Source organism: Eubacteriales bacterium mix99, assembly GCA_038396605.1.
Classification (GTDB): Bacteria; Bacillota; Clostridia; order Caldicoprobacterales; family DTU083; genus UBA4874.
The window spans coordinates 576,715-1,038,087 of record CP121690.1 but is presented as its reverse complement, the minus strand read 5'-3'; the positions used below and the strand labels follow the sequence as shown (position 1 = coordinate 1,038,087).

Sequence of the window (461,373 nt, the reverse complement as noted above, 5' to 3'; positions counted from 1 at the left end):
CGGATACCAGAAAGGGATCTTCCAGAATCCACCGGCGCACCGCAACCTCCCCCATCCAGCTGTGAGAAGGAAAGGGAATCTCGCTTAAGGGGAGCAGCCTGGGGTAAACCAGCAACTGGGCATCTACCTGAAAATCCCGGTACAGTTCCTGTACGCCGAACGCATCCCCGCAGGTCATGGCGGCAGAGGACAACCGGTAACAGCCTCTTTTTTTGCAAAGAATCCGATGGTGCCGGGTAATGGCGGTATAGGGCATCAGACTGAAGACACTTTTATGGAATTCCTCATATTTAATCGCCAGATCAGACTGCCGGTGAAACTTCAGGTTGGGATTCATTTTGGACTCCACCCGGAGCCAGGGAATGGGAAGAAGCTTTTTGTTCTGAATGCGTTCCACCATCTCGGCCTCTTCCCCTTCAAAAACAGCAGGTGCGCTGAAAGAACGAGTATAGGTCAGCCCCGTCAGCCCCCAATGCTTATAGATCCAGCCTTCCAGCAGGATGATTGCGGCAATCAGGAACAGGAACCAGGATAGGGACATTATGCATGCCTGCCTTCCTCTGTTAATTCTTCCTCGGATGGAACCGGAATTTCCCGGAGAATCCGGTCCAGAACCTGTTCATTGTAATTTTCCTTTATCCTGGAGGTATTGCGCAGGATAATGCGGTGAGCCAGCACCGGTTTCACCATGGCCTTTACGTCATCGGGGGAAACATACTCCCGGCCGTTCAATATCGCATGGACCTGGACACACTTCAGCAATGCCTGGCTGCCGCGGGGGCTGACCCCTAGGATCAGATCCGGATGCTCCCTCGTTCTTTCCACAATATCCATAATATATTTCAGAATATCCCCGCTTACATACAAGTCCGAATAACTCTGCTGTGCCTCCCGTATTTCCTCTTTGGAGGCCACTTTCCCAATCTCCTCCAAAGGCTGTCTGCCCCGGAATCTCTGCAGGACCTCCAGTCCTTCCTCCGTGGAGGGATAGCCCATTTTGATCTTCAGCAGGAAGCGGTCCAGCTGGGCTTCCGGCAGTGGAAAGGTCCCCTGTGTTTCCACCGGATTCTGAGTGGCTATCACCAGAAAGGGGCGGTCCAAAGCCTGTGTCTCCCCGTCTATGGTTACCTGACGTTCCTCCATGCACTCCAGCAGGCTGGACTGGGTCCTGGGTGTGGCGCGGTTGATCTCGTCCGCCAGCAGAATATTGGTGAACACCGGACCCGGCCGAAAAACAAATTCCCCTGCTTTCTGATTGAAATAGTTGAGGCCGCTGATGTCCGTTGGAAGCAGATCAGGAGTAAACTGAATCCGACGGAACGTAAGATCCAGGGAACGTGCCATTGCCTTAGCCATAAGGGTTTTCCCCATACCCGGGACATCCTCCAGCAAAATGTGGCCGGACGCAAAAAGCGCAATCAGGAGCTCGTCAATGACTTCCCCCTTGCCGACAATGACCTTCTGTATATTGGATTTTACCCTTTCGGAAAGCTGTTTGATTTTTAAATGATCCATCTTCGACTCCTTATCCCTGCACTGGCTGTCCCATTTCCGGCTTTGCCGGAAATGCTGATGCTTTCGTATTTTGTATCCGGATTCCCTGAGCTTATTTTCATTGTGCTTTTTCTTCATTGTCCCTTTTCGCCGACACATACATTAATAGTTAATCATTCGACATGCAATCCTTCATTCCTGCTACAGCACAACATTTCAATGGATTCGCTCCGGACACGGAAAAAAGGCTGCATGAGCCTGCAGCCTTACAAAACTTTACAAAAATCATTTTAATAAACGCATTCCATTCCATACTATCGGATGCTGAGATAAACCGATAAGTGTCTTTTTATTTCTTCCGCCTGATTCGCCTCATCGGTGTGAATCCGGATTTGATTGCCTTCCGTTTGAATTGCAAGGTTCCCAAATCCCCTGGACTTCAGATAATCCCCTACAGAGGACGGCCCGCCGTCTCCCTGGGCCACGCATTCCTTGTCTCCCACGAAATCCTGATTGACATAAACCTGATAGAATTCATTGCCTTCCTTTACACGGTTTCTGCCGTTATCCTGGCTGACAATGGGCCAGGGAGGCCAATATCCATTGAAATTGTTTGGATCCCACCACATGATTTTCCCTCCTTTTCCGCTGAATTTGTCACACAGTTAGTATTCATTGGAGGGATGGATTTCATGCTTCCGTCCATTCAATTTCAAAAATTTTCTGTTCCTTCCGTTAAACAGATAAAATTCGTTTGTCCAGGATTCCCCGGACCGACTTTCCGGAGTCCAGCTGGTTCAAAAGAACACTGGTTTCGGAAGTATGCTTCCGATGCAGGGATGCCATATATTCCATATTTTCCAGATAGGTGCAGAGCAGATTAGCAATCATGGAAAACAATATGGCCTCCCCGCCGGTGATCTCAGCCCGGTTCCATCCGCTCAGGGAAAGTACTCCATTGATGTGGGGACCCCGGATCAGGGGAACAGCCAGGGAATGCTCCTGAAGGATGTATTCCTTCTCTTCTTTCGGGGAATCCCCTTTCCTGTATTCCAGAATCAGCTGATAAATGTTTTCTTTTTCCCCGGCGGAGGGTTTGCCATATGTCTCCACTTCCCCGTTCCGGATCAGGAAGATACAGGATCGTTCCACCCAGAACAGCTCATTACACAAAGCAAGCAGCCGGTTCATCACCTCTCCGGTATCGGCATCGCACCGGAGCTTTCCGGCCATCTCATACAGTGCCATCAGTTTCCGGTTCATATCCCCCAGATCCGTGTTCTTTTTCTTCAGAGTCTTCAGCCGATCGGACCTGGTAGAATATTGTTTCCATAAAATATAAGGCAGCACATAAAACAATACGACACTGATGCCAATCACCATCAGGCCCATGGTTTCACCCATCCTTCCTGCATTTACCGCCAGTTTAAAAAATTCGGGCGGGATACGGGACACCGTCCCAATGCAAAGGACGCAGCCTGCCAGTCCGGATACCATGCCCCGGATTCCGTACAGGACATGCAGGGTGAAAATCGGCAGGAAAATACAGGGGCTAAGCGGGCTGGCGATTCCGCCTGTCAGGAACAACAGTGTCAGGGTGATCAAAAGATCCGCCCCGCAGAAGAGAAGCGTGGCCGGTCCGATATGGATAATCGGCCGGAACATACAAAAGACCAGGACCTGATAGATCCCAAAACACAGAAGCAGGCCCTTTCCATTCTGAAAAAACCCATCTGTCTTCAGAATCAATAAGGCCGAAAAGATCAAAACGCAGACACGAAACAGCAATAAAGGCAGGACGTTTCTTTCCGTATCCACATTGCCGTTCCTGCTTGCCTTTCTTCTGTTTCCATTATTTCCATGAAACTTTCCCATACGAATTCCTCCATTCGTTTCTTGCATCCGGTTTTTTCATCCGGATTCTGTCCCCTGTTTTCCATATTTTCGCCTTCCTCCTACGGCAAACCTTTATTTCCCATATTATTACCCATATATTCCTATCTACACCAATAAATATAATGCTCATAGTTTCGACAAAGAAATCCCGTTCCATAAAGCAACTATGCCGCAGAGACGAAAAAACAGTCAGAATTTGTTCCTCTTTTTTATTTGATTTATTGGTATCTTTTGTGTAAAATAAAATTTACGCGCATCGAAAGGAGGTGGATCAATGGATGCAAAAAAACATCCGGATTACCATCAGGAGCAAAACAGACTGGATCATACCATTCAGGATATCAATCAGACCATCCTGTCTCAGATGGGCAAAAAGGCAGAGGTGGATCAAACCATTCAAAAAACAATGATGCACTTTGATTCCGCAGACAGTGAAAACTATATCACAATGATGATCAACACCATGTTTCAGGACCGAATGGGACAACGGCTGAAGAATCTTGCCTCTTCCCGGAAAAAGCCCTATTTTGCCCGTATCGATTTCTGCGAAGACGGTACCGGCCATTTGGAAAAAGTCTATATCGGCAAGACTTCCCTGATCCGGGAAGAGGATCAGGAGGTCATTATTGTGGACTGGCGTGCTCCCGTCGCCAATTTGTATTATGAAGAGAGGCTGGGAAAAGCGGAATATCATTGCCCGGAAGGAACGATCCGCGGTGATCTCCGCCTGAAACGGCAATTCTCCGTTGAAAAGGGGGAACTGCTGGATATTCAGGATATCGATATCACCACAAACGATGCGTTTCTGCAGTCCTACCTCGGAGCCAATGCCGACAATCGCCTGAAAGATATTGTCTCCACCATTCAGGCAGAACAAAACCGGGTGATCCGTGCGGATATGTGGAATCCGCTTATCGTGCAGGGGGCTGCCGGCAGCGGGAAAACCACCATAGCCCTTCATCGGATTTCCTACCTTATTTATACCTATAAAAAGACCATCCGGCCGGAAAACTTTCTGATCCTTGCACCCAACAAGCTGTTTCTGAACTACATATCAGAAGTCCTGCCGGAGTTGGGAGCAGAAAATGTAAGGCAGACCACATTCCCGGACCTTGCCCTGAACTGTCTCCACTGCAGATGGAAGATGCAGGATCCCAACGAAAAGCTGGCCTTCCTGACCGATCCCCGCGTACCTGCCGCCGAATCCGAACAAATGATAAAATGTTCTCTTTTTAAGTCGTCCATGGACTGGAAAAGGATCCTGGAAGCTTATCTTCATCAGCTTGAGCAAACTTATCTCCCGGAGGAGGACTTCAGGCTGGAGTCCGATACGGTCATGACGCGGGAAGAGATCCAGAGCCTGTTCCAGGAGGAATATAACGATCTCCCCTTTCGGAAACGCATGGGAAGAATCCGGCATACCCTGCAGCACAAAGTAAAAAATGCGGAGAAGCAAATGACCGAACGGGTACAGAAAATCTGTGATCAAAAGGTTTACGCGCTGAAGCAGTCTCCCGTGAAAGAAAGCGACAGAAGACAGCGGATCATTCAGACCATTGAGAAAAAGGATGCGTACCTCGGCCAGATCCGCAGGGCATCCAAATCGGCCGTGAAGGGGTATCTCAGGCAGATCAGGAAAAGAACCCCCCTGGAATATTACAGGGATTTCTTTTTGAGCGGCGCCTTTGAACAGCTGTCCGGGCCTTATATTGATCCGGAACAGATACGATATATCAGGGAAAGAACACTGGACCATATCCATCAGGGAAAGCCGGAAATGGAAGACCTGGCACCCCTGCTCTATCTGAAGCTGGAAACAGACGGCCTGGACCGAAAAACGCCCATCAGGCACATTGTCGTGGATGAGGCACAGGATCTCAGCGTATTTCAGCTATATCTGCTGAAAAGGATGATGCATGGCGGGTCCATGACCATATTGGGGGATCTATGCCAGGGAATTCATTCCTATCGGGGCATAACAGACTGGAATACGGTGATGGAAGAGGTATTCCAGGGCAAATGCCGTTACCTGACCCTGAAGAAGAGCTACCGTACCACCGTGGAAATTATGAATGCCGCCAATGCAGCAGCTCGCAGACTGCCCTATGATTTGCCGCCTGCCGAACCGGTAATCCGTCACGGACAACCGCCTGAAATCCAACAGGTATGCGATCTTGCGGAGTTATCTGATAAAATGGCAAAAAATATAAGGGATTGTCGGGAAAACGGCCTGAAGACCATTGCAGTCCTTTGCAAAACGGAAGAGGAATGCAGAGAGCTTGGCAAGCGGATCCGAAATCGGATTCCGGATATTCGGTTGATAACAGGCAGGGAAGGGGAATATCCCGGAGGAGCAGTCCTGCTTCCCGTTTATCTGGCAAAAGGGCTGGAATTCGATGCCGTTCTCCTGTCCAACGCTTCGGAAAATTGTTATCCGGAAGACGAACTGCATACCAAAGTACTGTACGTTGCCATGACACGCCCTTTGCACAGATTGTATATTTACTTCATTGGAAAATTGTCACCACTCCTGAACGATTTGCCCTGAATCTACCCTTCCTTCCCTGTGGCATATAAATTTCCTGCTTTTGTAATTTGTATTTTCTTGTCCTTTTTTATAGAGTATGCTAAACTGATAACGTATAGGAATGTACTTTATCATAAGCTATTTTATCTGAAAGGCAGGAACCAATCATGAAAAGAAGCATATCACTGCTATGTGTTTTAATGATACTGGCCATACCAGTTGCAGCAGGAGCCATGCCGTCTTCCCTGTCCAGGGAATCCTCCTCCGTCGTACTACATAAAAATGAAAGCGTGCAGGTGGTTTCCTATAAAGCTTATCTGAAAGTAGATTCCGACGTTACAAAAATCAATGCCGCTCTGGTCCTTCAGAACACAAGCCCGGATAGGGAAGCAAAATTCACCATGGGCATGCCTTCTTCCATAGACCAGAACACCACAACAATATCCGATCTGGAAGTCACCATGGCCGGAGAGCATCCAAAAACCGTCCGGCGAAGGGACCGTACAAAATCAGAAGAAGCTTTTGCACGGGACATTCCGGACCATTGGTACACATGGAAGATCAGTCTGTCTCCAAACGAACACAGAGTGATCCGCCTGTCCTATTCCACAGAGAATCAAAAAGAGGGAAATGGCACCACAAGCATAGGAATCCCGCTGGAATATCTGAAATCCTGGAACGGCACGGCTCAGAATGTTGAGGTCGTCGTGAATATGGAGGATCCGGATGTGCAGGCTCCCTGTGCCTTTACTCCCGATCCACTCCCTCAGGAATATGACGGAAGGGGACGCTTGACCTGGCGATACCGGAATTCTGAAGTTCCGGAGTTGATCCGCTTCACTTTCCTCCCTGTGGAACAGGCAGCAGCAGAATACATACTGACACAGGGTTCCGGCGGTTCCGCCATTCAGTCCATTGGAAAGGCCTTTCTCAATCAGTCCTATGAAGAGACTATCCACAGCATTGATGAATATCTGAATGCGCAGGGTGACACGCCTTTAAAAAATGAGCTTCTTTTTATAAAGGCATTGTCCTGTCAGGGATTGTATCAGGAAGATCAAATGTCAGCAATCTACGATCAACTGAAAGAACAGCCTCTTTTCGGAGAACTGGAAAGCACCATGAAGGGACGGATGATATTTGATCAGTACCAGTATAAAAAGGATTCCTTGGCGGACAATGCGGAACTCTCCAAATATCTGAACCAATCCAAAAATCTTGTTGCGGACAATGCACTGTTCCAGAAATGGATAAAGGAGGAGCTTTCCACCCTGTCTGCCCCTGCCGGGAAACCAAGCCCCACCGCAAAGGCGACTCCGCCGAAGAAGGAACCGGCATCCGCTGACAGGAACGGGGAAACGCTGATAAAGTCCGTATCCGTGGGTGGAGTGGACATTCCTGTGGAATTGATCTTCCTGGCCGTTTTGCTGATCCTTCTCCTGTTGATTATCCATATTATAAGGAAGAAAAGACGAAGGAGAAAAGGCTATATCTTCCGATAAATTCAACAGATCAGGGCAGAAAACGTTTCTATTTTTTAAAGAACATCATTTTGTCCGGATGAACAAAGACAAAACGGAGAGAAATTGGTTCCGTCTCAGCAGATGCCAATGTCCATTCGGTGCTGGAAGATATCTTACGAGGAGGCTCTATGGATAGTATCATTACATTTATCAGTCATTACACAACAGAAATTGTCTTCGGCATAGCCATTTTATCCCTGATTTCCTTTTTGATTGCTCTGGCCAACTATTTCCGGACCAGCAAAATACTTCGAAAATATAAACGGCTCATGAGAGGCAGCAACAATAAGAATCTGGAAGCCATGCTGAATCAGCATATGGACAGGCTGGAGAACCGGTTTTCGAGCATCCGGGAGCTGGAGCTTTCCATTCCCTCCATGAACAGCAGAATGAGCCAATGCCTGCAGCGGGTTGGCATCGTTCGCTACAACGCCTTTGAACAGATGGGCGGGAATCAAAGCTTTTCCGTAGCACTGCTGGATGAAAAGGGAAATGGTATCGTATTGACAGGCCTTTACAGCAGAAACTCCTCGGCTATATTTGCCAAGCCAATCCAGAAAGGACTATCCACCTATGACCTTTCCAATGAAGAAAAAGAAGCGATCGACAGAGCCTTTCAATCATCTTCTACATAAATGCATAAAAGGAACACCTTCCCGTAACAATAATAAAATAAGCAACGGAGGTGTTTTTTTATGCAAACTATCGTTCTGGAGCGGGGAATGGAAGAATTGAAAACCATACTGGAACAACATGGATATCATACCATATATGAAGATGAGGAAAGCGACACTGCAACCTGCTATATCTATCGGGAGCAGAATCCTCTGAGTCAGAAAACCTTTCCTTCCTTCCGGAACATGGAAGAGCTTTCAGCTTCTTCTGCTTCCAATATTCTGATGATTCCCGCAGAGAATAAAACACCGGAGGAAATTATCACCATGATTGAAAACAGGGTGTACAGTCCGCTGTTTCCTCCCGGCTATTTCTGATCCTGCTTCTCAGTGGTCCCATGGTCCGATATCTTATCGGGTAAAAAAGAATGCCTGTCTCCCTTGTCATCTATATATTTCCAAATATTAAAATGTATCCCATTGCTTATGATATCCGCCATCCGCATGACCAGATTCAGCCGGGTATTTTGCAGAGTCAGATATTCCATAAAGCCGCTCATGTTGACAACCCCTGTGATATGCATATGCCCGATCTCCGGCAGCTCCTTACTGACTCCTGCTCCTGGACGCAGCGGACCCTTGCCTATTGTGATCTGACCAATGCGTTCCGGTTTCCCCAGACAGGCATCGATCCCTATCAAAAAAGGATGTTTATGATTCTGCTCAATGCTATGGATCTCTCCCTCCAGGTTTTTTGCATGAACAGGATGTTCCAGGGTTCCACATACGGACACCATGCTGTATTGAATCAGCTGAAGTTTATGTCCTACCAAAGGTCCCAGACAATCCCCGGTGGAACGATCCGTTCCGATACAGACGATTACAATATCTCCGAACTTCCTTGAATAGCAACTTCGGAAGATTCTTTCAAATCCTCTGCTGAATCGGGTTAATGCATGGGGATCTCTCACGCCGACTGATATTTCATCACGAACATTCTCCATACAAACCTCCCATTGACTTTAATGGACGGACTTTCGTTTATTCTGTCCTTTCTCATCCGGAATCATGTAGCCACCTGGTTTCTTTCTCCTTCCATCCTATCTTATGTTCAAAAATCGTCCACTTATACCGGTTTCATGGGATGCCTCCCTGTTTTCTTTGGGTGTGAAGCTTGTGTTATTTGTATGAAATGCAGGATTTTGTTGATTTATAACGAATAATATTTAAAGTGAGTTGAAAGGAGAAGTAGAATGCACCGAAGATGGAACGTCATCCTGATTTTTTTGATCGTGGCAGTCCTTGTCACATCTTATTTTTATATGCCCCATATTCGTCAAATGTTACATCCCGATTTGATCCCTGCTTCTTCCGGGAAGCCGATTGCCTTTTCCCAGGAAGAATCCCTGCATTTTTATAAGGACGGCATGATCCTCTGCGGTTCTCCTTCCCGCTTTTACAGTTGGGATGGAGCGGAACAGAAACCTCCCCTTGAACAGGAGGATATCTCTGCAGAAGGTGAGAAGATTTCCATTGTCGCCCATTCAAAACATTATATCGTTACGCCAGGGAATCGAATCTATAATACGCAGACCGTACCGTTTACAAAGGTCTATGAAAATAAGGACCTTTCCATTTGGGATATCAAAGAGTATCATGATTTTCTCCTGCTTCTGGTGAAAAATAAGGAATCCGTCGTAGAGCCTTTGATCTTGGCAGAAGGGGAGGATTCCCTGCTTCCCCTGGATGGCATGGGAGATGCAAAGTATCTCTCTGCCGACAGCCCGACAGGCGATGACGGCAGTAAGGATCTTTCCCTGCTGACCATGAGTATGGATACTCCGGTACCCGTTTCCCGGATCTTTCATTTTATAAACCGGAATGAACTGTTCGGCGTTCTTTCCCTGGAAGATCAGTTTATATATAATATATACCGTCTCGGGAACACGATCGTCCTGATGGGAAACAGGAATATATTATGTTACAACGTAAATGGGAAGCGGAAATGGTCCATAAAAAACAATTATGATGGGAAATTTGATGCAGTCCATGGAAAGGATGGCCTTTTGTTGTATTTTCCGAATAGTACAGATATTGAAAGGGAAAAGGGAAATTGCCTTATGGTAAATAACAGCGGAGAGTATTCCGTTAAGAATTTTCCAAAATATTTATCCAACTTACAACCTTATCAGAATGGCTATCTTGGATTGGAATATGAAAAGACACTGGTGTCTCTTAGCAGGAGAGGGGAAATCCGAAAAAAGCAAAATTTGAAAGAGCCGGTGAATGCCATTGAGATCAATCCTTACCGGTCAGAGCGTCTGTATGTTCGTACAAAAAGTAATACCTTGCAGATGTATATCCCTAAAAAACAGGAGGAAAACAAAAAATGAATATTTTGGACATTGCAATACTCTTTATTATGGCTGTCTGTATGCTGAACGGCGCATACAATGGGTTTATCCTGTCTGCGCTGCATGCAGCATCTTTCTTTTTGTCCTGGATGATTGCCGCGATTTTTTATCCCATGCTGTCCAAGTTCATTGTCAGCCGTTTTCCAAGGTTGCTGAGCACTACTGCATTCTATGTGGACGGCTCTTCCAGGATTGGAAATGTGGAAAACAAGATGGCAAAGATCGGCTCCTTTTCAAAGGACCAGCTTTCTCATGTCATGGAGAAAACCGCTTTGCCCAATCCCTTTTTCAGAATCCTGAAATCCAATATTTTTCAATCAGCAAATGGAACAAAATCACTTGGAGAATTCTTTGATACGACTATGGCAACCATTGTGATCCATATTGTCAGTTTTCTTTTGCTGTTCCTGATAACAAAACTGATTTTAAACATTGTGATCGATGCGTTTAAAACAATAAGGAATCTGCCTGTTCTCAAGCAGCTTGATGGAGTAGCCGGCATGGGCTTTGGCCTGATCCGCGGGATCTTTGTAATCTATATGTTCTTTGCCCTTGTTCCTATTCTAATGACCATTGCTCCTGCCGATGTGATCAATGAATTTCTGGATGGATCCCTGTTTGCAAAGTTTTTTTATAACACCAATATTTTTACAAACCTGATTCGTGGAAGCCTATAAATATTGGAATGTTTCACGTGAAACAATTGCTGTTCAAAGTATCCTGCAGGATAGTTCGATGTTTCACGTGAAACATTTTTTTGCTTTTATTGCTGATAGGATACTCTGTTGATAATCCGTTCCAGATCCTCATTACTGTAATATTCAATTTCTATAATTCCTTTCTTTGTGCCGGGCCGGATCTGTACTTTTGTGCCAAGAGATTCTTCCAATCCATTTTCAATCTCCATAATATAGCTTGGCTTCTCCCTGGCATTCTTTCTTGCTTTCTTCTTCTTATCTAAATTCTGAATGATTTTTTCAGTATCCCGTACATTTAAGCCTTTCTCTATAATCATCCCTGCAACTTGTTCGCGCAGCTTTTTGTCTTCAATGGAAAGCAATGCCCTTGCGTGGCCGGTCGTAATTCTTTTATCGGACAAATACCTCTGTATTCTTTCAGAAAGATGCAGCAGACGCAATGCGTTTGCAACGGCAGGCCGACTTCTTCCCAGGCGCTTCGCTGCTTCCTCCTGGGTAAGATCCATCCTGTCCACCAATTGTTGAATTCCCTGTGCTTCTTCGATTGGGTTGAGATCCTCTCTCTGTAAATTTTCAATCAGGCCAATTTCAATGACTTTTTCCTCCGTCAAATTCATTACCATCGCAGGTATGGTAATCGACCCAGCTTCCCTGGCTGCCCTCCAGCGTCTCTCGCCGGCTACGATCTGATATCGGAATCCACTCTTTTTCACAATAATGGGTTGCACCACTCCATGGCTTCGGATAGACTCCGCCAGTTCCTGAATCCCTTCTTCATCAAACTGCCTGCGTGGTTGATTGGGATTGGGATCAATATCATTAATCCGGATTTCCTGTATCTGCTTTTTTTCCTGTTCACTTAACGCTTCATCCGCATTCTCCGTTTCTTCCTTATAACTTTCAAATAGGGCATCCAGTCCTCTCCCCAGACCTTTTTTCATCGCCATAATTCTTCGCCCTCCTCTTCCTCTTCATTCGAGATCATTTCCTTTGCCAGATCCGTATAGGCTTCTGCTCCAATGCATTTTGGATCGTACAGGATCACAGGAACCCCATGGCTTGGTGCTTCTCCCAGCCGTACATTTCTCGGAATAATCGTCGTATAGACTTTATTCCTAAAGTGTTTCTTTACTTCATCCACTACCTGAATGGAAAGATTGGTTCTTGCATCAAACATGGTCAGTACGACTCCCTCAATTTCCAAATTCGGATTCAGATTCTTTTTTACCAGCTCATAGGTGCTCATTAACTGCGTCAGTCCTTCCAGGGCATAGTATTCGCATTGTATGGGTACCAGCAGTTTATCCGCAGCCGTGAGGGCATTTATGGTAATCAGGCCAAGAGAGGGAGGACAGTCAATCAGGATATATTCATAATCCTCCTTAATATCTGTCAATGCTTTTTTCAAAATCGTTTCCCGTGCCATCATTGGCACCAATTCAATCTCGGCTCCGGCCAGTTGGATCTTTGATACGATGATATCCAGGTTCTTGACAGAAGTATGTAGAATCGTATCCCTGGCATCCACTCCATTGACAATAATATCATAAATGGAATACTTCGCATGGTTTTTATCTATCCCCAATCCACTTGTTGTATTTCCCTGTGGATCAATATCAATGGTCAGCACTTTTTTCCCGAGAACGGCCAGACAGGCACTTAAATTTACATTCGTCGTCGTCTTGCCAACACCGCCTTTCTGGTTGGCAACCGCTATTACTTTAGACATGAATTTGCACCTCTTTTTTCGTTGTTATCTCTATTATAGTTGATTATGATATTTCTGAAAAGAGTGAAGGCATACTTTTTCAAACATTATAATATAAATAAGATATCAAATGAGAGACTCGGGGGTTTTCATGAAAACATTACTGACAACCTTTTGTTTGGTGTTCCTTGCTGAACTGGGGGATAAAACACAAATGGCAACCATGTTGATGGCTGCCAAAACCAAATCCATTTGGATGGTCTTTATTGGCTCTGCTCTTGCTCTCGCTGCATCTTCCCTGATTGGTGTATTTGCAGGGGGACTTCTTATAAAGTTTATACCGCAAAATATCATCCAAACAGCATCTGGGCTGGCTTTTCTCGTTATTGGTATCTTGCTGATCAGTGGAAAAGTATGACGACATCCGAAAGGGATACTGCTCAACTTTTTGGTATGCTTATAGTGATTTCAATGCGATCCTCTTTTTCAACCTGATGATATTTTACGGACAGCCCATACTTCTCCATTAAACGTATGGCATTGTGAATGGTATTGGTGAAGATTCTCAAATCCTTTTTTCCCGATAAGGAGTTCCTGTTTTTCCTGGACCGGATTATATTATTTCTTTGATGATCCCGTATTTTCTCAATATATTGATCAATGAGCCTTTCCGTATCCCTGACATTCAGTTTGGCCGCCACGACTTGCCGGACTGCTTTTATCTGAAGCTGATCGTCCGGAAGCTTCAGGAGAGCCCTGGCATGACGCTCTGTCAGATTTTCCTTGATCAGTATTTCCTTTACTTCTTCACTTAAGCGCAGGATGCGAAGTTTATTTGCGATTGTGGATTGATTCTTTCCCAACTTGGAAGCCAATTCTTCCTGCGTAAATCCATGATCCTGAATGAGGCTTTCGTAGCCTTTTGCTTCCTCCAGAAAATGGAGATTCTCTCTCTGCAGGTTCTCAATCATGGCCATAATTGCGGAGTCTTCTTCATAGGTATCGACAAGTATGGAAGGGATATGGGTCAATCCGGCCATTTTCCCCGCGCGAAGCCGCCGTTCCCCTGCAATCAGTTCATATCCATCCTGTCCGGTTTTTCTTACGGTGATGGGCTGAATCACTCCGTACTCCCTTATGGATTGCGCCAGTTCCTCCAGCCCCTGTGCTGTGAAACTTTTTCTTGGCTGATAGGGATTCGGCTTAATCATATGAATCGGTATCAACTCCACTTCCCTGGAAAACGAATGAACCTCTGCCGGCATAGAATTATCATTTAAAACATGAAACCGTTTCAACATAGCATTCCCTCCAGTTATTATGTATATTCTATGTAATCATTCATTTTCCTCCTTATTCTGTGATTTATTTTTATTTGATCAGTTTAGGTTCCATATCCGCCTGTTTCCTCTATATTTCTTGATATTTCGTTGTTATTCGTTTCATTTTGTCAAATCATTTGCAATTTTTGTGCTTTATCAATAAAAGGAAGGATTCCTGCTTTTACAATGGAGACTTTTTGGGCTTTCCGGCAGAGCGGGGATACTTTGACGGTGTTTTCGCTGTTTTCCCAATGACAACCAATATATGGGTCCTCCCTGAACCCACAATTTCCGTTTTTTCCGTTTTCTTTACCTGACCACCCAATATTTTGATTGCCTGCTCTGCACTCCGGATCTCCTCCGGAGCAGCAGGACCCTTATGGGCCACAAAACATCCTCCCACCCGGACAAAGGGAAGGCAATATTCGGCCAATACCCTCATGGGAGCTACAGCCCTGGACACAACAACATCATACTTCTCGCGGTGAAGCCGCGTTTTTCCCAGATCCTCTGCCCTGGCATGCAAAATACGGCATTCATCCAACCCCAACTGCTTCCGGGCTTCCGCCAAAAACAAGGTCTTCTTCAGAACCGCATCCACCATGGTCAAATGAATGTCCGGCCTCATAATCCGCATCGGGATTCCAGGAAAGCCCGCGCCGGATCCTACGTCCAGCACCTGAGCACCCTTCTTTGGAGTACATACCTTCAGTACGGAAATGGAATCCAGAAAATGCTCCGCAATGACTTCCTGCGGAGTATCTATGGCTGTCAGATTCATTTTCTGGTTCCATTCCAGCAGCAGGGAAAGATACGTTTCAAAACACCTCACCTGCGTATCCTTCAAATTCAATCCCATTTTCGCACATCCGTCCGCCAGCAAACTCCTGTCATCTTTCACTGTCTTTCCGCTCCCGTCTTGTTTTTTCCAGATAAATCATCAGCACCGAGACATCTGCAGGCGATACCCCTGAAATCCGGGACGCCTGTCCGATATTGACCGGCTGCTGCGCCTGCAGTTTCTGCCTGGCTTCCAAACGCAGCCCGGAGATCAGACGATAATCCATATGATCCGGAATTCCGTTCCGTTCCATCTTTCGAAACTGTTCCACCTGCCTTTCCTGCTTTTGAATATAGCCCTGATACTTTACCTGTATCTCAACCTGTTTCCCGACCTCTGCAGGGACTTTCCCGGCCTTCCGGTCCTCCAGACCGGCGATGTCCGAATAATGCAGCTCAGGACGTTTCAGAAGGTTATAGAGGGGTATGCCGCTTTGTATGGGAGACGATCCCTTTTCCTTCAGCCAGGCCTCATTTCTTTCAGATGGAGGCAGCACGGTATGTTTCAGCCTTTCTGTCGCCCGGAGGATGGATTCTTCTTTTTTCATGGTCCTTTGATATCTTTGCTCATCCGCCAATCCGATCCGATAGCCCTTTTCCGTCAGCCGCATATCCGCATTGTCCTGTCTCAGCAGCAAACGGTATTCCGCCCGGGATGTCATCATACGATAGGGCTCTTTTGTCCCCTTCGTCACCAGATCATCCACCAATACCCCGATATAGGCATCCGAGCGATCCAGAATCAATGGCCCGTCCCCCCTGATATACTGAACGGCATTGATGCCGGCCAGAATTCCCTGTGCCGCCGCTTCTTCGTAGCCGGAGCTTCCATTGATCTGGCCGGCAAAAAACATACCTCCGATCTCTCTGGATTCCAGTGACAGCTTCAGCTGGGTCGGGTCAATGCAGTCATATTCAATGGCATAGGCAGGCCGCATGATTTCCGCATGTTCCATGCCCGGCACGGTATGATAGACAGCTGTCTGCACATCCACCGGCAGGCTGGAGGACATACCCTGGATATACATTTCATTGGTGTGAAGCCCTTCCGGTTCAATAAAGATCTGATGACTTTTCTTATCCCTGAACCGGACGACTTTGTCTTCTATCGAAGGACAGTATCTTGGTCCAATCCCTTTGATTTTCCCGGAATACAGGGGAGAACGGTACAGATTCTCCCGTATGATCTCATGGGTATGCTCATTGGTACAGGTCAGCCAGCAGGGAGTCTGATCCCGCATTCTGCAGTCATCCTGAAACGAAAAAGGCTCCGCTGTCGGATCTCCTGGCTGCATTTTCATCCTGGTAAAATCCAGGGATCTTCGGTTGACCCTTGCCGGGGTCCCTGTCTTAAACCTCTGCAGGGCAAATCCCAGGTCCTTCAGGGATTCCGACAGCTGATTGGCGGGGAACAACCCATTTGGCCCGCTTTTCGCCGAAAATTCCCCGATGATGACCCGACTCTTCAAATAAACACCCGATGCAAGTACAACTGCCCGGCAAAGATAAACTTCTCCGGTAGTCAGCCGGACCCCGGATATCCTTCCGTTTTTCGTCCGTATGGATTCCACTTCCCCCTGACGCAGGGTCAGATTCTCCTGGCACTCCAGAGTCCATTTCATTTCTTCCTGATAGCGCTTTTTATCCGCCTGTGCCCGCAGAGAATGTACGGCAGGACCTTTCCCGGTATTCAGCATACGAACCTGAATGGCGGTTTTGTCAATGTTCCGGCCCATTTCTCCGCCCAGGGCATCAACTTCCCGTACCAGATGACCTTTGGAGGATCCTCCAATGGAAGGGTTGCAGGCCATCAAAGCCACAGCATCCAGATTCAGGGCAAGGACCAGGGTTCCCTGCCCCATTCTGGCGGATGCCAGGGCGGCTTCACATCCGGCATGCCCCGCTCCGATTACAATAATGTCATATTTCCCGGCAATAAAATCCATTTCCTTTTCCTACTTTCCAACGCAAAACTCCGAAAATATTTTATCAATTAAATTCTCTGTCACACTTTCTCCCGTAATCTCCCCCAGCGCCTCCAGAACACTCCGGATATCTATGGTCACCATATCCAGAGGAACCGAAGAGTCCAGAGCGGACAACGCTTCCCCCAGATCCCTGTCAGCCCGCAGCAGAACTTCCTTGTGCCGGCTGTTCAGGATCACAGCGGAGTTTTTCGGCCCAAGACGGCCGGATTCCACCAGACGGACAATATTATCCTCTGTTTCCGTCAGACCGGTGCCACCCGTCATGGAAGTCCTGATAATCCGGCTTTCGGAAATCTTTCGTATTTCGTCTTCCCTTATCACAGATGGAAGATCGGATTTATTCAGCAGAATCAGCACCTTTCGATCCTTCAGCCATTTCAAGATCTCAATGTCTTCCTTTTCCAACGGCCGGGAGGCATCCAGCAAAAGTAAAATCAGATCCGCTGTCTGCGTCCGTTCCTTTGTTTTCTCCACTCCGATTTTCTCAATGGCATCCGTGGTTTCCCGGATTCCCGCCGTATCCACGATTTGCACCAGAATCCCCCGGATATTGATATACTCTTCAATGACATCCCTTGTGGTCCCGGGAACATCGGTTACAATCGCACGGTTCTGACGAACCAGGGCGTTCAGCAGGGAAGACTTACCCACATTGGGTTTCCCGATGATCGCAACGCGGATCCCGTCCCGGATCAGCTTTCCCTGATCGGCAGAGGCAAGCAGCTGCCTGCATTGTGACCGGGCATGGTCCAGCTTCCCGCGGACTTCTTCTGTCAGAAGCTCCTCAATATCCTCCTCCGGATAATCCACAGTGACCTCAATACGAGCCAGCAAATCCAGCAGTTCCTGGCGCAGGGCATGGATTTTTCCAGACAGGGCTCCCTCCATTTGTTCCAGGGAAATTCTCGCCGCCTCATCCGATTTTGCAGAGATCAGCTCCATAACACCTTCTGCCTGGGCAAGGTCGATGCGCCCGTTCAGAAAAGCCCGCTTTGTAAATTCCCCGGGCTGCGCAAGCCGTGCTCCCGCAGACAGGACCAGCCCGATAATTCTCCTTACCGGTACCATTCCCCCGTGACAATGGATTTCCACCACGTCCTCCCGGGTGTACGTATGCGGTGCCTTCATATAGACCATCAGGACTTCATCCACAGGATGGTTCTTTTCATCCGCAATATAACCGTAGTAAAAATACCTTGGCCGGATCTCCCGCAGTTTGTTCTTCTTTTTTGTCACAAACAGAGTGCGAACAATCCCCAGGGATTCCGAACCGCTTAGCCGGATCACGGCGATTCCACCTTCTCCCGGCGGAGTCGCCAGGGCCACTATGGTTTCTTCCAATTGCATATCTTCCCGATCCTTCCTTTTCCAACATAATGGATTGCATGCCTTCCAAAAAAGGAAACCCAGTATTTCTACCGGGCTTTTCCCATTCCATCGATTCGTTTTGTATGACATTTACTTCAGGGTAATGACAACCTTACGATAAGGATCCTCACCCTCGCTATGGGTGCTGACATAAGGATCCTTCTGCAAGGTGGAATGAATCACTCTTCTTTCAAAAGGGTTCATCGGCTCCAGTACAATTTTCCGTTTTGTTTTCTGTACCTTATGGCTCAGACGCTTCGCCAGTTTTACCAGCGTCTCCTCGCGTTTTTTACGATAATTTTCCGTATCAATGGTGACCCGTTTGTATTGATCGGTATTGCGGTTTACAACCAGGCTGGTCAGATACTGTACGGCATCCAGGGTTTCTCCCCGATGTCCGATCAGCACTCCCATTTTTGGCCCGATGACATAAATGGAAATCCGATCCTCCGTTTCCTTAATGTCCAGTTCTGCTTCCAGGTTCATTTTTGCCAGCAGCTCCGTCAGGAATTCCCTGGCAATATCCTTTGGTGTTCGGATGACAGACGCCCGGATTCTGGCATCCTTGTTTCCAAATACACCAAATAAGCCCTTTACCGGCTCTTCCAGAACTTCGATATCCAGCTTGTCCCTCTGTACCGCCAGCTGGATTGCAGCTGCCAGAACGGCATCTTCCACTGTTTTGCCCGTTGTAATCACTGATTTCATTTCTTCCGGTCACCTTCCTTTCCTGCAGACGGAGTTCGTTTCTTCAGAATCAACTGCTGTACAATCTGAAACACATTCGTCGTTACCCAATAAATTGCAAAAGAAGCCGTATACATCATACAAAACCATACGGACATAATCGGCATGATGGCTGTAAATCCCTTCATCTGCTGGTTCGCATTATTACCGCTGTCCGGTGGCTGGGTGATCTTCATCTGATAATAGGATGTTACCCCCGCCAATATGGGCAGAATAAACAAGCCGTTGAATCCCTTCCCGAACATCCCAATGGCTTCCCCGGTCAGGGCCTTCAGAGGAGAATCCGGCTGCCAGATATTTTTGATCCACAAAAAGGCATCAATGGATCCCTTCGCAACTTCCCTGTTTGAGATGGAGTTCAATGCACCGACCATCGCAAAGAACAGGGGAAACTGAAGCAGCATCGGGAGACATCCGCCCATGGGATTGATCTCATGTTTCTGATACAGCTCCATGGTCTTTTTATTCTTTTTATCCGGATCATTTTTATATTTTTTGTTGATGGCATCCACTTCCGGCTGGATATCCTGAATCTGCTGATTGGATTTCCTGGATTTCAGATCCAAAGGCAGAAGAATCAGACGCATCAGGATGGAAAACAGGATAATGGCCAGGCCATACCCTCCAAACGGCTCCGGTATTTTGCCGGTTATGAAATTGATCCCTTCCAGAATACTGCTCAGAAAATTGACAAATGAACCCCATAAGCCTGGTTTGGCGGCTTTTTGAGCGGCATTCATCAATAGGATTGGAAAGTTCATATGCTTGTTACCCCCGTATTTTATTTTAATGGGTCATATCCGCCGGAGTGCAGGGGATTGCATTTCAGAATTCTTCGCAGGGAGAGAACTGTCCCCTTGAATGACCCATATTTTTCAATAGCCTGCATGGAATACTCGGAACAAGTTGGAATAAAACGGCAGCTGGGAGGAAATGCAGGGGAAATTATTTTACGGTACGCCCGTATCAGAAATAAAAGGATGTGCTTCATTCTTCCCGTCCCCCAAGCAATCTCCCCCGTTTGAGGAGATGATATACCGCAATATCCAGATCCTGATAGGATGCCTCTTTTGCTTTTCTGCGGACTACGAAAATAATGTCAAAGCCCTGCTTTATCTGATGGATCCGGGATCCTGCGATCACCCTCAGCTGACGCTTGATCCGATTCCGTTCCACCGCTTTCCCGAATTTTCGGTTAATGGAAAAACCGACTCTGGTTTCCGGCCGCCTGGTCTTGCGGAAAACCATTACAAGCAAGGGATGTCCCAGAGAACGCCCCTTTTTATATGTGTATTGAAAATCCCTGTTTTTTCTCAGCCGGTGTTTCTTATCCAACCATTTGCCTCCAGAAAGGGTTTGATGATAGAAAAGGCCACCGAATAGCGGCCTTACGCTGTGAGCTTTTTCCTGCCCTTCCGTCTTCTTCTCTTCAGTACAAGTCTGCCGTCCCTGGTGCTCATTCTTTTCCGGAATCCGTGCTCCTTGCTTCTCTGTCTTTTCTTTGGCTGATAAGTCCGTTTCATTCTGCACATCCCCTTTCTGCTCAATATTAGGATACTATTCCATTTTCCCCTTTCCCTCGCTTTTTATTGCATTCATAAAGCATTTATAGAAAGGAAAAACGGCATTTTGCTATGTTAGTATTATAAGTCATCCTGCTTGCATGTGTCAAGAAAATCAGGCACCTTAAATAATCCACAGATATTTTGAGAATTGTGCTTTACTGTTGATAACTTCTAAACTATAATAATAGTAGATTTCATTACAAGAGTTATACACATTTGTGGATAAGGCTGTGCATAACTTGTCGTATGTTGGATAATTCCCTGTCACGTGTTTCATTGGCAGCATGTTGACAATGTGAATGATTTATTTTAATCTTGTGAATAAGTCCTCCAGGAATCCTGGCCTTATTCACATTGTACTGAAAATACTGACTGAAAAATATTTCATGCTGTGCAGGCCAATTGTTGTACAGCACTTTTGTTCTTATTTTCCGCTTGAAATTACATAGGAGGTTCGCATGGACAATTATTTAATGGATCTTTGGCAGAAAACTCTTGAGCTGGTACGCAACGAGATTACAGACGTCAGTTTTGACACCTGGATCAAGGCAATCGAGCCGATATCGATCCAGGGAGACCAGCTCTATCTCTGTGTTCCCAACGGGTTTACCAAGAGTATTCTGGAAAGCAGATATACCAGCCTGATATCCGATGCAGTAAAGCAGGTCGTGTCCCGTACCTATTATGTGACCTTTGTTCTGACCAGTGAAGCGGACAAATACATGGACAAACCGGATCAGCCGGATTCGGAGGAAAATGAGACCAACAGTCTCCTGAATCCCAAATATACGTTCAGCACCTTCGTCATCGGGAACAGTAATCGTTTTGCCCATGCCGCTTCCCTGGCAGTTGCAGAAGCGCCGGCCAAAGCTTATAATCCGCTGTTTATCTACGGCGGAGTCGGACTGGGCAAGACCCATCTGATGCATGCCATTGGTCATTATATTCTTTCTCAGAACAAAAAGGCGAAAGTATTGTACGTTACTTCCGAAAAATTTACAAATGAATTAATTAATTCCATACAAACCAATAAAAATGTGGACTTCCGAAACCGTTACCGCAATGTGGACGTTCTGTTGATCGATGATATCCAGTTTATTGCCGGAAAAGAAAGTACGCAGGAGGAATTCTTCCATACATTCAATGCCCTGCACGAAGCCAACAAGCAGATTATTATTTCCAGCGACCGCCCCCCGAAGGAGATCCCCACCCTGGAAGACCGCCTGCGCTCCCGGTTCGAATGGGGCCTCATCACGGATATCCAGCCGCCGGATCTGGAAACCCGTATTGCCATATTGAAAAAAAAGGCAGAGCTGGAGAATCTCGAAGTGGACGACGATGTCCTGGAGTTTATCGCAAAACGGATCGAATCCAATATCCGTGAGCTGGAAGGTGCCCTGACCCGCATCATGGCCTACTCTTCCCTGACCAACAGTACTCTCGATGTATCCATCGCCGAAGAAGCTCTTAAGGATATTATTTCCAGCCGGCAGCCAAAGAAAATTACGCCGGAATTAATCCAGAAAGTGGTTTCGAATCATTATCAGCTGAAAATGGAGGATCTGAAGTCCAGGAAACGCAGCCGTCCCATCGTTTATCCAAGGCAGATTGCCATGTACCTCTGCAGGGAGATGACCGATCTTTCCCTTCCGAAAATCGGCGATCTGTTTGGCGGACGGGATCATACCACCGTCATCCATGCCTGTGACAAGGTTGCAACAGACATAAAGGAGGACCTGCAGATGAAACGTACGATCAATGAACTGATCAGACAGATCCGGGAAAACTGACAGGGCTGTGGATGAACTGCCCGGATCGGGTAAAGATATCCCCATTGATATCCACAGGCATTTTGGGGTGCTTCCTTTATTCGACAGCATCATTCACATTTCCACAGGCTCTACTACTATTACTACGAATTAACTATTATATTCAACTACAACAGGAGGTATTCCATGAAATTCACTTGTTCTCAAAAAAAATTTTTGGAGTCCATCCTCACCGTTCAAAGTGCCGTATCCACCCGCAGCAACATTCCCGCTCTGGAAGGCATATTAATCGAAACGGAAAACGATGTACTCAAACTGGCGGGTTCCAACCTGAATCTGAGTATCGAAAACCATATGGAGGCAACCATTCAAAAAAAAGGCAGCGTTGTGGTGCCAGCCAGACTGTTGACGGAAATCGTCCGGAAGCTTCCGGATGCGGAAATTGATTTTTCCGTGCTTGCCAACAACAATGTAAAAATCACCTGCCTGAACTCCATCGTTACCCTCCAGGGTTTTTCTGCGGATGAATATCCTGCCCTGCCCGATATTACTGAAAACCAGCCCATTGAGATCACCAAAACGCTTCTGATTGACATGATCCGGCAGACAACCTTTGCCGTGGCCGTGGATGAAGCCCGTCCCATATTGACCGGTGCTTTGCTGGAAGTCGACGGGAAGGATGTCACCATGGTCTGTCTGGACGGATACCGGCTGGCACTGCGCAGAGGGGTAATGGATACTCCGCATGACAGCGTTCGGGTGATTATTCCGGGAAAATCCCTGGGGGAAATTGCAAAGATCATGCCGGAAGATGACCGTAAGGTCAGTATTACCATATCGGAGCGTCATGTTCTGTTCGATCTTGGTTATACCAGGATCATATCCCGTGTTCTGGAAGGGGAGTATATCAATTACTCACAGATCATTCCGGAGGATTACAGGACCAGGGTAAAGGTGGATACCAAAATCCTGACCTCCAGTATGGAACGTGCCTCCCTAATTGCCAGGGAAGGGAAAAACAATCTGATCCGGCTGAACATCCAGGATCAGAAGATGATGATTACCTCCAATTCCGAGGCCGGCCAGGTTTACGAGGAGGTTCCCATTCTGCTGGAAGGGGAAGAGCTGGAAATTGCTTTTAACGCCCGCTATTTCATGGATATGCTCAAAGTAATTGATGATCCTGAAATAAGACTTGATTTTACAACAAATGTAAGTCCCTGTGTGATTCGGCCCATCAAGGACCATTATTACACTCACCTTTTACTTCCGGTAAGAATTTACAGCTAATGAAGTAAATCGAAATCAAATGAAAAAGTCAGAAGGAGGACGATATGGAACATATTTCAATTCATACGGAGTTTATCAAGCTGGACCAGCTGCTCAAACTGGCAAATGCCGTGGACTCCGGCGGAGCAGCAAAAACGATTATTGCGGAAGGCCTGGTGAAGGTAAATGGTGAGACAGAGCGAAGGAAGGGAAAGAAAATTCATTCCGGAGACACGGTGGAAGTGGAAGGAATCGGGAGCTTCCTTGTCGGGTAAAAGGGGAAGTGCGTCAAATTGCATCTCAGGGAACTGACTCTCCGGAATTTCCGCAATTTTGATCATACGGAGCTTTCCTTTCCTTCTGATTTGATTTTCTTGATTGGCGAAAATGCGCAGGGGAAAACCAATCTCATTGAATCTGTTTTTTTATCCTGCACCGGGCGTTCCCATCGAACTTCCAAAGACAGGGAGATGATCCAGTGGAAGAAGGAGGAAGCCCTTGTCCGGACAAAGGTGGATCGGAAGCTGGGAGACAGCAGCATTGATATTCTCCTGCGTGCCCATGAAAAGAAGAGGGTCCGGATCAACGGCGAGCCCATTCATCGATTGGGAGAGCTGATGGGGCATCTGAATTCCGTTATTTTTTCACCGGAGGACTTGAAGCTGGTAAAGGAAGGTCCTGTGGAACGCAGGCGGTTTATGGACATGGAACTGTCCCAGATCCGACCAAAGTATTTTTATTATCTTCAACAGTACAACCGTATTCTGAATCAACGTAACAATCTTCTGAAGGAAATCCAGAGCAATCCTTCTCTTGCAAAAACCCTGCCGGTATGGGATCAGCAGCTGGCGGAGGCCGGCAGTTTTATTATCCTGCAGCGGCATGCCTTCAATATTTCCCTGCAAAAGATCGCTCAGGAGATACACAATCGGATATCCCGCGGTTTGGAGCAGCTGTCCCTTGTTTATCGTTCCTCCATCCCTTATCAGAACGCTGCTTTGGAGGAAATCCGTCAAAATTTCCTGCGGGAACTGGAAATCCGTCAAAAGGAGGATATTGCAAAGGGACGAACCGGCAAGGGTTGTCACAGAGACGATATCCTGTTTCATATCAACGGCATGGATGTGCGGCTGTTTGGCTCCCAGGGGCAGAAACGGACTACGGTTCTGTCCCTCAAGCTTTCGGAGCTGGAGTTTATGTTCCGGGAAACAGGGGAGTATCCCCTTCTCCTTTTGGACGATGCCATGTCAGAACTGGACTCCACCCGGCAGAGAATGCTGTTGGAATATATCGGAAAAGTGCAGACATTTATTGCTGTCACCGACCAAAACCAGTTTCCTGAAATCCGGGGCAGGGACAGTCAGGTGTTTCAAATCCGCTCCGGATCAGCGGTTCCACAAGAGGGCGGCCCTTTTATTCAGACGTAAAATAGGGTATAATATAAGGGTGGAATCAGAAGGAAGGATGAATGATGATATTGCACCTGGGTGGAGATGCAGTCGCACCGGTAGAGGATGTGATTGTAATAATGAGCATGAAGTCTGCCATGCAGTCAGACAGTAACAGGGAATTCATCAAAACTGCCAAAGAAAAAGGTTTTGTAAAATATTTATCCGATGATCCTCCAAAATCTTTGATACTGGCTGAAATAAATAAAAAGACAGTACTGTTTCTTTCTCCGATTTCTTCCGAGACCCTGCTGAGGAGAAGCGAATATCCGGAAGATGTCGTATTGATGATGGACGAAGACAAGGAGGATTTCAAGTGACAACGCAGGAAAAAAATAACAGCCATTATGACGAGTCTGATATACAGGTTCTGGAAGGACTGGAGGCCGTCCGAAAACGTCCCGGAATGTACATTGGCAGCACCAATGCCAGGGGCCTTCATCATCTGGTATATGAGATTGTTGACAATAGTATCGATGAAGCATTGGCCGGCTTCTGTGACCGGATCCATGTGGTGATACACAGGGACTGTTCCGTTACGGTAGCCGACAACGGCAGGGGCATACCGGTGGGGATCAACCCCAAATATGGCATTTCCGCTGCAGAAATTGTTTTTACCATGCTGCATGCAGGCGGCAAATTCGGCCACGGAGGCTATAAGGTATCCGGAGGTCTTCACGGGGTAGGTGCCTCTGTGGTGAATGCCCTGTCCAAATGGATGGTGGTGCACATCCGGACGGAAGGGAAGGAGTATCTGCTCCGATTTGAATATGGAATTACAAAAACCTCCTTAAAGGAAATAGGGAACACGGAGGAAACCGGCACTACTATTCAATTTGAACCGGACGATCAGATATTCGAAACCCTGAATTTCAGTTACGATGTTCTGAAAAGCCGTCTGAGGGAGATGGCTTTTCTCAATAAAGGCATTACCATTCTTCTGGAAGACGAACGGAACGATTTGTCCGATACGTTCTTTTATGAGGGCGGGATTGTCTCCTTTGTGGAATATCTGAATAAAAACAGGGAAGTACTGAATAATCCGCCGATTTATATTACTGGGGAAAAGGAGGATGCTTCCCTGGAGATAGCCCTGCAGTACAACGACTCCTATATGGAAAATATCTTTTGCTTTGCAAACAACATCGAGACTCCGGAAGGGGGAACGCATCTTTCCGGGTTCCGGTCCGGACTGACCCGGGTCATCAACGATTATGCCAGAAAAGCCAATGTCCTGAAGGAAGGAGATTCCAATTTTTCGGGGGAGGATACCCGGGAAGGCCTGACAGCTGTCCTCAGTGTCAAGCTGATGGAGCCCCAGTTTGAGGGGCAGACCAAGACCAAGCTGGGCAACAGTGACATCCGTGGGTTTGTGGATAATATTCTTTCTGAAAAATTATCTGCTTTTTTGGAGGAGCATCCTGCGGAGGCAAAGATCATTGTGGAAAAGGCTCTCAGTGCCTCCCGGGCCCGTTCCGCTGCCAAAAAAGCCAGAGATCTGACCAGGCGGAAAAGTGTGCTGGAAAGCGCTTCCCTGCCGGGAAAGCTGGCGGACTGCTCGGAAAAGGATCCTTCACAGTGTGAGATCTTCATTGTGGAAGGAGAATCTGCCGGCGGTTCTGCCAAGCAGGGCAGAGAACGCAAGTTTCAGGCGATTCTGCCGCTTCGGGGCAAAATCCTCAATGTGGAAAAAACGCGGCTGGACCGGGTATTGGCCAATGCGGAGATCAAGGCAATGATCACGGCATTCGGTGCAGGGATCGGCAATGAATTCAATGGGGACAAGCTCCGTTATCATAAGATTATCTGCATGACGGATGCTGATGTGGACGGAAGTCATATCCGCACACTGCTTCTGACCTTTTTCTATCGCTATATGAAGCCGCTGGTGGAGGACGGCTATGTCTATATTGCCCAGCCGCCTTTATACAAGGTAACCAGGAATAAAAAGGAATATTATGTTTATACCGACAAGGAACTGGAAAAGCTTCTGAATGAAATCGGACGGGAAGGCATTGAACTGCAGCGATACAAAGGACTGGGAGAGATGAATCCGGAGCAGCTTTGGGAGACCACCATGAATCCGGATACCCGTACGGTGCTGAAGGTAAATCTGGAGGATGCTGTTGCTGCCAATGAGATTTTCAATATTCTGATGGGAGATAAGGTGGAACCGAGGCGGGATTTCATTGAATCCAACGCAAAGTTCGTAAAGAATCTGGATATCTGAGAGTTCTGGACGGCAGCACGGATTTTACGATAAAGGGGAATAACTGGTATGGAACCGTTGGAAAAAAGAATCATAGATGTAAATCTGGAAGAGGAAATGAAAAAGTCCTATATTGATTATGCCATGAGCGTCATTGTGGGACGGGCACTTCCTGATGTAAGGGACGGGCTGAAACCGGTGCACCGGCGCATTCTGTACTCCATGAATGAGTTGGGTCTGACGGCTGATAAGCCCTACAAAAAATCAGCAAGGATTGTCGGTGATGTGCTGGGCAAATATCATCCCCATGGGGACAGTGCGGTTTATGAAGCCATGGTACGGTTTGCACAGGATTTCTCCATTCGCTATCCATTGGTGGACGGCCATGGAAATTTTGGATCCGTGGATGGGGATTCCCCGGCTGCCATGCGCTATACGGAAGCAAGAATGGCAAAGATTACGGAGGAAATGCTGCGGGATATCCGGAAGGAAACCGTTGATTTCATGCCGAATTTCGATGAGTCCCTGAAGGAGCCGGTGGTGCTGCCTGCAAGATTTCCGAATTTGCTGGTCAATGGTTCCTCCGGTATTGCAGTGGGGATGGCCACCAACATTCCTCCTCACAATCTGGGAGAGGTGATTGACGGGACCATTGCCCTGATGGATCATCCGGATGCGGATCTGGATGATATTATTCAATATATCAAAGGTCCCGATTTTCCCACAGGCGGCCTGATTCTGGGCAAAGAAGGGATTCGCCAGGCCTATCGGACCGGCCGGGGACGCATTGTGGTCCGTGCAAAAACCGAAATCGAGGAAATGCCCAATAACCGGTCCCGTATACTGGTGCATGAGATTCCCTACCAGGTCAATAAGGCAAGGCTGATTGAAAAGATTGCCGACCTGGTCAAGGAAAAAAGGGTGACGGGGATATCCGACATCCGGGATGAGTCTGACCGCAATGGCATGTCCATTGTCATTGAGATCAAAAAGGAAGTCAATCCGAATATCATATTGAATTATCTCTTCAAGCATACCCAGCTGCAGGATACTTTTGGTGTGATCATGCTTGCCCTGATCGATGATCAGAAACAGCCCAAGGTGATGAATATCAAGGAGATCCTGTCGCGGTATATTGATCATCAGAAGGATGTTGTCACCCGGAGGACCTGGTATGATCTGGACAAAGCCGAGGCACGTGCCCATATTCTGGAAGGCCTGATCATTGCCCTGGATCATATTGATGCGGTCATTACCCTGATCCGAGGATCCCGGACCGGCCAGGCTGCAAAGGAAGGACTAATCGTGAATTTCAGCCTGTCGGAAAAGCAGGCACAGGCGATTCTGGATATGCGTCTTCAGAGACTGACCGGACTGGAGCGGGAAAAAATAAATGAGGAATATGCGGAGCTGGAAAAGACAGTAAAGCATCTGAAGGATGTATTGAGCGATGAACATCTGCTGATTGGCATTATCAAGAAGGAGATGCTGGAAATCAAGGACAAATACAATGATCCGAGAAGAACGGAGATCGTTGCGGCAGATGATGAAATAGACATGGAGGATCTGATTGACGAACATGATGTTGTGATCACGCTGACCCATTACGGTTATGTCAAGCGAACGCCGCTTCGTACCTATAAGAGCCAGCGAAGAGGCGGAAAGGGGATTACCGGCCTGCATACCAGGGAAGAAGACTTTGTGGAGGATCTGTTCATTACTTCGACCCATCAATCCCTTTTGTTCTTTACTTCCATGGGAAAGGTGTATGCCATGAAGGCCTACGAGATCCCTGAATCCGGACGTCAGGCCAAGGGAACTGCCATTATCAATCTGCTGCAGCTTGTACCCGGAGAACGGATTCAGGCCTTTATCCCATTGAAGGAAGAGGATTTTGCGGAGGATCGGTATCTGTTCATGGCGACACGGAACGGTCTGGTGAAAAAGACTCCCCTGCAGGACTTTAAAAATATCCGGAAAGGCGGGATCATTGCCATATCCCTCCGGGAAGGGGACGAGCTGATCCGTACTTTACTGACGGATGGAAATCAGGAGATCCTCATGGCTTCCCATGAAGGTTATTCGGTCCGCTATTCGGAAAAGGATGTCCGGTCCATGGGAAGAACTGCCATGGGTGTAAAAGGTATGGAATTGAGTGATGGGGATTATGTTATGGATACGGAGCGTGTAAGGGAAGATGCGGACGTACTGACGATCAGCGAAAACGGGTTTGGAAAGCGGACTCCTGCAGAAGAATATCGTATTCAAACCAGGGGCGGAAAAGGCATCCTTACCATGCATATCACCGAAAGAACCGGAAAACTTGCAGCGATGAAGGTCGTTTCCGGAGAAGAGGATCTGATCATGATCAATTCGGAAGGCGTCATCATCCGGATTGGAACAGATGAAATATCCCGATTGAGTCGGAATACCCAGGGAGTCACCCTGATGAGGGTGGAGGAAGGGGACTCCATTGTATCCGTTGCCAAAGCAAAGAAAAGTGAGGAGGACGATGAAGAGGAAGAACGTCCTGCCAATGAGGACAGCGGAGATCGGACAGGGGAGACGGATTCTTCCCAGGGGGCGCAGTCTGCACCACGGATGCCGTTCAGCGGGGAGAAGGACGATTCCCTGAAACGGCTTCTGGACCGGGCACAGGAACCGGACGACAGGCAGGAGAAAGACGGGGAAAAGGAAAATGACGAAAAGAACGATCCCAACGATCCGGAATGACGGGAAATAAAGAGCCGGATTCCCATGGCTGAATCGAAAGGATATAGCTGGCAGATCGTGCGGATACAGGTACGATAAGAATATACATGGAACAGGAGTTACAGGATATGTCTGAAGCTTCAAAATTCTCTGCGGACAGTAAAAAAGAGCTTTACGAAGAATTGAATACCTGTCTGTACGGTTTGCTGGATGGAGAATCGGATGAGATTGCAAATATGGCCAATGCAGCTGCCTTGCTGTATCAGTATCTGCCGGATATCAACTGGGCGGGGTTTTATCGGTATCAGTCCGGAGAGCTTGTCCTGGGCCCTTTTCAGGGACGGCCGGCTTGCATTCGTATTCCCATGGGGAAAGGGGTCTGTGGTACTGCGGCGGAAAAAGGGGAAATACAGATTGTGGAGGATGTCAGACAATTTTCCGGCCATATTTCCTGTGATTCCTCCTCCCGGTCGGAGATTGTGCTTCCCATTCATCAAAATAATCATTTGACAGGAGTCCTGGATATCGACAGTCCGGAGAAAAGCCGGTTTGACCGGATCGATGCAGAAGGATTGGAGGAGTTTGTCCGTCGTTTTGTCCAAAATACGAAAAGTTCGTAAATATTTGGGCTTCGTTTTAATTTTTTAAGCGGATCCCATTATTTTATATATGAGTAAAAAAATTGTAATATATGTGGAAAAAGTGCTGATTAGGCTGTGGATAATGTGGATAAACATGGGGATGAATAAAAAAAGGAAAAATATCTCGGAATGGGCTGTGGATAACTTGTACTTATCCACAGAAAATTGTGAATAATTGGCGAAGTCGGGACGTTTTCGAAGGCAATTTCTTATAGGAAGAAATTTTCGCTCCGGAAGGATTTTTGAAACAATTGTCGAATTTTATGCTTATCATGGGAACGGGCAGAGGACACGGCAGAAATAAGAGCAACGAAAATGGAGGCTTTCCCCTGAAATACGGATCATGCATCATCATCCTGCTGCGCAGAAGATTAATGAATCATTGCGTAAATTGACAGATATATATATAATATATAGTGGCCTTATCAGATCCATTTGGCCGGGGAAGGAAACTTCCCGGAGTGATGATGAAACGGGGGATAATTTTTGTGAAAACAATGGGGGACTTTCGGAAGTTTCTATCGGAGCATAAGTATTTTTACAGTCTGCTTTTGTTAGTTCCGATTTTGATATGGTTTAAATATTTGGAGAAGACCCTTGTTCCAAAATATATGATACATGTGAGCCTGGATGACCGGGTTCCGTTTGTCAAGGAATTCGTTATTCCGTATCTGATTTGGTTTCCATATATTGTATATGGAGTGATATTCACCGGGACACATTCCCGAAGGGATTTTTATAAACTGCTTATCTTTCTGGCAGGTGGGATGTCCATTGCCTATATCGTTTATATGATTTATCCCAATGCACAGAATATGAGGCCGGTCATTACCAAAAAGGATCCTTTCTCTCTTTTGGTGAGAATGGTATATGCCACGGATACGCCGACCAATGTATGTCCGAGCGTGCATGTGATTAACTCCATTGCGGTGAATGCGGCCCTGCAGCATTCGGAAGACTTTGCAAGGGAGAAGAGGAACGGGAGGCTTGCATCCCACATCTTAACCATACTGATATGCCTGTCCACTGTGTTTATCAAACAGCATTCTGTTATGGATGTCGGATGGGGGATTGTAACCGGAATGGTATTTTACATTCCGCTGTATGTATTGCCCGCAATCAGAAAACACAGCTGGGATCGCTATATCCAGATAAAGGAGTGAAAAGGGCATGGAAGCGGCACTTTCCGATAATATTTTTCTATTTATTTTATTGTCGATTGCAAACACGTTTCTTTCCCTTAAGTTTCCTAAATCTATATTAGATTACCAGAATTGGATTTATAAGGATAAAAAGTGGGAAGATGGAGGAGAAGTCTATCAGCGGGTATTGAAAGTAAGGAATTGGAAAAATCAATTGCCGGAGCTGAGCGATTTTTTAAAGCCTATTTTTTCCAGAAAGCATATTGCATCGTTCGATGAGAAGCATATACAAAAATATCTTCTGGAATCCTGCCGTGCGGAATTGACGCACTGGGGAATTATTCTGTCCTCTTTCCTTTTCGGAATCTGGAGTAGTTTTTTGGAGACCTTTTTTATGATTTTTCTGGCACTTGGCCTGAATCTGCCATATGTCATCATTCAACGTTACAACCGGCCGCGTATCATCCGATTTCTTGAGAACAGTGAGGGGAACAGAGTGAAGAAAAGCAGAAAAAAAGAGAAGAAGAACCGTACGAATACTGGTGGAGAAGGAGGCGGCATTGTATTTCTTTCCGCGGAGGATACCGGCCAGGGCCATAAAAGTATCACAAAGGCTTTGGTGGAGCAGGTTCATGAGCAATATCCGGGATTGAAGATCACTGTGATAGATGGGTTTTCCCTTGGAGGAAAATTCATGGATCTGATGGGTCGGCTCTACAATCCGATCATCGTCAATTTTCCTGCATTATGGGGCTTTCTTTATCAGATAGCCAATCGTTATCCCGGCATGATCAATACATTTGTAACAAAAAGCATAGGACAGGAACTGATTCGCCGGCTTGAGGAAATCAAACCGGATGTAATTGTTCCTGTTCATGCTGTTTTTATCAGCGCAGTTTTGAATGTTCTGGAGCGGGAAAATGTAAACATTCCGGTGCTTCCTCTGATTGCAGATCTGGACAACGTTTCCGGTATGTGGGCGGATAAAAGGTCAGCCTATACCATGTGTCCTTCTGTGGAGTCCAAATGCACCATGCTCTCCCTTGGACTTCCGGAAGAAAAATTACAGCTTGTTGATTTTCCGGTCCGCGAGGACTTTTGCGTACCTTTCCCCTCTGCTCCGAGGGATGCGGATCAGATATCCAAAAACGGAGCCTCTGTCCTGTTGGTGAACGGAAGCCAGGGATCCAAACGGATTATGAGCATTGTCCGAAATATTCTGGATCACAGTAGCTGTCGCATTTCTGTCCTTGCAGGAAGCAAGGCATCCCTGAGGGAAGAGCTGGAGAAGGAGTTTGGGGATACCACGGGTCATCGTGTTCGGATTCACGGATTCACGAAAGATATGAAAAAGTACATGATGGAAGCGGATATTCTCATTGTCCGGGGAAGTCCCAACGTGGTAATGGAAGCAGTTAATCTGTGCAAACCCATTATTGTTGTGGATGCATTGAGGGGACAGGAAGAAAAAAATCCGGAGTACGTCCGGCATCACAATTTGGGAGTGGTCTGTATGGATCCCCAAAAAGTTCCGGATGCGATATCGGATTTGCTTGCTCAGAATGGCAAAAAGCTTCGTGAGATCTATAACCGGCAGTTTGCATTCCGGAATGTACGGGCAGCCCGGGAGATTGTGGAGTTCATCGTCAGACATGGCTGTAAGACTGTGGAGCGTTCCGCCGGGACTTCCCAATCGGAGGCGTATAATCCCTGTGTTTTGAATATGGAGAAAAGTGAGATTCATTAAACTCTTTTTTTCTCCGCAACGCAATTTTCTATTTTTAAAAATTTTTTTGAAGTGATTCTCCCCGGTATTTCCGGGGCTTTTTTAATGGAATGCTTTCGGAACAGGCTTGACAAATCAAGAATGTCCCTGTAAAATATATTTTTCACAATTTAATTGTTCCAAATATATTGGAGGAGGTTTTACTATGTCAATCTATGATTTTGAGTACACGTCGATTGAGAATCAGCCGGTGAAGATGTCGGATTACAAAGGAAAAGTACTGCTTGTTGTCAATACAGCCAGCAAATGCGGAGTCCGGCTCTTTTCTACTTTTTTGCCAGGGAATCAATCTGCTGCATAATAATTTCTATGCTGTCGGTGGAATTGTTTTCCGTCATGGCACGGATGTATTTATCCCGATTCAGGTGCAGATCCACAATATGATCATAAAGGGTATCCTCCGTCATATTTTCCTGTTCCAGCATCCTGCTGAAGCCCTGTTTTTGAAAGGACTTTGCATTGGCAATCTGATCGCCGCGGCTGGAGCTCAAGGGAAGCGGGATCAGCAGCGCCGGTTTTTTCAGGGCAAGGAACTCATAAATGGAGTTGGCTCCGGACCGGGATACCACAAGATCGGTCATTGCCAGAATATCCGGTAGCTCTTCGCTCACATATTCGAACTGCCTGTAGTCCGGATGGTTATCCAGAACGGTGTCAAAATTGCCTTTGCCGCAGATATGTACTACCTGGAAACGGCGGGTCAGTCTGCTAAGCAGTGCCCGGATCGCCTTGTTGATGGCAACAGCGCCCTGACTGCCGCCCATGACCAGGATGGTGGGCTTTTGTCCGCTAAAGCCGCATAGTTTTCTGCCCCTTTCCGGGTTGCCCAAAAACAGTTCCTGCCGAATGGGAGTTCCGGTATGGATCGCTTTTCCTTCCCTGAAATATTGGACGGTCTCCGGAAAGGTGGTGCATACCGTCTTTGCAAACCGGGTGGCAATCTGATTGGCAAGGCCCGGTGTAATATCAGACTCATGGACAATGACCGGGATACGATTGATCCATCCTCCCAAAACAACCGGTACGGAAACAAATCCACCTTTGGAAAAGATAATCTGAGGCTTCAGCTTTCGAATTCGGTTCATGGATTGTCCGATGCCTGCCAAAACACGGAATGGATCGGTAAGATTTTTAATATCCGCATATCTTCTCAGTTTGCCGGACTGCACGCTGTGATAGGTTACATAGGGGATTTCCGTTATCAGCTTGTGTTCAATCCCGCTTTGTGTTCCGATATAGTGAATGTCCCATCCTCTTTTTTTCAGTTCCGGCAAAAGGGCAATATTGGGTGTCACATGGCCTGCAGTGCCGCCGCCGGTTAAAACAATTCTTTTCAAGAAAAACATCTCCCCAAAACTTATTGAAAAAAATCATCGGTTTTTGTTGGATTGCACGGATTGCCCGAAGTACCGATCAGACTTTCTCCGGTGCATGAAGACCAATCAGTCTTAGACCAGTGGCAAGAGTGGCTTTTGTTGCCTGTACCAATGCCAGCCGTGCTTTTCGGAGACCTTTTTCTTTCACCAGTATGGGATGTTCGTGGTAGAACCGGTTGAATTCCTTTGCCAGCTCCACCAGATAGCGGGTCAGTATGGAAGGCTCCAGATCATCCAATGCCTGTTTTACTTTATCCGGGAAGACGGACAGGACCCGGACCAGCTGGTATTCTTCTTTACTGGAAAGCAGGCTGCTGTCAAAATCCGCATCTGCAGAAGCGGATTTTGAAGTCATTTCTCCGGGACAACCCATTTCATGGCCTGCTTTGCTGCTTTTGCCTGCCGGATCGGTTTCCACTGAGGTTCTTATCGTTTTCCCGTCCTCTGCCCTGCGGAGTACACTGCAGGCTCTCGCATGGGTATATTGCACATAAGGACCGGTTTCCCCGTCAAAGTTCAGGACTTCATCCCAGGAGAAGGAGACGTCCTTGATCCGGTTGCTGAACAAATCGCTGAAGATCACGGCACCTACGCCCATCTGCTTCGCCACTTCCTCCTTGTTTTCCAGATCCGGATTTTTTTCTTCAATGGTTGCTCTGGTCTTTTGGATGGCTCTGGACAGGATATCGTCCAGCAGTACCACTTTTCCGGTACGGGTGGCCAATTTTTCCCCGCCGATGCTGACTGTGCCGAATGGTACATGATACAGGCCCTTATACCAGCTATAACCCATCTTTTCTATCACCTTGAACCATTGCTTGAAGTGCAGGCTCTGGGAAACGCCGGTGACATAAATGCACTTGTCAAAATGATAGGTATTTTTTCGATAGATGGCCGCGGTAATGTCCCGGGTGGCATACAAAGTGCTGCCGTCGGTTTTCAGGATCAGGCAGGGAGGCATGCCTTCCTTTTCCAGATCCACCACCATAGCTCCCTTGCTTTCCTTCAGAAGATTTTTTCCCTTCAGTTCCTCAATCACCGGCTCCATCTTGTCATTATAAAAGGACTCACCGGTATAGGCGTCAAATTCGACCCCCAACAGATCATAAACTTTTTTATATTCCTCCATGCTGATGTCAATGAACCAGCGCCAAAGGGAACGGGCTTCTTCATTTCCCTGCTCCAGGCGTGTAAACCATTCCCTCGCTTCCTCATTCAGGGAAGGATCCTTTTCCGCTTCCTTATGGAATTTAACATATAGGGCAACCAGCTCATCAATCAGATTTTCCTGGACGGCATGCTCTGATCCCCATTTTTTGTAGGCCACGATGAGTTTGCCGAACTGGGTTCCCCAATCTCCAAGGTGATTGATGCCGACACAACGGTAGCCCATGAAGGCAAAAATCTGATACAGGGAGTTTCCAATGGAAGTGGAGCGCAGATGACCTACATGAAACGGCTTTGCAATATTGGGGGAAGAGTAGTCAATGACAACAGTCTTTCCCCTGCCGATATCCGAGGAGCCGTAGGAATTTCCTTCCTGCAGTATTTCGCTCAGGATTTTTCGGATGTACACACTTTTGTTCAGAAAAATATTCAGGTAACCGGATACTGCCTCAATCCGGTCAATGTCTTCCGTGCTGCCCTTCTTTGAAACGATGGCAGAGAGATCCTCAGCAATCCGCACCGGGGATTTTTTCAGAATCCTGCTCAGCTTAAAACAGGGAAGGGCCAGATCCCCCATTTCCGGGTTAGGTGGCACCTCCAGCATATCGTGGATCTGCTGCGGCTCAATTTCCGGTATTCCGGGGGCCAGCAGTCTGGAAATTTCCGATTTTGCATCAAACATTCGTTAAACCTCTTTCAAAAACATTATTGTTTATCAGGAAACCAAAATAGGGAGTCCTGATATCTTTTTCATCTTATCCCTGCCTGTGATATCCCCTGTTAGACGTGGTCCTGTTGTTTGAAACAGGACTGCGTTTCAGAAATTATAATATCACAAGAAAGTTTCTGCTGCAATCCGTGATCCCCGGATCTGTGATTATCTTTGGGAGGAAAGGGTCACCGGGCCCAGCAAACCACTGGGCGGAATCTGCATGTAGCAGGAAAATGGATCCGGAATACGCTGCACCAAAGTGTTGGCCACGATGATTTCCAGGGTGTTGGATCCTTTCTTTACCTCTTTTCCGATGTTCCAGCAATAGGGCTTGCAGATCCGTATTCCGAGATCCTGGCCATTCAGGAAAACCTGAGCCGTCTGTCCGACTTCCCCCAGATCCAGCAGGAGGGGCTTTTTTTCCTTCAACGGAAATTTGACTTTGTAACGGATCAGACCAGAGAAAGACGGATCCCCGTCCGGGCCTGTGATGTTGAACAGATTCGATTCCGTCCGATAAGGGATAAATTCCTCATCCTTTCCCATCTCTTTCCGGGAAATATCCCATGGGAGGGGGAGGACACCCTGCGATACCCATTCCGGCTCTTCCTGGAACTGTACCGGAAAGGATTCGTCAAACGAATCGAATATCAGAATCTCCGACTGATACGGTCTGAGCCGGACTGAAACGGTTCCATCCGCTGTATATCCCCTGTAACAGGTTCCGCCCGGAAGGTCCAGCTTCAGATAATCGCCGCATACCGGCAGAAGAATTCTCGCTTCCGTATCCTGATGGACCGCTTCATTGAACAGCAGAAAACAGGAGCATTCCTTTTCCCCGTCCATCTTACGGAAAAAGCCGATCCGTAGAAAATGATTCCGTGCTCTGTAATCATGAGCCAGATCCAGCTGAAACAGGATTTCCGGGAAATCCTCCGTGGGTACGACTTTTCCGGGCAGTTCCCCTTTATGAGACGGAGCCTGATCCAGGAAGAAAACGGGCAGCCCGCAACGATGCAGGCGACAGGCGGCATTCCAGAACTTTTCCGGCAGAACTGCTGCCCAGGGAACGGCAAGGAACTGATAGACATGTCCATTGATGCACATGGTTCCGTTTTCTGCGAAAGCATTCTCCAGTGCATCCAGAGGTACAATGTCATAATCGACCTGCGCATCATAAAGCTGTTTGGCCGGGACCTGTGTCATCATGCAGTCTTCCCCATTCATCCATTCCGCCTCGGCATGGTACAGCACGGCGCCGGATACCTGCCGTTCCTTGTCGGACAGGAGATGGCTGACCTGATTTACATATTCCATCAACTTTTTGAATCCGGCAAACTGAGGATCGTTGCCCTTCCCATAAAAGTGGGGAGGACAGTCGGGATCCGGATATTTGTCTGAAAAGGCATGCGGGACAAAGTGATTGATCCCCCGTACCAGGAGGAAATCCATCAGCCATTTCATGAATGGTATTCCTTCCGCCCATCCAAAGGCGCCGAACACTTCACACATGGCCCGGCCCTTCATGCGGGGATTCAGACGTGCCTGGGAAGATGCCAGCTGGGCAAGGATATAATGAAAGAAATCCGGATCGGCCACACCGCCGGAGATCCGGGCAGAAGTCCGGTAATCTGCCATTCCGGGAATCACCTGATGCAGTACGATATCGATACCGCTCATATCCTGTCCGTCCAGGGAACGGAAGAAATGTCCGCCGCTGCAGCCAAGACGTGCATGAGCGTTCATGTCCTCTATAATATGCCCGATATACTGAACCCCATGGGAGCGGCACCAATCCCCGATCTGACCGGAAAAATTCCTGCGCCATAAATGGGTGACCGTATCCATGTACGCCAGCCGGATGGAAGGAGAACAGCCTTTTATGGGATACCACAGGCCCGGGAGTGCAGAAGCAGGATGGGGGATGGAATGCTTCTCCATCCGATGGATGATTTCATCGGACCAGGGCAGGGCAACTCCCGGCTGTCCCACGGTTCGGCAATAGGAGCCCTTATCCTGTCCCCAGGGCCCAATATGCTGACAGTCCAGGCTGGGCTCATCGGAAAAGAATCCGGCCAGGGTGTTTCCGAAATATTCGTGAAAATGTTCATAATGGGGCTCATATACCGCTTCCATCAGTACCTGAACCGATTCCCGGGACAGCATGTCGATATAGTATTCACGGCCCCGGGTACAGCCCTTTCTGGTGCGGAAAATGAAAAAGACCCTCCAGCAGCCTTCCGGAACATCAAAGCAAAGAAACCGGGACCCTGTTGGAATCGTAAACAGGATGGGCTCCCCGGTCAGTTCTTCTTCCTTGCCGGTACGGCGATAAGCACAGACGGACAACAGGGTTTCCTCTTCCCCACAGGGCGGAACCAGCAGGGAAGCTCCTTTCATGGGGCCCAGTACGTCAACATGATGTTCCCTCAGGAACCATCGGCGTCGTTCCGGATATTTTTTCCTTACCAGACCGTTGGCAAAGCCGGTGGGGAAATGTTTGTCGTCGAGGACCCAGACTTTCATGTCCCGCTTTTTGGCTTCCTCCAATATGATTTTCATGTCCGCCCACCATTTGGGACCGCAAAAATCCTCATACGGCCGGGATTCCACACAGAAAGCCCTGCAGCCGCTTTCCCATATTTTCTGAATCGCCTCCGGCAATGCCTCCGTGTGTCCTTCGTGCTGCCAGAAAAAAGGCAACAGATAATTATCGGTTTTTCCTTTTCGTATCTCTGTCAGACGTTGATCCATATTGGTCACCCCTTTGATTTTTCCTGATCTTCTCCCGTATTATACCATGTTTTCATTCCCGTGTTTGCATTGGCAGCGGGTTTGTCTGCTTTACAGGAATTCATATGATTTATATAATAGGATGGGAGGGAAAACAAAAGAAAGAATGGAAGCAGAACAGAACGGAGGTTAAAAATGGAGTATTCCATAAACACAACAAAAGCACAGGAGTTTGTCAATATCACGGATCTGGTGAGACAGGCTGTTCGGGAAAGCGGGGTGCAGTCGGGACAGGCCGTCGTTTTTGTTCCGCACACGACGGCCGGGGTGACGATCAATGAAAATGCGGACCCGGATGTGGTGAGGGATATTATATACGGACTGGAAAAGGCATTTCCGGAGCAAAACGGGTATCGGCATTTTGAAGGCAATTCCCATGCTCATATCAAGGCTTCCCTGATGGGGTCCTCCTGCCATGTCCTGATCGAAAACGGAGCCTTGAAGCTGGGTATCTGGCAGAGCATTTACTTCTGCGAATTTGACGGGCCGCGGAATCGAAAGGTGTTTGTAAATATCGTAAAATAGCAATCCATTATGGAAACATCATGCTGTCGGGCATGCTGTCCATAATGCAGTTTGTTGCGTGCATTTCAGCTGTCCATGATGTAATGCAGGGTGTTATCCAAAAGGACCGGAGCCTGCCGCAGAAAAACGGCAATGCTCCGGTCCTCTTTCAAACCCAACCCCCAAAGGTTCCTTCATAATTTATTTAGCATTCGCCAGATAATCCGTTAATTGCCTGTTTGCTTCCTCCACAATTTTATCGATCCCGTTATCCTTTAATTTCTGAATGAACTCCGGCAGCTTTTGCCTGGGATCGATGGTTCCGGCGTCCAGGGCCAATGCATATTCCGCTGCAACATTGGATAATGCGCCCACTTCCGCTTCCACCGGGGTGGAATCAAAACAGTAGCCGAGAATCGGAATGCTCCTGGCAGCACCATAATACTTCTGGAACTGATCCTGGAAATCTGCACCCTGTTCCTTTTGGGGAGGCAGCAGGGTGATGTTGCCCATACCGTTGGTCCACGGCACATAATCGTCCCGTTTATCCAGGAAATTCACCATGTTGTCTTTCATCTCATAATGGGTTCCCTCGACTCCGTAATTTAAAAGGGTCATCAGATACGGATCGGTATTCAGGAGGTTCAGGAACATCACAGCCCTTTCCGGATTTTTGGAAGAGCTGGATACGGCCATCATTGCGCCCTGCGAGGAGGTGGTATCCACATATGGCGGAGTGCAGGGCACCATGGCGACTTCGATTCCCCGTTCCTTGCCTGCCTGTGCTTCATAGCCCAGGGCATAGCTTTGGGTGCCGATCAGATATTCCCCGGTCAGTTGTTTGGCACTGCGCACATCATTGGCCTGGTTGGGATTGCCCATGGCGGGATCGATATAGCCGGCATCAAAGTATTCCCGTGTCTTCTCCACAAATTTTTTATATTCGTCTGTTTCAAACTTGCTCAGGATTTTATTTGCATAGGGCCCTTCGGCGGAAACATCATTGGGATCAATGTAATAGGAAAGCAGGTTGTTTGTTCCGGAGTCGCCGGTAACGATAATACTGTTGGTCACCATCCGTTCCAGAACGGCGCCTTCAATCAGCAGTGGATAGAAATTTTTCCCTTCGCCTTCCCTGACGGTTTTCAGGATGTCTCCGAATCCGTAATAATCCGTATTCCTGATATCGTCCGCAGTATAACCGTACTTTTTCATCAGGTCCATGTTGAGGTCCCAGCAATTTTGTGTGGCGAGGTCTTTGTACCCCGGAATGGCATATACCCCCATTCCGTCTTTTCCTGGAATCTTGGCGCCCTGAATCAGAACGTCCGGCAGTTGTTTCCAAAGATCCGAGGCATATTTTTCAATAAGATTGTTTTTCGGGTCGTCCAGACGCAGCCAGGCGCCCTTCCGTGCATAGGCATTGTATTCATCAGCACTCCAGGAACAGGTAAAGTAGATGTCCACGTCGTCTCCGCCCTGAATGGACAGAACGACATTCTCATCGAAGTCTCCCCAGGTACCCCAAATGGGTTTTAAAGTAACATTGATCTTTTCCTTCAGATATTCATTTGCCTTTTCCAGGACCTCCTTGTCATCGGTGACATTGCTGCCATGCAGATACCATGTCAATGTAACCGGCCGGGAGGTATCCTTGTCCCCGGATTTTGCCTGACCGGACTTTTCATCTTCCGATTTTTTGCCCTCTGCCTTTTCCGTGGAGTCGGGAGTGACATTTTTGTCTGCAACGTCTTTGTCTTTTGTGCCGCAGCCGGCAAAAGCAGTCATTAGGAGTGTCAGGATCAAAGTCACGGAGAGCAATTTTTTCACGGACAATTTCCTTTTCATGATGGATCTTCCCCCTTATTGATAATGATTTGATAACAGGTATATTGTATTGTAAGCAGCCGGCAGCTTCTGTCAGCTGTTCTTACCGATTGGTACAAGCCATTTTGCCCCGCAGTTTCGCTTCTGTCCTGGTTCAGCCTTTGATGGATCCAATGGTAAGGCCGCTGATAATATAGCGCTGAAAGAAAGGATAGGCAAAGGCAATGGGTATGACGATCAGGACCACCAGGGCCATCCGCAGACTTTCCTGAGGAAGGTCCCTCATAATTTTTGCCGCCTCCGGTCCGATTTTGGAACTGTTTTTTACTAAAAAATCCACCTGATTCTGCATTCTCATCAGCAGATACTGAAGGGGATAATATTTCGCGTCCCGTATATACAGCATGGAAAGAAACCACTCATTCCAATAGGCCAGGGAGGTCAGCAGGGAAATGGAAGCAATGCCGGGCTTGGAGATGGGAAGAACAATATGAAACAGGGTATGATATTCCCCACTGCCGTCAATGGCAGCGGAATCCAGCAAATCAAGCGGAATGGAAGTCTGAAAAAAGGTCCGCATGATAATCACGTTAAAGGGGTTGAGCAGCGTCGGCACGATCAATGCAGCATAGTTGTCACTCAGTCTCAGTAAATTCTTGCAGACCATGTAAGTGGGAGCCAGACCTCCTCCGAACAGCATGGTAAAGAAGCAGAATACAGTAAAGAACCTGCGATATTTATAATCCTTCCGGAAAAGTGCATAGGAATACAATACGCTGATCAGAACGCTGAGGAAGGTTCCGGCGATGGTAATGTAAAAGCTGTTGAAATAAGAACGCCACAGCTGATCCCCCAAATCAAAGACATATCGGTAGGCCTGGAGGGAAAGCTTCTTTGGGAGAAAGGAATATCCGATTTCCCGGATGCTCTCCTCTGATGTAAAGGATATGATTCCGACAAAAATAAAAGGTATCACACAAACCAGGCAGAATAAAATAAGGACAATATGAATTACGAACTCAGCAGGCCGGCTGACTGTATTCATCCGTGCTTTTCTTTTCTTTTCGGTATGAGAGAACGTCATCGTTTCCACTCTTGCCATTTTTCTTTTCCTCCCTTAGAATAAACTGCTTTCCTCATCCAGTTTCCGAACAATTGTGTTGGCGCCCATGAGGCAGATGAATCCCACTACGTTCTGCAGAAGGCTGGCCGCTGTACTCATACCCGGATTGGAAGTTGCCATCAGCGCCCTGTAGACGTAAGTATCAATGACCTGTGTTGTGGGGAAAAGCGGGCCGGAGTTCATTGGTACATTATAGAACAGGCCAAAATCCGCGTTGAATATTTTTCCTACGTTCATAATAAACAGGATGGTAATCATGGGCCGGATATTGGGAATTGTGATATGCCAGACCTGCTGCCATTTGTTGGCTCCCTCAATGCTTGCGGCTTCATATTGGGTCGAGTCAATGCCTGCAATGGCAGCCAGATACAAAACAGTGGAATATCCGACGTTTTTCCAGAGATTGGCTATTGTCAGAATGATAGGCCATGGCTTGGGTTCATTGTACCAGCTGGTGACTTCCATTCCCAGATTTCTCTGAAGATTGCTGATCAGTCCCCGGGTCGGATCCAGAAAAGCCTGCACAAAATAACTGGCTACCACCCAACTGAGGAAATAGGGAAAAAACATTAAAGTCTGATAGGTCTTGGCTGCAAACCGGTTCGTTAGTTCATTCAGTAAAACAGCAAAGGTCACCGCTATGACAATGCCCAGGACAATCCACAGCGCATTGTAACCGATGGTATTGCGGATCATGATCCAGGAGTCTGTCGTGGTAAACAGGAATTTAAAATTTTTCAATCCAACCCATTCACTGTGCTGGATGTTGTGAAACAGGGTTGGGTTCCTGGTATATATCTTATAGTCCTTGAATGCCAGAACGATACCAAACATCGGCAAATACCGCAAAAGGACAAGCCATATTGCACCGGGCAGCACCATGCTGGTCAGAGCCCATGTTTTCTTTCTTTTTGCGGAATGATAGCCCTTTGTCTTTGTACGGGCCAGAGAATCAGACATTGGATGAACCTCCTTGCTTTCCTACCTGAAATAAGTCCTTGCCTTATCTATAGAATACTTCAGAAAGCAGGAGAAAAACACGTGATGAAATTGGCATCTTTCGTATAAATTTGTTCACTTTGTACGGATCATACGATTTCGGTATTCACTGGGAGTATAGCTTGTGATTTGTTTGAAAACTCGCCCAAAATAGGTAACATCAGGATATCCGACGTGATTTGCTATTTCATAGATTCGGTCATTTGTTTCATCCAGCAGTTCCTTTGCCGCATCGATGCGTATCTGATTCAATATATTGACAAAGGTATTTCCGGTTTCCCGCTTCAGTACCCTGCAGAGATGCCAGGTGCTGATGTACAGCCCATCCGCCACCTGCTGAAGATCCAGATTCTCCATATAGTGATCCCGGATATACTGAACGGATCGTACCGCCAGATATGCGGAGCCGCTGTCTGGTTTTCCGGACGCATCCAGGGCAATATCGTCATACCGGAATCCATAAAACCGGCTGACCTGTTTGCGCAGATCCTGAAATTCCTTTTCTCTCTTTCGGCTTTTTTCTATCTCTGTGATGGCATCCTGCACCGCGGCGATGATGTCCTTTTTTCTCGTGGGTTTTGTCAGGAATCGAAATACTCCCAGGGAAATTCCCCTCTGGGCATATTCAAAATCCCGATATCCGGTGAGAATGATGATCCGGGAATCCTTTCGGACTTTCCGGATTGCGCTGATCATATCCAGTCCGTCCAATTTGGGCATGCGGATGTCCGTAAGAATAATATCCGGCTGAAACCGGCGGATCAGGTCCAGCCCGGTTTCCCCGTCCTCTGCCTGCCCAACTACCCTGCATCCCATGCCTTTCCAGTCGATTAATTTATTGAGTCCCTCCAGGACCACCTGTTCATCATCGATCAGCACAATTTGATACAATTTTCTTTCTCCTTTTTGCTTTTTCCTCTGCTACCATTTTTCCGTCGGCCGGAAGGTTGATGATTACTTTTGTACCCTCCGGTGAGCTTTTTATCTTCAGTCCATATGGATTCCCATAGATCAGCTGAATGCGGCGTTGAACATTGAGGATCCCCACTCCATCATCCATAATCTGCAGGATCAGAAAATCCTTTTCATATCCGGATGTCAGGCAGATCCTACCTTTGCCCTTTGGCTCAATCCCGTGGCGTATCGCATTTTCGATCAGGGGCTGAAGAATTAATTTTGGTATGGGATACTCCAGAGTATCCGGATCCATTTCCTTTTGAAAGGTAATCTTATTGCCAAAACGTTTTTGAATGAGCAACGTATAGTTTTCCACATAGTCCATTTCCTGCTTTAATGAAACAAACTTCTGACCGTTCCGGTCAATGCCTGCCTCCATCAGATTGGAGAGCGCCATGACCATGTCGCTGATTTCATCGACACCTTCCAGCTGAGCCTTCCAGTTTATGGTTTCCAGGGTGTTGTAAAGGAAATGTGGATTGATCTGGGTCTGCAGCGCTTTGATCTCTGCATTGGCAAAGGCAATTTCCTCCTTGTAGACCCGGTTGATCAGATCGTCTATTTCCGTGGACATTTTGTTGAAGGACGAAACCAGATATCCGATTTCATCGCTGCGGTTCCATGTCATGGTGACTCCGGTCTCACCGATTTCCATTTGATGCATTTTGTTTACCAGGATATTGATTGGCTTTATGATATCCTGAAAAATATTGCTTACGGCAAGAAAGATGATGGGCAGCGTGCTGAGGCAAAGGAGCAGAATGATATGGGATTGTTTTCGCACTTCATGAAACAGCTCGTCGGAGGAAATCTGCAGAAAAAGGTTCCAGTGCAGCGGCTCGATGGTTTCATATATGATGTAATCCTCCCCGGCTTCGTATACTCCCGGTCCCTTCCTGTCCCGGATCAGACGGGTCATGGAATCCGCATGTTTTACGGCGGAACCTGCCGGCCTGAAGATCTGATCACATTTGTTGGAATAGAGATAGATGCTCTCCGTGGGGCTGCTGATATAACGATTCAGCCTGAAGTGCTGCAGATTGAGCCGAAAGACCAAAAGACCGATTTCCTGCATGTTGTTTCGGTTGCAGACCATCCGATGAAAGTAAATATCATTTACAATCCCGTCCTTTGCATCCAGATAACATTTCATCTGTGGATCTTTTCTCGCAGCATCGTACATTTCGTCCATGGGTATCAGCCTGGAGGAATTCTTTTTGATGCGGCGGCTGGAGACATACAGGCCGGACTCCTTTCCGGTAAAGCGAAAGGCCACCATATCCAGTTCCGGCCGCGCCAATAAGAGGGACTGCAGGTATCCGTCCAGTTTTCTTTTGATCAGATAGCCGGAGATATCCGATTCACTTGTATGGGAGGTTTCATTATAAGCATCCTGAATGACATCATCATACAGGATGCTGTTGGAAAAATTCACCATGCTTTTGAAGACTTCCCCCACATGGGAGGAAATATAAGAGGAATTGGTGCAGGCATAGCTGAGAAATTTATCTTTCATGGTATCCTCATAGCTTCGGTATCCGGCATATCCTACCAGAAGAATGGGACAGAGGGAGACAATGCAAAAAACAACAATGGCTTTTGTCCGGATGGATGTTCTTCGATATAACGAAAGAAGGAAATTTCTCATGCCCCGCCTGCCTCCTCACTGCCTTACTATCCCTAATATCGTTTTTCTTCGGTTTCCTGCCCGGATCCGTCTCTCAGATTCTGAATCTTTCGGACCTGTTCCAGTACATCTTCCGGCGTCTTTTCTCCTGTAACAATATAAGGAACGCCGTATTTTACAATTTCGTTGAAAGCCTCCGGCACCAGCCGGGAATCAATGGGCATATTCCGGTGCTTTGCCCGGGAAAACATCACATATCCGTCCTTTGCCACAGGACTGAGACCCGAAACAGAGACCCCGGCAGCCGGTACCCCGCCATTGGCCGCTGCCATCTTCAGAACGACCTCGCTGCCCAGAAGAGTATTCACCAGTTTCACGGCCGCTTTTCTTTTCACAGGATCCTGCCAGGCTTTTGTGCTGACGGAATATCCGGAGGACAGGCCGGCTACCAAAGTATCCGGTTCCATTTTGCCGTTGGGAGCAGGCGGCATGGGCAGCACTGTCATTTTTTTCTGCAATTTCTCCGAACATCCTCCAATCAGCCAGGAACCTTCCAGGATCATCGCAGCCTTTTCCTTACGGAACAGGTCCTGAGCCATTTCAATATCCGTCGTGGCGGCATCTTTGGAAAATCCGCCCATATCATATACTTTCCGAAGGTTTTGAAAACCAAGAATCCAGTCGGAGTTGATTCCATCGGCAAAAACGTCCTGATGACCCTTTGCACCGGCAGCTGATAGGATGAAATGCTCAATCAGATAATGGGACTGGGCCAGAGGGCCGGCAATTGGCACAATTCCTGCCTGATGGAATTTCTGAATGGCATTTTCAAATTTGTTCCAATCTGTAGGCAGCTCCACCTGGTATTTCTGAAACAGTTCCTGATTGAGAAAAAGGCCTTCATAAAATCCCGTTACCGGAAGTGCATAAATTTTTCCGTCAAATTCTCTCATTGCTTCCCGGCTGAAGTCGGTGATATCCCGGGCAAGATCCGGATAGTCCTTCCACATTTCCTCATAAGGCATCAGTTTACCTGCCTGGATGATATATCTCGCGTCCGCCCCGGTGTAAAAAAACACAACATCCAGGTCATTGCTGGAGGAGAAGTCTGTTTTTATTTTTGTTCGGTATCCATCGCCTTCCGATGTCATGGACTCGTCCGTTATCTCAATGGAGGGATTCGCATCCTGAAAATTCAGGATCGCTTCTTCATATACTGCTGCAGCCGGATCCGTTCCGCCGAACATCGTTGCGATCCTCAGGGCCGTCCGCTTCACGCCGGAGCTGTTCCTTGGATAATCCAGTATTTTTTTTGTGTCTGCGGCGTTTCTGCCACTGCCTGGACCCGTGCATCCCGTCATCAGGAGGAAGGATAACAGGATCAGGCTCACTCCGGAGCAAATTGATTTGATAAAATCTTTCATTCCAATCACAGCACTCCTTTACAGCGGGATGTCCTCTTTTTACTCTATTATACACATATTTCATAAAATATGATATAATTTTATAGTAATAAGAGAGATAGACAGCAAATAAAAATGGAGATTATGATATGAAATGGAAAAGGATATTAAAGTCAACCTTTGTGAAATACATTTTTTCCTATATCATCATTTTGGGCACCGTCGTGATCGGTGTGTACTTCATTATGAACTATCAGCTGAAGCAGGAGTACATTAGGGAATATCAGCAGGAAACGCAGGATCAGATTGCCAATGCTGCGAAAAGAATCTCAGAAGGATTTCTTGAAATCGAAAAGACAAATCTGCTTTTGTCTTCGGATATGAATATTATCAATGCAAGATATTACAACAATGAGGCTTATTCCCGTTATCAGATTGTAAAGGAGCTGGGAAAATACTGTTCCCGGAATATCCTTTCCCAGGACATTGTTTATTTTGACAAAAAGAAAGGAATGGCCTATTCCACCACCCGTCAATGTGATGTTTCAGATGGTGCGATCAATCTGACCATGCATGGAAAAGACGATATATTTCTTCCGGAAAGCTTTTATGACTCCGATGATTTCTTTGGCAGGATCTATAAGGCAACCAATGGGGTCACCACTCTGCTGGTCTTTTCCCCAAATAATTTTTCCTCGGGTTTTCGTGTTCTTTATATATTGGATGAACAGGAGCTTTGTTCCATCATGGAGTCCTGCCTTGCAAGAGGCGTCTCCGGAGTGAAACTGACCGATGCATCTGGCAGTACGATTCTTTCTGCCGGTGCTGCTTTTCCTTCTGCTAAAGAGGGCCATTCCCGCCAATCAACCGAAGAAGTTTTCAGATGGAGGTTCCCTTATCCGGCTCTGAACTTTTCCGCTGTCCTGGATCCGAACTTTATGCAGTCCTTTGCGGATACGGTATTTATCAATGCCTACTTGATGGTTGGTTTGCTTATTCTTGTTGCAGTGGGGATCATCTTCTTTTCCATGAGAATCACCTATTTTCCGTTGCATGAACTGAAAAAGCGTTTTACCAGCAGCAGGGATCCTTTTTCCAATGACATTACCTTGCTTCACAGAACCTGTCAGGAATCTGAGGAAATGAACATGCTGCTGAAGAAAAGCCTGGACAATTATAAAACCGTTATTCATGGGAGCATTCTGAATTCCCGGTATCTTTCTCGGAATATTTCAAATGTCGTGCTTGAGAACATCGACAAACTGTTTACTTCCGGGAAAAAAATGATATTGTCCGTGGTTAAAGTCCTGTTTACCAACCTTTCTGCGGAAGATGCCATCGGGCAGATCCAGCTTCACTTCCGGGAAGACCTTACCGTGGTTATTCTGGAAGCAGATCAAAAGCATACCTCGGTTTTGTTGGCAGGAGGAGATGAAAAAAATACATATGACCGGATCTTGAAAAAGCGGTTGCGAAGTCTTTCCGGGCGGATCCCTTGCAGAATTGCTTTCAGTAATTGTTCCAACAGTCTGCTGGACATTGCCCGCCTGTACAGCAATGCAACTGCAGCAGAAAGTTATCTGGACAGGAATTGCAGAATAATCGGCTACGATGATGTTTCAAGAAATGCAGATAATTACAACCGATCCTATCAATTGTTTGACCAACTGGCAGCTGCTCTGGAGCAAATGAATCCGGAAAAAAGTATCTGTCTGATAAAAGAGCTGTTTGATTCCATTGACATTCAAAATGATTCTGAGATATTCATCCGGTGTGTCCTGATTGATACCACGACTCTTATCAGCACATCCATGAACCGCAATGCCGTAAAGTATGAGACATATTATACGGTGGTTACCCATTTGCTTGATCTGTGCAGGAAAAGCAATTATGTTCAGACAAGGGAAGAAATATTGGATCTATTCTATACTTTGCTGAATATCCTGTTTTCAGAAGCTTCCGGCACGAAAATTTCGATTGCTCAGATTGAAACTTTTGTACAGGAAAATTTCTGCCATTCTGATTTTTCCATTTTGATGATGGCCGGTCACTTTCATGTCAGTACGGCCTGTATGAGCTCGGTTTTTAAAAAAAGCCTTGGAATGAACTTTTCCAGCTATGTGTGGTTCCTGCGCTTTGAAAAAGCAAAGAGACTGCTTTCTGCAACGAATTATTCTATTGAGAAAATCAGCGGGCTTATCGGTTACGATCATGCATCCAGCTTTCGGAGGAAATTCAAAGAAGAAAGTGGGGTATCCCCTTCCTCCTATCGGGAAAACATGAGAAAACCGCTGTATCTGGAGCGATAGCGTGACCGTACAATATTTCATAATAATTAAAAATATTGTGTCTTGAATTTCATAGATTATTTTGGAACAATGGAAGCAGAGATTCAAGCATGTAAACAGTGCTGTTTTATTTTACTTGAATGGAAAAATGCACAAAACTATATGTCATGGGGAGGAATGAGTATTATGCTAAGAAAAGTTGTGGCCTTATTTTTGGCAGCGATGATGTCCCTGAGTTTTGCGGCCTGTGGAGCAAAGGACAATAAGACATCCAGATCCTCAAAAGGAGCCTCCGGTTCTGCTTCATCTGAGCCGGTCAAATTACCACTTTCCAGGCCGGTTAAAATGACAATGCTTGCCATTCCCAACAGTGATGTAAAACTGGATGATACGTTGGCCATGGAAGAGATGGAAAAGCAAACAAATGTTCAGTGGAAAATCCAATCTGTCTCCGGTGCGGACCTTATAGAAAAGAGAAATCTCCTCCTGAACAGTAACCAATATCCGGATACCTTCATGAAATCGTATCTGGATGAAGGTACTCTCAATAAACATGGTTCACAAGGTACATTTGTTAAATTGAATGACCTGATTCAAAAGGATGCTCCGAATCTTACGAAGGTTCTTGCGGAAAGACCTGACGTGAGGCAAGCTATTACTTTAGCAGATGGTTTCATTTATGCCTTTCCTGAAATTGATTCTCTTACCGTCGGAAGCAATCCATTATTTATCAATCAGAAATGGCTGGATGCACTGGGACTGAAAGCGCCAACCAATACGGATGAATTTTATGAAGTGTTATCAAAGTTTAAAACCGGAGATCCCAACGGAAATGGGAAAGCGGATGAGATTCCTCTTATATGTACTACCGGCACATCTATCAACGGCCTTTATCCATACCTGGGAATAACGAATTATGGACACCTGACTTTGGTGGATGGAAAACCCCAATATATCGAAACGACGGACCAATTCAAGGAATTCCTGAAATTCTGCAAAAAACTTTATCAGGAAGAGTTATTGGCAAAGGATGCCTTTACAATGGATTTGGATCAGCAAAAAGCAATCGGTGCATCCGGCGATACTCTGGGATGTTTCTTTGAAGCAGGAGCATTTCTTACAGTAGGCAGAGACAGGGACAAGGATTTCCCTGCGCTTATGCCATTTGAAAAAGATGTTTATCCTATCGGTACCGGAACGGTCGGTGGTACCTTTGCGATAACGGATAAGTGCAAATATCCGGATATCGCCGTGGCATGGGCAGATCAGTGGTATTCAGAAGAAGGGGGACGGCTTGCCTGGATGGGTGTTGAAGGAGAAACCTATAAGATAAACGAGGATGGTTCCTGGGATTGGATCCTGGGGAAATACGGCGACCTTGGAACGCTTCGGGCCAATGCCTCGATTCAGGGATCTGCCCAGCATCCGTCTGTTCAACCTGAGATTTGGATGAAAAACGTATCCGATAAAAATGAATTAAAAGTAAATAAGGAAAGATCAAAAATCGTTGAAGTGGGAGCCAAATCATTTCCGACTTTGCACTACTCTGATGCGGACAATAAAAAAGTTGCCAATATCACGGCAGATATTGACCCCTATGTCAGTCAGTATATCGCTGAGATAGTAACCGGCCGGCAGGAGTTGGATGAAAGCTGGGATACCTATATCGATACACTTCAGAAAATGGGGCTGGACGAGCTGATGACGATCTATATAAAAGTCTATGAAGATGCAGTCAGTCAATAATTTCATGTACAGGGATGGGCAGGCAGTTTCCGCATGCCTGCTTCTTTCTCTTATATGTCTTTTACAATTGAGAAAGGAAGAGAGTTTATGCAGGCACTGACAGATACCACTTATACAGAAAAAGCAGGAAAAAGGAAAAACTGTTTTTATCGGCTGGGAAAAGACATGAAAAAGAACCCGATTCTATATCTGATGATTCTGCCCGTAGTTGCGTATTATATCATTTTTCATTATGTCCCCATGTATGGCATACAGATAGCGTTCAAGGATTTTGTCCCCAAGCTTGGATTTTTGGGCAGTCCCTGGGTGGGGCTGGATCATTTTACGCGGTTTTTCAGCGGTTATAATTTCAAGAATCTTTTGCGGAATACATTGGAAATCAGTGTATATGGGCTGCTTGTTGGATTTCCGATTCCCATATTGTTTGCGCTTTTACTGAATTATCTTCCGGGAAAATGGTTTCAAAAAAGTGTGCAGATGGTATCCTATGCACCAAATTTCATTTCCACCGTTGTAATGTGCGGTATGATTACCATTTTTCTTGCACCGGATACGGGAATCATCAATCAGCTTGTGAAGGCACTTGGCGGCAAACCTGTGGCGTTTCTGTCGGTTCCGGAATTTTTCAAATCCATTTATGTGTGGACTGGCGTATGGCAGGGCATGGGGTTTTCATCCATTATTTATATATCTGCATTGTCCGGCGTGGATTATCAAATACACGAAGCTGCAATTATTGATGGGGCGACAAAACTTCAGAGGATTCTTAACATTGATATTCCTTCCATTGCTCCCACCATGATCATTCTTCTGATTTTATCCCTTGGTTCCATTATGGGCGTAGGGTTTGAAAAGATATATCTGCTGCAGAACCCTTTAAACATGTCAGCATCCGATGTGATTTCAACTTATGTTTACCGGGTCGGCCTGATTGACAGTGACTATAGTTATTCCACTGCGATAGGACTGTTTAATTCTGTTATCAATGCCTTTTTGCTTATCATTGTGAACTCTGTGGCAAAAAGGTTTACTTCAACAAGCCTATGGTGAGGAGGGAAGACATGGAAAAAAGTAGCGCTCTGAGAACTGGAAACATCAGTCAATCGTGGCATGATCAAGTATTTGACATTGTGAATATCATAATCATGATTGCTTTGTTTGCTCTGTTCGTATGGCCTTTGCTCTTTGTTTTTAGCGCATCCTTTAGCGATCCCAATGCAGTGTGGAACGGGAAGATGTGGGGGATCCCTGTTGGCTTCAATGTAGAATGCTATAAGACCATCCTGAAATATAAAAATATATGGATTGGATATGGAAACACGATACTGTATACTGTATTGGGGACTGTGATCAATTTGGCCATGACCGTATGTGCCGCTTATCCATTGTCCAGAAAGGATTTCGTTCCAAGGAATTTGATTACTGGTATATTTGTATTTACCATGCATTTTGGCGGCGGACTGATTCCGACCTACCTTGTTGTACAAAAGCTTGGCTTGCTGAATACTGTGTGGGCTATGGTGATTCCAGGTGCCGTTTCCATTTATAACGTGCTCGTTACCAGAACCTATTTCCAAAGCAGTATCCCGGAAGTCCTGCAGGAAGTAGCGGAGCTGGACGGAGCCAACAGTGCCCAGTATCTGATTTATATTGTGCTGCCGTTGTCCGCTCCGATTCTTGCCGTTATGGCACTCTATTATGGAGTGGGACACTGGAACAGCTATTTTGATGCCCTGATTTATCTGCAGGATATGAACAAATATCCGCTGCAGATGTTCCTGAGGGACATTCTGATTCAGAATAAAGTCGATCTGAATATGATGGGGCTGGATACAACGCAGGCAGAAGCAAAACAAAAATTGGCCCAGACCATTAAATATGGAGTCATGATTGTTGCGTCGGTGCCCGTTTTGTGTTTCTATCCATTTGTACAAAAGTATTTTGTAAAGGGGGTCATGATTGGAGCCATAAAAGGGTGAGTGCACTTCCATTCCGGTGTTCCAGATGCTTACGGATGCGGACGTGGATTTTCAAAAAAGTCTGTGGTTTCAGATAATTAAAGCAGGACTGGTCTTATCAGCTCTGTGGCAGGGGTGGCGCTGCCTTGACAGGCGGAGGGCGGCATACTATACTGTTTTTGTAATATGCAAGGGAGGTTTTTTTATGAATGAGGTACGGACGAGGTTTGCCCCGAGCCCCACTGGCTATCTTCATATCGGAGGCCTGAGAACGGCTCTGTATACTTATTTGATTGCCAGAAAGAATCATGGCAAATTCATTCTCCGCATCGAAGATACGGATCAGGATCGTTTTGTCGAGGGTGCTGTGGAGCTGATTTACCATACCTTGAAGCTGGTAGGTATAAAGCATGATGAGGGGCCGGATATCGGCGGCCCATATGGTCCATATGTTCAGTCGGAACGGAAGCCCATTTATCAGAAATATGCCAGACAACTGGTGGAGCTTGGCGGAGCGTATTATTGTTTTTGTACGGAGGAACGTCTGAACAGCCTTCGGGAGACCGCAGGGCATCACGGTACATTTCGGTATGACGGCCATTGCAGGAATCTGTCCCGGGAAGAGGTGGAGCGCAGACTGCAGGCAGGGGAGCCCTATGTCATCCGCCAGAAAGTTCCCAAAACCGGCACCACTACTTTTCAGGATGAGCTGTTTGGAACCATTACGGTGGAAAACAGCACCCTGGATGACGGGATCCTTTTGAAATCGAATGGAATGCCCACCTATAATCTTGCCAATGTAGTGGACGATCATCTGATGAAGATCAATCCGGTGGTCCGGGGCAGTGAATATCTGTCGTCCACTCCAAAATACAATTTGCTCTATGAAACCTTTGGCTGGGAAATTCCTAAATATATTCATCTTTCCCCTGTCATGAGGGAGCCCGGCAAAAAACTGAGCAAGAGGGACGGGGATGCCTCTTTTGAGGACTTTTACAAGCAGGGATTTCTGAAGGAGGCCATTCTGAATTATGTAGCGTTGTTGGGCTGGAGCCCCGATGACAACAGAGAGTTCTTTACCCTGAAGGAATTGGAGGAAGCTTTTGATACCAGAGGATTAAGCAAATCCCCGGCTATTTTTGATATCAACAAGTTGCGCTGGATGAACGGTGAATATGTCAGGAAACAGGATCCGGAGGAATTTCATGCAATGGCTTTGCCCTGCTATAAAAAGGCAGGATTGCCGGGGAACATGGATCTGAGACGGGTAAGTTCCCTGGTGCAGAGCCGTACGGAAGTATTGAATGAGATTCCGGCGATGGTTTCATTTCTTGCGGAGCTGCCGGAATATGATGTGACGCTGTTTATCCACAAGAGGAGCAAGACAACTGTGGAAAACTCCCGTGAAAATTTAGCGAAGGCCATTCAGGTGCTGGACAAGCTGCCGGATTGGACGGAAGAGAACATTCAACAGGCTTTGAATGAACTGATTGCCTCCCTGGAAGTAAAAAACAGTCTGGTGTTCTGGCCGGTACGGATTGCGGCATCCGGGCAGAAGGTGACGCCCGGCGGTGCCGTTGAGATTCTTGGACTGCTCGGAAAACAGGAATCCATGAGACGGCTGCAGATCGGCCTGGAGAAGCTGAAGGCTGCAGGGGGTCGTCCGGAATGAAGTTATATTCCTGGAATGTGAACGGAATACGGGCGGTACAAAAAAAGGGATTTGTGGATTGGGTCCTGCAGGAAACACCGGACGTACTGTGCCTGCAGGAAACCAAGGCACATTTTTATCAGCTGGATGAGGAACTGACCAATATCGAGGGATACTATTCCTATTGGAATGCACCTGCCAGAAAGGGATACAGCGGGGTTGCCACCTATACCAGGGAAAGGCCGGTATCCGTGCGGTACGGAATCGGGGTGGACCGGTACGATGGGGAAGGGCGGATGATTGTCACCGAATATCCTGCCTTTACCCTGCTGAATATCTATTTCCCAAACGGACAGAAGGATCAGGATCGTCTGGATTACAAGCTGGAATTTTATGATGCCGTTCTTGTCTATTGCAGAGAACTGGTGGACGACGGGAAAAAAGTGGCGGTTTGCGGGGACTTCAACACAGCACATCATCCCATTGATTTGAAAAATCCGAAATCCAATGAGAAGAACTCCGGATTTCTGCCCATTGAAAGAGAGTATCTTGATAAATGGATGGACAGTGGCTTCATTGACACCTTCCGGTATTTTTATCCGGATACCGTCAAATACAGCTGGTGGAGTTATAAATTCCAGGCCCGACCGAATAATGTGGGGTGGCGCATTGATTACTTTGTGGTTTCTTCCAATTTGATTGATTCCGTCCGGAATGCTGATATCCTGTGTGATGTCATGGGCTCGGACCATTGCCCTGTGGCTCTTTACCTGTGAGGAGAGGGATACCTTTTCATAAGAAAATTTGAATCATTTGAATCGTTTGAATCGTTTTCTGCAGAGATGCCGGATTTCGCTTTTACTCCATATATGCCGGAATGTCATAAATCCTGAACAGGCGGCATAAGATCGGCATAGAGATATGACGTGGAGAGAATCGAGGTCGGATAGGAATGTCAGAGGGAGACAGCACTTCCATGGAAGCACTGGTGAAAATGGTTGTGGAGTCCGCTGCGGAAAAGTACAGGGAAAAAGCAGCTGAAGAAAACGCTTCGGAAAAATCCGGGGAAGTGCCGGATGCGGATTCCACGGAGCTTTCTGCAGCATCTTCTGTTTCTCCTGCTGCAGAGCCTGCGGAACCATCTTCGGAGGGACAAGTTGATATGCCTGCGGAGGAAACTGTTGATACACCTGTGGAAAAGGAGAGACGCAAAATCCATCCACATGTTCTGTGGCTATTGTTTCTGATCGTAGTCAATGCAGTTATGATCTATTTTCTGGTCCAACTGCTATCCAGCCGAATTCATATTTTGACGTCCTTTTTGCAATATCTGAATTGATCTGCGGGCTCCCGGAAACGGACAGGAAATTTATTATTTATCGGTCTCTGAAGGCAGTCCATGGATATTGAGAAAACGGATGGATTCCGAAGGAAACGACGGAACCCATCCGCTTTTGCTCATACTTTATCTTTGTTTGCTTCTTCTGCCACATTGATTTTGGAGATGGAGTCCCGTATTGCGTTGTGCAATTCAACTTTCTCACTCGGTAACGTGGATATCATGTTCTGAAGAAAGGCCTTTGCCCGCTCTTCCCCGCGGGTTCCAATGGATTTGACAGCTTGCACCTGCACCCTTTCATCCGGATCCTTGAGCAAAGAGATCAGGTAGTTTAACGCATTTTCATCTGATGCGTTTCCTAATTCGGATGCAACAGCCAGTCTGGTTTCCGCATCACCTTTTTCCAACATCTTTCCGATTTTTCCCCAACGTTGTTTTTTTACCAGCTTTTCTGCCTTTTGTTGTTCTTTACTACCGGACATAGGATAACCTTCTTTCTTTTTAATGATTTCTCATGTATAATACCGGAGGAGATAGTCCCATATTGAGACTATATTCATGTGCTTACAGTACACATGTGTTAACTATATGCTAGCATGTATATAAATATTTGTCAATGAAAAGGAGAAACAAAACTGAAGAGTTGGTATAAGAAATGCAAAAAATCTGAGGGACAGCACATGTTTTTATAAAAATAGCATTATTAGAACTATATTTCTTTAAAAGTAAATATATGGGTGTTACTGGGTTAAATTAAGCCAGAGAACCAACTGTAATCCATCAGGACAGCGACATTTGACTAAAAATGGGTAACACGAATAGACATACACTAGGTATGCCAATTAATTCCAATTGGTAATCTTATGAAAAGCCGGTCTGTTCAGCAATTCCTCTTTATCCGGAATTTCTGCCTGACACCAAGTATATCCAGTACTTCATCTAAATCAAAGAATGCGTAGTACTTAACGTTGGCGATGATAAGGATTTTACCACCATCCCTTATGGATTCCCGCCTTCTCCATTCCCGCAGGCAGTCCCCGTCAGACTGCCTGGGAGCTTCCTTTTTACGCCACCCCAGAAAGGCATAGAAAAGCGTATGAGCAAAGATGCATAGAATGATATGCATATATGCCGCGTTTTCTGCGTACTTGCCCTTCCTTCTGGGTAACCGCTTCAGATATGCCGCCTGTTTCAGTTCCCGGAACCCGCCGTTTTCGATCAGCGACCTCAGCCGATATCTTTTTGGAATGCCTGCCGCATCCTCCTCGGCCGGCAGGCTGGTCAGCAGTACAATCTGATCTTCCACAGGCACGGCCTGTCCTTTCCACATTGTGACGACCACAGCATTCAGAGGAGTGCCGTTTGTTTTGCTATTGTTCTGTACTCCTTTCGGGTTATACTCAAGATACGACTGCAGACCGTCCACCCCGTAACCCTGGCATATGCCCTTTCCGTAAACCCACTGTGCCAATGGCTTGTTCTGATACTCCTTCCGCAGAGCTATCGCATCTTCACGGATAATCATGCCTGCCTTTGCCGGGATAATAAAGTCAATCTTCAGTCTGTGTTTCAATTCCCATAATTGAGCGCCGTCCAGAAAGCCCCGGTCCGCAATGACCGTTTCAATGCGGTTTTTCCCACAATTGTGTATGCCCTGCCTGATCATAGGCAAGAAATACTTGTGATCATCCTCATTTGCTGGTACAATCTTTACGGCAACAATGATTCGCGACTTTATCTCATACAGCACGAATACTTTGAAGCCGTATATGTATTTGTACTCGGGAGGGTCGCTGGGACGGCCTTCCTTTTTTCTTTTCGTCTTCCCACACCCCGGAAAATCCGGCCTTGTCTCAACGATTGTAGAGTCCAACGCAAATATTCCGCTCCGCAGCAGTCTCCTGAGTCTTCGTACAACGGTATTGTAAACCCCCATTGTGCTTTCGATACAGCATTTCTCAATATTGTCTAATACTGTAAACACATTCATGACACAGGGTATTTTTTTTATAGCCTTCTCCGTGCTGATTGGCGTCTCCTCTTTTACACAGGCCTTCCTTAACGGTCTCCACATCAAAGCCGATCAGACTCATGGCTCCTTTATCCCCAAGCAACGCCTCACTGCCCCGTGTTGTTGGGATACCCACAATAATTTTCAGTAAGTACAACAGCACATAAATATGAATTCCAAGCATCGTTCTGATATGGGTGCCGGTGATCTTCCTGAGATCCCACAGAATCCCCATATTCCCGAGAAATTTCATGAATGGGCCGATGAACGGCCAATTTGTTTGGATGGCCATGTCAACCTTCCTGTTTTTCAGGGCCTTCTTCGCTTCTCTTTTGTTTTCTACCACGTCTTTCCCCCGCTTTCTTTACGAATTCTGTTACGTCCACTTCATAAAAGGTTTGGATCTGAGCCGCCAATTCATCGATCTCCTGATCCAATGCTTTGATTTGCGCCCGGTTTTCTTTAAACGCCTTGTAATTCTCAGAAAATCTTCGGGCATCCTCGACTTTGTCCGCCACACAGGAAGTTGAGATCAGCTTCTTGCCCTTCAGGTTCTGGTAGATCCAGGGGAAAGGACCGTGCAGTTCACCGGATGCACATTTGCAGTTGGGATTGCCGCACTTGGTCATTCTTTCGTAAAATGACGCAGCCAGCAGCTGTCCCGGGGTCATAATCTTCTCAAGCAGCTCCCACCTTTTTTGATTCAGTTGATAGATTTTCTGGTGGATTTGTGAAATGCCTTCCATTCTTTTCCTCCTTTACGTTGTTATTATATATTATAACGTAATATTATATCATAAAAAGCAGCGGGATGCAATATTTTTCTAAAATATTTTCCCGCTATCGCTGTAATTGGCTATTTTTATGGCTTTTTTATCGTTGATTTCTTATACCAACTTTTCAGAGAAACAAAAAGAGAATAAATGGATATTTCGAAAAAATAAAATGATAAAAAAAGAAAAAAGTTGTTGACAAAGTGAGTACGATTTGCTAATATATAAAAGTCGTCGCTGCCGAGGGCAGCAAAATAAGCCGGATGGACAGAGGCGGCAGGAAGACTGGTCCTTGAAAACAGAACAGTACAAATCCGTGAGTCGGAAGCCTGAGTCAGAAGCGGGAGAGATCCAGTGGAGAGCAGGGAGAAGAGGAACGGAAAGGAATTGAAATCGAAGTCAATTCTTGAGGAACAACGCAAAGCGGAAGCAAGCGTTAAGGAAAGAGCCAAGCAAACGAAACCCATGAGGGTTTGAAGCTTTAATGGGAGAGTTTGATCCTGGCTCAGGACGAACGCTGGCGGCGTGCCTAACACATGCAAGTCGAGCGGGATATACCGGTTTAGTTTACTAAGCTGGTAAATTCAGCGGCGGACGGGTGAGTAACGCGTGAGCAATCTGCCTTGTACAGGGGGATAACAGCCGGAAACGGCTGCTAATACCGCATAAGGCCACAGTACCGCATGGTACAGGGGTCAAAGGAGAGATCCGGTATAAGATGAGCTCGCGTTCCATTAGCTGGTTGGTGAGGTAACGGCCCACCAAGGCAACGATGGGTAGCCGGCCTGAGAGGGTGAACGGCCACATTGGGACTGAGACACGGCCCAAACTCCTACGGGAGGCAGCAGTGGGGGATATTGCGCAATGGGGGGAACCCTGACGCAGCAACGCCGCGTGAGTGAAGGAGGCCTTCGGGTCGTAAAACTCTGTGACAGGGGAAGAAGAAAGTGACGGTACCCTGAGAGGAAGCCCCGGCTAACTACGTGCCAGCAGCCGCGGTAACACGTAGGGGGCAAGCGTTGTCCGGAATTACTGGGCGTAAAGGGTGCGTAGGCGGCCAGGCAAGTCCGATGTGAAAGACCACGGCTAAACTGTGGGGGTGCATAGGAAACTGTCCGGCTTGAGTGCAGGAGAGGAAAGTGGAATTCCTAGTGTAGCGGTGAAATGCGTAGAGATTAGGAAGAACACCAGTGGCGAAGGCGACTTTCTGGACTGTAACTGACGCTGAGGCACGAAAGCGTGGGGAGCGAACAGGATTAGATACCCTGGTAGTCCACGCCGTAAACGATGGATACTAGGTGTAGGGGGTATCGACCCCCCCTGTGCCGGAGTTAACGCAATAAGTATCCCGCCTGGGGAGTACGGCCGCAAGGTTGAAACTCAAAGGAATTGACGGGGGCCCGCACAAGCAGCGGAGCATGTGGTTTAATTCGAAGCAACGCGAAGAACCTTACCAGGGCTTGACATCCCTCCGACGGGCATAGAGATATGCCGTTTCAGCAATGGACGGGGGAGACAGGTGGTGCATGGTTGTCGTCAGCTCGTGTCGTGAGATGTTGGGTTAAGTCCCGCAACGAGCGCAACCCTTATCAACAGTTACCAGCAAGTAAAGTTGGGGACTCTGAAGAGACTGCCGGGGAGAACTCGGAGGAAGGTGGGGATGACGTCAAATCATCATGCCCCTTATGTCCTGGGCTACACACGTGCTACAATGGCCTGAAACAAAGGGAAGCGAAGGCGCAAGCCGGAGCGGAACCCAGAAAGCAGGTCTCAGTTCGGATTGTGGGCTGCAACCCGCCCACATGAAGTCGGAGTTGCTAGTAATCGCGAATCAGCATGTCGCGGTGAATGCGTTCCCGGGCCTTGTACACACCGCCCGTCACACCATGGGAGTCGGGGGCACCCGAAGCCGGTGACCGAACCGAAAGGGAGGAGCCGTCGAAGGTGAAACTGATGACTGGGGTGAAGTCGTAACAAGGTAGCCGTATCGGAAGGTGCGGCTGGATCACCTCCTTTCTAGGGAGAAATTCTTAGATCGAACTTAGCCGGAAGGTTAAGGAAATAATGGAACAACAGGTTCCAGAATCTGATGGAATATTGCTTGGATTTCAATTTTGTACTGTTTTGTTTTGAGGGATCAATCCTCAGTATGTACCTTGAAAACTGCACAATGCAAAGAACGAGAAAGAAAGAAGTAGGTGGTAGACCTGCGAAAGCAGGGAGCTACACTACGATTTCGCAAGGAAAGAACCAAGGTAAGATCAAGCTGGAAAGAGCATAGGGTGAATGCCTTGGCACCAGGAGCCGACGAAGGACGCAGCGATCTGCGAAAAGCCATGGGGAGCCGAAAGCAGGCAATGAGCCATGGATATCCGAATGGGGAAACCCATCTGGGGCAATGCCCAGATATCCATAACTGAATCAATAGGTTATGGAGGGGAGACCCGGGGAACTGAAACATCTAAGTACCCGGAGGAAGAGAAAGAAACATCGATTTTCCAAGTAGCGGCGAGCGAACGGGAAAGAGCCCAAACCGGGCCGAAGGAGACTTCGGGCCGGGGTAAAGGACCGGAATGAGATCGGACATCTCCAGCCGAACTGCACTGGAAAGGCAGGCCGGAGCAGGTGAGAGCCCTGTAGGCGAAGGGGATGGAAGATTGTCCGGGATCCGGAGTACCACGGGACACGAGAAACCCTGTGGGAAGGCGGGGGGACCACCCCCCAAGGCTAAATACTTCCTGGTGACCGATAGAGAAGGAGTACCGTGAGGGAAAGGTGAAAAGCACCCCGGGAGGGGAGTGAAAGAGAACCTGAAACCCTATGTTTACAAGCGGTGGGAGCACAAATATGGTGCGACCACGTACTTTTTGTAGAACGGACCGGCGAGTTGTGGCAGGATGCGAGGTTAAGGACCGGGAAGGTCCGGAGCCGGAGGGAAACCAAGTCTGAAGAGGGCGAATTAGTATTCTGCTGCAGACCCGAAACCAGGTGATCTATCCATGGCCAGGATGAAGCGGAAGTAAAATTTCGTGGAGGTCCGAATCCACCGTTGTTGAAAAAACGGGGAATGAGCTGTGGATAGGGGTGAAATGCCAATCGAACCTGGAGATAGCTGGTTCTCCTCGAAATAGCTTTAGGGCTAGCCTCGGGAAAGAGACATGGAGGTAGAGCACTGAATGGGCTAGGGGGCCGACAAGCCTATCGAACCCTATCAAACTCCGAATGCCATGGTCTTGATTTCCGGGAGTCAGACTGCGTGAGATAAGTTTCGTGGTCAAAAGGGAAACAGCCCAGATCAACAGCTAAGGTCCCAAAGTACAGGTTAAGTGGGAAAGGATGTGGGATTGCACAGACAACCAGGATGTTGGCTTAGAAGCAGCCATACATTGAAAGAGTGCGTAACAGCTCACTGGTCAAGTGGTCCTGCGCCGAAAATGTCCGGGGCTAAAACCTGTCACCGAAGCTTTGGATTGTCATGGATTAACATGACAGTGGTAGAGGAGCATTGTATACTGGCAGAAGCCATACCGGAAGGAGTGGTGGACGGTATACAAGAGAGAATGCCGGTATGAGTAGCGAGAGCGAAGTGAGAATCTTTGCCGTCAAAAGCCCAAGGATTCCTGAGGAAGGTTCGTCCCCTCAGGGTAAGTCGGGACCTAAGCCGAGGACGAAAGTCGTAGGCGATGGACAATCGGTTGAAATTCCGATACCACCGACATCCGCATGAGAGAAGCAGTGACACAGGAGGATAGACGGAGCAGGTTGTTGGTAGAGCCTGTTCAAGCAGTGAGTCCGGGAAGCGAGTGAAGTACCGTTTTCCAAAGATGAGCTGTGACGGGGACCGAAATTAGAGTAGGGAAGCCGTTGAATCCACACTGGCGAGAAAAGCTGCTATCGAGGATGGAGGTGCCCGTACCGTAAACCGACACAGGTGGGCGGGGAGAGAATCCCAAGACGAGCGGGAGAACCCTTGTTAAGGAACTCGGCAAAATGACCCCGTAACTTCGGGAGAAGGGGTGCCTGGGAAACCAGGCCGCAGAGAAAAGGCCCAAGCGACTGTTTAGCAAAAACACAGGTATCTGCGAACTCGAGAGAGGAAGTATAGGTGCTGACGCCTGCCCAGTGCTGGAAGGTTAAGGGGAAGTGTAAGAGCGAGAGCGCGAAGCACAGAACTGAAGCCCCAGTGAACGGCGGCCGTAACTATAACGGTCCTAAGGTAGCGAAATTCCTTGTCGGGCAAGTTCCGACCCGCACGAAAGGCGTAACGATTTGGGCGCTGTCTCAACAAGGGACCCGGCGAAATTGTAGTACCAGTGAAGATACTGGTTACCCGCGATAGGACGGAAAGACCCCGTAGAGCTTTACTGTAACCTGATATTGGATTTTGGCAGGGAATGTACAGGATAGGTGGGAGACTGGGAAGCATGTACGCCAGTATGTGTGGAGTCAATGTTGGGATACCACCCTTTCTGTGCCGGAATTCTAACCTTGGAGCCGTGAACCGGCGAAGGGACATTGTCAGGTGGGCAGTTTGACTGGGGCGGTCGCCTCCGAAAGAGTAACGGAGGCGCCCAAAGGTTCCCTCAGAATGGTTGGAAATCATTCGAAGAGTGTAAAGGCAGAAGGGAGCCTGACTGCGAGAGAGACATCTCGGGCAGGGACGAAAGTCGGGCTTAGTGATCCGGCGGTATCGAGTGGAAGAGCCGTCGCTCAACGGATAAAAGCTACCTCGGGGATAACAGGCTTATCTCCCCCAAGAGTTCACATCGACGGGGAGGTTTGGCACCTCGATGTCGGCTCGTCGCATCCTGGGGCTGAAGTAGGTCCCAAGGGTTGGGCTGTTCGCCCATTAAAGCGGCACGCGAGCTGGGTTCAGAACGTCGTGAGACAGTTCGGTCCCTATCCATCGCGGGCGCAGGAAATTTGAGAGGAGCTGTCCTTAGTACGAGAGGACCGGGATGGACGTACCAATGGTGTATCAGTTGTCGCGCCAGCGGCATGGCTGAGTAGCCAGGTACGGACGGGATAAACGCTGAAGGCATCTAAGCGTGAAGCCCCCCTCAAGATAAGATTTCCCATGCCGAAAGGCAGTAAGACCCCTTGCAGATGACAAGGTTGATAGGTCAGAGGTGGAAGTGCAGTAATGCATGCAGCTGACTGATACTAATCGGTCGAGGGCTTGATCATAAATAGAGCATTGTGCAGTTTTCAGGGTATATCCCTTATCCGGCGGTTACAGCGAAAGGGTCACACCTGTTCCCATCCCGAACACAGCAGTTAAGCCTTTCTGCGCCTATGGTACCTGGAGGGTGACCTCCCGGAAGAGCAGGCCGCTGCCGGATCCAAAAGAAGCACTCAACGTAGAATTTGCTGATACGTTGGGTGCTTTGCTTTTTGTTGTTTATCTGATAGACCGCAAGCTGAAAAGTCTCTCAAGAAAACGCACTCTTTTGGGTTTCAGGCTGCCTGCCGGGGAAATGTTCAGTTTTTGAAACAATTCCTTCAGGAAGGTATCCGCCTGCTGCAATTGCTTTGGCTGCAATTTGTTTTGTAGTAGATCCAGTTCCCATTCCAGTTCATAGTCAAAAGTACCGAGATAAGCATTGACGTCCAGAAGAACAGGGGAGAATCCGTCTTTTACCGGAAAATGGAACCTTGCGGTCCGAAGATGCCCATAGCAAATCAGATCCGTTGGCTGAAGGGAATGGTTCCTCAGCATTTCGGGGAAGAATTCCGTCTGGGCTTTGGCGGACAGTCCGTCTTTTATGGTATGCAAGGCTTCTTTTCTGCTGAATTGCCTGTTGTATTCATAACTGTTCTGCAGGACATCGGTTGTTTGGTTGACAATGGGTATTTTGCAGGTCAGTTCCGACTTTTCCCCGAGAAACCGAATTCGGATATTGATGGGGCTTCGGGTCAGAGGGGAGTCCGGAGAAGCGAAGTAATAGTTCACCTGCCGGATCAGCGATATATTATTGTTTGGCTGCAGATGATGATACAGGCAATGGAAGTCTTTTCGGCTCAGCAAATATTTGAGTTCTGTTTCGGTGTTGGACAACAGTTTCCGCCTCCCGGGTCTTTTGATATTTATGGATATCCTATTTTACCATACATTTGCCGGTGTGGATAATGGGATTGGCCCGTTATTCTTATGATAATGGAATTGACCTGTTATTCTTATGATAATAGGATTGACCTGTTATTCTTATGTTTTGTCAATTCTTACGTTTTGTCTGTAAGGGTGACGAAACGGTATCCCTTCGCCCGGAGGGTTTCAATGATGATGGGAAGGGATTCGATGGTGGCCCTCCGGTTGGTCGGGCCGCCGGAGCTGTGCATCAGTACAATGGCGCCCGGATGGATGTTTTCCACCACGCAGGTTACGATATCGTCCGGATTGTCAAAGTACCAGTCCATGGAATCAATGGACCAGGCGACGGTCTGAAATCCGGCCTGGATCAGCTCCGTCATCTGCTTTTTCGTCACAAGGCCAAACGGCGGGCGAAAAAATTTTGTTTTCGTTCCGTAGTGGGCCAGAACATCCTGAGTTCGCTGCACTTCTCCCATCAGGGTATCTGACCTGACATCCGTGGGCCGGATGTGACTCCAGCTGTGATTGGCCAGAACATGTCCCTCTGCCTGTGCCCGTTGTATTGTTTCCGGAAAGCCCTTCATCTGCTGGCCAATGAAGAAAAAGGTTCCCGGCACCTGATAATGATTCAGAATATCGAGGATTTTTGGCATGGAGCTGCCATCCGGGCCGTCGTCAAAGGTCAGGGCAACTTTTTTCCCTTTTGCGGGAAGGGAAATGAGAAAAGAATGGGGATAATCCTGTTGCAGTTGTTTTGCCTTTCTGCAGAATTCTGCAAGGTGCGTGTCCATTTTGGGATCCAGCGCAATGGGACTTTTCCTTACATGGATATTGGAATCCCTTGCGGGTTTCCGGTCGGTGGATACAATAGGTTCGTCCTGGTCCGCTGTGGTATCATCCAGCCTATCTCCTGTTTTGTTTGCTTTGTCTCCGGTTCCGTCTGCGCTGTCTCTTGTTCCGTTTGTTCTGTCTTTCCTGTCTCCGGTACCGTCTGCATCCGTTCCGGTACCTGCGTTTCTTTGATTGGGACTTTGATTGGGACGTTTTGCCGGGGTACCGGAAGACAGCAAAAGAAAAGTACAGAGGAGAAGCACGCACAAAGTGATGACAGAGAAAATGAAAATCCTTTTCTTCTTCATTGGGTTCCTTTCTGAATGGATCCGCGCATAATGATTCCGGACAATGGCTTTCTGCCAAAACAATTATTTTACAGTAATATCTGTTTCCGGATAAGCCATTTTGTCCAGTTGCTCTGCTTTTTCGGCGATTTCTTCCCTTGTTATAATCTTCTTTTCCAATAAGACTTCAATCATGCTGGTAACCGCCAGCATATTTCGGTACTCCACTTCTTTCATATCACCGATTTGTGCCACAATATCCAACTTGTTCACAATTTCCCCGCCTTTCATGGAAATGGACTTAATTACCTTATTATCTCTCTTTATCATTGCCCTGCTCCTTTGGGTTTATTCAGAATCATAAAAAAGCAAAAAAGGATGACGGTGATTTGATGATTTCAGTCGGAGAAGGCAGAAAAGTTCAGAATATGGTTGCATAAGAAAAAGTTTGGTGTATAATAATAACAAGGCGATGAAGGGAAGCAGTAGGACTTTTTATCTTGTTCAGAGAGCCGATGGCCGGTGAGAATCGGCAGGATATTTTTCCGAATCCATCCTGAAGCTGTGTGCTGAAACAATAGTAGGCATTACCGGTACGGACCGTTATTCCGGCTATGAGGCGGAGAGATTTACTTCTCTCAACCAGGGTGGCAACGCGGGTGAACTGACTCGTCCCTATGAAGGGGCGGGTTTTATTTTTTGGAGGTGCTTTTTATGTTGGATGCAAAGTTTATTCGGAAGGATCCGGAAGCTGTCCGTGCAGGACTGGCCAAAAGAAATACCAAGGTGAACCTGGACCTTTTTCTGTCCCTGGATGAAAAGAGGAGGGAAATCATCCGGAAAGCGGAACAGCTGAAGAATAAGCGAAACACTGTATCCCAGGAAATCGCAAGGAGAAAAAAAGAAAAAAAGGATACCGATGCGATTATTGCGGAAATGCAGCAGGTATCCCGGGATATCCGGAGTATGGACGAAGAGGCCCGGGAAACAGAGGAGCAGTTGAACAATATCCTGCTGACCCTGCCGAATCTTCCTCATGAATCGGTGCCGGTAGGGAAAGACGATTCTGATAATGAGGAAGTCCGTCGATGGGGAACCCCTACCCAATTTTCATTTGAACCAAAGGCGCATTGGGATCTCGGTGAGGATCTGGGAATCCTGGATTTTGGGACGGCAGCGAAAGTGACAGGAGCACGCTTTACATTCTACAAAGGGCTGGGAACCCGTCTGGAGCGCAGTTTATTTACCTTTATGATGGATCTTCATTCCATGAAGCACGGTTATACGGAGATTTTCCCTCCCTTTATGGTGAACCGACGCAGCATGATCGGTACCGGACAGCTGCCAAAGTTTGAAGAGGATGCCTTTAAAGTGGAAGGAACGGATTATTATCTGATTCCCACAGCAGAGGTTCCGGTCACCAATATGCATCGGGAGCAGATTCTGGACGGGGCACAGCTTCCCATCAGGTATTGCGCATACAGTGCCTGCTTCCGGTCCGAGGCCGGTGCTGCCGGAAGGGATACCCGCGGTTTGATCCGTCAGCATCAGTTCAATAAGGTGGAGCTGGTGAAATTTGTGAAGCCGGAAACTTCCTATGATGAGCTGGAGTCCCTGACCAACGATGCAGAAGATGTCCTGAAGGAGCTGGGCCTTCCTTACCGGGTGGTGAACCTTTGTTCAGGGGATCTGGGATTCTCGGCGGCCAAGACCTATGATCTGGAAGTCTGGCTTCCCAGCTATCAGCGCTATGTGGAGATCTCCTCCTGCAGCAATTTTGAGGATTTTCAGGCAAGGCGCGCGGATATCAAATTCCGGGATGGCGCCAAAGGCAAGCCGCAGTATGTTCATACCCTGAATGGATCCGGCGTGGCAGTGGGCCGCACAGTTGCCGCCATTCTGGAGAACTATCAGCAGGAAGACGGTTCGGTCATAATTCCGGAAAGGCTGCGTCCTTATATGGGTGGCATCGACAGGATTAGCAAATAAGTCTCTCTGGTAATTGGATGAATAGGTCCTGAATATTTGCCGGTCCGGGAGAGCCGGCTGCTTCGGGATTTTTATGGCCCTGATGGATGGGCCGGATGAAATTTTGTTGACATAGCATGACTGATTTGCTATACTAAATAAGTACCAGCTCAGCAGACTGGACTTATTTCAGTGGAGAGATGTCCGAGTGGTTTATGGAGCTGGTCTTGAAAACCAGTGACGCCGCAAGGTGCCGGGGGTTCGAATCCCTCTCTCTCCGCCATGAATGATAGAAATATACTTGCCGGGACAAAAGTGGATTATTGTCCGAAGCATAGGAATCATCCAATATGGAGAAGTACCCAAGTTGGCTGAAGGGGCGCCCCTGCTAAGGGTGTAGGTCGGGTTTTACCGGCGCGAGGGTTCGAATCCCTCCTTCTCCGCCATATCAGAAACCCTGTGAAATCAACGTTTTACGGGGTTTTTCATACTCACTTTCAATGTTTGGCCTTTATTTTGACCCTTTACAGGTTTTTTTCATACTCACTTTCAATGCTGATTCATGTTTGTTTGCTGATCCTTGTTTTGCTGATGACCTGTTTTGGTGATCCGTATTTTGCTGATTCATGTTTGTTTGCTGATCCCTGTTTTACTGATTTCCAGGTACTCTTTGCTTCGAATAGCGTTTCTGATATGGGGAAGGATGAATATCATAGAAAATATCGTAGGGAAATCTAAAAAAGCAGGCAAGAGGCAAAAGAAAGGAGAAAAGCAGATAGGATGAAAGCGATCACTTATAACGGGATGCAGGACGTACGGGTCGAAAAAGTGGAGGACCCCAAAATTCAAAAACCGGATGATGTTATCATAAAGGTTACTTCAACCGCAATATGCGGCTCGGATCTGCACATTTTTCGGGGAACGGTACCCAAGGTAGCCAGGGGAACCGTACTTGGCCATGAGGCAATGGGCATCGTGGAGGAGACGGGGAAGGACATTGCAGAGTTGAAAAAAGGAGATCGGGTGATCGTTCCCTTCCCCGTATCCTGTGGTCATTGCTGGTATTGTGAGCATGATTTGTGGAGCCTGTGTGACAATTCCAATCCCAACGGGGAAGTTGGCGGTTTGTTTGGCTACGGCGATCTGTACGGCGGTTATGATGGAGGGCAGGCGGAATATATGCGTGTGCCCTACGGCAACGTGGGGCCAAAAGTTGTTCCGGAAGAGCTGGCAGACGAACAGGTTTTGTTCCTGACGGATATTCTTCCCACCTCTTACTGGGGGACCCTGGTACAGGGCGGAGTAAAGCCCGATGATACGGTTGTGGTGCTGGGCTGCGGACCGGTGGGGCTGCTTTGCATGAAATGGGCAGCATTTGGCGGTGCCAGCCGGATCATTGCGGTGGACAATATCCCGTATCGCCTGAAGCATGCCGCCGGATACGACCGTGTTGAGACCATCAATTTTGACGATTACGATAACACCGGTGAATATATCAAGCAAATCACCCATGGAGGTGCCGACGTTGTGGTGGACTGTGTAGGGATGGATGGGAAGAGATCCGCTCTGGAGACGGCGGAGACCCTGTTGAAAATACAGGGCGGTTCAAAGTCGGCAATTGAAATGTCTTCGCAGGCGGTCCGCAAAGGCGGTACTGTATCCATTGTGGGGGTCTATGGAGCCAGATATAATATGTTTCCGTTCGGGGACTTTTTCTCACGGGGGATTACCCTGAAAATGGGACAGTGCCCTGCCCAGGCATATGTTGATCCCATCCTCAAACGGATCCAGAGCGGAGAATTTGATCCGACGGACATTATCACCCATAAAATATCCCTGGAGGATGGCCGCCACGCGTATGACATATTTAATAAAAGGGTGGACAACTGTATTAAGGTGATCTTAAAGCCATAAAGGTTCAGGCTCCAAATTTCTACAGCGGAGCATTCTTAAAATCATAAATTGCGCCGTCTGCTGTCTTCTGTATCCACGTCCAATCCTTTTTGGATGCATCATCATATACTCCGTATACCGTCATTCCAGCATCCTTGGCGCTCTGGACCGCCTGGGGGATATCCTCAAATACCATGCAGTCACCTGGAGCAACACCAAGTTTTTCAGCGGTGAGCAGATAAACGTCCGGTTTTGTTTTGCCGCAGCCTGCCTCATCTGTGGAGCAGATCACGTCGAACCATTCCAGAATGCCATGATTACGGAGCACTGGCTCATAGAGTCCGGCGGGAAGGCTGGTGGCAATGCCCAGCCGGACTCTGTGCTTCCTGAGCAGGGTAAGGTATTCCCGCGCACAGGACTTCAGAGGTACCGTATGCCCATAGGCATAAACTGCCATATCGTACCACTCCCTAATCAGCTGGCCCATGCTTTCCGGCAGGTTAAAGCGTTCAATGGTGTATTCAGCAGCCTCGGAAAAGCTACGTGAGGCAATGGCGTTAATATAATCGGGCGGCACATCCAGACCCCGCTTAGTAAGAAAATCCATGTCGATCTGTTCCCATACGCCCATGGAATCCAGCAGGGTACCATCCAGATCAAAAATACTTGCCTTCATTTTTTCCCTTTCCCTTCCAGAAACAGTGTCTTCAACCTCCGTGCTGCTCCTGCAACATCAGCCTGGGCGACGATGGCGGAAACCACGGCCAGTCCGTCAATGTCCATGCCCTGAAAGCATGATACCGTTTCCCTGTTGATGCCTCCGATGACAACGATGGGCAGGGACACCGCCTTCCGAATGCGGCGAAGCTCCTCCATGGAGGTGATTTTTGCATCGCTCTTGGTGCCGGTGGCAAACATGGCGCCGACGCCAAGATAGTCTGCGCCTGCTTTTTTGGCGGCCAGTGCTTCGCTGAGATTGCCGGCCGATACCCCTACAATCCGATCGGGGCCAATGATTCTTCGCACCACATCTGCAGGAAGGTCACTTTGTCCTACGTGCACTCCGTCGGCATCAACGGCCAGGGCAATGTCCACCCGATCGTTGATGATGAGCGGCACATTTCTCTCTGATGTGATCTTCCGTACCTTTTGCGCGATTTCATGGAAGTCCCGGGAAGACGCTTTCTTTTCCCGCAGCTGCACCAGGGTACATCCTCCCTGAATAGCCTGTTCCACCGATTGCTCAATGGTATCGGAGCTCATGAGACCCCGGTCGGTAACAAGATAAAGCGTGTAATCAATTTTGGGCTTCATACATTTTTGCCCTCCCTGACAGGGTCTCCGCATCCATATGACTTACCGCATCATGCAGTGCCATGTGGAAACTTCCGTTGCCGGATTGTCCGGCTTTTTCCCCGGCAATTTCGCCTGCGATGCCCATGGTCAGCAGTGCAGCAATGGTCGCTTCGAAGGGCGCATCCGGGACGGCTCCGCAAAAAGAGCCAATGAGAGAGGAACACATGCATCCAGTTCCTGTAAGATCGGCGAGCATGGGATGACCGTTTTTGATGCACATGACTGTCTTGCCGTCTGACACCACGTCCGTGGCTCCGGTGATTGCTGTTATGCAGTGGGAGCGGGCGGCCAGCGCTTTTGCGATTGTCCTGGCATCTGCAGAGCTTTGAAGATCATCTTCGGAAGCATCCACGCCCTTTGTCGCGGACTTTAATCCTGCAAGAAAGCGTATCTCCGAGATGTTTCCGCGGAGGACACGGATCCTGACTTCCTCCAGGATCCGGGCAGCGGTTTCATTGCGCAGCTTTGATGCTCCGGCTCCCACAGGATCCAAAACAACCGGCACACCTGCTTTGTTGGCTGCCCTGCCTGCTGCAAACAGGGACGGGATGGTCCGTTCGTTGAGCGTTCCCAGATTGAGAACGAGTGCGGAAGCGGCGGCGGCTATGTCTGCGGCTTCCTGCAGAGCATCGGCCATAATGGGCGATGCGCCGATGGCCAGTGTAACGTTGGCGCAGTCGTTTACGGTAACGTAGTTTGTGATATGGTGCACAAGCGGCTTCTTTTCCCGCACCTGGTCCACCAGGGCCGCGTATTTATTTTTCATACTCCGGCACTTCCTTCGTTTTTTTGTTTTGACTGAGAGTCCGTTTTATTTCTCTCCAGATGTTTGTAAAGGTCATAAAAATGATGAGTGGGCCCATGGCCTTTGCCGAGGTCCAGGGAATGAGCAATGGCGGTTGTAACGTATTTTTTGGCATGCTCCACAGCCTGCTGCACTGACATGCCGAGGGCAAGGTTGGCGGCAATTGCCGAGGAATAGGTACAGCCTGTTCCATGGGTGTTTTTGGTATGGATGCGGGGGCATGTGAAGCGATGGTATCCCGTGCCGTCAAACAGAATGTCGGTAGCGTCTCCCTTGCTGTGACCGCCCTTGACCAGCGCCGCCTGACAACCCATTTCATGGATGCAGCGCACAGCACGCTCCATGTCCTCCTGTGTATGGATATGGATTCCTGTAATTTTTTCGGCCTCCGGGATGTTGGGAGTCAGGACATCAGCCAGGGGGACAATTTCGGCAATCAGCGTGTCGATGGAATCCGGGTCCATCAGGGCACAGCCATTTTTGGCGTACATCACCGGGTCAATGACCACATTGGAGGGTTTCCACTTGTCCAATTTTCGTTTCACGGCCAGCATTCCTTCCCGACAGGACAACATGCCGATTTTCACCGCATCGGGCGGGATGTCTTCAAATACGGCTTCGATTTGTTTCTCAATGATGTCAGGGCGAACGTCCTGAAATTCGATTACCCGGACGGTGTTCTCTGCCACCACCGATGTGATGACCGACATGCCAAAAACCCCGTGCGCAGAAAATGTTTTTAAGTCGGCCTGAATGCCAGCGCCGCCGCTGCAGTCCGAACCGGCAATGCTCAATACTTTTTTCACGGATCAACCTCCTGTACATTTGTTGGATAGATTACAAGCAATGTCCCGGATTGTACCGAGATGCTGCCGGGAGCACCGGTGAACCGGTTACTGACGCCCAGTGGATAAGTGCTGCGCAGCGTGGCGTTATTCAGCGGATATTTCAGGCCCTGTTCGGAGACACCTGTGGAAGTGCCGGAACAGGAAAAGACGGAAACGATTCCCCCGACGCCAGCCGGAAACGCAATGCTTCCATTGTGTACTGCGGTAATCACCGTATCCCGGGCAAACAGGTACCCACGTCCTCCACGGCATGCAAGACCGGCCAGGCACTGGATATTGGCAATGGTGTGATCCAGGCGGCCTCCGGTTCCACCATAAATGCAGAAGCGGCGGAAACCGCAGTCCCAGCCTTCGCGCAGAGCTGCCAGCATGTCAGTGTCATCCTTTTCCTGCGGCAGTACAATGGTTTTGGGGCCGCCGGCAGGCGGAGCGGACAGGGAATCGAAATCCCCGATCACCAGGTCAGGCACAACTCCATGTTTCCCCAGATAGGCAAAGCCCCCGTCCGCTGCAATGATAAAATCAGCGGACTGGAAATCGGGCAGCTGATAATGCTCTCCTGCTCCAAACAGGAAGCAGGTATGTTTCTTGCTTTTCCCCATAAGGAATATCCCTCTTCCAATACAAAAAAGGTGCCTTCCGGAAGAAAGCACCCTTTCAAACTAAGATTCTGTTTGAAATGCTTCCTGCGCCGGTCTTAACCGACAGGTTCCAAGGGTCAGGTTCCACCTTCTCAACTCGCATGCGGACGGTGTCCGCTTTGAGTCCCCCTGCATCACGCACAGTATAACAAACCCTTTATTGAAAATCAAGACGGCAGTGCGATTTGTTTTTTCATCACCGGGAGGATCCTTCTGCAATGGTCTGCCATTTCCCAGTACGGTATTCTGAAAAGGAGATAATGAAATTCACCAGCCATCCAATGGGTACGGCAGTCCAGATCATGGCGATTCCAAACCGTGGTGCCATAGTGACGGCAAAGGTGACACGAATTGCCAGATTGACAAAATTGGCAATCGTAAACATCTTCATATCCCCGGCGCCCCGCAGGACACCGTCTGTGACCATCTTCAGGCCAATGATCGTGAAAAACCATCCCATGAATTTCAGATAATTCGATCCGGTCCGCAGAGCAACCTGTGTTCCGTCGCTTCCCAGAAAAGAACTTGTGATTCCGGTATAGGAGGACTCCAGCACAACGCAGATCACAACAGCAAATGCCGCAACCAGAAGATTTGCAGCCCGATACCCTTTTTGGACACGATCCAGTCGATTTGCGCCAATGTTCTGCGCTGCATAGGAAGAAATGGCATTTCCAATAGCCGTCATTGGAACCACGCAGATGCTTTCAATCCGCATTGCAGCGGAAAAGCCTGCCAGCATTTTCGGCCCAAAGCTGTTCACGACCGACTGCACCAGCATCATGCCGATGGAGACGGTGGATTGCTGTAAAATCGAGGGAAGCGCAATCCGGGACATGTCTTTCAGCTCTTCCCAGCTGAAGACTTTCGGCTTTGGCTTTTTCCCTTCTTTCGTCCGGTTCCCGGTGGATTCCCCCGCCTCTTCCGGAGCATCGTCCCCGGTGCTTTCGTCCGTGTACCTTGATAAAGTGCGGAGAAACAGGAAAAGGGAAACGACAGCGGAAATCCCCTGCGCGATCAGGGTAGCCCAGGCAACCCCTGCAACGCCCATATGAAGGGACGTTACCATATATACGTCCAGAAAGATATTCAGGACGGATGAGAAAATCAATAAATACAATGGAGTGCGGGAGCGTCCAATGGCGTTGAACATGGCAGAAAGTACATTATAAATAAACAAAAACGGAAGGCCGATAAAGTAGATGTTCAGATAGACCGTTGCCATATCCAGTATCGAGGCCGGGGTCCGTAAAAGCTGCATGATCTTTCTGCCGGTCAGCAAGCCGAACGCACCCAGTAAAACAGCTATACCCAAAAACGCCAGCAGGGCAGTATAGGCGGACCGTTTCATTTTCCGATAGTTTCTGGCGCCGAAATAGCGGCTGGCAAGAACGGAAGCTCCCACACCGCCTCCCATAGCAATGCAGATAAACACATTTGTCAGGGAATAACATGCCCCCACTGCAGCCAGGGCATTCTCGCTGACATAACGTCCGACTACCATGGAATCCACCATGGTATAGAACTGCTGAAAGATATTTCCGATAATCATTGGCAATGAAAAAACAAACAAAGCCTTCAGTGGCTTATCATGTATCAAATACTCCTTGTCCATTCTTCGTCTCCCTCTGGATCTTTACAAATCAATTTTCATTGGTTCCCGGGCACTTTTTATTGCTTCCTGTTGTTCTCTGCCCTTTCTCTTCTTTCAGGCTTTTTTCAAATTCCCGTAAAAAATCCGCCAGAAAGTTTATCTGATCCGGTTTGGCTTCCTTCAGAACTTTACCAATTATCGCATCGTAATGCTCATGTGCCTTTTTATGATGCTCCACTGCAATAATTCCTTTAAATCCCCTAATGCATAGTGTTGCTTTTCTGTTGTTCGTATGATATGCTTTCGTCATACGGAAATGCAGGAGGGATAGAATGGAACGGGCGAAATCACGCAGGAAAACGCCATGGGAAGGGACTGAAAACATGACTGCGACACAGAAATTTTTGCAGGGACGCTACATTGCCAGCTACGAAAGCCGCCATCAGAAGGTTGCCGATAGTTGCGAAGCCGAGATGATTAATTCCCACATCCCCGCTAAATGCCCATACTGCGGGGCGGAAGGCTTTAAGAAGAGCGGCCATACGCGCAGCGGGGTGCAACGCTATATGTGCATCTGCGGCAAAACCTTCCTGCCCACTACGGGCACGATTTTCGATGAACACCGGATCCCAATCAGCGAATGGACTGACTACTGCTTAAATTTATTCCACCACGTAAGCATCACCGCTGACTCCTGGAACAACAAAAACGCATTCAGAACGTCCAGATACTGGCTTCAGAAGCTCTTCTTGACGCTCGAAGGGGTGCAGGACGGGGTCGTCCTGTCGGGCGACATCTGGCTCGACGAAACCTTCTATTCCGTCCGGGCGGAAGACATGGTGCGGAAGGACAACGGCGACAAGCTGAGAGGGCTGTCTATGAACCAGCTCTGCATTGGCGTTGCCACAGACAAGAAAAACAGTGTGGTTCTGCTGGAGGGCACGGGCAAACCTTCGCAAAAGAGGACATTTGAGGCATTCGGGGAACATATCAGACAAGGGTCGCTCTTAATCCATGACGGCGACACCTCGCACAGCCGCCTGATTAAGAAGCTTTCGCTGAAAAGCGTAGTGCATCCTTCTAAATCCTTAAAAGGGATGCCTGACAATGTGAACCCTATGAATCCGGTCAACCGCGTTCACGCCATACTTAAAAACTTCCTGAATTCTCACAGCGGCTTCAAACGCGAGGACATACAAGGATATCTGAACTTGTTTGCGTTTGTCACAAACCCGCCAGCCGAATTGTTGGAAAAAGTAGAGCGTGTGATAAATTTGGGATTTCAAAATCCCAGATTGCTAAGGTATAGAGAATTCTATGCTACTAATACTGATGTTGAAACGTAATCAAGCAACACTATGCATTAGGGGATTTATTCCTTTTATGGTTAACCGCAGCACAACCATTTTCTCATTCTCCGGGCTGGCTTTCTTCACAATCATTTCTTTTCGTTCCAGCCTTTTGGCAGTTTGCGATGCCGCTCCGCGCGTCACCTCCAGAAGGCGTGCAAGGCCGGAGATGTGCAGGGCAGGATGGTCTGCGATACATTGGAGCATATGGATCTCCGAGTGATAAAGTTCTGTACCGGTACCGAATGTCGTTGCCCGGTTGTCTGTTTCATAAAACTCGCTGATTACGTCCAGCAGAAGCTCACTGATGCTCAAAACGTCACCCCCAGGTATTTGCCGGTCAGTGAATCAATCCATTCAATGAATCAGTATCATGAATAGTCAATTCAATGAATTGGTATCATGGATCGGTTCATTCAATGAATCGATATCATGAATGGTTCATTCAATGAATCGATCAATGATCCCATTGTATAGCTGCTATACATAATTGTCAATGCTGTGCTGCAGGTTATTTGGGAAGGACCTGTCCATTGGACCATCCGATAGGGACGGGAAGCATGACAGACAGCAGGCAGTATTTTATGGTCGGTTGTCCAATGCAATTGACGAAGCAATGTGTTTCGGATATTATGTGGTTAAACGTTGATTTGCTGAAAAGGGAGTGTGAGCGGATCGTGCAGCAGATTTTACTGGTGGAGGATGACAGTACTATTATTATGGGGCTTTCCTATGCTCTGCGGGAAGAAGGCTACGAAGTAACGACCTGCCGGGATACCGCTTCTGCGAAGAAGAAAATCAAATTACAGGATTTTGATCTGGCCATTCTGGATGTGTCCCTTCCGGATGGAAATGGTTATGACCTCTGCAGGGAGATCAAAAAGGTTTCGGATACCCCCATTATTTTTCTTACCGTATTCAATGAGGAGTCCAATGTTGTAAAGGGCCTGGATATGGGCGCCGATGATTATATTGCCAAACCTTTCCGCCTGCGGGAGCTTTTATCCCGGGTCCGCACTGTACTGCGCCGTGCAGGAGGGGACGAAAGGGACATCATTCGTATGAACGGGCTTACCATTGATACGGGTAAGGGCATCGTGATGAAAAATGGTACGGAAATCCCCCTGACTGCTTTGGAATATCGGCTGCTGCAGACGTTTGCCGCAAACCGGGGACAGCTTCTTACCCGCAGACAGCTGCTGGAAGAGATCTGGGATGCAGGCGGGGACTTTGTAAATGACAATACGCTTACGGTATACATCAAACGACTGCGGGAAAAGATTGAGGAGGATCCTCAGCATCCCGTGCTGCTTCAGACGGTTCGCGGGATGGGGTACCGGATGGGAGACTAGCAGAACGCAATTCATGCCACTGTGGAGGTGGTCGGAAAGAGGCGGAGAAAGATTTGATGAAATGGCTGCGAAACCGGGAAATCAGAAAATTGCTGTGCATTATGCTGCTCATTACGATGGCAGCCGTTGTTATCACCCATGCTTTTTTACCGATTGCAGCTGTGGCAGCCGGAGCCGGCTGTCTGCTGCTGGACATCCTTTTTTTGATATTTGTCCGGAGACAATACCGGCTGCTCTCCGCGCTGGGGGATTATCTGAGGCGGGTGAACGACGGGGAATATGCACTGGAGCTTCCGGATAACGAGGAAGGCGAACTGTCCATCCTGAAAAGCGAAATTTACAAGGTGACAGTGTCCCTGAATGAGAGAAGCGAACAACTGAAGAGGGACAAGCTGCAGTTGGCGGATGCCCTGTCCGATATCTCCCATCAGTTCAAGACGCCGCTGACTTCCATGTCCGTCATGACGGAGTTATTGGAGGACAGTAATCTGGATGAGAGCCGGCGAAACGAATTTACAGCACAGCTGCAGCTGCAGCTGAAACGCCTGACATGGCTAACCAATGCGCTGCTTACGATTTCCCGGCTGGATGCGGAATCGGTTTCCTTCCGGTCCACCCCTGTTCCGCTTTCCCGCCTGATTGAAAAAGCTTTTTATCCGATACGGATCTCCATGGAGCTAAAGGAGCAGACCGTTTCCGTTCAGGCAGGGAAAGGGACCCTGTCCTGTGATGAAAACTGGACGGCGGAAGCGCTGACCAACATTCTGAAGAACTGTACGGAGCATACACCGGTGGGTGGCGAAATCCATGTTTTCGCTTCTTCCAATGTTCTGTTTACGGAAATCAAGGTCCGGGACAGTGGTCCGGGAATCGACAAAGCGGATCTGCCTTATCTTTTCGACCGCTTTTATAAAGGAAAAAGCTCCGCCGACAACAGTGTGGGGATTGGGCTGGCCATGGCAAAATCCATTGTGCAGGCACAGGGCGGCACCCTGGGCGCCAAAAATGCCTTGGAGGGCGGAGCGGAATTCATTCTGCGTTTTCCGAAGAAGTAGGCTTCAAAAGTCAGAAATATTTTGGAGTATGATGGGATATTTTATAGCAGCGATACGACTGGAAGCAGGTTTCTAAAAATCAAAAACATTTTGGATAGTCACCGGATTGTCACATGCAGGTTTTAAAATAATGTCAGATCCCATGGGGAGAAAAAAATAAGCGCAGACTGCAGAAGATGATTTTGTATCGGAAAACTGCTTTGCGTGGGGAGGTAAATTATTTTGGAAATCCTTCGGGTGGAAAACCTGACAAAAACATATGGACGCGGGGAAGCAAAGGTCCGTGCCCTGGATAATGTGAGCTTTACGGTGAACAAAGGCGAATTTGTCGCCATTATTGGTCCGTCCGGATCCGGCAAATCCACACTACTTCATATTCTGGGCGGCGTGGATCGGCCTACTTCGGGGAAAGTATTTCTCGAAGGCACCGATATTTATCAGCTGGATGAAACCAAGCTGGCCATTTTCCGGAGACGGCAGGTGGGATTGATTTATCAGTTCTACAATCTCATTCCGGTATTGGATGTGGAGGAGAACATCACGCTGCCCCTGCTGCTGGATGGAAGAAAGCCGGATAAAAAGAGGCTTACTGAGATGCTGAGTACCCTGAATATCAGCGATCGTGTCCATCATCTGCCCAATCAGCTTTCCGGCGGTCAGCAGCAGCGCGTGTCCATTGGCCGGGCCCTGATCAACAATCCGGCTCTGATGCTGGCGGATGAGCCCACCGGAAATCTGGACAGTGCCAACAGCGCGGATATTGTGCATCTGCTGCGTATGTCCAATGAAAAGTATTATCAGACCCTGATTCTGATCACCCATGATACGAACATTGCGCTTCAGGCGGATCGTGTCATTTCCATTGAAGATGGACGTATTGCCAGTGACGAGGTGATCCGGAAATGAATGTAATGAGCCGTTTTACCCTTCGCAGCATGAAGTCCAACAGGAAATGGACTGTGGTGACCATTATCGGGATCATTCTATCCACTGCCATGATCGCTGCGGTATCCACCTTCTGCTCTTCTTTTTTGGATACCATGCGCAGGGAAACTATGGCGGATACCGGAAACTGGCATGCCAGAGTCTCCGATGTACGGGTGGAAGACATACCTGCTTTTGAGAAAGCCAGGTTCAAGCCGGAAATTTCCCTCGGACAGGATGTGGGATATGCACAGCTGAAGAATGGAAAAAATGAAGACAAACCTTATTTGTTTGTGGAAAAATTCAGCGATGACAGCTATAAAAATACGCCGGTGAAATTATTGGAAGGGCGTATGCCGCAAAACGACGGGGAGCTTGTGCTGCCGGAGCATCTGAAGACCAACGGCGGTGTGGAGTACCATGTGGGGGACACCGTTTCCTTCCAGATTGGAAAGCGTAAGAGTTCGGATGCTTCGAATGGGGGCGTCCTGGACCAGTCCGTTCCCTATCAGAGCCAATCGGATCAGGAAAAGGGAGAAAGCCCGTACGAAACTTTCGTTCCGGAACAGACCCGCACATATGTAGTGGCAGGGATCATGGAACGACCCGGGTTTGAGCCCATTTCTGCCCCGGGGTATACTTCCATTACCCGTCTGGACAAGGAGGCGCTGCGTCCGGAGGACAAAGTCACCGTTACCCTGACGGCAGGAAGGCTGAGTCGCAGCTTTTTCCATGATGTGGGAAAAATTGTGAAAAGCATTGGCCTGGATGATACTCATGTGAAATATAACAGGGAGCTTTTGCGTTACAGTGGCATCGTTGCAAATGACTCTGCGCAGAATGCGATATATGGGTTCGCTTCGATATTCCTGATCATTATTATGGTGGCTTCCGTATCGCTTATTTACAACGCATTTGCCATTTCCATCTCCGAGCGGGTCAGTCAGCTGGGAATGCTGGCCAGTGTAGGCGCCACAAAGCAGCAGAAGCGCCGCAGTGTCTATTTTGAAGGATTCCTCCTTGGCGTTGTCGGGATTCCCCTGGGGATTTTTGCCGGGATTGCCGGCATCGGCATTACCCTTTCCGCCATCCGGCCGCTGTTGAACAGCTTTTCCAACTTTTCCTCCGAAGCCGGACTTGCGCTGCATGTATCCCTTCCGTCCATTGTGGCAGCTGCCGTATTGGCCGCTTTGACCATCTTTGTTTCGGTGTGGGTTCCTGCCCGGCGGGCATCGAAGATTATGCCTATTGATGCGATCCGCCAGACCAAAGAGGTGCATTTGACCCGCAAATCGGTAAAGACATCCCGGCTGACCCACGCTCTGTTTGGTTTTGAAGGGGAAATCGCCTTGAAGAATTTGAAGCGCAGCCGGAAAAAATACCGTTCCACTGTGATATCGCTTACCATCAGTCTGGTGCTGTTTCTGACGGTTTCCTATTATGCAGAAGCTCTGGGAAGAAGCGGAGGCTATATGCAAACCGGCGTAAATTATGATCTGATGGTATCCTATAGTAGTGCAGGGCAGGGAATCCAACAGATCAATCAGGAAATTGCTGCTCTGAAGGACGTAAAGGAAACCACTCAGATGAAAGAAACCGTCGGTTCCTACCCAATAAAGGATGCAAAGCTTTCGAAGCTGGTGCATCGGGTTTATGATAAGGATGAAATCAAGGATTTCAGGATCAAGCTTGCCTGTCTGGATGATGAGAGCTTTGACCGGTATACTGCTGAATTGGGCGTGGACCCTGGGGAATATCGGGATCCGGAGCATCCGCGGATGATTCTGATCAATTATGGGCAGACCTATGTCAATGGAAAACGTACCGGAGGGGAGCTTCTGGATATGAAACCGGGGGATTTCCTGCACTTTTCCCCTGAGGATGAGGATTTGGAAGATGGGAGCGAAGGAAATCACAAAGTGGAGATGGAGATTGGGCTGCTGACCGACCAAAGACCCATGGGCATTCTTATTTCTCCTCTGCTGGAAGTGGAAGGAGTGGTCAGCAATACGGTCTTTGACAGCCTGCCGGATGAGTTCAAGGATCTGGATTCCGAAGGCCATATCAGCTATCAGCAGCTATTCCTGACCTGTGACAAGGAGAATGCCGACAAAGTGGATGCACAGATCCGGGAAAAGACCCAGGGATTCTCGAGCAGGGCCTATATTTATAACGTCGCTACTGAGGCACAGAGCGAACGGAATCTACTTATCGTACTTCGTGTTTTCATCTACGGGTTTATCACTCTGATCAGCCTTATCTGCATCGCCAATATTTTCAACACCGTCACCACCAACATTGCTCTGCGGCGGCACGAATTTGCCATGCTGCGCTCGGTTGGCATGACCCCACGGAGCTTCAACAGGATGATCCGGTTTGAAAGTATCTTTTACGGGCTGAAATCGCTGATGTTTGGGTTGCCAATCAGTATCGGAATTTCCTTTTTCCTGCACAGGATGGAGGAAGATGTGTATGAGGTTGGCTTTGCCCTGCCATGGAAGAGCTATTTGGCAGCGATCGTTCTGATCTTTGTCATTGTGGGAGTCACCATGTTGTATTCCACTTCAAAGGTCAAGAAAGAGAATATTATCGATGCCTTGAAAGAGGATAATTTATGATGGGCTGTTTCTCCCTCCCGGTGAGACAGGAAACAAGGGAAAGAAAACAAAACAGGTAAAAAAAGCCATGACATACTATTCACAGAGAGTAATAGACATCAGGACGAAAGGATATTGCTTGCAGCTAGTGATTTAGCTTCAGCTTCCTTGTTTTTTATACCGGGATTTTTTATTTTTTTATTTTGATTTTTTGGAGGAGCATTCCCTGCAGTAGCCATATACGACGATATGATGGCCTACTACATGGAAATCCTCCTCTTCAATTTTTGGAACGAAGTTTCCCATGGGACAGTTGTCCATGGGCAGAATTTTGCGGCAGCCCAGACAGATGGCGTAATGTTTGTGCCGGGATCGGTTCAGCTCATACAATGCCATTTCATTATCCATCATGGAAATTTTCAGGACGATGCCTTCTTTCTCAAAAAGGTCCAGAATCCGGTATATGGTGGACATCCAGACGGTGCCGCCGTCCTTTTCAATCTCGGTGCTGATGTCCATGGCGCTCAGGGGCTCTTCCGCATGCTCCAATACGGAGAGCACCTTCTGCCGGGGCCTGGTTCGTTTCAGGCCGGATGGCCATTTGATGTTTTGTTCTTTCATTTCTATCACAGCAGGGCTTGTCTCCCATCGTTCCCATTAAGGGGATGGGGATCCGCCCTTCTCCTTTCGTACGTTTTTCCTTCTTATTTCCGATTTGCAGCAGCCGGCACGGTGCGGCGGGCAAATCTTTTGATCAACAGCAGGGCCACCAGGCAAAGGACTCCGATCAGGACAATGGTGCCTCCGGGCTTGAGCCGCAGGTAATAGGACAGAAATAATCCGGCTATGGTAAAGGAAACGGCAAAAAGAATGGAGTACACCACCGTCTGCTTATAGCTTTTTCCCACCTGCATGCCGCAGGCCACCGGCACCACCATCAGGGAGGAAACGATCAGGGCCCCTACCGTCCGTGCGGCAATGGAAACGGTAACGGCAGTCAGGATTGTGAAGATAAAGTTGATCGATTTTACCGGAATGCCGGCCAGCCGAGCAGACTGTTCGTCCAGGGCGATGTAGAACAGCTCTTTGTACAGCAGCAGAAAGGTAAGCAGCACAGCGCAGCTGATGCAGACAACCAGGATCATTTCAAAATCACTGATGGCCACAATGCTTCCGAATAAAAAGCTGTTGAAATTGGCGGCGTTTTTGACAAAACCGGATAATACCCCTGCAAGGCCGATGCCTGCCGACATGATGATGGCAATGGACATCTCGGAAAACTTCGGGATTCGTTTACGGATGGCCTCAATACCCAATGCCGCAGCGATACATGTGACCACAGCACCCAAAATGGGGTTGATGCCCATGACCAGACCGGCAGCGACCCCGGCCAGCGAGGTATGGGACAGGGCGTCCCCCATCATGGAAAGACGCTTTAATACGACAATAATTCCGATGCAGGGGACTATGACGGCAAGCAGGATCCCTGCCAGAAAAGCCCGCCGCATGAAGTCATATTCCAGAATTGCCATGATCCGGCCTCCTTTGGTGCTTGTGTTTTTGGGAAAGCTCTTTTTCAATCTGGGCCTTCTTCAGCTCGATAAGGGTTCCTTCTTCCAGGCACAGGACCCTGGACACATGGTTTTCGGCCCGGGCGATATCGTGGGTCACCATGACAATGGTGAGCCCGGCTTCCTCGTTGCATTCCGACAGCAGTTCAAAAAAGGACTGGACGGAACGGGCATCGACTCCATTGGTTGGTTCATCCAGCAGCATGATTTCCGGATCGTTTACCAGAACCCGTGCCAACAGCACCCTCTGCTGCTGCCCGCCGGAAAGCTCCCCGATCTTTCTCCCGGCGTAATCCTTCATTCCCACCAGTTCCAGTGCGTGAAGCGTTTTTTCCCGATGCTCTTTCTTTGGGAAACGCATCAGGCCGATCCGGGAAAACAAATTGGCCTGCACAATCTCCTGGACAGTGGCGGGGAAGCCGGCTCCGGATCCCAGTCCATTCTGTGGAAGATAGCCGATCTTCGGCCAGTCCCGGAACTGACGGATGTCCTGGCCCAACAGACGGAGATCTCCCGAAGACGGTGCCAGCTCTCCTAGTATCAGCCGCAGCAGAGTGCTCTTTCCGGCTCCGTTGGAACCGATGATGGCGATAAAATCCCCCGGACGGACGGAGAAGCTGACTCCTTCAAAGATCGGTGTGCTTTCATATCCAAAGCTTAAGTTTTTTGCTTCGATGACGTTTCTGCCGGACATTTCTCCTCCCCTTCTTCCTTCCATCCCTTTTACCAGCCGGACTTTTTCTTCTTCCATCCCTTTTCCTGTAAATCTCCTTTTACTGCAAATCTTCTTATTCCTGCAAAACTCCTTATTTCTGCAAATCTTCTTATTCCTGCGACTCTCCTAACTCCTGCAAATCCTCCTTAGGGGGATTTTCTACTGCAGGGCTTTTTTCAGGGCCCTGGCATTCTGACGCATGACGGAAAAGTAATCATCGCCCGAAGCCAGCTGTTTCTCGCTAAGACCTTCGATGGGGTTCAGCACAGCGATCTTTGCGCCAACGGCGTCGGCTATGGTTTCGGATACCTTTGGACTGACCAGTTCCTCAAAAAAGATCACCTTTACGCCATATTTCCGTGCCAGTTCAATGATCTCGGCCATTCTTGCCGGGTCCGGCTCCGAATCGGGCACCAGACCTTCCACACCGATTTGATGGAGCCCGTAGGCTTCACAAAGATATCCGAAAGCCTGGTGGGCCACGACGATGTCCTTTTTTGGCAGGGCGGAAAAGGTATCCTTCAGCTCCCTGTCCAGCTGATCCGTTTCTCCGGCGTATTTGGCGTAATTGGCTTCATAATAGCTTTTATTTCCGGGATCTGCCTTCACAAACCCGTTTTTTATGTTTTCCATTTCTTTTTTGGCATACTGAGGATTCAGCCAGACATGAGGATCTGATGATGGATTGTTTCCCTTTTTCTTTTCTGAGCTTTGGCCCTTCAGGAGGGGAACATCCTTGGAAGCCTCCACCGGGATCAGATTCCTGTTTTGGAGGGAGGCCAGCACACCTTTTGCCCAGCCCTCCAGGCCGGCACCATTGTAGACAAACACATCGGCTTTTTCCAATGTCACGATATCGGAAGCGGCAGGCTCCCAGTCGTGGGGCTCCGTCCCGGCCGGCACCATGTTGGTGACAAGAACTTTACCACCGCCGATCTTTCGGGCAAAATCATACATGGGATAAAAGCTGGCACAGACTGACAGCTTCCCGTTCTGCAACTTATGTCCGCCCTTTCCCGGAGTGGAAGGATTCCGGGACGAACCACATCCGGTAAAAAGCAGAAGGATCAGGCATCCCGTTAGCAGGATTTTTCGGAATTGTTTCATCTGCGGCAGACCTCTTTTCTTCTTTCTCATTTAACATGACCATTGCCTGTTTCAATATTCGCAGATCATGACCATGGCTTGTATCAATATTCGCAGATCATGATCCAAATGCACATGGTTCGCATTCGCATTTATTATAATCCTGCGTTTTGGGAAAGTCAAGAAAGGAGGGAAATATCTGCCCCGACAAGGGTAATCTGCCGGACTCGGCTGTTCAGGAAGGAGACTCCAAGCCTGATGGACAGTGCCGGAGCCACATCAACTTCGGTTTCGGCAGGAAACCGATTCCCTGCGGACAAGACGGACGTCCAGGGTTACATTTTCAGAAGGGGCAGCCGGGTCCTGAATGTGACGGAACAGAAGATCTGTTGCTGCTTTGGCCTTTTTGGGGAAGCTCTGGCTTATGGTGGTCAGTCTGGGCGTCACGTAGCCTGCGATGGACAGATCGTCAAAGCCGATAATGGAGTAATCCCTGGGGGCGATCCGATTTCGGTCCCGGAGAAGATCCATCAGTGTGACCGCAAGCAAGTCTGCGGATGTGAATATGGCGATATGCTCTTCTTCAAATTCACATATGGTATCCACGATATCCAATATGGAATCCCTGGTATCCCTGGCCTCCAGGATATGAGAGCGGTCCAAAGAGTAACCCGCCTTTTCCAGGGTTTCGCGAAAGCCCCTGAACCTGCCCCGTACGACCCCGGAGGCAAGCGGCCATCCGACGAAGGCGAAGTCTTTATGACCGTTGTCAAGCAGGTATTGGGCAGCCAGTTCTCCGCCTTTGTAATCGTCCACCCCGACATTGGTAATCTGCCGGACCCGGCTATAACTGTCGGTAAATATCAGGGGGATATGGTTATCCTGCATGATCTTCTGGATTTCTCCGTCAAAGGTACCCACGAAAATAGCTCCTTCCACATTCCAAGCCCGGAGCCGCTGAGTGATATCACCATATTGATCCGTGAAATGAAGCATCAGATAATAGCCCTGCTTCTGGATCAGCGGCACGATTTCCCCGACCATGGTGGCATTGTATGGGTTGGCCAGCTCATTTTGGCGGCCCCGGACAATGAGGGAAACAATGTGGGACGATTTGGAGGACAACGAGCGGGCGGTGGAGTTGGGAACATAATGTTTTTCCTTTATGATAGCCTGTATCTTTTTTATGTTTTCCAGCGACACCTTGGAGAAATTGCCGTTTACCACCCGGGAGACGGTCATAACACTGACGCCTGCTTCCCGGGCAATATCTTTTAGAGTAACCATAAGCCCCTCCTTTCTGCTGCAGCTTTCAGCGATGATAGGGACAGTGATGAAAAAATATCTTTCAATAGAATGCTCCTTTGTGTTTTGGGATAACGATAAACCCAAGTAAATCATTATATTATGTCATATTTCTATTATAAAGACTTATTTGGATAAAAGGCAAGCTTTATTTTCAGTAATCCATGTTATGAAACATAAAATATTTTTGGGTATTTCTCTTGACATATCAAAAATGATTTGGTATATTACAATTGTACTGGTGTTAACGATAACAGTAGAGATCGTTAGCGGTTTTCCGGTTTCCTATGTATGCTGTCTGGCTTTTGATTTTTATTTGATCGATAGGGAAGCAGTAGGGGAAAAGAGGGGGCTGCGGGATGAATTCGGCAAATACACAACAACCTATAAGAGGGAAGATGCAGCATCTGTGGCGACGGACCCGCCGCAACCTGGGACTGTATCTTCTTTTACTGCCAGCGGTCATATTGCTTATATGCTTTGCATACAAGCCCATGTACGGGGTTATCATAGCCTTTAAGGATTTCAGGCCGGCTACGGGCATTACAGGAAGTCCCTGGGCGGATCCATGGCATAAGTATTTTACAAAGTTCTTCAAGTCCTTTCAGTTTGACACTACCATTCGCAATACGCTTGTCATCAATCTTTACAGTCTGGCTGCGGGTTTTCCACTGCCTATTTTACTGGCTCTTATCGTCAATCAGATGAAGGGCAACTGGTTCCGGAAAAGTTTTCAGACCATTACCTATCTGCCTCATTTTATCTCCACCGTTGTTATGGTTGGGATTATCATACTGTTTCTTTCCCCCGGCAGCGGTTTGATTGGAAATACCTATCGTCTGTTCGGGAAGGAGGCTCCAAATCTGATGGGCAGCGCCGGAGCCTTTTCCAGTGTATATGTATGGTCGGATATCTGGCAGAATTTCGGCTGGGACAGCATTATTTATATTGCGGCTTTGTCTTCCGTGGATCCGAGTCTGTATGAGGCGGCAACAGTAGACGGTGCCAGCAAGCGGCAGAAGATGTGGCACATCGATGTTCCCATGCTGATTCCCACGGCTGTTATTCTTCTCATAATGAGAGTTGGCGGCTTGATGGGCCTGGGCTTTGAAAAGGTTTATCTCATGCAGAATGACATGAATCTGAAGACCAGTGAAGTAATCTCCACCTATGTTTATAAAATGGGTATTCTCAGCGCCCAGTACAGTTACTCGGCTGCCATCAATATGTTCAATACGATTATTAACTTTATATTGTTGTTCGCCGTCAATCAGATTTCCAGGAGATTCAGTGAAAACAGTCTGTGGTAGGAAAGGGGAAAAGGCATGGTTATCCGGACTTCCGTAGAAAGGCCTGCCAGGATCCGCCGGAGTCAATCGGATCTTGTATTCAATCTTTTTATATATGGCTTTGCAATCCTTACTCTTGTTATTGTACTTTATCCTTTGTATTTTGTGGTCATTGCTTCTTTCAGCAGTCCCAATGCTGTTTCAGCGGGAAAGGTCTGGTTTTATCCGGTGGGATTTACCCTGGACGGATACAGAGAGCTGCTGAAGCATGCGGATATCTGGATCGGATATCGAAATACCATCGCCTACACCCTTATGGGGACCCTGATTGGGATCGCAGTCAATATTCCGGCTGCTTATGCCCTGTCCCGCAAGGATCTGGCAGGCCGGGGGTTCTTTACCTTTCTGTTCGTGTTTACCATGTTTTTCAGCGGAGGACTCATCCCCACCTACCTTACCGTGCAGGATTTTCATTTGTACGATACCTTCTGGGTAATGGTTCTGCCTTTTTCCGTATCCGTTTACAATATCATTGTAGCCCGTACTTTCTTCAGCACCAGCATTCCATCGGATTTATGGGATGCTGCCCAGATTGACGGATGCGGGAATATCCGATATTTCTTTCAAATCGTGATTCCCCTTTCCAAGGCAGTGATTGCAGTGATTGGTCTGTGGACGGCAGTATGGCACTGGAATTCCTATTTCAACGCCCTGATTTATCTGAAGGATCCGAATCTCTATCCCCTGCAGCTTATTCTGAGGGATATTCTGATTACCAATAATATGCAGAGCGCCATGGGGACGGGCGAGGCGGCACAGATTGCCCTTCGGAAAGCTGCGCTTATGCGTTATGCGGTTATCATTGTTTCCACGGTTCCCATTATGGTGTTCTATCCTTTTGTCCAAAAATATTTCAACCAGGGGGTTATGATCGGAGCCGTGAAAGGCTAGCGCTCCATTATATATTTCGGAAGCGGTTCTGTGGACTGCTTCTCATAAAAGGAACAAGGAGGTATTTCAAAAATGAAAGCCATTTTCAAAAGAGCTGCCGGCCTTTTGCTGACAGCAGTCCTGATTGTCTCATTGGTATCCGGATGCGGAAGCGGCGGCAATGACAGGAAAGCCGGGAAAGATACTGGAAAAACTGCAGAGGGAACTTCTGAAAAGGAAAGCTTCAGCAAGGAAGGACTGCCGATTACCAGGGAGCCTGTTACCTTGACGGTGCTGACGACCCGTTGGGGAAGTATGGGCGATTCCTTCACCCAAAATCAATGGCTCAGGGATCTGGAGAAGGAAACCAATGTCAAACCAAAATGGCAGGTTCAATCTTTAAACGACTGGGGAGAGCAGAAATCCATTCTTCTGGCCAGTCACGAATTGCCGGATGTGATTCTTGGCAGTGAAACATTCAATGATGCTGACATTATCAATAATACGGATCTGTTTCGGGACCTGACGGATCTGATTGACCAGTACATGCCCAATCTGAAGGCAGCAATGAAGGTCGTTCCTACTTTTGAGACCATTGTTACCTTTCCGGACGGAAAGATCTATTCCCTGCCAAAGAATCTTCCTTCCCGCCCCCAGACCCGTAATCAGCCGATTATCAACAAAAAGTGGCTGGACAACCTGAATCTGAAGGAACCTTCCACCATTGAAGAGCTTACCGACGTTCTCCGCGCCTTTAAAACAAAGGATGCCAATGGAAACGGAGATCCGGATGACGAGTTCCCCATATGCGGAGCAAAGGGCCTTCCCATGGATTTATTGAATCCGTTTGGAATTACCGATTTGAGCAACAGTCATATGATGGTTCAGGAAGATGGCAGCCTGGTGTATTATCCGACCGCGGATAACTACAAGGAAGGAATTAAGTGGCTTAATACTCTCTTTCAGGAAGGCATTATCGATCCGGAATCCTTCACGCAGGATGAGACCATGCAGAACGGCAAACGCCAGAATGAAGCGGCTTCCCTGGTAGGGCTTGATTATGCCTGGACCCCGGATGCATTTTTCGGGAAATGGTCTCCGGAATATATTGCATTGCCCCCGATAAAGGGCCCGGATGGAAAGCAATATGCAGAAGGGGATCCGAATGGTGTTTACAGCATCATGCGGAATGAGGCAGAAATCACGGCATCCTGCAAAACACCTGAGATTGCGGCACGCTGGCTGGATCAGTTCTATGACGGGGAAGCCAGCATCCAGAATTTCTGGGGCGCGGTCGGTACAGTAATCAACAGGAACGATGACGGAACCTATACCCTGAATGATCCGCCGGAGGGGACCAGCGCAGATGCCTGGTACTGGGATCAGAGCCTGCGGGATTTCGGCCCCAAGTATGTAAGCCCCGAATTTCAGGACAAGATCAAATTATCCCCGGAAAGCGGCGATGGTCTGAAAGTGGAACTTTCGAAACTGGGAGATCCTTTTATCACCACACCTTATCCTTCCGTCATGTTTACTGCTGAGGAAACGGAAGCTTTGGCCACCTATCGAACGGATATCGATAAGTTTGTGAGTACTACCCGGGCAGAGTGGATCACCAAAGGCGGCATTGACAAAGGCTGGGACGATTATGTCAGGCAGCTGGAGGATATGGGCCTGAAAGATATGATCAAAATTTACGAAGATGCGTATGATCGCTATCAGAAAATAAGTAAGTAAGCGAGGAAATGAAATCCATATAAGGCCTTTGGATACCTGAAGTTTTAGAAAGTCTCCTGGACGTTCACTCCAGGGGGCTTTTCATAATGGTATTGTCCGGCGGGCGCACGCCCTGGTCCAACTTTGCCATCACCTGTGAGGCGTTTATCTTCCTTTCAATGAGGCCGGTGTCGTACATCCAGTTAATGTTGGCCTGCCAGTTTTCTGCGGTTTGGCTCAGGAAGGGAGAGTAATCCGTTTCCATCGGTGGCAGCAGTGTTTGGCAGGATTTTTTCTCCACAGTGGGAGACAAAGGAAAATTCTCCTCGTTCTGATGGTCCAACAAAATTTGCAGGCAGGCTTCCGGGTCCTCCTGAAAATCCGCAAAACCTCTGGCAGAGGCCCGCAGGAAACCCGTCAGCACCTCTGGCTCGGTTTCAATCATTTTGTCGCCGGCCAGGAACACGGTCTCATAGTAATCTGGAATGCCGTATTCGTTGACCATAAAGTAGTTTACATGGAAGCCCTCTTCTTCCATCTGGGGGACCTCATGATTCACAAGGCAGCCAACAGTGGCGTCCACATTGCCGGTAGTCATGGAATTCATCAGATCGAAACCCACGTTCATCATCTTCACGCTGGAAAAATTCGCGCCGTCAGCCTTCATCATGGTCCGTACCAGAGCTTCGCTGAGGTTCGTGCCGGCATAACCTACAGCCCTGCCCGTGAGATCCCTGGGGCTGTGGATGTTCTTTTCTGCCAGAGACAGGATGATGTTCAGGGGCGACTGCACCACAGCGCCAATAGACTTTACACCGATACCCTGGTTGGCAACCGCCTGAATGATATCATGCTCATAATACATGCCGATCTCCGCCTTTCCCGCGGCCACAAGGGACAGAGCATCGTTTTCATTGGCAGGGAACTGAATCTTCACATCCAGTCCTTCCTCCTTGAAGTAACCCCGCTCAATGGCGGTGTAGAGAAAGGTATGCAGGGCGTTGGGGTACCAATCCAGTACCACGTTGATCTTCCGAAGGGTTTTCCTGTTCCCGGCGCCTTTTTGTTGGGCACAGCCGGTCAGCATGGTAAGTAACATTATCGCTGGCAGAAGCAGCGCGGTCCTCTTTTTCATGAGCAGTTTATCCTCCTTCTTATTGGCCGCGCCAGGTTATGATGCGCTTTTCAATGATACTGATCACCGCCACAAGAATCATGGCCACTACAGACAGCAGCAGAATGGGTGCAAAGACCCCGGCTCCGTCCAGCTGTGTCATCATCCGGCGACTGAAATAACCAAGGCCGCTCTGGGCGCCCAGCCACTCTCCTATGGCCGCTCCGATAACAGACAGAGGCACCGCCATTTTGATGGCGGAAAAAAAGTTGGGAAGGGCTGCCGGAAGCTTCAGCTTCCGAAAAATCTACCGTTTGTCGGCTTCGAAGGTAAAGAGCAGCTCCATCATCTCCGTCTTCACCGACCGGAATCCGTCAAACATTGTGATGGTGATGGGGAAAAAGGTCATCAGTACGGTTACCAGCACCTTGCTCCATAGGCTGTAGCCGGACCACAGCACAAACAATGGCGCAAGGGCTGTGGTTGGAATGGTCTGGGAAGCGATGATCAGCGGGTATAGCGCCTTTTCCGCAGCCGGGTGCCCATCCATTAAAACGGCAAGCCCAAGTCCGAGAACAACGGAAATCACAAGGCCAACGCCTACCACCGCCATGGTTGCGGGCAGATGCACGCAAAAGAGGGGAACCCGCAACTCCCACAGCCGCAGAACCACTTGCACGGGACCTGGTAGAATATAGGCCGCGTCCATACCCATGGCAACAATTTGCCAGAGCATAAGAAGTGCCAGCACCAGCATTGCGGCCGGGAGGTTGCCCTGATTGGATTGTCTCATGATACTTTCCTCCTGAGCATGGCAATCAGCTGTTCTTTTTGCACCAGCATCTCTGACTGCTGCAGGGTTTCCGGCGTCCGGGGGTACCCGGCGGGAATCCGAAAGGAGCGCAGCTGGGTGATGGGCGCTCCTTCCGCAGCCAGCACCCGGTTGGAGAGGAACAGCGCCTCCTCCACATCATGGGTGACAAAGAGAACCGTCTTACGCTCCCGCTCCCATTGCTCCAACAGCCACTCCCGCATGGTCAGGCGGGTCAGATAGTCCAGCGCCGAAAACGGTTCGTCCAACAGGAGAAGGTTGGAACCGGTGAGCAACGTCCGGGCAAAGGCTGCCCGCTGGCGCATACCGCCGGAGAGCTCTTTGGGAAATTTTCTTCCCTGGCCCTCCAGGCCGACAGCCGCCAGCGCCTGCTCTGCACGTTGGTTCATCTCGGATTCGGAAAAGGCGCCCTGAATTTCCAGCGGCAGCCGAACGTTCTTCACCACGGTGCGCCAGGGGAGCAGCATATCCTGCTGGGGCATATAGCCGCAGTAATGCTTTTGGCTGTCTATGGGCATTCCCTCCACCAGAATTCTGCCGCTTTTTGGATCCTGCAGCCGGTTCACCAGACGAAAAATAGTGCTCTTTCCGCAGCCGGAAGGGCCGATGATGGATACAAACTCTCCATCGTCCACATGGAAGGAAAGGTGGTCGATGATGGAGAAGTCCTCCTCCTTATATTGAAAGGTTACATTTTTAAAGGTCAGCATGGTTATTTCCTCATTTCCCAGGCCATATCCCAGAAAGTCTGTTCATACCGGGAACAGGTGATAAAGATTTCCTCCAGATGCCGAAGCTGCTTTTCGGAATCGTCTGCCGTCAGCCGCCCGGTCGCATCGATCAGCTTTCGGTTGGCCTGCGCATAACCGGGGTCTGCATAGCCGCGTATCCACTCGCCATAAAAGGGATGATCCGCGCAGGCAGGACGGTCCTCCACCATCTTCCCGGCAATGGCTTCGTAGCTCAGGGCACAGGATAGTATGGCCGCGGCAATTTCACCCGGGCCTCCTTCATAGGCTACCCGGAGCATATAGGAGGTGTAGGAAAGGTTGTCCAAAGCTATGGGAGCCTGTTCCGCCTCTTCGGGAGAGATGCCAAGCCGCCGCATATAGTCCTTATGGATGTCCATTTCTCCATTCAGGATCTGGGATATATAGCCGGCAAACAGGCGCATGGTTTGCCTGTCACGCGCTTTGGATACGCCTATGGCGAAGACCCTGGCATAATCAAACAGATACAGATAGTCCTGCACCATGTAATATTGAAACTTTTTCTGGTCCAGGGTGCCATCGGCGATTCCCCGGACAAAGGGATGGGCATGGCAGGCCGCCCATAGTTCTTTTGATGCGTCAAGCAGACGCTGCGTTATTCTCATGGTATACAAACTCTCCAGTTTACTATTTTTTTATGGCAAAAAAACAGGAGACACCGTTGCGGTGTCTCCGAAAGAATCAAAGGAATCAGATATGACTCCCTACGGCGGCATTATCCGCATCAGGTTCCAGGGTCGAAGTCTGATGACTTCCTCTCAGCCTGCAATACAAGCTCCCCACTTTCAGATGATTATATCGCTGTGGTTTAAGAAATGCAAGATTGGGGACGGATAACTCTCGGATAAGGGGAGTGGAGTACTTATCTGAGAATCCAACACCGGAAGAAATTATGGAGAAAGCAGCCAAAATGACTGGAACCAACCCCAAAACAGGAAAACAAATTATGGACTCTGGCTGGAAGGAAATTCATTGAATATGATTATGTGATTCCTCTGAGTCAATATTTTGGCGCTGTGGAGTGTACCGGACGATTCGATCATCCGGCTGATCTGAAGTGGTCCTTAAACAGCGATGAGTTTATAGCCACTATGCAGTGGATTGTGGATGCCTGCCAATACGTACCGGATGCAGCCACAACCGGTAAGGGCGCAGAAAAATTTGGGAAGAAGGATAATGACATAGCGATTGCAATGGATAACAATGGTGTGGCTATTATGAATGAATACTATAACACAAAGGACGAATCTTTATTGGAACGTTATCAGCCAACGATGCATGTAGGAACAGACGGAGGCAACTGGACCCCTGTAGATGGCATGGGTATTTGCTCCCATTTGTCTGGAAAGGATGCAAAGCAGGCATGGGAAATACTGAAATATATGTGTGGTCCGGAAACGAAGGAATGGGATTACAGGAACTATGGTCCTAAGGCGATTGGTCACTTGATCAGTAAAGATCTGTATGATCCAAAGGATAAGTTTCTTGCCAAAAATTCGGAGGTCATGGCAAAAGCAATCCATCCTGGCTATGAGATCAATCCTTTTTACGGCTCCAATATGCAGCCTGCCTTTGCCAGCATGATCAGCAGATCCATTGCCGGGGAGAAGGTGCACGTTTCGAAAGAATTGAATGATCTCCAGGATAAAGCCGTCCAGTGGTCCAGGTCCAAAAAATAAACTTGAACTATTTCGCCTTTTTCTGTATCATGTGTATTGATTTGAATCTATCCATTTTGGAGAAACAATTTGGAGGAAGGAAAGGAACAGATATCAAAAGTCCAGGACAGAATCGCAAACAGAAACAGGAGGATACGAAATGAAAAAATTGGCGATCATCGGTTGTGGAGGAATCGGCGGATATCATCTCAGTCATTTCCTCGGGTTTTCGGACATTGAATTGGCAGGCTTTTGTGATTTGATTCCCCAGCGGGCGGAAAGTTTTGTGAAACAGGCAAACAGCGGGAAGGCATTTACAGATTTCAGAGAGATGTATGATGCGGTTCAGCCCGACATGGTCTTTATCTGCGTTCCGCCTGCCTGCCATGGGGATATTGAGATGGAGACCATAAGACGGAGGATTCCCTTTTTTGTGGAAAAGCCGTTATCCCTGGATCTGGATCTGGCCAGGCAGATCCGTGATGAAGTGAAAAAGGCGGGCTTGATCACGGCATCAGGATTCCAGTGCCGTTACAGCAATCTGGTAAAGCCAAATGTCCGGTTTATAAAGGACAACGAGGTCACATTCATTGACTGCATTCGGATAGGCGGTGTGCCGGAGACTCCATGGTGGAAGGAGAAGTCCCTTTCCGGCGGGCAGATCGTAGAGCAGACCATTCATCAGTTTGATATCATCCGCTATGTGTTTGATGAGCCGGAAATGGTATTTACTCTTGGAACCAGGGGCTTTGTGAAGGGGATTGACGGATATGATACCGATGATCTTTCCACAACGGTGGTAAGGTTCCATAGTGGTGCTCTGGCAACCATCTCCACAGGATGCTATGCGAAAAGCGGGGAGGCGGCAGACAGCAAGGTCGTCTTCAGTGCGAAGGATGGCAGGGCTGAGCTTCGTATTTTGAATGATCTGAAGCTATTCGGCTGCAGGGACAGCAGCGGGGATTCAGCGAAGGAGGATAAAGGATCCAAAGAGCTGGTGGTCCAGGGAGACGGTACGATGACTTCTTCCGGGTCCGGCGGGATTGTTTTCAAACAGGAAGGCGATGCCGGCATTTTATGCGATCGTACCTTTATTGATGCGGCTATCACAGGGGATGGTTCCCGGATTCGTTCGCCCTATGAGGATGCCCTGCGTTCCCTGGAGTTTACCCTTGCCTGCAATCAGTCCATGGAAACTGGACTTCCGGTAAAGATTGAAAACAAATAGCTTTTGAAACAGGGGCATTGTTTGATAGGAATGTCCCTGTTTTTTTAAGGATTTAAATGTATAAATTATGATTATTATCAAAATATTAGCACGTTATTCTTCCTTTTTTCTGCCTGACCTTCCCTGGCTCATTTTCCTTCAGTGAAATGATTGACATACCTTTGCGTTCGTTATAATATGTAATGGATGCAATCGGTTGCAAAGGAGGAAGCTATGGCTATCACAATTAAGGATATTGCGGAATATGTTGGTGTTTCTCCATCGACAGTTTCCAGAGTGTTAAACGGAAACAATGTCATCTCGGAAGCGACGGGGGAGAGAATCAGGGAAGCCATGAGGGAATTGGATTATCATCCGAACAGCAGGGCAAGGAATTTTGCCAGGCGCAGTACGAATACAATCGCCCTGATTATCAATGCGGAGAATGAAGGGGCTTTTTTCAATACTTTTTTTAACAGAAGCGTCTACGCCATTGAAAAAGTAATGCAGAACCATAAATACGATGTTCTGATCACAAATGATTCGGACAATACCGGTTCAAACACCGGTTCCTCCGTGAGCGAACTGGTATATGAACAGAAGGTTGATGGCCTGATCCTTCCCTGTGCCAGCGTCCGAAAAGAATTACTGGAAATATTGGAGAAAGAGAATTTTCCATATGTGGTACTTGGCGAGCCCCTGATCCATTCAGAGAATCTGGTGTGGGTCGATGTGGAGAATGAGACCGGCAGCCGACAGGCAGTACGGCATTTGGCGGAACAGGGATATCAAAAAATAGTCCTGGTTGTGGAGAATGAGAATACGATATTTGCGAAAAAGAGAATCAAGGGGTATTGCCGGGGAGTTTCGGAAGAGGAGAAGGACAGACAGGATCCGGTTGTTCTTTTGAGCAGCGGCGATTCTGTGCTTTTTGAAAAAAAGGTTCTGGAAACGGTGGAGGAAGCGCATGCGGATGCGTTCCTGTGTTCAAATAACATGATTGCGTATCAGGTCATGAGCATATTGAAAAGAGAAAATATACCGATCCCCGAGCAGGTTGGAATTGTTACGTTTGATAACTATCCGTTTGCGGAATACATGGATCCGCCGCTGTCCGTTGTTGATGTCGATACTTATAAGCTGGGGAAAGTGGCATCGGATTTACTTCTGGAACGGATTTCCAATGTAGAACCGGACCGGCGGATTGTGTTCATTGATACGAATTTGATCTGCCGTGATTCATCCAAAAGAAGGAAGGGATAAGGCGTGAATCAGGAAGCAATCCGACATGCGGGAACTTATCCTGACATTTATCTGAAGGACCGAAGAACCTTAGTGGTCGGTCTGCGCACGGCGAGAAAGGATGTCACCGGCTGCTGTGTCGTTTACTTTCCAAGAACAGATAAGCAGAAGATAAAGGAAGCCCGAATGCAATGCATATTGCGTGATGCACGGTTCGATTATTATCAGCTTGAAATATCTTTCAGCAAGGTTGCCCGGTATCAGAAATACTATTTTGAAATCAACGATCATGGAAAGCTGTGGTATCTGACCGCATGGGGGATTGGGGAGCAGATACCGGAAGATGGTTATTTTGAGTTTCTATACGCCAATGGAACCGAAGTTGTAAAGGTGCCGGAGTGGAGCAGGGGACTGGTATACTATCAGATCTTTCCGGAGCGTTTTTATAACGGGGATACTGTCAATGATCCCAAAGGCTGCATGAAATGGGGCAGTCCTCCGACCCGGGATAATTATATGGGAGGAGATCTGGAAGGCATACTCCGGAAGATGGATTACCTGGCCGATCTGGGAGTTGAGTGTATTTATCTCACTGCCATTTTTGAAGCGGATTTCAACCACAAGTATGCGACAACGGATTATTATAAAATTGATTCCTCCTTTGGGACAGAGGATACATTGCGGCATCTTGTAAAAGAGGCGCATTCCAGGGGAATGAAAATTATTCTGGACGGTGTTTTCAACCATACCGGCATTCACTTCAAGCCCTTTCAGGATGTATTGAAAAATCAGGAGCATTCGGATTACCGGGACTGGTTTTATATTACAGAGTATCCGGTCCGGATTTCCCACCACTGCTATGAGTGTGTGGGGGCCTATGAATACATGCCAAAATTAAATACGGCAAATCCCAAAGTCCGGTCCTATCTCCTGCGCGTGATGGAATATTGGATCCGGGAATTTCAAATTGACGGATGGCGTTTGGATGTGGCGGATGAAGTGGATGAAAGTCTGTGGATGGAAGCACGGATCCGGCTCAAGGCAAAGTATCCTGACATCCTGCTGTTGGGTGAAACCTGGGGAGATGGACTTCGCCTGATGAATGGGACACAGATGGACTGCATTATGAATTATGTTTTCAGGGATGCCGTAAGGGATTTTCTTGCGCTTGAGCGGATTGACGGGTCCGGATTTGATGCCGGAATTCAAACGATGCTCTCGCATTACCCGGAGTCTGTGAATCAGGCAATGTTTCTGCCATTGGACAGTCATGATACGGAACGCTTTCTGTATGACTGCGGAGGTGATAAGAAAAAGCTGATTCTGGCGGTTTGTCTGCAGATGACCTTTCCGGGTGCTCCCTCTGTTTATTATGGGGATGAGGTGGGAATGACCGGCGCAAATGATCCGGATTGCAGACGATGCATGGTCTGGGAGGAAGAAAAGCAGGACAGTTCGCTGTTTTCCATCTATCGAAAATTGATCCTTTTGAGGAAACAGGAGAAATGTATCAAAACCGGCGGGTTTGCGGTCAATGTATGTGAAGGAAGAGTATATGGATATGTCCGGTATGATGATAAGGATGAACTGTGTATTATCCTGAATGCCGGGGAAGAAGGCAGGACCGTGAATGTTCCGGTGTTTAATAAAAGACAGTATATGGATTTGGCTGAAAAACAGGTTTACAGGGTTCAGGACGGGAATAAAAGTACCTGGCTGAATTCCGACATGTGGCATTATGAAGGCATGGTGAAAATCTTTCTGAAACCATACAGTGCAAAAATATTGAAGGGAGAGCCGGCAAAAGAAGACCCTGCCCGTTGAAGACGGGCAGAGTCTGCAGTCGGTTCCGGTGTGCTGAATCAATTGCACGCTGCTGGCTTGATGCCAAGGATCGGGTAGAGTCCCGCCAGGGAATCCACAGTATAATCCGGTTCGGATGTCAGGGCTGCATCATTGCTTTTGAAAAAGCATGATTTGATCCCTGCTGCTTTGGCGGACAGAACCTCAATATTGCGATCTCCTATGGAAAGAACACTGTCCTTGTCCAGATGATACTTATCGACAAAATACAGAAAAGGATCCGGGGCAGGCTTGGACTTCAGGCCTTTTTCCTTTGTTACCATCTCCGTAAAATATTTTGCCATATCGTGAAGCTTCAGATATTCCACAGCAGTTCTTCCCCGATGCGTAAACAGAAAGTTCATGCCGCCGCTGTTTTTGATGTCCCTGCAGACTTCCCTGGCATAGGGATAAGGCCGGGCAATCCGTTTGTCCAGTCCGGTTTCATATTCATGATAGCGATCCATAAAGTCATCTTTCAGGGGGTAATGTTCCTTATAATACCGATGCGCATGACCCACTGAATAATCCTTCATCAATTTCAGAATTTTCTCCGGATCTCCCTTTACTCCGTTCTCTTCCAATACCCTTTCAAAGGCTTTCAGGATTCCCGGGTAAGTATTGAATAAAGTGCCGTCAAAATCCCAAATGGCTGCTATAAATGTCATTCTTGTCTCCTCTCAGCTTTACTTTGCCTTTTAGCGTTCTTTCCCTGTTGTCCTTTTTTCCGATGCCCTTCCTGAAAGTCAAAGATTTTTTCTTTGATAGCACTTGGCATGCAGCAATTGTACGGATATATTAGAGATAACAAATAAAATATATCCCATTTATTGCTGCTATGAACCGGCATGAATAGGTACTTATTCTCTAATAGGTACTTATTCTCTTCATTGCAATGAAGGAGCGGGAAAGAAGATTTCCTCCTTCAGGGGCAATGGGGCGGAACATATGATCATACCCTATTGGAACCAGGCCCTGAAGTATACAGATGAGTGCATGAAAAAAGCAGGGCCTCTGTCTGGACGGAGCCCCGCTTTTAACCTATTTTACAGATTTCATCCATGCGAGATCATTCCAGTTCTTTGATGTTACGATTTCAACTGTACCTACATCTTTTATCACTTTATTAAGTTTCGTATTCATTTCTACTCTGAACTCCGTCAGGTTGGCAGTTTGAGCAACTATATCCTTTAACTCCATTTTTATGGAATCCTGACCTTTTTCCAATTTAGCCTGACCATGCTCCAGGTTTTCCTGTCTTTGCTCCAATTTAGCCTGACCATGCTCCAGGTTTTCCTGTCTTTGCTCCAATTTAGCCTGACCTTGCTTCAGACTTTCCTGACCATGCTCCAGATTTCCTATTCTTTCATTTAGCTTTTTAAATTCTTCCAGGACAGTTCTTTGAAATTCTTCGTCACTACTCACAAATACACCCCCCCGGTTTTTATGATCCAAAGTATAATCATTATATCATATTGTAAGCTTTGTTTCTATCAGATTAGCCGGGAGGATTCGGGAGGATCATTAATACGAATCCCTTTTTCTCAATGTTCACTGTTTGACCTGAAACCTTTGCCAGATTATCCAGGATCACTTCGCCGTTCAAATCTGCCGTTTCGGAATGCTCTCCGGTATTGAACACGCCCCGCAGGATGGTATCGCCGTAAATCCGTTCATAAATGATGATGCCGGATTCTTCGGAAGCCTCGGCCCAATGGACGGTGCCTTCCGATAGGATTTTTTGCTGGCTGCGGCGGACAGCAATCAGCTTTTTTACAAATTGAAACAGTCTGCGGTCCTGTTTGCCCTCTTCCCAGATCATACATTGACGGCAATCCGGATCCATTCCGCCGGTCAGTCCGACCTCATCTCCATAAAACAGGCAGGGGACACCAGGCTGGATATAGGTAAATGCCATGACCTGTTTCATCAGATCCTTATCCCCGTTTGCATCCGTTAACAGGCGCGGTGTATCATGGGAATCCAGAATATTGAACTGCACCTGATTGGTCTGATCCCGATAAAGCATCAGCTGATTGTTGATTCGCCCCACCATGGTATGGACACTGATTTTTCTTTTTACAAAGTATTTCAAAATCGCATCGGTATAGACATAATTCATAACGGCATGGAATTCATCGCCCTGCAGCCAGCTTTGGGAGGAATTCCATGCTTCTCCCAAAATATAAAAATTCTTCTTGGAATTGTTACAGACTTTTCGGAATTTTTTCCAGAAGGTATGATCAATTTCATTGGCTACATCCAGCCGCCAGGCATCAATATCGTACTTTTCGATCCAGAAGCGGGCAATGCTCAGTAAATACTCCTGCACTTCCGGGTTCGCCGTATTCAGCTTCGGCATATGCGGGGTAAATGCGAACGTGTCATAAGTCAGATGGGAGGCTATATCCACTCCCTCCTCTTCCTGATATGTTGCCGGAAATTCATTGACATGGAACCAATCTGCATAGCGGGAATCTGCCCCGTTTTTCAGGACGTCCTTCCATTGCGGCGAACGGTCTCCGATGTGATTGAAAACAGCATCCAGCATCACCTTGATTCCGCGTTTATGGCACTCTTCCACTAATTGTTTGAAGACCGTTTCATCCCCGAAGGCAGGATCGATTTTGAAATAATCTATCGTATCGTATTTGTGATTGGAATGCGCCTTAAATATGGGGCAGAAATAGATCCCGTTGATTCCCAGATCCAGCAGGTAATCGAGATGATCAATCACTCCCTGCAGATCCCCGCCGAAAAAGTCATCGTGGCCCGGTGATACGGATCCCCAGGGAAGAGTCCCCTTTGGGTCATTATCTGGATCCCCGTTGGCAAAGCGTTCCGGAAAGATTTGATACCAAACGGTTTTTCTGACCCAATCCGGTGCCTTGCAGCGGTCAATTTCATGAAAGTATGGCATGCGGAAATAGTTGTTTGTGTCCTGAAGGAGCGGCTCTTCCAAAGGGAGAAAACCACGGTCGCCAAAAAATATTTCTGTGTCATCGATTCCTTTCAGGAAAAAGCCGTAGGAAAGCCGCCTGGATTGCGAAGTAACCTTTGCAAGCCAATAATCACAGCAGTCCGTGGAAAGAATTTTTGTCATCCTGAGTGGGCTTTTGTACCAGTGCTTGAAATACAGGTCGTAAGGATCTCCATGCAACAGCCAAACCTGTTCCATGTCGCCTTTTGCAGTCCGTAAACGGATGTGCATGGTATCCTTGTCATACAGATAAGCATATTCGCTGTCCGGGCGGTGATAAATTGCTGCCTTGTTCATAACAGATCTCCTTTTATGTTACTTTATTTTCTATTATCACACAAAAGAAAAGTTGATGCAAGCGTTTTCATAGTCAAATATGCGATGTTATAAAAAGTTGGATGGATATTGTGGAAACATTCCATGGTTCTGCTTGACTTTTTTTGCAATCGGTTGCATAATACTTATGACACCAAATTTATTAATTTATTGGGGAGGTACAAACCGTGAAATCAAAATGGAAAAGGTATTTTGCAGCTGCTTTGGTTTTGAGTGTATTTGCATTCATGCTGTCAGGGTGCGTCAGTAAAAAGTCGAATCCGGAGGAAACCGACACTTCGAAAGAAAATGCCTCTGATGCAGAGCAGGCAGAGGAGCCAAAGGTGGAAGGCTCCATCAAGTTATGGGTGGATACCAACTATGTAAATGACTATAAGGAAGTCGTCTCAGGCTTTACAAAGGATTATCCGGACGTGAAGGTGACGGTTTCTGCCGGAAGCTCTCCTGATGCATTGAAGGATGTATCGAAAGATCCCGGTGCAGCAGCAGATGTCTTTATGGTCCCCCATGATCAAATCGGGCAGATGGCGGAAGCCGGTTTGCTTTATCCCATCGACAAGGATGCAGAAGGGATCAAGGCCGATAACGTGGAAGCCTCGGTTCAGGGAGTCACCTGGAATAACGAAATTTACGGTTATCCATATGGGATCGAATCCCAGGTTCTTTACTATAATAAAGCGAAACTGTCCGAAGACGATGTAAAGTCCTGGAATACATTAACGGAAAAAGGCAAGATTGGATCAAATTTTGCCGAAGCGGGCGCCAATTATATCTTTGCCCCCTTGTTTATGAGCAACGGCCTGAAATTATACGGCGACAGCGGTGAAGATCCAAATGGAACGGACTTCAACAATGAAAAGGGCATTCAGGTCCTGAAATGGATTGCAGCGCAAAAGGATAATCCCAATGTTCTCCAGGCCAATGAATCCGCATTATCTGATCTGGAATCCGGAAAAATTGATGCTTTCCTGTCCGGTCCCTGGTCCAAAAATGATGTCAAAAAGGCTTTGGGCGACAATATGGGGGTTGCGGTCTACCCAACCGTGGACTTTGGCGATGGAGAGGTGCCAATGAAAGCTTTTCTGGGTGTAAAAGTATTTGGCGTCAATCAGCAGACGAAGTCGCCGTTGGCAGCTATGGTGCTGGCCAATTATATTTCCAATGAAGATTCTCAGTTAACAATATTTGAGAAGCAGGGAATTGTTCCCTGCAATAACAAAGCGCAGGAAAGTGAGAAAGTTATTGCGGATGATGTAGCCAAAGCGATCACCGAAATGTCCCAAATCGATGTCGTTATGCCGAAGATACCGGAAATTGTTTCCTTCTGGCCGCCAATGGATGCTGTCATCAACGACACATATAAGGGAATTATCAAAGAAGCAGACTATCAGAGCAAGCTGGACAGTTTAGTGGCGGATACTGCCAGGAAAAGCGAAGAATAAAGCGGAAAAGGAAGAAGTTTGCTTTTACTGCAGGGACAGAAGGGAGCAGTCATCAACAAGGGGGGTTGCTGGAATTTCTGTCCCTCTTCTTTATCCGGTAAAGAAAGTGAGTGGGAACGTACATGTTGAAAAATAAGGAAAACCAGCCATCCATGTCCTTCCTTGATTTGTTTCAAAAAGGTGATATTGCAACAAAGCTTTCTTTTGTCATCATGGGAGCTGCAAACTTTGCAAACAGACAGATTCTCAAAGGATTGATTTTTCTCGTTTCGGAGGCCGGCTTTTTCTATTGGCTGTTTCGTAGCGGCCTGCATAGCCTGGGGATGCTGTCAACTTTGGGGATCAGGGCACAGGGGCTTGTTTATAACAAAAAGCTTGGAATCCGGGTACTTCAGAAAGGCGACAATTCGATGCTTCTGCTCCTGTTCGCCATTGTTGCCATTTTGGTTTGCATCTTATTTGTTTATTTGTATATTGTAAATTTAAGAAGTGCCCGTCATTTATATGAATTGAAAGCTGCAGGGAAACCCTTGCCCGGCATGAGGAAAGATGTAAGGAGTCTGCTGGACGAACGTTTCCATGTAACGCTGATGACAGTTCCACTGCTGGGTATTCTGTTTTTTACGATACTCCCTTTGCTGTACATGATTTCCATAGCCTTTACCAATTACGATCACAATCATCTGCCGCCCAAAAATCTGTTTGGCTGGGTGGGTTTCCGAAATTTCGGGAATATCCTGACCGGAAAGATGTCCGGGACATTTTTCCCTGTTTTGGGTTGGACGTTGATATGGGCTGTTTTGGCAACGGTTACCTGCTTCTTTTTTGGTATTTTATTGGCCTTGCTGATTAATACCAAAGGGGTGAGATTCAAGCCCATGTGGCGAACGATTTTTGTCGTCACCATGGCCGTACCGCAGTTTGTTTCTCTTTTGATTATGCGCAACCTGCTGAACAGCTCCGGGCCGTTGAATACTCTGATGATCAATTGGGGATGGATTGATAAGCCAATTCCGTTTTTAACCGATCCAATGTTGGCCAGGGTCACAGTCATTCTGGTCAATATGTGGATTGGAATTCCTGCTACCATGCTGGTTTCCACAGGGATTCTTCAAAACCTGCCACAGGATCAGATGGAAGCGGCAAGGATCGATGGTGCCAATGCCGTGCAGGTTTTCCGACACATTACTTTCCCGCAGATACTGTTTGTGATGATGCCTTCCCTGATCCAGCAGTTTGTGGGAAACATCAATAATTTCAATGTCATTTTCCTGCTGACAGGCGGCGGCCCCACAAATTCCAATTTCTACGGCGCCGGGTCCACAGATCTTCTGGTTACCTGGCTGTATAGCCTGACTGTCAATACCCTCGACTACAATCTGGCTTCGGTGATAGGCATTCTGATCTTTATCCTGTCCGCAGTCTTCAGTTTGATGGCTTATACCAGAACAAACTCGTTTAAGGAGGCGTAAGGAATGGCGAGAAATAAAAAAATGCACAACATTCAAAGAGAGTACAAAGTCGGACTGCCGATTGCTTATATTGTCCTGATCGTCCTGTCTGTCCTATGGCTGTTTCCGATCTTCTGGATTGTGCTGACCAGCTTCCGGGGAGAAGGCGGTGCGTTTGTTCCTTATATTATCCCGAAGACATTTGTCCTGGATAACTATAAAACGCTGTTGTTCAATACCTCGGGAAATTATCCGTTTGTCCGCTGGTTCTGGAATACCTTGTTTGTCGCTGCGATCAGTTGTGTTCTTTCTACATTCATTACCATAGGAATGGCTTATTCCCTTTCGCGTTTACGGTTTAAATTCCGGAAGCCTTTTTTGAAAACGGCACTGGTTTTAAACATGTTCCCCGGCTTTATGAGCATGATTGCCATTTATTATATTTTGAAAGCCCTGAACCTTACGGAAAGCCTTTTGGCTTTGATTCTTGTGTATGCCTCAGGTGCGGCATTGGGATTTTATATTGCCAAGGGGTTTTTTGATACGATACCGATGGAACTGGACGAATCCGCCATGATCGATGGGGCAAACAAATGGGATGTGTTCACAAAAATCACGCTTCCCCTGTCCAAACCGATTATTGTATACACTGCGTTGATGGCTTTTATGGGGCCCTGGATGGATTTTCTGTTTGCCAAGGTCATTCTCGGCGACAAAGTCGAAAAATATACCGTGGCAATCGGTCTTTACACAATGATGACCAAAAACACGGCGAACTCTCTGTTCGTTGCATTTACTGCCGGATGCGTCCTGATTGCAATCCCCATCACACTGGTGTTTATCTTTATGCAGCGTTTTTACGTGGAAGGGATCACTTCGGGATCCGTGAAAGGATAATTATGTAAGGTATAGTATTGCCGCAGGACTTGGGAGTGAGAAATATCATATAAAACGAAGGCGACAGGTTCTGTAGAAACGGGCCTGTCGCCTTCGTTGATAATTCGCCTCATTTTCGGAAAAGCTGCAGTATGATTATCCTTTTCATTATCCATTGTCGGCTACCCCATTCTTTTACAGTGCACACTGAGCCGCTGTATCCGTCCACTTGTCCAGTTCCGCTGGGGTAGCCAGTACATAATGGTGTCCTCCCAGATGATGCCGGGTGCCTTTTCGATAGTCCACTCCTTCTGCCTGATAATCATAGCTTTGGGCCACCCGTTCCTTTTCCACCCTTGGATCGGGCCGGGGGATGGCGCTGAGCAGGCTTCGGGTGTAGGGGTGAACCGGGTTTTCAAAAATTTCATCCTTTGTGCCGGTTTCCACCAGATGTCCCAGGTGAAGGACGCCGATCCGGTCTGAGATATATTTGACCATGGACAGGTCATGGGCGATAAACAGATAAGTGGTACCGGTCTGCGCCTGCAGATCCTTCATCAGATTCACCACCTGCGCCTGAATGGATACATCCAGTGCGCTGATGCACTCATCGGCGATGACCAGTTTCGGATTCATGATCAATGCCCGTGCAATGCCTACGCGCTGGCGCTGTCCGCCGCTGAACTGATGGGGATAGCGGTCGGCGTGCTCCGGATCGAGGCCTACCTTTTTCAGCATGGATGCCACTTTTTTCTTCCGATCTGTCCGGGTGTGGTATAAATGGTGGATATCCAGTCCCTGGGCAATGATCTCTCCCACCTTTTTGCGGGGGTTCAGGCAGGCCATGGGATCCTGAAAAATCATCTGCATTTCGGTGCGCAGACGCCTTTCGGTTGTCCGGTCCATTTTACCGGAGATGTCCATCCCGTCGAAATCAATGTGACCGGCGGTGGGGTTGTACAGCCGGATCAAACTGCGGCCGATGGTGCTTTTGCCGCTGCCGGATTCTCCTACCAGGCCGTAGGTCTCACCGGGGTAGATGACAAAATCCACCCCATCCACTGCGTGCACGGTATATCGTCCGTTCACCTGAAAATATTGTTTCAGTCCCTTTACTTTCAGTAATGGTTCATCTTGCCGCATGTTTGATTTCTCCTTTCTCCATTTGCCGGATACGCCGGCTCAGCCCTTCCGGCATTTCCTCATGAGGAGCCCGCGGATCCAGCAGCCAGGTGGCGGCGTAGTGGGTATCGGTAATCCGGAACATGGGAGGCTCTGCCCGTCGGTCGATTTTGAGCGCATAGGGATTGCGGGGAGCAAAGGCATCACCCGTGACGGAATGCAGCAGATTGGGCGGGGAGCCGGGGATGGTGTAAAGCCGGTCGTCCGTAGTGGTGAGATCCGGCATGGCACTGAGCAGGCCCCAGGTATAGGGATGGCGGGGGTCGTAGAAGATTTCCCCCACAGTACCTTTCTCCACAATCCTGCCGGCGTACATTACATTCACAAAGTCCGCCACTTTAGCCACCACGCCCAGGTCATGGGTGATATAGATCACACTGATGCCGCGTTGTTTTTGAATGCGCCGGATCATTTCCAGTATTTTGGCCTGGATGGTGACATCCAGAGCAGTGGTGGGTTCATCGCAGATCAGCAGATCAGGATTGCAGGAAAGGGCAATGGCGATGACAACCCTTTGCCGCATACCTCCGGAGAGCTGATGGGGATAGTTCTTCATGCGTTTCTCCGGCTCCGGAATGCCTACTTCGTCCAGCAGGCGGGTTGCCCTGTCCCAGGCTTCCTCCTTGGTAGCCAGATGGTGCCACAGCATGCCTTCCATAACCTGCTTTCCGATGGGCATCGTGGGATCCAGACTGGTCATGGGATCCTGAAAGATCATGGCAATGTGTTTGCCGTTGATGCTGCGGCGCAGTTCCCGTTTTTTCATTTTCAGGATATCCACGGTGTGGGGGGTGCCGTCATCCTGCAGGCAGGTATATCGTATGGTCCCTTGCTCCACCTTGCTGTTTTTATCGAGAATTCCCATGGCAGCTTTCATGGTAACGGATTTGCCGCTGCCGCTTTCTCCTACGATCGCCAGGGTTTCCCCGCGGTACAGATCAATATCCACACCGCGGATGGCATGTACCGGGCCTGCCGCTGTACGGAAGGTAATCGTAAGGTTGCGGATTTCCATCGCCTTTTTTCTGATTTTCTGATTCATTTCCTATCACCTCACACTTCCTTGAGTTTCGGGTCAAAGGCTTCCCGCAGTCCATCCGCCAGCATATTGAAGCAGAGCATCAGCAATGCAAGGACAATGATGGGCGGTACAATCTGATAGGGGTGCGTGGTAAAGCTGTTGAATGCATCGCTGATCAGGGAGCCCAGGCTGCATTGGGGGACCGGGATTCCCAGACCGACGAAACTTAAAAAGGCTTCGGTAAAGATGGCAGTGGGAATGCTGAACATCAGCTGGGTGATGATCTGTCCGATGATATTGGGCAGAACCTCCCGGAAGATGATGACAAAATTGCCTGCTCCCAGCGTACGGCTGGCCAGCACAAATTCCTGTTCCTTCAGTTTGAGCATCTCGGCACGGGCGATTCGGCTCATGCTGATCCACTCGGTGATCACCAGTGCCAGAACAATTGTGGTAAAGCCGGGCTTCAGCACCAACAGAAGCAGGGTCACAATCACCAGACGGGGAATGCCGTTGTTGATCTCGGCAAAACGTTGCATGACACTGTCCACCCAGCCTCCGAAGTAACCGCTGATCAGGCCGTAGCACATGCCCAAAGTCATATTGATGATGGCGCTTACCACTGCAATACCAAGGGACACCCGGGTGCCTTCCCATACCCGGGTCCAGATATCCCGGCCCAGGGTATCGCTGCCAAACCAGTAATATACGTCGTTTTTATTCTTGTCCTGATACCCGTTTATGGTTTTGGATCCGGTGGTGGTATGCATGGTTTCCCTGCCGTCGAAGATGCCCCAACGCTCCAGTCCGGGTATTCGCGGGGCAAAATTCTTCTGCGTCAGGATCTGTTCGGAATAACTGTACGGATTCATCACCGGGCCGATGATCGCAAGTACTACAAGAACAACAATAAACACCAATGCCACGACCGCTCCCTTGTTGGCAAAAAAGCGGTGCCGCACGTCCTTCCAGTAGCTGTTGCTGGAGAACCCGGAATCAATATGGGCTTCCGGTTCGCCGCCGATCCATTCGAAATCATCCGGTAAAAAGGTGAAATCTTTGGGCAGGGAAGCTCCTGCATTTTCATGATTCATACATGTTCACCGCCTTTTGTTTCTTTCCCCATACCCGGGCCCAGCGGGATGCAAAGCCGGGGCGGCCCGGAGGGGTGCTGTCCTCCCCGTCGCTGCTCCTTGCCAGACGGATGCGGGGATCAATGATTCCGTACAGGATATCCACTGTCAGCATGATGGCGATATACATGGCGCTGTAAATAAAACTGAGTGCGATGATGACGTTGTAGTCATTGGATTGAATCGCTGTTACCAGCAGACTGCCGATTCCCGGAATGGCAAAAATCTTTTCCACAACCAGACTGCCGGTCATTAGGTCCACGACCAGTGGAGCAAGAACCGTAATGATGGGAATCAGGGTATTGCGCAGCGCATGACGCAGAATCAGCGGAGCGCCGCTGATGCCCTTGCTTTCGGCTAAAAGCATGTAGTCGCTGTCCATCACTTCCAGCATTTCATTCCGGGTAAACCGGGCAATGGAAGCCAGGGTAAACAGGCTCAGGGCAATCCCGGGCATCAGACTGGACGGCAAAGCCATTTTTGCGTTGTACAGCATGGGCAGCCATTTGAGCCGGAATCCCAGGCTGTAGCTCAGCGCCAAGGCAAATACATAACTGGGCACCGATACGCCCAGCACAGATACGATGGTACACAGGGTGTCGAGAATGGTATTGTGGTTCAGGGCTGCTGCGATTCCCAGCAGCAGTCCCGCCAATGCTCCCATTCCCACTGCCATTCCTCCGATCTTGATGCTGATGGGCAGACGGGTTTGAATAAGCTGGCGAATGGGGGTATTTTTGCTGATGTTATAGCTTACTCCGAAATCTCCTCGTGCCAGATTGGCTACGTATCGGCCGAACTGCACATACAGCGGCTGATCCAGTCCGTACTTGGCGTTTAGCTGGGCGCGCTGGTCATCACTGAGCTTTTCATCGTTGAACGGCGAGCCCGGCATGAACTGCAGCATGGCAAACAGCACCAGGGTGATGGCCAGCAGGGTGAACACTGAGATCAGGATCCGCCTTAAGATATAGCGTTTCATGTGCTCCCTCTTTCCATTTTTTATTCTAAAAAAGCGCAGCGACCTTGAGCAATCAAAGCCGCTGCACCGTTTTCAGGGGTCAAAGCCTGTCTTTAATTCTTCTTTGCATTTTTGAACACACGGTTGAGTGCCACAGGGTGAAAATCAATCCCGGAGACCCCGGATTTGATCATATTGGCGTCTGCTTTGGTATAGACCGGTGCGATGACAGCTTCGTCCATTACAATCTTTTCGGCGTCGTACATGGCATTCCAGCGAGCTTCCGGATCATTGATATGAGCGCCGGTGGTGCAGTCGGCAATGATGGCGTCATAACCGGCATTGCTCCAAAATCCGTAGTTGTTCAGATTATCGGTGACCCACATGCTCAGATACGTCATCGGATCAGCGTAGTCCGGGCCCCAGCGGGTGAGGCAGACCTCATACCTGCCGTTCTGGACGTCTTCAACTCTTTGCTTCTTGGGCTCCACTTTCAAATCAATGGTGACGCCCGGCAAAGCGCTTTCAATCTGCTCCTTCAGTACGGCGGCAACGTTCTGTGTCTCCGTCTGATCCTCCAGAAGCAGCTCGAAATGAAAGGAGTCCTGACCCAGCTCCTGTTTGGCTTTTTCATAGAACTCCACAGCTTTGTCCGGGTCGTCGGCGCATACATCATGGAATTTGTCCTGATCGGCGCTGAAGTCGCTGCCGTCCGGGCCGGTGGCAAACTGCGGGGGAACAGCGGTATAGGTGGCTACGGATCCGTCCTTTACCACATCTTCCACGATGGATGCCCGATCTATGGCGTTGGTCAGGGCAAGCCGCATGTTGACATTATTGAGTGCAGGGATTTCATGGCTGTTCATGGTGAGATACCACATATATCCGGCGCCCTCCACATTCAGCTCGGGATCATCTTTTACCTGATCCACCTGGTCGCCGCTGAGCTTTACAATGTCCAGATCGCCGTTCTGATAGCTCATGAAGGCCTGCTGGCTGTCCTTGATCACCTGATAGCTGAGACCGCTTAAGCTGATCTTATCCGCATCATAGTAGTCCGGATTCTTTACCAGATCAAAGGACAAGGCGGCCGGTTCATAACTGTCCGGTTTAAATGCGCCGTTGCTGAGTATGGTCTCGGGAGACGTCCCGAAGGTGTCTTTTTTCAGGCCTTCATAGAAGGAACGGTTCACCGGATAGAACGTGGGGAAGTACATCAGGCTCAGGAAATAGGAGACCGGAACGTTCAGCTCCACCTTCAGGGTGTTTTCATCCACGGCGGTAATGCCCAGATCGGTAACAGGCTTCTTGCCGGCAATAATGTCAGCGGCGTTTTTAACCTGCCCGATGTCACTGAGCATATAGGAATATTCGGAAGTGGTGTCCGGATCCACGGCACGCTGCCAGCCGAATACAAAGTCATCGGCGGTAACCGGATCTCCATTGCTCCACTTGGCATCCTTTCGCAAATGAAAGGTATAGGTGAGGCCGTCCTCGCTGACTTCATGGGACTCGGCAATGGCGTTGACCGCTTTGCCGTCCGGATCCATCTGCATCAGACCGTCGGTAAAATCGGCAATGACTTCAAAGCTGGTGCCATCCGTGGCAACCTGCGGATCCAGGCTGGATACTTCCACTTCCACCATGATATTCAGGGGATCCCCGGAGCCAGCCGGTTTTTTGCCGGCATCACCGGAAGGTGCTTTGGTACGGTCCGGTGTGCCGGTATTGGAGGACGGGCTGCCGCAGGCGACCAGGCCCAGCACGAAGATGCAAACCAGGATACCGGTGCCAAATCGCTTGATCCGTTTCGTTTTCATTGTTGTTTCTCCTCTCATAATCATAATTCTTATTGAAAACTGCTTTTCACACAATATTTTGAATATTCTCTTTTTATATGTTTGATAACTATGCATAATAGAAAATATTCGCAGGTACACGCGGTTTCTTCGGCGGACAGGCTGAACCGCCGTCATTAGCCAACATTAATGGAAGAATGTCGTAACTTTATTGGAGTAAAGTATAATGCGGTTCCTGTCTTTTGTCAAGTATATATGCGCAATTTATTATATTAATTCAAGGAAATGAATTACAGTCTATAAATGAAGGACAGCGGACGGTTTTATGCATGTTTAAAAGGCTGGCTGTAAAACATGCCAAATGCAGGGCCGCAGGTCGGAATCACATCCTGCCTGCGGATTGCCCCGGGCGGCGGCTCATATATGGTTGCAGGGATCGAATCAGTACGGAGGCCAGCAGGATCTTCAGGCTGTCGCCCAACAGAAACGGCAAAACGCAGACAGAGAGGGCAGTCCGGAAGGATGCGCCCGTTATCAGGCGGTACCAGACAAGCCCGAATGCGTAGGTGATCAGGATTCCGGCACCCATGGCCGGTATGGAGTGTTTTATGGAGGATCCGGAATGCTGGATCAGCCGCCCTGTCACAAATGCACATGCAATATAGCCAATGAGAAAACCGCCTGTGGGACCAGCCAGGGCGCCGATGCCGCCGGAGAATCCGGAGAAAACCGGTACCCCCACTGCCCCCAGCAGGAGATATACGATCTGACTGAGGGCGCCGTATTTTGCTCCCAATAATCCGGCTGCCAGGAAGATCGCCACATGAGCCAGGTTGATGGGAACCGGTCCGATGGGAAGGGAGATCTGGGCCAGTACGGCGGTCAGGGTGGTAAACATGGCACAGGTGGTCAGCTGGGAAGTTGTTGTTTTCATTCGGGATGCCTCCGTTTTTCAATGTAAGATTTTTCAATCCAGGGATTGAAATCTTTTCTTATTTTATATCAGGAAAAGCGAATTGTAAACCAAAATATAAATATAAGTTGACAATTGAAATAAAAAATGCTGCCATGGCACCACCATAGAGGGTACCATGACAGTAAGATTACGATTCTTCATGAAATCAGTCCGTCTTCCTGTCGGAATCGGGGTGGCACATTTTGTAGCCGGGGCAGCCCTCACATTCACAGCTGCAGGAGGACTTATGATTCTTGCGATCTCTTACCAACTTGACCACCACTGCTGCAAAAATTCCGAACACAACGGCACCGATTACAATATTGGCTGCGTTTTGTTTCAGGAATTCAAGCATTTGTTATCACATTCCTTTCTGAATGGTATTCAGTGAAGTCTTCGTACTTATTCTTTCGCACCAGCAGATAAATAAACCCTGCCAATGCGGCGATGGCAAATACTGTTCCCACACCGAACACTCCATTCGTAAACCAATTTCCCAGTTGATAAACAACCAATGAAACGGCATAGGCATATCCGGTGAGATATCCAATCGCAGCCCATGTCCATTTTGTATTGTTCATTTCACGCCGGATGGCGCCGATTGCCGCAAAGCAGGGGGCGCACAGGAGGTTGAACAGCATAAAGCTGTAAGCAGTCAGCCGGGTATAATCCATGGCGAGTTTCGACCAGATTTCCGTACCTTCCTCTGCCACTTCGGCAAAGCCATAAAGAACGCCGAAGGTGGATACCACATTTTCCTTTGCAATCAGCCCGGTAAAGGTGGCAACCGTTGCCTTCCAGTTCCCGAATCCAAGGGGGGCAAAAATGGGTGCGATTACCGTGCCAATGGCGGCAAGCAGGCTGCTGTTGTTGTCTTCCACCATTTGAAAGGCGCCGTTTTCAAAGCCAAAGCCCTGCAGGAACCACAGAACGACGGAAGACGCAAGGATCACGGTGCCGGCACGCCGGATAAAGCTCCATCCCCGTTCCCAGGTGGAATGCAGGACGTTTCCTGCAGAGGGAATATGATAGGCGGGCAATTCCATGACGAAGGGCGCGGCTTCACCGGCAAAGGCCTTTGTCTTTTTCAGGATGATGCCGCTGAGGATGACAGAGGCGATCCCGATGAAGTAGGCGGAAGTGGCAACCAGTCCGCTGTTTCCGAACAGCGCTCCTGCAAACATGCCGACAATGGGCATCTTTGCGCCGCAGGGAATGAAGGTCGTTGTCATAATGGTCATATGCCGGTCCCGCTCGTTTTCAATGGTGCGGCTGGCCATGATCCCCGGCACACCGCAGCCTGAGGAAATCAGCATGGGAATGAAGGACTTTCCGCTGAGTCCGAATCTCCGGAAGATCCGGTCCATGATAAAGGCTATCCGGGCCATATATCCCACATCCTCCAGAATGGACAACAGCAGGAACAGGATCAGCATCTGGGGAACAAATCCCAGGACGGCACCGACACCGCCGATCATCCCGTCCACGATGAGTCCGGACAGCCATGGTGTTAGATGGATACTTTCAAACCAGGCGCTCAGGTTTCCGGAGATGATTTCCCCGAACAGGACATCGTTGGTCCAGTCCGTGACATATCCTCCGACCGTGGAAATGGAAATATAATATACACAGAACATGACCAGCGCAAAAATCGGGAGCGCCAGGAAACGGTTTGTCACAATCCGGTCGATCCGATCAGAGACGCTCATCTTCTGTCCGGTGTGTTTCTTCCTGACCGCTGCCTGGACAAGTTTTGCAATATAGGCATAACGCTGATTTGTAATGATGCTTTCTGCGTCATCATCCAATTCCCTTTCACAGGCGGTAATATGTTCTTCCAGATGGTTTTTCAATGCTTCATCCAGGTTCAGCTCTTCCAGAACCTTCTCATCCCGCTCAAACAGCTTGATGGCATACCAGCGCAGGTATTGGGGATTGACCAGGTCCTCGACGGATTCCTCTATATGGGCAATGGCGTGCTCCACACTGCCATTGTATACAGATGGGGCATCTTTGGATACCGGTTTTTTTGCCAGGGCTACGGCCTTTGCTGCAGCTTCTTCGGAGCCGGTGCCCTTGAGCGCTGAGGTTTCCACGACTTCGCAGCCCAGTGCATCCCCCAGTTTCCGGATGTCGATCACATCTCCGTTTTTACGGACGACATCGATCATGTTGATGGCTATGACAGTAGGAATACCCAGCTCGATGAGCTGTGTGGTCAGGTACAGATTTCGTTCTATATTGGTACCGTCCACAATGTCAATAATGGCGTCGGGTTTTTCATTTACCAGATAACGTCTGGACACCACTTCTTCCAGGGTGTAGGGCGAAAGGGAATAGATCCCCGGAAGATCCTGAATGATGACATCCGGATGGTCTTTCAGCCTTCCTTCCTTTTTTTCGACGGTGACACCCGGCCAGTTCCCGACATGCTGGGACGAGCCCGTCAGGTCGTTGAATAACGTCGTTTTGCCGCTGTTAGGATTTCCTGCAAGCGCAATTTTTATGCTCATTTTGGTTTCCTCCTGTCTTCAATGTTAGAAATATCTAACATTTTGACAATATCATATTCCTCCGTATCAGACCACCTCAATTTGTTCTGCATCCCCCTTGCGGATGGAAAGTTCATAGCCCCGGACGGTAACCTCGACGGGGTCTCCCAGAGGCGCCACTTTCCGTACAAAAATGCTTGCTCCCTTTGTGACTCCCATGTCCATAATCCGGCGTTTGACGGCACCTGTCCCGTATAATTTCCGTACCGTTGCCGTTTCGCCTACCTTTACATCTCTCAGTGTCTTCATTTCCCTTTCCTCCTTTCGATAAGCCAGTCGTTCTTTTCCATAATCCGGCCGGCGCTGCGCATCTATCCTATCTGAATGCGGTTCGCCATGGCTTTGCTCAGGGCGACCCGGCTTTCCTTGACTTGCAGGATCACATTCCCGCCGATCTCCGTCACTACCCGGACCTGCTCTCCGACTACAAAGCCCATCTCTGCCAGATGTTGCCGCACATCATCCTTCCCGGTGATCTTTTGAATGCAGTTTGTTTCACCGGGTTTGGCCAAAGTGAGAGGCATTCTGCTTTCCCCCCTTCTTTCCCCTTTCTTCTTCTTTTCTTATAGTTAGAACTAACTAAGTTGCCGCTACACCACTTCCCATATCAGCCGGCTAACCGGCGCTGTCATACTCCAATACCACGCATCCGGATTACACACCAGGCGTGATTGATCGGTAAGAAATCGTTTCCGGGGAAGGGAAATCGAGTGTCAACAGTTAGTTATATCTAACTACTGTGGTTATAGCTTAGCACCGGATTTCTCATCTGTCAATACTGGTTTGCAGATTCTGCTGGTTTCCCTTGTCTGGTTCTTTCCTTGCAGATGTGATATAATCCGTATGCCCGGACAAAGAAAAGCAAACATTATTGAAAGCTTGTTATTGTTTCATATAGGAACCCGCCTGGAGGCGGAAAGGAGATTGTTTATGGATATTGTACCTGTTACTACCCGGCATTTGGTAAAAAATGCGGATTTGAACCATCATGGAACGTTGTTCGCCGGACGTATGGCCGAGTGGTTTGTCGAGACCGGCCTGATGGCTGCGGCCGCCTTTATTCCGGTGGAGAATATTGTCTGTCTGAACATACACAATATGGTTTTTAAAAAGCCCGTTCAGCTCGGGGAGATTGTTAAGTTTACGGGAAAGATTGTTTTGGCGGGGAGAACCAGTCTGATCGCCAATATCTGCATGCGCGTGGGCGATACGGAGATTGTAAATGGATTTATCACCTATGTCAATGTTGGAAAGAATGGGCGTCCCATTCCACATAATGTTGTAATTGAAGCAACCAGGGAAGAAGACATTGCGCTGCAGGAGCAGGCAAAAAAGCTGCACCGTTAAAGCAACTGCAGTCTTGTGCTGTCGGCTGATGCATCCGGCAGCAAGCTAGTTAAATACAGTGGGAGGTTGAATTTATGGTAAAGGCCATTGTGGGAGGAAACTGGGGAGACGAAGGCAAGGGAAAAATAACGGATTTGCTGGCAGGAAAAGCGGATATTGTCGTTCGCTTTCAGGGAGGAGCCAATGCAGGGCATACGATTATCAACGAGTATGGAAAAACGGCACTTCACCTGCTGCCGTCCGGTGTATTTCATCCTGATGTTGTAAATCTGATCGGTCAGGGAGTCGCCCTGCATCTGCCCACCTTTTTCAAGGAGCTGGACGGTCTGACAGCAAAAGGCATTCCGACGCCCAATCTTCTTGTTTCCGATCGTGCTCAGATTGTTATGCCCTATCATATTTTATTTGACAAGCTGGAAGAGGAACGTCTGGGAGGCAGAAGCTTCGGCTCTACAAAATCCGGCATTGCACCGTTTTATTCCGACAAATATGCAAAAATCGGGATTCAGGCCGGTGAACTTTATGAAGATTCGCTTCTGAAGGACCGTCTGGATCATGTCTGTGAAATTAAAAATGCGATGATCCGGGCGCTTTACAAAGGTGCCGAACTTCTTGACCCACAGGCGATTTATGAGGAGATCACCTCTTATCGGGACAGGCTGAGGCCAATGCTGGTCAATGCTGCGGTATACCTGCATGAGGCAAAGGGCAAAAGCATTCTTCTGGAAGGACAGCTGGGTGCGCTGAAGGATCCGGACAACGGAATCTATCCTTTTGTGACTTCCTCTTCTCCATTGGCCGGATTTGGCACAGTGGGGGCCGGGGTTGCTCCCAATCAGATTTCCGATGTCATAACCGTGGTAAAGGCGTATTCCTCCTGTGTGGGAGCCGGTGCGTTTGTCAGCGAGATTTTTGGAGACGAGGCGGAAAATTTGCGCAAACGCGGTGGAAACGACGGGGAATACGGAGCCACCACAGGACGGCCGCGGAGAATGGGCTGGTTTGATACGGTGGCAACAAAATATGGATGCCTGCTGCAGGGGACAACCCAGGTTGCCTTGTCACTGCTGGATGTATTGGGCTATCTGGACATCATACCGATTTGTACCGGCTATGAAATCGACGATAGGGTAACCGATATTTTCCCCATTACCCCCCTTCTGAATCGGGCAAAACCCGTGTATGAGTATCTGGACGGCTGGAAATGCGATATCAGCGGGATTCATGACTTTGAGAAGCTTCCGAATAACGCGAAGAAATATGTGGAGTTTATTGAAAAGAAGATCGGATATCCCGTCCGGCTGATTTCCAACGGGCCGAAGAGAGACGACGTGATCGTAAGATAACGGAGGATGTCCGTGAACCGATAATAAAAGCACCTTGCGGGAGTTGTTCCCCACAGGGTGCTTTCTTTGTTACTTTCCTTGTTTTTTGTTTCGTTCCTGTCGGGTATCTGATTTCACCCGGCAGTTTTTGTTTCTGTTCTGCTTCTTTCTTCCCGGTTTCTTATGGATGGAATCAGCCAAACAGAGAGAAGGTTGCGAACAGGGTAGCTGTAATGGTTGCTACCAGGGAAACCACGGTAATCTGTGTATTGATGGACGGGCCGGCAGTATCCTTGAAAGGATCGCCTACCGTGTCTCCGATTACGCTGGCTTTATGGGCATCGCTGCCTTTGCCGCCGTAGTTTCCGGATTCAATGAACTTCTTGGAATTGTCCCAGAGCCCGCCTGCATTGCTCATGAGTAATGCCAGGAACAGGCCGGTAATGATGTTTCCGCCAAGGAAACCGCCCATTGCCTGGGGGCCTCCGACAAATCCTACCACCAGAGTACTGAGGATTGTGAAAACGCCGGCAGGGATCAGTTCCTTGATGGCACCGACTGCAGCAATATCAATGCATTTGTCGTATTCGGGCATGACACCTGGTTTTCCTTCCTTCAGACCTGCAATGGTATTGAACTGTCTGTGGATCTCATCCACCATTTTCTGAGAATTCCGGTTTACCCCCAGCATCAGCATAGCGGAGAATACGGCAGGAATGGCGGAACCAATCAAAACTCCGAAGAATACCAGCGGGTTCATCAGATTGAAGGTAAGAGCGTTCCCGGTTGCGGCTTCCACCGTTTCCTGGAAGGCACCCAGCAGGGCGATGACGGTCAGCCCCGCCGCACCGATGGCAAACCCCTTGGTGATGGCTTTTGCGGTATTGCCGGCAGAATCCAGCTTATCCGTTGTATCCAGAACATCGTCCCCCAGATTACCCATTTCTGCAAGACCGCGGGCATTATCCACAATGGGGCCGTAAGCATCATTGGAAATAATCATACCGACGATGGAAAGCATTCCGATGGCAGAGATGGCGATTCCGAACATGGCATAATTCCCGCCCAAAGGTTCACAGAGCTTATAGGAACCCAGTGCGGCGATCCCGATACCGATCAGGGCAGGAAGTACACTTACCAGGCCGTAGGAAAAGCCGGAAAGGATGGTAAAGGCCGGGCCGGTTTTGGAGGATTCAGCGACTTTGGCGACCGGCTTTTTATCGTCGCCGGTAAAGAAATCACTGGTAATGCCGATAATAATACCGACCAGCATTCCGAGCATGGCAGCGCCCCAGATGCGCAGGTTGAAGCTGGAAGACAGGAAAGCAATGAGAGTCAGCACGGCAAAGATGCCGCAGGTCAGATAGGTGCCGCCGTTCAGAGCCCTGCTGGGATTTCCGTTTTCGCCGACACGGGCAAACAATACACCAATGACGGAAGCAAGAAGTCCCAGGGCACCCAGACAGAAAATAACTTCAATCTCACCAAGCGGTGCGGCAATCACCAGAGCTGCTGCAAGGGAGGCTACCTGGGAGTCAAACAGATCTGCGCCCATTCCGGCAACGTCCCCGACGTTGTCTCCGACATTGTCTGCAATAACAGCAGGGTTCCGGGGATCATCCTCGGGGAGACCCAGCTCCACCTTGCCGATCAGATCTGCGGAGATATCGGCCGTTTTGGTGAAAATCCCGCCGCCTGCCTTGGCAAACAACGCCAGGGAGCTGGCACCAAAGCTGAATGCCATTACCATGCTGGCATTGCCGGTAAGCAGATGAAGGAGGGCTGCACCTGCCAGAGCGGTACTGACAACTGCCATTCCCATTACGGCACCACCGCGGAAGCCTGCCATATAAGCCGGAGCCAGGCCTTTCTTGGCTGCAGAAGCCGAACGCACGTTGGCCAATGTTGCAATGCTGATGCCGACATAGCCGGCGATGGCAGACAGTACAGAGCCGGCGATATAGGAAACCGCCGCAAATATGTTATTGCCGATATGGCCTTCCCAAATAGGAGAAGGAAAGATGATCAAAATAATAACAGCAACAATGCCGACAAAAATAGCCAGAATACGATATTCCCTCTTCAGGAAGGTGAATGCACCGTTTCGTACCAGCTGGCCGATATGTGCTATGTTTCCTTCTGCCACAGGGAGGTTTTGAACCCATTTGTAGAAATAAGCTGCCACACCAATGGCTATGGCAGCTATCACCAATGAAAGATACGTCCACAACACTTTTTATCTCCCCCTAATCATTAAGTAATAATATTTATATTGAAACATCGTATTGTAGCAGATGCAACAACGGGGCCGGCCAGACATTTAAACTTATGGGCCCCATGGATACCGGACCGGCGGACTCTCCCTCCTAAAGAGCCGTGTCGCATGCAAATACAATGATGCTTATCAAAAATAGTCTATACGGTTTTTTACAGTATTATGACCTCCTGTGTCTGCGGGAGCATCATGATACTATAAAAAGCCGGTGGAATCAGTCCCCGGGAAACAGTTTCATCATCAGTTTGACCAGTCCGTAAAACAGGGCCAGAACCAGGAATACACCTGCTAATCCAACTCCCATGACTTCCAGTGCACCCATAACAATATCCATGAAACGAACACCTCCTAACTGAGTAATGCCAGGATAATGGATCCTGCGACAATGGATCCGATCTGTCCGGCAACATTTGCTCCGATGGCGGGCATCAGGATAAAGTTCTGATCATCCTCTGCCTGAGCCATTTTCTGTACGATCCGGGCGGACATGGGGAATGCGGAAATTCCGCAGCCACCGATCATCGGATTGATTTTTTTCTTCAAAAACAGATTTACAAATTTTGCAAACAGCACACCAAATCCCGTATCAAAAACAAAAGCAAGAAGGCCGATGCACAGGATCAGCAGAGTATTTAAAGTAAGGAATTCCTTTGCCACCATGGTTGAGCCGATGGTGATGCCAAGGAGCAGCGTAACAAGATTTCCCAGCTCGTTCTGAGCAGTTTGGGAAAGATGTTCCAGCACGCCGCATTCGCGGATCAGATTTCCAAACATCAATGCGCCGATCAACGGAACGGAGATGGGGGCAACAATCCCTGCAACGATGGTAACGACAATGGGGAACAGGATCAAAACGGTTTTGGATACCTTTACATCATAACTGATATCCATGTGAATTTTACGCTCTTCCTTTGTTGTCAATGCCTTGATAACCGGAGGCTGAATCATCGGAACCAATGCCATATAGGAATATGCCGCTACGGTAATGGCTCCCATAAATCTTGGAGCAAACAGATTCCCGACGAAAATGGAGGTGGGACCGTCGGCTGCGCCGATAATGCCAATGGCGGCTGCTTCCTTCAGGCTGAAGATGCCCGGCCATATTAAATTGGCACCTGCTGCCAGAAGCATGGCGGCAAAAATACCAAACTGCGCAGCTGCACCGAAGAAAAGAGTGACGGGTTGCTTCAGTAATGGAGTAAAGTCGATCATGGCGCCTACTGCAATAAAAATGAGAATCGGAAATAATTCTGTTACAATACCTGCATCATAGAGAATGGTCAGAAAGCCATGCTCTCCGACTGCGGCAGATCCGGGTATGTTGGTCATGATTGCACCGAATCCGATCGGGAGAAGCAAAAGCGGCTCATATTCCTTTTTGATTGCCAGATAAATCAAAACGCAACCAATTGCCATCATTAGTACACTCTGCCAGGTCAAGCCTCTTATGCCGCTCAGCAGCTTGCTTAAATTGCCCATAAAAAACAGCATCCCTTCTACCTTTGTATAAATTTTTTGGAACATTCCGACCGGGCAATTGTCGTAAAAAAATCAAACCCGGCTACGATATATTATATTGAAAGGATCGCTCCTTGTCAAACGGAAAAGTGAAACAAATTTCCCGCACAGGTTTTCGCACAAAGCATCGAAAAGCATTGGGATAATTGCCGTGGAATTTGGGAAAATACAAAGGAAAGAGAGATCAAAACGGAAAGGGGGTAGTAATTTTATGGCTCAGGTTACCTGTTCAGTCTGCGGTTGCACCTGTGACGAATCGATTGCCCACAGCTGTCCCGAATGCGGAGAGTGCGTGTGTGATGAATGCGGTACGCTTTATGAAGGATATTGCAAGGACTGCTTCGATGCCGTGGCACAGAAATTTGAATGATACGGTCTCCCTCAGACCTTCCTCTGCCATAACGGATTTGCTTTTCCGGAAGGAATCTGCAAATCCGTGTCGTAGTATATAATCAGGAAGGATTATGGATCCTTACGGGGATCCTTTTTTATGAAATCCTGATAATGGAACGGGGAATGATTCCACAAAAAACAATATAAGGACAACGACCGGAAGACAGGGGGAAGGTTTCAATGATTCAAATCTATTCTGATGACCAGGTGGAAGAGGATTATGGTCGTGCAAGAGAGCTGTATGGAAAGTTCGGTGTCGATACGGATGCGGTTTTGAAGCGGATGGCGGGTCTGGAGATTTCCATGCATTGCTGGCAGGGAGACGATGTAACGGGACTGGAGGCAAATGCCAATGGTTTGTCCGGCGGAGGCATCATGGCCACCGGCAATTATCCCGGAAAGCCCCGGAATGGGGAAGAACTGCGCTCGGACATGAAAAAGGCCATGTCCCTGATTCCGGGAAAGCAGCGGGTGAATCTGCATGCCAGTTATGCGGAAACGGGCGGAACATTTGTGGAACGGGATCAGCTGAAGCCGGAGTATTTTCAGAAATGGATCAAATGGGCAAGGGAGAACCATATCGGCATGGATTTCAATTCCACTTTCTTCTCTCATCCCATGGCGGATTCCGGATTTACCCTGGCCAGCCGGGACAAAGAGGTTCGGGAGTTCTGGATCCGTCACGCGAAGGCATGCCGGGAGATCGCGGCTTCCATTGGCAGGGAGCTGGGCAGCCCGGCGATCCATAATATATGGATTCCGGACGGTTCCAAGGACTTGCCGGCGGACCGCATGATACATCGCCGGATTCTGAAGGATTCCCTGGATGAGATCCTGTCCGTCAAATACGATGAGAACTATGTGAAGGATGCGGTGGAGAGCAAGCTGTTCGGCATTGGTTCGGAAGCCTATGTTGTGGGATCCCATGAATTTTATATGGGCTATGCCCTGACCAGAAACATTATGATATGTCTGGACGCAGGACATTTTCATCCCACAGAGGGGATTGCGGACAAGATATCTGCTCTTCTGAACTTTTCCGGAGAGATTCTGCTTCATCTAAGCAGGGGAGTCCGATGGGACAGTGATCATGTTCCCATATTGAACGATGATCTGATGGCGATTGCTCACGAAGTCATACGCTGCAATGTTCTGGATCGCGTACACATTGCCCTGGATTTCTTTGACGCCAGCATCAACCGTTTGTCTGCCTGGGTGATTGGCACCCGCAATGCGATGAAGGCCATGCTGATTGCCATGCTTGAGCCTGTCGGCCTGCTGCGGGAAGCGGAGGAGAACGGGGACCTGGGGAATCGGCTTGCCCTGATGGAGGAGTTCAAGACACTGCCCTATGGTGCGGTATGGAACAGGTTCTGTCTGGACCAGCACGTACCCGTGGGCGCAGATTGGCTGAACAGCGTCAAAGAATATGAAGATTCCGTGCTTGCCAATCGAAAATAAAAAATCAGGGAAAACAGTGCACCTGCCTGTTGACAGAATGGACGGAATGGCTTAAAATAGAATTACAGTCCTTAAAAAAAGGACTGTTTTGTACCCGTAGCTCAGTTGGATAGAGTGCTTGACTACGAATCAAGAGGTCGTGGGTTCGAATCCCTCCGGGTACACCAAAAGAGTCGCATGTTTGCTGGGCTTACAGCACAATGCGGCTTTTTTATTATGCCTACAGTTACCGCATAGTAACGTTATCCGGTTGAAGGATCGCTTTGGGCAAAACTACTCAAAAAAAGGTTGCATTGTACATCAAGCAGATGTAGGATGTAAGAAAGGAAATCGATGAAAACGGGTGTATATAGTCGGGATGCCCATTAAATTATTTTTGAAAAAGAGATACAGTAAGGCCTGTGAATTGCTGAGAGGGGCGCCCTATGAAAAGGAGGGAGGAACGCCAATGGAGAAGCTGACATTTTCCATGGAGAATTATCTGGAAGCGGTATTTGAGCTGTCGAGCGGGGACAATGGTGCAAGAGTATCCGATATTGCCAGCTGGATGGGAGTGACACGGCCGAGTACCAACAGTGCCATGGCAACACTCTCTGAAAAAGGCCTGATCACAAATGAAAAATATGGGGAAATATTTCTGACTCCCAAAGGAAGGGAGTTTGCAAAACATACTTCCAATAAGCATCATACCATCCGGAAGTTCTTTATGGAAATCCTGAAACTGGACTATAAAACAGCGGATACGGATGCCTGTGCCATTGAGCACGTGATCAGCAACGATTCCATCCAGGCGATGCAGGATTTTATGCGCGCGTATCAGACCAATCCCGGGGATTAGCCTGCTTTGGCAGAAAAACAGCGTAAAATATCATCATAAATATTCAGGATGAATTTTTGGGTTTTTAAAGAGTCAATATTTTTTAGTTGCTAAAGAATATTGACTTTTTTGTTTAGCTGCTATAAAATAGTCTGAGGTGATGGATATGGATAGGAAGAAAAGGGGAAGTCTAATAGAAAAGCTGTATCAGACGCAGAATATTATGATGTGCGAGTTAAAAATTTCCAGGAATTATGGAACGGCGCACAAACTGACCTATTCCGATATTTGCCTGCTGAAGTGTGTGCAGCATAACGAAGGGGCCAGAGCCAGCGACTTGTCGCAGTATCTGGGGATTACCAACGGTGCGGTGGCACAGCTTGCCAAAAAGCTGGATAAAAAGGGATATCTGGAGCCATATCGCATCGTCGGGAACAAAAAGGAAGTCTATTATAAACTGACGGACGCCGGGGAAGCTGCCTGCAGGGGATATGACGGGCACTATGGAAAACTGAGATCCGATCTGGAGGAATATGTCCGGGGATTGGATGAGAACTCCGTAGAAAAAGTCATCGGGATGATGGATTTGATTATCAATGACACCGCCGTGAATGAAAATTGCTCCATTGCCCAAATGGCTGGCCAAGCCGGTCATTCTCAGGAATCAACATTGAAGAGGTGCGAAAAATGCCAAAGAATTTATTGAGTATTCATAATCTTAGTGCGTCTGCCGGAGGGAAGCGCATATTGGACGGGATCGACCTTTCGATCCAGGCCGGAGAAGTACATGTGCTGATGGGCCCCAACGGCGCGGGAAAATCCACACTGGCCAATGTCATTATGGGAGATCCGCGCTATCACGTGGAGGATGGAAGCATTTTATTTGAAGGAGAGGACATTACAGAGGAAAAGCCGGATGTCCGGGCCAGAAAAGGGATCTTCCTTTCCTTTCAGGCGCCCGAGGAAATTCCCGGAATCACGGTTGAGAATTTTCTGCGCTCTGCAAAGGCAGCCTGTACCGGAGAGGAAATCAGGCTGATTCCCTTTCGGAAAGAGCTCCGTTCCAGGATGGAAGAGCTGGGGATTGATCCTTCCTATGCAACCCGCTATCTTAATGTAGGGTTTTCCGGCGGGGAAAAGAAGAAGAACGAAGTTCTCCAGATGGCCGTTCTGAACCCGAAGCTGGCTATCCTGGACGAAACCGATTCCGGGTTGGATATTGACGCGGTAAGGACGATTTCCGAGAGCATTCACCACTATAAAAACAAGGACAACGCAATCCTTATTATTACCCATATTACCAGGATCCTGGAGGATCTCCCCGTGGATTATGTTCATATCATAGCGAACGGGCGTATGGTCCGGACAACGGATGCCTCTGTGATCGATAAAATAAACCGGGAAGGCTATGCTTCGGTGCTTGAGTAAGCAGGGATGGAAGGGACGAGAATGGAAAAAACAAGCAATTTAAAAAATACAGGAAATACGACAGACCGAATGGCGGCAGACCGAAAAGCAAAGGAAGCGGAAAAGCTGGAAAGACAAAAGGCAATGCTGGAGGAAGCCGACAGGGAACGTTTCGATTTTCGGGATAGGGATCAAAGCAGCTTCAAGACAGACAAGGGTCTGACTCCTGAGATTGTAACGGAAATATCAAAAATGAAAAATGAGCCGGAATGGATGCTGCAGCATCGCCTTCGTTCGCTGGAAATTTATAACCGGTTGCCGATGCCGGACTGGGGACCGTCTCTGGACGAGCTTCATATGGACGACATCGTCGCCTATGTCAGGCCAAATACGGATATGAAAAGTGACTGGAATCAGGTTCCCGGGTACATCAAGGATACCTTTGAGCGTCTGGGGATTCCGCAGGCGGAGCAGAAATCCCTGGCAGGCGTGGGAGCACAGTATGATTCCGAAGTGGTTTACCATAATATCCGGGACGAGCTGTCGAAACAGGGTGTAATTTATACCGATATGGAAACGGCGGTGCGGGAACACGAGGATATCGTCCGAAAGCTTTTCATGAAGCTGGTACCGCCGGAGGAGCATAAATTTGTGGCGCTTCATGGCGCGGTATGGTCGGGCGGTTCCTTTGTTTATGTGCCCGAAGGGGTGCATCTGGATTTCCCGCTTCAGTCCTATTTCCGGCTGAACGCCGCCGGCGCCGGGCAGTTTGAGCATACGCTGATCGTTGTGGAAAAAGGTGCAAGTGTTCACTTTATTGAAGGCTGCTCCGCTCCGGGATACAATATGCTGAACCTGCATGCCGGCTGTGTGGAGTTGTACGTGCGGGAAGGGGCCACTCTGCGGTATTCCACCATTGAGAACTGGTCGAAAAATATGATGAACCTCAATACCAAGCGTGCTGTTGTGGAAAAGAACGGCACCATTGAGTGGATATCCGGGACCTTTGGTTCCCATGTTACCATGCTGTATCCTTCCAGCATTCTGAAAGGGGAGGGGGCAAGATCCACCTTTACCGGCATTTCCTTTTCCGGGAAAGGTCAGAACCTGGATACCGGTACCAAAGTGGTGCATGCGGCACCCAATACGTATTCCACAATTCATTCCCGCTCCATTTCCAAGGACGGAGGAATTGCTGTTTACCGCAGTACCGTGGAAATCCTGCCGCAAGCGGTGGGGTCGAAATCCTCTGCTGTCTGTGAATCCCTGATGATGGACAGCGACTCCCGGTCGGATACTATCCCGTCACTGGATATCCGCACCGATGAGTCGGATGTCGGGCATGAGGCGAAAGTCGGGCGCATCAGCGATGAGGCCGTGTTCTACCTGATGGCCAGGGGTCTCACGGAGCAGGAGGCCAGAGCCATGATCGTCCGGGGATTTGTGGAACCGATTTCCCGGGAGCTTCCCCTGGAATATGCGGTGGAGATGAACCGGCTGATCAATATTGAACTGGAAGGAACCATTGGTTAGGAGGGATGATATGCGGCAGGATACACGGAAACATAATACGCGGGATCAAAGCGCATTGAAGCAGGATACGGAAAAACAGGAAACCGGAAAGATGCCGAACCAGAGTATGTTGGAACAGGGTTTGGGACAGCATCAGGGTCTGGGGAGACATGAAAAAAAGGTCCGGAGGATGCAGACACGTACCTGGAGCCGTTCCTATGTGAATGACGCCGGGATGACAGTGTCCGGATCGGATCCGGGATCTTTTCCGGGGAATACGGCGATTCCGGCATCGGAGCGGATTATTCAGGAGCAAGGCCCGGACAAAGTTCCCATGAAGGAGGACGCTGCGGGATTTTTCCTCCCCAGGGAAGCAGGTGCGTTCCTGGATCAGTATGCGAACCGGCGGCATTATCTGCGGATCCCCAGAGGATATACGGAAAAGGACCCGATTGTTCTAAATCTGCATTTGACCGGAGAAAATCCGGATCTGGTGGACGATGTCGTCATCGAGGCAGAGGAAGATTCCCAGGTGACGGTTCTGATAAACTATACCTCCGAAGAAGGACAGAAGGTCCATCATTACGGACGGACCCGGATTCTTGCCCATCGGAACGCCCATGTGAAGCTGGTGAAGGCGCAGGTGCTGGGGGAAATGGCGGTCCATACGGACTCCATCGGCGGCATTGCGGAGGAAGGAGCGCGGCTGGATGTCGTCCTTGCGGAGATTGGAGCGAAAAATCCCTTTTCCAGCTGCAATCTCGTTCTGAAGGGAGAGGGCAGCGAGGCAGAGCTGGATGCGGTTTATCTGGGAGATGGGCAGCGATCGCTGGACATGTCCTATCGCGTGGAACACCGGGGCAAAAAAACCTTGTCCCGCATCACCGCAAAAGGCGTTCTGCTGGAGCGGTGCAGGAAAACATTCCGGGATACGCTGGACTTTATCAGCGGCGCTGCCGGATCAAGGGGACGTGAGGAAGAGAACGTCCTGATGCTGAGTCCCGATGTGCGGAATCTGTCGGCGCCGGTCATGCTCTGCGGAGAGGAAAACGTGGAAGGGGATCATGCCCTGTCTTCCGGCAGGCTGGATGAAAAAATTCTGTTTTATCTGATGAGCCGCGGGCTCAGTGAAGTGGAAGCAAAAAAACTGCTGGCAGAGGCTGCTGTTTCTTCCGTTGTGGAGAAGATACCGGAGGAATCCATTCAGAACCGGATCAAGGATCAGGTCCGAAAAGCCATTGAGAAAGGAGGCCAAACGGCTTGAACAAATACCTGCATGATTTTCCGCTGCTGTGTGAGAAAGATGAAAAAGGCCGCCGCCTGGCCTATCTCGACAATGCTGCCACGACGCAGAAGCCTCAGTCGGTATTGGATGCGGTGATGGAGTACTATCAGAAATCCAATGCCAATCCTCACCGGGGAATTTACGACCTGAGCGTGAAGGCCACCAACGCCATGGAGTCTTCGCGGGAAAGAATCCGTTCCTTTATCGGAGCGGAGAAGACGGATGAAGTCATCTTTACCAAAAGTGCCACCGAGTCCCTGAACCTGGTGGCCCAGAGCTATGGAATGTCCGTTCTGCATTCCGGCGACCGGGTTGTGCTGGCGATTTCCGAGCATCACAGCAATCTGGTGCCGTGGCAGATCGTGGCAAAGGCCCGGGAGGCCGAGCTGGTTTATCTGTATACGGACAAAGCAGCCCGTATTATCCCGGAGGAAATCGAAGAAAAGATCAATGATCGGACCAAAATCGTAGCTGTGGCGCAGGCGTCCAATGTGACCGGAGTCATCAATCCGGTGGAACGGATAATAGAACGGGCGCATCAGGTGGGAGCGGTGGTCGTCGTGGACGGAACCCAGAGTGTTCCCCATATGGCTGTAAACGTGTCCTCCATGGATGCGGACTTCTTTGCGTTTTCCGCCCATAAAATGCTGGGGCCCATGGGATTTGGCGTACTTTATGGAAAGGAAGAACTGCTCCGCGAAATGCCTCCGTTCCTATATGGCGGGGATATGATCGAGTATGTGGAGGAACAGGCTTCCACCTATGCCCCTCTTCCGGAAAAGTTTGAAGGAGGCACCCAGAACGTGGGAGGAGCAGTGGGCCTTTCCGCCGCCATCGACTACCTGGACAAGGCCGGCATGGAAAACGTCCGCGCAGGGGAAAGGGATCTAACCTCCTACCTGATGGACCAGCTGCATGCGATACCGCATCTTCACGTCCTGGGGCCGGACAATCCGGAGGAGCGGATCGGGGTGGTTTCCTTCGTAATGGAGGATGCCCATCCTCATGATATTGCAACGATACTGAATGCAGACGGGATTGCTGTCCGTTCCGGCCATCATTGCGCCCAGCCTTTTCTGTGCCGTCTGGGTGTAACGGCTACCTGCCGGGCCAGTCTGTACCTGTACAACACGGAAGAGGATATAGACCGCCTGGCGGAAAGCCTGAAAAGTGTCAGGAGGTGGCTGAACGTTGGAGTTGGGTGATATCTATACGGAAGTCGTAACGGAATACAGCCGTTCCCAAAAGCACCGGCACCCTCTGGAACATCCCGATGTCAAAGTGCGGGGAGTCAATCCCAGCTGCGGGGATGATATCAGTCTGGAACTGAAGGTGAAGGACGGCAACATTGAAAATGCCGCGATTCTGGGGAGCGGCTGTGCCATTTCCCAGGCATCTGCTTCCATTATGGCGGATTTGATTGAAGGGAAATCAACCGCTGAGGCGAAACATCTGGCGGAATTGTTTCTTGGCATGATCCGGAAAACCGTAACCGATGAAAAGGAATTGGAAGAGCTGGAGGACGCCATAGCCCTGAAGAATATTTCCAACATGCCTGCAAGGGTCAAATGTGCTGTGCTTTCCTGGCATACGCTGGAGGAAGCACTGGATAAGCTGAAGGGTGCGGGAGAGAGCCATTGACTTTTCATGGGCGCTTTTTCCGATAGAATTTTCCGATAGGAAAGGGATTCTTTGAATCCCTTTTATCCGGCGAACAAGTTAGATATATCTAACTAAAAGGAGGAATATACATGTCCTGGCAAGGCTGGATATGGATCATCTATGGGCTACTTGTAATTGGAAAGCATGCTTTCCGCATCCTATCCAAAATAAGAAAAAGGAGAAAGCCGGCTCTCTGAGGCACCGGCCTTCTTCCCGTCATTTGCTTGTCAGCAGTCGTTCCAGGTTTTTTCCCAGCAGTTTTTCCCTGCAGCTGTCTGAGATATCGAGATTGCGGATTTGTCTCAGGTCGTTTTTGATATCCTCCGCGTTATTATAGGGGAAATCCAGGCCATAAATCAGCCAGTCTTCACCAACCTGCCATAGGAGATCCTTGATTTTTTCCGGACCAAGATACCAATATTTCTGCTTCTGAGGAGACAGTACCGAGGCAATTCCGGCATATAAATTTCCGCTTCCGGCATGATTGGCGAAAACTGCCAGCATATCCTGAAAGAAATGATATCCTCCCACATGCTCAAAGACAAGTTTTAATTTTGGAAAGTCACATGCGATGTCGTCGAACAACAGCGGATGATATTGGGAAATCCGGTAATGATGCACGCCGGTGTGGAAATCCAGGGGTATGGAAAGCTCTTCTGCTTTCTCATAAAACCGGTAGGCCTGTTCGGATTTCAGATTCCATTTATCAAAGGCAGGATGCATTTTTATCCCCTGGAGACCCAGTTCTTTCGCGGTCAGCAGCAGGTGGATGGCATCGGATCCCTCCGGATTGATGGCGGCATAGCCTGTCAGTCGGTCCTGATGCGCGCGGATCTCTTTGGCAAGCCAATGAATCGGATCCGATTCCCGGTCTCCCCATTGGGGGAAAAAGGGAGCAAAGGCCACTGCCTTTTCAATTCCGCATTCATCCATTAGCTGCAGAAGGTGCGGGATATCCCCTTCCGGACGGATGTCGGTTGGGAAGACATGTGCATGATTGGCAAAGATTTTCATAAGTAAAACAGTCCCTTTCTTATTTAAAGACTCTCTGATGGTTAGAAAATTCCTCTATCCTTTGTAAACTTATCACATTTTTGGGTGTATGACAATATCAGGCCCGCATAATAGTCCGCTTAGTCATCGGTCAATGCTGCTTCTATCCTCCAGGAATGAATCATTGTTTCTTTCTTCCTGCCTTCTGACAAGTCATAAAGAGCTACGGCAGAATGATCGGGATCGCCTTTTTCCAGGTGAAATACACACATATACAGAACATCTGCGTGAATCCTGTAACCAATGAAGTCTGCCATATCCGTGGCTTTGCTCTTCATATCAAAGATGATCCGGGAACCATTCAGATTTATATCGATGATAACCTGAATGTAGTTATATAGGGGATAGTCGTCAGGAGTCAGATTCACAACATCTGCCATTGAGGAGATACAAGCCACTTTCTTGGATCCATGCAGTATGGAGCACTTTCCGTCTTTTGAAAAGTTCAGGAGGATCTGTGGTGATTCAACGATGGACTTTTTTGCATACACAGACGTTGAAGTACTTGCAATAAAAGCGTGGGATTGTTCCAAAAACAATCCATAACCAATATCTGATTCCGTATGGATGTTCCTGCATGTCACATTTTCAGCCCGGAAACTTGAATGGCAGCTGTAAACCGCATCCTTGTGATAGCTGGAGATTCCATTGGTGATGATCTCTGCAAAACAGAGATTATGACTGTTGATCATTACAACGGCCCGGACACAGTTCCCATTAAATGTAATTCTGGCATTATTTACATTGGCAAGTACCAGTGTTTCGTCGCTGTCCTCTGTAATTTGCAGATTATAATACGCTGTATATGGACTACGCATGGCAATTACAGCTTCCAATAAACTGGAGAATGGGTTGCTTTGGCTGCCGTCCGGATTGTAATTATCATTTGATCCGTAATACAGGTTCACAGGATTCGCATTGGGATTTTGAATCGTTACGATGGGACTGCTGCTGAAAGCAACTTGAAAGTTTTGGTTTGTAACAAAGTACTGTGTGAAACCTCCCCAATTACCCACTGTAATGTGTGAAACAACATATATCTCTCCGGTGATATGATTGAAACCCAGGCCTTCAATTTCACCTGTTGAGTATAGATTCTCCTGCCACATATCAAATGTGTACGTTGTTTTATATTGAACTGTCCTGCTTTCAAAGTCCATCTTCATTGCCCAGATTTGCGACTTGCGACCGCCAATATAATAAAGAATGTCGCGATTTACCTGAATTCCCTGCATCCACAAAGGGGTAAAGCCCAATACATCTTCAAGGGAAACCCGGAAAAGCAGATTCCAGTCTGCATCATAAAATTCCAAAGTGTTTCTGTCGCACAATATCATGCAGTCATCCACACTATCGTAACCGATTGAGTGAATGGGATTTAATTTCGTTTTATTGCTTAAATCGACGATGTCCACAATTGAAAGCGAGTCTCTGTCTATTTTGAAAACCTGTTTTCTTTGCCTGGTGTCCTGTCCTTCGGAGTCTTCAGCAGGGCATAGATATAAATAACCGTCTCTGCTGTTGTAAGCCATCGAATTTCCGTGATATCCTTTAATATCGTTGCTTTTGAATTCTTCTCCGGTAACAACATTAAATTTTACAAGTGTTCCGTATTGCACATCCAAAGGTTTTGCATTCTGAAAATACTGAACCACCACAGGCCCTCCAACAGAGGCAAATCCCTGCGCATTTGAGGCTATGAAACCTTGCTTGCGATATTTCCTGCCCAGGCGCCTCATTGTTGCATAACCTGTATGAAAGCTGTTTTTGTTTGTGTCATCGCAAAATGGATCAAAAGTGCCCATAGTTTTCTCCTTTCATGATTTGTCAATTAAGAATATTGATGAGGCAATTCGTGCTGCCTCATCAATATTTATATGCAGTTATTTATGACTATTGTAGAAATCCTGCCATAGCTTCGTGTACTGATTGATCTTAAGAGTTTTCAGCTTATTCAAGTGGCTTTGCCAATCATTATCATTAATACCCTTCATAATTGCATCCGCCTGAAATTGGCTCATATAGTGTGAAATATCGGTTGAGAGCAGATTCCTTTTATCCACATTTTCAGGAGTATCCAGGCCAACAGGCATGACCTCTTTGGGAGTAAAGGGCAGTGTGGCTTCTACTGTTTCAATCTTTTTCTTTGTTCTCTGATCATTCTCATAAGCCTCTACATCCGGGTCGCAATAGATATTGTAGGTTACCGTTCCAACCGTACCAATGGTACGCCGGTACGCGGTTATCGAAGTCCCTTCCGGAACATTATCCTCAGTAACTTCCCATTTTCCATCATCAAGTTTTCTCCAGCAGCCGCTTCCTTCCGGGCCATAATTCCACAGTTGAACCATGTCAAGGCTGGAGTTCTGGAAATCGTACCACCGGAGCAGAACAGCCGGTTCTTTACATTTTGTTGTGATGGTAAAAGCGGACATGCCGCCAAGTGGTTCAGAAGACCGATACCATAGCGAATCCCCTTTGGGCCCCTTCATTGGCAGCACAGGTACATATGAGTGGCTTCTTTCCTCTTCCATGATATTGTTGGGGGTCCAGCTCATTACAAAACCTTCGGTCGTTTCAGGGCCAAAGCCTTTGGCGGTAAACTGATCCATGCTTTCGGTAAAGTAATCCTGATTCATCAATTTCTCGGAATAAAGTTTATGGAAGAACTTCAGCCCTTCATAATATCCTTCTTCTGCCGGGGTAAAGATGCATTTCCCGTCTTCAATACGGATATAACTGGAGTTGCCAAGGGTACCGAACATTCCGTACAAACAGTCAAGCTTACTGGCGTAGTAAGCCTCTGACACGGCCAGTGGAATTTCATCTGCTTTTCCATTCCCATTTGGATCCCTTGTTTTGAATGCCTTGAGAACATCGTAGAATTCTTCCAAAGTGGCAGGGATTTTAAGATTAAGCCTGGTGAGCCAGTTCTGGTTTACGTACAGGTTATCCGTGACAAGGTTTTTAGGACTGTTGTCCCCTGCAGGAAGGGAATAGATTTTCCCATCCGGAGCAGTTTCCGCCTTTTTGAGGCCTTCTACTTTGTTGAACATCTTCCTGATATGAGGACCATACTTTTCGATCAACGGGTTCAGGGCGACCAGGGACTTCATATTCTTTACGACATCAACACCGCCGGCAAAAGCGTCAGGCAGATCGCCTGATGCAAACATCACATTGGTTTTTTCCGTCCAGCCGCTTGAAGGTATCTCGTTCCAATTTACTTTAACATTGGTTTTTTTCTCACTGTATATGGAACATTCCTTTTCACTTTGATTTTTGGCGGATTGAGCATCCTTCTTGATTGCGATGGTGTATGTTTCGGGTGTTTTTAAGATCGGAAGATCTGCTGCGTTCATGTTTTTTGGAACATCTGTTGATGCATCGGCATCTTTTGATGCTTTTTTATCGGAGCATCCGAATGCAGATACCATCAACAGAAACGTCAGGCCGCAGGCAATAAACTTTTTCAATTTCATGACGATACTCCTTTCAATTTTTACCTGATAAAGATGTCTTAAGATGGAATATGGTGAACTCCCGGATAAATGGATATATGCTATGAAATGCTATCACCTCCTTATTGACAGGCAGCATACCCGTCCGAACCATTTCCATATCCTTCTCATCCTTTTATACTGCCTATCATGATACCTTTTGTAAAATACTTTTGTAAAAACGGATAGATTATCAATACAGGGAGAGAGGACACGATGATTACACCATATTTAATCGTACCTGCAACCCGCATCAGCTCAACAATGGAATCGGGATCAACATTTTCGCCCTGAACCAGCTGACTGCTGATCAGGATCTCACGCAGTACCAGTTGCAGAGGATAAAGACTCTGATTGCTTAAGTAAATCAAGCCATTAAAAAAGGAATTCCAATGGCTTATGGCATAGGTAAGTGTGACCACGGCTACGATAGGTTTGGAAAGCGGGAGAACGATTCTGAAAAAGAACTTTCCATTGGGGCAGCCGTCTATCGAAGCAGCTTCCAGTAATTCCTTTGGAATGGTTGATTCAAAAAAGGTCTTGGCAACAATGATATTGTATACCGAAACGGAGCCCAGAATCATCATAACAAACGGCGTGTTTGTCAGATGCAGCGATTTTACAACCAGGTAAGTGGGAATCAATCCTCCGCCAAAGAACATGGTAAGCACGAAATACTTCATGATCCAGCCACGGCCGATCAAATCCGATCTTGACAGCGAATAGGCAGCCGGGAGGGAAACGCTGAGGCCCAACAAAGTACCAAATACAGTATAAAAGATTGTGTTCCTATAGCCCTGCCAGATATCCCTGTCCCGGAAGATGATTTTATAACAGGAAAAGCCGATGTTCTTTGGCAGAAACAATACCTGTCCATTGTTCACGGCGTTTGGATCACTTATGGAAGCAATGACGATGAAATAAAGCGGATACAAAACGATAGTAAGTGCAAGGATCAACATACAGTTTACGACAATGTTGAAGTAAAAGTCACTGCGATTATCTTTTATACCCTGATGTTTTTTGATAAATACACTCATAATATAGAATCCTCCTTACCACAAACTTGAATCGCTGACTTTCGAAGCAATTTTATTGACGGTGATTAACAGCAAAAAATTAATCACATTGTTCAACAGTCCAATTGCTGTCGAGTAACTGTATTGTGCCCCCTGAATTCCCATCTTGTATACATAGGTGGAAATAATTTCTGATACGCTCAGGTTCACACTGTTCTGCATCAGATAGGCTTTTTCAAAACCAATGCTCATCAGGGAACCCAGTTGAAGAATAAGCAGGATGATGGTGGTTGGCAATATGGAAGGAATGTCAATGTGCCAGATTCGGTTGATTTTGTTGGCACCATCCACAATTGCGGCCTCGTGAAGTTCCGGATTCACTCCGGCGAGGGTTGCGATATAGATAATACAGCTCCATCCGGTATTTTTCCACACACTTGACCAGACATATAGATGTCTGAATACTGCAGGATTCCCTATAAACTCCTTTGGAGAGCCGCCTGCAAGTTTGATGAACTGATTAACCATGCCAGTAGGGGAAAAGACCACGAGTATCATACCTACCATGACAACTGTTGAAATAAAATGTGGTGCATAGGTGACGGTTTGGGTGAATTTTTTTAACCGGTTCATGGTTGAATAGTTTAAGATAAGAGCAAGAATAATGGGCATGGGGAAACCGGCGATCAATGAGTATACGCTTAAAACCAATGTATTCCTGATCAGATCAAAACATTGGTAAGATTCAAAAAATCTTCGAAAATGGATCCATCCTACCCATGGACTCCCCAGAATGCCTTGTGTTGCCTCAAAGTCTTTAAAAGCAATTTGTATCCCATAGATTGGAATATAGTGAAAGATTAAAATATAGACAACTGCAGGTAAAAGAAACAAATACAAAATATAATTCTGCCTGACTTTTTTCCACTTATATTCTCTTTTCCGGACTGCAGCCGGTTTGTGCAGTGCGTTTTCCAAAATATGCAGTGATTCCATTTCATTCCCTCCGAATTTCTTTGCTGATAGGATCCTGGAAAAATTCTACCCTACAGACTGATATCCTGTAAATAATCGGTTATTGAATAAACAGAGTCCGGTTTTGAATATCAGGAGGGATATGGTAAATCCTTCTATATAGATGTGGGAAGTTTACCGGATTTGAAACAGTATCGTTTGATTTTGAAAGGTTGGGCACGTTTATCAATTTTAACCAGCTGAAAAAATAAGTTCAAAGAAAAAACAGGAATTATATTCTGAGGTAACAGAAGGAAAAGCCCGGAGTTTGTAGAATAAGAATGCTGGGGATGGTGATTTTATGAAGGGTCCGAATAAAAAAATCAGGGATAAAATAGCAAAATTAGCCAATATAGTAACTCCACTGAAAAATGGGACGTTTGCCAGATACCTGTTCTCTTATATTATACTTTTGCTGATCCCCATTTCTGTGTTCACCTTTATGATATATAATTACGATATCAATTATTTTACAAAATCAATCATCTCGCAGGATATGGAACATACGAAAAAGATTATGAATAATGTTGATCAGGAGATTGAATCACTTTATGGAAATGTAATGCAAATGTCCAGTGAAGGTATTTTTAAAACAAGCTACCAAATAGAGCATCCTTCCGGTTTTTACGACATCCGTGCCAGGCTCAAATCCGTCGAAGCGTCCAACAGATTCATCGATCAGATACTTTTTTATAACAAAAGCCTGGGATGCATCTATACAAGCAATGCCATTTACACTTTTGATGATTTTTATAAATATGGATCCACCTATGAAAACTATACCGAAGAAGAGTTCCGGAGAGTGTTGAATTCCATTGGGAGGAAGTACAAATGGATTCCACAACAGTCCGTGTACTATAATAAAACGATGAATTCCTCGATTACCTATATCATTCCCATGAATTGGAGCAGCATTAATACTTACTCCATGATTCTTTACCATATCAATGCCGACCATTTGAACGATCTTATCGGGGGCGGACGGTCCCATGCAGGTGACGTGCTCATTACCACGGATAACGATCTGATCCTGTTCCATTCCGGTAAAAATTTATCCCCAGAAATCGCCGGCTTGTTGATAGAAAGGGCACATAAAAAGGATCATATTGCTGCCATAATTAAAAGCAAAAAATACCTGGTGTCCTGTGTGCCTTCCGACTCAACAGGCCTGACCTATTACAGTATCACTCTCATGGATGTTGCGCTAAGTGAAGTACGCAGATTAACGATGATATTTCTTTCAGGCACTCTGTTTATTATTTTAATCAGCATGTTTGCAATAAAAGTGTTTATGCATTTTAACTACGATCCCGTGCGTCAATTAAGCGGCATTGCGAAGTCTGTGTTTCCAGCCTCATCCGGTGACAGGGATGATATACTCGTTGCACAGAATGCTCTGATTCATCTTTCGGACGACAATGCGAAAGCAGAGAAAGAAAAGCATGAACTGATGCAGGAAAAATTGCTTTTGCGGTTGCTGAGTGGAGGAATGGAGAACATAGAAGCTTTCAATGCTCTTGGAGCAAAAGTCGGGCTAAGCTTTACCGGTACCTGTTTTTGCGTAATGATTTTCCGCTCTGATTCCGGCTGTCAGGAAGGAAATGTTGAATATATCTCCTATGAGCCAATTGTAAAAGATGAGCTTTCCGGTTTTGAAACATATATGATGACTTATTATAAGGAACTGATCCTTATAGCCTCCGGGTCGGATTTTGACAGCTGCCTTCTCAGAGAGAAATCGGAGCAGATTGTAAAAGATCTGGAAACGGATTTCCATATTCATTTTACCGCAGGGATTGGAAACGTCTATCATGATATTTCATCCGTATGTAAGTCCTATTTTGAAGCGGATATTGCTGTAAAAAGCGGTGAAGGGAAACGGGATCGATGTGTGGTCCTGTTTTATGAGCTTTTGAATCCGGCTGATGGCATAAAATATCCGGAAGAAGAATTGGATACCTTATATTCTGCCATACGTTCAGGAGACACAGAGAAAATCAACTGGTTGATGAATGTCTTTGTTCAAATCGCCAATGTTGCGAATAATGATACACTGAAAATTTGTCTCTTCAAGGATATTATCACTATATCAGATAAAGCTCTGCAGGACTGGAACAGCAAGCCTCTCAAAATAAAGGAAAAATACTTCGGGATATTGTATCGTCCCAAGCTGGATATCGGACGAATTCCGCAATTCATCACGAACCTGTCACGTGACTTGATTGATTCCATTAACGAGAACAAGGATCCAATGGACAGTAATATGGATAAAATCCTGACTTATATCAACAGACACTATATGGACAATGATTTTTCGGTCAACAAGCTATCGGATACGTTTGAAATGTCCATCTCGAACTTCAGTCATTATTTCAAGAGCCGCATGGACCAAACGGTGTCGGATTATATCAATTCCATTCGGTTCGAAAAGGCAAAGGAACTTTTGAGAAATACACCATTATCCATTCAGGAGATTGCGAATCAGATTGGTTATATACAGGTTTCAGGTTTTATGAGAAAGTTTAAGAGTATGGAAGGTCTGACGCCAGGCAGCTACAGGAAAAAATTTGCGGATCGTTCCCCGGATTACGAAAGGAAAACGGAAGCAGGAGTATACTTATGAATAGTCATTCTGTTTACGGGAAAGAATTTTCCGCACAGGCAGCTCCGGAGTCATCAGAGTCGAAACTTTCTGATTCACGGACAAAAAATAATTTTAGGGTTGGAAGGAGGATACGGGATCCCTGTATCATAATGGGAAAGGAAACGAAAAGGTTTACATAAAGGGATGTTGTGGTATAATTGGAATGATGAATTTCTATTATACAGGGAGGTAAGAGCTATGAAAATGATAAAGAAGAAGGGTATTGTGCTGCTGGCCGCTCTTTTGGTTGTGGCTGTGTTTGCAGGATGTTCTTCGAAACCGCAGAAAGGATCGGATGGCAAGCCGGATGCACAGACTTCTGCATCGATCGTAAACGATGAAACGGCCTTCATTAAAGCGATCGGTGAGGATGGGACATGGATTGTCTGTACACTGAAGGATCTGAAGGTGGACCAGGATCTGGTCATTGAAGGGGAGTTCCATGAGAGAGACGACGAAGCTCAGGATCTGACCCGGAAGATTGTGCTATGCAACGAGGATGACAAGCACAAACCAACGGATCGGTTTAAGCTGACGGTGCCGAAGCTGACGGTAAAAAGTCCTAATACCGAGATAATAGGCGGCACGATTGTTGGAGACGTCTATGTGGAAAGCGGGGATTTTGAGCTGGATGAGGGCGCCAGGATTGAAGGCAATCTCTACTTTGCCAATAAGGAATATCAGGATTCCGCCGATTTGGAGGATGACAGTGTTTCAGGGGATGTGAAGATACAGGAATAACGCAGCAACAGAGCCACTTAGAGCCGCTTCATTGATTGAAGCGGTTTTTTGCTGTTATTTGCAGCGGCAGCTGCTGCAATGACGCATGGATAAAGGCTTTTTGCAAAGAAATGGATTTTGTCCGTCTGCTCTGCAAAAAATGACTATATCAAAGGAAGGACCGTGATGTTACGATAAATATGTTATTCCATATCAAATTTAGTTAGGGTGAGATGGGGAGTGAATATTTCATTATCTGAAAACAAGAAGCACGGAAACACAAGCAAATCCCGGAAGCACTTTTTTATCAGGCTTTCCAGAGACTATGAATTGTATCTGTTTCTGCTGCCGGCGATTCTTTACTACATTATCTTTGCCTACGGCCCAATGTATGGAGTCCAGATCGCTTTCAAGGATTTCAATGGGTCTCAGGGAATATGGGGGAGCTCATGGGTTGGATTGAAACATTTTAAAAATTTCTTTCAGTCCTATTATTTCTGGCCGCTGATCCGGAATACCCTTACGGTTTCCATTTACACTCTGGTGGCGGGGTTCCCGGTGCCTATTATACTGGCCCTCATGTTAAATGAAGTGAAGAACGAAAAGTTCAAGAGTCTGGTGCAGACGGTGACCTATGCACCGCATTTCATTTCCATTGTAGTACTGGTCGGGATTATCACTATTGTCATGTCGCCGAATTATGGCATCGTGAACCTGGGGCTTCAGGCTCTGGGATTTGAAAAGCACAACTTCATGACCGACCCGAAAGCATTCCGGCATATCTATGTATTGTCGGGCATCTGGCAAAGTACGGGGTGGAATTCCATCATATATATTGCCGCCTTGTCCTCTGTGGATCCTGCCATTCATGAATCGGCAGTGATTGACGGAGCATCCAGATTACAGCGGATCTGGCATATCAATGTTAAATCCATTGTGCCGACCATGGTCATTCTCCTGATCCTGAATGCAGGCTCCATAATGAATGTAGGATTTGAAAAGGTTTTCCTGATGCAGAATGATCTGAACTCGACGACGTCCGATGTGATCTCCACCTACATTTATCGCCGTGGTATGGTGAAGGCAGATTACAGCTTTTCCACCGCGGTTGGCCTGTTCAACAATGTTGTCAACTTTATTCTGCTGATGCTGGTCAATACGGTATCCCGGAAATTGGGGGAAACAAGTCTGTTCTGATCTTTATCCTTCCGGCAGGATGATGTTATTTTGGAGGAGGTATGATATGTCTGTTATTAAGGAAAGTCCCGGCGACCGAGTTTTCAATCTGCTGAATCTGTTTGTTCTGACGATTGTCCTGGTGATCGTTTTATTCCCCCTGATCCATATTGTGGCGGCTTCCGTAAGCGATCCGGACTATGTCAGTACGGGAAAGGTGCTCCTTTTTCCCAGGGGATTCAATATAGAAGGCTACAAGAAGGTTTTTCAGTATAAGGATATTATGATTGGTTACCGCAATACCATTTTTTATACGATTGTCGGCACCCTGGTCAATCTGGCCGTTACATTGCCGGCTGCATACGCATTGAGCAAGAAACGTCTGATGGGAAGAAACGGGCTCATGTTCTTCATGGCGTTTACCATGTACTTCAGCGGCGGCATGATCCCGACCTATATTCTGATAAGGGATCTGAACCTGCTGAACACCTATGCGGTACTCGTTGTTTCCGGAGCAGTCAACACCACAAATCTGATTATCTGCCGTACCTTTTTCACCTCCAGCATACCGTCTGAGCTGGAGGAAGCTGCCATGATTGACGGCTGCTCCACGACCAGGACGTTTCTGACCATTGTGCTGCCGCTGTCCAAGGCATTACTGGGGGTTATGGTCCTGTATTACGGGATTGGCCATTGGAATTCGTATTTCAACGCATTGATCTATCTGACCGATCGGAGCAAGGTTCCGCTGCAGCTGGTCCTGCGTGAAATCCTGATCGAGCAGGAGATGGCAAGCCAGATGCTGGAATCCGGCGCTGCCGTTTCCGATGACCTGAGAAAAATGCAGATGAAGCTGGCCAGTCTGATCAAGTATTCGGCGATTGTGGTATCCTCCTTGCCTGTGCTGATTGTTTATCCTTTCCTGCAGAAATATTTTGAGAAAGGCGTCATGCTCGGATCCCTCAAGGGGTGACGCAGATGGTGTGCTTTGACGGCATATGTCGTTGGCAGAAATATACAAAATTATATAAGTGAGAGGTGGAGAAAAATGAGGAAGAAGATCATTGCGGTCCTTTTGATCATGGTGCTTTCCGTTTCTGCTTTCGGTGGATGCGGAAAATCAAACGATGCAACTTCCGAGCCCGGGAATAAGGGCAAGGGAAAGCAGGCGCCCCAAAAAGAGGCTGCGCAAAATTTCAACAAAACCGGATACCCGATTGTAAAGGAGAAAACAACCTTTACGGCAATGCATCCCCACAGTCCCAGCAAAGCTGCGTTTGATGAAATGATTTACTATCAGAAGCTGGAAAAACTGTCCGGCATCCATATGGATTGGCAGCCGGTGCCTGCCAGTGATTGGGAGACCAAGGCAAATCTTACTTTAGCCGGCGGGGATTTGCCGGATATAATCCTGGGTGGTCTGACCAATGATGCCCTGTATGATTATGGAATCAAAGGGGATTTTATTGTGAATATCACCGATGGAATCCAGAAATATATGCCAAACCTACAGCATTGGATGAAGGAATATCCGGATGTGGTTCAGTCCATGACGCAGCTGGACGGTTCCATGTACTTTGCGCCTTATATTTATGATACCGCGCAGGCGGCTGCCGATACGGTATATGTCCGAAAGGATATGATGAAAAAGGCAGGCGTGGAAAAGATGCCGGCCACGGTAGACGAGTTCCATGATATGCTGAAGAAGTTTAAAGATGCCAATTTTACACCTGATTTTTCTCCGTTAATGCCTACCAAAGGCGTGGAACTGACCACCGCAGGGTTTGCGGGGTGGGCCTATCCTGCATTTGGTGATTTGGTGGACCTTGGATGGGGACTGGACAGCGATGGGAAGGTCGAGTATACCTATATCAACGACCAGTATAAGCAATACATCGAATTTGTTTCCAAACTCTATGCGGAAGGGTTGATTGAGCCGGAGATCTTTACCATGGATGAGCCGACGAATATTGCAAAAATGCGGGAAAATAAATCGGCGGTTATGACCTTTGCCACCCAATTGAACCCGGAAAACTTTGAAAGCGGGGAACTGGAAGTGGAAATGATGCCGCCGCTGACATCTGAGTATACCTCAAAACAGAAGATCCGGAGCGTGTCTCACGGCGGATCCGGCTCGGGCTATATCACAAAATCCTGCAAAAACGTGGAGGCTGCTCTCCGGTGGTTTGATATGGGCTACGCCGTGGATGACATGGAACCGGGTCTGAACCATTTATCGTCCTGGCTGGGGATCCGTGGCTATAACTGGGATTATGGCGATGACAAGAAAGAGACCATCAAATACTGGAATCCGGAAGATATGGCGGATAAGGTGGGCAATATGACCGTGGATGAATTCAGGGTTTATTACATTGCCCCCAACGAGGGCCCCCGTGCTGCGGTTGCCTGGTTTGTTCCGGAATCCGGGCCGCTAAAAATGAAATCGGAACAGTCCATAAAGAATTACTTCCCCTATACGGTGGATCGGTTCCCGGATTCCGCCCTGAAGTTTACCGATGAGGAAAATGAAACAATTGCCAATCAGTTTACGGATATCGATACCTATTTCAAACAGCAGGTTTCCAAGTTCATTGTCGGGGATGAGCCGATGTCCAAATGGGACGACTATGTGAAACAGATAAAGAAAATGGGAATTGACGAAGTGGTAAAAGTATATCAGGCATCGTATGACAGGCTGCAGAAGGACAGCAGAGCTGCGGGAAGCAGCAAATAGGAACGGAAGAAGGCAGGAAAGCGGGATTTGACGCCGGACCGGATGATGGAATATAATTGAATAACAGGCGCACGGCGAATCAAGTTCAGTATCCAATGAGAACCGGAGTTGAGTAGCAGATTATGAAACGGAAGAAATCCCTTGTGAAATACAGTTATCTGCTGAGGCTGATCATTATTGTGACAGCCTGTCTCTTCATACCGGTATTGGTGCTGAACTTATCCGTTGTGCGGAGCTCGTACCGCAGGATGGAGGAGGACAACCGGGCAAGCTACCTTCGGATCACCCAATATTCTGCCGGATATTTCAATGAGCACGTTTCCATGTTGTGCAATCATGCCCTGAACATGAGCCTGGATCGGAAGATTGTGCGTTCGAACATTGAAAAGAGTGAGTGGAATACCATCAAAGCGGTATCCGAGACGCTGGTGGATTACAAGGTCGGGGTTCCCATGGTAAAGTCCATCGGCGTTTATTTCAAAGGAGCGGATTATGTCCTCACCACGAACTATAAATACAGCCTGAGACGATTTATGGACATAGAATCAAGGGGAAATAAAGAAGTGGGCAGGAGAATGAAAACGTTCCTGACCTCGGGCCATAAGGAGCGGACTGTTCTCCTTTCTACATTTGACACGTTTGCTTATCCGTATGCCAGGCTTTATGTGGGAGTGCCTGTTTCCATCAATGACGCGGACGATACCATGATATTCTACGTATTGGACTACACCGCACTGAAAACATCCTTTATCGGTACCCTGGGATATGAAAATTACGGCCTGTTTATTCTGGATTCCGGCGATTCCCTTTTATACGCCAATGGGAATATTGACGCCGGCATATTTCAGGATACGGAGTTGAAGCAATTCCTTTCCGATCCGCAAAACACCCTGGTGAAATATACCTGGCAGCAGAACTCGTACAATATTTTCAAGTTTTTTGATGCCGTGCAGGGCAAGATGTTTTTGTCTGTCATTCCGCAGGATGATGTGGAAAAAAGTCTGAATTCCTTTTATGAAACGATTCAGAGCTCCCTGCTGTTTCTCGCCCTGGGTCTGATCCTGCTCTTTGCCATGTCGGTATATTTAAGCTATAAACCGATTTATCGGTTATCACAGCGAATCGGTATCCGGGAAGGCAGGGACAGTAAAAGCAGGAAAGAAAACGGGGAAAGCGGCAGTACGCCGGAGGACCGGAGCGGAAGAGATGAGATTGCCGCCATTGAGATGGCATTTGACAGACTGGGCAGTGTTAACGAGGAACTGCGCGAGACCGTAACGGAGCAACGGATGCAGCTGATGGATCTGGTCCTGAACAAGCTATTGTCCGGAGAGCAGCCGGACTCCTCCGATCTGGAATGGCTGAGCAGTGTTTTGTCGGGAGATGCTTTTTGTGTGCTGTCGGTAACCGGCCTGGAAATGAACAATGTACAAAGGGAGCTTCTGGCGGACGAAATTCTTTCGGAGTTCCAGTCCCATGTATTTCTTGTTGATATGATGTACGACAGACATACCGTGTTTGTCTGTGCGATTCCCGGAACTCTTTCTCCGGAGGAAGTGACAGCGGGGATCGTGGAGACTCTGCGGCAGTCCGAAGGCGGCGGGAAAGTCGGGATCGGGACCGGCCATTCGGTTACTCGGCTGATCGATATCCGGAGTTCCTATCTTCGTTCCCTTCAGGATCTGGATATGGACAGCGGAGCAATTGTTTATGATGATCTGATGAATGACCTGTCCATAACGGAAATGGATCTTACGGAAGAGACGTTGTCCTTTTTGCAGCATATGAAGAACGGAGAAAAGGAGGATGCCCTGGATGATCTGGCGACAATCCGGGGCCGCATATCCGGGAATGTGTCCTCTGTTCTGGTTGAGCGGTATGTCTGCTATAAAATGATGGACGCCTTTCTCAGGACCCTGAAACAGATCGGAATGCCGCTGAACCAGCAGGAAATGAACCGGATCCTGTACTTTAACAATATAACTGAGATGTGTGAACTCCTGACACCTGCCGTCGTCCGGGTCTGTGACAGTATTGCCCATACGAAGTCGGCAAGCAAGGATCAGCTGAATGACAGCATCGTAAAGTTTGTGGACATTCATTTTACCGATCCGAATTTGAGCCTGCTGCAGATCGCGGATCATTATCATATTTCCATTTATACTTTGAGCCGCCTGTTTAAGGAAATCACGGGCATTGGCTTCAAGGATTACGTGACAGGCAAGCGCATCGAGTTGGCCAGGCATCTTTTGATGACTACGGAAAAGAAAGTCGGGGACATTGCAGCGGAGATCGGATTTGGAAGCGTATCTCATTTTAACCGGGTTTTCAAAGCGAATTGCGGCATGTCTCCATCCAAATACAAGGTAGAAGCGGTAAAATAACAGGAAGGAAACAGATTGCTGCTTTTGCTTGCCAATTGACAATATATAAAGTATAATAAATAACGTAATAAAAAGTAATATTGTTAATAAACAGGATTCCGAAGAGAAAATGGCGTGTGGGTAAATTCGCGCAGAGTCTCTGAAATGGGACAGAACAGGAATCAAGGATTTGGAGGAGCAAATGGATGAGCCTGAAGCAGTGGAGAGAAGAGTTTGAAAGGACAAACAGCAGGAAGGACGGCAGGATACTGATCTTTCATGGGGTGGAAGGATATGATGTATATAATTGCTCCATTCCGTTTGAATACCAGGGGGACCAATACATGTATGGTCGGGTGGAAAAGAGAGGGGAATGGGCCAGGTCCGTGACAATGCTGTTTCAGTGTGTCCGGCCGGACGAGTGGAGACGGGTGGACAGCATGATCTATCAGATTGAAGACCCCAATGTTGCAGTTATTCACGGACAGCTGGTGCTGAATGGAACATTCGCCGTATACCGGGGTGGGCAAATGGATGGATTTCATGCTTTGTTTTACAGGGGTACGGACATAAACGATATGCACTATTTTTCCACCGGTCCGGACAACATGAAGGATATTCGGCTGGTTGAGCTGGCAGACCATCGGATCGGAGTATTTTCCAGACCCCGGAACGATGAAATACTGCAGCGTTATGGAAGCGAATCACAGATAGGATTTACCACCATTGATCATCTGGATGAGCTCACGGATGAGGCAATCTCCGGTGCCGTATATATTCCCGGCCTGTTTTCGGAAGGCGAGTGGGGCGGATGCAATCAGGCCTATTTGCTGGACAGCGGATATATCGGTGTGATCGGGCACAAGAGTTATCAATCCGATCCAAACGGGAAAGCGTTCAGTCAGATCTATATCAATACGGCATTTGTTTTTGACCCGGTTCATCATAAGATACTGGAGGAACGCATTCTGGCTACCTCTGCCTCCTATCCCGCCTTTTCGGCAAAAGTGCCCCGGCTGAAGGACTGCTGCTTTACGAGTGGCATTGTCATGCGGGAAGACGGGAAAGCGGATCTGTACAGTGGACTGGGGGATACTGCGGAAGCGCGCATTGTCATAGACTATCCTTTTGAAGGATACGGGAAGATAGAATCCCTCTCCACAAGAGTACCGCTGAGATAGATTCTGTGGGGGGCCAGGCCGGGATTGTTCAGTCGGTTTATCATCTGATTGAAGCTGTGAAGGGCGATCTGCTTTTTGTCGATGTTTACGCTGGACAGTTTCGGAGTGGTCAGCTCACAGATGCTGGTGTTGTCAAAGCTGGTGATGGAAACATCCTCCGGGATCCGGATGTGGCAGGATTCCAGCTTCTGCATCAGGGTAAAGGCCGCCTTGTCACAATGACATACAAATGCAGAAGGCAGGTCTTCGGGAAGATCAAAGTTTTGGGTGTAGACCCCGTCCAGGGTATTGATGCCTGGAATGTACCAATCCTTCCGAATCGGCAGATTCCTGCATTTCATGGCCTTCAGATAGCCAAAATAGCGGTCGCAGATGCTGTTTGTGTGATGGAGGTTTCCAACGAATCCAATCCTGGTATGGCCTTTTTCAATCAGATTGCCTGTGACTTCATATCCAATCGAGAAGTTGTCAACAATGACGCTGTCAAACGGAAGGCCGGTCATAGTAAAGTCAATGGCTACTTTTTCTGCTTTCAGTCCGGACAGAATGCTCAGATATTCTTTTTTGAGCTCTCCTCCGATAAAGATCCCGTCATATTTGGCAAGAGTCAGATCCGGAGGAAGAATGCCGTTTTCCTCCTCATGATTTCCCACCACAAAACAGTTCAGGGAACAGTTTTTATCCATACACTTTCGATTCAGATAGTAATAAATTGTAGTATAGAATTTTTCATCCTCCAGGAAAAAACGTTTCGCAGAAATAAAAGCAAATCGATATTCCTTTTGTATTTCATCGGCTTTTATTTTTGCATAGCCCAGCTCCCTGGCTGTGTGAAGAATGCGTTTCCGCAGGCTGTCGCTGAGGCCGGGCTTATTATTGATTGCCTTGGATACGGAAACTTTTGTCACGCCAAGCTGGCTGGCAATATCCTGCATGGTTATCTTCTTTGACATCCTCTCGACCATCACTTTCGATTAAATTTGACACATTTGACTGTCTGGATAAATTACTTTACAAAATACAGTGCTTTTATAGTTTATCATAGTTACAAAATGGAGGCAAGAAAGCAAGTACAAATTCAGATAAGAAAAATCATAATATTGGATAAGCGGGAATCGGATGAAACAGGTATAATAGCTATGGAAAGGTGATTATCTATCGTGTATAATCTAAGGGAACAGTAGGAGTGATCACAGAAAACTGGAGGGATTATTTTTGAAGAAAGTAAAAGTGGCAGTCATCGGCAATGGTACCATTGCCAACAGTCAGCATGGTCCGGCGTATCTTAAGAACCCACTAAGTGAAATCAAGTATTGCGTGGATATTATCCCCGAACGCGCGCAGGCTTTTCGTGAGAAATTCAATGGTGAATATGCCATTACGGATTATCATGAAGCCATCGCGGATCCTGAAGTGGATATCGTGTCGGTTTGCGTACCAAATTACCTTCATGCTCCCATTACCATTGACAGCTTAAAGGCAGGAAAACATGTATTGTGCGAAAAACCCGCGGCTCTTAACTATGCGGAAGCGTCTGCCATGAAGAAAGCGGCGGACGACAATCACCGGATTCTGAATATCGGCGTGGTAAACCGCTTCAATACGGCAGTCAACAAAGTGAAGGAAAAAATCGATGCGAAAGAGTTGGGCAAACTGTATCATATTTATTGTTCCTTCCGTGCCTATCGATCCATTCCCGGTCTGGGCGGACCTTTTACCACCAAGGATATGGCCGGCGGTGGTGTGTTGATTGACTGGGGCGTACATTATCTGGATTTGATTCTGTATTGCATCGGAAATCCGGCGATCCGGACGGTTTCTGCGGCTACATACAGCGAGATGGCAAAGGATATGAAGGATTATGCCTATACCAGCATGTGGGCAGGCTCTCCGGATTACAACGGAACATGCAATGTGGAGGACTTTGTAACCGGAATGATCCGGACCGGTGGGCCCACCATTACCCTGAACGGTGCCTGGGCTCAGAATATCAATGATAAAGCCACGTTCATCGAATTTTTGGGTGACAAGGCGGGCATCAAGCTCCAATACGGCGGGAATTATACCATGTGGAGCTCCAGGGACGGTGTACTGTATGAGACCAAGCCTTCCTTCCCCATGGCGGATATGTTTTATGATGAAATCGATGCATTTATCAAATGCTCACAGGAAGGCAAAAAGATCCGTTCCAATATCGATCAGGTTATTGCGAGTTCCCTGCTGATGGACAAGATTTATGAGTCCGCCGCAAAAGAGAAAGAGGTGGGGATCGGTTGAACCGGATTGGATTTATTGACTACTATCTGGATGAATGGCATGCCAATCAGTATGTCCGATGGATCCATGATCCGGCCAAACGCGGAAAGTATCAGGTAGCCTGTGCATGGGCCATGACAGACCGTGCGGGCGGTGTTTCCACGGAGGATTGGTGCAGGAACAACCAGGTCCCCTGGGCTTCCTCCATCGAAAAATTGGTGGATCAATGCGACAGTATTGTCGTTTTGTCTCCGGACAATCCTGAAATGCACGTCAAACTGTCGGAGATCCCGTTGGCGTCAGGAAAGCCGGTTTATATCGATAAAACATTTGCCATGGATCTGGGTTCGGCAAGGAAGATGTTTGATCGGGCAGAACAGTATCATACTCCCATGTATTCCACATCTGCCCTGCGGTTTGCAACGGAGCTGACGGATTACAGAGGACCGGGAACCCTGGGAAAAGATATTGCCATGGTTGCTGCGCAGGGCCCGGGACTTTTTGAGAATTATTCCGTTCACCAGCTGGAGATGGTCGTAAAATGCATCGGTCTGGGGGCGAAACGTGCCATCTGCACCGTATCCGGATCTTCGCCGATGATTACCTATGATTACGGGGACGGAAGGCGTTCGGTGATTCACTGCATGCCATGGGCAAATTTTGGCCTGCAGGTTCAGGCGGAGAGCGGGGAAGGTGTCAGTCTGCCGATTCAGAGCGATTACTGGGCGCCTTTTATGGACAATCTGCTTGGGTTCTTTGATACGAAACAGCCCGCTGTCCTCAAAGAGGAGACGTATGAAGTCGTTTCTCTGGTGGAAACCGGCAGCAAAGCGATCCAAAATCCGGATCAGTGGATTGCTGTGGAAAGATGAGAAGGGAATAGTACGTAGTGCTTTCAGTGTCTGGTGAAGAAGCCGGCTCCGTTTCACATGCTTTTTATGATTCCGAAAAGCCGTGAACAGAGCCGGCTTCTTTATTGTCTTTTTCATTTCAGATGCTACTGCTTAAGGTGAGACTGAAGCCTTTTCACTGCTTTTCATTTCTTCCAGGATCGACAGGGAGTAATCCTTTGAGTCATTCGTGAGGCAGTTTGACATCTTCAACAACTTTCAACAGGTCGATATATTCCACTACCTTCTTTTTCGCTTCTGCAGAAAGCTGAATCAGTTTTTGTATTGTATCATCAGGCAAAACGGCATCATTTATAGTCGGCTTTCTGTTACGTGGTTGGAAATGCCCCATGTTATCGGAAATCCCCATTATGAAGTCAGCAGATACGTCATACAGTTCAATAAGAGCTTTTATTGTTCCAGGATCAGGGGATGTTGCATTGTTTTCATAACGGGATAGAGATTTATTGCTCAACTTGATTGTTCTGTAAACTTCCAGCTGAGTGAGACCGGATCTTTCACGTGCCATACGTAGACGTTCTCCAAAAGTGAGCATCTCCAATTCCTCCCATTCATATGTTTCTGACTTATCATAACAATTCCTGAATATTTGAGAATATATTTCTCAAAAAAGTAGAAAAAGTTGTTGACATCTCAAAAATTGAGTACTATAATATAGACGTTCTCATTAAACAAGACTAATATAAAACCATGCATTTTGTTGGCGCTATCGAGAATGAAGCATTATCAAAATGTACTGTGTTTATTCTATTACAAAATTTTTTTGAAATAACCTAATCAGTGTCCGGCCTAAAAAAGATGAACTTTGAAAATGAAGTTACACTCCTGTAAAGATAAAAGAGCCAATGCCTATAAGAAATGACTTGGTGTATGGCTATTAAAATATAGAAGGTAATAAAATCTTACAAAATTGACGCATAGTATCTGGACGTTAGCAAAAATGCAGATATTTTGAGCAGGAAAAGTGGTGGTGATTATGCGGGCTCCATGGTAAACAACCAGATTCACATTTAATGGATAAAGTACATTCATTATATTGAAAAATATGGATGATTAAGGAGTTGATGAACTTTGAACGCAGGAACAGCAGCGCAAAAGAACAGCAGGGCATCTGAAAAGAGATTTCAAAAAATGCACCGGAGCGGATTGCTGCGGGAGAATGCAGAGCTGTATGCCATGATGCTGCCCACGTTGATCATTATTTTTCTTTTTTGCTATATTCCGATTTATGGAATATTGATAGCATTTCAGGATTATTCACCTGGTATGCCTTTCTTTTCCTTTACCCAGGATATCAAGTGGGTTGGATTGAAGCATTTCAAGCGATTTATCAGTGGACCATTTTTCGGGCGAATCATGACGAATACCATTTCATTGAGTTTTTTAAATCTGTTGTTCGGATTCTGGCCTCCCATTCTTTTTGCTTTGCTGCTCAATGAAGTACGGTCCGTGCGCTTCAAGAAGTTCACTCAAACGGCCAGCTATCTGCCTTACTTTATCTCCGCCGTTGTGGTAGCCGGCATGGTGCTGTCTTTTGTAAAGACAGATGGGCTGGTCAATAATATCATTGCATTGTTCGGCGAGTCGCGGAAGAGCCTTAATACGGAGCCCAAGGCTTTTCCGGTGATCTATACCATTACAAATATATGGAAATCATTTGGATTCAACTCCATTCTTTATCTTTCTGCCATTACTGGTATTGATCCATCGTTATATGAATCCGCCTACCTGGATGGTGCTACCAGGTGGCAGTCCATGTGGCATATTACCCTTCCCGGCATCAAACCAACGATCTCCATCATGCTGATCATGGCGGTTGGATCGCTGCTGTCATCCAATACCGATCTGATCCTTCTTTTGTATTCCCCTGCCACGTATCCCACTGCGGATGTTATCGGGACTTATGTTTACCGTCTTGGGATCGAAGGAGGACAATTCAGCTATACCACGGCAATCGGTTTGCTGTCAACAGTTATCAATTTCCTGATGGTTTTTGCGTCCAATAAAGCCAGTGATAAGATCGCAGGGTATAGCTTATGGTAATGCAGATCATTCATACCATGGAAAGTGAGGAGTCTTTATATGACGGTAAAGCGTAAATTCAACGCAGGGGATATCGTGATCAATCTGGTTATGATACTGGTTTGCTTCATTACATTGTATCCCATGTACTATGTATTCATTCTCTCCATCAGTGACCCGGTTGTTGCCGCCAGCATGAAGGTATACTTTTATCCCAGGGGGCTGTATTTCCGGTCTTATTCCATACTGGCTACGGACGGTAAGATGTGGCGGGCTTATGGATATACCATATTCTATGTGGTGGCCAATACTTTGTTGGTCCTCCTGACCAGTATCACATGCGCTTATCCCCTGACCTCCAAAAAGCTGATGGGGCGAAAGTTTGTTGTGGCCTTTCTTCTTGTTCCGATGTATTTTGGCGGAGGTCTGATCCCATCTTTTCTGTTGATATCCAAATTGGGGCTGTACAATACCGTTTGGGCACTGATCATACCGTCGTGCTTTAATATCTGGTACATCATTCTGACCAGGACGTTTTTTGTCGGAATACCCGAGTCCCTGAGGGAATCAGCGCAGATTGACGGGGCCAACAATTTCACCATCCTTTCCCGCATCTATGTGCCGCTGAGTAAGCCGATTCTTGCGGTGGTGGGGATATATACCATAGTAGGTGTATGGAACAGCTGGTTCACCTCCAATGTTTATCAGCCGGATACTTCGATTCAGCCGCTGCAGATGTATCTGCGCAGGGTACTGGTTCAGCAGACGGTGGATCTGACGAAGTTATCCCAGGCAGAGGCGGAAGCTATGGCCCGTCTGAAGCTATCCAACAACCAGCTAAAATATTCCATGATCATATTTACCACGCTGCCGGTTATCTTTACCTACCCCTTTTTCCAGAAGTACTTTGTAAAGGGCGTTATGCTGGGTTCTCTGAAGGGGTGAGGCGGCGGCTGCGAACAGTGTTAAACAAAAGCCATGGAACATCATGGACATTGTTTATAGATTATTTTATGAGGAGGAGAGTATATTGGAAAAAAAGCTTTGGAGGTACTTGTCGGTCACACTCGCTGTCTTGCTTATGATGGGTGTTCTCAGTGCTTGTGCCACAAGTCCACAAACAACGGGAAGTTCCAATAAGAATAAGTCAAAAGGAAGCAATCAGGCCGCAGACAAAGCCGGCAGCAAGACGATTCATATCATGGGTCCGGAGACTGGCAATCCCCATATTCACTTCAAAGATCGGGAAAAGTATAGCTCCTGGAAAGAATTTCAAAAGCTTTTTAAGGAAAAAGGACTCAATCCCAAGTTTGAAGTCGTTGCCAATGATCAGTATCAAACAACGCTGCAAACCCGTATGGCATCCGCAACGGATATGCCGGATTTTTTGAATGTAACCGGCTTGGGGGACGACACAATTCTGAATTTTGTGGACAAGGGAACAATCCTTCCCGTCAATCAGATTATCGATGAGCACAGTGATGGAACCGCTAAACAATTCTTTGCGGAAGGCGGAAAAGGCGCTCGTTCCAATGCATTGAATGCAGCAGAGAATGGGAATGTTTATTGGATCAGCCAGATCCAGGCGACAACATATGATGGGAAACCCGGTTCTACCAACCAGGTTATCTCCGTCCGAAAGGACTGGCTGGATAAATTGAATCTGGAAGTTCCAAAAACAGCGGATGATTTTTACCATATGCTGAAAGCATTCCGGGAGAAGGATGCAAACGGGAATGGACAGCAGGATGAAGTCCTTGCCTTTAATCCGGCTGCATGGAACAATGGAATAGCCCAATGGTTTGGACTGGTGAACGAGATTTCCTGCTTTGTCATAGAAGACGGGAAAGCAGTTTCCCCATGGTATCAGCCAGGAATCAAGGATTACTTTAAATATTTGAATAAACTGGCCAAAGAAGGACTGATGGATACCAGTACGATCGGTGGTGGGGACCCCCTGGATCAGGTGATTGCAGAGAATAAAGCAGGAGCAATCTTTGATTACTGCATGCAGACCTGGCAGGAGCCTGGCACAGGGGATCCGGACGCTGCCTATCTGCCGATTGGTCCGCTTAAAGCCACGGATGCGGCAGAACCAATCCTTGCTATTGAACCTCCGTATCTGTCCTATAATCGTTGGGCATTTACCAAAGAATGCAAGGATCTGGATGTGGCCGGTACTCTGCTGGATATTCTATGCAGCGACAAATATATGGAACTGACCCAGTGGGGCATAGAGGGAGAGACCTATGAAGTTAAGGACGGAGAGAAAAAACTGCTTCCCATTGCTCTGAATGCCAGTTGGGAACAAGCGGCAAAAGAAGGAAAAGAGATCGGAGATTTAATCTGGGCCAACGGAAGCATATTCCCGAAACGGAGATTCGTTCCCATGGAGAACGAAATCAGTATTGTGCCGGAGTACAAGGCAGAGTTTCAGCGTAATATCATAGATTATCATCCGACGACGCCGCTGGGAAAAGAAAACTATTTTCCCGTACCGACTCAGGAACAGGTACAACGTCGGTTGGAACTCAACACGGATTTGGGTACCCAATCCAGCCAGCTGGCAACACAGCTAATCCTGGGACAGATCTCTATGGATGATTGGGACAGTCATATTCAGAGCCTGAAAGATCTGGGATTGGATGAGATTCTTAAAATCGATCAGACCCTGCTGGATCGGTACAAAAAGAACGTGAAAGACTAAAACTGTCAAAGTGATAAAGAGCGATAAAGAGTGATAAAGGGCGATAAAGAGTGATAAAGGGCGATAAAAAGCGGTAAAGAGAGAAAGGCCGGATCATGGATTCAAAAGAAGCTGCAGAAAAGATTCTGTCTTATCTGCAGCTTTAACTCAGCTTCTGCTGGTCATATACAATTCAAACTTTCTGATATTCTCGCAGTTGCCGACTACCACAATCTTGTCATTCTCATGGAAGACCAGATCCGGAGTAATCTCGCTCGTTGCATTGCCATTATGCTCCATGGCGATGATGTTCAGCCTGTATTTTCGGCGCAGATCCGCCTGAAGTACGGACTGTCCTTCTATTTTTTTGGTAATTTTCATTTCGGAGATATTGAGATTGTTCTGTAATTCAATGGATATCAGCGTTCCCGAAGAGATCAGGGTGTTCGCCAGACGGATTGCCATATCATGCTCCGGGTAAACAACCTCGGCACCAACCTTTTCCAAAACAAGGCCCTGTTCATAGGAGACTGCCTTGGAGATGACCCGGGGCACTCCCATGTTGATGATGTTGAGACTTGTCAGGATGCTGACATCCACTTTTTCTCCGATGCAGACAATTACGGTGCTGCAGTTCTGAATGCCGGTATCCATCAGGGTCTCCCTATCCAGGGACTGAACCACAAAGGCGTTTGCCGTATCGTTTCTTATCTGTTTGATTTTATTTTCGCTGCTGTCCAGCACCAGCACTTCCCTGCCGGCATCGGTCAGGGTTTTTACCAATGCCTGTCCGAATCTTCCAAGTCCGATAACGCCGAATTCTATAATTGGTTTTTGTTGATTCATGTCACTCTCTCCTTTACCCGATCGTAATCGTTTCTTCCGAATAGCTGGCATAGGACAATGGCCGGTAATACCATATCATGGCTACGGTAAGGGGACCCAGTCGTCCGATATACATGGTCAGTATGATAATAGTCTTGCTCCAAGCGCAGAGGTTCGGCGTAATGCCGGTGGACAGGCCAACGGTACCAAACGCGGATACCACCTCGAACAACAGCTGAATAAAGGTAAACCGCGGTTCGAGGATACTAAGCAGATAGGAATTCAGGCAAACCAACGCCAGGGCCAGTGCGAAAACAATAAAGGCTTTTCGGACCGTTTCCCTTGGAATGCGCCTTTTAAACGCAGCGCAATGCTTATTGGTTGCCATACTATATGCGCTCTTCATTATGGTAAATGCGGTGGTTGTTTTAATGCCGCCGCCGGTGGATCCAGGGGAAGCTCCGATGAACATCAGAATGATCAGCAGGAACAGTCCCGCATTGGAGAACTCCCCCAACGGATAAGTACTGAATCCGGCTGTCCTTGCGGATGTACTGAAAAAGAATGCTCCCAGCCAGCTTATATTTTCCGTTGCCTTCAGCAGTATGGTTCCGACAGCCAGCAGCGTAGCGGTCATGGTGATAACGACTTTCGTGTGCAGGCTGAACTTTTTGAAGTGCCGTTTGGAAAGGATCTCACGAATGACCAGAAAACCCAGTCCGCCGAATATGATCAGTCCTGTGGTCGTCAGATTCAGCAGTACGTTATTCTGATAAGGTATCAGATTCCGGAATCCTCCCAGGATGTCGTAGCCGGAATTATTGAAGGCAGCAATAGAATGGAAAACACTGATCCATAAGGCGTGCAAAGGTGCGTAATCCTGTGAAAAAACGATAAAGTTCAGGAGCACTCCCGTTCCTTCAAAGCACAGGGTCATCAGGAGGACAGACTTTACCAGCTTTACAATTCCTCCCACAGAATTCAGATTCATGGCTTCCTTTACCAGTATACGATCCTTGAAGGTGACCTTTCTCCGGGCGAGAAGAATAAGGCTCACCCCCACAGAGGTGACGCCAAGGCCTCCAATCTGAATCAGTGCTGCAACAACAGCCTGACCGAACACATTAAAATTATCCGCGATATCAATGGCTGCCAACCCGGTAACGCAGACCGCGCTGGTCGAGGTAAACAGTGCATCAATGAAGGGGACATCGATTCCGTCGTTTTGTGCAATGGGAAGCATCAGAAGAACGGCTCCCAACAGAATGACCGTTGCAAATCCCAGGGCGATAGCCTGTTCCGGCCGTAACTTATGAAATAATGCAGGTATGGCAACACACCTCCTTCTGCCGTATTTATGCCATATATCATTATTCTACAATACAGCAATATTAAACATCGATCCATGGAGCTGCCGATTCAATGGCAATGCATCCACTGTTCGATGACAATTTTATATGATAGTGGAATTCGTATAAATATAGTATAAAGAAGAATAGGATAAGTATAAAAAATTCGTTAATATGTATGGAATACTCGTGACAAACCGTCCTGCAGAACACAGCAAGGTGCTGCAGCAGTAAGCAGTAGGATGCTGAACGTGCTGAAGGATGTCCTTTATATAAAACTAACACAACACAGTACAATGATGACACCGTCTTTATTGCCTTTCTGGTATTCTGAAAAGGAAAACGAGGTGGTTGACTTGATACTATTTTTGATTATAGTGTCTGCAGGTGTTGTTATGCTTGGTTATCTTGTCATGTGCCGCATTGATCATTTTATAGAGAGGGGCGGTATCCTTGAAAGCCCGCAGGGACGTGCCAATCAAGGCGTTTTGGTATATGGCGCACCGGATGTTGCGGAGAAAATAAATAAAATGGGTATGAAATGCAGAAATATTACAGCGCAATCCTATCCGGAGGATGGCTGTTATTCCATCCTGTTTGCTCTCTCTGATGAGGATAAAGACAACCTGGCAATATGCCATGATGCCAAAAGCACGGATCCCGGGATTGCAATTGTTGCGCGCTGCAATACACCGAATCTGCGGGATATCTTCATAAATGAGGGCGTGGACAGATTGCTTTCCGCAGGTGAGCCCATTGACTCTCTGCTGACAGAGCTTTGGGGCGCAGACAAAGGAAAATGACGTAATTCTGGCATATTCCTTGCCATTATTGGTAAAAACTATTATCTATGGAGACATCCATTGCTGCCAGGGAAGCAAAAGGATATAATGGGTATGCTGAAAATGATATGCAAGAAGTGATATGGCAGTAGGAGGATGCGATACGCTGAAAAATGCAGTGAAAACAGTTTTAATCATGTGTCTGGTTACGGTTTTATCGATTTTCACCGGACATATGGGTGTGGAAAACGAGAGTACTATCATGATATTTCTGCTCGGCGTCCTGTTTACGGCGGTGCTAACCAGCAGTCGGAGATGGGCAATCTGTGCGGCGCTTCTTTGCGCCCTGCTGTTTAATTTCCTGTTTACACGGCCTCTTTATTCGTTTCTTATATATGGAACGAACGATTTGATGCTGCTTGTGTTTTTTTTGATTACGGGCATTGTGTCAGGTACAGTTACCTCCAGATTGCAGAACGAAATGGGGCTGGCAGGGCAAAATGAGCACACTGCCAGGATCCTTTACCGGATCGCTTCAGGATTTTTGTCCGCCAGCGGCAGGGAAAACGTTGTAAAAAAGGCGGAGCTCCTTTTAAAGGAATACACGCAACTGGGTGGTACGATTCACCTGGATTTGAAGGAATCCGGAAAAGGCTTTGAAATCAACGGCGGTAACGGTACGCTGGGAATACTGGAAATCAGGGACGGAGAACCGGACAACAGCCAGCTTTTGATTGTAAATGCCATCTGCAGGCAGCTTGGTATTGCACTGGAACGGGAAAGACTTGTAGCCGACCGGGAAAAAATACGACTGGCAATGGAGCGGGAGCAGCAGCGCAGCATCTTTCTCCGCTCCGTGGCACACGATCTCAGGAGTCCGCTGACGGCGATTTCCGGAGCCGGGAATCTGCTGGCGGATAGCTACGATATCCTTTCCGAGTCGGAACGCAGGAAGCTTGCTGTCGATATCAGCGAGGAAATTGTATGGCTTACCGGTCTCGTGGAAAATATTCTCAGCATGACCCGCATCAGCGCAAAAAAGCTGGTGCTGCACAAACAGGATGAAGTAATTGATGATGTGGTTGGGGAAGCTGTGAAGCAGACGGAGCGGCTGTTGCGCAACCGGCATTTTGAGGTAAAGTTGCCTGACGATGTGGTGACAGTACCGATGGATGGGAAGCTGATCGCGCAGGTGATGATCAATCTCTTGGAAAATGCCGCCCGCTATACGCCGCCTGACAGCGCCATTTCGCTGACCGTGGAAGTCGGACAGCATCTGACTGTTTCTGTAGCGGATACCGGAGAGGGTATCCCCGATGCGATCCGCAGTCGCTTGTTTGAGCGTTATGTGACGCAGGAGAAGGAAATTGTGGATGGACACAAGGGCCTGGGGCTGGGTCTCTCCATATGCAAGGCCATTGTGGAAGCTCATGGCGGGCAAATCTCTGTGATGGACAATGTTCCCAAAGGTTCTGTTTTTACATTTACGCTGCCCATGGAGGAAAATCTATGAATAATAATTGGAATAATCGGACGATCCTTGTGATAGAGGATGATAAATATATTTCTCATTTTATTGACCTTTCCCTTACAAAAGAAGGATACCATGTTTTGACTGCAGAAACGGCTGCGGAAGGAATGTTTCTGTTTTCCTCTTACCGGCCTGATATTGTCCTGCTGGATCTCGGCCTGCCGGACAAGGATGGCGTGGATCTGCTTCGGGAACTCAGGGCATTTTCCGATGCTCCGGTTCTTGTTGTTTCCGCGCGTGGTCAGGAAAAAGAAAAGATTGCAGCGCTGGACATGGGAGCAAATGACTACATCACAAAACCTTTTCATATGGGCGAGTTGACAGCCCGCATCCGCGTGGCGGAACGATCTTTGCAAAAGGCCGGAGGCAATAATGCGGGAGAAACGACGTTTACCTGTGATTGGCTTACGGTGGATTATGAAAAACGCAAGGTCCTTGTGGACGGCAGGGAAATTCATCTGACCCCGACGGAATACAAAATCCTGCTTTTACTGATTGCAAACAAGGGCAAGGTGCTTACCCATAACTATATTATCCGGCAGATATGGGGCTATGAAGGCGGCGACAGCAAAAGTGTGCGGGTCTTTATGGCCAGTCTTCGCCGTAAGCTGGAAAAAGATACGGTTCATCCGCGCTTTTTACTGACCGAAGTAGGCGTTGGATACCGCTTTGCCGATGAATAGAAAGCCTTTGGCTTCCACTCCGGAAGATTGAAAAGAGCCATCTTCCATGTACAGTTCACGATATTTTAAACGGGCTTGGAGCAAGAAAACACATCGAGATTTGATTTTACTTTGAGGGATGATATACTAAAAAGAGGATATTATAGAATTATCAATTTTTCTGATAGATTTGGAGGATATCCATATTGTTGGCTGTTCCCGGGGAAAGTAAAAGATGGAGAAAAACTTTTCCACTAAAAAAAATAAATATTGACAATGTTTTTTGTCCTGATATAATAAATATGTCGAAACTTTCCGGCCGTACATTGAAGTTGTTCCGGGTATCCAATCAGTATAGAACCGGTTCGGAGAGGCAAAATAAAGGAAATCCCATAACAGGGAAAAAGTGTTTTTCAAGGAGTGAGGTAGCAAAATGAAGAAGAAGATAGCTTTATTGCTGAGTCTTGTGATGATTGTCGGTCTTTTCGCAGCCTGCGGCAGCGGCACGAAATCCGGAAAAGGCAACGGGAGTGCGAAAGGCGGCAAAATTACGTTCTGGACATTGTCTCTCAGCCCCACATTTGATGATTATCTGCACGGGGTGATCAAGGACTTTGAGAGCCAGCATGCCGGAGTAAAGGTAAACTGGCAGGATGTCCCGTTTGATCAGGCAGAGCAGAGGACACTGACTGCCGCATCCGGAGGAAATCTGGCGGATGTGATCAATCTGAACACGGACTTTATGAAAAAGCTTGCTGCAAAGGGAGCCCTGGTGGATATGGACAAGGCTGCCGCAGATGTGAAGGATGATTATTTTGAGGGCGCATGGCAGGCAGGAAAAGTCGGCGATACCGCCTATGCGCTTCCCTGGTATCTGACAAGCGGAGGTCTGATCTATAACCCGGAGATATTAAAGAAAGCCGGATTTGATGCTCCTCCGAAGACCGATGAGGAAGCATGGAAGATGTCCGAAGTCATCCATGAGAAAACCGGAGCGTATGGATCCATGCTTTCCTCGGTACACATTTATCTTCCTTCCAATGGGGTGCCCATTGTAGCGAAAGACGGAAAAAAAGCAGCATTCAACACCCCGAGGGCATTGGAAATTTTCAAGTTTCTCAAGCAGGAATACGACAAGGGCCTGATTCCGGATGAAGTGGTGCTGGATCAGGTGAACGTGCCGGAATGGTACGCACAGGAAAAGCTGGCCTGGTGGGGCACAGGGCCTCAGTTGTTCCGACAGGTCAAGGATTTGTCCCCGGAAGTTTATAACAAGTCCGATGCGGCTGCTGCCATAGTGGGATCCGTAGGCAGACGCAGTATGGCAGTCATGAATATCGCAGTTTCGTCCAAGAGCAGGCATCAGAAGGAAGCGGTGGAATTCGCCAAGTTCATTACCAACGCGGATAATCAGCTGAAGTTCTCCAAGACGACTCCGGTGCTGCCTTCCGTTAAGAAAGCAGCGGAGGATGAATTCTTTACAAAGGGAGCCGACTCACACGATGTGGCGGAAAAGGGCAGGTACTATTCCGCAAAACAGCTTGGAAGCTCCTATGATATGCTTGCACCTGTGGAAAATGTGACGCAGATCAACAAGGTGATCAACGAAGAGTACCGAAAGGTACTGCTGGAAGACAAGAACCCGCAGAAAGCATTGGATGATGCGGAAGCAGCGGTCAACAAATTGTTAAAGTAAGCAGGGATGGTGCGAGGATACTGGTTGCAGGAAACTGCAATCAGTATCCTGTTTTATCGCAGACCGATCCATCCATGACTTTGTGTTAGGAGGCTATCATGTATAAAGCACATCATGCATGGTTATTTCTTGCAATCCCCGGTATCCTGTTATTGATATTTACCGTCATTCCAACTGTGGCAGCGTTGTTCCTGAGCTTTACGAACTACAATGTATTTTCACCGGTTGATTGGGTCGGGCTTGCAAATTACAAACAATTGATACACGACTCCAATTTCTGGAGTGCTATGAAAAACACCCTGACGTATTGGGTGCTGGTTACACCGGCACTTACGATCCTTTCCATTTTTCTTGCCGTACTGGTGAATCGAAAAATGAAAGGCGTTTCCGTGTATCGGCTTATCTATTACTTCCCGGTCCTTGTTTCCGTGGTTGTCACCGCAATGCTGTGGAAATGGATGTTCCAGGAAGACGGAATCATGAACTACCTTTTGAGTATTTTCAACATTGCCCCGGCAAAATGGCTGACCAGCAAATCCATGGTAATGCCAAGCCTGGCGATCGTTACCATATGGCAGGGGCTGGGGTATTATATGCTGTTTTATCTGGCCGGGCTGCAGTCGATTTCGGAAGAATTATACGAAGCCGCAGACCTGGAAGGAGCCGGCTTCTGGAAAAAGCAGTTTTACATTACCTTTCCGCTGCTGCGGCCGGTTATCTTCTTTGTGGTTGTCGTCTCCACCATGTCAGCGTTCAAGGAATTTACAATGATGCTGACTATGACAAAGGGCGGTCCCATCGGTTCTTCCAAGACGGTTGTGTACATGATTTATGAAAAGGCTTTTGAACAGCTTGACATGGGATATGCAAGTGCCATTTCCTTTGCACTGTTTCTGATTATTCTGGTCCTGACCCTTATCAATCAAAAGTTTCTTGATAAGGACAATCAAGCATAATTGAGGTGAGAAGATGAGCGATAAGAACGAAAAATCATTTGCGGTCAAACGGACTACCCGGGTGAATACCGGATATCACATTCTGTTGATATTCATCGCCCTGATCATGGTGGTACCCTTTATCTGGACCCTTTCGACTTCGTTGAAGGGGCAGAATGAGACAGTGTTCTCTTTTCCCCCTCAGTTTATCCCCGGACATCCTACATTTGATAATTATAAGGTTGTGTGGAACACACTGCCCATCGGCAGATACCTTGTTAACAGCCTTGTTCTGGCTGTCTTTGGGGTTGGCCTGCCCGTGATTTTGTGCTCCATGGCGGCTTTCCCGCTGGCGCGCATGAATTTCAGGGGGAAGAATTTTATTTTCATGATCATCATGGGGACCATGATGATTCCCGGAGAAGTAACCATGATCCCGGTTTACCTGATCATCAACAAGCTGGGCCTGATGGGGAACTATGCGGGCATTATCCTGCCGGCTGCGGTCCCTGCCATGAGTGTCTTTTTAATGCGTCAGGGACTTCTTGGCATTCCGAAGGAGATGGAGGAGTCCGCAATTATTGACGGAGCAAAGGTATGGCAGATATTTCTGCATATTATGCTTCCCATGGTAAAGCCCACACTGGCCACCATGTCCATCCTGAATTTTATCGGTGCCTGGAATAACTTCCTGTGGCCGCTTTTGATACTGGAGGATCCCAATACCTATCCCCTGACCCTTGGGCTGTATAAACTGCAGGGAACCTTTGTGGCTAATACGAGAATGATCGCAGCAGGTGCCATCATAGCATTGGTGCCGATTCTGGCGGTATTTATTTTCTTCCAGAAATACTTTATTGATGCGGCTTATTCCAGCGTGATCAAGGGCTGAGAACGAATAAAGAAACCGTCCGGAGCCGGCCGAAAGAGAGAAAGACAGGCAGGCAGCCGAACCAGGGAATGGACGGCAGAGAGGGAGTTATAAAATGACATATTTTCAACCTGGCAGAAAAGATTATAATTATATGAAGCAATTTATTCTGGTAGGCGGCAAGGCCAAAGATACCTGGGGGAAAGATGCCTTTTCGCGGTATGTCACCCACCTGGATGCAGACGGTCAGACCGATGACTGGATGTTTGACACCTTTGCCTTCTGGCATAACCAATCCCCCCGTGGAGGATCCCTGTATTCCGATATCAATATCGGAACCACCCGGACCGGGGAAGGCAACTTTTTTGCCGTCCCGGTGCCGAACCCCGGGAACCGGGAAGACTGGCTTTCTGTCCTGGACTGGTATTTTGCACCGGATGTCTTTGCCCATGCGCTGGATGAGGTAATCGACCAGGCGGAGCAAAAACTCGGGAAACGGGATCACAAGGTGAACCTGGTGATTACCATACCCTATCCGGGCCCTCTTCAGACACAGTTCGGGGAAATCGGCGGGCAAAATTTGAACTTCACGACAAAAGGTCAGAATCTGGACCAGGCTACAAGGCAGCGTCTGACGGCCTGTGTCTGGTTTGTGGAGGAAGTGATCCGGCGCTTTCAGCAGGAGAACTTCCGGCATCTGAATCTTCTTGGATTTTACTGGACTTTCGAGACGGTTTACCGAAGCTGGGATATGGATGATCACTGGCTTCTCAGGGAACTGCACCGGGAACTGGGAAAGAGGAACATGAAGTTTTTCTGGATCCCCTTCTGGAGCTCCTATAATGTGCATTTACTGGACGATTATCAGAATTACTACTTTGATTGTGCCTTTTTGCAGCCGAACTATATGTTCTATCAGAATATAACGGATGTGAAGGAGGCAGCTCAGGCTGCCAGGCAGCGGAATGCAGGCATTGAGATGGAGTTTTACGCTGCCCGGAATGAGCCGGCGGAAGTAAAAAAGGAACGTTTGCGGAGATTTGAAAGGTATTTGTCCGGTGGTGTCGAATTTGGATATATGAAGGATTCTGCCTGCGCGTGGTTTGATGGTGGAAGGGCCATTTATCGCCTGTATAGGAATCCGGATCCGATGGAAGGGCAGATCTATGACAAAATATACCGCTTTACAAAAGGAACGTATGAACCGGCAGGCGGAACGTGCATACAGGAGAAAAGATAACAGATAGCAGATAGAAGGAAAAGCAGAAGAACCGGGGTTTGTTTGATTGTTCCTGCATTTGAAGAGGAGATGTTTGGTTTTTGCAACGTGATTTTTTGACTGCGACGAAAGGCGGGCTGATTGTGTCCTGTCAGGCATTGGAAGGGGAACCGCTTCACAGTTCCTGTATCATGTCCCGTATGGCTTATGCGGCGGTATCGGGAGGTGCCTGTGGAATCCGGGCGAATTCGACGGAAGATATCCGGGAGATTCAGAAGGCCGTTTCCGTTCCCATGATCGGCATCATCAAGAAAGATTATCCGGACTCGGAAGTTTATATTACACCTACCGTGGACGAGGTGGATGCCCTGATGAAAACAGGGGTGGATGTGATTTCCATGGATGCCACCAACCGGGTGCGTCCCGGCGGACGGATCCTGACCGATTTTTTTACGGAAGTAAGAAGGAAATATCCGAATCAGCTTTTCATGGCGGACTGCGCCACATACGAAGAAGGCTGCCTTGCAGAAAAGCTTGGCTTTGATATTGTCAGTACAACACTCAGCGGATATACCGGCGAAACCCGTGGGAATGTCCTGCCGGACATCGCATTGGTACAGCGATTTTGCCAGGACCTGAAAGTGCCGGTCATTGCAGAAGGCGGCATATGGAGTCCGGAGGTTCTTGCCGGGATATCTGGGATCAGGGGGCTGCATGCGGCAGTGATTGGCTCGGCCATTACCCGGCCGCAGGAAATTACCAGGCGATTTGTTCAGGCACTGAATCATGGAGGCCAGAATGAAAATACTGACAATTGACTTAGGGGGAACGATAACAAAATACGGCTTGTTTACGGACGGGGTACTGCCTGCGTCCTATGAACGGCCGACGGATGCAAAAAAAGGCGCAAAGCATATCATTGACCTGGTCTGTGAGATCACTGCTCAGTTTGAAGATGTTTCCTGCCTGGGGATCAGTACCTGCGGCTATGTGGATCCATGGGACAAAAGGATTGTGTTTGCCACAGATGCTGTACCCGGTTATACCGGGGTTCCCATTGGGAAGATTCTTGAGCAGAAGACGGGTCTTCCCGTTGCCGTGGAAAATGACGCAAAATGTGCGGCCATCGGCGAGATGCAGGAGGGAAACGGAATGAAATACAATCATTTTTTGTTTCTTTCCTATGGAACGGGAATTGGCGGAGCCATTGCCTTAAACGGTGCGATACATCACGGTAGCCATGGACTGGCGGGAGCGCTGGGTCATATGACCGTTCATGCGGATGGCCTGGAGTGTACCTGCGGAAGGAGGGGCTGTTATGAGAGGTATGCTTCCACCAATGCCCTGCTGTCTTCCATTGAGGATCGGACCGGAGTTGCCATGAACGGGCGGGAGGCATTTGCCCACAGCGGGGATAAAAGGATCCGCAGGGAAATTGATCTTTGGATTGACGAGGTAACGGCTGGCCTGATTTCTCTGGCAAATATTTTTGATCCCTCTGCCTTTATTTTGGGCGGAGGAGTCATGGAGCAGGAAAACCTGATCCAGGAAATCGGAAAGCGGCTGAATGGCAGAACCATCGGCGGGTTTACCGATATTGCAGTATGCCGGGCAAAGCTGGGAAATACCGCCGGCCTTTATGGCGCTTATCACAATGCCATGTCTTTGCTTTCGGAAAAACAGCCGTAAAGGGATATATACGGGTATATCGTTAATATATATTTCAAAATATATTTGAAAATATCCAGGGCAAAAAAGAAGAAGATCAAAAAACGTAAAAGAAGAGAAAAAGGTAGAAAACAGGGACTTATAAAAGATACAAAGGAAGAGATGGACAATGCCAAGCAGCGATTTGCTGAATCAGATATCCACATTTTATCCGAAGCTGACCAGGTCAGAGCGTAAAGTCGCAGATTTTGTGCTCTCCTCTCCCAAAGAAGTTCTGAACACAACAATAAGCGACTTTGCCAATATGTGCGGCGTGGGAGATACGACCGTCTTCCGGTTTTGCCGTTCCCTGCATTTGGGAGGATATCAGGATTTCCGGCTTTCTCTGGCACTGACTCTAAATTCCAACGAGCTGTTGGATACCGGGGAAACCGAACCGACGGATCCGTCAAATACATCCAATGATTTGTGTGAAAATGTTTACAGTGCCTATCGAGGGGGCCTGGATGAGGCCTATCACAAAATTGATCTGGAGGCTGTCCGGAAAACAGTGGATCTTATGCTGAAGGCCAGCATGATTCATTTTTTTGGTTTTGGAGGTTCCGGAAGTTCTGCACTGGAGGCGCAGAATAAATTATTGAAAATCACGCCCAATGTGGTGTTCAACAGCGACAGCCATTTACAGCTGACGGCCGCTGCACTGCTTGGAGAAAAGGATCTTGCCATTATCCTCTCCAATTCCGGGATCACGAAGGATTGTATTCAGATTGCACAGCTGGCCAAGGACGCTCATGCTTCCGTAGTGTTTATTACCCAGTTTGCAAAGACGCCGGCCCTGCAGTATGCGGATGTCCTCCTGCTCTGCGGAGCACAGGAAGGACCTTTTCAGGGCGGTTCCATTGCAGCAAAGCTGTCCCAGATGTTTACCCTGGATGTCATCTATACGGAATTTTTCAGCCGGATGGGAAAAACGGCGGAGAAAAACAAGAAACTGACCTCTGCCGCAACGGCGGAAAAGATGTTGTAATGGCCTCAAAAGATCCTATTTTGAAAAGTCAGATTTGACAACGGCGTTGAGATAGGGTAATATACTTTTAGGAATATTTAAGGAGAATCGATATGTACTTTACCGATCGTCTTACAAGGAAACTCAGCTCTGTACAATCCATTCCGATGAAACATTGTGCAGAGTATAGCGTATAGATGAACGTGACAGGATTTCATCGGAAACATAACAGTATGTACCGGACGATTGGTGCAGGATTGTTTGTTTTCGTGTGCAAAAATCAGCATCTGTAAGGCTATGGACAATGTTTTATCCATAGCCTTTTGTTTTTTATGAACCCCTTAAAGTTCAGAAGCAGAAGGCAGAATACAGGAAGAAAGAATGCCTTCTGCTTCTTTTGTTTTGGGAAAGGATTTGATGAAATATGAGCTTACTGGAAATCAGGGGATTAACGCATTCCTTTGGCGAGAATCTTCTTTATAGAAATGCCGGACTGACCTTGGAAAAGGGAGAGCATATTGGGATCGTCGGACAGAACGGCACAGGAAAGACAACCTTGATCCGGATCTGCACGGAGCAGGTGATACCCGATGCAGGAAGAATCCTTCTGCAGCCCGGGGTCACCATTGGATATCTGGATCAATATGCAAAAACAGACGGGCAGGTGACCATGCGAAACTTCCTGAAGTCGGCTTTTTCCGAACTGTATCAAATGGAGAGGGAAATGATCCGGCGGTATGAAAAGGCAGCGGACGGGGACGAAGCTTCCCTCCATACTGCAGCCCGATATCAGGAGGAACTGGAGGTTCGGGATTTTTATTCCATTGATACACGAATTGAACAGGTGGCAAATGGGCTGGGACTGCATTCCATTGGTTTGGACCGCAGGATGGAGCAAATGAGCAGCGGGCAGCGTACAAAAGTGATCCTGGCAAAGCTGCTGCTGGAGAAGCCGGGTATTCTGCTTCTGGATGAACCGACGAATTTTCTGGATCGGGAACACATCGCATGGCTTGCGGACTATCTTTCCTCTCTGGAAAATGCCTATATGGTGATATCCCATGATTTTTCGTTTTTGGATAAAATATCTAACAGGATATGTGATATTGATAATGTCACGATCACAAAATACTACGGAAGCTATACGGAGTTTTTGAAAAAGAAGACGCTCTTAAGGGAGGACTACATCCGACAGTATTCTGCCCAGCAAAAAGAAATCAAACGGACCGAAGAGTTTATCCGGAAGAATATTGCCGGGCGAAAGTCCAAAATGGCAAAGGGCCGGCGAAAGCAGTTGAATCATATGGAGAAAATGGAAGCGTTGGATCAAAAAGAAATCAAGCCGTATTTTCATTTCCCGGAGCTGCCCCTGACCGATGCTGAACACCTGACGGTGAAAAATCTGGCGGTAGGATATTACTATCCTATTTTGAAACATATCAGCTTTCGCATCAAAGGCGGGCAGAAGGTTGTCATGACAGGATTCAACGGAATTGGGAAATCCACATTGCTGAAGACCTTAATGGGACAGATTCCATCCATGGAAGGGCATTACAACTTTTCGCCCCAGGTGACAACCGGATATTTTGAGCAGGAACTGGGATGGCCGGACGACACACGGACGCCGATACAGATTGTTTCCGATGCTTATCCTGACCGGATCGTGAAAGACATACGAAAACATCTTGCGCAGTGCGGGATTTCCGGCAAGCACGCCATGCAGCCCATTAGAACATTGAGCGGGGGTGAACAGGTCAAGGTGAAGATGGCTCTGCTTACCCTTTCTCCCTGCAATTTTCTGATTCTGGACGAGCCGACCAATCACCTGGATGTTTCGGCGAAGGATTCCCTGAAAACGGCTCTGTGTGAATTTTCGGGTACCGTTCTGCTTGTTTCCCATGAAGAAATATTTTATCGGGACTGGATTGAAAAAGTAATCGATGTTGAGAAATGCTAAGTTCATAAAGGCTTTCAGCGAGCTTTTTACGACTGGCATCCGTTCTGTTTGCAGAAGAGACTATGAGCGTGTTAAAAAGGAGGAGAGAAGACCGGTGCAGTATCGTACCACACCGGCCTTCTTTTCTGTGTCTTCCCTGTTTGTTCATTTTTCGGGATTCCGGGTTCTTTCATGGGACTGTTCTTAATTGGATCAGCTCCATGAGTCGGCCTTGGCCATCCCGCTTTTCATGCATCTATACTTCCTTTGCAGCCTGCGCCACATTCAGCACCCGGCAGGTAAACTGATCATTGTCTGTCGTCAGCTCCACGGTATTGCGCGGGCCAATCTCACCCTTTATGATTCCCCTGCCAAGAGTGGTCTCAATATAACGTTCGATAAAGCGTTTGATGGGACGGGCGCCATATACCGGATCGAATCCTTTCTCCACGATCTGATCCTTTGCTTCGTCGCTGACGATAAGCTTGATTTCCTGATCCTCCAGGCGTTTCTGCAGGCCCCTTAGCTGGATGTCCACGATTTTTCGGATCTCATCCTTCCGGAGAGGCTTGAACAGCACAATATCGTCCACACGGTTCAGGAACTCGGGGCGGAAATGGCCCTTCAGCTCATTCATGACCAGATTTCGGGTCTGTTCATCAATCTGGCCCTTGCCGGACAGGCGATCCATCAGAATATCGCTGCCGATATTGGACGTCATGATGATTACGGTATTCTTGAAGTCCACCACATGGCCCTGGCTGTCGGTCAGCCGACCGTCATCCAGCAGCTGCAGCAGGATGTTGAATACATCCCTGTGAGCCTTTTCAATTTCGTCGAACAGCACCACGGAGTATGGTTTCCTGCGCACTGCTTCTGTCAGCTGGCCGCCTTCCTCATATCCTACGTATCCCGGAGGTGCGCCGACCAGACGGGATACGGAAAATTTCTCCATGTACTCTGACATATCCAGACGCACGACATTGTCCTCCGTATCAAACAATACCCTTGCCAGGGTTTTGGCCACTTCCGTCTTGCCGACACCGGTGGGTCCCATAAAGATGAAAGAGCCGATGGGCCGCCTGGGATCCTTCATTCCGGACCGGGCACGGATTACGGCATTGACAACGGAGTTTACTGCTTCGTCCTGCCCTACGACCCGTTCATGCATGATGTCTCCCAGACGGAGAAGCTTGTCCCGTTCGGATTCCACCAGGCTAGAAACAGGGATTCCCGTCCATTTGGATACGATATCGCTGATTTCCTCTTCCGTGACCTCTTCCCGCAGGAGACGCTTGGTATGATCGGAAGACTCCGCCTTGTTCTTCAGCTCCTCCAGCTGTTTTTCCAGGCCGGGCAGGATCCCGTATTTGAGCTCTGCCATCCGGTTCAGGTTGTATTCCCTCTCCATCCGTTCGATCTCTGCCCTGGTCTGTTCGATCTGTTCCTTTATGTGATTGACCTCTTTGATGGACTTTTTCTCCGACTCCCACTGCGCTGTCATGGATTTGGACTGTTCCTTCAGTTCGGAGATTTCCCTGACCACATTTTTCAGCCGTTCGGCAGAGCGCTGATCGTCCTGATCCTTTTTCAGGGCTTCCCGTTCAATCTCCAGTTGCATGATTTTCCGGGTGATTTCGTCCAGTTCGGCCGGCATGCTGTCAATCTCGGTACGAAGCATGGCGCCGGCCTCGTCAATCAGATCGATGGCTTTATCCGGCAGGAAGCGGTCCGAAATATACCGGTTGGACAGGGTAGCGGCGGCGATCAGCGCATTATCGGTGATCCGCACGCCGTGATGAATCTCATAACGCTCCTTCAGGCCACGGAGGATGGAGATGGTATCCTCCACACTGGGCTGATCAATCATTACCGGCTGAAACCTTCGCTCCAGTGCCGCATCCTTTTCAATATATTTCCGATACTCGTCCAATGTGGTGGCGCCGATGCAGTGGAGCTCACCGCGGGCCAGCATGGGCTTGAGCATATTGCCGGCATCCATGGACCCTTCCGTCTTGCCTGCGCCTACGATGTTATGGATCTCATCGATGAACAGCAGAATCCCTCCCCTGGAATCCGTAATGTCCTTCAGGACAGATTTCAGACGCTCCTCAAACTCACCCCTGTATTTGGCTCCGGCGAGCAGGGACCCCAGGTCCAGTGCAAATATTTTCTTGTCCTTCAGGGATTCCGGGATATCCCCCTTTACTATCCGCTGCGCCAGGCCTTCCACTACAGCGGTTTTTCCGACGCCGGGCTCTCCGATGAGGACGGGATTGTTCTTGGTTCGGCGGCTCAGGATACGTATGGTATGACGGATCTCTTCATCCCGGCCAATGACCGGATCCAGCCTGTTTTTGCGGGCTTCCTCCACCAGGTCCCTGCCGAAGCGCTTCAGCGCATTGTAGGTGGATTCCGGGTTGGGAGTGGTGACCCGATGCTGTTTGCGAACCTCCGCAAGCTGTTTCAGAAAACCATTTTTGGTGATACCAAAGGATTTCAGACCCCTTTGCGTGTCCCGATCGTCCAAAATTGCCAGATACATGTGCTCTACGCTGATGTAGTCGTCTTTGAATTCCTTTGCCTCGGATTCCGACCGGACCAGGATTTCACTGAAGCGTCTGGTGGCGTATGGCTGCACGTTGCCGACAACTTTCGGCCTTTTGTCCACCTGGTCTTCCAGATACTTTACGTATTGCGGGACCGGTACATTCATTCCCTCCAGCAGCATGGGGATCAAACCGTCTTTCTGATTCACCAGTGCCAGATGAAGGTGCAGGTCGTCCAGTTCCTGCTGCTGCTTTTCAATGACAATATTCTGCGCATCCAGGATGGCCTCCTGTGCTTTCTGTGTAAATTTCTCCAGATTCATGTCTTTCGCCCTCCTGCATTTTGTATTTCCAATTACATTTTGAATTACACTATATTAAAGGCCCCAACCAGGGTTCCAAACCCGCCATCACCAGCAAAGGTTTTTCACCTTAATTTGACTTACTTTGACCTTTAAAAATATTATAATGCTTTTCCCTGAATTATGCAAGAGGGATTTGAAAATTTGAAAATATTCTGTGTAACCACATTGCCCTGCAACTACATTATCCTGCTACACACACCTCGGTATTTGGACATTCTGAGCGAAGTATTCCTTCATAACAACATTCCACTATAAACACACTATAAACAATGGAAACGATATGCCGAAAGGTAATATTATACAGGTTAGTCCGTAACATGGATAAATGCGGAATAACTGTTAAATATAATGAAAAATAAAAGGAAACGGAGGAGATCTGGAGAATGATATCAATAGGAAGCCGCAGCAAATGGAATGACGAGTACCAATACAACAGGAATATTCAAATTTCGACAATAAAAAGGGAACCATAGAAGAACATACATTTGTGTATACTATAGTGTCTGATTACTGTGATAATATAATAAAGGAAATCGATGGAGGAAGATGTCATGAGTAAAATTGCTATGATGTTTAAAATTGTTGCCCTGCTGCAGACCTATTATATGATCAGTGCCGGGAGACTGGGCGAGCTGCTGGAGACATCCCCGAGGAACATCAAGGCCTATATTGAGAGCCTGCGGATGGAGGGTGTCCCCATTGAAGGCATGAGCGGCAAAAACGGCGGATATTATCTGAGCAAAGACTATGAGTTTCGGCCGCCCGGATTGGATGAAGTGGAGTACAGCGCCCTGTTGCTTGCCGAAGAATTTTTAAATAAAACCAATGGATTCACCTATGAGCATGAGATCAAAACAGCATTTGCCAAGATCAAAGTGGCGCAGGGCAAAGTCATAGACACTTCGCATCCCACAGATCAAAGCGATTTTGCCGACAGTAGGGGGAAAGCGGATATCACAAAGAAAACAGGGGACTATCTGCGTACCATCCAGCAGGCTATACTGCACAGAAACAGTATCCGCATTGATTATAACAATCCCATCAAGAAGCAGTCCACCGTAAGGAAACTGGATCCCTATAACCTTATTTTCCGGGATTCCTCCTGGTATGTCATCGGTTATTGCCATCTGCGGGAGACAATCCGCATGTTCAAGCTCATGCGGATAGAAGGAATTGAGGTGCTGACTGATACTTATAAAATAAAGGACGATTATTCTCCGCATACTTATCTGCAGGATACCTTTACCCTGATCAAGGGGAAGCAAAGGAAGGTGGAGATCCAGTTCTATCATCCTGCTTCTGTCTGGGTGTCTGAAAAACTGTGGCTCCCCACTCAGAAAATTATAGCACGAAAAGATGGTTCCATTATTTTCCGTGCGAGGGTGGATGGCCTGGAGGAAATCAAGAAATGGGTCCTGGGATTCGGAAGGCTGGCCAGGGTAATCAAGCCGCAGGAGCTGGCCGATCAGATTGTACAGGAGACATGCGAAGTACAAAAATTATATGCGAAACCGGAGGATTCCCAGAAGAACAGCCGGGAGAAGGACGGCCCTCAAAGGATCGATCCTGTAAAAGGACAGGAAGATCAGGAAAAGATATAAAGCCGGAGGGACAGAGATGTCCGATGGCAGTTTGAAGGGGGCAGGGATATGTTCTGGATCACTTGCAGCGTTTTGCTGATACCGGTTGTGATTGTTATGGGCCTGGCAGAGCATTATAAACAATAAAATCACTTGTTGGAGGCTTTTGTTTGTCATGGAGTTATTTCTGGTTGGAGTAATTGGATTTGTAGTATGCCTGATTGTCCTATTTTTCAAAGCAAGACGTCAACAGTCAAAAAGAATACTTGGGATTTTTGCCGTGTCTTTCCTGCTCCTGGGGGCCATTGGCATGGTGTATGCCGTGAACGCCCCGGAGATGGCAGCGGTGCAGGCGGACTATGACGACATAATGGGAGGCAATATGAACGGTAAAATAGTCTGCCTGACCGGGGACATTGCGGCCATCGAAAAGGAAGGAAAAGTTTATCATGTTACGGTAAAAGCTCCGGAGGGAACCTATAAGGTGGTTATGACAGAGGAGGTGCCCGGCCCGGTCCCGCAGGTTGGGGATAAACAGGTCAGCATTTATGTCAGTCCAGCATACAGGGAGGATCAGCTGGTGCTGACAGTGGTAAAGTTTGATGAATGAAAGGGGGTTCTTGTCTTATTTGCTTTTTTGCTATATGATAAATTATGTAGGTTTTTTCAATTAAAAAACTCATATATACAATTTAACTACAAGTTTTATTAAATAACTGACAAGGAAGTCGAATAAGATGACGCTATCTAAAGCTGCCCAAAGGCTCTGGGCAAAGAAATCGAGTAAAAATGGTGATCCGCTTTGGCTCCCACTATACATACATCTGTCCGATTCTGCTTCGGTTGCCAGGAGGCTATGGAATAAATGGCTTCCGGAAGGTGTAAAGGAGACGATTGTTGATGGCATCAGCGGATTGGGCAATGCAGACCCTTTGCAGCTTTTTGTATTTTTGGCTGCAGTACACGATCTGGGGAAAGCGACACCTGTATTTCAGGCAAAGCAATGCATTCCACTGAATCATGAGTTGGATGTGCGAATAGAGGAGGAATTGATCGCTGCAGGATTACCTATGCAGTCTTATCAGAAATTTATAAATGCAAGCAGGACACCGCATGCTCTTGCAACGCAAGTTTTATTGCTGGATGCCAAATGTTCTGAAAGTGTCGCTGCAGTTTTGGGCTCGCATCATGGCAAACCTCCTGAGGCAGATACGTTACTAAGATATGGTCTCAATACCTATCCAATGAATTATTATATGGAAAGGGAAGGAAAAGAAGCCTGGACGTATGTTCAGAGGGAATTGCTGAGTTTTGCGTTGGATCAGGCAGGGTTCTCCAATATATCTGAAGTCCCAAATCCCAATATGCAATCTCAGGTATTGCTTTGCGGGCTGCTGATTATGGCAGATTGGATTGCCAGTAATGAAGACTATTTTCCATATATACGTCTGGAGGATTTATCGGAATCCCTGGATCCGAAAACGCGGATTCAGGAAGCGTGGGAGATATTGAACCTTACGGACCCCTGGAAAGCAAGTGACACATGGAAGTCAGTTGATTTGTATCCGGAACGGTTTGGATTTTCAGCACCGAAAATCATGCAGACAGCTGTTGAAAAAACGGCAGCTGCTATTCAGGATCCTGGCATTCTTGTATTGGAAGCTCCTATGGGATCCGGTAAAACGGAAGCAGCTTTGGCCTGCGCTGAAGTATTCGCCTATAAAGCAAATTGTTCCGGTATATTTTTCGCCTTGCCGACACAGGCGACAGCCGATGGTATTTTACGTCGTATTATTGACTGGATAAACGCATTAAATGCAGATAGCAAACACTCTCTGGAATTGGCTCATGGAAAAGCACAGTTTAATCGTGAGATTCAATCATTGAAGTATCTGAAGGGAAGCACGAACATCGGAATTGATGAAGAAGGCGACAGTGGTGTTTTTGTGCATCAGTGGTTTGAAGGGAAGAAAACAACTCTGCTTGCTGATTTTGTTGTCGGGACGATTGATCAACTTCTGCTTGCGGCGTTGAAGCAGAAGCATGTAATGCTTCGCCATCTTGGGCTTTCCGATAAGGTTGTTATCATTGACGAATGTCATGCTTATGATGCCTATATGAATCAGTATCTGTATCGGGCACTGAATTGGCTTGGCAGATATCACGTACCAGTTATTGTGCTTTCGGCAACTTTGCCTGCTAAAAAACGAAAGGCGGTGATCAGAGCATATCAGAACAAGGATTATTTGCCGGTGCAACAGGATGATCCATTAGGACGAAATGCAAAACCTTTGAGCGAAGAAACTGAGGGATGGACAACAAGTCGGGACTATCCACTAATTACCTATACGAATGGGAATCAAATAAAGCAAAAATCCGTTTTGCCGGATAAAGCAGATTCCAGGATGGTTTCACTTGATTTCCTTTCAGAAGAGGATCTTGTAAACAAACTGGATTTTCTTCTTTGGGAAGGGGGTTGTGTCGGTGTAATCGTTAATACTGTAAAACGTGCGCAGGAATTAACACGGATTCTGATCGATCATTTTGGAGAAGGTGTTGTAAAATTACTTCATTCTCTTTTCCTGGCTCCGGATAGAATTAAGAAAGAGGATGATTTACGAAGGGAATTGGGAAAACCGGGGGGAGAGACAAGACGCCCGGAAAAGCGCATTGTCGTCGGAACGCAGGTACTGGAGCAATCTCTCGACATAGATTTTGATGCTCTGGTGACGGATATTTGTCCAATGGATTTATTGCTGCAGAGAATCGGACGTTTGCATCGGCATAAAAGGTCAAGAAGGGCAAAACTCCAAGTGCCGCAATGTTTGATTATGGGCGTCCTCGGTGACGATAGTTTTGAAGAGGGTGCGGAGGCAATTTATGGGAAGTATTTGTTAATGCGCACGAAAGCATTTTTGCCAAAACAAGTCGAAATACCGAAGGATATTCCACAGCTGGTGCAGAATGTTTATGATGAAAATATTGATTTTTCTCCGAAACCAGCGGATTATCAGAAAGCGAAAAGAGAACAGGAAAAGCGGATTGAGAAGAAAGAGGATATGGCTAAAAAGTTTCGGATATCTCCACCCTGGTCGAACTCACTGCAGAATCTGGTGGGCTGGCTGGATACGGATGTGTCGGAAAAGCGTGGAGAAGCAGCGGTTCGTGACACGGATGAATCCATTGAGGTGTTGTTGATTCGGGAAACCGGCGACGGCAGGCTATGCTTTTTGCCTTGGCAGGAAGAAGGCCGTGAAATATCGCCGACTGATGTACCCAGTAATCATCTGGCAAAAGCACTTGCCCGTCAAAGTATTCGCTTGCCTAACGCTCTTTGTGCACCATGGATTATTGACCAAACCATTGAAGAATTGGAGGAAGTCAATAGTGAACGGCTATCTGTATGGCAGGAGTCGACGTGGTTGAAAGGCGAACTGTTTTTAATTTTGGATAGTCAATGTTCAGGAAGTTTGTGTGGTTACCATCTTAACTATGATCGCACTTATGGATTACGTTATAAAAAGGAGGTTAATGATAATGCCTGAAAAAGAATTTTGCCTGTTGCATGAACCATGGATTTTGGTAATGAGAAAGGATGGCAAGGAAGAAGAAGTTTCCTTGTTGGATGTATTCCAGCATGCTCCGGAATATCAACGCCTGGCTGGGGAACTTCCAACACAGGATGTGGCAGTACTTCGATTGCTTCTGGCCGTTTTGCATGCTGTGTTTGCACGCTATGATGTAAATGGACAATTCGCTCAGATTACATCACCTGAGGATGCTTTGAGGAGATGGAAATCCTTATGGGATAGGGGCTCTTTCCCCATGCAGATCATGGAGGACTATCTTTTGCATTACGAAGAGCGATTTTATCTCTTTCATCCCGAACGGCCATTTTATCAAGTGGCAGGGTTGAATAAGGCAATTAAATATACTGCGGCAAAAATGAATGGGGAGTTATCGGAAAGCAATAACAAGGTCCGATTATTTTCACAACGCACTGGAGATGGAAAGAATACATTAACTTATGCGGAGGCTGCTCGTTGGCTCCTGTATGTGAATGGATTTGATGATGTGTCTGGAAGTAGTAAGGGACGTGGTGAGAATAAGCAGCCCAAATATAAAGTGGGATGGTTAGGGAGATTGGGTTTGATTGTAGCAGAAGGCAAAGATTTATTTGAAACGTTATTACTGAATCTTGTTTTCTTAGAAGACGGTGAAGAAAAACTATGGGGTAAAGAAAAACCGATCTGGGAATTAGGAACAGTTAGATCTGATGCTTCCTGTGTCATTACAATTCCGGATAATCCTTCTGAACTGCTTACTTTACAATCACGTCGTTTGCTGCTCAAGCGAAAAGGGGATTTAGTGACAGGCTACTTGCTTCGAGGCGGGGACTTTTTTTCAGAGGAAAAAGCATTTGCCGAACAAATGACTGTTTGGAGGAACGCTGCAAAAAAAGAGGGAGATCCGCCGGAATACTATCCCAAAAGACATGATCCGACACGCCAGTTGTGGAGAGATTTTTCAACTCTCATTTCACAGGGTGAGGGCAAACATCGTCCTGGGGTGATAAGTTGGACTGCTATTTTGAAAAGAAAGGGGTTGATTCCGGATACTCACTGTAAATTTATGACTGCTGCGGTTAAATACAATAGTACTGGGATGATAAATATGTCAGTCGAAGATGTGTTTAGTGATTCATTATCTTTCAATACGAATTTGCTGATGAGCTTGGGAGAAGATTGGACGATGCGCATCATTAATGAAATAGAAGTTGCAGATAAACTTGTTGGACAGGTAGGATGGCTTGCAAGCAATCTTGCCCGGGCAACGGGAGATACGGATGGCAAAAATCAGCAAAATTCAGCCAGGGAACAAGCATATTTTCGATTGGATATTCCATTTCGTCAATGGTTGGAAGGGATTGATCCGAAAAAGGATAGCATGGATAAATCCTGTTCTGGTTGGTGGGAAGAGGAGAAACGAATTATTCGCGTTTTAGGAAAGGAGTTGGTGGGTCAATGTGGCCCGCAGGCTTATGTGGGACGAAGTCTTATGAACATGAAGACCAAAAAAGAATACCGCTATATCGCCCCGGAAGTTTATAACCAATTTTTGTATCGTACTGCTACACGGGAGAGTTTAGAGAAAGGAGAGAAGAAGAATGGCAGATCAGGAAAAGCAACCAAGAAAGCAAGTAAGTAACTTTGTGCGTTACAAGATTAAGCAATTGACAGAAAGCCATAAGGAATCTGCTGTGAAAGCAACTTTAGCGAAATTGCGCAGAGGAATTGGTAAAATGCCCGGTAGTATGCCGGAACTCTGGGATGTTACACTGAATGGCCTGCCGGAAACATTACAGGGGAAGGGGGATAGTCCAACACAAGGCGAGTGGGCTGTATACATAGCTCTTACCTTTTATGCTCTGCACCAGCAGGGGGGAAATGTGAATCAATGTATGTGTCAGGAGAAACAATCTCTTGGTGTTGCTGCTCGAAAACTGGTAAAAAATGATGAGGATGAAAAGAGAATTAAAAGACGTTTTGATACGGTCGTTACTTCAGACAGCATGGAGGAACTTTCCCATCATTTACGTGGGTTAATTCAGCTTCTGAAATCGGAAAACATTGCGTTGGATTATCCGGCACTGGCAGAAGATCTTTATCGATTTCAGTTTCCTGAAGCCAGAGATGGTGTGCGCTTAAAATGGGGACGGGACTTTTATCGAATTCAGAATTCGGAAGAAAATAAAAATGATTGAACAATAAGAAAGGGTGGTTTTTATTATGAAATCAAATAACAGACTTTATGTGGATGTGCATGTGCTCCAGACAGTACCTCCAAGCTGTGTCAATCGTGACGATACCGGCAGCCCAAAGACTGCTATATATGGCGGTGCAGTGCGTGCAAGAGTCTCCTCTCAGAGCTGGAAAAAAGCTATGCGGGATATGTTCAGGGATATATTTCCAAAGGAGAATTTAAGTGCACGGACAAAACATATTGTTCAGATGGTGGCAAATGAAATTCAGGCGCTGGGAGGCGTTGATGATCCTGAGAAGGCAGCAGAGCAAATATTGAAAAATGCCGGTCTTAAAATTAAAACAGTTGAGAATGGTACAGATGCCTTGTTTTTTCTGAGTTTTGCACAGGCGAAGGCGCTGTCCGAACTTGCAGTAAATGATCCGGATACAATTAAGGCCAAATTGACAAAAGAAGCCAAGACAAAGGTGCAGAATGCATTAAAGGGATTTCCGGGTATAGATATTGCGTTGTTTGGTCGCATGGTGGCGGATGATCCTTCATTAAATACAGATGCCTGTGCTCAGGTAGCCCATAGCATTTCGACGCATAAGGTGAATAATGAATATGACTACTTTACCGCTGTGGATGATATGGCTCCGGAAGACAATGCCGGTGCCGGACATATCGGAACGGTGGAATTCAACTCTTCGACTTTGTATCGCTATGCGACAGTGGCTGTACATGAATTGCATCGTCAGCTAAGAAAAGATACAGCAGATGCAGTAAAAGGATTCGTTCGTGCGTTTGTCTGCTCTATGCCAACCGGAAAGCAAAATACTTTTGCGAATCGCACTTTGCCGGATGCCGTTCTGGTTACACTGCGTACCGACCAGCCCATCAATCTGGTTGGTGCCTTTGAAGATCCTATAAAAGCAGGGAAAAACAACGATGAGGGATTTGTAGCCGCTTCAGAAAAGGCATTCGTAAAGTACACAAAGACAGTGTATGAAAATTGGCTTGGCAAGCCTGATCTGTCTCTTGTAACAGGTGATTCGTTGTCTGATTTGGGTGAAGCTTATTCATTTAATGATTTACTTAATAAATTGGAGGATGCGATTCAGGTACATTTGGGAAATGGCGGGGATGATCAATGAGCACTTTGCTGATGCGTTTGGCTGCGCCGTTGCAATCATGGGGAGGTATGGTTAAGTTTGAACGTCGAGGTACAGAACGTGTGCCCACAAAAAGTGGTGTTGTAGGTTTGATCGCTGCTGCACTTGGGCGGCGGCGGAATGAAAAAATAAACGACTTGTCTGCTCTCCGATTTGGTGTACGGGTTGATCGGGATGGGATATTATTACGGGATTACCATACAGTAAAAAGTAGAAAATCCACTTATGTTACCACTCGTTATTATCTGTCAGATGCAATTTTCCTGGTAGGGTTGGAGGGAGAAGATGCCTTTCTGGATCAAATTGACTATGCTCTGCAGCATCCGGAGTTTCCATTATTCCTTGGAAGGCGCTCCTGCCCTCCTGAAGGACGCCTGTCACTTGGCGTTCGTGAAGGAAGGACTCTTTTGGAAGCGTTAAGGGAAGAGCCATGGCTGGTTCATGAATGGATGAGGAAAAAGGAGGATGCGGAGGTTCGCCTGCCTATTCTAATGGACGTGGGAAATGAAACAGCTGGTGGTTATGTACAGCGTGATTTGCCGCTGTCCTTTGATCAAACTCACAGGGAATATGGATTTCGGCGTGTTTGCGGTTCAAATTTCATCTGTATCTCCAATCCTTATGGGAAGCCATTTGTTCCCAAAAATACAACAGAACAGGATCCATTGATTGAGCTGGAGGAGGAGTAGAGAATGTATTTATCCCGAATTGCATTGAATTCAAAACGCAGAGAAACCATGCGGGCACTATCATCACCGCAAATTTTGCATGGTGCTGTGGAATGTAGCTTTGATGGCGATAGACAACGTAATCTCTGGAGAATTGATTGGCTGAATGATATCTGCTATTTGCTTATTTTAAGTGCAAAGCAGGGAGACTTTATGCATATTGTAGATCAATTTGGATATAAGGATTCGGAATGGCAAACAAAAAATTACGATCCGTTTTTGTCGCGTTTGAAAACAGGTCAGATTTGGCAGTTTCGCTTAAGTGCTAATCCTACCCGTAGCAGTTTTGAGGGGAAGAACGATAAGTCGGAGCGCGGGAAAGTATTTGCCCATGTAACGCAGGATCAGCAAAAGCAATGGCTTTTGAAGCGGTCGCAAACGTGTGGCTTTTTGTTGGACGAGAGCGGATTTGATGTGACACATTCCCAATGGCTGAAGTTTTCCAAAAACAAAAAAGATAAAATTACATTACATATGGTAGCCTTTGAAGGAATTTTGACTATATCTGATGTTGAATGCTTCAAGCAATCCTTATTATCAGGGATTGGACGGGAAAAAGCATATGGATGTGGATTGCTGACTTTAGCACATATAAGAGGCGTTAATGATGGGAAAGATACCAGGAATAAAAAAGCCGGTATTGCAAGCACTACCGCAGATTAAAGAACGAATGTCCTTTTTATATCTGGAGCGATGTCTGGTAAACAGACAGGATGGTGCCATTACTGTAACGGATTCCCGGGGAACAGTTCATGTACCCGCAGCATCACTCAGTGTTTTATTGCTTGGTCCCGGAACGAATATCTCGCATCGGGCAATGGAACTGATAGGGAGTAACGGCGTAAGTATCATATGGGTAGGGGAGCATGGTGTACGTTATTATGCACATGGTTACTCGCTTACTCATTCGGCCCGTTTGCTGATTCGACAGGCAGAACTTGTTTCCAATGTGAGATCAAGGGTTTCGGTGGCAAGACAAATGTATCAGATGCGATTTCCGAACGAAGATGTATCATCTATGACGATGCAGCAACTACGTGGGCGGGAAGGATCACGAATCCGTTCCGTCTATCGTCATGCATCCAAAGAGACAGGTATCCCCTGGAATGGGAGAGAATATAGTCCGGAGAACTTTGATAACAGCGACGATGTCAATAAAGCATTGTCTGCTGGGCATGTATGCTTATATGGGGCTGTTCACAGCGTTATTGTTGCTCTTGGATGCTCTCCTGGTCTGGGTTTTGTGCATACCGGTCACGAATTATCTTTTGTCTACGACATTGCTGACCTTTATAAGGCGCGGATTACCATTCCCATCGCATTTGAAGTAGCTGCGGAAAAACCGGAGGATGTGGGAGCAGCAACCAGGCGGCGAGTAAGAGATGCTATTTCTGATGGACATATTCTGGAACAGACTGTCAAGGATATTCGTTTTCTTTTACTGGGAGAAACGGCAGCTGCAAAACAGGAAGTGGAAACAGAAGTCCTTCATTTATGGGATGATAAAAAAGGCTTGGTTGAGAATGGAGTATCCTATGGTAAGGAATATGACGGCACTGAAAAGGAAGCTACAAAAGTGGGCTATGGTACGATTCTGGAGGATAAAAAATGATTGTGCTTACACTGACGGATTGCCCATCTGCGCTGCGTGGTGACTTGACAAAGTGGCTGCAGGAAATCAATACTGGAGTTTATGTTGGTCAGGTCAGTGCCAGAGTGCGGGATGAAATTTGGGAACGGGTATGTGAAAATGCCAAATCCGGAAGAGCGACAATGGTGTTTAGCACAAATAACGAACAACACATGGACTTTCGTGTTCATCATAGTAGTTGGGAACCGATTGATTTCGATGGATTGAAGTTAATGCTGCGTCCCAGCCCGGCGCGTATCAAAAAATTGAGTGAACGTCGGCTGGGATACAGCAAAGCTGCCAAAATTCGAAAAGCCCAGCGGATGTCAAAAGCTAAAAGTAAAAGTCGATCTGCGCCGGATACGTATGTTGTTATGGACATAGAAACAACGGGTCTATCTTTTATGGAAAACGAAATAATAGAGATTGGTGCAATTATCGTAAAAGAAAGAGAAATTGTGAATGAATTTCATGCGATGATTAACCCAAAGGTAAAAGTGCCGGCGTCTATAACTGCATTAACCGGTATAACTGATCAAGAAATTGAGAATGACGGTAGAACATTAAAAGAAGTTTTACAGGAGTTTCTTGAATTTGTAGGTGATTTTCCGGTAATTGCACATAATGCGGATTTTGAATATGGATTTCTGAGATCAGCTTGTGAAAAATGCAAGTTTCCTTTATTTTCAAACCAATGGATTGATACATTACAAATTGCAAGACGTTTGGTATATGATGTAAATAATTATAAACTCGAAACGCTTCTAGAGTACTTTGGTTTACAAATGAATGGTCTACATCGTAGTATGCAAGATTGTTTAAGTACTAAGCAGGTTTATGAGAAACTCATTGATTTAGAGCAAAAGGATAAGTAAAAACCGCTTGTTCTCAGGAATATTTTAGTCTGTTCCCCGCATGAGCGGGGGTGATCCTTTTGTCTCTTCGATCCCTGCTTTTTTTGCTACCTGTTCCCCGCATGAGCGGGGGTGATCCCTAATATAATGGCCCGCCGGGAGCCTTATCCCGCTGTTCCCCGCATGAGCGGGGGTGATCCTTTATATCAGAAGGCAATTTGTACCGCTTAATTCTGTTCCCCGCATGAGCGGGGGTGATCCTGCTGGGAACCGGTCGCAACCCCGGCTACGGAACTGTTCCCCGCATGAGCGGGGGTGATCCCCAACGTTATCAGGACAACCATTGCGATTACAACTGTTCCCCGCATGAGCGGGGGTGATCCTCTTGCCTCCTAAGATTCTTTTTAAACGTTGCCCTGTTCCCCGCATGAGCGGGGGTGATCCCAGATATGGAAAGCGGAGATATCGGGGTTTTTACTGTTCCCCGCATGAGCGGGGGTGATCCTTGATGTAATATACAGCCATATTTCTTTTGGAGCTGTTCCCCGCATGAGCGGGGGTGATCCTTGGATAAACGTACGGTAGCAGGCATCTTTGGACTGTTCCCCGCATGAGCGGGGGTGATCCCCACTGTTTGGGCATAAATCTGGAAAATCGATGCTGTTCCCCGCATGAGCGGGGGTGATCCCTGTGCGATGCGCTGCTGTGCCTGGATTAAGGTCTGTTCCCCGCATGAGCGGGGGTGATCCTTCTCCGACGGCTTTTCCTCCGCCTTTGTTAGCCTGTTCCCCGCATGAGCGGGGGTGATCCTATTCTATCCGGGGACGGTATCATTTCATTAAACTGTTCCCCGCATGAGCGGGGGTGATCCCAGAGCGCAGGAAGCTAAAGAAGCGTTTGGGCACTGTTCCCCGCATGAGCGGGGGTGATCCTAGCGTATCGCATGGAACAGCTGGAAAAAAAAGCTGTTCCCCGCATGAGCGGGGGTGATCCTGGATCCGCCAACCTTTGTACCATCTGATTTAACTGTTCCCCGCATGAGCGGGGGTGATCCTGCAGGGGCTATCGTCTTACAAGATAGGGAGGACTGTTCCCCGCATGAGCGGGGGTGATCCTTATGTCCACAAATAGCACCCTAGGTGAGTCTACTGTTCCCCGCATGAGCGGGGGTGATCCTTATTATAGTATCGTCTTCTTTTCCCGGCTTAACTGTTCCCCGCATGAGCGGGGGTGATCCTATACAGGCTTAAGATGCAGGGACTATCATCTTCTGTTCCCCGCATGAGCGGGGGTGATCCTTATCAATGATCGCCTGCTGGTCGTATGCGGTACTGTTCCCCGCATGAGCGGGGGTGATCCTGATGATAAAAAGTCAGAACGGATTGAGTATAACTGTTCCCCGCATGAGCGGGGGTGATCCCCTTCCTGTTCGGTTTCCTCTCGTGCAATTTGCCTGTTCCCCGCATGAGCGGGGGTGATCCTATCCATCCTCTGTAGTGCCTTTACTTCCTTTACTGTTCCCCGCATGAGCGGGGGTGATCCCGGCTTAGAGAGTAAAAAGCCGGCAACCTATAACTGTTCCCCGCATGAGCGGGGGTGATCCTACCTTTACCGAGCTTGCTTTGACCCTTGCCGGCTGTTCCCCGCATGAGCGGGGGTGATCCTCTCATTTTGTTATGTCGTAAGTGTCATGCTGACTGTTCCCCGCATGAGCGGGGGTGATCCCCCACCCCTACCATCTCGCCAGATGTCCGTTTGCTGTTCCCCGCATGAGCGGGGGTGATCCCGATAAGGCCGGCGCGGAAAAGCTGGCGGCGGACTGTTCCCCGCATGAGCGGGGGTGATCCTCTTTACTTTTCCGTATAATCCCTTATCGTCTGCTGTTCCCCGCATGAGCGGGGGTGATCCTTTATCCCCCATTACTTCGTCGATTTTCTGCAACTGTTCCCCGCATGAGCGGGGGTGATCCCCACTGCGCAATCGTAGGGGAGTCGAAGCTCAACTGTTCCCCGCATGAGCGGGGGTGATCCTGGGTGCAAAAGTAAGGGAAGATCTAAAAACGGCTGTTCCCCGCATGAGCGGGGGTGATCCCATCCCTGTCGGACCGTTACGCTGCTTGCCAACCTGTTCCCCGCATGAGCGGGGGTGATCCTAGAAGATCTGGATATAGATATGAGCGAATTCGCTGTTCCCCGCATGAGCGGGGGTGATCCGTGCTTATGTGCGAAGACTTAAAGAAAGGGGAGCTGTTCCCCGCATGAGCGGGGGTGATCCTTTAGCTAGTGAGGTTGCGGCCTGTTCAGATGACTGTTCCCCGCATGAGCGGGGGTGATCCCTCACGGTGCTGGCGGTGGGAAAAGGATCGGGACTGTTCCCCGCATGAGCGGGGGTGATCCCCGATAGATCAGGACCCTACTATGGCAATACAGCTGTTCCCCGCATGAGCGGGGGTGATCCTAAGGTTGTTTGGAAGCCTATTTTGGGATACGACTGTTCCCCGCATGAGCGGGGGTGATCCTTTATCCCTGCCAGGTACTGACTCGCCACATCACTGTTCCCCGCATGAGCGGGGGTGATCCTCTTGCAACTTTCCACGTTCTGGTTCAGTTTGACTGTTCCCCGCATGAGCGGGGGTGATCCCAACATCATCAAGTGGTTCCAAGAATTGCCATACTGTTCCCCGCATGAGCGGGGGTGATCCTGACATATGGATAATCTGGCATGGGCCGAACCCCTGTTCCCCGCATGAGCGGGGGTGATCCAATATCTGGCAAAACAGTGGAGTTATGTTGGCGTCTGTTCCCCGCATGAGCGGGGGTGATCCTGAAGCCCTTATCCACCATAGTTGGGGAACTAAACTGTTCCCCGCATGAGCGGGGGTGATCCTTAACGGGTGCGTATCGCGGAAGAGACGTGATGCTGTTCCCCGCATGAGCGGGGGTGATCCTGGAAAAGTTTTATCAAACACTGCTGGCAATCGCTGTTCCCCGCATGAGCGGGGGTGATCCCTTCCGAGATGTTAACTTTCTTTTCCAATCAACCTGTTCCCCGCATGAGCGGGGGTGATCCTTAAACGTTAAAGCAAAAGTCAAGCCGAACGGTACTGTTCCCCGCATGAGCGGGGGTGATCCCACAATAGAGACAGGATTTATTGAGTATGATGACTGTTCCCCGCATGAGCGGGGGTGATCCTGAGGGTTATCAGGACTATCATTGCAATTACAACTGTTCCCCGCATGAGCGGGGGTGATCCTCAGGATGGAGAGATAGTAGATGGAGTCACTGTCTGTTCCCCGCATGAGCGGGGGTGATCCTTTCTTCTGCCTCGGCCAGCGCTTTTACTTGCTCTGTTCCCCGCATGAGCGGGGGTGATCCTATGGAGGCCGCAAAAACAGCAAAAGAAATGGACTGTTCCCCGCATGAGCGGGGGTGATCCTACTATAATAAACATCATGTGTAATGATATTGACTGTTCCCCGCATGAGCGGGGGTGATCCCGATAACGTCCGCAACATTGCATACAAAGTCTACTGTTCCCCGCATGAGCGGGGGTGATCCTAATGGGCGCTTTTTTATGTGGTGATAGTGTGCCTGTTCCCCGCATGAGCGGGGGTGATCCTGTCCCTTTCGTCCGGGTTCAGCACCTTCAAAGCTGTTCCCCGCATGAGCGGGGGTGATCCTATGTAGTCAAGAGGAAGCAAAAAACAAAAGGAGCTGTTCCCCGCATGAGCGGGGGTGATCCTATCGTGCTACCTCCGTCCCGGCCGGCCACGCCTGTTCCCCGCATGAGCGGGGGTGATCCCAGTATCTCTGGATGTACTGGTACCTGACGATACTGTTCCCCGCATGAGCGGGGGTGATCCCAATTTTAGGGATAAACAAGGGGTTTGGGACAGCTGTTCCCCGCATGAGCGGGGGTGATCCGCTGCTGCTGCCAGGTGGTCCTCATCGTCCCACCTGTTCCCCGCATGAGCGGGGGTGATCCCATATAAGCCTATAGCTAGTGCCGCGTTTGGGACTGTTCCCCGCATGAGCGGGGGTGATCCTACGGACAGCAGCGGCCCGATTGCAGCCACTAGCTGTTCCCCGCATGAGCGGGGGTGATCCTTGGATTTCTGCTTCTTCGTATATTTCGTCGAACTGTTCCCCGCATGAGCGGGGGTGATCCTGCAAGTTGGTGGATTGATAATAGAAATGAAGACTGTTCCCCGCATGAGCGGGGGTGATCCTTGTGCAGATGTTGGGAGCGTCCGGCAAGGCGCCTGTTCCCCGCATGAGCGGGGGTGATCCTACGCTTTCATCGCGCTGGTATAGACATTAAGACTGTTCCCCGCATGAGCGGGGGTGATCCTACAATAAGACCCGACCATACAGGCATGGCGGACTGTTCCCCGCATGAGCGGGGGTGATCCTCACGGCAGCGATCCCGATCAATATCGCACCTGCTGTTCCCCGCATGAGCGGGGGTGATCCTTCCTTGAACATTCGTGATACACTCCCAGGCTGCTGTTCCCCGCATGAGCGGGGGTGATCCAGCCCAAACTTATCTAGGGCATTGGCAGCAAAGCTGTTCCCCGCATGAGCGGGGGTGATCCTAGTAATCAGACAAATGATAGTAAGGGAAGACGCTGTTCCCCGCATGAGCGGGGGTGATCCTGCCGTGCCGACGGCGGATACTGTTGTAGCTTTCTGTTCCCCGCATGAGCGGGGGTGATCCTAACCCCCCTCATACACGCGAAAGTGGGGGGACCTGTTCCCCGCATGAGCGGGGGTGATCCTAAAATCCTGCAAATTGCCAGAGAGGAAACCGACTGTTCCCCGCATGAGCGGGGGTGATCCCGCTTTTACCGATTAGCAAGGTACCGTTCGTCACTGTTCCCCGCATGAGCGGGGGTGATCCTCTGGTCGTACATGTGACTGACAATGTCGCTGCCTGTTCCCCGCATGAGCGGGGGTGATCCTACCGCGCTACCTCCTGGCCTGCCTGCCATGCTCTGTTCCCCGCATGAGCGGGGGTGATCCTTCAGTGTCGTTAAAATCTAAATACTCAAATTCCTGTTCCCCGCATGAGCGGGGGTGATCCTGCATCACGTCACTGTGGTTGCTTGCGATGCCCCTGTTCCCCGCATGAGCGGGGGTGATCCTGCTTTTTAAAGCCATCCACGACGCCGGTACAACTGTTCCCCGCATGAGCGGGGGTGATCCTGGAGCGAACAGCAAAGCAAATAAACCGCTATACTGTTCCCCGCATGAGCGGGGGTGATCCTCACCGAATTAATGATTTGGAGGGGAAAAAATGCTGTTCCCCGCATGAGCGGGGGTGATCCCTGTGCTTGCATTTGCTCTTCGCCGCCCATTGGCTGTTCCCCGCATGAGCGGGGGTGATCCTGTTATGATACAGTAGAGATATTGCCTTTGTCCCTGTTCCCCGCATGAGCGGGGGTGATCCCATCTGCAAGCTGGATCTCAATATCATCCAGCTCTGTTCCCCGCATGAGCGGGGGTGATCCCCCTTGCAGGTTTTCACCGCTGGATAATACTTCCTGTTCCCCGCATGAGCGGGGGTGATCCTGGTATGCCCGGTAGCCCTATAACGTACTTGACCTGTTCCCCGCATGAGCGGGGGTGATCCTTCAAAAACGGTTAATTCTTCGATCCGGTCAAACTGTTCCCCGCATGAGCGGGGGTGATCCTCCGTTTTCTTTATAAGCCTTTGAGATGCGTTTCTGTTCCCCGCATGAGCGGGGGTGATCCTATGCGCCGATAGAGATAACGGCGGCAACCAATCTGTTCCCCGCATGAGCGGGGGTGATCCCTTTATGATTGATAAACTTTGTGAATATTGCGGCTGTTCCCCGCATGAGCGGGGGTGATCCCTGCGTATCCGTACGGTGCCACTCCCTGCTGTACTGTTCCCCGCATGAGCGGGGGTGATCCTTTTTCCGATCGCCCCATCAAGTTCCTTTGTAACTGTTCCCCGCATGAGCGGGGGTGATCCTACTGACTGTATGGGGCCTGACGGCATGGCGCGGCTGTTCCCCGCATGAGCGGGGGTGATCCCCAGTTAAAGATCGAATATTGGTTTTTGTGGAACTGTTCCCCGCATGAGCGGGGGTGATCCCCGATTACCGCCGGAGATCTTGAAGGTATTGACTGTTCCCCGCATGAGCGGGGGTGATCCTGTACATAACCACCCAGTATCAGGAGGTAGTGCCTGTTCCCCGCATGAGCGGGGGTGATCCTGCTGCCGGGGTTATACTCTTTGCCGTCCAGCCCTGTTCCCCGCATGAGCGGGGGTGATCCCTGTATTTGGGCTCGGTATCGGTTGACAAAAGCCTGTTCCCCGCATGAGCGGGGGTGATCCTAGTCCAGGAGCAATCCCTTCAGATATCCAGTCCTGTTCCCCGCATGAGCGGGGGTGATCCTCGTTCTTTTTGTTTATGATCGCAGAATATCTACTGTTCCCCGCATGAGCGGGGGTGATCCTTTACTATTGCGGATGTCAGTCTATCGGGTGTACTGTTCCCCGCATGAGCGGGGGTGATCCTCTCCCGAATTTCTTCTTCCGTCATATCTTCTGCTGTTCCCCGCATGAGCGGGGGTGATCCTTTAAGCTGCCGATTGACTTCTTTAAGTTCGCTCTGTTCCCCGCATGAGCGGGGGTGATCCGGCTTTTACCAGCGGCAGTAAGATTTGGATTAGCTGTTCCCCGCATGAGCGGGGGTGATCCTATACAAGCCTATGCCATGTCGCAAGGCATAAGCTGTTCCCCGCATGAGCGGGGGTGATCCTTTACCGTCCCATGCGTAATACCCATTGCCTTTCTGTTCCCCGCATGAGCGGGGGTGATCCGCAAAGTTTGAAGAAAACTATGAGCAGGAGTGGCTGTTCCCCGCATGAGCGGGGGTGATCCCATCATCACCATATACATAGTGGATAATCAGACCTGTTCCCCGCATGAGCGGGGGTGATCCAACATACCGGATTAGCTTTTGCATATATCCTTGCTGTTCCCCGCATGAGCGGGGGTGATCCCGGAGAGGCGGTATGCAAAAAGCTATACCAAAACTGTTCCCCGAATGAGCGGGGGTGATCCTACAGTCTGCCACCCATCAGCCTTCTGATGACACTGTTCCCCGCATGAGCGGGGGTGATCCTTCATAAATCGTCATGTAGCAATTATCATCGGACTGTTCCCCGCATGAGCGGGGGTGATCCCAAGACCCGTAATCGCCGCTACAATGCCTGCTACTGTTCCCCGCATGAGCGGGGGTGATCCACGGCGATGCCACTCGCATCTGATATACAGATACTGTTCCCCGCATGAGCGGGGGTGATCCTTTTTCCGGGCAGCTGGGAGAAAAAGGTTCCTACTGTTCCCCGCATGAGCGGGGGTGATCCCTGAATTACAAGATGTTGACCAGTGAGCAGCACCTGTTCCCCGCATGAGCGGGGGTGATCCTGGCCAGCTGACTATGGCAGATTATGCCACTGTCTGTTCCCCGCATGAGCGGGGGTGATCCTGCTTTATTTACGTCTCCCGGGCTTACGGCATCCTGTTCCCCGCATGAGCGGGGGTGATCCCTGTGATTCCGAGCGCCTTACAAACCTTTAGTACTGTTCCCCGCATGAGCGGGGGTGATCCCCATCGAGAATAAGAGATCAGATGGCTTTACGGCTGTTCCCCGCATGAGCGGGGGTGATCCCATACACCTCCGGTTTGCCGTCCATATTGTAAGCTGTTCCCCGCATGAGCGGGGGTGATCCTTATCTGGATTACCTGGCAGACTCTGACCGTAACTGTTCCCCGCATGAGCGGGGGTGATCCTTCGATTCCGGGATGTGCGCCCGAGACGGTGAGCTGTTCCCCGCATGAGCGGGGGTGATCCTCCCGCTCTTAATGTATCTTGTAATCGCTTCTCCTGTTCCCCGCATGAGCGGGGGTGATCCTGTTCAGCGTCCCGATAGATAAAATTGTCAAGGCTGTTCCCCGCATGAGCGGGGGTGATCCTGCTTTCTTTTTTGGCTTCCTCCTGATCAGATAGCTGTTCCCCGCATGAGCGGGGGTGATCCTTTGACACCCCTTGCTCCAAACCCAGTGGTACGCTGTTCCCCGCATGAGCGGGGGTGATCCTGTCTGCCTTGGTACTATCTTGGTACTATTTAACTGTTCCCCGCATGAGCGGGGGTGATCCCAATCCCTTTTCGCAGCATACCAGTATCATATGCTGTTCCCCGCATGAGCGGGGGTGATCCCAGACAGAAATGTGCGTATATTTGCTCCAGGGGCTGTTCCCCGCATGAGCGGGGGTGATCCTCATGGTAGCGGCTCATAAGATGACAAAAGAAACTGTTCCCCGCATGAGCGGGGGTGATCCTCACACCACTCTGAGCTGTTATGGTACCAGCTACTGTTCCCCGCATGAGCGGGGGTGATCCCTCAAATAGACAGGGACGGGAAAAGCTATGTCACTGTTCCCCGCATGAGCGGGGGTGATCCTGGTTGGCCGGGCATAGTATAACTTGCGTCCAGCTGTTCCCCGCATGAGCGGGGGTGATCCTGAGTTAGGTGGCACCACACGGATCGATGAGATCTGTTCCCCGCATGAGCGGGGGTGATCCTCCGTTGGAGACATGCCAAGGTTTTCGCCGTCGCTGTTCCCCGCATGAGCGGGGGTGATCCTGGCACTAAGTATGGCGGGCTTGAAGTATATATCTGTTCCCCGCATGAGCGGGGGTGATCCTTTGCGGAGATCGCCGGGGCCCATGTAACCAAACTGTTCCCCGCATGAGCGGGGGTGATCCCAACTTTGATGGTGGTTTACAAAAATAAGCGTACTGTTCCCCGCATGAGCGGGGGTGATCCCACGCCCAGCGGGACACGCTCGTATCTGCCAGTCTGTTCCCCGCATGAGCGGGGGTGATCCTCGACTATAAGCACGGCAAAGGGGTACTAGTGGCTGTTCCCCGCATGAGCGGGGGTGATCCCCGTTTTGATTTTAAGCCGAAAGAAAATCCTATCTGTTCCCCGCATGAGCGGGGGTGATCCTATATATTTTAGTGGTAAGTTAAAGCACCAATTCTGTTCCCCGCATGAGCGGGGGTGATCCTCCTTCCACTAGTACGAATTCAGGCTGTCTACACTGTTCCCCGCATGAGCGGGGGTGATCCTCCTGTTTACTCTTTCCAGTTGATCACCATAGACTGTTCCCCGCATGAGCGGGGGTGATCCCATTGGCACTTGCTCTTCCTGTTTCAGGTCTTCCTGTTCCCCGCATGAGCGGGGGTGATCCTATATATCATGGATCCATTGGGTTAGATAACCACTGTTCCCCGCATGAGCGGGGGTGATCCTGGCTCCTGGCAGGGCGAAGCAGAAAAAGGAAACTGTTCCCCGCATGAGCGGGGGTGATCCTAGCTTATATATGGTATCCGGCCTTAGCTCATCCTGTTCCCCGCATGAGCGGGGGTGATCCTTGTTTTAAGTCCTCCATATCCTGCGTAAACACCTGTTCCCCGCATGAGCGGGGGTGATCCTATCCGGCATCGGTGAGTCCGTCCTCACAAATCCTGTTCCCCGCATGAGCGGGGGTGATCCTCGCTTACAGGAGTCAATGGGCGATACTGGAGGCTGTTCCCCGCATGAGCGGGGGTGATCCCAACCTCCCCATACCCCAGCTGCCTGATGTACCTGTTCCCCGCATGAGCGGGGGTGATCCTAAGGTGCTTTTGCAGTGGCTCAAGGATCGGAACTGTTCCCCGCATGAGCGGGGGTGATCCTGTCTGGATCCATACCGGGTACGTCCCATCGTACTGTTCCCCGCATGAGCGGGGGTGATCCTCATCCTCTGCTGAATACGTCCGCTATATTTGACTGTTCCCCGCATGAGCGGGGGTGATCCTGTAACCGTCTTAATTTCTGCCAAAAGGAAAGACTGTTCCCCGCATGAGCGGGGGTGATCCTGTAACACCTCTTAAATGCATTACGGTCGCCCCCTGTTCCCCGCATGAGCGGGGGTGATCCTTTGGCGACGGAACGATGATATGTACCAAGATACTGTTCCCCGCATGAGCGGGGGTGATCCCGGCCGCCAATGGAAAAGCTGTCGATGTCAAAACTGTTCCCCGCATGAGCGGGGGTGATCCCGACAGGATCAGCTTTTTTCAAAACGGCGTCGACTGTTCCCCGCATGAGCGGGGGTGATCCACATCCTGGCGCTAAATCTTGATGGACTGCCCACTGTTCCCCGCATGAGCGGGGGTGATCCTGCGATCATCCAACAATTTGCTGCTCCGGAGTGCTGTTCCCCGCATGAGCGGGGGTGATCCTTAAAATAGTCATGCCCTTCATAGGGCGGTGGGCTGTTCCCCGCATGAGCGGGGGTGATCCTATGATCAAAAGGTAATGAACGTTTACAATAACCTGTTCCCCGCATGAGCGGGGGTGATCCTGCGATCATCCAACAATTTGCTGCTCCGGAGTGCTGTTCCCCGCATGAGCGGGGGTGATCCTTAAAATAGTCATGCCCTTCATAGGGCGGTGGGCTGTTCCCCGCATGAGCGGGGGTGATCCCAGGGTATTCAAGCACACCGTCTACAACTCTGGCTGTTCCCCGCATGAGCGGGGGTGATCCTGGTAATAGAGTCGCCCAGGCCGGTTATGGTTGCTGTTCCCCGCATGAGCGGGGGTGATCCTGATTGGGACTGGGCGACACGGTCCCAGGCGGACTGTTCCCCGCATGAGCGGGGGTGATCCTACAGTGTATATCGGACATGAAAATGTGCCTAGCTGTTCCCCGCATGAGCGGGGGTGATCCTGTTCGCATTTCGGATACCACCTGATCCGCTCGCTGTTCCCCGCATGAGCGGGGGTGATCCCAAGATAGCGCCTTGAATGGCGCTTTTTATTAGCTGTTCCCCGCATGAGCGGGGGTGATCCCTTCTTTTCAATGTTACTAAGAGTCCTCATGTTCTGTTCCCCGCATGAGCGGGGGTGATCCTAAAGAACATTATCGGATGCAGAATAGGCACGCCTGTTCCCCGCATGAGCGGGGGTGATCCTGTGTACGGGGCGATCTTTTTGACCAGATAGTCCTGTTCCCCGCATGAGCGGGGGTGATCCTGCCTATAAAAATGGCAAGAGGTTTGTTGGTACCTGTTCCCCGCATGAGCGGGGGTGATCCCAGGTATTGGCAATTCTGGAATACTTGGAAGTGCTGTTCCCCGCATGAGCGGGGGTGATCCTCAGGCGAAAAAGGCATTTAAGAAGCTGCCGAACTGTTCCCCGCATGAGCGGGGGTGATCCTAAGCTTAAAAGCAGCACCATACCAGAGCAGCACTGTTCCCCGCATGAGCGGGGGTGATCCCCAAACCTGCAGTTTGCGGGATCGGGGTTATCGCTGTTCCCCGCATGAGCGGGGGTGATCCTATCTTTAACCCATTGCCGGCCATCATGAAGAACTGTTCCCCGCATGAGCGGGGGTGATCCCTGTACAGGAAAAAGAAGGGTGGCGTAGTAGAACTGTTCCCCGCATGAGCGGGGGTGATCCTGAATACCCCGGCAGGTCCTTTTCGGAATCATCCTGTTCCCCGCATGAGCGGGGGTGATCCTACGTCGCCTAGTGGAGCATATTTAGACTTGTACTGTTCCCCGCATGAGCGGGGGTGATCCCGTACCCCCTATACCGTAATCACCGTCGTACCACTGTTCCCCGCATGAGCGGGGGTGATCCTATCCAGTCTTTTCTTCCAACCGCTTCTGTTCACTGTTCCCCGCATGAGCGGGGGTGATCCTGTTGTTAATAATCGTAGTTTCAAAAATCCCAACTGTTCCCCGCATGAGCGGGGGTGATCCCGCTGTATCAAGCCTTCTGATTGGCTTATCCCCCTGTTCCCCGCATGAGCGGGGGTGATCCTTGATAAGCCGCTTGTGCTGCTTTGGCGATAAACTGTTCCCCGCATGAGCGGGGGTGATCCTTGGGGGTCAGGGCTAATAAGAACTATCGGCAGCTGTTCCCCGCATGAGCGGGGGTGATCCTATGTCAATCTTACATTCACACCGTCAACTTTACTGTTCCCCGCATGAGCGGGGGTGATCCCTGGACATATCTGTGGTATCCGTCTACAACAACCTGTTCCCCGCATGAGCGGGGGTGATCCTTTACTACGACCAGAAACGCAGAGTCAGATGACCTGTTCCCCGCATGAGCGGGGGTGATCCTTCTGTTCAACATCCGTTGAACTGACGTTGTACCTGTTCCCCGCATGAGCGGGGGTGATCCCTATGCAAGTATGCAGACAAAACTTAATCTGCTACTGTTCCCCGCATGAGCGGGGGTGATCCCCTCGGCGCTAGATTTCAGGATATCTCTCAAACCTGTTCCCCGCATGAGCGGGGGTGATCCTATAAAGGAGATCTTTCGGGTAGCACCGGGGGACTGTTCCCCGCATGAGCGGGGGTGATCCTTTGCACAAACTTTATCATCAAAAATTGTACAACTGTTCCCCGCATGAGCGGGGGTGATCCTGAAGTGCAATTTTTAGAGCGGATGGAGGAGCACTGTTCCCCGCATGAGCGGGGGTGATCCTACTCCGTCATTAAAATCCGAATCAATTTCACCCTGTTCCCCGCATGAGCGGGGGTGATCCTAGGTTCTTTGCTCGCCCACACCGTCTTTACAACTGTTCCCCGCATGAGCGGGGGTGATCCTCCCATGCGGTACTTTTTTGTTCCCGTTCGGAACTGTTCCCCGCATGAGCGGGGGTGATCCTACCGCGGCCCGATCGCTATCCACGCAGCAAAACTGTTCCCCGCATGAGCGGGGGTGATCCTGGGTTAGGGCTGGAAGAAAAGTCCGGGAAAGTCTGTTCCCCGCATGAGCGGGGGTGATCCTACGTCGCCTAGTGGAGCATATTTAGACTTGTACTGTTCCCCGCATGAGCGGGGGTGATCCTATCAAGCTCAATGGTTGGCTCACCACCTCCTGCTGTTCCCCGCATGAGCGGGGGTGATCCCTTGATGGTATTTTCCGGATGAAGATTCATCAGCTGTTCCCCGCATGAGCGGGGGTGATCCCTAATTGCGTATAAAAACAATGCACGAACACACCTGTTCCCCGCATGAGCGGGGGTGATCCTTTTTTGGAGCGCAGCTTCCGCACTACTTGGCTCTGTTCCCCGCATGAGCGGGGGTGATCCTGAATATTCAAAATATACATCATAACCAAGGTACTGTTCCCCGCATGAGCGGGGGTGATCCTTGATCGCGGATAGCATTTACAGTGTGGATGAACTGTTCCCCGCATGAGCGGGGGTGATCCCGTCCCAAACTCTAGATTTGCGGGCTACATCTACTGTTCCCCGCATGAGCGGGGGTGATCCTCATATCAACTAATTGCTTCCCGCGGTTGTCGACTGTTCCCCGCATGAGCGGGGGTGATCCTTGCATTTTTTTCATAATTTCCTCCTTCTGCCGCTGTTCCCCGCATGAGCGGGGGTGATCCTGAAGGGTTTACCCGTCTCGGATGTATCGGGTGCTGTTCCCCGCATGAGCGGGGGTGATCCCCGTATGTATCGGTGGGATGGGTCGGCATGGGTCTGTTCCCCGCATGAGCGGGGGTGATCCCGTAGTCGACGTTACGTTCGGAAATATGAGTAACTGTTCCCCGCATGAGCGGGGGTGATCCTGTGCAGATGCTTCCGGAGCCGATGCCGGCAAACTGTTCCCCGCATGAGCGGGGGTGATCCCAGATGATCGACGAGGAAAATTTCCCATACTTTCTGTTCCCCGCATGAGCGGGGGTGATCCTCATGGGTAATGACGGAGGTGAATGAAGCTGGGCTGTTCCCCGCATGAGCGGGGGTGATCCTCCTATTGTCTATGCTGCCCTCCGCATAGATATCTGTTCCCCGCATGAGCGGGGGTGATCCCATGTTATTTAACGATTTTACTTGCTCAAGCATCTGTTCCCCGCATGAGCGGGGGTGATCCCGGCTAAAGGATGGGCTGGGAACTTATACGGAGCTGTTCCCCGCATGAGCGGGGGTGATCCCTTATCGCAAGGAATCAATAAATCGTGGCAAGACTGTTCCCCGCATGAGCGGGGGTGATCCCTCCTTATAAATTTTGGTTCTTTTCTTGGTGTCCTGTTCCCCGCATGAGCGGGGGTGATCCTGATAAATGACCCGTCAAGTCTTCCAGAATCTACTGTTCCCCGCATGAGCGGGGGTGATCCCAGTTCTGTACGAGACGCTGTCTGACGAGCACACTGTTCCCCGCATGAGCGGGGGTGATCCCCGCTTCATATGCAGCTTTCAATGCTGCCATAACTGTTCCCCGCATGAGCGGGGGTGATCCTCGGTCGGATGCTGAGGAAGTGATAAAGCGTAGCTGTTCCCCGCATGAGCGGGGGTGATCCTACAGTCTGCCACCCATCAGCCTTCTGATGACACTGTTCCCCGCATGAGCGGGGGTGATCCTGTTTTATAATAGGCGAAAGCCATATGGGAAAACTGTTCCCCGCATGAGCGGGGGTGATCCTCAAGTTAGGCACAGGAACCGGCGAGCTTGCAAACTGTTCCCCGCATGAGCGGGGGTGATCCCCGTACAAATGGTAACAGAGTGGTTCAATCAGCCTGTTCCCCGCATGAGCGGGGGTGATCCCAGAGTGGCTCAATCAGCTGTCTGACGTCAACACTGTTCCCCGCATGAGCGGGGGTGATCCTTTCGGAACTTGCGAACCGGGCAATTCCAGCAACTGTTCCCCGCATGAGCGGGGGTGATCCCAGTGAGGTCATCGACATCAAGCCGGAGGACATCTGTTCCCCGCATGAGCGGGGGTGATCCTTCCAAGAGGGACATATTCGTATCTCTCGGAGACTGTTCCCCGCATGAGCGGGGGTGATCCGTAAAGGGCAGCAGGATGCGGAGCGTAAATTGCTGTTCCCCGCATGAGCGGGGGTGATCCCAAGGTAGGAGCCAACCAGATAACCAGTAACGACTGTTCCCCGCATGAGCGGGGGTGATCCCCACGCACACTGTGCAAATACTACTTTTGGTGCCTGTTCCCCGCATGAGCGGGGGTGATCCTTTGCGTTTTAAGGCGTGTTTAATATATACCCTCTGTTCCCCGCATGAGCGGGGGTGATCCTACCCTCAGTGAACATTACGACTTCAGCGCTCCCTGTTCCCCGCATGAGCGGGGGTGATCCCTGGGGCGAAAGGCGAGCTCTGCGGGATCCAGGCTGTTCCCCGCATGAGCGGGGGTGATCCCGAGGGTACCGCACTGATAAGATAGGGCGGTTCCTGTTCCCCGCATGAGCGGGGGTGATCCTGCCCAAGTAGAGGACATGGGAGAGGCCATGAACTGTTCCCCGCATGAGCGGGGGTGATCCTCGCTGGACTATTCGGTGGACGAATTTGCAAAACTGTTCCCCGCATGAGCGGGGGTGATCCTCAGCATTACGACATCAAGGGCTTTGCACACCGCTGTTCCCCGCATGAGCGGGGGTGATCCTGGTTACCAATGTCGCCGTACCTGAAAATGCCGCTGTTCCCCGCATGAGCGGGGGTGATCCTATTTATATTCGTTCCAAAAAAGGAATATATTCCTGTTCCCCGCATGAGCGGGGGTGATCCTAGATTGCTTCGCGGACGGCCCCGATGGCGCACCTGTTCCCCGCATGAGCGGGGGTGATCCTCGGCAATGCAAATGACGAAAGCTATATGCGAGCTGTTCCCCGCATGAGCGGGGGTGATCCTACATCATGTCCGCTCGGATTGCCGCTGCCGGCCTGTTCCCCGCATGAGCGGGGGTGATCCTTCAAAAACGGTTAATTCTTCGATCCGGTCAAACTGTTCCCCGCATGAGCGGGGGTGATCCTATCTACCCGGCATATACACCCCAACCGATACCCTGTTCCCCGCATGAGCGGGGGTGATCCGCCCGTCGCAACATGGACAGCAGAAGGCGCTGGCTGTTCCCCGCATGAGCGGGGGTGATCCCATCGTTGATGTAGTAATCCGTCGTGTGACCGGCTGTTCCCCGCATGAGCGGGGGTGATCCGCATCTCTGCTGCCTGCTCGCGAGTCAAATCTGCTGTTCCCCGCATGAGCGGGGGTGATCCTTGTCTGCATCAGAGGCTAATGCTTTAAAGACTCTGTTCCCCGCATGAGCGGGGGTGATCCTGCCGCGGTAGCCGACACCGGTGACGCCATGAACTGTTCCCCGCATGAGCGGGGGTGATCCCAAATAGACAAAAGTGACTTTTTCGAGCACATCCTGTTCCCCGCATGAGCGGGGGTGATCCGCAGCAGCTGATCGAGTATGTCCAAGAAAAGGACTGTTCCCCGCATGAGCGGGGGTGATCCTAATGGGGATCGATAATGACTACCTGGCCTATTCTGTTCCCCGCATGAGCGGGGGTGATCCTTAAGCTGATACCCCTTGTCAATGAGCTTGTGACTGTTCCCCGCATGAGCGGGGGTGATCCTTGTGTCATGGACATGTTCTTGTTTATCATTGGCTGTTCCCCGCATGAGCGGGGGTGATCCTAATTTAAAAAGGAAGTGTGAGTTTTTATGTCTCTGTTCCCCGCATGAGCGGGGGTGATCCTAATTTCCGCAGGAAACAGGGTGTATGGGACCGCTGTTCCCCGCATGAGCGGGGGTGATCCTGCACTGGGAAATCGCGGGGGCGCCGCTCCAAACTGTTCCCCGCATGAGCGGGGGTGATCCGGAGGAATTGGAGGAGCTCGATTGGGCAATAGACTGTTCCCCGCATGAGCGGGGGTGATCCTTGTATTGGACCATGACATATCCAAGCGCATGGCTGTTCCCCGCATGAGCGGGGGTGATCCTAGTTCTGCCATTTTATCCCTCCTTTACATTGGCTGTTCCCCGCATGAGCGGGGGTGATCCGCAGGTGGATTACCTGATGAATCTTCATCCGGACTGTTCCCCGCATGAGCGGGGGTGATCCCGGGGTATGAGCGGTGGTTGAAGGTAGTTGAGCCTGTTCCCCGCATGAGCGGGGGTGATCCTCCAGTCATGCAATTCATCAGCGATAGCGTCCACTGTTCCCCGCATGAGCGGGGGTGATCCCGCGCCTTTGCAAGGCGCATGGGCCGGCTATGGCTGTTCCCCGCATGAGCGGGGGTGATCCTTCTTCGCGCCGGAACTCAACTTTAGAAGTCGGCTGTTCCCCGCATGAGCGGGGGTGATCCCGGTACCTCCCCCTGTTTAATGTGTATTCAAACCTGTTCCCCGCATGAGCGGGGGTGATCCCCAATGCTGCATCGCCTTCAAGGGCAGTAATGTCTGTTCCCCGCATGAGCGGGGGTGATCCCCGTACTGTCCTTCCCTCCGCTCACGGATACGACTGTTCCCCGCATGAGCGGGGGTGATCCTAACACCTGCTCTGAGCTGCAACTTTAGTTCGGCTGTTCCCCGCATGAGCGGGGGTGATCCTTGGACACCAGGACGGTATGCTTGGGAATTTAACTGTTCCCCGCATGAGCGGGGGTGATCCTATCCGGCATCGGTGAGTCCGTCCTCACAAATCCTGTTCCCCGCATGAGCGGGGGTGATCCTTGAATTCTTTGCCGCACGAACCACATCGCCCACTGTTCCCCGCATGAGCGGGGGTGATCCTGTAGAGGGCGTCAGCGACAGATACAATAACATCTGTTCCCCGCATGAGCGGGGGTGATCCTTAAGTTTCCGTCTTTATCAAACATCACATCACCTGTTCCCCGCATGAGCGGGGGTGATCCCTAGCCCCTCCTGGATCGCCAGCATGGCTGCGTCTGTTCCCCGCATGAGCGGGGGTGATCCCATCCTGGCCGCCCTTGAGACAGAGAGCGAAGCCTGTTCCCCGCATGAGCGGGGGTGATCCTACTTTATTTACGTCTCCCGGGCTTACGGCATCCTGTTCCCCGCATGAGCGGGGGTGATCCCTGCGCAGCGTAGCTTATAGTAAGCAAACACAACTGTTCCCCGCATGAGCGGGGGTGATCCCCATCTTTTGTTTTATCCTTAATTGTTACCGGCCTGTTCCCCGCATGAGCGGGGGTGATCCTTTTTTTTACGCTGATCACTTTTGTACCATGTCCTGTTCCCCGCATGAGCGGGGGTGATCCTGCCGGGGGATTGCTCCCCCGTCACTCCGCCATCTGTTCCCCGCATGAGCGGGGGTGATCCTCTTATCAACACCGCCAAAACCGAAATACCAAACTGTTCCCCGCATGAGCGGGGGTGATCCCCTTGCGCTTGCGCAATGGCTACACGGGCAAGGCTGTTCCCCGCATGAGCGGGGGTGATCCCCGCTGCGGATGGGGTAACTGTGCCCAAAATCCCTGTTCCCCGCATGAGCGGGGGTGATCCTAGCGTATCGCAAAGTGATCCCTCCAAGCAGAGCTGTTCCCCGCATGAGCGGGGGTGATCCTACCCGAAGGCCGCTTTCCATTTTGCGGTTCCGCTGTTCCCCGCATGAGCGGGGGTGATCCTGCCAGCTATAACAGCCATTATTACAGCAACATCTGTTCCCCGCATGAGCGGGGGTGATCCTTGGAGCCTGGAGCTGTACCAGCAGGCCAACAACTGTTCCCCGCATGAGCGGGGGTGATCCTATTACCTATGGGTCGACATCGGTTGACGTCAACTGTTCCCCGCATGAGCGGGGGTGATCCCCAAGATGAAGTCCAATTCGGTGCAGAGAGAGTCTGTTCCCCGCATGAGCGGGGGTGATCCTTCTTTGCCGCCACCGTAGATGATGGTGCAATACTGTTCCCCGCATGAGCGGGGGTGATCCCTTCATAAAAGCACTCAGGAAGCTTCAAAAAAGCTGTTCCCCGCATGAGCGGGGGTGATCCCCGCCGTCGACTGTGCCAGGTGCTCGTATCCCACTGTTCCCCGCATGAGCGGGGGTGATCCCCGTATCTCTCGACGTGATGGTAGATGAGGCGGCTGTTCCCCGCATGAGCGGGGGTGATCCCTGTCCGATGGCGTTTTTGCGGTATCTTACATACTGTTCCCCGCATGAGCGGGGGTGATCCTAAGACCTGCGCCGGGTATGGACTTAACCTCCACTGTTCCCCGCATGAGCGGGGGTGATCCTGAACACGCCCATACAGTGTGTAAGATTGCAAACTGTTCCCCGCATGAGCGGGGGTGATCCTAGCTACCCTTTTTGTGAGAATCCTTTCAACTACTGTTCCCCGCATGAGCGGGGGTGATCCCGGGAAATGGAGAAACTGCGGACAGAGAACCAACTGTTCCCCGCATGAGCGGGGGTGATCCTCAAGAAATTTGAGCTGAACCTGGGTGGCCAGAACTGTTCCCCGCATGAGCGGGGGTGATCCTTAGATCCATAACTTTATCTGGAGTAAGATCCGCTGTTCCCCGCATGAGCGGGGGTGATCCTAGCTACCCTTTTTGTGAGAATCCTTTCAACTACTGTTCCCCGCATGAGCGGGGGTGATCCTTCAATGCTTGATGAATGGTATGATGAATACGGCTGTTCCCCGCATGAGCGGGGGTGATCCCTCTGCCTGTGCTCCGATCAGGTCTATCACTTTCTGTTCCCCGCATGAGCGGGGGTGATCCTAAAAGAGGCTGCACTCGGGTCAACGATAACAGCTGTTCCCCGCATGAGCGGGGGTGATCCTTGCATATAGACAGATCCACTTACTATAGATGGCTGTTCCCCGCATGAGCGGGGGTGATCCCCTGGTGGATGCCGAATTCTCCTGTAAAGGACACTGTTCCCCGCATGAGCGGGGGTGATCCTGTACTCCCCTGTATGGAGGGCCACACGCAGATGCTGTTCCCCGCATGAGCGGGGGTGATCCCCCAGTTACAAGATTTTTCAAGAACATGTCCGACTGTTCCCCGCATGAGCGGGGGTGATCCCTGTCCGATGGCGTTTTTGCGGTATCTTACATACTGTTCCCCGCATGAGCGGGGGTGATCCTATCCCAAGCCGGAGTACCGACACGATGACAAGCTGTTCCCCGCATGAGCGGGGGTGATCCTGTATACCGGGCTACACAGACCGAAGAAACAGACTGTTCCCCGCATGAGCGGGGGTGATCCCCATCCGGATATTTCGGCTCCATACTATCACCACTGTTCCCCGCATGAGCGGGGGTGATCCCAAAATAAATATAACACAAGATAGCGCCTTAAACTGTTCCCCGCATGAGCGGGGGTGATCCTGGTCTCGATGATCGCGCTTTGATCATAGGCGGCTGTTCCCCGCATGAGCGGGGGTGATCCCGTATGAACGCTATCAAGGAAGCCCGGAAACGTCTGTTCCCCGCATGAGCGGGGGTGATCCCGTAGGCACGGTGGACAGTGTGGTCAAGACCAACTGTTCCCCGCATGAGCGGGGGTGATCCCCACAGAGCAGGCGCCAATATTTACAGTAGAGGCTGTTCCCCGCATGAGCGGGGGTGATCCTTTACGCCGAAGACAAGCCGAAATGTAACTTGCCTGTTCCCCGCATGAGCGGGGGTGATCCTCACTTCAATCTCTCTATCATTCCATCCCCACACTGTTCCCCGCATGAGCGGGGGTGATCCCCACATTTACAAGGTGTGTCCAAATTTTTCCGGCTGTTCCCCGCATGAGCGGGGGTGATCCTCCATACTTCCTGCCATAAAGTACCATAGACTGCTGTTCCCCGCATGAGCGGGGGTGATCCCGGCTGTTCCGGGTTTCACCGCGCTGTTCAGACCTGTTCCCCGCATGAGCGGGGGTGATCCCCGGCTTATGGCTCCATCCATTGAAGATTTCATCTGTTCCCCGCATGAGCGGGGGTGATCCCCGGCTTATGGCTCCATCCATTGAAGATTTCATCTGTTCCCCGCATGAGCGGGGGTGATCCTTTCCCCGGTATAGGAGATCCATTCAGGACATACTGTTCCCCGCATGAGCGGGGGTGATCCCAGAAATTGCAGTAGCGCCGGGCCTGATGCTGGCTGTTCCCCGCATGAGCGGGGGTGATCCTTCCTCCGCATTTTTCTTTATATCTTCTGGGCGCTGTTCCCCGCATGAGCGGGGGTGATCCTGGTTACCAATGCCGCCGTACCTGAAAATGCCGCTGTTCCCCGCATGAGCGGGGGTGATCCCTCTCATACGCTCACCTGTGAGCCGCTACTTAGCTGTTCCCCGCATGAGCGGGGGTGATCCTTGCAGTGATCATGCTTGCTCCCCTCTCAGTTTCTGTTCCCCGCATGAGCGGGGGTGATCCCATACGCCAAAATGGCCTTGGATAATAGCAGCACTGTTCCCCGCATGAGCGGGGGTGATCCTATCCTTGATCTCAGATGTTGATCGCCGGCTGCCTGTTCCCCGCATGAGCGGGGGTGATCCTCTTTTACCGACGATATGGGGAAGGTCAAACGACTGTTCCCCGCATGAGCGGGGGTGATCCTCAAAAACTACGGTCTGCACCTGCGGGCCTTTGCTGTTCCCCGCATGAGCGGGGGTGATCCCATTTACAAACCTAACAAATAATAGGAGGACAACTGTTCCCCGCATGAGCGGGGGTGATCCCCACACATCCCAGCAGCCAAAACGACAGGTTCGCTGTTCCCCGCATGAGCGGGGGTGATCCCATAGTTAATGCTAGCCCCTCCATTGCAAGCGTCTGTTCCCCGCATGAGCGGGGGTGATTTAAGAGATAGTGGCATTAGCGCTAAGGCAATAGTCTGTTCCCCGCATGAGCGGGGGTGATCCTGTACGTCGAAAACAACGATGCTCGGCTTATCTCTGTTCCCCGCATGAGCGGGGGTGATCCCGGGGAGGATACCCTGGAAATTACCACTCTTGACTGTTCCCCGCATGAGCGGGGGTGATCCCCATGTGTTTGCAGCTCGCACGTTTTCCAGCACCTGTTCCCCGCATGAGCGGGGGTGATCCCAAAAAATATGATGCAATGCAGCTGGCGGTGGGCTGTTCCCCGCATGAGCGGGGGTGATCCCTCTTACGGTGGGGAGGTCAAGGAGGGCCTGGGCTGTTCCCCGCATGAGCGGGGGTGATCCGCCTGCAGGGTACTGCTCAGTGTCTACATCAAACTGTTCCCCGCATGAGCGGGGGTGATCCTACTCCTTGATCTTGATCCACTTGCCCTTGTACCTGTTCCCCGCATGAGCGGGGGTGATCCTGCAAGTATGACACCATGCTTATCCTTACTGGGCTGTTCCCCGCATGAGCGGGGGTGATCCTCGCATCCAGCAGCGGAAACTGAGACTGGATATCTGTTCCCCGCATGAGCGGGGGTGATCCTCCTGCCGTCCAGCAATTCCCGATAGGAGTTTACTGTTCCCCGCATGAGCGGGGGTGATCCTAAATATGCTGAATCAATCTCTTAATAATATAACTGTTCCCCGCATGAGCGGGGGTGATCCTTTCTTCTGCCTCGGCCAGCGCTTTTACTTGCTCTGTTCCCCGCATGAGCGGGGGTGATCCCTGTTATAGACCACCAATCCAAATCTACTTTAGCTGTTCCCCGCATGAGCGGGGGTGATCCTTTCTTCTGCCTCGGCCAGCGCTTTTACTTGCTCTGTTCCCCGCATGAGCGGGGGTGATCCTGAAGTTATTGCCTGCGAAGAACAGCCTGCCTACTGTTCCCCGCATGAGCGGGGGTGATCCCAAAAGCGCCTTGTTATAGCGCTCTAGTAGCTGCTGTTCCCCGCATGAGCGGGGGTGATCCTTTCTTCTGCCTCGGCCAGCGCTTTTACTTGCTCTGTTCCCCGCATGAGCGGGGGTGATCCTACGGATAGGCCATCTTCCGTAGACCGCCTTATCTGTTCCCCGCATGAGCGGGGGTGATCCGCACCGGATTCCGGTCTTGTACTTTCACCAGGACTGTTCCCCGCATGAGCGGGGGTGATCCCACCTTTCCTTCCACATTTCTGCTGTAATTCTGCTGTTCCCCGCATGAGCGGGGGTGATCCTTGTGGTAATTTGGTCGTAATAGCCTTTACATCCTGTTCCCCGCATGAGCGGGGGTGATCCTAGCGAAAAGGGCCGGGAGGAAGAAGAGGAGAGCTGTTCCCCGCATGAGCGGGGGTGATCCCGACTATGTGTCCAATGCCGTGCCGACGGCGGAGCTGTTCCCCGCATGAGCGGGGGTGATCCTTTATAGTATTGGTTCCCATCAACCTCATACAGCTGTTCCCCGCATGAGCGGGGGTGATCCCTGTGATAATTCACTTTGGGTGGATTTCAGGCCCTGTTCCCCGCATGAGCGGGGGTGATCCTTATATCAGTCTGATATCGTGAGATCCTGTATACTGTTCCCCGCATGAGCGGGGGTGATCCCTTGCCGGAAAAGACGCTTGTCCGCGAGGGATCCTGTTCCCCGCATGAGCGGGGGTGATCCCACATGGACAGTTAAGCAAAGCGATTATAAGGGTATAAATGTAGTGCTTGAATCCCCGGATAAACAGAAATTTGAATTGCAGTTCCATACTCCTGAAAGCTTTAAGCTGAAAGATGGAGAATTACACGAACTGTATGAAAAATGGAGGGTTATTGAGGATAAATCATCTGGTGAAGCAATCCGGCTGTCTAAAATGATGAAGGAGCTTTCCGGAAGTTTGAAAATACCCAAAAACATCGACAAGATAAGGTGATCGTATGGAAACAGAATTTTATTTGATTAGCGATCTCAACAGAATAGGGAAAATAGAAAACTACATCCCATACCTTTACGATACAGGGAAGGGCTGGATGGTGGATTCCGACAATATTGTCATGGACAGATTGATGGGATATAATGGTGAATCAATCGGCGCTACAGATGCTTTACTCAAGATCGAAGAAATTTCGGAAGCTGAGGCGGAAAGCAGAATAAAGAGATTAAGGGTATAATAAGGCACTTGCTCCGTTATTGTAAGTGCTTTATTTATGCCTATAAGGAGGAGGAGACCAAATGCGTGTTAAATGTGACGGCGACGGCGGCTGCGGGAAGGAGTTCGACCTGGAGCAGAAGGATTTCAAGACCGAGAGAGTCAGGAATGATATCGAGCGAACCTTCTTCCTTTGCCCGAACTGCGGGAAGGAATACATCGGCTTTTATGCCAACTGTTCCCCGCATGAGCGGGGGTGATCCCCATCTAGAGTATGACGAGCACATTCCGGGCAGCTGTTCCCCGCATGAGCGGGGGTGATCCCATCGCTCCGGGCCCATAGCTTGATGGCGACTTCTGTTCCCCGCATGAGCGGGGGTGATCCCGTACTGGCCATCACCGGGCCGGAGGGCACTACCTGTTCCCCGCATGAGCGGGGGTGATCCTGATGACCGGTATCTGAGAGCCTATTGTACTGCCTGTTCCCCGCATGAGCGTGGGTGATCCTAACAAGGACTTTCACGCATCCACCGATGATTTCTGTTCCCCGCATGAGCGGGGGTGATCCCGAGACTCTTTCCATCATGGAAAACGTCGGGGACTGTTCCCCGCATGAGCGGGGATGATCGTTGTTACAGGCCATCGGTATCACAGATGCGAGACTGTTCCCCGCATGAGCGGGGATGATCCTATCCCAAGCCGGAGTACCGACACGATGACAAGCTGTTCCCCGCATGAGCGGGGGTGATCCTCAGCAAGGTCCCATTGGTAAGGTCAAATTCCACTGTTCCCCGCATGAGCGGGGATGATCCTGGGAACCGGCTTTGCAACAGATGACGGAATACCTGTTCCCCGCATGAGCGGGGGTGATCCTACCTGAAAAATCTCCTCCACCTCTGACGATAACTGTTCCCCGCATGAGCGGGGGTGATCCTGGAATAGTCCGGAAGCCATAGTAGCCCGAGCACTGTTCCCCGCATGAGCGGGGGTGATCCTCTGTTCCGCCGTCAGTTCCTTACAGTTCACCGCTGTTCCCCGCATGAGCGGGGGTGATCCCTTCCTCAACAAGTGGAAGTACAAAGGGAAGGGCTGTTCCCCGCATTATCAATGCTGTCATGATCAATGCCCTCATGCTCGGTGTGCAGCTGAAAAGGCAAGCTATTGACTTCGACACAATTCTGGCTGCCAGCAACAGCCTGAATTTAGGTTAAGGGGGCGTTAGGATGAATACTGTTCAGTCGGCTTGTCACATGGCCTTTCATTGCCATAAAAAAATCGGCAGAAAGTATGAACAATGGGATGGTTATATGAAAAGCATACGCAACTATGGCAGCCATTATGAGATACAGATTGAAAGCCGCAGCGGCTTCTTCTTCCTAGTCGGAAATTATGTTAACGACAATTTTATCAGAATTCCTGCATTTGGAGTCGGTTATGATCTTTCCTGCTACAGCAACTACTTTTGGAACAACGAAAACCTGGCCAGATTTTTGAACCCTGTTGATGCTGCCACAGTCGCAGAACCTTGCGAACTTTGTATGTAAACAACTACTTATGATTTCATTCAGGCCACAATGCTCTTCTCATTGTGACTTATTCTTTACGCTTCTTTCCTGACGGTAAATTGCTTTTTTTCAGAAATTAAAATACAGTCCTGAATTTAAGGCACTTTTATGCTGCTAATTCAACGGATGATATTCTTCTGTTTGACCGGATTACAATTTGCTGTAGAACATCGTAACCGTAGGATCACATTCGCTCATGGGGAAAAAGGTTTTATCTGTATCAAATCGTGAAACGCTTTAAGGATCACCCCCGCTCATGCGGGGAACAGCCCCTCTTTTTTTCAAAATACGGGAATAGATATACTCCGCTGTTTCATCAGCTGACGGTCCAAAGGTCTTTAGTAGATAAAATTTTTAAATTTAGCTTGCAGAACAATCCAAAACCTTTTATCTCAAGTTTGACAGTAAAAAAGAGAAAAAGGAGCCGTAAGCCTTAGGTATGAGCAAGGTTGCGGCTTTTATCATATGAGAAGAAGTTGTAGTGAAAATTATCTTTTTTTTGCTTGTCCTAAACTTTTTTTAATTTCGGATCGGGTAAGTCTCTTCTTTGTAAAATCGAAGCCCATTGCCTTACCGATTGCATCCGTTACATCTGACCTGTAATCAAAAAGATAGATATTTTGGGATTCAGGTGAGCAGGTAATGTTCTTCAGGGCATTGATGATAGCTTCGGGGGAGTACGCGCCACCAAGACGTTTTTGGATCAGTCTGAGGATTACCAGCGATATATAACAAATGAGGAAGTGCGCATGAATCCTGTCTTTACGGGAAACGTACACAGGCCGCGTTTCAAGATCACTTTTTGTAACACGGAAGTTATCCTTAATTCGCCAGAGCCCGCGGTACATATCGATGATCCTGTCATCAGAGAATGTGTCGGATCCATCTTCATCGAACAGGTTTGTCACGATGCAGTAATAACCGTCATACTTTTCATCTTCCCTGAATTTCTCCATGTCGATACATGGCCGGCCTTTGGGAGCTTTTTTGATTTCACCTGTTTTCTTATCCACCTTGATATTCTTAACATATCTGAGAGCCCCATAGGACGTGGCCCTTGTGTATGCAGACGGTGTTGAGGCGATACACTGGGCCTTTTTGAGCACAGCTTCCCGTTTCGCTTTGGAGCGGTCCGCATACTTCTTGTTATAGAAAACGATTTGCCGCTGATCCATAAGTACCTTCTTTTTATATGTTCTTCCGCCTTCCTTTAACATATCGACTTCTATCTCCCGCCTGATTACCCGGGACTTGCGCTTGTACTGATCACTGAACTGCTTGTAACCGGATTGATTATTAACATAATCCTTGAATTCTTTGCTTCCCTCCCGGATCGTCTGGCTGAATACGTAGGAGCATTTGCCGCTTTCCAGGTAATAGATGTTGTTCCCGGTATTTTGGGCCGCATCAGCCACTGCGACAACTCTGCCGGATTCATAGGCTCGTACAAGCTCTCCAATCATAGGCCTCAGGTGCAGCTTTTCCGAATTGTTACCAGGGAACAATTCGTAAGAAATCGGAATGCCATCTGCATCCATGGCAAGGCCCAGCTGTACAATGGGATTGGGCCGGTGTTCCTTGGAAGGGCCTTTTGCCCTCAGTTCGTCTTCCATATCAATCTCAAAGCAGTAATTCGTCGCATCATAATATACCAGGCTGGTGTCCCGGCTGTACTGCTCTGTAATCCGCTTATGGATTTGAAGCTGTATGGCAGAATCGATCCCTGCATAAAAGCTCAGTGACCGGTATATGTCAATAAGGGAGAAATCATCTTTCTTCTCGAAATCAAAATAGGTGCTCCGATGCTCAAAGGTGCGTTTCTTTGATGCAGGTTCAAGAATCCGCGATATGACAAGCAGTTTCAATATGGTGCTTGTGTTGTAGTCGAAATTCCTGCCTCTCTGCCTGTTGAGAAGGAGCCGGTCCAATCCCAGCTCATAGTAGATCTTTAGAATGGCAATATATCCAAAATTTTTACGGCCGGCTGTATTTTCAGGGAGAACAGTGTCCTTACGTTCTTTTACGATATATTCCGCATCGTTTAAAGCCTTTTCTTTGTTCTTCTCCTCTACATAGGCCTTAAAGTGGGCAATGGGATCATCGTAAACTTTTTGAAGATCATCCAGATACCCGAAGGACTCGACAGTAGTACTGCCTGGATATTTCTTTCCTTTTTTCCGATAGCTTTGCGCCATGCTTAAGTATGTACGTCCAGTTTTTTTGTTTGTTACAGTTTTTAGATACATGACAAAATCTCTCCAAACGGTGTAATATATATAGCTTTGCTGACCAATCAAATCATAAGAACATGTATTTGGTACCAATATAATGTATGATACCCATGATATACTAATAGTGGCCTCCGGGGAGATGGAGGCCGGAGACGTCTCATGAAATGTTGAAATGATTAATGACGACTATTAGGATGGGGGTAAAGTTTTATGGAAGAGAATGAAATGGGAAGAAGTAAAAAACCGTTATATAAAAAATGGTGGTTCTGGCTGTTGACTGTGCTCACTGTGTTGATTCTGTTTGTGGCGATCGGGGGAGACACAGACAGTCCGGATCGTTCCGCCGCTTCAGCCGGCAATACAGCGGAAAAGTCCATTAAGTCCGGCAGTTCCAAAGATCCGAAAATGCAGTTTACGCAGGATAATCTGGATATTCTGATCAGTGATCCGAAAAAGTACAAAGGTTCAGGTGTGGAGTTTACCGGCAAAGTTTTTACTGAACCGGAAAAGGACGAGAAAAGTACTTATCTGCAGGTATTCGCGGATCCTGAGAACAGCGAAAAGAGCATGATGGTTCAGGTTGGAGATCCGGATCTGGAAGCGAAAAATGATTCCTATATAAAAGTAAAGGGAACCGTTCTGGACGAAATGACAGGCACCAATGCTTTTGGGGCTGTTCTTACGGCGCCGGTTATCAAAGCAGATACAGCAGAGGTTGTGGATTATATCACAGCCGTATCCCCTGCGAAAAAGACCGTGGAGGTCAACAACACAATAGAGCAGCACGGATTGAAGATAACCCTGGAAAAGGCGGAGCTTGCAGAAAAGGAAACCAGGCTATATATCAAAGCGAAGAATGACAGTCAAAACAATGCGGATATTCTGACCTATAGTGCGAAGCTCATTCAGGGGTCAAAGCAATTGGAAGAGGAAACAAACTTTGATGCGGATTACCCTGAATTACAAAACGAGGTATTGCCGGGTGTTGAAACAGAAGGAATCCTGGCTTTTTCTGCAGTAAATCCGGATCAGGATATGAAATTTCTCATTGAGGGTTCGTCAGATGATTATACCCTGGAATTCAAGCCATATGAATTTCAGGTTGGAATCGAGGAATAGTCCTGTTTATTTCGGCAGTTTGGTTTATTACACCCTTTGAGGGTGCGTGGATTAAAGCAGGCAGGGCAATTCATTTGTTGTCCTGCTTGTTTTTCAGTTTATCCAGCAGATTGGATATTTTTTCTCTTTGTGCGGCTTCGCCTTCCCGATCCAGGGTGAAATCAACCTGCAGAAAGCTTCCTTCCCTGGTTCCTGCAGGCAGAAGCTTCAATGGCATATCGACCTTGATCCCCTCATCCTCGAAGAGAAGCACTGCGGTTTGATTTTCGATCCGATCTACTACTGCTTTCATGGCTGTTCACCCTGTTTCTTTTAAAGAACTTTGTTCTTTGCTTATCGTTCCGTGGTTACCTGATAAGTTTTCCCATCGGTTTTCACAACAACGCTTCCATTTTGATCCGTACGATAAATGTCGGCATTTGCCGCTTTCAATTTACTCAGTGTCACTTTATGGGGATGCCCATAGGAATTTCCGGTGCCGCATGAAATAATAGCCACCTCCGGGGAGACTGCTTTCAGAAAACGCCTGCTTGTGCTGCTGTAGCTCCCATGATGCCCGACTTTCAGGATTGTGCTTTTCAGGGAATATCCATTTCTCAGCATTTCCTTTTCGGATCGGCTTCCCGCGTCTCCGGTAAACAAAAAGGCAACATTGCCGTGAGTCAGCTTGATTACGACAGAATCCTCATTCAGATTCTTTTCATCCGGATTGGTTGGGGAGAGGATCTCCAGCCTGGTGCTGTCATCGTAGTTGCGGCGCATGCCTGCACGGCCTTCGGTAAATGTTATGTTCTTCGTGTCGATCAGCTGCAGATACTCTTCATAAGTCTTACTGGTATGTACGACTCCGGGATCGACGACTTCCTTTGTGGGGAAAGTCTTCAGGACATTGACCAATCCTCCGATATGATCAGAGTGGGGATGGGTCCCGACGACAAGTTCCAGATCCTGGACATTCTGATTTCTAAGGTAGTTGATAACAGCATCTCCCCGTCCCCGTTCCCCGGCATCAATCAGGATATCCTGGGAAGGCATTTTGATATAAATGGAATCCCCCTGCCCAACATCGATAAAATGGACTTCTATTGTATCCGTCGAATTCTGGCCGGCAGTCCGGCTGCCGTTCAATACTCCGGTATAGCTCAGCAGACTGTAAACAGCCAGAAGCAGCAATATGATCAGAATCTTTGGAAAAGTGATCCGGTTTTTCTTTCGTTTTGCCATGGAATACGTCCTTTCCGGCTTGCGTTGCATCGCTTAAGTTGTTTTCTACGTTGCATGCCATGTCCGTTTCGTCCTCATGGCTCCCATACTTTTCTTCTGCATTCCTCTCCAATAAAATATTGTTTTCCAAACGCGTCAATATTATAGCACAGCTATTGCATAAAACAAAAAGGCATTGGCTTTCTGCATTTGAGTGTTTTCTGCATTTAAGGTTTGAAAGAATGCATTTTTGGACAGAAGAATGTAGAAGAAATGTGATTCTGGACAAAAAAACAGGCAAGTTATTAAAGAGAACCTGCCAGAACTGCCTTGTTCGTTTCCTGCCTGTTGTTTTATTTTTTCGGCTCCGGAGCGGCTTTCAGCCCATGTTTTCAAGGTATTTCTGCCGGCACTCCCAACTGCAGAAATGATGATATTGGTTATTTTTGTATATGATATAAGCTTTGCTCTTTTCAATCAGCTTGCCGCAGCAGTCATCCTGGACCATATTATCTTCTTCTGCAGGATGAAGCTGCGGTTTGGACTCCTGTTTCTCTATTTTTTGCTTCAGCAACTCCAGATCCCTGGGATCCAGTTGAATGGCATTCTTTTCTGCTTTCTTCATCTTCCTTGTTACTATAATATCGGTCAGGATGGACAGGCCAACCCGAACCAATAATACAATCGTCAATATTTTCAATAAAGTTGGGTAAATTTGATCCATTCCAAAGACCTCCCTCTATTTTTATTATAGTATCACTCTGTTAAGGAAATGTGAAGGTTCTGTAAATAATGTTTTATGGGATTTAGAGCACTTTTTCGGCAAAGTCCATCTGGTTTTTCAGGTTTTCATGTGATATTATGTATATAGTGTACCTTATCCCTGCAGGGCAGAGTTGGAATGCTGCAATGATAAGGAGATTCCGTAGGATTTTGCAGTGTTTCCGGGAATCCAAAAGCCCAGGGAATTTAAAGTGCCTGGAAATTGCAGGGAATCCGAAAGATCAGCAGGAAAGATGAAAGATCAAAAAAACGATAAGGTGATAGTTTGATACCATTGGGGAATGATTGGGACGATCTGCTGAAGGATGAATTCAAACAGAATTACTATCTGAAGCTGAGACAGTTCCTGAAACGGGAGTATGGGACAAAGACCATTTATCCGGATATGTACAAGATATTCGAAGCATTGCGGTTAACTTCCTATAAGGATACCAGGGTGGTAATATTGGGGCAGGATCCCTATCATGGGCCGGGACAGGCTCATGGGCTGGCGTTTTCCGTGCAGAAGGAAGTCCGGATTCCTCCTTCCCTTGTAAACATCTACAAGGAACTGGAAACGGATCTCGGATGCTATATTCCAAACAACGGATGCCTGATTCCGTGGGCAAAGCAGGGGGTTCTGCTGCTGAATACCAGTCTGACCGTTGTGGCGGGCCAGGCCAATTCCCATCATAACAGGGGGTGGGAGATCTTTACGGATCGGATTATCCGCCTGCTGAATGAAAAATCCACACCGGTTGTATTTCTTTTGTGGGGAAGCAATGCGAAGAGCAAGGCTGCCTATATTACCAACACCAGGCATCTTGTGCTGACTTCGGTGCATCCCAGTCCGCTTTCTGCCAACAGGGGATTCTTCGGGTGCCGGCATTTCTCCCGGGCCAATGCCTTTCTGACAGGCACAGGACAGGAGCCGATTGACTGGCAGATACCGGATCTCCCGGATGCCGCACACCCTGCAGCGAAGACGGCTTCGGACCGGTCCCTCCGTCATGGGGAACGGGACGGAGCATGAGACGGGGTATGAAAAGAAACAGGATAAAGGAAGTCTATTGCGCCATATCTGACAGTAGAATATTAGTAGAAAGGCAGGAGATGGGGTATATATAGGCAGAGGGCTCTATAGGAATTCCAGTATACGGAAAGGTCAGCATGAAACAGGGGAAATGTTCGTATCCGGCATCAAATGTATAAAAAGGAGGAGTGTGATTTCTTTGACCATTGTCCTTATTTATTTTCTTCTTTGTATGACAGGCTTTGTTTTGTTTGCCAATCTCCAACTGGACCATACCGAAGGAAGGACCCTGGACGCGAGACACAGGGGAGCCCCAGAGGGAAAACGCAGGATTTCTGTCATTATTCCAGCCAGAGATGAGGAAAAAAGCCTTCCCAATCTGCTTCGTTCCCTGAAGGAGCAGACATTACAGCCCGATGAAATCATTGTTGTGGATGATTTTTCCTCCGACCGGACCAGGGAAATTGCAGAGGAATATCCTGTCCGGATCGTTTCCACCCCTCCGCTTCCGGAGGGGTGGACCGGCAAGAACTGGACCGTCTGGAACGGGTATCTGCACTCAACGGGAGAGATCCTGATTTTCCTGGATGCCGATATACGGCTTGCTCCGAATGCCCTGCATTCTCTTGTTGCCACCAGGGAACGATGCGGCGGGGCGATTTCCGTTATACCATATCATCAAATGGAAAAATTCTATGAACGGCTTTCCATGGTTCTGAACATCCTCGGATTATTGTCTTTTACTTCTCCTTTTGAGAGGAAAAGCAATACCCAGGGGCTGTACGGCTCCTGCATTGTGGCAGTAAGATCGGATTACAGGAAAATCAATGGGCACAGCAGTGTCCGGTCCGAGATCATGGATGACTTGAGCCTGGGGAAACGATTTTCGGAATCTGGGATTCCCGTGAACAATTTTCTTGGAACGGATCAGGTTTCCTATCGCATGTATCCGGGAGGCCTGAGAAGTGAAATAGAGGGATTTGGGAAAAGCGCTGTTTCCGGCATGAAAGCCATGCGGCATTCCACGATATGTCTGGTGGCGATGTGGGTCGTCGGTTTTGTCACGATCGAAATTCTGACCCCATTTGTACTGATCCTGAATCATTCTTTGGCACGCTGGTTTTTAATCAGTTACCTGATCTATACCGTACAGATTTTTTATTTTGTGAAGTATACCGGCAATTATAAAGTATTTATACCTGTTTTTCATGGCTTATCTTCTTTATTTATGGTCTATATCATGCTGTATTCCCATTATCGGTTAAAGATTGTCGGCAGCATTCCCTGGAAGGGACGTCAGGTTCATGCAGGGGGTGGACAAAATCAATGATTGTGCTGTATGTGATTGTGGAGTATTTTTGTGGTTCCCTGATGTTTTCCTATTGGTTGGCGCGGCTGGTGAACAGGGACTTGACAAAGGTGGGGGACGGCAATCCGGGCGCCTTCAATTTATGGCATGCAGCGGGGTATAAGCTGGGATTGACCGGCGTTGTGCTGGATTTTCTGAAAGGTTATTTTCCCCTTGTATTTCTGCTGAAGAATGACTCCATTCAGGGGATGGAAGTGATTCCTGTGGCCCTTGCACCCATACTGGGACATATCTTTTCTCCCTTCCTGGGATTTCAGGGGGGGAAGGCCATCGCCGTGACTTTCGGAGTATGGAGCGCGTTGACACAATTCCGGGTATCCCTGGTTTATGCCATTATCCTTGCAGTTTTGTTCCTTGTCGGCCGACAGGTCTCCCATGGGACACCTCTTCCAACCGAAGTGGATGGATTGATGGTGGTTTTCGGTCTGGCTCTGGTCGGCATTTATCTTTTTTCGCAGAATTATCCGGGTTATCTGATCCTGATCTGGCTGTGCAATCTGATTCTGCTGAGATTTACAAACCGGGCAAAGCTCCGCAGGCTTGTGCGGGAAATGGATGAAAAATATCAGGTGAAGGAGTTCCTTGCCCGGTTTCATCATCCGGACTGAAACTACGGGAACGAATGAACGATTCCATACCAACTGGGTACGGCCTGTGACCCAACGATTGGGCATTCGGAACGGAGAGCCTGAACTCATGATCCGGTGTCGGTACCCGGATTGGCACCGGCTGAACCGGACTGCTTTTCCGCTGCCATCCGTATGGCGCCCCATGCGGCATCCCCCAGGGATTTCCGGATGCAAACCATGGGACAGGCGCGGTTCAGCAGGTCGGTCAGTTCTTTTTTTACCTGTTTTCCTTTCACCAGAACACCGCCCTGCATGGCAAGTTCCGTCCGATTTCCCGGAAACCGCAGGGCTTTCAGTACGGATTCAACACAAAGGAACAATTCCCGGGCAGCGTTCCGCGCTATGCGCAGGGCAGCCGGGTCCCCGGCTTCACAGGCCGGGTCCAGCAGAACACCCAGTGCGGCAATATCGCTTTTGCCGGATTCGGAATGATATACAAAAGGAAGAAGACTTTCAGGGGAGGTCAGATCCCGTTCGTCCTGCAGCAGGGAGGACAGAACGGTTGGTTCCCTGCGTCCGTCATAACTTTTCATGACTTCCATCAGGATCTGGCGTCCGATATCGTATCCGCTGCCTTCATCCCCGATGATATGCCCCCATCCGCCTGCCCGGTGGGAGGATCCGTCCGTCTTTTGGCCGTAACAGATGGAGCCGGTTCCGGAAACAAGGATGATGCCTTCTCCCTTTCCTAGGGCACCGTAAAGGGCGGTGACTGCATCGTTGGTGATGAGGATACGGCATCGCATTCCAATCCCCGCAAGAAGTTCTTTCAGAATGACATGATCCTGCGGCCGGTCCGCTCCCGCCATTCCCAGGCTGATGCAGCCGAGATCTTTCATGTGGATCTGTGCCTGCGCAAGACCATCCTGAATGACCTGCTCAAGGTTTGCCCGGACCGTATCCCGGCTGCTGCTGTACAGGTTGGTTGGCCCTCCCTGACAGGATGCCAGCAGCTTTCCGCCGGGCCCCGCTATTTTCAGAAGCGTTTTGGTTCCGCCGCCGTCAATTCCCATGATATATCCCGGCTCTGTCTTTTTTACGGTATCTGTTGAATCTGTCATATCTGTTGAATCTGTCATATCTGTTGAATTTGTCGTATTTGTTGGATCCGTTGTACTTGTGATATCTGTTCTATTCTTTGGATTCATTGTTTTGTTCCTTTCCTGTCCTTTTCATCCTTGCCTGGATTCCGGCTGCATTACTGGTACCTTCCCACCCGACCCATCGCAATATTAAGTGGCATTTCCTCAGTATAGAAAATATTTTTCCCGGGTTTTTTCAAAGCCGGCAAGACGGGAGTCTGCATCCTTCAGGAAAGGATCGGTATTTCCGCTCTGAATGGCTGTTTTCAGTTCTGTTGTTCCAGCCAGCAGGTCAAAGGGGGCCGTTCCTCCTGCCTTATAAGGCGGCAAAAAGGAGAACTCTTCATAATTCTCATGCAGGCTGCAAAGGATAGCCACTCCCATTCGGAACGGCTGTATGCGGTATTTATCCCGTATCTGGATCCGGATTCCTTCACAGTGTTCTCCCTCGTATTTTGAAAATGTGGGAGTAAAATAGCAGGGGCAGAATTTCACTCCGGGAAGGTCCAGGTGATTCAATTCCTGTGCTGTCTGGAATCCGTCCATCCATGGCGCTCCGATTATCAAAAACGGCTGGGTGGTTCCTCTGCCTTCCGATACATTGGTTCCTTCAAACAGGCAGGTTCCAATATAGGCGAGAGCGGTATCCAGGGTTGGAATGTTGGGGGAGGGGGGCAGGAAATCCAGGCCGGTTTCTTCAAAGTACCTGTCCCGTTTCCATCCGTCCATTTTTACGACTTCGAGGTCGCAGCCGATGCCAAATTCGCAGTTGATCAGTCCGGCCAGTTCCCCTGCGGTAAGGCCGTATCTTGCAGGAATGGGATATCTGCCGATAAAGGAGGAAAATTTCGAATTCAGTATGTCCCCTTCCGTCCTGACCCCTCCCAGAGGATTGGGACGATCCAGCACCATAAACTTCTTTTTGGTGTCTTTTGCCGCTTCCATGCCGCATGCCATGGTGGAAAGATAGGTATAATATCGCGCTCCCACGTCCTGGATATCGTAAACCAGCACATCCACGTCCCGGAGCATGGCCTCCGTGGGCTTTCGGTTCTTTCCATACAGGCTGTATACCCCTGCGCCGCTGTTCTTATCAATGGAATCGGACACTGTTGCGCCTGCCTGCAATTCCCCTCGGACTCCATGTTCCGGGGCAAACAGACAAACCAGATTTTCCGATTCCTTCAGGATGTCGATGGTACTTTCGAGTTCCCGGTTCACACCGGTGTGATTGGTAATCAGACCGGCTTTTTGGTTTTTCAGGATCTCGGGATCTGTTTCGATCCGGTCGATCCCACACATTATGGGTTTCATATGATCCGCCTCGCTTTTATTTGAATTTTGCATAACAGGATATTTTTTATAAAAAATAGCTGCGGTTCGCGCATTTTCGCATAAAATGGCAGGTTGTCATTTTTGCATCGCAGGCATGGGTTTGCCAGGATGCGGCAGGGAAAACACAGGAAAAACCGCAGCGGATTGTTTTTATTTCAATTATTTACTGATCTTTTTCCAGGCTTCCTCACCCTGGTCCAGGATATCCTGCAGGCCGATGGGTTTCAATTTATCATATTCCTTGTAAAAGTCGTCCACGGAAAGTTCTCCGATAACGCACTGCGCCACCATGGCCTCCAGTTTCGGCATAATATCCGCCTGTTTCTCCGAGTAGGCATCCGTGGTCAATGTCGGAATCGGAGTGAAGAAGAAATCCTGACCGGCATACAATGCATCATAGAAGTACTGCATTGGCTCCGTCAGTTCTTCATAGGCCTTGCCGCCGGTTGTGATCTGCATATAGGCATCCTCCGTAAACAGATGCGGGAATGGGGTAAAGTTCAGTCCGGCCTTCCGGGCATCGTCAAAGGAGTTGATGTAGGGTTCCTTCAGCACGGGCCTGGAGTCCCTGATCTCATGATGAGTCCCTTCCAGTCCGTAGGACATGAGTTTGATGCCGTCCTCGCTGAATACGTAATTGTAGAAGTCGATAATCTGTTCCGCCTTGTCTTCGCCGGCAATCGTGATGGACGCTGTGGGGGAGACCCGCACCCGTGAGGGAATGCCCTGCTTTCCGTCCGGTCCCTTGATGGGCGGTACGCCGATCATTGCAGCTTTCGGCTCGACTTCTCTCATGACTTCCGTGGAGGTTCGGGTATTGGCTGCCCATGTCATCGTTGAACCGACCAGGTTTGCGGACAGTACCTTTTCCAGCTCGGGATTGTCAACATATGTGCCCCGGGTGGCAAATTCCTTATCCAGCAGGCCTTCCTTGTACATGGACTGCATTTCTTTGAGGAATGTTCGGAATTCCGGCATTCCGTACATTAAAGTGTATTTTCCGCCGGAGTCCACGGTAAAGCCGATTTTGTTGGAAACATTGATTCCAAAGGCCGGCAGCAGGCCATACACATCTCCTGCATAGGGAATTTCGTTGGTGGCGTCTCCATCCTTGTTGGCGTCCTGATCCTTAAAGGCTTTCCATACGGTTTTCCATTCATCCCATGTTTCAGGTGCTTTTTCAATTCCCACGTTATCCAGCCAGTCCTTCCGGATCTGCATGGCGTAGGCAGGCGGGAAATCCAGGATAAATGGTACGGTATAAATGTGTCCGTCCATGGCAGAGCGCATATACGGGTAATCATCATCCGTCAGCTGGGCAAGAATATTTTTTCCGTGACTTTCCAGCAGATCGTCCAGCGGGAGGATCGCTCCTTCGTCCACCAGTTTGGCAGTGCCTCCTCCGGCAAGGACATCCGGCATATCGTCGGAGCCCAGTGTGACGGTTACTTTTTCTTCGTACTGATCCGTAGGATACCAGCGAAAATCAATTTCGGTATTGGTCCGTTTCATGAGTTCATCAAAGATGGGAGTCCCGTCCTGCGGATGGACACCCCAGATGCTGCTCATGTAGCTGAATTTCAGGGATTCTTTTCCTTTTTCGGTGTCCTTTGCGTCCGTGCCTTTTTTTGCGGATTCCTTCGGCTTTGGATTGCTTGTTTCCGGACTGTTCTTCGAACAGCCTATGAACGCGGAGAGCATTACCAGTGACAATACCAGCCCGATAATTTGTCTTATGGCCTTTTTTTGCATTTTTTTCGACTCCTTTCCATATGAATGGGTTTCTTTATTTTATGGATTCCCTGTAAACCAGGCAGGAGGAATCCCTGCGCACTTGTTTCAGGCCTTGACGGATCCAATGAGGATGCCTTTTACAAAATAACGCTGAAGAAACGGGTAGATCATCAGCATGGGGATCAGGGATACGAAAATCACCGCATTCTGCACCTGCTGCGGGATCACCATGCTGCCTTCCCCGGCATGCACCGCAGCTTCCACCTCATATAATTTTCCGGAGGCCTGTAGAACGATATCATGCAGGACCACCTGCAGGGTGTATTTGTCTGTGTCATTCAAATACATGAGAGGCGGCAGAAAGCTGTTCCAGTGCCCGACGATGAACCAGAGTGCCACCGTGGCAAGGACCGGCCTGGAGACCGGAAGTACAATCCGGATCATGCAGATCACATCGTTTGCCCCGTCCAGCCTGGCCGACTCAATCAGGGATATGGGAATGCTCTGAAAAAAGCTTCTCAGAATGATGATATAGTAGGCCGGGGCCAGGGAGCTGAATATCAATGCCCAATGGGTATCCAGAAGTTTCAGATTCCGCATGACCAGATAGGACGGGATCATGCCGCCACCAAACCACATGGTAAACAGGATCATGAACGCATAGAGCTTTTTCCCGTAAAAGTTACCGAATGCCAGCGGGTATGCTGCGGCTGTACTGAAAATCATTCCCAACACACAGCCGACCGCTGCCACGTAGATGGTATTGGCGTAGGATCTCCAGATATGCTGATTGTTGAAAATATTGTGATAGGCCTTGCCGGTTATGCCGATGGGGTAAAAGGTCACCTCCCCCCGCTGTACCGGGGAACTGGAGCTCAGTGATATGGCCAGTACATTCAATACCGGGTAGAGAAACAAAATAATCAGGAGACACATGAGAATCACATTGAAAACGTCAAATACCTTTTCTCCTTTGGTTTTCATGGTTGAAGCCGACATGAGAACTTCCCCCTTTTTCACTCTCTATATTAAACTGATTTCCGAATATTTTTTGCTCAATTTGTTTGCCACTGCCACAAGAACCAGGCTGATGGCTCCGTTAAACAGGCCGACAGCGGTTGCCAGACTGTAGTTGTTGTTGACCATACCCCGTTTATAGACATAGGTGGATAACACTTCGGATACGCCGAGATTATGGGGATTCTGCATCAGATATACCTTTTCAAATCCTACCGACAACAGGGATCCGATCCGCAGGATCAGCATGACTATGATGGTCTGTGAAATGCCCGGGAGCGTAATGTGCAGGACCTGTTTCCATCTGTTGGCGCCATCAATGACAGCGGATTCATATAATTCCGTATTGATGCCGGCAATAGCCGACAGAAAGATAATGGAACTCCAGCCCATTTCCTGCCATATCCCGGAAATAATCATAATGGGGCGAAAATATCCGGGCTCTCCAATGAAGTAGATTTCCTTTCCTCCCAGTTGTTTCAGGATGGAGTTGACTATGCCCATGGAAGGGGAGAGGATATTCCGGATCATGCTCACAACGACCACGATGGAAAGGAAATGCGGCAGATAACTGATGGTCTGCACACCCTTTTTGAACTTTCCCCCTGCCAGTTCGTTCAGAAAGATTGCAAAGATGATTGGAGCGGGGAAGGAAAAGATCAAACTCAGGATGTTCAGATACAATGTATTCCACATAATGGTCAGAAAATCCGGATTGCTCATAAAGGATTGAAAGTGCTTCCATCCCACGAATTTGCTTCCTTCGAACCCCTTCAGGATCCTGAAATCGTAAAAGGCAATTCTCAGCCAAAGCATGGGCCAGTAATGAAACAAAATGTAGTAAACCATAACCGGAAGAATCATCAGATAAATCCATCGGTTGGCCCATATCTTCCTGCCGATTTTCTGCCGGCTCGTTTTCGGCCCGGCGGTTCGGTACTGCATGGATGCATTGGACATGCTGTTTCTTCCTCCTTTTATAGAACCTGGATTCAGGTGTGCGGCCATGTTGAAGCATTCTCTTTGTTGATTCTCTTTGTTGATTCCCTTTGTTGTTCAGTTGTTTTTGTGCCCGTGTTCCACGGCCTTTACGATGAATCCGTCTTCTTCTTTCAGCCATTTGCAGGCGGTTTCATAATCGGATCCTGTTTCGATCATGACGATGGCTGTCTTTGGACTCCGGTGGCTCCGATTCAGGTAATCCTCCGCTTTCCGGTAGGACACGCCGGTAGCCAGCATGATAATTCTCCTGGCCCGTTCCATCAGCTTTTTGTTTTTGGGATTCAGGTCCACCATCAGATTCCTGTATACTTTCCCGAGCCTGACCATAACGGCTGTGGAGATCATGTTCAGGATCATTTTCTGTGCCGTACCGGCTTTGAGCCGGGTGGAGCCCATCAATATCTCCGGACCCACCACGGTGTTGATGGGGATATCCGCTGCCCGATCCAGGGCGGAATGTTCATTGCAGGTAATGGAGATGGTAAGGGCTCCGCGCCTTCCGGCTTCTTTCAATACTCCGATGATGTAGGCTGCCTGGCCGCTGGCGGACAGACCGACGACGGTGTCCCGGCCGGTGATCGCCTGCCTTTGAACCTCTCTGACGCCTTCTTCCTTTCTGTCCTCAATATCCTCCTGCGCGACATGAAAGGCATCCTGTCCTCCTGCCATAAAACCCTGAACCAACTGTGGATCCGTTCCAAAGGTAGGCGGACATTCTGCAGCGTCCAGGATTGCCAGCCTTCCGCTGGTTCCCGCGCCGAAGTACAGAAGCCGGCCGCCTTTTTTCATCCGGGGGACGATCCGGTCCACCGCCCGGGCAACGTCCTCCAGACTTCCTTCCACCGAATAGGCCACCTTTTTATCTTCTGCATTCATCACTTTCAGGATATCCAGAGTATCGATCCGGTCAATATTCCAGCTGCTGCTGTTTTGCTGTTCCGTTGTCAGGGAGCCCAGCAGATCCTCGGTGTTCTGCATTTTTCCATCTTTTGATTTGCTTTTTGATTTACTGCCTTGATCCGGTTTGTTGCCTTGATCCGAATCTATTCCGGAACCCTTTTGATCTTCCATGTGTCCGCATCATCTCCTCATGATTTCGTTCTGCAGTGCGATTCATGTATCCCTGTCGGTTTTTTATTCTGCTGCAGAGGCGTTTGCGTGTTGTCATCCCAGGTACAGACTGCTCAGACCTTCCGGATGGAAGTGGCTCCGCTGGTATTCTCCAGAGACTCCATGTTTTTATCGTATTTTTTCATTGCCACGTTTACAAACAGGATATCGATCAGATTCAGCTGCGCGATACGGGATGCCATGGCTCCCATCCGGAAAATGGCTTCCTGGGACGATACAAAAAGGGCAACATCCGCAAATTCGGTCAGGGGAGAGTTCCCGACCTTTGTGATGCTGATCGTGGAAGCGCCTCTTTCCTTTGCCACCTTCAGAATGTCGATGACCTCCCTGGTGGCTCCGGAATAGGAAATGCCCACGGCAGCGTCATTTTTTGTCAGATTGGCTGCGGATGTCAGCTGCAGGTGGCTGTCCGGATAGTAATGGCATAAGGTATTGATCCGGATAAACTTTGTCATGGCATCATAGGCCACGATGCCGGATGCCCCCATCCCCGTAAAATCAATCCGCTGGGCTCCGGATAAGATGTCAATGGCCTTGTCCAGCTCACTGATGTCCAGCACGGAGGCTGTCTGGTCAATCGCCTGCCTGTTGAACTCCACGATTTTTTTCATGATGGTGGCCGTGGAATCGTTCCTGTTAATGCCGCCAATGCTGTCATTCTGTGAAGGATTCTGCCGGGTCAGGGATGCGGCGATCTTGATCTTTAACTCCTGAAATCCCTTTAGGCTCAGGGTCCTGGAAAACCGGACGATGCTTGCTTCACTGGTGGAACAGGCATCCGCCAGCTCCGTGATGGCCATATTGATGACCTTCTCCGGATACTTCAGAACGTACTCCGCTATTTTCTTTTCGGAAGGCTTGAACGAATCCTTCCATTCCTTGATATTGAACAAGATATCTCTCATATCATTATCCTTTGATCCATTATTCTTTGATCTTTGTAAAACTGAAAGGAATCTTCCATGGATTCCTTCGGCTCTCTTACTATAGCATAGCCGTAGATAATTTTCAATATATATTTTATTAACTGCAATATATTTTCATATTTATGAAATACAATATATTTTTATATGGATAGGTTGCCATAACCATTCCTCTGAAAATTCACGCTGCCCGGTTATTTTTTCAGAACCAATGTGGCGACTTCCTTTTCGTTGTACTGGGATGAAATGATGCCTCCGTCGGACAGTCTGGAATATATCCCCTGAAATGCTCCGTTATATACAAAAAGCCCGGACATATTGCTGTAAGGTTTAAATTTTGCTTCCTGATCCGTAAAACAGATATTCTCCGTCCGGTACGGGGGACAATATTCCTGATAAATATATCCTTTATTGAGATTTTTCATTACAATGGCATTCCATTCTTCCTTGCTGTAATCCATGCCCGCAAACACGCCCTTTGACGCATAGGAGTCCAGTGGCTTGATAATCCATCGGTCCTTATCCGCGGTCACCTGATTTACATCACAGAAATGCTCATCCAGCAGATTGGTGAAGGGAATGTGTTCCTTTACGAACAGCTGCTCTTCTTTTGTCAGAAGGTTTAATGTGGGCTGCTCGCGCAATGCCTTGAAAAGCCATTTATTGTGAATGATCTGGGTGCAGAATGATCCCATCACGCAGACATCCTGATTTTTGACAGCACCTATAAAATCCTGTACTTCATCATACCGGGCCATGATATCCGTGGTGACCGCCCTTCTGTATACGAGGTCCACCGACTGTCCGGATGGGGAATACAATACATGATTCCGATATTTCATTTTTGTGATCTCGCACACTTCACAGGAATAGCCGTAATTCTGAAAACGCTTTTTAAATTCTTCAAACTCTGTGACAGCGCCATTTTCGAGAAAATCCACGATGGCGATATGAGGTTCTTCAACTTTCTTCTCATAAGTGTCATATAAAGATAAACAGGTTTCCACCCAGGTATCAAAGAGTTCAAAGGACTGAAATTGATGGCCTTCTTTCACATGTGCATGTGCGGGATTATATTTCAGGGCCTGATTCAGCAGCCTGTCCTCGTTCATCGCACTGGTTCCGTCCGTATTGATCTCACAGAATTGGAACGTATGATCCTCTTCATTGAAAAAGATATCAAATCTTGCCATCGGAAGGAGACTGTCATAGAGATTCGGAACCAGGATCAGTTCCCCGAGTTCCTTTGAAAATGGAAAGTTCTTTCTGTATTCCGGATGATCCAGATACTCACGGATCACCTTGGTGAAGATACGGTAGGTTGTCTGAACGATATTCTGAAAAGTGCGGATCGTATCCTGTGAAAATACCTTGGGGATCTGAAGCGGATGAACATGAACGCGTCCATGGTAGTAAGCGGGGGAATGGGAAAGAAAGTCTTCCACGGATAGCGCGGATGCGGCATTTTCCCTCATATGTTCTGTGATATAGGATTTATACTCTTCCTGTATTGATCTCAATATTGATTTCAAAATGAATCCGAACTCCTTTTTGCGGAAATTTATTTTAAAATTCTCCGCAGGTTTTTCTTTTGATATTCTGCAGCCAAAGTTGTTTTCTGATTTACCAGAAGGATAAAAGGATCCAGGAATTTCTCTTCTCCGTTTGTGAGATGATCTTTTGCCATCTCCAGCAGCTCTCCTGTAAACTGGTCAGCCGGCACTCCATAGATTTTCCCCTGATATCCATCCCTGGAAAGGGACTGGTTTGCTTTATGAATATCCTCAATCGTTACATGATATCGGCTGAGCAAGTCCTTCGCAACTTCCGATTGAAAGAAAACACCCTTGACAAGGGCCAGATATGCCTTCATATATTCGGCGGGCATGCTGTCTGCGCCGCGGATTTCCACATAATTTTTCAGCCGAACGTCCACAAAAGTCATGGAGATAATATGCTCCACATCTTCGGGAGTCATCCGCTTTTCGCCCCAGATATCGCTGACACGATCCTCCCCTGAAAAGACGAAATCCCCGTCTTCCGGCTTCATAACAGGCGGCATGTTCCACAGATATTCAGCATAGGTATGGAAGCTAAAATTGTCATCAAAAAGGCCGTCCGGACTGCCGCACCGTTTCGGGTCCACATTGTCCCAGATTTTTGTACGGACAAGATGGCCCGGCCAGGGTTTCCCTTCGAAGATCGGCGTGTTGTCCGTCAAAAGCCTGATAGCCGGCATAATCAGATATGCCGTGCGATATTTGCGGACAAAGTCCTCCTCACTGCAGTAATCGATGGATATCTGCGTCGCTGCGGTTCCCCTCATCATATTTCTTCCCCGGGTGCCGGAAGTCCTGAAGTACCGATCCATATACCGATATCGCTTTTTGGGAATCAGGGGCAGGTCATCCACATGACTTTCCGGCTGATATCCGATGTTCCATAATTCATACCCTTCCTGATCCAGAATCGGCTGTATTATATTCAGGAAACTGCGATAAATCCTCATGATGGTCCGGATATCTTCCCTCGGGGTGATGCTGATCTCAAACTGGGCTGCCGGCTCCAGACTGATGGAATAGTCGGCGTTGGATAATCCCAAAAGGCTGTCCTGTTCATAGATAAAATGGGGATAATATGATTTGAGCTGTGCAAGCAGCCAGCCAATTCCATGATCCTCATAATAGGTTACCGCTTTCTTGGTATCTTTGTGCACGATGATATGTTCAATCTCCATACCAAGTTTTTGAATACAATTTAATTTACATCCATTGCGAAAATAATCTTCCAAAATCTTCAGATTCTGTTGCTTAAAATAACTGTTCATTATTACTCCTTTGTCCATTGCTTCCGTTCAGTTCCATGTTCCATTTCACATATAAAGTATACCATGAGCATGGGAAAAGAACAAACGGCGCCAATTTGCAGACAGCGTCCATTCCCTGCAATCTATTTTCACCGATTCCTTTCCTTTACTCCAGGGAGGAAAAAAACATATTGTGCAGCAGCCTGCGGAACCGGATGATTTTCTGGTTTTCCCTGCCGTAATGAACCCGGTTGGTCAGACAGATGAGATAGACTCCGAGGAAGTTATCCAGCCAGATGGAGGTGCCGGTAAAGCCGGTGTGTCCGTAAGAACCCGGAAGAGCCAGCTCGCCTCCTGCGTTGGCATAGGAATCCGTTCCGGGGACCCGGTCCGTTTTCAACGACCAGCCAAGGCCGCGGTCCTCTCCCAATGCATAGGTATAATTTCGGGTCATGGCTGCAATGGAAGCTTTGGACAGTATCCGCCGGTTCCCGATTTTGCCGCCGCTCAACAGCAGGACAGCGTATTTGCTGATATCCGATGCATGGGAGAACAGTCCGGCGTGTCCGGCAACTCCGCCCAGAAACCGGGCATTTTCGTCGTGAACAAGTCCATTTACGATCCTGCAGGTGTGGTGATTTTCCTCCGTTGCGGCAACATTGTCCGATGCCGGACAAAAGCCGGTATGCCGCATACCCATGGGCTGGTAAAGGTATTTTGCGGACAGGTGATCCAGGGTGTCTTCGCCCACGGCTTCCAGGACACGTCCCATGACAATGAACCCCAGATCGCTGTATGTTACCTGTATTCCTGCGGGAAAGCGGATGCCATGTTCTGCAATCTGCATGATGTCATCTTCCGGTTTGTCGCACAGATCATACAGCGCAAGGTCGGGGGCAAGCCCGGCTGTATGGGTCAGCAGCTGTCCCAGCGTAATCTCCTTTCCCGGGCCGTCAGAGAAGGGGGGAAGGTAATCGGCGACTTTGTCTGCCAGGCTGATTTTTCCCTGTTCCACAAAGGCCATGGCCAGGGGAGCTGTGGCCAATACCTTTGTCAGAGAGGCCATATCAAACAGGGTGTCCCGGTTCAGAGGCAGCCTTTCCGGATAAACGGACCGGCTGCCTGCAGTATACTCCAACAGAACTTCATCCGGGGTGCCTGCCAGGATGGAAGCACAGGGAAAGGCATCTTCAGCCACAGCCGTCCGAATCAGATCCCGGATGACCGCCTTTTTTTCTTCTCTCATTTTCATATTCATTGACATCTCCTTTTGATTCTCCGGAAATACTTAGGATGAACATATTATACCATCCCGACATGGCCTGTAACACGGGGACACGAATAAATGGAAGGAAATTTGCAAAATTTGAAAAAGCTATTGAAAGATCGGTCGGAAGGAGGTATAATGATGAGGAAGGCAAAATTTATTTTACATGGCCTTTGATGTGGGCAATTAACTCAGCTGGCAGAGTGCTACCGTCACATGGTAGAAGTCGAGGGTTCGAGTCCCCCATTGCCCACCAGCATCGCAGCTTGTCAGGGATAGAATAGCAGGCTGCCTTTATTTATGTAAGAAAATTATCAGCGATTACCGGCATATGTTTTTTTGTGAAGATGTTGAGTATGTAAAAATGTTTTCGTCAATATTCCCTGAATTTCGTTCCTTTTTGCCATAATATTTTATAGCAAAGCCAATTTATTTCACTGTACTTTACATCGTGTGATATAATGGATAATATAAAAGGTGACAGTATGGGGGATCATTCTGCATGGAGTTTCCGAATTGGGGAGAAAACCGTTTCAGGAGACAGAAACCAGGGGAGGAATCTTTATATGATCGGTGCGATTGTTGGCGATATTGCCGGCTCTCGGTTTGAATTCAACAATTATAGGAAGAAGGACTTCGAACTCTTTTCTGAGGAATGCCATGTGACGGATGACAGTATCCTGACGCTGGCCGTTGCCAAAGCGATTATGGAAACCTGCAAAGTAATCCGGCCGCTGATTGGCAAACCGGAAACCGGGGAAAAGTTTTATGTAATGGCGGAATGGATGGCAAACAAATACCTGCGGGAGATCGGCAGGAAGTATCCGGAATGCGGTTATGGAGGAATGTTTGCCCAGTGGATCGCCAGCGAGGTCCCCAAACCGTATAACAGCTTTGGAAACGGGGCCGCCATGCGGGTGAGCCCGGCGGGTTTTGCAGCAGGGACAGAGGGGGAAGCCATATCCCTGGCTGATGCTGTTACGCAGGTTACGCATAACCATGAAGAAGGCATGAAAGGCGCAGAGGCCGTAGCCGTAGCCGTTTTTATGGCAAGACACGGGAAATCAAAAATGGAGATCCGCAAACGGATCAACAACGACTATTACCCTCTGGACTTTACGATCGATGTGATCCGGGATGCATATGAGTTCAATGAAACGTGTCAGGGAACGGTACCGCAGTCGATTGAGGCATTTCTGGAATCCACTTCTTTTGAAGACGCGATCCGCATAGCCATTTCTTTGGGCGGAGACAGCGATACTTTGGCGGCAATTACCGGTTCCGTGGCGGAAGCCTTTTATGGAGTGCCGGATGAAATCCGGGAAAGAGCCCTTGCTTACCTGGATCCTTATCTTCGGGGCATTTATGATGACTGGATTGCCTTTATACGGGACAGGAAGGAAAACAATAATAAGTCAACGGAACCGGAGAAAGAAAACAAGGATAATGGCATCTGACAGAGAATAGATAAAATAAAATTATTGTATTCGTCAAAAGATAAAGGAAAGAAAAGAGGAGAAAACGATGAGGGAAGTATATGATTTCCTGAAGAAAGCCGAAACCTTTTATCTGGCCACGATAGATGGGAACAGCGCCAGAGTCCGTCCCTTCGGCGCCGTGGATCTGTTCGAGGGCAGAATGTATTTTCAAACCGGCAGGAAAAAGGCTGTGTATCGGCAGATGAAGGCATGCCCCGAGGTTGAGGTCTGTGCCATGCTGGACGGCAGATGGATCCGGATCAGCGGCACTGCGGTGGAGGACAACCGCCTGGAGCCGAACGTTCATATGCTGGAAAGCTATCCGTCTCTGAAGGAGATGTATGCTCCGGGAGACGGGAACTGCACCGTATTTTATCTGAAAGATGCCACAGCGGTGATTTCTTCCTTTACCGAGCCTTCGGAAGTAGTTAAGTTCTGATTGGTATAAACCCAACCCATAGATTGTCATGGAACATACAGAAGGAGGAATCTTATGTCTCTGACGAATCCACTGGAGCTTTTGCAGAAAGCCACAGAGGAAGGAATTGCGGTGGCGGCCTTCAACGTACACAACCTGGAGACCATACAGGCTGTTGTGGAAGGCGCCGCGGAGGAGAGGGCACCCGTCATGATCCAGACGACACCGGGTACTCTGCAGCATGCGGGTATCCCCTATATTGCAGCATGCGTAAAGACAGCCGCACAGCTTTACGATATCCCCATTGCCCTTCATGTCGACCATTGTCCGTCATACCGAACCATTGTACAGTGCATTCAGCACGGGTATACCTCTGTTATGATCGACGGGTCCAAATTGCCTTATGAGGAAAATGTGAAACTGGTGAAAAAGGCAGCGGAAACGGCTCACTGTGCCGGTGTGGCAGTGGAAGGGGAGCTGGGCCGCATCGGCGGCACGGAGGACGTTCTGACCGTGGACGAGAGGGAAGCGACATTTACCGTTCCCTCAGAGGCGAAGGCATTTGTGGAGGCTGCCGGGATTGACAGTCTTGCCGTTGCCATCGGCACTGCCCACGGAGAGTATCACGGCGAGCCAAAGCTGGATTTTGAACGGTTAACCGCCATCCGGCAGGAAGTCGATGTGCCGCTGGTGCTGCACGGTGCTTCCGGGGTGCCGGACGACAGCGTCCGGGAGGCGATTCGGCGGGGGATCTGCAAGATCAACATTGCAACCGAGTTGAAGATTCCCATGGCGGAGGCGATCCGCGAGTGCTTCCGGAACAATCCGAAGGAAAATGATCCCAGGAATTATATGGGCGCGGCAAAGGAAGCCGTTCAAGAAGTGGTACGCAAAAAAATCCGGCTATGCGGAAGCAGCGGATTTGCTTCCCGGTGGTGAGAAAGATGGGAAAACTGCTGATGGGAATGGACATCGGCACATCCGCCTGCAAGGCGGCCCTGTTTGATCCGGAAGGAAATGTGATGTGCCAGTCCACAGAGGAATATCCGGTCTGTTATCCTGCACCGGGCTGTGCGGAGCAGAACCCGCTGGAATGGTGGGAAGCGGTCTGCCGGGCAGTCCGGGGGATGATCGATGCTTCCCGGGTTGATGTCCGCCAGATTGCCGGCATAGGCGTGGCAGGACAGAGCTGGTCAGCCATTCCCGTGGACCGGCAGGGTCATGTGCTCTGCAATACTCCCATCTGGATGGACACCCGCAGCGGGGAGATTTGCCGGGAGGTCCTGGAGAGGCTGGGATACGAGCGGATTTTTCAGGTCTGTGGGAATCCGTTCGAGCCCACTTATACCACGCCGAAGATTTTATGGTTCCGGGAACAGAGGCCGGAGATCTTTCAGAATACCTTTCAGTTTCTGCAGAGCAACAGTTATATTGTGTATCGCCTTACCGGAGTCTTCACACAGGATCTTTCCCAGGGGTACGGCCTGCACGTGTTTCATATGAAGAACGGGCAATGGGATGAAAAGCTGAGCGGGGAGCTGGGGATCCCTCTGGAGAAGCTTCCGGAGCTGTTTCCATGTGATAAGGTCGTGGGAGAAGTCACCCGGGAAGCCGGGGAAGCCATGGGCTTGCCTTCTGGGATCCCTGTTGTTGCCGGGGGCCTGGACGCGGCATGCGGAGCCCTTGGGGCAGGAGTGATTTATCCCGGTCAGACACAGGAGCAGGGAGGGCAGGCCGGCGGCATGAGTATCTGTCTCAGTCAGCCAAAAGCGCATCCCAGACTGATCCTGGGCCGGCACGTTGTTCCGGATCGGTGGCTTCTTCAGGGCGGAACGGTGGGAGGCGGCGGGACGCTGAAATGGTTTCGGCAGGAATTCGGCGCATCTGAGGAAGCACAGGCGAAGCAGTCGGGCAAAGGCGTTTTTCAGATTATGGATGAGGAGGCTTCCGGCATTGTCCCTGGGTCCGAAGGCGTATTGTTTCTGCCTTATATGGCAGGGGAACGGTCTCCGGTCTGGGACAAGCATGCCAAAGGAGTATATTTCGGGTTGGATTATCATAAGACCCGGGCTCATATGATCCGTGCGACCATGGAAGGTTGTGCCTATGCTCTTCTGCACAATTTAAAAACAGCGGAGGAAGCGGGAGCGGAGGCCCTTGAGCTGACGGCCATGGGAGGAGCGGCCAACAGCAGCCTGTGGACGCAGATCAAAAGTGATGTGACGGGAAAGACCATCCGGGTTTCGGCTTCTGATACGGCTACCGCGTTGGGTGCTGCCATACTGGCCGGAGTCGGCACGGGTGTGTACCGGGATTTTGAGGAGGCAGTGAAGCGGACCTGCAGGATCACCAGGGTCCATGAGCCGGATCGGAATCTTTATTTGCAGTATAGTGGATATTATGGGATTTACCGGAGCTTATACGATCAATTGAAGGACGTTTTCCGGGAAGCGGAAAGGGTAAGCAAAGGGTAGCTTGAAAGAAATCCGGGAAGAATCCGGATAGCCGAACGGTTTTGCTGAGTTTATGGAAGCGTTTCATATTTAAAGAAGGGAATGGATAGGACAATGAAGGCTGCGGTACTGCATGCGAACGATGATCTTCGATATGAGGAGTATCCAACGCCGCAAATCGAAGACGGAGAGATATTGGTAAAGGTAAAAGCAACCGGAATCTGCGGATCGGATGTACCCAGGGTACTTCATAACGGTGCGCATTTCTATCCCATTGTATTGGGGCATGAATTTTCCGGCGAAGTTGTGGAAGTCGGAAAGGATGTCCGGCAAATCTCTGTTGGGGATAAAGTTGCCGGAGCGCCGCTTCTTCCCTGTTTAAAATGTGACCAATGTCAAAAGGGAAATTATTCCCTGTGTGATTCATACAGCTTCATCGGCTCCCGGGTCCAAGGGAGCTTTGCCCGGTATGTCAAACTTCCTGAGCAGAATGCTGTGAAGTTTGATCCGGAGATTTCCTTTGAACAAGGCGCATTGTTTGAGCCTTCCACCATTGCCCTGCACGGTTTGCGGCGGGCCGGTTTCCGCGGAGGAGAGGATACTGCCATTCTGGGCGGCGGCACCATCGGGCTCTTTGCCGCACAATGGGCCAGGATATTTGGCGCGGGACGGGTGTTTGTATTTGATATTGATCCGGACCGGCTGAAGCTGGCGAAAAAGCTGGGAGCGGATGGAGTCGTCAACACGCAGGAAGACGGCTTCCGGGAACAGGTGAAGGAATGGACCAGGAACAAGGGCTTTGGGTTTATCTTCGAGACGGCAGGAGCGGCGGCCACCATGAAGCTGGCATTTGAGCTGGCCGGCAAACATTCGGATGTCTGCTTTATCGGCACACCCTCCAGGGATCTGGTTCTTCCGCCGCAGCTGCTGGAGAATCTCCACCGCAAGGAATTTCGTCTGACAGGCTCCTGGATGTCCTACAGTGCTCCGTTTCCGGGGGAGGAATGGGAGCTGACGGCCCATTTTCTGGCAACCGGCGCACTGAAATATGACGAGGATCTGATTTTCCGGAAGCTGCCCTTGTCGGAAGCTAAAAAGGCATTTGATTATTATAAGGTGCCCGGCACGGTAAAAGGGAAAATTCTGCTGGTGAATGAATAGGATAAAACAACTTACGGCAGGAAAACAGATTCGATCATGTCCAAATGTCCGGAACCAAAAAGGATTTCATTAAAATAATGGGTGAGGGGTATTATGATACTGGCAGTCAACATGAATCCGGCCATGGATAAGGTATATGCGGTGGACGATTTTCAGGCGGGAAAAGTCTTTCGTCCACGGGATATGACGGCAACAGCAGGGGGAAAGGGACTGAATGTGGCACGGGTTGCTCATCTGCTGGGAGAAAAGGTAATCGCCACCGGACTGATCGGCGGCAGTACCGGCAGGCAGATTGAGGAAGAAGTGCGAAACGGGGGAATGGACAGCCGGTTTGTTCCCATTCGGGGGGAATCCCGGATCTGCATCAATATCATGGATCACAGGAACGGCACTTCCACTGAGGTGCTGGAGCCCGGACCGATGGCAACGGAGGGAGATGCCAGGGTATTTTTATCCCGCTATCAGGAATTGTTGGAAGAGTGCAGCGTGGTGACCGCTTCGGGCAGTCTGCCAAAAGGCCTGCCGGTGGATTTTTATTCCACACTGATTCGGCTTGCAAAGGAAAAGGGAAAGCGATTTCTGCTGGATACCAGCGGGACGTTCTTTCAGGAAGGGATAAAGGCAAGGCCATTTCTCATCAAGCCCAACAGGGACGAGCTGACCGCGTTGCAACTAGCAGAACCGGGAAGTCGTCGCACCGGTGAGAAAGCGGAAATGGGCAGGAAGGATATTGTAAAGGCCGTTCAGGCTTTTCAGGCCCGGGGCATCGAGTTGCCTGTCGTATCCCTTGGGAAACAGGGCTGTATTGCGGCTTTGGAAGATGGAGTATATCATTTTACCACTCCGGCGGTGGATATTGTCAACACAGTGGGATCCGGGGATTCGTTTATCGCCGGCTGTGCGGTGGCACTGAACCGGGGAGCGCGCTTCCGGGAAGCCATCCGCTTTGGCATGGCCTGCGGCACGGCCAACACCCAGTTTTTCAAGACCGGCTGGATTGAAAAGGAAATGGTGGAGAGCTTCCTGCCGATGATCGACTGCATAAAGATTGCATAATCTAAAAATAAATTTTCTATAACATTAGTGCACTTTTCCTCTTTCGGTAACCAACAAACTGCGATACGGACAGCTTTGGTAATAAATATATCTGTTAACTTATATTTACTATCTGACAGGATTACAGAAGTTGTGACGGAAAAGGAAGAGAGGACCCGTCCCTGTGGCGATAGTCCCGGGGAGAGCAACCAATTACTTTTTTAAAGATCCTGGAAAAATAGTACGGATCCTCATAGCCGAGTTTCTGTGCCACCTCATAAACATACAGGTCGGTTAAGCGCAGCAGCTTGCAGGCCTGATTCATTTTCAGATGGAGATAAAAATCCATGGGTGCGTGCTGCGTGTATTTCTGAAAGATTCCGTTCAGGTAAGTTTTGGATAGATTGAATTCCGTAGTGAGATCTTCCAGTGAGAGATTGGTATCCAGATTTTTGGACAGGTAGCGAATCACTTCCGTGACCTGTTTGTTCTGTTTTTCCGTGCCGTTTCGTTTTTCCCGGTAATAGGTTTCCGACAGAATCAGCATCAGCACCTGAGAGATATAGACGAAATTCCCTTCCGTATAGTTTCCATCCAGGACATGAAAAAGAAGTTCAAATAAATACATAATACGCTCTACCGCAGATTGGGACTCAAAATGTATTACCCGGCAGTCTTCCAGGGGAAAAAGGGCAGTATCCTCTCCCTTGAAGTGAACCCACAGGATACTCCATGGATTCTGCGCAGAGGCATAATAGCGGTGCCCTGTAAAATGTGGGATGCAAATCGCTTCGTTCTGCCGAAGGACAAATTCTTTCCCTTTCATCTGAACGGTTCCCTCCCCGGCGGTACAGCACAGGAAAATATATTCCTCAATTCCCTTCCTTCGTTCCCTGTAGTGATGCTTTGCCTGGGGGAAAAAGCCGACATCCGTCAGATACATGCGCCGGACCAGGGGGTGTGCTGCATAGGCGGAAAAGGTTCCGGTGGGCAGTACAATCATCCGTTCCCCCCTGAATCCATCTCTTTTCCCTGTTTCCAAATCAAAGTTTTCCATGAAGCCAGTTTAGCATAATTGTGAAAGAAAATCCATGAACGGGTAATATCGTGTATTCTGTTTTACATTGACTATGATAAAATGACCATTGGATCCGGATCATCCGATAGAGAAAATCAGGGGAAAGGAGCCGTTTCATGTCATACGGGAACATTGTCAGCGTAAGGGAGGAAAGTGTTACAATACCTGCTTATAAAGGATATCCTCCGGAAAAAAGTCCATTATTTATCGAAAAAAGAGCTTATCAGGGAAGCACCGGCAAGGTTTATCCCCTGCCGGTCACGGAAAAAATATCGGATAAAAAGGAAGATGTGGTTTATCGGGCGATTTTTCTGGAAAACGAGTATCTGCTTGTGATGATTCTGCCGGAAATTGGCGGCAGAATCCAGAGGGCATATGACAAAACCAACGGTTATGATTTTATTTATTACAATCACGTCGTCAAGCCTGCTCTGGTCGGTCTGACCGGTCCGTGGATTTCCGGCGGGATTGAGCTGAACTGGCCGCAGCATCACCGCCCGACTACTTTTTCTCCCGTGGATTCCTGTTACACCCGGAATCCCGATGGGTCCTGCTCCGTTTTTGTCGGAGAAACCGATAAGATGTACGGTACCAAAGGGATGGCAAAAATCAGTCTTTATCCGGGAAAGGCCTATATTGAAATCAAGGGGCAGCTGTACAATCCCACAGATGTTCCCCAGACGTTTCTCTGGTGGGCCAATCCTGCGGTTCCGGTCAATGATCATACCTATTCGGTTTTTCCGCCGGATGTCCATGCAGTGATGGACCATGGCAGAAGGGCTGTTTCCACCTTTCCCATCGCAATCGGGGAGTATTACAAGGCCGATTATTCTGCAGGGGTTGATATCTCCCGCTACAAAAACATAAAGGTTCCGACCTCCTACATGGCGGATCATTCGGACTTTGACTTTATCGGGAATTATGATGAAAGCCTTCATGCCGGAATGCTTCATGTGGCGGACCATCACATTGCTCCCGGCAAGAAACAGTGGACCTGGGGAAGCGGGGATTTTGGCTGCTCCTGGGACCGCAATCTGACGGATGCAGACGGCCCCTATATCGAGCTGATGACGGGTGTGTTCACCGAAAATCAGCCGGATTTCAGCTGGCTGAAACCATATGAGGAAAAGACATTTGAACAGTACTTTCTTCCTTATAAAGGGGTGGGGCATGTCAGCAATGCAACAAAGGAAGCAGTTCTTGGCATTGATGTATCCGAACCCGGTAAGGTCGTTGTGAGGGTTTATGTGACCGAAGAATATCAAGATGCACAGATTCGCATTACGGAGGGAAACAGGGTAATCGGTGAAAAAACCACGGATCTTTCTCCGGAAACGTGTCTGGCAGAGGAATTCCCCGCCCCCGAGCAGCCGGAAAAGTGCCATGCTTCCGTTTTCTGTGGTGGCAGACTGCTGGCGGAGTGCGGCGTTCCCCAAAGGAAACCGGAGCCCGTCCCTCACCCGGCGGAACCGCTGAAGGATCCGGTGGATCTGAAATCCACGGAAGAGCTTTATCTGGCTGCGACACACCTGGAGCAGTACCGGCATGCGACATACCGGCCGGAAGATTATTATCTGGAAGGCCTGCGCCGGGATCCCACCGACATCCGGCTGAACAACGGGTACGGACTGTTTCAGTTTCGGCGCGGCAACTTCCGGGAGAGCATCAGGCTTTTCCAGGCTGCCATCCGGAAACAGACTTGGAAAAATCCCAACCCCTATTATGGGGAGTGTTATTTTAACCTTGGTCTTGCACTGGAGAAAAGCGGTGATGAAAAAGGAGCGTATGATGCCTTTTATAAGGCCACCTGGAACAGTGAAACCAGCAGCGCTGGCTTTACCCGGCTTGCTTTTCTGTCTGCCCGTAAGAAGCAGTATGATCAGGCGCTGAAGTTTGTGGAAAAAGCATTGAGGAACAACGGGCATTCCATGAAAGCCCGCACACTGAAAGCGGCTCTGCTGCGAAAGATCGGTGCAGACCGCCGCAGTCTGCTGAAGGAGAGCCATTCCATTGATCCGCTGGATATGGGTACTTTGTATGAATGCGCACAGAACGGCGGGGATTCACAGGACACTGGGGCTTTTTCCTCCTGGCTGCGCATGATGAGGACTCCCCCGCATAATTACCTTGTCCTGTCCCTGGACTATCTCCGGGCAGGTTTTTATGAGGATGCACTTTTCATTCTGAAGTCCTGTCCGGATCCCAATCCCATGGTCTTCTATTATATGGGATATGCGGCGCATTTAAATGGAGACGATTTCTCAGCCGGGAAGTGCTACCGGAAGGCAGAGCAGCTGCCGGAAGATGGATGCTTTCCGAACAAATTGGATGAAATCCTCATTCTGAACGATTGTATCGGATTACTGCCCCACGCTCCCATGGCGGAGTATTATCTTGGCAATCTGCTCTATGACAAAGAACAATACGCAAAAGCAACCGTTCACTGGGAAAAGGCGGTGGCAGGGAAGCCTTCCCTTGCCATGGGATTCCGGAACCTTTCCATCGCTTATTACAACAAGGAACAGAACGGCAAAAAAGCCAAAAAGGCAATCGGGCAGGCCTGCCTTCTGGATCCGGAATATCCCCGCTTCTGGCTGGAACGGGATCAGCTTGCGGCAAAAAGTGGGGATTCCGTGGAAAGCCGTCTGTCGGTACTGAGACAACGCCTGGATCTTGTTCAGAGCCGGGATGATCTGTACCTGCGGTACATCATGCTCCTCAACTGCTGCGGGGAATATGAAAAGGCGCTGGACGGCCTGCTGCATCATAAGTTTCATCCCTGGGAAGGCGGGGAAGGTAGAGTCAGCGCTCAGTATCGGTTTTCACTGATTCATCTGGCAAAACAGGCAATGGCATTGCAGGAGTATGAGAAAGCAATCGGGCTGCTGAAGAGAACCCTTCATTATCCAGCCAGCCTGGGCGAAGGAAAGCTGCCTAATGTTCCGGACAATCAGGCGTACTATTATATGGGGTTTGCCTGTCGGCGCGGGAACAGGAAAAAGCAGGCAGAAGAATCTTTCCGGCTGGCCACTTTGGGGGAAAAGGAGCCGGGTCCGGCATTGTATTACAACGAGCAGCCTTCCGATTTTATCTATTATCAGGGCCTGGCATGGGAAGCTCTGGGCAATCCGGAAGAAGCCCGAAAGCCTTTTCATCGCCTGATCGCCTATGGGGAAGAGCATCTCTTTGACAAGGTGTCGTATGATTACTTTGCGGTTTCACTTCCGGATGCTGAGGCATATCAGGAGGACATCGCCCGGAACAATGTGCTGTATTGCCAGTATCTCCGGGCTTTGGGAAAGCTGGGCCTGGGGCAGAAGGAGGAAGCTGCCGGGATTTTTTCGGACATCCTGAAACAGCAGCCGGATCATCAGGGCGCTCTGGAACACAGGCAAGATGACGAAGAAGGAGGAGAGGGTAAAGTATGAAATATGTGGATTTAAGCGGTGCCTGGTCCGTGTCCCTTCAAAACGGGCACGCCGGGGAAGCAGTTTTGCCCGGTACCCTGGATGAAAACAGGATCGGCGGCCGCGACAGCGGCAGCAGATGGCGGAATTCTGATACGGATTCGGGAAAGGATCCAGAGCCGGAGGGGGATGCCCGGATTCTTACCAGGCTGACCAGAAAATATACCTATGAAGGACCTGCCTGGTTTACAAAAACCATTTCCATGGAAGAGACAGGAGGTCAAAGGGTTTTCCTTGAAGTGGAACGCAGCAGGGAACTGACGCTGGCCTTGAATGGAAAAGATATCATTCCCTGCCGGCAGGGGACGGTTTCCACTCCTTATGTGTTTGAAGTCACCAGTGAAGTGAAGGAAGGGGAAAATGTCTGCACTCTTTGCTGTGACAATTCCTATCCTTCCTGGCCCAGGGATGCCATCGTAAACTCTTCCGCCGCAACGGACGAAACCCAGACCAATTGGAACGGACTGCTTGGCTATCTGCGGCTGCGGTTTGAAAAAAGCAATTTTATTTCCTCCATACGGGTCTATCCGGACGGCAAAATTGCTGATGTCATTGTGGAACTGGATTGTACCAATGCTTATACCGGCTTGCTATCCCTGCGGAGCAAGGCGTTTGCCCATGAGTTGGTCCGAAAGATTGCCGTACCGGCAGGCAGGAACAGCATCCGTATTGGGGGAATTCCTCTCTCTGAATCCGTATCGGTCTGGGAGGATGGCAATGGTATCCTGTATTCCCTTGCCGTTTCCGCAGACGGTATGGAGGAGAAAGCCGTTGATTTTGGCATCCGGACCTTTGCCGACCAAAACGGAAGACTGGCATTGAACAGCCGCGTCATTCTGCTTCGCGGGGAGGCCAACTGCTGTGTGTTTCCGGAGACAGGCCATATGCCGATGACATCTGCTGAGTGGAAGACCGTTCTGACCACTTATCAGTCCTATGGGGTCAACTGTATCCGTTTTCATTCCCATTGTCCGCCGGATGCGGCTTTTACGGCTGCGGATGAGATTGGTATGATGATGCAGCCGGAGCTCTCCCACTGGGATCCGAAAACGGCATTTGAGTCGGAAAAAAGCTGGGGTTATTATCAGCTGGAACTGCGGCAGATTTTGTTTACCTACGCAAACCATCCGTCTTTTGTGATGCTGACATTCGGCAATGAGCTGTGTGCAGGCGCATTGGGACATAAGCGTATGGATTTGCTGCAAAAGACGGCGGAAGGGATGGATCCCACCCGGCTGTATGCCATTGCCTCCAACTGTCATTATGGCAGCATTGGTCCGGACCGGAACAGCAATTTCTATACATCGTCCGGTTTCTATGCGAAATTGCTCCGCGGCACTTCCTCTCCCATGCGGGGGTTCATCAATCAACAATATCCCAATGCAAAAACAAACTACGGCAGGGAGATGAAGCAGCTGCGCCAGGAATATTCCAGACCTGTTTTCAGCTTTGAAGTCGGGCAGTATGAGGTGCTGCCTGATTTTGATGAACTGCAGCTGTTTCATGGAGTGACCCGGCCGGACAATTATTTCAGTGTAAGGGAAAAGGCGGAACGGCAGGGCTGGCTGCCGGACTGGAGAAAAAGAGTGGAAGCCAGCGGGGAATTGTCCCTGCTTGCCTATCGGGAGGAAGTGGAGGCAGCGATGCGGACGGAGGAATTATCGGGTATTTCCCTTCTTTCCCTGCAGGACTTTCCCGGACAGGGCACCGCTCTGGTGGGGATGCTGAATTCCCATATGCAGCCCAAGCCGTTTTCCTTTGCGGATCCAAAACGATTTCGGAAGTTTTTTGCGGATGTGCTTCCGCTTATCCTGCTGGACAGATATACCTATCTCAATACGGAGACCATCACTGCCGAAGTCCGGATAGCGAACTATGGCAGGCGGGAGATATCCGGAACCTGCCGGATCCGGTGGAGGGACGGCGACAAGATCATAAAAGAGCAGGTTTTGCCTTCACAGGTTTATCCGTGTGGATCCCTGTCTGTTGTTGGGGCGATATCGTTCCCGGCGGAATGTATCCCGAATGCAGGGAAATTGACGGTTACCGCTTCTGTCGGGGGTTATACAAACAGCTATCCGGTTTGGATCTATCCGGATAAGCCCTTTTCCTGCCCGGATTCTGTTTTTATGACGCAATCCCCAGGGGAAGCGGCAGCAGCACTGGAGGAAGGGAAGAGCGTGTTTTTGAATCCGCCCGTTACACCGGATAACTTTCCCCATTCGATCCCTGCGCAGTTTACGACGGATTTCTGGTCCGTAGAGACTTTTGGAGCCCAGTCGGGATTTATGGGCTGCTTTATGGATCCACAGCATCCGGTTTTCAACGGGTTCCCCACCGAATTTCATTCCAACTGGCAGTGGTGGCCCATGTGCAGGGGGCGTGCCATGCTCCTTCCGAAGTCCGTAGATCCGCTGATTACCGCATTGGACTGCTGTACACGCATGAGAAGGATGGGGATGCTGATCGAGTGCCGCGTCGGAAAGGGGAAATTGATCCTGAGCAGCATGGGACTTGTGGAATCCGCCCGGTATCCGGAGGTACGCGCGCTGATGCAAAGTATCGTCAATTACATGGCGGGGGATTATTTTCATCCGCTGCAGGAAATTTCCCGTCAGACCCTGAACGAAATAAGCCCGGCGGTTTCCTGACTGTCAGGGATGAATGACAGACCGGGCCGGATAGCATTCCTTGAGGATGTGATCCGGCCCGTGCCCTGCAGTATGGCTGATGTTCCATTTAAAACTGTATTTTTCTTTTATAAGGCCGGATTTCGTCTGTCAGGCCTAAAAGATAATCAATACTCGTATTATGGAATATTGCCAGCTTAATCAGGATTTGACTTGGAATGTCCAGGGTACCACTTTCATAGCGGGAATAGGTTGCCTGGCTTACATTTAGAAGTTTTGCGATCTCTGTTTGACTCATATCCTCGTCTTCTCTTAAGTTTCGTATTCTGGAGTACAAAAACATCACCTCATGTAAACTGTATAATATGCGAATACTGCATATTGACTTTTATGCAATATTCGCATATAATGAAAATTGGCATAAAACATGTACCAAAGCTTGTTCGCATATAAATTACTGTATCTGTTACTGTTGTTTTTATGCTTGAGTACATGTTTTCAATGAGAAAGATGCAGGACGTGGAAATAGGCGCAGTATAGGCCTAACAATTACCGGTTCAACGAAATAGGGTATTTGGGATTGGAACAAAAATATGATCCATGGGCCCATCTATCAAAATTCAGATCAATATCGAGGTGATAAAAATGGAAAACAAAAGATTTTTCAGATTATAGAAAATAGGTAAACTGCTCAAAAACTTAATTTTAAGGGGGAATTATTTCAATGAAAGGTAAAAAGTTTGTCACTTTACTCACCACAATTCTCTTGCTGATCTCTGTCTTGATTCTGCCAATGGGCTGCAGCTCTGGCGGGGAAAAAGATGCGTCCGGCAAATCCTCTTCCGGCAAACCGAAAGAGGAGACAAAGGCTTCCAAATCTTCCGATGGGGAGAAGATGCCGGAGGAAGGTCCGGATACCAACAATGGCCGGCCTTACAATCTGAGCCCTGTTAAGTATGACAAACGCGCGGATAAATATTTGTACGGCATCAATGCCACCAGTCTTCCCATCGTCGAGGAGCCGGTAACCCTGACGGTCTGGAGAGGATTGAATTCCACGGTGATGCAGGGATGGGATGAATGCGAGGCTTTCAAGGAGCTGGAAAAGCGTACAAATGTAAAAATCAAGTGGATTTATCCTCCAGTGGGACAGGAAACCGATAATTATAATCTGAAGGTTTCTTCCCTGGATCTGCCGGATGTCTTTGTAACGCCTCCCGGCTACACCGGCGGGTACCATAAAGCCGTGGAGGACGGCATTTACCTGGAGCTCACCGAATACTATGACAAAGGGCTGATGCCGAACATCAAATGGCTGCGGGAGAATAATGAGGACATTGACCGTGACATTGTGGATGATGACGGCAAGATGTTTTTCTTTCCTATGATCGATATCGTTCCAACGGACCCCTGGAGCGGCCTTTGGGTCCGCGAGGACTGGATAAAGGAACTGGGTCTGGAACTGCCAAAAACCATTGAGGACTGGGATGCCATGCTCCGGGCCATGAAGAAAGCAAAGGGAATTGCTCCCCTGGGACTGAAGATCAATGATTCCTATGGGGTATCCAATAACTATGCCTTTGCAGCTTCCTATGATACCGGATATGATTTCATCAACAAGAATGGTAAAGTCGCTTATGGGCCTCTGGAGCCGGGATATAAGGACTTTCTGATGCTCCTGAACAAATGGTACAAGGACGGGCTGCTCGATCCCGATTTTACCACCCGCGACGGGGATTCCTACAATGCCAATCTGGCAAACGGGCAGTATGGCGCCTGCGGGCTGAACTATGGGGAAATGGGGCAAGCCAAGCTGAGTGGAACGCAGCAGGATCCCAACTATAAACTGACGCCGGTGGCGATGCCCACTTCCTATGATGGACAGGAAATTCATCTGCATCAGGACAATGCAACGGTTCGTGGGGATCGTACTTTCTTTACCACCCAGCTGGCGGAAGACGGCCTGGATGAAGTTGCTGTCAAATGGCAGGACTATTGGTACAGCCAGGATGGCGGGGATCTATGCTCCTACGGACCCGAGGGAGTTTCCTATGAATGGGATGACAATGGAGAAGTAAAATGGATCTATCCCCGGCTTAAAAACGACGAAGGATTGGATTTCTGGACATTGTATCCCTTGTTTAAGCTGCATAACTGGGGTTATTTACGGAATTCCGCTGCCTATGAATTTGAGCCGGAAGTGTTCGAAAGTATCAAGGTATGGGACAGTCAGGATTCCAGCTGGCTGATTCCGGATAATATCAGCCAGACGCCGGAGGAAGAAAAGGAACTGGCCGGAATTATGACGGAAATCAATACGTTTCGGGATGAAATGACATTGAAGTTCATTACGGGACAGGAACCGCTGGATCATTTTGACAGATTTGTGGAGACCGTCAAAGGCATGGATATTGACCGCGCCATTAGGCTGAAACAGGATGCGCTGGACCGCTATCTGGCACGTTGAGGAGCCGTACACCTGTGATTGGCAGTATGTCTGTGAATGAAGGGACGGGCATGATGCGGGATTGTTTTCCCGCATGGTGCCCTCCTTATACCCGTTGAAAGGGGGACCAGGATATGAAAACATCGAACGCAGGAACGGAAAGGGCAATTGCCTCATCAAATGACAGCTGGCGTGCCATGGTGGTCCGGGACTGGCACCGATTCTGGCCGGTATACCTGATGATCCTTCCGGTATTGGCTTTTTACATTCTATGGTGTTATGGACCCATGTATGGGATATTGCTGGCTTTTAAAGACTATGCACCCCGAAAGGGAATAATCGGCAGCTCCTGGGCCGGTATCAGGTATTTTGTGGAGTTTTTCAAAAGCCCTTATGCGTTCCGGGTGGTCCGCAATACAATTATGATCAACTTCTGGAATCTGGTGATCGGATTTCCGCTGCCCATTGTTTTTGCCTTGCTGCTCAATGAGGTGCGGAGTACCGGATACAAAAGGACCGTGCAGACCATCACTTATATGCCTCACTTTATTTCCACGGTGATCCTGTGCGGGATGCTGATCGATTTTACCGCGTCCGACGGCATCTTTGGTGTGATAACCAAAATGATGGGAGGAAATCCGACGAATTTGCTTTCCAGGCCGGAATACTTCCGTCCCATTTATGTTGGTTCAGATGTTTGGCAGAAGCTGGGGTGGGATAGTATCATATTCTTATCTGCTTTAACGTCCATTAATCCAGAACTGTATGAAGCAGCAACTATTGATGGATGCGGAGCATTCAAAAGGGCAGTTCATGTGAGCATTCCCGGCATTTTGCCCACTATGGCCATTCTTTTGATTCTCCGCGTTGGATCCATGATGAGTCTGGGATTTGAAAAAATCATTTTGCTGTACAATGGCCTGACATATGAAACCGCGGACGTTATTTCAAGTTATGTTTATCGTAAGGGGATTGAGGAAAACAACTTCAGTTTTTCCACTGCGGTGGGGCTGTTCAATTCTGTCATCAATTGTATTTTGGTCATTGGCGCCAACCGTATCAGTGCCAGACTTACGGAAACCAGTCTCTGGTAAAGGAGGGATATCTGTGATCAAACAAACCGCCGGAGAAAAAATTTTCTCTGTTTTCAACTATCTTTTGCTGTTCGTCGTCTGCGTGATCTGTCTGTATCCCCTCTGGCATGTTGCAATGGCATCGGTCAGCGATCCGGTACAGGTTTACAGCCATCGGGGATTTTATCTTTGGCCGCTGGGAAAGCTCAATTTACAGGGATATAAGCTGGTGATGCAAAATCCCAATATTTCATCCGGATTTCTGAATACCCTGTTCTATGTCGGAGTGGGTACTGCTCTCAGTATGTTCCTGACCATTCTGGGAGCCTATGCCTTATCCCGCAAAGGTCCATACTGGAACAAACTGATTATGAAGCTCATCATCGTTACCATGTATTTTCAGGGAGGACTGATTCCCTTTTATCTGTTGGTAAAGAACCTTCACATGCTGGATACCCGTATGTCCATCATCCTGCCCATCGCAGTCAACACCTGGAATCTGATTGTCATGCGTACTGCCTTTGCTGCCGTGCCGGTGAGCATTGTGGAGTCTGCAAAACTGGATGGTGCCAGTGACTGGCGGACCTGCTGGGTCATTATGGTGCCCATGGCACAGGCAACCGTGGCTGTCATCACCCTGTTTTATGCGGTAGGTCTGTGGAATCAATGGTTCAATCCATCCCTTTTTATTTCCAGCAAATCAAAATATCCCCTGCAGCTGCTGCTGCGCGAAATCCTGATCAAGAATGATACCAAAAGTATGACGCAGCTCGGCACCGTGGGGCAGACCCAGCAGGAAAGCTACCGTTTGCTGGTGAAATACTGTACCATCATGGTCGCCACCATCCCGATACTGGTGGTATATCCATTCCTGCAGCGCTATTTCGTTCAGGGAATCATGATCGGAAGCGTTAAAGGATGAGGAATATCCGTTTGATACGGAATTTTTATGGGATGGATGCACTTTATAAAACGAATAGACGAAAGGAAGGACTGGAATTATGAAACGAATTCCCCTGAATTTTGACTGGAAGCGTGCTGTTACCGAAAAGGAAGGCTGGGCACAGAATGACTTCGTGCCTGTGGACCTCCCGGATGATTTCATTCTTTCGCTGCACCGCACGCCGGACAGCCCCGGCAGGGCATCCATGGGCTTTTTCCCGGGCGGAAAGGCTGTTTACAAAAAGGACTTTGTGCTGCCGGAGGACAGCCGGGGCAGGACTGTGCTGATCGGCTTCGATGGTGCCTATATGAATGCTGAAGTGACGTTGAACCGTCAGAAGTTGTTTCATCACCCTTACGGGTATACTGCATTTTTTGTGGATTTGACAAAAAATCTGCGGGAGCCGGGTAAGAAAAACTATCTGAAAGTCGGGACCCAGTGCCGGCTTCCGGGCACCCGCTGGTACAGCGGCGGCGGATTGTTCCGGGATGTCAGCCTGTATTTCGGCGGCAGGGCTTTTATTCATCCGTGGGAGGTTTTTATCACGGCCCCAAAGGTTCATCAGGACGAGGCAACGGTCCATGCTTCCATTTCGGTTACCAATACGGACTGCAGCATGGATGCCGGACTGCATGTTCATATATTTGATGAAAAAGGGACCGGGGTTGCCGCAGGGGAAAAGGTGGTTTCACTGGCGGAAAAGGCAGACACCCATGCGGATATGGATCTGACTGTTCCGAACCCGAATCTGTGGGATGTGGGCCATCCGAACCGGTATATCATGAAGATCAGCATTTCAGCAGGCGGGGAAGAGCTCGATGCCTTTGAAGGCTGGTTTGGGATCCGCAGGATCGAAATCGATGCAGAGGACGGTTTTCGGTTAAATGGCCGGAAAATGAAGCTGCGGGGCGGGTGCATTCATCATGACAATACCCTGCTTGGTTCCCGTGCTTATCCCCGTGCGGAGGAGCGCAAGATTCAGCTTCTGAAGGATGCCGGCTACAATGCAGTCCGCACGGCGCATAATCCACCATCCACAGCACTGCTGGACGCCTGCGACCGCCTGGGCATGCTGGTGCTGGATGAAAGCTTCGATATGTGGACCATGGGCAAGAATCCGCTGGATTATCATCTTTACTTTGAGCAATGGTGGAAATACGACACCACTTCCATGGTAAAGCGGGACCGGAACCATCCGTCGGTTTACTGCTGGTCCATCGGCAATGAGATCCCGGAAATTACGGGCAAAAGCAACGGCGCCCTCTGGGCAAAAAGGCAGGCGGATCTGGTCCGCTCCCTGGATCCAACCCGCCCGGTCACTTCTGCCATTCATGGTGCCTGGGATATCTCGCTGGATATCCTGGAAGAAAGACCGCCCATTGAAATAGACAGACGTGAAGTTCTGAAACGGCTTTCCGGGCATGGGAAGCCCGATTTTGATCCAAATGCAGAGGATCCGTGGGGAGATCAGACGAAGGCAGCTGCCGATACGCTGGATATAGTAGGCTACAATTATCTTTATCCCCGTTATGAAAGCGATGGAAAGAAGTTTCCCGGCCGTGTGATACAGGCTACGGAAACCACTGCGTTTGATACCTATGACTTCTGGAAAGCCGTGGAAGAAAACGACCATGTGATCGGGGACTTCATCTGGACAGCATATGACAATTTGGGGGAAGCCGGTGCGGGACGTGTCATATGGGATCTCAATGAGCCTTTGGAAGGACTGGTGGGACAGTATCCCTGGCTCAGCTGCTATCAGGGGGACTTTGATCTGGATGGCAATCGTAGGCCCCAGTCCTATTTTCGTAAGATCATGTGGCATCTTGATGACGGCGTCCATCTATTCACGACACATCCTTCCCATACAGGGAAGCCATGCTACGGCATGGGCTGGCAATGGGCGGACGTGAAGAGGAACTGGACATTTGATGCGCAGTATATCGGCAAGCCGGTGAAGGCGGAGGCCTATGCCGACTGTGATGAGGTGGAATTCCTGGTAAACGGAAAAAGCTTTGGAAGGACAAAGGTGGAAAAGCTCAAAGCTTTTATGGAAGTGCCGTATACGCCGGGCAAACTGGCAGCAGTGGCCTGGAAGGACGGCAGGGCAATCGCGGGGGATGAAATCGAAACGGCGGGTCCCGCTGCTGAAATCCGGTTGACAGCGGACCGGGAAATTCTCCGTGCAGATGGAATGGATCTCTGTTTTATCAAAGCGGAACTTCTGGATGACAATGGGGTATTGGCTGTTTCCCGGCCTTTTGATCTTACTGCATCCGTATCCGGTGCCGGCAGGCTGGCGGGCTTTGGCTCGGGCAACCCAAAAACAACGGAGGATTACGGCACCGGCAGGCGCCGGACTTTTGACGGCAGGGCTTTGCTGGCAGTCCGTGCGGACCGGACTCCCGGCGATATTCACATAGCAGTGGTATCCGATACCCTTCCTGCTGCGCAGATATCCATCCGGGCGAATTCCTGTTAGGCTCTTTTGGTTAAATTCCTGCGAAACAAATTTTTGTGATTAAATGGCAATGTATCTTCCAGCCTTTATGGAGATACATTGCCGCTTTCTTTGAACAATTATAGGATTCCCTTCCAATTCATCCGACCATTCATGCGGCTGTTTATCCAGCTGTATCTTGCTCTGCATTCAGTGCATGTCTGCTGTTTCTTCTATCCCCTGTGTTTTCTGCAATGTTACAGACTGCGATGTATAATCCCTATGTATTATACCAATAATTCAGGTAGATGGTATATATGGATGGTAATCATAAGGGGAGGTGAGCTTGTGACAACAAATACATCCCGGTGCAGACTGCTGCAACGCTTGTTTCAGGAAGAGATCATTGAAGTGATAAAACTGCAGGATTCCGGCATTTACGGACTGGCCGGACCGGCATGGACTGTGAAAACGGTCTCCGGAGAATCTGTGGTGCTCACGCCCGGGTTCGGGCAGGAGCCGGAGCCTGAATTCCGGAAGGGATGCAGGCAGTTGTTCGGCAGGGACCCTGAAGGTATGTCGTGTTATGAAAAAAATCTGGAATTGTTGAGTACGATTTCGGATATTCCTGTGCCGAAAATTCAATCGAAAAGGGAGTTGGGCGGCAAGGAATATCTGATTGTGGAGAAAATGAGGGGAAAGGCAATGAAATCCTTTGCGGATCAGCCGGAGGAACTTCTTGTTTCGTTTGGTATCTGGCTGGCGAAGGTGCATCGCAGCCGCACCAATTTTTTCGGAAACCTGGCGAAAACGAAGACAGAGTCGAAAGCTCGGTTTCATGAGAATCTGGCAGAAGTCATCCGGACAATGACGGAGCCGTATCCTGCGGATAGTGCGGTTCGGAAAATGTCCGGTGAAATCCTGGAGGAGCTTGGCTCCCTGCCGGTCCCGGAATGGTTTTGTCCCATTCTTCCAGGGATGAGTCCTTCCCTGTTCCTGTCCGGGCAAGGGAAAATTACCGCCTTTATAGGCAGCGGGGCTTATGTGGCAGGTCCGAGGGTGCTGGACTTCATCAGCCTGGAATATCTTCTCGACTCAAAATCCGTCATACCCTTTCTGAAAGGATACCGTTCCATTCTGGAAGTTCCGCCTCTGTCCGCTTACCGGAAAGTTTATCGTTATTTCTGCTTTTTGCTGGGCATACCGCAATCCGGATGCCTGCAGAAGGAATGCTCCTCCCTGTGCATTTCCCATGCTGATCCGGATACATGGCTGGCCCAGCCGGAACTGTTTGAACCGCCTTCCTGCCGGGAGGATACGTGGTCTCCATATTTTGGCGCGTACTACGATTACGATACGTACTTCAATCCGGACCATTGGCAGGCTTCCGGTTCGCAGGCGGTATGTAATATTTGGTAATTGAAACGCAAACCGTCTGATTCCCGGTAATTCATTGCCGGGATACAGGCGGCTTTTTTGATGAATTCCGGGTTTGTCAAACTTTTCAGCCTTCCTGATGGAATTTCATGAATTTTGTTGTGCCAATATAGATAATATATGGTATTATCACATTGGACCTTGTACTATAAAAGCAACAGATATATGGAAAGGACAGAAGGGCGAAAGGAGTATGGCATTATGGGCATTACGCGAATGAAGTGCAACCGGATCAGCAATCCTCTGGGGTTCCATCTGGGGCAGCCTCGTCTGAGCTGGGTCACGGAGGCTCCGGGTGCAAAGTTTCAGACGGCCGCAAGGGTACAGGTGGCGGCGGAGGAAGACTTCAGGCAGATATTGTATGACAGCGGAAAACGGGATGATATTGACAGCCTGGGATTCTGGCTCCCGCTGGAACTGAAGCCCCGCACAAGGTATTACTGGCGGGTCACCGTTTGGACGGATCAGCAGGAGGAAATACAAAGTCCGCCTGCTTGGTTTGAAACATCCAAAATGGAGGAACCCTGGACAGCAGACTGGATTACTCCGGACTGGGAGGAGAAAAACATTCACCCCTTGCTGCGGAAGACCTTTTCCCTGGATGGGGAAGTGGCTTCTGCTCGGGCATATGTATGCGGCCTGGGTCTGTATGAGCTCGAACTGAACGGTCAGAAGGCGGGAAGGGAATATCTGACGCCTGACTGCAATGCCTATGACAAATGGATGCAGTATCAGACCTATGATGTAACATCTTTGCTGCATCCCGGTGAAAACGCAATGGGCGCTATGCCGGGCAATGGCTGGTATAAAGGGCGTTTTGGCTTTCAGGACAACCAGGGCAATATTTATGGGGATACCATGGCTCTGATCTGTGAGCTGATCGTGTCCTACAGGGATGGAAGGTCCGTGACGATTGAAACGGATGAAAGCTGGAAGGCCGCACCCGGACCGGTGCAGGAAAGCAGCATCTATGACGGGGAAGTCTATGATTCCAACAGGCAGATTGCCGGTTGGTCCGAAGCCGGATTGGATGACGGCAGCTGGTCCGGCACCCGCTTCCTGAATATCGGTAAAGACCGGCTGGAAGCGCGGCGAAGCCTTCCGGTACATGTCATGAACGAGCTCCGGCCGGTTCAGGTGATCCGGACACCGAAAGGGGAGACGGTACTGGACATGGGGCAGAACATGGTGGGATGGATGCAGATGAAGGTGAATGCCCCGAAGGATACGGAGATTGTTCTCATGCATGGGGAAGAGCTGCAGGATGGAAACTTTTCCAGAGAAAATCTTCGTACGGCAAAGGCAGAGTTTCACTATATTTCTGATGGACGTCCTGCAGTGGTCCGGCCCCACTTTACTTTTTACGGCTTCCGTTATGTGAAAGTGGAAGGCTGGCCGGGAGAGATTCATCCGGAGGATTTTACCGGATGTGTCCTGCATTCCGATATGGAACGCATCGGCGAAATTGAGACCTCCGATCCCCTTGTCAACCGGCTGTTTCTGAATGCCCTGTGGGGACAGAAGGGGAACTTTCTGGATGTCCCGACGGACTGCCCCCAGAGGGATGAGCGGATGGGATGGACAGGGGACGCGGATGTCTTTTCCGGTACCGCCTGCTTCAATATGGATACCGATGCCTTTTATCACAAATATCTGTATGATCTGGCTCTGGAGCAGAAAGCGGACAATGGAGCAGTGGCCCATGTGGTGCCGAAGACCTGCGTGGGCGGTACGGGATCTTCCGTATGGGGGGATGCTGCCACGGTGATTCCCTGGAATGTATATCTGCATTATGGAGACAAGGCCATACTGGAACAGCAGCTGGAGAGCATGAAGTCCTGGGTGGATTATATCCACAGGCAGGATGACGGCAGCCATTTGTGGAATACCGGCTTTCATTACGGAGACTGGCTGGCATTGGATGGACCCGGCGGGTTTAACCCCAGAGGCGGAACGGCGGAAGATTACATTGCGACAGCTTATTATGCCTATTCTGCGGAGTTGGTTGCCAAAGCAGCCCGTGTACTGGGGAAGAAGGACATGGCCAGGGAATATCAGACGTTGTCCGATGAAGTGAAGGAAGGATTCCAAAAGGAATTCCTGACTCCCAATGGCAGGCTGGCAGTGGATACGCAAACCGCCTATGTGCTGGCACTTTACATGAATCTGATTCCGGACAAATTCCGCAAACGGGCTGCTTCCACTCTGGAGCGGAAATTAAAGGAAAACGATTATCATCTGAAGACCGGTTTTGTGGGAACCCCGCTTCTATGCCGGGTATTATCGGAAAACGGATACAACGACACGGCTTACCGCCTGCTTTTGAAAGAGGATTTCCCCAGCTGGCTGTATGAAGTGAAGATGGGAGCCACGACCATCTGGGAGAGATGGAATTCCCTGCTGCCCAACGGGAAGTTCGGCGAGCTGGGTATGAACTCCCTGAACCATTATGCGTACGGATCCATTGTGGAATGGATGTACCGGAACATGTGCGGCATTCAGCCGGTGGAGGACTGCCCCGGTTTCCGCAGGGCGAAGCTGGAACCTCAGCCCAACGGCAGGCTTACGTGGTCGAAGGCGTTCCTGAACTCGGCGGCAGGCCGGTACGAAAGCAGCTGGATGCTGGACGGGGATGGGCTGCATTATGCGTTTACCATTCCCTTTGATACAGTGGCAGAGGTGAAGCTGCCCGATGCCGTGATCGATGGGATTACCATAAACGGGAAGCCTCTGTCGGCTCTGGAAACAGATGCACTGCAGGAGCTGGACGGCGTGATATTTACCCTGACCGCCGGACATTATGAAATACATTATGTACCAACGGTGGATTACAGGGCGGAAAAGGAAGCAACGGGGAAGGAATGACGAAGCGGGGTTTTAAGCGGACTTTTTATTATAACATTGGCGGAGAGGAAACCGCGGATACCTCGGATTGATGCGCCTTGTATCCGTATTGTTACGCGGGAATTTGTACCATTTTAATGCATTTTGTGATATGATAACATAAGATCAAAGACTATATCATCTATTATACAATTCACAGGAGAGTGATTCAAATGAAATACCTGACATTCGGTGAAATCATGCTTCGGCTGAAGGCGCCGGGGCAGGAGCGCTTCTTTCAGAGTCCCATGCTGGAGGCCACCTTCGGAGGCGGGGAAGCCAATGTGGCAGTGTCCCTTGCCAACTACGGGATGGATACGGAGTTTCTCACAGTTCTGCCTGACAATGCCATTGCTGATGCCTGTATCGGGGAGCTTCACAGATTTGGCGTTGGTACAGGTAAGGTTTTGCGTGGAGACGGACGCATGGGCATTTATTATGCGGAAGGCGGTGCCAATCAGCTTCCCAGCAAAGTCGTATACGACCGGGCCAATTCGGCAATCGCTCTTGCCAAACCGGGGGACATCGATTGGGACAAGGCACTGGAGGGAGTGGGCTGGTTTCATATTACGGGGATCACTCCTGCGATCTCGGAGAATGCCATGGAACTGTCCCTGGAAGCGGTAAAGGCTGCCAGGGAAAAGAAGATAACCGTCTCCTGTGATCTGAATTTTCGGAAGAATCTTTGGAAATACGGAAAGAAGGCACCGGAGGTTATGTGTGAGCTGGCCGGATATGTGGATGTGGCGGTAGGCAATGAGGAAGACTGTCAGAAATCCCTGGGCATTCAGGTGGATGTGGATGTCGAAAGCGGAAAGCTGGATCTGTCCCGGTATCAGGCTCTTTCCGATGCCGTTTTGAAACAATATCCGAACATGAAAATGATTGCCATTACCCTGCGGGAAAGCAGAAGCGCGGATGTCAACGGCTGGTCTGCATGCCTCAACGATCGGGAGAACTTTTATGTAAGCCGAAAGTATGAGATCCGGGATATTGTGGACCGTGTAGGCGGCGGGGATTCCTTTGCCGGCGGGCTGATCTACGGACTCAATACCTATGCCGGGAAACAGAAAGCGCTGGAGTTTGCCGTGGCTGCCAGCTGTCTGAAGCATTCCATTCCCGGGGATTTCAACCGGGTAGGGAGATCCGACGTGGAAAGACTGATGAGCGGAGATGCTTCCGGCAGAGTACAGAGATAAAAGGGTACAGAGATAAAGGAGTACAGAGATAAAAAGGAAGCCTCCGGACAGCAATCCAATATTGGGATCCGGGGGCTTTTTTCAATCCGAACTGTTTCAATTTAATCCAGTTAATCCAGCTTAATTTTTCCGGTATAAAGCTGATAATATCTTCCTTTCCGGGCAAGCAGTTCCTCATGGGTACCCTGCTCCACGATCCCGCCGTGCTCCAGTACGATGATTTTATCGGCATTTCGTACGGTGGACAGCCGGTGGGCGATGACAAAGGTGGTTCTGTTTTCCATCAGGTGATCCATGCCCTGCTCAATATGCTTTTCTGTCCGGGTATCCACCGAGCTGGTGGCCTCATCCAGTATTAAAATCGGAGCTCGGGATACGGAGGCCCGTGCAATGTTCAGGAGCTGGCGCTGGCCCTGGCTCAGATTGGCCCCGTCGCCTTTCAGCATGGTTTGATATCCGTTTTCCAGCCTTTCGATAAAGGAATGGGCATTGGCGACCCTGGCGGCGTTGATCACTTCATCATCCGTTGCATCCAGACGTCCGTACCGGATATTTTCCATGACCGTTCCGGAGAACAGATGCGTATCCTGCAGAACCATGGCAATGTTGCTTCGCAGGGAATCCTTCCGGATGTTCCGGATGTCCATGCCGTCAATGGTGATCTTTCCTTCTTCCATGTCGTAAAACCGGTTGATCAGATTGGTAATGGTGGTCTTGCCTGCGCCTGTGGAGCCGACAAAGGCCACTTTCTGCCCCGGTTCCGCCGTGACATTTACGCTTTTTAAAATTGTCTTGCCCGGAGTATATCCGAAGCTGACGTTTTCCATGGTCACTCTGCCCTTTATGGGCTGAGCGTCTTCCACCCTTTCCGATTCGGAACAGATTGCAATGGCATTCTCCGAATCCGGGGTTTCCGGGTCTGCATCCATGACTTCAAAGACCCGCTCAGCTCCGGCCAGGGCAGAAAAGATCGTCGTCACCTGCATGGACAGTTCATTGATTGGCCTGGAAAACTGCCTCGCATAGTTGGTGAAAATGGTCAGGCCGCCGATATCGAAGTTGGCAGTCAGGCAAAGAATGCCGCCTACTACGGCTGCCAGGGCATAGCTGACCTGACTCAGGCTGCCCATGACCGGACCCATAATGCCGCCGAAAAACTGTGCCCGGGCCTGTTTGTCATGTAGGTCATCGCTGATGGCATCAAATTCCTCTATGGCGGTGTCTTCATGGCAAAACACCTTTACTACCTTCTGACCGGTCATGGTCTCTTCAACATATCCGTTTACTGCACCCAGGGACTGCTGCTGCTGCCTGAAATACTGCCGGTTCCGTCTGGCAATGGCACCACCTGCAAGAGCCATTCCCGGGACGGTCAAAATGACCAGCAGCGCCAGGATCCAGTTTGTATAAAACATCAGGATAAGGGTGCCGATAATGGATACAACACCGGAAAAGATTTGCGGCAGGGTATTGCTCAACATTTGGCTGACTACATCCAGATCGTTGGTGAACCGGCTCATGATTTCGCCATGGGAATGGGTGTCATGAAACCGCAGGGACAGCCTCTGAATTTGATGGAACAGGTCCTCCCGGATATGGTACAAGGCACTCTCTGAAACATTCATCATGGTTCTCATCTGGAGATAGGAACTCAGGACACCGATAAGATAAATCGCCGCCATGACAGCCACACCCATCAGGAGCCCATATGCCTTTGCCTTTGCAGAGAGCTGTGGGTCTGCCAGATTATTGATGATGGGCCGCAGAATATAACCGCCCGCCAGTGCGGTCACGGAGCTGATCAGCACACAGATACAGACAAGAACCATTTTCAGTTTGTCCTGATCAAGATAAGAAAACAGCCGTCGGATGGTCAGTTTGGCGTCTTTCGGTTTGGTCCCGGTCATACCGCCGCCCCCCGGCCCTCTTTTCCTTGATTTTCCCCGTTTGAATCCCTTGCCGTTGGGCGCCGGCTGTTCCGTCGTAGTATACTGACTTCCGTATCTTTTAATCAGCGCCTCTTTTTTCTCCTCAGTCATAGGACTCATGAGGCGGTCACCGCCTTATCCATCTGCGAGCTGTAGATTTCCCGGTATGTTTCGCAGCTTTGCAGCAACTCGGAATGGGTCCCCATATCGGTGATCTTTCCTTCGTCCATCACTACAATTTTATCTGCGTCCATCACGGAGGAAATTCTCTGCGCAATGATGATCTTCGTGGTATGAAGCAGGTCCTTGCTAAAATTTTCCTGAATCCTGGATTCGGTTGCCGTATCCACTGCACTGGTGCTGTCATCCAGGATGAGGATTTTGGGCCGCTTCAATAACGTCCGGGCGATACACAGCCTCTGTTTCTGCCCTCCGGAAACGTTGACGCCTCCCTGACCCAGTTCGGTATCGTATCCATTGGGGGATAGCGTAATGAAATCATGTGCCTGCGCACTTTTTGCAAAGTGGGTAATGGTTTCCTCATCTGCATCCTCGTCGCCCCACATCAGATTATCCCGAATGGTGCCGGAGAACAGAACGTTGTTCTGAAGAACGATGCTGACTCCGCTGCGGAGGTTTTTCAGGGAATAATCCTTTACATTGATTCCATCCACCAGGACCTCTCCCGAATCGACATCATATAGTCTTGGAATCAGATGCACCAGTGTAGTTTTGCCGCATCCGGTGGAGCCAATGATTCCCACGGTCTCGCCCGGCTCAATGTCGAGATTGATATCCTGCAGAACCCACTTCCTGTTGTTTTTATAATAACGAAAACAAACATTCCGGAATGCAATCTGGCCTTTCCGGACGATTTGGTCTTTTCGGGAGGCGTTTTCATCCGAAAGATCCACATGGGTATGCAGGATTTCGTCAATACGCTTTGAAGATGCCAGGGCCCTTGACCCGTTCAATATGATGGCGGATATCATAACCAGGGACATCAAAATCTGAGTCACATAGTTTATAAATGCGATCAGAACGCCGGTTTTCATGCTGCCGACAATAATCTGGTTTCCTCCGAACCATACCACGGCCAGAGTCGCAATGTTCATGGCCAGGGTCATGACAGGTATGGTAAAGATGACGACTTTAATGGCATGAATGGTTTTTTCCTTCAGATCCCTGTTGGCTTTCTGAAATTTCTCCTCTTCGTGGCTCTCCCGCACAAAGGACTTGACCACACGGATATTGGTCAGGTTTTCCTGGGTGGCGGTATTCAGCGCATCCAGCTTCTTCTGCATTATGGTGAACCGGGGAAAACCGATTCGAATGATCAGGTAGATCGCTGCTGCCAGCAGTGGGATGATAAACAGGATGACCGTGGCCAGTCTGGCGTTCAGCCGGATGGCCATAATCAGCGCGCCGATCAGCATTCCCGGCGCTCGAAGGGCCATGCGCAGCATCATCTGCATCATATTTTGAAGCTGGGTGACATCGTTGGTCAGCCGCGTCACCAGGGATCCGGTGCTGTGTTCATCAATATTTGAGAAAGAGAATTCCTGTATTTTATGGAACATATCCTTTCGCAGGTTATTGGCAAATCCTGAGGAAGCCCGAACGGCAAAAAAAGCTCCGCCTGTGCCTCCCAGCAGCATGGCCAGGGCAGTTCCCACCATTGCGGCACCCATTGACATAATATAGGAGGTACTGCGGCTGCCAAGGATTCCGTTGTCTATAATATTGCTGAGCAGCAGCGGCATAATGATTTCACCGATTACCTCCGTAATCATCAGAATGGGCCCGATGATCATCGATGAAAGGTATGGCTTTGCATATTTCCAGTATTCTTTCATACATTCTGTCCTTTCTTACCACAAGCATGACCTTGTTTGATTCCCGAACCTTATTTTGGCCTTATCTCCTCTTCCATCCCTGTGAGGTTGGCATTCAGCTTTTGCATCAGCAGCAAAAGGCTGCTTTGTTCTTCCTTTGTCAGTCCCTGAAAGATTCTTTGCTCGGAAGTAATGAAAATCTGCCTGCTTTTCTCCACGACTGCATTTCCTTTTCCGGTAATGCGGATATGGTTCAGCCGGTTGTCCGTCTTATCTGTGGTCCGCGTGATGTAACCCCCCTTTTCCAGTTTTTTCAGGGAAACGGCCACGGTTGCCGGGGATTTTTCCATGGATTCCGCAAGATCTTTCTGGGACGCAAAACAATTGTGGGAAATTCTCATCAGTAAATGGTGCTGTGCCTGATAAACCCCTGTTTTATCCAGATAGCTCTGCATGATGGTTCGGTGTTTCATGGCAAAGCAAATGATCTGATGTAATATTTCCTTGCCGGTGGACACCCCGTCACTTTTATTTTTCATGGATTGCTCCAATCTTTTCACCTCCTGCCGGATTTCTGGACGGATGGACCCCGTTGCAGTACGGAATACATCGGCGTAATATATTTTTCTGTATTTTTACAGCGGCATGATTGGGTAACATTTGTATAATAATAATAGTTAATGCCATAATCATTAGCTAGTTAACTGTTAATAGTATAATGCCCCGGAGCGGGGATGTCAAGAAAATGTTGATGGATATTTATGGATATCCTCTTCGGCGGACAGGAAGGTCATGCATGGATGGAAATAGACGGAAATGCGGCAAGACAATAAAAAAGGAGGCTTTGTCAGCCTCCTGAAATTTTTGGATATTATCCCTGCCTGAATTTTTGCTCCTTTGCTTGCTATTTCGTCCGATTCATAGCTCCACGTACCAGGCTGTATCCAACAATCCCACCGGCAGCGACCAGCAATCCAATTCCCATTTTGTTTCTTTTGTGAGCGGTCACTCCCAGTTCTTCAGAGAATTCCGACATCATTTTTCTTACAGGTTTTCTGCGTTTCATGATGAATTCACTCCTTTATCTGTTTGATACAATTATTATTCCAAAGTCGGACGTTTTCTAGCCTGAAAATATCCGGAAGCTTTCCTGCTTCCGTGTTGATTTTCCAAAGATAAGAACAGGCAAAAAACGGAAATCAAAAGAGCAGAAGTTTGTTACAAAATCCATTTTGTGGTTTATAAATATTTTTGATGGTTTGACGATAATATTAGTGTATACTTTATATGCAGGCTTTTCACAATCACGCTGTCTTACTCCTGGTTTTGGGGCCCCGGCTGCCGTTTTTGCCGGATCCGCGGAATGCAGACCCGGCGTATGAGAAGGAGGAACGATGCAAAACAAAAAGGATCAGGCGCTGCAATATCTTTTCAATATAACGATTGTCGTTCTTTTGGTATTGTTGCTCTATATCGGCACCAAGCCTCCTCAGGTGATGATAAGTGAAAATTATGTAAGGATAACCGGTTTATACGGAGCGGGGATGCAAATAGAGGACATTGACCGGCTTGAGCTGAGGGAGCTACTGCCCCGGATCAAGTCCAGGACAAATGGTATGAATCTGCTCGGCATTACCAGAAGGGGGGTTTATGAACTGGAAGAGCTGGGGAAAACGAGACTCATTTCGTTTTCCACCGGAGGCCCCTTTATTCTGATGCATACGGGGAATGAGTGGATTGTCCTGAATTTCAAAAAACCGGAGGAAACGGAGGCTTTGTACCGAAAACTGCAGTCTGCAGTAGACGGATCCTCTCCGGACAGCTCCGTTTCCAAACCAAAAACACAACAATAAGGACGGGTATCTTCCATTACCCCGCCGCTGATTCTGTCTGTCCTGCATGAGCATGAGGCAGCTCTCCGTTATTGTTGAGGCAGCTCTCCGTTATTGTTGAGGCAGCCCTCCGTTATTGTTGATTGTGTTCCAGATTGGAGACGGTATATGCAGAGATGAAGTTGTCAAGCAACTGGCTGAACTCGACGACATCCGGATGAAGCAGCTCATCCTCCCCGTGGTCTGCAATCAGCTGATTGAGATGAGCGCGTAAATTCTCAATTACCTGTTCATTCACGATAAAGTTATCCATCATTGTTTCCATTTCTTTTCAACCTTCTTACGCATAAAGTATATTTTACCGAATTTTCTTGTTTTATAGTACTTATGTAAGAATTATACACAATTACACAAACAAGCTACTTATTCTATATAAATTTTAAAATTCCTGCATAAATTACAAAATTATTTTGGCTTTTTTGCAAATATGAAAATGCAAAATGAATTGCCCGGAAATTCCCTTTATGCTAAGATAATAGGATAAGAAGGAGACTGCCATATGAAGAAACAAAAAGAAGAAAAGAACAGGCGGGGAGCGAAAGGGACAAAGGGCCGGGAAGCGGAGGAAGATGGAAGAACCGGGCAATACGGGGAACGGGCAGGGATAAACCTGGAAAGGAAAGAAATCAAATGACGAAAAAAAGGCTTGGTTCGGGGATCCGGCTGTTATTGGTGATCGCACTGATACTGACGGGTACGACATCCTGCCGAAAGAATACCGAACCAGTGCAGGACAATTTGTTTGCCATGGATACCTATATCACTTTTTCAGTCTCGGGAGGAGATCATCCAGGGGATGCACTGAATGCAGCCAGGGAGAGGATCCGGGAGATTGAACGGCGAATGAGCGTTACCGTGGAGGACAGCGATGTGTCCAGGATCAACAGAAATGCAGGAAAGCAGCCGGTTCCGGTCCATTCTGATACCCTTTTTGTGATTCAGAAGGCTCTGCAGTATGCAAAGCGTTCCAGCGGGGCATTTGACATTACCACGCTGCCCGTCAGCAGCTTATGGAATATCGGAAAAGAAAATCAGAGGATTCCGGCCAGGGAGGAAATTAAGGAAAAACTTTCCCTGGTGGATTATAAAAAGGTAAAGCTGGACAAGGAGAAGAAAACGGTTTTTCTGGAGACGGAAGGGATGGGCCTGGATTTGGGCGGCATTGCAAAGGGATATGCAGGCGATGAAGCTGTCCGGATCCTGAAAAAGAATGGGGTGACCCATGCACTGGTCAACCTGGGCGGAAATATTGCAGTTGTCAACGGAAAAGAGGACGGCACACCCTGGAGGATTGGAATCCAGAATCCCAGGATGGAAGAGGACAAAAAGAAGCGCAAGCATGTTGCCGTGGTGGAGACCAAAGGAAAAGCCGTGGTTACCTCCGGGGATTATGAGCGATATATGACGGAAGTCTACAAGAAAACGGGGAAACGGTATCATCATATTTTTGATCCCCAGACCGGTTATCCGGCCAACAATGGGGTGATCAGTGCAACGGTTCTGACGAAAAACGGGATCGGCGCCGATGCATTGACGACTTCCCTGTTTATCCTGGGCGTGAAGGATGGATTGAAGCTTGCCGATCAGATGGGGGTTCCGGCTATGCTCATCACGCAGGATAAAAAGCTTTATTTCAGCAAAGGTCTGAAAGGGAAGGTCAGCGGAATCCATCCGGACTATAAAGCAGCGGATTGAACTTTTCCTTGTATTTCCCCCATCAGGATAGTATATTATAAATAAATGCCTGCATATGCATGGAAATGTTTCTATTACCAACAGGGATCGGCATATCATGTTTTACGAATGAACCTGTCATTTATGGGGGGATGTCTGCTGTGAGCAAAAAGAAAATACTGGTCACTTATCCGCTCCCGGAGGAAGGGCTTCAATGCCTGGCAAATGATTTTGAAGTGACAATACATCGGGAAGGCTCCATGTCCAGGGAAAGTCTGCTTCCGATTATCGCAGATTACGATGGAATCCTTGCTGCAGGGATCCATATGGATGCCGGACTGATCCGGGCAGCGGACCGGCTTCGGATTATCAGCGTCTACGGCGCGGGTTTTGATGCCATCGATATTCAGGCCGCCACGGAAAAAGGAATTGTTGTTGCAAACATTCCGGATGCCGTAACGGATGCCACAGCAGAGGTCGCCATGGGGCTGATGCTTTCTGTCATGCGCCGTATCTCCGAATGTGATCGGGCGCTGCGGCACGGTGATGCCTCGCGGTGGGGCATGATGAAGAACATGGGCCATGTATTGTATGGCAAGGAGCTTGGCATTATCGGAATGGGACGGATCGGAAGAGCGGTTGCAAAGCGGGCTTCTGCCTTTGCCATGCCGGTATCCTATTACAATCGCAAACGCCTGGACCCCGTGATTGAGATGGAACTGGGTGCTGTCTACAAACGGCTGGATGATCTGCTGAAATCCTCCGATGTGATTACTATACATACACCATTGACCCAAGAGACACACCACTTGATCGGGGAGAGGGAGCTTTCCCTGATGAAGCCCACCGCTTATCTGATCAACACTTCCAGAGGACCGGTGGTGGAGGAGAAGGCCCTGGCTGCGAAGCTGCAGCAGGGCAGGCTGGCCGGTGCAGGCCTGGATGTATATGAAAGGGAGCCCGTTATCTCACCGGAGCTTTTGAAGATGGATAATGTCGTCCTGACACCTCATATCGGCACCGATACAATAGAAACCAGGATCCATATGGCATGGGAATGCGCCCGGAATATCCTGAATTTCTTCAACGGACGTCCGCCCTTTCATGTGGTTAATTCAGGGATCTGCCAATCGAAATAAAGTTTATTTCTCCACATACATCTGATTGTATTCCAGCTCAGTGAATCCGACTCTTCGATAAAGCCGGATGGCCCGATGATTGTCGGATTCCACTTCCAGCCGGACCCGGGCAATGGAAGGATCCATGTGAGCTTTCAGATAGTTGAAAAACTCTGTTCCCAGTCCCCTTGAGCGGTACTGCCCTGAGATAAACAGCTCATCGATCCACAGGGTAATGCCGCCGGCTTCATGGGAATAGGTTTTTGCCGTCATGGCATAGCCGGCCGGCTTTCCGCCCATTTCGAGGATATATCCTTCCAGGTAAACATCGGAACGCATGATTTCCTCAAATGCATCTTTATGATATTCTTCCGGAATCGGATGGAGGACGGCATCCGAGGCGTAAAATTGATTTGTCATATGAAGGAAAATGTCCTTATCCTCTCTCTTCATTTTTCTGATCATTTACGTAATAACCCCTTTCAAATTCCAGTATATTTCCATTCTATCATAGAAAGAAAGAATAGCAAGGAAAGAGCATTTTAGCTCTTCTGGCCTTGAAAGACCGGAAGCGGTGGATTATACTGAACACAGGAAGTCCGGAAAGGAAATTGAAAGGGTAAGTAAGGGAAGGAGAATCAATTATGCTGAGAGTAGCTATGCTGAGCGGATGGCATGTTCACGCAAGGGATTATGCCAGACAGATTTCACAGACGGGCCGTGCCAGGATTACCGCTGTATGGGATGAACAGCCGGAGAGGGGCAGGCAATGGGCGGCGGAGCTGGGTGCTGCTTTTGAGGAAGACCTGTCCGCTTTGCTGAAACGGGATGACGTGGATGCGGTTGTGGTCAATACTCCAACCAACCTGCATCCTGAAGTAATCATTGCTGCGGCGAACGCCGGGAAGCATATTTTCACTGAAAAGGTCATGGCGCTTACGGTAAAGGAATGTGAGGCAATAAAGGATGCGGTGCAGAAAGCCAATGTACAGTTCTGCATTTCCTTTCCGCATCGCACCTTTCCCGCCAACCTCTTTGCAAAGAAGGCGGTGGAGGAGAATTGGCTTGGGGGCATTACACTGCTTCGCGTGAGAAATGCTCATGACGGAGCGGTCGGCAATTGGCTGCCGGATCATTTCTACGACCCAAAAGCATGCGGAGGAGGCGCCATGATGGACCTGGGAGCGCATCCCATGTATCTGTCCCGCTGGCTGCTGGGAAAGCCCAGGAATATCAGTTCGGTTTTCAACAGTTATACCAACAGGGCGGTGGAGGACAATGCGGTCAGTGTCATTGAATTTGAAAATAAGGCGATTGCCATTGTGGAAACCGGTTTTGTTACGCCGGCCAGCCCATTTTTCATGGAGATTTACGGTACGGAAGGAAGTTTGCTGATCGGAGGCCCCGACAACACGGTAAAGATATCTTCCAAAAAATACGCGCCGGAGTCCAAAGGATTTGTCACGCCGTCGGATTTACCGGATGCCCTGCCTTCTGCCATCCGGCAATGGATGGATGCAATTGAGAACGGCGGTTCCCCTCAATTTGGCCTGGAGGAAGGTATCCAGTTGACCGAACTGATGGAAAAGGCGTACGAATCCTATCGTACAGGCAAACGGGTGGATTTTTAACAAAAGATGGAGTGAATCAATTGAAAACGATATCCCGACAGAATGTGTACAGCGGAAAAATCATAAAAGTATATAACGACGAAGTGGAACTGGAGGATGGGAGGAGAACAACCCGGGAGGTTGTTTCCCATAAACAGGCGGCTGCTGTGGTGGCAGTAGATGACGACAGGAAAATGCTGCTGGTCACGCAATTCCGCTATCCGGTCCATGCCGCTATCCGGGAAATTCCTGCCGGCCTTGTTGACGGGGGGGAAACTCCCCTGGAGGCGGCAAAGCGGGAACTGAAGGAAGAGACGGGCTACGAAGCAGAGGAATGGTCGCTGCTGGCATCCCCCTATTCTTCTCCCGGCAGCCACGACGAAGTGATCCATATCTTTGCGGCTTCCGGACTGAAACGGGTATCCGGACAGAATCTGGATGAATTCGAAGAACTGACGTTCGATACGGTGCCCTTTGATGAAGCCCTTGGAAAAGTAAAGAATGGTGAAATACGGGATGGCAAGACCATCATCGGTGTTTTGATGTACTGGGCCCGGCAGAACCGCTGAAACATCGACCGGGCACGATTCAGCACTTCAGCTGTCCGGCAAGCAGAAGCATTTTCCTGTCCATCCTGCGTTCCAATGGATGGGACGCAGGATGGGCGGGACTTATATCCCGATATCCTGTCTCGTATCGCACGCAAGCAGTTGCCCAATGGGATATGGCTTTTCATGCAAGGAATGGATCGACAAAAAGAAGGCGTGGGAAGCGGGAAACAGAGTTTAAAACATGGTTGACAAAACAGAGCGGCAGAGGTAAAATAAAATTTGTTACAATGTGCACCCGTAGCTCAGCAGGATAGAGCGTCGGTTTCCTAAACCGCAGGCCGGGGGTTCGAATCCCTCCGGGTGCACCAAATAAACCCGCTTTCCTCTAAGGACTGCGGGTTTATCCAATACTTTGAATCACTTTCCGGACTTTTCAAGGTTTCTTAATCGCTAAAGTGGAATTATGTTTGTACAAAACCGCCGGAAGAAACAATTTTTCACACTCTGACGACGTAATCTGATTTTCTGGGTTTCGCCGGGTTGATACCGCCTTCTGCTCCATATCCCAGGATGCAGTTGCCAATTCCCACATACTGATCGCCGATTCCCCATTTTTTCAGCAGAGCCTTTCCTTCTTCTGTTTCAAATACTTCCCTTGCTCTGTAAATAAAGCAGGAATCCACACCGACCGCATGGGCAGCGTTTAACAGGTTGCCCATGACCAGCGCTCCGTCCTCGACATAAGTGTTTATATTTTTATCGGCAAAAACGATGACCAGCGTCGGAGCCTCATAGAAAGGATCCGTTGGACTGTCTGCCACTGCGGCATTCAACTTTGAAATCTTCTCAATGGTCTCCCTGTCCTGGATTACCACCAGTATCGGAGACTGCTTTCCCATGCCGGTAGGTGCATACTTTCCGGCCTCAAGAATGGCATCCAGTTCTTTCTGCCCAACCTGCTTCTGCTGATACCTTCTGCAGCTTCTTCTTGTTTTCAGGTCTTCTAATGTTTCCTTCATGAATTCCTCACTCCCTGCAATAAAATGACTTTCTATCCTATTATACCACCTTTTCCCCTGGATAACAGGAGAGCGGGCAAAAGGAAGGGAAGCAGAAATGCAAAGAAAACAAAGGTACAATGAAAGCACAACAGGAACGAAACCCTGGCTGAAACGAAAACAGGACAGGAACAGGTATTGTATGATAACCGGTACAGGATTGAAATCAATGCAAAGAAGCGGGTAAAAAAAATCCGCCCTTTCCTGGAGCGGATTCTTTGATGATGGAACTCAGTTGATATCGGGTTATTCAACAGTCTGAACATTAACCGCGCGCATTTTGCGGGGGTCTTTGGGATCGGGCTCAGTATCATAAGTTACTTTCTGCCCCTCAGCCAACGTTTTGAAACCATCGCCCTGTATAGCAGAAAAATGTACGAAGACATCTCCCGTTCCATCGTCGTTGGAAATAAATCCATAGCCCTTTGCTTCATTAAACCATTTGACAGTACCTGTATTCATTCAGTAGGTACCTCCTTTTTGATATTGTTATCCCCAGTGCAAAATAAAAGCCACAGGACGGTAAATCAAAATGGAAAATTGATCTACATTCTATGGCAATCAATTCGTACATTTAGAATACCTATATTATTTTACATGGTCGAAAGGGATTTGTCAAGACAAAATTTAAAATTTTTTTATTCCAGGCAGGCATTGCTGACATTTGGACCAGAAACAAAAAGGGAAAATGCAAAAGTCCGGAATCTTTTCAAATATCCTCAAATTTTTTGTTTTTTGATAAATTCAGTCAACAAATAAAAATAATTTGGTGTATAATGATGGAAGATATAATTTTTGCGCAGATTCATGCGTATCTCCATAACCGGCAGTTCATGGATATCAAAACAATTGATTATAGAAAGAAAGGATGTTTGGAATGCGTTCAGTGGGTCCATCCGGTATCGGACCTTATGGTATTCGATTCGGAATCAATCATAAACATCGGAAAGGCCGGAAAGGTGCCATCTTTATTCTGTGCGGTACTCTGATCCTTTTTTCACTGTTGTTGTACAAGGGAACTTCTGGCGCAGGGGAGGATTCGAAAGACGCCGTTCAGCGGGCTGAGGGTCAGGAAGGCCTTCCCGGGGAACAAAATACAGCCCGGTCCGCCAATGATTCTGCTGAATGGAAAGGCGATCAGGCTGTCCGTCAGGGGAAAGCCGGGGATATGGATTCAAGATCCGGGGATTCAGGGAATAGAAGCTCAGGGGATAGAAACGCAGACGACATGAGCTTAAAGATTGCAGGGGGTGGAGAAATGGGAGAGTGGATGCTGACTTTGGTGAATGACGGGAATCCTCTCCCGGATGGTTATGAGGTTCCGCTGAAGAAGCTGGATAACGGACTGCAGTTTGACGCACGGGCCATTGAATCATTGAATGCCATGCTTTCAGATGCAAGGGCGCAGGGTTTGTCGCCTATTGTATGCTCGGCCTACCGAACCATTGAATATCAGCAGAAGTTATTCGGCAAACAAATCGACAAGCAGATGTCCAGGGGATTCGACCGCCGTCGGGCAGAGGTGGAAGCGCGTAAAGTCGTCACGATTCCCGGGACAAGTGAACACAATTTGGGGCTGGCTGCGGATATCGTATCGGAAACCTATCAGATACTGGATGACAAACAGGCGGATACGCCGGAAATGCAGTGGCTGATGGAGCATTGCGATGAATATGGATTCATTCTTCGGTATCCGGATGGGAAAACCCCTCAGACCGGTGTGATTTATGAACCCTGGCATTTCCGCTATGTGGGAAAGAAAGCGGCAAGGGAGATCAAGGAAAAAGGTCTCTGCCTGGAAGAGTATCTGGGAGATGCCAATTAGCATCTCCTGCCGGATGCTTATGGTCCGGGAACAATCCGATTCCCAAAATTCCCAAACTGGGCTGGTTCATACAGTTTCATTCCGGCTCTGGTCTGGTAAAATATTGAAATCATTGACAGGTCAGCAGACATCGTGTTATTGTATTCATGAAGGCAGAAAGAAACGCATATAAGATCTATAAAAGAAAGAAATGCATCAAAGGTATAGATAGGAAGAAAAGAAACGCATCATTGTAATTGACGCATATACACAACGCATATACACAAGGTGGGGTATTTTAGATTTTTTGGACAAGGTATCCGACAGAATTTTTCATAACAACAGGTTGCGACGAATAGAATACGGTAGGACAGATTGAAAGAACAGGGTAAAAAGACGACCTATGGTTTAGCCTGAAGAAGATTTGGATCTCCGGTTACAAAAGATTAACAGATCAGGAAGCAGCTTTTTTACTGTTAATCAAAATGAAAAGGAGGATGGAATCTATGTTCAGAAAGAATCTTTCCGGAATACTCGTTTTTACCATGCTGTTTCTGCTCCCCGCTGCGGCAATGACGGGATGCAAGTCCGGCTCGTCCACTGAAACAATGACGGATGTAGGCACTCCCCGCAGGGAAACCCTTATCGTCGAAACACAGACGCCGACAGATGTGCCGGGACAGTTCAACACCTATATGCAGGGCACGCAGGTGGGATTTGGCATTCACCAGCTGATGTCCGCCATGATGTGGGAGATGGATACGGTCAAAGGCGAGCAGTTCGGAGAAGTCGCGGATGGTATGCCCGAGTCCAATGATGATTTTACCGAGCATACCGTGAAGATCCGCAAGGGGATCAAATGGTCCGACGGGGAAGATCTGAATGCCGACGACGTTGTGTTCACATTCAATATGATTATGTCCACCCCCGGTATTGGGGCGCATGATTATTACAATACCATCTTTTCCTCTGTGGAAAAGGAAGACGATTATGCGGTCCGGATTGTAACCAGGGAATCGTTTCCCCGACTGGCGCAGAAATTCGGTGTTACCATTTACGGCAATGATCTGCGCATTGTACCGGAACATATCTATTCCAAGGCAAAGGATGTCACCAATTTCAAGGACAGTAAGCCTGTGGTGGCTGGTCCGTATACCGTAAAATCCTATGACAAGCTTGGCAAGTGGATTCTTTATGAGCGGCGCAAAGACTGGAAAAACAGTACCGTCGGAGTTGTGACCGGCAAGATGCCTCAGGCAAAGTACGTTCTCTTTAAATCCCTTGGAGACGATACCACCCGGCAGATGAGCATGATCAACAATGAAGTCGATATTCTGTGCGAGGTTACGCCGGAAATGCTGGAAGTTATGACAAAGGACAATGGCAAGATCTCCGCCTGGTACGATGGATTCCCTTACGCCACCAGTGATGATCCCTGTTCCAAGGGACTGGCATTTGAAATGGCCAAGGAACCTTACAGCAGTCCTGATTTTCGCTGGGGAGTAGCGCTGGCGATGAACTTTGACGAAGTCTCCGACAGCATATTCAGCGGTGTGGGCCGTACCAGTCCCCTGCCGATTCTGACGGATACCAGTGCCATGCAGGAGCTGTATTACAAGCCGCTGCTCCCCTGGCTGGAAGAGTTCGAGCTGGACCTGGGCGATGGGACGAAGGTCAGGCCCTTTGATACCGGCTATGCGGAGCGGATGTCAAAAAAGCTCCGGGATAAGGGGTATGATATTCCCACGGACAAAGACGAGTTGATTGATATGTTCGGCATCGGCTGCTGGAAATATGATCCGGAGGCGGCGGAGAAGCTGTTTCTCAAAGCCGGGCTGGAAAAGAAAGCGGATGGATGGTATTTCAAGGGCAAGCCCTTCACGATTCAAATGACTTATCTGGCGGATACGGAGGCGCAGGCAGGACGCGGACTTACCGCTGCCTATGACCAGCTGGTCAAGTTCGGATTCAACTGCAGCCTTTCCAGCGAAAGCAGTGCGACCTGGGATACCAACGGTGCCACCGGAAATTACGAGATTGCGGGCTATTGGCCCACCGGCGGGATCACCAGGGATATTTATTCCCAGATCAGCGGCTGGGACGCCGATCTCATCGTGCCTTTGGGAGAACGGGGCGCCGGACAGGGTTCCCGCTGGAACAATGCCGAAGCAACGCAGATCATTCATGAAATGGCGAATCTGTCTCCCGATGATGAAAAATCCTATGATCTGGCCATGGATTTTATGAAGATTGCGGTAAAGGATCTTCCTTTCATCGGATTTCATTCCGGCATCAAATTTGTGCCGACCAACAGCACCTACTGGGAGCATTACCCCAACGCCGAGGATCCTTACAATGGCCCATGGTGGTGGTGGAGCTGCTTCAAATATATTACCACCGAGGTCTCTCCTGTCGGTGCCAAAAAATAGCAGAAACAACGGGACGGATTCACTGAAGAGTATGATTCTATAGGAATATCAATGCTGAACGAATGGCCGGGGCATGTATCCCCGTTTGATGACATGCCCCCCCTTTTTATTCTTCTTCCACCAAAGGAGAGAGTGCAGCTATGAAATTTCGCAAATATTTTTTCCTTCGTATCCTGACATGTATTCTGACGATATGGATTGGTGTTACCTTTATCTTTTTTATTCCGCGGATGTTTCCTTCCGACCCGGTGGAGAGCATGATCGGACAGATTCAGTCCCGTTCCGGACAGATGGATCCCGTTGAGCTGGAATCGCTGCGGCGGTCCTTGCGTGTTCAGTTCGGTCTGGAAGGATCCCTTCTGGAGCAATACGGTTCCTTCCTCTGGAAAGGCCTGCTTCATTTTGATTTCGGGCCTTCCCTGATGAGTTACCCCACTCCTGCAGGGGAGATCATCCGGACATATCTGCCCTATACCCTGATCCTGTCGCTGACGACCACCATGATAGCCTGGATCATCGGCAATCTTATCGGCCTGCAGGCGGGATTCCGAAAAGACAAACGGTCCTCCAAAATTATGGAGGGGATCGCAATATGTCTTTATCCGGTTCCTTATTTTATTATCGCATTGATTCTGCAGATCGTATTTGCTTTTCTGCTGGGCTGGTTTCCCCTTCAGTCCAACATCAACTCCATGGGAGGCGTTACCTCGTATCTGGGCTCCCTTCTCCGGGCATCCGTTCTGCCTGCTGTTTCGATGCTGCTGGTGGGAACAGGGTGGTGGATCATATCCATGAAATCCCTTTCCGGTGCCACGGCAGAAGAGGATTTTGTACTGTATGCCCGCTACCGGGGGATTCCGGAAAAAATCATCGGCAGGAATTATGTTTTCCGCAATTCCGTTCTGACGCAGGTCACAGCGTTGGCAATGAGCCTCGGCGGAGTATTCAGCGGTTCCATCATGACCGAGATCATCTTTGGCTATCCCGGTGTCGGTACCTTGATTCAAAAGGCGATTCTGCAGTCGGACTACAATATGATTCTGGGCTGCATCACCATTTCCATTGTCGCCATTTCCCTGTCGACTTTGATTGTGGATCTGATTTATCCGTTCATCGACCCGCGGATTCGGTACAGTTGAGAGAGGAGGAACGGAGCACATGAAAAAGTTCTGGAAAAATGCGAATGGCCGCCTGAAGACTGGCATGGTGATGACAGCCTTCTTCCTGGTTCTTGGATTTGCATTGTATTATATTCCCCATGTCAATCCCTTCACCTACAACAGCTATCCGGGGAAGCTTCCGCCCTCCTGGCAGCACTGGCTGGGCACCACCAGCCTGGGGCAGGATATTTTCTGGCTGCTGATGGAGGCGATTCACAATTCGCTCCTGATCGGACTGATTGTTGCCCTGATTGGCACGGTTGTAGGGGTGTTTGTGGGACTGCTGGCAGGCTTTTCCGGCGGTGTGGTGGACCGTGTACTGACGGTTGTCACGGATACCTTTGTTGTCATTCCTTCCCTGCCCATCCTGATTCTGATGACCTCTCTGATGAAAGGAACCTCCACCGCTGTTCTGATGGCGCTGGTGCTGGCCATGTTTGCATGGGCCTGGCCCAGCCGTCAGATCCGTTCCATGGCTCTGACGATGAAGGAACGGGACTTTATTCAGACGGCGTGGTTTTCCGGGGAGGGTACGGTCCAGGTGATCCTGACGGAAATCCTTCCCTTTGCCCTGACGTGGTCGTTGTCCAATTTCATGAATGCGACCCTGTCCGCCATTGCCTCGGAATCCAGCCTTGCCGTCCTGGGCCTGTCCCCGGCAAACCTGATTTCCCTGGGCAACATGATCCAATGGGCCAGGGAACGCAACGCCATCTTTGCCGGGCAATGGTTCTGGATCGGCTCGCCCATCATGGCAACGGTACTGCTGTTTATCGGGCTGTTTCTATTGATTACAGGTTACAATGACTATCTGTCCAGGAAGAGAGGGAGGTAATATGCTGAAAATTGATCATCTGTCCACCTCTTATCGGACCATTGACGGAAAGGTGCATGTTGTCAGCAATCTGGACTTTACAATCCGGGACAACGAAATTTTTGGCATTGCAGGGGAATCCGGCTGCGGAAAATCGACGCTTCTGAAAGCCATCTATGATATTGTGGAGTTTCCGCTGGAGATTGACTCGGGCCGGGTTATCCTGAGCGGTGAAAAAGACGGCCGGTCCTTTTCCTGTGAATCCGGCGAAATCCGCAAAACCTGGTGGGATCGTATTTCCTATATTCCCCAGGCGGCTCAAAGTGTGCTGAATCCCATCACACGCCTGAAGGCTCAGTTTCTGGACTCCGTTCCCGAAAAAATCCGGGAGGAAGAATCCGACCGGCATATTCTCAGGCAGGTTGGCCAATACCTGGAGGAGCTGGACCTTTCCCCGGGCCTTCTGGACGCCTTTCCCTTTCAGTTGTCCGGCGGCATGCGCCAGCGGGTGATCATTGCCCTGGCTACCTTCCTGTCTCCCAATGTGGTGCTGGCGGATGAACCGACCACCGCCCTGGATGTCGTGGTGCAGCGCGGTATCCTGATGATGCTGATGCGTCTGCAGAAGCAGCTGAAGAATACCATCGTGCTGGTCAGCCATGACATGGGTGTCCACTATCAGGTGACTGACCGCATGGCCATTATGTATTCGGGAAGCTTCGTGGAGCTGGGCAAAACGGAGGATATTTTCCGAAGCCCGATTCATCCCTATACCACGATGCTGATTGGAGCACTGCCCCGGGTAGGGGACCGGGGACAGAAGGTCGGGATTCCGGGGCAGCCGCCTGCGCTGACCGATCCGCCTCCCGGATGCCGGTTTGCACCGCGCTGCCCTGAGGCGACAGAACGATGCCGCTGCGAGGCGCCGACTTTTCGGGAAGTGGAGCCCGGCCGTTTTGTGGCGTGTCACATGCGGGAAAAGGAGGTGGACTAAAAATGGGACAAAAATTGCTGGAACTGAAAGATGTCACAAAAATCTTCCGGATTGGCGGCATGCTGAGAGGAAAAAAGCTTGTGGCCGTAGACGAAGTTTCCCTTGCAATGGACTCCGATGAGCCGACCATCCTGTCGGTGGTCGGGGAATCCGGATGTGGAAAGTCCACCCTGTGCCGGATGATTTTGCGTATCTACAAACCGGACGGAGGGGATATTGTACTGGATGGCCATTCCTATTCCAATTCGAAGGAATGTGATCCCCGGCAGTTCCGAATGGAGGTTCAGCCGATTTTCCAGAATCCCTATGAGGCCTTTTCTGCACGCAAAAAAGTGGACACCTATCTGTTCAATACGGCACTCCGGCTGGGTATTGCAAAGGATCACAGGGAAGCGGAGGAACGAATCGATGAAACACTTCGCAGCGTTGGCATGTCCCTGGCCTCGGTAAGGGATAAATACCCCACTCAGTTTTCCGGAGGGGAGCTTCAGCGCATTTCAATTGCCCGGGCTCTGATTACGCGCCCAAAGCTGATTGTTGCAGACGAACCGGTTGCCGCCATCGATGCCTCCATGAAGATGAACATCGTCAACCTATTCCGGCAGCTGAAGGATCAGTATCAGGTTTCCTTTCTCTATATCACCCATGATCTTTCTACGGCCTATTACGTCTCCGATTTCATCGCCACTCTTTACCGCGGCTGTCTGGTGGAGTACGGTCCGGCCAGGGAGATCATGGAGGACCCGGCACATCCCTATACGGAGCTTTTGATGAATGCCGTACCACGGGTGGGGGGCAAATGGAAGGAGGAGATGGCAATGCCGGATACCGAGGATAAGGAATATGCCCTTTCCGCCTGCAAATTTGCTCCGCGCTGTCCCTATGCGACAAAGGAATGCCGGGAAAAACAACCGGAGATGACCGATTCGGATTCCAGGGGATCCCGGAAGGCAGCGTGCTGGCATCCCTTGATTTCCTGACGGTTCTGTGCTTCGGACTGCCTCTGAATTGTGTTTTTTCTGATTCACGGGGCTGTCCGGGGCGTTTTATTTTCCCGGATCCGGACACTTCCCATTCCTTTGTGGAAAAGCGGAAAAAATCAGCAATCCGCTTGAATCCTCCATGAGTTCCCTGTAGAATAGGGTTAGTGCATCAAGGATCGGGAAAGAAAGATTGGGAAAGAAAAAATGAAGTCCACAGATCGGGAAAGGAAGGTTGTTTCTATGCAGAAGGAAATATCTTTTGAGGAATTAAGGAAGTTTGAAAGCAGTTTTCAGGGCAGCCGTGCCAATCAGGTTGCCATGAATGCCGCATCCACCAACGGTGTGATCAAGGCAGCGACCAATCCGCTGGTATTTGGAAAAGTGCCGCATAATTTTTCCATCAGTCTGGAGCAGGGCGATATCACGGATCAGAAGCAGAGCGGCAGATGCTGGATGTTTTCCGCACTGAATACGATGCGGTATCGGATCATCAAAAAGCTGAATCTGAAGACATTTGAATTGTCCCAGAGTTATCCTTTGTTTTATGACAAGCTGGAAAAGGCCAATTATTTTCTGGAGAGCATCCTGGAAACGATGAAGGAAGAACGGGATGGGAGACTGATTGCCTTTTTGCTGTCCGAACCTATGAATGACGGCGGACAATGGGATATGCTGGTCAACCTGGTGAACAAATACGGCGTGGTTCCAAAATATGCTATGCCGGAAACGGTCAATTCCGAGAACACAAGGGAAATGGACGGTTTTTTGACCAAGCTGCTGCGTCAGTATGCCTGTGAACTGCGGGAAGGATACCAGGCCGGCAAATCCGTGGAAACCCTTCGGGAGGAGAAGAAGGGATATATGAATCATATCTATACGATTCTTTGTATCTGCCTGGGAGTGCCCCCCAAATCCTTTGACTTTGAAGCAAGGGGAGAAGACAAGATCTATATTTCCGACAAAAACATCACGCCGGTGGAGTTTTTCAAAAAATATGTGGATATGGATCTGGAGCAGTACATCAGCCTGATCAATGCTCCCACCGCCGACAAGCCATTTCATAAGACCTACACGGTTTCCTATCTGGGAAATGTGAAGGAAGGCCGACCTGTGAAGTACCTGAACCTGGAGCTGGCTCCGATCAAGGCAGCTGCCATTGCACAGCTGAAGGATAATGAGCCGGTATGGTTTGGCTGCGACGTGGGGCAGAGCAGTCTTGGAAAGAAAGGAATCCTGGATATGGATGCTGTTCGGGTGAACGATCTGTTTGATACGGAGTTCTCCATGAATAAGGCACAGAGACTGGATTATGGAGAAAGCCAGATGACCCATGCCATGGTATTTATGGGTGTGGATCTGGATGAGAAGGGAAATTCCACCCGGTGGAGAGTGGAAAACAGCTGGGGGAAGGAAACCGGGAAGGAAGGATACATGGTCATGAGCGACAAATGGTTTGATGAGTTCATGTATCAGGTTGTTGTGAACAAAAAATATCTGCCGGAAGCCATTCAAAAGGAATGGGAGCAGGAGCCGATTCCCCTGAAGCCCTGGGATCCCATGGGATCTCTGGCAAGATAGCTTTGACGAACTGCGCCGCAGGAAAACATCGCTGCAGCTGAAACTGACAGGAAAATCATTGACCCGCATCTTTACGCAGGAGGCGGGTCTTTTCATGCATTTTGTTCTGTGGATTTCATTTGGATCCCATTGAACGAAAATAAAGTCATATTTGCGGATACCCAAACATATCATAAAACAGATAAGCATCCTTGTTATTTTACAGAAATACGCCTTTTGCACTGAAAGGAAAAAGATATCCGAAAAGTTTTCGTAGAAGGAATGGGAAATTTTTCGGAAATTAGAGGAAATACAAGGAAGAAAGAGAATAAGTAATTGATTGAAGAGAATTAGAGTAGCGAAGCGGGAGCAATCAGGATAATTATGGGCTATAGAGGATATGATACCAGAGCAATCAGTCAGGTCATGTTACATGGGGGAGGGTTTTATATGGATGAGAACCAACGCTGTGTTACTGCCCTCGTTGAAATTTGTAAGGATTTTGTAAATTACCTGAATACCCTGAAAGAAAAAGGCATTTTGGATGAAGAAGAATATGAACAATATACGAAGAGAAAATATCAGTTCATTCATAAGATGGAAAAATGACCGAATCCTCGGCCATTTTTCCTTTTTTCTGCGAGCTTGTTTCTTTTCCCTGTTCTTATTTTTGTCCCATCGGCGATATCATCGTGGAAGTGCAGCGGATATTTTTGTATAATGGTTCATAGACAGATACTTAAATTCAGGGAGGTTGGGATATGCAGTACAAAAGCGATATTGAGATCGCGCAAAGCGTGAAGATGAAGCCGATCCGGGAAGTAGCAGCAGCCCTTGGGATCGGGGAGGATGACATGGAACCTTATGGCAGATACAAATGCAAGGTAAACAGCCTGGCTCTGACGGAGGACGGGATGGGAAACAACGGTCAGACAGGGAACAGCGAACCGGCAGGAAATGGCAGGCTGATCCTGGTGACTGCCATCAACCCGACTCCTGCCGGGGAAGGCAAGACCACCACGACCATCGGGCTTGGAGATGCCTTGCGAAAGCTGGGCAAAAAGGTTGTCCTGGCCATCCGGGAGCCGTCTTTGGGTCCGGTGTTCGGCATAAAGGGAGGAGCAGCCGGAGGCGGCTATGCCCAGGTTGTTCCCATGGAGGACATCAATTTGCATTTTACCGGGGACATGCATGCCATCAGCGCTGCCAATAACCTCCTGGCAGCCATGCTGGACAACCATATCTATCAGGGAAATAAACTGGATCTGGATGTACGGAAGATTACCTGGAAACGCTGTATGGACATGAACGACCGGCAGCTTCGGTTCCTTACGGACGGACTGGGCGGCAGGACCAATGGGGTTCCCCGGGAAGACGGATTTGACATCACGGCCGCATCGGAGATTATGGCAATTTTGTGCCTTTCCGGAGATATGGAGGATCTGAAGGCGCGGCTCGGGAAAATCGTAGTGGGCTATACAAGGGACGATCAGCCCGTTACGGCGGGACAGCTGAAAGCGGAGGGTGCCATGGCCGCCCTGCTCCGGGATGCGATAAAACCCAATCTGGTTCAGACACTGGAGCATACCCCGGTTTTTGTTCACGGCGGACCATTTGCCAATATTGCCCATGGATGCAGCAGTATCGCAGCAACCCGGATGGCAATGCAGCTGGGGGATTATGCTGTGACAGAAGCCGGTTTCGGTGCAGATCTGGGAGCGGAGAAGTTTCTGGACATCAAATGCCGCATGGGCGGTCTGAAGCCGTCTGCCGTCGTCATTGTAGCTACGGTCCGGGCCCTGAAGCTGCACGGAGGGGCACAGAAGGATGCTCTGGGAAAAGAGGATCTCAGCGCATTGGAAAAAGGGATTCCCAATCTGCTCAAGCATATTGAAAACATTACGGTGAAGTTTGGCCTGCCGGCGGTGGTGGCCGTCAACCGTTTTCCCACGGATACGGAGGCGGAGCTTCGCTTTGTGGAGGACCGGTGCAGGGAGCGGAAGGTCCCTGTGGCTCTGTCGGAGGTCTGGGCAAAGGGAGGAGAAGGAGGCATTCAGCTGGCAAAGGAGGTACTCCGGCTGGCAGATGGGAAAGGCAGCAATGGGTTCCATTTCCTCTATCCGGATGAAATGCCGCTGAGGAAGAAGATGGAAACCATTGCCGGAGGAATCTACGGAGCAGACGGTGTGGACTATGCCCCCGCTGCGCAAAAGGAGATCGACCGGCTGGAATCCCTGGGATTTGGCAGGCTTCCTGTCTGCATTGCCAAGACACAGTACTCCCTTTCGGACGATGCGAAGAAACTGGGCCGGCCAAAAGGGTTCCGCATTACCGTTCGGAATGTGAAGGTATCCGCAGGAGCCGGCTTTGTTGTCGCGCTGACCGGGGACATTATGACCATGCCTGGACTGTCCCGGGTGCCTGCGGCGGAGAAGATCGACGTCAGCCCGGCAGGGGTGATTTCCGGTTTGTTCTGATTTGTTCTGATTGAAAATATATTCTCGGGAGGGAAAACGGTTATGATGGAGAAAAGCTGCAGGGAATTTCTTGACATGCTGGCCTCCCGGGCACCGGTTCCGGGAGGAGGCGGGGCTTCCGCTCTGGCAGGTGCTCTGGGCATGGCTTTGGGCAGCATGGTGGGAAATCTTACATTGAATAAGAAAAAATATGAAAATGTGCAGGATGATATTCAGGGAATCCTTGGCAGGGCTAATGCGCTGCAGCAGGAGCTGCTTGTCCTGGTGGAAAAGGATGGGGAGGTTTTTGCACCGCTTTCCAGGGTGTATGGCCTTCCCAGAGGAACAGAGGAAGAAAAGAAAATCCGGGAGGAGGAAATGGAAGCCGCATTGGAGAATGCATGCAGTGTTCCCATGGAGATCATGGAAAAATGCCTGGGATGCATCGATCTGCATGAGAAATTGTCTGAAAAAGGGACCGGAATAGCCATCAGTGATATCGGCGTAGGCGTATTGCTCTGTAAATCGGCCCTGATGGGAGCGCAGCTGAACGTCCAGATCAATACTTCCTCCATGAGGAACAGGCCCTGTGCGGAAGAGTTGAATGCCAGGGCGGCCCGGATGATGGAGTCCGGTGTCCGAAAAGCGGATCTGGTTTATCAGAGGGTGGAGAAACGAATTGTCGGCTGACCGGTGCGAAGGAGGGAACGCAGTGATTCTGAAAGGTTCTGAGGTATCCCGGGCCATGAAGGATCGGGCAGCAGCCGATGTGGACAGGCTGAAGAGAAAAGGGGTCTTTCCTCATCTGGCGCTGGTCCGTCTGGGAGACCGGCCGGATGACCGGATCTATGAGCGATCTGCCATAAAAAAATGCGAAGGGTGGGGCATCCGGTGTACTGTCTTTTCTTATCCGGAAGACACATCCCAGGAGAAATTGATCCGGGAAATCAAAAAGCTCAATCAGGACGCATCGATTCACGGGATTCTGGTTTTCCGGCCCCTGCCCCGGCACATGCGGGAAGAGACCGTACAATATGCCATGGATCCTGAAAAGGATGTGGACTGCTTCAGTCCTGTCAATGTAGCAAAGGTCTTTGAAGGGGATGGCAGCGGATTTGCGCCCTGTACGCCGGAGGCGGTGCTGGAAATCCTTGACTTTTATCGGATTCCCATAGAGGGGAAAAACATTGTGATCGTAGGCAGGAGCATGGTGGTGGGAAGACCGGTTGCCATGCTCCTGCTTCAGAGGCACGGCACGGTTACTATCTGCCACACCCGGACAGCGAACCGGTCAGAGATTTGCCGGAATGCCGAACTTCTTGTGGCGGCTGCCGGCAGGCCCGGCCTCATTACATCAGACGATGTCGGGCAGGGGGCAGCTGTGATAGATGTGGGGACAAATGTGGATGAAAGAGGGAATCTCTGCGGAGATGTATGTTTTGACGAAGTCCGCGCAAAAGCGGGATTCCTTACTCCGGTGCCGGGAGGCGTGGGTACGGTTACCACATCGGTCCTGGCAAGGCATGTTGTGCAGGCAGCAATGAAGGCCTGCGGCGAAAACCGATAACCGCACCGGGAAAGTATTAAAACGATAGAATTTAAAGATTTGTCTTGTTCTTATGATAAAAAAGCTGATATTTGAAAGGCAATAAATGTTAAACTTTGAAAGGAAATCTGTAAAGGCATAGTAACTTTAGTTTCGTATGGGCATTGTTAGCGTAAAGTTACCGTAGGGATTAAGAGTAATAAATTACCATAAGGATTGAAAAGAAGGCGACATCCTGCTAAAATATTGATCATCACAAAAATATTAAGAAAGGGTGTCACCTTCCATGTACAGTATACAAGATTTTAACGAGTTTGCAAGAAAAACAGAAAATAAGGTAAGAGAATTTTTAAGGGAAGGTAAGGATCTGGCAGAACTGACTCTGGGGCTGCAGGAGGATCTGTTTGAACTTGGTCGGAATATACTGGTGGAGACTCTTGAGGGGATGGATGAACAGCTTCGAAAGTCCGGGGTCAGGAAAAACAATTGGGAGATTGTCAGGAAAGATGAGACAGGGATCTTAACGACCTTTGGAACGATCAAGTATAATAGAACGTATTTTAAGCCAAAGAGTGGTGGCAAAAGGAAATATCTCGTTGATGAGCTTGTTGGTCTTAAGCCACATGACAGAGTGAGTGCAGATGTGGTGATCAATGTGGTGGAAGAGGCCATAGACAGCAGCTACAGGAAAGGTGGAGAAAGAGCCGGATATATGGATGAAATAAGCAAGCAGGCTGTTATGGATAAAATACATAACCTTGAGATCAGCGAACATGAGCATAAGGTGGACAAGAAGAGGGATGTCAGGATACTGTATGTTGAAGCAGATGAAGATCATGTTTCCCTGCAGGGAGAAGACGATAAAAGCAAGATAGCTATGCCCAGGCTGGTTTATGTTCATGAAGGCGTAGATCCCGAAAAAAGCAGCCAAACAAGGACCAGGCTTAAAAACGTTAAATATTTTGGCGGCATGTATGATGAGAGTGAGGATCTGTGGCTGGAGGTCATAGAATATATAGACAAGCAGTACAACATGGATTTCATTGAAACCATATACCTTTCCGGGGATGGGGCATCATGGATTAAGGCCGGGCTTGACTGGATTCCCAAAAGCAAGTTTGTGCTGGACAATTTTCATCTTAAGAAATATATGATAACTGCGACTGCACACTTAAACGATGGAGACATCTATCAGGAGTTGAAGGATGCATTGGATTGGCCGGACAAGGACATGGTCAAGGATGTTTTCAAGAAGATCCTCAAACGAACGGTTTCCAAAACGAAGAGGAAGGCAGTTAAGGATGCCAGACGGTACATATTGAATAACTGGCATGGAATAGAAATAAAGGCTGATAAGGACTATGAACTGATAGGATGCAGTGCCGAAGGTCATATAAGCCATGTGTTTTCAAGCAGGCTAAGCAGCAGGCCTAAGGGATGGTCTGAAAAAGGTGTTGCCAGGATGTCCAAACTTATCGTATATAAGAAAAATGGCGGCAGGATCTATGACCTGGTTATGGCACAGAAGCTTAAGGAGAAGGAGAACAGGAAACATGAATTGCAGGATGAATTAATCAAGGAAGTAAGGAAATCATCAGAAAGCAGATATGCTGGTTCATGGAGTAGCAGCCCAACTGTAATTACCATGGGGAAAAAGACAGGGCTGTTTAATGAGATGAGGAGTATGGCCGGAATACGCTATTAGGCCCTTCATAAAGCTCGTTATGGCGTTTTTAATAGCCGGGACGACATAGATCAAGCGTTTATGCCGCGAAAGCTGCTTGATAACGAGAAGTCGGTGTGGTAGCATTGAGGTACGGCAGCAACCGCTCCAAAGCCTATCCCGCTGTTAGAGATGGCTGCTGCCGACATCTGCCGTAAGCCACACCGGCAGAGGCTCGTTGTCAAGCAGATCGTGGAATAAATGCAGCTGACAAGATTGATTGCTGTTAAAATTAATGAAATCAATCAAGACCACTGTTGCTAGTAAGAATATTTCAGGATGTCTCTATTCTTTCTTTCCCTACAGTAAATTGACGCTATCATGGGCATTTGTGGAATTGATTAATCCCACGATTTTTGATAAAATGCGGTATGGCCTGTTTTCGGACAAGATCCGGAGAATTTATGAAGGAAAGCCTGCAGCCTGCTGCAGGTTATTGATACAGGAAACCGGAAGGAAGGTACGGATATGACAGATAGGATCAAAGTTGGAATAGTCGGTTACGGAAACCTCGGAAGGGGAGTGGAGTGTGCTCTGAGCCGATGCCCGGACATGGAGTTCGTCGGTGTATTCACCCGCAGGCCGCCGGATACGGTACCGCTTTTGGACAAAAGCAGGAAAGCCATGCCGGTGGAGGAAGCAGAAAATATGCGGGGACAGATTGATGTTATGATCCTCTGCGGGGGATCTGCTGTTGATCTGCCGGAGCAGGGACCGTATTTCGCATCCCGGTTCCATACGGTGGACAGCTTTGATACCCATGCGAAGATACCGGAGTATTTTGACAGCATGAATCAGGCAGCCGGAAAGACCGGACACATCAGCATTCTGTCCGTCGGATGGGACCCGGGTTTGTTTTCCATCAACCGGATGATGTCGGAGGCGATTCTTCCGGAAGGTAGGAACTATACTTTCTGGGGCAGGGGGATCAGCCAGGGACATTCTGATGCCATTCGGAGGATAAAGGGCGTCCGGGATGCCAGGCAATATACCGTTCCCGTGGATGAGGCCGTCAGACGGGTCCGCAGCGGGGAGGATCCGGATCTTGCGGTCGGAGACATGCACCGAAGGGAATGTTATGTGGTTGCTGAAGAAGGAGCGGACCGGGCACGGATTGAGAAGGAAATCCGGACGATGCCCTATTATTTTGACAAATACGAGACAAAGGTTACCTTTCTGACAGAAGAGGAATTGAAGAGGGATCATTCTGCCATGCCCCACGGTGGATTTGTGATTCGAAGCGGGAAAACCGGCAGAAACAATGAGTCCAGACAGATCATGGAATATTCCCTGAGCCTGGAGAGCAACCCGGAGTTTACTTCCAGCATATTGGTTGCCTATACCAGGGCAGCCTGTCGGATGAGTGCGGAAGGACAGACCGGCGCCCGTACCGTTCTGGACGTGCCGCCGGCTTACCTGTCTCCGAAAACCGGGGCAGAGCTTCGGAAAAAGCTTCTTTAATAAAAAATCAGGGGTGTTGGATTTGAAGGCAATTATTCTGGCCGCCGGCTATGCGACACGGCTGTATCCCTTGACGCTGGATACGCCGAAGGCACTTTTAAAAGTTGGCGGAAAACCGATTTTGGATCATATATTGGACAATGTGGAGGGGATCCAGGCAGTGGATGAAGTCCACGTCGTAACCAACCGTAAATTTATCCGTCAGTTTGCGGATTGGAAGGCCCGGGAAAGGCGGGATCTGCCTATAACGATTTACGATGACGGAACAACAGAGGAGGATAAAAGGCTGGGTGCCCTGGGGGACCTGCAGTTTGTTCTGGACCGTGCCGGCATTTCCGACGATATTATCGTATTGGCGGCAGACAATCTCATGGATTTTTCCCTTTCCAATTTCTACACATATTATCGAAAAGTAAATGGTTCCTGTGTCTGTGTCAAGGAAGTAAAGCCTCATGAACTGGCGAAAATGGGCATTGTACTGATGGACGAAAATGACCGGATCTATGATTTTGAAGAAAAGCCGAAAAATCCGAAGTCTCATATCGGAGCGTTTGCGGTATATATCTATAAGAGGGAAACGGCGAAGCTGCTGAAGGACTATCTGAAAGAGGGTAACAATCCGGATGCGCCCGGCAATTTTCCTGCCTGGCTTTGCCGGAGGGAGCCGGTTTACGGGTATGTCTTTCAGGGGCAGTGTTATGATATCGGCACGCCGGATGCCTATGGGGAAGTACAGGAATTATATCGGGTAGAACAGGAATGACGGAAAGGAATCCTGCAGTGGATCCTGCGTTTATGGAGCAGGCATTGGCAGAGGCGCAGAAAGCCTTTCAGCTGGATGAAGTCCCCATTGGTGCCGTTGTGGTAAAGGATGGGATGGTGATCGGCCGCGGATTCAACTGCAGGGAAAGGGGAAAGGATCCCACCCTGCATGCAGAAATGGTGGCGATCCGCCGTGCTTCTGCCGCTCTGGGCGGCTGGCGTCTGACAGGCTGTGATCTGTACGTTACCATCGAGCCTTGTCCCATGTGTGCCGGTGCCATCCTGCAGGCACGGATCCAAAGGGTGATTTTCGGATCCAGGGACCCCAAGGCAGGCTGCGCCGGCAGTCTCTGTAATCTGCCGGAGGATCTACGGTTCAATCATCGGGCGGAGGTCGTGGAAGGCATTCTGGCAGAGCCCTGTTCCCGGATCATGAAAGATTATTTCAGACAAAAACGGAATGCATGAAGGCTTAAGCTATGAATCAGGCTATGATTTTCAAAAGTTGTGCCCCGTTTTTTCTCATGTTATAATAGTCTAAGATGTTTTGAAGGGAGTTGTTTCAATGGGTCGAGGGGGTGCGTCTCGGGGAGGCGGCGGAAGTTCAGGTGGCGGACGAAGTTTTGGCGGCGGAGGCGGAGGCCGCAGCTTTGGCGGACGCAGCGGCTCAAGCGGCTATAACCGCGGCGGCTCGGGCGGTTTCAACCGCGGCGGATCCGGGAATCCATTTGGCGGGTTCGGATCTTCCCCGCATTGGAATTCCAGCGGCATGGGCCCTGCCTTTTTTGGATATGAGATGGGGAGAAGGAGCGGCAGGAGAAGACGCGGGCCATTTTTTCACCGGAGTGGTCCTGGCTGCCTTACCGTACTCATTGCGCTTATCGTGGCAGTGGTTCTCATCACTTCCTTACCAGGCCAAAGCAACAATAATAATACAGACTCTTTCGGGCAGATAACAGCTTCCACTGTGAAGCGCGAACCTTTGCCGAAAGGGGCAGTTACGGAAACAGGTTATTATACAGACGAACTGGACTGGATTGGAAATCAGACAACCCTGACCGCCGGCCTGAAGAATTTTTATAAGAAGACCGGGGTACAGCCTTATCTGTATATTACGGATACGATCGACGGAACGCATGCCCCTTCGGACGATCAGGTGGAGCAGTTTGCAAACAGCACCTATGAGTCCCTGTTCTCTGACGAAGCGCATTTGCTGGTGATTTTCTTTGAATACGAAGACACGTATCATACCTGGTATCTGGCCGGCAGCCAGGCGAAGACCGTCCTGGATCAGGAGGCCATGGATATCCTTCTGGATTATATCGACCGATATTATTATGATCAGGATCTGACGGATGATCAGATGTTTTCCAAAGCCTTTGACAAAGCAGGGGAACGGATTATGTCCGTTATGACATCACCGTGGGTCCCGGTACTCGTTGTTTTAGGCATTCTGGCTGTTCTGACAGTTGCGTTTTTCTGGTGGCGCAGTTATAAAAAACAGAAAAACAAGGAAGCCGAAGATACCGAGAAAATACTGCATACCCCCCTTGAGACTTTTGGAAGCGGGGAAGCGGAAGAACGGGCAAAAAAATATGATAAATAAAGGAGAATCGGAATCACTATGGGAATGTTATCAAGATTTGGGGACATTATTTCTTCCAATGTTAACGCATTGCTGGACAAAGCGGAGAATCCCTCCAAAATGGTTGACGAATACCTCCGGAAGGCCAACAAGGATCTGGCTGACGTAAAAAGGGAAACGGCAGGGGTTATGGCAGAGGAAACCCGTACCAAACGACTGGTGGATGAAAATGCGGCTTCCGTGGCCAAATATGAGGGTCTTGCAAAGAAAGCGCTGATGGCTGGAAATGAAGACGATGCAAGAGTATTTCTGGCAAAGAAGCAGGAGCTGGAAAGTGCCGGTGCCGGTCTGCAGACCGCTTATGACGCTGCTCATGTGAATGCCGCGAAGATGCGGGATATGCACGACAAGCTGGTAAAGGACATCAATGATCTGAATGCCCGTCGGCAGGCCATCGCTGCCAAGGTTTCCGTGGCAAAAACGCAGGACAGGGTAAACAAGCTGGGAGCCGGTGCAGACAAAATGAAGGGAACGATGGGAGCCTTTAGCCGGATGGAAGAAAAAGCGAACCGCATGATGGACGAGGCAAACGCTGCAAGCGAATTGGACGAACAGCCGGCTGATGAGGCACAGACCCTGGAGGAAAAATATAAAAGCGTTGATACAAACGCATCCGTGGAAAATGAACTGGCTGCCCTGAAAGAAAAACTGGGTATGGACAAGGATCAAAAATAGTCTATCATCAGGTAATTGCAGGAGGAACCCATGATAAAGCAAAGCCAGCAATGGCTGATATAAAAGGAGTCCGGAGCGGCTGTCTTTCAGACGAACCGTTTCGGACTTTTTTGTACTGCGTATTTTCCTTCGTATCTGTATGGCTTTTCCAGACCGGAATGTTCTTCAGGCTGGATGGACGGCATCGGCTGTATTGGACCGTGTCAGGTTTTTCATCCAGTTGAACCGGTTGACCTTGATCACGGCGACGAAGCATTTTAAAATCTGATCGGATTTCAGACAGGCAAAGACCACCCAGGCCGGAGCACTCAGGGACGCAGCAATCAGTGCCGAGGGCAGCACCACACATAATACGAAGAAGGTATCGTTTTTGAAGATGAACGAAATATCTCCGCCGCATTTCACTAATCCAAAGAGACAGGGCGCCTGGTATCCGCGGCCGACGGTGGTGACGGACAGGACACGGATCAGAAGGGTGGCTTCCCGGGCAGCTGCCGTGCTGATGCCGCCGCCGAATACACCGGAATAAAGATGGATAAAAGGTTTGCTGAGCCCTGCCACCAACGCTCCCGAGAGCAGGCCGACAAACAGGAAAATCACCTGGGTGGTTCGGGCATATTCCTTCATGAGATCGTATTTTCCGGCTCCCACCGTTTTGCCGGTAAGGATGCCGACTGCGGATGACAAGCCGTTGATGGCGATGTAGGCGAGGGTATCCATGGTATTGGCGACGGATACCGCCGTGGCAACGGAAGCGCCAAAGAAATGTCCGAAGATGATGGAATTTCCCATCAGATTTACGCTCCATATCAGTTCGCCTGCGATGAGGGGCAGTCCGTAATGGAAAAAGTCATGCAGAAGCGTCCGGTCAAACCGTCGCATATCAGAAAGCTGAAGCTTGAGCTTTTTATCAAATACAAAAACATAGACAATAATCCCAGCCGCTTCGATGACACGCCCGATCAACGTGGACAGTGCCGCGCCGAATACGCCCCATCCAAGGCCGTAGATAAACACGCCGTTCAGGGAAACATCCACTGTCAGGGAGAGGAGGGAAATCGTCATGCCGATGGAGGTGGTTTCCACTGAACGCATGGCACTGAGCAGCGCCTGGGTAACACAGAAGAAAAGATAGGACAGGGCAACGGTCCGCAGGTATACGATGCCTTCCCGGGCGACTCCCGGCTCGGAGGTAAAAATAGCGATCACCGTGCCGGGGAACAGCAGACAGACCAGAGATACGACTGCGCCGACGATAAGGGAGAGGCGTACTCCGATGGCGATAATGCTTTTGATGTTGGCGACATCTTTCTTCCCCCAGTATTGGGCGGAGAGAATCAGGATGACTCCGCTGATGCCGCTGGTGAACATCTGTACAAAGGTGTTGATCTGGCTGGCAAAGTAAACACCGGATACCGCTTCGTCCCCCAGGGAGCTGACCATCAGGTTGTCCGCAAAGGAGGAGAGGAAGGCAATCAGGCCCTGGGCTGCCACCGGCAGGGCAAGGGTGATCAGGCTTTTGTAATAGGAACGGTCCCGGGTCAGAATCTGTGTCATAACGGGACTCCTCCCTTTGGAATCTCCTGATGATTGTCCTGCCTTCTGTCCGGCATGGTAATACCCATTTTCTTCATCTCCCATAAAATTTCAGCTGGTTTGTATCAATACAATAAACTACACAACAATTTCTTATTATATGCTTTTTGCTGTGCCTGTTCAACGAATTCAACGAAAGATATTCGAATCATTCCGTTTTGATGTTTTGATTCCATTCGCAGACAGATACAGACGTGATATACTTATGTCTGAATCAATCCATTTCATGAAAGGGGTTACAGGAATGAAAAAGGTACTTTTGCTGGGCGATTCCATTCGCATGGGATACGACGATTATGTGCGGGACTTGCTCAAAGGGGAATGTGAAGTGATTTATTCGGAAGATAACGGACGCTTTGCTTCCTATACTCTGTGGCAGGCCAATCAGCTTTTCAGGGAATACGGGCGGTTTGACATTGTGCACTGGAATAACGGGTATTGGGATATGAACGTGGAGCCTCCGATGAAGGAAGCCATACATCCCGTTGACGAATACGTTCATTTCCTGAAAAGAATTATCCATGAGATCCGTCAAAACGGAGCAAGGATTATATTTGCCACAACGACCCCAATAGCGGAGAAGGGGTCCTCTCCGGACAACACCGGTACCGGAGTGGAAATCAATTATGAAAACAGTTGGGTACAGAAGTATAATGACGCTGCAAAACAGCTGATGGCACAGGAGCATATCCCGGTGAACGATCTGTATGCCCTGATGCGGAAGGACCGGAACTGCTGTAAATGTCCGGACGGACTTCACCTGACGGAGGAAGGATACCGGTTGTGCGCAAAGCAGGTGGCGGGTATGATTCGAAAAGAGCTTGCACTTCGCTGAGAGCTTTTTACCACCTTTTTTTGATTGGTTTAAGGGCTTGAAACTCTCTGCTGACTCAGGGAGCTTCTTTTTTTGTGCCTTTTTACACAGATTTTACATTCCATGCATTCGGCTTATATTTTCCTCCCGTATGATGATTCTGTAAGAAAAAGAATGGGGGGAAAGGGAAATGAAAAAATTTTTTGTTATGGTATTGCTTTGTGCAGTTCCTGCGTTTTCGCTGTTTGGGTGCGCAGACAATACGACTACGGAAGGCTCGGCATTTGATAACGGCAGGGAGATCAGCGTGGTATCCAGAGAGGATGGTTCCGGTACGCGCAGTGCCTTTATTGAACTATTTGGCATGGAGGAAAAGAACAGCGATGGATCCAGGAAGGATAAAATGACCCGGGAAGCCGTCATCGCGAAACAGACGGATGTCATGATGACAAACATCGCCGGGGAAAAGTACGCCATCGGCTATCTGTCATTGGGATCACTGAACGATACGGTCCAGGCAGTACAGATTGACGACGTGGATGCATCCGCCGCGAATATCAAGAACGGAACGTATGCCGTCGCCCGTCCTTTTTATATCGCAACAAAAGGGGAGCCCACCGGACCTGCAAAGGATTTTATCAGCTTTATTCTGTCTGCGGAAGGGCAGAAGGTCATTTCGGACAGCTATATTGCCATGGACGACCACGCTCCGGCATACGCAGGCAATCCGTTATCCGGGAAAATAACAGTAGCCGGATCGTCCTCTGTGACGCCGGTTATGGAAAAGCTGAAGGAAGCGTATGAGAAGATCAATCCGGATACAACAATCGAAATTCAGCAGAGTGATTCCACTGCCGGCATGACAGCTGTGATGGAAGGAACATGCGATATTGGCATGGCCAGCAGGGAACTGAAGGACAATGAGCTCACTGAGCTTATGCCGGAGAAAATCGCCCTGGATGGTATTGTGGTAATCGTGAACAAGGCAAATCCCATATCCACCCTTACCACGGATCAGGTAAAACATATCTTTACGGGTGAAGCCGCCAAATGGAGCGATGTCGGTGAAGAAAGGGATCTCAATGAATAAGTGGAAAGAGAAGGGAATGAGCGCCGTGTTCTTTGCAGCGGCACTTGCATCCATATTGGCGGTGGGGCTGATTTGTTTCTTTTTGCTGGCAAATGGGATTCCCGCTATAAGGAAAATCGGGCTGCTGAATTTCCTTGGAGGAACCGAATGGTCACCTACGGATACCCCTCCGGAGTTCGGCATCCTTCCGATGATTCTTGGAAGTCTGTATGTAACGGCGGGAGCCATTCTGACCGGCGTTCCCATTGGCCTGCTGACTGCCGTTTTCCTTGCCTGTGTCTGCCCGAAAAAGCTGTATCAGGTCATGAAGCCAGGGGTGGAGCTGCTTGCCGGAATCCCTTCCGTGGTATATGGATTCTTTGGCATGGCGGCGATCGTGCCGCTGACCGGAAACAGCATTCTTTCAGCCTGTATTTTGCTGGGGATTATGATCCTGCCGACGATTGTCGAAGTTGCGGAAAGCGCACTGCGTGCTGTGCCGGCATTGTATTACGAGGGGGCATTGGCTCTTGGAGCGGGACATTACCGCAGTGTATTCCGTGTGGTGCTCCCTGCGGCAAAGTCCGGTGTCCTGGCCTCGGTTGTACTGGGAATAGGCCGCGCCATCGGAGAAACCATGGCGGTTATCATGGTGGCGGGAAACCAGGCGCGTATGCCGGTGTCCCTGATGAAAGGCGTGAGGACCCTCACGGCAAATATCGTTGTTGAAATGGGGTACGCTTCCGGGCTGCACCGTGAGGCTCTGATCGCCACGGGCGTTGTCCTGTTTGTATTCATTCTGATCATCAATCTGACCTTTTCCGTTTTGAAAGGGAGGGAAGGAAAATGAAAAAGCAGATGGTTCAGGAATGCTTTATGAAGGCCATTACATGGGCAGCCGCTCTGATCACTGTGGGCATACTGTTATTTCTGGTGGGTTTCATTCTTGTCAGGGGGATTCCGTATCTGAAGCCGTCACTTTTTTCCTTTCATTATAACAGTGAAAATGTATCCCTGATGCCGGCGCTCCTTTCAACGATACTCATGACGCTTCTTTCCCTGGTGATAGCGGTGCCTCTGGGTGTATTTGCCTCCATCTATCTTTCGGAGTATGCCAGGAAAGGCAGCAGGGCCGTATCGGTCATCCGTGTCACGGCAGAAACCCTCTCCGGGATTCCTTCCATTTTATATGGCCTGTTCGGGATGCTGTTTTTTGTCACACAGCTTGGCTGGGGATTTTCGCTGCTTGCCGGGGCGTTTACCCTTTCCATTATGATCCTGCCGCTGATCATGCGGACCAGCGAGGAAGCACTTCAGGCGGTACCTGATCTGTACCGGGAAGGATCCTATGGGCTGGGAGCCGGCAAGCTGTGGACGGTCTTCCGGATTGTGCTGCCCGCCGCCATACCGGGTATTTTTGCGGGGATCATCCTTGCAATCGGGCGTATTGTGGGGGAGACGGCAGCCCTTATCTATACGGCCGGAACAGTGGCGCAGATTCCTTCCAGTCCGATGATGTCCGCACGTACCCTGTCAGTCCATATGTACGCACTGTCCAGTGAAGGGCTTCACACGAATGAGGGTTATGCAACGGCTGTGGTACTTCTGGCGGTGGTCGTCCTCATCAATACGCTTTCTTCCAGAATTGTCAAAAGGATTGGAGGGACTATATGAACTGTTTTACGATTGAGAACCTGAATCTGTACTATGGAACATTTCAGGCGCTCCGCAACGTTGATCTGTCGGTGGAAGAGAAGAATATCACCGCCCTGATCGGGCCTTCCGGCTGCGGAAAATCCACTTTTTTAAAAACGCTGAACCGAATGAACGATTTGGTGGAAGACTGCAGGATCACCGGAAGCATCCGACTTTTCGGCGACAATATTTACAATGGAATGGATGTCAATCTGCTGCGCAAGCGGGTAGGCATGGTGTTTCAAAAGCCTAATCCGTTTCCCATGAGCGTGTACGACAACATTGCCTTTGGTCCCCGTACGCATGGCATCCGATCCAGGTATCAGCTGGATGAAATTGTGGAAAAATCCCTGCGGGGTGCAGCCATATGGGAGGAGGTAAAGGACCGGCTGAAAAAGTCCGCTCTGGGACTGTCCGGCGGACAGCAGCAGCGGCTCTGTATTGCCAGGGCGCTGGCTGTTTCCCCGGAAGTGCTGTTGATGGACGAGCCGACCAGTGCGCTGGATCCCATTTCCACCGGAAAAATAGAGGAACTGATGCTGACGCTGAAAGAACATTATAGTATAATGATTGTAACGCATAATATGCAGCAGGCAGCCAGAATCAGCGACAAAACAGCATTTTTCCTTCTCGGGGAAGTAATCGAATACAATGATACAGAGAAAATGTTCTCCCTGCCGCAGGATAAGCGGACGGAAGCCTACATTACCGGGAGGTTCGGATGATAATGATGAGAAGCGGGCTTGATGGGCAGTTAGCTGCCCTGAACAACAGTATGATAGAGATGGGCGCCATGATTGAGCATGCCATCTCCGGTGCGACCAGAGCCCTTGTGGAGCAGGATGTGGCCCTTGCCGACGAGATTCGCAGCAACGATGGGATCATTGATGAGAAGGAAAGGGAGATCGAAAGCCAGTGCATGAAGCTTCTGATCAGTCAGCAGCCTGTGGCACGGGATTTACGGCAGATTTCGGCTGCGCTGAAAATGATTACGGATATGGAACGGATCGGGGATCAGGCAGCGGATATCTCTGAAATCTGCGGTTATCTTGCGGGGCAAACCTACATCAAAAAGCTGGAACATATCTCGCAGATGGCCAATGCGACCATTAAAATGGTTACCGGCAGCATAGATGCCTATGTCCGGAAAGATCTGGATCTCGCCAGGTCAATTATTGAGTATGATGATGTGGTGGATGATCTTTTTGTGCAGATCAAGCGGGACCTGATCATCTTGGTGCATGAGGATGCGGGGAACGGGGAGCAGGCATTTGATCTGATGCAGATTGCGAAATACTACGAGCGTATTGGCGATCATGCCACCAATATTGCCGAGTGGGTTATTTATTCCCTTACGGGCAAACATGTAGGAAAAGAAGCATGAAATAAACGGAAGAATAAAAGCGGGAGAATAAAAACGAAAGGGCGAAATGAAAAAATAAAAATGATAAAAGTAAGAATGATAAAAGTGGAAACAAAAATTTGAAGAATAACAGCGGTGATCGAAAACAAGGGCACGGGAGGGATACGGAGTGCAGGAAGGGAACGCAATGCAGAATATTTTCGTGGTGGAGGATGACGACAGCATACGGGAAATGATGATTTATACACTTCATGCGGCAGGATTTGAAGCCACCGGCTTTGCAGTGGGGGACGACATTTTTCCTGCGCTGGAACAAGAACTGCCCGCTCTTGTTCTGTTGGACATTATGCTGCCCGGAAGCGACGGCATCTGCATTTTGAAAAGAATCCGGCAAACCGGAAAATACAGGGACATCCCAGTGATCATGCTGACCGCCAAAGGCAGTGAAATGGATCGTATCAGGGGCCTGGACCTGGGGGCGGATGATTATATCACCAAGCCTTTTTCTGTTATGGAAGCCCTTGCACGCGTGAAGGCGGTACTCCGCAGATATCAGGCAGGGAAAAGCGATCCAAAGGAGCGGCAGGTCGGTTCCATCCGGCTGAGTCCCGACCGGCGCACGGTAAAGGTGGGGGGCAGGGAAATTTCCCTTACCTATAAGGAATTTGAGCTGCTGCAGTATATGATGATAAATGAAGACATCGTACTGAGCCGTGACAGGTTGCTGGAGCAGGTCTGGGGCTTTGATTACAACGGGGAAAGTCGTACAGTGGATATGCACATCCGGTCGCTTCGCCAGAAGCTGGGGGAAGCCGGGAATGCCATAAAAACCGTACGCAATGTAGGATATAAGATTGGAGGATAGGAATTTGAGAAAACGGATATTCCGGCAGATGGCAGGACTGGTGACTCTTGGAATCCTGCTTGTCTCCATGGTGCTCTGTATCCTTTTCTATCATCGGCTGTCTTCCCAGGCCTGTGCCGATTTGCAGGAACGTGCGCAGATGTTTGAAAAGGATGATTCCGGGAGGGCTTTTCATTATCTCAGGCAGGTCCGGCCTGAAGATATGCGTGTGAGTCTTATTTCGCAGAAGGGTGTGGTCTTATTTGACAATATGGTCCGTTCCGGAAATCTGGGGGATCATCTGGGCCGGGAGGAGATAGAAGAAGCGTTGTCCATGGGGCATGGGGAGAGCCGCCGTTTTTCCGACACCCTGGGAACGGAAACCTATTACTATGCCATCCGGCTGTCGGATGATTCCGTTCTTCGAACCGCGAAGACCATCCACAGCATCGGCGGCATGTTTTCCGATATCCTGCCGGGAACCGCTGCAGTTGTCCTGCTGTTTATCCTCATTGGATATTTTACGTCCAGGCGGCTTGCACAAAGGGTGGTGGAGCCGATCAATCAGGTGGACCTTTCTGCAGATCCTCCGGACGTTCCCTATGACGAACTGGCCTCCTTTGCCAGGGCAATTGCGGAGTATCGGAGCCAAATCGAGCAGGACAGCAGGCAGTTAAAGAAGCGCACTGACACGATCCAGGCCATTATGGATCAAATGGAGGAAGGTGTGGTGCTGTTTGATCTGCGCGGGACAATCCTTTCGGTAAACAAAAGCGCTTCGCGTATCTTTCATACGGATGACACTGCGGAAGGAAAAAGCGCATTGGAACTGCTGCGGGATATGGAGTTTTCCGGGAAGCTCAGACAGGCTTTGCAGGGCCATCGGGGAGAGATGATCCACAGAAGGGAGGAAAAGGAATACCGCGTATTGATCAGCCCTGTGCCGCAGATCGGAGTGGCAGTGTTTTTCCTGAACATCACAGAAAAGTCTCAGGCGGAGAAAATGCGGAGGGAATTTTCCGCAAATGTTTCCCATGAGCTCCGAACGCCTTTGACCAGCATATATGGGAATGTGGAGATGCTGAGTGCCGGAATGGTACGGGAAGAAGACAAGCCTTTGTTTTATGGGAAAATCATGGGGGAAGCCTCCCGGCTCATTACCCTGATCGAAGACATCATGATGCTTTCCAGGCTGGATGAGGGGAAGCCCGGGGACGGGGAGTTTCAGGAGGAGGTGGATCTTGCGGAAGTGGCATCGGAATGTGCGGATACCCTGAAACAAAAGGCCATTGATCATCAGGTAACCATGAAAGTAGCGGGCTCCGATATCATCATGACAGCAAACCGTGCACTGATTTATGAGATGTTCTATAATCTGATGGACAATGGAATAAAATACAATAAAGCCGGCGGCCGTGTCAGGGTTTGTATCACCCGAACAAAAAAGGACACGGTGATCACCGTATCCGATACCGGCATCGGGATTTCCGCCGGGGATCAGGACCGGATTTTCGAACGGTTTTACCGTGCGGATAAATCCCGCTCGAAAAAATCCGGAGGGACGGGCCTGGGGCTGGCCATTGTAAAACACATTGTGCTGGCCCACGGAGGCAGGATAGGGGTATCCGGCAAGCCAGGCGAGGGAACCCAGTTTGAAATTGTCTTCCCGGGCTGATGGTTTATTCTTCCTCGTCGCTTTTATATTCATGATTGCGTACCTCAATTCTCACCAGGGCACGCCGCAGCAGCACATGCTGGCTCTGTTCCTTTAGATCGGTTTCCTTTTCCTGTATGAGATCCCGGTCTGTTTCTGCGCGTTCCAGATCAATCTCATCCGGCCTTTGGGCGATGGTGGTCATAATGAGGACCGTATTCTGCTTTATTTCTGCAACGCCGTCGAAAACGGCTATTTTTTGCAGATTGCCTTCGTTCCAGACACGCAGGATTCCGTCTCCCATGACAACGGAAGCATCCGAATGACCAGGTAAAATCCCCGTGTCCCCATCAATGCAGCGCATAATGAGAAAATCGGCTTCTTCTTCAATTTTTACTCCCCGGGGCGTCACAATCCGCAGGTGAATCTTTTTGCGGTCGGCTGCTTCACTCATTTTTCTGCCTGTATCTTTCTGTTACGTCATCAATGGTTCCTGCATTTAAAAACATCCCTTCCGGGACAGCGTCGTGCTTTCCGTCCAGTATCTCCCGAAATCCCCGTACGGTTTCCCCAATACTGACATACTGACCGGAAATGGAAGTATACTTTTCGGCAACATAAAATGGCTGGGACAGGAAACGCTGCACCTTCCTGGCACGGCTGACGATCTTCCTGTCGGTATCTGACAGCTCGTCCACACCGAGTATGGCTACAATATCCTGCAGGTCCTCATAACGCTGCAAAATGCTCTGCACGGCACGGGCCACCTGATAATGCTCCTTCCCCACGACATCCGCTTCCAGTATGCGGGAAGTGGAGCCAAGAGGGGAAACAGCGGGATAAATACCCTGTTCCACAATGGTGCGCGATAAAATCGTTACTGCATCCAGATGGGAGAAGGTGGTGGCGGTTGCCGGGTCGGTAAAGTCGTCGGCAGGAACATAAATGGCCTGCACGGACGTAATGGATCCGCTCTGAGTGGAAGTAATGCGCTCCTCAAGGGTTCCCATTTCATTGGCAAGGGTTGGCTGATAGCCAACGGCACTTGGTACACGCCCCAGCAGGGCCGAAACCTCGGAGCCGGCCTGCACAAAGCGGAAGATGTTGTCAATAAACAGAAGTACGTCCTGATGTGCCTTGTCCCGGAAATATTCCGCCATGGTCAGTCCGGTCAGCGCGACGCGCATCCGGACCCCCGGAGTTTCGTTCATCTGTCCGAATACCAGGGCCGTTTTGTCCAGAACCCCGGAATGAATCATATCATAATACAGATCATTCCCTTCCCGGGTACGTTCGCCTACCCCCGCGAAGACAGAGTAGCCGCTGTGCTTCATGGCGATGTTGTTGATCAGTTCCATGATCAATACGGTTTTTCCCACGCCGGCCCCTCCGAATATGCCGACCTTGCCGCCCTTGGAAAACGGGCAGAGAAGATCGATGGCCTTGATCCCGGTTTCCAGAAATTCAGGCGCCGCCCTCTGCTGCGATAAGCTGGGCGGTTCCCTGTGAATGGGCCAGTATGTCTTTGCATCCGCTGCGGGCTTTCCATCAATGGGCTGACCAAGGACGTTTACCATACGCCCCAGTACTTCCTTGCCCACCGGCACCGATATGGGTGCGCCGGTATCGATCGCCTTCATTCCCCGCACCAGACCATCCGTGGGGTCCATGGAAATGCAGCGAACCGTATTGTCACCCAAATGCTGCATAACCTCCATCACACTGGTTTGCTTTCCACGTGGTACCTGTATGGCATGATATAACTCGGGCAGTCGGTTTTCAAACCGGATATCCAATACGGATCCGATGATCTGTACGATTCTGCCCGTGTTTTTATCGGTCAAAACAATTCCTCCTTCTAATTCAATAATTTTGCTCCGCCGATAATTTCTGTAAGCTCCTGCGTAATGTCAGCCTGCCGTTTACGGTTATAGATACGGTTCAGATTACGAATCACGTCTTCAGCGTTTTTATCGGCGGATTGCATGTTTATCATCCGTGCGGTATGTTCACAGGTGGTCGATTCCGAAGCGGCGGCAAAAAGACAGGTTTGAAGATACAGTGGTACCATATGGTCGAGAAAGGAAGAAACATCCGGCTCATAAAGCATCCGGCCGGAATTCTGCAGCATGCCCGGCTCGTGGGGCAGAGGCAGTATTTTTTCCACCCGGGGAATATGACTCAGTATCGAATCAAAACGGGTGTATGCGACATATACCTCATCGGCTTCTCCCGAAAGATACAGCCGGGAAAGGACTTCGCCCATCCGGCACGAGTCTGCATACAGATTGGCTTCGAGCCTGTGGGAAAATCCATGCAGTATATTTTTGTCATGCCGGGCGAAGAATTCATTGCCCGCTGCGCCGGCCACAAGGAGTTTTTCCTGCTTTCCTTCCTTTTTTTTTCTGTTCATATGGGTCAGGGCAGCTTCCGTGATCTGATTGTTGTAGCTGCCGCACAGGCCTTTATCACTTGTCATTATGACATAACCTATATTTTTCACATCCCGTTTTCGGACGAAGGGATGATCTCCGGCTTCCCCGCAATATTTCAGATTTTCTGCGTTCCGTTTCATTTCCTGATACAGGGGACGGATGCCTTCCAGCCTGTTTTTTGCCTTTTGAAGCTTTGCAGAGGAAACCATCTCCAGTGCCCTTATAATCTGCCGGGTGGTTTTTATGTTGGCAGATCTTTGCTTTATTTCACTAATGGACGCCATTGTCTTCCTCCCGGTCCGGAATCCGCGGCTTTTTGAATTCCTTCACCGCATCCTTTATTTTTTCTTCCAGCTCCGGCGAGATTTGCTCTGTCTCCCGGATTTCCTCTGCAATGAAAGGTTTCTCCGTTTTCACAAATTGCAGAAAATCCCTCTGAAACTTCCGGATATGTCGGATATTCACATCCATCAGATATCCATGGATCAGCACATACAGGATTAAAACCTGATACTCCACAGGCATGGGCCGGTATTGCGGCTGCTTGAGGATTTCCATAATACGTTCTCCCTGATTCAGGCGATCCATTGTGTCTTTGCTTAAATCCGATCCAAACTGTGCAAAGGCTGCAAGTTCCCGATACTGGGCAAAATGAATGCGCAGAGGTCCGGCAATTTCCTTCATGGCAGGGATCTGGGCTGAACCGCCTACACGGGAAACGGAGAACCCCGGATTGATCGCAGGACGGACTCCGTTATGGAACAGTTCGGTTTCCAGATAAATCTGCCCGTCGGTAATGGAGATGACATTGGTGGGAATATAGGCGGAAATATCGCCTTCCTGTGTTTCCACAATGGGCAGGGCCGTCATCGATCCTCCGCCATAGTCATTGCTCATGCAGGCGGCGCGCTCCAGAAGCCGGGAGTGCAGGTAGAACACGTCTCCGGGATAAGCTTCCCGTCCCGGCGGCCTGCGCAGCAGCAGGCTGATGGTGCGGTAGGCCACGGCATGCTTGGACAGGTCGTCGTAAACCACCAATACGTCTTTGCCCTGTTTCATCCATGCCTCTCCGATGGTACAGCCGGCATAGGGGGCGAGATACTGCAGGGAAGCCGGATCGCTGGCAGTGGAAACCACTACGGTGGTATAGGCCATTGCTCCGGTTTTCGTCAGCAGATTGACAATGCGTGCCACGGTGGATGCCTTTTGTCCGATGGCTACATAAACGCACAGCACCCCCGCATCCTTCTGGTTCAGTATCGTATCTATGCAGATGGCTGTCTTCCCGGTCTGACGGTCTCCGATAATCAATTCCCGCTGGCCCCGACCGATGGGTACCATGGCATCAATGGCACGGATGCCTGTCTGCAGGGGAACATCCACCTCTTTGCGCATAATCACACCGGGTGCCACGTTCTCCACATTGCGGTAATCATCAGCGGAAAGGGGCCCTTTGTCATCAATCGGCTGCCCAAGGGCATTGACCACACGTCCAAGCATGGCATCTCCCACAGGGATCTGAGCCATTCTGCCGGTTCGCCGGACAGGATCCCCGGCCTTTATGCCTGCATCGGGTCCCAGAAGCACCGCCCCGATGCTGTTCTCATCCAGGTTCAGGGCCATGCCGTATATCCTGCCGGGGAACTTCAGCAACTCCCCGCTCATTGCGTTCTGCAGTCCGTAAACATGGGCAATCCCGTCTCCGACTTCCACGACACTGCCCGCCTCTGAGACGTCCGGTGCGGAGGGGAATGCCTGAATCTGTTTCTTTACTGCATTGCCGATTTTATCAAATTTTCCAGTCACTCCGTACCCTCCTTCAATAAGCTTTCTTTTAGATTGGTCAGCCGGGCTCTCAGCGAACAGTCCATCAGGCGTCCGTCCATGTGAATGCGGAATCCTCCGAGAAGGGAGGGATCCACTGTGGGCAGGATTTCCACCTGTTTTCCTGATTTATATGCCAGGGCTTTGCGCAGAGTATTGATCTGCCCATCACTGAGAGGAGCGGCGGAAATCACGCTGGCCACCACTTTCCTGCTGTACCGGTTTCCCATCTCCAGATAGGAGAGAAGTGCCGGGACAATCATTGCCCCATGGCCTTTCTGCAGGATGCGGTACAGGAACCCCAGCAAATCGCCTGAAACGTTATCGGCAAGCAGACGCTCCAGGAGCTGCTGCTTCGCTTTTTCGGAGAAGTGGGGGGCTTCCAGAAAGCTCCTGTATTCTTTCTCTTGCAGACTGTCCAGTATAAAAGTTACCTGTTCCGTATGCTCTGCCAACTTTCCCTGTGCCCGGGAAAGCGCAAAAAGCTCATTGGCATAGCTGTCTTTCAGTTCACCCATGGTGTCTCCTCCAACTGGGCGACTGCCTCATCAAAGAGCTTGTTCTGTGTATCGCGGTTCATGGATTGCTCTATGAATTTTTCAGCCATCAGGACAGCCGCTTCAATGATATACTGTCTTGTTTCCTTATCCAGATCTTTTCTTTCCATTGCAATGCTTTTCTCAGCCTGCTGCCGGATGGCATCGGCATCTTTTTTGGAGGCATCAAGGATTTTTCTGCTGTCTTCCTCTGCGGAAAGCCTGGCTTCTTCCAGCACCTTTGTGCGTTCCTGATCGATTTCCTTCCGCTTTTTTTCATATTCCGCTTTCAGCTGATCCGCCTGAGCTTGGGTTTTCCGGGCTTCATCAAATTGCCCGCTGATTTTTTCTTTGCGTTTCTGCAGAAAGGACCGAACCGGTTTATACAGCAGATAGCCCAGAAGAACCGCCAGGATAATAACATTCAGCAGCTGAATGCCGGTACTGATCAGCGTTTGCTGATCCAGTCCGAATACGCGCCCTTCCGGCACGCTCTTCAAATAAACAATGTATGGTTGCAAAATGAATGGTTTCAAATAAAAAAGCCTCCCTTCTCCTTCTTTGAAAAATTGTTGACAAGAAGCAGACGGTTGATTGGCCGCCGGCCGTATAAGTCTTATCCGCCTATATGGCTCAGGTATATGTTTACCAGAGGATTGGCAAACAGCATAATAATGGCAATCAATAGTCCGTATATTCCCGAAGTCTCCGCCATACCAAGACCGACAAACATGGTTGTGCGGATGGAATCTGCAGCTTCGGGCTGCCGGGCAATGGATTCAATGGCAGCAACTGCAATTTTTGCGTCTCCGAATGTTGTGCCGATACCGTTCAGTAGTGCAATGGCCGCAGCAAAGTGGGCACATGCAATAATAAATGCTAAAGGATCCTGCATAGATTGTTCCTCCTTCTGATTTTTTTCTGATTTTCCATTGCTGAGATTGGACATCTGCTGACATCCAACATTGTTTGTAATCGTTGCATCATAAAAATTTCGTCCCGCTTCAGCCTTCTGCTGCCCCTTTAATAAACGTGAGACTCAGGATGCAGAAAATATACGTCTGCAGGGCACCCATAATCACATCAAAATAAATGTGCAGTGGAATCGGGATAATAATACGTAAAAAGATCGGTGCTATGGAATAAATCAGGGTTAAAAGAATCATACCTCCCAGTACATTACCGAAAAGACGAAAACTCATGGATATGGGATTCGCAATTTCATTGATGATATTCAACGGTAAGAATATGGGGTTGGGTTCAATGAAACTCTTTAAATATTTTCCCTTCCGACACCGAATGCCCATTCCCAGCGTGAGGATAAAAGTAGCCAGGGCAAGAGCAAAGGTAGTGGCCCAGTCCGCTGTGGGCGGTCTGATCCCCAACATCCCGAACAGGCTGCAGGATAGAATAAATGCAAAGATCGTAAAAAACCAGGAACCGAGTCCCATCAGCTTGTCTCCGCCGGTCTTGTGTATAAAGCCCTGGAAAAATTCAATCACGGCTTCGACTGCATTTTGCACTCCTTTTGGAATATCTTCCATTTTACGTAACTTAATCCGCAAAAAAACAGCAAGAATAATCAACACCGCCATGATAATCCAGGTGTTAAAAATGGTCCGGGTGATCCATATTTCGGCGCCGCCTATTGTGATGACCCATAAATTATCAATATTAAAGTCCAGGAGAAGTCACCTCCTTTCTGTCCCGGTGCTTCGGATCCGGCATCAGTTCTTCGGAGAATCCGGAACATTTGAGGGGTCCGAAGCATGGAGGGGATATTTTAAAATATACATTGATATCGGATAAGCAAAGATTCCAGCTGTCACACCCCATAAGCTGATGACAGGGATAATGGTACCCGAAATCAGCACGCCTGCGGTAAGAACCATCCGCAGAAGATGCTGAAGGGTAATATAATTTCCCGCCTTTTTTTTCTCCATGGCAAGGGCCTTATCCACAGCCCGGTCCAGCAGAAAAACCTTTCCGGCACTGACTGCCGTGCCCAGCAAAGCTCCCAGTGCGAAAGGCAGAAAGGAGAAAGAACGGTAATAAAGGACCGCTGCTGCAACCAACACGAACAGCAATATACAGAGAATCCTCATCATCTTTTTCGCAATGGCAGACATTTTCACACACCTTTCCAAACCCTGATCATTTTCCGTTTGCCAAATCAAAAAAGGATTTCAATGCAGCTCCTACCCCCAAAAGGGAAAACACCAGCAGAAGCCAGGGAGTCGTCTTAAGCCGGCTGTCCAGAAATCTGCCCAGAAAAACGCCCACAAATACACAGGAGATCATGGTGACTCCGATTTGTGAGAGAAAGGACACAGCATGCTGGAGACTTTTGTTCGGTTGCTTATCCTTCAAAAATTTGACCCCTTTCCCTACAGTTAAGATGCTCACACAACAGTTTAAATGCTCACACAAAAAGCGGGATGCAAACGATAGTCCCGATCGTCTCACCCCATTCAGCAAAGGACGTTACGATATACATGTACTGTTCCGTGTTCAACGCAAAGGGACATTCAAAACACAATGTGTATGCTTCAATTACATTATTTATATTACCATAAAAGTCAGATCATTTCAAGGAATATTTAGAAAATTTAGATTAAAGGCAATACTCAGAATATATATTTTTGAAAACATGGAGTAAATATCCGTTTTTAATAATTTTTAGAAAGATCGGATACCCGCCAATATGTAAAATTGTGTTCGGCATTTTTTTGTTGAGATTGGGCGGGGACTGTGGTAGAATAATTACGTGGCATAGGGAGAGGTATCGAAGTGGTCATAACGGGGCTGACTCGAAATCATGTTACTTGCTCCAAAAACTGAATAATTATTAAATGGAAGCGTATCGAAGTGGTCATAACGGGCCTGACTCGAAATCAGGTAGTCCTCACGGGCTCGTGGGTTCGAATCCCACCGCTTCCGCCAACAACAATCCTGCGTAAATCAAGGGTTTACGCGGGTTTTCCTTTATCTTTTGGGGTGCCCTTTGAATGACGCACTCGCCTTTACATGGGTGGAATCGGTCAGAATGACCTTCCCGTCTCCCAACCCTTGTCCGGACAGTACAGCCCCCGCACCTCATCGTAGATAAAGCTGAAATCCACGGCTGCTTCCAGCTTTCACAGGAAGTGTCCCTCCGGCACCAGATCTTCTATTGTGATGCAGTGCATTTTGATTTGTACTCCGGCTCGTTCTGTCAGCATCCTGAAACACTTCCTACCGTTACTTTCCTCCCTATTATACCATTTTTTCACTCCCTTTGGGGACTTTGTCAACACCTCGATGTTGGCCCGAAGTGGGCGCTATGGGTTAGTGAGCATAGATACTATAAAATCTCAATCCAAGCCTTATAAAAATCATAGCTAAGAGTTTCTTTTGCAGTAACAAGGTATCTGGCTATCGCAGTTCCGGTTTTATATCCTTGTTCGGCCAATTTTTCCATAATTTCTTGAAAGTTATTCTGCCGGGGATCATCACGGGAAATTTTAAGCAGACATTTTATATACGTTTTATTCTCATTATCTTTTTCCCAAATGACTGGATTCGCTTCGTTAGTTGCAGGAACAGCTAATCCATTCAGTGGATTAAAATTGTTTTCATTCATTCCAAATGGAATAACAATCGCATAGCTGTAAGGCTCTTGAAGATATATGTGCAACATATTTTTATCATCCATTTCATAAAATACGATCTTTTCGACATCCGGTTCGCATTTTGTAAACAACTGCTCTTACAACTGTGAAAGCTGTTGAATTTTCTCCTTTCTGGAGAGTAAGCGCTCTTTAATATCTGATAGTTGTGAAATTCTATTATCAACTTCTGTCAATGTAGCATCCAGTGTACTGTCCAAATCATGAATACCCAATTGATGCATGTTTTTTAATTTCGCTACTGGGACATTAAGCTGCCTATATAAGGAAATATCACCGATTTCCATCATTTGCTTCAAAGTATATTCCCTGTAATCGTTTTCTTCGTTTCGATTCAATTGGATTAAGTTTTCAGATTCCCAATATCGAAGTGTAGGTTTTGGAATCTGAAATATCTCTGAAATTTCCCCAATATTATACCGCTCTCTCATTCTTCACCACCTCACATTTATTCTACTACAAGTCGGATTGACATTCAAGCGGCTTTAACGTTTATAATGATTTATCATAAGGTACAAATTTGGAGGGGTACTACATGATGAAGAAAAATTTTCTAAAGTATGTAATTCCATCGATGATAGCATCTTTGGTTACAGGCATTTACACGAGCATTGACGGCTTATTTGTCGGCCGGGCCGTGGGGGACGCCGGGATTGCCAGTATCAGTATTGCTTGGCCTCTTGCCGCAATTATTTTAGCTGTTGGAACAGGGATCGGCATGGGCGGTGCTGTGAATATGTCCAACCACATGGGCGCTGAAGAAAAAAGCGAAGCAGACAAAGCACTGGGAAATACATTCACGCTGATGCTGATTGCCTCAGCGGTTCTTACGATTTTCATACGGATTTGCGCAAAACCCATTCTTCGGTTCTTGGGAGCGGAAGGGCAGGTTTTGGAACTTGCCTATGGATATGTCCGGGTATTGGGTATGGGTAGTGTTCTGCAAGTTCTTGGCGCAGGAGTAACCCCTCTTTTGCGTAATCAAAATAAAGCGTGGATAGCAATGGCTTTGATGATGACAAATTTTGTGATGGATACGGTTCTAAGCGGCGTATTCGTTCTGGTTTTGGGATATGGCGTTACAGGGGCAGCTTTAGCCACTTTAATCGGCCAATTCATAGCATTGGTTCCATCACTTTTTATATTGTTCAGAAAAGAAAACCGTGTACCAATTTCAAACTATTATTTGAAACGAAAAACGGTACAGAACATTCTCAAAATAGCCGTATCTCCGTTTGCCCTGTCTTTTCTCCCCGCTCTCACCATAGCTATGATAAATTGGCGGGCTTTAGCCTATGGTGGAACCGTAGCACTTGCGGCATATGCTGTAGTTTCCTATATGTTGAGTGTTGGTCAACTTCTCCTGCAAGGAGTTTGTGATGGAAGCCAACCGTTAATCAGCTTCTATCACGGTGCTGCCGACGCTCATTCGGTTAAGCAATTAAAAAGGCGGACGTACTATACTTCCATTACTACAGGCATTGTTATAACAATTGGAATCACTGCGCTTCGCAATGTAATTCCGACATGGTTTAACGTTTCTGCGGAAACAACCGGGGTTCTGCTCTTTGCCTTTCCGCTTTGTGCTTTATCCTTGCCATTTTATGCATTTTCAAGGTCGTCCTCGGCCTACTTTTATGCAATCAAAAAAGCACGAAGGGCTTCTATTATGGTATATGGTGAGGCGCTTATTGTTTTACCTATTTGCGTATTTATCTTACCCATGTTCTTAAAACTTAACGGGGTATGGATTACCTTAACGGTGGTTCAGATAATTATGCTCTTTACAGCGATACTCCTTTTAAGAAAACAATGAATTAGAACAACGGCAGTATGTATTGATAAATCGCTGCTCGCTCATTTTTTTTAATGGTGTCGAAATGCAAGAATTCTTCTACAAAGTCGCCCAACTTACTGCCCTTACGCCCCTTTTTGGATGGATGATTTCGCAGCCAGAACCGCTGCGAAAAGTCCTCCCCGTAACAAAAGAAAGTGGGCCACATCAAGCGGGATCAGAGGAGCTTAACGCTATCCGGCAAGGAGTATAGCAAAAATATTTGCAGATATAAATCAAATATTACATCGAACAAATGTCGGATTAACGTGTCTTAATTTGTTTCATACATATTCTTTGCTTTCGGAAACTTTTTCAGCATGATTTCATTTGCGGCTTCAACCTTTTTATGGTACCCGGCATAAGCGGGGCTAAGTATTTTCATGTTAGCTATTAAAACTTCCTGATAGCCGCTTTCCTTTTGAAAATCCAGCATAGACTTTTGAATTTTAGCAGCCTCAGAGTTTTTATACTCATTTGAACATTTATATTCAAGGTATTCTTCTATTTGCTCATGATTGCGCTCCAGGTATCCCTCGGTATCAGTCAGCATCTCAAGCATTCTGCCATTTGTTTCTTCTTCAATTTTTACCGCATCACTTTTTGTACTCACAGTGAAGAAGGCTTCCAGAAACTCAGAAAGTTCCGCAGGTAAGTATAGATTTACATGATCAAGATATCGCACGATTGCATCATATGCTTTTCGTTGTTCCTCGGTTTCAATTGTCCCGTTCAGGAATCTGCCAAAATGCATAGATACATAAAGGCCATAGTTTCCGGGGAAAGCAAAAACCAATTTCTCTTTTATGGTGTATAAGTCCTCATCGTGTGTCTGCAGATAATCGAATTCCCGATTGACATCGTAATCTGCAACCAGCCTGTCCATACACTTTTGTATATCATTCATACGCTGCATCCGTAAATCTGTGATATATTTGCACTTGGCTAAAGCTGCCGGTTTATTTGAGCTGGTTAGTATCTCTGCAATGTCAGCAATGCTGATGCCGCATTTTCTAAGCACTGATATTTCTTTCAGCGCAGATATATCGGCATCGCTGAATTCCCTGTATCCGTTTTCGAGTATCTGCGGATGTATCAGATTTTTAGACTCGTAATAATCTATCGCTTTTTTGGTCAGCTTGCACTTCTCGCAAACTTCTTTTATCAGCATAATCTTTCCTCCCAATACAATTCTAATTGCTCCTATAATCATTTTAAGCCAGCCCATAAGGGGGCAGTCAAGTGTTTTCTGATATTTATTTTGTTGTCTTTTCCGCTAATTTTGATTGATTGTATGATCCCAAGGGTACTATAATAAGCAGCACAAATAGCAGGAGGGATTGTCAATGTTTGAATACAAATCAAAGGTTTTGAAAACAGGTGTCAAGTGGTTTTCGGACAAGGCGAATGATGCAGATGTATCTGCGCTTGACTCTTTTCACTATACCCTTTGGGGTCTCCCAAAATCACTCCCGGGTCGATATATGGCATGGCAAAACCAAAAAAACGGTAAAAGCGAGCTGGTTTCAAGCCAACGCCGCTTTTGCGACACTGGTATATTCGGTTAAATTGTGCCTATCTTCAGAAGATAGGCACAATTGTCTGTGTGTCCACGGGAGTAGATTTGCTGTCTACTGCTATTAAGATATTAAAAACAGTACCCGAGTAAGCAATACTTAACGTAGCATTATCCTTTTGCAGCATTGTTCCGACAGAAACATTATTTTCTTCGGAAGCTATCTTGGAATAGCCCTGACTTTTTAATTCTTCTATATATGCAGCAGACTCATCCGCCGAGATATTTTTTAGCACAATCTCATATCGGCTATCATCAGAAAAATCACGTATATAATCCATTTCACCATTATCGGGCTTGACAATTTGCGCAGTAAAATTATTTTCTGGCCATTCTGTTACGTAGACTGGCTCAGCGTCTGCTATATTCCATGAAGTCTCGTTGCTTTTTCCCGGAGTGCTGTTGTGCGAACACCCGGCAAGTAAGGCTAAGGTGAACATCATAATAAGAGCTATCAATTTATAGTTATTATGCTTCATGTTTTCTCCTTCACTTTTTCCCTATTTGAATTTGCCTTTTCCTTTTCTGCCTTTCTATGCAGTTAATCCCAAACTGTTCATATATGTTATCTGCAAAAGCCTCTCCTTTTCCTATGCAGAGATGCATAGCTTTACTAACTAGCTATATATAATATAGGCTTGCTTTTTGATTTTGTCAATCAACCAATTCATTTATGTGGGCTCATTTTATGTAATTTGTGTAATAAATATTCAGTTGACACCTCTGCTTTAAAGTGCTATCTTATTGCTATGCTATATTTATGGCATATAGGCATGAGACAGCGGTGGATACCTATTCTTCGCCGAAGGAACATTCGCAGCGGCAAAGGCTTTTTGCCATGCATTCGGAGTAGCTCCCGAATATCTCAGACACTATGGACAGGAATCTTTATAAATTTAATTTTGTGTAAGGGAGATTCAGGTGAGCAGCAGACACAGGAGGATAAGCAATTCCATTACATAATATACGGGTTGTGTCATAATAATGTACTCACTCGTTCTCTTGCAAGGAGGAACATACATGAAAAAAGTTGTAGCAGCATTGCTGGCGGCACTGATGATTGTATCATTGTCAGCGTGCGGAAATCGTTCAACAGAGAGCCGCAGTACCGGCAGCAGCGGAAACAGCGGTACCGGCAGCGGCGGAGGTGCCAGGATCAGCATGGTCATGACTTCCGATCCTGATACACTTGATCCGGGACGCGCAGACGACACCCAGAAGAACCAGATTGTGTTGGAGACACAGGAAACGTTGGTTCGCCTTATTGACGGGAAACTGTCTCCTGCAGGGGCAGAAAGCTATGAACCGTCGGGCGACGGACTGGTATGGACGTTCCACCTTCGCTCCAACAAATACTCCGATGGAACGGAGGTTCAGGCACAGGATTATGTAAATTCAATTCGCCGTGTATTCGATCCGGAAGTGAACTGTCATAATGCAGGAATATTCTACTGCATCAAAGGCGGAGAAGATTTCAATACAGGGAAGGGAAGCAAAGAGGATGTAGGAGCGGAGGCCGTTGATGAAAAGACATTGAAGATCACATTGACGGAACCTCTGCCATATTTCCCACAGCTTCTTACCTTTTCCAATATAACTCCGGTTCCGGAGAGCAGGACAAAAGGAGGCGCAAACTCCTCATACGGGGCTACGGCTAAAGAACTCGCCCAGTCCGGTCCGTATTATGTAAGCGATTGGACAAGGGGCACGCAGGTCATCCTGAAGAAGAACCCGAATTACTGGGATGCTGACCACATCAAACTTGACGGGATAGATATGCCTCTGGCACAGGATGAAAACACAAGGCAGCAGCTTTTTGATACCGGAAAGATTGATATTCTGAGCAATGTTCGTGAAGAGTATGTAACCAGCCTGCAGAGCAGGATCGACTCGGGAGATATACAGTTCATTTCCGAACCGCAGGCGAGTAACTCATACATCTGTTTCAACAACAGTGATCCCGGGGGAGTATTTACAAACGAGAAGATTCGCAAGGCATTTGCGATTGCGTTTGACAGGGATGCCTATGTAAAAAAAGTAGTGAAGAAGGGCAAGGCGGCCGGCGGACTCATTCCTTACGGGCTGTCAATCGGTACGGACGAATTTCGCAAACTATACGACGAACCGATGTCAGAACTGCTCAGCCAGGATCCGAAGATGCTTCTTGAGGAGGGCCTGAAGGAGATCGGCAAGGCGGGACAGACTCTTGAAGTCACATTCCTGCAAAGCAACCCTGACAATGACACCAAGGTGATCGCCGAATATTATCAGAACCAGTGGCAGTCAAAGCTGGGCGTAAAGGTGAAGATCGAAACAGCATCGGATAACTCTTCTTTCAACAATCAGGTTTCAAAGGGACTTTATCAGATCTGCCAGACCGGATGGGGTGCGGATTACAATGATCCGATGACGTTCTTCCAGTGCTATACCACCGGTGATGGAAACAATCCGGCGTTCTTCACGGATGAGACATATGATCAGCTTGTAAACGCCTGCAAGACTGAATCGGATATGGCCAGACGCGGGGAGAACTTTGCAAAAGCGGAGAAGATACTCACCGTTGATAAATGCGGAATATCACCGATAACATTCGGTTATCAGAATATAGTATTGAACAAGAATCTGAAGGGCGTCTATATAAACGGAGCAGGCGGCCCTTCGATCGAGCTCAGGGATGCTTATATGGGAAAATAACAATTGAACCAACAGACGGAATGCCGGATGGTTCGATGGGGTTCACATATCGCAAAGACTGACGGCACTCCGCCTGCATGATTGCTTGATTGAACATGGACAACGGGTAAAGCGCAGAGCAGTTTTAAGCTGTATGGACATCGGCAATCAGGAGGCGTATATATATGATAAAGTATATTTTAAAAAAGATAGGCTATATGGTCGTTACACTATGGATTATACTGACGGCTACTTTCTTCCTTATGTACACAATGCCCGGAGATGCTACCCAGGCGAGCATAAAGGTGCTGCCGGAAGCAGTGGTGGAAAACATGAAAGCCAAATGGGGGCTGGACAAGCCTGTCTGGCAGCAGTATATCATCTATCTTAAGAATCTGCTCCATGGAGAGCTTGGGGAGTCCTACACGACCCCGGGTCTGACGGCAAATACGATCATTGGGGAGAGGTTTCCGGCATCGCTGCAGCTGGGGCTGCAGGCGGTGGCAGTGGGACTGATACTGGGGATCATACTGGGTATTTTAGCTGCGCTGAACAGAGGCAAGTGGATTGACTTTGTCACTATTTTTATTGCGATACTCGGAGTCTCAATACCGAGCTTCGTATTTGCAGCGATATTGCAGAAGTATGCAGCGGGAGGATATTTTCCGATCGTAGGCTGGGTATCATCGGGAAGCAGTCTGGCGGACAACTTCCGGTATACTGCTTTGCCGACCATTTCCGCATCGATCGGAGGGATTGCGACCTATTCCCGGTTCATGAGATCTTCGGTGTTGGATGTTTTGAACAATGACTATATCCTACTGGCAAAGGCGAAGGGACTTTCAAAGTTCCAGATCATAACGAGGCATGTGATGCGCAATGCGATCACCCCGATCATTACAATCGTTGCACCGCAGATAGCGGGAGTCGTAACAGGTTCGTTCGTGATAGAGAGAATATTTTCGATACCGGGACTCGGACGATATTACGTTGACAGTGTAAACGGCCGGGATTATCCGATGATTCTGGCTACCACAGTATTTTTTTCGTTTATATTCGTGTTTTGTATGGTAATCATGGACATCCTTTACGCAGTGGTTGACCCGAGGGTACGTAAGAGTATCATCGAAGGCAAGAAGGAGAGATGAATTCTTTGTCAGAGACAGACGCAACAAAATTGGATATGGAAATGTTCACACGAGTCGGCGTAAATGAGCAGCGGTCGGAAAAGTTGATGCGTCCAAGCATCTCCTACTGGCAGGATGCGGTCCGCAGACTGAAAAAGAACAAAGTCGCAATGGCCAGCCTGTTTCTTCTTATATTCATTATACTGATGTGTATATTCGCACCATACATTTATCCGCATCCGTATAATGAGCAAAATATAGAGAGTACCAACCAGGGACCAACCTGGGATCATATATTTGGACTTGATAATCTCGGCAGGGACATCTTTGCGAGGATATGGGTCGGAGGCCGTGTATCGCTTGCGATAGGAGTTGTGGGAGCACTCGTTTCCCTGGTGGTGGGAGTTCTGTACGGCGGAATAAGTGCGTATTTCGGCGGACTGGTTGACGATATCATGATGAGAATCGTTGAAATACTTGTCGGGATACCGTATATGGTTGTCGTCATCATCGTGTCCGTGTTTTTGGGAAAGGGCATGTCGTCACTTTTGATAGCTCTCTGTCTGACCAGCTGGACCGGGCTGGCAAGGCTGGTAAGGGGACAGATACTTGAACTTAAGGAAAGTGAATATGTGATGGCGGCAAATGTGCTTGGCACCCCCACGTTCAAGATAATAACAAGGCATCTTATACCGAATACATTAAGCATTATCATCATAAATACGACATTCAGCATACCAGGGTTTATATTCTCCGAGGCTTTTCTGAGCTTTCTGGGGATGGGAATACAACCGCCGCTGACGAGCTGGGGCGCAATGGCATCCCTTGGGCAGCAGCAGATGGCCTACTATCCTCATGAGCTGATATTTCCGGCTTTGGCGATTTCGGTTACGATGCTGGCTTTCAACCTTCTGGGAGATGGTCTTCGTGATGCATTCGATCCTAAATTACGTCAGTAGACGGAAAGGTATGTAGCATATGAGTGAGAATTTATTGGAAGTAAAAAATCTGCAGGTATCCTTTCATACCTATGCCGGAGAAGTTCATGCGGTTCGGGGCGTAACATTCCATGTTGATTATGGAGAATGCATGGCGATCGTCGGAGAGTCCGGTTCGGGAAAGACGGTTACAGCAAAGGCGATATTGGGGCTTATCGAGCCGCCGTCCGGTGAAGTGAAAAAGGACAGCATGATTTTATTTGATGATAAGGATATATTGAAATTTACCGATAAACAATGGAGGAACTATCGCGGGAACGATGCGGCAATGATTTTCCAGGACCCGATGACCTCTCTGAATCCTACGATGAAGATAGGCAGGCAGATTACGGAGAGCATACAGATGCACAACAGGATGTCGAAGGAAGAGGCGCACAAAAGGGCTTTCAATTTGCTTGAGAAGGTGAATATCCCGAATCCCGGGGACAGGCTGAACCAATATCCGTATGAGTTTTCGGGCGGCATGCGGCAGAGGGTTGTGATTGCCATCGCTCTGGCCTGCAGCCCGAAGCTGATGATAGCAGATGAGCCGACAACGGCGCTGGATGTGACGATACAGGCGCAGATTATAAAATTGCTGAAGGAGATACAAAAGAACAACAACACATCCGTGATCATGATTACCCATGACCTCGGCATTGTTGCCGGAATGGCCGACTATATCAGTGTGATGTACGCGGGGAGAATCGTGGAGCAGGGAACGGTTTTCGATATATTCAACACCCCCCAGCATCCGTATACCTATGCGCTGCTTAAGGCTGTACCGAGTTTGAAGAATGAAAACAAATCAGAGCTGCGGATTATACCGGGAACCCCGCCGGACCTTATCGCACCGCCAAAAGGCTGTGGCTTTGCCAACCGCTGCCGGTACTGTATGAAAGTGTGCGGGCAGATGAGCCCTGAATATACTGAGCTTTCCGGGACGCATAAGGCGGCTTGTTGGTTGCATCATCCCAACGCCAGGAGGGCCTTTGGATTTGATGATGTAAGGGAGGTGTTTGAAGATGGCAGATAATGATAATCAGGAAATATTGCTGCATGTGGAACACCTTAAAAAATATTTTCCGGTAAGAAACAAGGAGACCCTGATGGCTGTGGACGACGTTTCATTTGATATATGCAAAGGGGAAACCATGGGGCTGGTCGGAGAGTCCGGATGCGGAAAGACCACCTGTGGAAGAACGATAATCGGGCTTTACCGTGCCACGGGCGGCTGCGTGGAATATAAAGGAAAGAATGTTACGAAGCTTGACGGCAAGGACAAGCAATGGTTCAAAAAAAATGCGCAGATGATATTTCAGGATCCATATGCATCCCTGGATCCACGGATGACCGTCGGAGATATCATTGCGGAGGGCATGGCAAATTTCAATCTCTATCCGAATCCGAAAGAGAGGGAGAAGAGAGTGCAGGAGCTGCTCGCTCTCGTAGGCCTCAACAAGGAACATGCCGGCAGGTTCCCGCATGAGTTTTCGGGAGGACAAAGACAGAGGATTGGAATAGCCAGGGCACTGGCAGTCGCCCCCGAGTTCATCATTTGCGATGAGCCCATATCAGCACTGGATGTATCCATACAGGCCCAGGTGGTGAACCTCCTGATGAAGCTGCAGAGGGAGCTTAAACTCACCTATCTGTTCATCGCGCATGATCTGTCCATGGTAAAGCATATTTCGGATAAGGTGGGAGTCATGTATATGGGGCATATCGTCGAGATGGCCGCAAGCGACGAACTTTACAGCAATCCGATGCATCCGTATACAAAAGCGCTTTTAAGCGCGATTCCGGTTCCGGACCCTGAAATAGAAAGGGGAAAGACGGTTCTCCCAATAGAAGGAGAGGTCGGAAGCCCGATAAACTGCAGGCCGGGTTGCCACTTTGCAAGCAGATGCAGGTTTGCAAACGAGCGCTGCAGCAGTGAAACGCCGGAACTAAAGGACAGGGGAAACAACCATTTCGTCGCCTGTCACCTGTTCGATCGTGCCAATGAGTAGCTGGTAAAAGTGCGATTAAGGGACGCTCAAATGCGTCCCTTAGATATGAAACGATTTTGTCGTTTCCTCTTTATTATATGGATATACTTGTTAATATGGAATATTTCTACATTACTTGACACATGTATTACTCTGCTTTATAATGTCAACGTTGAGATTGAGATAATTTTAACAATATTAGCCAGTGGGCTGAATAATTTGCATAAGCCGGAAGATGGAAGGGAAGTACCTTATGACGGGCGGCTGCAACAGATCCGTTCAAAAGGATGAAGGGAAAAATAAAAGAATTGAAGGGAATGCCGCAAAAAGATCCGGCATGTATAAAAAAGTTCTGACGTGGGGGACCATCGTTGTAATTCTGGTTTTTTGGATGCTCGTGACTTCTTTTCAATGGGTAGATCCGAAGCTTGTGCCGTCACCGCAGTCGGTATGGATTGCTTTCTTGGACATCGCCCGGAATGGGTATAAAAATCACACATTGTTTCAGCATATGGGAGCGAGTTTGGGCAGATTGATGGCTGCTTTTCTGGGAGCAGCTGCTGTAGCAGTCCCACTGGGTTTATTAAGTGGTTACAATACAGGATTCCGGGCAGTTCTGGAACCGATTATAGAGTTTTATCGCCCTCTTCCTCCGCTTGCCTACTACACCATATTGGTTTTGTGGCTGGGGATTGGCAATGCATCAAAGATTATGCTCCTCTTTTTGGCTTGTTTTGCGCCAGTTTATATTTCCTGCGTATCTGCCGTGATGAAAATCAAGGAAGATGATATCAACAGTGCGTACACGATGGGTGCAAATAAAAGGCAAGTGTTTTTTTATGTCGTTTTTCCCGCTTGTCTGCCGGACTTGTTTACCGGATTGCGGACAGCCCTGGGCGTCGGTTATACGACCCTGGTTTCCGCGGAAATGGTTGCCGCAACTTCCGGTCTTGGATGGATGGTACTGGATGCCAGCCGTTATTTCCGGAGTGACATTGTTTTTCTGGGCATTCTCATCATGGGAATCACTGGAGTTCTGCTGGACAGAAGCATTCAGCTTCTGGAACGCTGGCTGGTGCCCTGGAAGGGAAAAGAATAACGGCAACGGATAATCTTGCGGACAGGGAGTGAAAGGAAGACAGAAATGCGACAGAAAAGAATATTAAAACGGGCCTCATTCCTGATGGCTTTTTTGATGATACTGACAGGGTGTGGGAGCTCAGCATATCCGTCAAAAAACAAACAGGGAAATCCTGCTGCATCCGGGCATCCGTCAGCAGTGCCGAAGACTGTCAATATCGGGACCCAGCAGATACCAAATGACGAAGCCGTTGCTGCTGCAAAGGGCTATTTTGAAGAAGAGCTCGGGGTAAAAGTAAATATTCAGGAATTTCAGGCGGGAGATATCCGGAACGCGATGGTGGCTGGAAATATTGATTTTGCAATGCTGGGTTCTTCCTCTGCAGCGCTGGGTATTGCAAGCGGCATGGATGTGGAGCTGATCTGGATTCACGAGATTCTCGGGGAATCGGAAGGGCTGGCGGTACAAAACGGCTCTCAGATCCGTTCCGTGAAAGATTTGGAAGGGAAACGGATTGCGACACCCTTTGCCACAACGGCGCATTACAGTTTGTTGAAGGCTTTGGAGCAAAACCATATTTCGGAAAAAGACATAACGCTGTATGATATGCAGATGCCGGATTTGTATGCGGCCTGGCAGAGAAACGATATTGATGCCGCTTATGCATGGGAACCTACGCTGTCCAATCTTCGGGAGAACGGGAAAATCATTCTCTCCAGCAGGGAAATGGCGGATAAGGGAATTGCGACTGCCAACGTCGAAATCGTGAGGAAAGACTTTACGGAAAAATATCCGGATATGGTGACTCGGTATCTTCGTGCTCTGAACAGGGCCGTTGCTCTTTATCAGCAGGATCCGGATGATGCGGTAAGCGCAGTTGTAAGATCCATGAATGTGCCGGAGGCAGATGCATGGAGACAGATGCAGGGTTCCCTTTGGCTGACTGCCAAACAGCAGACGGATTCCTCCTATCTGGGGAGTACCTCTCAAAAAGGGGAAATAGTGGACTCTTTAATGAATATGGCTGATTTTCTGTATCAGCATAAAAACCTTGTTGACAAACCGAAACGGTCGACTTTTGAGCAGGCGGTCAACCCGGCTTATGCCGAAAAGGCACTGTGGTAGATTATGAGTAGATTAGGAATGGAGAATTTTGCGTGGAACAAATACGGGAAAGCCAGGGGCTGCCCATCCTTTCGCTGTGTGATGTGAATGTCCGATATCCCGGAAAGGAAGGTGGCATTCAGGCACTTCAATCGATCCGCCTTACTGTCCGCCCGGGAGAGTTCATTGGTATTCTGGGCCCTTCCGGATGTGGGAAAAGTACCCTGATGCGGATCCTTGCCGGCTTTATGCCGCCTTCCAGCGGCGAAGCCAGGATGGACGACAGGATCATTCAGGGGCCGGACTGGCGCCGCGGCGTAATTTTTCAGGAACCAACGTTATATGCCTGGCTGGATGTCCGGGAAAATATTGCTTTTGGCCTTAAAATGAGGAAATTTCCCAAAGAAGAAAGGCAGCGGCTGACGAAGGAATATATTGAGCTGGTCGGATTGACAGGCTTCGAAAGGAGTAAACCATATGAGCTTTCCGGAGGGATGAAGCAGAGGGTATGTCTTGCGAGGGCCCTGGTCAATCAGCCGGATGTGCTTTTGATGGATGAGCCGTTCGGTGCCCTGGATGCTTTGACAAGGCGGAATATGCAGAAGCTGACCAGGGAAATCCGGGAAAAAACAGGAAGCACCGTATTGCTCGTTACGCACGATGTGGACGAAGCCCTGTGCCTCGCAACAAGGATTCTTGTAATGTCCGCAAGGCCGGGAAGGATTCTGAGTGAATTCCGGACGGATTTCATCCGGCGGTTTTCCCAGGGGGAAGAAGGGGTGGAATATTTGCCGGAATACCGGGAGCTTCGTGAAAAAATCCTTGCGATTCTCCAAAACCAATATATGCAGTGAAGTGGCAGTAGCCTGCTGAAATCAAAGCATGACGGAGGTGCAGCAGCCTGCTGTCCCGTGGAGAAGGCGGAAGAATCTTTATAGCAATTATCAATAGGGAAACATCTGGAGGTTTGGAAAAAATGGAAAAGAAAGAACGAATTTTTGGAGTTGCTGTTTTTGTGGCAGCTCTGGCACTTGGAAAGAATTTTTTAAAGTCCGGTATCCTGTTCCGGCTGGTGGTTGGCATGGGACTTGGATACGCGCTGACAAGGGCTTACACAGGATTTGCGGGAAGTGTCAACCGCGCGTACCGTACCGGATCGACCAAACTGATGAGAACGATGATGTTTATGTTTCTTGTCAGCAGCGTGTTGAGTGCTGCATTTCTAATGAATTCGGATCCCACTGCGTATGATCTGTGGGTTAATCCGGTCAATTTTGGACTGATGCTCGGTGGGGTACTGTTCGGCTTTGGGATGGCACTTTCCTCCTGCTGTGCTTCTGGTGTACTCACGGACCTGGTGACGGGATTTCCGCGGGCGCTTATAACACTGTTGTTCTTTGGCATGGGAGTTTATCTGGGATTTCCGGTTCAAAATACCGCATCCTGGGTAAAAGATTCCTGGGTATCCACACCGGTCGGAGAAAAATTGAAAAAAGGCGGCGTCTTCTTCCCGGATTTGTTTTCATGGGACGGTCTGAATGGATATTTGGGTGCGATACTCCTGACCGCCCTGCTTTGCGGGATCGTGATTGCAGTTTCTTATCTTTATGAAAAAAAGCGTAAGGCAAATCACACCTTTACCGGCTGTGATACGGAAATCATGCAGGATAAGCCGGAGGAATCCGACAGTAAAGACTACAAACTGTTCAGTGAGCAGACCTATCAGCGCCTTTTTGTGAAGCCCTGGACGTTGAAGGAAGGAGCCATTGCCCTCAGCGTTTTGTTTGCCATTCTGATGGGAATCACAAAGGCCGGCTGGGGGGCCTCCACGCCATACGGGATCTGGTTCGGAAAATTGTTGATGGCTTTTGGGGTTTCACCGCAGTCCGTGGCAGACTTTGCTAAAATGGAACCGGGTGCTTATCTCCAGCCTTTTTTCCAGCACGGGGGTTCCGTGCAGAATTTTGGCATTATTCTTGGCACTGCCATTTACCTGCTGACAGCAGGCAGCTTTACAAAATCGTTCCGTGAGGGATTGCATCTTTCGTTCCGAGAAGTATTGGTCTATGCCCTGGGAGGACTTGCCATGGGCGTCGGCACACGGTTTTCGAATGGCTGCAACGTGGGTGCTCTCTATACCCCGATTGCGAACTTTTCCCTCTCGGGCTGGATATTTCTTATTTTCCTGGTCCTGGGCGGAATTGCAGGCAACGTGTTTGCCAAAAAAGTTTCAGGGGATTAGGCAGATTTCCTGATAGAAGATATGAAAAGAGGAGCTGTAATATATGGGTAAAAGAATATTGATTGTAGGCGGGGTGGCCGGAGGGGCTTCCGTTGCCGCAAGAGCGCGCAGACTGGATGAACAGGCTGAAATCATTATGTTTGAAAAAGGGCCTCACGTTTCCTTCTCCAATTGTGCACTGCCCTATTATTTAAGCAGAACGGTACAGGTAAGCAGCGCACTTGTCCTGATGAGCCCGGACCAGTTCCGGAAGCAGTATCGCATTGAAGCGAGAGTAAACTGTGAGGTGACCAGGATTATCCGGAAGGACAAGACAATCGTGGTCCGAAACCTGGAAACGAATGAGGAATATAAGGAATCCTATGATAAGCTTGTCCTTTCGCCGGGTGCAGCCCCCATCCGTCCGAAAAGTATGGAAGGCGCTGAAGGTCCGAATGTTTTTACCATCCGGAATGTTGTGGATATCCGGAAGCTGGACGATTATCTTACCGCCAATGATGTTAACAACGTGGCAGTTGTCGGTGGCGGCTTTATCGGTGTGGAAGTGACGGAAAATCTGATTCTTTCCGGAAAACAGGTCAGTCTTGTGGAGGCTCTCGATCAGATTCTGACGCCCTTTGATTACGATATGGCCCAGATACTTCACAAGGAAATGCTGGATCATGGGGTCAACCTGATCCTGGGGGATGGAGTCCGTAAAATCAGGGAAGATGCCATAGAATTGCAGTCCGGCCGCGAAGTCACCGCGCAGGCTGTGGTGCTGGCAATCGGTGTTCGTCCGGAGATCGGACTGGCCAGGGATGCCGGGCTTGAGATCGGGTCAGCCGGAGGCATCCGGGTGAATCATAATTATCTGACCAGCGATCCGGATATTTATGCTGTGGGAGATGCCATAGAGGTTTACAATCAATTGACCCGGCAGCCTGCCCGTCTTCCCCTTGCAGGCCCTGCGCAGAGACAGGCACGGGCAGCAGCCGACCACATGTATGGTATTCCACATAATCACAAGGGTGTAATCGGATCTTCCGTCGTCAGGCTGTTTGATTTGAATGCCGCAGCGACGGGCCTGAATGAGAAGAGTGCGAAAGCCGCAGGTATTCCCTATGACTTTTCCTATACCATTCCGCCGGATAAGGTTGGCCTGATGCCTGACAGCAGTCCATTGCACTTTAAGCTTCTGTATGGGTATCCGACAGGAAAGATTCTCGGCGCACAGGCAATCGGGAAAGGGGATGCCGATAAAAGGATTGATGTCATTGCCACTTTGATCTCAATGGGTGGAACACTGGAGGATCTGAAGGAACTGGAACTCTGCTATTCGCCTATGTTTGGCACAGCCAGGGACGCTGTAAATCATGCGGCACTGGTGTCACTCAATCTTTTGTATGGAAGATTCCGTCAGGTTCCGGTCAGCAAGGTCCGGGATCTGGTGGAAAGCGGTGCATTTATCGTGGATGTCCGGGAGAAGAATGAATTCAATCAGGGGCATCTGGTGAATGCAGTGAATATACCGCTGAGTGAACTGAGAGACCGGGTGGATGAAATTCCAAAGGACCGGACGGTTTATCTGCACTGCCGTTCCAGCCAGAGAAGCTACAATGCGGTTATGGCACTGCAAAACATGGGATATGACAATGTCGTGAACATTTCCGGCTCGTTCCTGGGAATTTGCTGCTATGAATATTATATGGACCAGGTTACGGAAAGGAAAAAGATCGTTACAGAGTATAACTTTAAATAAATAAAGTACCGATCGATGGACTGCGGCACCGGGTGGCAGATGCAAAAAACAAAGGAAAAAATATGGCAAAGCGCTCTGCATAATTAAGACGTAGGGCGCTTTACTTGATTATATGAATTATTGCTGATGTTGATTCCGATATTGCGCCGTTGTATAAATCCGCGATCATGGTAATCAGTTCTTTGTTCTTCCTGATATATAAGTTGGTTTTGTGTTTTGAGAACACAGATTGCAGAATTGCCATTCTGTCCTATTTTGATACAAGGATTTTGGTGTGGATAAGTTCAATTGGAATAAATGACTTTTCAAATCGTTCATCCATGGTATACTATTTTCGAGGAGCATTGAAATTTCAGGAAAGGAATTGATACTAATGGCAAAGATAATTTATGTCCCCCTGGATGAAAGGGCATGCAACTATATCTTCCCGCAAAGTTTTGCCCGGATGGCCGATGGGGTGGAGCTGCTGGTCCCGCCGCGTGAATATATGGGGGAGATGAAAATTCCGGCGGACTATAAGCGGATCTGGCAATGGATCTTTCAAAATGCGCCGGATTGTGAGTATGCCATACTTTCCGTGGATACTCTGGTTTATGGCAACATTATCAATTCACGGATTCATCACCGCAGCCGTGAGGAATGTGAAAAGACGCTGGACAACTTCAGAAAGCTGAAGAAACAGAATCCAGCCCTTCGGATCCATGCATTTAACCTTGTGGCCAGGGTGGCGGCCTCCAATGATTCCCACGAAGATCCGGATTATTGGGAGAATTACGGCAAACTGATCTGGCGTTATGCCTACCTGAAGGACAAAATCGATCGCGGTCATGCCAGCGATGAAGAAAAGGCCGGGCTGCCAAAGCAGACTGCCCGGATCCCGTCAGAATATCTGGAGGACTTTCTGGCGCGCCGGAAAGTGGACCGTTTTGTCAACCTTTATTGTGTTGATCTTGTAGGGGAAGGGATCTTCGATCTTCTCACCATACCCAAGGATGATACGGCGGAATATGGGTATGCAGCCATGGATCAGTCCGCCATTGCCAAAAAAGTTCGGGAAGAAAGGCTGATGAACCGGGTATTCGTTTATCCGGGTGCTGATGAGGTCGGCTGTGTGATTTTTGCCCGGGTTCTGAACCTGATTCATCACTATATGCCCCGTGTCTATGTTCATTATTCTTCCACGCTGGGGCCGGCGATTGTGCCGCTTTATGAAGATCGTCCCCTGAATGAAAGCATAAAATCGCAGATCACTTCCGTCGGTGGCATACTGGAAGATAATCCGGACCGTTCCGACTGTATGCTGGCGATTAATTCTCCGGGGAAATACATGATTGAATCTTCCAATCAGGGGACCAAGGACCTGACATTCTCCAGCCATATCAACATGCATGAATTCCTGCGATATATCGGGTACTATGTGGACAATTACCGAAAAGCCGTTGGCCTTGCGGAGGTTTCGGTAAGCAACGGCTGCGAGAATGAATTTATGGATTATGCTGCAATCTCCGGGGTATTGGACCAGGTACAGGCAGTCGGCGGCTGGAATACTTCGCAGAATACCATCGGCGTGGTTCTGGCCCAGACGGTTCTGGCAAGCTATTATCACCGCTTCCAAAAGAGCTTAAGACAATTCCGCCTGTCAGAGGAATTCAAGCTGCGCAGCATTGTCTGTGACTGGCTTTACCAGTCCAACGTTCTCCGGTCCTTTTTGAAAGAGACAAAAGGGAAGCTCGATCCATTTGCATTGGGAGAGAACCGGGAGGCAACCTGCAGCTATTTCAGGGAACATCTGGATGGGCTGATTCATCTGAAATTTGGAGGAAAGTATAAGGGCGCCGATATCGTTCTGGATCACTTGTCCTTTGACTGGGACGGTGCAAACTTTATCAATCTTCACGTTTCTCTGGAAAACATAAAGATGCCCGCATCGTCTTCCACGGTACCGATTCCGGAGATCCCGAAGTTTTGAACAAGAACCTTTGCCACATTGGGGGAAAGAAAGGCCGGAAGCGTGGGGCCAAGGTGAATGTTTTTGATCCCCAGGGACAATAGTGCCAGCAGGACCAGAACTGCTTTCTGCTCATACCAGGCGATATTGTAAACGATGGGCAGGTCATTGATGTCGTCCAGCCCGAAAGCTTCCTGGAGTTTCAGCGCAATCACTGCCAGGGAGTACGAGTCGTTGCACTGACCGGCATCCAGCACGCGGGGAATTCCGCCGATATCTCCCAGGTTCAGTTTGTTGTAACGGTATTTGGCACAGCCTGCTGTCAGGATAACGGTGTCCCCTGGCAGCTTTTTGGCAAACTCCGTATAGTAATCTCTGGCCTTTGCACGGCCATCACAGCCGGCCATGACCACGAACTTTTTTATGGCTCCGGATTTCACGGCACCCACAATGTCATCTGCCAGGGCCAATACCTGGTTGTGGGCAAAACCGCCGATGATTTCTCCGTGTTCGATTTCTTCCGGGGGAGCACAGTGTTTTGCCTGTTCGATGAGTTCAGAAAAGTCCTTTTTCTCACCGATGTCGCCGGGGATATGCTTGCAGCCGGGATGCCTGACTTCGCCTGTGGTATAAAGACGGTCCCTGTAGCTGCCCTTTGGAGGCACGAGACAGTTGGTGGTCATCAGGATCGGACCGTGGAACCGTTCGAATTCCTCTTTCTGTTTCCACCATGCATTGCCGTAATTGCCGATGAAATTGGGGTATTTTTTGAAAGCCGGATAGGAATTGGCCGGCAGCATTTCGGAATGGGTGTAAACATCTACGCCTGTGCCCTGGGTTTGCTCCAGCAGCATCTCCAGATCCCGCAGGTCATGACCGGAAATCAGAATGCCGGGGCGGGTATCCACACCGATATTGACTTTTGTCATTTCCGGATTGCCATAGGCAGTGGTGTTGGCCTTGTCCAGCAGTGCCATGCCCTTCAGACCGTATTCCCCGGTTTCCAGTGCCAGGGCGACCAGGTCGTCTGCGTTCCGGGAATCGTCCAGTGTCGCAGCCAGTGTGCGCTGAAGGAAGGCATCCACTTTTTCGTCATCCTGCAGCAGAACATTTGCATGGCTCGTATAGGCGGAAAGGCCCTTCAGGCCATATATGATCAATTCCCGCAGGCTGCGGATGTCTTCGTCTTTGGTGGAGAGCACACCAACTTCAACCGCTTTCACCTGAAACTCTGCCGGATCATCGGATGACCAGAGTGCGGCATCGGGCAGTGCTTTTTTATTCTGCACTTGCGCCTGCAGCTCCTGCTTTTTGTCCAGTGTTTCCTGGATACGGGCAGTAATGGCATCCTTGTCAAAATTCACGTTTGTTATGGTGGTAAAAAGATTCCGGGTGATCATATGGTTGACTTCGGTAGGAATTTCCTTTGCTTCTGCACGCAGCTGTGTGGTCACGGCGGAAAGGCCTTTGGTCACATACATCAGCAGATCCTGCATGGCGGCAACTTCCGGTTTCTTTCCGCAAACTCCGGCCTGTGTGCATCCGGTACAACCGGCAGTTTCCTGACATTGAAAGCAAAACATTTTATTTTGCATGAAATATCTCCTTTCTGGATTCATGATTGTCTTTTTCTTTCTTCTGTTTGTTCCTTATTGGAACAACTTAAGACTATCATGCGCAGCAAAAAGGTTCCGTAACATATGTTACGGGATGAATGCTCTTATAACAACTCTGCGGCCTCCGGAAGGACTTTTTGTGATCATTGCTATAAAATATGCTGCAGCTTTCCCATATCCGGAATGAAGATATCGTTTCGATGGATGGCAATGAGTCCGTCTGCCTGCATTTTCATAAGCTCCCGGGATACGGATGGGCGGGCGGCGTTCAGGAAATCCGCTAGTTCTTCCCGGTTCATGGGCAGAGTCACGTTGCCGTCGGAAGAAGAATACAGAAGCAGGGTTTTTGCAATTTTCCGGCGCAGGGTGGTGCAGGACAGTATCTGCAGTCTTTGATTCAGGTAGTAGGCCTTTTGTGCCAGTATGGAAAGCATATTGGAAATCAGCTTGCTGTGATAACGGCAGTTTTCCCCGCAGGTATGATACAAAAAGTCTCCGGGCAGATGCAGAACGGTTGCGGCCGTGGCTGCCCGGGCATAATGATCGTATCCCGTCTGCTTTGGGCCCTGTTGGTGCCGAAACAGATAGACTTCCCCAAAAAGCTCCCCCGGCTGATCAAATGTTGCCACAACACTGCGCTGCCCGTCGCTGGAGTCATTGCCTACCAGAACAGTTCCCTCCAGAAGGACAAACAGCTTTTCTGGAATTTCTCCCTGCCGGAAGATGAATTCTCCTTTTTCATAGGCAGTACAGATGGATTTGCTGCACTTCATGCACCCCTGTATTTCTGCACCGGACATGCCGGCAAACAGGGCACCTTTTTTCAGCCGGGAAACCATACTTTTTCTCCTTTCTGCAGGCTCATGTTTACCATGTGGACTCCCTGCGTCACTCTTTCCGTATGAGGTCAATATATATCATAACCAGGTCGGCCCTTGGCTCTGTACTGGATCATTCAATGCCGGGCTGTTCGGCTGGCTCTCCTGTACCAGGGTGTGTCAGGTTTTTCATCCAGTTGAACCGGTTGACCTTGACCACGGCAACAAAGCATTTTAAAATCTGATCGGATTTCAGACAGGCAAAGACCACCCAGGCCGGGGCGCCAAGGGATGCAGCAATCAGCGCCGAGGGCAGCACCACGCCAAATACGAAGATGGTATCATTTTTAAAGACAAAGGAAATGTCTCCGCCGCATTTTACCAGGCCAAAGAGGCAGGGACCCTGATAGGCTCCGCCAATGGTGGTAACAGCCAAAACACGGATCAGAAGAGCGGCTTCCCGCGCAGCTGCCGTGCTGATGCCGCCGCCGAATACACCGGAATAAAGATGGATAAAAGGTTTGCTGAGCCCTGCCACCAACGCTCCCGAGAGCAGGCCGACAAACAGGAAAATCACCTGGGTGGTCCGGGCATATTCCTTCATGCGATCGTATTCTCCGGCTCCCACCGTTTTGCCGGTAAGGATGCCGACCGCGGAAGACAAACCGGAGATGGTGATGTGAGCCAGTGTGCCCATGGTATTGGCGACGGATACCGCCGTGGCAATGGAAGCGTCAAAGAAATGTCCGAAGATAATGGAATTTCCCATCAGATTTACGCTCCATACCAGTTCGCCTGCGATGAGGGGCAGTCCGTAATGGAAAAAGTCATGCAGAAGCGTCCGGTCAAACCGTCGCATATCAGAAAGCTGAAGTTTGAGCTTTTTATCAAATACAAAAACATAGACAATAATCCCAGCCGCTTCGATGACACGCCCGATCAACGTGGACAGTGCTGCGCCGAATACGCCCCATCCAAGGCCGTAGATAAACACGCCGTTCAGGGAAACATCCACTGTCAGGGAGAGGAGGGAAATCGTCATGCCGATGGAGGTGGTTTCCACTGAACGCATGGCGCTGAGCAGCGCCTGGGTAACACAGAAGAAAAGATAGGACAGGGCAACGGTCCGCAGGTATACGATGCCTTCCCGGGCGACTCCCGGCTCGGAGGTAAAAATAGCGATCACCGTGCCGGGGAACAGCAGACAGACCAGAGATACGACTGCGCCGACGATAAGGGAGAGGCGTACTCCGATGGCGATAATGCTTTTGATGTTGGCGACATCTTTCTTCCCCCAGTATTGGGCGGAGAGAATCAGGATGACTCCGCTGATGCCGCTGGTGAACATCTGTACAAAGGTGTTGATCTGGCTGGCAAAGTAAACACCGGATACCGCTTCATCCCCCAGGGAGCTGACCATCAGGTTGTCCGCAAAGGAGGAGAGGAAGGCAATCAGGCCCTGGGCTGCCACCGGCAGGGCCAGGGTGATCAGGCTTTTGTAATAGGAACGGTCTCGGGTCAGAACGTGCATCAACAATGAACTTCCTTTCTCAGAGCTGCTCCTGAAACAGACTCATTTGCTCCGAAGGGGTGCGCAGCACGGCGTGTTCCAGACGTTCGTTGGGACGTACACTGCCGTTGTGCCGGACTTCATCGGTTTTTAGGTAGGAATTCCGGCTGTACAGGGCCTGTCGGACGGAAATCTGATAAATCAGGGCAAACCGGTTGGTAATGGAGCTTTGGCTCAAGTCGGAAAGACAGATCATCTGGGTATGGAACCTCCCGGCGATGCGCAGCATGGCTTCCAGCAGATGCCTGGAGGAAGTCTTGCCAAAGGGATTGTCGATCAGGAAAGCCCTCGTCGTGTTTTTCACACCGCTTTTTCCCATAATGCTGTCCCGGCGGTAGCTCATCAGGGCAGAAATCAACACAAAGCACGAAACGAACAGCTCGCCTCCGGAGTTTTCCACCAGCACTTCTTCCCAGGTGCGAAGCTTGCTGTTTGCCGGAATGCGGTCCACCTTATACAGCCAAACGGGAATATGGGCCGTGTCGGTTACCTGACTCAGCAGCTCCCGGTCGGAAAACAGGCTACTGATTCGTTTGCGCAGGGATTCCTCCCTCAGGGTACCTTCCGACTTTTCTGCCCGCAGTGTGGCAATACAGTTCTCCACATAGGATGTCATGCGCTCGGCCCCGTTTCCGTCCAGGGCTTCTGGAACGCCGATTTTCAGGGTCTGGCGGGGCGGGGCATCCGGCCAGATCTTCACATAGGATCCCCTGGAGAGTCTTTGCAGTCCGTCATAGAGGCTTTGTCCCTGAATCAGGGCATGCTGGACAATGTTCCTTTTATCCGTTTCCAGATGGGCCAGGTCGGATCTCAGGACGGCAAGGGTGTCCTGCAGACGGGCGGACTGTTCCACCATACGCTCGTAAACGAAATAATAGGCATCATACGTTGCGGCAGTTTCCTTCAGCGGAATGTTCTTCAGGTATTGGGACAGGATGGGATGCCGGCCCGAGTAGTTCCGGCGCAGGCCTTCCAGCTGGTCCCAAACAGCATACCTGGCTGTTCCGTTTTCCTCTTTTGCCTGGTCGTAGGCGCTTCCCAGACGGAGGATATCGATATCCTCCCAGGTCCCCTGGCGGGGCTGTGCCAGGGGAGGTACTTCCGCAGGAGCGATATAGCGCTGGATGCTGTTGGATTTTCCGTTCAGTTTCCTTTGCAGTTTGTCATACTCCGCTTGCTTTTTCCTGTATTGACGCAGCAAATCGTTTGCTTTCTGCCGGCGCCGTGGGTAATCCCCGAAGATCCGCTCTTTTGGCAGGGGTTGCTGCAGCCCGGCGGCAGCAAGGGCCTTTTTGACCTGCTCCATACGCTCCTGGGCAACTGCAGTGTCGGCTTCCACTTTTGCTGCTTTTTTCTGCGCGTCGTCTGCCTTCCTTTCCAGTTCCCGCTCCTTCCTTTCGGCACGGGAAAGCGCCTCTTCGGAAAAGGACAGGCTTTCATATTTGGAAGGGGAGAGATGCCGGTATCGTTGGAGGGATTTTCTTGCAGACTGCTCTGCTTCGGCTTCATCGTCGATCCGTGCCTGAAGGAGCTTTTCATCCCTGTTTCGCTGGGAAAGGATATCCTGGTAACGCTCTTCCAATACGGGAAGACTATCGGTCAAAGGTTCTGCAGCCCGGGGAATGTCCTGGGGCTCCCCCAGTTTGTTACGCTTTCCGGTGTACTCGTCCCGCTCCTGGCGAAGCTGCTTTTCCTCCGTTTCCATCCCGTCCAGATGTTTCTCCAGACTGCGGGAAAGTTCCCTGTTGTCTGCAATCTGCTGCTCCAGGAGACGGAGTTCGGCTTTCAGCTCCCGCTTTTGTTTCCGGTCCGCCACATATTGTGTATTCTGATCCAGGAAATCGTGAAATCGATCCCTGTCCCGGCAGGCTTTTTCCATTTGCCCTTCGTTTTGATGCAGCGCTTCCGCAATCCGGTCCGATTCTTTGCGGTTCTGCTCCATTTCCTCTTTCAGTTCTCTTCTGCGCAGGGTGATTTTCCGGTAGGTTTCTTCCGCTTTTGCCCTGGCCTCCGAGTATTTCTCCCTGCTTTCCGCAGTATAGGGAAAGGCTGTCAGACTGCGCAGGTCGGCTTCCATCCGACTGTGTTCCTCTTCCAGATGTTTCTTTACAGCAGTCTGCTGTTTGATTTCCTGCTGCAGCAGTTCAGCATATGCCTCCCGGGTCTCCGACCGCAGGCTTTGTTCATTGTAAAGGCAGGCCAGCCGGAGCTCCGGAGGAAACTCCACGATCCGGTCCGTTACCTGTCGGACTGCAGCAATGTCTTCAAATGCCATAACCGGGCAGGCCCGGTTCAGGGCTTCTCCATCCGCAAGGGGGAGATGTCTGAGATCCGCCCGGGAAACCAGGAAGCAGAAGGGAAGCATGGGATTGGCCTTCAGACAGGCATCCTGTGTTTCCTGATCCAGCCTTCGCAGATAGGTCTCACCGGTATCGAATACGATTCCTACTTCTTCCAGAAGTTCGCCGAACCGGCGGGCGGTATGCAGGTTGCCGGATTCACAGTCCCGGAAGGTTTCCGCAGAGGAAAGGAGCCGCCTTTGGGTGCTTTCCCATTCCTTCTGCGCCGCGGTCAGGGCCTGCTCCATGATATTTTGGCAGGCGTGTTTGTCATAGAGGAGTGCGGGATCCATCTTCTGCCGCTCCAGCACTTCCTTTCGTTCCCTCTCTGCTGTTTCAAAGGCTTCCAGTGCCTGTTTCTGCCGTTCCAGGGCAATGCCGGCTTCTTCGTGTTCCGCTTCGAGAGTTTCCTGTTCTTCTTTTCGGCTGGCTTCCCGTATCCGGTTTTCTTCTGCAGATCGCTTCAGCTTTTTCCTTTTTTCATCCAGGGAGGCTGCCCGGTTCTGCAGTTCTTCCTGAGCCCGTTGAATTTCCTGCTTTGGCACTTCTCCCAACAGGTTCCGGGGAAGGGAAAAGGAAAGCTCCTGCAGTATTTTTTCTTCTTCCAAACGGAAGGTTTCTGTCCGCTGCTCCAGTCTGCCTATGGCCTGAGTATCCCTTTGCCACTCTGCTTCCCGATCTTTTCCCAATTCATCTGCTTTGGCAAGCTTCGTGAGGCTTTCTTTCCGGTTGGCTTCCAGATGAGCAAGCTCTGACTCCTTTTGTTTCAGCACTTCCCCGTATCGCATCCAGAGAGTTCCGACCATCCGGTTGAAATCTTCGTCTGATCGGCCGGCACGCAGCTTTTGCAGCTGATTCATCAGGGAGAGCCGTCTTTCCCGTGCTTCCCGGCGCGCTTTGGCATACTGGGCAGCTTCCATGCATTCCCGTTCCTCCCTGGCCTGGATTTTTTCCTGATTTACACTGCTCAGCAGGGAGTGGGCCTTTGCCAACAGCTCCTGCTGCAGTCCGGCAGCTTCTTCTTTCAGCAGGAACTGTTCCGAAACTTCCTCCCTTCGGATCTGCTCCAGATTTGCATCCTGTTTTTCTTCCCCCGCGGCAAATTCCGCTCTTTTCCGCTCCGTTTCCTCCTGTTGCTGCAAAAGAAATCGATGGAGACCGGAAAGTTCCCCTGCCATTTTTTCGGATTCCTCCAGCTTGCCGCACAGATCGGAGATGCTCTGAAGAAAGTCGTCCGTTTCCTGCGAGAAAGCTTCCAGCAATTCTTTTTCCTGCAGTTTGTCTTCCTTATCCAGAATGGAAGACATAAGGGTACGGAACAGCTCGGTGAGCTCCGAGCTGCCCTGGCTGAGTTCCTCGGACACGGTTTTCAGGATCCATCGATCCATCAGGCTGTCGGAGGTTTTGCAGGCGGCAAACAGTTCGTCCACACCGCCTTCCTTGTCGTTGACGTCGGCAATGAGCTTCCATTCCTCCGGCAGGATGCCATACTGCCGCAAAGCCGCCCGGTAGGCTTCGCTTTCATCGAAGGCAAAGCAGCGGAGCCGGAAGGAATCGCCTTTGGCCTGCTGGAGCTGATTGCGGGCCGCTTCATAGGGTATATAGGTTACGCCGCCTTCCCGGTGCTCAATCAGGGGAATATTGCGGATATCGTAGGCATTGGCTTCATTATAGTAGTTGAGAAAGGTAAAATATTTGGTCCGGGATGTCTGATCGCCGGACTGGCCGATGGAGCACATGGCAATCCCCGTCAGCAGATAAAAAGGCTGTTCCGTATTGTCCAGCTTCCATTCCAGCATGATATAAGTGGGAGCGCTGGTCCGGGAAAGATAATAATCGATTTTTCGCTTATGGATGCGGCGGGTGGGAAGAATGGGCTGCAGCATCATCTGTACCAGCACGCTTTTGCCGCCGCCGTTGGCAAGATTGAGAAGCATGTTCTCCCCATCGCAGCTGTCATACATTTCATCCAGGATGATACGTCTCTCCCAGCTGACATTGGCAATTCGGATCCGATTGATTTCAGGCATGTTGGTTTCCGGCCTCCTCCTTTGCGAATAGATTCTGGATTGTGGCAATCCGTTCCTCACTGAGGTAGTAATGCACCATCAGATCATCCAGCCGCCGGGTCGTGCGGATTTCCTTCTGCTCATCATAGAAGGTCAGCAGCTTTTGCTTTTCCAGCAAGCGGCAGGCTTTCAAAACAGTTTCTTCCCGGGAAGTACGTCGGTTCTCCTCCCGGACGGACAGATTGTTCCAGACCTGGGTCACCTGGGTGAAATTGATTTCCATCTGCTCCTGCCAGACCGGGGCAGCCTGCCCGGCGGGGACGGAAAGACGCCGGTCCAGCTCAGCCACAATATCTCTGATCTGCAAAAAGGGGGTGCGCTTTGGATCCGCGTTTCTCCCGCCGAAGAACAGGTACAGAATGATCATGATAATATAGCACTGCAAAAAGGCATCCACTGTACGGGCGGTACTGCCGATGCCCTTGCGCATGTCCCCCAGCGATATGCTGAGAATGGGATTGTCCATCTCCGGCACCAGATATACTGCGTGAGGGACTTCCACCAGGTGAAATGCCAGCTCCTGGGCAAAATCCTCCAGCTCGGACCGGACTTGCGGATCCTTGAAATCGGCAAACAATTCCGGCTCACCGGTATCGTTCAGCTCTCCTTCCGTCAGCAGTATCCTTAAAATATGCAGCGTTTCCTTCATTTTTCCTTCCTTTCCATTTCCACTTCAAAGAGAAAATCATCCATTTCAATCTTCGGCGTTTCCGTGATACCCTCCGTCACTGCACAGGGAGGCAGGGTGCAGGCAAACATCCGTCCGGCTTTTTTGATCCGGACGCACTTCAGCCCGTAGAAATCCGGGTGCAGACGGCCGATCTGCCCCAGGCAAAAGGACAGGTCAAATTCCCCTGTGCTGTTCTCTGACCATTCGGCATGTTGCTTTTTCCACAGACTCAGGTCAATGCTTTCGGTTTCATAAAGACGCAGTATGGCAAGGAACAGAAGACGTTCCCTGTAAAGTTCCTCGAACCATTCCTCCTTTTGGAGAGAGGTATAAAACGATGCAAAGGAAAAGCCCTCCGGATGGGCTGCAGAAAAGCAGAGCAGTTCATTTACCACCCGGACATGGGAGCGGTTGCGCCAATTCCGGCGTTCCCTTGCCTTCTCTTCGGATTCCATCGATTCCTCTTCCCGGGATTGTTCCTGATCCGATTCCCGTACTTTGGCCTGTCGGTCATAGATCAGCTCCAGGTTCAGGAACCGGGGAAATTCCGGCTGGAACAGTGGAGCCAGAAGACCGCGGCTGAGGCGGTCCATTTCCTTCGGTCCCTTAATGGTACAGGATGCAAGGGGGATAAGGATCTGATCCTCCATATTATATCGCCGGGTGGAGTGAAAAAGAATGGAATCCGCCAGAACATTCAAATACAGTTTTTTCATTGCTTCGCACCGGATGAGCATCTGTCTTTGGAGGGAAAGGGCACGCCGTACATTGTCCAGGATGCCGAGGACTTCCTGTCGGGCTTCCAGGGCGCTGTCGTCCAGAGAACCGCGGCGTCTTTCCTCTTCTTCAAACTGGTTCTGCGCAAGCTGTACTTTCTGTTCGATGCCCTGCATGGTTCCGTATTCCCCGGCCAGCATGGCATCCACGCTGTGCATCAGTGCATCATAATCCTGACCCGAAATGGAGGATAAATCCCCGCGGATCTGACGCTCGAACTGTTCCAGCTCCCGGCGTTTCTGAATCAGCATCCGCACAAGTTCCTGGCTCTGTCCAATTGCTTCCTTATAATAATGCTTCTCGATCTGCATCTGCAGACGAATTTCCTCCATCTGAAAGCCCAGCTGGTCGTCCACTTCCTTGGTGCGGAAGAGAAAGTCATATCCCTGTTTGGTCAGTTCAAAGACGATCTGGTTGCGGTCATTGACCGAATCGGCAATCAGACGGACGGTCCATTCCCGAAAGCCGGCGGAATAATCCATCGCCTTATAGGTGCGTTTCACACCCTTGTTCTGAAGGATGTCCTTCACAAGGTACCGGGCCAGGGTGTCAGTTTCTGCCGGGGAAAAATGTTTGCCATAGCACGGAAGAATGTCTCCCAGAAAGCCGGAGATGCTTTCCAGAGTACAATCATGATCTTCGGAAAGGGTGCGTTCCATAATATATACCAATACGGAAAAGAGCAGATTGTCGATCTCATGCGGTGCAAACTGCTGCTCGATATCATTGCTCCGGTTCAGCCGGTTTACGACAGAGTCCACTGCGGCAACGAACTCCATCCGTTTTTCAAATCGGTCGAGAAAGTCAAACATCACGATCCTCCGTTATATCCACTGTATCCGTCAGATGGTGCTCCAGGAACGGACGGTTCAGGATTTCCTGGGGAAGGTACCGTCCGCCGGCCAGCAAGGTTTCGATTTCGTCGGCCTCTTTCGGAGAAAACAGCCCGAGAAAGTCTGGCAGTCGTTCCGGCTTGGTCTGGCCGGTATGGGATTTTCCGTATCCGACTTTCTGACTGCGCTTCAGCATTGCCTGATAAGCGGGTAGAAACAGGGAAACGGAAAGGGAGGGATTTTCGGCTGACACGGAAAGAAAAATGTCAATCCCGGCGTAATCCAGATCGCCGAAGTACAGAAACTGCGGGCGTTGATTCGGCAGGAGGGAAGCGTATTCCTCCAGAGCATGGGGACGCGTGGCTTTCCTGCCTTCTCCCAACACCACGCCGTCCAGCCGTACTCCAAATAATCTGTGCTTTTCAGGAAACTGCAGCAGCAGTCTTCGCAGCGTATACCAGGTGTCCTTGTTTTCCAGGATCAGCAGGGCGTGGATTTCGTCTCCGGCGAGATAATCAAAGAAAGGCTCCGGCGTCGGATAATAATTGAGGCGGTTTTCCCATCTGTTAAAGCGCAGGACGCTTTGGCAATGGGCGCTGTCCAGCACTTTTTCCCGGTTCCAGATGGAAAACGCCCGCTCGTTTTTTGACATGGGCGCCTCCGGACGGTTTTTGCTGCTTTTGAGATAGCGGCTCAGGGGAAGGAGGATGTCCCGATGTTTTCGATACAGTCCGGGCTTTTTCAGATACCCGGAAATATTCAATTCCGTGGAAAGCTGCTTGATTTCCTCCAGAACATTGGAGTCATCCCTTGCCGGGCGCAGAATACGGTACTTCAGCCGAAGAGGCGGCACCATGCCATTATTGTTGCGGGGAGAACCAACCGGGCGCAGCAGACCGGTCTCCTGCAGCTGCGTTATGGTAGCATGGAGCTCCCTGTAGTCGGCAGGAGAGATCCATTCTCTCAGCTGGTCAAGGGATAAAAAGGTGCCCTTTTGCTGTTTGATTTGAGATATGATGTTATTCTTTATCATTTGCTTCGCCTGCTCTTTCAGAATAAACAGAGTATCATGTTTTCACTTGCATTCATGTACCATTGTGTTCATAATAACATAACTGTTTTTGACAATGGTACAATGATAAGCGAATAAGGTTTATATTTTCCATTGTATAGAAACATGCTCACTTATGGCTTGTATTTGAGTAACCAGCGCATCAATTACCCGGCGTCTATCATCGAAGCTCACACTGTCCAATCGCTCAAATATCCAGATATACGCTCTATTTGTGACGATGAAACCGAATTAGTGGACAAGTCCGCAATCAGCTTTGTTTGTGCTTGCCTCTGTGTGTCTAATTCCTCGATGCGACTATTCGCATACTTCAACAGAGTGGGGTTTGCGCCTGTGAGCGTGTCAAGGAGTTTTTCTATTTCTCCTTCGATTTTTGCAAGTCCGGCGCGGGCGGGATAGCGTCAATTTACTGTAGGGAAAGAAAGAATAGAGACATCCTGAAATATTCTTCTAGCAACAGTGGCCTTGATTGATTTAATTAATTTTAACAGCAATCAATCTTGTCAGCCGCATTTATTCCACGATCTGCTTGACAACGAGCCTCTGCCGGTGTGGCTTACGGCAGATGTCGGCAGCAGCCATCTCTAACAGCGGGATAGGTTTTGGAGCGGTTGCTGCCGTACCTCAATGCTACCACACCGACTTCTCGTTATCAAGTAGCTTTCGCGGCATAAACGCTTGATCTATGTCGTCCCGGCTATTATTTCTCCTTACGAAGAACAAAAACGCCATAACGAGCTTTATGGAGGGCCTAATAGCGTATTCCGGCCATATTCCTCATCTCATTAAACAGCCCTGTCTTTTTCCCCATGGTAATTACAGTTGGGCTGCTACTCCATGAACCAGCATATCTGCTTTCTGATGATTTCCTTACTTCCTTGATTAACTCATCCTGCAATTCATGTTTCCTGTTCTCCTTCTCCTTAAGCTTCTGTGCCATAACCAGGTCATAGATCCTGCCGCCATTTTTCTTATATACGATAAGTTTGGACATCCTGGCAACACCTTTTTCAGACCATCCCTTAGGCCTGCTGCTTAGCCTGCTTGAAAACACATGGCTTATATGACCTTCGGCACTGCATCCTATCAGTTCATGGTCCTTATCAGCCTTTATCTCTATTCCATGCCAGTTATTCATATGTACCGTCTGGCATCCTTAACTGCCTTCCTCTTCGTTTTGGAAACCGTTCGTTTGAGGATCTTCTTGAAAACATCCTTAACCATGTCCTTGTCCGGCCAATCCAATGCATCCTTCCCTTAAAAATTCTCTTACCTTATTTTCTGTTTTTCTTGCAAATTCGTTAAAATCTTGTATACTGTACATGGAAGGTGGCACCCTTTCTTGATATTTTTGTTGATGATCAATATTTTAGCAGGATGTCACCTTCTTTTCAATCCTTATGGTAATTTATTATTCTTAATCCCTACGGTAACTTTACGCTAACATGTGTGAGTTCATATTATTTAGACTTTTTTTAAGCTGATAAAGAAGTCTTTCAGCTTACTTTTTAGCTCGTCACCCGTAGGCTCAAACCTTACACGAACGGCACTGTCACCGCACAAAAAGCAATAAGGATTTTTTACCTGTTCTAAATAATTTATCATTCTCTGTTCCGGGGGCTGGTTCGTGTCAATCTTGATTCCACGAATATCTACAAGCCCGGATTTATCTATCTTTTCTATTCCTGACTGGCTCATTTCGTCCAGTTGTTTTACTGTCAACATTTGTTCCCCCTCCTTTTTGGTATTCAATACAGCATATGCAAAACCGCTTGTACGGTATGTTGTCGAAAAAAGAGGCTTTAATCGGACGGTTTTAGCAAAACCTCACGAGAATTTCACTCCTGCATGGTTCTCATGCAGCCCTACCCAATGCCTGCGACGCTTTGAACGCTCGGACTATGGCTATAAGGGAGTATCATTGTACCTTTTTGCACGTCATCGCCCGCAAGCCGCTACACTTGCTTTGAATTGTGGTGTTGTTCGCTCTCTCTGAAATAGAGGTCATGGCGCACCCAACCTATGGCTCGGCACAAAAAGAACGTATCCGATTTGCCCTATGCTGCGTCGGCATTTTCTTCCGTCGCTTTCTTTGTCAAGGAGCAAAAGCAAGGTGAGGTTTTACACTCTGCGGAAAGGGGGGCGCAGCTTGCTTAACTCAAACCTTGAATGAAAGGACAGCCCGCATGAGCTTTGACCGCAAGCGGTCGCGTATGTCCTCGTCTATGCCGTAGTAGGTATTGCCGCGCTCGTCGCGGAGCTTCCGCATAGACAAAGTGGCTAGTAGCTTTCGTTGGTGTACGACAATCTTCATAGCTTCCGGGTCGCCCTTTGTTGCAGCTATGATTACCGGGTAGGGTAACAAGCCGCGTTCGTCGTTTTCGGTGTTACCAATCATTTGAATCATAGGCGCGTTCCTCCAAATAGCGTTTTAGAAGCTCAAAAGAGCTTGTCCCTCTGTACTGTACGGTGCTGCGCGGAATTGCGTATAACTCTGCGATTTCCACGTCGCTCATTTCAAAGAAGTAGTACAGTAAGACAGCGTTGCGTTTTTCTTCCGGTAAGCTGTGCAGGGCTTCGGCAAGCAGCTTCGCGGTGATTTCCTTTCCCGCAACACAAAAGGATTGTTCAGCTTCATCATCTGCAAAATAGCGGTCATAGGTGTAAAGCTGATTTTCCTCCTGTAGGGACAGGTCAGAAAAAGTCACTTCGCGTATCTGCTGACGCTTCGTGTCCCTGTGGGCGTTGGCTGCTTCATTCTTCAACGCCCGTTTGCAATAGCTGTTAAAGGCGCAACGGATTTGCCACTGGGTACGAACAGGTTCATTCATGGTATTCACCTCCTTTCGCAACCGCGAAAACGGGTGATGATTTCCCCTTTCGTAAACCCTCAACACCAGGCATTTTGGAAATGCCGAAAATGTCGGTGGATTTTCCAAAAAAACTTTTGAGAAAAACGCAAAAAAGCCCGGCTGCATGGCGCAACCGGGCATAAGGGAATTATTAGCAATTATATGATGATGTGTGTGTTCATATTGATAACCGAAATAGTCCGTAGGTGTTTTGTGTTCGTGTTGCAATTTGTCAGTAATCGCATAGCGTTGTCGTTGTCAAAAAAAAGAGCCAATAACCGCATTTCATATCTGCGTGTTATCGGCTCTGCGTCTGTGCGTCTGGCTCTTTGATAACTGACATATTCAGTTGTTGTACATTGATTAGCACTTCCTGTTTGCATTTCGGACAATATAACGGGAAGTTAATCAACACCGTATCTTCGCGTATCCTGTTGCGGGTTTTGTTGCCACAGACAGGGCATAATAACCATTTTTTTCTATAGCATCACCCCTATGACAATGGCATTGTTTGTAACGCAAGTTTAATTCACATCAGCTAATAGCTGAATTTTGAAAATATTTGTGATTCCTGTGCGGTCGGTGAGTAGCGTGATTGAAACCAAATCACCTTCTGACAAATCAGAAAGAGGGATAACAGTTTCCTGCCTATAAATGTTTAATCCTTCCCATAAATCATATTGAAACTCCCCTCGATAATCCTCAGCATTGAGGGAAATACCTTCAACCAATATAGAGTGCTCGTCAACTTTTTTTACTTCTGCATAAAATGTCTGTATATCAGAAGCTGACATTACCCATACATCTTCATCGTAATGTTTATAGGCAGTAGCATATCCCGCATAATAGCTAATCAATATGCCAATGAGTAAGACTATAATGGTCATAACAATAGCTGCCTTATATGGAGGAACCATTGAGGTACGCTTGCCCTCGGTAGCCTCTAAAACTTTATTGATATGCCGCTTGTAAACGTTAGCGTAAAGTTACCGTAGGGATTAGGAGTAATAAATTACCATAAGGATTGAAAAGAAGGCGACTTCCTGCTAAAATATTGATCATCACAAAAATATTAAGAAAGGTTGTCACCTTCCATGTACAGTATACAAGATTTTAACGAGTTTGCAAGAAAAACAGAAAATAAGGTAAGAGAATTTTTAAGGGAAGGTAAGGATCTGGCAGAACTGACTCTGGGGCTGCAGGAGGATCTGTTTGAACTTGGTCGGAATATACTGGTGGAGACTCTTGAGGGGATGGATGAACAGCTTCGAAAGTCCGGGGTCAGGAAAAACAATTGGGAGATTGTCAGGAAAGATGAGACAGGGATCTTAACGACCTTTGGAACGATCAAGTATAATAGAACGTATTTTAAGCCAAAGAGTGGTGGCAAAAGGAAATATCTCGTTGATGAGCTTGTTGGTCTTAAGCCACATGACAGAGTGAGTGCGGATGTGGTGATCAATGTGGTGGAAGAGGCCATAGACAGCAGCTACAGGAAAGGTGGAGAAAGAGCCGGATATATGGACGAAATAAGCAAGCAGGCTGTTATGGATAAAATACATAACCTTGAGATCAGCGAACATGAGCATAAGGTGGACAAGAAGAGGGATGTCAGGATACTGTATGTTGAAGCAGATGAAGATCATGTTTCCCTGCAGGGAGAAGACGATAAAAGCAAGATAGCTATGCCCAGGCTGGTTTATGTTCATGAAGGCGTAGATCCCGAAAAAAGCAGCCAAACAAGGACCAGGCTTAAAAACGTTAAATATTTTGGCGGCATGTATGATGAGAGTGAGGATCTGTGGCTGGAGGTCATAGAATATATAGACAAGCAGTACGACATGGATTTCATTGAAACCATATACCTTTCCGGGGATGGGGCATCATGGATTAAGGCCGGGCTTGACTGGATTCCCAAAAGCAAGTTTGTGCTGGACAATTTTCATCTTAAGAAATATATGATAACTGCGACTGCACACTTAAACGATGGAGACATCTATCAGGAGTTGAAGGATGCATTGGATTGGCCGGACAAGGACATGGTCAAGGATGTTTTCAAGAAGATCCTCAAACGAACGGTTTCCAAAACGAAGAGGAAGGCAGTTAAGGATGCCAGACGGTACATATTGAATAACTGGCATGGAATAGAGATAAAGGCTGATAAGGGCCATGAACTGATAGGATGCAGTGCCGAAGGTCATATAAGCCATGTGTTTTCAAGCAGGCTAAGCAGCAGGCCTAAGGGATGGTCTGAAAAAGGTGTTGCCAGGATGTCCAAACTTATCGTATATAAGAAAAACGGTGGCAGGATCTATGACCTGGTTATGGCACAGAAGCTTAAGGAGAAGGAGAACAGGAAACATGAATTGCAGGATGAGTTAATCAAGGAAGTAAGGAAATCATCAGAAAGCAGATATGCTGGTTCATGGAGCAGCAGCCCAACTGTAATTACCATGGGGAAAAAGACAGGGCTGTTTAATGAGATGAGGAGTATGGCCGGAATACGCTATTAGGCCCTTCATAAAGCTCGTTATGGCGTTTTTAATAGCCGGGACGACATAGATCAAGCGTTTATGCCGCAAAAGCTGCTTGATAACGAGAAGTCGGTGTGGTAGCATTGAGGTACGGCAGCAACCGCTCCAAAGCCTATCCCGCTGTTAGAGATGGCTGCTGCCGACATCTGCCGTAAGCCACACCGGCAGAGGCTCGTTGTCAAGCAGATCGTGGAATAAATGTAGCTGACAAGATTGATTGCTGTTAAAATTAATGAAATCAATCAAGACCACTGTTGCTAGTAAGAATATTTCAGGATGTCTCTATTCTTTCTTTCCCTACAGTAAATTGACGCTATCTTGTCTTACTGAAAAGTTGGTATAAGAAATCAACGATAAAAAAGCCATAAAAATAGCCAATTACAGCGATAGCGGGAAAATATTTTAGAAAAATATTGCATCCCGCTGCTTTTTATGATATAATATTACGTTATAATATATAATAACAACGTAAAGGAGGAAAAGAATGGAAGGCATTTCACAAATCCACCAGAAAATCTATCAACTGAATCAAAAAAGGTGGGAGCTGCTTGAGAAGATTATGACCCCGGGACAGCTGCTGGCTGCGTCATTTTACGAAAGAATGACCAAGTGCGGCAATCCCAACTGCAAATGTGCATCCGGTGAACTGCACGGTCCTTTCCCCTGGATCTACCAGAACCTGAAGGGCAAGAAGCTGATCTCAACTTCCTGTGTGGCGGACAAAGTCGAGGATGCCCGAAGATTTTCTGAGAATTACAAGGCGTTTAAAGAAAACCGGGCGCAAATCAAAGCATTGGATCAGGAGATCGATGAATTGGCGGCTCAGATCCAAACCTTTTATGAAGTGGACGTAACAGAATTCGTAAAGAAAGCGGGGGAAAGACGTGGTAGAAAACAAAAGAGAAGCGAAGAAGGCCCTGAAAAACAGGAAGGTTGACATGGCCATCCAAACAAATTGGCCGTTCATCGGCCCATTCATGAAATTTCTCGGGAATATGGGGATTCTGTGGGATCTCAGGAAGATCACCGGCACCCATATCAGAACGATGCTTGGAATTCATATTTATGTGCTGTTGTACTTACTGAAAATTATTGTGGGTATCCCAACAACACGGGGCAGTGAGGCGTTGCTTGGGGATAAAGGAGCCATGAGTCTGATCGGCTTTGATGTGGAGACCGTTAAGGAAGGCCTGTGTAAAAGAGGAGACGCCAATCAGCACGGAGAAGGCTATAAAAAAAATACCCTGTGTCATGAATGTGTTTACAGTATTAGACAATATTGAGAAATGCTGTATCGAAAGCACAATGGGGGTTTACAATACCGTTGTACGAAGACTCAGGAGACTGCTGCGGAGCGGAATATTTGCGTTGGACTCTACAATCGTTGAGACAAGGCCGGATTTTCCGGGGTGTGGGAAGACGAAAAGAAAAAAGGAAGGCCGTCCCAGCGACCCTCCCGAGTACAAATACATATACGGCTTCAAAGTATTCGTGCTGTATGAGATAAAGTCGCGAATCATTGTTGCCGTAAAGATTGTACCAGCAAATGAGGATGATCACAAGTATTTCTTGCCTATGATCAGGCAGGGCATACACAATTGTGGGAAAAACCGCATTGAAACGGTCATTGCGGACCGGGGCTTTCTGGACGGCGCTCAATTATGGGAATTGAAACACAGACTGAAGATTGACTTTATTATCCCGGCAAAGGCAGGCATGATTATCCGTGAAGATGCGATAGCTCTGCGGAAGGAGTATCAGAACAAGCCATTGGCACAGTGGGTTTACGGAAAGGGCATATGCCAGGGTTACGGGGTGGACGGTCTGCAGTCGTATCTTGAGTATAACCCGAAAGGAGTACAGAACAATAGCAAAACAAACGGCACTCCTCTGAATGCTGTGGTCGTCACAATGTGGAAAGGACAGGCCGTGCCTGTGGAAGATCAGATTGTACTGCTGACCAGCCTGCCGGCCGAGGAGGATGCGGCAGGCATTCCAAAAAGATATCGGCTGAGGTCGCTGATCGAAAACGGCGGGTTCCGGGAACTGAAACAGGCGGCATATCTGAAGCGGTTACCCAGAAGGAAGGGCAAGTACGCAGAAAACGCGGCATATATGCATATCATTCTATGCATCTTTGCTCATACGCTTTTCTATGCCTTTCTGGGGTGGCGTAAAAAGGAAGCTCCCAGGCAGTCTGACGGGGACTGCCTGCGGGAATGGAGAAGGCGGGAATCCATAAGGGATGGTGGTAAAATCCTTATCATCGCCAACGTTAAGTACTACGCATTCTTTGATTTAGATGAAGTACTGGATATACTTGGTGTCAGGCAGAAATTCCGGATAAAGAGGAATTGCTGAACAGACCGGCTTTTCATAAGATTACCAATTGGAATTAATTGGCATACCTAGTGTATGTCTATTCGTGTTACCCATTTTTAGTCAAATGTCGCTGTCCTGATGGATTACAGTTGGTTCTCTGGCTTAATTTAACCCAGTAACACCCATATATTTACTTTTAAAGAAATATAGTTCTAATAATGCTATTTTTATAAAAACATGTGCTGTCCCTCAGATTTTTTGCATTTCTTATACCAACTCTTCAGATCTTGTCTTAAATCATATTTGACTATTTATATTTTGCATATATAATAGAAATCACTAGAATAAAATTATAATATTGTTAATGAGGGGATATTATATGTATAATTAAATGAATTTTAACTTTTTGTGTCGCAATTGTGAATATTCTGGTGCGGTGAAACCGCAGTTCCGGAAAATTGGAAACCGAGAGTCCGGAACTGGGAAACCGCATGCGAGTTTACTCGCTTAAGGACTTGTCCAGTCCATATACCTCACGCATGGATCTGTAGTTGTTCGGATCCGTGCTGGTTATGCTGATTTTATAGGCATCATATTTGATGCGGTCAAGGATTGCTTCTGCGAGAGGGCTGGACTCCCCGCCAAGTTGATCAAACCAACCATTATCATGGTACTGGGAGCAGAAGATGGTTGATGATCTTTTCCGCCTCCTGTGAAGCAACTCCAGGATGTCGTGCTGCTCTGTCTCAGTCGGTTTCAACAGCAGCCATTCATCAATGATGAGAAGAATGGGATTGGCATATTTGGCCTGAACCTTCTTGTAAGTGCCTTCATTCCTGGCCATCTCCAGTTCTATTAGAAGGTCGGGAAGTCTGACATACCTGGTCGTAAAATAGTGTTTACACGCCTCTATGCCAAAAGCACAAGCCATGTATGTCTTACCGCTGCCTGTTGCACCGGTAATAAAAAGATTTCGGTGTTCAATGATATATTCGCAAGTCGCCAGTCTGCTGATAAGAGACCGGTTCAGCTTGCGGCCGGATTTGTAATCGATATCTCCGATGTACGCTTCCGGTTGGTCGAATCCAGCATTCTTGATCAACCTTTTTAAGCGGTTGTTCTTTCGATTGCTGTATTCAATGTCTACCAGCATGGAGAAACGGTCTTCGAAAGGGATATCCTTCATCCTGGAGTCGTTTAGCCACACCAACAATGATTTTTAGGTATGTATCGGGATAGAACATAGTTCAAATAATGTGTGAAAAGCGCCATTTCATCAGCAATATCGGCGCTTTTTCTTATTGACATTACAAAAAAATTGTGGTATAATTTAGGTATATTTTAGGTATACGAGGTGTTGGCTGTGGGTAAATATTCTGTGCCAGAATCCATACTAAAATTCAAGCCAAAAGGCACGATGGTGAAACTTATTTCCGGGCGCTACTATGTTTATGAATATTCCAGCGTAAAAGGATCTGACGGAAAACGACGAACAAAAATGGGAAAAGAAATCGGAACAATCCTGGATGGCGTCGGATTCGTCCCAAATAACGGATTTAATTGTGACGAGGAAATAACCACTCTTGAATTTGGCGAATATGCGGTTGTCCTTTCAAATTCTCAGAAAACGCTATTGCTTCTTCAAGAATGCTTCAATCAAGTAGATGCCCTCAGAATATATGTGGTGGCACTGATTCATTATATACATGGTTTTTTGTACATGAAAGATATACATAAGTACTACGAAATGAGCTATCTATCCCTGAAATACCCTTCCCTGAAGCTGGGATACGCCGCATTATCTTCTCTGTATGATAGCCTGGGCCGTCGCCAGGGAAAAATACTCCATCTGGAAGAAAAACTTGTTACTGAGTGCTCAGGGCAAGTCGCAATTGATGGGCACGTAATAGGCTGTGGCTCTATGGAAAACGATCTTGCTGAAAAGGGATATAAATTCTGGAAAATCGGAGAACCACAGATCAATCTTCTCATGGCATATGACGTTAACACCGGTATGCCCCTTATTTCCAGAATATATGAAGGCGGGAGCCAGGATAAAGTCAGCGTTAAGGATTTGCTTGTTCAGGTTGAGTTAAAGGATTTGCTCTTTATTGTCGATCGTGGATTCTACAGTGCCGACAACCTCAATCTGTTCACGTCAAATGGCAACTCATACATTATACCGCTTGCCAAAAACCTCACAACCTGCAAGATGGCCGTCAGCAGTCTTGAGATGACAGGAAGATTTATGTACCAAAAAGGACGCAAAGCTTCCGTGGTTGAGTATAGGGAACAGATAACAGACGGGCAAAGAGTTCTTACGTTCAGGGATCTGAACGAGGCTTCAACGGAGCAGGCAAACTATCTCCGCCACCTGGCACGAGGGGATAAGTCGTATACCGATGAAAACTTCAATAAGCTGAAAGATTTTATGGGAGTTACCGTACTGCAGACGAGTTTGACAGCACAGACACCCCAGGAAATTTATGAGCTCTACAAGAAGCGTTGGTCTATCGAGACATATTACAACTATTTCAAGAACAAGGCAGACTACAATGCTCTGTATCAGGCCGATTTTTACAAGACACAAGGTCTAGCATTCATTATGCTTGTCAGTGCTCTAATACATAAAAACTTTGAGGATGCTGTAGCCGGAGTTAAGGGGAAGTCGGCTCAGGACTGTATTCTTGATGCAAAAATGGTAAAAGCGAATAAACGTCGCGGCTGTTGGATCGTATGCAATTGCAAAAAAAGTCATCAAACTCTATTCAATCAGCTTAATACTAAAATGGCTGTCGAGGTGTGAGAGGCAGGCTACCTAAAAAACCAAAAAGTTGTGTTTAGCTGGTTGATGAATGCATTTGACATGGATGTCAGACGCATTTCAATTAATTTATCAATCGTACTTTGATTGGTCATGGTCATTTACCTCCTGTAATAATCAGCGCCTCTGGTGATGGCGTATCTGTTCTGTCTGGTTTCGGACTCCGTCGTTTTGTCGACGGACGTATCAGCTGTTTTATCCCGCCCGGCAGAGAGTATGTTCTTTATGCTCTTATAGCTGGGCGAGGCCGTGTAACTAAGGGCCTTTTTGCAGGAGGCTTCAAGTCTGTCAGCTGAATATTTGTCTGCCAGCTTCAGTAGCCCCATACAGCTGCGATAAGATTGCTGTTCCACACATTTGGAGGTAAGGATGGCATCCACGACCTGGTACGTATTGGCACCAATCCGCTCAGCCCATCTGCGGAATCGATTGCCGTTCCATTCCAGGTATTTCTGATGGTCTTCCGGCATGTGCTCCACAATGGTGGCATACTGCCCCTTACGGCCATACAGACGGCGGTGGGAGGCAATGCGGTTATGGTTATAGAAAATCTCAATAGTCTTATCGGTTATCCGTACATCAACCTTGCGTTTTATGTATTCATACGGAACTGAATATAGCATTCCGTTGCAAGATATGTGATAATTGAACTGAACGGTGGCTTGTTTCCATTCCGCCAGTTCGTAAGGGGACGCAGGTAAGGGAGCCAGCAATGGCAGTTCTTCGTTGCGGAAGATTTCAAACCGGCTGCCCTCTTTCTTTTGAAAAGGGCGATGGCTGAATTCTTCCAGTTTTTCATGGATAGCACGATTTAATTCGACCACTGAGAAGAACTGTTCGTTGCGTAATGCGGCGGTAATCCAGGTGGAAATGACATTCACACTGCCTTCCGCATTCGGCTTGTCCTTGGGTGCCCTGACCCGGGCTGGGATGATGGCTGTGCCATAGTGCTCAGCCATTTCATGGTAAACTGTGTTGACCTGCTGGTTATACCAGTCCTTATTGTGTATAACGGCTGTTTTGCAGTTGTCCGGTACAAGAATCTTAGCGACACCGCCAAAGTATTCGTACATATGGACATGGGCAGAAATCCATGCGTTTTGCTTCTCGTTAATAAAAGCCTCCACATAAGGATACATGCTGTAGGTCATAACACCAACAAACAGCCATGCGTCGATGATTTCACCGGTATCCGGATCAATGATGTGCGCCGGATCTCCGGCCCAGTCTACTTCGATCTGTTCGCCGGGTTTACGGTCGATATGCATTGTTGCACGGCGTTTCTGCTCATCCTGCTGGATGTAATAGCAAAACTGGGAATACATAAGCGGGTTCTCGCCTGCTAAACGGCACTCTTCCATGTATTCCGTCCACAGGAGCTTTTTATTGACCCCATTGCGGAGCAACTCCTTGCGGATGTAGTTGAAATCCGGCATACGCTTTTGCGAAGATGCCGAATGCTTATTGGCAGACGGAAACAATATATCTGCCAATACCTGATCAGTCTGGTTCGCTTCAAGCGGCCAGGAAAGCTGAATATCCTTTGCCCGCTTAAGAACCCGATTGACCGTTTTCTTTGAGACACTGCAGCTGTCTGCAATGCTCTGCTGGCTGAGCCCCAGATGAGATAATCTAAGAATCTCTCGGTATTTGGTCATGGTGTGACTTCCTTTAAAATGTATTTACACCAACGGTGCATGGATACATTATAAAGGATATTTATAAACGGTTTCCACTACCGGAATCGTGGTTTCCGTTATTCCGGAATGACGGTTTCCTAATACCGGACAGGTGGTGTCACCGGAACCGGAATACTCAGCAATTGAAAATGCCAGGTATTAAATGAAGGAGTGGTTTGTTATGAAGTCAATTACCAAAAAAACGTTTGTTAAGTATTTAGTAATTGTAATAACGGTGGTGGCAATATTTACTCCTGCGTCGCATATTTATGCTTCTGAGTCTCATTCTACTGCAATAGTTAATATACCGGAAGTAATTAACAAATATGCAAATGCTGTTAATAATAAGGATTGGGATTCTTTTGTAGAATCATATTCGCCCGAAAGACAAAAGGATTATGTTGGTTTCCCAAGTCAATATCAAATAGAAAACCGTACTGGCATCCTTTCTGTAGATTCAATTCGAGTCTATGAAGCAAAAGAAATACCGTCAGAGCATATTATGGAAATAGAACCTTATTTTTTGGACATAAACAATTCATTATATGATGACATTCGTTACTTTTATGTAGGCTTTGATTATAAAGTTTATGAAGAAAGTGAGTTTTTCTATAACGGTGTTAAATATGAATTGTTAGCGATTGGCAGTGTGGATAAGACAGAATATATAATCGGACATGAAAACGTTTATGACATTAGCAAGTTAGAAAAATTTGGATATTCTTTCAATTCGGATGCAGAGAGAAAAGCTCAGAATGTAGTCAGTCAAAGAGAAAAAGGTATCATTGTTAATTTCGATAATGATATCATTTCTTCAAATGATGGTGGTACTGATATAAAGGATAAAGTAGAAGGAGAGAGTATACAACAGCCCACTGAAATTGAAGATGATGCCATTCTTCCTGAACCAGAAATCAATAATGTCCCTAAAAATGAAAATATAAACACTCAAGAACAGATTGATTTAGAGAAGGCAAAGCAGGGAAGAAGTAGTCAACTTATCCAGCCACAAAGTGCTACTAGTCCTCCATCCACTTTTAAGTTATATATAACACGCACTGGAGTTTTGACAAATATTGGGTTTGATTCTTATGCTAAATGTGTATTGCCAAACGAATGGTATGCTTCTTGGAGGCCAAAAGCTTTACAAGCTGGAGCAGTAACAATAAAAACGTATGCGTGGTATAACGCAACCTATCCAAGAAGGCCTGCAACTGATTATGGGGCACATTTAACAGATAATCCTGCTAACTATCAGCATTATGTAGCTAATTCTAACCAACCCTCTACTCGCTTCTTTGACAGTAGAAAACAGAACAACGATTCCTGAACCCCTTGCAGCCGATAGGCTACAGGGCTTTTTTTAAACCAAAATTATGATAAATAATAGTAGACAATCGTAGAGATATATGGTATAATAGATATATATTACACCGTTTGGAGAGGTTTTGTCATGTATCTAAAAACTGTAACAAACAAAAAAACTGGACGTACATACTTAAGCATGGCGCAAAGCTATCGGAAAAAAGGAAAGAAATATCCAGGCAGTACTACTGTCGAGTCCTTCGGGTATCTGGATGATCTTCAAAAAGTTTACGATGATCCCATTGCCCACTTTAAGGCCTATGTAGAGGAGAAGAACAAAGAAAAGGCTTTAAACGATGCGGAATATATCGTAAAAGAACGTAAGGACACTGTTCTCCCTGAAAATACAGCCGGCCGTAAAAATTTTGGATATATTGCCATTCTAAAGATCTACTATGAGCTGGGATTGGACCGGCTCCTTCTCAACAGGCAGAGAGGCAGGAATTTCGACTACAACACAAGCACCATATTGAAACTGCTTGTCATATCGCGGATTCTTGAACCTGCATCAAAGAAACGCACCTTTGAGCATCGGAGCACCTATTTTGATTTCGAGAAGAAAGATGATTTCTCCCTTATTGACATATACCGGTCACTGAGCTTTTATGCAGGGATCGATTCTGCCATACAGCTTCAAATCCATAAGCGGATTACAGAGCAATACAGCCGGGACACCAGCCTGGTATATTATGATGCGACGAATTACTACTTTGAGATTGATATGGAAGACGAACTGAGGGCAAAAGGTCCTTCCAAGGAACACCGGCCCGATCCCATTGTACAGCTGGGCCTTGCCATGGATGCGGATGGCATTCCGATTTCTTACGAATTGTTCCCTGGTAACAATTCGGAAAAGCTGCACCTGAGGCCTATGATTGGAGAGCTTGTACGAGCCTATGAATCCGGCAGAGTTGTCGCAGTGGCTGATGCGGCCCAAAATACCGGGAACAACATCTATTACCTGGAAAGCGGCAAATGCTCCTACGTATTCAGCCAGACGATCCGGGGAGGAAGCAAAGAATTCAAGGATTATGTTAATAATCAATCCGGTTACAAGCAGTTCAGTGATCAGTACAAGCGCAAGTCCCGGGTAATCAGGCGGGAGATAGAAGTCGATATGTTAAAGGAAGGCGGAAGAACATATAAAAAGAAGGTACTTGTGGATCAGCGGCAAATCGTTTTCTATAACAAGAAGTATGCGGACCGCTCCAAAGCGAAACGGGAAGCTGTGCTCAAAAAGGCCCAGTGTATCGCCTCAACACCGTCTGCATACACAAGGGCCACGTCCTATGGGGCTCTCAGATATGTTAAGAATATCAAGGTGGATAAGAAAACAGGTGAAATCAAAAAAGCTCCCAAAGGCCGGCCATGTATCGACATGGAGAAATTCAGGGAAGATGAAAAGTATGACGGTTATTACTGCATCGTGACAAACCTGTTCGATGAAGATGGATCCGACACATTCTCTGATGACAGGATCATCGATATGTACCGCGGGCTCTGGCGAATTGAGGATAATTTCCGTGTTACAAAAAGTGATCTTGAAACGCGGCCTGTGTACGTTTCCCGTAAAGACAGGATTCATGCGCACTTCCTCATTTGTTATATATCGCTGGTAATCCTCAGACTGATCCAAAAACGTTTGGTGGCGCGTACTCCCCCGAAGCTATCATCAATGCCCTGAAGAACATTACCTGCTCACCTGAATCCCAAAATATCTATCTTTTTGATTACAGGTCAGATGTAACGGATGCAATCGGTAAGGCAATGGGCTTCGATTTTACAAAGAAGAGACTTACCCGATCCGAAATTAAAAAAAGTTTAGGACAAGCAAAAAAAAGATAATTTTCACTACAACTTCTTCTCATATGATAAAAGCCGCAACCTTGCTCATACCTAAGGCTTACGGCTCCTTTTTCTCTTTTTTACTGTCAAACTTGAGTTCTGAGTCTCATTCTACTGCAATAGTTAATATACCGGAAGTAATTAACAAATATGCAAATGCTGTTAATAATAAGGATTGGGATTCTTTTGTAGAATCATATTCGCCCGAAAGACAAAAGGATTATGTTGGTTTCCCAAGTCAATATCAAATAGAAAACCGTACTGGCATCCTTTCTGTAGATTCAATTCGAGTCTATGAAGCAAAAGAAATACCGTCAGAGCATATTATGGAAATAGAACCTTATTTTTTGGACATAAACAATTCATTATATGATGACATTCGTTACTTTTATGTAGGCTTTGATTATAAAGTTTATGAAGAAAGTGAGTTTTTCTATAACGGTGTTAAATATGAATTGTTAGCGATTGGCAGTGTGGATAAGACAGAATATATAATCGGACATGAAAACGTTTATGACATTAGCAAGTTAGAAAAATTTGGATATTCTTTCAATTCGGATGCAGAGAGAAAAGCTCAGAATGTAGTCAGTCAAAGAGAAAAAGGTATCATTGTTAATTTCGATAATGATATCATTTCTTCAAATGATGGTGGTACTGATATAAAGGATAAAGTAGAAGGAGAGAGTATACAACAGCCCACTGAAATTGAAGATGATGCCATTCTTCCTGAACCAGAAATCAATAATGTCCCTAAAAATGAAAATATAAACACTCAAGAACAGATTGATTTAGAGAAGGCAAAGCAGGGAAGAAGTAGTCAACTTATCCAGCCACAAAGTGCTACTAGTCCTCCATCCACTTTTAAGTTATATATAACACGCACTGGAGTTTTGACAAATATTGGGTTTGATTCTTATGCTAAATGTGTATTGCCAAACGAATGGTATGCTTCTTGGAGGCCAAAAGCTTTACAAGCTGGAGCAGTAACAATAAAAACGTATGCGTGGTATAACGCAACCTATCCAAGAAGGCCTGCAACTGATTATGGGGCACATTTAACAGATAATCCTGCTAACTATCAGCATTATGTAGCTAATTCTAACCAACCCTCTACTGATACAGCTGTTAATGCTGTTTCTGGTAAATTTATGAGGAATTCAAGCGGGAGAGTATTCGATGCCCAATATAGAGCTGGAACCCAAGGACAAATTGGCACAGCTTTTGGGGGGGTGTTAAGTCAATGGGGTACTCAATATATTGCAACAAATTATCCAGAATATGATGTTTATACAATTTTGAGTTATTACTACAGTTTTTCCGATAAGAGTAGTGGGTATATTCAACTAGGTTCTTATTAGCATGACAAAATAATTCTAATTAAATAAAACAGTAGGCCATCATATCCAGCTAAGCAATGCTGGCTTGCTATTTTTTATCTGCAGTATGATGTACGGTATTAGAGATGAACAAGCTGGTCTTTATCCAAGTCCAGACGATAGAGTATGAGAAGTTCCCGAAAGTACTCTTGAATATAAATAATGGAGGTATTTATGCGAATAAAAGTAGTTGCAATATACATTTTGCTGATTGTTTTGTTTTTCGCAGCATGTAACAATGCTTCTAAATCTCAGGAAAGAACGCCGACGAATCAATCGAAAGAATTAGACACACATGCCCAAATTTTTAAAGTATACACGGATTTATCTGAGAAAGATGGGTGGTGGGTTGTACCAAGAGAGAGAAAAGAAGTGACTTTTTTTACAGAAGTTAAAAATACGGATACTGTTTTATTTTGGGCAACCCCGACAGGAACAGAAACCTGGACAGAAAGAGAACTGATTGGTTACGATATAGATGGGAGCGATGGATGGTCTTTCACTTGGGAATTTGGCGATCGATCATTTCATGATCGCATTTATATTCAGGCATTAGGAAATGATAATTCTACTCAAGCTGTAGAGATAATTCAAGTGACATCAGAATAATGCAGAACTGAAACACGAAAATTTCAAAGAAGAATGGCTCCGTTCCAATATTAACCATATAATTAAATGATAAACAAAAAAGAATACATAAAGGAGATGAAAGCAACAAATCCACGAAAAAAAGGCACAGGGAAATAAACCTCCTATCAAGGATTTTTAATTTCATGTTTTTTTGTAAAAACAACTTAACCGGCAGGCACCAATCTCCATTGGCCCAAACTGGCCGCAGCCTCATGAACGCGTTCAAGATCCAGGAAAGTCGTATTACATATGATCCATAATTTGTGAAAGAATCCCCGTATCCCCAGTGCTTCCACCCGATCATGGAGCAATTCGCTGTTGGCTGCCAGGGTATTCAGAAGATGAGCGATCTTCATCAGGTAGTGATAACCTTCCATGGCCTCCCATGTATAGGAGTAGGAATGTTCGTAATGGTATCCTTGATGCTTTTCCTTGAGAATACCATTCTCAATTTTCCAGCGGTATCTGCCCATTTTCGTGCAGCGATAGAAAACATTGCTCCGTTTCAAAGGAGCGGAAAAAAGCCACGCGTATCTCGTCTCGCAGTGTTCCGTTTCTCCCGTGCTGCGGCTATGTACTTCCGTCCATGTTTCGTAACAAATGACCACATTGAGTTTCAGAAAGCGAAAGACAGCATGGCTGTCCCGATACCTGTACTCGATACCGTTGGACCAGAGATAGTCCTGTATGTGGCCTCCCTCCTTAGCAGAGCCACCCCACTGTACCCGCAGGTGGTTTTCCTTTTTCAGCAGCATAAGCCCCAGCGCATCTTCCCATACGGCAGGCATTGCCTTGGGCTTCAGGTTGATCATAAATCCCCAATGATATTGGTTACAGATTTGAAGAATGGGTCCGCAGGCATACAATCCGTCCACTACTATGGTAATCGGTGTATTTCGAAAGCTCCCTTTGATCTTCGCCGCTAACCTTCGAAACGCCTTTCTTTCGCAATCCTGTTTTTTGGCCTCCCCGGCAATCGTTTGCTCCTCCATGTCTGCCATTTCCGGGGCACAGGCGCCATGTCGCCTGCCGTCAGGAACTCACTATAAAACGGAAGGGTGATCCCGTTGCTCAATACAATAACGGATTCCAGCACATAAACATAATGCTGCTCTTCGCCGTCTTTCCCGGCATTCCTTACCATCCCGCTCTCCTACGGATCCCATTGGTAGTGCCGGTAAAATTTCTGTGTGCCATCAATGGCAATCAGAAATTGATGGCGGTTCAGATAGTTCCGGAATTTCTTCCGGCGGATCAAATCCTTCAGGAGTTCTATCATGCAATCCTGTATTTGTCTGACCTCCATCTTTTCCAGTAAGCGGGCCAGGGTATCTCCATGAGGCAGCGTTTCCAGCTCCGGGGAAATAGCCTTCAGATTCTCAAACGAGATATCATTCATTTTCCGGTTTGTTACTATTCACAGCCCGATCAAAAGAAGGCAGGATAAATATCGAAAAGTTGAAAGCAAAGGAATCGGATATCGATTTCTTTTTAATGATATGAGTAACAATAACACAAGACCAGGGCAGGTCTGTTAACAGATTAAAATTCTAACAGAAAATATTTTAAATTTTGGTTCTGTGAAATTTTAGTGTAAAGTACTGGACTAACCCACCGTCTGCATGGTATAATAGTATAACAGGTAGAAAATAGGCTGTTAAGCCACCTGAAATCATACAAAAATTGGAAATCAACTGCTATTAACAAGAGAATATGACCAGTACATTGAATGAAACACAGGACAGCTTCGGAGTAAAAATAAAGGGAAGGACCATATATATAAAAAAGCCCATACAGGAATAAACCTCAGATCTTATACCAGTCTGGACTGAAATCAGTGTATTCATGCAAATGCCGCTGATCAGAATGTGTGATCTTCATAGGGTGACAATTGAGAATACTCGTCTTCAAAAGGCATCTGAGGCAGTGTCTCATGATTGTCGGATGATCGGGCATCATTCGCAGCCGGCATATCGGGAACCACAGCATTTGATAAGAGAGGAGGGTCATGATTCCCAGGTACCCATAGATTTAAATGCTTCAATATTTTTTGAATGATCGCTTCTTCCTCAATAAAGGCAATGATCTTCGTTTCTCCCTTGCATTTCGGGCAGATAAGGGGATCGGAATGGTATACTTTCTGAATAAGGCGGGCCCAGTTTTTGCGGAAAGCTTTTCTGGAAAGAGCGTTTTCTTTGAAAGAGGGGTCAGGCATATCTGCTTTCAGCTGCTTTGCAGAGGAAGAAGCGTTCTTTTCTTTGCGGACGCCCCGGGCTTTATTGCTGTAATAGCCCTAATAGCGTACAAGCTGTTCCCCTTTGCTGGGGATATGTGTCACCAGCCGTGCCAGCCAGTCAAGGGCGGTAAAACGCTTTTTCACCCTGTTCCTCTTTCCTGTATAGATCACCTGATCCATACCGGTCCCTTCGGATGCGCCCATATAGACCATTCTTTCCTGTGATAGGGGCGCCCGGATTACATAGCGGGCCAGACGCTCCAGGCTCTCCTCATCCCCGGGCAGGATGACATCGCTGCAATACACATGGAAACCGCTGTGATGCCATGTGTCCATATTCTCTATGACGGATTCTGTAATTTTCCCTTCCTGCTTCAGCATATTCAGTACTTCCAGTCGAAACAGCGGCTCTAAGTCATTGGCGTTTGGCATAACAGCAGTCATAAAATTACCTGCCCTGTCAAAGCAGCCGTTGCAGAGATGATATGCAGATGGGGATTGAAATTCAGAACATCGCCAAAGGTCTGAACTGCAATGACAGCTCCGGGTATGGGATCTTCCATGGAAACACCGCTTTTCAGGTAACAGGATAATACCTTCCATGCACACCGGCTCAGTTTCCCCAAAAGGCTCCTGTCCTATAGAAAATAGGGTCGTATGCGTTTAGGAATACGGAATACCCACTGCCGGTGCCCTGCCGGGAGCAGTACATCCTTGCATAAATATTCTCCAAATTCAATCACTCGTTTCTGATGACATGATGGGCAGAAATACCTTCTCTTTCAGGAAAAGGGCAATAAATATTCATGATTGCAGTCATCGCATTTGACCCGTGCAAAACCCTGACGGAGGTCTCCGCAGTCCAAATATTTATAGATGTCATCCAATCACGTGAGGACGCCAATAAACGACCGGCTACGCCAGAGTGTGGGATCTGATTCATAAAGGGTCGTACCCGGAGTTTTACGATAACCCGGAGCCACTTATCTGGAATGCGATGTCAAGCGAATCGAGAACATCGGCGACGAGGTAAAATTCTATCAGTTTATGCAGGCCGTTGCGGCAAAGTCAGGCTCGCTCTTAAATGTGCAGGGTATTGCCAAGGATATCGGCGTAAGCCGTCCCGTCTGTGAGAGTTGGCTTTCGGTACTCCGTGCTTCCAATCTGATTTATCTTCTGCCCCCGTATCACAGCAATGTCACGAAGCGAGCCATTAAAACCCCGAAGATATTTTTCCTGGATACGGGCCTGATGGCGTTTCTGACCAAGTGGCACACGCCGGAGCAAATTGAAACGGGAGCCATGAGCGGCGCGTTTTTTGAAACATTTGTGTTTTGCGAAATCCTGAAAAGTTTCTATAATGCCGGAATTGATCCGAAAGCCTATCTGTATTTTTACCGGGATAAGGGCGACAATGAAATTGATTTTATCATCAATTTTAATGGGCAGCTGCATCCGATTGAAGTCAAGAAAAAGAGCAACCCCGATTTGGATGATATCCGGGCGTTTCGGTTTACTGAAAATAACGAAACCTACAAGCGCGGTGCGGGGGCGGTTGTCTGCACCAACGATAGGATCGTACCGCTTTCCGAACAGGACAGCATCATACCATTCTACTATATTTGAGCAATGAGGGATAGAAATCTCCATGGAGAACAGAGCGGATAGGATCATCGACGAAAAGAATAAATTTTTTTATCTCAAGGAACCGTTTTTGATACCGGTATTCAAGTTGAAAAACAGGTCGGTGTTTCCAACTATCTTTCCGTCTGCTCATCGACTGCGAAACGAACCTGCCGCTGTTTATCGGCGCGGTGACGGATATCGGTAAGTGAGAAGGTAGTGCCGGCGGCATCCATGATGCCGCCATTTTTTTATTTACTGCGCAGGATAAAATTGAAGTATTCGGACATGGAGTTACGTCAGAATTCCCTGGAGTTGTTATTTTCAACTTCTGCGGAGTTTGGATGCTTTGAATGTTTAGAAAAGTCAATAAACAGACAATAAAGCACTAATACTATACTCATAATGATATTGATCCAAAACCCGTATGCTGTTCTTCTTAAGTTGAATTCGGCAAAATCCCTAAATTTCTGTTCGAAGTACAGCATAACGATAAGAGTGCAGATCTGCAATAAAGGTGTGATAACATGGTATCTGAATTTTATCAATGTTCCTGCAAAAAACATACACAGGGCTAATAAAAAAGGTAATGGAAAGTGTTCCGGTGCAGCCCAGCCATTCATTTCGACCAGCCCCTTGATCTCATAAAATTTTAGAGATCTCAGAAAAAGCATCAAAATCATAGTGCATATAGGAATAACCTTTTCCCAAATGATTTTATGATTATCTTCTGACACGACCATATTTCCCACCGTCCTTTCCGATTTTTTCCCACGAATTAGTAGATGAAGATGCCCAAGCATGATAATTTTTTGTATGCTGTGCTACTTTATAGTCATAATATCCATTAGTTTTCGAGGTTTTTTTACTTGTTACAAACCCCATATGATTCCAGTCTCCATCTTTCTCATAATCTGCAGCAATGAAATCACCCTTTTTAATATTAGCAGAAAATAAAGAATTATTTGTTGTGGTATAACCTACTCCCATGTATTTTGCAAAAGTATTCGCTCTTATCCAAGAAATAGAATGCTTATGAACAGTTATATATAACACTTTTGATTTTGTATGCCACCATCCCTTTTTTTGGTCGTCATATTTCACCTGAGACACACCGCCATTTTCCAAAATCTGTGATACAAAGTTGGTGCAATCTGAAGAAAATTTGTCATAATCGTCCGTATTAGGAGATTTTGCATATTTTGATGCATATGCAACAGCAGCATTAATATTAAAGCCAAGAGCATTTAATGAAGCTAGTGATCGTTCGTTATTTGATATATTGGATTGTTGACTTAGTGCAATATATGAGTCATACGGCAATAATTCTAATAGATCTGCATTTTCTGTTATATCCGTTGCAGCAGTAGCTCTTGTCACAAGTGATACTATTTCCTCATTTTTCTCATGGTTCTCATAAATATCGAAGAATTTACGCATTGTTCTAAAACTCACAGCCTCTTCATTATACCAGTCTGGACACGAAGGCAAATCAATTAATTCATGCATTGCATCATAATAATCTTTCCAATTATCATCCGATATATCTTCATATCCATATTCCAACTTGATTTCTTGAACTACCGGATTTGTGGAAATGTTCTGTAACGCTGCTTCTTGCGAATCAAAGGTAGCATAAAGCGGAACACTTGTATTTCCGACTACCAAATTTTTATTAACTGACATAGTTCCTATACCTGCAAGTAAATTTGATGGTTGTCGGTCAATACTTACAGATTCAATATCTACGACTATGCCTAAATCAGCCTTTTGTGATTGGGAAGCCATAACATTCATACTTCCTATTGATAATGTTCCAATTAGGATCAGCAGCATGGCCAAAACTTTTTTGACCTTTCGTGACATAATAATACTCCTCCCCCTCTCAGTAACAAGCTTTAGTAGTAATTAACAATTCATACTATACCACATTAAGGATTAATTGTAAATTATAATTTTAATGATTTTGGAATTTCTTGATAGGAATTTGCTTTTCTTACGTTCAGTATAACAGGTAGAATGGGCTGTCAAGCCACCTGAAATCATACAAAAATTGGCAATCAACTGCTATTAACAAGAGAATATGACCAGTACATTGAATGAAACACAGGACAGCTTCGGAGTAAAAATAAAGGGAAGGACCATATATATAAAAAAGCCCATACAGGAATAAGCCTCAGATCTTATACCAGTCTGGACTGAAAGCAGTGTATTCATGCAAATGCCGCTGATCAGAATGTGTGATCTTCATAGGGTGACAATTGAGAATACTCGTCCTCAAAAGGCATCTGAGGCAGTGTCTCATGATTGTCGGATGATCGGGCATCATTCGCAGCCGGCATATCGGGAACCACAGCATTTGATAAGAGAGGAGGGTCATGATTCCCAGGTACCCATAGATTTAAATGCTTCAATATTTTATCCATATACGGCGGATATAGAAGGTGCGCAACATCTGACATCGGATCCCACCACATAAAATCGCCAAGAGCGGCTAAACCTGTAACAGAATAATTACCGTTATCATGTGCCATATAAATACTCCATGGAAACGGACTAATATGAGCCAAAGAAGATTCTCGCTGCTCTAAATAGGGAAGATTATTGTCCCATGCATTGCAAATATCATCAAATAAGGCTTTGCTTATGATTCCCTTCTCTAATAAGAAGCGCCCTGAGCCACCGTGAAATTCAGCATTACTATAAAATCTTGCAGGATGTATCGGGTACTTTTTCTTATCAGGAGAACCATTCCATACACCACTCCAACTGTTTTTAATACGATGTATCTTACTGTATGTATAGGCTAATGACTCAAAAATCATAATCCGATTCACAGAGTCGGCAGTTGAATACAAATCATACAATCTAGTGCCATTATAGGCTTCAAGCAATAGAAAACGAAACCCGTAACTTGTTTTATTTTCCGCATAGGCCAGTAGATTAGGCTGAGGTATACCTATATGATGTAGCACTTGAGTTGCGTGTAGCTGATTCAAAATAGACGCTTCGTCGGTCCATTCATCATTAGTCCCTATTTTTAACAGCAACACCTTACCATCTGCAAAGTATATTCTTCTCGATTCCATAATCCATGCGTTGGGCTTGCTGATTTTAATAATTTCATCAGAAATACCTGCTGATTTTACAATCGCAACTATTGCTTCATTAGACAACTTTCCAGGGGTGAACTCTATTTCGGTACTTGACATATATCACCCTCCTATCATAGGTTATATTTTGCCAATGCCTTTACGACATAGCACAACGTGGACCAGACTTATAGTGCGCTTGTCATACACCCTTCGATTACTATTTTTAATGTTACTTTTTAGCAATGAATAACAAGTGATTGCTCATTCCTAAAAAGTAACCGTCAACCCGGCCGTCACATTGCAGGAAAGGCGTCAGAAAGGGTACAATTTACTTCAAAAGAGTTCAAAACGCTCTAAGAAGTGTTTTGAAGCAAATTGGAGTGAATTGAGTGGATACACAAAAAATTGTGACGAGGTTCCGGCTGTCGGGCTGGGGTGAAGAGGTAAAAGAACGGATAGCCAGCGGGCAGACCGTAAACGCATTCTGCGAAGAAAAGGGAATCAGCAAAGCCACCTATTACTACAGACAGAAGAAAGTACGGGAAGCTGCCTGTAGGGGGCTGTTGGAGAAACAAGGCGGCGAGGGTGGGCTTGTGCCGAACGGATGGACGCAGCTTGAGGAGCCTAAACTTGCCGCCGGTGCCGAAAGTATGCTGACCATCGAAATCGGCGGCTGTCATATCAAGGTAACTGCTTCGACGGATTTGGAACTGCTGGCGAAGGTCTGCCGCGTACTGAGGTCGCTGTGATGCGCTTCGACGAAAAGCCCGTGTATCTGTGCTGCGGATGCACGGACATGAGGAAATCCATCAATGGGCTGATGACGCTTGTGCAGCAGAGCTTTTCTCTGGACCCTTTCGCCGATGCGCTGTTCGTTTTCTGCAACCGAAACCGTGACCGCATAAAAATACTTGAATGGGACGGCGACGGCTTCTGGCTGTATTTCAAGCGGCTGGAACGCGGACATTTCCGTTGGCCGTCGTCGGACGGAGAAGCGACAATGGCGCTGAACAGCGAAGAATTATCCTGTCTGATTGACAGTGCAAGGCTTGCAAAGAAGCTCAGCCGAAGCGAGGTTTCCGAACGTAAAATTTCGTAGAATATCGGGTGCGAAAAAGCCGATTTTTCTTGATTCCATGCGGTTTTTACGGTATAATTAGAGCATGGAAAAGCGAGAGAAAACAGTTGAAATTCCGCTGCATGTTTATGAGAATTTTCTCAAGCAGGCGGAGCAGATTGCCGAGCTGAAACAGCAGGTAGAGTGGCTGACGGAACAATTTCGACTTGCCAGTCACAAACGATTTGGCACGTCCAGTGAGCAGACGGACAACGGACAGTTGTGCTTGTTCAACGAAGCGGAGGAAACCGCCGATTTGACCGCACCGGAGCCGGAGATCACTAAAGTCAAAGCGCATTATCGCCGGAAGACCCGTCTGACCACCGACAAGCTGCCGGAAGATTTGCCCGTCGAGGTCATCCTGCATGAGCTGCCGGAAGAAAAACGTGTCTGTCCTGACTGCGGCTGTCCTCTGCACAAGATGGGCGAAGAGGTGCGCGAGGAACTGAAAATCATCCCGGCAAAAGCCATGCTTGTCCGCCATGTACGGCATATTTACGCCTGCCGGCACTGTGAGGAATCTTCCGACCGTGTGCCGATCGTCAAGGCGAGCATGCCGGAACCCGTCATCAAAGGCGGTTTCGCATCGCCCGAATCGGTCGCCCACATCGCTGTACAGAAATTTGTGATGGGCAGCCCGCTTTACCGGCAGGAGCGGGAATGGGCACAAAACGGCATTCTGCTTTCCCGTCAGACGATGTCGAATTGGCTCGTAAAAGCCAGTGAAGATTGGCTGGAGCCGATATACAAAGAGATGAAACGGCAGTTATGCGAGCATCAGGTCCTTCACGCAGACGAAACCACCCTCCAGGTGCTGCATGAGAACGGCAAGCCCGCCAGGAGCAAGAGTTATATGTGGCTTTACCGGACAAGCGGCGAGGCGGAACACCAAATTGTGCTGTATGACTACCAAAGGGACCGAAAGTATACTCACCCGGAGACCTTTTTGAAAGATTTTTCGGGTTTTCTCCATACGGACGGTTATGACGGCTATCACAAACTCCCTGACCGGATTACCGTTGTGGGCTGTTGGGCGCATCTGCGCCGAAAGTTCGACGAGGCGCTGCAAACGCTGCCGAAAGAAAAACGTGAATCGTCCGATGCCCAAAAAGGGATCGCCTACTGTAACAGGCTGTTTCATTTTGAGAAACAGTTTGCTTTGCTGTCCCCGGAAGAACGCCGGGAAAAGCGTGAACAACTCTCCAAACCGATGATGGAGGCTTTTTTCACATGGGCCGATTCGCTTCGCGCGCTGCCAAAGTCTCTGCTGGGCAAGGCGGTCTATTATGCGCAGAGCCAGCGCAAATATCTCAGAGCTTATTTATTGGACGGCAGGCTTGAAATCAGCAACAACCGCGCTGAAAATTCGATCCGTCCCTTTGTGATGGGACGCAAAAACTGGCTGTTTTCCAATACCCCTAACGGCGCGAGAGCCAGCGCGGTTTATTACAGCCTGATCGTTTCCGCCAGAGAAAACGGGCTTGTGCCGTTTGAATATCTCACGAAGGTTTTCACTCAAGCCCCGAACGGCGTCGATCCTAAAACCCTTATGCCATGGAAGTTGTCACCCTTGGCTTGACGGTTACTTTTAATACGATACTTTTCGGACTTGCACTTCTTTTGGGCATCGCATGTTTTATCTATTTGACCGTGCGAAATAGGACTGTCTTAAAGATTGGGCAACTAAAAGCTAGGCCAATTATTGCGAATGTTCTGACTCTTGTGGTGATGGTTGCGATCTTTTACGCTGAGGGCATATATCTTTGGACGATTTGGCTTATAGAAGTTGTGCCGATAGTTTAGAAATTCTTTTAATTGGAATTATACGGTGTAATAGAAATTATAATGCATTTTAGACCATGGATTGTTACACAAGAAAATTAGTTAAGTTAAGCTACTTGTGTATATTTCGATCTCAAAAACACCACTTGTTCGGTCACTTAGCCTCAGCTTCACGGAGGAAGAGCCCAGTCCTCCGGAAGCTGAGCTATTGTGACTAATTGTTAGTCTTCATTATCTCTACGGCCATGAGCCAGGCAGTGAATTTGGCTAGTCTATTGGTCGGACTCAATAGGACCCTGATTATAGTACAGCAGCTTCATATAGAGATGATAGGCCGGATTACGCTGTAGCTTCCGGCGAGGTCTTAAAAATATCACCGCGAAGATCCTCGTCATAGGGATGGAGCAGATGAGGGGCTTAATTCATACCTGGTATGTACCGTCTCTGATTCCAGATGACGGATATCCTTGACGAGGCAGTTAATCAGCTTTATGAATTCATACATTCCGGGACAATCACCACATGAGTAGCCATCATACATCTTTCCCACCCCCTTCTGAGGCCTGCAGTCCATGGCGCTCCCTCATGGAGACACGCCCGTCAATCATGCGATCCGGTTTGTTTTTCCATTGAGGGCTTTATTCGGTTTCGTATTGGAGTGAAAATAAAGGGAGTGACCAAATGTAAAAAAGCCCATACAGAAATAAGCCTCAGATCTTATACCAGTCTGGACTTAGGAATATGATTTTATTCAGTTGCTAAACTGGTTTACTGATTTGATCTTAAATTAACAGATTATGGGATGCCGTTCTGTAATGGGTGTTACTACATATTCCCTATTATTGCTTTTCTTAACTTGCAACTCTATGGAAAATGTAGTTGCAATACTATGGAAAAATTACTTGCAACTTTCTTCAAAAATTACTTGCAAAAAACACCATATTGAATTCCTCCATTTCGATTTTTTGGGGATGGCGAATCGAAATGGAGGCGGTGGGGAACGGCATCGAGGTTGGACTTCGGGCCAACTTGGCCCAAAGTTGGCGCATTGCGCCTTATGTTGCGTCACCATCGCTATCGCTCCTGCTCCTTATTTTTCCTCTCATCTGTCAGTCCGAACAGGTGGTCAATATTGGCCTTTGCGGTAATAACCTCCTGCATTTCTTTTCTTACCGCCTGGTACTCACCATAGGCGGCTTTTTTTCTTTGCCGTAAGCTCCCGGCCTTCGGCTTTGAGCGTATCCATGTTGGGGAGCTTCGCCCCGGACAATAAACGCCGGAATGCGTCCTGCGCCGCCCGATAGGCGGCAATGTCGGCCTTATGCTCCGCAAGGTATTTCTTGCTGTACCTTGCAGCCTTATTCCCTCAAACACAGGCCGGGTTTTGGCGTAATCAACCACCGCCGCCTTTAACTCCGCATTGACACGCATAGCCGCCTCGGTGGATTTTATGCTATCGTAAAGAGTATGGAAACGGCCTGTAACCTCTGAGGCTTTTTGCTCCAACTGCTCATATTCCAGCAGATTGTTTTCTTGCAAGTATTGGAGCGTTGCCGCCATCTGCTTTAGGTTAAAGATTTTTGCCCACCGCTCGTAAGCGGGGCCTTTCCCGGCCCTCAATCGTGGCTTGTATGTCCTCCCTCCTGTCCGTAGCCCTTGCCAAGAGTGGAGGCCCGGAGCCGGGTAAAGCGTTCCTGCCCCTCGACCTGGAAGCTGATCGCGCCGCCGCGCCCATGCTTTACCTCATAGCCAGCCGCCGCCATAGCCTGTAAAAAGGCTTCCATATCGGGCGGCTTTTCGGCAAGGCAAATATCAATCTGCGCCTTTAGACGGTTTTGGAATGTCGGCGGCTTGTTGCCGCCGAGCCATTGCCCATAATGCTTGTATTTGCCCTTGCTATGCAACTTCGGATTGGCAATAGTGGATAAGCCGTGTTCAAGCCATACCGGTCAGACAAGCGGCGAAATGCGTGCGCAGAACCGATAAAATCCCGGAATTTCCGGGTGCAATCCAGTGAGGTTGAGTTGTAGTAAATATGACAATGGGGGTGGTCAATATGTGATCCAAGGTTTCCGCTTTCGTCCAGAACGGGTCGCTTTCTTTGCCATCGCCCCTTGTATTCTCAATCAGGGTGTCACATTCTGCTTGCGCTCTTTGCGTGTTTGTGCGTCCTTTTGAGCACGTGTAGATAGTTCTTCCTTTGACGGTTTTTCAGCTTTCGGCACTTTCTCCTGTTTTGCAGACTGGGCGGGTTTCTTGTCCGCTTTTTCAATGGTCTTACTCTTGCGGGAATTGGATTTGTTCTTCTGCTCGATTTCATCAAGCGGCTTTTCCCATTCCTGCCGAGTGTCCTTGACATCCGGCCCGTTTTTATCAGGCTGTGCCTTTTTATCGGTACTATCTGTGATACAGTAGTATCAAGTTATGAAAAAAGGAGGGTACCTTCCACAAGTGCTGATAAAAGTGCAGATGCCTCTTTTATATTCTTCACATTTTCGACCCTTTTCAAATAAGATAATGGCATATATGATTTGGAAGGGAAGGATAAAGATGCGCTTCTATTATGGGGAGAAAAACCTGCACAGGGTTCTGGATGAGATGGAGTTCTGGAAGCACCAGGAATCCGAACACACGGTTGTCATTCGGGAAGTAGCCAGTGATCTGGAACCGGCTTTTGTCTGTCGGCTGCAGCAGTTTGAACTGGCCTTTCAACAAACAAAAGGGTTGACTGTGCGGTACATAGAGACCATTATCCGCTCAAAAGGGAACATCTTCCCGGATATGCAGCAGCAGATGATGGAGCTGGTGCGCTTTGCCATTTGCCAAAGCCAACAGTTCATTTTGCTGCTCAATCAGATTTTGGCGGAAAGCGCGGCAGCGCAGAACAATAGCGCCGTTTCGGTAGTTGTGAATCATATTCGCCGGGAATCAGAATATTTCATCGGGATCGCACAGACAATATTGTCATGTTGAAAATCGTGTACCATCTGTACGTATCGGAACATACATGATAAGATCAGAATAGGAAATGCAGTTGTTATGATGATAAACAGGGAGGAATGAAAATGAGCAGCAAGTATCTTAAAAACATTGAATCGGAGCAGGTCCTGGAGCTGCTGAAACTGGTAGATTACCAGCAGGGACAGGTCGTCAGCCGGACCCTGGTTCAAAATGAAGCTGTCAGCATCACCCTTTTTTCCTTTGACAAGGGAGAAGAGATCCGTACCCACACTTCGGATGGAGATGCCATGCTGACGGTCCTGGAAGGCAATGCGAAGATTACCGTTGGCGGGAAAGATCATGCCCTGGCACAGGGACAGACCATTGTTATGCCGGCTCAGGTTCCACATGCAGTGGCAGCGGAAAATCCGTTCAAAATGATTCTGATTGTAGTGTTTTCTCAGCCGGATTGATAACAACAAACCACCAGCGAAAACGGTATGGAGGAGGAGCAGAGCCGGTTGGCAAAATGGAATCCCTGGCACGGCTGTCATAAAATCAGCGCCGGCTGTCGGAACTGTTATGTTTATCGGATTGACGCCCGGCATGACAGAGACAGTTCCATTGTAAAAAAGACAAAGGACTTCGACTTACCGCTCAGGCGTGATCGGGCAGGAAAATACAGGCTGAGCGGCAGGGAGATTGTCTATACCTGTTTTTCCTCCGATTTTTTTCTGGAAGATGCCGATGAATGGCGCAAAGAAGCGTGGGACATGATCCGCGCAAGACAGGATCTGCATTTTTTCATTGTCACAAAAAGAATACATCGCTTTCATGAATGCCTGCCCGGGGACTGGGGGAACGGTTATGAAAACGTGACGATATGCTGTACCGTTGAAAATCAGGAACGTGCGGACTTCCGACTGCCTTTGTTTCGGAACGAACCGATCCGGCATAAAAGCATCATCTGTGAGCCGATATTGGAAAATATCAATTTATCACCGTATCTTTCCGATGAGATAGAGGAAGTGACCGTTGGAGGGGAGTCCGGTCCCAATGCCCGTCTTTGCCGGTTTGACTGGGTTCAGAATATTTGCGTCCAATGCCGGAAGGCCGGAATGCCATTTACGTTCAAGCAGACCGGAGCCCGATTTGAAAAGGACGGCAGGATTTATCAGATTCCCCGGAAGGAACAGCATTCCCAGGCACAGAAGGCAGGGATCAACACAGGCCGCTGAAGCCGGGGACGAAATTATCATATCTCAAAAAATATTTATTGTATGGCGATAAATAGTTATTGATTTTTATAAAACAATAGCATATAATAGAAAGAGCCGGAAATCCGGAAATTTGATATTTCATTAAATGATGAGTTCAAGGAGGATTTTTTATGAGTCAAGCAAAATTATCCAGGTGGCTCAAGGCCATTATGGTCGGAGCGGAAATTGGCATTGCCATTGTTTATTTCCTCATTATTCCCGTTATAGGAAAGGATATCGTCGCGGCGAATCCGGAGTTTGCCTATTGCTATTGGCCCTGGCTGATTTTTCTTTGGACAACTTCTGTTCCTTTGTATGTTGCTGCTGTTTTTGGCTGGAAGATAGCAAGGGAAATTGGGCTGGACAATTCCTTTTCCAGAGAGAATGCAGTGAGCCTGAAACGGATTTCTCAACTTGCTGTTGCAGATACCATATATTTCTTTATCGGCATTGTTGTATTCAGTGTGCTGAACATGATTCACAGCAGTATCGTGATTGCGGCATTTTTCGTTTTATGTGTGGGGGCTGCCATTATCATTGTGTCTGCGGGGCTGTCCCATCTTGTCTATAAAGCAGCAAAAATGCGGGAAGAGAATGAATTAACCATTTGAGGTGTAAATATGATTGTGATCAATATTGATGTGATGCTGGCCAAAAGGAAAATGAGCGTCACTGAACTTTCGGATAAAGTGGGTATCACCCTGTCCAATATTTCCATACTGAAAAATGGGAAGGCAAAAGCGATCCGGGTTGATACACTGGATAAAATCTGCAAGGCACTGAACTGTCAGCCGGGCGATGTTCTGGAATGGAGGGAATAGGGGCAGCCCCGTTATCCCTTCAGAATTTCCAGCAGCTCTTTCGGTGTGTTTACGATCCGGCTTGCTCCGGAAGCCTGCAGTTCGGAGTTGTCCCGGAATCCCCAGGAAACGGAAAGACAGTCGATCCCTGCATTCTCAGCGGTTTTGATATCCACCTCGGAATCACCGATGTATACGGAAGAAAGTTTTTCTGCATGAAGCAGCCGCATTGCTTCCAATGCCGTATCCGGACAGGGCTTCTTCCGGATTCCTTTTGATTCGCCGATGGCGACGGATATGACGTCCCGGAAATAGTATTTTGCCAGCTCCTTGACCAGGTAATCGGCTTTATTTGAAACAATGGCCATGTGATAACCCAGGGCCTTTAGTTCCGGCAGGACTTTTTCCAGTCCTTTATAGGGCCTTGTCTTGTTACGGCTGTTCTTTGCATAATGAAGCTCAAAAAAGGAATAAATATCCTGAAACTGTGGGTGCTGCTGTCCATCCGGTACGGATCGTTCCACCAGTGCCAGCATGCCGTTGCCAAGGAAACGCCGTACTTCCATTTTTGTTTTGGTTGGCAGATGAAATTTTGTAAGAGCAGCATTGACGCTGTCCCGTAAATCATCCAGAGTATCCAGCAGGGTACCGTCCAGATCCCAGATAATGCTGTTGTATTTTTCCATTAGTTTGTGGCAAATTCCTGTTCCTTTTTTGGGAGCCGGCCAGGCGAAGATGCCACATTCACCTCCTATGGGATTGCTATTGTGCTGTGAATCCCGGAATTAATCCTTCCCATTATCTCTTTTAAATATTTTATTGTCAAGTTTGAATGGTAAAATAATGTTTGAATGGTAAAATAATAAATATATTCAGAATATATGAATGCCGGGACTCGCATTGGATACAGGGAATTGATTCCATTCCCATTATCATGAGTCATTGCATAGGGCGCAGAGGGAAAGGGAGCGGAGGATCACAGGAAATGATAGATTATTCCGCCCAGGACTCCGGCTCCCAGCATGACAAAGACCGGATCCATTTTTGTTTTTCTCAGGATGACCACACACAGGGCAATCAGGGCAACTGCAAAGAAGTCGATACGGTTTACCTGAAAGGAAATGGCGGCTCCGTTCCACAGGGCCTGAACAATCATGGATATTCCTGCCGATGCGATCAGCCCCACAACAGCAGGATGAAGACCATTGAGGATCCCCTGCATGTATTTCAGATTCCTGTATTTTTTGTACAATGCCGAGATCAGCAAAACGATAACGGTGGACGGAAGGATACATCCAAAAGTCGCCGCCGTCGCTCCCTGGATTCCCGCGATGCGTGTACCGACAAATGTGGCGGAATTAATCGAGATGGGCCCGGGTGTCATTTGCGATATGGTGACAATATCGGCAAACTCCCTCATGTTCAGCCAGCTGTATCGATTGACAACCTGGGTTTGTATCAAAGGCAATGATGCATAGCCGCCGCCAAAACTAAACATCCCGATCTGAAAGAATACCCAGAATAATTTAAGATAAATCATGACTGCTGTCTCCCTTTCCTGTTTCTTTTTTGACGGACAGGCAACCGACCAGCCCGCAGAAAAAGATAACGTAAACCGGATTGACATGGAACAAAGCGGCTGCAATAAAGGAACCTGCCATAAGGATTGCCGGGACGATCCCGTGGTGTTCCTTTAAAATGGTTCGACCCATGGTAATTACAACATCAATAATGACGGCGCAGACGCCTGCCTGCATGCCCTGCAGGACATTTTTCACAACCTTGTTCCCGATAAAAGCGCTGTAACCGACGGAGATAACGGACAATAACAGAAATGGCGGCAATACGGTTCCCAGTATTGCAACTAGCGCACCGGGAATTCCGGAAAGCCGATAGCCAAGCAAAACGGCTGCATTTACGGCAATTGCACCCGGCGAGGACTGCGCGATTGCTGTAAAATCAAGTATTTCCCTTTCATCAATCCAATGAAGTTTATCCACAAACTTCTTTTTCATTAAGGAGATGATGACATACCCGCCTCCGAAGGTAAAAGCGCTTAACTGAAAAGTTTCCAGAAAGAGCTTCCAGTAAAATTTCTTATCCTGTTTCAAACAAATATCCCCCTGTCTTTTTTCTATGAACCGATCTTTCTTCGTAATGGAACGAGTTACCCGGCTTCCTTTTTCTGTGATATCCATTGTCTGATATCTGCTTTATTCTATCTTTTCCCGTTCCTGTTCCTCTCTATTATAGCCCTGAGCATTGCATAAGTATAATATTATTATCTTATATAAATCATATTGTTTTTCTTATGAAAAATCAATTTCATTTGGACTTGATTATTTGTTGCATGCATCGTATAATTAGAAAAGCAATTTACAGACACTGTTGTCTAATAATCGGGGAGGGGAGAGAATGGCGCGTCCTGTTGATGAAAAGAACCGTGAAGAAGTGAAGGAAAAGATCATGGAAACTGCGCGTAAGGTTTTTTGTGAAAAAGGCTTCATAAATGTAACCATGACGGATTTGCTGAATGCGGCAGGCATGAGCCGCGGTGGATTTTATTTTTATTACAGATCAGTCGACGAAGTGTTTCGGGATACTGTCCGTAATCGAAATAAAAGCAACTTTGATGAAATACGGCTCTCCATAAACAAAAATCCGGATTTCACGGGCTTGATTGACAGCTATTTTGCAAAACAGAAAAAACGGCTTCTTAATATGGAGGATAGCTTACTGCGTGCGTTTTATGAGTATTTATTTACTCATATGGAAAAGAGCGACATACAATTTCGCAATGAGCAGAGCGACAAAATACTAGGCACCGTAAATGCCATGTTACAGCTTGGTGTTCGGCAGAAAGCGCTTGCCCCGGAGAATGTGGAGCAAATTGCGGAGCATTATATGTATACGATTGAAGGCTTGAATGTAATGGCATTATTTCAGGGATTGACAGAGGAAACCATAGACCGGCAATTCAAAATATTAAAGAACATGATAAGTGAGGACAGATAATATGAAAGTACTGGTAACAGCAGGCGATACCTATGAACCGATTGATGATGTGCGCAAAGTAACGCATATGGCAACAGGCAGGCTTGGCAGTTTAATTGCGGACGCATTTGCCCGGCGCGGCGCAGAAGTGACTTTTCTTTGCGGAGAGCGATCCATACGGCCCGCCCTGTCTATGGACAAGATCGTGGAAATCCAGGGGGTAGTGTCGTTACAAAAAGCGTTGAAAGAGCTTTTGTCAAATATAAAATATGACAGTGTTGTTCATAGCATGGCCGTTAGTGATTATACCATCCGGGGACTGGCAACGGAGGATGCGCTTATAAATGAATTGCTGAAAGCTATATCAGACTCCGGTACGGTTTATGATGAAAAGCAATTATATTCCAATATTCAACAAGCCATCAGTAATGCCCTGTATAGCGCCACCGGCAAAATCAGTTCGGATTTCGACTCTCTGACTGTGTTCATGGACAGAGCCCCCAAGGTGATTTCCTGTGTAAAGCAAATACAGCCAAATACGATATTGGTCGGGTTTAAATTGTTGTCTCATGTGGCTGAGGAAGCATTGATACAAGCTGCACAGGAGCAAATGCGTTCAAACGGCAGCGATTTTGTATTGGCAAACGATCTTTCCAACATTGAGGGCGACCATCATCAGGGAATGCTGATCGGGTCAGATGGCATTCTGGACAGACCCGCAACGAAGCAGGATATTGCTGAATCCATTGCATCTCATGTGATCGGCAAAATGACGGAGCAACGATAATATGGACCTGGCTGTCAGTATAGGGAATACTACGATTCGTATCGGCGCTGTCCATCATCAGAATGGGAAAGTGTGGGAAATCGGAAGGAATGCACAAGATATTGCGGGTGAGATGTCAAATATATTTGCTTTATTAAAGGAACCTGCAGAAAGAAGCATCCTGGCTTCGGTTCGTCCGGATTTGACCAACGGGGTATATCATGTTATGTGCTCGTTTTGCCGCACAGAGCCAATTATCGCTTCATTGGGAAACGGGTTTTCCCTGGATTATAGTTATTACAGGGGACAATTGGGCATTGACCGCGCCATTTGCTGTGAGGCTGCCTGTCTACAGGCAGAGCCACCATTTATTGTAGTCGATTTGGGTACGGCTACCACGCTGAACGTAGTTGATGAGAGCAAGCATTTTATTGGCGGCTTGATCTTGCCGGGTGTGCAGATGGGGCTATCCGCATTGTCAGACAACACTGCGTTGCTTCCCCATATTCAGCTGGAATCTTTTGGCGGAACCATCGGCCGGGACACGAAAGAATGTCTGCTGTCCGGTGCGGTGCATGGTACGGCTATGTTGCTGGACAAGGCCATAGCAAATATCTGGTCGATATTGGAGTCAACCGGAACAAGTGTGATAACAGGAGGAAATGCTTCTATCATCCTGCCGATTATGGAAACCCAATGTATCTATGAGAAAGACCTGATCCTAAAAGGGTTGTTCTCTATTTTAAATAAAGAAAATGAGGCGCTTGAATGGATACCTCAGCAACGGCTTCTGCAAAAGTAAAAAGGCTTGTAATTTTATCTATGTTTCAGCCCCTGTTTGCTTTTCTGAATCAGCACCTGGGCCTACTTCATCATCCTGATTTTAATAACTAAGCGGCTGGATACATATTATATAAAATGGAAAAGGAGATAGAATGCTGAGATTGTACAAAAAGTAATTTGATCGGATAGGAGCATGATAGTAAATGAAGAGTGGTCAAAAGTTCTTTGAAAAATTCAAGGGAAAATTAATGTCAGGATTTTTAACTTCTTATCTAATACTTATATTGATTCCTATAATGATCGGATGTGGAGCATATATTATTATAGAAAATAATATTGAAAAAGAGGCAATAAGGATAAAAAATACGATTATAGAGCAGATAGGAGAGACTGTCGATCAGGATATCAGCATAGTTAACAACATTTGCGAGCAGCTAACGAGTAATACCAAAGTTAAGAATTACAGCACTCTTTCAGATCAGACAAATAGACACAACTATTTCGAGTTAAGAGAAATCGCATATGATATCAAGAATGCAACTTTGCTATCCAATGATATTGAGGGCATTTTTGTATATTTTCCTAAGAGTAACACCATAATTTTCAAAGAGGGGATTTATGATCCTTACAGTTTTTTTCGGTACAATTATTATATAAAGGACTATACTTATGAGAAATTTTGTAATCAGATATTGAATCAAAGCCATTCCTTTCATTTATTGGATGTTTCGGTTGGCTCCAGAAAAAAGATACAAAAAAATTAATCAAAGTGCTTTTAAAAAAACAAATTCTGATGCAAAACTGGCGGGAGCTCCTTATCCGAAAGCATAGGATGGCTATCAATACAGGTTTTTGGGGGATTATACCGGAAGCAATGGTACTGTAATCACTACGGCATGTGATCATGTGGAAGAAGCAATCAAGTGGTTGAATTTCGCTTATACAGAACAAGGCCATAACTTGTTAAATTTTGGTATAGAAGGAGAAAGCTATGAGTGGGTTGATGGATATCCGAAATACAAGGACGTAGTGACGCAAAATCCGGATGGGCTTTCTTTTGCTCAGGCTTTGTCGAAATTCTCTTGTGGCTCATTCTCCGCTGCCTATGTAAAAGACCAAAGACAATTTGAGCAAGCGGTTCTAACCTAATCTTGCGTGTTGGGCGTATTATGTCGGTTGGACATGAGAAAACCATATTGCTTTATAATCCGGCGATATTTGAGACGGCTGACATTATTTCCACCTATGTATATCGCAAAGGACTTTTGGAAAGCAACTTCAGCTTCAGCGCCGCTGTTGGACTTTTTAATTCTGTTATTAACTTCATACTGATCATCTGTGTTAATAAGATCAGTAAAACAGTTTCAGAAACCAGTCTGTGGTGAAGGGAGATTATTATGGCTGTAAAACAATCCGTTGGGGAAAGGACTTTTGAGTTGTTCAACACCTTATTCATGACAATCCTGATGTTTATTATGCTTTATCCCTTGACATTTGTGGCTTTTGCCTCTTTAAGCAGTCCATCTCTGATGATATCCCACAAGGGACTTCTTTTATGGCCAAAGGGATTCAGTCTGGAGTCGTATAAAGCGATCCTTAACTATAAAATGATTTTTATCAGTTATAAAAATACCATAATATACGTTGCTGCAGGCACCTTGATCAATGTTGTCATGACGGCTCTGGCGGCATATGGGCTTTCAAGAAAGGGCGTTTTATTGTCAAATGGTATTATGTTCTTAATTACATTCACTATGTTTTTCGGCGGAGGGTTGATACCTTCCTACCTATTGATTAAGGACCTGGGTTTGATCAATAGTCGATGGGCATTACTGCTTCCTGGGATGATCGGAACGACAAACCTGATAATCATGCGGACTTCGTTTAAAGCGATACCCGTTTCCCTTGAAGAATCCGCAAGGCTTGATGGCGCGAATGATTTTGTTATCTTATTTCGAATTATTATTCCGCTCTCTATGCCGGTTATTGCGGTTATGACTTTATATTATGGAGTAGGGCATTGGAATTCGTGGTTTAATGCAATGATCTATTTGCAGGATCGTAATTTGTTTCCTTTACAGTTGATTTTACGGGAGATTCTGATCGATAACTCCACGGATGTAATTGAACTTGAATCAAACGACAGCGAGCCTATCGCCGAAACAATAAAATACGCAACGATTATGGTGGCAACCATCCCGATTTTGTTTATTTATCCTTTTATCCAAAAATATTTTGTAAAGGGTGTAATGATCGGAGCTATTAAGCAATAAATCCTCAACATAGAAACCAGTAACAATTAGACCGATCTGGAATAGATTGCTCTTTTTCTATCTATGAGATGACTTAAATATATCTGTGAATAAAGGAGAGGGTTTTATGATTCGTCATAAGTATTTGCAATTGCTACAGCCATGGGTGAATTCGGCCAAAAAATATCTGTATCGTTTTCCGGATCATCGGGAGCTGGTTTTTTACGGAAGCGGAACGAATACCTGGGGAGTGCAGACCAATCAGAAGGCACTGGCTGCTTTCGCGGTGTTGGCGGAGGATCCGGATCTTAACGAAAAAGAGATAGGAATGACCCGGGAGGAATTGCTGGAATATGCATTGGCAATGTTACGTTTTTCCCTGCGCAGTCATATGGAAGGAGACGTTTGCTGTACTGATGGCACTTCATGGGGACATACCTGGATCAGTGTTTTGGGCATTGAAAGGATGATGCATGGGGTGAGAGCAATATGGAGGCATTTGACTGAAGAAGACAAGATATTGCTGAAAAAGGTTTTGACATCAGAAGCAGACTGGTTGCTGGATCACTACCCTGTTGAAGCAGGTCCGGTCAAGCAAAACAAACCGGAAAGCAATTTGTGGAACGGTGCCTTTCTGCATCGAACGGCGGCAATGTACCCGGATTTGCCACGGGCTGCGGAATACCGGGAAAAAGGGAGCTGCTTCCTGGTCAATTCCATTTCGGTTCCTTCCGATGCGGAATCCGATGAGATTCTGGACGGGAAACCGGTTTCCGGGAGGTATGCAGGAAATAATTTTTTCTCATCCTATGCATTGAATCATCATCATTATATGAATGTGGGATATATGGTGATTTGCCTTTCCAATGTGGCTATGCTGCACTTTTTTTACCGGGAGAAAGGGATCCGGCCTCCGGAAGCACTGTATCATCATGTACCTGAGCTCTGGCAGCTTGTCAGGACTTGTATTTTTCCGGATGGAAGGCTGCTGCGGATTGGAGGGGATACCAGAGTTCGCTATTGTTATTGTCAGGATTATCTTATCCCGGTCCTTTTGCTGCTGGAGGACCGGTATAAAGATCCGGACTGCTGGGACTTTGAGCAGGCATGGCTGAATATTGTGAAGCAGGAGCAGGAGTACAACCGTGATGGCAGCTTTCTTTCCAGGCGGGTGGAGAAATTGGCATGCGTCTCCCCGCTGTATTACTCCAGACTGGAATCGGACAAGGCGGCGACGCTGGCCATGGGTCTGTATTGGCATCGCATGAAGGAGGAGCATCGGCTGCATGATACGATGGAAGATACCGGGAAACAAAGGACGGTGAAAGTTGCTTCAGAAATGCATCCACTTTCCTTCTGGACGGATGATTATCACGGAGCCAGCCTGCATCGCAGCGACAGACGAATTGCTTCCTGGGTATGGGAAGCTTCTGAGAAACCGCAAGGGCTTTGTTTACCTCCGGACAAAAGTGACATGGCAGAATGGCATCAGAATCTGGCAGGAGAAGTTCGGGGAATGGGCTGCTTCCATAGGAATATTATCACCTCTCATGAAGAGCATCCTTTCGATGGTGGCTTTCTTACCTATGGAAAGCTTCGAACTCGCTCCGAGAGATTTGTTGCCGAAGGGGAGGGTGATCGGGAGATCGCTGTGGAAAAGATTATTTATGCCGCATTACCCGATGATGCCACCGTTCTTGTTATGCAGCAGGCACGGGCTTTAAACCGGGATTATTTTCGGTCTGTCAAGGGTTTGCTTCTGCAAATTCCAAATGATCTATTTAACGGGAATAAAAGGACTTATTATATGGAAAGAGGGAAGCTTACGGTGGAAGGATACGGCAGCAAAGAAGAACAGAAAGATCTTTTCGATTGGGTGAATATAGATAATTGTCTGTCTGTGTTGAAATGCTATGGGGATGCTTCTTTATCTCTTTATCGGCCCGGAACGAGACAAATTCAAATTACAGATCGTTTTCCTGACACGGGAAACCTGTATGCGGATGAAATTTGTTGCACCTGCCGCAGAGATCTTCACCCGGTTGGAAAAGGGAACCTGCTGTTTGATGTTGGATCTTTGCTTCGAACAGGAGAAAATCACGTGGAGGCAGAAGAGAGTGTAGGGATTCAAAAACAGCTGGTGGTTTCCATAGTAAGCAATCCGGGAAGAGAGAGTACAGACATAAAAGGGATACTCTGTCAGGGGGTGGATAAGAGGATTTATCTGCTTCTGGCGGACATGGGGGATGTCAATTCCGAAACGACAGTATCTCAGGTACAGAAAGCACAGCAGGCAAGGGAGCTCTGTATTTGTATGCCGGAGAAGTTTTCCGGGATTACGGATGTATTGAGCGGAAAGAGATACACCCGCAGCACCGGAGGGAACTTCCATTGCTCTCTGAGAAATGAAGGGGCGGCCCTGTTTACTGTGGATTAGGCATAAAACGGTTCGGTTCGCGCAGCATCAAATGTTGATTTTTAAAAAGATGAAGATAGAATAAAATATAACAGGAGCTGAGAAATTTGTATATATTGAATGAGGAAGCAAACTTACAGGAAATCGATGACAAATCTTATCGGAAGATACTTGGCAGCAATGGCTCCCTTATGATGGTGGAGGTCCATTTCAAGGAAGGCGGTATCGGGACTTCCCATAATCATATTCATGAGCAAATCAGTTATGTTGTTAAAGGCCAATTTTGTGTAACTGTGGATGGCGAGGAGAAAATTCTTAATCCAGGTGATGGCTTTTATGCCGGCAAGAATGTATTGCACGGTTTGATCGCATTGAAGGATTCAATTATTGTGGATGTATTCACCCCCATTCGGGAAGAATTCTCTTGCCTACATTGAAGCAGCCTGAGTAAAATAACCCGAACTTGGTAGTACAGTAAGGAAAAAGTGCTGATTGGACTGGAGCAGGGTATCACGACTGATTATAAGAAGTAGGCGGTCTAAGTTGAGCAAATAGATTTGAAATACTTTTGTTCAGCTCAGGAAACCTGCTTTTTTTGTGATAAAATAGATCAGGAACAAGGGCATACGATAGCGATGGAGGGTGAAGCCATTGACAGTACGCCACATGAAGATTTTTGTGATGGTATGTGAGGAAAACAGTATTACCAAAGCTGCGGAAAGGCTTCATATTGCACAGCCTGCCGTGAGCATTGCCGTAAAGGAGCTGGAGGAACATTATCATGTCCGGTTGTTTGACCGCATCTCCCGCCGGCTCTATCTTACTGATATCGGCAGGAGCTTTCTTGAGTATGCGACCCATATTGTTTCACTGTTTGATGACATGGAAAGCAATATGCGCCGGTGGGAGCGTTCCGAAAAGCTTCGAATCGGTGCGTCCATCACAGTGGGGACTCACTTTATGCCGCAGTATGTCCGTGCCTTTTATGAAACGCATCCCCAGTCAGGAATAGAGGTTTTTATCGGAAGCTCCGAACTGATAGAGAAAAAGATCCTGCAAAGTGAACTGGATTTTGCCCTGATTGAAGGGGCGGTCCATTCCGATCATATCCTCAGTGAGACCTATCAAAAGGACCATTTGGCTGTCATCTGCAGTCCGTCTGATCCTCTCTGCGGAAAGGGTACGATTCCTGTGGGACAGATGCTTTCCAGACCGTTGCTGCTGCGGGAAAAGGGAAGCGGCACAAGGGAACTGTTTGATCATGCCCTGGCAGCTCTGGAATATACGTACACCCCATCCTGGGAGAGTACCAGTACGGAGGCTCTGATTAATGCAGTCCGGGAGGGCCTTGGTGTTTCGGTTCTGTCCGATATTCTGGTACAGGAGGAACTGAAAAAAGGAACGATTGTGGAATTGAAAGTAGAAAAGCTGCATCTTGACCGGGGGTTCCGTGTCATTTATCATAAAAACAAGTTTCTCACCAATACCTCAAAGGAATTCATGGAAATGTGCAAGGGCTTCAGGGAAGAGACGGAGAACTAAGTCTTTCAATCCATGTGGAAAAGGAGAAAATACAGTGAAGAACAGGATAAAGGTTATCTCTTATAATATTCATGCCGGCAGAGATGCAGACGGGGGCTTCAATCTGGACAGGATTGCTCATATTATAGCGGAAGAAAATGCGGATATGGTTGGACTCAATGAAGTGGATCATGGTACACGCAGAAGCAAAGGTATGGATCAGGCAAAATATATTGCTGGCAGGTTACATTGTCACTATGCATTTGGAAAGGCTATCGATCACAGTGGCGGAGAATATGGGAATGCCTTTCTCAGCAAATATCCTATTGTCGCATCAAGAAACCATAGGCTGCCAATTCATAGCTCAGGGATAAGTGAGCTAAGGTCGATGCTGGAATGTGATGTGAATAGGAATGGCAAATTGATAAAGGTTTGTACCACCCATCTCGGATTGAGTAAGGCGGAGAGACAATTATCCATAGAATATATTTCCGGTGTGTTACGGACCATGGGTACCAGCGTTGTTTTGCTGGGAGATTTTAATCTTGTGCATGCGAAAGATTTTGAAGAACTATTACCTCTTAAGGAGGTGCTTAAAGACACGGCAGAAGATATCGGGGACGGTTCTGATTTAATGACATTTGACTCAAAGAACCCAGGTACAAAGATTGACTATATATTGGCTTCAAGGGATATGAAAACTTTGGATACCTATACACGGGCCTCTCTGGCGTCGGATCATCTGCCGCTTATATGTGAATTGGAATTTTAATAAAAGCCTGAAGCGATACAGAGAAGTCGGAAAAAGTGAAACAAGGATAATCTGTGACCCTTTTTTGTGTTTTTTTTGCTGGCGAATTGCTTGACAGACCCCGGAGCGGATGATAAAGTTTATATGTATCATGAAAATGGAGAAACAATGAAATGCAATGTATCTGCCCGCTTGATTTGCCGGAGATACAGGGCTTTGTTTTTACCCGACCGTAAGGTTTTCCGAGCGGAAAGGCACTTCGGTGTGCGGAGGTTTTGTTGCGGATGACTCTCTTTCTGTCTGGAAAGGGAGTTTTTTATTTGGAAAGGAGCAAGTCTTATGGAAAAGAGAATCGGGATTGTGGGCATTGTGGTACAGAATCTTTCTTCCGCGGATCGCGTCAACGCCGTTTTGCATGAGCATGCCGATTTGATTGTCGGAAGGATGGGCATCCCGTATCGGGAACGGGGAGTATCGGTGATATCGCTGATTGTGGATGGAACCAATGATGAGATCAGCGCCATGACCGGCAAACTGGGCCGGATTTCTGCTGTTACAGTGAAGTCCATGATTTCAAGGATCGATCGGTAGCCGAAAACTGCTTAACACGCCAGGGGGACACCCTTATATAGCCGGGCAGTCCGTTCATGAGGGAAAGAATAAAGAAAGGAAGCGCAGGTTATGAATTTTCTCGACAAGTATCAAAAGGAGTTTGCGGAGTACGATAAACTGGACCATGATTTTATCGATGAAGATAAAATATGGGCACAGCTGAACAAGTGGGAAAACCCATCCAAAGCGGATGTGCGCCGTGTGCTGAAAAAGGCGGAGCAGTGCGTGCGGCTGGAGCCCGAAGAAACTGCGATATTGATTCAGAATCAGGACGAGAGCACTATACAGGAGATGTATGAACTGGCTCATCAGCTGAAGGAAGAAGTGTACGGAGACCGGATCGTGTTTTTTGCGCCGCTTTATATCAGCGATGAATGTGCAAACAACTGCCGTTATTGCGGTTTTCGCTCCAGCAATAAGGCGATGAAGCGCAGGACTCTCAGCATGGACGAGATTGAGAAGGAAGTCCGGATTATGATTGGGGAAGGCCAGAAGCGCACCGTGCTTGTGTACGGGGAATCCCCGAAGACCAATGTCGATTTTATGTGCGATACCGTACGGAAGGTATACAGTGTAAAAACGGAACATGGGGAAATCCGGCGTGCCAATATCAACTGCGCTCCGCTTACGGTGGAGGAACTGAAAAAGCTTAAAAAAGTGGGAATCGGCACCTTTCAGGTTTTTCAGGAGACGTATCATCGGGAAACCTATCACAAAATGCATCCGGAAGGAACGATCAAGGGACATTACCGCTGGAGGCTTTACAGCATGGACCGGGCGCAGCAGGCAAAGGTGGACGACAACGGCATCGGTGTCCTGTTCGGACTGTATGACTGGCGCTTTGAAGTGATGGGACTCTTGTATCACACCATACATCTGGAGCAAACCTTTAACGGCGTGGGGCCTCACACGATTTCTTTCCCGCGGATCACGCCCGCCACCGATACGCCTTATTCCGATCATCCCGAGTATAAAGTGAATGACGAAGACTTCAAGAAGCTGGTGGCGGTTCTGCGTCTCAGCGTGCCCTATACGGGTATGATCTGTACCGCGCGGGAGCCGGAAGCCGTCCGGAAACAGGTGCTTTCCTTCGGGGTATCCCAGATCGACGCAGGGACGCGGATTGGAGTAGGCGCCTATGCTGCCTCCAAAAAGGCAAATTCCATGCCGGATCAGGAGCAGTTTTCCATCGGCGACGACCGTTCTTTGGACGGTGTTGTACAGGAGGTATGCGATATGGGCGCCATTCCTTCCTTTTGTACGGCATGTTACCGCGCCGGACGTACAGGCGAACAGTTCATGAAAGTGGCGAAATCCCGGTTTGTGCATAACTACTGTATTCCCAACGCGATCTTTACACTGAAGGAATATCTGTTGGACTACGCAACACCGGAAACAAAGGCCAAAGGAGAAAAAACCCTCCGGAATCATGTGGAACAATTCAAGGGCGAACCCGTTTACGACACGATTCAAAAGAATCTGAAGAGAATCGAAAACGGAGAACGGGATCTGCGCCTGTAGGAGTGGCGTATTATGACTTTGTCAGGGAATGCCGATACCTTTTCAGATTGGATGAATGCTGCAGGCAGGCGGGAGCTTGCCGGGATGATTCGATTTTTTTGTGAACAGGCAGCGCCGGAGGACAGGGAGAAACTTTGTCTTGCAGCCAATGAGCTGCGGGAAAGGTATTATGGAAAGAAAGTGTATTTCCGGGGGCTGATCGAATTTTCCAGCTATTGCAGAAACAATTGTTATTACTGCGGTTTGCGCAGGGACAACGAAAACGCCAGGAGATACCGCCTGACCGAAGAGAAAATCCTGGACTGCTGCCGGAAAGGCCATCGGCTGGGCTTTCGCACCTTTGTCCTGCAAAGCGGGGAGGACGGATACTTTACGGATGGCAGGCTGTGTTCCCTGATAGCGGAGATAAAGGGAAGATTTCCCGACTGTGCGGTGACCCTTTCCATTGGAGAGCGGAGCCGGGATTCTTATCAGCGGTTGTTTGAAACCGGTGCGGACCGTTATCTGCTCCGTCACGAAACGGCGGCGGAAGGGCATTACAGGAAGCTGCACCCCCCGGAGCTCAGCCTGGAGAACCGGAAGCGGTGCCTGTATGATCTGAAGGAAATCGGGTACCAGGTAGGGGCCGGATTTATGGTGCAGTCGCCTGGTCAGAGCTATGATACCCTGGCGGAGGATTTTCTGTTTCTGCGGGAGCTGAAGCCCCATATGATCGGCATCGGCCCGTTTGTTCCGCAGAAGGATACCCGTTTCCGGGATTATGATACGCCGTCTGCCGATCGGACTGTGGTGTTGCTGTCCCTGCTGCGCATTCTGCTGCCAAAGGTTTTGCTTCCCGCCACAACGGCTCTGGGTACGGTGGATGCCCTGGGACGGGAAAAAGGCCTCCGGGCCGGTGCCAATGTGGTGATGCCGAATCTTTCCCCTGTGGAGCACCGAAAGGATTATGCTCTGTATGACAATAAAATCTGCACCGGAGAGGAAGCGGCGGAATGTCTGTCCTGCCTTTCCCGCCGGATTGTCCGGGCAGGATTTGAACCGGATTTTTCCCGCGGGGATCATGCGGACAGGCAGAAGAAAGGGGTCGTGTAATGGAAGATATGAATGCAACACCCATGGCAAACCGATTTGCCATCGGGCTGTTTGGAAAGCGAAACTCCGGGAAGTCTTCCCTGATCAATGCGCTGACCGGACAGAATGTTGCCGTTGCGTCGGAAGTGCCGGGAACGACGACGGATCCTGTGCGCAAGACCATGGAATTACTGCCCGTTGGCCCCGTGGTACTCATTGATACGGCGGGACTGGATGATACGGGCGGGCTCGGCGTTCTTCGCGTTGAAAAAACCTATGAAGTTCTGCGCAAATGCAATCTGGCAGTTGTCGTCGTGGATGTGGAAGCCGGTCTCACCAGGTGCGAGGAGGATTTTATCCGGCAGCTCCGACAGAGGAAAATCCCGGCCATTCTGGTTCTCAATCAATGCGATAAGCGGATTCCCGAAACCCCGGGGACGAAACGTATTCAAAAGCAGGCCGCGATCCCTGTGGTATGTACCAGCGCAAAAAACGGATTTGGGATCGATCAATTGAAACAGCAGATCATTGCAAACTCTGATTCTGAGGATATGGAACCGGCTTTGGCAGGCGATCTGGTCCGGGAGGGGGAAGCCGCCGTACTGGTGACGCCCATCGATAAGGCGGCTCCCAAAGGCAGATTGATTCTTCCCCAGCAGCAGGTGATCCGGGATATCATTGAAAGAAATGCCATTGCTGTCGTTACGAAGGAGAATAAGCTTACGCTGACGCTGGATCGGCTGAATACGCCGCCTGCCATTGTAATTACCGATTCCCAGGCTTTTCAGAGGGTATCAGGGGACACGCCCCCTGAAGTTCCCATGACCTCCTTTTCCATCCTGTTTGCACGGCAAAAGGCGGATCTTGCCGGGATGGTGCGGGGAGTCCGGCGGATGGAAACGCTGTCGCCGGGAGACAAGGTACTGATTGCCGAAGGCTGTACGCATCACAGGCAGTCGGATGATATCGGTACGGTAAAGATTCCGCGCTGGATTCGAAAGAACGTGGGGGACGGCGTTGAATTTGAATGGACAAGCGGCGCCTGCTTCCCGAAAAATCTTACAGACTATGCCCTGATTGTCCATTGCGGAGGATGCATGCTGAACCGCAGGGAGATGCAGTACCGGGTGGAGACGGCCCGGCAGCAGGGAGTGGCCATTACCAATTACGGAGTTCTGATCGCCTATGTGCTGGGGATCCTCCCCAGGGCACTTCAGCCTTTTCCCGCAGCACGTCTGGCACTGGAGAAATAGGAAAGAAGTCGTTTTGTTCTGTCAGTGGCAGAAAACAAAAACGGCTTCTTTTGAATACTTTGACACTACGGATTATGGATTGGGCGACAATTCGTTGGATGACAGTTTGTTATCCAAACAGCGACAGCAGGATACCGGCAGCCACCGCTGAACCAATTACGCCTGCTACATTGGGGCCCATGGCATGCATGAGAAGAAAGTTGGCCGGGTTTGCTTTTTGCCCTTCGATCTGGGATACCCTTGCGGCCATGGGTACGGCAGATACTCCGGCGGAGCCGATGAGGGGGTTGATCTTCCCCTTTGACAGCCAGCACATCAGTTTCCCAAGCAGCAGCCCGCCGATGGTGCTGAACATAAAGGCGATCAGTCCCAAAGCAACAATCTTTAAAGTCTCCGGTACCAGGAAGCGTTCTGCGACAGCGGTTGCTCCGACAGACACTCCAAGAAAAATCGTAACGATATTCATCATGGCGTTTTGTGCCGTATCGGAAAGCCGATCCACCACGCCGGACTCGCGGAACAGATTGCCCATCATCAGCATTCCAATCAGCGGAGCGACGGAAGGCAGAAGAAGGACGCAAAAAAGTGTCACAAATATAGGAAAGCATATTTTTTCCCGTTTGGATACTTCCCGTATCTGTTCCATTTTGATTTCCCGCTCCTTTTTTGTTGTGAGAAGCCGCATCAGGGGAGGCTGAATCAATGGGATCAGCGCCATATAGGAGTAAGCTGCGATGGCGATGGGAGGCAGAAGGTGCGGGGCAAGCCGGGTCGTCAGATAGATGGCGGTGGGGCCGTCTGCTCCGCCTATAATGCCGATGGGAGACGCTTCCTGAGGGGTAAATCCCAGTGCGTTGGCAATGGTGAATGCAGTAAAGATCCCCAGCTGTGCTGCGGCACCCATGAGCAGTCCGGACGGCCTTGCAATCAGGGGGCCAAAATCCGTCATGGTCCCGATCCCCAGGAAGATCAGGGAAGGATAGATTCCCAGTCTGACTCCCTGATAAAGATAATACAGGAGGCCTCCCGGTTGGCCTGAGTCACCTGGTTCTGTCATAAGCCCGGCCAGCGGCAGGTTGGCCAGCAGCATGCCAAATGAAATGGGCAGCAGCAGCAACGGTTCGAATTTTTTTACAATGGCTAGATAGATAAGGATACAGGCGATTCCAATCATGATACACTGCTGCCACGTGATGGCGGCAAAGCCGGAACCAGCCCAGATGGATTTCAATGTATTGACAAACACTCTATCACCTCATTATTTAGTACAAAGGGATACCTCCATGGATGCGGAGGAAATTCTCAAAGGTCATGGCTCATTCCTGTCCTGTTCTTCGCAGGTTACACTACGAACCCTGCGGATGGTCTGTTTTGGAGTCCTTCTTCAGGAGTCCTGACAACAGGGTAATCAATCCGGAGAGGACAGCAAGCACAAAAAACACCAAAACCATACTGAATAATGAGATCGATAAACTTTGAGATATGGATAAATGATCTGTTATGGACATCATATCACCCTTTCTGTTTGTATTTCATACGGCAGAAGGAGTGCTGGCTTTATGATTCGAAAAAAGGTGGGGAGTTTTTGCAAACTGCCCGCCTGGAAATTCAGGAATCTTTAAAACGTCTCTTCCTTGATGAACCGTAATTTTAATATATATTTCATTGTACCAATTTTATCATACCACGGCACATCCTTGTTGTCAATTATTTAACAGACTTTCCGGCCCATTCTTCCTGCATTATCCTTCGCCCATTGGCTTCGTGTTCAGGGACTCCAGCAGTGCAAGCATATCTTTGGGCAGGGAAGAAACGATTTTTGTTTCCCTGCCGGTTATGGGATGAAGAAACCGGAGGCTTTGGGAATGTAACGCCTGCCGGTCGATCCGGGTGGTTGGAATATCCGAATACAGGGTATCCCCGATCAGGGGATGCCCTATGGCCCGGCAATGGACCCGAATCTGATGTGTCCGGCCCGTTTCCAGGTCAAAATGAAGAACGGAGGCATCCCGGAAGGCTTTCAGTACCCGGTAGTGGGTAACGGACGGCGCCCCGTCCGGGGAAGTCTCCCGGAGAAGAATGGATCCCGGTGTTCTGGCAATGGGAAAGTCGATGGTGCCCGATTTCTCCTTCAGGCAGCCATGGACAATTCCGATATATTCTTTTCGATAATCATTTGTTTTCATCTGACGGATCAGCTGATCCTGTACAAACTGATTTTTTGCAAACAGGATGACTCCTGTTGTTCCCTGGTCCAGCCGGCCTACCGGCCGTATTTTTCTGTGAAGTCCTCTCTTCTGGTAATAATACAGCAGTCCGTTCGCCATGGTGTTTTCCATATTGCCTTTGATGGGGTGAATGATTTTCCCCGGCGGTTTGTCCAGTGCAATGACCGATTCGTCTTCATAGAGAATGTTCAGATCCATTTTCACAGGCCGGACATTTTTGGATTCCTCCTCAAAGTCGATGGAAGCTTCCACCACATCCCCGCATTGTACGGCATGGTTCATATAAACCGGAGCCCGGTTGCAAAGTACCTGTCCATGATAATGAAGCCGCTTGACCAGGTTCTTGGAAAATCGGAATTCCGATCGTAAAATGCTCTTTACTGTTTTTCCGCTGTCTTTTTCCTCTGTCACATATTGAAACTGCATTGCTTGTTTTCTCCGCCTTTGGGTTCGTATTTCAGGATATCGACTCCATTATTGTGTATTCTACCAGGCCAGTACTTCATGGCCGTCCTCTGTCACCAGCACCATAATCTCCCACTGGGCGGATGACTTTCCGTCTGCGGTATAGATGGTCCAGCCGTTTTTCCTGTCCTGATAGATGCGGCTCGTACCCATATTGATCATGGGCTCTATCGTAAAGATCATACCCGGTACCAGAAGCATCTCGGTATTCCGCCTGGAACAGTATCCAACCCATGGATCTTCGTGAAACTCCAGGCCTACACCATGGCCGCCGATTTCCTTCACCACGGAATATCCGTTTTCCACCGCGTGTTCATGCACAGCCTGGCCCATATCCCCCAGGAATCCCCAGGGCTTTACTTCCTTTAATCCCCGTTCCACACATTCCTTTGTGACCCGTACCAGCTTTTTTCTGTCTTCCTCCACGTTTCCGATGCAGAACATTCTGGACGAATCCGAAAAATAACCGTCCAGTATGGTGGAGGCGTCCACATTGATGATATCTCCGCTTTTCAGAAGCCGGTCCTTTGAAGGGATCCCATGGCAGACTTCTTCGTTGATGGAGGTACAGACGCTTTTGGGAAAGCCTTCGTATCCAAGCTGGGCAGGCGTACCGCCTAGATCGATGGTTTTCTGATAAACGATCCGGTCGATATCTTCCGTGGACATGCCTTCCTGTATCTGCTCTGCAACCGCGTCCAGAACCGCAACGTTGATTTTTGCGCTTTCCCGTATTTTGCTTATCTGCTCCGGGATCTTGATGATTTTCCTGGGCGGGACGATGTGCCCCTTTCTTCGATAGGATGCAATTTTCTCGTCAAACGCCTCGTGGCATTGTTTATATTTTTTCCCGCTGCCGCACCAGCAGCTGTCATTTCTCCCCAATCGCATTTTCGATCAATCTCCTTTCCGTACTTTATTATATCACGTTCCGAAGGAAACTTGCCAGGCTGGGGATGGAATCGATAGCGTCAATTTACTGTAGGGAAAGAAAGAATAGAGACATCCTGAAATATTCTTCTAGCAACAGTGGCCTTGATTGATTTAATTAATTTTAACAGCAATCAATCTTGTCAGCTGCATTTATTCCACGATCTGCTTGACAACGAGCCTCTGCCGGTGTGGCTTACGGCAGATGTCGGCAGCAGCCATCTCTAACAGCGGGATAGGCTTTGGAGCGGTTGCTGCCGTACCTCAATGCTACCACACCGACTTCTCGTTATCAAGCAGCTTTCGCGGCATAAACGCTTGATCTATGTCGTCCCGGCTATTTCTCCTTACGAAGAACGAAAACGCCATAACGAGCTTTATGAAGGGCCTAATAGCGTATTCCGGCCATACTCCTCATCTCATTAAACAGCCCTGTCTTTTTCCCCATGGTAATTACAGTTGGGCTGCTACTCCATGAACCAGCATATCTGCTTTCTGATGATTTCCTTACTTCCTTGATTAACTCATCCTGCAATTCATGTTTCCTGTTCTCCTTCTCCTTAAGCTTCTGTGCCATAACCAGGTCATAGATCCTGCCACCATTTTTCTTATATACGATAAGTTTGGACATCCTGGCAACACCTTTTTCAGACCATCCCTTAGGCCTGCTGCTTAGCCTGCTTGAAAACACATGGCTTATATGACCTTCGGCACTGCATCCTATCAGTTCATGGTCCTTATCAGCCTTTATTTCTATTCCATGCCAGTTATTCAATATGTACCGTCTGGCATCCTTAACTGCCTTCCTCTTCGTTTTGGAAACCGTTTGTTTGAGGATCTTCTTGAAAACATCCTTGACCATGTCCTTGTCCGGCCAATCCAATGCATCCTTCAACTCCTGATAGATGTCTCCATCGTTTAAGTGTGCAGTCGCAGTTATCATATATTTCTTAAGATGAAAATTGTCCAGCACAAACTTGCTTTTGGGAATCCAGTCAAGCCCGGCCTTAATCCATGATGCCCCATCCCCGGAAAGGTATATGGTTTCAATGAAATCCATGTTGTACTGCTTGTCTATATATTCTATGACCTCCAGCCACAGATCCTCGCTCTCATCATACATGCCGCCAAAATATTTAACGTTTTTAAGCCTGGTCCTTGTTTGGCTGCTTTTTTCGGGATCTACGCCTTCATGAACATAAACCAGCCTGGGCATAGCTATCTTGCTTTTATCGTCTTCTCCCTGCAGGGAAACATGATCTTCATCTGCTTCAACATACAGTATCCTGACATCCCTCTTCTTGTCCACCTTATGCTCATGTTCGCTGATCTCAAGGTTATGTATTTTATCCATAACAGCCTGCTTGCTTATTTCGTCCATATATCCGGCTCTTTCTCCACCTTTCCTGTAGCTGCTGTCTATGGCCTCTTCCACCACATTGATCACCACATCCGCACTCACTCTGTCATGTGGCTTAAGACCAACAAGCTCATCAACGAGATATTTCCTTTTGCCACCACTCTTTGGCTTAAAATACGTTCTATTATACTTGATCGTTCCAAAGGTCGTTAAGATCCCTGTCTCATCTTTCCTGACAATCTCCCAATTGTTTTTCCTGACCCCGGACTTTCGAAGCTGTTCATCCATCCCCTCAAGAGTCTCCACCAGTATATTCCGACCAAGTTCAAACAGATCCTCCTGCAGCCCCAGAGTCAGTTCCGCCAGATCCTTACCTTCCCTTAAAAATTCTCTTACCTTATTTTCTGTTTTTCTTGCAAACTCGTTAAAATCTTGTATACTGTACATGGAAGGTGGCACCCTTTCTTGATATTTTTGTTGATGATCAATATTTTAGCAGGATGCCACCTTCTTTTCAATCCTTATGGTAATTTATTACTCTTAATCCCTACGGTAACTTTACGCTAACGATGGAATCGAAAATTATACACTAACGATGGAATGTGTGTTGCCAAACCCGGACAGCAGTGATAAAATTATGACAATTGGCAGGGAAATTATCTTTTTTCTGCCTCCGGCAAAATAACATAGTGAAATATCTGCCGGTACCATTTGTTTGCCGCGCGGGGAGGGCAGACCGTATCGGCGGATGTTTTGCGGCTTTTCAGTCGACATTTGATAGTAGCAGAAAGCAGGTGTAATTTTGGAGAAACGTCCATGGTATCAAAAAAGCATTGAAGAAACCTGTAAAGCACTTGGTACAGACCCCACCACCGGATTGCGATCCGCGGATGTCCGATCCCGGCGGGAAAAATATGGGCCCAATGAACTGGCGCACAAGGAAGGCCCGGGCATTTTTCAGATGTTCGTGGAGCAGCTGAAGGATTATATGGTAATCATTCTGATTATCGCCAGCCTTGTATCCATCGCCATTGGAGAAGTGGTGGATTCCGTGGTGATCATCGGTATTGTCATCATCAATGCCGTTCTTGGCGTTGTGCAGGAGTATCGTGCCGGTAAGGCACTGGAGGCGCTGAAGAAGATGTCTGCGCCCAACGCCAATGTGATCCGCGACGGCAAAACCCAGACCATTCCATCAACTGATCTGGTGCCCGGTGATGTTGTCCTGCTGGAAACCGGTGATTATATTCCTGCTGATGTCCGGCTGGCTTCTTCCGTGAACCTGAAAGTGGAGGAGGCGGCTTTGACGGGGGAATCCGTTCCGGTGGACAAGAATGCCGGCACACAGCTGGAAGGCGATATTGGTCTCGGCGATCAGATCAACTGCGGCTTTATGAGTACCATTGTTACCTATGGCAGGGGAAGCGGCATCGTAATTTCCACCGGCATGCATACCGTCGTGGGAAATATCGCCAAAATGATTCAGGAGGATAAGGAAGGAAACACCCCTCTGCAGAAAAAGCTTGCGCAGATGGGCAAGATGCTGGGCACTGCCTGCCTGATCATTTGCGCAGTTGTCTTTGTTATGGGACTGATTCGTGGGGAAGAGGTTCTTGAAATGTTTATGACCGCTGTCAGTCTTGCTGTCGCGGCTATCCCGGAGGGGCTTCCTGCAGTAGTCACGATTGTGCTGGCCCTGGGCATGCAGCGTATGGTAAAGCACAATTCCATCATGAAGAAGCTTCACGCTGTGGAAACCCTGGGAAGCACAACGGTGATTTGTTCGGATAAGACCGGGACACTGACCCAGAATCAGATGACCATTGTTAAGATGTATACCCCGGGACAGGAAATCGATGTGACCGGAGATGGATATAATCCGACAGGGTCCCTGACCATTCAGGGCAGGGACATCAATCTGCCGGAGCAGCCGGCGGTGGCACGCCTGCTGGAAATACAGGTACTTTGCAATGACTCCCGTCTTGAGCAGGATACGGAAGGCGGTTCCGATGAATGGCGTGTGATCGGGGATCCCACCGAGGGAGCCATGGTGGTTGCAGCTGCCAAGGCGGGGATTGACCGGAACGAAATCAATCGGGAGCAGCCCAGGCTGCAGGAGATTCCCTTTGATTCCCAGCGTAAACTGATGACCACCTTTCATCGGACGAAGGACAATCAGCCAGTGGCATTCACCAAGGGCGCACCGGATATTCTGGTGGAGCGCTGCACGCATATTATGCGCAGCGATGGAACGGTGGTGCCTATATCTCCGGAGGATGTCCAAACGATTATGGCGGAGAATGAGGCCCTGGCAAAACAGGCTTACCGGGTACTGGCCATGGCATTTAAAATCATTCCGGACATTCCGGAGAATCCGACGCCGGAACAGGATGAAAAGGACCTGGTGTTCTGCGGATTGGTGGGTATGATTGACCCGCCCCGGAGCGAAGCCATCGAAGCGATCCGGACCTGCAAATCTGCCGGGATCCGTGCCGTGATGATTACCGGGGATTATCGGGAGACGGCTGCTGCCATTGCCCGTAAGCTGGGCATCATTTCCACAGAAAAGGAAGTATTGACCGGCGCGGAGCTGAATCGCATGGACGACGCGCAGTTGAACAAGGCGGTGAAGACGGTCAGTGTATTTGCCCGGGTTTCCCCTGAGCATAAAGTGCGTATTGTACAGGCACTGAAGGACAACGGCGAGATCACCGCCATGACCGGCGACGGTGTAAACGACGCGCCTGCCCTGAAACGTGCCGATATCGGTGTGGCAATGGGGATTACCGGCACGGATGTCGCCAAGGAAAGCGCAGATATGATTATTACAGACGACAACTTCTCCAGCATTGTTGCAGCTGTGGGGGAAGGCCGTGTGATTTACAGCAACATCCGCAAGTTTGTATTTTTCCTGATGTCCTGCAATGTGGGGGAGATTCTGATTATTTTCCTGGCCATGGTGTTCAACTGGCCGATCCCATTGCTGCCAATTCATCTTTTATGGGTCAACCTGCTGACGGATGCTTTTCCGGCTCTGGCTCTCGGCACCGAGAAAAAGGAACCCGGTCTGATGAAGGATCCGCCCCGTAACCCGAATGAATCCATCATTGACCGCAGAATGACAATATCCATTGCAGTGCAGAGTGTGATTATGACCATTGCGGTATTGGCGTCCTTCTATTATGGGTGGCAGAATCATGGACTGGAAATGGGGCAGACCTATGCGCTGGTTACCTTGATTACCAGTGAACTGCTGCGGGCCTATACCGCACGATCCGAGAAGTATCCCATCTGGAAGATCGGGATATTCAGCAACCGCAGCATGAATCTGGCCTTTGTTTTCTCCTTTGCGCTTATGGCTGTCATCCTGCTTGTCCCGGGGCTGCGGAGTGTGTTTAATGTGGAGCTGTTCCATTGGTATGACTGGGACTTTGTGATTGCGCTTGCCCTTCTTCCGCTGGTATTCGGCGAATTGACCAAGGTGATCCGCAATGCTCTTTCGAAAAGGAAAGGCTGACAGGAAAGACCGCCGATGGGTTGCCCGGTCAAAGAAGTTCACGATTGGAGACAGGAACCGATAGCGTGAGGGGATGACAAATCGTCATCCCCTCACGTCAATACACGCATTTCGCCCTGCCCATTCTTCACCGGACAAATTGCTGTGCGGGACGGTACGAGCCAACAATAAGACCAGCAGGTCATTCTCAATTCGATACACAAGCTTCCTGCATGGCGCGGGACCCAAGCCCAGCCAAATAACCATGAAATAAAGAAAGCCGGCATAGCCTGATGCCATGCCGACAATCGCATTCAATATTTTCTTGACTTACTGCCGCTTTGACCGGGAGCCTTTCTTTTCAGGATCTTGAAATATCTTTAATCCTTTAACGGGCGTTCTGCTCTGCAAGTCTGTTTGTGGAGTTTATATCCCTGCCTTCGTTGAACTGATCCCACATGAGCTTAACGTTGACGGTTGCGCCGGTGTTCTGGCTCTGCGTGTCATCGTTGTCTGCCATGACTTTTGTGGAACCGGTTGTGTAAACGCCTTCTGCATCAGGATCCATGCCAATGCCAAGGAACAGATCCATGCTGTTTCCACTGGGCAGGGACAGCAGTTCAGCATTTTCTTTCAGAACTTCTTCGGACACCTTATCCAGGGCAGAGAGACGGACAAAGTCCACATTGCCGACGGTGAAGATATCACTGGGATCCAGGCCCAGGGATTCTGCAAGCCCGAATACATGTTCATGATCGTTGTTGCCTTTGTAATATTCCCGCTGTATCAGGAGGGCAACCCCCAGCATATCCTTTGCAGTTTCTTCCTTGCCATCGATCCCATTGACATCAAACTGGAGTTTGCTCAGTCTTGCGGCGATGGAGCCGAGGTTCAGGATATCCGAACGGAAGGCCTGTGCATAGCCAGGATACATATTGTTGACGGAAATTTCGATTTCGTCACTGCCGAGTACCTGTGCATTGTAGTCACGGATTTGCTTTCCGATCTCTTTGCTGTCCTTGAGACTGGCATCGAATGATACATCGTTGTAGCCTTCCGCCTGCTTATGGTAATTGTCGATGTTGCCATCCGCTGCGATTTTGTTGTAATCTGTGCCTCTGCGGAAGTACTGCGCATCCACATATCCATTGTCGCCAACACCGTCAATGATGCTCCAGTCGGATCCATTGACCAGTTCATCAGAGCCATACTGTGCGTAAAGGCCCAAGTCCACAAATGTAACATCCAGATCACCGGTTGTGGCTTTTGTGTTGACTTGCAGGGTGTCTGTCCAGTACGCGTACCCAATACCTGCCAGGATCAATGTCATGGCCAGGATCGTGCAGATGAGACTCTTTTTCTTCATACTTTCTCTTCCTTTCCCTTATGTTTTATTGGAATTTATCCTACTTACAGTATAAGGGCTGGCAGCTCTGATGAAATCAGCCGGAAGTCGACTCTTTTCCCGGCAAAAGATGTATTTTTTATGGTACGAAAGTAGTATTATGGTGACTGCCGCCTGTATGTCCATTTACCGGTGTATTCATTGTATCCGCAGCTCTCTGGTGCAGCAGATAGCAGCGATGGTTCTCAAACAGACAGAACAGGTCGTTCCGGGGCAGGCCCTCATCATCCGGGCAATAATAAATGGGCCGCTGAAGATCATCGGACAGCCGGATCAGACTGTCCGGATCCGTGATTACGATTTGTTCCATATCGGCTGCGGAAGGCATTTGGGTAAGCCGAACCATCCGGCTGCCATAGGTCCGGATTAGTTTCTGCATATCCATACGATGCTGTTCCTGCGGTGTCGGTCTTCGGGTATGGAAAGCAAGAATCCCAAACATGGCAGCTGCCAGGAGAAACAGCAGGACAGCGGGCAGAAAGGATTTTGGAGTCCATTGGAACAGGCCGGTTTTTGTTTCGGTTATCGAATCCTGGATCGACACCGGGTTCGGTTTTTTTATAGTGTACAGCGAGTTTTCCAGCGGAATGTCCAGGGAATACCGGAAAGGCTTTTCCACTTTCCCGAACTTTGAGTCGCCATGGAAGGTACCGCTCATCGTGACTTTCAGGTTGGCAGGAACCTGTAAGCCCAGGATGGCATTGGCCTGTTCGGCAGTCTTTTTGTAAGACGCAGGATCTACGGAGACCGACTCCGAGATCTTCAGAGCGCCGGTTTCGTTCACCGTAGTATGGTCAATCAGGGGGAAATGCTTTTCATAAACGGTCTGCTGTTCGTCCCCGTTGTTCTTGTATCCCTGCAGGACGGCTTCAATGGTATAGTCCCCGGTAACGTCAGCCTTGCCGGATCCGGCGTACTCCGCGCGGAACAGAATTTCCGCCCGGTCCACCAGGGCCAGGGGATAAATCCGGTTCTCCTCCAGAACACCCTCCGGGAAGAGATCGTTTTTCTTCAGGATCACCTGGTAGCTGCAGTCCGCGGAGATCAAACAGTTGTAAAGTGTCGTGCGGACCTTTTTCTTTGATCCGGTGACTTTGAAGATCTGGTAGATGGATAATGCTAGGAAGAAAAATGCGAAAATAAGGATCGTTATCCTGGCCGATTTCCTGAGTGCTTTTGCTTCAGGGCGTTTCATTGTCAATTACTCCTTCCGGTGTGGATTCATGGCCTTTCAGCCACAGTACGGGCATTCCGATTTTCGGGATGGCATGGTTTACAATCCCTTTGACATCATTTGGTTCCACGGTCTCCGTATCCTCATCATCATTGCTGTCTCCCTTTGTCCGGAAAGATAGATTGCCGTCCTTGTCATGAAGCACCTGCGTGATCCGATGTGTGATGGTGATATCTCCCCGCCGGAAATGGATGATGTCGTTTTTTGAGAGAGTGTCGATATTCTTTTCTGTTTTCATTTTTTCAACCAGTACCACATCTCCGGGAGAAATCTCCGGTTCCATGCTTCCGGTAAGAATGACAGAAGGATACACCGGAAAAACGCCGACGACAAACCATGCCAGTGCAATGCAGACCGTCATAAGGATTGTGGTTGAAAGGATGGACTGTGGTTTTTCCCATTTTGCCCTGTGTGTTGCAATCCCGTATTGGTCCCAGATAAAAAAGGAGGCGAGGACCGGAAAGGCAATTCCCAGGACACTGTTTCCGATCCATGGGAGTGAGGGCAGGAACGGAATCACATGAAAAAATATACTGATCAGTCCCCGATAGAGAATGCCAGGCCAAACACCGCCGCAGTAAGTCAAAAGACTCAGGAATCCGCTTTGAGCAAGGGGCGGCAGCAAATCTTCGGCCAGAAAGATAAACCAGTCCTCTCCGGCATGCAGGGTGGTGATATTTGTAAATGGTATCTCCATGGCTCCCAGGATAAAGGCCCCCAGGACAATCCGGAATGCAGGACGACCGGAGCTGCGGCAGGATGCACCGATGCAATATGCCCGCAGCAGCTCACTGCCTGCGATGGGAGGGAGCAGATTCGCAAAATTGATCAGGATTCCCTTTGGTGAAAGGTCATATGGACTTACTGCAATTTCATTGAGCAAAAACCCCGCCAGAAACTGCAGAAAGGTATAAACGGCCATGCAGCTTATGGCAAGGCCGGGGAACAGATCACGGAAACGAAGCGGGGCAGGCAGATGCGGTCGGGGCAGATACCACAGGATAACGGAAAGCCCGCACCAGAACAGGGGATGCCAAAAGAAACAGATTTCTGTCAGCCAGGAGTTGATTGCCGGTATTCTGTAAAAAAGCGTTGCCGTAATGGCAGCGCCTGTCAAAAGGAAAGCCGGACGGCTGTATTTTTGTGAAAGGATCATGGCAACTTCCTTTCCTGCGTTTTACTGGGGTAAGACGAATTTCCATTTCCCTTATCCGAAGAACTGTCCCGGAGTGCGTCGGGAAGAGGGATTCCCTGCGGCAAATCCGTATTTTGCGGAGATATGTCGGATCCCCTTTTTTCCAGCCCCTGATCCGGGATATTTGGAACTTCCTGTTTGCTGTCTTGTGTGGGATCCGGATTTTCCGCCGGTTTTGCCGATGGCTGCTCCCCGTCCGGGATGGAATCCGGCAGCTGCCGGACTTCTTTTTCGGGTGATGGATTGCCTGCGGGGTCCGGTGTTGGACCGGCAGACGGTTCGGGCGTTGGATCAGCCGGTTTCTGTACGGATATTGTGGCCTTCTGCCGCATGGTTGCTGTCCCGCTGGAGTTCAGCCGGTCTGTCCAGTATCCGTAGGCAGCCTGCCCAATCCCAAGCAGCCAAAGCGCCAATGAGACAGAAACAATCCATGGAATCCTGCTTTTTCTCTTCAAGCTGTTCTCTCCTCCCATCAGTGTTTTTGTTCCACCCACAGAGGCAGTTCGAAAGAATAGGTAATATCGATTTCCGCCTCGATCTTTTCCGGCAGGGCGGCTGCAGCGTTTTCGGGATCCGTTTGTGCTGCAGTCAGATCCGAAATCAGCTCTGCCGGCAGTTCTTCTGCATGGAGCGGGAATTCCTCCGGGAGGAAAGATCCCTCTGTGACATCCGGAGAGGGCTTCAGATATACCATTACTGTTATTTCCGAACGGCCTTTATCGGATTGCGTTTCCGTCTGGCGATATACCTCCCAGGATAACGGCGGCAGCTGATCGAATACATCCTCCGGCAGTTCATATTCCTTTCCGGATACCCTTACCCTGGAACTTTTCGGTGTGAATACCAGATGCTCTTCCGGTTCCGTTTTAAAAGCAGCAGAAGATCGTTTGAAATCATTTATCGTGTTGGCTTCGTCTCCAATGATGGTGTATTGGAACATCAGCATTTTGCCATGCTTTCGGAAATCATCCGTGAGCAGGACCTGGTCCAGGGAAAACTGCAGGGATTTTTTGTCGTAGTCCAATACATAATGGAGTTCCGATGCCGGTATTTTCTCCGGATTTTTGCCCTGTGCATCGGTAATGCAGGCCTGCACCGGTGCCTGATCCGGTGAATCAGGGAAAATCAGGCCCAGCTTACCTGTGGCCATTCTGAAATCTACGGAAGTCCTGTCAGCCCAGGAGGAATATGCGGTGCCCACTCCCAACAGGTAAAGGGCGAGCAGGATCAGGATAATTTGTACGCCATGTCTGGTTCTTCTGTTGCTGCATATCCGTTTCACAGGTTTTTCTCCCTTCTCACAATCCCATTATATTTTTTTGCTCTGACGTCGTTTTGGCGGCAAGCAGGGCAGCTTCCACACGGTTGGTCAGATTCAGCTTTGACAGAATATTGCTGATGTGTTTTTTCGTTGTTCCCTCTGAGATGAACAACTCCTTGCTGATCTGGGAATTGCTCTTGCCGCTACCCAAAAGGGAGAACACTTCCTTCTCCCGTTTTGTCAGGTGGCTATCAGGGAATTCTGTTTCTGGCCGCTGCCCATTTTGTCAATCAGGGCGGTGGAATAGAATCGCCCTCCTTTTTCCACCACTTTCAGGCCGCATATAATTTCATCCAGAAACGCATCTTTCAGAACATATGCGTCTGCTCCCAGGGCGCGGGCTTTTGCAAAGTCACTTTGCCGGGAGGATGACGTGATGATGAATACGTTGGTTTTCATTTTCTGCTTTTTGACCCAGGCGAGCAGATCCAGGCCATTTTCTGCTCCCAGATAGATGTCCACGAATGCCGTGTGGACGGTATGGGCCTTCAGAATCTCCATGGCGTTTTCGATGGATGATGCACAGACAATTTCTTCTTCGCTTTTATACGCCTGCATTAAGGAACGGAGCCCCTGCTGTACGAGTGGATGATCTTCCAGTATTAAGATCAAAGCGAGTTTCCTCCTTCGTCTGGTTGCTCTGACCAGTTGACGAATCAATGGGTAAACGGCATTGTATGACCGTCCCGTTTCCGGCGCCTGAATTGATTTTCAGCTGTCCCTTCAGACAGCTTGTCATTCGGTACATATTTTTCAGTCCCTGACCGTAATGCTGGCTGCCGGGCTTAAATCCGGAACCGTTATCGGAGATCCCCACAATGCACTGTTCTTCGGAAAGATGCATTGTTACCCGGATCCTGCTTGCCTTGCCATGGCGTATTGCATTGTTTACTGCTTCACAGACGATCCGGTACATTGTTGTCTTTTGCGTCACGGTCAGTCGCTGGGGGTCGGCGCCCATTTCGACCTGGATCCGTACTCCGCTGAGCGCCTGTATCTCATCCAGATACTTTGTCAGTTTTTCGGAAAAAGATTCTTTTCCCCCGGAATCCCAGTGGGTACTGTATATGGCTTCCCGAAGCTCCCGCATGGTGGATTTCAGGGATTTTTCAACCTGCCGGAGCTGATATTTGCTCTTTTCAGGAGGAGGCATGGGATTCTGTTCCGAGAGCAGCCGGACATTGCATGCAATGGCAAAAAGCTTTTGAATTACGGTATCATGGATTTCACTGGCAATGCGGTTCTGCTCCTCTCCGATGATGCTTTCCCCGGCGATGGCCTGAAGGTCCATATTTTGAAAAATGATTCCTGCCAGTTGCAGATAGAAAGCGCCTTTTTGATCGATATCGTCTTCCGGGGGATTTTTTTCCTTCCGGTAAATCAATCCTCCCGCGATGCCGCTCTGATTCCGAATCCCGGTCAGCGTATAGGAGATTCCATCGATTTCAATTTGGTTTTTACTTTGTTCCGGGAGAGAGGCCGGATTCCGTTTGCCCATATACTCAAGGATTTGTTTCCCTTCCGCTTCGGAAAGGTTGCAACTGCCGGAGTGTTCTGTCTGAAACGGAAGGCTTGTTTTTAACAGCATGCAGCATTCCAGGGACAGGACGCGGCACAAAAGCTCCGCCATTTCATCCATCACCTTTTGCGGTTCGGAAATGCCGAACAGCTGAAAGGTATCGTACAGCTCCATTGTATGACGGAGGGCCTGTCCGCTCCGGGCTGTCTCCTGACGCAGGGAGTCATTCAGGCATTCCAGATCTTTTTTTGCCCGGTTCAGTTTCCGGATGGAAAGAAACAGCATATAAAATCCGCAGATCACCATCAGAAAGCCGATTGCCGTATTGATGCGGAACGGGCCGGATGCCGATGGGGGAAAATTCATCCGCTGACTGCCAAACCGGGCGCAGATCAGATACCAGAAAACAGCCGGAAAAAGAACGAACCCGCATCGTTTATCCGAATATTCCGTTGCCATGATCATGACAATGGAACTGATCAGATACCACAGATAAGGGCTGGAAAATCCTCCGGAAAGATAAAGCAGGACACCATTTGCCGTGATCTCCACGCATTCCGAGGCCAGGATCCATGAGTTTGCATGATTCATATGGGACGAGGCGATTTTTCCATACAGATGGGTACCAATGCCGCTTGCAGCGATCATTCCCGCGGCAATGGCTCCCCGAAGCGGAGTGATGTCATTCAGACTGACAAAAAGGTAAATCAGTGTGGAAACAAGGAGGGATGCCCAACGATATATGGTACATACCCGCGGGATCTCACTGATGTTTGACCTGTTCCGTTCCATAGCCATTGCCTGCCTCCCCTGGGAAAAAACCACCTCTATCCTATATGATACGATGGTTTGTCCTTTTTTACACCCCCATTATGGGGGGCTTTCCCATGCGGCAGCTGGTATCCAACCATGAGGCCGTGTTTTATGGTAAGGCGTTTTGTGGTAAAGGCGTTTTGTGGTAAAGGCCGACTACAGGTCCATATGGGCCAGTTCGGATTTGGAGTGAATATCCAGTTTTTTATAAACCGACTTCAAGGTGCTTCGAACGGTGGAATCCGTTATGAAAAGTTGTTTGGCGATTTCCCTGGCCGTCAGCCTTTTTTGAGCAAGCAGGGCGATATCCCGTTCCCGTGGGGTGAGAGGGGATTTTCCGGGAAGCAGTGCTTTCCTCACAGCCTTTATACCTGCCTCCTGGCGCCGGGCGAGTGACATAATATTACGAATCCCCTTATGATCGGATACTGACAGTTTGGCGGTTTCCAAAAGAGATCCAAGAGCGGTGCCATGCACCGCAAAGGGCAGATACACCTTGTCCGGCAAGGCGATGGCAAGTGCCTGGTTCAGACGGGTTTGCGCTTCTTCTGTCCGCCCCTGTGCATGTTTGACAATCGCCAGGTAAATCAGCTGATATACCTGCGGCAGGAGATAATGCATTTCTTTGGATATGTCCAGGATCAGTGCGGAAAGACCGCGAAATTCGTTATAACGTTTGCGGAGAAGCAAAATTTTACTGTAAAGTATGAGGCCGTAAGGTACTGCGGGAGTGTAAAGGACCTTTTTTATGCTCTCCGGATCATATAGCCAGTCTGCCAGTCCGTCGTCCTCCCCCAGGGTAAGGGACAGCTCTGCAAGGCAAAGCTCCGCCATGCGGAGAAGGATGCGTTCGGAGCCGGAAGACCGGTACTGCCGTATCCGATCCGTAGCCGAGCAATAGCTTTTCGTGTCTCCCCGGAGCAGGGCAATCTGCGCAAGAACAAATTCCGTACAAAGGGAAATGCATTTTTGATGCATGCCTTTGCTTTGCGCACCGCCCATCCATATATAACTGGAGGGCAAATATCATAATCGTCCGGGGATGTCTGCACAGGATTTCTTCCGGACAGGCAAGAACGAAATCAACAATAAAATCCAGGACTTTTCTTTCTCTTTGATTGCTCAGATACTCCATATCCAGGGGCAGATTCAAAACGGCATCGTAATCCGATATCCGGTAATAAAACAAAGCGGCAGAGTAATAGTCGGCAATGGCAGAACAGGTTTTGGCTGCCCTGCGGAGCGTCTGCGTCTGATACTCTTTCGATTTTTGGTTAAAGAAGCGGCCCCGGAGATAATTCTGTATGGTACGGTGCAGGGTGTAGAGATCTTTTTCAGGGAAATAGTGGATAAACTCATTGCTGTCAAGTAAATGCTGTATGTTGTCCGGCAGCGTTTTTTGATTCAGCATCTTTTGGGCCTGCCTGGTTGTAAATTCATCCAGTACGGAGACATCAAGGATGAATTCTTTTTCCTCATTGGCAAGAGTGTTCCAGAATGCTGTTTCCACCAGCTGGTCCAGTCCCTGAGTGCGCGCAAAGGTCCCGGTTTCCTGATACTGCTGCAGCTGCAGACGGATCGCCGATATCCAGCCTTCCGTACGGTTGTACAGACTGTCCAGCTTTCTGTCCGTGAGTGCTGCACCTGCCATACGGGCGTATCTGCCTGTGCTTTCCCTGGTGAACAGGAGGTGTCTGCTGTCAATGGTGTGGATATTGGCATGATAAACGGTGGCTTCCGGACGGTCCCGGAGCGGTTGGAAGATGCAGATAATGTGCAGATTGGCATTGCCATGAACAGAAAAGGCATGAAGGATCTGCTCTGGAATCCGGCTTTTCATAAGCTGAAAGCTGTCAATTACCAGAAAAGTTTCCGACGGGCAGCGAACTTCCCGTATCATTGAGGATAAATCCGCCAGGGCATCTGCATCAGGAAGGTTCAGCCTGTTCAGGTTTACAGCGGTTTTCCCATCTATTTTTGCAAAGAGGCTGCAGATACCATTCCATATACCGGAAGGCGGCTCGTTTAAACAGGTATACCAATAGACAGAAGATGCGGGTCCTGAGATTTTCTCCAGATATTTTTGTATGGCAGTTGTTTTTCCAAAACCGGAGGGTGCTTCCACAATGGTCAATGGATACTGTCTGATAGAATCCAACTGAACCTTCAGTTGCTTTGGGAAGAAATATAACTCATGAACAGTCTGCCTTTTGTGAAACAATATTGACTCCTACCTTTCAAGTGCTGGATGAGCCGGAAGGTTTTTCTTATCGGCAATCCAGACGTTTTATAACATTTGATATGGACCCTGCCACTGGATATATCATTAAGCGCTGACAGGTTCAGATGACATAATGATTCTATTATACGAACTTTCGTATATTTACGGAAGGTTAATTATTGATATAATGAATATTTATGGTAAATATCGAGTGTAAAAATTGTAAATTCAACGGGTGAGATGAAAAAAGGAGCTGCAAACTGTCGAAAAAGTACAGATCAGGCTGTGGCTTTTCAATTCAAATGGTTGGGATCCTGCAGGATTTCACACATATTGTTTTTCAAGATCAAGAAGAAATTGCTTTTTGTCCAGTCCACCTGCATAACCAATCAGCTTGCCATTGGACCCGATGACACGGTGGCAGGGGATAAAGATGGGAAGCGGGTTGCTTTTGTTTGCCATACCAACGGCGCGGCATGCGTTTTCCATGCCTATGGCGCGTGCAATTTCCCTGTAGCTTCTTGTCTCGCCATATGGAATTTCCAGCAGGGCTCCCCGGACCTTCTGCCGGAAGGGTGTACCTTTCCGGCTCAGGGGAACATCAAAGACTTTTCGCCGGCCGCTGAAATATTCCTGCAGCTGTGTTGCGGCCATCCGAAGCAAATCCGTTTCCCTTCTTTCCCAATGATCGGGATCGGGAATGAAATCCTCCTCAAAAAAGACATGGGTCAGTACGGTTCCGTTTTCGGTAATGCCGATTCTGCCGATGGGAGTTTGATAAAAGAATAAGAAGCCGTTTGTTTTCATGTTTTCTGCCTCCGTGAAAGTTTGTCCGGTCCATGACTGGAGCTCAGTGGGCTCTTTGCTCAGGTATGCGTACTCTTTCCTTTCGTCTGCTCTTTTTGGCTGAACATAATTAGCCAAACATATTTTATTGTATAATGTATCCACTTGTCATGAACCCCATTCAACGCCTGCAACAAGTTTGATCTTATTATAACAGCTTTTCCATGCAACCATGCAGTATAATTTAATTAAAAAATGGGGGGCGCAAAAATGCGGATTTTCTTTGGTAGACGAAAGTATACTTCCGTGCTATGGGCCAATATGTTATTGATGGTTACGATTCTTTCAATGATTGGTATAATGATTTGTAATTTTTTCTACGAATCTTCCATGCAGAAAACGATTGATAAAAATTTACAGAGTGTGAAGCTTTTGAGAAATGAAATCGACAATCAGATTGCCGGAATGGAAGCAACCACCCGAAGCCTTCGCAGGGACTATGATGTTTTGATGGCTCTTGCGGAAGGCGGTGGATACCGGGATTATAAAATTGTCTCAGAACTTGCCAGTCGCACGGCTGCCAATGTCAATCTGGTTGACATTGTCCTGTATGATTTTGAAAAGAATAAGGCGTATTGTTCTTCCGGCACCATTGAGGCAGAAAAATATTTCGGGACCTATACGCAGTCTTCGGTCAGCACAAAGGAATTGACCCGGCAAATCCGAACTACAGAAGTTCCTGTTCTGAATGGGATTCTTCCAATATCGATTTATCGGGAATCGGAGAGAAAGGATGTAGCCTTCTATATGACTCCCTTTTCTTTTCAACGTAAATTGGTCTATCTCATTCGCAAGGATGCCTTTGTAAAGCCTGTGAAGGCAGTTATCGGAAATCAGCAGGCAAGCTTTTATATTATGGATGCATCCCATGGTTCGGAGCTGGCTCTCAATGTCAATACGGATTTGCCATCTGTCCCGGATTTTAAAAACTACACGGAAGAAAGAACATGGGATGGGATATCCATGGGGTTCAGCGGCAGATATATTCTATTGTTCAGCAATTCCTCCGTCAGCGGCTTTCAATATTGTATTGTTTCCAGAGCTTCTCTTTTCCACAGGGAGTTTCACACTCTGCGGTCTGTTTTGATCACCTCTTTTATGGGTTTTCTGCTTGTTGGCTTGATTTTGAGCTATATATGTACACAAATGTCTTATCGCCCCATCGCGCTTCTGACAAATGATGTTCCTGTCTCTGCCGGAACCGGGGTTTCCACAGGATATGAAGATCTTGATGTCATCCGCAATCATCTGTCTGATATGCAGGAGAAGCTTCAGGAAACAAATTGCAGACTGCTTTCGGACAGGAACCTTTTAAAAAGCAGCCTGATCAATGCGCTGGTTCGTTCCACATCCGTTTATTCCACCAATTACGACAGTTATGTACGGGAAGGGATCCTGTTTCCTTATACATTATTTACTGTGCTTGTTGCGAACATGCCAGATAAAGGAGGACCCGTAAAAGACAGATATGTTCCGTTCTATAAATGGGAAGACAGCGGAAACAGGTCGGTTGCCTATCTTTCCGGTAAAAATGAGTATGATCTCCTGATTGTTCTGTTTCATGCCGATACCGAATCCGGACTGGTGCATGCAGAAGGACAGTTTTGTGAAAAGGTCAGGCAATTGGATTCTTCCTGCCGGATCGGAATTGGAAAACCGGTAAAGAGTGCGCATCGGATTCGCCAGTCCTTCCTTCAGGCATTGTCTGCGCTGGCAGAAACAGAAAGTGGGGAAAACCGTCCTGCCATGCATTATGATCCCCATATTCAAAGGATCATTGATCTGTTGGATTACGTGGATATGGAAAAGCCCAAACTGACTCAGGCAATACAGCAATGCAGGATGGAGGAAGTGGAATCATTGCTTCAGGCAATCTTTCAAAGTACAGAAGATCATATCCACCATATTCTGATTTATTCGGATCTGATCTCCCACCTGATTTTGATCGCTTCTTCCGTAAATTTCTACGACGAGGAAATGAACAATGCCGTGTACCATGTCTATTCGGACCGGCGAAGCATGATGGACTGCTATCTTTTCTATGCCGGCAGACTTTGCTGTCACATTTGGAAAATGAAAGAAGACCAATCGAGTCAGCTGCTGAGAGAGGTTGCGTCCTATATCGAAGAAAATTTTGCGGACAGAAATTTGAGTGTGCAGGGTATAGCAGACTATTTCCATGTATCAACTTCCTATCTGAATAAATATATGAGGAAGGCAGGCAAGGATACCGTCTTTCAAATGCTGGATAAGGTGCGGATGGAGCATGCCAAAAAGATGCTTCTGGAGGGAAGTGCGCCGCTCAAAGATATTGTACATTGCTGTGGGTACGGAGATATCAATCATTTTACCAAGAAGTTCAAGAAACAAACCGGATGGACTCCCACCCAGTTTCGATCGGGCAAGGCTTCCGTCTCAAAGGTCTGATGTAATGTTTGTGTGAATAAGGATTTCCATACAGATAAAGTATATCTGCATGGAGAATGACGGCTCTATATCCAAAATGACGGTTCAAAATTGAAAACAACGATTGCCCGGCAAATGGCTTGCCACTATAGTGGATATAGCTCAATGGTGGTTGAAAACTTCACTGGCCAGGACAAACAAAGAAGCTTTCAGAGTTTCCGAAAGTATGCTTTCATTCAGAAGGAGGGGTTGTATGTCGTCCGGTGCTCTTACACCTAAGCCGACGCAAAGGACCAGTCGGAAAGAAAAAGTGATGCATTTTCTCCGGTCCAAAAAAATCATACGCAATCTGGATCTGTATCTGCTGATCCTGCCTGTTCTTGTATTCTACATTATTTTTTGTTACAGGCCCATGTATGGTCTGCAGCTGGCGTTCAAGGATTATGTCGCCATAGATGGAATTTTCGGAAGCCCCTGGGTCGGGCTGAAACATTTTGAACGCTTTTTCGGCTCTCCCTATTTTTTACGGCTGATTTCCAACACATTGAGTATCAGTGTATTGCAGCTGCTGTTTGGGTTTCCAATTCCGGTTATTTTGGCTTTGTTGATCAACGAAATGAAAAACAGCAGAAGGAAAAAGCTCGTTCAGAATGTTACCTATGTGCCTCATTTTCTGTCCACTGTGGTGATTGTCGGTATGTTGAAAAACTTTGTTCATCCGGAGTATGGGATCATAAACATGATGATTGCAAAATTGGGCGGTTCCAGGATGAATTTCATGGAGGAGGCTTCCTGGTTCCATACCTTATATGTGGCGTCCGGTGTATGGCAGAACATGGGATGGGATTCCATCATATTTATTGCATCATTGTCAGGGGTGGATCCGCAGCTGCATGAGTCAGCAAAAATAGATGGTGCCGGAAGAATGCAGCGCATCTGGCATATCAACATGCCGGCCATTCTGCCCACTATTGTGATTGTTCTGATATTGAATGTTGGTGGTTTGATGAATATTGGTTTTGAAAAAGCTTTCCTGATGCAGAATGACCTCAACCTGAGCAAATCAGATATTATTTCCACTTACTCCTATCGGCTGGGAATTCAGGGAGCGCAGTACTCCTATGCAACGGCGATAGGTTTCTTTAATTCCATTATCAACTTTATGCTGCTGGTCACCGTAAATACCATATCCCGCAGAATCAGCTCCACCAGCTTATGGTAACGGTGAGAAAGGAGTCCTGGGTATGACAAAGAGAGCAGGAATTCATTCCCGCAACGATCTTATTTTCAATATGGTGAATGGTACCATTTTGAGCATGATTCTGTTAATTGTATTGTTTCCCCTGATTTATACTCTCAGTGCCTCGTTTTCGGATCCGAAGATGGTAACTGCCGGAAAATTATATTTCCTGCCGGTGGGATTCAACCTGGATTCCTATCGTGAAGTATTTAAAAACCAGGATATCATGATCGGGTATCGGAATACCTTGATTATTACACTTACCGGGACATTGTTGAATATGATCCTGACGGTCTGCGGTGCCTATCCGTTGTCACGAAAGGATTTTTATGGCCGTAACGTGCTGATGAAGCTGTTTTCCTTTACCATGTTTTTCGGCGGAGGGATCATCCCCCTGTTTCTGGTGGTACAATCCCTGGGCCTGCTGAACTCCTGGGCTTCCCTGATTCTGCCCAGTGCCGTCTCCACTTATAATCTGATCATTATGCGGACCTATTTTGAAAATTCCGTGCCTTATGAACTGCAGGAAGCCGCCTATATGGACGGATGCTCCAATACGGGGATTCTTTTTAAGGTGGTGCTTCCCCTTTCCGGGCCGGTTCTGGCTGTTCTTTCCCTTTATTATGCCGTAGGATACTGGAATTCCTATTTCAGTGCCATGATGTATATCAATGATCGAAGCAAATATCCGCTTCAGCTTTTCCTCAGGGAAGTGCTGGTAATGAATCAGGCGCAGAATATGATGGATTCCTCGGCGGAGGAAATGGCGCGGCAGGCCATGCGGGCAGAGACCATAAAATACAGTGTCATTGTTGTCTCCAGCGTGCCAATGCTGATTCTTTATCCCTTTGTACAAAAGTTCTTTGTGAAGGGAGTGATGATCGGAGCATTAAAAGGTTGATGCCAATTGATTTTTGTTCTGCCGGTAAAGTTTACAATGATTGGGAGGTTGGAAAAATGAAAGGATTCCTGCGCAAAGGAAAGAAAGGTATTGTTCTGCTTCTGCTGGCCGTTCTTTTATGCATTGCATTGGCAGGCTGCGGGAAACAAACAGGAGGGAAAAGCAAAGCCGCAGTAAAAGTGAACCCGGATGGTTTCCCGATAGTGGACAAAACGCTCAAGCTGAAAATTGTCACCATGCAGACGCCGGTTCAGAAAGATTTCAATGATATGGTCATTCTAAAGGATTATGAAAAGAAGTCCAATATCGATGTGGACTGGGTCTGTATTCCGCAGGAATTTGTGGCGGAGCGGCGGAACATCATGATGGCTTCCGCTGAGGAACTTCCGGATGCCTTTTTCAAAATGCAGTTTCCGGCAACGGATATTTCCAAGTATTCCAAACAGGGACTGATTTTGCCTTTGTCTGATCTGATCGATCAATATGCACCGAATGTCAGGGCAGCCTTCAAGAAGTGGCCGGATGTGGAGAAAGGACTGACTATGCCGGACGGGAAAATCTATTCCCTTGGATATATTCTTGGCGCCCCGGCGATTACCAGCGGTCCCAAGTTGTTTTTCAATTCGGAGGCTCTCCGGAAGGTGAATAAGGAAGTACCGACGACTTTGGATGCGTTTGTTGATGTATTGAAAGCTTTTAAAGATCTGGACTATAACGAAAATGGAAAAGCGGATGAAGTGCCGTTGACCTGTTCCGATTATGGCGGACTGGAAGGGATATTGAAAGGCTCGTTTGGTTTGGGCACACGCGGAAGTGCACATGGAAATGTAGATGTGGATCCGGACACCAGCGAGCTGCGATTTATCCCCACGTCCGAAGGATACAAACAGCTGCTTCAGTTCATGCATATGCTTTATCAGGAGCACCTGCTGGATCAGGAAATATTCACCATGGATATGCCCAAGCTGATCGCCAAAGGAGAGGAAGGGAGAGCTCTCTGTTACGCTTTCGTCAATCATTCCGTCATCGGTACCAAATACAGTGAAAAGAGTGTGGGTTTGGAGGCGCCTCTGAAAGGCCCCAACGGGAATCTGTTGTGGAATAACTCCGGTCCGGCACTGTCCGGTTTCGGACATTTTGTCATTACGAAAAAGAATCCGAATCCTGAGGCAACGATGCGCTGGGAAGACTATTGGTACAGCGATGATGGAATGCGGGAGTATTTCATGGGGGTAAAGGACAAAACCTATTATGTGGATGACAACGGGAATTACGAGTATACGGATTATGTCATGAAAAATCCGGATGGGATCATGTTTGAGCAGGTCCTGGGTGCCTATGTTCCCTGGGCAGGCGGAGCCAATCCTTCCATCGCCGGTGACAAGTACTTCAAAGGCGGCGAGATGCAGCCAATTACAAAGGCCAGTGCGGATAAACTGTATGAATATCGTCCCAAAACCATATGGCCGGGCTTTGTATGGGAAGACAAGGATACGGACGATATGGCTTCCATCGCCACGGATCTCAGTACTTACATCAATGAAAACCGGGCTCTTTTTGTGACAGGCAAAAAATCCTTTGACGAATGGGACGATTATGTAAAGGGATTTGACAACATGCGTCTGGATCATTATATGAAGGTGTACAAAGATGCAGCGAAGCGATACGGGTTTAAAGGATAACGGCGCTGGTGAAAAGTGAAAAAGGATTTGAAGTCGATAAAAAGGCGGCAATTTTGAAAGGCTGGTGCAACCGGCCTTTTTTTCTTTACTTTGAAGAACATAAATGATAAAATTTTTTTGGCACAATTGTGCATTGCTGTACATATTGCCACAAAAAAACCGGGAGGGGTTGGATTTGAATCAAGTGAAAGGGCATCTGCTGCCTTGGAAAGATGTCAGGATAGAGGATGAATTCTGGTCTCCGTATACGGATCTGGTGAGGGAGACCATTCTTCCCTATCAATGGGAGGCGCTGAATGATCGGGTTCCGGACGCTCCGCCCAGTCATGCCATACGCAATTTCCGGATTGCGGCAGGTTTGGAGCAGGGGGAATACGAGGGACTTGTCTTTCAGGACAGCGATCTGGCAAAATGGCTGGAAGCGGTGGGATACAGTCTGGCCGTCTACCCGGATGAAAAACTGGAGGCAACTGCTGATGAAGTGATCGATCTGATCAGCAGGGCGCAGCTGCCGGATGGTTATGTGAATACGTATTTTATCCGGAAGGAGCCGGGCAAAAGATGGACCAATCTTTGGGAATGTCATGAACTTTATTGCGCCGGGCATATGATGGAAGCTGCTGTGGCATATTATCAGGCGACGGGGAAAAGAAAATTTCTGGAGTGCATGTGCCGGTTTGCGGATCATATTGATTCAGTTTTCGGCCCGGAGCCCGGCAAGCTGAAAGGTTACCCGGGTCATGAGGAGATTGAGCTGGCTCTGGTCAAGCTGTATCATGTCACCGGAGTGAAGCGGTATCTGGATCTGGCTGCCTTTTTCATCAATGAAAGAGGAAAGCGTCCCTATTATTTTGACCTTGAAGCCGAGAAAAGGGAGAGCAATCTCTGGTCCCCGAAAGGGCGCAGGCCTTCCGACACTGCGGATTATAACCAATACCGCATCCCGGTCCGGGAGCAGAAGAAGGCAACAGGTCACGCCGTCCGTGCGGTGTATCTGTATTCCGGCATGGCCGATGTGGCTCTGGAGACCGGAGACAGGGAGTTGAAGGAAGCCTGCAGGATTTTGTGGAACAATATCGCCTTCCGGCAGATGTACATTACGGGAGGGATTGGCTCCACCGCTCAGGGGGAAGCGTTTACCCTGGACTATGATCTGCCCAACGATACGGCATATCAGGAGACCTGTGCCTCCATTGGCCTGTTTTTCTTTTCCCATCGGATGCTGGCCCTGGACAAAGACGGGAAGTACGCGGATGTCATGGAGCGGGCTCTTTATAATTCCATCCTCAGCGGGATTTCGCGGGACGGGAAACGGTTTTTCTATGTCAATCCGCTGGAGGTTTGGCCGGAGGCCAGCGAAAAAGATCCTGGAAAACGACATATCCTGCCAGTCCGCCAAAAATGGTACGGCTGTGCCTGCTGCCCGCCCAATATTGCCCGCCTGCTTTCTTCCCTGGGAGGATATGTGTACGATGTGGAGGAGGATACGATCACGGTTCGTCTCTATATCGGCGGGGAATTTCAGGCGAAAATCGGAGACGTCCCCGTTATCCTGGTGCAGACAACGGATTATCCCTGGGATGGCAAGGTAACGATTCAGGTCAAGGGAGTATCCGAAAAGCGATTTACCCTGGCTTTGCGGCTGCCGGGCTGGTGTCCCAAAGCAGACCTGAAGGTCAACGGTGAGGAATGTTCCATCGGTTCCCGGCGGCAGAAGGGCTTTGTCCGTCTTGACCGGATATGGACGGATGGGGACCTTGTGGAATTCTGCATGGAGATGGATCCGCAGCTGATTCAGGCACATCCCATGGTGCGTGCCGATGCAGGCAGGGCGGCGATTCAGAGAGGTCCGCTGGTATATTGCCTGGAGGAGACAGACAATGGCAAGAATCTTTCTTCCATTTCCATACCTTCGGATGCCCATCTGGAGGCTTTCCGGGATCCGGGGCTTCCGGGGAAGGCTGTGGCTATCCGGGCAGAGGGGTACCGAACCAATGAATCCTCATGGAAGGAAGAGGAATTGTACCGTCCTTTGTCCCGAAGCGAGAAACATATTGGAATCAAGGCTGTGCCTTATTTTCTGTGGGGCAATCGGGAACCGGGGGAAATGCTGGTCTGGCTTCGGTATCAATGAGGCAAGCCGTTTCATGCAGTAAAAGGCACTGCAATTGCAAGGCAGAGGTGATAGCAAAGATGGGTGATGAAGATCGCGAGAGGTTGGAACAGGAGAAAGGGAAACGGATTCGTGCAAGAGTCTTTCGTACCATTCCGTGGATATGCGGTTTGATACTGGTACTTCTGTTGACCGGCCCTTTTGCCTTTTTGCACGATGATCCGATCTCTCCGAAGGAGCTGGTGAACTATGCGCCGAAGAACGAATGGCTGGCGGCCTTGTTTATGATTGCCCTCTATGCTTTCAAGTCCATGGTGTTTGTGATACCGATTCCCCTGCTCTATATCTCTTCCGGGCTGATTTTCAAGCCGGTTCGTGCTTTCCTGATCAATGTGCTGGGCATGATAACCTGCACGACATTGCCCTATTGGATTGGCCGATACTCCGGCGGGGGAGTGATGGAAAAGATATTGAAGAGGTTTCCGAAAATGCAGGTGCTGGACAATTTAAAAAGGGGAAACGAGTGGTTCTTTTCCTTTATTGTACGGGTGATCGGCTTCCTTCCTTGTGATGCCGTCAGCATGTTTATGGGGGCTTGCAAGGTGGATTTCAAAAAGTATATTACCGGAACAGCTGTCGGAATGCTGCCCGGTTTGATTTCCATTACCATGGTGGGAATCACCATAACCAACCCCCATTCCCCGGAGTTTTTGTTTTCCTGTATCCTGTCGGTTACGCTGTCCATTGCTTCCTTTGTTGTATACTGGGTGTATACAAGGCTGCGGAATACCCGCACTTCTTCATCCTCTTCCGATCATGCGGAATACGGAAAAGCCGATACCGGGCCGGATCACCAGGAGGAGAACCGGACGGGGAAAAAGCCGTGAGAAGCTGAAGCTTCGGACGCATCTGTTTGATATGGTATAATGAAAGAGAGAAGACGATTGCCTTTTATCCGAGTATAGATCATATAGATCATCCGGTTGGAAAAGGGATTCCGGAGTATGGTATGGGGTGAAAGACAAGGATAAGGGAGTCAGGAGAGTACCGTGTTCAATATATTGGTTGTGGAAGATGACAGAAATCTGAACAAACTGATTTGTGCTGTGCTGAAGCAGAACGGCTATCATGTTTTTCGGGCCGAGGATGGGGAAGAGGCATTGTTCCTTCTGAGTCACGAGCACATTGACCTGGTTGTTTCCGATATCATGATGCCGAATATGGATGGATTCCGGTTGACGGAAGAACTGCGCAAGGCAGATTACAATCTGCCCATTTTGATGGTGACGGTCAAGGACAGTTTTGAAGACAAGCAAAGAAGTTTTCTGTCCGGAGCGGATGATTACATGGTAAAGCCCATCGATCTGAATGAAATGATTCTGCGGGTAGGAGCGCTGCTGCGCCGTGCCCAGGTTTCGAATGAGCATAAACTGGTCATTGGAGATGTGGAGCTGGATTATGATACACTGATCGTTTCCCGGAATGGTGAGAGCATCGTCCTTCCTCCCAAGGAATTTTATTTGCTGTTCAAGCTGCTTTCCTATCCAAAGCAGATTTTTACCCGACGTCAGCTGATGGACGAAATCTGGGGAGTGGATTCGGAAGCGGATGAACGCACCGTGGACGTTCATATCAAAAGGCTGAGGGAACATTTTGGGCCCTGGCCGGAGTTCGATATTGTCACCGTAAGAGGGCTTGGTTACAAGGCGGAGAAAAAGGTATGAGCCGGAAAGGGATGAATCTGAGAGTCAAACTGTCCCTTTTGTTTCTTTTTATCATGGCTTCCGCTTCTTTTAGTTCCTATGTGGCTTCGGTTCTGATCACCAACCGTTCTGTACAGAGAGACATCCGGGAGGGACAGGTACAGATTGCGGAGGTTATGCAGCAGCTGCATCAGAAGACGGACTTGTCCATGGATGAGCTGATCCGGTTATCCGGCAATCCTTATCATCGGGTAAGAAAAAGGAACGGGACCGGCGGATTGAAGCTGACGGAGCGGCAGAAGCAAGCCCTGGACAGGAAGGAAACTGTATTTCTGTGGGAAGATTACATCCTGTCCGGCAAGACGCTGTTTTATCTTGAAGATAATCTAATAGAGATCAGCATGCGGGGACACAGCAGCATTTATTTCCGGACAGAGCTGCGAAAGGGACTGACTTTGCTGTTCAGCGTTCTGATCGGAACGATTATGATCATCATGGGAAGCAAGCATGCACTGCGCGGTATACATGCGCTTCATGATGCAACCGGGGAAGTGGCAAAAGGCAATTTTGACGTCAAGGTAAAGAAATGTTCCGATGATGAAATCGGGGAGCTGGCGGATGGCTTCAATAAAATGACGTTAGAATTAAAAAGCATGGAGATGCTGCAGAAGGATTTTATTGGAAATGTTTCCCACGAATTCAAAACCCCTATTTCCTCCATCCGGGGTTTTGCAGAATTGATTCAATCCGGAGAGCTGACCGATGGGGAAAGGCAGGAGTATGCGGGGATTATCCGGGAGGAAACCGAACGTCTTTCCAGGCTGACATCCAATATCTTGAAACTGTCCAAACTGGAAAATCAGGATATCCTGTCCGAAAGCAACCTCTTTGCACTGGATGAGCAGATACGGCGTGTTATTTTGCTGCTGGAACCGGAATGGAGCGGAAAAAATATCCGGTTCGACCTTCATCTCAATGACATCATGTTTTATGGCAATGAGGAAATGCTGCAGCAGGTCTGGCTGAATCTGATGGAAAATGCCATTAAATTCTCCCATCCCGGCGGCAGGATCATCATCCGGCTGTATCATACCGGGACCAGCATCAAGGCAACGGTCCGGGACGAGGGAATCGGCATGGATCCGTCCACACGGGAGCGTATTTTTGACAAATTCTATCAGGGGGATACCACCCGTGCATCGGAGGGCAATGGTCTTGGCCTGGCACTTGTAAAGCGCATTGTGGATCTGTTCGGCGGGAACATTGATGTGGAGAGCCAAAGGAGAAAGGGATCCGCCTTTTTCATTGAGCTCCCGGATTGAACGGATGCAACCGGAAGGAATGCATGGAGGAAAAGGAAAGGCCGGCGGATGGCCCGATACCAACGGCGGGGCAGGAATACCCGGGGGATGAACCACCAAACGGCACAAACAGTCGACGGAAAAGTCCCGCCTGAAGATCAGACCTTGGATTTTACGGAACATATATATTCCGAAGGAGTCATCCCGGTGGTCTTTTTAAATACGTTGGAAAAGTAGTGGATGGTGCTGAAACCGAGCATCTCGGAAACTTCCGTAAAATTATATCGTTCTTCCCGGATGAGCTGCTTTGCCCGTTCGATTTTTAAATACCGATAGTGCTGGATGATACTGATACCCACTTTTTCCTTGAATAAATCCTTGATCCGGGTGCGCCCCAGGCAAAATTTCCTGCAGAAATCATCAATGGAAAGGTTTTTATCAAGATTTTCGTTCATATAGGCGATGATCCGATTCACAAGATCCTCTTCCACCCGGTGTCGGGTGGAAGAGGATACCCGGGCACTGTTCTCAATGGCAGTATTGTTTCGGATCAGAGTGATGAGCAGCATCTCCAGATACAGGGATATGAGCTGTTGGGAGGCAAAGGGCCTGTCCGGCCGGATCCGATCGGCATGGACTCTTTTGTCCAATGGATCGGAAAAGCAATCGGACCGTTCCCGGATGATTTTGGCCAGGAGATCCTTTCCCTCCTGGTCCACTTTCAGAATCTTGTTTTCAAAGAATTTCATTGCCGGGCTCCTGCAGATAAAGGAAACGACAATCAGGTTGGGTGCCGTTTTTCCATCTGCCCATATGCTGTGAAATTCGTTGGGTTTGTGGAAAATCATCTCTCCCTGCTCCAGCTCATAACCTTCTGCGTCAGCCATGACCTCTGCCTTTCCCTTGTCAACATACAAAAACTCCCAGAAGTTATGGGCTTCCCCATGGAATACATAATCCTTGGCATATTCAAAATAGAACAAGGTAATGATGCTGTTGATTTCGATCTCCCTGTTCAAGGGAACTTCCGGATAGCTGACCGTTGGGTAATCTTTTGGTATCATAAATAACTCTGTAACTCCTCTTCATTCTGCCCGTTGATTTCAGGTGCATCCTGCTGCAGGAAATTCCATTTATCCCGCCGCAGGGAAGTCGTTTTCATTGATTGGGTTCTCAAATATCGTATCAAAAGCTATGCATGAAATCAAGTTGACTTTCCGTTTCGTTTATGTTATTACTATATACGTTGCTTGTTTAGCGTTTGTAAACATTAAGTTTAGTGTTAAGAGACTGGATGGACGGGATGATTATGAAAATTGGTCAGAAAATCAAAGAGCTTCGGATCCGGAACGGATTGACCCAGCAGGAACTGGCAGATCGGTGTGAGCTGTCCAAGGGCTTCATTTCACAGGTGGAAAGGGAGCAGACCTCTCCGTCCATTGCGACGCTGATGGATATTCTGGAAAGCCTGGGGACCAATATCCGGGACTTCTTCAATGAACAGATCGATGAAAAAATTGTGTTCAAGAAGGAGGATGTCTTCAGCCTGGAGAACGGGGAACTGAGCCATATCATTCACTGGATCATACCCAATGCGCAGAAGAACAGCATGGAGCCCATTATTATGGAGCTGCTGCCGGGCGGTTCTTCCAAAATAGACGGTCCCCATGACGGGGAAGAATTTGGCTATGTGCTTTCCGGGTCGGTAATTCTTCATCTGGGAAAGCTAAGCTATCGGGTGCGCAAAGGTGAGAGCTTTTCGTTCAAGCCTTCCATGAGTCATTTTATCACCAACGCTGCCAGGGGAAAGTCCCAGCTTTTGTGGATTTCCACGCCGCCGACTTTCTGAAGAAATGCAACTTCTATTTGTTCTTGGAAATGGGGGAATCTGAAATGACTAATGATGTGATACTGCAGCTGGTGGATATTTCAAAGTCCTTTGGGGATACGCCTGCTCTTGTGGATATGAATCTGTCCATACGAAGAAATGAATTTGTTACCCTGCTGGGACCCAGCGGCTGTGGGAAGACGACAACCCTGCGGATTATCGGCGGGTTTGAGGATGCGGACAGCGGCGATTTGTTGTTTGAAGGGGTGAACATCAATGATCTGCCCGCCTATAAGAGAAAGGTGAACACTGTTTTTCAGAAATACGCTCTTTTTCCGCATATGAACGTGTTTGAGAACATTGCTTTTGGTCTCCGTATTCAGAAGATGGATAAAAAGCAAATTGGGAAAAAGGTGGAGCGTATGCTCCGGCTGGTGAATCTGGAAGGCTACGGGAAGCGTTCCGTTGATTCTCTCAGCGGCGGCCAGCAGCAGAGGGTGGCAATTGCCCGGGCCCTGGTAAACGAGCCGCAGGTGCTGCTTCTTGATGAGCCTCTGGGTGCGCTGGATCTGAAGCTGAGAAAGGAAATGCAGCTGGAGTTGAAGGACATGCAGCAGTCCCTGGGGATTACCTTTGTGTATGTTACCCATGACCAGGAGGAAGCCCTGACGATGTCCGATACCATTGTGGTTATGAACAACGGGGTGATCCAGCAGATTGGCACTCCGGAAGACGTTTACAATGAGCCGAAGAATGCCTTTGTCGCGGACTTTATCGGAGAGAGCAACATACTGGATGGGGTAATGAATGAGGATTTCTTGGTCACTTTTATGGGCCGGAAATTCAAATGCGTGGATCAGGGCTTTGCCAGAGACGAAAACGTGGAAGTCGTCATTCGTCCGGAGGATATCAGGGTGGTTCCCGCCAACTGCGGAATGCTCGGGGGAAAGGTATTGTCTGTCACGTTCAAGGGAGTTCATTATGAAATGATGATAGAAAGCAAAGGAATCACCTGGATGGTCCACAGTACCCTGATGGCCGGAGTCGGCAAGGAAGTGGGACTGGACATTCATCCGAATGATATCCATATCATGAAAAGGGGGCGAACGGCATGAAGCAGCGTTGGATGGCATATCCGTACATTGTATGGATGATCCTGTTTATCGTTGTTCCCCTGGCACTGGTCGTGTTCTACAGTGTGACGGTTCAATCGGGAGCCGGCATCCGGTTCACCATGGAAAATTTTCGCCGCTGTCTGGATCCCATTTATATCAAAGTGCTGATCCGCTCTGTTGTACTGGCGCTGATCAGCACAGGGGTCTGTCTCTTGCTTGGCTATCCTGTTGCCTGGATTCTGTCCGGAAAGGAATACAGCAAAAAGAAGATCCTGTATCTTTTGATTGTGCTTCCCATGTGGATGAATTTTCTGCTGCGGACCTATTCCTGGATGACTCTGCTGGAGCGCAACGGGGTCATCAATTTCCTGCTGACCCGGCTTCATCTGCCGCCTCTCCATATTCTCTACACAGATGGCGCAGTTGTTCTGGGGATGGTCTATAATTTTCTTCCATTTATGATCCTGCCCATTTATTCGGTTCTGTCCAAACTGGATGGCAGTATGATTGAGGCGGCTCAGGATCTGGGCGGGGATGCCTTTACCGTATTCCGGCGGATTATCCTGCCGTTGAGTCTGCCGGGCGTGGTTTCCGGGATTACCATGGTCTTCATGCCGGCAGTGACCACTTTTGTTATTTCCAGGCTGCTGGGAGGCGGACAGTTCATGCTGATCGGCAATTTAATTGAGCAGCAGTTCCTGTCTTCCGGGGATTGGGGCTTTGGATCCGCCTTGTCGGTTATCATGATGCTGCTCATCCTTTTGAGTATGGGGATTATGCAGCGGCATGAGCAGGAGAGCGAAGGAGGTGTGCTGTGGTGAGCCGCTTTTTGAAGAAATTCTATGTGAGTCTGATCTTTGCATTCCTTTATGTGCCGATTCTGGTATTGATTCTGTTCTCGTTCAATGCCTCAAAGTCCAGGGCGCATTGGGGAGGCTTCACCTTAAAATGGTATGTGGAACTGTTTCAGGATCAGCAGATACTGTCTGCCCTGAAGTATACGATTCTGATCGCAGTATTGTCCTCTGCCATTGCCACATTGATCGGACTGGCAGCTTCCATCGGGATATTCAGCATGAGAAAGGCACCGCAGGAGATTCTGCTGAATCTGAATTATCTTCCCGTGCTGAATCCGGATATTGTGACCGGTATCTCCCTTATGGCACTGTATATTTTCACCAGAATGCCTCTGGGATTTGTGACCATGTTGCTGTCCCATATTACCTTCAACATCCCCTATGTGATCCTGTCCATATTGCCGAAGCTGAAGCAGATGAACCGGCACCTGTATGAGGCAGCACAGGATCTGGGAGCTACACCTGTGGTGGCTCTCCGAAAGGTGATTCTGCCGGAGATCATGCCGGGAGTGGTGGCGGGTTTCCTGCTGGCGTTTACCCTCTCCCTGGATGATTTCGTCATCAGTTTTTTCACGACAGGCAGCGGAGTTTCCAACCTGTCCATTTTGATCTATTCCATGGCAAGACGGGGGATCAGCCCCAAAATCAATGCATTGTCCACTTTGATGTTTTCCAGTGTGCTGCTGCTTTTGCTTCTGGTCAACTGGCTGACATCCAGGGAAAATCCGGAAAGGAGGAATAAGATTGGGAAAAACAAGGAAAATGGTTCTTATCTTACTGACACTGGTCATGATATCTAGCTTTGCCGGATGTGCCGGCGGTTCGGGCGGGAAGGGCAGCAGGAAGTCCATTACCGTCTATAACTGGGGGGACTATATCGATGAGTCCGTAACAAAGGATTTTGAGAAGAAATACGGAATTCATGTCACCTATGAGACCTTTGCCACCAACGAGGACATGTATGTAAAGCTGAAGGCCGGAGGGATTCACTATGACGTCATTTTCCCCTCCGATTATATGGTGGCCCGGCTGATCCGGGAAGGTATGCTTCAGAAGATTGATCTGAAAAAGATTCCGAATTACAAATATATCGGAGAGGAATATAAAGATCTGGCGTATGACCCGGATAATGAGTATTCCGTTCCTTATATGTGGGGAACGGTGGGAATCCTTTACAACACGACCATGGTAAAGGAACCGGTGGACAGCTGGGACATTCTCTGGGACAGGAAATATAAAAAGAATATCTTTATGCTGGACAGTCAGCGGGATTCCATAGCGGTTGCCCTGAAAAAGCTTGGATACTCCCTGAACACAAGGGATAAAATGGAACTGAAGGCAGCCCGGAAGGAATTGATCCGGCAGAAGCCCCTGGTCCTGTCCTATCTGGGTGATGAGGTCAAGGACAAGATGATATCCGGAGAAGCAGCGATGGCGGTGGTCTGGTCCGGGGATGCCGTTTATACGATGAAGGAGAATCCGCATCTGGCCTATGCGGTTCCGAAGGAAGGCACCAATTTGTGGTACGACGCCATGTGTATCCCAAAGTCCAGTAAAAACAGGAAGGAAGCCGAGGCTTTCATCAATTATATGAACGATCCGGATATTGCCCTCCGGAATACGGAATATATCGGCTACTCCACGCCCAACACCGGTGCCTTTGAGAAACTGGACGAAGAGACAAAAAGCGATGCGACGGCTTATCCTGATAATCAGTCCCTGAAAGACAGCGAGGTATTTGAGGACTTAAGTGATATCATCAGTACCTATAACCGTATCTGGGATGAAATCAAGGCGGCCCAATAAGCAAAGGCAGCCAGATAAGCAAAGCAGCCCAATAAAAAGCGGGAAAGGAATCATGACATGAATCATGACGCGGACAGGATCATTGAAATATCCGGCCTGAAGAAATCCTATGGGGCGGTTCAGGCCATTAAGGGAATCGACTTTTATGTGGAAAAAGGTTCGTTTTTTGCCTTTTTAGGGCCCAACGGGGCAGGGAAGTCCACCACAATCAATATCATCGGAACGTTATTGCAGCCGGATGAGGGGGAAGTATTCCTGGACGGATATGCACTGGGGCGGGAGGACGACAGGATCCGTGCCCTTGTCGGAACGGTCTTTCAGGACCATATACTGGACGATCTGCTGACGGTAAGGGAAAACCTGATGATTCGCGGGAGCTTCTATGGGTATCAAAAAGAAGACCTGGCGGCCGCGGTGGACGATGCGGCGGAAAGTGCCGGGGTGACCGGCTATCTGGATCGTTTCTACGGCAAATTGTCAGGAGGTCAGAAAAGAAGAGCCGATATTGCACGGGCATTGGTACATGCCCCAAAGATTCTGATACTGGATGAGCCTACAACGGGTTTGGATCCGCAGACGCGGCAGAGTGTATGGAATGCCATTGCACAGTTGCGGGAAGAAAAGAATATGACCATCTTCCTTACGACGCACTATATGGAAGAGGCGGAGAAAGCCGATTATGTTGTTGTGATCGACAAGGGGGAAATCGTCGCCAAAGGGACTCCCGCTCAGTTGAAAGAACAATACAGCATGGATCGGCTGATCCTGCATGCGAAGGATGCGGGTCCTGTCCTGGATATTCTAAAGCCTTTCGATTTGCCCTGTGAGGTACGTGGGGATACGGTTTTCATCCGGCTGGAGTCCACCATGCAGGCATTGCCCCTGCTGGATCAATGCAGGGACAGGATACAGGGATTTCAGGTGGTGGAAGGGAACCTGGATGATGCATTTATTCAGATTACCGGAAAGGAGATACGGGAATGAAATATCTGGTCAAGCGCAATTTGCTGATTTTTTTCCGGGACAGGGGCAGCGTGTTTTTCTCCCTTCTTGGCGTTTTGATTATCATCGGGCTGTATGTCCTGTTCCTGGGGGATATCATGGTGAAAGACCTGGGAGATCTGCCGGGCGCACGGTTTTTGATGGACAGCTGGATCATGTCGGGACTGCTGGCCGTTACTCCGGTTACCACTTCCCTGGGTGCCATGGGGGTGGTCATTGAGGACAAAAAATATGGAATGTACAAGGATTTTGCAGCTTCGCCCATAAAAAGGAACGTCCTTTATGGTGGATATCTGATCAGCGGGTTCCTGATCAGTTTGATTTTGTCCCTGGTGACCTTTTTCCTGGCCGAGATTTATATTGTAATATATGGGGGGGAGCTTTTGGCGGCTGCTGCTGCAGGGAAGGCGCTGGCCATGATTCTCCTGACCACGGCATCTTCCGGCATCATGATGTTCTATATGGTATCCTGGTTCAAAAGCGTCAATACGTTTTCAGCTGCCAGCACCGTAATCGGTACATTGATGGGGTTCCTTACCGGCATCTATATTCCTGTCGGGGCACTGCCGTCCTCGATACAAACGGTTGTCAAGCTGTTTCCTCCTTCCCATGCGGCGGTTCTTTTTCGCAGAATCATGATGGAGCAGGCAGAAAGAATCACGTTTGCAGGTGCCCCTGCAGAAAATCTGGAGGCATTCCATCTGGAACTGGGAGCAGCCTTTCAGGTGGGGAAAAAGGTCCTGAGCCCAGCTGCAAGCCTGATCTATATTCTGATTTTCTCAGGTCTTTTCCTGATCCTTACAATGATAAAGATTACCAGGAAGGAAAGATAAAGAACATCGGGATGCGGACAGCATCTACATATGGGCAAAATCAGGACATGCAAAGCCAGTGCATGGCGATCCGGGAGACGATCCGGACACTGAGGGAAGACAAAAAAGGGAAATGGACCGAGAATACAGAATGCTGAACAGAGAAACAGGAAATTCCAACAAAGGAACAGCAGGAGAATGAAAACAAAAGGAGGATGACAATGAAGGCTATTGTGTTTCTTGCAGATGGATTTGAGGAAGTGGAGGCCCTGACAACGGTGGATTATTTACGGCGGGCGGGGATTGAAGTGGATACCGTATCCATTGCCCGGAGCAGGGAAGTAAAAGGCGCGCATGATATTTCCGTGTGGGCGGATCAGACCATGGATGGGATCGAAGGGATCGGATCCTTTGACGGAGTCATCATCCCCGGAGGAATGCCCGGAGCCTCCAATCTGCGGGATGATGCGCGGGTAATCAACATCGTGAAGAAAGCATATGAAAATCACAAACTGGTCGCTGCCATCTGTGCCGGTCCCATTGTCCTGAAGAAAGCCGGAATCATGGAAGGAAAAAAGATTACCTCCTACCCCGGATTTGAAAAACAGCTGTCCGGCGGAATTTATCAGGAACAAAGTGTGGTTCGGGACGGCAATCTCATTACGGCAAGGGGTCCGGCACTGGCTGTGGATTTTGCGGTGGAAATCGTAACGTATCTTCTGGGAGAGAAGAAGGCCAGGAAGCTGAAGGACGGGATATTGTACCAGGTGTCATAAACAAAAAAGCAGACAGAGCCCATGCCCTGCCTGCTTTTTGTTCCTGCTTTGCTTGCCTTCGCCGGAATCGCATGATTTATTGAGGCCTGCGGACAAAAGCCCCTTCCTTCATGATAACTTCCATATTGTTCACGGCAATGGAACGGATATTGTTCAGAGGATTTCCGCTGATGACCAGAAGATCGGCGGATTTATTCTCTTCCAATGTGCCGGTGATATCGCCGACTTTCAACATTTCGGCACCGATTTTGGTTGCAGAAACGATGGTATCCATTTCGGAAATGCCGGCCCGCTCCACGAACGAATACATTTCTCCGATTGCTGTGATGCCGTAAGGTGTCAGGCTGGAGCAGAAGGAATCGGAGCCGATGGTCAGTCCGATGCCCTTATCCCTGGCTTTGCGCAGGTTGGCATAGACCCGGTTCAATTCTTTTTCTGCCACGGTCTTTCCGGGGTATTTGTCGTGCACCTCAGGAATATAAGGAGGGGCATAGGTCTTGAACCATTCGTTCAGGAACTGAATCGTGGGGCAGAAATAAATTCCCTTGTCCGACATGATATCCAGGCATTCGTCGTTCAGTGCCTGTCCATGGATGATCAGATGAACGCCTGCCCTGGCAGAATCCAGTGCGCCGCCATAACCCTCCGCATGGCTCCATACCGGAATGCCTACCATGTTGCTCTCATCCACGACTGCCTGGATTTCTTCCAGGGTGTAGTGCTGATCCAGTTTCTGATCCCAACGCCATACACCGCCGCCGGTAGACCAGATCTTGATGGCGTCCGGATTGTCCCGCAGCCTGCGGCGTACTGCCTTGCGCAGATCCCAGGGCCCATCCACCCGTTCTGCCCACGGATGGGATTCATCGTTGTACCAGCTGGGTAATCTGTGGCTATCGCCATGTCCGCAGGTTCGGCAGAATCCCAGTCCTGCAGCAACCACTCTGGGGCCTGTCATGACGCCGGCTTCGACCATGTCCCGGATTGCAATTCCGGAGCGGGAGATCTCCCCTACGGTGGTCAATCCTCTTTCCAGGCATTCATGGGCCTGCTGTACTGCCACTACGGTTTTCTGAACCGGGTTTTCCAGCACCCAGTCGCTGTCATTGTCGGTGAGATTGCCTGAGAAATGCAGATGCGTATCAATTAATCCAGGCATAATCGTTTTTCCGCTGATGTCCACGACTTTGTAATCCTCACCAAACTTTTTTGCCGGTCCGGCGTATTTTATCTTTTTGTCGTCCACCAGGACCAAAGAGTTCCTGATGGGTTCCGCGCCGGTTCCGTCAATCAGCAGACCGTTTTTAAAAGCAATTTTACTCATAACGACTCCTCCAATTATTTATTGTTGTTTTTCATGCAGCCTGAGACTTGTTCCCCTTTTTGTTGCTGATGTACATCAGGATCATTCCGATCAGAAGCCATCCGATTACAATGCTCCATTCCACACTGTTCAAAGCTGCCGGGCTGAACGGCAGAATCATCAGCAGCACGATGATGGCGCCTGCAATACAGGCCAGGGCAATACCAAACTTCCCGCCGGGCACTTTATAGGGCCGCGGCAGGTCCGGTTCGGTTTTGCGCATTTTCATGCACGCAAAGGAAACCATCATGCAGGAAAAGATAAAGGCCAATGCCGAAACATTGGTAAGGGGAACCAGCATTTTTTTACCCAGGAAAGGCCCTGCCAGTGTCAGAATGGCCAAAACAGCGTTGGCTGTCCTGGGAGCGCCTGTTTTTTCATCCACTTTGGCAAAAGTGGCAGGCAGCTGCCCCTTTCGGCCCATGGCCAGCAGAATACGGGATGTGGCACCGTAGAAAGAGTTCATCGGTCCCATGGGTCCCAATGTGGCAATGCACAGCATCACTACATACAGAATCATGTTGATGCTTTTCAGACATGCCAGTGCCGGTACGGAAGCCTTGACGAACTTTGTCCAGGGGATAATGGTGCCGAACGAATAGATGCAGATCACATAGAATATCCCGGAGGCAAGCAGTGCCATACCTATAACCCTGCCGAATTTGTGCCAGTCCAGTCCCTCGGAAGCTTCCTCCGCCTGCTGCGGGATGGTGTCAAATCCGGCATAGAAAAATGGGGTCATCACCAATACAGAAAGAATTCCTGAGAGCAAACCGGTTCCCTTTGTGGAAGCGGAAGGCCCCATGGCACGGGTGAATACAGGCAGTATGTTCTTCGGGCTGCCCTTGATCAGGGAGATAACCATTGCCACCAGCATGCCGGTCAGCAGTGCCTTTGTCAGGAAGGACTGCAGCTTTGCAGCGCTGGAAGCCCCTTTGAAGTTCAGCAGGATCACATAGACTGCTGCTGCCACTGCCAGAATGGTGGGAATCAGATATACATCCGCTCCCAGGATGGTATACAGCTTTACGCTGCGCAGAAAGGGCAGAAGGTCTCCGAACATTTCAGAAATAAGAGTGGAAATTGCGATTGCCTCCCACGGGCAAAGGATTCCGTTTCCCAGGACCAAAAACCAACCGGTGATATAGGAAGCATTTTTCCCGAAGGTACGGTCCACATATTCCACAATTCCGCCCGATATTGGAATGGCCGATGTCAATTCACCGAAAACCGCGCCGATCGGCAAAAGGAAGAGGGCGCCTATTAAAAATGCTACAATTGCTCCAATTGGTCCTCCACCCAGAATAATCCAGTCTCCTACCAACAGGACCCACCCCGTACCGATGATGGCCCCAAACCCGATGGTAAAATAATTCCACAGGGAGAGTGTCTTTTTCATACCGGGTGTTTCGGATGGCTGATTTGATGATTTCAATACTCAGGTCTCCTTCTCTGTAAAATGAAGTCATTTTTTGCACAAAAAAATACAGCGAACCGATAATGTAATGTTTTCTATATTTAAAATAAAAAGGCAGGCCTGCCGAAAACATTAAAAAAAGGGTCGTCGTATCTTGTTTGCACAACGTACCCAATTTTATATCTGTAATGATGAATTGTCAAATTTCATCTGTTATATGATAGCGTCAATTTACTGTAGGGAAAGAAAGAATAGAGACATCCTGAAATATTCTTCTAGCAACAGTGGCCTTGATTGATTTAATTAATTTTAACAGCAATCAATCTTGTCAGCTGCATTTATTCCACGATCTGCTTGACAACGAGCCTCTGCCGGTGTGGCTTACGGCAGATGTCGGCAGCAGCCATCTCTAACAGCGGGATAGGCTTTGGAGCGGTTGCTGCCGTACCTCAATGCTACCACACCGACTTCTCGTTATCAAGCAGCTTTCGCGGCATAAACGCTTGATCTATGTCGTCCCGGCTATTTCTCCTTACGAAGAACGAAAACGCCATAACGAGCTTTATGAAGGGCCTAATAGCGTATTCCGGCCATACTCCTCATCTCATTAAACAGCCCTGTCTTTTTCCCCATGGTAATTACAGTTGGGCTGCTACTCCATGAACCAGCATATCTGCTTTCTGATGATTTCCTTACTTCCTTGATTAACTCATCCTGCAATTCATGTTTCCTGTTCTCCTTCTCCTTAAGCTTCTGTGCCATAACCAGGTCATAGATCCTGCCACCATTTTTCTTATATACGATAAGTTTGGACATCCTGGCAACACCTTTTTCAGACCATCCCTTAGGCCTGCTGCTTAGCCTGCTTGAAAACACATGGCTTATATGACCTTCGGCACTGCATCCTATCAGTTCATGGTCCTTATCAGCCTTTATTTCTATTCCATGCCAGTTATTCAATATGTACCGTCTGGCATCCTTAACTGCCTTCCTCTTCGTTTTGGAAACCGTTTGTTTGAGGATCTTCTTGAAAACATCCTTGACCATGTCCTTGTCCGGCCAATCCAATGCATCCTTCAACTCCTGATAGATGTCTCCATCGTTTAAGTGTGCAGTCGCAGTTATCATATATTTCTTAAGATGAAAATTGTCCAGCACAAACTTGCTTTTGGGAATCCAGTCAAGCCCGGCCTTAATCCATGATGCCCCATCCCCGGAAAGGTATATGGTTTCAATGAAATCCATGTTGTACTGCTTGTCTATATATTCTATGACCTCCAGCCACAGATCCTCGCTCTCATCATACATGCCGCCAAAATATTTAACGTTTTTAAGCCTGGTCCTTGTTTGGCTGCTTTTTTCGGGATCTACGCCTTCATGAACATAAACCAGCCTGGGCATAGCTATCTTGCTTTTATCGTCTTCTCCCTGCAGGGAAACATGATCTTCATCTGCTTCAACATACAGTATCCTGACATCCCTCTTCTTGTCCACCTTATGCTCATGTTCGCTGATCTCAAGGTTATGTATTTTATCCATAACAGCCTGCTTGCTTATTTCGTCCATATATCCGGCTCTTTCTCCACCTTTCCTGTAGCTGCTGTCTATGGCCTCTTCCACCACATTGATCACCACATCCGCACTCACTCTGTCATGTGGCTTAAGACCAACAAGCTCATCAACGAGATATTTCCTTTTGCCACCACTCTTTGGCTTAAAATACGTTCTATTATACTTGATCGTTCCAAAGGTCGTTAAGATCCCTGTCTCATCTTTCCTGACAATCTCCCAATTGTTTTTCCTGACCCCGGACTTTCGAAGCTGTTCATCCATCCCCTCAAGAGTCTCCACCAGTATATTCCGACCAAGTTCAAACAGATCCTCCTGCAGCCCCAGAGTCAGTTCCGCCAGATCCTTACCTTCCCTTAAAAATTCTCTTACCTTATTTTCTGTTTTTCTTGCAAACTCGTTAAAATCTTGTATACTGTACATGGAAGGTGGCACCCTTTCTTGATATTTTTGTTGATGATCAATATTTTAGCAGGATGCCACCTTCTTTTCAATCCTTATGGTAATTTATTACTCTTAATCCCTACGGTAACTTTACGCTAACCTGTTATATGATTGTTATGTTTATCGGCATTCAGAGGCTGTCTCAGGGAAGATATGCCTTCCTTTCATGTTTTCTCTCATTTTATCTTTCTTTATATCCCGTTTCTGATTCTCCTCATCTATAAGACAGGACTTGTAAGACAGGACTTGTAAGACAGCACTTGTCGGTATTTCGTTTTTCATATATTACTTGCTGCCCCGAATTTGAAAAACAGCTGCCGTTTCCTGATACTTTACAGCTTCTCCACCGTAAACAGATGGGTGACCATATAGTAGGTACCGGGGAAGGGTTGATTGATGATCCAGTAGAACACTCCGCGCAGGCCGGTCTCCATGGCCAGCTGGTATTTGAGATAATGGCTGCGGGCATCTTCAAACCAGATTTCATGCTCTGTCCCCTGATCGTTGATGTAGTTCAGGGATGGCTGCCCGGCTGTTTCATCAAACTGGATGGAAGCGCCGTATCTCCTTGCCAGATCCCATACTTGTGGCTGCGTGACTGTGGTTGCCAGGTTATCCGGAGTATCGGGGAGCTCCCAGTTATATCCGTACAGTGTCATGCCCATCAGTATTTTATCGGCCGGAATATTGTTGGCAAGGGCAAACGCCAGGACTCTCCGTACGTTTTCAATGGGGGCCGTAGGCTGCGGCGGCCCGCTGATATATCCCCATTCATAGGTCATAATCGCAGCCCGGTCCACCAAAGGCCCCAGGGCACTGTAATCAAAGAATCCCGACCAGGAGGCATCCGGCACATCCTCCCACTTGGGGGCCAGGTTCAGGATGAGGATTTTTCCGTCGTCATGGAGTTCCTGTGCCAGTTGCCCGATAAACTCCGTAAAAAGGTTCCTGTCTTCCGGATTCAGGTTTTCGAAGTCGATGATAATGCCCCTTAAATCGTATTGATCCAGCATTTCCAGGACGTTGCCGATAAAGTTCTGCCGGTTGGCGGCTTCTATGATAGAATGCCCCAGTTCCGGACTGAATCCTTCTTCTGCCCGATTGTTGGTCAGAACGGGGAGCAGGGCTGTGTTTACCTCATTGGCGGCTGTCAGAATATCCTCATCCAATGTGCCCTGTATCTCTCCGGTTTCGGTAACCGGAAAATCAAACAATCCCAGATAAGTAAGGTCCGGTCCGATCTGGCGGACAAGATTGGCCGCAGCTGCCCCGGGAAGCAGATAGCCCAGGGTTTCAATGGAGGGACGGTTCTGCAGTACCCGCAGCAGCTGGTTGTTTATGGTGTCCCCAACCGGTATGACCAGCTCCATCCCGGTTACCAGCTCCTCTGTTTCGGACAGGCCGTTGACTTCTGCAATGGAAGAAGCGGGAACCCCATACACTCCTGCTATTCCATATAATGTTTCTCCCTGTGATACGCGGTGGATGACCAAATCCAACACCTCCGAGTGACAAATTGACATACTGTATTATATGTTATCAGTGTTGCCGGTATGAATGGTACGCTGGATAAAAGGAATTGCTCAGTATCAAGACTCAGATGCCTGAATGCGTTTTCTGACATAGCTGCAGCCATTGGCAATCTCCGCAGATTCGTTCCCATTGGGAGGTTTCCATCAGCGTTTTCGTAATGGCTTGAAGAAAGTCACCCCATTTTAATTGCTGGCCCTCCGAAAATCCACATAAGGTTAAACAGCTTCGGTCATATAAGGCAACAGTTTTTTCTTTGTTGCAACTGCCGTGTTGGTTGTTTGGACAACTGAGGCACAAAACATCCGCAGATATCCGCAGAACGATTTTCTGATCCGGATGATCGTTGAAGTGGTCAATGATATCATCCATATTTTTCACAAACCGGGCGTCGTACCCATACCCTGTATAGTGAGGTATGCATAGTCCATGATGTGGACGAAGGGGGATACATTCATTATAATCCATCCTATTTAATATGCCTTTCCAACTCCATATTTTTTGAATTATCATCCATTTTGTACCGTTTTACTGCTATTTGAAACATCAGCCTGAAAACCTATAAGCGGTTGAAGAGCATGTTTCCGTTGACCATTACCATTTTCATATCAATGTTGTCGTCAAACAAAAGGAGATCCGCATCGTATCCTTCAGTGATCAGCCCTTTCCGGTCGGCAACGCCGATTCGTCTGGCTGGTGTCCAAGTAGCCATTTTTACGGTGTCCAGCAAAGGGATATCTGCATGTTTGTAAAGATTATGTACCAGTTTATTGCAGGTGGCCACGCTCCCTGCAAAAGCCTGCCGGTCCAGCAGCTTCATGACACCGTCTTCATATACTGTCTCCACACCGCCCGGCTGACGGTAGACCGTGCCTTCCTTCAATTCGGATGCGGCATATTCCAGTCCGTCCGTGATCAGGGAAATCCGGCCCGCCCCCTTGCATTTATAGATCAGTTGAATCAGGGCGACGGGCAGATGTTTTAAATCGGCAATCATCTGAACGGTATATTCATCCCGCACCAGTCCGGCTTCCACCACTCCGGCAATCCGATAGGCGTTTCTCCGGATGACGCTGGAACAGCCGGAGTAAATATGCGTGATGTCACAGTAGCCGTATTCCAGGGCTTTCACGGTTTCATCATAGGTGGCATCGGAATGGGCCACAGATGGGACAATGTTGCGCTTTTCCAGGGCACGGCCCAGTTCGAGGCAGCCTTCCACCTCGGGAGCCGCTCCCATCATTCGGATTCCGTGCCAGTAATCCAGCAGTTCCTCGTAGTCGCATTCGGTGGGCTTCAATATATTCTCTTCGTTCTGCGCACCTTTTTGATTTCTGGAAAGAAACGGGCCTTCCAGATGGATCCCGAGAATGTTGGAGTCCCTGCAGACTGGCTGCGCTTTCCGGACGCCGTCCATAGATGTTTTCAGCTTTGGGATCTGTGCAGTCGTGGTCGTGGGCAGGATCGAAGTCGTTCCATACTGTGCATGTGCGCTGCACATTCTGACGACATCCTCCGGATTGCCGGTCATGGCACTGTATCCGCCGCCGCCGTGTACATGGATGTCAATGAACCCCGGAGACAGGTAGCAGCCCTTTGCGTCGATTACCTGCATATCGGGAGGCGGATCCAGCCGGGAATCGACTCCGGCAATCTTTCCATTTTCCACCACCACAACAGCATCTTTTCTTTGCAGCGGTGTCAACACTTTCGCATTTACAAAACAGGTTTTCAATCCAATCACCATCCTTATGAACTTCAAAATAAATTTATCAAGCAGTAGTGTATCACAGGCGGTTGTCTGCTTAGCTCCATAATATGGACGGATTCGGTATTTGTCAACCTATTTTTTTCTCATCAGATCGTTGACAAGGTTGTTTTGTTGGTGTAATATAATACTTGCTGTTGTTCGTGTCTTTTGTTTTCGGCGGTTGGATATCGTCCGGGAAGAGGCCGATCGAAGGGCAGCGGGAGAAAATCCCATTTATAATTGAATCAGTGATATGGAGAAGTCGCCTAGTTTGGTCGAGGGCGCACGACTGGAAATCGTGTAGGCGCCACAAGCGTCTCGAGGGTTCGAATCCCTCCTTCTCCGCCATATAAGCGGGTTTCAGTGGATAAGCTGATCCCCGTTTTTTCAGTTATAAGACCAGAAATTATAATATTATTGTGATTGATATCCGATTTTAATGCGGCATGCTGAAAGAATCAGTATTTACTGGTTTCTTTGTTTGTCAACAGGACTCAAAAACGCTTGTAATCCAGAAAAAAATATTATCTGCAAAATTCAGCCGGATATTTTTAATCACATTTACCGTACCGAGCTCATGACTCCTGCACAGTCCTATACTGTCGGGACGGATAGAATGGAACCAACTCTTGGCGGGGAGGCGTATGGCATTGCCAATTGCATCGGGCAGTCCGGAGAACAACGGCCCAGCCCCAAATCTCCGATACAAAACCTGTATTACGTCGGCAATGATGCAGGAGGCTTTGGTATGGGTACCAATCAGGCTGTCGATTCCGCGGTGCATGTCATCGATGGGATTTCCGGTTCATTAAAAGAAGAGAAATAGCAAACTCCAGGTATCCTTTATGCCGGGTAATTACCGAAATTTTCATTGCTATGGAGACTGATAAAATTCTGCTTTGTTGTGCTATACTATATAATATAACAGGAAAGAAAGGAGAAAAAGAATGGAAGCAGGATCAGACAAGATTTCTTTTCGGATACTTCAGCAGCAGGAAGTGGACGGAGCAGCTTTATATGAGAGGATTGCCCGGCTTACGAAAGAGGAAAGTGAGTGGGAAACGCTTCAGACCATATCCAGGGAAGAATCCCGACATGCAGCGACCTTTGCGAAGTATACAGGCTGCAAGCTGAAGCCCCGGCATTTCTGGCTGTTTTGGAATATATTAGCTGCCCGGATTCTGGGATATACGTTTATCATTCAGAAATTGGAAAATGGTGAGGATCAGGCAATCGAATTCTATAGGGAGAATATCAATGCCATTCCCGAACTGAAGCAGATTCTGGAGGATGAAGAGCATCATGAGCAGGAGCTGCTGGACATGCTGGATGAGGAACGCCTGCATTATCTGGGGGATATGGTGCTGGGGATGAATGATGCGCTGGTGGAGCTCACCGGCTCTCTGGCAGGATATACCCTGGCCATGCAGAATACGCATGTCATTGCCATGGCGGGATTGATTACGGGCGTGTCTGCGACGCTGTCCATGGCGGCTTCCGGCTATCTTTCCTCCCGTGAGGCAGGACAGAAGGATGCGGCCAAATCCGCTACATATACGGGAACTGCCTATCTGGTGACCGTTGCGCTGCTGATCATTCCCTATCTGATTTTGCCATCCGGCAGCTATCTTTGGGCCCTGGGTATTACGCTGCTGATTGCCGTTACAATTATTGCCGGTTTTAATTATTACATTTCCATTGCCAAAGGCAGGCCATTCCGCCGGAATTTTCTTGTAATGGCCGGGATCAGCCTTGGAGTGGCGACAATTTCCTTTGTGGTTGGTCTGCTCGTGAAAAACGTCCTGGGCATTGATTTATAAGGTGTATTGCTGAAGGAACCCCGGTGAAACCCCGAAAGCTTTGCCTGGGGCTCTTTCTTTCCTATTTTATATTGTTGGAGGGATCTTATGTTGACAGTAGGGAATTCCAGTGTCATGAACTTCGAAAATGCGATCCGCGGTGCAAGAAATCCCATGAACAGCTGGAATCGAATGGACAGTTGTTTCAAGGCCGGGAAATATATATTGGGAGAAAATGACCTGGCTCTTGCAAAGCGCCTTTGCAAAGCGGGACGGGATCACAGAAAATTTCTGAGACAGATCTTTGTCTCGGTTGACATCAATGCACCGATCTATTGGTGGAAAGAGTTTGATACCTATAAGGTGGGCACGGTTTCCAATTCCACGAGCACCATGCATAAAATACACAGCCGGGAATTCCGTATGGATCAGTTCAGCCATGATCAGATGACTCCAAAGACCAGGGAGAAGCTGAGCGAAATCGTTGCGTATCTGGAAGAGCTCAGACAGGAGTATCTTCGGACGAAGGACCGACAGGTCTGGATGGATATGATTCAGCTGCTTCCGTCCAGCTACAACCAGCTCCGGACCTGCTCCCTCAATTATGAGGTGCTGGCAAATATTTACCATTCCCGGAAAAATCACAAACTGAGCGAATGGCATACCTTCTGTGATTATATCAGGACGCTGCCCTATGCCACGGATTTGATTACCCTTGGGGAATAAATCTTTTTATCCGTGCCGGGAAAGGATTTTCGTTTTTACAAAGCAGGCAACGTGTAAGGCATTTTTACACGTTGCCTGCTTTGTCTAATTACCGGGAATATGGGTTATGCTAAAATAAACCATAGAGTTTTCAGGTGGAAGTAAGAAGAGGAGGTTTGATGTATGAATAAGGCACTTGGTACAGGGATAAAGCTGGCATATTCCTATTTGGATTCCAATCCCAGAAAAAATATTCCAAATCTTCTGGATTGGGTGGATCGTTTGGACCGGAAAGACGCTGTGTTAAGTCAACGGAAAGTTTTTCGAAGAGTGATTGAAGATAAGGATAACAACTGGTACAAATTGATTCTCAGTTTGTGGGACGATATCGACCCCGGGGTCCGGAAGACTGTTTTTATGAACTTTATCCTGAATGCAAATATGAAGGGTGGTCCGCTGCAGGAGGAGAACAGAAAGAAATATGACTGCAATGTCCCGTGGGCAATTCTGATGGATCCCACTTCTGCATGTAATTTAAAATGCACAGGCTGTTGGGCAGCAGAGTATGGCAACAAGCTTTCCATGGACTATGATACCCTGGACAGCATCATTGAGCAGGGGAAAGAGCTTGGCGTTTATTTCTATATCTATTCCGGCGGGGAGCCGCTGGTGCGGAAAAAGGATATTATCCGTCTTTGTGAGAAACACAGCGACTGTGAGTTCCTTGCATTTACCAACGGTACGCTGATTGATGAGGACTTTGCCAACGAGATGCTGCGCGTCAAAAATTTTGTGCCTGCCATCAGCATTGAGGGATTTGAGGAAGCAACGGATTCCAGACGCGGGAAGGGAACCTATCAAAAGGTGATTCAGGCCATGGACCTTCTCCGAAGCAAAAAGCTGGCGTTTGGCGCCTCCCTTTGCTATACAAGAGCCAACACCGAAGTAATCGGCAGTGAGGAATTTACGGATTTCCTGATTAACCAGGGAGCGAAGTTCGCATGGTACTTTACTTATATGCCGGTAGGCGTGGATGCGGTTCCGGATTTGATGGTGACAGCAGAGCAGCGTGAGTTTATGTATCGTCAGATTCGCAAATTCCGCAACACCAAAGAGCTGTTCACCATGGATTTCTGGAACGACGGGGAATATGTGGACGGATGTATCGCCGGTGGACGAAGATATCTGCATATCAATGCAAATGGTGATATTGAACCCTGTGCCTTTATTCATTATGCGAACTGCAATATCCATAATCAAACCTTACTGGAGGCATTGCAATCGCCTTTGTTCCAGCAGTATCACAAGGGTCAGCCTTTCAATGACAACATGCTTCGTCCCTGCCCGCTGCTGGATAACCCGAACCGGCTGAGGGAAATGGTGAAGAAATCCGGAGCCTTTTCCACAGACTTTATTCAGCCGGAAGACATTGACGAGTTGAGTGGAAAATGTGAAGATACGGCGGAGAAATGGGCCGGGACCGCAGATCGTATCTGGAGTGAGAAACATGGCGGCACTGCTGCTTCCGAATGTGCTGCCGGTGAGGCAGAAGATGGAGAGGCAGGGAAGGCAACTGAGAAATCGGGATCGAAGGTATCCTGAGCCAGCCTGTAATAATTGTTTTACAAAGGAACCAATCGGAAAAGGAACCGGAAAAAACAGCATAGGCAGCAAAGCATAAACAATATTGTTGTCAAAGCCAAAAGGGAAGCCGGGGAGATATCGTACCTCTCCGGCTTCCCTTTTTCTGCTTTTACGAAATGCCAAATCATTTTCTGCAAATCACAGCACACCGGTTTATTCCATGAAAAGAAACAGCAATAGTAAAATACATCAAATATCAGGTTTCTTTCCCGAACCGGTAAATGCCGTCATTCCAGCTCGAACGCGCCTGTGTAAAGCTGATAATAGACGCCCCTTTCTTCGATCAGATCCTCATGGCTTCCACGCTCAATGATTCGCCCGTGATCCAGTACCATGATGACATCGGAATTCTTTACGGTGGACAGCCGGTGGGCAATGACAAATACGGTTCTGCCCTGCATAAGGGCGTCCATGCCCCGCTGAACGATGGCTTCCGTACGCGTGTCAATGGAGGAGGTGGCCTCGTCCAGGATCATCACCGGCGGGTCGGCAACAGCAGCCCGGGAGATAGCCAGCAGCTGTCGTTGCCCCTGGGAAAGATTGGCCCCGTTTGCACTGATGGGGGTCTGGTATCCTTCCGGCAGGCGCCGGATAAAATCATCTGCTCCCACAAGTTCTGCGGCGTGCATGCACTCTTCATCCGTGGCATCCAGCTTTCCATAGCGGATATTGTCCAGAACCGTTCCTGTGAACAGGCTCGTGTCCTGCAGAACAATGCCGAGGGAGCGGCGCAGATCCCCTTTTTTAATTTTATTGATATTGATTCCGTCGTAACGGATTTTGCCGTCTGCGATATCGTAGAATCGGTTGAGCAGGTTGGTGATGGTTGTCTTTCCTGCGCCGGTGGCGCCGACAAAGGCAACTTTCTGCCCGGGTTCCGCATAAAGCGTGATGTCATGCAGGACTGGCTTATGCGGTTCATATGCAAAATCCACGTGAGACATCCTTACGTCCCCGGACAGTTTGGTGTAGGTTACGGTTCCGTCTGCCCTGTGGGGATGTTTCCAGGCCCACATTCCGGTCCGTTCTCTGCATTTCACGATTTTTCCGTTCTGTTCCCGCGCATTGACCAGTGTAACATATCCATCGTCGGCTTCGGGCGGTTCATCCAGCAGGGCAAAAATCCGTTTCGCTCCTGCAAGGCCCATGACAACGGAATTGATCTGATGGGACACCTGATTGATGTTTCCGGTAAACTGCTTCGTCATATTCAGAAACGGAACGACAACGCTGATACTGAGGGGAAAGCCGGAAAGACTGAGGTTGGGTGCATGAAAGAGCAGGAGGCATCCGCCCACAAGGGCAACAATGACATACAGCACGTTGCCCACATTATTGAGGATTGGCCCCAGGGTGTTGGCATATTTGTTGGCGGCTTCGGCTTCGGTAAAGAGCAAATCATTGATCCGGTCAAAATCCGCCTGGCTTTCCTCTTCGTGGCAGAAAACCTTCACAACTTTCTGTCCGTTCATGATCTCTTCCACATAGCCTTCTTCCTTTCCAATGACATTCTGCTGCCGGAAGAAATGCCTTGCGGAATTGCCACCGATTTTTTTTGTGATCAGGAGCATCAGCGCAACTCCTGCCAGCACGACAAAGGCCAGCCATGCGCAAAAATAGATCATGATCGAAAAGATCGTAATTATAGTTACAGTGGAGATCAGAAGCTGTGGAAAGCATTGGGAAATCACCTGACGGAGCGTATCGATGTCATTGGTATAGTGGCTCATGATATCACCGTGATTGTTGGTATCAAAATAGCGAATAGGTAAGTCCTGCATTTTGTTGAACATCGTGGTACGCAGCTTCTTCAGCGAACCCTGGGTGATAATGGCCATCATTTGATGAAAGGCAAAGCCGGACAGCAGGGACAGGATATAAAATGTAACCAGCAAACCGACGGTCGGAAGGATGATCCTGCCTGCTGCATTCCAGTTTCCGCTCTTCCAGTTTGCTTCGATGACTGCGATGACCTTTTGCATAAATACCGCAGGAATGGAACTGATGATTGCATTGAAAAGGATGCAGGCCATGGTCACCGGAAGCATGACGGGGTAGAACCCAAACATCATCTTCACAAGACGTCCGATTGTACTTTGCATTGGACTTCCGACATCTATTTCCCGTTCCCTTTTCTTTTCGCGTTTTGCAGTATCTTTCATGTGTTTATTCCACATCTTCTTTCACCACCTTATTCTGGGATGTATAGATTTCCCTGTAAATTTCATTCGTTGCCATGAGCTCTTCATGGCTGCCGGTAGCGTTTATGGTACCACCTTCCATGACGATAATGCGATCGGCATCTTCGACGGAGGAAGTACGCTGGGCAATGATTATTTTTGTTGTTTCCGGGATATACCGGCTCAGCGCTTTCCGGATCAGCGCATCTGTCCGGGTATCCACTGCGCTGGTGGAGTCGTCCAGAATCAATATTTTCGGCTTTTTCAGCAGGGCTCTGGCAATGCAAAGCCGCTGTTTCTGCCCACCGGAAAGGTTGGAACCTCCCTGTTCCACATAGGTATCGTACTGGCCCGGGAATTGCAGGATAAATTCTTCTGCCTGGGACATCCGGCAGGCTTCCGCCATCTCTTCATCGGTCGCCTTTTTATTTCCCCAACGGAGGTTTTCCCGGATGGTACCGGAGAACAGGATGTTTTTCTGCAGAACCACGGCAACCTGATTTCGCAGGGCCTCCAGGTCATAATCCCGGACGTCCACACCGCCTACTTTTACGACTCCTTCCGTTGCGTCATACAGGCGGGGAATCAACTGAACCAGCGAGGATTTGGAAGATCCGGTGCCTCCGATGATGCCGATGGTTTCCCCGGAACGGATATGCATCTGAATATCCGAAAGAGCCATCCGTTCGGCTTCCGGGGAATATTTGAAACTAACGTTTTCAAAGTCCACGGAACCGTCCCGGACAGTGTCAATCGGCTGTTCCGGATCGGTCAGGGTACTTTTTTCCTGAAGAGTTTCCGCAATTCTCTGTGCAGATTCCTCCGATATGGTGATCGCCACAAATACCATGGAAAACATCATCAGACTGTTGAGAATCATGAAGCTGTAGTTGAGCATGGCAGAAAACTGTCCCACATCCAGTGCAAGACCTTTTGAGGTGATGATGGTATAGGAGCCAAAGGTCAGGACAAATGTCATCACCGAATACAGGCAGAACTGCATCAGCGGGTTGTTCAGGGCAAGAATTCTTTCCGCCCGGGTAAAATCCTGCCGGATCTCCTCGGCGGCATTATCCAGCTTTTCTTTCTCGTAATCTTCGCGTACATAGGATTTTACGACACGCATGGCCTTCACATTTTCCTGAATCGATTGATTCAGGGCATCGTATTTTTTGAAAACCTTCTGAAACAGCGGCAAAGTTTTACGAGTCACCATGAAAAGGCCGAAACCGAGGATAGGCGCCACAACGAGAAAAATGAGTGCCATTCTGCCGCCCATGATAAACGCCATGACAAAGGAAAAAACCAGCATCAGGGGACAGCGGATGGCAGTCCGGATAACCATCATGTAAGCGAACTGTATGTTGGCCACATCGGTGGTGAGCCGTGTCACCAGGGAGGAAGTGGAAAAGCGGTCTATATTTTCAAATGAAAACTCCTGTATTTTATAGAAAATATCTTTCCGAAGGTTCCTGGCCAGTCCACAGGATGCTGTTGCACAGGTGGATCCGGCGAGAGCGCCGAACAGGAGGGAAAGTCCTGCCATCAGGACAAGTACAATTCCGTATCGGGCGATCACATTCAGTCCGCAGCCGGCTTTGATCTGGTTCACCAGCTCGGCGATCACGAAGGGTATGATGCATTCGAATATCACTTCGATAGAAACCCAGATAACGGTTTCAATGGATGGTTTTTTGTATTCCCTTATACTTTTGGCGAGTTCTTTCCACATAGAATACTACCTCTTTCTTACCTAAAAAAAAACGAGCTGCACCATCGATGGACAGCGCACGCTTTCGTTGTTTTGTCTCTTATTTTGTTTCCCCAGCCTTACATTGACGTGAACATGGTAGGAAAATCACAACTAAAATTATAACGCAAACTGGCCCAAAAAGTCAAGCGGCCGGCTCAAAAAAACTCAGGATCGTGAATAGAAAGTTACTATTCACAGCTCAATTAAAAGCAGGCAGAATAAATATCGGAAAGTCGAGAGCAAAGGAATCGATATCGATTCCTTTTTGTTGATATGAGCAGCAATAACACGAACCAGAGCAAATCTGTTAACAGATTCAAAATTATTCTATAAAAAAATATTTAAATTTTTTAAAAAGAAGCAGAACTTCGGAATTTTATGTCGAATATATCATTATGGAGATCATGAGAAAGGAAATCCCGTAATGAAATCCATATGCCTGTAAAAGACATCTGCTTTTACCCGCTGGATGCCGATTACCGGGCAAAGCTTTGTCAGGCGCATAAACAGGATGGTAAGGTTTCCAAAATATGAGACGGGAGGTGGTTATATTGGGTACGAATTATGAAAAAGTCTTTTACAGGGATTACGAACAGCTATATCAGAGAAACGAAAAACTGGCTGCAGAACTGCGTGCCCTGAAATATAACTACAACCTGCTTACAAACAGGTACAAGACCCTGGAGAAGCAAAAGAAGGATCTTGATGAACAGAATTCCCTGAAGGATGTTGTGATTATCGACCTGACAAAAGAAGCAGATCGGTTGAAGGCTCTTTTGAACATAGACGGGACGAACAGCGGTCTCCCTACCAGCCAGACACCAATAAGCAAGAAAAAGGTGATCCCCAACAGCCGCAAAAAGACGGGGAGAAAAATCGGCGGACAGGTGGGGCATGCCAGAAAGAAACTGGAACGCTTTCCGGACTCCGAAGTTGACGCCTATGTGGAGCATGTACCGGACAAATGTCCGGAATGCCAGTGTACGGACCTGGAGGATACGGGTAAAGTGATAGAAAAGGATTGCCTGGATTACAAAGTGGTCGTTACCAAAACGCGTCACGGGTTTCGGGTAAAACGCTGCCTCCAGTGCGGAAAGGAAGTCCACGAAAGGATCCCGAATGACCTGAAGGAAGAAAATCAGTACGGCGTCCAGGTTCAGGCAGAAGCCCTGATGCTTATGAATCAGGGAAATGTGACTCTGAACAAAATCCGCAGAATGATTTACGGGTTCACGGAAGGCGAAATACAGCTTTCGGAAGGATATCTGTGCAAGCTGCAGAAAAGAGCTTCACAGAATGCCTGGGACTTCTGTGAGGATCTTAGAAAGGAAATATTAAAGCAGGATATCGTCCACTGGGATGACACGGTCATTAGGATCAACACACACAGGGCCTGCCTGAGGTTCTATGGAACGGAGAAACTTGCTCTTTACAAGGCGCACATGCACAAGGACAGGGAAGGGTTGGAAGAAGACAATATCCTCAGGCTGCTTCCTCCCACCACCATTGTGATGCACGACCATAACAAGGTAAACTACAATAAAGAGTATTCTTTCCGGAATGCCGAGTGCAATCAGCATTTGCTGAGAGATCTGAAAAAGGTTCAGGACAATCTCGGGCATAAATGGGCGGAAGATCTGGCCAGGTTGCTTGCCGACACAGACAAGAAAAGAGAAGAATTGATCCGCAGCGGTGTGTCGGCATTTACTCAGGAGGAGCTTTCCAGGTTCTTTTGGGAATTTAATGGCATCATGCTTCATGCCTACAAAGAAAATGAGGAAACGGGTTCAAAGTATTATGCCAGTGATGAGAATACACTGATCCTGCGAATATTGGATTACAAGGATGAATATCTCGCGTGGGTGGTGAATTTTGACATCCCCTTCACCAACAATTTAAGTGAACGAAGCCTGCGGGGTGCAAAGACTAAAATGAAGGTATCCGGGCAGTTTCAAAATGTTAAAACTGCATCGTTCTATGCCAACATCAAATCCTATGTTGAAACATGCTACAGGCATGGAATTAATGAGTTTTATGCACTGCTCCGACTTTGCAGAGGCGATCCATTCAAGTTGGAAGAAATATTGAATATTGAGGAACAAGGCTAGAGCTAGAAATTAGCCTTGTTCCCCATACACTTTTTTAAGGGCTGTGAATAAGTAACAATAGAAAAAGTAACATCCAGAGTCAAGCGACCTCATTGGACGTAAGTCTTACGGTAAATTCCAGAATAAGATTGCAAATCCAGGTTCCACAGTTCATAATGAAGGTGTACCGCCAAAGGAGGCCAATGATTATGAAGAGACAACTGCTTCATGACAATACTCATCTATCTTTGGAGGACAGAAAGATCATCCAGGTTGGAATTGAAAACAATTCCACCAAATCATCCATTGCACGGACCATCGGAAAAGATGCCACCACCGTCGCAAAGGAAATCAGGAAGCACCGCAGATTTAAACCCCGCAATCCGTTTAATCATCCCATTGTGTGCACCAAAATGCGCACCTGCCCAACAAAGCCCTGCGTTAAAAAATGCGCCTTCTATGAAGAGCCCATATGTAATCGCCGTGACAAATCTCCGGGAGCCTGCAACAAATGCAAGGACAGCCCCGGATGCCATCTCGATAAGTATTACTACAACGCGGTATCCGCTGATAAGAAATACCACGATGATCTTGTCGAGACCCGCGAGGGCGTCAACCTCACAACCGGAGAGTGTGACTCCATTGCCCAAATCCTTGTTCCCCTGCTTAAGAAAGGGCAGTCCATTCATCAGATCCTTTCCGCGCACCCAGAGGTAAAACAGTGTGAAAGGACATTGTATAATTACATTGAAAGCGGAATCTTCAAAGAGTATGGCGTAGACAACTTTTCCCTCAAGGAACAGGTCAATCGCAAACAGTTCCGGCAAAAATACAAAAAACGTAAGGCCCCGGCGAACTATGAAGGACGGAAATACGCCGATTATCTGCACTTCCTGTCTGAAAATCCGGAAACGCCAACAGTGGAAATGGATACCGTCTACAATAGTCAGGAAGGGCCTTACATTCAGACTTTCCTGTTCCCCAAAACTGCTTTCATGATTGGGTTCCTGCACCCGCATAAAACCAGTGAGAGCATGGCGAAAAGCATCGACTGGCTTCAGGAAAAGCTTGGAGCGGAACAATTCTCCAAACTATTTCCTGTCTTGCTCACAGACCGTGGGCCCGAATTTGAGATGCACCGACTTTTTGAGTTGAATCCATCCGGCAATTCGCGGCTTAGCATATTCTATTGCGACCCTATGCAATCATGCCAAAAGCCACATGTCGAAAACAACCACAACTACGTGCGTGATATCATCCCGAACTCTTATCCCCTCAGCGGTCTAACGCAGGAAAGCATTGATCTTATGTTTTCCCACATTAATTCGGCACCCCGAAAGTCCCTTGGTGATAAAACGCCTTTTGAGGTCTTTTGCTTTCTTTACGGTAAGGACGTGCCGAAGGTTCTGAACATAAGAGAAATAGATCGTGATGATGTAGTGCTGAAACCGGAACTTATTTTCGCAAAATAGCGGAATAACTACAGTCCCAACCTTTTGCAGCATTTATTTCCGGCGGTACACAGACAACTCCAGCTCATCTTTGACTTGTGGAATTTAATCTTTCAGCTTTGAAATTTTAATTTTTTTCAGGTCTGTTTGCCATACCCAAATTTTCTTCCAATTGATCATTTTTATCAATTTCACACTTTCCACACCTTCAATATCATCTCTTCAAGCCTCTATTCCAAGCCCTTTCCGGAACTTACCCCTTCATCTTTTATGGGGCTTTTGACTCTGGAAGGTACTTTTTCTATTCACAAAAAACTCAGGATAACCTTAAGGAGCGGGCCGCTTATCTGTACCATTTTTCAGGACTGTATTATTTTTTTCAAGGTTGTATTCTGTACATATGAAATATCCACGGGACGGTTATTCCCTTGCCCCAGTTTTTCCATGGGTTCCGGACAGGTGCGCTGCACCGGATGGGAAAGCTGATCCAGGGAGCCTCTTAAGCTCACTGAACGGTTCAAGGGAGACTTTTCCGTAACTTTTTTTGGGAATGGGCTCCGGAAGAATTCCTTCCGGAATTTCAGTATATCCGGACAGCACTTTTTGAAAGGCATAATATTTCTCTAAGGTCTCCTGCCTCGCTGATGGGACTGTCATAATCATAGCTGGTCACTGTCGGGGACAGTTCCCCGTAATAGTTTGCCCCATTCCGGAATCCGAAATTGGTGCCGCCATGGAACATATAGAAGTTGACGGAGGCACCTGCCTTCAGCATCTGATCCAGTACGTCCGCTGCATCTTTTCCGTCCCGGGTATGATGGGGCTCTCCCCAGTGATCAAACCATCCGTTCCAGAACTCCGTGCACATCAGCGGCTGATCCGGCTGATATTCCTGAAGCTTTTGAAATCCTTCCTCCGGCCGGGATCCGAAGTTCACCGTCCTGTAAACATCCGGCAGGGTTCCGCCGCAAAGCATTTCATCCGATGGTCCGTCAGAAGTGAAAAGCAGGACATCGATGCCTCTCCGGATCATTCCCTCCTTCAGATAGTTCAGATATTTTTTGTCGTTTCCATAACTCCCGTATTCATTTTCGACCTGCATGGCAACAATCGGACCGCCGTTGGTGCACAAAATCGGCTTCAGCCGGGGCATCAGTTCATCGTAAAAGCGGTCCACCTTTTCCAGCCAGGGCTTGTCATGGCAGCGGAGCCGGATATCGGAATCCGCCAGCAGCCAGGCAGGCAGTCCTCCAAATTCCCATTCGGCGCAAATATAGGGACCGGGGCGCACGATGACAAACAGCCCCAGTTCGCCGGCAATTTCCACAAAACGGGCAATGTCTGCCATCCCTTCAAAGCAGAACTGCCCCGGTTCCGGCTCATGCATGTTCCATGCGACATAGGTTTCCACCGTGTTCAGCCCGCATGCCTTCAGCTTCAGAAGCCGGTCCCTCCAGTATTCAGGCACCACCCGGAAATAATGGATGGCCCCGGATAGGATCCGCACCGGCTTCCCGTCGTATGCAAAATTTCTGCCGGATATTTTAAATTCAGACAAAATGCTTTCCTCCTGTTCGACTCTTTTCCTGTTTTTTTGCTGACCTTTTATTTTTCCTGATTTTTTGTTACTCTTTTTCCTGCTGGTAATTGTTACTGTTTTTATCTTCTCCTGTCTTCTCCGTTGTCCTGATCAATTCCTTGTTGCCTCCGCCTTTTATTCTTTTTGCGGAAAGAGCCTGTTTATTTTCTTTTCCGGAACAAATAAAAATCAGCCGGTACATTGAGGATCAAAATATGATATCATGAAACCGTGAACCATTCGCTAAGTGTCATCCATCCGCAGCAAAGGAGGGGGAAAATATGCCGCTGCCATACTTACTGGTGGTTACCGGAAGACCGGGTTCGGGGAAGACAACGTTTGCCGGGGAGATCGCAAAACAGTTCTATATGCCGCTGATCAGCCGGGATGCGCTGAAGGAAGGTTATGTACATACGTTTCAAAAGAGACATTCCGGGTTGCCTCCCGAGACCAATCAAATTGTAACGGATATTTTCTTCGAGGCGGTGGAAAGTCTTCTGTCCGATCAGATATCCCTCATCGCAGAAGCAGCCTTTCAGCATAAGCTCTGGACACCGCATCTGAAGAAATTTAAGGGAAGCGCCCGGATCTTTTTGCTCATATGCAAAGTGGAGGATGAAATTGCACAGAAACGATTTCTGGACCGCGGCCTGGCCGATCCTATGAGGGAATATTTTCATCATGACAAGGGGGTGGATCTGGCGAGAAAGGGAGTTGAACTGTCCATTACTCCCTATGAGGAACCGCATCTGGATGTTCCAACGTTCCATATTGACACAAAGGACGGCTATATTCCTTCCATTGCCGAACTGAAGTGCAGGATCTGGGGTACGTCCGGAACGTTCGGATAAAATTTACGGCAGGATCGGGGCGGGATGAGGAAAGGCAGACAGCGGAGCCCGTCCGTTATTGGACGGATTTTACCGGCAGTGCGGATCGTCCCGAAGGGAAATAAGACGGAAGATACGAGGACCGAGAGGGGGATTTGCCGATGAAAGAACTGACAAAAAAATTCAGAAGGTTGAAAACATCCATCGGAGGGAACCGGGAGCAGGTTCGCTATGAGGACACTTTTGGAATGCCCGGGGAGGAGCAGGCTCATATTACCACGCCGTCCAGATGGAACACGCGGATTCTGAGCGAACTGGAATTTGCCATGAACCTGTCGCAGAAGCGGAAAGGCGAATACGATCCGGCGATGGAAAACGCCCTGGATTATCTGCTTTCCTGTGTCCGCGAAAATGGCGTGTTGACAAACCGGGACTGTGAGCATGCAGAGGATCTGCTGGAGGATCTGGAGCAGGCATGCGGGGAGTATCAGCTGATCCTGGCAGCACATGCGCATATGGATATGAACTGGATGTGGGGATTCCATGAAACCGTATCGGTGGTGCTGGCAACGTTCCGCACCATACTGAACATCATGGACGAGTATCCGGATTTTTGCTTTTCCCAGTCCCAGGCGGCTGTCTATAAAATTGTGGAAGACTACGATCCTTCCCTTATGGAACGAATCAGGGCCAGAATAGCGGAAGGACGCTGGGAGGTAACCGCCAGTGCCTGGGTGGAAACGGACAAGAACATGCCGAATATGGAATCCCTGCTTCGGCACATTCAGTACACGAAGGAGTATTTGTCCAAAACCTGGGGCGTTTCACACTTTGATGTGGATTTTTCTCCCGATACTTTCGGGCACAATGGCAACGTTCCGGAAATCAATACCTTCGGGCATGTAAAATATTATTACCATTGCCGCGGCCTGGACGGGGATTACGTCCTGTACCGTTACCGGGCTCCTTCCGGCAGGGAAGTGCTGGCCTACCGGGAGCCGAATTGGTACAATGGGGCAATTACTCCCCATATCGGAGCGGGACTTGTGGAACTGTCCCGGCGGTGTGCCGGCCTGAAAACCGGGCTGGTGGTATACGGTGTCGGGGATCACGGAGGCGGCCCCACCCGGCGTGATATCGAACGGGCAAAGGACATGATGTCCTGGAGGATTTATCCCCGGATCCGGTTCGGGACGATCCGTGAATTTTTCCGGGAGGCGGAAACGGTAAGGGATCAGCTTCCCGTGGTCAGCCATGAGCTGAACTATTTTGCACCGGGATGCTATACGACGCAGAGTCGGATCAAGAGAGGCAACAAGCGGCTGGAGGCAGCACTGACGGATGCAGAGGATCTTTCGGTCATGGCCGGAAGTCTGGCAGGCTTTGTCTTTCAGCGGGATCGGCTGGTGAAAGCCTGGCAGGATGTGCTGTTTACCCAATTTCATGATATCCTGACCGGATCCTGTGTCCAGGATTCCAGGGAACATGCCATGGGGCTCTATCAGACCTCCATGGCGACGGCAAACACGCAGCTTTCGAATGCCATGCTGGCCATTTCGGAACAAATCGATACTTCATCCATTTCAACGGATCCGGATCCGTATGATTCCCGGTCCGAGGGAGCCGGCGCCGGATACGGCGTGGAAAACTTTGCCGGAGCTCCCGCTGCAGAGCGGGGTATGGGAAAGACAAGAATTTTCCATATCTTCAACACCCTGCCGGAAGAGCGCAGGGAAGTCGCGGAGCTTTCCGTCTGGGACTGGACGGGAGATCTGAAGCGCATTGCTGTGACGGGTCCGAATGGGGAAACCGTGGAGCATCAGCTGCTGGACGACGAGCTGCAGCAGTATTGGGATCATAAATTTTTCCGCATTCTGGTGGATGTCACGGTGCCTGCCTTCGGATATACCACAGTGATTCTTTCCGAAACGGAATCCGAAGCCTATCCGGTTTATTTTCAGACAAGAGAAAGGGTCTCTTCCCTTTATTCGGATCGGATCCTGAAAAATGACAAAATAACAGCGGTCCTGGATGCAAAAACGGGGCGGCTGTGTTCCCTGAAGTCCAATGCCGGCGGTAGGGAACTGATTGCCGGGGAAACCGCAGGGCTCACCTATGTTGAAACGGAAAAATACACATCCAGTGCTTGGCAGATCGGCCGGCACATCCGGAGTATTCCGGTGGATCAGTGCGTCCGGCTGGAAGAGACAGCCCGGGGACCTTTGCGGGAAAGTGTGAAGGCAACTTATAAAATTGCAGATTCCGTGATTGAGGTGGTCTATACCCTGGATAAATATCAGTCGGGAGTCCGGATCGATATCACCGTCGACTGGAAGGAAGTCGGAGGGGATATCGTTCCTGTATTGGATTATCGGATCCCGGTTTCCTATCCGGTCAGCGGATATTTGTATGATGTCCCGGGAGCGGTGGTAAAACGCGGGGATCTGACCAATGATGTGCCGGCACTGCAGTATGGGATGGCCGCAGGGGGCGGGGCGGAATCGTTGATTCTGGCAAGCGACAGCAAATACGGCTATAGGGGAAACGGGAACACGCTGGCCCTGACCCTGATCAACAGCTCGACGAGCCCGGATCCCTATCCGGAAAGGGGAATCCACCCTATCCGTCTGCTGATCGGGACGGCAAGAGAAGATGCGGGAGCGGCGGAAAGGATGTCTGCCTGTTTTCGCCATAAATTGTTTTATCAGTCTTCCGGCTCCCATTCCGGCAGTCTGCCAATGAAGCAAAGCCTGCTGAAAATGTCGGCAGAAAATATTGCCACGACTGCCGTAACGGCTGCAATGGACGGCGCCGTTCTGATACGGGGATACAATGCGTCCGGCAGGATGGCCCGGGCGGAGTTGCTGTTTGCAAAAAACGTTGCCTCCGCAGAATTTGTGGACCTGGATGAGAATCCGGTAAAGGGAGTCCTTGCCGCAGACGGCAGGGCTGTCACAATGGAAGTGGATCCGTATTCCATTTTTGAAGTAAAGATAAGAGCCTGAAACAAAGGCAATGCTGTTTCTGCAGTCTGCAAGTGGCGGACGTCTGCTGCAGACCTGCGGAAATTGTCGAAAGATCAGATGAAATACCGTATTGACTCTTTTTGAAATTTGCTTTATACTATTTGTACAGTTTCATGTTAAATTAAATCCCCTAATGCATAGTGTTGCTTTTCTGTTGTTCGTATGATATGCTTTCGTCATACGGAAATGCAGGAGGGATAGAATGGAACGGGCGAAATCACGCAGGAAAACGCCATGGGAAGGGACTGAAAACATGACTGCGACACAGAAATTTTTGCAGGGACGCTACATTGCCAGCTACGAAAGCCGCCATCAGAAGGTTGCCGATAGTTGCGAAGCCGAGATGATTAATTCCCACATCCCCGCTAAATGCCCATACTGCGGGGCGGAAGGCTTTAAGAAGAGCGGCCATACGCGCAGCGGGGTGCAACGCTATATGTGCATCTGCGGCAAAACCTTCCTGCCCACTACGGGCACGATTTTCGATGAACACCGGATCCCAATCAGCGAATGGACTGACTACTGCTTAAATTTATTCCACCACGTAAGCATCACCGCTGACTCCTGGAACAACAAAAACGCATTCAGAACGTCCAGATACTGGCTTCAGAAGCTCTTCTTGACGCTCGAAGGGGTGCAGGACGGGGTCGTCCTGTCGGGCGACATCTGGCTCGACGAAACCTTCTATTCCGTCCGGGCGGAAGACATGGTGCGGAAGGACAACGGCGACAAGCTGAGAGGGCTGTCTATGAACCAGCTCTGCATTGGCGTTGCCACAGACAAGAAAAACAGTGTGGTTCTGCTGGAGGGCACGGGCAAACCTTCGCAAAAGAGGACATTTGAGGCATTCGGGGAACATATCAGACAAGGGTCGCTCTTAATCCATGACGGCGACACCTCGCACAGCCGCCTGATTAAGAAGCTTTCGCTGAAAAGCGTAGTGCATCCTTCTAAATCCTTAAAAGGGATGCCTGACAATGTGAACCCTATGAATCCGGTCAACCGCGTTCACGCCATACTTAAAAACTTCCTGAATTCTCACAGCGGCTTCAAACACGAGGACATACAAGGATATCTGAACTTGTTTGCGTTTGTCACAAACCCGCCAGCCGAATTGTTGGAAAAAGTAGAGCGTGTGATAAATTTGGGATTTCAAAATCCCAGATTGCTAAGGTATAGAGAATTCTATGCTACTAATACTGATGTTGAAACGTAATCAAGCAACACTATGCATTAGGGGATTTTTTAAATTTGTACGACAATGTAGCAGATTATACAAGAAATTATGAGGGAAATTGTCAAAACGATTCAATCAACTGAATGATTGTAAACTGTCACAGGAAAGAGGGCATTGTTTTATGATTCAACTGTCTCCCCGGAGGCCATCGCCCCGTCGGATGAAAGTTCGATGGAAAGATAATATTTCATTGTTTTTGATGACCGTTCCCGGGATCCTTGTTTTTATCTGTTTTTCCTATATGCCGCTGTATGGACTGCTGCTGGCGTTCAAAAATTTCATCCCCCGCCTTGGAATATGGGGCAGTCCCTGGGTTGGCTCATTAAACTTTCAATTCATGTATAACAATGCAACGTTCTGGCTTTCCTTGCGGAATACCCTGCTGTACAATGCCGCATTTCTGGTTACGGGAATTATTTGCCCTATGCTGTTGGCGATCGGATTGAACGAGCTGCTGAGCAAAAAGCTGGCGCGTACCCTTCAGACCTTTGTGATCATGCCTCATTTTGTTTCCTATGTGGTTGTTTCCGTCATTGTTTTTGCACTGTGCAGTGCGGACAACGGCATGATCGCACATCTTCTGGATTCCATAGGATCCCCCCGTATTGCCTTTTACAGTAAGACCAAATACTGGCCGTGGATTCTGAACATCATACATATCTGGAAAAGCACCGGATATTCCAGCATTATTTATATGGGAGCCCTTACCGGCATTTCTGATGAATATTATGAAGCAGCAGTAATTGATGGAGCTACGAAGTGGCAGCAAACCCGTTACATTACCATCCCCTTTTTGATTCCCATGACGGTGATCCTGGCTATTTTACGTGTTGGGGGGATGTTCAGTTCCAACTTTGATCTCTTTTACCAGGTTCCCCTGAACTCCGGGCAGCTGTATCCCGTGACCAATACCATCGATGTTTTCGTATACAATATGCTTCGTACCAGCAATAATGTCTCGCTGTCTTCCGCAGCTGGATTTTTCCAATCCCTGTGTGGCTTTATTCTGGTCGTCACGGTCAATTGGATCACAAGGAAGATCGACCCGGATTTGGCAATGTTTTAAAGGAGGATCCATTATGGCAAAAAGGAAACGGGGGTATCGTCCCCTTGCTGTGAAACCGCAAACCAATGTAATTTTATCCATATTGGTTAGTCTCTTTGCATTATTTTGTTTTTTACCGATTTTGTTGATTTACATTGGCTCGTTTACTGCGGAGAAGGCAATCAAGATCAATGGATTCAGCTTTCTTCCGGCTAAGTGGAGCGTCTCATCGTATCAGTACCTGTTCAAGGACGGTGGACAGATTCTCCAGTCCTATTGGGTCAGTATTTCACTGACCATATTTGGCACGGTTTTGTCCCTCCTGATTATGACACTCTATGCGTATGCCATTTCCCGGGAGGATTTTGCCCTGCGCAGGCAGCTTACCTTTTTTGCGTACTTTACCATGCTGTTTAATGGAGGCATGGTGGCTTCCTATATCGTCAACACCACTGTCTTTGGATTGCGCGATTCCTACTGGGTGCTGCTGCTTCCCACGCTGTGTTCCGCTTACAATATCATTGTCCTGCGCACTTTCTTTACTTCCCTGGGGACCGAATCCCTGATTGAGGCGGCCAAGATTGACGGAGCAGGTGAGCTGCGGATTTACGCCCGGATTATTCTGCCCATCAGCAAGCCTGCCCTGGCCACCATTGGGTTGTTTACGGCCATTGCCTACTTCAGCAAATGGTTTGAGGTGATGCTTTATATTGAAAACAGCAAACTGTATACCATACAGTATCTGCTGCAGCGGGTTATGAAAAATCTGGAGTTTTTACGCTCCAACCCGGAGTTTGCCATGTCGGAGGGTGGAGTGGAGCTTTTGGAGAACCTGCCCGGCGAATCCATGCGGATGGCGCTTACCGTGCTGGCCATGACGCCGGTTCTGGCATTTTACCCTTTTTTCCAGAAATACTTTGTCAAAGGCCTGACCCTTGGATCGGTTAAGGGCTGAGTGCGTTCGGTGTCCACTGTTTGCGGATTTAAAATAGATACTGCAAAGCATAAAAGGAGAGAATATTATGAAGAAACTCATCAAAGCCATTTCATCCATTCTGCTGATCGTGTTGCTCTTCACCGGATGTGCAGGCGGCTCAGACAATACCGGGACATCCGGAAACAAAACCCCGCTAAAAACAAACAAGGAAACGACGGGAGAAACAGCCGATCCAAAGGATCTTCCTCCCTATGAAATTGTCTGGTATTCTCTGGGGAAGAAAGCAGAAGATCATCAGGAAGTGGTGGACGAGGTCAGCAAGCGCATGAAAGAGAAATTCAATGCAACATTGAAGCTGATTCCCCATGAATCCTCCGAGCATGATGAGAAGTTAAACATGTTGGTATCCAGCCAGGAAAAGTTTGATCTGACTTTTGTGAGTACCCATTATGCGGATTATGTAGCCAAGCAGGCATTTGAGCCCCTGACGGATCTGCTTCAGAAATATGGGAAGACCATGCTTGATGTTTATCCGCAGAATCTGTGGGATTCAGTTACGATCAACGGCGAGATTTATGCCATTCCCACCCATAAATACTCCTGCCAGCATGTGCTGTACAACCTGAGCCGCACCGAAGCCGAGAAGGTTGGGGTGGATGTGGATAAGGTGAAAGATTGGGAAAGTTTCAAGAATTTTATGGTTGATATGAAGGAAGCCGGCGGTGACCCCAACGGATACGTGGGAAATATGAGTTTCTCCGTGTTTTCCGCACTGTACCCCATGGAAGCCATAACTGGTGACGATCGGGATCCGGGCGTTGTCGTCATAGGGGATAAATCATACGCCAGCCAGAAACGCAATGTTGTGTTCAACCAATACGATACTCCCGAATTCAAGGCATTCTGCGAGGATGCCTATATGCTGGGTAAGAAAGGATGCCTGCCCCGCGATCCGGATACCACAGTGGAGCTGGGTAAGTTTGATCCTGCCGTTTCCACACAGGACTCCATGGCCAAGCGCACTCCCGGTTATGAAAAAACCTACGGGGTAAAGCTAAAACCCTATTTTGTGAACAATGCAACCCAGACAACTTCCAAGATATATGGCTCCATGAACGCGATTTCTGCCACATCAGAGGATCCTGCCCGGGCCATGATGCTGGTGGACCTGCTGAACTCCGACGTGGAGTTTGCGGACCTGTTCTTTTACGGAATCGAAGGGAAGCACTGGGGGAGAAATGAGGAGGGACAGATTGATCTTTCCATGTATCTGAAGGAAGGCGAGACAAGGCGTTATGATATGACCGCCTGGGCGTTGCCTGGCTTTCTGACGGCAGAGCCGGATACCAGCCTGCCATTGGATATGGTGGACCGCTATGATAAATTTGCCGATACTTTGCTGGCGGCTGATAACCTTGGATTCGCTCTGGATGAGACTCCCATCATGACGGAGCTGGCTGCGGTGCGCTCTGTCGTGCAGGAATATGTGGATCCGCTGATCAAGGGACTTTCCAACCCGGATAAGGAACTGCCCAGGTTTCTCAAGGCACTGGAGTCCTCCGGCGTGGATCGGATTATCGATGAACAACAGAAGCAGTTGGATGCATGGCGTAAGAAGCAGGGAAAATAATCAGCAGGGAACCCCCCAATTTATTGATGGGGGAATTGCAAAATCGGTGTTAGCGTAAAGTTACCGTAGGGATTAAGAGTAATAAATTACCATAAGGATTGAAAAGAAGGTGGCATCCTGCTAAAATATTGATCATCAACAAAAATATCAAGAAAGGGTGCCACCTTCCATGTACAGTATACAAGATTTTAACGAGTTTGCAAGAAAAACAGAAAATAAGGTAAGAAAATTTTTAAGGGAAGGTAAGGATCTGGCGGAACTGACTCTGGGGCTGCAGGAGGATCTGTTTGAACTTGGTCGGAATATACTGGTGGAGACTCTTGAGGGGATGGATGAACAGCTTCGAAAGTCCGGGGTCAGGAAAAACAATTGGGAGATTGTCAGGAAAGATGAGACAGGGATCTTAACGACCTTTGGAACGATCAAGTATAATAGAACGTATTTTAAGCCAAAGAGTGGTGGCAAAAGGAAATATCTCGTTGATGAGCTTGTTGGTCTTAAGCCACATGACAGAGTGAGTGCAGATGTGGTGATCAATGTGGTGGAAGAGGCCATAGACAGCAGCTACAGGAAAGGTGGAGAAAGAGCCGGATATATGGATGAAATAAGCAAGCAGGCTGTTATGGATAAAATACATAACCTTGAGATCAGCGAACATGAGCATAAGGTGGACAAGAAGAGGGATGTCAGGATACTGTATGTTGAAGCAGATGAAGATCATGTTTCCCTGCAGGGAGAAGACGATAAAAGCAAGATAGCTATGCCCAGGCTGGTTTATGTTCATGAAGGCGTAGATCCCGAAAAAAGCAGCCAAACGAGGACCAGACTTAAAAACGTTAAATATTTTGGCGGCATGTATGATGAGAGTGAGGATCTGTGGCTGGAGGTCATAGAATATATAGACAAGCAGTACAACATGGATTTCATTGAAACCATATACCTTTCCGGGGATGGGGCATCATGGATTAAGGCCGGGCTTGACTGGATTCCCAAAAGCAAGTTTGTGCTGGACAATTTTCATCTTAAGAAATATATGATAACTGCGACTGCACACTTAAACGATGGAGACATCTATCAGGAGTTGAAGGATGCATTGGATTGGCCGGACAAGGACATGGTCAAGGATGTTTTCAAGAAGATCCTCAAACGAACGGTTTCCAAAACGAAGAGGAAGGCAGTTAAGGATGCCAGACGGTACATATTGAATAACTGGCATGGAATAGAGATAAAGGCTGATAAGGGCCATGAACTGATAGGATGCAGTGCCGAAGGTCATATAAGCCATGTGTTTTCAAGCAGGCTAAGCAGCAGGCCTAAGGGATGGTCTGAAAAAGGTGTTGCCAGGATGTCCAAACTTATCGTATATAAGAAAAATGGCGGCAGGATCTATGACCTGGTTATGGCACAGAAGCTTAAGGAGAAGGAGAACAGGAAACATGAATTGCAGGATGAATTAATCAAGGAAGTAAGGAAATCATCAGAAAGCAGATATGCTGGTTCATGGAGTAGCAGCCCAACTGTAATTACCATGGGGAAAAAGACAGGGCTGTTTAATGAGATGAGGAGTATGGCCGGAATACGCTATTAGGCCCTTCATAAAGCTCGTTATGGCGTTTTTAATAGCCGGGACGACATAGATCAAGCGTTTATGCCGCGAAAGCTGCTTGATAACGAGAAGTCGGTGTGGTAGCATTGAGGTACGGCAGCAACCGCTCCAAAGCCTATCCCGCTGTTAGAGATGGCTGCTGCCGACATCTGCCGTAAGCCACACCGGCAGAGGCTCGTTGTCAAGCAGATCGTGGAATAAATGCAGCTGACAAGATTGATTGCTGTTAAAATTAATGAAATCAATCAAGACCACTGTTGCTAGTAAGAATATTTCAGGATGTCTCTATTCTTTCTTTCCCTACAGTAAATTGACGCTATCAAAGCGGTCCCGGAAAATGCAGCTTTCCGGATGTTGTGGTATAATGAATCCTGGTTGTTTTTTGAACGGCATGTACTTTTCATAAACAAGGTTATTTCCTGGAGGAATCGATTTGCAAAAACTATATGATGAAAATGCTCCCTGGTATCGGGGCAATCTGCACACCCATACCACACTTTCAGATGGACATCTGGATCCGGATGAGGCAATCCAATACTATAGGAAGGAAGGTTATTCCTTTCTGGCAATTACGGATCACCGCAGGTTTTATCAATATAATGAGGAAAAAGGCTTTACCCTGCTGGGCGGCACCGAATTGGATGACAACGATTTTGAAAATCACGCTGCCTGGCACATTATTGGAGTCGGTATGACAAAAGCCGCCCGGTATACCAGGGGGGACAAGGCTCCCTGTATGATACAGGCCGTCCGTGAGGCAGGCGGGATTGCCATCCTTGGCCATCCTGTCTGGTCCCTGCTTACCCACCGGGACATGATATCACTGGACGGCATCTTTGCAACTGAAATCTACAGCGGTGTTTCCGAAGCCTGCACGGGCCGGGGGGATTCGTCGGAATATGTGGATATCTGTGCGGCAAAAGGCTGCAGGCATATGCTGCTGGGCGTGGATGATACGCATTATTACGACCGGGATGTGTTTCAGGCGTGGATTATGCTGCAGGCACCCTCCCTCTCCCGGGAAGATCTCATGGCCTCCCTGCTTGCAGGGAATTTCTATGCCACGGAAGGGGGGCCGGGTTTCCGGCAGATCACGGTAGACGGGGATACCATTGAAGTGCAGTGTGAACCTTCCCAGGTTGTTACATTCTACAGCGATGCCTTTTACTGTGATGATCGGGTACAGTACGCTGCAGCAGCTCCGATCCGCTCTGCCACCTACAAAATCAAAAAATCGGATTCCTTTGTGCGGGTGCAGCTGACGGACGAAAAGGGGAAACGTTCCACCAGCCAATATATTGAAGTCAACCGGAAACCGGTATGAAAATCAGGATTCATTCCATATCCAAAGGTGTTTTTCCTGTGGGAGGGCCAAATGCTTTGTTGATTTCCTTCCAGTCTTCCTCAGCGATGGAAAGCCGGAGCACTTCCGCATTCTGCCGGACATGAGCAGGCGAACCTGCCTTGGGAATGGCAACCATATTGTCCTGCCGAAGGACAAAAGCAAGCAAAAGCTGCATGATGCTGATCCGGTACTTTTCAGCAATGCCCAAAAGAACCGGATCCCGCAGCAGGTTCCGGTGCGTTCTCCGCAGGGTGCCGGCCTGTGCCAGCGGACAGTAGGCCATGGCTGCAACATGATGGGACGTCAGCCATGGAATTAGATCGTATTCAATTCCCCTTGATCCCAGGTTGTACAGAACCTGATTCACCGCACAGTTCCTGCCGCCCGGCAGGCTCCAGAGTTCCTCCATGTCGGAGGTATCGAAGTTTGAAACGCCCCAGCGTCGGATTTTACCGGACTGCACCAGTTTCTCCATGCATTCCACCGTTTCCGATAAAGGTATGCTTCCACGCCAATGCAGCAGATAAAGGTCAAGGTAATCAGTCTTTAGCCGCTTCAGAGTCGCGTCGCAGCTTTTGAAAATGTCCTCTCTGCCGGCATGATACGGATAAACCTTGGAGACGAGCAGATATTCCTCCCGATGTCTACCGCTCAATGCTTTCCCGATCAGCTCCTCTGATTTTCCATCGCCGTACATTTCTGCGGTATCAATCAGATTGATTCCCAGGTCCAGACCCAGTCGGAGCGCGTCTATTTCGTTTTGGGCCTTTTTCGGATCTTCCCCGATATGCCAGCCTCCCTGCCCTAGGGCAGGGAGAGGCATTCCGTTTGCAGAAACAGTGGCAGGGATTGACTTGTCAATTGATTTGTTCATGCTGTATCCTATCCTTCCTTTATGGCAGATCGTTGCCGGCAGCCAGATAGATTTCGTACCATTCCTCATGGGTGAGGCGGATCCCGGTGGCTTTGATGCAGTCCTTCAGATGCTCCTCATTCATGGTCCCTGTGACCGGCTGCATTTTGGCAGGATGGCGGAGCAGCCATGCCATGGTGATGGTGGTGTTGCTGACCTGATATCGTGCGGCAATTTCATCAATCTTCGCATTCAGCTCCGGGAATTTTTCGTTGTTCAGGAATACGCCTCCGAAGAAACCGTATTGGAAGGGGGACCAGGGCTGTATGGTGATATCATTCAGGCGGCAGAAATCGAGGACGCTTCCGTCACGGTCTTCCGCCGGATCGTCCAACATATTGACATGGAGTCCCTGCGTAATCATATTGGCATTTGTGATGCTGAGCTGCAGCTGATCGGCCAGGAGGGGCTGTTTTATGTATTTCTGCAGCAATTGGATCTGCATGGGCTTCTGATTGGAAACCCCAAAATGATGCACTTTGCCGGTTTCATACAGCTGGTCAAAGGCCTCGGCCACTTCCTCCGGCTCCATCAGTGCATCGGGGCGATGCAGCAGCAGAACGTCAAGATAGTCTGTTTTCAGCCTCTCCAGGCTGCCGTCCACCGCTTCCAGGATATGTTTCTTTGAAAAGTCATAGGAACCTTTTCGTATTCCGCATTTGGACTGCAGGAATATCTTCTCACGAACCGTGTCATTCATGTGAATCGCGTCTGCGAACCGCTCTTCACAGGCTCCATCGGCGTATACGTCCGCATGGTCAAAATAATTTGCACCTGCATCCAGCGCCGCGTGGACAAAATGCTCTGCTTCCGGCTTGCCCAGCCTGTTGATGCGCATGCAGCCGACTGCGATGGTGGGGACCTGAAGATCTGATTTTCCCAGCTTGATCGTTCTCATAACAGATAACCTCCCTTAATTTTTGTACTCATGGAATGACTGCAGAGATACAGAGGAATTACGAATGAATCCGTAAACTATTATAATTATAACCCTGTAGTATATCTGTATTATAAACCTTTCCGTTCACTTTGACTCAACAGATTGGCAAAATTGGCAAAAGAGGAATCCCATAAAATAAAAAGGGAGCTGCCGCAAAATCAACTTTTCAGTAAATTTTGCGGCAGCTCCTTTTTAAATGATCTGCCAGGAAGAGAATCAGGCAGGTCGTCCCGGCTTCCCATAATGGGGAAGATCACAATATACCAATCACCTGTGGAGAGCTTTCAGTACACTCCTTGCTTTTTCACTGACCTTCGGGTCAGGATCATTGATCAGGCCTCTGACATGCTCGATTGCATTTTTGCTGTTGATCTTTTCCAGGGATTCCAGGGCAGCAATACGGATTTCCGGATTTCTGTCACGAAGGTAGGTAATGAGGATATTGAAAGTCTGCTCATCCTTGACGTTGCCCATTGCTTTGGCAAGGGCCAGTTTCAGGTTCTCCTTCCTGGTGCCGGCGGCTTTGACCAGCTTCGCAGCCTTCCCGCTTTGTCCCCATTTTGCAATTTTTTCTTCCGATAATCCCATCATTGAAACCCACTCCTATTCCAGATATAGTTTTTATAGTGTTCATTATACAAGGTATGTTTGAACTTAATATGAACAAATTCTGATTATGATACATTTTATGAGAATTTTCAACAAAATTTTTACACAGATACTTCCCATCTTAATATATGGATATGCAGGATGCCTGCGGATTCTTCCAATCTCCGCAAAAGAAGAAACGTTCAGTTATTTCTCTGTCATGCGAAGCTTCCTGGCGATCCTTATTGTGCCATACGATTCCCTGCGGCTTTTTTGTCTAAATGATATATCAATATCGCATTTTATTTGGCAGATATGAGATTTGTCCAATAAATACTAATTTATGTCCAATGTAATATTATTGGGCATATCCTATAATAATATATGTCATTCGTAATGGAAATATCTCAAGGGAGGAAGGATACCATGAGTAGAAGAGTAAAGGCCGAATGTTCTGCTTCTGGCGCTGTTTCCATCGGTCAAAGGTCCAGGAGCGGGACACGGAAAAGGATATGGAAATATCGATATATTTATCTTTTTTTACTGCCTGCCGTCATATGGTTTATTGCATTTGCCTATACGCCTATGGTCGGACTTCTCCTGGCTTTTAAAGATTTCAAGTACAATATGGGAATATTGGGCAGTCCATGGGTAGGGCTCAAGTATTTTAAAAATTTTTTGTCGGATCCCATGTTTTTTCGGGTGATCCGGAACACGCTGAAAATCAGTTTGCTGAAAATGGCTTTTGGATTTCCGGCGCCCATTATACTGGCCCTCATGATCAATGCGGTAACGAACAGTAAGTTCAAAAGAACGGTGCAGACAGTATCCTATATGCCGTATTTTGTATCCTGGGTGGTTGTCATAACCATGTTGTCCAAATTCCTTTCTCCTACCAACG

At 48.4% G+C, this 461,373-nt stretch carries 381 protein-coding genes, 7 tRNA genes, 3 rRNA genes, 7 pseudogenes, 2 CRISPR repeat arrays, 2 riboswitches and 1 other annotated feature (2 of these 403 cut by a window edge); of the genes and pseudogenes, 228 read left to right on the top strand and 170 right to left on the bottom strand.

Features of this window, described 5'->3' with window-relative positions:
- The 4 genes from QBE55_04290 to QBE55_04275 all read right to left on the bottom strand — a co-directional run.
- Positions 1-541, bottom strand: the 5' portion of a protein-coding gene (locus QBE55_04290; protein ID WZL79383.1) for a DUF58 domain-containing protein. 596 nt of this gene lie to the left of the window's left edge; the window shows 541 of its 1,137 coding nt (coding positions 1-541); its start codon is at positions 539-541; the stop codon falls past the left edge of the window.
- Positions 541-1,515, bottom strand: coding sequence for a MoxR family ATPase (locus tag QBE55_04285; GenBank protein WZL79863.1), 975 nt, complete (start codon positions 1,513-1,515; stop codon positions 541-543). Before QBE55_04285 ends, QBE55_04290 begins: the two co-directional genes overlap by 1 nt.
- A 293-nt stretch (positions 1,516-1,808) precedes the next feature.
- Complete coding sequence (locus QBE55_04280; GenBank protein ID WZL79382.1) at positions 1,809-2,123, bottom strand: hypothetical protein; 315 nt, start codon at positions 2,121-2,123, stop codon at positions 1,809-1,811.
- 106 nt (positions 2,124-2,229) lie between these two features.
- Complete coding sequence (locus tag QBE55_04275) at positions 2,230-3,369, bottom strand: hypothetical protein (GenBank protein ID WZL79381.1); 1,140 nt, start codon at positions 3,367-3,369, stop codon at positions 2,230-2,232.
- Positions 3,370-3,664: 295 nt separating this feature from the next.
- Here QBE55_04275 and helD point away from each other — a divergent pair, with 295 nt between their 5' ends.
- The 4 genes from helD (at position 3,665) to QBE55_04255 (ending at position 8,432) form a co-directional block, all read left to right on the top strand.
- The gene (gene helD, locus QBE55_04270; protein ID WZL79380.1) at positions 3,665-5,938 is read left to right on the top strand and encodes an RNA polymerase recycling motor HelD; all 2,274 of its coding nucleotides are present in this window, start codon (positions 3,665-3,667) and stop codon (positions 5,936-5,938) included.
- Positions 5,939-6,084: 146 nt separating this feature from the next.
- Positions 6,085-7,419, top strand: a complete 1,335-nt coding sequence (locus QBE55_04265; protein WZL79379.1) for a hypothetical protein — start codon at positions 6,085-6,087, stop codon at positions 7,417-7,419.
- A 149-nt stretch (positions 7,420-7,568) separates the two neighbouring features.
- Complete coding sequence (locus QBE55_04260) at positions 7,569-8,075, top strand: DUF4446 family protein (GenBank protein WZL79378.1); 507 nt, start codon at positions 7,569-7,571, stop codon at positions 8,073-8,075.
- Positions 8,076-8,135: 60 nt separating this feature from the next.
- Positions 8,136-8,432: a YkuS family protein gene (locus tag QBE55_04255; protein WZL79377.1), complete on the top strand. Its 297-nt coding sequence runs from the start codon at positions 8,136-8,138 to the stop codon at positions 8,430-8,432.
- Here the strand turns inward: QBE55_04255 and yyaC are convergent.
- Positions 8,423-9,058 (bottom strand): spore protease YyaC, encoded by a 636-nt coding sequence (yyaC, locus tag QBE55_04250; GenBank protein ID WZL79376.1) that lies wholly within the window; start codon positions 9,056-9,058, stop codon positions 8,423-8,425. The genes QBE55_04255 and yyaC overlap by 10 nt on opposite strands.
- A gap of 249 nt (positions 9,059-9,307) precedes the next feature.
- On the opposite strand from yyaC, the gene QBE55_04245 reads away from it, so the two are divergent.
- Entirely contained in the window at positions 9,308-10,447 is a 1,140-nt protein-coding gene (locus QBE55_04245) for a hypothetical protein (protein ID WZL79375.1), read from the top strand.
- Positions 10,444-11,145, top strand: coding sequence for a CvpA family protein (locus QBE55_04240; protein WZL79374.1), 702 nt, complete (start codon positions 10,444-10,446; stop codon positions 11,143-11,145). Before QBE55_04245 ends, QBE55_04240 begins: the two co-directional genes overlap by 4 nt.
- Positions 11,146-11,231: 86 nt before the next feature.
- Here the strand turns inward: QBE55_04240 and QBE55_04235 are convergent, their stop codons facing one another.
- Together QBE55_04235 and QBE55_04230 are read right to left on the bottom strand one after the other, a co-directional pair.
- Positions 11,232-12,113 carry a ParB/RepB/Spo0J family partition protein gene (locus QBE55_04235; GenBank protein WZL79373.1) on the bottom strand — a complete coding sequence of 294 codons (882 nt, stop codon included), beginning with the start codon at positions 12,111-12,113 and terminating at the stop codon, positions 11,232-11,234.
- Positions 12,104-12,895 (bottom strand): AAA family ATPase, encoded by a 792-nt coding sequence (locus QBE55_04230; GenBank protein WZL79372.1) that lies wholly within the window; start codon positions 12,893-12,895, stop codon positions 12,104-12,106. Before QBE55_04230 ends, QBE55_04235 begins: the two co-directional genes overlap by 10 nt.
- 130 nt (positions 12,896-13,025) lie before the next feature.
- On the opposite strand from QBE55_04230, the gene QBE55_04225 reads away from it, so the two are divergent.
- Entirely contained in the window at positions 13,026-13,292 is a 267-nt protein-coding gene (locus QBE55_04225; GenBank protein ID WZL79371.1) for a TMEM165/GDT1 family protein, read from the top strand.
- Positions 13,293-13,314: 22 nt separating this feature from the next.
- On the opposite strand, the gene noc is transcribed toward QBE55_04225, so the two are convergent.
- From noc to rpmH, 9 genes are all read right to left on the bottom strand, one after another.
- A complete protein-coding gene (gene noc, locus QBE55_04220) occupies positions 13,315-14,139 on the bottom strand; it encodes a nucleoid occlusion protein (GenBank protein WZL79862.1) in 825 nt (274 codons plus the stop codon).
- A gap of 238 nt (positions 14,140-14,377) precedes the next feature.
- A complete protein-coding gene (gene rsmG / locus QBE55_04215) occupies positions 14,378-15,097 on the bottom strand; it encodes a 16S rRNA (guanine(527)-N(7))-methyltransferase RsmG (GenBank protein WZL79370.1) in 720 nt (239 codons plus the stop codon).
- The gene (gene mnmG, locus QBE55_04210; GenBank protein WZL79369.1) at positions 15,087-16,982 is read right to left on the bottom strand and encodes a tRNA uridine-5-carboxymethylaminomethyl(34) synthesis enzyme MnmG; all 1,896 of its coding nucleotides are present in this window, start codon (positions 16,980-16,982) and stop codon (positions 15,087-15,089) included. The genes rsmG and mnmG overlap by 11 nt, the downstream gene beginning before the upstream one ends.
- 9 nt (positions 16,983-16,991) lie before the next feature.
- The gene (gene mnmE / locus QBE55_04205; protein WZL79368.1) at positions 16,992-18,371 is read right to left on the bottom strand and encodes a tRNA uridine-5-carboxymethylaminomethyl(34) synthesis GTPase MnmE; all 1,380 of its coding nucleotides are present in this window, start codon (positions 18,369-18,371) and stop codon (positions 16,992-16,994) included.
- Positions 18,372-18,482: 111 nt separating this feature from the next.
- Positions 18,483-19,100 carry an RNA-binding cell elongation regulator Jag/EloR gene (gene jag / locus QBE55_04200; protein ID WZL79367.1) on the bottom strand — a complete coding sequence of 206 codons (618 nt, stop codon included), beginning with the start codon at positions 19,098-19,100 and terminating at the stop codon, positions 18,483-18,485.
- Positions 19,097-19,900 carry a YidC/Oxa1 family membrane protein insertase gene (locus tag QBE55_04195; protein WZL79366.1) on the bottom strand — a complete coding sequence of 268 codons (804 nt, stop codon included), beginning with the start codon at positions 19,898-19,900 and terminating at the stop codon, positions 19,097-19,099. Before QBE55_04195 ends, jag begins: the two co-directional genes overlap by 4 nt.
- Positions 19,901-19,920: 20 nt before the next feature.
- On the bottom strand, positions 19,921-20,130 hold the full coding sequence (gene yidD / locus QBE55_04190) for a membrane protein insertion efficiency factor YidD (GenBank protein ID WZL79365.1): 210 nt from the start codon (positions 20,128-20,130) through the stop codon (positions 19,921-19,923).
- Positions 20,127-20,474, bottom strand: a complete 348-nt coding sequence (rnpA, locus tag QBE55_04185) for a ribonuclease P protein component (protein ID WZL79364.1) — start codon at positions 20,472-20,474, stop codon at positions 20,127-20,129. Before rnpA ends, yidD begins: the two co-directional genes overlap by 4 nt.
- Positions 20,475-20,527: 53 nt before the next feature.
- On the bottom strand, positions 20,528-20,662 hold the full coding sequence (rpmH, locus tag QBE55_04180; protein ID WZL79363.1) for a 50S ribosomal protein L34: 135 nt from the start codon (positions 20,660-20,662) through the stop codon (positions 20,528-20,530).
- A gap of 500 nt (positions 20,663-21,162) precedes the next feature.
- Between rpmH and dnaA the strand changes: the two genes are divergently transcribed.
- From dnaA to QBE55_04125, 11 genes and pseudogenes are all read left to right on the top strand, one after another.
- Positions 21,163-22,494: a chromosomal replication initiator protein DnaA gene (dnaA, locus tag QBE55_04175; protein WZL79362.1), complete on the top strand. Its 1,332-nt coding sequence runs from the start codon at positions 21,163-21,165 to the stop codon at positions 22,492-22,494.
- Positions 22,495-22,659: 165 nt separating this feature from the next.
- Complete coding sequence (dnaN, locus tag QBE55_04170) at positions 22,660-23,763, top strand: DNA polymerase III subunit beta (protein ID WZL79361.1); 1,104 nt, start codon at positions 22,660-22,662, stop codon at positions 23,761-23,763.
- Between the two features lie 44 nt (positions 23,764-23,807).
- On the top strand, positions 23,808-24,017 hold the full coding sequence (gene yaaA / locus QBE55_04165) for a S4 domain-containing protein YaaA (GenBank protein ID WZL79360.1): 210 nt from the start codon (positions 23,808-23,810) through the stop codon (positions 24,015-24,017).
- 18 nt (positions 24,018-24,035) lie between these two features.
- Positions 24,036-25,169 carry a DNA replication/repair protein RecF gene (gene recF, locus QBE55_04160; GenBank protein ID WZL79359.1) on the top strand — a complete coding sequence of 378 codons (1,134 nt, stop codon included), beginning with the start codon at positions 24,036-24,038 and terminating at the stop codon, positions 25,167-25,169.
- A 41-nt stretch (positions 25,170-25,210) separates the two neighbouring features.
- Positions 25,211-25,510: a DUF370 domain-containing protein gene (locus QBE55_04155; GenBank protein ID WZL79358.1), complete on the top strand. Its 300-nt coding sequence runs from the start codon at positions 25,211-25,213 to the stop codon at positions 25,508-25,510.
- Positions 25,507-27,420 carry a DNA topoisomerase (ATP-hydrolyzing) subunit B gene (gene gyrB / locus QBE55_04150; GenBank protein WZL79357.1) on the top strand — a complete coding sequence of 638 codons (1,914 nt, stop codon included), beginning with the start codon at positions 25,507-25,509 and terminating at the stop codon, positions 27,418-27,420. The genes QBE55_04155 and gyrB overlap by 4 nt, the downstream gene beginning before the upstream one ends.
- Before the next feature lie 48 nt (positions 27,421-27,468).
- Positions 27,469-30,132, top strand: a complete 2,664-nt coding sequence (gyrA, locus tag QBE55_04145) for a DNA gyrase subunit A (protein ID WZL79356.1) — start codon at positions 27,469-27,471, stop codon at positions 30,130-30,132.
- Positions 30,133-30,239: 107 nt separating this feature from the next.
- On the top strand, positions 30,240-30,731 hold the full coding sequence (locus tag QBE55_04140) for a GAF domain-containing protein (protein WZL79355.1): 492 nt from the start codon (positions 30,240-30,242) through the stop codon (positions 30,729-30,731).
- Positions 30,732-31,249: 518 nt separating this feature from the next.
- On the top strand, positions 31,250-31,915 hold the full coding sequence (locus QBE55_04135) for a phosphatase (protein WZL79861.1): 666 nt from the start codon (positions 31,250-31,252) through the stop codon (positions 31,913-31,915).
- Positions 31,916-31,922: 7 nt separating this feature from the next.
- On the top strand, positions 31,923-33,641 hold the full coding sequence (locus tag QBE55_04130) for a glycosyltransferase (GenBank protein WZL79354.1): 1,719 nt from the start codon (positions 31,923-31,925) through the stop codon (positions 33,639-33,641).
- Positions 33,642-33,825: 184 nt separating this feature from the next.
- Positions 33,826-33,933 (top strand): annotated as a pseudogene (locus QBE55_04125) (glutathione peroxidase).
- A gap of 13 nt (positions 33,934-33,946) precedes the next feature.
- On the opposite strand, the gene QBE55_04120 reads toward QBE55_04125, so the two are convergent.
- From QBE55_04120 to QBE55_04110, 3 genes are all read right to left on the bottom strand, one after another.
- Complete coding sequence (locus tag QBE55_04120) at positions 33,947-35,017, bottom strand: undecaprenyldiphospho-muramoylpentapeptide beta-N-acetylglucosaminyltransferase (protein ID WZL79353.1); 1,071 nt, start codon at positions 35,015-35,017, stop codon at positions 33,947-33,949.
- 76 nt (positions 35,018-35,093) lie between these two features.
- Positions 35,094-36,905, bottom strand: a complete 1,812-nt coding sequence (argS, locus tag QBE55_04115; protein ID WZL79352.1) for an arginine--tRNA ligase — start codon at positions 36,903-36,905, stop codon at positions 35,094-35,096.
- 195 nt (positions 36,906-37,100) lie between these two features.
- On the bottom strand, positions 37,101-39,689 hold the full coding sequence (locus tag QBE55_04110; GenBank protein WZL79351.1) for a hypothetical protein: 2,589 nt from the start codon (positions 39,687-39,689) through the stop codon (positions 37,101-37,103).
- Positions 39,690-39,863: 174 nt separating this feature from the next.
- Here QBE55_04110 and QBE55_04105 point away from each other — a divergent pair, with 174 nt between their 5' ends.
- A complete protein-coding gene (locus tag QBE55_04105) occupies positions 39,864-40,253 on the top strand; it encodes a secondary thiamine-phosphate synthase enzyme YjbQ (protein ID WZL79350.1) in 390 nt (129 codons plus the stop codon).
- Positions 40,254-40,433: 180 nt separating this feature from the next.
- On the opposite strand, the gene QBE55_04100 is transcribed toward QBE55_04105, so the two are convergent.
- The 6 genes from QBE55_04100 to QBE55_04075 form a co-directional block, all read right to left on the bottom strand.
- Positions 40,434-42,080 (bottom strand): ABC transporter substrate-binding protein, encoded by a 1,647-nt coding sequence (locus tag QBE55_04100; GenBank protein ID WZL79349.1) that lies wholly within the window; start codon positions 42,078-42,080, stop codon positions 40,434-40,436.
- 133 nt (positions 42,081-42,213) lie between these two features.
- The gene (locus tag QBE55_04095; GenBank protein WZL79348.1) at positions 42,214-43,161 is read right to left on the bottom strand and encodes a carbohydrate ABC transporter permease; all 948 of its coding nucleotides are present in this window, start codon (positions 43,159-43,161) and stop codon (positions 42,214-42,216) included.
- A gap of 15 nt (positions 43,162-43,176) precedes the next feature.
- Complete coding sequence (locus QBE55_04090; protein ID WZL79347.1) at positions 43,177-44,142, bottom strand: ABC transporter permease subunit; 966 nt, start codon at positions 44,140-44,142, stop codon at positions 43,177-43,179.
- A 114-nt stretch (positions 44,143-44,256) separates the two neighbouring features.
- Positions 44,257-45,072, bottom strand: coding sequence for a response regulator (locus QBE55_04085; GenBank protein ID WZL79346.1), 816 nt, complete (start codon positions 45,070-45,072; stop codon positions 44,257-44,259).
- Positions 45,047-46,786, bottom strand: a complete 1,740-nt coding sequence (locus QBE55_04080) for a histidine kinase (protein WZL79345.1) — start codon at positions 46,784-46,786, stop codon at positions 45,047-45,049. Before QBE55_04080 ends, QBE55_04085 begins: the two co-directional genes overlap by 26 nt.
- Positions 46,787-46,818: 32 nt before the next feature.
- On the bottom strand, positions 46,819-48,189 hold the full coding sequence (locus tag QBE55_04075) for an extracellular solute-binding protein (GenBank protein ID WZL79344.1): 1,371 nt from the start codon (positions 48,187-48,189) through the stop codon (positions 46,819-46,821).
- Between the two features lie 128 nt (positions 48,190-48,317).
- Here QBE55_04075 and QBE55_04070 point away from each other — a divergent pair, with 128 nt between their 5' ends.
- From QBE55_04070 to QBE55_04040, 7 genes are all read left to right on the top strand, one after another.
- Positions 48,318-50,477, top strand: a complete 2,160-nt coding sequence (locus tag QBE55_04070) for an AraC family transcriptional regulator (GenBank protein ID WZL79343.1) — start codon at positions 48,318-48,320, stop codon at positions 50,475-50,477.
- A gap of 165 nt (positions 50,478-50,642) precedes the next feature.
- Entirely contained in the window at positions 50,643-52,202 is a 1,560-nt protein-coding gene (locus QBE55_04065) for an extracellular solute-binding protein (GenBank protein ID WZL79342.1), read from the top strand.
- Positions 52,203-52,289: 87 nt separating this feature from the next.
- The gene (locus QBE55_04060; GenBank protein WZL79341.1) at positions 52,290-53,252 is read left to right on the top strand and encodes an ABC transporter permease subunit; all 963 of its coding nucleotides are present in this window, start codon (positions 52,290-52,292) and stop codon (positions 53,250-53,252) included.
- Between the two features lie 11 nt (positions 53,253-53,263).
- Positions 53,264-54,181, top strand: coding sequence for a carbohydrate ABC transporter permease (locus QBE55_04055; protein WZL79340.1), 918 nt, complete (start codon positions 53,264-53,266; stop codon positions 54,179-54,181).
- Between the two features lie 184 nt (positions 54,182-54,365).
- Positions 54,366-55,832, top strand: coding sequence for a glutamate--tRNA ligase (gltX, locus tag QBE55_04050; GenBank protein ID WZL79339.1), 1,467 nt, complete (start codon positions 54,366-54,368; stop codon positions 55,830-55,832).
- Positions 55,829-56,587, top strand: coding sequence for an exodeoxyribonuclease III (locus tag QBE55_04045; protein ID WZL79338.1), 759 nt, complete (start codon positions 55,829-55,831; stop codon positions 56,585-56,587). The genes gltX and QBE55_04045 overlap by 4 nt, the downstream gene beginning before the upstream one ends.
- 200 nt (positions 56,588-56,787) lie before the next feature.
- The gene (locus tag QBE55_04040; GenBank protein WZL79337.1) at positions 56,788-57,150 is read left to right on the top strand and encodes a hypothetical protein; all 363 of its coding nucleotides are present in this window, start codon (positions 56,788-56,790) and stop codon (positions 57,148-57,150) included.
- A 119-nt stretch (positions 57,151-57,269) separates the two neighbouring features.
- Here QBE55_04040 and QBE55_04035 read toward each other — a convergent pair whose 3' ends face one another.
- From QBE55_04035 to QBE55_04020, 4 genes are all read right to left on the bottom strand, one after another.
- Positions 57,270-57,632, bottom strand: a complete 363-nt coding sequence (locus QBE55_04035; protein ID WZL79336.1) for a HEAT repeat domain-containing protein — start codon at positions 57,630-57,632, stop codon at positions 57,270-57,272.
- Positions 57,633-58,030: 398 nt separating this feature from the next.
- Entirely contained in the window at positions 58,031-59,140 is a 1,110-nt protein-coding gene (locus QBE55_04030) for a transposase (GenBank protein ID WZL79335.1), read from the bottom strand.
- Positions 59,109-59,453: a hypothetical protein gene (locus QBE55_04025; GenBank protein ID WZL79334.1), complete on the bottom strand. Its 345-nt coding sequence runs from the start codon at positions 59,451-59,453 to the stop codon at positions 59,109-59,111. Before QBE55_04025 ends, QBE55_04030 begins: the two co-directional genes overlap by 32 nt.
- Position 59,454: 1 nt before the next feature.
- A complete protein-coding gene (locus QBE55_04020; protein ID WZL79333.1) occupies positions 59,455-59,907 on the bottom strand; it encodes a hypothetical protein in 453 nt (150 codons plus the stop codon).
- Positions 59,908-60,416: 509 nt separating this feature from the next.
- Here QBE55_04020 and QBE55_04015 point away from each other — a divergent pair.
- From QBE55_04015 to rrf, 3 genes are all read left to right on the top strand, one after another.
- Positions 60,417-61,950, top strand: a 16S ribosomal RNA gene (locus QBE55_04015).
- Positions 61,951-62,193: 243 nt separating this feature from the next.
- Positions 62,194-65,121: ribosomal RNA gene (locus QBE55_04010) — 23S ribosomal RNA — on the top strand.
- A gap of 38 nt (positions 65,122-65,159) precedes the next feature.
- Positions 65,160-65,276, top strand: a 5S ribosomal RNA gene (gene rrf, locus QBE55_04005).
- The 16S, 23S and 5S rRNA genes sit together here, the layout of an rRNA operon.
- 59 nt (positions 65,277-65,335) lie before the next feature.
- On the opposite strand, the gene QBE55_04000 is transcribed toward rrf, so the two are convergent.
- From QBE55_04000 to QBE55_03990, 3 genes are all read right to left on the bottom strand, one after another.
- Positions 65,336-65,992 carry a CYTH domain-containing protein gene (locus tag QBE55_04000; protein WZL79332.1) on the bottom strand — a complete coding sequence of 219 codons (657 nt, stop codon included), beginning with the start codon at positions 65,990-65,992 and terminating at the stop codon, positions 65,336-65,338.
- A gap of 164 nt (positions 65,993-66,156) precedes the next feature.
- The gene (locus QBE55_03995) at positions 66,157-67,164 is read right to left on the bottom strand and encodes a polysaccharide deacetylase family protein (protein WZL79331.1); all 1,008 of its coding nucleotides are present in this window, start codon (positions 67,162-67,164) and stop codon (positions 66,157-66,159) included.
- Positions 67,165-67,227: 63 nt separating this feature from the next.
- A complete protein-coding gene (locus tag QBE55_03990; protein WZL79330.1) occupies positions 67,228-67,473 on the bottom strand; it encodes a hypothetical protein in 246 nt (81 codons plus the stop codon).
- Between the two features lie 133 nt (positions 67,474-67,606).
- Positions 67,607-67,823 (top strand) — a binding site (T-box leader).
- A 34-nt stretch (positions 67,824-67,857) separates the two neighbouring features.
- On the opposite strand from QBE55_03990, the gene serS reads away from it, so the two are divergent.
- The 4 genes from serS to QBE55_03970 all read left to right on the top strand — a co-directional run bounded on the left by serS (position 67,858) and on the right by QBE55_03970 (position 71,025).
- The gene (serS, locus tag QBE55_03985; GenBank protein WZL79329.1) at positions 67,858-69,132 is read left to right on the top strand and encodes a serine--tRNA ligase; all 1,275 of its coding nucleotides are present in this window, start codon (positions 67,858-67,860) and stop codon (positions 69,130-69,132) included.
- Positions 69,133-69,305: 173 nt separating this feature from the next.
- Positions 69,306-69,394, top strand: a tRNA-Ser gene (locus QBE55_03980).
- Between the two features lie 69 nt (positions 69,395-69,463).
- A tRNA-Ser gene (locus QBE55_03975) sits at positions 69,464-69,557 on the top strand.
- 334 nt (positions 69,558-69,891) lie between these two features.
- Positions 69,892-71,025, top strand: a complete 1,134-nt coding sequence (locus QBE55_03970; GenBank protein WZL79328.1) for a glutathione-dependent formaldehyde dehydrogenase — start codon at positions 69,892-69,894, stop codon at positions 71,023-71,025.
- Positions 71,026-71,044: 19 nt separating this feature from the next.
- On the opposite strand, the gene QBE55_03965 is transcribed toward QBE55_03970, so the two are convergent.
- The 7 genes from QBE55_03965 to QBE55_03935 form a co-directional block, all read right to left on the bottom strand.
- Entirely contained in the window at positions 71,045-71,680 is a 636-nt protein-coding gene (locus tag QBE55_03965; GenBank protein ID WZL79327.1) for an HAD family phosphatase, read from the bottom strand.
- A complete protein-coding gene (thiE, locus tag QBE55_03960) occupies positions 71,677-72,318 on the bottom strand; it encodes a thiamine phosphate synthase (protein ID WZL79326.1) in 642 nt (213 codons plus the stop codon). The genes QBE55_03965 and thiE overlap by 4 nt, the downstream gene beginning before the upstream one ends.
- Positions 72,302-73,126, bottom strand: a complete 825-nt coding sequence (thiM, locus tag QBE55_03955) for a hydroxyethylthiazole kinase (GenBank protein ID WZL79325.1) — start codon at positions 73,124-73,126, stop codon at positions 72,302-72,304. Before thiM ends, thiE begins: the two co-directional genes overlap by 17 nt.
- Positions 73,123-73,971: a bifunctional hydroxymethylpyrimidine kinase/phosphomethylpyrimidine kinase gene (gene thiD, locus QBE55_03950; GenBank protein ID WZL79324.1), complete on the bottom strand. Its 849-nt coding sequence runs from the start codon at positions 73,969-73,971 to the stop codon at positions 73,123-73,125. The genes thiM and thiD overlap by 4 nt, the downstream gene beginning before the upstream one ends.
- A complete protein-coding gene (locus tag QBE55_03945; protein WZL79323.1) occupies positions 73,968-74,615 on the bottom strand; it encodes a thiamine diphosphokinase in 648 nt (215 codons plus the stop codon). Before QBE55_03945 ends, thiD begins: the two co-directional genes overlap by 4 nt.
- Before the next feature lie 64 nt (positions 74,616-74,679).
- Positions 74,680-74,795, bottom strand: a riboswitch (TPP riboswitch).
- Between the two features lie 55 nt (positions 74,796-74,850).
- Positions 74,851-76,269 (bottom strand): MATE family efflux transporter, encoded by a 1,419-nt coding sequence (locus tag QBE55_03940; GenBank protein ID WZL79322.1) that lies wholly within the window; start codon positions 76,267-76,269, stop codon positions 74,851-74,853.
- Between the two features lie 28 nt (positions 76,270-76,297).
- Positions 76,298-76,486 carry a hypothetical protein gene (locus tag QBE55_03935; protein ID WZL79321.1) on the bottom strand — a complete coding sequence of 63 codons (189 nt, stop codon included), beginning with the start codon at positions 76,484-76,486 and terminating at the stop codon, positions 76,298-76,300.
- Between the two features lie 94 nt (positions 76,487-76,580).
- On the opposite strand from QBE55_03935, the gene QBE55_03930 reads away from it, so the two are divergent.
- The gene (locus QBE55_03930) at positions 76,581-77,594 is read left to right on the top strand and encodes a transposase (protein WZL79320.1); all 1,014 of its coding nucleotides are present in this window, start codon (positions 76,581-76,583) and stop codon (positions 77,592-77,594) included.
- On the opposite strand, the gene QBE55_03925 is transcribed toward QBE55_03930, so the two are convergent.
- Positions 77,595-77,912, bottom strand: a complete 318-nt coding sequence (locus tag QBE55_03925) for a MarR family transcriptional regulator (protein WZL79319.1) — start codon at positions 77,910-77,912, stop codon at positions 77,595-77,597. It abuts the gene before it with no gap.
- Positions 77,913-78,229: 317 nt separating this feature from the next.
- Between QBE55_03925 and QBE55_03920 the strand changes: the two genes are divergently transcribed.
- The 4 genes from QBE55_03920 to QBE55_03905 all read left to right on the top strand — a co-directional run bounded on the left by QBE55_03920 (position 78,230) and on the right by QBE55_03905 (position 83,546).
- Positions 78,230-78,949, top strand: coding sequence for a response regulator transcription factor (locus QBE55_03920; protein WZL79860.1), 720 nt, complete (start codon positions 78,230-78,232; stop codon positions 78,947-78,949).
- Positions 78,950-79,005: 56 nt separating this feature from the next.
- Positions 79,006-80,004 (top strand): HAMP domain-containing sensor histidine kinase, encoded by a 999-nt coding sequence (locus QBE55_03915; GenBank protein ID WZL79318.1) that lies wholly within the window; start codon positions 79,006-79,008, stop codon positions 80,002-80,004.
- Between the two features lie 222 nt (positions 80,005-80,226).
- Positions 80,227-80,910 carry an ABC transporter ATP-binding protein gene (locus tag QBE55_03910; GenBank protein ID WZL79317.1) on the top strand — a complete coding sequence of 228 codons (684 nt, stop codon included), beginning with the start codon at positions 80,227-80,229 and terminating at the stop codon, positions 80,908-80,910.
- Positions 80,907-83,546, top strand: a complete 2,640-nt coding sequence (locus QBE55_03905) for an FtsX-like permease family protein (protein WZL79316.1) — start codon at positions 80,907-80,909, stop codon at positions 83,544-83,546. The genes QBE55_03910 and QBE55_03905 overlap by 4 nt, the downstream gene beginning before the upstream one ends.
- A 177-nt stretch (positions 83,547-83,723) precedes the next feature.
- On the opposite strand, the gene QBE55_03900 is transcribed toward QBE55_03905, so the two are convergent.
- From QBE55_03900 to QBE55_03880, 5 genes are all read right to left on the bottom strand, one after another.
- Entirely contained in the window at positions 83,724-84,146 is a 423-nt protein-coding gene (locus tag QBE55_03900; protein WZL79859.1) for a transcriptional repressor, read from the bottom strand.
- 83 nt (positions 84,147-84,229) lie between these two features.
- Positions 84,230-85,057 (bottom strand): metal ABC transporter permease, encoded by an 828-nt coding sequence (locus tag QBE55_03895; protein WZL79315.1) that lies wholly within the window; start codon positions 85,055-85,057, stop codon positions 84,230-84,232.
- Positions 85,038-85,847, bottom strand: coding sequence for a metal ABC transporter ATP-binding protein (locus QBE55_03890; protein WZL79314.1), 810 nt, complete (start codon positions 85,845-85,847; stop codon positions 85,038-85,040). Before QBE55_03890 ends, QBE55_03895 begins: the two co-directional genes overlap by 20 nt.
- Before the next feature lie 123 nt (positions 85,848-85,970).
- Positions 85,971-86,918 (bottom strand): metal ABC transporter substrate-binding protein, encoded by a 948-nt coding sequence (locus QBE55_03885; GenBank protein WZL79313.1) that lies wholly within the window; start codon positions 86,916-86,918, stop codon positions 85,971-85,973.
- 258 nt (positions 86,919-87,176) lie between these two features.
- Positions 87,177-88,184, bottom strand: coding sequence for a LacI family DNA-binding transcriptional regulator (locus QBE55_03880; GenBank protein WZL79312.1), 1,008 nt, complete (start codon positions 88,182-88,184; stop codon positions 87,177-87,179).
- A gap of 377 nt (positions 88,185-88,561) precedes the next feature.
- Between QBE55_03880 and QBE55_03875 the strand changes: the two genes are divergently transcribed.
- The 3 genes from QBE55_03875 to QBE55_03865 all read left to right on the top strand — a co-directional run bounded on the left by QBE55_03875 (position 88,562) and on the right by QBE55_03865 (position 92,158).
- On the top strand, positions 88,562-89,512 hold the full coding sequence (locus QBE55_03875; GenBank protein ID WZL79311.1) for an ABC transporter permease subunit: 951 nt from the start codon (positions 88,562-88,564) through the stop codon (positions 89,510-89,512).
- Positions 89,513-89,527: 15 nt separating this feature from the next.
- On the top strand, positions 89,528-90,442 hold the full coding sequence (locus QBE55_03870) for a carbohydrate ABC transporter permease (protein ID WZL79310.1): 915 nt from the start codon (positions 89,528-89,530) through the stop codon (positions 90,440-90,442).
- A 72-nt stretch (positions 90,443-90,514) separates the two neighbouring features.
- A complete protein-coding gene (locus tag QBE55_03865) occupies positions 90,515-92,158 on the top strand; it encodes an extracellular solute-binding protein (GenBank protein ID WZL79309.1) in 1,644 nt (547 codons plus the stop codon).
- Positions 92,159-92,222: 64 nt separating this feature from the next.
- Here the strand turns inward: QBE55_03865 and QBE55_03860 are convergent, their stop codons facing one another.
- From QBE55_03860 to tenA, 4 genes and pseudogenes are all read right to left on the bottom strand, one after another.
- Positions 92,223-93,272, bottom strand: a complete 1,050-nt coding sequence (locus QBE55_03860) for an ABC transporter substrate-binding protein (protein ID WZL79308.1) — start codon at positions 93,270-93,272, stop codon at positions 92,223-92,225.
- A 19-nt stretch (positions 93,273-93,291) separates the two neighbouring features.
- A pseudogene (locus QBE55_03855) lies at positions 93,292-94,044 on the bottom strand (ABC transporter permease).
- On the bottom strand, positions 94,041-94,793 hold the full coding sequence (locus QBE55_03850; protein ID WZL79307.1) for an ABC transporter ATP-binding protein: 753 nt from the start codon (positions 94,791-94,793) through the stop codon (positions 94,041-94,043). Before QBE55_03850 ends, QBE55_03855 begins: the two are co-directional and overlap by 4 nt.
- Positions 94,794-94,795: 2 nt before the next feature.
- The gene (gene tenA / locus QBE55_03845) at positions 94,796-95,458 is read right to left on the bottom strand and encodes a thiaminase II (GenBank protein ID WZL79306.1); all 663 of its coding nucleotides are present in this window, start codon (positions 95,456-95,458) and stop codon (positions 94,796-94,798) included.
- 78 nt (positions 95,459-95,536) lie between these two features.
- Positions 95,537-95,644, bottom strand: a riboswitch (TPP riboswitch).
- Between the two features lie 195 nt (positions 95,645-95,839).
- On the opposite strand from tenA, the gene QBE55_03840 reads away from it, so the two are divergent.
- The 4 genes from QBE55_03840 (at position 95,840) to QBE55_03825 (ending at position 100,784) form a co-directional block, all read left to right on the top strand.
- Positions 95,840-96,532: a hypothetical protein gene (locus QBE55_03840; protein ID WZL79305.1), complete on the top strand. Its 693-nt coding sequence runs from the start codon at positions 95,840-95,842 to the stop codon at positions 96,530-96,532.
- A gap of 139 nt (positions 96,533-96,671) precedes the next feature.
- A complete protein-coding gene (locus tag QBE55_03835) occupies positions 96,672-97,739 on the top strand; it encodes a Gfo/Idh/MocA family oxidoreductase (protein WZL79304.1) in 1,068 nt (355 codons plus the stop codon).
- A gap of 213 nt (positions 97,740-97,952) precedes the next feature.
- A complete protein-coding gene (locus tag QBE55_03830) occupies positions 97,953-98,981 on the top strand; it encodes a LacI family DNA-binding transcriptional regulator (GenBank protein WZL79303.1) in 1,029 nt (342 codons plus the stop codon).
- Positions 98,982-98,984: 3 nt separating this feature from the next.
- Positions 98,985-100,784, top strand: coding sequence for a glycoside hydrolase family 13 protein (locus tag QBE55_03825; protein WZL79302.1), 1,800 nt, complete (start codon positions 98,985-98,987; stop codon positions 100,782-100,784).
- Between the two features lie 38 nt (positions 100,785-100,822).
- Here the strand turns inward: QBE55_03825 and QBE55_03820 are convergent, their stop codons facing one another.
- The 3 genes from QBE55_03820 to QBE55_03810 all read right to left on the bottom strand — a co-directional run bounded on the left by QBE55_03820 (position 100,823) and on the right by QBE55_03810 (position 104,079).
- Entirely contained in the window at positions 100,823-101,470 is a 648-nt protein-coding gene (locus QBE55_03820; GenBank protein ID WZL79301.1) for an HAD-IA family hydrolase, read from the bottom strand.
- Between the two features lie 373 nt (positions 101,471-101,843).
- Positions 101,844-102,227, bottom strand: coding sequence for a hypothetical protein (locus tag QBE55_03815; protein ID WZL79300.1), 384 nt, complete (start codon positions 102,225-102,227; stop codon positions 101,844-101,846).
- 73 nt (positions 102,228-102,300) lie between these two features.
- A complete protein-coding gene (locus QBE55_03810) occupies positions 102,301-104,079 on the bottom strand; it encodes a glycoside hydrolase family 13 protein (GenBank protein WZL79299.1) in 1,779 nt (592 codons plus the stop codon).
- Positions 104,080-104,285: 206 nt separating this feature from the next.
- On the opposite strand from QBE55_03810, the gene QBE55_03805 reads away from it, so the two are divergent.
- The 3 genes from QBE55_03805 (at position 104,286) to QBE55_03795 (ending at position 107,908) form a co-directional block, all read left to right on the top strand.
- Positions 104,286-105,560: an extracellular solute-binding protein gene (locus QBE55_03805; GenBank protein ID WZL79298.1), complete on the top strand. Its 1,275-nt coding sequence runs from the start codon at positions 104,286-104,288 to the stop codon at positions 105,558-105,560.
- Between the two features lie 122 nt (positions 105,561-105,682).
- Complete coding sequence (locus QBE55_03800; GenBank protein WZL79297.1) at positions 105,683-107,032, top strand: sugar ABC transporter permease; 1,350 nt, start codon at positions 105,683-105,685, stop codon at positions 107,030-107,032.
- A 21-nt stretch (positions 107,033-107,053) separates the two neighbouring features.
- A complete protein-coding gene (locus tag QBE55_03795; protein WZL79858.1) occupies positions 107,054-107,908 on the top strand; it encodes a sugar ABC transporter permease in 855 nt (284 codons plus the stop codon).
- A 174-nt stretch (positions 107,909-108,082) separates the two neighbouring features.
- On the opposite strand, the gene QBE55_03790 is transcribed toward QBE55_03795, so the two are convergent.
- The 10 genes from QBE55_03790 to QBE55_03745 form a co-directional block, all read right to left on the bottom strand.
- Positions 108,083-109,030, bottom strand: coding sequence for an ATP-binding cassette domain-containing protein (locus QBE55_03790; GenBank protein WZL79296.1), 948 nt, complete (start codon positions 109,028-109,030; stop codon positions 108,083-108,085).
- Positions 109,017-110,111 carry an ABC transporter ATP-binding protein gene (locus tag QBE55_03785; protein WZL79295.1) on the bottom strand — a complete coding sequence of 365 codons (1,095 nt, stop codon included), beginning with the start codon at positions 110,109-110,111 and terminating at the stop codon, positions 109,017-109,019. The genes QBE55_03790 and QBE55_03785 overlap by 14 nt, the downstream gene beginning before the upstream one ends.
- Before the next feature lie 11 nt (positions 110,112-110,122).
- Positions 110,123-111,184, bottom strand: a complete 1,062-nt coding sequence (locus QBE55_03780) for an ABC transporter permease (GenBank protein ID WZL79294.1) — start codon at positions 111,182-111,184, stop codon at positions 110,123-110,125.
- Entirely contained in the window at positions 111,174-112,205 is a 1,032-nt protein-coding gene (locus tag QBE55_03775) for an ABC transporter permease (GenBank protein ID WZL79293.1), read from the bottom strand. Before QBE55_03775 ends, QBE55_03780 begins: the two co-directional genes overlap by 11 nt.
- A gap of 92 nt (positions 112,206-112,297) precedes the next feature.
- Positions 112,298-114,004 carry a peptide ABC transporter substrate-binding protein gene (locus tag QBE55_03770; GenBank protein WZL79292.1) on the bottom strand — a complete coding sequence of 569 codons (1,707 nt, stop codon included), beginning with the start codon at positions 114,002-114,004 and terminating at the stop codon, positions 112,298-112,300.
- A gap of 361 nt (positions 114,005-114,365) precedes the next feature.
- The gene (locus QBE55_03765; protein WZL79291.1) at positions 114,366-114,917 is read right to left on the bottom strand and encodes a biotin transporter BioY; all 552 of its coding nucleotides are present in this window, start codon (positions 114,915-114,917) and stop codon (positions 114,366-114,368) included.
- A 187-nt stretch (positions 114,918-115,104) separates the two neighbouring features.
- Positions 115,105-115,293 carry a FeoB-associated Cys-rich membrane protein gene (locus tag QBE55_03760; GenBank protein ID WZL79290.1) on the bottom strand — a complete coding sequence of 63 codons (189 nt, stop codon included), beginning with the start codon at positions 115,291-115,293 and terminating at the stop codon, positions 115,105-115,107.
- Complete coding sequence (gene feoB / locus QBE55_03755; GenBank protein ID WZL79289.1) at positions 115,286-117,451, bottom strand: ferrous iron transport protein B; 2,166 nt, start codon at positions 117,449-117,451, stop codon at positions 115,286-115,288. The genes QBE55_03760 and feoB overlap by 8 nt, the downstream gene beginning before the upstream one ends.
- A 66-nt stretch (positions 117,452-117,517) precedes the next feature.
- The gene (locus QBE55_03750; GenBank protein ID WZL79288.1) at positions 117,518-117,739 is read right to left on the bottom strand and encodes a ferrous iron transport protein A; all 222 of its coding nucleotides are present in this window, start codon (positions 117,737-117,739) and stop codon (positions 117,518-117,520) included.
- Between the two features lie 62 nt (positions 117,740-117,801).
- Positions 117,802-118,014, bottom strand: a complete 213-nt coding sequence (locus QBE55_03745; GenBank protein WZL79287.1) for a FeoA family protein — start codon at positions 118,012-118,014, stop codon at positions 117,802-117,804.
- 406 nt (positions 118,015-118,420) lie between these two features.
- Here QBE55_03745 and QBE55_03740 point away from each other — a divergent pair, with 406 nt between their 5' ends.
- Together QBE55_03740 and QBE55_03735 are read left to right on the top strand one after the other, a co-directional pair.
- Complete coding sequence (locus tag QBE55_03740) at positions 118,421-118,837, top strand: acyl-CoA thioesterase (GenBank protein WZL79286.1); 417 nt, start codon at positions 118,421-118,423, stop codon at positions 118,835-118,837.
- 74 nt (positions 118,838-118,911) lie between these two features.
- On the top strand, positions 118,912-120,183 hold the full coding sequence (locus QBE55_03735; protein WZL79285.1) for an adenylosuccinate synthase: 1,272 nt from the start codon (positions 118,912-118,914) through the stop codon (positions 120,181-120,183).
- A gap of 172 nt (positions 120,184-120,355) precedes the next feature.
- Here QBE55_03735 and QBE55_03730 read toward each other — a convergent pair whose 3' ends face one another.
- From QBE55_03730 to QBE55_03720, 3 genes are all read right to left on the bottom strand, one after another.
- A complete protein-coding gene (locus QBE55_03730) occupies positions 120,356-122,395 on the bottom strand; it encodes a sodium-translocating pyrophosphatase (protein WZL79284.1) in 2,040 nt (679 codons plus the stop codon).
- 256 nt (positions 122,396-122,651) lie between these two features.
- The gene (locus QBE55_03725) at positions 122,652-122,771 is read right to left on the bottom strand and encodes an OadG-related small transporter subunit (GenBank protein ID WZL79283.1); all 120 of its coding nucleotides are present in this window, start codon (positions 122,769-122,771) and stop codon (positions 122,652-122,654) included.
- Positions 122,772-122,785: 14 nt separating this feature from the next.
- Positions 122,786-123,916 (bottom strand): sodium ion-translocating decarboxylase subunit beta, encoded by a 1,131-nt coding sequence (locus QBE55_03720; GenBank protein WZL79282.1) that lies wholly within the window; start codon positions 123,914-123,916, stop codon positions 122,786-122,788.
- A 250-nt stretch (positions 123,917-124,166) separates the two neighbouring features.
- Here QBE55_03720 and QBE55_03715 point away from each other — a divergent pair, with 250 nt between their 5' ends.
- The 10 genes from QBE55_03715 (at position 124,167) to QBE55_03670 (ending at position 132,471) form a co-directional block, all read left to right on the top strand.
- Positions 124,167-124,325: a hypothetical protein gene (locus tag QBE55_03715; GenBank protein ID WZL79281.1), complete on the top strand. Its 159-nt coding sequence runs from the start codon at positions 124,167-124,169 to the stop codon at positions 124,323-124,325.
- Between the two features lie 203 nt (positions 124,326-124,528).
- Positions 124,529-125,809, top strand: coding sequence for an L-rhamnose isomerase (locus QBE55_03710; protein ID WZL79280.1), 1,281 nt, complete (start codon positions 124,529-124,531; stop codon positions 125,807-125,809).
- Positions 125,810-125,899: 90 nt separating this feature from the next.
- Positions 125,900-125,976: transfer RNA gene (locus QBE55_03705), tRNA-Arg, on the top strand.
- A gap of 281 nt (positions 125,977-126,257) precedes the next feature.
- Positions 126,258-126,647 carry a metal-dependent transcriptional regulator gene (locus QBE55_03700; GenBank protein ID WZL79279.1) on the top strand — a complete coding sequence of 130 codons (390 nt, stop codon included), beginning with the start codon at positions 126,258-126,260 and terminating at the stop codon, positions 126,645-126,647.
- Between the two features lie 145 nt (positions 126,648-126,792).
- Positions 126,793-127,332: a winged helix DNA-binding protein gene (locus QBE55_03695; GenBank protein WZL79278.1), complete on the top strand. Its 540-nt coding sequence runs from the start codon at positions 126,793-126,795 to the stop codon at positions 127,330-127,332.
- Positions 127,314-128,054 (top strand): Fe-S cluster assembly ATPase SufC, encoded by a 741-nt coding sequence (gene sufC, locus QBE55_03690; GenBank protein ID WZL79277.1) that lies wholly within the window; start codon positions 127,314-127,316, stop codon positions 128,052-128,054. The genes QBE55_03695 and sufC overlap by 19 nt, the downstream gene beginning before the upstream one ends.
- Before the next feature lie 105 nt (positions 128,055-128,159).
- Entirely contained in the window at positions 128,160-129,566 is a 1,407-nt protein-coding gene (sufB, locus tag QBE55_03685) for a Fe-S cluster assembly protein SufB (GenBank protein WZL79857.1), read from the top strand.
- A gap of 10 nt (positions 129,567-129,576) precedes the next feature.
- Positions 129,577-130,809 (top strand): SufD family Fe-S cluster assembly protein, encoded by a 1,233-nt coding sequence (locus QBE55_03680; protein WZL79276.1) that lies wholly within the window; start codon positions 129,577-129,579, stop codon positions 130,807-130,809.
- Entirely contained in the window at positions 130,806-132,035 is a 1,230-nt protein-coding gene (locus QBE55_03675; GenBank protein WZL79275.1) for a cysteine desulfurase, read from the top strand. The genes QBE55_03680 and QBE55_03675 overlap by 4 nt, the downstream gene beginning before the upstream one ends.
- Positions 132,022-132,471: an SUF system NifU family Fe-S cluster assembly protein gene (locus QBE55_03670; GenBank protein WZL79274.1), complete on the top strand. Its 450-nt coding sequence runs from the start codon at positions 132,022-132,024 to the stop codon at positions 132,469-132,471. The genes QBE55_03675 and QBE55_03670 overlap by 14 nt, the downstream gene beginning before the upstream one ends.
- Before the next feature lie 237 nt (positions 132,472-132,708).
- Here QBE55_03670 and QBE55_03665 read toward each other — a convergent pair whose 3' ends face one another.
- The 5 genes from QBE55_03665 to QBE55_03645 form a co-directional block, all read right to left on the bottom strand.
- Positions 132,709-133,506, bottom strand: a complete 798-nt coding sequence (locus QBE55_03665; GenBank protein WZL79273.1) for an amidohydrolase family protein — start codon at positions 133,504-133,506, stop codon at positions 132,709-132,711.
- 119 nt (positions 133,507-133,625) lie between these two features.
- Positions 133,626-135,200: a hypothetical protein gene (locus tag QBE55_03660; protein ID WZL79272.1), complete on the bottom strand. Its 1,575-nt coding sequence runs from the start codon at positions 135,198-135,200 to the stop codon at positions 133,626-133,628.
- 228 nt (positions 135,201-135,428) lie between these two features.
- On the bottom strand, positions 135,429-137,027 hold the full coding sequence (locus QBE55_03655; GenBank protein ID WZL79271.1) for an extracellular solute-binding protein: 1,599 nt from the start codon (positions 137,025-137,027) through the stop codon (positions 135,429-135,431).
- A gap of 146 nt (positions 137,028-137,173) precedes the next feature.
- Positions 137,174-138,085, bottom strand: a complete 912-nt coding sequence (locus QBE55_03650; GenBank protein WZL79270.1) for a carbohydrate ABC transporter permease — start codon at positions 138,083-138,085, stop codon at positions 137,174-137,176.
- 15 nt (positions 138,086-138,100) lie between these two features.
- On the bottom strand, positions 138,101-139,060 hold the full coding sequence (locus QBE55_03645) for an ABC transporter permease subunit (protein ID WZL79269.1): 960 nt from the start codon (positions 139,058-139,060) through the stop codon (positions 138,101-138,103).
- A 319-nt stretch (positions 139,061-139,379) separates the two neighbouring features.
- Between QBE55_03645 and QBE55_03640 the strand changes: the two genes are divergently transcribed.
- From QBE55_03640 to QBE55_03610, 7 genes are all read left to right on the top strand, one after another.
- Positions 139,380-141,701 (top strand): helix-turn-helix domain-containing protein, encoded by a 2,322-nt coding sequence (locus tag QBE55_03640; protein WZL79268.1) that lies wholly within the window; start codon positions 139,380-139,382, stop codon positions 141,699-141,701.
- Between the two features lie 219 nt (positions 141,702-141,920).
- Positions 141,921-142,463, top strand: a complete 543-nt coding sequence (locus QBE55_03635) for a hypothetical protein (protein WZL79267.1) — start codon at positions 141,921-141,923, stop codon at positions 142,461-142,463.
- Between the two features lie 225 nt (positions 142,464-142,688).
- Positions 142,689-143,639, top strand: a complete 951-nt coding sequence (locus tag QBE55_03630; protein ID WZL79856.1) for an ABC transporter permease subunit — start codon at positions 142,689-142,691, stop codon at positions 143,637-143,639.
- A 46-nt stretch (positions 143,640-143,685) separates the two neighbouring features.
- Positions 143,686-144,591, top strand: coding sequence for a carbohydrate ABC transporter permease (locus QBE55_03625; protein WZL79266.1), 906 nt, complete (start codon positions 143,686-143,688; stop codon positions 144,589-144,591).
- Positions 144,592-144,666: 75 nt separating this feature from the next.
- Positions 144,667-146,352: an extracellular solute-binding protein gene (locus QBE55_03620; protein WZL79265.1), complete on the top strand. Its 1,686-nt coding sequence runs from the start codon at positions 144,667-144,669 to the stop codon at positions 146,350-146,352.
- 122 nt (positions 146,353-146,474) lie between these two features.
- A complete protein-coding gene (locus QBE55_03615; protein ID WZL79264.1) occupies positions 146,475-148,736 on the top strand; it encodes a helix-turn-helix transcriptional regulator in 2,262 nt (753 codons plus the stop codon).
- A 185-nt stretch (positions 148,737-148,921) separates the two neighbouring features.
- The gene (locus QBE55_03610) at positions 148,922-149,896 is read left to right on the top strand and encodes a DUF1861 family protein (protein ID WZL79263.1); all 975 of its coding nucleotides are present in this window, start codon (positions 148,922-148,924) and stop codon (positions 149,894-149,896) included.
- Here QBE55_03610 and QBE55_03605 read toward each other — a convergent pair.
- Positions 149,836-150,849, bottom strand: coding sequence for a LacI family DNA-binding transcriptional regulator (locus tag QBE55_03605; protein WZL79262.1), 1,014 nt, complete (start codon positions 150,847-150,849; stop codon positions 149,836-149,838). The genes QBE55_03610 and QBE55_03605 overlap by 61 nt on opposite strands.
- Positions 150,850-151,111: 262 nt before the next feature.
- Here QBE55_03605 and QBE55_03600 point away from each other — a divergent pair, with 262 nt between their 5' ends.
- Positions 151,112-152,173: a Gfo/Idh/MocA family oxidoreductase gene (locus QBE55_03600; protein WZL79261.1), complete on the top strand. Its 1,062-nt coding sequence runs from the start codon at positions 151,112-151,114 to the stop codon at positions 152,171-152,173.
- Positions 152,170-153,024: a hypothetical protein gene (locus QBE55_03595; GenBank protein ID WZL79260.1), complete on the top strand. Its 855-nt coding sequence runs from the start codon at positions 152,170-152,172 to the stop codon at positions 153,022-153,024. The genes QBE55_03600 and QBE55_03595 overlap by 4 nt, the downstream gene beginning before the upstream one ends.
- Positions 153,025-153,226: 202 nt before the next feature.
- On the opposite strand, the gene QBE55_03590 is transcribed toward QBE55_03595, so the two are convergent.
- Positions 153,227-153,571 carry a helix-turn-helix transcriptional regulator gene (locus tag QBE55_03590; protein ID WZL79259.1) on the bottom strand — a complete coding sequence of 115 codons (345 nt, stop codon included), beginning with the start codon at positions 153,569-153,571 and terminating at the stop codon, positions 153,227-153,229.
- Positions 153,572-154,134: 563 nt separating this feature from the next.
- Between QBE55_03590 and QBE55_03585 the strand changes: the two genes are divergently transcribed.
- The 3 genes from QBE55_03585 to QBE55_03575 all read left to right on the top strand — a co-directional run bounded on the left by QBE55_03585 (position 154,135) and on the right by QBE55_03575 (position 157,792).
- Positions 154,135-155,106 (top strand): ABC transporter permease subunit, encoded by a 972-nt coding sequence (locus QBE55_03585; protein WZL79258.1) that lies wholly within the window; start codon positions 154,135-154,137, stop codon positions 155,104-155,106.
- Between the two features lie 39 nt (positions 155,107-155,145).
- Positions 155,146-156,030, top strand: coding sequence for a carbohydrate ABC transporter permease (locus tag QBE55_03580; protein ID WZL79257.1), 885 nt, complete (start codon positions 155,146-155,148; stop codon positions 156,028-156,030).
- A gap of 85 nt (positions 156,031-156,115) precedes the next feature.
- Positions 156,116-157,792: an extracellular solute-binding protein gene (locus QBE55_03575; protein WZL79256.1), complete on the top strand. Its 1,677-nt coding sequence runs from the start codon at positions 156,116-156,118 to the stop codon at positions 157,790-157,792.
- 147 nt (positions 157,793-157,939) lie between these two features.
- On the opposite strand, the gene QBE55_03570 is transcribed toward QBE55_03575, so the two are convergent.
- On the bottom strand, positions 157,940-158,617 hold the full coding sequence (locus tag QBE55_03570) for a TrkA family potassium uptake protein (GenBank protein WZL79255.1): 678 nt from the start codon (positions 158,615-158,617) through the stop codon (positions 157,940-157,942).
- A gap of 13 nt (positions 158,618-158,630) precedes the next feature.
- Entirely contained in the window at positions 158,631-159,926 is a 1,296-nt protein-coding gene (locus tag QBE55_03565; protein WZL79855.1) for a TrkH family potassium uptake protein, read from the bottom strand.
- Positions 159,927-160,301: 375 nt separating this feature from the next.
- On the opposite strand from QBE55_03565, the gene QBE55_03560 reads away from it, so the two are divergent.
- From QBE55_03560 to QBE55_03510, 11 genes are all read left to right on the top strand, one after another.
- A complete protein-coding gene (locus QBE55_03560) occupies positions 160,302-160,748 on the top strand; it encodes an NAD-binding protein (protein ID WZL79254.1) in 447 nt (148 codons plus the stop codon).
- A 121-nt stretch (positions 160,749-160,869) separates the two neighbouring features.
- Positions 160,870-162,240, top strand: coding sequence for an ATP-binding protein (locus QBE55_03555; protein ID WZL79253.1), 1,371 nt, complete (start codon positions 160,870-160,872; stop codon positions 162,238-162,240).
- On the top strand, positions 162,237-162,941 hold the full coding sequence (locus QBE55_03550; GenBank protein ID WZL79252.1) for a response regulator transcription factor: 705 nt from the start codon (positions 162,237-162,239) through the stop codon (positions 162,939-162,941). The genes QBE55_03555 and QBE55_03550 overlap by 4 nt, the downstream gene beginning before the upstream one ends.
- A gap of 412 nt (positions 162,942-163,353) precedes the next feature.
- Positions 163,354-164,616, top strand: coding sequence for a sugar ABC transporter substrate-binding protein (locus QBE55_03545; protein ID WZL79251.1), 1,263 nt, complete (start codon positions 163,354-163,356; stop codon positions 164,614-164,616).
- 98 nt (positions 164,617-164,714) lie between these two features.
- Positions 164,715-165,572, top strand: a complete 858-nt coding sequence (locus QBE55_03540) for a sugar ABC transporter permease (protein ID WZL79250.1) — start codon at positions 164,715-164,717, stop codon at positions 165,570-165,572.
- Between the two features lie 13 nt (positions 165,573-165,585).
- Entirely contained in the window at positions 165,586-166,443 is an 858-nt protein-coding gene (locus tag QBE55_03535) for a carbohydrate ABC transporter permease (protein WZL79249.1), read from the top strand.
- 94 nt (positions 166,444-166,537) lie between these two features.
- Positions 166,538-167,662 (top strand): DUF4855 domain-containing protein, encoded by a 1,125-nt coding sequence (locus QBE55_03530; protein WZL79248.1) that lies wholly within the window; start codon positions 166,538-166,540, stop codon positions 167,660-167,662.
- Positions 167,663-167,742: 80 nt separating this feature from the next.
- On the top strand, positions 167,743-168,459 hold the full coding sequence (locus QBE55_03525; protein ID WZL79247.1) for an N-acetylmannosamine-6-phosphate 2-epimerase: 717 nt from the start codon (positions 167,743-167,745) through the stop codon (positions 168,457-168,459).
- Positions 168,440-169,330 (top strand): ROK family protein, encoded by an 891-nt coding sequence (locus tag QBE55_03520; GenBank protein WZL79246.1) that lies wholly within the window; start codon positions 168,440-168,442, stop codon positions 169,328-169,330. Before QBE55_03525 ends, QBE55_03520 begins: the two co-directional genes overlap by 20 nt.
- Positions 169,331-169,478: 148 nt before the next feature.
- Positions 169,479-170,336, top strand: coding sequence for a MurR/RpiR family transcriptional regulator (locus QBE55_03515; GenBank protein ID WZL79245.1), 858 nt, complete (start codon positions 169,479-169,481; stop codon positions 170,334-170,336).
- 403 nt (positions 170,337-170,739) lie between these two features.
- On the top strand, positions 170,740-172,272 hold the full coding sequence (locus QBE55_03510; GenBank protein ID WZL79244.1) for an ABC-F family ATP-binding cassette domain-containing protein: 1,533 nt from the start codon (positions 170,740-170,742) through the stop codon (positions 172,270-172,272).
- A gap of 235 nt (positions 172,273-172,507) precedes the next feature.
- On the opposite strand, the gene clpB is transcribed toward QBE55_03510, so the two are convergent.
- Complete coding sequence (clpB, locus tag QBE55_03505) at positions 172,508-175,123, bottom strand: ATP-dependent chaperone ClpB (protein WZL79243.1); 2,616 nt, start codon at positions 175,121-175,123, stop codon at positions 172,508-172,510.
- Positions 175,124-175,716: 593 nt separating this feature from the next.
- Between clpB and QBE55_03500 the strand changes: the two genes are divergently transcribed.
- From QBE55_03500 to QBE55_03440, 13 genes are all read left to right on the top strand, one after another.
- Positions 175,717-176,766 (top strand): WYL domain-containing protein, encoded by a 1,050-nt coding sequence (locus QBE55_03500; GenBank protein WZL79242.1) that lies wholly within the window; start codon positions 175,717-175,719, stop codon positions 176,764-176,766.
- Between the two features lie 154 nt (positions 176,767-176,920).
- Complete coding sequence (locus QBE55_03495) at positions 176,921-177,355, top strand: hypothetical protein (GenBank protein WZL79241.1); 435 nt, start codon at positions 176,921-176,923, stop codon at positions 177,353-177,355.
- Positions 177,356-177,482: 127 nt separating this feature from the next.
- Positions 177,483-180,290: a CRISPR-associated helicase Cas3' gene (gene cas3, locus QBE55_03490; GenBank protein ID WZL79240.1), complete on the top strand. Its 2,808-nt coding sequence runs from the start codon at positions 177,483-177,485 to the stop codon at positions 180,288-180,290.
- A complete protein-coding gene (gene casA, locus QBE55_03485; protein WZL79239.1) occupies positions 180,283-181,953 on the top strand; it encodes a type I-E CRISPR-associated protein Cse1/CasA in 1,671 nt (556 codons plus the stop codon). The genes cas3 and casA overlap by 8 nt, the downstream gene beginning before the upstream one ends.
- Entirely contained in the window at positions 181,913-182,509 is a 597-nt protein-coding gene (gene casB, locus QBE55_03480) for a type I-E CRISPR-associated protein Cse2/CasB (GenBank protein WZL79238.1), read from the top strand. Before casA ends, casB begins: the two co-directional genes overlap by 41 nt.
- A 25-nt stretch (positions 182,510-182,534) precedes the next feature.
- A complete protein-coding gene (gene cas7e, locus QBE55_03475) occupies positions 182,535-183,644 on the top strand; it encodes a type I-E CRISPR-associated protein Cas7/Cse4/CasC (protein WZL79237.1) in 1,110 nt (369 codons plus the stop codon).
- Positions 183,645-183,691: 47 nt separating this feature from the next.
- Positions 183,692-184,351 carry a type I-E CRISPR-associated protein Cas5/CasD gene (gene cas5e, locus QBE55_03470; protein ID WZL79236.1) on the top strand — a complete coding sequence of 220 codons (660 nt, stop codon included), beginning with the start codon at positions 183,692-183,694 and terminating at the stop codon, positions 184,349-184,351.
- Positions 184,352-184,354: 3 nt separating this feature from the next.
- Positions 184,355-185,053 (top strand): type I-E CRISPR-associated protein Cas6/Cse3/CasE, encoded by a 699-nt coding sequence (gene cas6e / locus QBE55_03465; GenBank protein WZL79235.1) that lies wholly within the window; start codon positions 184,355-184,357, stop codon positions 185,051-185,053.
- Positions 184,998-186,002 carry a type I-E CRISPR-associated endonuclease Cas1e gene (gene cas1e, locus QBE55_03460; GenBank protein ID WZL79234.1) on the top strand — a complete coding sequence of 335 codons (1,005 nt, stop codon included), beginning with the start codon at positions 184,998-185,000 and terminating at the stop codon, positions 186,000-186,002. The genes cas6e and cas1e overlap by 56 nt, the downstream gene beginning before the upstream one ends.
- Positions 185,999-186,895, top strand: coding sequence for a type I-E CRISPR-associated endoribonuclease Cas2e (gene cas2e / locus QBE55_03455; protein WZL79233.1), 897 nt, complete (start codon positions 185,999-186,001; stop codon positions 186,893-186,895). Before cas1e ends, cas2e begins: the two co-directional genes overlap by 4 nt.
- 29 nt (positions 186,896-186,924) lie before the next feature.
- Positions 186,925-210,261: a CRISPR direct-repeat array (repeat unit 28 nt; unit sequence CTGTTCCCCGCATGAGCGGGGGTGATCC).
- Positions 210,262-210,304: 43 nt separating this feature from the next.
- Positions 210,305-210,514 (top strand): hypothetical protein, encoded by a 210-nt coding sequence (locus QBE55_03450; protein ID WZL79232.1) that lies wholly within the window; start codon positions 210,305-210,307, stop codon positions 210,512-210,514.
- Positions 210,515-210,518: 4 nt separating this feature from the next.
- Positions 210,519-210,752 (top strand): hypothetical protein, encoded by a 234-nt coding sequence (locus QBE55_03445; GenBank protein WZL79231.1) that lies wholly within the window; start codon positions 210,519-210,521, stop codon positions 210,750-210,752.
- A 213-nt stretch (positions 210,753-210,965) separates the two neighbouring features.
- Positions 210,966-211,840: a CRISPR direct-repeat array (repeat unit 21 nt; unit sequence CTGTTCCCCGCATGAGCGGGG).
- 113 nt (positions 211,841-211,953) lie between these two features.
- On the top strand, positions 211,954-212,274 hold the full coding sequence (locus tag QBE55_03440) for a hypothetical protein (protein WZL79230.1): 321 nt from the start codon (positions 211,954-211,956) through the stop codon (positions 212,272-212,274).
- Between the two features lie 509 nt (positions 212,275-212,783).
- Here the strand turns inward: QBE55_03440 and QBE55_03435 are convergent.
- Positions 212,784-214,541 (bottom strand): IS1634 family transposase, encoded by a 1,758-nt coding sequence (locus QBE55_03435; GenBank protein ID WZL79229.1) that lies wholly within the window; start codon positions 214,539-214,541, stop codon positions 212,784-212,786.
- Between the two features lie 195 nt (positions 214,542-214,736).
- Here QBE55_03435 and QBE55_03430 point away from each other — a divergent pair, with 195 nt between their 5' ends.
- On the top strand, positions 214,737-215,645 hold the full coding sequence (locus QBE55_03430; protein ID WZL79228.1) for a hypothetical protein: 909 nt from the start codon (positions 214,737-214,739) through the stop codon (positions 215,643-215,645).
- A 70-nt stretch (positions 215,646-215,715) separates the two neighbouring features.
- Here QBE55_03430 and QBE55_03425 read toward each other — a convergent pair whose 3' ends face one another.
- From QBE55_03425 to QBE55_03415, 3 genes are all read right to left on the bottom strand, one after another.
- The gene (locus QBE55_03425; GenBank protein ID WZL79227.1) at positions 215,716-215,937 is read right to left on the bottom strand and encodes a DUF3006 domain-containing protein; all 222 of its coding nucleotides are present in this window, start codon (positions 215,935-215,937) and stop codon (positions 215,716-215,718) included.
- Positions 215,938-215,978: 41 nt separating this feature from the next.
- Positions 215,979-216,869, bottom strand: a complete 891-nt coding sequence (locus QBE55_03420) for a ComEC/Rec2 family competence protein (GenBank protein WZL79226.1) — start codon at positions 216,867-216,869, stop codon at positions 215,979-215,981.
- Between the two features lie 358 nt (positions 216,870-217,227).
- The gene (locus tag QBE55_03415; protein WZL79225.1) at positions 217,228-217,572 is read right to left on the bottom strand and encodes a hypothetical protein; all 345 of its coding nucleotides are present in this window, start codon (positions 217,570-217,572) and stop codon (positions 217,228-217,230) included.
- A 324-nt stretch (positions 217,573-217,896) separates the two neighbouring features.
- On the opposite strand from QBE55_03415, the pseudogene QBE55_03410 reads away from it, so the two are divergent.
- The 3 genes and pseudogenes from QBE55_03410 to QBE55_03400 all read left to right on the top strand — a co-directional run bounded on the left by QBE55_03410 (position 217,897) and on the right by QBE55_03400 (position 220,620).
- Positions 217,897-218,568 (top strand): annotated as a pseudogene (locus QBE55_03410) (uracil-DNA glycosylase).
- Positions 218,569-218,842: 274 nt separating this feature from the next.
- Positions 218,843-219,973 carry a glycosyltransferase family 2 protein gene (locus tag QBE55_03405; GenBank protein ID WZL79224.1) on the top strand — a complete coding sequence of 377 codons (1,131 nt, stop codon included), beginning with the start codon at positions 218,843-218,845 and terminating at the stop codon, positions 219,971-219,973.
- Positions 219,970-220,620: a glycerol-3-phosphate acyltransferase gene (locus tag QBE55_03400; GenBank protein WZL79223.1), complete on the top strand. Its 651-nt coding sequence runs from the start codon at positions 219,970-219,972 to the stop codon at positions 220,618-220,620. The genes QBE55_03405 and QBE55_03400 overlap by 4 nt, the downstream gene beginning before the upstream one ends.
- An 86-nt stretch (positions 220,621-220,706) precedes the next feature.
- Here QBE55_03400 and QBE55_03395 read toward each other — a convergent pair whose 3' ends face one another.
- The 10 genes from QBE55_03395 to QBE55_03350 all read right to left on the bottom strand — a co-directional run bounded on the left by QBE55_03395 (position 220,707) and on the right by QBE55_03350 (position 232,923).
- Positions 220,707-221,702 carry a BadF/BadG/BcrA/BcrD ATPase family protein gene (locus QBE55_03395; protein ID WZL79222.1) on the bottom strand — a complete coding sequence of 332 codons (996 nt, stop codon included), beginning with the start codon at positions 221,700-221,702 and terminating at the stop codon, positions 220,707-220,709.
- A gap of 186 nt (positions 221,703-221,888) precedes the next feature.
- Positions 221,889-223,037 carry a DUF1343 domain-containing protein gene (locus QBE55_03390; GenBank protein ID WZL79221.1) on the bottom strand — a complete coding sequence of 383 codons (1,149 nt, stop codon included), beginning with the start codon at positions 223,035-223,037 and terminating at the stop codon, positions 221,889-221,891.
- Between the two features lie 180 nt (positions 223,038-223,217).
- The gene (locus QBE55_03385; protein WZL79220.1) at positions 223,218-224,810 is read right to left on the bottom strand and encodes an extracellular solute-binding protein; all 1,593 of its coding nucleotides are present in this window, start codon (positions 224,808-224,810) and stop codon (positions 223,218-223,220) included.
- Between the two features lie 87 nt (positions 224,811-224,897).
- Positions 224,898-225,791, bottom strand: coding sequence for a carbohydrate ABC transporter permease (locus QBE55_03380; GenBank protein ID WZL79219.1), 894 nt, complete (start codon positions 225,789-225,791; stop codon positions 224,898-224,900).
- Positions 225,792-225,815: 24 nt separating this feature from the next.
- Complete coding sequence (locus QBE55_03375; GenBank protein ID WZL79218.1) at positions 225,816-226,769, bottom strand: ABC transporter permease subunit; 954 nt, start codon at positions 226,767-226,769, stop codon at positions 225,816-225,818.
- Positions 226,770-226,865: 96 nt separating this feature from the next.
- Positions 226,866-227,882: an N-acetylmuramic acid 6-phosphate etherase gene (murQ, locus tag QBE55_03370; GenBank protein WZL79217.1), complete on the bottom strand. Its 1,017-nt coding sequence runs from the start codon at positions 227,880-227,882 to the stop codon at positions 226,866-226,868.
- Positions 227,883-227,995: 113 nt separating this feature from the next.
- A complete protein-coding gene (locus tag QBE55_03365; protein WZL79216.1) occupies positions 227,996-228,847 on the bottom strand; it encodes a MurR/RpiR family transcriptional regulator in 852 nt (283 codons plus the stop codon).
- Between the two features lie 212 nt (positions 228,848-229,059).
- Positions 229,060-230,397 (bottom strand): hypothetical protein, encoded by a 1,338-nt coding sequence (locus QBE55_03360; GenBank protein ID WZL79215.1) that lies wholly within the window; start codon positions 230,395-230,397, stop codon positions 229,060-229,062.
- Positions 230,398-230,426: 29 nt separating this feature from the next.
- The gene (locus tag QBE55_03355) at positions 230,427-231,692 is read right to left on the bottom strand and encodes a glutamate-cysteine ligase family protein (GenBank protein WZL79214.1); all 1,266 of its coding nucleotides are present in this window, start codon (positions 231,690-231,692) and stop codon (positions 230,427-230,429) included.
- 145 nt (positions 231,693-231,837) lie between these two features.
- A complete protein-coding gene (locus tag QBE55_03350; GenBank protein ID WZL79213.1) occupies positions 231,838-232,923 on the bottom strand; it encodes a serine hydrolase in 1,086 nt (361 codons plus the stop codon).
- Positions 232,924-233,118: 195 nt separating this feature from the next.
- Here QBE55_03350 and QBE55_03345 point away from each other — a divergent pair.
- The 7 genes from QBE55_03345 (at position 233,119) to QBE55_03315 (ending at position 239,504) form a co-directional block, all read left to right on the top strand.
- Positions 233,119-233,194, top strand: a tRNA-Val gene (locus tag QBE55_03345).
- A gap of 310 nt (positions 233,195-233,504) precedes the next feature.
- A complete protein-coding gene (locus QBE55_03340; GenBank protein ID WZL79212.1) occupies positions 233,505-234,395 on the top strand; it encodes an ADP-ribosylglycohydrolase family protein in 891 nt (296 codons plus the stop codon).
- A 67-nt stretch (positions 234,396-234,462) separates the two neighbouring features.
- Positions 234,463-234,855, top strand: a complete 393-nt coding sequence (locus QBE55_03335) for a pyridoxamine 5'-phosphate oxidase family protein (GenBank protein WZL79211.1) — start codon at positions 234,463-234,465, stop codon at positions 234,853-234,855.
- 54 nt (positions 234,856-234,909) lie between these two features.
- Positions 234,910-235,773, top strand: a complete 864-nt coding sequence (gatY, locus tag QBE55_03330) for a tagatose-bisphosphate aldolase subunit GatY (protein WZL79210.1) — start codon at positions 234,910-234,912, stop codon at positions 235,771-235,773.
- Positions 235,774-235,778: 5 nt separating this feature from the next.
- Positions 235,779-237,308: an FGGY-family carbohydrate kinase gene (locus tag QBE55_03325; protein WZL79209.1), complete on the top strand. Its 1,530-nt coding sequence runs from the start codon at positions 235,779-235,781 to the stop codon at positions 237,306-237,308.
- Between the two features lie 93 nt (positions 237,309-237,401).
- Positions 237,402-238,448 carry a galactitol-1-phosphate 5-dehydrogenase gene (locus tag QBE55_03320; GenBank protein ID WZL79854.1) on the top strand — a complete coding sequence of 349 codons (1,047 nt, stop codon included), beginning with the start codon at positions 237,402-237,404 and terminating at the stop codon, positions 238,446-238,448.
- Between the two features lie 93 nt (positions 238,449-238,541).
- The gene (locus QBE55_03315; protein ID WZL79208.1) at positions 238,542-239,504 is read left to right on the top strand and encodes a 1-phosphofructokinase family hexose kinase; all 963 of its coding nucleotides are present in this window, start codon (positions 238,542-238,544) and stop codon (positions 239,502-239,504) included.
- A 121-nt stretch (positions 239,505-239,625) separates the two neighbouring features.
- On the opposite strand, the gene QBE55_03310 is transcribed toward QBE55_03315, so the two are convergent.
- On the bottom strand, positions 239,626-240,486 hold the full coding sequence (locus QBE55_03310) for an AraC family transcriptional regulator (GenBank protein ID WZL79207.1): 861 nt from the start codon (positions 240,484-240,486) through the stop codon (positions 239,626-239,628).
- A gap of 191 nt (positions 240,487-240,677) precedes the next feature.
- On the opposite strand from QBE55_03310, the gene QBE55_03305 reads away from it, so the two are divergent.
- Both QBE55_03305 and QBE55_03300 read left to right on the top strand, forming a co-directional pair.
- Positions 240,678-243,989 (top strand): DUF5107 domain-containing protein, encoded by a 3,312-nt coding sequence (locus QBE55_03305; GenBank protein WZL79206.1) that lies wholly within the window; start codon positions 240,678-240,680, stop codon positions 243,987-243,989.
- A complete protein-coding gene (locus QBE55_03300; protein ID WZL79205.1) occupies positions 243,986-246,679 on the top strand; it encodes a glycoside hydrolase family 2 TIM barrel-domain containing protein in 2,694 nt (897 codons plus the stop codon). The genes QBE55_03305 and QBE55_03300 overlap by 4 nt, the downstream gene beginning before the upstream one ends.
- Positions 246,680-246,767: 88 nt before the next feature.
- On the opposite strand, the gene QBE55_03295 is transcribed toward QBE55_03300, so the two are convergent.
- On the bottom strand, positions 246,768-246,995 hold the full coding sequence (locus QBE55_03295) for a helix-turn-helix transcriptional regulator (protein ID WZL79204.1): 228 nt from the start codon (positions 246,993-246,995) through the stop codon (positions 246,768-246,770).
- A gap of 387 nt (positions 246,996-247,382) precedes the next feature.
- Here QBE55_03295 and QBE55_03290 point away from each other — a divergent pair, with 387 nt between their 5' ends.
- From QBE55_03290 to QBE55_03260, 7 genes are all read left to right on the top strand, one after another.
- Positions 247,383-249,125 (top strand): extracellular solute-binding protein, encoded by a 1,743-nt coding sequence (locus tag QBE55_03290; GenBank protein WZL79203.1) that lies wholly within the window; start codon positions 247,383-247,385, stop codon positions 249,123-249,125.
- 113 nt (positions 249,126-249,238) lie between these two features.
- Entirely contained in the window at positions 249,239-250,198 is a 960-nt protein-coding gene (locus QBE55_03285; GenBank protein ID WZL79202.1) for an ABC transporter permease subunit, read from the top strand.
- Positions 250,199-250,211: 13 nt separating this feature from the next.
- Positions 250,212-251,099, top strand: coding sequence for a carbohydrate ABC transporter permease (locus QBE55_03280; protein ID WZL79201.1), 888 nt, complete (start codon positions 250,212-250,214; stop codon positions 251,097-251,099).
- Positions 251,100-251,178: 79 nt separating this feature from the next.
- Positions 251,179-253,602, top strand: a complete 2,424-nt coding sequence (locus tag QBE55_03275) for a glycoside hydrolase family 2 TIM barrel-domain containing protein (protein ID WZL79200.1) — start codon at positions 251,179-251,181, stop codon at positions 253,600-253,602.
- Between the two features lie 306 nt (positions 253,603-253,908).
- On the top strand, positions 253,909-254,979 hold the full coding sequence (locus QBE55_03270) for a hypothetical protein (protein ID WZL79199.1): 1,071 nt from the start codon (positions 253,909-253,911) through the stop codon (positions 254,977-254,979).
- A 219-nt stretch (positions 254,980-255,198) separates the two neighbouring features.
- Positions 255,199-257,862, top strand: a complete 2,664-nt coding sequence (locus QBE55_03265) for a family 78 glycoside hydrolase catalytic domain (GenBank protein WZL79198.1) — start codon at positions 255,199-255,201, stop codon at positions 257,860-257,862.
- A gap of 191 nt (positions 257,863-258,053) precedes the next feature.
- Complete coding sequence (locus QBE55_03260; protein WZL79197.1) at positions 258,054-259,079, top strand: sugar kinase; 1,026 nt, start codon at positions 258,054-258,056, stop codon at positions 259,077-259,079.
- Between the two features lie 110 nt (positions 259,080-259,189).
- Here QBE55_03260 and QBE55_03255 read toward each other — a convergent pair whose 3' ends face one another.
- From QBE55_03255 to QBE55_03240, 4 genes are all read right to left on the bottom strand, one after another.
- Entirely contained in the window at positions 259,190-261,118 is a 1,929-nt protein-coding gene (locus QBE55_03255) for an ABC transporter ATP-binding protein (GenBank protein WZL79853.1), read from the bottom strand.
- Between the two features lie 5 nt (positions 261,119-261,123).
- Positions 261,124-262,863, bottom strand: a complete 1,740-nt coding sequence (locus QBE55_03250; GenBank protein WZL79196.1) for an ABC transporter ATP-binding protein — start codon at positions 262,861-262,863, stop codon at positions 261,124-261,126.
- 50 nt (positions 262,864-262,913) lie between these two features.
- The gene (locus tag QBE55_03245) at positions 262,914-263,393 is read right to left on the bottom strand and encodes a MarR family transcriptional regulator (GenBank protein WZL79195.1); all 480 of its coding nucleotides are present in this window, start codon (positions 263,391-263,393) and stop codon (positions 262,914-262,916) included.
- A gap of 353 nt (positions 263,394-263,746) precedes the next feature.
- Positions 263,747-263,908 carry a hypothetical protein gene (locus QBE55_03240; GenBank protein ID WZL79194.1) on the bottom strand — a complete coding sequence of 54 codons (162 nt, stop codon included), beginning with the start codon at positions 263,906-263,908 and terminating at the stop codon, positions 263,747-263,749.
- A 328-nt stretch (positions 263,909-264,236) separates the two neighbouring features.
- Between QBE55_03240 and QBE55_03235 the strand changes: the two genes are divergently transcribed.
- A complete protein-coding gene (locus QBE55_03235; GenBank protein ID WZL79193.1) occupies positions 264,237-264,695 on the top strand; it encodes a hypothetical protein in 459 nt (152 codons plus the stop codon).
- A 112-nt stretch (positions 264,696-264,807) separates the two neighbouring features.
- Here QBE55_03235 and QBE55_03230 read toward each other — a convergent pair whose 3' ends face one another.
- The gene (locus QBE55_03230; GenBank protein WZL79192.1) at positions 264,808-264,999 is read right to left on the bottom strand and encodes an aspartyl-phosphate phosphatase Spo0E family protein; all 192 of its coding nucleotides are present in this window, start codon (positions 264,997-264,999) and stop codon (positions 264,808-264,810) included.
- A gap of 234 nt (positions 265,000-265,233) precedes the next feature.
- On the opposite strand from QBE55_03230, the gene QBE55_03225 reads away from it, so the two are divergent.
- The 3 genes from QBE55_03225 (at position 265,234) to QBE55_03215 (ending at position 267,547) form a co-directional block, all read left to right on the top strand.
- The gene (locus QBE55_03225) at positions 265,234-265,368 is read left to right on the top strand and encodes a hypothetical protein (GenBank protein WZL79191.1); all 135 of its coding nucleotides are present in this window, start codon (positions 265,234-265,236) and stop codon (positions 265,366-265,368) included.
- A complete protein-coding gene (locus QBE55_03220; GenBank protein WZL79190.1) occupies positions 265,365-266,429 on the top strand; it encodes an FAD:protein FMN transferase in 1,065 nt (354 codons plus the stop codon). Before QBE55_03225 ends, QBE55_03220 begins: the two co-directional genes overlap by 4 nt.
- A 140-nt stretch (positions 266,430-266,569) precedes the next feature.
- Positions 266,570-267,547 (top strand): NAD(P)-dependent oxidoreductase, encoded by a 978-nt coding sequence (locus QBE55_03215; protein ID WZL79189.1) that lies wholly within the window; start codon positions 266,570-266,572, stop codon positions 267,545-267,547.
- Positions 267,548-267,550: 3 nt separating this feature from the next.
- Here QBE55_03215 and QBE55_03210 read toward each other — a convergent pair whose 3' ends face one another.
- Positions 267,551-267,991 (bottom strand): GNAT family N-acetyltransferase, encoded by a 441-nt coding sequence (locus QBE55_03210; GenBank protein WZL79188.1) that lies wholly within the window; start codon positions 267,989-267,991, stop codon positions 267,551-267,553.
- Between the two features lie 179 nt (positions 267,992-268,170).
- On the opposite strand from QBE55_03210, the gene QBE55_03205 reads away from it, so the two are divergent.
- The 3 genes from QBE55_03205 to QBE55_03195 all read left to right on the top strand — a co-directional run bounded on the left by QBE55_03205 (position 268,171) and on the right by QBE55_03195 (position 270,055).
- Positions 268,171-269,157 carry a Gfo/Idh/MocA family oxidoreductase gene (locus QBE55_03205; GenBank protein ID WZL79187.1) on the top strand — a complete coding sequence of 329 codons (987 nt, stop codon included), beginning with the start codon at positions 268,171-268,173 and terminating at the stop codon, positions 269,155-269,157.
- Between the two features lie 20 nt (positions 269,158-269,177).
- Positions 269,178-269,705, top strand: a complete 528-nt coding sequence (locus QBE55_03200) for an NUDIX hydrolase (GenBank protein ID WZL79186.1) — start codon at positions 269,178-269,180, stop codon at positions 269,703-269,705.
- A 273-nt stretch (positions 269,706-269,978) separates the two neighbouring features.
- A tRNA-Arg gene (locus QBE55_03195) sits at positions 269,979-270,055 on the top strand.
- Positions 270,056-270,184: 129 nt separating this feature from the next.
- Here the strand turns inward: QBE55_03195 and QBE55_03190 are convergent.
- Complete coding sequence (locus QBE55_03190) at positions 270,185-270,706, bottom strand: nitroreductase family protein (GenBank protein WZL79185.1); 522 nt, start codon at positions 270,704-270,706, stop codon at positions 270,185-270,187.
- 285 nt (positions 270,707-270,991) lie between these two features.
- Entirely contained in the window at positions 270,992-271,207 is a 216-nt protein-coding gene (locus QBE55_03185) for a cold-shock protein (protein ID WZL79184.1), read from the bottom strand.
- 415 nt (positions 271,208-271,622) lie between these two features.
- Here QBE55_03185 and QBE55_03180 point away from each other — a divergent pair, with 415 nt between their 5' ends.
- From QBE55_03180 to QBE55_03100, 17 genes are all read left to right on the top strand, one after another.
- Positions 271,623-272,570, top strand: a complete 948-nt coding sequence (locus QBE55_03180) for a M15 family metallopeptidase (protein ID WZL79183.1) — start codon at positions 271,623-271,625, stop codon at positions 272,568-272,570.
- A 485-nt stretch (positions 272,571-273,055) separates the two neighbouring features.
- Positions 273,056-274,978 carry an ABC transporter substrate-binding protein gene (locus tag QBE55_03175; protein WZL79182.1) on the top strand — a complete coding sequence of 641 codons (1,923 nt, stop codon included), beginning with the start codon at positions 273,056-273,058 and terminating at the stop codon, positions 274,976-274,978.
- Positions 274,979-275,118: 140 nt separating this feature from the next.
- The gene (locus tag QBE55_03170; GenBank protein ID WZL79181.1) at positions 275,119-276,117 is read left to right on the top strand and encodes an ABC transporter permease; all 999 of its coding nucleotides are present in this window, start codon (positions 275,119-275,121) and stop codon (positions 276,115-276,117) included.
- A gap of 19 nt (positions 276,118-276,136) precedes the next feature.
- Positions 276,137-276,973: an ABC transporter permease gene (locus tag QBE55_03165; GenBank protein ID WZL79180.1), complete on the top strand. Its 837-nt coding sequence runs from the start codon at positions 276,137-276,139 to the stop codon at positions 276,971-276,973.
- Position 276,974: 1 nt separating this feature from the next.
- Entirely contained in the window at positions 276,975-277,946 is a 972-nt protein-coding gene (locus QBE55_03160; protein ID WZL79179.1) for an ABC transporter ATP-binding protein, read from the top strand.
- Positions 277,947-277,948: 2 nt separating this feature from the next.
- Positions 277,949-278,926, top strand: a complete 978-nt coding sequence (locus QBE55_03155; protein ID WZL79178.1) for an ABC transporter ATP-binding protein — start codon at positions 277,949-277,951, stop codon at positions 278,924-278,926.
- 243 nt (positions 278,927-279,169) lie between these two features.
- Positions 279,170-280,507: a C1 family peptidase gene (locus QBE55_03150; protein ID WZL79177.1), complete on the top strand. Its 1,338-nt coding sequence runs from the start codon at positions 279,170-279,172 to the stop codon at positions 280,505-280,507.
- Positions 280,508-280,936: 429 nt separating this feature from the next.
- Positions 280,937-281,095, top strand: coding sequence for a hypothetical protein (locus tag QBE55_03145; GenBank protein WZL79176.1), 159 nt, complete (start codon positions 280,937-280,939; stop codon positions 281,093-281,095).
- A 152-nt stretch (positions 281,096-281,247) separates the two neighbouring features.
- The gene (locus QBE55_03140) at positions 281,248-282,963 is read left to right on the top strand and encodes a formate--tetrahydrofolate ligase (protein WZL79175.1); all 1,716 of its coding nucleotides are present in this window, start codon (positions 281,248-281,250) and stop codon (positions 282,961-282,963) included.
- Positions 282,964-283,005: 42 nt separating this feature from the next.
- Positions 283,006-283,632, top strand: coding sequence for a cyclodeaminase/cyclohydrolase family protein (locus QBE55_03135; GenBank protein WZL79174.1), 627 nt, complete (start codon positions 283,006-283,008; stop codon positions 283,630-283,632).
- A 22-nt stretch (positions 283,633-283,654) separates the two neighbouring features.
- On the top strand, positions 283,655-284,509 hold the full coding sequence (locus QBE55_03130; protein ID WZL79173.1) for a tetrahydrofolate dehydrogenase/cyclohydrolase catalytic domain-containing protein: 855 nt from the start codon (positions 283,655-283,657) through the stop codon (positions 284,507-284,509).
- A 265-nt stretch (positions 284,510-284,774) separates the two neighbouring features.
- Positions 284,775-286,193, top strand: a complete 1,419-nt coding sequence (locus QBE55_03125; GenBank protein ID WZL79172.1) for an ISLre2 family transposase — start codon at positions 284,775-284,777, stop codon at positions 286,191-286,193.
- Between the two features lie 486 nt (positions 286,194-286,679).
- A complete protein-coding gene (locus QBE55_03120; protein ID WZL79171.1) occupies positions 286,680-287,672 on the top strand; it encodes a diaminopimelate dehydrogenase in 993 nt (330 codons plus the stop codon).
- A 22-nt stretch (positions 287,673-287,694) separates the two neighbouring features.
- The gene (locus tag QBE55_03115; GenBank protein WZL79170.1) at positions 287,695-288,435 is read left to right on the top strand and encodes a nucleotidyltransferase family protein; all 741 of its coding nucleotides are present in this window, start codon (positions 287,695-287,697) and stop codon (positions 288,433-288,435) included.
- Positions 288,432-288,902 (top strand): tRNA adenosine(34) deaminase TadA, encoded by a 471-nt coding sequence (tadA, locus tag QBE55_03110; GenBank protein WZL79169.1) that lies wholly within the window; start codon positions 288,432-288,434, stop codon positions 288,900-288,902. Before QBE55_03115 ends, tadA begins: the two co-directional genes overlap by 4 nt.
- Before the next feature lie 97 nt (positions 288,903-288,999).
- Positions 289,000-290,040, top strand: a complete 1,041-nt coding sequence (locus tag QBE55_03105; GenBank protein ID WZL79168.1) for a hypothetical protein — start codon at positions 289,000-289,002, stop codon at positions 290,038-290,040.
- Between the two features lie 18 nt (positions 290,041-290,058).
- On the top strand, positions 290,059-290,754 hold the full coding sequence (locus tag QBE55_03100) for a PspA/IM30 family protein (protein ID WZL79167.1): 696 nt from the start codon (positions 290,059-290,061) through the stop codon (positions 290,752-290,754).
- A gap of 165 nt (positions 290,755-290,919) precedes the next feature.
- On the opposite strand, the gene QBE55_03095 is transcribed toward QBE55_03100, so the two are convergent.
- Positions 290,920-292,311, bottom strand: coding sequence for an MATE family efflux transporter (locus QBE55_03095; protein ID WZL79166.1), 1,392 nt, complete (start codon positions 292,309-292,311; stop codon positions 290,920-290,922).
- A gap of 283 nt (positions 292,312-292,594) precedes the next feature.
- Here QBE55_03095 and QBE55_03090 point away from each other — a divergent pair, with 283 nt between their 5' ends.
- The 8 genes from QBE55_03090 (at position 292,595) to QBE55_03055 (ending at position 299,810) form a co-directional block, all read left to right on the top strand.
- On the top strand, positions 292,595-293,185 hold the full coding sequence (locus QBE55_03090) for a GDSL-type esterase/lipase family protein (protein WZL79165.1): 591 nt from the start codon (positions 292,595-292,597) through the stop codon (positions 293,183-293,185).
- A 169-nt stretch (positions 293,186-293,354) separates the two neighbouring features.
- Positions 293,355-294,254 carry an extracellular solute-binding protein gene (locus tag QBE55_03085; protein WZL79164.1) on the top strand — a complete coding sequence of 300 codons (900 nt, stop codon included), beginning with the start codon at positions 293,355-293,357 and terminating at the stop codon, positions 294,252-294,254.
- Positions 294,247-295,083 (top strand): phosphate ABC transporter permease subunit PstC, encoded by an 837-nt coding sequence (pstC, locus tag QBE55_03080; GenBank protein ID WZL79163.1) that lies wholly within the window; start codon positions 294,247-294,249, stop codon positions 295,081-295,083. The genes QBE55_03085 and pstC overlap by 8 nt, the downstream gene beginning before the upstream one ends.
- The gene (pstA, locus tag QBE55_03075) at positions 295,080-295,907 is read left to right on the top strand and encodes a phosphate ABC transporter permease PstA (protein WZL79162.1); all 828 of its coding nucleotides are present in this window, start codon (positions 295,080-295,082) and stop codon (positions 295,905-295,907) included. Before pstC ends, pstA begins: the two co-directional genes overlap by 4 nt.
- Positions 295,904-296,653 (top strand): phosphate ABC transporter ATP-binding protein PstB, encoded by a 750-nt coding sequence (pstB, locus tag QBE55_03070; GenBank protein ID WZL79161.1) that lies wholly within the window; start codon positions 295,904-295,906, stop codon positions 296,651-296,653. Before pstA ends, pstB begins: the two co-directional genes overlap by 4 nt.
- A gap of 5 nt (positions 296,654-296,658) precedes the next feature.
- Positions 296,659-297,312 carry a phosphate signaling complex protein PhoU gene (gene phoU / locus QBE55_03065; GenBank protein ID WZL79852.1) on the top strand — a complete coding sequence of 218 codons (654 nt, stop codon included), beginning with the start codon at positions 296,659-296,661 and terminating at the stop codon, positions 297,310-297,312.
- Between the two features lie 166 nt (positions 297,313-297,478).
- Positions 297,479-298,156: a response regulator transcription factor gene (locus tag QBE55_03060; GenBank protein WZL79851.1), complete on the top strand. Its 678-nt coding sequence runs from the start codon at positions 297,479-297,481 to the stop codon at positions 298,154-298,156.
- Positions 298,157-298,160: 4 nt separating this feature from the next.
- Positions 298,161-299,810 carry an ATP-binding protein gene (locus QBE55_03055; GenBank protein WZL79160.1) on the top strand — a complete coding sequence of 550 codons (1,650 nt, stop codon included), beginning with the start codon at positions 298,161-298,163 and terminating at the stop codon, positions 299,808-299,810.
- A 4-nt stretch (positions 299,811-299,814) separates the two neighbouring features.
- Here QBE55_03055 and QBE55_03050 read toward each other — a convergent pair whose 3' ends face one another.
- From QBE55_03050 to QBE55_03005, 10 genes are all read right to left on the bottom strand, one after another.
- Complete coding sequence (locus tag QBE55_03050) at positions 299,815-300,243, bottom strand: F0F1 ATP synthase subunit epsilon (protein ID WZL79159.1); 429 nt, start codon at positions 300,241-300,243, stop codon at positions 299,815-299,817.
- Complete coding sequence (gene atpD / locus QBE55_03045; protein WZL79158.1) at positions 300,236-301,633, bottom strand: F0F1 ATP synthase subunit beta; 1,398 nt, start codon at positions 301,631-301,633, stop codon at positions 300,236-300,238. Before atpD ends, QBE55_03050 begins: the two co-directional genes overlap by 8 nt.
- Positions 301,634-301,647: 14 nt before the next feature.
- On the bottom strand, positions 301,648-302,508 hold the full coding sequence (gene atpG, locus QBE55_03040; protein ID WZL79157.1) for an ATP synthase F1 subunit gamma: 861 nt from the start codon (positions 302,506-302,508) through the stop codon (positions 301,648-301,650).
- Positions 302,495-304,030 (bottom strand): F0F1 ATP synthase subunit alpha, encoded by a 1,536-nt coding sequence (atpA, locus tag QBE55_03035; GenBank protein WZL79156.1) that lies wholly within the window; start codon positions 304,028-304,030, stop codon positions 302,495-302,497. Before atpA ends, atpG begins: the two co-directional genes overlap by 14 nt.
- Positions 304,027-304,566 carry an ATP synthase F1 subunit delta gene (atpH, locus tag QBE55_03030; GenBank protein WZL79155.1) on the bottom strand — a complete coding sequence of 180 codons (540 nt, stop codon included), beginning with the start codon at positions 304,564-304,566 and terminating at the stop codon, positions 304,027-304,029. The genes atpA and atpH overlap by 4 nt, the downstream gene beginning before the upstream one ends.
- Entirely contained in the window at positions 304,554-305,120 is a 567-nt protein-coding gene (locus tag QBE55_03025) for an ATP synthase F0 subunit B (protein WZL79154.1), read from the bottom strand. Before QBE55_03025 ends, atpH begins: the two co-directional genes overlap by 13 nt.
- Before the next feature lie 80 nt (positions 305,121-305,200).
- Complete coding sequence (atpE, locus tag QBE55_03020) at positions 305,201-305,479, bottom strand: ATP synthase F0 subunit C (GenBank protein ID WZL79153.1); 279 nt, start codon at positions 305,477-305,479, stop codon at positions 305,201-305,203.
- A gap of 109 nt (positions 305,480-305,588) precedes the next feature.
- Entirely contained in the window at positions 305,589-306,179 is a 591-nt protein-coding gene (gene atpB, locus QBE55_03015; GenBank protein ID WZL79152.1) for a F0F1 ATP synthase subunit A, read from the bottom strand.
- A 132-nt stretch (positions 306,180-306,311) separates the two neighbouring features.
- Positions 306,312-306,713, bottom strand: coding sequence for an ATP synthase subunit I (locus tag QBE55_03010; GenBank protein WZL79151.1), 402 nt, complete (start codon positions 306,711-306,713; stop codon positions 306,312-306,314).
- 25 nt (positions 306,714-306,738) lie between these two features.
- Positions 306,739-306,954: an AtpZ/AtpI family protein gene (locus QBE55_03005; GenBank protein ID WZL79150.1), complete on the bottom strand. Its 216-nt coding sequence runs from the start codon at positions 306,952-306,954 to the stop codon at positions 306,739-306,741.
- A 484-nt stretch (positions 306,955-307,438) separates the two neighbouring features.
- Between QBE55_03005 and QBE55_03000 the strand changes: the two genes are divergently transcribed.
- A tRNA-Ser gene (locus tag QBE55_03000) sits at positions 307,439-307,527 on the top strand.
- A 400-nt stretch (positions 307,528-307,927) separates the two neighbouring features.
- Here the strand turns inward: QBE55_03000 and QBE55_02995 are convergent.
- Positions 307,928-308,278, bottom strand: a complete 351-nt coding sequence (locus tag QBE55_02995; GenBank protein WZL79149.1) for a hypothetical protein — start codon at positions 308,276-308,278, stop codon at positions 307,928-307,930.
- Between the two features lie 54 nt (positions 308,279-308,332).
- Positions 308,333-308,683, bottom strand: a complete 351-nt coding sequence (locus tag QBE55_02990) for a MerR family DNA-binding transcriptional regulator (GenBank protein ID WZL79148.1) — start codon at positions 308,681-308,683, stop codon at positions 308,333-308,335.
- A 104-nt stretch (positions 308,684-308,787) separates the two neighbouring features.
- On the opposite strand from QBE55_02990, the gene QBE55_02985 reads away from it, so the two are divergent.
- Positions 308,788-310,068 carry an MATE family efflux transporter gene (locus QBE55_02985; protein WZL79147.1) on the top strand — a complete coding sequence of 427 codons (1,281 nt, stop codon included), beginning with the start codon at positions 308,788-308,790 and terminating at the stop codon, positions 310,066-310,068.
- A 292-nt stretch (positions 310,069-310,360) separates the two neighbouring features.
- Here the strand turns inward: QBE55_02985 and QBE55_02980 are convergent, their stop codons facing one another.
- On the bottom strand, positions 310,361-311,257 hold the full coding sequence (locus tag QBE55_02980; protein ID WZL79146.1) for a MerR family transcriptional regulator: 897 nt from the start codon (positions 311,255-311,257) through the stop codon (positions 310,361-310,363).
- 175 nt (positions 311,258-311,432) lie between these two features.
- On the opposite strand from QBE55_02980, the gene QBE55_02975 reads away from it, so the two are divergent.
- Positions 311,433-311,654 (top strand): hypothetical protein, encoded by a 222-nt coding sequence (locus QBE55_02975; GenBank protein ID WZL79145.1) that lies wholly within the window; start codon positions 311,433-311,435, stop codon positions 311,652-311,654.
- A 13-nt stretch (positions 311,655-311,667) separates the two neighbouring features.
- Here the strand turns inward: QBE55_02975 and QBE55_02970 are convergent, their stop codons facing one another.
- A complete protein-coding gene (locus QBE55_02970; GenBank protein ID WZL79144.1) occupies positions 311,668-312,141 on the bottom strand; it encodes a hypothetical protein in 474 nt (157 codons plus the stop codon).
- Positions 312,142-312,682: 541 nt separating this feature from the next.
- Between QBE55_02970 and QBE55_02965 the strand changes: the two genes are divergently transcribed.
- The 11 genes from QBE55_02965 (at position 312,683) to QBE55_02915 (ending at position 326,567) form a co-directional block, all read left to right on the top strand.
- Positions 312,683-314,356 carry a peptide ABC transporter substrate-binding protein gene (locus QBE55_02965; GenBank protein WZL79143.1) on the top strand — a complete coding sequence of 558 codons (1,674 nt, stop codon included), beginning with the start codon at positions 312,683-312,685 and terminating at the stop codon, positions 314,354-314,356.
- A gap of 164 nt (positions 314,357-314,520) precedes the next feature.
- Entirely contained in the window at positions 314,521-315,483 is a 963-nt protein-coding gene (locus QBE55_02960) for an ABC transporter permease (protein WZL79142.1), read from the top strand.
- Positions 315,484-315,518: 35 nt separating this feature from the next.
- A complete protein-coding gene (locus QBE55_02955; protein ID WZL79850.1) occupies positions 315,519-316,421 on the top strand; it encodes an ABC transporter permease in 903 nt (300 codons plus the stop codon).
- 19 nt (positions 316,422-316,440) lie between these two features.
- A complete protein-coding gene (locus tag QBE55_02950) occupies positions 316,441-317,475 on the top strand; it encodes an ABC transporter ATP-binding protein (GenBank protein ID WZL79141.1) in 1,035 nt (344 codons plus the stop codon).
- Entirely contained in the window at positions 317,465-318,451 is a 987-nt protein-coding gene (locus tag QBE55_02945) for an ATP-binding cassette domain-containing protein (protein WZL79140.1), read from the top strand. Before QBE55_02950 ends, QBE55_02945 begins: the two co-directional genes overlap by 11 nt.
- Positions 318,452-318,683: 232 nt before the next feature.
- Positions 318,684-319,529, top strand: coding sequence for an ABC transporter permease subunit (locus QBE55_02940; GenBank protein ID WZL79139.1), 846 nt, complete (start codon positions 318,684-318,686; stop codon positions 319,527-319,529).
- A 45-nt stretch (positions 319,530-319,574) separates the two neighbouring features.
- Positions 319,575-320,636 (top strand): ABC transporter substrate-binding protein, encoded by a 1,062-nt coding sequence (locus QBE55_02935; GenBank protein ID WZL79138.1) that lies wholly within the window; start codon positions 319,575-319,577, stop codon positions 320,634-320,636.
- 32 nt (positions 320,637-320,668) lie between these two features.
- The gene (locus QBE55_02930) at positions 320,669-321,469 is read left to right on the top strand and encodes an ABC transporter ATP-binding protein (protein ID WZL79137.1); all 801 of its coding nucleotides are present in this window, start codon (positions 320,669-320,671) and stop codon (positions 321,467-321,469) included.
- 122 nt (positions 321,470-321,591) lie between these two features.
- Positions 321,592-322,857 carry a YeeE/YedE family protein gene (locus QBE55_02925; protein ID WZL79136.1) on the top strand — a complete coding sequence of 422 codons (1,266 nt, stop codon included), beginning with the start codon at positions 321,592-321,594 and terminating at the stop codon, positions 322,855-322,857.
- Positions 322,858-322,900: 43 nt separating this feature from the next.
- Complete coding sequence (locus QBE55_02920) at positions 322,901-324,598, top strand: FAD-dependent oxidoreductase (protein WZL79135.1); 1,698 nt, start codon at positions 322,901-322,903, stop codon at positions 324,596-324,598.
- Between the two features lie 373 nt (positions 324,599-324,971).
- Positions 324,972-326,567 carry a DUF4127 family protein gene (locus tag QBE55_02915; protein ID WZL79134.1) on the top strand — a complete coding sequence of 532 codons (1,596 nt, stop codon included), beginning with the start codon at positions 324,972-324,974 and terminating at the stop codon, positions 326,565-326,567.
- Here the strand turns inward: QBE55_02915 and hcp are convergent.
- The 13 genes and pseudogenes from hcp to QBE55_02850 form a co-directional block, all read right to left on the bottom strand.
- Positions 326,492-328,141 carry a hydroxylamine reductase gene (hcp, locus tag QBE55_02910; GenBank protein ID WZL79133.1) on the bottom strand — a complete coding sequence of 550 codons (1,650 nt, stop codon included), beginning with the start codon at positions 328,139-328,141 and terminating at the stop codon, positions 326,492-326,494. The genes QBE55_02915 and hcp overlap by 76 nt on opposite strands.
- Positions 328,142-328,311: 170 nt before the next feature.
- Positions 328,312-329,001, bottom strand: a complete 690-nt coding sequence (locus QBE55_02905) for a Crp/Fnr family transcriptional regulator (GenBank protein ID WZL79132.1) — start codon at positions 328,999-329,001, stop codon at positions 328,312-328,314.
- Positions 329,002-329,113: 112 nt separating this feature from the next.
- Entirely contained in the window at positions 329,114-330,511 is a 1,398-nt protein-coding gene (locus tag QBE55_02900; protein ID WZL79849.1) for an MATE family efflux transporter, read from the bottom strand.
- A 19-nt stretch (positions 330,512-330,530) separates the two neighbouring features.
- Positions 330,531-334,919, bottom strand: a complete 4,389-nt coding sequence (locus QBE55_02895; protein ID WZL79131.1) for a hypothetical protein — start codon at positions 334,917-334,919, stop codon at positions 330,531-330,533.
- Complete coding sequence (locus tag QBE55_02890) at positions 334,912-335,607, bottom strand: DUF6063 family protein (protein ID WZL79130.1); 696 nt, start codon at positions 335,605-335,607, stop codon at positions 334,912-334,914. Before QBE55_02890 ends, QBE55_02895 begins: the two co-directional genes overlap by 8 nt.
- Positions 335,604-337,217: a hypothetical protein gene (locus QBE55_02885; GenBank protein ID WZL79129.1), complete on the bottom strand. Its 1,614-nt coding sequence runs from the start codon at positions 337,215-337,217 to the stop codon at positions 335,604-335,606. The genes QBE55_02890 and QBE55_02885 overlap by 4 nt, the downstream gene beginning before the upstream one ends.
- Positions 337,210-338,271: a hypothetical protein gene (locus QBE55_02880; protein WZL79128.1), complete on the bottom strand. Its 1,062-nt coding sequence runs from the start codon at positions 338,269-338,271 to the stop codon at positions 337,210-337,212. The genes QBE55_02885 and QBE55_02880 overlap by 8 nt, the downstream gene beginning before the upstream one ends.
- A gap of 790 nt (positions 338,272-339,061) precedes the next feature.
- Positions 339,062-339,448 carry a UPF0236 family protein gene (locus QBE55_02875; protein ID WZL79127.1) on the bottom strand — a complete coding sequence of 129 codons (387 nt, stop codon included), beginning with the start codon at positions 339,446-339,448 and terminating at the stop codon, positions 339,062-339,064.
- A 326-nt stretch (positions 339,449-339,774) separates the two neighbouring features.
- Positions 339,775-340,035 (bottom strand): hypothetical protein, encoded by a 261-nt coding sequence (locus QBE55_02870; GenBank protein WZL79126.1) that lies wholly within the window; start codon positions 340,033-340,035, stop codon positions 339,775-339,777.
- Positions 340,036-340,468: 433 nt separating this feature from the next.
- The gene (locus QBE55_02865; GenBank protein WZL79125.1) at positions 340,469-340,717 is read right to left on the bottom strand and encodes a helix-turn-helix domain-containing protein; all 249 of its coding nucleotides are present in this window, start codon (positions 340,715-340,717) and stop codon (positions 340,469-340,471) included.
- Positions 340,698-341,141, bottom strand: coding sequence for a sigma-70 family RNA polymerase sigma factor (locus tag QBE55_02860; protein WZL79124.1), 444 nt, complete (start codon positions 341,139-341,141; stop codon positions 340,698-340,700). The genes QBE55_02865 and QBE55_02860 overlap by 20 nt, the downstream gene beginning before the upstream one ends.
- A 319-nt stretch (positions 341,142-341,460) precedes the next feature.
- Positions 341,461-341,640: pseudogene (locus QBE55_02855) on the bottom strand (cysteine-rich KTR domain-containing protein).
- A 46-nt stretch (positions 341,641-341,686) separates the two neighbouring features.
- Positions 341,687-342,049, bottom strand: a complete 363-nt coding sequence (locus QBE55_02850) for a hypothetical protein (protein ID WZL79123.1) — start codon at positions 342,047-342,049, stop codon at positions 341,687-341,689.
- Between the two features lie 207 nt (positions 342,050-342,256).
- Here QBE55_02850 and QBE55_02845 point away from each other — a divergent pair, with 207 nt between their 5' ends.
- From QBE55_02845 to QBE55_02830, 4 genes are all read left to right on the top strand, one after another.
- Positions 342,257-343,675 (top strand): ISLre2 family transposase, encoded by a 1,419-nt coding sequence (locus QBE55_02845; protein ID WZL79122.1) that lies wholly within the window; start codon positions 342,257-342,259, stop codon positions 343,673-343,675.
- A gap of 505 nt (positions 343,676-344,180) precedes the next feature.
- Positions 344,181-344,633: a hypothetical protein gene (locus QBE55_02840; GenBank protein ID WZL79121.1), complete on the top strand. Its 453-nt coding sequence runs from the start codon at positions 344,181-344,183 to the stop codon at positions 344,631-344,633.
- 1 nt (position 344,634) lies between these two features.
- Positions 344,635-344,979: a hypothetical protein gene (locus tag QBE55_02835; GenBank protein ID WZL79120.1), complete on the top strand. Its 345-nt coding sequence runs from the start codon at positions 344,635-344,637 to the stop codon at positions 344,977-344,979.
- A complete protein-coding gene (locus QBE55_02830) occupies positions 344,948-346,057 on the top strand; it encodes a transposase (GenBank protein WZL79119.1) in 1,110 nt (369 codons plus the stop codon). Before QBE55_02835 ends, QBE55_02830 begins: the two co-directional genes overlap by 32 nt.
- Positions 346,058-346,517: 460 nt before the next feature.
- Here QBE55_02830 and QBE55_02825 read toward each other — a convergent pair.
- Positions 346,518-347,219 (bottom strand): annotated as a pseudogene (locus tag QBE55_02825) (ATP-binding protein).
- 162 nt (positions 347,220-347,381) lie between these two features.
- Between QBE55_02825 and QBE55_02820 the strand changes: the two are divergent.
- A complete protein-coding gene (locus QBE55_02820) occupies positions 347,382-348,824 on the top strand; it encodes a transposase (GenBank protein ID WZL79118.1) in 1,443 nt (480 codons plus the stop codon).
- Positions 348,825-348,856: 32 nt separating this feature from the next.
- Here QBE55_02820 and QBE55_02815 read toward each other — a convergent pair.
- Both QBE55_02815 and istA read right to left on the bottom strand, forming a co-directional pair.
- Positions 348,857-348,937: pseudogene (locus tag QBE55_02815) on the bottom strand (AAA family ATPase).
- 6 nt (positions 348,938-348,943) lie between these two features.
- Positions 348,944-350,500 carry an IS21 family transposase gene (gene istA / locus QBE55_02810; protein WZL79117.1) on the bottom strand — a complete coding sequence of 519 codons (1,557 nt, stop codon included), beginning with the start codon at positions 350,498-350,500 and terminating at the stop codon, positions 348,944-348,946.
- A 202-nt stretch (positions 350,501-350,702) separates the two neighbouring features.
- On the opposite strand from istA, the gene QBE55_02805 reads away from it, so the two are divergent.
- The 4 genes from QBE55_02805 to QBE55_02790 all read left to right on the top strand — a co-directional run bounded on the left by QBE55_02805 (position 350,703) and on the right by QBE55_02790 (position 355,716).
- The gene (locus tag QBE55_02805) at positions 350,703-351,851 is read left to right on the top strand and encodes a SpoIID/LytB domain-containing protein (GenBank protein WZL79116.1); all 1,149 of its coding nucleotides are present in this window, start codon (positions 350,703-350,705) and stop codon (positions 351,849-351,851) included.
- A gap of 123 nt (positions 351,852-351,974) precedes the next feature.
- The gene (locus QBE55_02800) at positions 351,975-353,570 is read left to right on the top strand and encodes an IS1634 family transposase (protein ID WZL79115.1); all 1,596 of its coding nucleotides are present in this window, start codon (positions 351,975-351,977) and stop codon (positions 353,568-353,570) included.
- A gap of 202 nt (positions 353,571-353,772) precedes the next feature.
- Positions 353,773-355,089 (top strand): SpoIID/LytB domain-containing protein, encoded by a 1,317-nt coding sequence (locus tag QBE55_02795; protein WZL79114.1) that lies wholly within the window; start codon positions 353,773-353,775, stop codon positions 355,087-355,089.
- Positions 355,090-355,281: 192 nt separating this feature from the next.
- Positions 355,282-355,716 (top strand): hypothetical protein, encoded by a 435-nt coding sequence (locus QBE55_02790; protein WZL79113.1) that lies wholly within the window; start codon positions 355,282-355,284, stop codon positions 355,714-355,716.
- Positions 355,717-355,901: 185 nt separating this feature from the next.
- On the opposite strand, the gene QBE55_02785 is transcribed toward QBE55_02790, so the two are convergent.
- The 6 genes from QBE55_02785 to QBE55_02760 form a co-directional block, all read right to left on the bottom strand.
- Positions 355,902-356,729 carry a hypothetical protein gene (locus QBE55_02785; protein WZL79112.1) on the bottom strand — a complete coding sequence of 276 codons (828 nt, stop codon included), beginning with the start codon at positions 356,727-356,729 and terminating at the stop codon, positions 355,902-355,904.
- Positions 356,660-356,881 carry a hypothetical protein gene (locus tag QBE55_02780; GenBank protein WZL79111.1) on the bottom strand — a complete coding sequence of 74 codons (222 nt, stop codon included), beginning with the start codon at positions 356,879-356,881 and terminating at the stop codon, positions 356,660-356,662. The genes QBE55_02785 and QBE55_02780 overlap by 70 nt, the downstream gene beginning before the upstream one ends.
- 9 nt (positions 356,882-356,890) lie before the next feature.
- Entirely contained in the window at positions 356,891-357,136 is a 246-nt protein-coding gene (locus QBE55_02775; protein ID WZL79110.1) for a hypothetical protein, read from the bottom strand.
- Between the two features lie 894 nt (positions 357,137-358,030).
- Positions 358,031-358,417 carry a transposase gene (locus tag QBE55_02770; protein ID WZL79109.1) on the bottom strand — a complete coding sequence of 129 codons (387 nt, stop codon included), beginning with the start codon at positions 358,415-358,417 and terminating at the stop codon, positions 358,031-358,033.
- Positions 358,414-358,599, bottom strand: a complete 186-nt coding sequence (locus QBE55_02765) for a transposase (GenBank protein ID WZL79108.1) — start codon at positions 358,597-358,599, stop codon at positions 358,414-358,416. Before QBE55_02765 ends, QBE55_02770 begins: the two co-directional genes overlap by 4 nt.
- A gap of 156 nt (positions 358,600-358,755) precedes the next feature.
- Positions 358,756-358,839 carry a hypothetical protein gene (locus QBE55_02760; GenBank protein ID WZL79848.1) on the bottom strand — a complete coding sequence of 28 codons (84 nt, stop codon included), beginning with the start codon at positions 358,837-358,839 and terminating at the stop codon, positions 358,756-358,758.
- Between the two features lie 181 nt (positions 358,840-359,020).
- Here QBE55_02760 and QBE55_02755 point away from each other — a divergent pair, with 181 nt between their 5' ends.
- Positions 359,021-359,599, top strand: a complete 579-nt coding sequence (locus QBE55_02755) for a DUF4143 domain-containing protein (GenBank protein WZL79107.1) — start codon at positions 359,021-359,023, stop codon at positions 359,597-359,599.
- 296 nt (positions 359,600-359,895) lie between these two features.
- Here QBE55_02755 and QBE55_02750 read toward each other — a convergent pair whose 3' ends face one another.
- From QBE55_02750 to QBE55_02740, 3 genes are all read right to left on the bottom strand, one after another.
- Positions 359,896-360,333 carry a hypothetical protein gene (locus QBE55_02750; GenBank protein ID WZL79106.1) on the bottom strand — a complete coding sequence of 146 codons (438 nt, stop codon included), beginning with the start codon at positions 360,331-360,333 and terminating at the stop codon, positions 359,896-359,898.
- Positions 360,320-361,462, bottom strand: a complete 1,143-nt coding sequence (locus QBE55_02745; GenBank protein WZL79105.1) for an amidase domain-containing protein — start codon at positions 361,460-361,462, stop codon at positions 360,320-360,322. Before QBE55_02745 ends, QBE55_02750 begins: the two co-directional genes overlap by 14 nt.
- Before the next feature lie 365 nt (positions 361,463-361,827).
- Positions 361,828-362,808, bottom strand: a complete 981-nt coding sequence (locus tag QBE55_02740) for a hypothetical protein (protein ID WZL79104.1) — start codon at positions 362,806-362,808, stop codon at positions 361,828-361,830.
- A 272-nt stretch (positions 362,809-363,080) separates the two neighbouring features.
- On the opposite strand from QBE55_02740, the gene QBE55_02735 reads away from it, so the two are divergent.
- From QBE55_02735 to QBE55_02725, 3 genes are all read left to right on the top strand, one after another.
- Complete coding sequence (locus tag QBE55_02735) at positions 363,081-363,440, top strand: IS66 family insertion sequence element accessory protein TnpB (GenBank protein WZL79103.1); 360 nt, start codon at positions 363,081-363,083, stop codon at positions 363,438-363,440.
- Positions 363,440-363,790, top strand: a complete 351-nt coding sequence (gene tnpB / locus QBE55_02730; GenBank protein ID WZL79102.1) for an IS66 family insertion sequence element accessory protein TnpB — start codon at positions 363,440-363,442, stop codon at positions 363,788-363,790. The genes QBE55_02735 and tnpB overlap by 1 nt, the downstream gene beginning before the upstream one ends.
- A gap of 64 nt (positions 363,791-363,854) precedes the next feature.
- A complete protein-coding gene (locus tag QBE55_02725) occupies positions 363,855-365,387 on the top strand; it encodes an IS66 family transposase (protein ID WZL79101.1) in 1,533 nt (510 codons plus the stop codon).
- 1,277 nt (positions 365,388-366,664) lie between these two features.
- Here QBE55_02725 and QBE55_02720 read toward each other — a convergent pair.
- Both QBE55_02720 and QBE55_02715 read right to left on the bottom strand, forming a co-directional pair.
- On the bottom strand, positions 366,665-367,129 hold the full coding sequence (locus tag QBE55_02720) for a hypothetical protein (protein WZL79100.1): 465 nt from the start codon (positions 367,127-367,129) through the stop codon (positions 366,665-366,667).
- A 77-nt stretch (positions 367,130-367,206) separates the two neighbouring features.
- Positions 367,207-367,494, bottom strand: coding sequence for a hypothetical protein (locus QBE55_02715; protein WZL79099.1), 288 nt, complete (start codon positions 367,492-367,494; stop codon positions 367,207-367,209).
- Positions 367,495-368,140: 646 nt separating this feature from the next.
- Here QBE55_02715 and QBE55_02710 point away from each other — a divergent pair.
- The 5 genes from QBE55_02710 (at position 368,141) to QBE55_02690 (ending at position 370,610) form a co-directional block, all read left to right on the top strand.
- Complete coding sequence (locus tag QBE55_02710) at positions 368,141-368,563, top strand: DUF2935 domain-containing protein (protein WZL79098.1); 423 nt, start codon at positions 368,141-368,143, stop codon at positions 368,561-368,563.
- Positions 368,564-368,655: 92 nt separating this feature from the next.
- Positions 368,656-369,003 (top strand): cupin domain-containing protein, encoded by a 348-nt coding sequence (locus QBE55_02705; protein WZL79097.1) that lies wholly within the window; start codon positions 368,656-368,658, stop codon positions 369,001-369,003.
- A 48-nt stretch (positions 369,004-369,051) separates the two neighbouring features.
- The gene (locus QBE55_02700) at positions 369,052-369,768 is read left to right on the top strand and encodes a DUF5131 family protein (protein ID WZL79096.1); all 717 of its coding nucleotides are present in this window, start codon (positions 369,052-369,054) and stop codon (positions 369,766-369,768) included.
- 152 nt (positions 369,769-369,920) lie between these two features.
- Complete coding sequence (locus QBE55_02695; protein ID WZL79095.1) at positions 369,921-370,400, top strand: DUF2975 domain-containing protein; 480 nt, start codon at positions 369,921-369,923, stop codon at positions 370,398-370,400.
- Between the two features lie 9 nt (positions 370,401-370,409).
- The gene (locus QBE55_02690) at positions 370,410-370,610 is read left to right on the top strand and encodes a helix-turn-helix transcriptional regulator (GenBank protein ID WZL79094.1); all 201 of its coding nucleotides are present in this window, start codon (positions 370,410-370,412) and stop codon (positions 370,608-370,610) included.
- A gap of 11 nt (positions 370,611-370,621) precedes the next feature.
- On the opposite strand, the gene QBE55_02685 is transcribed toward QBE55_02690, so the two are convergent.
- From QBE55_02685 to QBE55_02675, 3 genes are all read right to left on the bottom strand, one after another.
- On the bottom strand, positions 370,622-371,275 hold the full coding sequence (locus QBE55_02685; GenBank protein ID WZL79093.1) for an HAD-IA family hydrolase: 654 nt from the start codon (positions 371,273-371,275) through the stop codon (positions 370,622-370,624).
- Positions 371,276-371,565: 290 nt separating this feature from the next.
- The gene (locus QBE55_02680) at positions 371,566-372,129 is read right to left on the bottom strand and encodes a chromate transporter (protein ID WZL79092.1); all 564 of its coding nucleotides are present in this window, start codon (positions 372,127-372,129) and stop codon (positions 371,566-371,568) included.
- Positions 372,116-372,700, bottom strand: coding sequence for a chromate transporter (locus tag QBE55_02675; GenBank protein WZL79091.1), 585 nt, complete (start codon positions 372,698-372,700; stop codon positions 372,116-372,118). Before QBE55_02675 ends, QBE55_02680 begins: the two co-directional genes overlap by 14 nt.
- A gap of 304 nt (positions 372,701-373,004) precedes the next feature.
- Between QBE55_02675 and QBE55_02670 the strand changes: the two genes are divergently transcribed.
- The 15 genes and pseudogenes from QBE55_02670 (at position 373,005) to hydF (ending at position 386,529) form a co-directional block, all read left to right on the top strand.
- Positions 373,005-373,604, top strand: a complete 600-nt coding sequence (locus tag QBE55_02670; GenBank protein WZL79090.1) for a TetR/AcrR family transcriptional regulator — start codon at positions 373,005-373,007, stop codon at positions 373,602-373,604.
- A gap of 1 nt (position 373,605) precedes the next feature.
- Positions 373,606-374,370, top strand: a complete 765-nt coding sequence (locus tag QBE55_02665; protein ID WZL79089.1) for a phosphopantothenoylcysteine decarboxylase — start codon at positions 373,606-373,608, stop codon at positions 374,368-374,370.
- 1 nt (position 374,371) lies between these two features.
- Entirely contained in the window at positions 374,372-375,151 is a 780-nt protein-coding gene (locus QBE55_02660) for a type III pantothenate kinase (protein WZL79088.1), read from the top strand.
- Between the two features lie 184 nt (positions 375,152-375,335).
- Positions 375,336-375,896: a hypothetical protein gene (locus tag QBE55_02655; protein WZL79087.1), complete on the top strand. Its 561-nt coding sequence runs from the start codon at positions 375,336-375,338 to the stop codon at positions 375,894-375,896.
- 142 nt (positions 375,897-376,038) lie between these two features.
- The gene (locus tag QBE55_02650; protein WZL79086.1) at positions 376,039-376,281 is read left to right on the top strand and encodes a hypothetical protein; all 243 of its coding nucleotides are present in this window, start codon (positions 376,039-376,041) and stop codon (positions 376,279-376,281) included.
- Positions 376,281-376,517: pseudogene (locus QBE55_02645) on the top strand (sugar ABC transporter permease). Before QBE55_02650 ends, QBE55_02645 begins: the two are co-directional and overlap by 1 nt.
- A 12-nt stretch (positions 376,518-376,529) precedes the next feature.
- Positions 376,530-377,405, top strand: coding sequence for a carbohydrate ABC transporter permease (locus QBE55_02640; protein WZL79085.1), 876 nt, complete (start codon positions 376,530-376,532; stop codon positions 377,403-377,405).
- Positions 377,406-377,511: 106 nt separating this feature from the next.
- Positions 377,512-379,821 carry a hypothetical protein gene (locus QBE55_02635; protein WZL79084.1) on the top strand — a complete coding sequence of 770 codons (2,310 nt, stop codon included), beginning with the start codon at positions 377,512-377,514 and terminating at the stop codon, positions 379,819-379,821.
- Positions 379,822-379,907: 86 nt separating this feature from the next.
- Positions 379,908-380,237, top strand: a complete 330-nt coding sequence (locus QBE55_02630) for a cupin domain-containing protein (GenBank protein WZL79083.1) — start codon at positions 379,908-379,910, stop codon at positions 380,235-380,237.
- A 214-nt stretch (positions 380,238-380,451) separates the two neighbouring features.
- Positions 380,452-381,342, top strand: coding sequence for a LysR family transcriptional regulator (locus QBE55_02625; protein ID WZL79082.1), 891 nt, complete (start codon positions 380,452-380,454; stop codon positions 381,340-381,342).
- Between the two features lie 34 nt (positions 381,343-381,376).
- A complete protein-coding gene (locus QBE55_02620; protein ID WZL79081.1) occupies positions 381,377-382,093 on the top strand; it encodes an endonuclease/exonuclease/phosphatase family protein in 717 nt (238 codons plus the stop codon).
- 318 nt (positions 382,094-382,411) lie between these two features.
- Positions 382,412-382,663, top strand: a complete 252-nt coding sequence (locus QBE55_02615) for an iron-only hydrogenase system regulator (GenBank protein ID WZL79080.1) — start codon at positions 382,412-382,414, stop codon at positions 382,661-382,663.
- Between the two features lie 90 nt (positions 382,664-382,753).
- The gene (hydG, locus tag QBE55_02610; protein ID WZL79079.1) at positions 382,754-384,205 is read left to right on the top strand and encodes a [FeFe] hydrogenase H-cluster radical SAM maturase HydG; all 1,452 of its coding nucleotides are present in this window, start codon (positions 382,754-382,756) and stop codon (positions 384,203-384,205) included.
- Positions 384,206-384,217: 12 nt separating this feature from the next.
- On the top strand, positions 384,218-385,297 hold the full coding sequence (gene hydE, locus QBE55_02605) for a [FeFe] hydrogenase H-cluster radical SAM maturase HydE (protein ID WZL79078.1): 1,080 nt from the start codon (positions 384,218-384,220) through the stop codon (positions 385,295-385,297).
- Positions 385,297-386,529, top strand: a complete 1,233-nt coding sequence (gene hydF / locus QBE55_02600; protein ID WZL79077.1) for a [FeFe] hydrogenase H-cluster maturation GTPase HydF — start codon at positions 385,297-385,299, stop codon at positions 386,527-386,529. The genes hydE and hydF overlap by 1 nt, the downstream gene beginning before the upstream one ends.
- Positions 386,530-386,638: 109 nt before the next feature.
- Here hydF and QBE55_02595 read toward each other — a convergent pair whose 3' ends face one another.
- The 4 genes from QBE55_02595 to QBE55_02580 all read right to left on the bottom strand — a co-directional run bounded on the left by QBE55_02595 (position 386,639) and on the right by QBE55_02580 (position 391,959).
- Positions 386,639-387,775, bottom strand: a complete 1,137-nt coding sequence (locus QBE55_02595; protein WZL79076.1) for a sodium ion-translocating decarboxylase subunit beta — start codon at positions 387,773-387,775, stop codon at positions 386,639-386,641.
- Positions 387,776-388,271: 496 nt separating this feature from the next.
- Positions 388,272-389,183: an RluA family pseudouridine synthase gene (locus QBE55_02590; protein ID WZL79075.1), complete on the bottom strand. Its 912-nt coding sequence runs from the start codon at positions 389,181-389,183 to the stop codon at positions 388,272-388,274.
- Positions 389,184-389,243: 60 nt separating this feature from the next.
- Entirely contained in the window at positions 389,244-390,113 is an 870-nt protein-coding gene (locus QBE55_02585; protein WZL79074.1) for a methionyl aminopeptidase, read from the bottom strand.
- A 427-nt stretch (positions 390,114-390,540) separates the two neighbouring features.
- Positions 390,541-391,959 (bottom strand): ISLre2 family transposase, encoded by a 1,419-nt coding sequence (locus QBE55_02580; GenBank protein ID WZL79073.1) that lies wholly within the window; start codon positions 391,957-391,959, stop codon positions 390,541-390,543.
- Between the two features lie 355 nt (positions 391,960-392,314).
- Between QBE55_02580 and QBE55_02575 the strand changes: the two genes are divergently transcribed.
- Positions 392,315-395,029, top strand: a complete 2,715-nt coding sequence (locus tag QBE55_02575; protein ID WZL79072.1) for a cation-translocating P-type ATPase — start codon at positions 392,315-392,317, stop codon at positions 395,027-395,029.
- A 367-nt stretch (positions 395,030-395,396) separates the two neighbouring features.
- On the opposite strand, the gene QBE55_02570 is transcribed toward QBE55_02575, so the two are convergent.
- From QBE55_02570 to QBE55_02525, 10 genes are all read right to left on the bottom strand, one after another.
- On the bottom strand, positions 395,397-396,374 hold the full coding sequence (locus QBE55_02570) for a signal peptide protein (GenBank protein WZL79071.1): 978 nt from the start codon (positions 396,372-396,374) through the stop codon (positions 395,397-395,399).
- A gap of 118 nt (positions 396,375-396,492) precedes the next feature.
- Positions 396,493-397,608: a DUF5305 family protein gene (locus QBE55_02565; protein WZL79070.1), complete on the bottom strand. Its 1,116-nt coding sequence runs from the start codon at positions 397,606-397,608 to the stop codon at positions 396,493-396,495.
- A complete protein-coding gene (locus QBE55_02560) occupies positions 397,595-398,803 on the bottom strand; it encodes a signal peptidase I (protein WZL79069.1) in 1,209 nt (402 codons plus the stop codon). Before QBE55_02560 ends, QBE55_02565 begins: the two co-directional genes overlap by 14 nt.
- The gene (locus tag QBE55_02555; GenBank protein WZL79068.1) at positions 398,800-399,297 is read right to left on the bottom strand and encodes a hypothetical protein; all 498 of its coding nucleotides are present in this window, start codon (positions 399,295-399,297) and stop codon (positions 398,800-398,802) included. The genes QBE55_02560 and QBE55_02555 overlap by 4 nt, the downstream gene beginning before the upstream one ends.
- A gap of 17 nt (positions 399,298-399,314) precedes the next feature.
- The gene (locus QBE55_02550; GenBank protein ID WZL79067.1) at positions 399,315-400,124 is read right to left on the bottom strand and encodes a hypothetical protein; all 810 of its coding nucleotides are present in this window, start codon (positions 400,122-400,124) and stop codon (positions 399,315-399,317) included.
- A gap of 16 nt (positions 400,125-400,140) precedes the next feature.
- Positions 400,141-400,314, bottom strand: coding sequence for a LuxR C-terminal-related transcriptional regulator (locus tag QBE55_02545; GenBank protein WZL79066.1), 174 nt, complete (start codon positions 400,312-400,314; stop codon positions 400,141-400,143).
- Positions 400,315-400,343: 29 nt separating this feature from the next.
- The gene (locus QBE55_02540) at positions 400,344-400,721 is read right to left on the bottom strand and encodes a response regulator (GenBank protein ID WZL79065.1); all 378 of its coding nucleotides are present in this window, start codon (positions 400,719-400,721) and stop codon (positions 400,344-400,346) included.
- Positions 400,708-402,480, bottom strand: coding sequence for a sensor histidine kinase (locus QBE55_02535; protein WZL79064.1), 1,773 nt, complete (start codon positions 402,478-402,480; stop codon positions 400,708-400,710). The genes QBE55_02540 and QBE55_02535 overlap by 14 nt, the downstream gene beginning before the upstream one ends.
- A gap of 171 nt (positions 402,481-402,651) precedes the next feature.
- A complete protein-coding gene (locus QBE55_02530) occupies positions 402,652-403,473 on the bottom strand; it encodes a LuxR C-terminal-related transcriptional regulator (protein WZL79063.1) in 822 nt (273 codons plus the stop codon).
- A 1,567-nt stretch (positions 403,474-405,040) separates the two neighbouring features.
- The gene (locus QBE55_02525) at positions 405,041-405,523 is read right to left on the bottom strand and encodes a methylated-DNA--[protein]-cysteine S-methyltransferase (protein ID WZL79062.1); all 483 of its coding nucleotides are present in this window, start codon (positions 405,521-405,523) and stop codon (positions 405,041-405,043) included.
- Between the two features lie 249 nt (positions 405,524-405,772).
- Here QBE55_02525 and QBE55_02520 point away from each other — a divergent pair, with 249 nt between their 5' ends.
- The 8 genes from QBE55_02520 to QBE55_02485 all read left to right on the top strand — a co-directional run bounded on the left by QBE55_02520 (position 405,773) and on the right by QBE55_02485 (position 416,929).
- Positions 405,773-407,989, top strand: a complete 2,217-nt coding sequence (locus QBE55_02520) for a helix-turn-helix domain-containing protein (GenBank protein ID WZL79061.1) — start codon at positions 405,773-405,775, stop codon at positions 407,987-407,989.
- A 232-nt stretch (positions 407,990-408,221) separates the two neighbouring features.
- A complete protein-coding gene (locus QBE55_02515; GenBank protein WZL79060.1) occupies positions 408,222-409,190 on the top strand; it encodes an ABC transporter permease subunit in 969 nt (322 codons plus the stop codon).
- A gap of 22 nt (positions 409,191-409,212) precedes the next feature.
- Entirely contained in the window at positions 409,213-410,109 is an 897-nt protein-coding gene (locus QBE55_02510; protein ID WZL79059.1) for a carbohydrate ABC transporter permease, read from the top strand.
- Positions 410,110-410,165: 56 nt separating this feature from the next.
- Positions 410,166-411,791 (top strand): hypothetical protein, encoded by a 1,626-nt coding sequence (locus QBE55_02505; GenBank protein WZL79058.1) that lies wholly within the window; start codon positions 410,166-410,168, stop codon positions 411,789-411,791.
- A 175-nt stretch (positions 411,792-411,966) separates the two neighbouring features.
- Entirely contained in the window at positions 411,967-413,925 is a 1,959-nt protein-coding gene (locus tag QBE55_02500; protein ID WZL79057.1) for a glycoside hydrolase family 127 protein, read from the top strand.
- A 59-nt stretch (positions 413,926-413,984) separates the two neighbouring features.
- Positions 413,985-414,791 (top strand): TVP38/TMEM64 family protein, encoded by an 807-nt coding sequence (locus QBE55_02495; protein WZL79056.1) that lies wholly within the window; start codon positions 413,985-413,987, stop codon positions 414,789-414,791.
- Positions 414,792-414,953: 162 nt separating this feature from the next.
- Positions 414,954-415,628, top strand: a complete 675-nt coding sequence (locus QBE55_02490) for a response regulator transcription factor (GenBank protein WZL79055.1) — start codon at positions 414,954-414,956, stop codon at positions 415,626-415,628.
- On the top strand, positions 415,625-416,929 hold the full coding sequence (locus tag QBE55_02485; protein WZL79054.1) for a HAMP domain-containing sensor histidine kinase: 1,305 nt from the start codon (positions 415,625-415,627) through the stop codon (positions 416,927-416,929). The genes QBE55_02490 and QBE55_02485 overlap by 4 nt, the downstream gene beginning before the upstream one ends.
- A 137-nt stretch (positions 416,930-417,066) precedes the next feature.
- On the opposite strand, the gene QBE55_02480 is transcribed toward QBE55_02485, so the two are convergent.
- Positions 417,067-417,972: a helix-turn-helix domain-containing protein gene (locus QBE55_02480; protein ID WZL79053.1), complete on the bottom strand. Its 906-nt coding sequence runs from the start codon at positions 417,970-417,972 to the stop codon at positions 417,067-417,069.
- Positions 417,973-418,217: 245 nt separating this feature from the next.
- Between QBE55_02480 and QBE55_02475 the strand changes: the two genes are divergently transcribed.
- The 8 genes from QBE55_02475 to QBE55_02440 all read left to right on the top strand — a co-directional run bounded on the left by QBE55_02475 (position 418,218) and on the right by QBE55_02440 (position 425,104).
- Entirely contained in the window at positions 418,218-418,757 is a 540-nt protein-coding gene (locus tag QBE55_02475) for an XRE family transcriptional regulator (protein ID WZL79052.1), read from the top strand.
- Between the two features lie 29 nt (positions 418,758-418,786).
- Complete coding sequence (locus QBE55_02470; GenBank protein WZL79847.1) at positions 418,787-419,851, top strand: ABC transporter ATP-binding protein; 1,065 nt, start codon at positions 418,787-418,789, stop codon at positions 419,849-419,851.
- On the top strand, positions 419,848-420,672 hold the full coding sequence (locus tag QBE55_02465) for an ABC transporter permease (protein ID WZL79051.1): 825 nt from the start codon (positions 419,848-419,850) through the stop codon (positions 420,670-420,672). Before QBE55_02470 ends, QBE55_02465 begins: the two co-directional genes overlap by 4 nt.
- Entirely contained in the window at positions 420,666-421,508 is an 843-nt protein-coding gene (locus QBE55_02460) for an ABC transporter permease (protein WZL79050.1), read from the top strand. The genes QBE55_02465 and QBE55_02460 overlap by 7 nt, the downstream gene beginning before the upstream one ends.
- Positions 421,498-422,514 carry a spermidine/putrescine ABC transporter substrate-binding protein gene (locus QBE55_02455; GenBank protein ID WZL79846.1) on the top strand — a complete coding sequence of 339 codons (1,017 nt, stop codon included), beginning with the start codon at positions 421,498-421,500 and terminating at the stop codon, positions 422,512-422,514. Before QBE55_02460 ends, QBE55_02455 begins: the two co-directional genes overlap by 11 nt.
- Positions 422,515-422,571: 57 nt before the next feature.
- On the top strand, positions 422,572-423,498 hold the full coding sequence (locus tag QBE55_02450) for an ABC transporter ATP-binding protein (GenBank protein WZL79049.1): 927 nt from the start codon (positions 422,572-422,574) through the stop codon (positions 423,496-423,498).
- A complete protein-coding gene (locus QBE55_02445; GenBank protein ID WZL79048.1) occupies positions 423,495-424,349 on the top strand; it encodes an ABC transporter permease in 855 nt (284 codons plus the stop codon). Before QBE55_02450 ends, QBE55_02445 begins: the two co-directional genes overlap by 4 nt.
- Before the next feature lie 194 nt (positions 424,350-424,543).
- Positions 424,544-425,104, top strand: a complete 561-nt coding sequence (locus QBE55_02440; GenBank protein WZL79047.1) for a DJ-1/PfpI family protein — start codon at positions 424,544-424,546, stop codon at positions 425,102-425,104.
- 76 nt (positions 425,105-425,180) lie between these two features.
- On the opposite strand, the gene QBE55_02435 is transcribed toward QBE55_02440, so the two are convergent.
- The 5 genes from QBE55_02435 to nagA all read right to left on the bottom strand — a co-directional run bounded on the left by QBE55_02435 (position 425,181) and on the right by nagA (position 433,162).
- Positions 425,181-426,428, bottom strand: coding sequence for an amidohydrolase family protein (locus QBE55_02435; protein WZL79046.1), 1,248 nt, complete (start codon positions 426,426-426,428; stop codon positions 425,181-425,183).
- Positions 426,429-426,459: 31 nt separating this feature from the next.
- Positions 426,460-427,866, bottom strand: a complete 1,407-nt coding sequence (locus QBE55_02430) for an APC family permease (protein WZL79845.1) — start codon at positions 427,864-427,866, stop codon at positions 426,460-426,462.
- 591 nt (positions 427,867-428,457) lie between these two features.
- Positions 428,458-429,876 carry an ISLre2 family transposase gene (locus QBE55_02425; GenBank protein WZL79045.1) on the bottom strand — a complete coding sequence of 473 codons (1,419 nt, stop codon included), beginning with the start codon at positions 429,874-429,876 and terminating at the stop codon, positions 428,458-428,460.
- A 353-nt stretch (positions 429,877-430,229) separates the two neighbouring features.
- The gene (locus QBE55_02420) at positions 430,230-431,390 is read right to left on the bottom strand and encodes a glycosyl hydrolase family 18 protein (protein ID WZL79044.1); all 1,161 of its coding nucleotides are present in this window, start codon (positions 431,388-431,390) and stop codon (positions 430,230-430,232) included.
- A 596-nt stretch (positions 431,391-431,986) separates the two neighbouring features.
- On the bottom strand, positions 431,987-433,162 hold the full coding sequence (gene nagA / locus QBE55_02415; GenBank protein WZL79043.1) for an N-acetylglucosamine-6-phosphate deacetylase: 1,176 nt from the start codon (positions 433,160-433,162) through the stop codon (positions 431,987-431,989).
- 270 nt (positions 433,163-433,432) lie between these two features.
- On the opposite strand from nagA, the gene QBE55_02410 reads away from it, so the two are divergent.
- From QBE55_02410 to QBE55_02390, 5 genes are all read left to right on the top strand, one after another.
- Positions 433,433-433,525 (top strand) — tRNA-Ser (locus QBE55_02410).
- A gap of 268 nt (positions 433,526-433,793) precedes the next feature.
- Positions 433,794-434,003, top strand: coding sequence for a hypothetical protein (locus QBE55_02405; protein ID WZL79042.1), 210 nt, complete (start codon positions 433,794-433,796; stop codon positions 434,001-434,003).
- A 121-nt stretch (positions 434,004-434,124) separates the two neighbouring features.
- Positions 434,125-434,997, top strand: a complete 873-nt coding sequence (locus QBE55_02400; protein ID WZL79041.1) for a VIT1/CCC1 transporter family protein — start codon at positions 434,125-434,127, stop codon at positions 434,995-434,997.
- Between the two features lie 87 nt (positions 434,998-435,084).
- Positions 435,085-435,702, top strand: a complete 618-nt coding sequence (locus tag QBE55_02395; GenBank protein ID WZL79040.1) for a hypothetical protein — start codon at positions 435,085-435,087, stop codon at positions 435,700-435,702.
- A 162-nt stretch (positions 435,703-435,864) separates the two neighbouring features.
- Complete coding sequence (locus QBE55_02390; protein WZL79039.1) at positions 435,865-437,283, top strand: radical SAM protein; 1,419 nt, start codon at positions 435,865-435,867, stop codon at positions 437,281-437,283.
- Positions 437,284-437,552: 269 nt separating this feature from the next.
- Here the strand turns inward: QBE55_02390 and QBE55_02385 are convergent, their stop codons facing one another.
- Both QBE55_02385 and QBE55_02380 read right to left on the bottom strand, forming a co-directional pair.
- Positions 437,553-439,427, bottom strand: coding sequence for an ABC transporter ATP-binding protein (locus QBE55_02385; protein ID WZL79844.1), 1,875 nt, complete (start codon positions 439,425-439,427; stop codon positions 437,553-437,555).
- Positions 439,428-439,491: 64 nt separating this feature from the next.
- On the bottom strand, positions 439,492-441,237 hold the full coding sequence (locus QBE55_02380) for an ABC transporter ATP-binding protein (protein WZL79038.1): 1,746 nt from the start codon (positions 441,235-441,237) through the stop codon (positions 439,492-439,494).
- Positions 441,238-441,809: 572 nt separating this feature from the next.
- Here QBE55_02380 and QBE55_02375 point away from each other — a divergent pair.
- Together QBE55_02375 and QBE55_02370 are read left to right on the top strand one after the other, a co-directional pair.
- Positions 441,810-443,366: an IS66 family transposase gene (locus tag QBE55_02375; GenBank protein ID WZL79037.1), complete on the top strand. Its 1,557-nt coding sequence runs from the start codon at positions 441,810-441,812 to the stop codon at positions 443,364-443,366.
- 188 nt (positions 443,367-443,554) lie between these two features.
- A complete protein-coding gene (locus QBE55_02370; protein ID WZL79036.1) occupies positions 443,555-444,817 on the top strand; it encodes an IS30 family transposase in 1,263 nt (420 codons plus the stop codon).
- 559 nt (positions 444,818-445,376) lie between these two features.
- On the opposite strand, the gene QBE55_02365 is transcribed toward QBE55_02370, so the two are convergent.
- Positions 445,377-446,354, bottom strand: coding sequence for a beta-galactosidase (locus QBE55_02365; protein ID WZL79035.1), 978 nt, complete (start codon positions 446,352-446,354; stop codon positions 445,377-445,379).
- A 302-nt stretch (positions 446,355-446,656) separates the two neighbouring features.
- On the opposite strand from QBE55_02365, the gene QBE55_02360 reads away from it, so the two are divergent.
- From QBE55_02360 to QBE55_02325, 8 genes are all read left to right on the top strand, one after another.
- Complete coding sequence (locus QBE55_02360; protein ID WZL79034.1) at positions 446,657-447,226, top strand: AAA family ATPase; 570 nt, start codon at positions 446,657-446,659, stop codon at positions 447,224-447,226.
- Positions 447,227-447,366: 140 nt separating this feature from the next.
- Complete coding sequence (locus QBE55_02355) at positions 447,367-450,210, top strand: glycoside hydrolase family 38 C-terminal domain-containing protein (protein ID WZL79033.1); 2,844 nt, start codon at positions 447,367-447,369, stop codon at positions 450,208-450,210.
- Between the two features lie 223 nt (positions 450,211-450,433).
- A complete protein-coding gene (locus QBE55_02350; protein ID WZL79032.1) occupies positions 450,434-451,447 on the top strand; it encodes a transposase in 1,014 nt (337 codons plus the stop codon).
- Positions 451,448-451,589: 142 nt separating this feature from the next.
- Complete coding sequence (locus tag QBE55_02345; protein WZL79031.1) at positions 451,590-452,534, top strand: ABC transporter permease subunit; 945 nt, start codon at positions 451,590-451,592, stop codon at positions 452,532-452,534.
- Between the two features lie 13 nt (positions 452,535-452,547).
- The gene (locus QBE55_02340; GenBank protein WZL79030.1) at positions 452,548-453,468 is read left to right on the top strand and encodes a carbohydrate ABC transporter permease; all 921 of its coding nucleotides are present in this window, start codon (positions 452,548-452,550) and stop codon (positions 453,466-453,468) included.
- Between the two features lie 67 nt (positions 453,469-453,535).
- Positions 453,536-455,080, top strand: coding sequence for an extracellular solute-binding protein (locus QBE55_02335; protein ID WZL79029.1), 1,545 nt, complete (start codon positions 453,536-453,538; stop codon positions 455,078-455,080).
- A gap of 169 nt (positions 455,081-455,249) precedes the next feature.
- Entirely contained in the window at positions 455,250-456,668 is a 1,419-nt protein-coding gene (locus QBE55_02330; GenBank protein ID WZL79028.1) for an ISLre2 family transposase, read from the top strand.
- A gap of 451 nt (positions 456,669-457,119) precedes the next feature.
- Positions 457,120-458,010: a PHP domain-containing protein gene (locus QBE55_02325; protein ID WZL79027.1), complete on the top strand. Its 891-nt coding sequence runs from the start codon at positions 457,120-457,122 to the stop codon at positions 458,008-458,010.
- A gap of 10 nt (positions 458,011-458,020) precedes the next feature.
- Here the strand turns inward: QBE55_02325 and QBE55_02320 are convergent, their stop codons facing one another.
- The 3 genes from QBE55_02320 to QBE55_02310 all read right to left on the bottom strand — a co-directional run bounded on the left by QBE55_02320 (position 458,021) and on the right by QBE55_02310 (position 460,475).
- Positions 458,021-458,905: an aldo/keto reductase gene (locus QBE55_02320; protein ID WZL79026.1), complete on the bottom strand. Its 885-nt coding sequence runs from the start codon at positions 458,903-458,905 to the stop codon at positions 458,021-458,023.
- Between the two features lie 19 nt (positions 458,906-458,924).
- A complete protein-coding gene (locus tag QBE55_02315; GenBank protein ID WZL79025.1) occupies positions 458,925-459,842 on the bottom strand; it encodes an aldo/keto reductase in 918 nt (305 codons plus the stop codon).
- 309 nt (positions 459,843-460,151) lie between these two features.
- On the bottom strand, positions 460,152-460,475 hold the full coding sequence (locus tag QBE55_02310) for a HEAT repeat domain-containing protein (GenBank protein ID WZL79024.1): 324 nt from the start codon (positions 460,473-460,475) through the stop codon (positions 460,152-460,154).
- Positions 460,476-460,898: 423 nt separating this feature from the next.
- Here QBE55_02310 and QBE55_02305 point away from each other — a divergent pair, with 423 nt between their 5' ends.
- Positions 460,899-461,373, top strand: the 5' end (the start) of a protein-coding gene (locus tag QBE55_02305; GenBank protein ID WZL79023.1) for an ABC transporter permease subunit. Its footprint extends 494 nt past the window's final position; the window shows 475 of its 969 coding nt (coding positions 1-475); its start codon is at positions 460,899-460,901; the stop codon falls past the right edge of the window.

What these genes read in the sequence shown, in the direction of transcription:
- QBE55_02900 (WZL79849.1), bottom strand. Translation starts at nt 330,511, where the DNA reads ATGCACGTTCTGACCCGAGACCGTTCCTATTACAAAAGCCTGATCACC.
- QBE55_03880 (WZL79312.1), bottom strand. Translation starts at nt 88,184, where the DNA reads ATGGTTACTCTAAAAGATATTGCCCGGGAAGCAGGCGTCAGTGTTATG.
- QBE55_02965 (WZL79143.1), top strand. Translation starts at nt 312,683, where the DNA reads ATGAAAAAAGTTGTAGCAGCATTGCTGGCGGCACTGATGATTGTATCA.
- hydF (WZL79077.1), top strand. Translation starts at nt 385,297, where the DNA reads ATGGAAGATATGAATGCAACACCCATGGCAAACCGATTTGCCATCGGG.
- QBE55_02535 (WZL79064.1), bottom strand. Translation starts at nt 402,480, where the DNA reads ATGGCTATGGAACGGAACAGGTCAAACATCAGTGAGATCCCGCGGGTA.
- QBE55_03320 (WZL79854.1), top strand. Translation starts at nt 237,402, where the DNA reads ATGAAGGCTGCGGTACTGCATGCGAACGATGATCTTCGATATGAGGAG.
- phoU (WZL79852.1), top strand. Translation starts at nt 296,659, where the DNA reads ATGAGAAGCGGGCTTGATGGGCAGTTAGCTGCCCTGAACAACAGTATG.
- QBE55_03325 (WZL79209.1), top strand. Translation starts at nt 235,779, where the DNA reads ATGGGAAAACTGCTGATGGGAATGGACATCGGCACATCCGCCTGCAAG.
- QBE55_03580 (WZL79257.1), top strand. Translation starts at nt 155,146, where the DNA reads ATGACGGTAAAGCGTAAATTCAACGCAGGGGATATCGTGATCAATCTG.
- QBE55_02525 (WZL79062.1), bottom strand. Translation starts at nt 405,523, where the DNA reads ATGAAAACAAACGGCTTCTTATTCTTTTATCAAACTCCCATCGGCAGA.
- QBE55_04040 (WZL79337.1), top strand. Translation starts at nt 56,788, where the DNA reads ATGGAAGCACTGGTGAAAATGGTTGTGGAGTCCGCTGCGGAAAAGTAC.
- QBE55_03725 (WZL79283.1), bottom strand. Translation starts at nt 122,771, where the DNA reads ATGGATATTGTTATGGGTGCACTGGAAGTCATGGGAGTTGGATTAGCA.
- jag (WZL79367.1), bottom strand. Translation starts at nt 19,100, where the DNA reads ATGAAATCAGTGATTACAACGGGCAAAACAGTGGAAGATGCCGTTCTG.
- QBE55_02770 (WZL79109.1), bottom strand. Translation starts at nt 358,417, where the DNA reads ATGACTGCTGTTATGCCAAACGCCAATGACTTAGAGCCGCTGTTTCGA.
- QBE55_03285 (WZL79202.1), top strand. Translation starts at nt 249,239, where the DNA reads ATGAAAACATCGAACGCAGGAACGGAAAGGGCAATTGCCTCATCAAAT.
- hydG (WZL79079.1), top strand. Translation starts at nt 382,754, where the DNA reads ATGAATTTTCTCGACAAGTATCAAAAGGAGTTTGCGGAGTACGATAAA.
- QBE55_02330 (WZL79028.1), top strand. Translation starts at nt 455,250, where the DNA reads ATGTACAGTATACAAGATTTTAACGAGTTTGCAAGAAAAACAGAAAAT.
- QBE55_03050 (WZL79159.1), bottom strand. Translation starts at nt 300,243, where the DNA reads ATGAGTGAAGCAGCCGACCGCAAAAAGATTCACCTGCGGATTGTGACG.
- QBE55_03010 (WZL79151.1), bottom strand. Translation starts at nt 306,713, where the DNA reads ATGTCTGCCATTGCGAAAAAGATGATGAGGATTCTCTGTATATTGCTG.
- QBE55_02565 (WZL79070.1), bottom strand. Translation starts at nt 397,608, where the DNA reads ATGAAACGCCCTGAAGCAAAAGCACTCAGGAAATCGGCCAGGATAACG.
- cas6e (WZL79235.1), top strand. Translation starts at nt 184,355, where the DNA reads ATGTATTTATCCCGAATTGCATTGAATTCAAAACGCAGAGAAACCATG.
- QBE55_02655 (WZL79087.1), top strand. Translation starts at nt 375,336, where the DNA reads ATGAAGAGTGGTCAAAAGTTCTTTGAAAAATTCAAGGGAAAATTAATG.
- QBE55_04030 (WZL79335.1), bottom strand. Translation starts at nt 59,140, where the DNA reads ATGAATGTGTTTACAGTATTAGACAATATTGAGAAATGCTGTATCGAA.
- QBE55_04020 (WZL79333.1), bottom strand. Translation starts at nt 59,907, where the DNA reads ATGGAAGGCATTTCACAAATCCACCAGAAAATCTATCAACTGAATCAA.
- QBE55_02725 (WZL79101.1), top strand. Translation starts at nt 363,855, where the DNA reads ATGGAAAAGCGAGAGAAAACAGTTGAAATTCCGCTGCATGTTTATGAG.
- QBE55_04100 (WZL79349.1), bottom strand. Translation starts at nt 42,080, where the DNA reads ATGAAAAGGAAATTGTCCGTGAAAAAATTGCTCTCCGTGACTTTGATC.
- QBE55_03820 (WZL79301.1), bottom strand. Translation starts at nt 101,470, where the DNA reads ATGACATTTATAGCAGCCATTTGGGATTTTGACGGCACTTTATTCAAT.
- QBE55_03540 (WZL79250.1), top strand. Translation starts at nt 164,715, where the DNA reads ATGTATAAAGCACATCATGCATGGTTATTTCTTGCAATCCCCGGTATC.
- QBE55_03665 (WZL79273.1), bottom strand. Translation starts at nt 133,506, where the DNA reads ATGAAAATCTTTGCCAATCATGCACATGTCTTCCCAACCGACATCCGT.
- QBE55_04235 (WZL79373.1), bottom strand. Translation starts at nt 12,113, where the DNA reads ATGGCGATGAAAAAAGGTCTGGGGAGAGGACTGGATGCCCTATTTGAA.
- murQ (WZL79217.1), bottom strand. Translation starts at nt 227,882, where the DNA reads ATGGAAGATCAAAAGGGTTCCGGAATAGATTCGGATCAAGGCAACAAA.
- QBE55_02345 (WZL79031.1), top strand. Translation starts at nt 451,590, where the DNA reads ATGATTCAACTGTCTCCCCGGAGGCCATCGCCCCGTCGGATGAAAGTT.
- QBE55_03390 (WZL79221.1), bottom strand. Translation starts at nt 223,037, where the DNA reads ATGAAACCCATAATGTGTGGGATCGACCGGATCGAAACAGATCCCGAG.
- QBE55_03060 (WZL79851.1), top strand. Translation starts at nt 297,479, where the DNA reads ATGCAGAATATTTTCGTGGTGGAGGATGACGACAGCATACGGGAAATG.
- QBE55_02530 (WZL79063.1), bottom strand. Translation starts at nt 403,473, where the DNA reads ATGCATCAAAAATGCATTTCCCTTTGTACGGAATTTGTTCTTGCGCAG.
- QBE55_02695 (WZL79095.1), top strand. Translation starts at nt 369,921, where the DNA reads ATGAGTCAAGCAAAATTATCCAGGTGGCTCAAGGCCATTATGGTCGGA.
- QBE55_02430 (WZL79845.1), bottom strand. Translation starts at nt 427,866, where the DNA reads ATGAAAAAGACACTCTCCCTGTGGAATTATTTTACCATCGGGTTTGGG.
- QBE55_03715 (WZL79281.1), top strand. Translation starts at nt 124,167, where the DNA reads ATGGCTCAGGTTACCTGTTCAGTCTGCGGTTGCACCTGTGACGAATCG.
- yaaA (WZL79360.1), top strand. Translation starts at nt 23,808, where the DNA reads ATGGAACATATTTCAATTCATACGGAGTTTATCAAGCTGGACCAGCTG.
- QBE55_02315 (WZL79025.1), bottom strand. Translation starts at nt 459,842, where the DNA reads ATGAGAACGATCAAGCTGGGAAAATCAGATCTTCAGGTCCCCACCATC.
- QBE55_03250 (WZL79196.1), bottom strand. Translation starts at nt 262,863, where the DNA reads ATGAAAGAATACTGGAAATATGCAAAGCCATACCTTTCATCGATGATC.
- QBE55_03515 (WZL79245.1), top strand. Translation starts at nt 169,479, where the DNA reads ATGCCAAGCAGCGATTTGCTGAATCAGATATCCACATTTTATCCGAAG.
- QBE55_03255 (WZL79853.1), bottom strand. Translation starts at nt 261,118, where the DNA reads ATGACTGAGGAGAAAAAAGAGGCGCTGATTAAAAGATACGGAAGTCAG.
- QBE55_03510 (WZL79244.1), top strand. Translation starts at nt 170,740, where the DNA reads ATGAGCTTACTGGAAATCAGGGGATTAACGCATTCCTTTGGCGAGAAT.
- thiE (WZL79326.1), bottom strand. Translation starts at nt 72,318, where the DNA reads ATGAAGCCCAAAATTGATTACACGCTTTATCTTGTTACCGACCGGGGT.
- QBE55_04060 (WZL79341.1), top strand. Translation starts at nt 52,290, where the DNA reads ATGCAGGCACTGACAGATACCACTTATACAGAAAAAGCAGGAAAAAGG.
- QBE55_03520 (WZL79246.1), top strand. Translation starts at nt 168,440, where the DNA reads ATGAAAATACTGACAATTGACTTAGGGGGAACGATAACAAAATACGGC.
- QBE55_03150 (WZL79177.1), top strand. Translation starts at nt 279,170, where the DNA reads ATGCAGAAGGAAATATCTTTTGAGGAATTAAGGAAGTTTGAAAGCAGT.
- dnaA (WZL79362.1), top strand. Translation starts at nt 21,163, where the DNA reads ATGGACAATTATTTAATGGATCTTTGGCAGAAAACTCTTGAGCTGGTA.
- QBE55_02960 (WZL79142.1), top strand. Translation starts at nt 314,521, where the DNA reads ATGATAAAGTATATTTTAAAAAAGATAGGCTATATGGTCGTTACACTA.
- QBE55_03160 (WZL79179.1), top strand. Translation starts at nt 276,975, where the DNA reads ATGCTGAAAATTGATCATCTGTCCACCTCTTATCGGACCATTGACGGA.
- QBE55_03175 (WZL79182.1), top strand. Translation starts at nt 273,056, where the DNA reads ATGTTCAGAAAGAATCTTTCCGGAATACTCGTTTTTACCATGCTGTTT.
- QBE55_03890 (WZL79314.1), bottom strand. Translation starts at nt 85,847, where the DNA reads ATGGAAGAAGAAAAAGTCCGGCTGGTAAAAGGGATGGAAGGAAGAAGG.
- QBE55_02475 (WZL79052.1), top strand. Translation starts at nt 418,218, where the DNA reads ATGAAAATTGGTCAGAAAATCAAAGAGCTTCGGATCCGGAACGGATTG.
- QBE55_03700 (WZL79279.1), top strand. Translation starts at nt 126,258, where the DNA reads ATGGAGAAGCTGACATTTTCCATGGAGAATTATCTGGAAGCGGTATTT.
- QBE55_03970 (WZL79328.1), top strand. Translation starts at nt 69,892, where the DNA reads ATGAAAGCGATCACTTATAACGGGATGCAGGACGTACGGGTCGAAAAA.
- QBE55_03720 (WZL79282.1), bottom strand. Translation starts at nt 123,916, where the DNA reads ATGGGCAATTTAAGCAAGCTGCTGAGCGGCATAAGAGGCTTGACCTGG.
- QBE55_03315 (WZL79208.1), top strand. Translation starts at nt 238,542, where the DNA reads ATGATACTGGCAGTCAACATGAATCCGGCCATGGATAAGGTATATGCG.
- QBE55_03095 (WZL79166.1), bottom strand. Translation starts at nt 292,311, where the DNA reads ATGACACAGATTCTGACCCGGGACCGTTCCTATTACAAAAGCCTGATC.
- QBE55_03155 (WZL79178.1), top strand. Translation starts at nt 277,949, where the DNA reads ATGGGACAAAAATTGCTGGAACTGAAAGATGTCACAAAAATCTTCCGG.
- QBE55_04225 (WZL79371.1), top strand. Translation starts at nt 13,026, where the DNA reads ATGAAAACATTACTGACAACCTTTTGTTTGGTGTTCCTTGCTGAACTG.
- QBE55_03790 (WZL79296.1), bottom strand. Translation starts at nt 109,030, where the DNA reads ATGCGGCAAGATGAACCATTACTGAAAGTAAAGGGACTGAAACAATAT.
- QBE55_02665 (WZL79089.1), top strand. Translation starts at nt 373,606, where the DNA reads ATGAAAGTACTGGTAACAGCAGGCGATACCTATGAACCGATTGATGAT.
- hydE (WZL79078.1), top strand. Translation starts at nt 384,218, where the DNA reads ATGACTTTGTCAGGGAATGCCGATACCTTTTCAGATTGGATGAATGCT.
- QBE55_02705 (WZL79097.1), top strand. Translation starts at nt 368,656, where the DNA reads ATGAGCAGCAAGTATCTTAAAAACATTGAATCGGAGCAGGTCCTGGAG.
- QBE55_03645 (WZL79269.1), bottom strand. Translation starts at nt 139,060, where the DNA reads ATGGAATCACTGCATATTTTGGAAAACGCACTGCACAAACCGGCTGCA.
- cas7e (WZL79237.1), top strand. Translation starts at nt 182,535, where the DNA reads ATGAAATCAAATAACAGACTTTATGTGGATGTGCATGTGCTCCAGACA.
- serS (WZL79329.1), top strand. Translation starts at nt 67,858, where the DNA reads ATGTTGGATGCAAAGTTTATTCGGAAGGATCCGGAAGCTGTCCGTGCA.
- QBE55_02890 (WZL79130.1), bottom strand. Translation starts at nt 335,607, where the DNA reads ATGAAGGAAACGCTGCATATTTTAAGGATACTGCTGACGGAAGGAGAG.
- QBE55_03420 (WZL79226.1), bottom strand. Translation starts at nt 216,869, where the DNA reads ATGGCAAAACGAAAGAAAAACCGGATCACTTTTCCAAAGATTCTGATC.
- QBE55_03220 (WZL79190.1), top strand. Translation starts at nt 265,365, where the DNA reads ATGACGAAAAAAAGGCTTGGTTCGGGGATCCGGCTGTTATTGGTGATC.
- QBE55_03735 (WZL79285.1), top strand. Translation starts at nt 118,912, where the DNA reads ATGGTAAAGGCCATTGTGGGAGGAAACTGGGGAGACGAAGGCAAGGGA.
- QBE55_03435 (WZL79229.1), bottom strand. Translation starts at nt 214,541, where the DNA reads ATGTATCTAAAAACTGTAACAAACAAAAAAACTGGACGTACATACTTA.
- QBE55_03100 (WZL79167.1), top strand. Translation starts at nt 290,059, where the DNA reads ATGGGAATGTTATCAAGATTTGGGGACATTATTTCTTCCAATGTTAAC.
- QBE55_03940 (WZL79322.1), bottom strand. Translation starts at nt 76,269, where the DNA reads ATGGACAAGGAGTATTTGATACATGATAAGCCACTGAAGGCTTTGTTT.
- QBE55_02880 (WZL79128.1), bottom strand. Translation starts at nt 338,271, where the DNA reads ATGATAAAGAATAACATCATATCTCAAATCAAACAGCAAAAGGGCACC.
- QBE55_02395 (WZL79040.1), top strand. Translation starts at nt 435,085, where the DNA reads ATGTTGACAGTAGGGAATTCCAGTGTCATGAACTTCGAAAATGCGATC.
- QBE55_03850 (WZL79307.1), bottom strand. Translation starts at nt 94,793, where the DNA reads ATGCTGACCTTTAAAAATGTAACCTTTCAATATAAGGAGGAGGACTTC.
- QBE55_03170 (WZL79181.1), top strand. Translation starts at nt 275,119, where the DNA reads ATGAAATTTCGCAAATATTTTTTCCTTCGTATCCTGACATGTATTCTG.
- QBE55_02400 (WZL79041.1), top strand. Translation starts at nt 434,125, where the DNA reads ATGGAAGCAGGATCAGACAAGATTTCTTTTCGGATACTTCAGCAGCAG.
- QBE55_02370 (WZL79036.1), top strand. Translation starts at nt 443,555, where the DNA reads ATGAAGAGACAACTGCTTCATGACAATACTCATCTATCTTTGGAGGAC.
- pstA (WZL79162.1), top strand. Translation starts at nt 295,080, where the DNA reads ATGAAAAAGCAGATGGTTCAGGAATGCTTTATGAAGGCCATTACATGG.
- QBE55_03930 (WZL79320.1), top strand. Translation starts at nt 76,581, where the DNA reads ATGGAACGGGCGAAATCACGCAGGAAAACGCCATGGGAAGGGACTGAA.
- QBE55_03835 (WZL79304.1), top strand. Translation starts at nt 96,672, where the DNA reads ATGAAAAAATTGGCGATCATCGGTTGTGGAGGAATCGGCGGATATCAT.
- QBE55_02745 (WZL79105.1), bottom strand. Translation starts at nt 361,462, where the DNA reads ATGTCACGAAAGGTCAAAAAAGTTTTGGCCATGCTGCTGATCCTAATT.
- QBE55_03415 (WZL79225.1), bottom strand. Translation starts at nt 217,572, where the DNA reads ATGGATCAAATTTACCCAACTTTATTGAAAATATTGACGATTGTATTA.
- QBE55_04075 (WZL79344.1), bottom strand. Translation starts at nt 48,189, where the DNA reads ATGAAAGATTTTATCAAATCAATTTGCTCCGGAGTGAGCCTGATCCTG.
- QBE55_03430 (WZL79228.1), top strand. Translation starts at nt 214,737, where the DNA reads ATGGAAGAGAATGAAATGGGAAGAAGTAAAAAACCGTTATATAAAAAA.
- QBE55_03570 (WZL79255.1), bottom strand. Translation starts at nt 158,617, where the DNA reads ATGAATCAACAAAAACCAATTATAGAATTCGGCGTTATCGGACTTGGA.
- QBE55_02895 (WZL79131.1), bottom strand. Translation starts at nt 334,919, where the DNA reads ATGCCTGAAATCAATCGGATCCGAATTGCCAATGTCAGCTGGGAGAGA.
- QBE55_02685 (WZL79093.1), bottom strand. Translation starts at nt 371,275, where the DNA reads ATGGAAAAATACAACAGCATTATCTGGGATCTGGACGGTACCCTGCTG.
- QBE55_03610 (WZL79263.1), top strand. Translation starts at nt 148,922, where the DNA reads ATGAGCCTGAAGCAGTGGAGAGAAGAGTTTGAAAGGACAAACAGCAGG.
- QBE55_03105 (WZL79168.1), top strand. Translation starts at nt 289,000, where the DNA reads ATGGGTCGAGGGGGTGCGTCTCGGGGAGGCGGCGGAAGTTCAGGTGGC.
- QBE55_02875 (WZL79127.1), bottom strand. Translation starts at nt 339,448, where the DNA reads ATGAATAACTGGCATGGAATAGAGATAAAGGCTGATAAGGACCATGAA.
- QBE55_03205 (WZL79187.1), top strand. Translation starts at nt 268,171, where the DNA reads ATGCTGAGAGTAGCTATGCTGAGCGGATGGCATGTTCACGCAAGGGAT.
- QBE55_03785 (WZL79295.1), bottom strand. Translation starts at nt 110,111, where the DNA reads ATGAATCAGAAAATCAGAAAAAAGGCGATGGAAATCCGCAACCTTACG.
- QBE55_03190 (WZL79185.1), bottom strand. Translation starts at nt 270,706, where the DNA reads ATGAAGGAAACATTAGAAGACCTGAAAACAAGAAGAAGCTGCAGAAGG.
- QBE55_03635 (WZL79267.1), top strand. Translation starts at nt 141,921, where the DNA reads ATGAAAATGATAAAGAAGAAGGGTATTGTGCTGCTGGCCGCTCTTTTG.
- QBE55_02465 (WZL79051.1), top strand. Translation starts at nt 419,848, where the DNA reads ATGAAGCAGCGTTGGATGGCATATCCGTACATTGTATGGATGATCCTG.
- QBE55_03400 (WZL79223.1), top strand. Translation starts at nt 219,970, where the DNA reads ATGATTGTGCTGTATGTGATTGTGGAGTATTTTTGTGGTTCCCTGATG.
- QBE55_03340 (WZL79212.1), top strand. Translation starts at nt 233,505, where the DNA reads ATGATCGGTGCGATTGTTGGCGATATTGCCGGCTCTCGGTTTGAATTC.
- QBE55_02455 (WZL79846.1), top strand. Translation starts at nt 421,498, where the DNA reads ATGATATCTAGCTTTGCCGGATGTGCCGGCGGTTCGGGCGGGAAGGGC.
- atpH (WZL79155.1), bottom strand. Translation starts at nt 304,566, where the DNA reads ATGGGTGAACTGAAAGACAGCTATGCCAATGAGCTTTTTGCGCTTTCC.
- QBE55_04055 (WZL79340.1), top strand. Translation starts at nt 53,264, where the DNA reads ATGGAAAAAAGTAGCGCTCTGAGAACTGGAAACATCAGTCAATCGTGG.
- QBE55_02505 (WZL79058.1), top strand. Translation starts at nt 410,166, where the DNA reads ATGAAAGGATTCCTGCGCAAAGGAAAGAAAGGTATTGTTCTGCTTCTG.
- dnaN (WZL79361.1), top strand. Translation starts at nt 22,660, where the DNA reads ATGAAATTCACTTGTTCTCAAAAAAAATTTTTGGAGTCCATCCTCACC.
- QBE55_02435 (WZL79046.1), bottom strand. Translation starts at nt 426,428, where the DNA reads ATGAGTAAAATTGCTTTTAAAAACGGTCTGCTGATTGACGGAACCGGC.
- QBE55_03380 (WZL79219.1), bottom strand. Translation starts at nt 225,791, where the DNA reads ATGTCGGCTTCAACCATGAAAACCAAAGGAGAAAAGGTATTTGACGTT.
- casA (WZL79239.1), top strand. Translation starts at nt 180,283, where the DNA reads ATGCCTGAAAAAGAATTTTGCCTGTTGCATGAACCATGGATTTTGGTA.
- QBE55_03165 (WZL79180.1), top strand. Translation starts at nt 276,137, where the DNA reads ATGAAAAAGTTCTGGAAAAATGCGAATGGCCGCCTGAAGACTGGCATG.
- QBE55_03640 (WZL79268.1), top strand. Translation starts at nt 139,380, where the DNA reads ATGAAGGGTCCGAATAAAAAAATCAGGGATAAAATAGCAAAATTAGCC.
- QBE55_03615 (WZL79264.1), top strand. Translation starts at nt 146,475, where the DNA reads ATGAAACGGAAGAAATCCCTTGTGAAATACAGTTATCTGCTGAGGCTG.
- QBE55_03350 (WZL79213.1), bottom strand. Translation starts at nt 232,923, where the DNA reads ATGAAAATGAGAGAAGAAAAAAAGGCGGTCATCCGGGATCTGATTCGG.
- QBE55_03605 (WZL79262.1), bottom strand. Translation starts at nt 150,849, where the DNA reads ATGTCAAAGAAGATAACCATGCAGGATATTGCCAGCCAGCTTGGCGTG.
- QBE55_02955 (WZL79850.1), top strand. Translation starts at nt 315,519, where the DNA reads ATGGAAATGTTCACACGAGTCGGCGTAAATGAGCAGCGGTCGGAAAAG.
- QBE55_02845 (WZL79122.1), top strand. Translation starts at nt 342,257, where the DNA reads ATGTACAGTATACAAGATTTTAACGAGTTTGCAAGAAAAACAGAAAAT.
- QBE55_02405 (WZL79042.1), top strand. Translation starts at nt 433,794, where the DNA reads ATGGAACCAACTCTTGGCGGGGAGGCGTATGGCATTGCCAATTGCATC.
- QBE55_03770 (WZL79292.1), bottom strand. Translation starts at nt 114,004, where the DNA reads ATGAAAACGAAACGGATCAAGCGATTTGGCACCGGTATCCTGGTTTGC.
- cas1e (WZL79234.1), top strand. Translation starts at nt 184,998, where the DNA reads ATGGGAAAGATACCAGGAATAAAAAAGCCGGTATTGCAAGCACTACCG.
- QBE55_04140 (WZL79355.1), top strand. Translation starts at nt 30,240, where the DNA reads ATGTCTGAAGCTTCAAAATTCTCTGCGGACAGTAAAAAAGAGCTTTAC.
- QBE55_03445 (WZL79231.1), top strand. Translation starts at nt 210,519, where the DNA reads ATGGAAACAGAATTTTATTTGATTAGCGATCTCAACAGAATAGGGAAA.
- QBE55_02800 (WZL79115.1), top strand. Translation starts at nt 351,975, where the DNA reads ATGTATCTAAAAACTGTAACAAACAAAAAAACTGGACGTACATACTTA.
- QBE55_04035 (WZL79336.1), bottom strand. Translation starts at nt 57,632, where the DNA reads ATGTCCGGTAGTAAAGAACAACAAAAGGCAGAAAAGCTGGTAAAAAAA.
- QBE55_03860 (WZL79308.1), bottom strand. Translation starts at nt 93,272, where the DNA reads ATGAAAAAGAGGACCGCGCTGCTTCTGCCAGCGATAATGTTACTTACC.
- QBE55_03135 (WZL79174.1), top strand. Translation starts at nt 283,006, where the DNA reads ATGATGGAGAAAAGCTGCAGGGAATTTCTTGACATGCTGGCCTCCCGG.
- QBE55_03335 (WZL79211.1), top strand. Translation starts at nt 234,463, where the DNA reads ATGAGGGAAGTATATGATTTCCTGAAGAAAGCCGAAACCTTTTATCTG.
- QBE55_03965 (WZL79327.1), bottom strand. Translation starts at nt 71,680, where the DNA reads ATGAAGGCAAGTATTTTTGATCTGGATGGTACCCTGCTGGATTCCATG.
- QBE55_02540 (WZL79065.1), bottom strand. Translation starts at nt 400,721, where the DNA reads ATGCAGGCGTATAAAAGCGAAGAAGAAATTGTCTGTGCATCATCCATC.
- QBE55_02905 (WZL79132.1), bottom strand. Translation starts at nt 329,001, where the DNA reads ATGGTTTCCCGGCTGAAAAAAGGTGCCCTGTTTGCCGGCATGTCCGGT.
- QBE55_03885 (WZL79313.1), bottom strand. Translation starts at nt 86,918, where the DNA reads ATGAAACAATTCCGAAAAATCCTGCTAACGGGATGCCTGATCCTTCTG.
- QBE55_02740 (WZL79104.1), bottom strand. Translation starts at nt 362,808, where the DNA reads ATGTCAAGTACCGAAATAGAGTTCACCCCTGGAAAGTTGTCTAATGAA.
- QBE55_03750 (WZL79288.1), bottom strand. Translation starts at nt 117,739, where the DNA reads ATGAAGACACTGAGAGATGTAAAGGTAGGCGAAACGGCAACGGTACGG.
- mnmG (WZL79369.1), bottom strand. Translation starts at nt 16,982, where the DNA reads ATGGATTTTATTGCCGGGAAATATGACATTATTGTAATCGGAGCGGGG.
- QBE55_03425 (WZL79227.1), bottom strand. Translation starts at nt 215,937, where the DNA reads ATGAAAGCAGTAGTAGATCGGATCGAAAATCAAACCGCAGTGCTTCTC.
- QBE55_03260 (WZL79197.1), top strand. Translation starts at nt 258,054, where the DNA reads ATGAAATACCTGACATTCGGTGAAATCATGCTTCGGCTGAAGGCGCCG.
- QBE55_03775 (WZL79293.1), bottom strand. Translation starts at nt 112,205, where the DNA reads ATGAAACGCTATATCTTAAGGCGGATCCTGATCTCAGTGTTCACCCTG.
- QBE55_02355 (WZL79033.1), top strand. Translation starts at nt 447,367, where the DNA reads ATGAAAGAACTGACAAAAAAATTCAGAAGGTTGAAAACATCCATCGGA.
- QBE55_03395 (WZL79222.1), bottom strand. Translation starts at nt 221,702, where the DNA reads ATGACAGATTCAACAGATACCGTAAAAAAGACAGAGCCGGGATATATC.
- QBE55_03695 (WZL79278.1), top strand. Translation starts at nt 126,793, where the DNA reads ATGGATAGGAAGAAAAGGGGAAGTCTAATAGAAAAGCTGTATCAGACG.
- QBE55_03305 (WZL79206.1), top strand. Translation starts at nt 240,678, where the DNA reads ATGTCATACGGGAACATTGTCAGCGTAAGGGAGGAAAGTGTTACAATA.
- argS (WZL79352.1), bottom strand. Translation starts at nt 36,905, where the DNA reads ATGTTTGATGCAAAATCGGAAATTTCCAGACTGCTGGCCCCCGGAATA.
- QBE55_03240 (WZL79194.1), bottom strand. Translation starts at nt 263,908, where the DNA reads ATGAAACGCAGAAAACCTGTAAGAAAAATGATGTCGGAATTCTCTGAA.
- QBE55_03620 (WZL79265.1), top strand. Translation starts at nt 144,667, where the DNA reads ATGAGGAAGAAGATCATTGCGGTCCTTTTGATCATGGTGCTTTCCGTT.
- QBE55_03740 (WZL79286.1), top strand. Translation starts at nt 118,421, where the DNA reads ATGGATATTGTACCTGTTACTACCCGGCATTTGGTAAAAAATGCGGAT.
- QBE55_04275 (WZL79381.1), bottom strand. Translation starts at nt 3,369, where the DNA reads ATGGGAAAGTTTCATGGAAATAATGGAAACAGAAGAAAGGCAAGCAGG.
- QBE55_02390 (WZL79039.1), top strand. Translation starts at nt 435,865, where the DNA reads ATGAATAAGGCACTTGGTACAGGGATAAAGCTGGCATATTCCTATTTG.
- QBE55_04130 (WZL79354.1), top strand. Translation starts at nt 31,923, where the DNA reads ATGGAAGCGGCACTTTCCGATAATATTTTTCTATTTATTTTATTGTCG.
- QBE55_03090 (WZL79165.1), top strand. Translation starts at nt 292,595, where the DNA reads ATGAAAAAGGTACTTTTGCTGGGCGATTCCATTCGCATGGGATACGAC.
- QBE55_03915 (WZL79318.1), top strand. Translation starts at nt 79,006, where the DNA reads ATGAAATGGCTGCGAAACCGGGAAATCAGAAAATTGCTGTGCATTATG.
- QBE55_02925 (WZL79136.1), top strand. Translation starts at nt 321,592, where the DNA reads ATGGAAAAGAAAGAACGAATTTTTGGAGTTGCTGTTTTTGTGGCAGCT.
- QBE55_03495 (WZL79241.1), top strand. Translation starts at nt 176,921, where the DNA reads ATGGAGTTATTTCTGGTTGGAGTAATTGGATTTGTAGTATGCCTGATT.
- yyaC (WZL79376.1), bottom strand. Translation starts at nt 9,058, where the DNA reads ATGGAGAATGTTCGTGATGAAATATCAGTCGGCGTGAGAGATCCCCAT.
- QBE55_03275 (WZL79200.1), top strand. Translation starts at nt 251,179, where the DNA reads ATGAAACGAATTCCCCTGAATTTTGACTGGAAGCGTGCTGTTACCGAA.
- QBE55_02385 (WZL79844.1), bottom strand. Translation starts at nt 439,427, where the DNA reads ATGCAAAGTACAATCGGACGTCTTGTGAAGATGATGTTTGGGTTCTAC.
- QBE55_03800 (WZL79297.1), top strand. Translation starts at nt 105,683, where the DNA reads ATGTTGAAAAATAAGGAAAACCAGCCATCCATGTCCTTCCTTGATTTG.
- tnpB (WZL79102.1), top strand. Translation starts at nt 363,440, where the DNA reads ATGCGCTTCGACGAAAAGCCCGTGTATCTGTGCTGCGGATGCACGGAC.
- QBE55_02310 (WZL79024.1), bottom strand. Translation starts at nt 460,475, where the DNA reads ATGATGGGATTATCGGAAGAAAAAATTGCAAAATGGGGACAAAGCGGG.
- QBE55_03945 (WZL79323.1), bottom strand. Translation starts at nt 74,615, where the DNA reads ATGGGGAAAAGCAAGAAACATACCTGCTTCCTGTTTGGAGCAGGAGAG.
- QBE55_04230 (WZL79372.1), bottom strand. Translation starts at nt 12,895, where the DNA reads ATGTCTAAAGTAATAGCGGTTGCCAACCAGAAAGGCGGTGTTGGCAAG.
- QBE55_03310 (WZL79207.1), bottom strand. Translation starts at nt 240,486, where the DNA reads ATGATTGTACTGCCCACCGGAACCTTTTCCGCCTATGCAGCACACCCC.
- cas5e (WZL79236.1), top strand. Translation starts at nt 183,692, where the DNA reads ATGGTTAAGTTTGAACGTCGAGGTACAGAACGTGTGCCCACAAAAAGT.
- QBE55_03900 (WZL79859.1), bottom strand. Translation starts at nt 84,146, where the DNA reads ATGAAAGAACAAAACATCAAATGGCCATCCGGCCTGAAACGAACCAGG.
- QBE55_02560 (WZL79069.1), bottom strand. Translation starts at nt 398,803, where the DNA reads ATGATCCTTTCACAAAAATACAGCCGTCCGGCTTTCCTTTTGACAGGC.
- QBE55_04285 (WZL79863.1), bottom strand. Translation starts at nt 1,515, where the DNA reads ATGGATCATTTAAAAATCAAACAGCTTTCCGAAAGGGTAAAATCCAAT.
- QBE55_02990 (WZL79148.1), bottom strand. Translation starts at nt 308,683, where the DNA reads ATGAGAGAGCGGTATAATATTGGGGAAATTTCAGAGATATTTCAGATT.
- QBE55_02980 (WZL79146.1), bottom strand. Translation starts at nt 311,257, where the DNA reads ATGCTGATAAAAGAAGTTTGCGAGAAGTGCAAGCTGACCAAAAAAGCG.
- QBE55_02635 (WZL79084.1), top strand. Translation starts at nt 377,512, where the DNA reads ATGATTCGTCATAAGTATTTGCAATTGCTACAGCCATGGGTGAATTCG.
- QBE55_02470 (WZL79847.1), top strand. Translation starts at nt 418,787, where the DNA reads ATGGGGGAATCTGAAATGACTAATGATGTGATACTGCAGCTGGTGGAT.
- clpB (WZL79243.1), bottom strand. Translation starts at nt 175,123, where the DNA reads ATGAATCTGGAGAAATTTACACAGAAAGCACAGGAGGCCATCCTGGAT.
- QBE55_02585 (WZL79074.1), bottom strand. Translation starts at nt 390,113, where the DNA reads ATGCGATTGGGGAGAAATGACAGCTGCTGGTGCGGCAGCGGGAAAAAA.
- QBE55_02615 (WZL79080.1), top strand. Translation starts at nt 382,412, where the DNA reads ATGGAAAAGAGAATCGGGATTGTGGGCATTGTGGTACAGAATCTTTCT.
- QBE55_02495 (WZL79056.1), top strand. Translation starts at nt 413,985, where the DNA reads ATGGGTGATGAAGATCGCGAGAGGTTGGAACAGGAGAAAGGGAAACGG.
- QBE55_03120 (WZL79171.1), top strand. Translation starts at nt 286,680, where the DNA reads ATGACAGATAGGATCAAAGTTGGAATAGTCGGTTACGGAAACCTCGGA.
- QBE55_04245 (WZL79375.1), top strand. Translation starts at nt 9,308, where the DNA reads ATGCACCGAAGATGGAACGTCATCCTGATTTTTTTGATCGTGGCAGTC.
- QBE55_02945 (WZL79140.1), top strand. Translation starts at nt 317,465, where the DNA reads ATGGCAGATAATGATAATCAGGAAATATTGCTGCATGTGGAACACCTT.
- QBE55_04265 (WZL79379.1), top strand. Translation starts at nt 6,085, where the DNA reads ATGAAAAGAAGCATATCACTGCTATGTGTTTTAATGATACTGGCCATA.
- QBE55_02775 (WZL79110.1), bottom strand. Translation starts at nt 357,136, where the DNA reads ATGAATGATATCTCGTTTGAGAATCTGAAGGCTATTTCCCCGGAGCTG.
- QBE55_04080 (WZL79345.1), bottom strand. Translation starts at nt 46,786, where the DNA reads ATGAGAAATTTCCTTCTTTCGTTATATCGAAGAACATCCATCCGGACA.
- QBE55_02425 (WZL79045.1), bottom strand. Translation starts at nt 429,876, where the DNA reads ATGTACAGTATACAAGATTTTAACGAGTTTGCAAGAAAAACAGAAAAT.
- tadA (WZL79169.1), top strand. Translation starts at nt 288,432, where the DNA reads ATGACGGAAAGGAATCCTGCAGTGGATCCTGCGTTTATGGAGCAGGCA.
- QBE55_03545 (WZL79251.1), top strand. Translation starts at nt 163,354, where the DNA reads ATGAAGAAGAAGATAGCTTTATTGCTGAGTCTTGTGATGATTGTCGGT.
- QBE55_03265 (WZL79198.1), top strand. Translation starts at nt 255,199, where the DNA reads ATGGGCATTACGCGAATGAAGTGCAACCGGATCAGCAATCCTCTGGGG.
- QBE55_02835 (WZL79120.1), top strand. Translation starts at nt 344,635, where the DNA reads ATGGCCATCCAAACAAATTGGCCGTTCATCGGCCCATTCATGAAATTT.
- QBE55_03385 (WZL79220.1), bottom strand. Translation starts at nt 224,810, where the DNA reads ATGCAAAAAAAGGCCATAAGACAAATTATCGGGCTGGTATTGTCACTG.
- QBE55_03125 (WZL79172.1), top strand. Translation starts at nt 284,775, where the DNA reads ATGTACAGTATACAAGATTTTAACGAGTTTGCAAGAAAAACAGAAAAT.
- QBE55_03210 (WZL79188.1), bottom strand. Translation starts at nt 267,991, where the DNA reads ATGATCAGAAAAATGAAGAGAGAGGATAAGGACATTTTCCTTCATATG.
- QBE55_03655 (WZL79271.1), bottom strand. Translation starts at nt 137,027, where the DNA reads ATGAAATTGAAAAAGTTTATTGCCTGCGGCCTGACGTTTCTGTTGATG.
- istA (WZL79117.1), bottom strand. Translation starts at nt 350,500, where the DNA reads ATGACCAAATACCGAGAGATTCTTAGATTATCTCATCTGGGGCTCAGC.
- QBE55_03440 (WZL79230.1), top strand. Translation starts at nt 211,954, where the DNA reads ATGAATACTGTTCAGTCGGCTTGTCACATGGCCTTTCATTGCCATAAA.
- yidD (WZL79365.1), bottom strand. Translation starts at nt 20,130, where the DNA reads ATGAAGCACATCCTTTTATTTCTGATACGGGCGTACCGTAAAATAATT.
- QBE55_03550 (WZL79252.1), top strand. Translation starts at nt 162,237, where the DNA reads ATGAATAATAATTGGAATAATCGGACGATCCTTGTGATAGAGGATGAT.
- QBE55_03780 (WZL79294.1), bottom strand. Translation starts at nt 111,184, where the DNA reads ATGAATCATGAAAATGCAGGAGCTTCCCTGCCCAAAGATTTCACCTTT.
- QBE55_04065 (WZL79342.1), top strand. Translation starts at nt 50,643, where the DNA reads ATGCTAAGAAAAGTTGTGGCCTTATTTTTGGCAGCGATGATGTCCCTG.
- QBE55_02780 (WZL79111.1), bottom strand. Translation starts at nt 356,881, where the DNA reads ATGGTAAGGAATGCCGGGAAAGACGGCGAAGAGCAGCATTATGTTTAT.
- hcp (WZL79133.1), bottom strand. Translation starts at nt 328,141, where the DNA reads ATGCAAAATAAAATGTTTTGCTTTCAATGTCAGGAAACTGCCGGTTGT.
- gatY (WZL79210.1), top strand. Translation starts at nt 234,910, where the DNA reads ATGTCTCTGACGAATCCACTGGAGCTTTTGCAGAAAGCCACAGAGGAA.
- helD (WZL79380.1), top strand. Translation starts at nt 3,665, where the DNA reads ATGGATGCAAAAAAACATCCGGATTACCATCAGGAGCAAAACAGACTG.
- casB (WZL79238.1), top strand. Translation starts at nt 181,913, where the DNA reads ATGGCAGATCAGGAAAAGCAACCAAGAAAGCAAGTAAGTAACTTTGTG.
- QBE55_03145 (WZL79176.1), top strand. Translation starts at nt 280,937, where the DNA reads ATGGATGAGAACCAACGCTGTGTTACTGCCCTCGTTGAAATTTGTAAG.
- QBE55_02520 (WZL79061.1), top strand. Translation starts at nt 405,773, where the DNA reads ATGCGGATTTTCTTTGGTAGACGAAAGTATACTTCCGTGCTATGGGCC.
- QBE55_02480 (WZL79053.1), bottom strand. Translation starts at nt 417,972, where the DNA reads ATGATACCAAAAGATTACCCAACGGTCAGCTATCCGGAAGTTCCCTTG.
- QBE55_03870 (WZL79310.1), top strand. Translation starts at nt 89,528, where the DNA reads ATGGTTATCCGGACTTCCGTAGAAAGGCCTGCCAGGATCCGCCGGAGT.
- QBE55_04090 (WZL79347.1), bottom strand. Translation starts at nt 44,142, where the DNA reads ATGTCTGATTCTCTGGCCCGTACAAAGACAAAGGGCTATCATTCCGCA.
- QBE55_04195 (WZL79366.1), bottom strand. Translation starts at nt 19,900, where the DNA reads ATGAACTTTCCAATCCTATTGATGAATGCCGCTCAAAAAGCCGCCAAA.
- QBE55_04260 (WZL79378.1), top strand. Translation starts at nt 7,569, where the DNA reads ATGGATAGTATCATTACATTTATCAGTCATTACACAACAGAAATTGTC.
- QBE55_03180 (WZL79183.1), top strand. Translation starts at nt 271,623, where the DNA reads ATGCGTTCAGTGGGTCCATCCGGTATCGGACCTTATGGTATTCGATTC.
- QBE55_02450 (WZL79049.1), top strand. Translation starts at nt 422,572, where the DNA reads ATGAATCATGACGCGGACAGGATCATTGAAATATCCGGCCTGAAGAAA.
- QBE55_04095 (WZL79348.1), bottom strand. Translation starts at nt 43,161, where the DNA reads ATGGCAAGAGTGGAAACGATGACGTTCTCTCATACCGAAAAGAAAAGA.
- gltX (WZL79339.1), top strand. Translation starts at nt 54,366, where the DNA reads ATGAATGAGGTACGGACGAGGTTTGCCCCGAGCCCCACTGGCTATCTT.
- QBE55_02710 (WZL79098.1), top strand. Translation starts at nt 368,141, where the DNA reads ATGCGCTTCTATTATGGGGAGAAAAACCTGCACAGGGTTCTGGATGAG.
- QBE55_03795 (WZL79858.1), top strand. Translation starts at nt 107,054, where the DNA reads ATGCACAACATTCAAAGAGAGTACAAAGTCGGACTGCCGATTGCTTAT.
- QBE55_02335 (WZL79029.1), top strand. Translation starts at nt 453,536, where the DNA reads ATGAAGAAACTCATCAAAGCCATTTCATCCATTCTGCTGATCGTGTTG.
- QBE55_03920 (WZL79860.1), top strand. Translation starts at nt 78,230, where the DNA reads ATGTGGTTAAACGTTGATTTGCTGAAAAGGGAGTGTGAGCGGATCGTG.
- QBE55_02940 (WZL79139.1), top strand. Translation starts at nt 318,684, where the DNA reads ATGACGGGCGGCTGCAACAGATCCGTTCAAAAGGATGAAGGGAAAAAT.
- QBE55_03590 (WZL79259.1), bottom strand. Translation starts at nt 153,571, where the DNA reads ATGGCACGTGAAAGATCCGGTCTCACTCAGCTGGAAGTTTACAGAACA.
- QBE55_03185 (WZL79184.1), bottom strand. Translation starts at nt 271,207, where the DNA reads ATGAATACAGGTACTGTCAAATGGTTTAATGAAGCAAAGGGCTATGGA.
- QBE55_03290 (WZL79203.1), top strand. Translation starts at nt 247,383, where the DNA reads ATGAAAGGTAAAAAGTTTGTCACTTTACTCACCACAATTCTCTTGCTG.
- QBE55_02985 (WZL79147.1), top strand. Translation starts at nt 308,788, where the DNA reads ATGATGAAGAAAAATTTTCTAAAGTATGTAATTCCATCGATGATAGCA.
- QBE55_02755 (WZL79107.1), top strand. Translation starts at nt 359,021, where the DNA reads ATGCAGGCCGTTGCGGCAAAGTCAGGCTCGCTCTTAAATGTGCAGGGT.
- QBE55_02995 (WZL79149.1), bottom strand. Translation starts at nt 308,278, where the DNA reads ATGGATGATAAAAATATGTTGCACATATATCTTCAAGAGCCTTACAGC.
- QBE55_03230 (WZL79192.1), bottom strand. Translation starts at nt 264,999, where the DNA reads ATGGAAACAATGATGGATAACTTTATCGTGAATGAACAGGTAATTGAG.
- QBE55_02570 (WZL79071.1), bottom strand. Translation starts at nt 396,374, where the DNA reads ATGAAGAAAAAGAGTCTCATCTGCACGATCCTGGCCATGACATTGATC.
- QBE55_02515 (WZL79060.1), top strand. Translation starts at nt 408,222, where the DNA reads ATGTCGTCCGGTGCTCTTACACCTAAGCCGACGCAAAGGACCAGTCGG.
- QBE55_02885 (WZL79129.1), bottom strand. Translation starts at nt 337,217, where the DNA reads ATGTTTGACTTTCTCGACCGATTTGAAAAACGGATGGAGTTCGTTGCC.
- QBE55_03830 (WZL79303.1), top strand. Translation starts at nt 97,953, where the DNA reads ATGGCTATCACAATTAAGGATATTGCGGAATATGTTGGTGTTTCTCCA.
- QBE55_02785 (WZL79112.1), bottom strand. Translation starts at nt 356,729, where the DNA reads ATGGAGGAGCAAACGATTGCCGGGGAGGCCAAAAAACAGGATTGCGAA.
- QBE55_03625 (WZL79266.1), top strand. Translation starts at nt 143,686, where the DNA reads ATGTCTGTTATTAAGGAAAGTCCCGGCGACCGAGTTTTCAATCTGCTG.
- QBE55_03745 (WZL79287.1), bottom strand. Translation starts at nt 118,014, where the DNA reads ATGCCTCTCACTTTGGCCAAACCCGGTGAAACAAACTGCATTCAAAAG.
- noc (WZL79862.1), bottom strand. Translation starts at nt 14,139, where the DNA reads ATGCCGGCAGAGGTTCATTCGTTTTCCAGGGAAGTGGAGTTGATACCG.
- feoB (WZL79289.1), bottom strand. Translation starts at nt 117,451, where the DNA reads ATGAGCATAAAAATTGCGCTTGCAGGAAATCCTAACAGCGGCAAAACG.
- QBE55_02970 (WZL79144.1), bottom strand. Translation starts at nt 312,141, where the DNA reads ATGAAGCATAATAACTATAAATTGATAGCTCTTATTATGATGTTCACC.
- QBE55_02950 (WZL79141.1), top strand. Translation starts at nt 316,441, where the DNA reads ATGAGTGAGAATTTATTGGAAGTAAAAAATCTGCAGGTATCCTTTCAT.
- QBE55_03355 (WZL79214.1), bottom strand. Translation starts at nt 231,692, where the DNA reads ATGAACAGTTATTTTAAGCAACAGAATCTGAAGATTTTGGAAGATTAT.
- tenA (WZL79306.1), bottom strand. Translation starts at nt 95,458, where the DNA reads ATGAGAATAACGCAGCGTCTGCTTGACGCATCAAAAGAACTATGGGCG.
- QBE55_02440 (WZL79047.1), top strand. Translation starts at nt 424,544, where the DNA reads ATGACAATGAAGGCTATTGTGTTTCTTGCAGATGGATTTGAGGAAGTG.
- QBE55_03680 (WZL79276.1), top strand. Translation starts at nt 129,577, where the DNA reads ATGCGGCAGGATACACGGAAACATAATACGCGGGATCAAAGCGCATTG.
- QBE55_03500 (WZL79242.1), top strand. Translation starts at nt 175,717, where the DNA reads ATGAGTAAAATTGCTATGATGTTTAAAATTGTTGCCCTGCTGCAGACC.
- QBE55_03225 (WZL79191.1), top strand. Translation starts at nt 265,234, where the DNA reads ATGAAGAAACAAAAAGAAGAAAAGAACAGGCGGGGAGCGAAAGGGACA.
- QBE55_02975 (WZL79145.1), top strand. Translation starts at nt 311,433, where the DNA reads ATGTTTGAATACAAATCAAAGGTTTTGAAAACAGGTGTCAAGTGGTTT.
- QBE55_03650 (WZL79270.1), bottom strand. Translation starts at nt 138,085, where the DNA reads ATGAGTGTATTTATCAAAAAACATCAGGGTATAAAAGATAATCGCAGT.
- QBE55_04280 (WZL79382.1), bottom strand. Translation starts at nt 2,123, where the DNA reads ATGTGGTGGGATCCAAACAATTTCAATGGATATTGGCCTCCCTGGCCC.
- QBE55_03765 (WZL79291.1), bottom strand. Translation starts at nt 114,917, where the DNA reads ATGAAAACAACAACTTCCCAGCTGACCACCTGTGCCATGTTTACCACC.
- QBE55_03235 (WZL79193.1), top strand. Translation starts at nt 264,237, where the DNA reads ATGCAAAACAAAAAGGATCAGGCGCTGCAATATCTTTTCAATATAACG.
- QBE55_02870 (WZL79126.1), bottom strand. Translation starts at nt 340,035, where the DNA reads ATGTTGACAGTAAAACAACTGGACGAAATGAGCCAGTCAGGAATAGAA.
- QBE55_02670 (WZL79090.1), top strand. Translation starts at nt 373,005, where the DNA reads ATGGCGCGTCCTGTTGATGAAAAGAACCGTGAAGAAGTGAAGGAAAAG.
- QBE55_03375 (WZL79218.1), bottom strand. Translation starts at nt 226,769, where the DNA reads ATGTCCAATGCATCCATGCAGTACCGAACCGCCGGGCCGAAAACGAGC.
- QBE55_03365 (WZL79216.1), bottom strand. Translation starts at nt 228,847, where the DNA reads ATGAGAGATATCTTGTTCAATATCAAGGAATGGAAGGATTCGTTCAAG.
- QBE55_02320 (WZL79026.1), bottom strand. Translation starts at nt 458,905, where the DNA reads ATGAACAAATCAATTGACAAGTCAATCCCTGCCACTGTTTCTGCAAAC.
- thiM (WZL79325.1), bottom strand. Translation starts at nt 73,126, where the DNA reads ATGAAAAATAAATACGCGGCCCTGGTGGACCAGGTGCGGGAAAAGAAG.
- QBE55_02380 (WZL79038.1), bottom strand. Translation starts at nt 441,237, where the DNA reads ATGTGGAAAGAACTCGCCAAAAGTATAAGGGAATACAAAAAACCATCC.
- QBE55_04155 (WZL79358.1), top strand. Translation starts at nt 25,211, where the DNA reads ATGATGATATTGCACCTGGGTGGAGATGCAGTCGCACCGGTAGAGGAT.
- QBE55_03535 (WZL79249.1), top strand. Translation starts at nt 165,586, where the DNA reads ATGAGCGATAAGAACGAAAAATCATTTGCGGTCAAACGGACTACCCGG.
- QBE55_03865 (WZL79309.1), top strand. Translation starts at nt 90,515, where the DNA reads ATGAAAGCCATTTTCAAAAGAGCTGCCGGCCTTTTGCTGACAGCAGTC.
- QBE55_02640 (WZL79085.1), top strand. Translation starts at nt 376,530, where the DNA reads ATGGCTGTAAAACAATCCGTTGGGGAAAGGACTTTTGAGTTGTTCAAC.
- QBE55_03710 (WZL79280.1), top strand. Translation starts at nt 124,529, where the DNA reads ATGATTCAAATCTATTCTGATGACCAGGTGGAAGAGGATTATGGTCGT.
- QBE55_02915 (WZL79134.1), top strand. Translation starts at nt 324,972, where the DNA reads ATGGCAAAGATAATTTATGTCCCCCTGGATGAAAGGGCATGCAACTAT.
- mnmE (WZL79368.1), bottom strand. Translation starts at nt 18,371, where the DNA reads ATGCAATTGGAAGAAACCATAGTGGCCCTGGCGACTCCGCCGGGAGAA.
- QBE55_02860 (WZL79124.1), bottom strand. Translation starts at nt 341,141, where the DNA reads ATGAATGAACCTGTTCGTACCCAGTGGCAAATCCGTTGCGCCTTTAAC.
- QBE55_02790 (WZL79113.1), top strand. Translation starts at nt 355,282, where the DNA reads ATGCGAATAAAAGTAGTTGCAATATACATTTTGCTGATTGTTTTGTTT.
- QBE55_02830 (WZL79119.1), top strand. Translation starts at nt 344,948, where the DNA reads ATGAATGTGTTTACAGTATTAGACAATATTGAGAAATGCTGTATCGAA.
- QBE55_03555 (WZL79253.1), top strand. Translation starts at nt 160,870, where the DNA reads ATGGCAGTAGGAGGATGCGATACGCTGAAAAATGCAGTGAAAACAGTT.
- pstB (WZL79161.1), top strand. Translation starts at nt 295,904, where the DNA reads ATGAACTGTTTTACGATTGAGAACCTGAATCTGTACTATGGAACATTT.
- QBE55_02680 (WZL79092.1), bottom strand. Translation starts at nt 372,129, where the DNA reads ATGATTTATCTTAAATTATTCTGGGTATTCTTTCAGATCGGGATGTTT.
- QBE55_02510 (WZL79059.1), top strand. Translation starts at nt 409,213, where the DNA reads ATGACAAAGAGAGCAGGAATTCATTCCCGCAACGATCTTATTTTCAAT.
- QBE55_03530 (WZL79248.1), top strand. Translation starts at nt 166,538, where the DNA reads ATGACATATTTTCAACCTGGCAGAAAAGATTATAATTATATGAAGCAA.
- pstC (WZL79163.1), top strand. Translation starts at nt 294,247, where the DNA reads ATGAATAAGTGGAAAGAGAAGGGAATGAGCGCCGTGTTCTTTGCAGCG.
- QBE55_04240 (WZL79374.1), top strand. Translation starts at nt 10,444, where the DNA reads ATGAATATTTTGGACATTGCAATACTCTTTATTATGGCTGTCTGTATG.
- sufC (WZL79277.1), top strand. Translation starts at nt 127,314, where the DNA reads ATGCCAAAGAATTTATTGAGTATTCATAATCTTAGTGCGTCTGCCGGA.
- QBE55_02840 (WZL79121.1), top strand. Translation starts at nt 344,181, where the DNA reads ATGGAAGGCATTTCACAAATCCACCAGAAAATCTATCAACTGAATCAA.
- QBE55_02590 (WZL79075.1), bottom strand. Translation starts at nt 389,183, where the DNA reads ATGCAGTTTCAATATGTGACAGAGGAAAAAGACAGCGGAAAAACAGTA.
- QBE55_03300 (WZL79205.1), top strand. Translation starts at nt 243,986, where the DNA reads ATGAAATATGTGGATTTAAGCGGTGCCTGGTCCGTGTCCCTTCAAAAC.
- QBE55_02805 (WZL79116.1), top strand. Translation starts at nt 350,703, where the DNA reads ATGAAGTCAATTACCAAAAAAACGTTTGTTAAGTATTTAGTAATTGTA.
- QBE55_02445 (WZL79048.1), top strand. Translation starts at nt 423,495, where the DNA reads ATGAAATATCTGGTCAAGCGCAATTTGCTGATTTTTTTCCGGGACAGG.
- QBE55_02865 (WZL79125.1), bottom strand. Translation starts at nt 340,717, where the DNA reads ATGATTCAAATGATTGGTAACACCGAAAACGACGAACGCGGCTTGTTA.
- QBE55_04105 (WZL79350.1), top strand. Translation starts at nt 39,864, where the DNA reads ATGGAGTATTCCATAAACACAACAAAAGCACAGGAGTTTGTCAATATC.
- QBE55_02580 (WZL79073.1), bottom strand. Translation starts at nt 391,959, where the DNA reads ATGTACAGTATACAAGATTTTAACGAGTTTGCAAGAAAAACAGAAAAT.
- QBE55_04255 (WZL79377.1), top strand. Translation starts at nt 8,136, where the DNA reads ATGCAAACTATCGTTCTGGAGCGGGGAATGGAAGAATTGAAAACCATA.
- cas3 (WZL79240.1), top strand. Translation starts at nt 177,483, where the DNA reads ATGACGCTATCTAAAGCTGCCCAAAGGCTCTGGGCAAAGAAATCGAGT.
- cas2e (WZL79233.1), top strand. Translation starts at nt 185,999, where the DNA reads ATGATTGTGCTTACACTGACGGATTGCCCATCTGCGCTGCGTGGTGAC.
- QBE55_02360 (WZL79034.1), top strand. Translation starts at nt 446,657, where the DNA reads ATGCCGCTGCCATACTTACTGGTGGTTACCGGAAGACCGGGTTCGGGG.
- QBE55_03140 (WZL79175.1), top strand. Translation starts at nt 281,248, where the DNA reads ATGCAGTACAAAAGCGATATTGAGATCGCGCAAAGCGTGAAGATGAAG.
- QBE55_02850 (WZL79123.1), bottom strand. Translation starts at nt 342,049, where the DNA reads ATGACCATTATAGTCTTACTCATTGGCATATTGATTAGCTATTATGCG.
- QBE55_02660 (WZL79088.1), top strand. Translation starts at nt 374,372, where the DNA reads ATGGACCTGGCTGTCAGTATAGGGAATACTACGATTCGTATCGGCGCT.
- gyrA (WZL79356.1), top strand. Translation starts at nt 27,469, where the DNA reads ATGGAACCGTTGGAAAAAAGAATCATAGATGTAAATCTGGAAGAGGAA.
- QBE55_04135 (WZL79861.1), top strand. Translation starts at nt 31,250, where the DNA reads ATGGGGGACTTTCGGAAGTTTCTATCGGAGCATAAGTATTTTTACAGT.
- QBE55_02690 (WZL79094.1), top strand. Translation starts at nt 370,410, where the DNA reads ATGATTGTGATCAATATTGATGTGATGCTGGCCAAAAGGAAAATGAGC.
- QBE55_04025 (WZL79334.1), bottom strand. Translation starts at nt 59,453, where the DNA reads ATGGCCATCCAAACAAATTGGCCGTTCATCGGCCCATTCATGAAATTT.
- QBE55_02350 (WZL79032.1), top strand. Translation starts at nt 450,434, where the DNA reads ATGGAACGGGCGAAATCACGCAGGAAAACGCCATGGGAAGGGACTGAA.
- QBE55_03905 (WZL79316.1), top strand. Translation starts at nt 80,907, where the DNA reads ATGAATGTAATGAGCCGTTTTACCCTTCGCAGCATGAAGTCCAACAGG.
- atpG (WZL79157.1), bottom strand. Translation starts at nt 302,508, where the DNA reads ATGGCGTCCATTAGTGAAATAAAGCAAAGATCTGCCAACATAAAAACC.
- QBE55_04110 (WZL79351.1), bottom strand. Translation starts at nt 39,689, where the DNA reads ATGGATCAACGTCTGACAGAGATACGAAAAGGAAAAACCGATAATTAT.
- QBE55_02485 (WZL79054.1), top strand. Translation starts at nt 415,625, where the DNA reads ATGAGCCGGAAAGGGATGAATCTGAGAGTCAAACTGTCCCTTTTGTTT.
- rpmH (WZL79363.1), bottom strand. Translation starts at nt 20,662, where the DNA reads ATGAAACGGACTTATCAGCCAAAGAAAAGACAGAGAAGCAAGGAGCAC.
- QBE55_03895 (WZL79315.1), bottom strand. Translation starts at nt 85,057, where the DNA reads ATGGCAATTCTGGAATATGACTTCATGCGGCGGGCTTTTCTGGCAGGG.
- atpE (WZL79153.1), bottom strand. Translation starts at nt 305,479, where the DNA reads ATGCAGGATCCTTTAGCATTTATTATTGCATGTGCCCACTTTGCTGCG.
- QBE55_03990 (WZL79330.1), bottom strand. Translation starts at nt 67,473, where the DNA reads ATGATAAAGAGAGATAATAAGGTAATTAAGTCCATTTCCATGAAAGGC.
- atpB (WZL79152.1), bottom strand. Translation starts at nt 306,179, where the DNA reads ATGGCGGTGTTGATTATTCTTGCTGTTTTTTTGCGGATTAAGTTACGT.
- QBE55_02935 (WZL79138.1), top strand. Translation starts at nt 319,575, where the DNA reads ATGCGACAGAAAAGAATATTAAAACGGGCCTCATTCCTGATGGCTTTT.
- QBE55_04045 (WZL79338.1), top strand. Translation starts at nt 55,829, where the DNA reads ATGAAGTTATATTCCTGGAATGTGAACGGAATACGGGCGGTACAAAAA.
- QBE55_02920 (WZL79135.1), top strand. Translation starts at nt 322,901, where the DNA reads ATGGGTAAAAGAATATTGATTGTAGGCGGGGTGGCCGGAGGGGCTTCC.
- QBE55_03760 (WZL79290.1), bottom strand. Translation starts at nt 115,293, where the DNA reads ATGCTTGAATTCCTGAAACAAAACGCAGCCAATATTGTAATCGGTGCC.
- QBE55_03810 (WZL79299.1), bottom strand. Translation starts at nt 104,079, where the DNA reads ATGAACAAGGCAGCAATTTATCACCGCCCGGACAGCGAATATGCTTAT.
- QBE55_02340 (WZL79030.1), top strand. Translation starts at nt 452,548, where the DNA reads ATGGCAAAAAGGAAACGGGGGTATCGTCCCCTTGCTGTGAAACCGCAA.
- QBE55_03875 (WZL79311.1), top strand. Translation starts at nt 88,562, where the DNA reads ATGAATTCGGCAAATACACAACAACCTATAAGAGGGAAGATGCAGCAT.
- QBE55_03085 (WZL79164.1), top strand. Translation starts at nt 293,355, where the DNA reads ATGAAAAAATTTTTTGTTATGGTATTGCTTTGTGCAGTTCCTGCGTTT.
- QBE55_04070 (WZL79343.1), top strand. Translation starts at nt 48,318, where the DNA reads ATGAAATGGAAAAGGATATTAAAGTCAACCTTTGTGAAATACATTTTT.
- QBE55_03995 (WZL79331.1), bottom strand. Translation starts at nt 67,164, where the DNA reads ATGAAGAAGAAAAGGATTTTCATTTTCTCTGTCATCACTTTGTGCGTG.